Source organism: Bradyrhizobium tropiciagri (assembly GCF_018130545.1).
Classification (GTDB): domain Bacteria; phylum Pseudomonadota; class Alphaproteobacteria; order Rhizobiales; family Xanthobacteraceae; genus Bradyrhizobium; species Bradyrhizobium tropiciagri_A.
This window is the reverse complement of the sequence record NZ_JAFCKF010000007.1, coordinates 113,714-458,244: the sequence shown is the minus strand read 5'-3', so window position 1 is coordinate 458,244 and position 344,531 is coordinate 113,714. Positions and strand designations below refer to the sequence as shown.

General features: G+C 60.0%; 285 protein-coding genes and 13 pseudogenes (1 of these 298 cut by a window edge). 198 read left to right on the top strand and 100 right to left on the bottom strand.

Translation table 11 applies throughout. The annotated features are described in order from the left end of the window. The 9 genes from fmdA to JQ616_RS29950 form a co-directional block, all read left to right on the top strand. Positions 1-941, top strand: a 941-nt coding sequence (gene fmdA / locus JQ616_RS29990; RefSeq protein WP_212020876.1) for a formamidase, incomplete at its 5' end; no start/stop codon positions are given. 83 nt (positions 942-1,024) lie between these two features. Further along, the gene (locus tag JQ616_RS29985; protein ID WP_212020941.1) at positions 1,025-1,372 is read left to right on the top strand and encodes an FmdB family zinc ribbon protein; all 348 of its coding nucleotides are present in this window, start codon (positions 1,025-1,027) and stop codon (positions 1,370-1,372) included. 177 nt (positions 1,373-1,549) lie between these two features. Next, entirely contained in the window at positions 1,550-1,870 is a 321-nt protein-coding gene (locus JQ616_RS29980; RefSeq protein WP_212020875.1) for a hypothetical protein, read from the top strand. A gap of 795 nt (positions 1,871-2,665) precedes the next feature. Then, complete coding sequence (locus tag JQ616_RS29975) at positions 2,666-4,798, top strand: type I secretion system permease/ATPase (RefSeq protein WP_212020873.1); 2,133 nt, start codon at positions 2,666-2,668, stop codon at positions 4,796-4,798. Continuing rightward, positions 4,785-6,230, top strand: a complete 1,446-nt coding sequence (locus tag JQ616_RS29970; RefSeq protein ID WP_212020871.1) for an HlyD family type I secretion periplasmic adaptor subunit — start codon at positions 4,785-4,787, stop codon at positions 6,228-6,230. The genes JQ616_RS29975 and JQ616_RS29970 overlap by 14 nt, the downstream gene beginning before the upstream one ends. Before the next feature lie 115 nt (positions 6,231-6,345). Continuing rightward, on the top strand, positions 6,346-6,594 hold the full coding sequence (locus JQ616_RS29965; protein ID WP_349630064.1) for a helix-turn-helix domain-containing protein: 249 nt from the start codon (positions 6,346-6,348) through the stop codon (positions 6,592-6,594). Positions 6,595-6,871: 277 nt separating this feature from the next. Beyond that, positions 6,872-7,486, top strand: coding sequence for a hypothetical protein (locus JQ616_RS29960; protein ID WP_212020857.1), 615 nt, complete (start codon positions 6,872-6,874; stop codon positions 7,484-7,486). A gap of 107 nt (positions 7,487-7,593) precedes the next feature. Beyond that, positions 7,594-7,749, top strand: a complete 156-nt coding sequence (locus JQ616_RS29955; RefSeq protein ID WP_212020855.1) for a hypothetical protein — start codon at positions 7,594-7,596, stop codon at positions 7,747-7,749. A 251-nt stretch (positions 7,750-8,000) separates the two neighbouring features. Continuing rightward, positions 8,001-8,681, top strand: coding sequence for a hypothetical protein (locus JQ616_RS29950; protein WP_212020853.1), 681 nt, complete (start codon positions 8,001-8,003; stop codon positions 8,679-8,681). Between the two features lie 228 nt (positions 8,682-8,909). Here the strand turns inward: JQ616_RS29950 and JQ616_RS39700 are convergent, their stop codons facing one another. Further along, the gene (locus JQ616_RS39700) at positions 8,910-9,041 is read right to left on the bottom strand and encodes a hypothetical protein (RefSeq protein ID WP_283812682.1); all 132 of its coding nucleotides are present in this window, start codon (positions 9,039-9,041) and stop codon (positions 8,910-8,912) included. A gap of 279 nt (positions 9,042-9,320) precedes the next feature. On the opposite strand from JQ616_RS39700, the gene JQ616_RS29945 reads away from it, so the two are divergent. The 5 genes and pseudogenes from JQ616_RS29945 to JQ616_RS39960 all read left to right on the top strand — a co-directional run. Continuing rightward, the gene (locus JQ616_RS29945) at positions 9,321-9,893 is read left to right on the top strand and encodes a hypothetical protein (protein ID WP_212020851.1); all 573 of its coding nucleotides are present in this window, start codon (positions 9,321-9,323) and stop codon (positions 9,891-9,893) included. Positions 9,894-9,897: 4 nt separating this feature from the next. After that, complete coding sequence (locus tag JQ616_RS29940; protein WP_212020849.1) at positions 9,898-21,357, top strand: beta strand repeat-containing protein; 11,460 nt, start codon at positions 9,898-9,900, stop codon at positions 21,355-21,357. Between the two features lie 78 nt (positions 21,358-21,435). Then, complete coding sequence (locus JQ616_RS29935; RefSeq protein ID WP_212020939.1) at positions 21,436-22,719, top strand: autotransporter strand-loop-strand O-heptosyltransferase; 1,284 nt, start codon at positions 21,436-21,438, stop codon at positions 22,717-22,719. 33 nt (positions 22,720-22,752) lie between these two features. Beyond that, the gene (locus JQ616_RS29930) at positions 22,753-23,550 is read left to right on the top strand and encodes an FkbM family methyltransferase (RefSeq protein ID WP_349630063.1); all 798 of its coding nucleotides are present in this window, start codon (positions 22,753-22,755) and stop codon (positions 23,548-23,550) included. A 500-nt stretch (positions 23,551-24,050) separates the two neighbouring features. Continuing rightward, positions 24,051-24,293: pseudogene (locus tag JQ616_RS39960) on the top strand (transposase); the annotation flags it as partial. Between the two features lie 43 nt (positions 24,294-24,336). Here the strand turns inward: JQ616_RS39960 and JQ616_RS29920 are convergent. Continuing rightward, entirely contained in the window at positions 24,337-25,944 is a 1,608-nt protein-coding gene (locus JQ616_RS29920) for a XylR N-terminal domain-containing protein (RefSeq protein WP_212020847.1), read from the bottom strand. A 250-nt stretch (positions 25,945-26,194) separates the two neighbouring features. Here JQ616_RS29920 and JQ616_RS29915 point away from each other — a divergent pair, with 250 nt between their 5' ends. The 8 genes from JQ616_RS29915 to JQ616_RS29880 all read left to right on the top strand — a co-directional run bounded on the left by JQ616_RS29915 (position 26,195) and on the right by JQ616_RS29880 (position 33,500). After that, positions 26,195-26,710, top strand: a complete 516-nt coding sequence (locus tag JQ616_RS29915; protein ID WP_212020845.1) for a 2,4'-dihydroxyacetophenone dioxygenase family protein — start codon at positions 26,195-26,197, stop codon at positions 26,708-26,710. Between the two features lie 204 nt (positions 26,711-26,914). Continuing rightward, positions 26,915-27,733, top strand: a complete 819-nt coding sequence (locus JQ616_RS29910) for an SDR family NAD(P)-dependent oxidoreductase (RefSeq protein ID WP_212020843.1) — start codon at positions 26,915-26,917, stop codon at positions 27,731-27,733. Between the two features lie 90 nt (positions 27,734-27,823). Continuing rightward, the gene (locus JQ616_RS29905; RefSeq protein WP_212020841.1) at positions 27,824-29,119 is read left to right on the top strand and encodes an ABC transporter substrate-binding protein; all 1,296 of its coding nucleotides are present in this window, start codon (positions 27,824-27,826) and stop codon (positions 29,117-29,119) included. A 9-nt stretch (positions 29,120-29,128) separates the two neighbouring features. Beyond that, the gene (locus tag JQ616_RS29900; protein ID WP_249137430.1) at positions 29,129-29,878 is read left to right on the top strand and encodes an ABC transporter ATP-binding protein; all 750 of its coding nucleotides are present in this window, start codon (positions 29,129-29,131) and stop codon (positions 29,876-29,878) included. Beyond that, complete coding sequence (locus JQ616_RS29895) at positions 29,875-30,621, top strand: ABC transporter ATP-binding protein (protein WP_212020839.1); 747 nt, start codon at positions 29,875-29,877, stop codon at positions 30,619-30,621. The genes JQ616_RS29900 and JQ616_RS29895 overlap by 4 nt, the downstream gene beginning before the upstream one ends. After that, a complete protein-coding gene (locus tag JQ616_RS29890; protein ID WP_212020837.1) occupies positions 30,608-31,468 on the top strand; it encodes a branched-chain amino acid ABC transporter permease in 861 nt (286 codons plus the stop codon). The genes JQ616_RS29895 and JQ616_RS29890 overlap by 14 nt, the downstream gene beginning before the upstream one ends. Before the next feature lie 4 nt (positions 31,469-31,472). Continuing rightward, on the top strand, positions 31,473-32,492 hold the full coding sequence (locus JQ616_RS29885; protein WP_212020835.1) for a branched-chain amino acid ABC transporter permease: 1,020 nt from the start codon (positions 31,473-31,475) through the stop codon (positions 32,490-32,492). After that, positions 32,493-33,500 carry a zinc-dependent alcohol dehydrogenase gene (locus JQ616_RS29880; protein ID WP_212020833.1) on the top strand — a complete coding sequence of 336 codons (1,008 nt, stop codon included), beginning with the start codon at positions 32,493-32,495 and terminating at the stop codon, positions 33,498-33,500. 113 nt (positions 33,501-33,613) lie between these two features. Here JQ616_RS29880 and JQ616_RS29875 read toward each other — a convergent pair whose 3' ends face one another. After that, the gene (locus JQ616_RS29875) at positions 33,614-35,410 is read right to left on the bottom strand and encodes a sigma-54-dependent Fis family transcriptional regulator (protein ID WP_212020831.1); all 1,797 of its coding nucleotides are present in this window, start codon (positions 35,408-35,410) and stop codon (positions 33,614-33,616) included. 378 nt (positions 35,411-35,788) lie between these two features. Between JQ616_RS29875 and JQ616_RS29870 the strand changes: the two genes are divergently transcribed. Both JQ616_RS29870 and JQ616_RS29865 read left to right on the top strand, forming a co-directional pair. Further along, the gene (locus tag JQ616_RS29870; RefSeq protein WP_212020829.1) at positions 35,789-37,264 is read left to right on the top strand and encodes a benzaldehyde dehydrogenase; all 1,476 of its coding nucleotides are present in this window, start codon (positions 35,789-35,791) and stop codon (positions 37,262-37,264) included. An 86-nt stretch (positions 37,265-37,350) separates the two neighbouring features. Continuing rightward, positions 37,351-38,451 (top strand): NAD(P)-dependent alcohol dehydrogenase, encoded by a 1,101-nt coding sequence (locus JQ616_RS29865; RefSeq protein WP_212020826.1) that lies wholly within the window; start codon positions 37,351-37,353, stop codon positions 38,449-38,451. Between the two features lie 745 nt (positions 38,452-39,196). Here JQ616_RS29865 and JQ616_RS29860 read toward each other — a convergent pair. Next, on the bottom strand, positions 39,197-40,609 hold the full coding sequence (locus tag JQ616_RS29860) for a helix-turn-helix domain-containing protein (RefSeq protein ID WP_212020928.1): 1,413 nt from the start codon (positions 40,607-40,609) through the stop codon (positions 39,197-39,199). 133 nt (positions 40,610-40,742) lie between these two features. Between JQ616_RS29860 and JQ616_RS29855 the strand changes: the two genes are divergently transcribed. The 4 genes from JQ616_RS29855 to scpA are packed head-to-tail and all read left to right on the top strand — an operon-like array spanning position 40,743 to position 47,017. After that, a complete protein-coding gene (locus tag JQ616_RS29855) occupies positions 40,743-41,324 on the top strand; it encodes a biotin transporter BioY (protein WP_212020824.1) in 582 nt (193 codons plus the stop codon). Continuing rightward, positions 41,324-42,856 carry an acyl-CoA carboxylase subunit beta gene (locus JQ616_RS29850; protein ID WP_212020822.1) on the top strand — a complete coding sequence of 511 codons (1,533 nt, stop codon included), beginning with the start codon at positions 41,324-41,326 and terminating at the stop codon, positions 42,854-42,856. Before JQ616_RS29855 ends, JQ616_RS29850 begins: the two co-directional genes overlap by 1 nt. Before the next feature lie 9 nt (positions 42,857-42,865). Continuing rightward, complete coding sequence (locus JQ616_RS29845) at positions 42,866-44,869, top strand: acetyl-CoA carboxylase biotin carboxylase subunit (protein WP_212020820.1); 2,004 nt, start codon at positions 42,866-42,868, stop codon at positions 44,867-44,869. 9 nt (positions 44,870-44,878) lie between these two features. Further along, on the top strand, positions 44,879-47,017 hold the full coding sequence (gene scpA, locus JQ616_RS29840; RefSeq protein WP_212020818.1) for a methylmalonyl-CoA mutase: 2,139 nt from the start codon (positions 44,879-44,881) through the stop codon (positions 47,015-47,017). A 62-nt stretch (positions 47,018-47,079) separates the two neighbouring features. Here scpA and JQ616_RS39475 read toward each other — a convergent pair. The 5 genes and pseudogenes from JQ616_RS39475 to JQ616_RS29820 form a co-directional block, all read right to left on the bottom strand. Next, a pseudogene (locus JQ616_RS39475) lies at positions 47,080-47,296 on the bottom strand (hypothetical protein); the annotation flags it as partial. Then, positions 47,293-48,140, bottom strand: a pseudogene (locus JQ616_RS29835) (ABC transporter permease). The pseudogenes JQ616_RS29835 and JQ616_RS39475, both read right to left, overlap by 4 nt. Next, on the bottom strand, positions 48,137-48,943 hold the full coding sequence (locus tag JQ616_RS29830) for an ABC transporter ATP-binding protein (protein WP_212020816.1): 807 nt from the start codon (positions 48,941-48,943) through the stop codon (positions 48,137-48,139). The pseudogene JQ616_RS29835 and the gene JQ616_RS29830 overlap by 4 nt, the downstream one beginning before the upstream one ends. Before the next feature lie 59 nt (positions 48,944-49,002). Then, a pseudogene (locus JQ616_RS29825) lies at positions 49,003-49,602 on the bottom strand (hypothetical protein); the annotation flags it as partial. Positions 49,603-49,614: 12 nt separating this feature from the next. Next, complete coding sequence (locus JQ616_RS29820; RefSeq protein WP_212020926.1) at positions 49,615-51,297, bottom strand: methyl-accepting chemotaxis protein; 1,683 nt, start codon at positions 51,295-51,297, stop codon at positions 49,615-49,617. Positions 51,298-51,912: 615 nt separating this feature from the next. Between JQ616_RS29820 and JQ616_RS29815 the strand changes: the two genes are divergently transcribed. From JQ616_RS29815 to JQ616_RS29805, 3 genes are all read left to right on the top strand, one after another. Then, a complete protein-coding gene (locus JQ616_RS29815) occupies positions 51,913-52,965 on the top strand; it encodes a PAS domain-containing protein (protein ID WP_212020814.1) in 1,053 nt (350 codons plus the stop codon). Between the two features lie 426 nt (positions 52,966-53,391). Continuing rightward, a complete protein-coding gene (locus tag JQ616_RS29810; RefSeq protein ID WP_212020812.1) occupies positions 53,392-55,332 on the top strand; it encodes a putative bifunctional diguanylate cyclase/phosphodiesterase in 1,941 nt (646 codons plus the stop codon). Between the two features lie 216 nt (positions 55,333-55,548). Then, complete coding sequence (locus JQ616_RS29805; protein WP_212020810.1) at positions 55,549-55,890, top strand: XRE family transcriptional regulator; 342 nt, start codon at positions 55,549-55,551, stop codon at positions 55,888-55,890. Between the two features lie 261 nt (positions 55,891-56,151). Here the strand turns inward: JQ616_RS29805 and JQ616_RS29800 are convergent, their stop codons facing one another. The 3 genes from JQ616_RS29800 to JQ616_RS29790 all read right to left on the bottom strand — a co-directional run bounded on the left by JQ616_RS29800 (position 56,152) and on the right by JQ616_RS29790 (position 59,546). Continuing rightward, positions 56,152-57,036 (bottom strand): acyl-CoA thioesterase, encoded by an 885-nt coding sequence (locus tag JQ616_RS29800; RefSeq protein WP_212020808.1) that lies wholly within the window; start codon positions 57,034-57,036, stop codon positions 56,152-56,154. Between the two features lie 121 nt (positions 57,037-57,157). Beyond that, complete coding sequence (locus JQ616_RS29795) at positions 57,158-58,273, bottom strand: hypothetical protein (RefSeq protein ID WP_212020806.1); 1,116 nt, start codon at positions 58,271-58,273, stop codon at positions 57,158-57,160. A 49-nt stretch (positions 58,274-58,322) separates the two neighbouring features. Then, positions 58,323-59,546, bottom strand: coding sequence for an ABC transporter substrate-binding protein (locus JQ616_RS29790; protein WP_212020804.1), 1,224 nt, complete (start codon positions 59,544-59,546; stop codon positions 58,323-58,325). A gap of 259 nt (positions 59,547-59,805) precedes the next feature. Between JQ616_RS29790 and JQ616_RS29785 the strand changes: the two genes are divergently transcribed. The 16 genes from JQ616_RS29785 to JQ616_RS29710 all read left to right on the top strand — a co-directional run bounded on the left by JQ616_RS29785 (position 59,806) and on the right by JQ616_RS29710 (position 78,401). Further along, the gene (locus JQ616_RS29785) at positions 59,806-61,359 is read left to right on the top strand and encodes an acyl-CoA synthetase (RefSeq protein WP_212020802.1); all 1,554 of its coding nucleotides are present in this window, start codon (positions 59,806-59,808) and stop codon (positions 61,357-61,359) included. Continuing rightward, positions 61,359-62,435, top strand: a complete 1,077-nt coding sequence (locus tag JQ616_RS29780) for a phosphotransferase family protein (RefSeq protein ID WP_212020800.1) — start codon at positions 61,359-61,361, stop codon at positions 62,433-62,435. Before JQ616_RS29785 ends, JQ616_RS29780 begins: the two co-directional genes overlap by 1 nt. Further along, positions 62,432-62,926 (top strand): hypothetical protein, encoded by a 495-nt coding sequence (locus JQ616_RS29775; protein ID WP_212020798.1) that lies wholly within the window; start codon positions 62,432-62,434, stop codon positions 62,924-62,926. Before JQ616_RS29780 ends, JQ616_RS29775 begins: the two co-directional genes overlap by 4 nt. A gap of 151 nt (positions 62,927-63,077) precedes the next feature. Further along, positions 63,078-64,232: an acyl-CoA dehydrogenase family protein gene (locus tag JQ616_RS29770; protein ID WP_249137428.1), complete on the top strand. Its 1,155-nt coding sequence runs from the start codon at positions 63,078-63,080 to the stop codon at positions 64,230-64,232. Then, positions 64,232-65,470 (top strand): CaiB/BaiF CoA transferase family protein, encoded by a 1,239-nt coding sequence (locus JQ616_RS29765; RefSeq protein WP_433996013.1) that lies wholly within the window; start codon positions 64,232-64,234, stop codon positions 65,468-65,470. Before JQ616_RS29770 ends, JQ616_RS29765 begins: the two co-directional genes overlap by 1 nt. A 243-nt stretch (positions 65,471-65,713) precedes the next feature. Beyond that, positions 65,714-66,538 carry an enoyl-CoA hydratase/isomerase family protein gene (locus JQ616_RS29760; RefSeq protein WP_212020794.1) on the top strand — a complete coding sequence of 275 codons (825 nt, stop codon included), beginning with the start codon at positions 65,714-65,716 and terminating at the stop codon, positions 66,536-66,538. Positions 66,539-66,542: 4 nt separating this feature from the next. Then, entirely contained in the window at positions 66,543-67,283 is a 741-nt protein-coding gene (locus JQ616_RS29755) for an SDR family NAD(P)-dependent oxidoreductase (RefSeq protein WP_212020792.1), read from the top strand. Further along, positions 67,280-68,206 carry an alpha/beta hydrolase gene (locus JQ616_RS29750; RefSeq protein WP_349630062.1) on the top strand — a complete coding sequence of 309 codons (927 nt, stop codon included), beginning with the start codon at positions 67,280-67,282 and terminating at the stop codon, positions 68,204-68,206. The genes JQ616_RS29755 and JQ616_RS29750 overlap by 4 nt, the downstream gene beginning before the upstream one ends. Next, positions 68,203-69,678, top strand: coding sequence for a hydroxymethylglutaryl-CoA synthase family protein (locus JQ616_RS29745; RefSeq protein WP_212020790.1), 1,476 nt, complete (start codon positions 68,203-68,205; stop codon positions 69,676-69,678). Before JQ616_RS29750 ends, JQ616_RS29745 begins: the two co-directional genes overlap by 4 nt. Positions 69,679-69,690: 12 nt before the next feature. Further along, on the top strand, positions 69,691-70,893 hold the full coding sequence (locus tag JQ616_RS29740) for an acetyl-CoA acetyltransferase (protein ID WP_212020788.1): 1,203 nt from the start codon (positions 69,691-69,693) through the stop codon (positions 70,891-70,893). Positions 70,894-70,897: 4 nt separating this feature from the next. Beyond that, the gene (locus tag JQ616_RS29735) at positions 70,898-71,692 is read left to right on the top strand and encodes an enoyl-CoA hydratase/isomerase family protein (RefSeq protein ID WP_212020786.1); all 795 of its coding nucleotides are present in this window, start codon (positions 70,898-70,900) and stop codon (positions 71,690-71,692) included. Further along, positions 71,689-72,474 (top strand): enoyl-CoA hydratase-related protein, encoded by a 786-nt coding sequence (locus JQ616_RS29730; RefSeq protein WP_212020784.1) that lies wholly within the window; start codon positions 71,689-71,691, stop codon positions 72,472-72,474. The genes JQ616_RS29735 and JQ616_RS29730 overlap by 4 nt, the downstream gene beginning before the upstream one ends. 1 nt (position 72,475) lies before the next feature. Then, complete coding sequence (locus tag JQ616_RS29725; protein WP_212020782.1) at positions 72,476-74,008, top strand: 3-hydroxyacyl-CoA dehydrogenase; 1,533 nt, start codon at positions 72,476-72,478, stop codon at positions 74,006-74,008. Positions 74,009-74,162: 154 nt separating this feature from the next. Continuing rightward, positions 74,163-75,479: a phytoene desaturase family protein gene (locus JQ616_RS29720; RefSeq protein ID WP_212020780.1), complete on the top strand. Its 1,317-nt coding sequence runs from the start codon at positions 74,163-74,165 to the stop codon at positions 75,477-75,479. After that, positions 75,476-77,179, top strand: a complete 1,704-nt coding sequence (locus tag JQ616_RS29715) for an acyl-CoA dehydrogenase family protein (RefSeq protein ID WP_212020778.1) — start codon at positions 75,476-75,478, stop codon at positions 77,177-77,179. Before JQ616_RS29720 ends, JQ616_RS29715 begins: the two co-directional genes overlap by 4 nt. A gap of 1 nt (position 77,180) precedes the next feature. Beyond that, entirely contained in the window at positions 77,181-78,401 is a 1,221-nt protein-coding gene (locus JQ616_RS29710) for a CoA transferase (protein ID WP_212020776.1), read from the top strand. A 53-nt stretch (positions 78,402-78,454) separates the two neighbouring features. On the opposite strand, the gene JQ616_RS29705 is transcribed toward JQ616_RS29710, so the two are convergent. Continuing rightward, the gene (locus JQ616_RS29705) at positions 78,455-79,528 is read right to left on the bottom strand and encodes an MBL fold metallo-hydrolase (protein WP_212020774.1); all 1,074 of its coding nucleotides are present in this window, start codon (positions 79,526-79,528) and stop codon (positions 78,455-78,457) included. A gap of 518 nt (positions 79,529-80,046) precedes the next feature. On the opposite strand from JQ616_RS29705, the gene JQ616_RS29700 reads away from it, so the two are divergent. Further along, positions 80,047-80,700, top strand: a complete 654-nt coding sequence (locus JQ616_RS29700; protein ID WP_212020772.1) for a TetR/AcrR family transcriptional regulator — start codon at positions 80,047-80,049, stop codon at positions 80,698-80,700. Between the two features lie 109 nt (positions 80,701-80,809). Here JQ616_RS29700 and JQ616_RS29695 read toward each other — a convergent pair whose 3' ends face one another. Further along, positions 80,810-82,021 (bottom strand): NAD(P)/FAD-dependent oxidoreductase, encoded by a 1,212-nt coding sequence (locus JQ616_RS29695; protein WP_212020770.1) that lies wholly within the window; start codon positions 82,019-82,021, stop codon positions 80,810-80,812. 196 nt (positions 82,022-82,217) lie between these two features. On the opposite strand from JQ616_RS29695, the gene JQ616_RS29690 reads away from it, so the two are divergent. Together JQ616_RS29690 and JQ616_RS29685 are read left to right on the top strand one after the other, a co-directional pair. Next, complete coding sequence (locus tag JQ616_RS29690) at positions 82,218-83,474, top strand: aromatic ring-hydroxylating oxygenase subunit alpha (protein ID WP_212020768.1); 1,257 nt, start codon at positions 82,218-82,220, stop codon at positions 83,472-83,474. 1 nt (position 83,475) lies between these two features. Beyond that, on the top strand, positions 83,476-84,033 hold the full coding sequence (locus tag JQ616_RS29685) for an aromatic-ring-hydroxylating dioxygenase subunit beta (RefSeq protein WP_212020766.1): 558 nt from the start codon (positions 83,476-83,478) through the stop codon (positions 84,031-84,033). A 117-nt stretch (positions 84,034-84,150) separates the two neighbouring features. Here the strand turns inward: JQ616_RS29685 and JQ616_RS29680 are convergent, their stop codons facing one another. The 4 genes and pseudogenes from JQ616_RS29680 to JQ616_RS39945 form a co-directional block, all read right to left on the bottom strand. Continuing rightward, the gene (locus JQ616_RS29680; protein WP_212020764.1) at positions 84,151-84,990 is read right to left on the bottom strand and encodes a TetR/AcrR family transcriptional regulator; all 840 of its coding nucleotides are present in this window, start codon (positions 84,988-84,990) and stop codon (positions 84,151-84,153) included. Continuing rightward, on the bottom strand, positions 84,987-85,322 hold the full coding sequence (locus JQ616_RS39955; RefSeq protein WP_212020762.1) for a zinc ribbon domain-containing protein: 336 nt from the start codon (positions 85,320-85,322) through the stop codon (positions 84,987-84,989). Before JQ616_RS39955 ends, JQ616_RS29680 begins: the two co-directional genes overlap by 4 nt. After that, complete coding sequence (locus JQ616_RS39950) at positions 85,229-85,423, bottom strand: zinc ribbon domain-containing protein (protein WP_433996012.1); 195 nt, start codon at positions 85,421-85,423, stop codon at positions 85,229-85,231. Before JQ616_RS39950 ends, JQ616_RS39955 begins: the two co-directional genes overlap by 94 nt. A 74-nt stretch (positions 85,424-85,497) precedes the next feature. Then, positions 85,498-85,716 (bottom strand): annotated as a pseudogene (locus JQ616_RS39945) (transposase); the annotation flags it as partial. A gap of 267 nt (positions 85,717-85,983) precedes the next feature. Here JQ616_RS39945 and JQ616_RS29665 point away from each other — a divergent pair. The 10 genes and pseudogenes from JQ616_RS29665 (at position 85,984) to JQ616_RS29625 (ending at position 96,828) form a co-directional block, all read left to right on the top strand. Then, positions 85,984-86,850, top strand: a complete 867-nt coding sequence (locus JQ616_RS29665; RefSeq protein WP_212020759.1) for a crotonase/enoyl-CoA hydratase family protein — start codon at positions 85,984-85,986, stop codon at positions 86,848-86,850. Continuing rightward, entirely contained in the window at positions 86,816-88,009 is a 1,194-nt protein-coding gene (locus tag JQ616_RS29660; RefSeq protein ID WP_212020757.1) for an acyl-CoA dehydrogenase family protein, read from the top strand. Before JQ616_RS29665 ends, JQ616_RS29660 begins: the two co-directional genes overlap by 35 nt. A gap of 32 nt (positions 88,010-88,041) precedes the next feature. Further along, positions 88,042-89,610 carry an acyl-CoA synthetase gene (locus JQ616_RS29655; protein WP_212020755.1) on the top strand — a complete coding sequence of 523 codons (1,569 nt, stop codon included), beginning with the start codon at positions 88,042-88,044 and terminating at the stop codon, positions 89,608-89,610. Between the two features lie 142 nt (positions 89,611-89,752). Further along, positions 89,753-89,890: pseudogene (locus tag JQ616_RS39940) on the top strand (acyl-CoA dehydrogenase family protein); the annotation flags it as partial. Then, complete coding sequence (locus JQ616_RS29650; protein ID WP_433996011.1) at positions 89,844-90,902, top strand: acyl-CoA dehydrogenase family protein; 1,059 nt, start codon at positions 89,844-89,846, stop codon at positions 90,900-90,902. The pseudogene JQ616_RS39940 and the gene JQ616_RS29650, both read left to right, overlap by 47 nt. A gap of 126 nt (positions 90,903-91,028) precedes the next feature. Further along, positions 91,029-91,691, top strand: coding sequence for an AMP-binding protein (locus JQ616_RS39695; protein WP_212020751.1), 663 nt, complete (start codon positions 91,029-91,031; stop codon positions 91,689-91,691). Next, positions 91,685-92,698, top strand: a complete 1,014-nt coding sequence (locus tag JQ616_RS39690; RefSeq protein ID WP_212020749.1) for an AMP-binding protein — start codon at positions 91,685-91,687, stop codon at positions 92,696-92,698. The genes JQ616_RS39695 and JQ616_RS39690 overlap by 7 nt, the downstream gene beginning before the upstream one ends. Positions 92,699-92,764: 66 nt before the next feature. Then, the gene (locus JQ616_RS29635; protein WP_212020747.1) at positions 92,765-93,739 is read left to right on the top strand and encodes an NAD(P)H-dependent flavin oxidoreductase; all 975 of its coding nucleotides are present in this window, start codon (positions 92,765-92,767) and stop codon (positions 93,737-93,739) included. A gap of 122 nt (positions 93,740-93,861) precedes the next feature. Then, complete coding sequence (locus JQ616_RS29630) at positions 93,862-95,049, top strand: enoyl-CoA hydratase-related protein (protein WP_212020745.1); 1,188 nt, start codon at positions 93,862-93,864, stop codon at positions 95,047-95,049. A gap of 402 nt (positions 95,050-95,451) precedes the next feature. Then, positions 95,452-96,828 (top strand): methyl-accepting chemotaxis protein, encoded by a 1,377-nt coding sequence (locus JQ616_RS29625; protein ID WP_212020743.1) that lies wholly within the window; start codon positions 95,452-95,454, stop codon positions 96,826-96,828. A gap of 216 nt (positions 96,829-97,044) precedes the next feature. On the opposite strand, the gene JQ616_RS29620 is transcribed toward JQ616_RS29625, so the two are convergent. Genes JQ616_RS29620 through JQ616_RS29595 form a run of 6 tightly spaced genes read right to left on the bottom strand, consistent with a single transcriptional unit; the run spans position 97,045 to position 103,730 of the window. After that, the gene (locus tag JQ616_RS29620; protein ID WP_212020741.1) at positions 97,045-98,205 is read right to left on the bottom strand and encodes an ABC transporter substrate-binding protein; all 1,161 of its coding nucleotides are present in this window, start codon (positions 98,203-98,205) and stop codon (positions 97,045-97,047) included. Positions 98,206-98,236: 31 nt separating this feature from the next. After that, positions 98,237-99,283 (bottom strand): branched-chain amino acid ABC transporter permease, encoded by a 1,047-nt coding sequence (locus JQ616_RS29615; RefSeq protein ID WP_212020739.1) that lies wholly within the window; start codon positions 99,281-99,283, stop codon positions 98,237-98,239. Beyond that, the gene (locus JQ616_RS29610; protein ID WP_212020737.1) at positions 99,283-100,155 is read right to left on the bottom strand and encodes a branched-chain amino acid ABC transporter permease; all 873 of its coding nucleotides are present in this window, start codon (positions 100,153-100,155) and stop codon (positions 99,283-99,285) included. Before JQ616_RS29610 ends, JQ616_RS29615 begins: the two co-directional genes overlap by 1 nt. After that, complete coding sequence (locus JQ616_RS29605) at positions 100,155-102,089, bottom strand: AMP-dependent synthetase/ligase (protein ID WP_212020735.1); 1,935 nt, start codon at positions 102,087-102,089, stop codon at positions 100,155-100,157. Before JQ616_RS29605 ends, JQ616_RS29610 begins: the two co-directional genes overlap by 1 nt. Next, the gene (locus tag JQ616_RS29600; protein WP_212020733.1) at positions 102,076-102,885 is read right to left on the bottom strand and encodes an ABC transporter ATP-binding protein; all 810 of its coding nucleotides are present in this window, start codon (positions 102,883-102,885) and stop codon (positions 102,076-102,078) included. The genes JQ616_RS29605 and JQ616_RS29600 overlap by 14 nt, the downstream gene beginning before the upstream one ends. Then, the gene (locus tag JQ616_RS29595; protein ID WP_212020920.1) at positions 102,882-103,730 is read right to left on the bottom strand and encodes an ABC transporter ATP-binding protein; all 849 of its coding nucleotides are present in this window, start codon (positions 103,728-103,730) and stop codon (positions 102,882-102,884) included. The genes JQ616_RS29600 and JQ616_RS29595 overlap by 4 nt, the downstream gene beginning before the upstream one ends. A gap of 409 nt (positions 103,731-104,139) precedes the next feature. Between JQ616_RS29595 and JQ616_RS29590 the strand changes: the two genes are divergently transcribed. Next, positions 104,140-104,775, top strand: a complete 636-nt coding sequence (locus JQ616_RS29590) for a TetR/AcrR family transcriptional regulator (RefSeq protein ID WP_212020731.1) — start codon at positions 104,140-104,142, stop codon at positions 104,773-104,775. 64 nt (positions 104,776-104,839) lie between these two features. Here JQ616_RS29590 and JQ616_RS29585 read toward each other — a convergent pair whose 3' ends face one another. The 6 genes from JQ616_RS29585 to JQ616_RS29560 all read right to left on the bottom strand — a co-directional run bounded on the left by JQ616_RS29585 (position 104,840) and on the right by JQ616_RS29560 (position 114,734). Next, on the bottom strand, positions 104,840-106,405 hold the full coding sequence (locus JQ616_RS29585; RefSeq protein ID WP_212020729.1) for a long-chain-fatty-acid--CoA ligase: 1,566 nt from the start codon (positions 106,403-106,405) through the stop codon (positions 104,840-104,842). A 58-nt stretch (positions 106,406-106,463) separates the two neighbouring features. Next, a complete protein-coding gene (locus JQ616_RS29580; RefSeq protein ID WP_212020727.1) occupies positions 106,464-108,584 on the bottom strand; it encodes a 3-hydroxyacyl-CoA dehydrogenase NAD-binding domain-containing protein in 2,121 nt (706 codons plus the stop codon). 12 nt (positions 108,585-108,596) lie between these two features. Next, positions 108,597-109,802: an acetyl-CoA C-acetyltransferase gene (locus JQ616_RS29575; RefSeq protein WP_212020725.1), complete on the bottom strand. Its 1,206-nt coding sequence runs from the start codon at positions 109,800-109,802 to the stop codon at positions 108,597-108,599. Positions 109,803-109,831: 29 nt separating this feature from the next. Next, positions 109,832-110,626 (bottom strand): enoyl-CoA hydratase/isomerase family protein, encoded by a 795-nt coding sequence (locus JQ616_RS29570; protein WP_212020723.1) that lies wholly within the window; start codon positions 110,624-110,626, stop codon positions 109,832-109,834. 80 nt (positions 110,627-110,706) lie between these two features. Next, positions 110,707-113,418, bottom strand: coding sequence for a LuxR C-terminal-related transcriptional regulator (locus tag JQ616_RS29565; protein ID WP_212020721.1), 2,712 nt, complete (start codon positions 113,416-113,418; stop codon positions 110,707-110,709). 128 nt (positions 113,419-113,546) lie between these two features. Beyond that, positions 113,547-114,734: a lipid-transfer protein gene (locus tag JQ616_RS29560; RefSeq protein WP_212020719.1), complete on the bottom strand. Its 1,188-nt coding sequence runs from the start codon at positions 114,732-114,734 to the stop codon at positions 113,547-113,549. A 323-nt stretch (positions 114,735-115,057) separates the two neighbouring features. Between JQ616_RS29560 and JQ616_RS29555 the strand changes: the two genes are divergently transcribed. The 3 genes from JQ616_RS29555 to JQ616_RS39935 all read left to right on the top strand — a co-directional run bounded on the left by JQ616_RS29555 (position 115,058) and on the right by JQ616_RS39935 (position 117,566). Beyond that, complete coding sequence (locus JQ616_RS29555) at positions 115,058-116,212, top strand: acyl-CoA dehydrogenase family protein (protein ID WP_212020717.1); 1,155 nt, start codon at positions 115,058-115,060, stop codon at positions 116,210-116,212. A gap of 11 nt (positions 116,213-116,223) precedes the next feature. After that, complete coding sequence (locus JQ616_RS29550) at positions 116,224-116,550, top strand: hypothetical protein (RefSeq protein ID WP_212020715.1); 327 nt, start codon at positions 116,224-116,226, stop codon at positions 116,548-116,550. 842 nt (positions 116,551-117,392) lie between these two features. After that, complete coding sequence (locus JQ616_RS39935; protein WP_433996017.1) at positions 117,393-117,566, top strand: hypothetical protein; 174 nt, start codon at positions 117,393-117,395, stop codon at positions 117,564-117,566. Between the two features lie 908 nt (positions 117,567-118,474). On the opposite strand, the gene JQ616_RS29540 is transcribed toward JQ616_RS39935, so the two are convergent. Continuing rightward, positions 118,475-120,985 carry a S8 family peptidase gene (locus JQ616_RS29540; RefSeq protein ID WP_212020710.1) on the bottom strand — a complete coding sequence of 837 codons (2,511 nt, stop codon included), beginning with the start codon at positions 120,983-120,985 and terminating at the stop codon, positions 118,475-118,477. Continuing rightward, positions 120,978-122,171: an AAA family ATPase gene (locus JQ616_RS29535; RefSeq protein WP_212020708.1), complete on the bottom strand. Its 1,194-nt coding sequence runs from the start codon at positions 122,169-122,171 to the stop codon at positions 120,978-120,980. Before JQ616_RS29535 ends, JQ616_RS29540 begins: the two co-directional genes overlap by 8 nt. A gap of 177 nt (positions 122,172-122,348) precedes the next feature. On the opposite strand from JQ616_RS29535, the gene JQ616_RS29530 reads away from it, so the two are divergent. Continuing rightward, positions 122,349-122,594, top strand: a complete 246-nt coding sequence (locus tag JQ616_RS29530; protein WP_212020706.1) for a DUF2188 domain-containing protein — start codon at positions 122,349-122,351, stop codon at positions 122,592-122,594. Positions 122,595-122,667: 73 nt separating this feature from the next. Continuing rightward, positions 122,668-122,994, top strand: a complete 327-nt coding sequence (locus JQ616_RS29525; RefSeq protein ID WP_212020704.1) for a hypothetical protein — start codon at positions 122,668-122,670, stop codon at positions 122,992-122,994. A gap of 273 nt (positions 122,995-123,267) precedes the next feature. Here JQ616_RS29525 and JQ616_RS29520 read toward each other — a convergent pair whose 3' ends face one another. Further along, the gene (locus JQ616_RS29520; protein WP_212020702.1) at positions 123,268-124,677 is read right to left on the bottom strand and encodes a DUF2130 domain-containing protein; all 1,410 of its coding nucleotides are present in this window, start codon (positions 124,675-124,677) and stop codon (positions 123,268-123,270) included. A gap of 406 nt (positions 124,678-125,083) precedes the next feature. On the opposite strand from JQ616_RS29520, the gene JQ616_RS29515 reads away from it, so the two are divergent. From JQ616_RS29515 to JQ616_RS29500, 4 genes are all read left to right on the top strand, one after another. Then, a complete protein-coding gene (locus tag JQ616_RS29515) occupies positions 125,084-125,968 on the top strand; it encodes a hypothetical protein (RefSeq protein ID WP_212020700.1) in 885 nt (294 codons plus the stop codon). Positions 125,969-126,068: 100 nt separating this feature from the next. Beyond that, the gene (locus tag JQ616_RS29510) at positions 126,069-126,407 is read left to right on the top strand and encodes a hypothetical protein (RefSeq protein WP_212020697.1); all 339 of its coding nucleotides are present in this window, start codon (positions 126,069-126,071) and stop codon (positions 126,405-126,407) included. A 146-nt stretch (positions 126,408-126,553) separates the two neighbouring features. Then, a complete protein-coding gene (locus tag JQ616_RS29505; protein WP_212020696.1) occupies positions 126,554-127,108 on the top strand; it encodes a hypothetical protein in 555 nt (184 codons plus the stop codon). Positions 127,109-127,202: 94 nt separating this feature from the next. After that, a complete protein-coding gene (locus JQ616_RS29500; RefSeq protein ID WP_212020695.1) occupies positions 127,203-127,979 on the top strand; it encodes a S1 family peptidase in 777 nt (258 codons plus the stop codon). 11 nt (positions 127,980-127,990) lie between these two features. On the opposite strand, the gene JQ616_RS29495 is transcribed toward JQ616_RS29500, so the two are convergent. The 4 genes from JQ616_RS29495 to JQ616_RS29480 all read right to left on the bottom strand — a co-directional run bounded on the left by JQ616_RS29495 (position 127,991) and on the right by JQ616_RS29480 (position 136,633). Further along, complete coding sequence (locus JQ616_RS29495; protein WP_212020694.1) at positions 127,991-129,208, bottom strand: DUF3800 domain-containing protein; 1,218 nt, start codon at positions 129,206-129,208, stop codon at positions 127,991-127,993. A gap of 390 nt (positions 129,209-129,598) precedes the next feature. Next, positions 129,599-130,375 (bottom strand): hypothetical protein, encoded by a 777-nt coding sequence (locus JQ616_RS29490; protein ID WP_212020693.1) that lies wholly within the window; start codon positions 130,373-130,375, stop codon positions 129,599-129,601. 11 nt (positions 130,376-130,386) lie between these two features. Beyond that, positions 130,387-132,393: a hypothetical protein gene (locus JQ616_RS29485; RefSeq protein ID WP_212020692.1), complete on the bottom strand. Its 2,007-nt coding sequence runs from the start codon at positions 132,391-132,393 to the stop codon at positions 130,387-130,389. Beyond that, positions 132,377-136,633 (bottom strand): HTH domain-containing protein, encoded by a 4,257-nt coding sequence (locus tag JQ616_RS29480; RefSeq protein ID WP_212020691.1) that lies wholly within the window; start codon positions 136,631-136,633, stop codon positions 132,377-132,379. Before JQ616_RS29480 ends, JQ616_RS29485 begins: the two co-directional genes overlap by 17 nt. Before the next feature lie 273 nt (positions 136,634-136,906). Here JQ616_RS29480 and JQ616_RS29475 point away from each other — a divergent pair, with 273 nt between their 5' ends. Both JQ616_RS29475 and JQ616_RS29470 read left to right on the top strand, forming a co-directional pair. After that, positions 136,907-137,248, top strand: a complete 342-nt coding sequence (locus tag JQ616_RS29475; protein WP_212020690.1) for an XRE family transcriptional regulator — start codon at positions 136,907-136,909, stop codon at positions 137,246-137,248. Then, the gene (locus JQ616_RS29470) at positions 137,238-138,497 is read left to right on the top strand and encodes a type II toxin-antitoxin system HipA family toxin (RefSeq protein ID WP_212020688.1); all 1,260 of its coding nucleotides are present in this window, start codon (positions 137,238-137,240) and stop codon (positions 138,495-138,497) included. Before JQ616_RS29475 ends, JQ616_RS29470 begins: the two co-directional genes overlap by 11 nt. 82 nt (positions 138,498-138,579) lie before the next feature. Here JQ616_RS29470 and JQ616_RS29465 read toward each other — a convergent pair whose 3' ends face one another. From JQ616_RS29465 to JQ616_RS29425, 9 genes are all read right to left on the bottom strand, one after another. Beyond that, positions 138,580-140,037, bottom strand: coding sequence for a hypothetical protein (locus JQ616_RS29465; protein ID WP_212020685.1), 1,458 nt, complete (start codon positions 140,035-140,037; stop codon positions 138,580-138,582). Then, on the bottom strand, positions 140,034-141,686 hold the full coding sequence (locus tag JQ616_RS29460; RefSeq protein ID WP_212020683.1) for a VPA1262 family N-terminal domain-containing protein: 1,653 nt from the start codon (positions 141,684-141,686) through the stop codon (positions 140,034-140,036). The genes JQ616_RS29465 and JQ616_RS29460 overlap by 4 nt, the downstream gene beginning before the upstream one ends. Positions 141,687-141,941: 255 nt before the next feature. Further along, positions 141,942-143,018 (bottom strand): relaxase/mobilization nuclease domain-containing protein, encoded by a 1,077-nt coding sequence (locus JQ616_RS29455; protein WP_212020681.1) that lies wholly within the window; start codon positions 143,016-143,018, stop codon positions 141,942-141,944. After that, positions 143,015-143,533: a MobC family plasmid mobilization relaxosome protein gene (locus JQ616_RS29450; RefSeq protein WP_212020679.1), complete on the bottom strand. Its 519-nt coding sequence runs from the start codon at positions 143,531-143,533 to the stop codon at positions 143,015-143,017. Before JQ616_RS29450 ends, JQ616_RS29455 begins: the two co-directional genes overlap by 4 nt. Before the next feature lie 424 nt (positions 143,534-143,957). Continuing rightward, positions 143,958-144,938: a ParB/RepB/Spo0J family partition protein gene (locus tag JQ616_RS29445; RefSeq protein ID WP_212020677.1), complete on the bottom strand. Its 981-nt coding sequence runs from the start codon at positions 144,936-144,938 to the stop codon at positions 143,958-143,960. Continuing rightward, positions 144,928-145,689, bottom strand: a complete 762-nt coding sequence (locus tag JQ616_RS29440) for a ParA family protein (protein ID WP_212020675.1) — start codon at positions 145,687-145,689, stop codon at positions 144,928-144,930. Before JQ616_RS29440 ends, JQ616_RS29445 begins: the two co-directional genes overlap by 11 nt. 146 nt (positions 145,690-145,835) lie before the next feature. After that, complete coding sequence (locus JQ616_RS29435) at positions 145,836-146,177, bottom strand: hypothetical protein (RefSeq protein ID WP_212020945.1); 342 nt, start codon at positions 146,175-146,177, stop codon at positions 145,836-145,838. A 61-nt stretch (positions 146,178-146,238) separates the two neighbouring features. Continuing rightward, on the bottom strand, positions 146,239-146,550 hold the full coding sequence (locus JQ616_RS29430; RefSeq protein ID WP_018273795.1) for a DUF736 domain-containing protein: 312 nt from the start codon (positions 146,548-146,550) through the stop codon (positions 146,239-146,241). A gap of 714 nt (positions 146,551-147,264) precedes the next feature. Further along, positions 147,265-147,447: a zinc ribbon domain-containing protein gene (locus JQ616_RS29425; RefSeq protein ID WP_212020673.1), complete on the bottom strand. Its 183-nt coding sequence runs from the start codon at positions 147,445-147,447 to the stop codon at positions 147,265-147,267. 147 nt (positions 147,448-147,594) lie between these two features. Between JQ616_RS29425 and JQ616_RS39460 the strand changes: the two genes are divergently transcribed. Continuing rightward, positions 147,595-147,795: a hypothetical protein gene (locus tag JQ616_RS39460; RefSeq protein ID WP_349630061.1), complete on the top strand. Its 201-nt coding sequence runs from the start codon at positions 147,595-147,597 to the stop codon at positions 147,793-147,795. A 144-nt stretch (positions 147,796-147,939) separates the two neighbouring features. On the opposite strand, the gene JQ616_RS29420 is transcribed toward JQ616_RS39460, so the two are convergent. The 4 genes from JQ616_RS29420 to repA form a co-directional block, all read right to left on the bottom strand. Beyond that, entirely contained in the window at positions 147,940-148,359 is a 420-nt protein-coding gene (locus JQ616_RS29420; protein WP_249137421.1) for a hypothetical protein, read from the bottom strand. A 107-nt stretch (positions 148,360-148,466) separates the two neighbouring features. Next, entirely contained in the window at positions 148,467-149,699 is a 1,233-nt protein-coding gene (repC, locus tag JQ616_RS29415) for a plasmid replication protein RepC (RefSeq protein ID WP_212020669.1), read from the bottom strand. A 197-nt stretch (positions 149,700-149,896) separates the two neighbouring features. Continuing rightward, the gene (repB, locus tag JQ616_RS29410; protein WP_212020667.1) at positions 149,897-150,916 is read right to left on the bottom strand and encodes a plasmid partitioning protein RepB; all 1,020 of its coding nucleotides are present in this window, start codon (positions 150,914-150,916) and stop codon (positions 149,897-149,899) included. Continuing rightward, entirely contained in the window at positions 150,913-152,127 is a 1,215-nt protein-coding gene (gene repA, locus JQ616_RS29405; RefSeq protein WP_212020665.1) for a plasmid partitioning protein RepA, read from the bottom strand. The genes repB and repA overlap by 4 nt, the downstream gene beginning before the upstream one ends. A gap of 1,880 nt (positions 152,128-154,007) precedes the next feature. Here repA and JQ616_RS29400 point away from each other — a divergent pair. From JQ616_RS29400 to JQ616_RS29390, 3 genes are all read left to right on the top strand, one after another. Further along, positions 154,008-155,207 carry an RHE_PE00001 family protein gene (locus JQ616_RS29400; RefSeq protein WP_212020663.1) on the top strand — a complete coding sequence of 400 codons (1,200 nt, stop codon included), beginning with the start codon at positions 154,008-154,010 and terminating at the stop codon, positions 155,205-155,207. Positions 155,208-155,498: 291 nt separating this feature from the next. Next, positions 155,499-156,236: a type IV toxin-antitoxin system AbiEi family antitoxin domain-containing protein gene (locus JQ616_RS29395; protein ID WP_212020661.1), complete on the top strand. Its 738-nt coding sequence runs from the start codon at positions 155,499-155,501 to the stop codon at positions 156,234-156,236. Then, on the top strand, positions 156,233-157,144 hold the full coding sequence (locus tag JQ616_RS29390) for a nucleotidyl transferase AbiEii/AbiGii toxin family protein (protein ID WP_212020659.1): 912 nt from the start codon (positions 156,233-156,235) through the stop codon (positions 157,142-157,144). Before JQ616_RS29395 ends, JQ616_RS29390 begins: the two co-directional genes overlap by 4 nt. A 224-nt stretch (positions 157,145-157,368) precedes the next feature. Here the strand turns inward: JQ616_RS29390 and JQ616_RS29385 are convergent, their stop codons facing one another. The 11 genes from JQ616_RS29385 to JQ616_RS29335 all read right to left on the bottom strand — a co-directional run bounded on the left by JQ616_RS29385 (position 157,369) and on the right by JQ616_RS29335 (position 171,843). Then, positions 157,369-157,719: a DUF736 domain-containing protein gene (locus tag JQ616_RS29385; RefSeq protein ID WP_038381280.1), complete on the bottom strand. Its 351-nt coding sequence runs from the start codon at positions 157,717-157,719 to the stop codon at positions 157,369-157,371. A gap of 622 nt (positions 157,720-158,341) precedes the next feature. Then, the gene (locus tag JQ616_RS29380; RefSeq protein WP_212020657.1) at positions 158,342-159,268 is read right to left on the bottom strand and encodes an ArdC family protein; all 927 of its coding nucleotides are present in this window, start codon (positions 159,266-159,268) and stop codon (positions 158,342-158,344) included. 336 nt (positions 159,269-159,604) lie between these two features. Continuing rightward, positions 159,605-160,192, bottom strand: coding sequence for a hypothetical protein (locus tag JQ616_RS29375; protein ID WP_212020655.1), 588 nt, complete (start codon positions 160,190-160,192; stop codon positions 159,605-159,607). A gap of 395 nt (positions 160,193-160,587) precedes the next feature. Next, positions 160,588-161,001 carry a hypothetical protein gene (locus tag JQ616_RS29370; protein WP_212020653.1) on the bottom strand — a complete coding sequence of 138 codons (414 nt, stop codon included), beginning with the start codon at positions 160,999-161,001 and terminating at the stop codon, positions 160,588-160,590. After that, entirely contained in the window at positions 160,998-161,888 is an 891-nt protein-coding gene (locus JQ616_RS29365; protein ID WP_212020651.1) for a DUF7007 domain-containing protein, read from the bottom strand. The genes JQ616_RS29370 and JQ616_RS29365 overlap by 4 nt, the downstream gene beginning before the upstream one ends. Continuing rightward, positions 161,885-162,361: a hypothetical protein gene (locus JQ616_RS29360; protein WP_212020649.1), complete on the bottom strand. Its 477-nt coding sequence runs from the start codon at positions 162,359-162,361 to the stop codon at positions 161,885-161,887. Before JQ616_RS29360 ends, JQ616_RS29365 begins: the two co-directional genes overlap by 4 nt. 91 nt (positions 162,362-162,452) lie before the next feature. Continuing rightward, complete coding sequence (locus tag JQ616_RS29355) at positions 162,453-164,138, bottom strand: ParB/RepB/Spo0J family partition protein (protein ID WP_212020647.1); 1,686 nt, start codon at positions 164,136-164,138, stop codon at positions 162,453-162,455. 247 nt (positions 164,139-164,385) lie between these two features. Further along, positions 164,386-169,476, bottom strand: coding sequence for an Eco57I restriction-modification methylase domain-containing protein (locus JQ616_RS29350; protein ID WP_212020645.1), 5,091 nt, complete (start codon positions 169,474-169,476; stop codon positions 164,386-164,388). A gap of 162 nt (positions 169,477-169,638) precedes the next feature. Further along, entirely contained in the window at positions 169,639-170,244 is a 606-nt protein-coding gene (locus JQ616_RS29345) for a DUF1419 domain-containing protein (RefSeq protein WP_212020643.1), read from the bottom strand. Between the two features lie 332 nt (positions 170,245-170,576). Then, complete coding sequence (locus JQ616_RS29340; RefSeq protein WP_212020641.1) at positions 170,577-171,461, bottom strand: DUF3991 and toprim domain-containing protein; 885 nt, start codon at positions 171,459-171,461, stop codon at positions 170,577-170,579. A gap of 205 nt (positions 171,462-171,666) precedes the next feature. Continuing rightward, positions 171,667-171,843, bottom strand: coding sequence for a hypothetical protein (locus JQ616_RS29335; protein WP_212020639.1), 177 nt, complete (start codon positions 171,841-171,843; stop codon positions 171,667-171,669). A gap of 646 nt (positions 171,844-172,489) precedes the next feature. On the opposite strand from JQ616_RS29335, the gene JQ616_RS29330 reads away from it, so the two are divergent. After that, positions 172,490-172,747, top strand: a complete 258-nt coding sequence (locus JQ616_RS29330; RefSeq protein WP_212020637.1) for a WGR domain-containing protein — start codon at positions 172,490-172,492, stop codon at positions 172,745-172,747. A gap of 78 nt (positions 172,748-172,825) precedes the next feature. Here the strand turns inward: JQ616_RS29330 and JQ616_RS29325 are convergent, their stop codons facing one another. Next, positions 172,826-173,554 (bottom strand): helix-turn-helix transcriptional regulator, encoded by a 729-nt coding sequence (locus tag JQ616_RS29325; RefSeq protein WP_212020635.1) that lies wholly within the window; start codon positions 173,552-173,554, stop codon positions 172,826-172,828. 456 nt (positions 173,555-174,010) lie between these two features. Here JQ616_RS29325 and JQ616_RS29320 point away from each other — a divergent pair, with 456 nt between their 5' ends. The 14 genes from JQ616_RS29320 (at position 174,011) to JQ616_RS29255 (ending at position 187,396) form a co-directional block, all read left to right on the top strand. After that, complete coding sequence (locus tag JQ616_RS29320; RefSeq protein WP_212020633.1) at positions 174,011-174,646, top strand: acyl-homoserine-lactone synthase; 636 nt, start codon at positions 174,011-174,013, stop codon at positions 174,644-174,646. Positions 174,647-174,686: 40 nt separating this feature from the next. Further along, positions 174,687-175,262: a type IV secretion protein gene (locus JQ616_RS29315; protein WP_212020631.1), complete on the top strand. Its 576-nt coding sequence runs from the start codon at positions 174,687-174,689 to the stop codon at positions 175,260-175,262. A 77-nt stretch (positions 175,263-175,339) separates the two neighbouring features. Beyond that, a complete protein-coding gene (locus tag JQ616_RS29310; RefSeq protein WP_211377418.1) occupies positions 175,340-175,636 on the top strand; it encodes a TrbC/VirB2 family protein in 297 nt (98 codons plus the stop codon). Continuing rightward, a complete protein-coding gene (locus JQ616_RS29305; RefSeq protein ID WP_211404706.1) occupies positions 175,636-175,974 on the top strand; it encodes a type IV secretion system protein VirB3 in 339 nt (112 codons plus the stop codon). The genes JQ616_RS29310 and JQ616_RS29305 overlap by 1 nt, the downstream gene beginning before the upstream one ends. Then, the gene (locus tag JQ616_RS29300; RefSeq protein ID WP_212020629.1) at positions 175,967-178,336 is read left to right on the top strand and encodes a VirB4 family type IV secretion/conjugal transfer ATPase; all 2,370 of its coding nucleotides are present in this window, start codon (positions 175,967-175,969) and stop codon (positions 178,334-178,336) included. The genes JQ616_RS29305 and JQ616_RS29300 overlap by 8 nt, the downstream gene beginning before the upstream one ends. Beyond that, the gene (gene virB5 / locus JQ616_RS29295; RefSeq protein WP_212020627.1) at positions 178,330-179,052 is read left to right on the top strand and encodes a P-type DNA transfer protein VirB5; all 723 of its coding nucleotides are present in this window, start codon (positions 178,330-178,332) and stop codon (positions 179,050-179,052) included. The genes JQ616_RS29300 and virB5 overlap by 7 nt, the downstream gene beginning before the upstream one ends. Next, entirely contained in the window at positions 179,049-179,291 is a 243-nt protein-coding gene (locus tag JQ616_RS29290) for an EexN family lipoprotein (RefSeq protein WP_212020625.1), read from the top strand. Before virB5 ends, JQ616_RS29290 begins: the two co-directional genes overlap by 4 nt. 11 nt (positions 179,292-179,302) lie before the next feature. Further along, positions 179,303-180,289: a type IV secretion system protein gene (locus JQ616_RS29285; protein WP_212020622.1), complete on the top strand. Its 987-nt coding sequence runs from the start codon at positions 179,303-179,305 to the stop codon at positions 180,287-180,289. 349 nt (positions 180,290-180,638) lie between these two features. Next, complete coding sequence (locus JQ616_RS29280) at positions 180,639-181,310, top strand: virB8 family protein (RefSeq protein ID WP_212020620.1); 672 nt, start codon at positions 180,639-180,641, stop codon at positions 181,308-181,310. Then, the gene (virB9, locus tag JQ616_RS29275) at positions 181,307-182,158 is read left to right on the top strand and encodes a P-type conjugative transfer protein VirB9 (protein WP_212020618.1); all 852 of its coding nucleotides are present in this window, start codon (positions 181,307-181,309) and stop codon (positions 182,156-182,158) included. Before JQ616_RS29280 ends, virB9 begins: the two co-directional genes overlap by 4 nt. An 11-nt stretch (positions 182,159-182,169) precedes the next feature. Further along, positions 182,170-183,315 (top strand): type IV secretion system protein VirB10, encoded by a 1,146-nt coding sequence (gene virB10 / locus JQ616_RS29270; RefSeq protein ID WP_212020616.1) that lies wholly within the window; start codon positions 182,170-182,172, stop codon positions 183,313-183,315. Then, on the top strand, positions 183,312-184,343 hold the full coding sequence (gene virB11, locus JQ616_RS29265; RefSeq protein ID WP_212020614.1) for a P-type DNA transfer ATPase VirB11: 1,032 nt from the start codon (positions 183,312-183,314) through the stop codon (positions 184,341-184,343). The genes virB10 and virB11 overlap by 4 nt, the downstream gene beginning before the upstream one ends. Continuing rightward, a complete protein-coding gene (locus JQ616_RS29260) occupies positions 184,309-186,255 on the top strand; it encodes a type IV secretory system conjugative DNA transfer family protein (protein ID WP_212020612.1) in 1,947 nt (648 codons plus the stop codon). Before virB11 ends, JQ616_RS29260 begins: the two co-directional genes overlap by 35 nt. Further along, a complete protein-coding gene (locus tag JQ616_RS29255) occupies positions 186,239-187,396 on the top strand; it encodes an LPD7 domain-containing protein (protein WP_212020611.1) in 1,158 nt (385 codons plus the stop codon). Before JQ616_RS29260 ends, JQ616_RS29255 begins: the two co-directional genes overlap by 17 nt. Positions 187,397-187,672: 276 nt before the next feature. Here JQ616_RS29255 and JQ616_RS29250 read toward each other — a convergent pair whose 3' ends face one another. From JQ616_RS29250 to JQ616_RS29205, 10 genes are all read right to left on the bottom strand, one after another. Continuing rightward, positions 187,673-188,062 carry an acyl-homoserine-lactone synthase gene (locus JQ616_RS29250; protein WP_212020609.1) on the bottom strand — a complete coding sequence of 130 codons (390 nt, stop codon included), beginning with the start codon at positions 188,060-188,062 and terminating at the stop codon, positions 187,673-187,675. An 82-nt stretch (positions 188,063-188,144) separates the two neighbouring features. Continuing rightward, on the bottom strand, positions 188,145-188,873 hold the full coding sequence (locus tag JQ616_RS29245) for a LuxR family transcriptional regulator (RefSeq protein ID WP_212020918.1): 729 nt from the start codon (positions 188,871-188,873) through the stop codon (positions 188,145-188,147). Between the two features lie 213 nt (positions 188,874-189,086). Beyond that, on the bottom strand, positions 189,087-189,437 hold the full coding sequence (locus JQ616_RS29240; RefSeq protein WP_212020607.1) for a VOC family protein: 351 nt from the start codon (positions 189,435-189,437) through the stop codon (positions 189,087-189,089). Positions 189,438-189,573: 136 nt separating this feature from the next. Further along, positions 189,574-190,431 carry an IclR family transcriptional regulator gene (locus tag JQ616_RS29235; protein WP_212020605.1) on the bottom strand — a complete coding sequence of 286 codons (858 nt, stop codon included), beginning with the start codon at positions 190,429-190,431 and terminating at the stop codon, positions 189,574-189,576. A 52-nt stretch (positions 190,432-190,483) separates the two neighbouring features. Next, positions 190,484-191,515: a 4-hydroxy-2-oxovalerate aldolase gene (dmpG, locus tag JQ616_RS29230; protein ID WP_212020603.1), complete on the bottom strand. Its 1,032-nt coding sequence runs from the start codon at positions 191,513-191,515 to the stop codon at positions 190,484-190,486. After that, entirely contained in the window at positions 191,512-192,435 is a 924-nt protein-coding gene (locus JQ616_RS29225; protein ID WP_212020601.1) for an acetaldehyde dehydrogenase (acetylating), read from the bottom strand. The genes dmpG and JQ616_RS29225 overlap by 4 nt, the downstream gene beginning before the upstream one ends. Positions 192,436-192,468: 33 nt before the next feature. Beyond that, positions 192,469-193,248: a 2-keto-4-pentenoate hydratase gene (locus tag JQ616_RS29220; protein WP_249137419.1), complete on the bottom strand. Its 780-nt coding sequence runs from the start codon at positions 193,246-193,248 to the stop codon at positions 192,469-192,471. Continuing rightward, positions 193,245-194,060: an alpha/beta fold hydrolase gene (locus JQ616_RS29215; protein WP_212020597.1), complete on the bottom strand. Its 816-nt coding sequence runs from the start codon at positions 194,058-194,060 to the stop codon at positions 193,245-193,247. The genes JQ616_RS29220 and JQ616_RS29215 overlap by 4 nt, the downstream gene beginning before the upstream one ends. A 30-nt stretch (positions 194,061-194,090) precedes the next feature. Continuing rightward, complete coding sequence (locus tag JQ616_RS29210) at positions 194,091-194,618, bottom strand: hypothetical protein (RefSeq protein WP_212020596.1); 528 nt, start codon at positions 194,616-194,618, stop codon at positions 194,091-194,093. Between the two features lie 17 nt (positions 194,619-194,635). Beyond that, entirely contained in the window at positions 194,636-195,634 is a 999-nt protein-coding gene (locus tag JQ616_RS29205) for an amidohydrolase family protein (RefSeq protein ID WP_212020594.1), read from the bottom strand. A 172-nt stretch (positions 195,635-195,806) separates the two neighbouring features. Here JQ616_RS29205 and JQ616_RS29200 point away from each other — a divergent pair, with 172 nt between their 5' ends. The 11 genes from JQ616_RS29200 to JQ616_RS29150 all read left to right on the top strand — a co-directional run bounded on the left by JQ616_RS29200 (position 195,807) and on the right by JQ616_RS29150 (position 206,471). Next, positions 195,807-197,018, top strand: a complete 1,212-nt coding sequence (locus JQ616_RS29200; protein ID WP_212020593.1) for an NAD(P)/FAD-dependent oxidoreductase — start codon at positions 195,807-195,809, stop codon at positions 197,016-197,018. Between the two features lie 21 nt (positions 197,019-197,039). Then, complete coding sequence (locus tag JQ616_RS29195) at positions 197,040-198,338, top strand: aromatic ring-hydroxylating oxygenase subunit alpha (protein ID WP_212020592.1); 1,299 nt, start codon at positions 197,040-197,042, stop codon at positions 198,336-198,338. A 12-nt stretch (positions 198,339-198,350) separates the two neighbouring features. Further along, positions 198,351-198,836, top strand: coding sequence for an aromatic-ring-hydroxylating dioxygenase subunit beta (locus JQ616_RS29190; RefSeq protein ID WP_212020591.1), 486 nt, complete (start codon positions 198,351-198,353; stop codon positions 198,834-198,836). A 12-nt stretch (positions 198,837-198,848) separates the two neighbouring features. After that, a complete protein-coding gene (locus JQ616_RS29185) occupies positions 198,849-199,607 on the top strand; it encodes an SDR family NAD(P)-dependent oxidoreductase (protein WP_212020590.1) in 759 nt (252 codons plus the stop codon). Beyond that, the gene (locus tag JQ616_RS29180; protein ID WP_212020589.1) at positions 199,607-199,933 is read left to right on the top strand and encodes a non-heme iron oxygenase ferredoxin subunit; all 327 of its coding nucleotides are present in this window, start codon (positions 199,607-199,609) and stop codon (positions 199,931-199,933) included. The genes JQ616_RS29185 and JQ616_RS29180 overlap by 1 nt, the downstream gene beginning before the upstream one ends. Further along, positions 199,920-200,693, top strand: a complete 774-nt coding sequence (locus JQ616_RS29175) for a TetR/AcrR family transcriptional regulator (RefSeq protein ID WP_212020588.1) — start codon at positions 199,920-199,922, stop codon at positions 200,691-200,693. Before JQ616_RS29180 ends, JQ616_RS29175 begins: the two co-directional genes overlap by 14 nt. Before the next feature lie 5 nt (positions 200,694-200,698). Beyond that, entirely contained in the window at positions 200,699-201,571 is an 873-nt protein-coding gene (locus JQ616_RS29170; RefSeq protein ID WP_212020586.1) for a VOC family protein, read from the top strand. A gap of 25 nt (positions 201,572-201,596) precedes the next feature. Further along, positions 201,597-202,445 (top strand): VOC family protein, encoded by an 849-nt coding sequence (locus JQ616_RS29165; protein ID WP_212020584.1) that lies wholly within the window; start codon positions 201,597-201,599, stop codon positions 202,443-202,445. Between the two features lie 331 nt (positions 202,446-202,776). After that, entirely contained in the window at positions 202,777-203,970 is a 1,194-nt protein-coding gene (locus JQ616_RS29160) for a CaiB/BaiF CoA transferase family protein (RefSeq protein WP_212020582.1), read from the top strand. Between the two features lie 86 nt (positions 203,971-204,056). Then, positions 204,057-205,259: an acyl-CoA dehydrogenase family protein gene (locus JQ616_RS29155; RefSeq protein WP_212020580.1), complete on the top strand. Its 1,203-nt coding sequence runs from the start codon at positions 204,057-204,059 to the stop codon at positions 205,257-205,259. 84 nt (positions 205,260-205,343) lie between these two features. Beyond that, a complete protein-coding gene (locus tag JQ616_RS29150) occupies positions 205,344-206,471 on the top strand; it encodes an acyl-CoA dehydrogenase family protein (protein WP_212020578.1) in 1,128 nt (375 codons plus the stop codon). Between the two features lie 67 nt (positions 206,472-206,538). Here JQ616_RS29150 and JQ616_RS29145 read toward each other — a convergent pair whose 3' ends face one another. Next, positions 206,539-207,540 (bottom strand): LysR family transcriptional regulator, encoded by a 1,002-nt coding sequence (locus JQ616_RS29145; RefSeq protein WP_212020577.1) that lies wholly within the window; start codon positions 207,538-207,540, stop codon positions 206,539-206,541. Positions 207,541-207,686: 146 nt separating this feature from the next. Between JQ616_RS29145 and JQ616_RS29140 the strand changes: the two genes are divergently transcribed. The 6 genes from JQ616_RS29140 (at position 207,687) to JQ616_RS29115 (ending at position 214,331) form a co-directional block, all read left to right on the top strand. After that, on the top strand, positions 207,687-208,991 hold the full coding sequence (locus tag JQ616_RS29140) for an acyl-CoA dehydrogenase family protein (RefSeq protein ID WP_212020575.1): 1,305 nt from the start codon (positions 207,687-207,689) through the stop codon (positions 208,989-208,991). Positions 208,992-208,998: 7 nt separating this feature from the next. Continuing rightward, the gene (locus JQ616_RS29135) at positions 208,999-209,745 is read left to right on the top strand and encodes an SDR family NAD(P)-dependent oxidoreductase (protein ID WP_249137416.1); all 747 of its coding nucleotides are present in this window, start codon (positions 208,999-209,001) and stop codon (positions 209,743-209,745) included. After that, a complete protein-coding gene (locus JQ616_RS29130; protein ID WP_349630060.1) occupies positions 209,742-210,797 on the top strand; it encodes a phosphotransferase family protein in 1,056 nt (351 codons plus the stop codon). The genes JQ616_RS29135 and JQ616_RS29130 overlap by 4 nt, the downstream gene beginning before the upstream one ends. Before the next feature lie 107 nt (positions 210,798-210,904). Then, a complete protein-coding gene (locus tag JQ616_RS29125) occupies positions 210,905-212,560 on the top strand; it encodes an acyl-CoA synthetase (RefSeq protein WP_212020574.1) in 1,656 nt (551 codons plus the stop codon). Positions 212,561-212,668: 108 nt separating this feature from the next. After that, positions 212,669-213,853, top strand: a complete 1,185-nt coding sequence (locus tag JQ616_RS29120; protein ID WP_283812681.1) for an ABC transporter substrate-binding protein — start codon at positions 212,669-212,671, stop codon at positions 213,851-213,853. A gap of 4 nt (positions 213,854-213,857) precedes the next feature. Continuing rightward, positions 213,858-214,331 (top strand): VOC family protein, encoded by a 474-nt coding sequence (locus tag JQ616_RS29115; protein ID WP_212020570.1) that lies wholly within the window; start codon positions 213,858-213,860, stop codon positions 214,329-214,331. A 136-nt stretch (positions 214,332-214,467) separates the two neighbouring features. On the opposite strand, the gene JQ616_RS29110 is transcribed toward JQ616_RS29115, so the two are convergent. After that, positions 214,468-215,214 carry a TetR/AcrR family transcriptional regulator gene (locus JQ616_RS29110; RefSeq protein ID WP_212020568.1) on the bottom strand — a complete coding sequence of 249 codons (747 nt, stop codon included), beginning with the start codon at positions 215,212-215,214 and terminating at the stop codon, positions 214,468-214,470. A 688-nt stretch (positions 215,215-215,902) separates the two neighbouring features. Between JQ616_RS29110 and JQ616_RS29105 the strand changes: the two genes are divergently transcribed. Next, on the top strand, positions 215,903-217,135 hold the full coding sequence (locus tag JQ616_RS29105; protein WP_249137414.1) for an ABC transporter substrate-binding protein: 1,233 nt from the start codon (positions 215,903-215,905) through the stop codon (positions 217,133-217,135). Between the two features lie 65 nt (positions 217,136-217,200). Here JQ616_RS29105 and JQ616_RS29100 read toward each other — a convergent pair whose 3' ends face one another. Both JQ616_RS29100 and JQ616_RS29095 read right to left on the bottom strand, forming a co-directional pair. Beyond that, entirely contained in the window at positions 217,201-218,367 is a 1,167-nt protein-coding gene (locus JQ616_RS29100; protein ID WP_433996016.1) for an ABC transporter substrate-binding protein, read from the bottom strand. An 84-nt stretch (positions 218,368-218,451) separates the two neighbouring features. Further along, complete coding sequence (locus JQ616_RS29095; protein ID WP_249137410.1) at positions 218,452-219,723, bottom strand: acyl-CoA dehydrogenase family protein; 1,272 nt, start codon at positions 219,721-219,723, stop codon at positions 218,452-218,454. 32 nt (positions 219,724-219,755) lie between these two features. Here JQ616_RS29095 and JQ616_RS29090 point away from each other — a divergent pair, with 32 nt between their 5' ends. The 7 genes from JQ616_RS29090 to JQ616_RS29065 all read left to right on the top strand — a co-directional run bounded on the left by JQ616_RS29090 (position 219,756) and on the right by JQ616_RS29065 (position 227,284). Next, positions 219,756-220,535 (top strand): FadR/GntR family transcriptional regulator, encoded by a 780-nt coding sequence (locus JQ616_RS29090; RefSeq protein WP_212020565.1) that lies wholly within the window; start codon positions 219,756-219,758, stop codon positions 220,533-220,535. 61 nt (positions 220,536-220,596) lie between these two features. Then, complete coding sequence (locus tag JQ616_RS29085) at positions 220,597-221,406, top strand: enoyl-CoA hydratase/isomerase family protein (RefSeq protein WP_349630059.1); 810 nt, start codon at positions 220,597-220,599, stop codon at positions 221,404-221,406. 199 nt (positions 221,407-221,605) lie between these two features. Then, the gene (locus tag JQ616_RS29080; RefSeq protein WP_249137408.1) at positions 221,606-223,654 is read left to right on the top strand and encodes an acyl-CoA dehydrogenase family protein; all 2,049 of its coding nucleotides are present in this window, start codon (positions 221,606-221,608) and stop codon (positions 223,652-223,654) included. Between the two features lie 11 nt (positions 223,655-223,665). After that, entirely contained in the window at positions 223,666-224,874 is a 1,209-nt protein-coding gene (locus JQ616_RS29075) for a CaiB/BaiF CoA transferase family protein (RefSeq protein WP_212020561.1), read from the top strand. Between the two features lie 29 nt (positions 224,875-224,903). Then, a complete protein-coding gene (locus tag JQ616_RS39455) occupies positions 224,904-225,425 on the top strand; it encodes an alcohol dehydrogenase catalytic domain-containing protein (RefSeq protein WP_249137406.1) in 522 nt (173 codons plus the stop codon). 6 nt (positions 225,426-225,431) lie between these two features. Beyond that, positions 225,432-226,028, top strand: coding sequence for a zinc-binding dehydrogenase (locus tag JQ616_RS39450; protein WP_249137404.1), 597 nt, complete (start codon positions 225,432-225,434; stop codon positions 226,026-226,028). Positions 226,029-226,048: 20 nt separating this feature from the next. After that, positions 226,049-227,284, top strand: a complete 1,236-nt coding sequence (locus JQ616_RS29065) for a cytochrome P450 (protein ID WP_212020560.1) — start codon at positions 226,049-226,051, stop codon at positions 227,282-227,284. 40 nt (positions 227,285-227,324) lie between these two features. On the opposite strand, the gene JQ616_RS29060 is transcribed toward JQ616_RS29065, so the two are convergent. Continuing rightward, positions 227,325-227,813, bottom strand: coding sequence for a MarR family winged helix-turn-helix transcriptional regulator (locus tag JQ616_RS29060; protein ID WP_212020558.1), 489 nt, complete (start codon positions 227,811-227,813; stop codon positions 227,325-227,327). Between the two features lie 204 nt (positions 227,814-228,017). Here JQ616_RS29060 and JQ616_RS29055 point away from each other — a divergent pair, with 204 nt between their 5' ends. From JQ616_RS29055 to JQ616_RS29025, 7 genes and pseudogenes are all read left to right on the top strand, one after another. Next, positions 228,018-228,386, top strand: coding sequence for a type II toxin-antitoxin system HicB family antitoxin (locus JQ616_RS29055; RefSeq protein WP_249137402.1), 369 nt, complete (start codon positions 228,018-228,020; stop codon positions 228,384-228,386). Then, on the top strand, positions 228,364-229,683 hold the full coding sequence (locus JQ616_RS29050; protein ID WP_212020556.1) for a Rieske 2Fe-2S domain-containing protein: 1,320 nt from the start codon (positions 228,364-228,366) through the stop codon (positions 229,681-229,683). The genes JQ616_RS29055 and JQ616_RS29050 overlap by 23 nt, the downstream gene beginning before the upstream one ends. A 34-nt stretch (positions 229,684-229,717) precedes the next feature. Beyond that, positions 229,718-230,680, top strand: a complete 963-nt coding sequence (locus JQ616_RS29045) for a PDR/VanB family oxidoreductase (protein ID WP_212020554.1) — start codon at positions 229,718-229,720, stop codon at positions 230,678-230,680. 31 nt (positions 230,681-230,711) lie between these two features. Beyond that, positions 230,712-231,934 (top strand): annotated as a pseudogene (locus JQ616_RS29040) (ABC transporter substrate-binding protein). Positions 231,935-231,985: 51 nt separating this feature from the next. After that, entirely contained in the window at positions 231,986-233,275 is a 1,290-nt protein-coding gene (locus JQ616_RS29035; RefSeq protein ID WP_212020552.1) for a CaiB/BaiF CoA transferase family protein, read from the top strand. Then, a complete protein-coding gene (locus tag JQ616_RS29030; protein WP_212020550.1) occupies positions 233,272-234,468 on the top strand; it encodes a thiolase C-terminal domain-containing protein in 1,197 nt (398 codons plus the stop codon). The genes JQ616_RS29035 and JQ616_RS29030 overlap by 4 nt, the downstream gene beginning before the upstream one ends. Further along, on the top strand, positions 234,465-234,926 hold the full coding sequence (locus JQ616_RS29025; RefSeq protein WP_212020548.1) for a Zn-ribbon domain-containing OB-fold protein: 462 nt from the start codon (positions 234,465-234,467) through the stop codon (positions 234,924-234,926). Before JQ616_RS29030 ends, JQ616_RS29025 begins: the two co-directional genes overlap by 4 nt. Positions 234,927-235,530: 604 nt before the next feature. Here the strand turns inward: JQ616_RS29025 and JQ616_RS39930 are convergent. Next, the gene (locus JQ616_RS39930) at positions 235,531-235,788 is read right to left on the bottom strand and encodes a hypothetical protein (protein ID WP_433996010.1); all 258 of its coding nucleotides are present in this window, start codon (positions 235,786-235,788) and stop codon (positions 235,531-235,533) included. Positions 235,789-236,108: 320 nt separating this feature from the next. Between JQ616_RS39930 and JQ616_RS39840 the strand changes: the two are divergent. The 3 genes and pseudogenes from JQ616_RS39840 to JQ616_RS29010 all read left to right on the top strand — a co-directional run. Next, positions 236,109-236,246: pseudogene (locus JQ616_RS39840) on the top strand (hypothetical protein); the annotation flags it as partial. A 26-nt stretch (positions 236,247-236,272) separates the two neighbouring features. Then, positions 236,273-236,404, top strand: a pseudogene (locus tag JQ616_RS39835) (amidase family protein); the annotation flags it as partial. Between the two features lie 407 nt (positions 236,405-236,811). After that, positions 236,812-237,828, top strand: coding sequence for a GSU2403 family nucleotidyltransferase fold protein (locus JQ616_RS29010; protein ID WP_212020546.1), 1,017 nt, complete (start codon positions 236,812-236,814; stop codon positions 237,826-237,828). A 130-nt stretch (positions 237,829-237,958) separates the two neighbouring features. Here JQ616_RS29010 and JQ616_RS29005 read toward each other — a convergent pair whose 3' ends face one another. Further along, entirely contained in the window at positions 237,959-238,846 is an 888-nt protein-coding gene (locus JQ616_RS29005) for a LysR family transcriptional regulator (protein ID WP_212020543.1), read from the bottom strand. A gap of 104 nt (positions 238,847-238,950) precedes the next feature. Between JQ616_RS29005 and JQ616_RS29000 the strand changes: the two genes are divergently transcribed. The 12 genes and pseudogenes from JQ616_RS29000 to JQ616_RS39440 form a co-directional block, all read left to right on the top strand. Then, a complete protein-coding gene (locus JQ616_RS29000) occupies positions 238,951-240,060 on the top strand; it encodes an S-(hydroxymethyl)glutathione dehydrogenase/class III alcohol dehydrogenase (RefSeq protein ID WP_212020541.1) in 1,110 nt (369 codons plus the stop codon). 41 nt (positions 240,061-240,101) lie between these two features. After that, a pseudogene (gene gfa / locus JQ616_RS28995) lies at positions 240,102-240,658 on the top strand (S-(hydroxymethyl)glutathione synthase). 252 nt (positions 240,659-240,910) lie between these two features. Further along, positions 240,911-242,389, top strand: coding sequence for a PLP-dependent aminotransferase family protein (locus JQ616_RS28990; protein WP_212020539.1), 1,479 nt, complete (start codon positions 240,911-240,913; stop codon positions 242,387-242,389). 253 nt (positions 242,390-242,642) lie between these two features. Beyond that, positions 242,643-244,781, top strand: coding sequence for a molybdopterin-containing oxidoreductase family protein (locus JQ616_RS28985; RefSeq protein ID WP_212020537.1), 2,139 nt, complete (start codon positions 242,643-242,645; stop codon positions 244,779-244,781). 71 nt (positions 244,782-244,852) lie between these two features. Next, positions 244,853-245,155 carry an indolepyruvate ferredoxin oxidoreductase subunit alpha gene (locus JQ616_RS28980; RefSeq protein ID WP_212020535.1) on the top strand — a complete coding sequence of 101 codons (303 nt, stop codon included), beginning with the start codon at positions 244,853-244,855 and terminating at the stop codon, positions 245,153-245,155. Between the two features lie 21 nt (positions 245,156-245,176). Continuing rightward, entirely contained in the window at positions 245,177-246,535 is a 1,359-nt protein-coding gene (locus JQ616_RS28975; protein WP_249137396.1) for an NADP oxidoreductase, read from the top strand. A 213-nt stretch (positions 246,536-246,748) separates the two neighbouring features. After that, positions 246,749-247,105: a cupin domain-containing protein gene (locus JQ616_RS28970; protein WP_349630058.1), complete on the top strand. Its 357-nt coding sequence runs from the start codon at positions 246,749-246,751 to the stop codon at positions 247,103-247,105. 34 nt (positions 247,106-247,139) lie between these two features. Then, complete coding sequence (moaA, locus tag JQ616_RS28965) at positions 247,140-248,204, top strand: GTP 3',8-cyclase MoaA (protein WP_212020532.1); 1,065 nt, start codon at positions 247,140-247,142, stop codon at positions 248,202-248,204. Next, a complete protein-coding gene (locus JQ616_RS28960; protein ID WP_212020530.1) occupies positions 248,204-248,809 on the top strand; it encodes a DUF2478 domain-containing protein in 606 nt (201 codons plus the stop codon). The genes moaA and JQ616_RS28960 overlap by 1 nt, the downstream gene beginning before the upstream one ends. 63 nt (positions 248,810-248,872) lie before the next feature. Then, on the top strand, positions 248,873-251,455 hold the full coding sequence (locus JQ616_RS28955; RefSeq protein ID WP_212020528.1) for an excinuclease ABC subunit UvrA: 2,583 nt from the start codon (positions 248,873-248,875) through the stop codon (positions 251,453-251,455). Positions 251,456-252,100: 645 nt separating this feature from the next. Further along, positions 252,101-252,967 carry a pantoate--beta-alanine ligase gene (gene panC, locus JQ616_RS28950; RefSeq protein ID WP_212020526.1) on the top strand — a complete coding sequence of 289 codons (867 nt, stop codon included), beginning with the start codon at positions 252,101-252,103 and terminating at the stop codon, positions 252,965-252,967. A gap of 141 nt (positions 252,968-253,108) precedes the next feature. Further along, positions 253,109-253,354, top strand: a pseudogene (locus tag JQ616_RS39440) (hypothetical protein); the annotation flags it as partial. A 306-nt stretch (positions 253,355-253,660) separates the two neighbouring features. On the opposite strand, the gene JQ616_RS28945 reads toward JQ616_RS39440, so the two are convergent. Next, positions 253,661-254,773 carry an IS630 family transposase gene (locus JQ616_RS28945; protein WP_212020524.1) on the bottom strand — a complete coding sequence of 371 codons (1,113 nt, stop codon included), beginning with the start codon at positions 254,771-254,773 and terminating at the stop codon, positions 253,661-253,663. A gap of 529 nt (positions 254,774-255,302) precedes the next feature. Between JQ616_RS28945 and JQ616_RS28940 the strand changes: the two genes are divergently transcribed. The 4 genes and pseudogenes from JQ616_RS28940 (at position 255,303) to JQ616_RS28930 (ending at position 258,638) form a co-directional block, all read left to right on the top strand. Next, positions 255,303-256,976, top strand: a complete 1,674-nt coding sequence (locus tag JQ616_RS28940) for a methyl-accepting chemotaxis protein (RefSeq protein ID WP_249137394.1) — start codon at positions 255,303-255,305, stop codon at positions 256,974-256,976. Between the two features lie 21 nt (positions 256,977-256,997). Further along, entirely contained in the window at positions 256,998-257,312 is a 315-nt protein-coding gene (locus JQ616_RS28935) for a hypothetical protein (protein WP_212020522.1), read from the top strand. A 198-nt stretch (positions 257,313-257,510) separates the two neighbouring features. Further along, positions 257,511-257,876, top strand: a pseudogene (locus tag JQ616_RS39685) (cache domain-containing protein); the annotation flags it as partial. A 36-nt stretch (positions 257,877-257,912) separates the two neighbouring features. After that, on the top strand, positions 257,913-258,638 hold the full coding sequence (locus JQ616_RS28930; protein ID WP_283812685.1) for a HAMP domain-containing protein: 726 nt from the start codon (positions 257,913-257,915) through the stop codon (positions 258,636-258,638). A gap of 78 nt (positions 258,639-258,716) precedes the next feature. Here JQ616_RS28930 and JQ616_RS28925 read toward each other — a convergent pair whose 3' ends face one another. Beyond that, entirely contained in the window at positions 258,717-259,289 is a 573-nt protein-coding gene (locus tag JQ616_RS28925) for a DUF29 domain-containing protein (protein ID WP_212020519.1), read from the bottom strand. 168 nt (positions 259,290-259,457) lie between these two features. Next, the gene (locus JQ616_RS28920) at positions 259,458-261,263 is read right to left on the bottom strand and encodes a vanadium-dependent haloperoxidase (protein WP_212020518.1); all 1,806 of its coding nucleotides are present in this window, start codon (positions 261,261-261,263) and stop codon (positions 259,458-259,460) included. Positions 261,264-261,274: 11 nt separating this feature from the next. Between JQ616_RS28920 and JQ616_RS28915 the strand changes: the two genes are divergently transcribed. Beyond that, positions 261,275-261,589 carry a hypothetical protein gene (locus JQ616_RS28915; protein ID WP_212020517.1) on the top strand — a complete coding sequence of 105 codons (315 nt, stop codon included), beginning with the start codon at positions 261,275-261,277 and terminating at the stop codon, positions 261,587-261,589. 53 nt (positions 261,590-261,642) lie between these two features. On the opposite strand, the gene panB is transcribed toward JQ616_RS28915, so the two are convergent. Beyond that, positions 261,643-262,473 (bottom strand): 3-methyl-2-oxobutanoate hydroxymethyltransferase, encoded by an 831-nt coding sequence (panB, locus tag JQ616_RS28910; protein ID WP_212020516.1) that lies wholly within the window; start codon positions 262,471-262,473, stop codon positions 261,643-261,645. Positions 262,474-262,835: 362 nt separating this feature from the next. On the opposite strand from panB, the gene JQ616_RS28905 reads away from it, so the two are divergent. The 3 genes from JQ616_RS28905 to glpD all read left to right on the top strand — a co-directional run bounded on the left by JQ616_RS28905 (position 262,836) and on the right by glpD (position 267,154). After that, positions 262,836-264,053 carry an ABC transporter substrate-binding protein gene (locus JQ616_RS28905; protein ID WP_212020515.1) on the top strand — a complete coding sequence of 406 codons (1,218 nt, stop codon included), beginning with the start codon at positions 262,836-262,838 and terminating at the stop codon, positions 264,051-264,053. An 884-nt stretch (positions 264,054-264,937) separates the two neighbouring features. Beyond that, the gene (locus tag JQ616_RS28900; protein WP_212020514.1) at positions 264,938-265,624 is read left to right on the top strand and encodes a HisA/HisF-related TIM barrel protein; all 687 of its coding nucleotides are present in this window, start codon (positions 264,938-264,940) and stop codon (positions 265,622-265,624) included. A gap of 27 nt (positions 265,625-265,651) precedes the next feature. Beyond that, positions 265,652-267,154 (top strand): glycerol-3-phosphate dehydrogenase, encoded by a 1,503-nt coding sequence (glpD, locus tag JQ616_RS28895; RefSeq protein WP_212020512.1) that lies wholly within the window; start codon positions 265,652-265,654, stop codon positions 267,152-267,154. Here the strand turns inward: glpD and JQ616_RS28890 are convergent. Next, entirely contained in the window at positions 267,151-268,665 is a 1,515-nt protein-coding gene (locus JQ616_RS28890; protein WP_212020510.1) for an FGGY-family carbohydrate kinase, read from the bottom strand. The two genes, glpD and JQ616_RS28890, sit on opposite strands and share 4 nt — an antisense overlap. Positions 268,666-268,854: 189 nt before the next feature. On the opposite strand from JQ616_RS28890, the gene JQ616_RS28885 reads away from it, so the two are divergent. Genes JQ616_RS28885 through JQ616_RS28870 form a run of 4 tightly spaced genes read left to right on the top strand, consistent with a single transcriptional unit; the run spans position 268,855 to position 274,183 of the window. Further along, positions 268,855-270,417, top strand: coding sequence for an ABC transporter substrate-binding protein (locus JQ616_RS28885; RefSeq protein WP_212020508.1), 1,563 nt, complete (start codon positions 268,855-268,857; stop codon positions 270,415-270,417). 50 nt (positions 270,418-270,467) lie between these two features. Next, complete coding sequence (locus tag JQ616_RS28880) at positions 270,468-271,448, top strand: ABC transporter permease (RefSeq protein WP_212020506.1); 981 nt, start codon at positions 270,468-270,470, stop codon at positions 271,446-271,448. Between the two features lie 27 nt (positions 271,449-271,475). After that, complete coding sequence (locus tag JQ616_RS28875; protein WP_212020904.1) at positions 271,476-272,372, top strand: ABC transporter permease; 897 nt, start codon at positions 271,476-271,478, stop codon at positions 272,370-272,372. Further along, positions 272,369-274,183 (top strand): dipeptide ABC transporter ATP-binding protein, encoded by a 1,815-nt coding sequence (locus tag JQ616_RS28870; protein WP_212020504.1) that lies wholly within the window; start codon positions 272,369-272,371, stop codon positions 274,181-274,183. Before JQ616_RS28875 ends, JQ616_RS28870 begins: the two co-directional genes overlap by 4 nt. A 26-nt stretch (positions 274,184-274,209) precedes the next feature. On the opposite strand, the gene JQ616_RS28865 is transcribed toward JQ616_RS28870, so the two are convergent. Further along, positions 274,210-275,616 (bottom strand): amidase, encoded by a 1,407-nt coding sequence (locus JQ616_RS28865; RefSeq protein WP_212020502.1) that lies wholly within the window; start codon positions 275,614-275,616, stop codon positions 274,210-274,212. A 123-nt stretch (positions 275,617-275,739) separates the two neighbouring features. On the opposite strand from JQ616_RS28865, the gene JQ616_RS28860 reads away from it, so the two are divergent. Then, positions 275,740-276,555 (top strand): DeoR/GlpR family DNA-binding transcription regulator, encoded by an 816-nt coding sequence (locus JQ616_RS28860; RefSeq protein WP_212020500.1) that lies wholly within the window; start codon positions 275,740-275,742, stop codon positions 276,553-276,555. Between the two features lie 108 nt (positions 276,556-276,663). Here JQ616_RS28860 and JQ616_RS28855 read toward each other — a convergent pair whose 3' ends face one another. After that, on the bottom strand, positions 276,664-277,602 hold the full coding sequence (locus JQ616_RS28855; protein ID WP_212020498.1) for a LysR substrate-binding domain-containing protein: 939 nt from the start codon (positions 277,600-277,602) through the stop codon (positions 276,664-276,666). Positions 277,603-277,697: 95 nt separating this feature from the next. Here JQ616_RS28855 and JQ616_RS28850 point away from each other — a divergent pair, with 95 nt between their 5' ends. From JQ616_RS28850 to JQ616_RS28830, 5 genes are all read left to right on the top strand, one after another. After that, positions 277,698-279,026, top strand: a complete 1,329-nt coding sequence (locus JQ616_RS28850) for a D-serine ammonia-lyase (protein WP_212020496.1) — start codon at positions 277,698-277,700, stop codon at positions 279,024-279,026. Positions 279,027-279,085: 59 nt separating this feature from the next. After that, positions 279,086-280,411, top strand: coding sequence for an MFS transporter (locus JQ616_RS28845; protein WP_212020495.1), 1,326 nt, complete (start codon positions 279,086-279,088; stop codon positions 280,409-280,411). After that, positions 280,408-282,210, top strand: a complete 1,803-nt coding sequence (locus tag JQ616_RS28840) for a gamma-glutamyltransferase family protein (RefSeq protein WP_212020493.1) — start codon at positions 280,408-280,410, stop codon at positions 282,208-282,210. Before JQ616_RS28845 ends, JQ616_RS28840 begins: the two co-directional genes overlap by 4 nt. Positions 282,211-282,315: 105 nt before the next feature. Continuing rightward, positions 282,316-283,242 (top strand): Bug family tripartite tricarboxylate transporter substrate binding protein, encoded by a 927-nt coding sequence (locus tag JQ616_RS28835; RefSeq protein ID WP_249137392.1) that lies wholly within the window; start codon positions 282,316-282,318, stop codon positions 283,240-283,242. Between the two features lie 507 nt (positions 283,243-283,749). Then, positions 283,750-285,291 carry an acyl-CoA synthetase gene (locus tag JQ616_RS28830; protein ID WP_212020489.1) on the top strand — a complete coding sequence of 514 codons (1,542 nt, stop codon included), beginning with the start codon at positions 283,750-283,752 and terminating at the stop codon, positions 285,289-285,291. 42 nt (positions 285,292-285,333) lie between these two features. Here JQ616_RS28830 and JQ616_RS28825 read toward each other — a convergent pair whose 3' ends face one another. Beyond that, on the bottom strand, positions 285,334-286,485 hold the full coding sequence (locus JQ616_RS28825) for an epoxide hydrolase family protein (RefSeq protein ID WP_212020487.1): 1,152 nt from the start codon (positions 286,483-286,485) through the stop codon (positions 285,334-285,336). Positions 286,486-286,630: 145 nt separating this feature from the next. Further along, positions 286,631-287,860, bottom strand: a complete 1,230-nt coding sequence (locus JQ616_RS28820) for an ABC transporter substrate-binding protein (protein ID WP_212020485.1) — start codon at positions 287,858-287,860, stop codon at positions 286,631-286,633. 196 nt (positions 287,861-288,056) lie between these two features. Here JQ616_RS28820 and JQ616_RS28815 point away from each other — a divergent pair, with 196 nt between their 5' ends. Together JQ616_RS28815 and JQ616_RS28810 are read left to right on the top strand one after the other, a co-directional pair. Beyond that, positions 288,057-288,728 (top strand): nitroreductase, encoded by a 672-nt coding sequence (locus tag JQ616_RS28815; RefSeq protein WP_212020483.1) that lies wholly within the window; start codon positions 288,057-288,059, stop codon positions 288,726-288,728. A 36-nt stretch (positions 288,729-288,764) separates the two neighbouring features. Then, positions 288,765-289,547 (top strand): enoyl-CoA hydratase/isomerase family protein, encoded by a 783-nt coding sequence (locus JQ616_RS28810; RefSeq protein WP_212020481.1) that lies wholly within the window; start codon positions 288,765-288,767, stop codon positions 289,545-289,547. A 38-nt stretch (positions 289,548-289,585) separates the two neighbouring features. Here the strand turns inward: JQ616_RS28810 and JQ616_RS28805 are convergent, their stop codons facing one another. Further along, on the bottom strand, positions 289,586-290,578 hold the full coding sequence (locus JQ616_RS28805; RefSeq protein WP_212020479.1) for an AraC family transcriptional regulator: 993 nt from the start codon (positions 290,576-290,578) through the stop codon (positions 289,586-289,588). A 233-nt stretch (positions 290,579-290,811) separates the two neighbouring features. On the opposite strand from JQ616_RS28805, the gene JQ616_RS28800 reads away from it, so the two are divergent. The 12 genes from JQ616_RS28800 to panD all read left to right on the top strand — a co-directional run bounded on the left by JQ616_RS28800 (position 290,812) and on the right by panD (position 302,625). After that, positions 290,812-291,996, top strand: a complete 1,185-nt coding sequence (locus tag JQ616_RS28800) for a lipid-transfer protein (protein WP_212020477.1) — start codon at positions 290,812-290,814, stop codon at positions 291,994-291,996. Positions 291,997-292,003: 7 nt separating this feature from the next. Further along, a complete protein-coding gene (locus JQ616_RS28795; RefSeq protein WP_212020475.1) occupies positions 292,004-292,441 on the top strand; it encodes a MaoC family dehydratase N-terminal domain-containing protein in 438 nt (145 codons plus the stop codon). A 16-nt stretch (positions 292,442-292,457) separates the two neighbouring features. Further along, positions 292,458-292,883, top strand: coding sequence for a MaoC family dehydratase (locus JQ616_RS28790; RefSeq protein WP_212020473.1), 426 nt, complete (start codon positions 292,458-292,460; stop codon positions 292,881-292,883). Positions 292,884-292,894: 11 nt separating this feature from the next. Next, complete coding sequence (locus JQ616_RS28785) at positions 292,895-293,713, top strand: SDR family NAD(P)-dependent oxidoreductase (RefSeq protein WP_212020471.1); 819 nt, start codon at positions 292,895-292,897, stop codon at positions 293,711-293,713. Between the two features lie 52 nt (positions 293,714-293,765). After that, positions 293,766-294,920: an acyl-CoA dehydrogenase family protein gene (locus tag JQ616_RS28780; protein ID WP_249137390.1), complete on the top strand. Its 1,155-nt coding sequence runs from the start codon at positions 293,766-293,768 to the stop codon at positions 294,918-294,920. Positions 294,921-295,081: 161 nt separating this feature from the next. Then, the gene (locus JQ616_RS28775; protein ID WP_349630056.1) at positions 295,082-296,641 is read left to right on the top strand and encodes a long-chain-fatty-acid--CoA ligase; all 1,560 of its coding nucleotides are present in this window, start codon (positions 295,082-295,084) and stop codon (positions 296,639-296,641) included. A 65-nt stretch (positions 296,642-296,706) separates the two neighbouring features. After that, entirely contained in the window at positions 296,707-297,870 is a 1,164-nt protein-coding gene (locus JQ616_RS28770) for an acetyl-CoA C-acyltransferase (RefSeq protein WP_212020470.1), read from the top strand. Positions 297,871-297,994: 124 nt separating this feature from the next. Then, positions 297,995-298,786: an enoyl-CoA hydratase/isomerase family protein gene (locus JQ616_RS28765; protein ID WP_212020468.1), complete on the top strand. Its 792-nt coding sequence runs from the start codon at positions 297,995-297,997 to the stop codon at positions 298,784-298,786. A gap of 1 nt (position 298,787) precedes the next feature. Beyond that, complete coding sequence (locus JQ616_RS28760; protein WP_212020466.1) at positions 298,788-299,915, top strand: acyl-CoA dehydrogenase family protein; 1,128 nt, start codon at positions 298,788-298,790, stop codon at positions 299,913-299,915. 28 nt (positions 299,916-299,943) lie between these two features. Then, positions 299,944-301,164 carry an acyl-CoA dehydrogenase family protein gene (locus tag JQ616_RS28755; RefSeq protein ID WP_212020464.1) on the top strand — a complete coding sequence of 407 codons (1,221 nt, stop codon included), beginning with the start codon at positions 299,944-299,946 and terminating at the stop codon, positions 301,162-301,164. A gap of 14 nt (positions 301,165-301,178) precedes the next feature. After that, positions 301,179-301,952, top strand: a complete 774-nt coding sequence (locus JQ616_RS28750; RefSeq protein WP_212020462.1) for an SDR family NAD(P)-dependent oxidoreductase — start codon at positions 301,179-301,181, stop codon at positions 301,950-301,952. A 304-nt stretch (positions 301,953-302,256) separates the two neighbouring features. Then, positions 302,257-302,625 (top strand): aspartate 1-decarboxylase, encoded by a 369-nt coding sequence (panD, locus tag JQ616_RS28745; protein WP_212020460.1) that lies wholly within the window; start codon positions 302,257-302,259, stop codon positions 302,623-302,625. Positions 302,626-302,762: 137 nt separating this feature from the next. On the opposite strand, the gene JQ616_RS28740 is transcribed toward panD, so the two are convergent. Then, on the bottom strand, positions 302,763-303,605 hold the full coding sequence (locus JQ616_RS28740; RefSeq protein ID WP_212020458.1) for a TetR/AcrR family transcriptional regulator: 843 nt from the start codon (positions 303,603-303,605) through the stop codon (positions 302,763-302,765). A gap of 63 nt (positions 303,606-303,668) precedes the next feature. On the opposite strand from JQ616_RS28740, the gene JQ616_RS28735 reads away from it, so the two are divergent. The 3 genes from JQ616_RS28735 (at position 303,669) to JQ616_RS28725 (ending at position 306,433) form a co-directional block, all read left to right on the top strand. Then, positions 303,669-304,463: an SDR family oxidoreductase gene (locus tag JQ616_RS28735; protein WP_212020456.1), complete on the top strand. Its 795-nt coding sequence runs from the start codon at positions 303,669-303,671 to the stop codon at positions 304,461-304,463. A gap of 83 nt (positions 304,464-304,546) precedes the next feature. Continuing rightward, a complete protein-coding gene (locus tag JQ616_RS28730) occupies positions 304,547-305,680 on the top strand; it encodes a CaiB/BaiF CoA transferase family protein (protein WP_212020454.1) in 1,134 nt (377 codons plus the stop codon). Positions 305,681-306,004: 324 nt separating this feature from the next. Continuing rightward, the gene (locus JQ616_RS28725) at positions 306,005-306,433 is read left to right on the top strand and encodes a GNAT family N-acetyltransferase (protein WP_349630055.1); all 429 of its coding nucleotides are present in this window, start codon (positions 306,005-306,007) and stop codon (positions 306,431-306,433) included. Between the two features lie 197 nt (positions 306,434-306,630). On the opposite strand, the gene JQ616_RS28720 is transcribed toward JQ616_RS28725, so the two are convergent. From JQ616_RS28720 to JQ616_RS28710, 3 genes are all read right to left on the bottom strand, one after another. Continuing rightward, entirely contained in the window at positions 306,631-307,878 is a 1,248-nt protein-coding gene (locus tag JQ616_RS28720) for an acyl-CoA dehydrogenase (protein ID WP_212020450.1), read from the bottom strand. A 148-nt stretch (positions 307,879-308,026) separates the two neighbouring features. Beyond that, the gene (locus JQ616_RS28715) at positions 308,027-308,833 is read right to left on the bottom strand and encodes an enoyl-CoA hydratase/isomerase family protein (protein ID WP_212020448.1); all 807 of its coding nucleotides are present in this window, start codon (positions 308,831-308,833) and stop codon (positions 308,027-308,029) included. 210 nt (positions 308,834-309,043) lie between these two features. Continuing rightward, positions 309,044-309,316 (bottom strand): SDR family NAD(P)-dependent oxidoreductase, encoded by a 273-nt coding sequence (locus tag JQ616_RS28710; protein ID WP_212020446.1) that lies wholly within the window; start codon positions 309,314-309,316, stop codon positions 309,044-309,046. A 400-nt stretch (positions 309,317-309,716) separates the two neighbouring features. On the opposite strand from JQ616_RS28710, the gene JQ616_RS28705 reads away from it, so the two are divergent. The 6 genes from JQ616_RS28705 (at position 309,717) to JQ616_RS39435 (ending at position 315,772) form a co-directional block, all read left to right on the top strand. Beyond that, entirely contained in the window at positions 309,717-310,706 is a 990-nt protein-coding gene (locus tag JQ616_RS28705) for a MaoC family dehydratase (RefSeq protein ID WP_212020444.1), read from the top strand. A 42-nt stretch (positions 310,707-310,748) separates the two neighbouring features. Next, positions 310,749-311,465 carry a nitroreductase gene (locus tag JQ616_RS28700; RefSeq protein WP_249137386.1) on the top strand — a complete coding sequence of 239 codons (717 nt, stop codon included), beginning with the start codon at positions 310,749-310,751 and terminating at the stop codon, positions 311,463-311,465. A gap of 30 nt (positions 311,466-311,495) precedes the next feature. Continuing rightward, positions 311,496-312,713: an ABC transporter substrate-binding protein gene (locus tag JQ616_RS28695; protein ID WP_212020442.1), complete on the top strand. Its 1,218-nt coding sequence runs from the start codon at positions 311,496-311,498 to the stop codon at positions 312,711-312,713. A 173-nt stretch (positions 312,714-312,886) separates the two neighbouring features. Then, the gene (locus JQ616_RS28690) at positions 312,887-314,494 is read left to right on the top strand and encodes a class I adenylate-forming enzyme family protein (RefSeq protein ID WP_212020440.1); all 1,608 of its coding nucleotides are present in this window, start codon (positions 312,887-312,889) and stop codon (positions 314,492-314,494) included. Positions 314,495-314,711: 217 nt separating this feature from the next. Then, positions 314,712-315,533: an acyl-CoA dehydrogenase family protein gene (locus JQ616_RS28685; RefSeq protein WP_212020438.1), complete on the top strand. Its 822-nt coding sequence runs from the start codon at positions 314,712-314,714 to the stop codon at positions 315,531-315,533. After that, the gene (locus JQ616_RS39435; RefSeq protein WP_349630054.1) at positions 315,458-315,772 is read left to right on the top strand and encodes an acyl-CoA dehydrogenase family protein; all 315 of its coding nucleotides are present in this window, start codon (positions 315,458-315,460) and stop codon (positions 315,770-315,772) included. The genes JQ616_RS28685 and JQ616_RS39435 overlap by 76 nt, the downstream gene beginning before the upstream one ends. A 46-nt stretch (positions 315,773-315,818) precedes the next feature. On the opposite strand, the gene JQ616_RS39430 is transcribed toward JQ616_RS39435, so the two are convergent. Genes JQ616_RS39430 through JQ616_RS28675 form a run of 3 tightly spaced genes read right to left on the bottom strand, consistent with a single transcriptional unit; the run spans position 315,819 to position 318,066 of the window. Continuing rightward, complete coding sequence (locus JQ616_RS39430; RefSeq protein ID WP_283812680.1) at positions 315,819-316,760, bottom strand: acyl-CoA dehydrogenase family protein; 942 nt, start codon at positions 316,758-316,760, stop codon at positions 315,819-315,821. Continuing rightward, on the bottom strand, positions 316,745-317,050 hold the full coding sequence (locus JQ616_RS39680) for an acyl-CoA dehydrogenase family protein (RefSeq protein ID WP_283812679.1): 306 nt from the start codon (positions 317,048-317,050) through the stop codon (positions 316,745-316,747). Before JQ616_RS39680 ends, JQ616_RS39430 begins: the two co-directional genes overlap by 16 nt. A gap of 14 nt (positions 317,051-317,064) precedes the next feature. Continuing rightward, a complete protein-coding gene (locus tag JQ616_RS28675) occupies positions 317,065-318,066 on the bottom strand; it encodes an NAD(P)H-dependent flavin oxidoreductase (protein ID WP_212020436.1) in 1,002 nt (333 codons plus the stop codon). A 137-nt stretch (positions 318,067-318,203) separates the two neighbouring features. Here JQ616_RS28675 and JQ616_RS28670 point away from each other — a divergent pair, with 137 nt between their 5' ends. From JQ616_RS28670 to JQ616_RS39420, 3 genes and pseudogenes are all read left to right on the top strand, one after another. Next, positions 318,204-318,959, top strand: a complete 756-nt coding sequence (locus tag JQ616_RS28670; protein ID WP_212020434.1) for an enoyl-CoA hydratase/isomerase family protein — start codon at positions 318,204-318,206, stop codon at positions 318,957-318,959. Positions 318,960-319,049: 90 nt separating this feature from the next. Further along, positions 319,050-319,298 (top strand): annotated as a pseudogene (locus JQ616_RS39925) (winged helix-turn-helix transcriptional regulator); the annotation flags it as partial. A 234-nt stretch (positions 319,299-319,532) separates the two neighbouring features. After that, positions 319,533-319,952: a winged helix-turn-helix transcriptional regulator gene (locus tag JQ616_RS39420; protein ID WP_249137384.1), complete on the top strand. Its 420-nt coding sequence runs from the start codon at positions 319,533-319,535 to the stop codon at positions 319,950-319,952. 67 nt (positions 319,953-320,019) lie between these two features. Here JQ616_RS39420 and JQ616_RS28660 read toward each other — a convergent pair whose 3' ends face one another. Next, positions 320,020-320,187 carry a hypothetical protein gene (locus tag JQ616_RS28660; RefSeq protein ID WP_212020429.1) on the bottom strand — a complete coding sequence of 56 codons (168 nt, stop codon included), beginning with the start codon at positions 320,185-320,187 and terminating at the stop codon, positions 320,020-320,022. 167 nt (positions 320,188-320,354) lie between these two features. On the opposite strand from JQ616_RS28660, the gene JQ616_RS28655 reads away from it, so the two are divergent. The 6 genes from JQ616_RS28655 (at position 320,355) to JQ616_RS28630 (ending at position 329,755) form a co-directional block, all read left to right on the top strand. Beyond that, positions 320,355-321,575 (top strand): hypothetical protein, encoded by a 1,221-nt coding sequence (locus JQ616_RS28655; RefSeq protein ID WP_212020427.1) that lies wholly within the window; start codon positions 320,355-320,357, stop codon positions 321,573-321,575. A 795-nt stretch (positions 321,576-322,370) separates the two neighbouring features. After that, the gene (locus JQ616_RS28650) at positions 322,371-324,134 is read left to right on the top strand and encodes an AMP-binding protein (RefSeq protein ID WP_212020425.1); all 1,764 of its coding nucleotides are present in this window, start codon (positions 322,371-322,373) and stop codon (positions 324,132-324,134) included. 153 nt (positions 324,135-324,287) lie between these two features. Continuing rightward, positions 324,288-325,103, top strand: coding sequence for an enoyl-CoA hydratase/isomerase family protein (locus JQ616_RS28645; RefSeq protein WP_212020423.1), 816 nt, complete (start codon positions 324,288-324,290; stop codon positions 325,101-325,103). 94 nt (positions 325,104-325,197) lie between these two features. Then, positions 325,198-325,938, top strand: coding sequence for an SDR family NAD(P)-dependent oxidoreductase (locus tag JQ616_RS28640; RefSeq protein ID WP_212020422.1), 741 nt, complete (start codon positions 325,198-325,200; stop codon positions 325,936-325,938). 11 nt (positions 325,939-325,949) lie between these two features. Then, positions 325,950-327,011, top strand: a complete 1,062-nt coding sequence (locus tag JQ616_RS28635) for a phosphotransferase family protein (RefSeq protein WP_212020420.1) — start codon at positions 325,950-325,952, stop codon at positions 327,009-327,011. Between the two features lie 305 nt (positions 327,012-327,316). After that, positions 327,317-329,755, top strand: a complete 2,439-nt coding sequence (locus JQ616_RS28630) for a bifunctional diguanylate cyclase/phosphodiesterase (protein WP_212020418.1) — start codon at positions 327,317-327,319, stop codon at positions 329,753-329,755. 168 nt (positions 329,756-329,923) lie between these two features. Here JQ616_RS28630 and JQ616_RS28625 read toward each other — a convergent pair whose 3' ends face one another. Continuing rightward, positions 329,924-330,934 (bottom strand): zinc-dependent alcohol dehydrogenase family protein, encoded by a 1,011-nt coding sequence (locus tag JQ616_RS28625; RefSeq protein WP_212020416.1) that lies wholly within the window; start codon positions 330,932-330,934, stop codon positions 329,924-329,926. 183 nt (positions 330,935-331,117) lie between these two features. On the opposite strand from JQ616_RS28625, the gene JQ616_RS28620 reads away from it, so the two are divergent. Both JQ616_RS28620 and JQ616_RS28615 read left to right on the top strand, forming a co-directional pair. Continuing rightward, the gene (locus tag JQ616_RS28620; RefSeq protein WP_212020414.1) at positions 331,118-331,801 is read left to right on the top strand and encodes a GntR family transcriptional regulator; all 684 of its coding nucleotides are present in this window, start codon (positions 331,118-331,120) and stop codon (positions 331,799-331,801) included. Next, positions 331,794-333,545, top strand: coding sequence for an N-acyl-D-amino-acid deacylase family protein (locus JQ616_RS28615; RefSeq protein WP_212020412.1), 1,752 nt, complete (start codon positions 331,794-331,796; stop codon positions 333,543-333,545). Before JQ616_RS28620 ends, JQ616_RS28615 begins: the two co-directional genes overlap by 8 nt. 95 nt (positions 333,546-333,640) lie before the next feature. On the opposite strand, the gene JQ616_RS28610 is transcribed toward JQ616_RS28615, so the two are convergent. Next, positions 333,641-334,621: a LysR family transcriptional regulator gene (locus JQ616_RS28610; RefSeq protein WP_212020410.1), complete on the bottom strand. Its 981-nt coding sequence runs from the start codon at positions 334,619-334,621 to the stop codon at positions 333,641-333,643. Positions 334,622-335,026: 405 nt separating this feature from the next. Between JQ616_RS28610 and JQ616_RS28605 the strand changes: the two genes are divergently transcribed. The 4 genes from JQ616_RS28605 (at position 335,027) to JQ616_RS28590 (ending at position 339,241) form a co-directional block, all read left to right on the top strand. Then, positions 335,027-336,322, top strand: a complete 1,296-nt coding sequence (locus JQ616_RS28605) for an acyl-CoA dehydrogenase family protein (protein WP_212020408.1) — start codon at positions 335,027-335,029, stop codon at positions 336,320-336,322. Positions 336,323-336,446: 124 nt separating this feature from the next. After that, the gene (locus JQ616_RS28600) at positions 336,447-337,262 is read left to right on the top strand and encodes an SDR family NAD(P)-dependent oxidoreductase (protein ID WP_212020406.1); all 816 of its coding nucleotides are present in this window, start codon (positions 336,447-336,449) and stop codon (positions 337,260-337,262) included. 121 nt (positions 337,263-337,383) lie between these two features. Then, positions 337,384-338,118 carry an SDR family NAD(P)-dependent oxidoreductase gene (locus tag JQ616_RS28595; RefSeq protein ID WP_212020404.1) on the top strand — a complete coding sequence of 245 codons (735 nt, stop codon included), beginning with the start codon at positions 337,384-337,386 and terminating at the stop codon, positions 338,116-338,118. 64 nt (positions 338,119-338,182) lie between these two features. Then, on the top strand, positions 338,183-339,241 hold the full coding sequence (locus JQ616_RS28590; RefSeq protein WP_212020402.1) for a phosphotransferase family protein: 1,059 nt from the start codon (positions 338,183-338,185) through the stop codon (positions 339,239-339,241). A gap of 86 nt (positions 339,242-339,327) precedes the next feature. On the opposite strand, the gene JQ616_RS28585 is transcribed toward JQ616_RS28590, so the two are convergent. Beyond that, positions 339,328-339,819, bottom strand: a complete 492-nt coding sequence (locus JQ616_RS28585) for an Lrp/AsnC family transcriptional regulator (protein WP_212020400.1) — start codon at positions 339,817-339,819, stop codon at positions 339,328-339,330. Positions 339,820-339,963: 144 nt separating this feature from the next. Here JQ616_RS28585 and JQ616_RS28580 point away from each other — a divergent pair, with 144 nt between their 5' ends. The 4 genes from JQ616_RS28580 to JQ616_RS28565 all read left to right on the top strand — a co-directional run. Then, positions 339,964-341,385 (top strand): M20 family metallopeptidase, encoded by a 1,422-nt coding sequence (locus JQ616_RS28580; protein ID WP_212020398.1) that lies wholly within the window; start codon positions 339,964-339,966, stop codon positions 341,383-341,385. Positions 341,386-341,421: 36 nt separating this feature from the next. Continuing rightward, positions 341,422-342,768 (top strand): MFS transporter, encoded by a 1,347-nt coding sequence (locus JQ616_RS28575; RefSeq protein ID WP_212020396.1) that lies wholly within the window; start codon positions 341,422-341,424, stop codon positions 342,766-342,768. 70 nt (positions 342,769-342,838) lie between these two features. Continuing rightward, positions 342,839-344,053: a M24 family metallopeptidase gene (locus tag JQ616_RS28570; RefSeq protein WP_212020394.1), complete on the top strand. Its 1,215-nt coding sequence runs from the start codon at positions 342,839-342,841 to the stop codon at positions 344,051-344,053. Positions 344,054-344,099: 46 nt separating this feature from the next. Continuing rightward, positions 344,100-344,531, top strand: partial view of a hydantoinase/oxoprolinase family protein gene (locus JQ616_RS28565; RefSeq protein ID WP_212020392.1) — the 5' portion only. Its footprint extends 1,653 nt past the window's final position; only the first 432 of its 2,085 coding nucleotides appear in the window; it begins with the start codon at positions 344,100-344,102; its stop codon lies off the right edge, out of view.

Below are 344,531 nucleotides of genomic sequence, written 5' to 3'. Positions count from 1 at the left end.
TGAAGGAGAGCCTGTGGGGCTTCAACGGCTTCTTCTCCAAGCAGAATGGCGGCGGCTTCCTCACCGACCATTTCCCGTTGGCACAGAAGTCGATCTGGGACATCAAGGGTCTCTACACGTCGTCGCGCCACGTCCCCGGCGTGAACTTCGCCGGCCTGATCCATCCCGGCCTGATCGGCTGCCTGCCCGATGCCAAGATGCTGGCGGCCTGGAATAAGCGCGAAGCTGAGCTGATCGCGACCAACCCGACCCGTGTGCCGGGCCTCGCCAATCCGCCGTTCGCGCCGACCGCGCATGCCGGCCAGGCCAAGGGTGACGTCAAGGCCAAGATCGGTCTTGAGGGCGCCCGCACCGTGCCGCCGCGCGAGCACGGCGGCAATTGCGACATCAAGGATCTCTCGCGCGGCTCGAAGATCTATTTCCCGGTCTATGTGCCGGGCGGCGGGCTCTCGATGGGCGACCTGCATTTCAGCCAGGGCGACGGCGAGATTACCTTCTGCGGTGCCATCGAAATGGCCGGCTGGCTGCACATCAAGGTCGACGTCATCAAGGACGGCGTGGCGAAATATGGCATCAAGAACCCAGTGTTCAAGCCGTCGCCGATCACGCCGAACTACAAGGACTATTTGATCTTCGAGGGCATCTCGGTCGACGAGGCCGGCAAGCAGCATTACCTTGACGTCCACATCGCTTACCGCCAGGCCTGCCTGAACGCGATCGAGTATCTCAAGAAGTTCGGCTACTCTGGCGCGCAAGCCTATTCGATCCTCGGCACCGCGCCGTGTCAGGGCCACATTTCCGGCGTGGTCGACGTGCCGAACGCCTGCGCCACGCTGTGGCTGCCGACTGAGATCTTCGACTTCGACATCATGCCGTCGGCGGCGGGCCCGATCAAGCACATCAAGGGCGACATCCAGATGCCGATATCGCCGGACAAGTAGTCACTGCGCCAAAAGGATGCGGGACGGCGTATCTGCCGCCCGCGTCCGCCGCGTCACACTTCTGAATGCGCAAGGACGAAAGAATGCCGGTCTACGACTATCTCTGCAGCGAGTGCGGCCCGTTCACGGACATGCGTCCGATGGTCGAGTGCGAGCTGCCGCAAGTCTGCCCGCAATGCGAAGCGACTTCGCCACGTGTGATCCTGACCGCGCCGGCGTTCTTCTGCATGCCATCAAGCAAGCGCAAGGCGCACGCCACCAACGAGCAGAGCCGGCACGCGCCGAAGACGCTCGACCAGTACAGGGCCGCGCACGGCCCGGGCTGCGGCTGCTGCTCTACGGCTAAAAGGAAGCCGGCGCGGCTTATGACCAAGACAAAAAGCGGCGCCAAGGGTTTTCCAACCGCGCGTCCTTGGATGATCAGCCACTAGTCCGGCAATGCACCCAGGTGGCGGATACGTGGAACCCGACCGCGGATCCACGCGATCCGGATAGCCAAAATTCGATCGCAAGAACCGGAGTGTATTCCGAATTTTGGTCGTTGAGATTCCGCGGGGGTGATCGAATGTTGATCAGCTGAGCGGATCATCCCGCCCGGAGCAAGCATAATGCCCGAAAAACTCGTACTCGACCCGCGTCTCGATCTGCTTTTTGTAGCGCCAGCTCACACAAAACTTCTCGCGGAAAACGAAAGTATTCGCGTGCTTGAGTTCACCGCGAAAGCCGGCGACAAGATCCCTCTTCACCAGCACCCAGAAATGGCGGTCTACGTTATCAAGCAGGGTAGGCGCAGATTTACAGCGTTAGATGGTGAGGTCGTCGAAAGCAACCCATGCGCCGGCTGTGCGTTTCTGCGAACTGGTATAACCACGCACACAGAGGAGGTCCTGGAGGACTTCCAGGCCATCTTGGTCGAAGTCAAGGCCTAACGTCTTGCAGGCCATCCAGGCCGATGCGCATCGTTCGCTGCGCAGAGGCGGCACCATCATCGCGAAACACGAATGAGCTAGGGCTTTCCCCAGAGTCCAATCTGCTCGACTGCGTGGCTCCAATTTTCGCAAGATAATCCAAGGTGTGCCGGTTGCGCTGCCGGCCTTCCGGCGGATAAAGCCGTGTTGCGACACCGGCGTTGTGTTTCCTCAGGGCGACACCTACTTGGGCGCTACGATTCCATCGTCTCGTTCGGTCTGAATAGCGTGCTTGTGGTTGGTTTGCACCGACATGGTCTTCCCTAACAGCGCGGCGCCTGCAGGGAGGTCGCATCGCTTGGATGCGGAAGGCTATGGAGGGGCCAATGATCAGTGTGCCTTGGTCGATAGGGAGATGTTTTTTTTACCGTAAATGAGTCGCGATGGGATACACCTCAATTCGTAGAATAAATTCCCTTGCGCTCGGACTACGGCCGCTCAAGTATGCGGCCAATGTCGATCCCGATTTAGAGTGCCGCAGAGTGCGGGCTATCACTACGATCGATGTCAGGTTCGCGTAAGGTTGGCGCTTCAAGTTCAAATCTGGGCAATAGCGGATCGCTATTTCCGCCAAACCATAGCGACCAAGTAATTTTACAATCTCCTGTTGCCAACGGACAACAATTGCAGGTTGCCGCAATCGGAACAATCAATCGTGTCTTAATGTTGCTATCGGGTTGTGATTAGGTGCAGCCCTCTGATTGAAGGCAGTCACCATCTCCGATGGATGCGCCTATTCGGTGTTGAGGCGGAAGTATGTCGGGAGATGGGGAGAGTATCGATTCGGGCCTGGCTTGCCTGACACTGCTACTTCGCTTTCAGGACGTTCCGATCGATCCGGATCAGGTCCGACATCAACTGGGTGGTAGAACGGTCGGTGCCGCCGACATCATCCGGTGCCTCCGCGAGTATGGTCTCAAGGCAAGATTTGCCAGCGCGCAATGGCCTCGGCTTTCGGCGACAGCGTTGCCTTGCATCGCCATACTGGACGACGAAAGTTTCGTGATCATAGCCAAGGCCTTGGAAGACAAGGTGCTGTTGCATGATCCGGCGGCAGGTGGGCCGCGATCGGTCTCACGTTCTGAATTTGAGGCGACCTGGAACGGCAAGCTCATTCTTGCGACCCGACGGGCGTCATTGCACTCGCTCGCGCGTCGGTTCGATATCGGCTGGTTTCTCGGTGCGATCCACAAGTATCGCTGGCTACTCACTGAAGTCTTTGCCGCCTCATTTGCGTTGCAGCTCTTCGCGCTGATTTCGCCGCTGTTCTTTCAGGTGGTCATCGACAAGGTGCTAGTTCACCGAGGGTTAACAACGCTCGATGTGCTCGTTTTCGGGCTTGTGGTCGTATCCGTCTTCGAGAGCCTCATGAGCGCCTTGCGGACCTATATCTTTTCCCATACGACCAACAGGATCGATGTGGAGCTCGGGGCAAGGCTTTATCGGCATCTTCTCGCACTTCCAATCTCCTACTTCGAGGCGAGGCGCGTCGGTGATTCGGTCGCGCGGGTGCGCGAGCTTGAGAACATTCGTAATTTTCTCACAAGTTCGGCGCTTACGCTGGTGATCGATCTTCTCTTCACCGCGGTCTTCATCGCCGTGATGTTCTATTATTCACCGACGCTTACCTGGATCGTGGTCGCGTCGATCCCCGTCTATGCCGGGATCTCGGCGGGCGTGACGCCGCTGTTCCGGGCGCGGCTCGACGAGAAGTTCAACCGCGGCGCGGAGAATCAAGCCTTTCTGGTCGAGAGCGTCACCGGGGTTCAGACCCTGAAGGCCATGGCGGTGGAGCCGCAGATGCAGCGGCGCTGGGAAGAGCAACTCGCCGCGTATGTCCACGCGAGCTTTCAGGTGCTCTCGCTGGGCAATTGGGCGAGCCAAGGTGTCCAGGTCGTCAGCAAGATTGTCAGCGCGGCGACACTCTATTTTGGTGCCCGGCTGGTGATCGACGGCGACCTGACCGTCGGCGAGCTCGTTGCCTTCAATATGTTGGCGGGACGTGTTGCGCAGCCAGTCCTGCGGCTTGCCCAGATGTGGCAGGACTTCCATCAGGCACGGCTCTCGGTCGCGAGGCTGGGCGACATTCTGAACACAGTGCCGGAGCCGGCCTATCAGCCTGGGCGAACGGCCTTGCCTGCCATTCGCGGCGATGTCGTCTTTGACCACGTCAGCTTCCGCTATCAGGTCGACGGGCCGACCGTCCTGAAGGACGTCAGCTTGCGTGTCCCGGCCGGACAGGTGCTCGGCATCGTTGGCGCCTCCGGGTCGGGAAAGTCGACACTCACGAAATTGGTCCAGCGCCTCTATGTCCCGGAGAGTGGCCGTATCCTCATCGATGGCGTCGATCTTGCGGTGGTCGATGTCGCCTGGCTGCGGCGCCAGATCGGCGTCGTCTTGCAAGAGAACATGCTGTTCAACCGCTCGATCCGGGACAACATCGCGTTTGCCGATCCCTCTCTACCGATGACCGACGTCGTGAACGCGGCGAAGCTCGCGGGTGCCCATGAATTCATTCTGCAGCTTTCCCAAGGCTATGACACCGTCATCGTCGAGCGCGGCGCAAACCTGTCGGGCGGCCAGCGGCAGCGGATCGCCATTGCGCGCGCGTTGGTCACCAATCCGCGGATCCTCATTCTCGACGAGGCGACGTCGGCCCTCGACTACGAGAGCGAGCGCATCATCCAGGACAATATGCGCAAGATCGCGCAGGGCCGCACCGTCCTGGTGATCGCCCACCGGCTATCGACAGTACGGCGGGCCGACCGCATCATTGCGCTCGATCATGGTCGCCTGGTCGAGGACGGCGATCACGACGAGTTGATCCGCGTCAACGGCCGCTACGCCAATCTTCACCGGTTGCAGGCAGGGCTCCATGAAGTCAGCTGAGGCGGCCGCCGCGAAGGTGATCGAGCTGCGCCCGCGTTTCCGGGGGCGGAACGAGCTCGAGTTTCTGCCCGCCGCGCTGGAAATCGTCGAGACGCCACCGTCGCCTCTCGGGCGCGCCGTTGCGGCGTCGATGACGGCCTTTCTTGTGATTGCGATCGCCTGGGCCTGCCTGGGCCGGATCGATGTCATCGCCACCGCGCAAGGCAAGGTGGTGCCGACCGGCCGGGTCAAGCAGGTGCAGCCTCTCGAAACGGGCGTGATTGCCGTCATCAACGTCAAGGATGGCGACCGGGTGAAGCAGGGCGATATTCTCGTCGCGACCGACCAGACCGCCAGCACCGCAGAACGTGATCGCATTCTGCCCGAGCTGCAACACGCCCGGCTCGATGTTGCGCGGCTATCAGCCCTGACCGCAGGCTTGTCCGGTGATTTGAGGCCGGCTGGCTTCGCTCCACCAACCGATATTCCCTCCCGTGAGGTCGCGCGGGCGCGGGCGAACATGGTTGCCCAGGCCGAGCAGCAGATCGCCAAGGTCAACGGGCTGAACGAGCAGATCGCGCAGCGGCGAGCGGAGGTCGAGGGCATCTCCGGAACGATCGAAAAGATCGAAGCCGAACTGCCTCTGCTGATCGAAACGGCCGACATCCGAGAAAAAGCGATGAAGATCCAGTACGGCAACCGCATCGCGCACCTCGAGGCGCAAATGCGGTTGACCGAGCAACGTCATGAACTGGTGGTGCAACAGCGCCATGCGGTCGAGGCCGAGGCGGCCCAGAGAGCTCTTGTCGCCCAGCTTGATCAGGCACGAGCTGACTACGCCCGTGGACTGTCGTCGGATCTCGCAGATGCGGAGCAGAAGGTCGCGCAACTCACCGAAGACCTCGTCAAGGCCGAGCGCCGACTTCACGATCAGGTCATGCGCGCGCCAATCGACGGAACGGTACAGCAGCTGGCCATTCACACCGTCGGCGGCGTCGTTACGCCCGCGCAGACCCTGATGGTGATCGTGCCGTCGGAGTCGAAACTCGAAATCGAGGCCATGGTCGCCAACAAGGATATCGGTTTCGTGCGCGAGGGTAACGAGGCCGAAATCAAGGTCGATACGTTCAACTTCACCAAATACGGGCTGCTCCATGGCAGAGTGACAAGTGTCTCACGCGACGCCGTCGCGCGCGAGCGGCCGATCTCGCAAGGTGCCAGCACGCAAAAGCCGAGTGATTTGGCGGCCACCAGCGAGCCTGCCGGACAGGAGCTCCTTTACGTCGCGCATACCGCGCTCGATCAGACGCAGATGCTCGTCGATGATCGGATGGTCGACGTCGAACCTGGAATGGCGGTTACCGTCGAGATCAAGACGGGGCGCCGAAGGATCGTCGAATATCTGCTATCGCCGCTGATGCGTTACAAGCACGAGAGTTTGCGAGAGAGGTGAGTTCGGTCGGCGACGATCAGGATCGTTGGGGCCGTTTGGAAGAGCGGTGGGTAGGCTGCCTCAATCGGCAGGAGGTCCATCGATGATACTAAATTGGTACTGTGGAGACTTTGCAATGTACGGCGAGCTGTCTGATCGGGAGAAGGCCTGCCTAAGCTGGACAGCGTCGGGGAAGTCGTCCTGGGAAGTCGGCAGGATCCTCTCCATCAGCGAGAACACGGTCGTGTTCCACATCAAGAACGCGATGCGCAAGCTTGGCGCAGCCAACCGGACGCTCGCGGCGGTCAAAGCCATCGAACTCGGGCTCATTCAGCCGGCGGCAGAGAACGCGCGGCCGCGTTCACTTGGCGGCGAGAGCAAGTAAGATCACAGTATTTCCAAAATGCGACTCTCAGACCTGATAGGTGACACGCAGACAACGTTGCTGATTAATGGCGTCTATGGACGAATTTTGATCGCTTCCGCCGGTCCGGACTTTGGGAGCAAGTGCTTGCGCGATCTCGACGTAACCGGAACGAGGAGTTGATCTAGTGGTCAATCAGATAGCCTGTGCCCAATCTACGCATGTCGTCGTCGACGTCCCTGACTTGTCGATGCCTATACGGAAGCTCCTCCGGCGTCAGCGCGAAGGGTGATCTCTGATGAGGGCGTCAATCGGGAAAGCCTTTGCTGTGTGTGGCGCTGTTGTTCTCTTTGGCCTGAGCTCCCAGGGCGGCTGTGCACAAGAGGCGCTAAAGGACGAGATTCCATCTCGATTTCGACACTCCCTTGATCTTCTTCATAAGGGACGCTGCCAGGAGGCTTGGGACGAGCTCTGGAAGTTTGCGCAAACCAAGGACTACTACGCGCTATATTTATTGACCGGATCTGTGTTCGGTCATCCATTTAAATTGACTGGCGCAACCGACGTTGAAACGGTCGTGAAACTCTATCTTCCGATGGAGATCTACGCGACACTTACGTCGGAAATTATCAATTCGCCATTTTCAATCGAAGCAATCCGCCGTTCAGTGATTCCTGCAACGATTGCGCGTAGTCGTGATCTCGACCGTAGCAACAGCAAGATGGTTGTAGATTGTTTCGGTTCTACAGAGCCTCAAGAAGCGTGCGTCAGATTGGCGACCCAGGGCCGGCTCATACCTGAATATGACGCGTATATCGCAATGGTGAACTCGCTGAATAAGACGTCGCTGCGCGTCGAATGCGAAACGCCCCTCAAAGAATTTGGCGTTCCAGACGAACAAAAGAACAGGTGATGAAATGGCGGACAACAGCAGACCGTTAAATGCCAATGAGGACGCGCCCGGACCTGGAAGCCGGATGCACCCGCTATCTCGATGTCACCGGAACGAGGAATTGACGGATGGCCAGTCCGATCTCTTATAATCAGATTACGAGAAGCCAGAGAACGCCTGACGGCGAGTTGACGCCCACTGGCATCCGCGCGGTGCAGCTTTTCAACACCTATACCGTGAAGACGGCGCCCAACCTGATATTGATGAAGGTGCTCATGCTTTAACAGGGACGCATATGCTCGGGAAAGTACCTGCGTCCTACAGACCGGAGGCTAACAAGGATCCACAGATGGAAATCTACCCGCTCATTGCGCGCTGGGTTGTCCGTCGACGAAGCAAAGCCCGGAGCCTATCTCCAGCCATTTTAAGTCAGCAGCTGAATGACTTGCTTTCGCTGATCAGGGAGGGCTAGAAGGCGATGGTTGAGCGCTTGTCGGGGTGGGCTGTAAGGACAGGAACACTAGGGAGGAATTCCATGCGCTGCTTGGGGTATGTCGCTGGTATCTCTTGTTTGCTGATATCGTCGGTCGCTCATACGGAAGATGCAATACACGACAACCCTAGCTTAAAAATTTCGCCGCCTGCTGGCTTTTGCGAATTGGACAAAGCAATCAGGCCGGATGCCGCACTTTCCGATGGCATGTCCGGATATGCAAAAGTAAGCGGATTTTCTTTGGTCGCGCTATATCCCGATTGCCACGAGCTCAAGGAATCTCGAACATCAGGGGCATTCATTCGGACAAAGATTGCCTTTGCCAAGTTCGTAAAACGTGTCGATGGGCCGCCATCACGATACATTTCTGAGACCTGCGATGCGCTTAGAAGGGGGCTTTCCGACGAACAAAGGGCGCGCATCTCGAAATATGTCACGGAGTTCAGCAAGGGCAACAATAGCTTACAGGGTGCATTGCCCCTCGGCGTGCTCGACGAGGACAGGGGCGCAGTCTGCTATTCCGGTCAATTGATAAAAGGAAAGGTAGCGAACGCAAGCGAGATCACGCTCGTGTACCTCACTGCCGCAACAATTGTAGGCGACCAGCCCATTTCTATATCTCAGTGGACCAACTACATAGACGCAACGTCGATCGCCACGGCGCTTACCAACCTGAAGACGATCTATTCTGATTTCAGGAATATGAACGGCAAGACCGATTAAGTTGACCTTGACTCCCTTGCAATGTCGCGTTGGTCAGGACTTCCTGTCCCGACGCAGTGCAGCTTAGGCAGGCCTTCTCCCGACCAGACGGTTCGCCGAACTTCGCAAAGTGTTCACAACACCAATTCAACATCGTCGGTGGGTTTGCTGCCGAGTGCGGCAACTTACCCGCAGCTCCTTCAAAGAGTCCCACGATCTCGACCGCCACGCACCAAGATCATCTCTCCCTTAAAAATTCTCCTGCTTGTGGGGCACCAGTGGCGACAGCAGATATTCGATGATCCGTCGACGCCCCGTCTTGATCTCGACCGTCACCGCCATGCCGGGCTCGACGTCGACCATCCGATCGTCGGCGAACATCTGCTTCTGGTCGAGTGCAATGTGCGCGACGTAAAGCAGTTCCCGCTCGGCGGGTTCGCTCCTGCTCGCAAGGTCGCTCGCGGCGAAGACCCGGCGGCCGCGCTCGGTTGGCGCCGAGAGTAAGTAAGATCACAGTATTTGCAAAATGCAACTCCCAGACCTGATAGGTGACAAGCGGGACGAGATCGCCGATTCATGGTGTTGAAGTGCTGTATCGCTTGCGCCGTTGTCAGGTCGGTGAGCTGCGCTGGATCATTTCGTTGTAGCCGGAGACTGGACTTGGCGCGTGGCCGGATAGAGCGTTCTCGATCGCCGCTGCGGCAGTCGTGGCTTGCTCGGCTGCTGGCGGCATCGATCTTTCTATATTCGTGGCTACCGATTGCTTCAATTGCTGATGCCCTTGCCAGAACTCATGATCAAGAGATCGATGAGATGGTGGCAGCAAGCGTCAAGATCGAAACCGGATTCAACGCGATCTTTGACGACTTCTCTAAGCGAAAGAAACTAGAACCTGACGCGAGCTCATCTGCGCTCCGAGCGGAGGGTCTCTTAAATCAAGACTGCTACAATTTTGTTCATGCAAGATTCTTTGCAAGGTATCGAACGATCCTGAATGGCATCGACACCTCAGGCATAGAATCGATCGCCAACCTCAGAAGAGACAGAACGGATAAGAGCGTCCTCCGCGACCCGCGGAAGATAGCCTACGAGACAAATTACGTGATCTCGAGCTTCAAGTTTCTGAAGGACTTCCAACCGCCGTTAGAGGAATTTGTCGTCAAGTACGCGGCGCGTTCGGACTTGGAAGCCAAGTGCACGCGCTATCTCGACGCAACAGGAATGAGGAACTGATCCTATGGCCGGTAATCAGATTACCTATGACCAGGCGATGGGCCGCTTGACGACGGCAGACGGTCAGCTGACACCCGTCGGTGTTCAGGCGATGCAACTGTTCAACACGTACACAGAGGCGGGAGTGCCGCCGATAGCGGCGGCGCAGATCATCGGCGGCCAGTTGGTTGAGTCCCCGAATCTTGCCCCGCTACAGGTGCAGGGTCCGACCATTCCCTATCAGGACGCTTCGGTCGTCGATCTGATGTACACGGTAAGCCAAAATCCCGGAGTAGGGGTTGGGATTTCCCAATGGACTGATCCGTCAAGGCAGACTGCGCTTTCGAATTACTTGTCGGGGCTCGATCCCAATGGAAGCGCGTTTGATGCGTCTGCGGGATTCACCATTAACGAGTTGCAGACAAGCGGTCTGATCAAGAAATTCAATAATGTGGATGCGGCTTCGCCGAATGATGCGGATGCTGCGTATAATGCGCAGAAGATTGCGCTGGTTAACTACGAAAACCCGGCGGACAATGTAGTCGGCGGGCAAAATTTTCAGAACCGGTTGAATATTGGAAATGCAGTCTATGATGTCGCCATGGGAGGGGGATCGGACCAGGCTGCCGCGTTGGCCGGCGGTTCCGGTATCCCTTACATCGACGAAACACAGGCGGCGGAGCAATCCCTCGGCGCCTCTAGCTGGCTTCAGCCGGGCAATGGGCCGAACGTATTGTCGGCAGATCAGGCTGCGCCTTTCTCCAGCGCCCCGACTGTCGGTCCTGTGCAATATCTTGATCAAACGACTGCTTCTATTGGTGGTCAGCAGTCGTGGTCGACGCCGGACAACGGCTTAGGCTCGCAGAACGCGAATGACGTCGTGAGCCAGGACTTCTCCGCGCTCCAGAACTCCTCGAGCTGGGACCAGCCAAGCTATCTCCCTTCTGACAACTCCACCGCCCTCGGTAACCAGCCCGGTAGCTCGTTCAGCGATGTCGCCGACACTTATATGTCGGGACAGGCGTCTTCGCCCATTACTGACCCGCAATCGTCGCCGAATTGGGGGGGCGGCAATGTCCGTGGCGATCTCGGTTCAGGGGACACCAACTTCGCAGACGTTCAGCCATCCGCGCCGGCGGCCGACCCCTGGACCGGTCAAGGGCAGGCCTATAACGATTACGGGTACTCGTCGACGGGCAGCTACAATGTGGCGAGCTACGATACCGGCGGCTATTCCGGTTATAGCGGCTACTCCGACTATGGCGGAGATTTCGGCGGGGACTTCGGCTTCGGGCCCGTCATGCTCGATCTCTCCGGCAAGGGCATCAACATCACCCAGCTGTCGTCGTCGAATGTTTTCTTCGATTCGACCGGCAGCGGCGTGCAGAACCAGACGGCATGGGCGGGCACCGGCAGCGGCGTTCTGTTCTACGATACGACCGGCACGGGGCAGTTGACCCAGGCGAACCAGGTCATTTTCACGGATTGGGATCCGAGCGCCAAGTCGGACATGCAGGCGCTGCTCGACGTGTTCGATACGAACCACGACGGCGCGCTGGATTCGGGCGATACCAATTTCAGCAAATTCTACGTGATGGTCACCAACGCCGATGGCACGCGGACGGCGAAGTCGCTGGCCACCCTCGGCATCGCCTCGATCAACCTCAACCAGGACGCCACGCACGTTGCACAGCCCGACGGCTCGTCGATCGACGGTCAGACGACCTATACAACCACCAGCGGGACGACCGGAACGGCTGCCACGGTCACCTTGGCCACGGATGCCAATGGTTACGTGGTGACGAATTCGACCACGACGAACGGGGATGGTTCGGTCACGATCGCCAACACCGAGTCGAATACCGACGGCAGCGTCGATCATCAGCGTATCCTGAATTCGCTCGTCACCTCGGCGGTGAGCAGCGGTGTGACGACCACGACGACCGCCAAGGAGCTGGCAACGGTCAACAATGGCGGCGTCGTTCTGACGTTGCAGACGGATAATATCTCCTCCTCTACAAACGGCACGACGTCGGAGACCCTAGTCAATTATTCGGCCGGTGCAATCACCTCGACGGGTGAATTGACCAGCGCCGGCACATCGAACTCCGAGAAGCTGAATGCGACCACCACGACGACCGTGGTGGCCTCGGGCGGCACGGTCGTCACCATCCTGCGCGACCAATTGGGCGGCGGCTGGACGACCCAGAAGGAGGTCGATTCGACGACCAGCGCGTCGGGACCGGCGAGTTATGTCATCTCAAACGTTAATTCCGATGGATCCGTCAGCCACGTCACCTCGTCGACGGTCGTCAGCGGCGGCTTGACCCGGACGACGGTCGATCTCGTCGACGGCAGCAGCACCATGGCGACGACGGTGGTCGATGCCACGGTGGTTGCCTCGGGCGGCACGCGGACCGAGACCGTGACGACGTCGGCGGGCTCGACAGTGACGAGCCTCGTTCAGACGGTGACCTCGACGACGTCGAACACCGTGACACGGACGACCAGCAGCTATCTCACCGATGGTGTCACCCTCAATCGGACCTCGGTCGACCAAACCGTGACGAATTCCGGCGGCTCGGTCACGACCGAGACCGACCGGAGTGCCAACAACACCCTGCTTGACCAGATCGTTACGTCTCAGACGCCACAGAGCAGCGGTGGGCTAGTCACCTCAGCGGTGACGTCGCAGCTCGACAACGGCGCCTTCATCGTGGTCGACAACCGGACCACGACGATCTCCAACGCCGGCGGGACCCAAACCACCACCATCGTGGACAACAGCGCCAACGGGACGCAGCGCTCGAAGAGCATTAATTCGACGGTTCTCGGCAGCGCGGCGCGGACCACCACGATCTATGGCAATGGCGACGGCAAGATCACGCAATATGAGACGGTGACCGTCAGCTCTGGCACGACGACGGATACCGCTGAACTCCTTAACGGCAACGGGTCGCTCAAGGGCGAGGTCGTGACCACGACGACGAGTGGCGGCCTCGCCAAGACCATCAAGATCGATTCGACCGGTAGCGGGACGGTTGCCGCGCCGGTATTCGATCACATCACCACCGATAACACCACGACCTCGGCCGGAACCTCGACGGAAACCGTGACGCACTACGGCTCGTCGACGAGCTACAAGATCGACCAGTCCCAAATCGTGGTGACGTCGGGTGGCCTCGAGACCATTGTATCGAGTGCCTTCGTGGCATCTTCGCTGGCGAGCGCGGGGACCTGGGATCAGGTTTCGACCGACCTGACGACGATCAGCGCCGGCGGCGCCTTGAGCGAGACGCTGACTATCACTGACGGTGCGGGGCACACCCTCAGGACGGTGCAGACCAACACCGCCGCAAACCGCCAGCTCGTCACGACGACCACGACCCTCGGTTCGAGCGGCCTCGTCAAGCAGGTCGAGACGGTGACGTTGCAGAACAACGGCACGGTGCAGGATCAGGTCGTCAATTTCGACCAACAGGGGGACGTCCTGGGCGCGTCGCTCACGACGACCACCGCCGATGGCCTCGTCAAGACTGTCAAGAGGGATATTCAGGGGCAGACGGCAGCGGTCTATTCGTCGAGCGGTCTCGCTTTCGACCAGACGGCGACGGCGACGACCACGATCAACAGCGATGGCAGCCGCAGCACGACCACCAATACCACGTCGCAGAATGGCACGCTGCTGTCGAGGTCGACGACGTCGGCGACCGCCAATGGATTGACGGCCACGACGACCGTCAATTCCTATGCGACCGCACACTACGTGACGAAGACGACAGCGGCGACGACGCTCAATGCCGATGGCAGCTCGACGCAGAACGTCATCGACTACAGCTACAACGCGACGAAGATCGATTCGACGCAGACGGTAATGAGCGCGGGCGGGCTTGGCAGTACCGTGTCCTATGACCTCGATGGCGATGGTGTCATCGACCGGTCGGCGACCGATATGACCACGGTCAATGCAGACGGCAGCAGGACCGAGGTGGTCACCGATTATACCGGCACCACCGCAGGAACAGTCCGGGACGTCATGACAGTCCACAGCGGGATCATCGTCACCAGCGCCGGCCTGGAAACGACCATCACCCGTCAATCCAACGGTTCGGTGCCCACGTACCAGAGCGAGACCATCCTGCCGGGGACCGACGGCAGCACCACCGATACAACCGATTATTTCACGACGTCGGGCGGAGCGCTCCTGCTTCGAACCATCGCGACGACGAATGCGACAGGCCTGACCAAGACGGTGGCCACTGCGGTCAATGGCGACACGACGGCGGACTTCTCGACCACGGACGCGATCGTGCTCAATGCCGACGGCAGCCGGACCGAAACCATCAGCAGCTCGAACAAATCAGGGCTGCTCGACGAGACCGTCACCACCACGTCGGGAAATGGGCTGTCGATCACGACGAAGGTCGACGCCAATGGTGTTTTGAACGGCAGCTCCCCGATCTTCAATCTGGTGACCACCGACAACACCGTCCTCAACAGAAGCGACGGCAGCCGGACCGAAACTGTCTCGACATTCAATGCCAACGGCGGCATGACGACCCAGGCCGTCACCACTATCAGCGCCGACAAGCAGACGATTTCGGCCAACCGCTATTTCAATGAAACGGGGACCATTTCGACAGTCGACCAGACCGAAAACACGCAGACTCAGGCCAACGGGTCGATCATCGATACGTTGACGAGCTACGATTCCAACCATGCGCTGCTCGGCACCATCGTCAAGACGACCGGCGGGAACGGATTGTCGGTTCAGACGGTCTACAAGAATGGCGCTGGAACGACCGTCGATACCCAGAGCGAGACGACGACGTACGATTCAAATGGCGACGGCGGTCGTCTGATCGATTGGGAGGACACCGATATTGTCAATGGGACGACGCTCAAAACGTCGGTGAAGGCCCAGGTCTCCGGAAACGCGCAGACCAAGCTGACCACGATGGTGCTGACCGGAGCGTTGTCCCAACTGCTCGCGCAAAACGCCACGGCAACGACCAACGACAGTGTCGCGATCGATGATTTCGGCAACATCACTGAGACGGTGGCCGTCACGACAAGCGGTTATCAAGGCATTGGCGATACGCAGACGATCGTCACATCGGCCAACGGCCTTTCGACGACATCGACGGTGACCCTGGCAGGACAGAGCTCGGCGCTGATCCAGGAGACCAAGGTCACAGCCCTCGACGGCTCGAAAAGCGATACGATCACCTACTTCAATTCGGCAACGCCGTCGTTCATCGAGCGGCAGGACGTCGTCTCGACCAGCTTCGACGGGCGAACGGTCTCAGAAACGTCCTACCGCGACTATGACGGCACCCAGTACAACATCGTCACCGATACGTTCGTCAAGAATGCCGACAACACGACGACCGAAACCCGGACAGGATCCGGATCGTTCGGTTCGATCGCCTTCACCCAGACGATCAGCACGAAGACCAACGCCGATGCCAGCAAGACGGTAACCACGACAACTTACGATCCGACCGGATGGCTGACCGTCGGCCAGATCGTTGCCGACGTGTCCGGCAATGGCTTGGTCAAGAGCTTCGTTTACGACACGACCGGCCTGGAGACGCTGGCGAACTTGAACTCGGCGGCGACCGCGATCCTCAATGGTGGGAGCTTGCCAACCTCGCTGCTGTCGACCGACATTGTTGCCTCGGACATCACCACTTTGAATGTCGATGGCTCCCAGACCGAGGTGATGACGACGGCCTACGGCAACAGCTTTGCCAATCTTCGTTCGGAATCGATCAAGACGACCAGTGCCAACGGTCTGACCACCGTGACCAAGGTCGACAACAACGGCAACGGCATCTTCGATCAGGTCGATACCACCACTGTCGCGCCGGATGGATCCAAGACAGAAGTCTCGACTTACTATGGTGACACGACGGCGACTGCGAACACCATCCTCGGCATCAATACTTACTCGGTCAACGCAAACGGCCTGGTGTCGACCCTGACGAATTCGCAGGGGGTGACGGATACGACGGTCATGCTGCCGAACGCAAACGGCAGCTATGAATGGTCGCGCACAGTCGTTGCCAATAGCCCGGAAGCCGTCTCTGGAGCTCGCAGCGGAGCTGCATCGCATATTATAGATGCCAACGGCATCGATACCTGGACCGTCAGTGACGGATTCACCCGCACGCGTACGATCACGATCGACGTCGCAACCGAGAAGCAGGATATCGCGATCGCCAATGAGATCTATCGAACGTTGCTCGGACGCTCGATGGACAACTCAGAAACCCAGCATCTCATCAACTTCATTGATGCGGGACGATTGGATCGCATCGGTCTTGCTTACGGCATTCTGCTGACGACAGGTTACCAGTCGAACTATGGCGTTCCCGGCTCGACCCCGGGGACCTTCTATTGGTATGGCTTCGACGTCACCGCTGCGTTCCAGAATGCGTTCGGACGTCTTCCAACGGCGTTGGAGATGGGAACGTTTGGTCAATTCGTCCACGATCAGGCGCCGACGCCGCTTGAGTTGGCAAACATGGCGGTTGCGGTTGCCCAATATGCGGCTGACCGAGGCGCGGAAGACAACCGAACATTGGTCGATGGCAATCAGGATCTCGTCACGACCGCTCCGCAGTGGATTAACCCCGCGAGCAAGATCGTCTCGCTGACGACGTCGGGGACTTACGCCTACTCAGATCAGTGGCTGGAGGACGGCAATCTCGCTGCAGGGACGGGCGGCGTCGCCATGACGGTCAATGGCAACAGCAACGTGGTGTTGGCGCTGAACGGCAGCAATCTTACGCTGAACGGCTATAACAACGCAGTCGACATTCCCGGCGTAACGGCGACGATCAACGCGTCCAATACGGCGATCACCGTGGAGGATGGCGGAATTGCCACGGTATCGGGGAACAACAATCAGATCGCCCAGGTCGGTCCGACCTCATTGACCCTGACTTCTGGGACCGGTGACCAGATCTTCGTCGGATCCGGCAGCACGCTGAGCGGCTTTGCCTACACCAGCGCATCGCCGATCACGCAAGCGTCGAGCGCGACGATCACCATTGGCCCGAACGTCGGCACCTACACCGATCCGGACCAGGTCATCGGCAACAATGATGTCATCATCGTCGAGAACGGCGCCTATGTCGAAGTCAGCGGAAACAACGAAGTCATCGATGTGCTCGGGACCGGAACGGCGGTCGTCTTCGGTTCTGTAAGCGGAAGCCAAATTGCCGCGGGCGGCATTCTCCAAGTGGCATCCGGCGGAAGTGCCAGCAATACCACCGTGTCCAGCGGCAGCGTCTTGGCGGTATTCGGCGGCGGCAGCGTCACGGGTGTCACGCTTTCTTCCGGCGGATATCTCGAAATCGGGGTCGGCTACACGCAAAGCAATTTCGTCGTCTCCAATGGGGCGATTCTCCAGGTCGACTCCGGCGGAACTGTCAGCGGAACGACCGTCTCGAGCGGCGGAACGCTGATCCTTGGCTCCGGCGCGATTGCGAACGGAACGATCTTCACCTCGGGCAGCTATCTGGAGGTCTTGAACGGCTATACCCTCAGCAACTACACCGCCAGTAATGGTGTTACCCTCGATGTCGGATACGGCGGAACAGTTGCCGGCGCGACGGTCACGAGCGGCAATGCGATCATTGTCGCGAACGGCGGCGTCGCGAGCAACGTTAGCGTCAACAGCGGCGGCAGCTTGACCCTCTATGGAGCGGTCAACGGAGCCACTGCCGGCGCGGGAACCAGCGTGACCATCGGCAACGGCGGCGCCCTAAGTGTGTCGGCAGGGCAGAGTTTGCGGGGCGGCGCGGTCCAAGACGGCGGCCTTCTTGCCCTCTATTCCGGCGGTACGGCGAGTGGGACGGTCGTGTCGAGCGGTGGCGCGATCGAGGTGTTCGGCGGCGCGACGACCAGCAACGTATCCTTGACGTCTGGGGCCATCTACTACGTCGGCTCTGGAGCCTCGTTGAGCAACACAACCGTTTCTGCCGGGCAAACGCTGGGAGTGGTATCGGGCGGATCAATTTCCGGCACGACCGTTTCAAGCGGCGGTGTGCTGGAATTGTTTGGCGGCACCGCGACCGGCACGACGATAAAAGCTGGCGGCCAACTTCTCATCGAATCCGGCGCCACTCAAAGCGGCTATGTCGTCAGCAGCGGTGTCATGGAAGGCGCCTACAGCGGTGCCGTGGTCAGCAACGTCACGGTCAACAGCGGCGGCGAGCTCGACGTCTGGGGGACAGTGAATGGCGCGATTTCGTCAAATGGTATCGTCTTCGTCGGCAGCGGTGGCGTCCTCAATCTGTCGTCGGGGCAAACCGTCAACGGTGGCGTCGTCCTGACCGGCGGGACGCTGGTCGTGTCGAGCGGCGCAACGGCCGGCAACACTCTCGTGAGTAGTGGTGGCCAGTTGACCACGTACGGCACGGTCTCTGGAGCATCGGTGGTCAGTGGCGGCGCCGCGACCGTCGCGGGCGGTACGTTCACGGTGACCTCGGGTCAGACCGACTGGAATGTGTCGGTCACAAGCGTCGGACATCTGGTGGTCTCGTCGGGGGCCACGGTCAGCAACACGACGGTCGATGGTGGGGGCCAGCTGATCGTCGATGGCACGGTCGTCGGTGCATGGATCGCAAGCGGAGGCACCGTCGTTTCGAGCGGCGGATTGCTGGACATTGGCGGACTGTCCGTGAGCGGCGTCACCGTCAGCAACGGAGGCACGCTCCTGGTCGACTCGGGCGGAGTCGGGGCCAACGTCACCGTGAGCAGCGGAGGCATCCTTGGGGTCTACAACGCTGACCTGTCGGGTGCGAATATCCTCAGCGGTTCGGTCGCGGTGATTTCCGCCTTTGGCGAAATCGACGTCGGCGCCGGGCAGACGGTCAGCGGCGTCAAGGTTGCCGGTGACGGGCTGCTCGCGGTTTTCTCCGGCGGCAGCGCCGTCGGGACTGTTGTTTCGAGCGGCGGGACCTTGGAACTGTTCGCTGGCGCCAATGCGACCGGGACGACGGTAAGTAGCGGAGGCATCGTTGCGGTTGGAGCCGGCGACACGTTGACCGGGTACACCATCGCCAGCGGTACCACGCTGGAAGTGCTCTCGGGCGGGACAGCGAACGGAGCCATCGTCTCCAGCGGCGGAACGCTCGAGGTGTTCGGCGGCGGCAACGCCAATTCGGCGGGCTTTACGCCTGGAAGCTATCTTGAGCTCGTCGGCGGAACGGCCAGCGGATATTCCACCAATGCGAATTGCACTCTCGAAGTGGGGGCCGGAGAAACCCTCAACGGTGCGACCATCAACAGCGGCACGGCGCTCAATGTGCTCTATGGCGGCGTGTTGACGAACGCCACCGTGAGCAGTGGCGGGACCCTGGTCGTCGATGGCGCGGTCCTTGGCGTCAACCAGGTATCTGGAGGTACCGTCTCCGTCGGTGCCTGGGGCAATCTGAATGTGCTCTCCGGCCAGACAGTGCGCGGCATTTCCGTCGCCAATGCCGGCGCGATGGTCGTCTCGTCGGGCGGTGTCGCCAGCGGGACGACGGTCGCCGCCGGTGGTCAATTGCTGATCAACGGCGTTGCGAGCGGCGCTAACGTTGCGGCGGGCGGCTCCGTCGTGGTGTCCAGCGGTGGCACGCTGAACGTTCTGTCCGGACAAACCGATCAGGGCGTGCTGGTCGTCGCGGGCGGGACGACGGTGGTGTCGTCCGGCGGCACGACGATCAATATGGCAGTCAGCAGCGGTGGTGTTGCGACCGTGTCTGCCGGGGGGACCGACAGCGGGACCACCGTCTATGGTGGCGGCGCGGAGATCATCCGCTCCGGAGGCAAGACTATCAGCTCCATGATCGGTAGCAGTGGCACCGAAACAATCTCATCCGGCGGGACCGCGAATGGCTCGACGGTCGGCAGCGGAGGACAAGTCTATGTTCTCTCCGGCGGCTCGGCCGTCAGCGCCTCGGTTCTCTCAGGCGGAACTCTGACCGTCTCGTCCGGCGGTGTCGCGAGCGGGACGCAGTTGTTGGGCAACCAGGTGGTGATCGGCGTCGCCAGTGGAACCATTGTCTTGGGCGGTCCGCACAATGGAGAGTACGTTGAATCGGGCGGCACGGCGATCAACGCGATCGTCAGCAGTGGCGGCACCGAAGCGGTCTATTCCGGCTTGGCCAGCGGCACGACGGTCTATACGGGCGGTCTTCAGTACGAGCTTGCTGGCGGGACAGCCAGTGCAACGCAGCTGAAGGGCGGCACCAACCAGGTCTCTGGCACCGCCAGCGCCACCGTCGTGTCGAGCGGCGGCATCGAGATGGTTCTATCCGGCGGTATCGCGAATGCTGCGACGGTCTTGAGCGGCGGAACTGAACGGATCCTCATATCCGGTACCGCGAGGAACACAACGATATCGAGCGGCGGCGCCGAGGTAGTGTCTTCAGGCGGTGTCGCGAGCGGCACGATCGTGAGCAGCGGTGGTAGCGTGACGGTGTCCGCCGGCGGCACCGATAGCGGGACCAAGGTCAATGCTGGCGGCTCGGAGATCGTAAGCTCCGGCGGCACGGCGACGAGCGCCACGATTTCCGGCACGCAGTCCATCAAATCAGGAGGCACTACTCTCGGAGCCATCCTTTCGAGCGGCGGCAGTCAGATCGTCGTTTCGGGTGGCTATGCGAGCGGCACGGTTGTCAGTAGCGGAGGTACTGAAACGATCTCGGCTGGCGGCATCGCTTCCTCGACTTACGTCAGCGCCGGCGGTCTCCTCTATGTCAGCTCGGGTGGCGTTGCGAGTAGCGCGACCATTGGCGCTGGGACCCTGGAAGTCGCCAGCGGTGGCTCTGTCGGAGCCTCCGTGGGATTCACGGTCAGCGCCGGCGGAACCTTGACGCTCGATTCATCGCAGACCTTCTCCGGCAGCATCTCCGGGTTCGGGCAACCGGAGCATATCGACCTTGTCGATATCACCTACAACTCGAGCACAACGTTGTCCTTTGCGGAGGCCGCCAGCAACACCAGCGGCACCTTGACGGTCAGTGACGGTGTTCACACCGCGCACGTTACGTTGCTCGGCCAATATGTGACGGCGCAGTTCACGTCGGCGACCGATGGTCATGGCGGAACGTTGGTTGGTGATCCGCCGGTCCACCAGGCTGCGACGGTTGCCAAGGAGACGTCGGGCTTCGAGATCAGCCGAACGTCCTCCGCGTCCGAGGCAGTGACACCAATCGAAAAGTTTCTGCGCTCGGCTCAATCGGACATCGTCATTCCCGGCTTCGGTGGGCGATCTTTCTTTTCGCAAGTGTTCGAATACGCCACATCGCATACGGAGGCCGCGAGCAGCCCCGGCGTGCAGCTTGAGGCTGAACTGTCGAGGCTGGTCAGCGCGATGGCCGGATATGACGGTCCAGGAGCTGGGCTCGACCCGGCAGCGTTGTCCCAATCGTCTCAGGCCGACGCCGCCGCCCAAAGACAGCTCGCCGCTGCATGGCATAGCTGAGAAGCATCGAAACGGCGCCGAGGAGAGATCTCCTCGGCGCTGATCGTCATTTAGTCTGTGAGGCCCGACGTGGACCTGATGCTCGATCTGGAACAGTTAAAGGCGGACGAGGAGTTTCCAACCGCAGTCCCCGAACCTGAGAAGCCGGACGCTTCCTTGTCTCAAGCGGCAAGCGCGCCATCGAACCGCCCCTATCCGGCTCCTGCGGAGACGCCCACCCAGCAGGGACCGATGGGGATTCTGTACGACTTCAATGACGGCTGTCGTGTCCTTCTCCCTGACGCCGAACACCCTTGGCGGGTACGCTTGAGTGATATCGACACCGGGAATATCTTGTTCGAGACGGATCTGAAAGCCGGACGGATCAACAGCACCAAGCGTTACTTCGTGCGCGCGCGCATCGAGGTCTGGGCCGATGGCAAGGAAGTGCTGAGGCACGACTATTCGGCCGAGAACCGAGATGTCATGGTTCAATTTCCGGTCGGAACGCTCGGCGACTCGCTCGGCTGGTTTCCTTACGCGGTCAAGTTCAAGGACAAGCACGCCTGCAAGCTGACCTGCGCTATAGGCGAAAAGCTCATTCCATTGCTCGCACCAGCCTATCCGGACATCACCTTTATCTCCCACGAAGAGGTCGAACCGAACCGCTATTATGCCACTTATTCGATGGGGCTGTTCTTCGACGACAAGGATGGCGTGCAGCAGCCTTGCGATTTCCGCCATGTTGGCCTGCATCGCACGGCAGGCTATATTCTGGGAGTAGATCCAACGGAAGCGCCTCCGCGTCTCGCATTGGCGGATGCCAGTAGGCCGACCGCCGAGCGCTATGTTTGCATAGCCGCGCAGAGCACCACGCAGTGCAAATATTGGAACAACCCGCACGGTTGGCGGGAGATCGTCTCCTTCCTGAAGGAAGCCGGCTATCGCGTCATCTGCATCGACCAGAAACCGACGCATGGGCACGGGCTCCTCTGGAATCACATTCCTTATGGTGCTGAAGATCAGACCGGTGATCGACCACTGGCGGATCGCGCACGATGGTTGACCCATGCCGATTTCTTCGTCGGACTGTCGAGCGGCCTGTCGTGGCTCGCCTGGGCTGCCGGCGTGCCGGTGGTGCTGATCTCAGGTTTCACCCACCCGACCAATGAATTCGACACGCCGTACCGGGTGATCAACTACCACGCTTGCAATTCATGCTGGAACGATGTCCGGGTGCGGTTTGATCACAAGGATTTTCTGTGGTGCCCGCGCCATAAGGACACCTCCCGGCAATTCGAGTGTACCCGGCTGATCACAGCGGACCAAGTAAAGGCTGCCATTGCCCGCATTCCGGCGTTTCGCCGCGATGGTCGCTCCTGAAGTGCCCGGCTTGGCGTTCGACGAAGGCAGCGTGTGAAGAATTGGATCCAGCGTAAAATTGCCTTTGTTCTGGCGGCATCGGATCATGGTCCGATGATCGTCAACCGGTTCGACTATCAAACGGTTCCCGATGGCGGCAGTTTCGGCGTCGGCTTCGATCTCCTCGAAACATCGTCGTTTTCATCCAAGGAGGTAGACCTCGCGCTTTCGATGCTCGAGCTGCGACGCCGCTATTTCGGTGACGGAGTGGTGGCGGTCGATTGTGGTGCCAATATCGGCGTGCACACCATTGAATGGGCGCGGGCTATGACCGGTTGGGGCGAGGTCATTGCCATCGAGGCACAGGAACGCGTCTTCTATGCCTTGGCCGGAAACATCGCCCTGAACAACTGCTTCAATGCGCGCGCGATGCTGGCGGCAGTCGGGGACAAGACTGGGTCAATCCGGATGCCCGTGTTGGATCACACACGCCCTGCGAGCTTCGGCAGCGTCGAACTCACCCGAAAAGATACCACGGAATTTGTCGGCCAGGCTGTCGACTATTCAGAGCAGGCGACGAAGGAACTGCCGTATCTGACCTTGGACTCACTCGGGTTGAGGCGTGCCGATCTTATCAAGATCGACATCGAGGGCATGGAAAAAGAGGCGCTTACAGGCGCCAAGGGCATCCTGCGCCGTTGCAGGCCGATCGTCGTTGCGGAATTCATCAAGTCGGACAAAGTCGCCCTGCGGTCATTTCTTGAGGGCTTCGACTACAAGGTATTCGAGTTGCGCATGGATCTCGTGGCGATTCATCGCGACGATCGGTCGCTAGATCATGTCCGACCCTAAGATTCGGCCCATACAGCGAAGGGCGACGGCAAAGTGCGTCGGTCCCGTGTTCCGCAAGCGCTCAGCGGATCACGTTTTGTCCTCAACACGAGAGGGCCGCTTCGAAAGCTTGGTCGCCGGATGGTCCTTCTCGATTGTAAGGATAGCGGGACGCTGATTGTTGTGGACCATAGGCACGTCGAGCCATTCGTGCCCTTTTAGGATTTCAGGGTTGCGAGCGCGATCGGCGTCGACGTTCCAGGCTCCGACCGAGAAGATGCCGTCACTGAGAGGGCTGCAACAGGCAGTCCACGTGCGTGCTCGTTGAAGATGCCCGCAAGGTTGTTTATGCCACGACCGGGAAAATCGGACGCAATCTTAGGAGCAAAGTTGATCGAGGAACGGCGAAGAGGGCAATGTCCATATTCTTGACAAATACGCTCCGACGCTGCAACGAAGCCAGTTCGTGAGCCGCCTCAAAGTTCTTCGCGACACCAGCGCGCACATCCTCCTCACAAGTAACCTCTGAGCTTTGGGGCGGTCATCTCTGGAGTCCGAGCTACTTTGCCGCCTCCTGCGGAGGTGCGCCGATCGCCATGGTTGCAATATATCGAGAACCAAGGGCGCGCGTTGACCCGGCACTGAAGGATTGCGGCATGCAAGAAGATCAACCCACTAATGTGCTTAACAACAGCGAGTCTTATAACTCAGAACGATCAGCTGCATCCCGATGCCCCACCGTAATTGGCGCAGATAACTATTGATTCCCCTCTCGATCCGCCAACACCCCCTCAAAAAGGCAACAATCTACGAACGCCTAGACAGGCGATAGGAGAACTGCGCGCGACTTATCGAAAGCAGGCGAGCCGCACGCGACAAGTTGTTTCCAGCCGCAGATATCGCTGCCCGATATATGTGCTCGTTTAGCGCGTCGATCGACAGCGATCCCCTGAAAATTGCGCGGTCAATTTCTGCCTTAAGGGACGCGGGCAAGTCTTCATTGGAAGTGGGTTCGATGGCTGAACGTCGCAGCGTCGCTGCATCGATAGATTGTTGCCGAGACGTCCGAAACAGGGCTGCAGTCAAGAGAGCCTCAATTTCTGGAAGATTTCCCGGGAAGCGTCGATTGGAAAGATAGGTCTTTGCGTCGTCGGTTAGTCTTGGTGCTTGTCTGTTATGCCGCTCCGAGACGATCCGCAAGATCTCTCCCGCCAGTTTCAGGATGTCTTCGCGCCCGGAAAGCGACGGCATTGAGATGGACAGGACAGACAGGCGGAAGTAGAGCCCTGCGCGCAATGTCGAAGACTGTGCGAGCTCGGACGATGTACGGCGCGATGTCGCAATCAGACGCGTTTGTTCCGAGAGAGGGCCAGCCGGAGCGCTGAGCATCTCGATCAAAACCTGCTGAGCCTGATCGCTCAAGCGCTCGACATCCTCCAGCACAAAGGTTTGACCAGATGCGCCCTTCGTACTTCCTTTAGGCTTGGTAGTGAGCCGCATTCCCAATTGCTCCGCGTCCAATTCGAAGGCGGAAAGCCAGTGCAGTGCTGCGCCATGGCCAAAGCGAGTGTGATGCAGAAATTTTGCCGCGGCCCGTTTTCCAGACCCTTCCGGGCCGGTGATGAGGACGGGAAGATTGATCGATGCTGCTTCGTCGAGTTGGGCCTTTACCGGGGCGAGCAGCACCGATGGCTTGTGAGTTCGCTCAGATGTGGTTGGATTGGTTGCGAAGCGATGGCCGATCGGGGGCCGTTTGACCGAGCTTCGACGCGCCGGAAGAATTTCTTGGCGATAGAGCTGCACAAATTCATCGTCGTCGCCCCAGGATTCTGCCGTCTTGCCGACGATCCGGCAGTGCGGGCTACCCGTAGCAACGCACTGAACTTCCTTGTACACTACCAATTTGTCGAGATAGAAACTTGCGTAGCCCGATGCGTAGCCGAGCTGTCCCCAGCAGACAGGCTGATCGGTAGTGCCATGGTGTTTGCAATATTCCCCGCCTTCCACGCCGTCGTGCCAGATAAACTCCGCAGCGAATTTTCCCTTTTTGAAATCGAAATCGTTGAAGACGGTCTCCACTCTGACCATCCCGCACATTGCGTGAAGTCGAGTGCCGGCCGTGAAGGCATCGCCAAGATTAAGATACGGCCATGACGCGCGCACAAATTCAGCATCCTCCACGCCCGCGCGATAGCCTAGACGGGTCAGCAGGATGAGCGTTTCGTCGCGACCATGACGCTCAATCAACTCCTCGCGTAGGCGGCTCCCATAGCTGGCCTTCTGCAGAATCATCCTCGCGCCGCTGAGATTGATGTGCCCGTTTGCGGGGCTGAAGGCCATGCGGTCGAGCAACTCGCGTAGCGTCGGGTTGCCTCCGCGATCGAGCAACGCATCCTGTTGAGAATTTACTTTCACGACCCCGTCTCCATCCCCGAATGCTCCTCTTCGATTTGATCATATCATCAAGCAAATTCACCAAATGATAGCAATTCTATCTGCAGCGGTGACCCGCTCGGCGAAACGGGGCGCGAGTAATAGCGCAAGTAAATCAACGACGTAGGAGGGTTTCTCTGGGTGCAGAGCAGAAACCCCTCTTCGCCGATTTTGACAAGCGTTTTTGCGGGGTGATTACCTTCGGGCAACAAAGGAGCGGGGAAACAAAATCATGCGTCAGCACTCGCAGATCACGAAATTGCCTAAGGAGCCTCATCAGGCTGCGATCGCGCGATACGCGCGTGAGGGAGCCTACATCGCTGGCGACGACGTTTCCGCCCCGTGGGTTCCGTTCGGTCCAAACGCTGCGATCAAGCATCTCTGCTTCGACGTCAGGACCAACTCGGTCGCCAATGTCCTGTGGGTCAAAGGCGGCGGCAGGATTGGCACCCACAAGCATCGGGGTGTGGTCTCGGCCATCACGCTCGAGGGGTCGTGGGGCTATTACGAGTATGACTGGACGGCACGGCCGGGCGATTTCGTGTACGAACTCCCCGGGACTGCCCACACGCTCTACTCGGACGATCCGAACGGCATGAAGGCACTGTTCTGGATCAATGGGGCGGTTGAATTCTACGACGATGCCGGTGTCTTCGATTTCACGATGGACGTCTTCTGGTTCATCAATCACTACACGACGTTCTGTAGCGAGAACGGTCTCGATGTGAACAAGAGCATGTTCATCTAGCCTCGTGAGGCGCGGGGATACGATCGTGCTTCATCAAGGGACAAGCCGCTGCACCGTTCGACGGCACAGCGCAAAACCCTAGCGGATGAGTATCGCGACTACGGCTCGCGCTGGCGCTTAGCTGAACGTGCGATGGATATTTACTTCAACTGATCTCGAAGAGCCGGACCGCAAAGCCGCGTCCGAACGGGCCACGGAGGATGAATGTCGTTGCAGGAAATGTTCAAGGTCGCCGGTGCGACGGCCATCGTGACCGGCGGAGCGAGCGGAATTGGCCGCGCGTATGGTGAAGTGCTGGCAGAGAACGGCGCCCGGGTCTGCCTCTTCGATACAAACCAAGGCATGCTGGACGAGACCGTCGCCGAGATCGCGAGCAGGGGAGGCGAGATCTGGGGCCAGGTGGTGGATGTGACCGACCGCGCGGCCATGGCGAAGGCTTTCGACCAGGTGGCCAAGAAGCACGACCGAATCGACATCGTTTTTGCAAATGCCGGGATCGACGCGGGGCCCGGTTTTCTCACTCCCGAGGGGAAGCGGAATCCGGAAGGCGCGATCGACGCGCTGGATGACGATCATTGGGACAAGGTGATCGCAACCAATCTCACAAGCGTTTACAACACTATCAAGCTCGCGGCCCGGTACATGAAGCCGCAAGGAAGCGGACGCATCATCGCCACGTCCTCGATCGCTTCGATCTACAACGAGCCGATTGTGGGTACGCCCTATATGCCGGCCAAGGCCGGCGTGACGCACCTGGTGCGGCAGGCGGCCATGGAGCTCGGCCGCTTCGGCATTCTTGTCAACGCCATCGCGCCCGGTCCCTTCGCGACCAACATTGCCGGCGGCCGCCTGAAGATCCCGGCAGACCGCAAGGCCTTCGAGGACTGGTCGGTCCTGCACCGCATCGCCGATACATCGGAAATCAAGGGCCTCGCCCTCTTCCTCGCCTCGCCGGCGTCATCCTATGTCACCGGCACCCAGATGATCATCGACGGAGGACTGCATTTGCGTCCGGCAGATTGAGGGCACGGCGCCATCTCGCATTAAACAAAAAAGAATTCGGCCAAAGCGAACGAACAGACAAACAAGACGCAATCATACGGAGGAAAGACTATGTCCATCGACACGACCAAACAGTCCAGGCGCATCTCCCGCCGCACCGTGCTGAAGGCCGTGGGTGCTGCCGCGACCACTTTCAGCATTCCCACTGTCACGCGCGCCGATGCGGCCGGAACGATCCGCATCGGTTTCGTGAGCCCCACGACCGGTCCACTAGGCGTCTTCGGCGATGCTGACGCCTTCACGCTCGAACGCATCCGCGCCCTCCTGGGGAAGGGGCTTGAGAACCACGGCAAGACCTACAACATCGAGATCATCGCGCGCGACAGCCAGTCCGATCCGAACAAGGCTTCCGAATTCGCCGGCGACCTCATCCTGAACAAGGGCGTGCACCTGATGGTGCCGGCCTCGACCAGCGATGTAATCAACCCGGTCTCCGACCAGTGCGAGCTGAACGGTGTCCCGAGCATTTCCTCCACCGCACCATGGCAAAGCTTCGTCTTTCCGCGCGGCGGCTCAAGCGACAAACCGTTCGCGTGGACGTACCATTTCTTTTGGGGCCTCGAGGATGCCCTTGGGACCTTCGTCGGCCTGTGGAATTCTTTTCAGACCAACAAGAAGGTCGGCATGCTATTCCCGAGCAATACCGATGGTGAAGCGTGGGGCAATCGCGACTACGGTCTGCCACCGGCGGTGGAAAAAGCCGGCTACACGACGGTGGTTCCGAACAAATTCCAGCCTCGTACCAATGATTTCTCCGCGCAGATCGCGCTCTACAAGCAGGCGGGCGTGGACATCGTCGGTGGCATCACCACTCCCACCGATCTCAAGACGTTCATCACCCAGTGCCGTCAGCAGAATTTTACGCCCAAGGTCGTCACGGTTGCGGCGGCATTGCTGTTCCCTTCCGGCATTGAGGCCCTGGGGTCGCTAGGAGAGGGGATGAGTACGGAAGTGTGGTGGACGCCCGCATTTTCCTTCCGCTCCAGCCTAACCGGGCAGAACAGCGCCGAAATCGCGGCCGAGTGGGAGGCGAAGACCGGTAAGCAGTGGATCCAGCCGCTCGGCTATACGCATGCCCTGTGGGAGGTCATTATCGACATTCTTAAGAGGGCGGAGAATCCGCTGGACCGAACTTCGATCCGCGATGCTATGAAGGCAACCAAGATCCAGACGCTGGTCGGGCCGGTCGACTTCAGCAGCGGCCCGCATCCCAACATCTCGAAGACGCCGATTTTCGGAGGTCAGTGGGTTAAGGGCGCGAAATACCCGTTCGACCTGAAGATCGTCGACAACAGCCTATCAAAACTAGTGCCGACCGACGGCAAGCTGCAACCGCTGCACTGGTGATAGGATCCGATGCAGTCTGAAAGGGAAGCGATGGGGCACACGTCCCTGCTCAGCGCTCGGGGCTTGTCCAAATCCTATGGCGCTCTCCGGGTGATTCACGACGTCGATTTCGACGTTCAGTCAGGAGAGGTGCTCGGGATACTCGGACCGAATGGCGCCGGCAAGACGACGCTGTTCAACCTGATCAGTGGCGATGCGCGGCATGACGCCGGAGAACTCACGTTCTCCGGCACGCCTCTCAGGCACGAGCCGTCCTTCCAACGCTGCCGGCGCGGCATCGGACGTACCTATCAGGTGCCGAAACCCTATGGCGGGCTGACGACGTTCGAAAACCTAATGGTGGCCGCCTTGTTTGGCGCGAGACGGACGGAGCGCGTCGCCCGCGCCGAGGCGGCGCAAATCTTGGAGGACTGCGGGCTGGTTCACAAGGCCAACCAACTCGCAAGCGCGCTCCCGCTGCTCGATCGCAAGCGATTGGAGCTTGCGCGTGCTCTTGCGAGTTCTCCCAAGCTTCTGCTGCTGGACGAGATCGCCGGTGGGCTCACCGACGAAGAATCCCATGAGCTGGTCGAATTGATCGGCCGGGTTCGGTCTCGCGGCATCACGATCGTCTGGATCGAGCACGTGCTGCGCGCGATCATGGCCGTTGCGAGCCGTCTCATCGTGCTGAATTTTGGCGAGAAGATCGCCGATGGTCTGCCTCAAGAGGTGATCGTTCTCCCCGATGTCCGCCGTGTCTACATGGGGATCGAGGCATGAGTGAAGCCGTGCCCATCCTGTCCACCCACGGACTTGTCGCCGGTTATGGCGACTTTCAGGCCTTGTTCGGTGTGGATTTCGAGATCGCGCCGGGGGAGATCGTGGCGCTGATCGGCGCCAACGGCGCCGGCAAGTCGACCTTTCTGCGCGCGATCATGGGGCTCTTGCCTTCGCGTCGCGACATGATCCGGTTCGATGGGGCACCGATCGGCGGGGCTCCGACACATTCGATGGTTGGCCGCGGCATCACCATGGTGCCCGAGGGGCGGCGGCTCTTCACCGGTATGACCGTGGAGGACAATCTGCGGGTTGCGATGGATTGCGCGCGATCGTCCGCGCGGAGGAGCGAATCGGCGCCCTGGACCATCGAACGCCTTCATGAGCTCTTTCCAATTCTCGCCGACAAGCGGGGCACGCCCGTCGAGCGGCTTTCCGGCGGGCAGCAGCAAATGGTGGCCATTGCGCGTGCGCTCCTCGGCCAGCCGCGCCTGTTGCTTTGCGACGAGCTTTCGCTTGGTCTCGCGCCTGCGGTGATCCGCGATATCTACCGGTCGCTGCCACTCATCTCTGCGACGGGCACGGCCATGATCCTCGTTGAGCAGGACGTTGGCCTCGCGAAGACGACGTCGCACCGGCTCTACTGCATGCTGGAGGGGCGCATGACGCTCACCGGACGATCCGAGAACCTGGATCAGGCCGCCATCACCGACGCGTATTTCGGATCGCATCATGCAGTGGCTTGACGCTCTGATCCAAGGGATACTGCTCGGCGGCATGTATGCCCAATACGCCTTGGGCATGACGCTGATGTTCGGCGTGATGCGGATCGTCAATATCGCTCACGGCGACCTCATGATCCTGCTCGCGCTCGTCGGCATTTCCGGCTCGGCCATGTTTGGCGTCGGGCCGTTCTTGGTGATCGTGCTGCTCATCCCGATCGGCGCGTTGCTGGGATGGGCGCTGCAGAAGGGAATTCTGAACCGGGTGATCGGCGGTGACGAACTGCCGTCGCTGATCGCCACGTTCGGCCTCTCGGTCGCCTTGCAGAACCTGATGCAGCAGATCTGGTCGGCGGATTCCCGGTCGCTTCCCGGCGGCGGATTGGAATCCGCGTCCGTCAACGTCGCTGGCGTCTATATCGGTGTGCTGCCGCTCCTGGTTCTGGCGACGGCAGTCGGGCTGACAGGGGGACTTGATGCGATGCTACGCTTCAGCCCGTTCGGGCGGGCGCTCCGCGCGGCCTCGGTCGACTCTGAGGCGGCCGCTATTACGGGGGTGAACCCGCGCGCCGTCTATGCGACGGCGACGGCCGCAGCGGTGGCTATCCTGGGCATCGCTGCCGTATTCCAGTCGTTGCGCGCTACGGTCTCGCCTGCCGACGGCCCGGCCCAGCTCATCTACGCGTTTGAGGCCGTCATCATTGGCGGAATGGGGTCGGTTTGGGGATCCTTTCTCGGTGCCATCGTTCTTGGGATCGCACAAGCGATCGGCTTTCGAGCTGACCCCGGTTGGGGAATTCTGATGGGGCATCTCGTGTTCCTGCTCGTGCTCGCGGGCCGGCCGCAGGGCCTCATGTCGAGGAATCGATAGATCGATGAGAGACACAGCGGCAATTCCTTTGAACATGACGCCGACGGTTGCGCAGCCTCGGGCCATTTGGATTCTTCCCATCCTTGGATTCATCGTGCTGGTGGTGATTCCTTCGATGCCTTGGTGGGCGAGTCCTGGCACGATGCGCTGGATGGTGGAGCTGAGCTGTTACCTCGCCGTTGCGCAGATGTGGAATCTCCTGGCCGGCTATGGTGGTCTGGTTTCGGTCGGTCAGCAGGCCTTCATCGGCATCGCTGGCTACGCGCTGTTCATTCTATCGATCCGTTTCGGAATTAACCCATTCGTCGGGGTGGCTCTTGCTGTGATCGCGCCCGCGCTTGTTGCGGTCCCCACCTACGCACTGCTGCACCGGCTCGACGGTCCCTATTTCGCCATCGGAACATGGGTCATCGCGGAGTCCTTCCGGCTCCTGACGACGAACATGGATTTCGTGAATGGCGGAGCGGGACTGACCCTTCGTGCCATGACCCAGTTCAGTGCACAAGAACGCGCGATCGGCATGACCTCGTGGTCCGCAGCGCTGATCCTGATTACAGTCGGCGGAAGCTACTGGCTGCTGCGCTCTCGGTATGGCCTGGCACTGGCTGCAATGCGCGACAACGCGATCGCCGCCGAAAGTCAGGGCGTGAATGTCAAACGCCTGCGTTTCCTGATCTATGTGGCAGCCGCAGCCGGAACGGGTCTGGCCGGGGCCGTGTATTACATGGCGCAGCTACGGATCTCGCCCGTGGCCGCCTACAGCCCCAAATGGGCGAGCGTCTGCATCTTCATCGTCATGGTCGGCGGCATCGGGTCGATCGAGGGTGTGCTAATCGGCGCGCTGATCTATTTTGCGTCTGACCGGCTCTTTGGCGAATATGGCACGACCTATCTGATCGTGCTCGGAATCATCACATTGTTAGTCGCCATCTTCGCGCGCGGTGGCGTATGGGGCGTCGTCTCGAGGTATGTCGGAGTGTCCATCTTCTCGACAAGGCGCATTTTCGCGCGGGGGGACGCCTGAATGCGCGCTGCCCTGTTCGAGTCGATCGGTCGTCCGCTCCGGATCGTCGACGTCGCCGATCCTAGGCCGAAACGCGATGGCGTTCTTCTGAGGGTCTGCCGCTGCGGCATCTGCGGCAGTGACCTTCACATGACCGCGGACCCGGTTTTTGCCGTCGCAACGGATACGATCCTTGGCCACGAATATGCCGGCGAGGTGATTGAGATCGGCTCCGAGGTCGCAGATCTCAAGGTCGGCGACAAGGTCAGCGTCGCGCCCCTCTCAGGATGTGGCCGTTGCGAACCTTGTCGCCGTGGAGAGCCGGCCTGGTGTGCGGAGATGACCTTGATCGGGGGCGGGTACGCGCAATATGCCGCCGTCTCGGGCCGACAGTGCCGTAAGCTGCCTTGGGGCATCAGCATCGCCGACGGCGCGCTTGCCGAACCGCTGGCTGTAGCCTTGCATGGAGTTGTGCGGTCCGGCTTGAAGCAGGGGGACCGCGTCGCCGTTGTCGGGGCAGGCGCGATTGGCCTCGCCGTCGCATTCTGGGCACGCCGTCTGGGCGCCGGAAATATTGTCGTCACCGATCTCCATCGGCATCAGGACGAACGTGCGTTGGAACTCGGTGCGACCGCCTTCTTGGAATCCGGGCCGGAGCTCGCCCAGCGTCTCAACAACGCCTGCGCGGGGCCACCCGACATTGTCTTCGAATGCGTAGGTAAGCCTGGCCTCATTGATCATTGCATCGACCTCGTGCGTCCGCGCGGTACCGTCCTCGTGCTTGGGCTCTGCACGGCGCCGGATCACCTGAACTCGTTCCGGGCGATTTCCAAGGAAGTCAATGTCATCATGTCGGTCTTCTTCGACATGCACGAATTCGCAAGCGCGGTCGATGTGCTCGATGCTGGGCGGTATTCGCCCCAACGTTTGATTTCGGAGACTGTATCGCTATCCGATCTGCCAGATACCTTCGAGGCGCTGCGCCACCGTACAACGCAATGCAAGATCCTTATTGCCCCTTTTATGTAAACCGCATCAGCGTCGTCTGCTCCATCGTTCCGTAGAACGAGGCTCTGTGATGCCGAGGTCCGGTCAAACGCGACATGCCTGACGTGACGTCGCGCCGGCGTTTGAGGGGGGCGCTACGGTCTTAAGCCGACGCGGCGAAGTCTGTATTCCAGTTTGGGTCTACTGATCTTCAAGAGCCGTGCGGCAGCCGACACGTTGCCACCTGTCTGCGCCAGCGCAGAGCGATACGTTGCAAGTTCCACCTCGGCGAATGACGCGCCGGCTTCGACCGACGAGGCGATTGGTTCCTCCGTCACAGGTTGGTCGTGTTCGCGCATTGGCGTGCGCGCGAGTCGGCCTTCCGTCGTCAATTGGACCGAAAACGGCGGAAGTAGTTCAGTGCCGCTGAAGAGGTGACCGATGTCGATGACGCCGCCGTCGTCCGCGTAGACCACGCCGCGTTCAATCAGGTTCTGAAGCTCCCTGATATTCCCGGGGTAGTCGTATTTCAGCAGCGCCTCGGTTGCACGACGGCTGAAGCCGGTCGGATGCCGCCCGTGGCGAGTACGATAAAGGCCGAGGAAATGCGCCATGAGCAAAGGGATATCGTCGCGGCGCTCGCGCAGCGGCGGAATGGCGACCGGAAACACGCAAAGCCGAAAATAGAGATCCTGCCGGAAGCGGCCGGCCGCAACTTCTGCGGTGAGGTCGACATTGGAAGCCGCCACGACGCGGACGTTGAGCGAGATCGTCTTCGTGCCACCGACGCGTTCGATCTTACGTTCCTGCAGCGCCCGCAGCACCTTGCCCTGCGCCGAATAGGTGAGTGAGGCAATCTCGTCGAGGAACAGCGTGCCGCCGGATGCCCGTTCGAAATAACCGGCGCGGGAAGCTATCGCTCCCGTATAGGCTCCTTTCTCAACCCCGAACAATTCGGACTCGACGAGTTGTTCCGGAATTGCAGCACAGTTGATCGCAACAAAGGGGCCAGCGCTGCGCCGGCTCATCGCGTGAAGCTGGTTGGAGAACAGCTCCTTACCGACGCCCGACTCTCCGACAAACAGGACAGTGGCGTCGGTCTCAGCGACGCGCTCGAGCTGACGGCGCGTGCGAACGAAGGCGGCTGAGACGCCGACCGCGACCGTGTCGCTGTCGCTGGCGAGCACCGGACTGCCGTCCGTTGCGATCGGAGCTTTGCTGATCGCTTGAACGGGACGGCCCTTCCATTCGAGGCCGAAGTAGTTGCGTTCGGGTGCATCGTCGCCCCATGCATCCGCATGCTGACCAACGATGATGCAGCGCGGCGCCCCCATGCCAGCGCACTCGATCTCCCGGAAGATCACCGGACTTCCGAAAAGCTTGGTGGTGTAGCCGGATGGATAGCCGACTTGCATCCAGCAGACCGGCTCAGTCGAGATGCCGTAGCTTGCGACATGTTCGGCGGCTTCAGATGAATCGTCCCAATAGAACTCGCCGAAATAGATGCCCTTATCGCGATCGAACTCGAAATGCCGCGTGGTGACCTTGACGAAACCCTCTAGCGTATGAACGCGTGGTCCTGCCGCGAGTGCGTGGGTGAGGTCCTCATTAGGGAAGTGCTTCTGAACGAGGGCCGCATCCCGTGTGCCCTGCATATAGCCCACGCGCATGAACAGCGCCTTGGCGGTCTCTAATCCGAACGCGTCGATGATCTCGGTACGCAGGCGGCCGAGCACCTGCGACTGCATCAGCACCATGCGCTGGTCGTTGAGCCAGATGCGGCCGTTGCCGAGCGCGAAATGCAGCGACTCGGCGAGATCGTCGAAAGTCGGAGCTGCCCGCGTGTCGAGCTCGCTGCTGGCGCCGCGCGTGAGAATGCGGGCGGCGCGGCGGGACGCTTCCGCCAGTGAAATCCGGGAGTCACGCTCCGCCGTCGGCGCCTCGGTCTTCATGAAATGGTGAAATCTCTTCTGGAGGGGACTTCATTATTTCAGGAAAACTGCACGATGGAAGCCCCATTGCAGCGAGCGTCCCGATATTGTTGGCTTGCCCGTACGTATTTGTTATATCTAGATAATTTCAAGAAACGAGAGGTCGTCCTGGGTGGACAGCTTTGACTGGCACCTGTCTTGCTAACTGCTGAACCGTTCGCGGGAGGAAGCGAAGCAAGAAGACCGATCCACGGTCTCGACCATGCGTGCGGCACGCGCCGACGGCCGCACGGCGTACAGCAAAACCGTCTTGCCCCTCTTTCTCCCCGGCACGGCAAGCCGCGGTCGCAACGACCGCACAGTTAATCTATCCGCACGAGGCGGAGGGAGGATATTTCGATGAACATGCAGGCTCGCGATTTCATTGCGGTCGATCGTTGGCGCGGTAAGGCTTTTTTGGGCGAGTGGAGTGCAACCGACGGCGGCGTGATGGAAATCAGCGACCCGGCGACGGGCGCGGTGCTCGGTTCGGTCGGCATAGCCGATCCGAAGGACATCGCGAAGGCGGCACGCGAGGCGCGCCAAGCCCAACCCGCATGGGCTGCGAAGTTGCCGCAGGAGCGCGCGGCGATCCTCAGCAAGGCGGCCGATCTGCTCGAGCAGAACGGCGAGGAGCTGATCGGTTGGATCATGCGCGAGAGCGGCTCAATCCAGCCCAAGGCTGCGATCGAGATCGAGCACGGAGCGGCGTTCGTGCGCCATGCGGCGGCGATCGCGATCGAGCCCAACGGGATCATGCTGCCGTCAATGGAACCGGGGCGGTCGAACACAGCGAAGCGCGTGCCCCATGGGGTGGTCGGCGTGATTTCGCCATTCAACTTCCCGCTGGTGCTGTCCATCCGTGCCATCGCCGCGGCGCTCGCCGTGGGCAACGCCGTGGTCCATAAGCCCGATCCCCGCACCGCGGTGTCCGGCGGTATCATCATCGCGCGCATCTTCGAGGACGCGGGCCTGCCTAGGGGCGTGCTGCAGGTCGTGCCGGGCGGCGCGGCGGCGGGCGAGGCGATGTGCGTCGATCCCAACATCGCGATGATCTCCTTCACCGGCTCGGCGGAAGGCGGCAGCAAGGTCGGCGAGGTCGCCGGTCGCCATCTCAAGAAGGTGCAGCTCGAACTCGGCGGCAAGAATTCGCTGATCGTGCTCGACGATGCCGATATCGACGTCGCGGCGTCCAACGCAGCCTGGGGCGCGTTCCTGCATCAGGGGCAGATATGCATGTCGACCGGTCTAGTGCTCTCACACGCGAATATCGCCGAAACGCTGGCGACGAAGGTCGCCGAGAAGGCGCGGCATCTCCCGGCGGGCGATCCGTCGTCCGGCCAGGTCGCGCTCGGCCCCATCATCAGCGACGCACAGGTCACGAAGATCCAGGCGATTGTCGACGACGCGGTGGCGAAGGGCGCGCGGCTGCTCGCCGGCGGTGTCCACGACGGCCGCTATTACCAGGCGACGGTGCTGGCTGGTGTGAAGCCCGGCATGCGCGCGTTCGAGGAGGAAATCTTCGGGCCCGTTGCATGCCTCGTCAGCTTTGCCACCGACGATGAGGCGGTCGAGCTTGCCAACCGCTCCGAGTATGGCCTCGCCGCCGGCGTGATTTCCGGTTCGGTCGCGCGGGCGCGGGCTATCGGCGATCGCCTCACGGTAGGCCAGCTCCACATCAACGATCAGACCGTCAACGGCGGGCCGTTCGCACCGTTCGGCGGGCGCGGCCGATCCGGGAACGGCAGCCGCATTAGCGGCCCGGCAATCTGGGAAGAGTTCACGCAGTGGGTGTGGACCTCGGAGAAGCCGCAGGCGACGCCCTATCCGTTCTGAGCATCTCGCACAATCGGATGGCTTCCGGCACCTCTCGCGCGCCGGAAGCCATCCGCCTTGCAACGTCTGACGTCTGGAGACCCAGGATGAAGATCCGTGCCGCCGTCGCCCGCGAAAAGGGCGCGCCGTTGAACCTTGAAACCATCGACCTCGAAGCACCGCGCCCTGACGAAATTCTTGTCAAGGTGAAGGCCACGGGCGTCTGTCACACCGATCTCGTCGTTCGCGACGGCATGCTGCCGACGCCGCTGCCGGTCGTGCTCGGCCACGAAGGCGCGGGCGTCGTGGAAGCGGTCGGCGCAGCAATCACCAAGGTGAAGCCCGGCGATCACGTGGTGATGATCTTCAATTCCTGCGGCGCGTGTCCGAGCTGTCAGGACCACGCGATCAGCTATTGCCATGAATTCTTCCCGCGCAACTTCTTCGCCACGCGCGCGGACGGATCGAGCGCGCTGTCGGCGGACGGCGCGCGGATCAACGGCAACTTCTTCGGTCAGTCCTCGTTCGCGACCCACGCAATTTGCCACGAGGTCAATGTGGTGAAGGTCGCATCCGACGTCCCGCTCGAACTGCTCGGGCCGCTCGCCTGCGGCGTGCAGACCGGCGCCGGCGCGGTAATGAACGCGCTGAAAGTCTCCGCGGGAAGATCTTTCGCGGTGTTCGGATCCGGATCAGTCGGACTGTCGGCGCTGATGGCGGCACACGTGGTCGGCGCCACCACGATCATCGCGATTGATACCAATCCGGCAAGGCTCGAGATCGCGAAATCGCTCGGGGCGACGCATGTGATCGATCCGCGCCAGACCAATGCGGTCGAGGAGATAATGCGGATTACTGGCGCCGGCCTGAATTTCGCGCTCGATACCACGGGTTTGCCTGCGGTTATCCGCAGCGCCGTGGAGAGCCTCGGTCCGCGCGGCGCCTGCGGCATTCTAGGCGCGTCAGGACCGGATACGGAGATTATCCTTAATGAGACGCACTTCATGAGCGCCGGGCGCCGCCTGATCGGCATCGTCGAGGGCGACTCCAATCCGGACGTCTTCATTCCGATACTGATTGATCTCTACCGAACCGGCCGCTTCCCGTTCGACAAGCTCGTCAAATTCTACGCGCTCGATGAGATCAATGCGGCAATCCACGACTCCGAGACCGGCGCCGCGATCAAGCCGATCGTGCGAATGAACTGAATGCACGTCATTCGTAGCAGGCGAGGCTTGGCTTCGGCCGGCGCCGCGCCCGCCCTGGACAAAAGGCGGCAACCGTCCGGGTAATCGACACGTCGTTCACTGTCCAACGGAAGAAACATCCGGTAGGGGCGCGAGAGCTTGTCGAGATGCTATCAGCCCGAGCCCCGGCTCTAGATCAGGCGGAAAGCCGGCTCAGAAGCTCTTTGAGGCGGTCTACGGTGTAGGGTTCGGAGTGGCCGCGCAGGGATTCGGTAAGCGCGCTTAGCGGCATCTCCATGATCCGGGCGGCCTCGGCGTGGGTCAAACCTCGCTTCTATCGCCTCGTCGATCTCGATGACGACGTTCGCTTTCGCGAACTCGGTCTCCGAACCGCCCCGAGCCATCGTGCCCAGCGCCGTCTTTCTCAGCCCATCATGTCGAGTGATCATCTGACAGCCCTCACTCAAACCCGGTTAGCGGCCTCAGATTTTGGGACCCGAGCCCCCGTCTTCACCCGAGGCCGAGGGCTTTGTCAAAAGGGATGTCGAAGTTAGACCGTATCCAAGTCCAGACTGAACTCTACGGACTCCAGGCCGAGCACGTGCTCCGGCTTCGGCAGGACCTTGAGCTCCCATGTACCATTCCCCGACACTCGCGGTTCTCAGGCGGCCACAAGCGCGTTAGGCGATATCGGCGCGATTGTTGCGCCGAAGCGCGCTCGGCGCGGGTGATCTGAGAGAACAGCAGATAGCACGGACTTCGTCAGTCACGGCAAAGCGTAGGGCAGCGCTCCACGTCTGTGATGGTCTATGACTAGCCTGATCTTGACAGGCGGAACGGCTCTCTGAGGGCACTGTGGACGCTCGCAGATGCGACAGGATATGCCGATCGGTTCGAACGCGGCGCGGTTCGTGAGCTCGAGCCCATCGGCATAGACGAAGTCGCCAGCATACGAGATCTCGCATCCGAGCGAGATGGCGTAACGTTGATGCGGTGTGTTGAAGCCGCGGCCGCCCTTGGAAATCTCCGTGGCGATGCACAGATAGCGGACGCCGTCGGGCGTCTCAGCTAGTTGGCGGATGATGCGTCCTGGCGTCTCGAAGGCCTGGTGTACATTCCAGAGCGGACAGGCCGAACCGAAGCGGGCGAACTGCAGCTTGGCCGCGCTGTGCCGCTTAGTGATGTTGCCGGCGCGGTCGATACGGGCGAAGAAGATCGGCGCGCCCTTGTGGCCTGGTCGCTGCAGGGTGCTCAGCCGATGCGCAACCTGCTCCATGCCAGCGCCGAATCGCGCGCAGAGCAGTTCGAGATCGTGGCGCAGTTCCTTGGCGGCGGCGAGGAAGGCCTGGTAGGGAAGCACCAGTGCGCCGGCGAAGTAGTTAAGCAGGCCGACGCGGCAGATGTCCTTCGCCTCGGCAGAGCGGAAGTCCGCCTTTCGGATAATGTCGGCGATCGCCGCCTCGAGCTCAAGCTGCCCAATCTGAAAGGCGGTCTGGAAGGTGCGAGTAGCCGGCGGAGAATACGGATTGAGAAAGAGCAGTCGCGAGTTGACGTCGAAGCGCCGTATCACGTCCTCGTCGGCGCCAGCGTTGACGACACGTATGCCGTGCCGGGTCTCAAGATGCTTAGCTAACGCTGCGCTGGATTCCTGCTCACCAATGCCCAAATCCGCTGCCAGCCGTTCCGCCGCGACGTCGATGACGTGTACGTAATTGTCGACGAAATGGAAGAAGTCGCGGACCTCTTCGTAGGGCGTCGGCTCCGCAGCCGACGCCCCATGTCCCAGCGTGTCGTCGAGACTCGCCAACTGCTCGCTGTTGCGGCGATAGGCCTGATGACAGGAGATCAGCGCACGGGCGAAGCCCGGCGCGTTCTGCGTGACCAACTTAAGTTCCTGAAGGTTTGGCGAATAATTGTCGAATAGGGGATCCGCCAGCGCTTCGCTGAGGGCCGAGAGCAGCCTGTCGCCGTCGCTGGCTGAGATCGAGGCGATGTCGATCTGGAAATTCTCAGCGAGAGCCAACAGGACTGCGGCCGACACGGGACGCTGGTTGTTCTCGACCTGATTGAGATAGCTGATCGAAATTCCGAGGCGCTCGGCGAAGACGACCTGCGTGGCGTTGTGGGCCTCGCGCAGTTCCCGGATCTTGCGGCCAATGTAAAGCTTAGGAGGTGCCATATTTGCAATTTCGCAGAAATGAATTTGCATATTTGCATATTATACTTTTGTGCCCATTTCAATGTTTTCTGCAAGGACGGCGGCAGCTATTCGATCGGTCAATGTTCATGTGGGCCAGGGATGGGAGAAGATCATGACCCTCTTCACAGCGATCGCAGGGCGGCGTGCGCCTGCCGGTCTGGCGCTGGATGCGCTGACTGTTGCCGCAGCATCGCTGCTGCTCACGCTATCAGCGAAGGTCACGGTGCCTTTCTTTCCTGTGCCGTTGTCGATGCAGACCTTCGTTGCCATCGGTTTGGGGCTCGCGCTCGGTCCAGTGCGCGGCGGGGCAGCCGTGCTTTTCTATCTTGCGCAAGGTGCTGTCGGCCTACCGGTTTTCGCAGGCACGCCACAGCAGGGGCTGGGCCTCGCCTACATGGTCGGTCCGACGGGCGGCTACCTTGCCGGCTTCTTCGTCCAGGCAGTAGTCGCCGGCCTGTTCGCGCAGCGCGGATGGGATCGCCAACCGCTGACCGCGATGGTTGCCGCACTGGTCGCCGCCGCGACAATTTACCTGACCGGCCTGCCGTGGCTCGGCACGGTGATCGGCTTCGACAAACCAGTGATAGCCTACGGCCTCACGCCGTTCGTCCTCGGCGACGTGGTCAAGGCGATGCTCGCTGCACTCATCTTTCCGATGGCTTGGAAGGCCATCGCGGACAAGGCTGACCGCTGATGCGCGCAGTCCTGGAACAGCTTGAAGCACGCCGGGACGAGGCGCGCCTCGGCGGCGGTCAGAAACGCATCGATGCACAGCACGCCAAAGGTAAGCTGACTGCGCGCGAGCGCATCGACGTGCTCCTCGACGAGGGATCGTTCGAGGAATACGACATGTACGTTACCCACCGGACGACCGAGTTCGGCATGGCTTCGCAGAAGGTCGCCGGCGACGGCGTCGTGACAGGGTGGGGCACGATCAACGGCCGCATCGTCTATGTCTTCAGCCAGGACTTCACTGTACTTGGCGGTTCGTTGTCGGAAACGCATGCGCAGAAGATCTGCAAGATCATGGACATGGCGGTGCGCAACGGGGCGCCGGTGATCGGACTCAACGATTCCGGCGGCGCGCGTATCCAGGAGGGCGTCGCCTCACTCGCCGGCTATGCCGAAGTGTTCCGCCGCAATGCCGAGGTCTCTGGTGTCATTCCGCAGATCTCGGTCATCATGGGGCCCTGCGCTGGCGGCGCCGTCTACTCGCCGGCGATGACCGACTTCATCTTCATGGTGCGCGACTCGTCCTACATGTTCGTCACCGGCCCGGATGTCGTGAAGACGGTGACCAACGAGATCGTCACGGCCGAAGAACTGGGCGGCGCACGGACACATACGTCGAGATCTTCCGTCGCCGACGGCGCCTACGACAACGACATCGAGGCGCTCGAAGGCGTGCGCCGCATGTTCGACTTCCTACCCCTGAACAATCGCGAGAAGCCGCCAGTACGCCCGTTCTACGACGACCCCTCGCGCATCGAGATGCGGCTCGACACGCTGATCCCTGACAGCGCCAGTAAGCCTTATGATATGAAGGAACTGATCCTGGCGCTGGCCGATGAAGGCGATTTCTTCGAGATTCAGGAAGCCTTCGCAAGGAATATTATTACTGGCTTCATGCGCCTCGAAGGCCAGACTGTCGGCGTCGTCGCCAATCAGCCGATGGTACTGGCGGGCTGCCTCGACATCGACTCGTCGCGCAAGGCGGCGCGCTTCGTGCGCTTCTGCAATGCCTTCTCGATTCCGATCCTGACGCTCGTGGATGTGCCCGGCTTCCTGCCAGGCACGGCGCAGGAATATGGCGGCGTCATCAAGCATGGCGCCAAGCTCCTGTTCGCCTATTCGCAAGCGACCGTGCCGATGGTGACGCTAATCACGCGGAAGGCTTATGGCGGCGCCTATGACGTCATGGCGTCCAAGCACATCGGGGCCGACGTGAACTACGCCTGGCCGACGGCCGAGATCGCGGTTATGGGCGCTAAGGGTGCGACCGAAATCCTCTACCGCTCCGAGCTCAGCAATCCGGAGAAGGTCGCCGCCCGCACTGCGGAATACGAAGAGCGGTTCGCCAACCCATTCGTTGCCGCCGAGCGCGGCTTCATCGACGAAGTGATCATGCCGCACTCGTCGCGCAAGCGCATCGCACGCGCCTTCGCTGCCTTACGCGCCAAGGCGGTTGACGCGCGCTGGCGCAAGCACGACACGATCCCGTTGTGAGGCGATAAAATGTTCAAGAAGATGCTCATCGCCAATCGCGGCGAAATCGCCTGCCGAGTGATCAAGACCGCCAGGAAACTAGGAATCGCAACTGTCGCCGTTTATTCGGACGCCGACCGTGACGCGCTGCACGTGAGAATGGCCGACGAGGCCGTGCATATCGGTCCGGCGCCCTCGTCGCAGTCCTACATTGTCATCGACAAGATCATCGCTGCGATCCGCCAGACCGGCGCAGACGCAGTACATCCGGGCTATGGCTTTCTGTCGGAGAATGCGCATTTCGCCGAGGCGTTGAAGGCCGAGAACGTGGCCTTCATTGGCCCGCCTCCGGCCGCCATCAAAGCGATGGGCGACAAGATCACCTCGAAGAAGATCGCCGCGGCGGCGGGCGTGAACACGGTTCCCGGTCATATGGGCCTGATCGAAAGCCCTGATGAGGCGGCAAGGATCTCGGCTGAGATCGGCTACCCGGTCATGATCAAGGCCTCCGCTGGCGGCGGCGGCAAGGGGATGCGCATCGCCTGGAACGATGCCGAGGCGCGCGAGGGCTACCAGTCGTCCAAGAACGAAGCCAAATCCTCCTTTGGCGACGATCGTATCTTCATCGAGAAGTTCGTCACCGAGCCGCGCCACATCGAGATCCAGGTGCTGGGCGACCAGCACGGTAACATTCTCTATCTCGGCGAGCGCGAGTGCTCGATCCAGCGTCGCAACCAGAAGGTCATCGAGGAAGCGCCATCCCCGTTCCTCGATGACGCGACGCGCAAGGCGATGGGCGAGCAGGCCGTCGCCCTGGCGCGTGAGGTCGGCTACTTCTCAGCCGGCACGGTCGAGTTCATCGTTGACGGCAAGCGCAACTTCTACTTCCTCGAGATGAACACGCGCCTGCAGGTCGAACATCCTGTAACCGAACTGATCACAGGCATCGATCTCGTCGAGCAAATGATCCGTGTTGCGGCCGGCGAGAAGCTGACCCTGGCCCAGGGGGACGTCCGCCTCAACGGCTGGGCGATCGAGAGCCGTCTTTATGCCGAGGACCCGTACCGGAACTTCCTGCCGTCGATCGGTCGGCTGACGCGTTACCGGCCACCAAAGGAAGGCAGGCAGGCCGACGGAGTGATCATCCGCAACGACACGGGCGTGTTCGAGGGCGGCGAGATCTCAATGTACTATGATCCGATGATCGCCAAGCTATGCACGTGGGCACCGGACCGACTGGCCGCGATCGATGCCATGGGCAAGGCACTCGACGATTTCGAGGTTGAAGGCATCGGTCACAACCTGCCGTTCCTCTCGGCCGTGATGGACCAGCAGCGGTTCCGGGACGGCAAGTTGACGACGGCCTACATCGCCGAGGAATTTCCGGATGGCTTTGCCGGCGTGACGCCGGCCGCAGCCCAGGCAAAGGCACTTGCGGCGATTGTCGCCTTCGCGAATCTGCGTGCGCAGAAGCGCGCGGTGCAGATATCGGGCGCGCTGGCCAATCATCCCAGGGCAGTTGGCAGAGACTGGGTTGTAACGCTCGGGGACCATCAGTTCGCGGTATCGGCTTCGGTCGAGGGCAGTCGCACGCTGGTCGATTTCGGCGGCTGCGACGCGATCGAGGTACATAGCGACTGGCTGCCGGGCCGCCAGCACGCACATTTCGAGGTCGCCGATACGTCGGTGGGTGTGAAGCTACAGCCAGCCGGTAGTGGCTATCGCTTGCGCTGGCGCGGCATCGATGTGGTGGCAAATGTACGCACGCCGCGTGCCGCGGAACTTGCACGCCTGATGCCGACCAAGCTGCCGCCGGACACGACGAAGATGCTGCTCTGCCCCATGCCTGGCATTGTGACGACTATTCTCGTCGGGGAAGGCGACGCGGTCGAGGTCGGCCAGTCGCTTGCCACCGTCGAGGCGATGAAGATGGAAAACGTTCTGCGCGCCGAGCGCCGGGGAATAGTGAAGAAGGTAGCCGCAGTAGCCGGCGCGAGCCTTGCAGTCGACGAGCTCATCATGGAGTTCGATTAGGAGCTAGCCATGAGCAATCCCAAGCTCGACACCTGGCGCGTCGCCGCCGAGAAGGAAGTGAAGGGTTCGCCCGATGAGCTGATCTGGCAGACGCCAGAGGGCATCGCGGTGAAGCCGCTCTACACCGCCGGCGATCTTGAAGGGGTCGACCACCTGGGATCCTTGCCGGGCCAGAAGCCGTTCGTGCGGGGGCCTCGTGCGACGATGTATGCCGGACGTCCGTGGACGATCCGGCAATATGCCGGTTTCTCGACGGCCGAGGCTTCGAACACCTTCTATCGCAGGGCGTTGGCAGCCGGTCAGCAGGGCGTGTCGGTGGCCTTCGACCTCGCCACGCATCGCGGCTACGACAGCGATCACCCGCGCGTGGTCGGCGACGTCGGCAAGGCCGGCGTGGCAATCGATTCGGTCGAGGACATGAAGATCCTGTTCGACGGTATCCCGCTCGAGAAGGTGTCCGTATCGATGACAATGAACGGTGCGGTCATTCCCATCCTGGCGAATTTCATCGTTGCTGGCGAGGAACAGGGCGTGCCGCGCGCGCATCTGTCGGGGACCATCCAGAACGATATCCTCAAAGAGTTCATGGTCCGCAACACCTACATCTACCCGCCAGAACCCTCGATGCGGATCATCGCCGACATTATCGAGTATACGGCCAAGGAGATGCCGAAATTCAACTCGATCTCCATCTCCGGCTACCACATGCAGGAGGCCGGCGCGACGCTAGTGCAGGAACTCGCTTTCACGCTGGCCGACGGGCGCGAATATGTCCGCGCGGCGTTGAAGAAAGGGCTCGATGTCGACGATTTCGCCGGCCGCCTGTCGTTCTTCTTCGCCATCGGCATGAACTTCTTCATGGAGGCAGCAAAGCTTCGCGCCGCACGGCTCCTGTGGACGCGCATTATGGAGGAGTTCCAGCCAAAGAAAGCCTCGTCGCTGATGCTGCGCACGCATTGCCAGACCTCGGGCGTGTCGCTGCAGGAGCAGGATCCATACAACAATGTCGTGCGCACGGCCTTTGAGGCGATGTCGGCGGTGCTGGGCGGAACGCAGTCGCTCCACACCAACTCGTTCGACGAGGCGATCGCCTTGCCGACTGAGTTCTCCGCCCGTATCGCGCGCAACACGCAGCTCATCCTGCAACACGAGACGGGCGTAACCAAGGTCGTGGATCCGCTGGCTGGCTCCTACTATGTCGAGAGTCTGACCAAGGAGCTGGCCGACGCGGCGTGGAAACTGATCGAAGAAATCGAGGCCATCGGTGGCATGACCAAGGCGGTCAACGACGGTCTGCCGAAGCGGCTTATCGAGGAAGCGGCGACACGCAAACAGGCGGCTATCGACCGCGGCGACGAGGTCATCGTCGGCGTCAACAAATACCGCCTCGACCAGGAGGACCAGATCGACATCCTCGACATCGACAACAAGGCCGTTCGGGAGGCTCAGATTCAGCGCATCGAGAGGACGAAGCGTCAGCGTGATCCCAAGCGCGTGGACTCGGCCCTTGCCGCACTGAGCCACATCGCCCACAGTGGGGAAGGCAACATATTGGAAGCCGCAGTCGAGGCGTCGCGTTCACGCGCTACCGTCGGCGAAATCTCAGACGCGCTTCGCGGAGCGTTCGGTGATCACGCAGCCGTACCGAAAGTAGTGAAGCGCGTTTACGGAGCTGCGTACGAGGGCGAACCTGAATACGACACCCTTGTCCAACGTCTCGATCAGTTCTCCAAGTCTCTTGGAGAAACGCCGAAGGTATTGGTAGCGAAGCTCGGCCAGGACGGCCACGATCGCGGCGCGAAGATCATAGCCTCTGCTTTCGGCGACATCGGCTTCGAGGTGGTGGCCGGACCGCTGTTCCAGACACCGGATGAGGCAGCCGATCTCGCCGTTAAGTCAAAGGTCCATGTCGTCGGCATGTCTTCGCTCGCCGCTGGCCACAAGACGTTGGCGCCACAATTAATCGATGCACTCAAGGCGAAGGGCGGCGACAAGATCATCGTCGTCGTGGGTGGCGTCGTGCCGCGCCAGGATTACAATTTCTTGCTGGATCATGGCGTCGCGGCCGTGTTTGGCCCGGGCACCAATGTGCTGGATGCCGCGAATGCAGTATTAGATCTCGTTGAAGGCATACGAACGAACCGATAACAAGGCCTGTTCCGAGCCTATCGCAGCAACCGGACGTCCGGTTTGGATATTTGGTCACTTCGGACTTTTGCGTTCGCGACCATGTCCGAGGCAGAGCCTTCCAGAAACTCCTTCACCGACTTCTCGGCCTCGTCGAGCGGCGGGCCGGCCCAGACGGCCGCCAGCGAAATCTCCGGCACCTTGGCCTGGGTGTAGGGCCAGTCAGGATAGCGCGGATCGGCCGCGCGCGGCCGTGCAGCACAGCGCAATTGCCATGGCAGCCAGGATCAGAACCTTCATCCTTCGCCTCCCGCAGGTCCGCGCCGCGCCACCCGCGCGAGGGATCATAGGCCAGAATCGCGCCGATCATGAAGACGATTGTGCAAGCCGCGACCACCGCCAGCGAGATCCAGTTGACCTGTCCGTACAGCGCGAAGCGGATCAGCTCGACCGCATGGGTGAACGGATTGGCTGCGCAGAGATAATAGAGATACGGGCTGCCCTCCTGCACCCGCCAGACCGGGTAGAGCGCGGAGGAGGCGAAGAACATCGGGAAAATGACGAAGTTCATCACGCCGGCAAAGTTCTCGAGTTGCTTGATGCCGGAGGAGATCAGCATGCCGAGCGAGCCCAGCATCAGCCCGGACAGGATCAGCGCCGGCAGCACGGTGAGATAGCCTGATAGAGGAGGGGTGATGTCCCAGAACCACGCGATCAGGAGGAACGCATAGACCTGGAGCAGCGACACCGCGGTACCCGCCAGCAGCTTGCAGAACAACAGGAAGCCGCGCGGCAGCGGGCTCACCAGCAGCGTACGCATATTGCCCATCTCGCGGTCATAGACCATCGAGAGCGAGGACTGCATGCCGTTGAAGAGCTGGATCATCGCCATCAGCCCGGGTGCGATGAAGACCTCATACAGAATGTAGGTCTCGTAGGGCGGGATGATGGAGATGCCGAGCACCTGCCGGAAGCCGGCGGCGAAGATGAACAGCCACACCAGGGGACGCACCAGCGCGGAGACGAAGCGCTCGCGCTGATGCAGGAAGCGCAGGCCCTCGCGCCAGACGATGCCGGTGAGGCAGGTCATGTACTCCGAGGCCGAGAAGCCGCGCGGCGCATCGCTTGTGGTGATGCTGCTCATGCACCGCCTCCCGGCATGGTTTGCGCACCGGTCAGGCGCATGAAGGCGGTGTTGACGTCCTGCGCGCCGGCATCCGTGATGACGCGGCTCATCGGCCCCTGCGCCAGCACCTTGCCCTGATGCAGCACCACGAGATCGTCACTGGACATGATCTCGTCGAACAGGTGAGTGGCCCAGAGCACGCCGATGCCTTGCTCGGTCACGAGCTGGCGGACATGGCTGATGATGTCGGCGCGCGCCTTGACGTCCAGCCCGACGGTCGGCTCGTCCAGCAGCAACAGCCGCGGCCGGTGCAGCAGCGCGCGTGCGATCTCCAGCCGCCGCATCTGCCCGCCCGAGAGATCGCGCACCTTGCTGCCGGCGCGCTCGGAAAGCCCGATGCGGCCGAGCAGCTCGGCACTGCGCGTGGTCGCCTCGCGGCGGCCGATGCCGTGCAGCGCCGCGTGATAGAGCAGATTCTGCGTCAGCGACAGATCGAGATCAAGTGTGCGCGGCTGGAATACGACGCCAAGCAGCCGCAGCGCCTCGCCCGATGAGCTACTGATATCGTGCCCGAAAATGCCGACGCCCCCCGACTGGATGCCGAACAGGCGCGTCACGAGCGAAAACAGCGTGCTCTTGCCGGCGCCGTTGAGGCCGAGCAGCGCGGTAAAGCTCGCAGGCTGCACCTTGAAGGACACGTCCATCAACGCGCGGCGCGGGCCGTAGGAATGGCTGACGCCGTCGATCGACAGCGCCGGCACCGCCGCCGGATCTGGCCTTGGCGTCTCGCGTGGCTCAGCGATGGGAGCAGGGCTGGTCATGGTGCGATCGTGATGTCCCAGGGCAGTTCGCCCACCTGAATGGTCTTGTGCGGCCGCAGGATCTCGAACGTGACCTTACCGATCACCGCGTGCTTCATGGGATCGATCACTGAGACCGTGCCGCCGATTTCAGAGGATACCCACACTTCCGAGCTGTCGTGCTCGAACTCGGCAAAGCGCGGCCGCGCGTCGACTAGCACATGGCGCCCATCTGGCGCAAATCCGTGTCTATAAAATGCACCATGTTGGTCATTTCCGACGTATTGATTTAGCGTCTTGCCGCCGGCGCCGATGGTGACGCCCTCCGGCTCGACGCCGGCCTGGCTGTCGCCGATCCGCGCACGCTTTTCCAGATTGATCACGGTAATCGTGTTGTCGTTCTCGTTCGCGACATGGGGCCCCTTGCCGACCGCGTCGTGCGTGAACAGCTCGGAGTCGGGCCCGGAGGTTAGGGTGTCGACCCACGCTTGCGCCCTGGCGTCGATCACCTGGATGGTGCCGTCGCCGACCGCGACCATCACGAACTTGCCGTCGCGCGTGAACTCGATGCCGTGCGGGCGCTGGCCGACCTTGATGGTCTTGGTCGCCGTCCAGCTTTCGGTGTCAATCGCAGAGAGGGTGTTGCCCTTCTCGTTCGAATGCTTAGTGGGTCGGTCGATGTCGACGTTCTCTTATGCTGCGCGCACCGTAGCTAGAAATTTCTCAACCTCGCTCTTGAGCCGCTCACTTTGGTTCGAAAGCATCCGGGCCGACGCAAGCACTTGACTTGATGCCGAGCCAGTTTCGCTTGCGCCGCGGCTAACGTCGTCGATATTCGATGCTACGGCTGAGCTGCCCCGCGCCGCGGTTATGACATTTCGCGCGATTTCCTGTGTAGCAGCGCTTTGTTCCTCCACAGCAGTGGCTATGGCCGACGAAATTTCTGAGATGACATTGATCGTTGCGCTGATCTCCCTGATCGCGCCCACCGATGTCTCCGTGGCAGACTGCATGCTCGCAATTTGGGTTGCGATTTCGTCAGTCGCCTTTGACGTCTGCGCCGCTAGCGCCTTCACCTCCGAGGCGACGATCGCGAAACCGCGGCCGGCATTTCCCGCCCGCGCGGCCTCAATTGTCGCATTGAGTGCTAGTAGATTTGTCTGCTCAGCAATCGCGGTAATCAGCCTGACGACATCGCCAATGCGAGCGCTGGACTGCGAAAGTTCCGTTATACTGGCATTCGTCTTCTCCGCCTGTCGGACCGCATCGCTGGCAACGCGGCTGGCCTGTTGCACCTGACGGCCGATTTCGTTCACCGAAGAAGTGATCTTCTCAGTCGCACCTGCTACCGATTGCACGTTCGTGGAAACCTCTTGCGAGGCGCCTGCTGCATCGCCGGAAATGCGTCCGGTGGACTGAGCGCTCGTGGTTAGCGTATTGGCTGCTGCCTCTAGTTCGGTCGCGGATGAGGATAGCGAACTGACAAGTTCGCCGATCATGGATTCAAATTGGCTGGTAACTGCGTCCACGCGCTGGCCGCGGGTAATCTTCGCGTTGGCGTCAGCGGCTGCAGCCTCGTCGACGGCCTTTTTGGCGACCAGCGCGTCCTTAAACACCTGCAAGGCGCTGGCCATTTGGCCAATCTCGGTCTTCGGGTTGATGCACGGCACGGCCACCGTCAGATCGCCCGCTGCGAGGACCCGCATCGGAGTGACGACAGAGTTTATGCCGCGGGTAATAGTCCGCAGAAGATATATCCCGGCGCAAATGCCGAGGATCATGGAGGTGAGAAGTATGGCGGAAATCAATTTAAGCGTTAGCGCGTAGTTGTCTGCAGCCTTCCGGGTCGCGACGTCGGCGCCCTTGTTGTTGAGATCGATATTCTTTTGGAGCGGAGTCTCCAGTTTCGCGCCGACCGGCGCCTTGGCCGTGATGAAGTCGCGAGCCTTAGCGGTGTCATTGTCCTTGCGATTGATATCCATCACCTCGCGGATCTGCGTCACGTAGTCAGTCCACGCTTCCATAAACGCATCAGCAAGCTCCCTTTCTTCTTGCGAAGTTACGAGCGGCTGATAGGACTTGATCTTCTCGGCAATCGCCTGCGCAATGGCCTCCAATGCCTTTTCATCGGTGGCTTTTTTTTGCGGATCGGTATCCAGGACAAACTGTCGAATATTGACGCGATAACGGTTGACGAGGACGCGTATCTCGCCGAGAACTCGTACGCTTGGCAGCCATTTTGTCGAGATATTGATGGTGTATTCGTTCATCGTCTGCATTCTGGTAACGGCAAACAGTCCGGTGCCAGCCAACGTTATCAGCAACATCACAATAACGGCAATTAGCCTCGCGCGAACCGAAAGATTAGCAAGCATTTTGAACTCCGGGGTATTCTGACTGCTAGTGTCAGAATGCGTTGTTCTGGCAGAAGCAGAATATGGGACTTCGAGAAAACAGACAGGCGGTTTCGTCTGCTGTTCGAAGGTTACGATCAGAATATTGACCTGCACTTTCACACTTTCCGGCGGCTGACCCCTACAGTTGCATTGAAGAGTAGTTTCATTGCAGTCTCAACGACGCGAGCAGCCAGACAGAACAAAAACTGTTCTTTTCGTGGGGCCTAATCGCTAGGTGATCGAACTAGGCCGGAGGTCCGTTGGGGCTGACGCTCGACAGGCCTGGGGCGCTCGCACAGAAGCGGCGAACGAGAACCGGTCCTTGCTGGTGGGTCGCCCCCGGACAATCAGGACCATGTTGGAGTACAAGTTCCAATGGTACGCTCGGGACTCGTCGTGGTCGGGCGGGCACACACGTCACGGACCTGCAGTGCCGCCTATGCGGCGCCCTTCGGGCCCGCGAGTAGTCACAAATTCTGGAAAGGCGGCCCGCTAGACCGAATTCCGCTCTCGGATTTGGAAGCAAGAATCGGAGCGTTGGTGATCAGCGAATCAGTAACGCGTATTATTGGTTGAGGGCCGGATATCTAATGCATGAACGTTTTTGGACTGCACACGAAGCCATTGCAGCATAAGAGATTTTCATCCTATCATTTTCTGCGATTGGTCGAGGAAAACGGGGATGTCGGCTTCTGGTCGTGCGAACTTTCGGCGGATGAAATCACATCCTCGGTTGGACTGCATCGTATCCTAGGCCTCCCCCCTTCCTTTCCCTTGTCCTATCAAAAATTGGTCGGGCTGATGCACCCGGCCGACCGCCCTCAACACAAGCATATGGATCAAGTGGTTCGTGCGGGACAGCCATTCGCACGAGAATTCCGCATTGTGCGGCCGGATCAAACAGTCCGGTGGATACTCATCAAAGCAGAGGCCATTCTCGACCGAGAAGGCAGTCCGGTGCGAGCCGTCGGACTTGTCCTTGACGTGACTGCACGACGTGAGGCTCAGCATGCTATCATGCAGAGTGAGGGTCGGTTTGATGCGATTCTCGGGGCGCTCGGGGCCATTGTTTGGACAACGGCGGCAGATGGCAGAGCGCAGCCAAGTAAATCCTGGCAGGATCTCACGGGCCAATCGGCTATCGAGACCGAGGGCGAGGGCTGGCTAGATGCAGTTCATCCCGATGATCGCGAGCATACCCGTGCAGCTTTCCGTGCAGCAGTCGCCAATAGGACAATTTGTAGTGCGGACTACCGTGTTCGCACACCGAACGACGGATATATCTGGCTTCACGCTAGGGGCGCACCAGTTTGGGGACCCGACGGCACGCTACTGCATTGGATCGGCATTTGTTTAAAGCGCTCCGAGTATCGGCCCGGCGGCTTTGCCCACGAACGTTCCCTGATAGCAACCGACGTGATTTTGACCGCGGCACAAGTTCGTGGCGCCCGAGGTATTCTGACCTGGTCGGTGCAAGAATTGGCAAGCCGTGCAGGTGTTTCCGTCTCAACGATCAGGCGTCTTGAAGCCAACGAAAGCAGCGTGGTTCGCCGAAATAGCAAATTCGCAGTTCGGACGACACTCGAGGAGGCCGGAGTAGAATTTGGTCTTTCCCCCGACGGTAGACCAAGCCTCTTCGTACGATAGGATTCCGTGGATCGTGTAGTAACGCAGTCGATGGGCTCGTCTGGGACTCGCCGACGCGGCTGAACGGGGCCGGCGAATATCTTGCGCCCCTCGTCTTATCCAGCGTTAGCGAGCATTGGCTCGTCCGGATCACTGCGCGGTGACTACTCTCGGCCCTGAAGGGCCGAGAGTAGTTCGGTCAATGCTCGGAAAACCGACGTCCGCCGGCGCGGTCTGCCCGCCGAATGCGCCGCTGCAGTGCCAGGTCCCGGAACCAGATGAAGAGCAATTCTTGCTCAGTTGTCTTGTCGTATTACAGACAAATCTGATCAAAATTTGTTGGCGCGGCGGCAGCAATGCGAAACGCACGAAACCCAAGATAAACTGGTTGAATTCTAATTTGGCGGAGATGGCGCATGCCCGCCACGTAGGCGGCGGATACCAAGTTTGACCGAGTATGAGTTCAGTAACATGTCGATGCCGAAGCTAGCAAGCGGTGTGAACCAGACCGTGTGGCAACTACTTCGATCACCTATCAGCTTTCGCCGGCAGCAATACGTAGACCATCGCGCCATCAGCGTTCTAATGACCGCGATAACTGCGATTGCCGGCGCCTCGCTTTGGATGTGGGACTATGCGCACGACCCCCTTGGCGCTACAGCCACGATCTGGCTTCGCTTGGCAATTTTGCCGATAGCTACGCCCTACCTTATTGCATTGATTCTCAATTGGGATCACCGCCTTGCTGGTTTATGCGCAGCAATTACGTTTGCCGGATGGGAATGGGGATTCCTTGAAATACTAAATCGGCTAGACGACGGAATGACCTACGGGCTAGCGGGTTTCCTGTACTTTCTGTTCATGCCATTTCTTATGACGCGCGGGTGTTCTCTTCCCGCAAATCTGTCATTGACCGCAGGAATCGTTCTGTTTCCGTTGGCCCTGCACGTGGGAGGGCTGTCACCGCATCTCCCTGTTGAGCAATACGTGGTGTTGCTTGTCCCGGCGGCGACCATGTGTGTGTTCGCGGCATCCGCATTCTCTGGCGCTTATTGGAGAAGTTGGCACGACCGCGTGTGCTTGGAGAAAGCTGCACTGACGGACTCCATGACTGGTCTTTGCAACAGGCGGTGCTTCGTTGAGGCCATCAGCGCTGAAACTGAGCGCAAAGCCAGCCGCCCATTTGGAGTTCTGACGCTTGATCTCGACCATTTTAAAGAGATCAATGATGCGTTTGGACACGCGGCGGGCGACGAGCTGTTGATGGAGGTGGCGCGTCGACTTCGTTCTTGCGAACGTCATGGGGATATGACTGCCCGTTTGGGCGGAGATGAATTCGCGATGCTATTCTACGGCGCGCCAGGAAAGGACGAAGTCGCGGAGGTCGCCGATGTGATTTTGCGCAAACTAACCCAACCTGTCGTTTCGATGGGCCGCGAAATCAACGTTTCAGCAAGCATCGGAATTGCGTGTTACCCAGAGGATAGCCCGGACCCGCACGAAATTCTCAAAAATGCAGACGATGCTATGTACCGGGCAAAGAACACGGGGCGCAACAAGTATCAGCTCTATGATGCCGAGCTGATGGCACGCACCATTAAACGTACGATGATTGAGGCTACGCTGAAAAAGGCGCTGCAACGAGACGAATTTGAACTTTACTATCAGCCGCAAGTTCTGCTGCCCCCGGGGCTGGTTATCGGCGCAGAAGCACTGCTGCGGTGGAATCATGCTGAATTGGGCTTCCTTACACCTGATAGATTTATCTCGGTCGCGGAAGAGTCCGGCATCATTCTCGATATTGGCCGTTGGGTCATTGAGTCCGCTTGCCGTGCGGCGGTCAATTGGAACCGCGCCCGGGAGGAGGCATTTGTCGTATCAGTGAATGTCTCGGCACGTCAGATCATTCATGATGATCTAGTGCCTGTTGTTGCTAGAGCGTTAGCCGTATCGGGCTGTAAGCCTCAGTGGTTGTGCCTCGAAATTACTGAAAGCGTTCTTCTGGAAGATAAGCGCGGCGTAAAGGCGACCCTTGATGCTCTGAAGAAAATAGGAGTATCGATCGCCGTAGACGACTTCGGCACCGGATACTCTGCGCTTAGTTATCTGAGTAACTTTCCGATCGACGTGTTAAAGCTTGATCAGTCCTTTGTTCGTGAACTTGGCGAAGATCTCAGAAAAACGAAACTGGTCGAAGCGATAATTGGTATCGCAAAGGCGCTCGACCTCAAGCTCGTCGCGGAGGGGGTCGAGACGATGCAGCAGAGCGAGATTTTGGAGGCCAACGAGTGTTGGTTTGTGCAGGGATATCTTTATGGGAAGCCGATGCGGGAGGCCGCCTTTTCACAGCTGATTTCTCCAGCACGCGAAAGGTATCTTTGTGCGTAGCCGATGTGAGAAGATGCTGCGGCCTTGTTTGTCGAGCGGTCCCCCGCGTGGGTACATCCGCCGGATATTCGGCTGATGCGTCCAAAATCTATACATAAATATCGAATATGCCTCGTGGAACGGTGGCGTTCCGATCGCCATCGTACGTCAGTACATCGAGAACCAGGGCCGCGCCTCGATCCGGCCCTGAAGGACCGGGTTTGGGGCGCGCAAGTGGTGAATTCGATCGACCGCTGCCCGACCATCCGCCGATGGATGGTCTGGGACTATGCACTTGGCTGCGGGCCGCCGGCCCAACCGGAGCCGCCGACCCATTCCACTGCGGGCACCTCGTCCCGAGCTGTGGCAGCAATTCGCATTGCGAACGGCCCGATCTCGGTGAAAGCGAAGGTCGTAATCGAGATCGACGAGGCGATCGAAAAACTCGGCCTGACCCAAGCCAGGGCCGACTGGATTATGGAGATGCCGCTAAGGGAGCTTACCAAGCTCCTGCGCGGTCACACCGAACCCTACACCGTCGACCGCCTGAAAGAGCTCCTGAGCCGGCTTTCCGCATGATCCACAATTGTGGCTCTGGCTGGTAATCGACAAGGAAAACCCAGCCGCCACCGGCGGGGTTTTGTTTTATTCAGCAGGATCTCCGGCCAACTGCGCACTGTTTGGTGGGGCCGATCTACTCGCAATCAGTCGGAGATCGTCGATCTAATTCATCAGGACGACCGGAATGCCCTGCCGGCTGCGCCACGCTAAGCAATGGATACACCCGATTTGCGGCGCGCAGCGCCGGCATTGGACGCGGCGGTTTCAGGACCGAATCGGCTAGCGTACCATGAGGGTCTCCTGGATCGATGTTGCGAGCATCGATCCGTTTCTGTCGTGAATGCGAGCAATCGAAAGTCCGCGACCTCCCTCGGCGCAAGGGCTCTCGGTTTCGAAATGCATCCAGCCATCCGGCGAGAAAGCGCGATGAAACCAGATGCAGTGATTGAGACTCGAAAGATAGAGCGGGTCCACCGATTGCAGATCGCGAAGGTGGCCGCCGACGCTACTGAAATTCAGCCACCAATCCGAGAGATACGCAAAGACGGCCGGTTGCGCTCGCGAGCCGGCAGCGAGTGGTTGCCGCCCTTTTAGCCAAAACCTGAGGCGTGATTGCGCGGTCGCGGCAGAAAGCTGTCGCTCGATATCCGGAATGCGAAAATCCATGCAGGGCTTCACATCGCGAGAGTAGGCGCCGAGCGGTCGCAACTGTCGCATAAGGACATCGGGAATCGTCGTCAATTCCGGCAGGCTCGCGGGGTCTTCCGCCAATGCCGGGGATGAGACCGCGTGTTGCGGCCCCGGCTGCGGGGCGCAGAACGTTGCGTGAGCATCCAGCACAACGCGGCCGTCGCCTTGCACGCCGACAACATGACGGGAGGAGAACCGCTTACCATCCTGGAGCACGCCAACTTCGAACTCGATTCGCTGGCCCGGATCGGATCCGCGCAGGAACAGGAGTTGCAGCAAAGATGCAGGCCGGTCATCCGGAGCACTCAAGGTGGCGGCCATCATGGCCTGTCCCAGGATTTGGCCACCGTAGGAGCGCCCGTTCAGATTTCCATCGCCGAAGCGGCTTCGGTAGCGATGCGGGCCGATCGTTTCGAGCGAAACCAAGGCCTCGATACTCTCATTATCCCAATCCTCGCAGGCTTCTTCGTTCATCGCGATCCTTCCATCCCTGTGGCCGGGACCAAAAAAGATGGCAAGGCCGGCCGAGCCGTCCTTGCCAAGTCTCGCTCGGGAGAAGTACTGCCTCAATGCAATGCGCGGTGGCAGTGCCTGCTCACAGTGCCGGGAATTTCTGGGGCGCCTGATAGCGCGGATAGCCCACGGCAACGCCGTACTCGCTGATGCCGAAGCCGATCTCGCTACCGCTCTCGAGTCTGACGACATGATCTGACAAGGTGCGGGCAGTCGCGCGCGTTGCGGCATCGTCCAAGTCCCACACATCGTACGCGGCGTGTTGCTCGCCGCGATCATCGCCATGCGTCCATCCCTTTAGCCCGCCATACATGCCGGCTTTGAGATAGAAGCGGGGCGGCAGGCCGACCATCCGGACATAGCGCGGCTCGCCGCGGTCGAAGTTGAAGGTGAAATCGGCGGAGGTGATGGTCTGGCCGAGTTGGTCGTCGCTCCATTCGATGCTGTGTTCGAAAGTTGTCACTTCACGATGCGATATCGACCCATCGGCCTCGCGCCGAAATTCCGCACCCGAGAGATAATGCGGCTTGCCAGGCGCTCGCTCCTTCACGAATACCGACAGCGCCGATCGCTCGAACTGAAACATCGACCAGGTCCAGAAGAAGTTTCGGTGCGTTGCGACCGGCGGCCGCGTCTCGTCGGTGCGCATCTCCGAACGCAGGCCCCAAGAGCGGTCGCGCTGCCCCCACCAGGTCTCCGGCGTCACCTCGAAGCGCTTGCCGTCGGCCGCGATCCAACCGCGCCAGCGGCCGAACTGCGACACCCGGGCCAGGTCCTCCTCGACGGTGCCCTCGCGTTCGCGATAATTCTGCTTCTCCTGGGCCGGCGGGAAGCTTGCCCTGAACTCGAGCGAGAAGCTTATTCCCGAAGGATTGTCGGCGAGCGTGAGCCGATGCAGGTTCATCCCCTCGATGATCTCGATCTTCAGCCCTCCGACCGACGTCTCCAGAGGGTGCGTGCCGAGGCGGCGCGAGGTGCGAAAATTGTGCTGCTTGCGGCCGATGGTCACGCCAGCGAAACCGTCCATCACATGACGGTTAGGATAATAGCCGAGCCCGATGTCGACCAGGAGTTCGCTGCCGTCAATCGGATGTGCGGTGTACCAGTAGCGTTCGGTGAAGCGCACGTCGCCCGCGCCGGATGTGGCGAACGTTGCCGGCGTCTGGTGGCCGATGAGGTCGTCCTGGGCTGTCAGCATTGCTCTTGTCCTTGCTTCGCAGTCGACGTGGAGGATTGACCGCCTGCGTTCAGTCCTTGCCCGGTCCCGCGCCAAGAATGTCGCCGAACAGTACCCAGGTCTTGCCATCGAAACGCGCGAACTTGCGTTCCGTGATCGCCGCATAATCATCGGGCGTCGTCTGGATCGAAATTCCCGGCAACAGCATCGGCAGCTCGATCCCCTTCAAGTTAGTGGCCTGCTTCAGCACGTTCTCGCGCGAGAGATCGTCGCCGCAGCGCTCGAGGATGATCGCACCCAATTGCGCGGTCGTGTAGGCCGTCACAGCAATCACGTCGTTGGGATCCATTCCCGGCAGATGCTTCGCCGCGAAGGCGAGATAGTCCATCATTCCCTTGTCGTTGGCCCAGGTCGGATCGTTCGGGGTCTTGTAGGATGTGGTGGTGAGGACGCCAGTGGAGGCTTCGAGCCCGGCCGGGGTCAGCACGCCGCTGATCGAATTGGCCGTCGAGCCGACGAAGATCTGCGGCTTCCACCCCAGCTCGTAGATCTTGCGAATCGCCATCGAGGCGAACTTGTTCTGGGCCGCGATCAGAACCGTGTCGGCGCCGGACGCCTTCAGGTTCACAATCTGGGAGTCGATCGTCGGCTCAGTCGATTGATAGGATTCCTCCTTCACGATCATCTTGTTGGCCATGGCGCCAAGCCCCTGCTTCAACCCGAGCAGGAAGTCCTTGCCGATGTCATCGGCCTGCATGAGGATGCCGACCTTGGCCTCCGGCCTAGCCTGCAGGATGTAGCGCGCGATGATGCGGGACTCGTTGACGTAGGTAGGTGAGTAGGGCGTCGTCCAGGGGAATTGCTTCGGGTCGTTCCACCGTGTGCCGCCGCTCTGCACGAGGAGCTGGGGAACACCCTTCGAATTGAGATATTTTTGGATCGCCGCATTGGTGGGCGTGCCGAATGGCGCCATGATCGCCAAGACCTGGTCGTTCTCGACCAGCGATCTGGTCACTTCGACCGTCTTCGGAGGGCTGTAGGCGTCGTCGCGGGTCACGTAGTTGATCTGCCGCCCCTTGATCCCGCCCTTCTCATTCAACATCGCGAAGTAGGCGAGCATGGTCCGCGGGAAGCTCGCGTAGATCGATGCCGGGCCGCTGTAGGGCGCGTTGGCGCCAAGCTTGATCTCGTTGTCACTGACACCGGGCCCGTAGGCCTTCTGCGCGGTTGCCGTGCCAAGGCTCCAGCAGAGAAAGAGAGCCCACGCCGCCAACGTAAGGATCGTCCTTCGCATCGTTTCCTCCATCCCATGTTGTCACATTCGGCGACCATCTGACGGCGCGCGGCCTGCGTTCTCTCGACGCTTTACCTGCCGCAGCCTTCGTGCAATAATAGTCCGTCCGGACGGATTATCAACCTTTTTCTCGGAAGTGTGCGGGGAGGGAAGTACGCAATTGCGCTCCGGGACCATTCCGTGATGCGGTCTCGACCGCGCAGGCCGTTCGAAAAGCGCGCAAAAAAAAGGCGAGCAATGTCGCCATGACGGAGGAATCATGAAGCTTACTCAGGCCCTGACGTCGGCGGCACAGTTACGTAGAGACAGTGTCGGCACCATCTGCGCCGGCAGGTCACGGACCTGGAAGGAGATCCTCCGCCGGGTCGCAGGCGCAGCGGCCGGCTTTCGCCGGCTAGGGATCGAGCCCGGCGATCGCATCGCCATCCTGGCGTTCAATAGCGATCTTTATATCGAGGCTCTTTACGCCGTCGCGTGGGCGGGAGCGGTCGCGGTGCCGCTGAATACGCGCTGGGCCGTCGCCGAAAACGCCTATGCACTCAACGACTCCGAGCCGAGAATTCTCCTGGTCGATTCCGCTTTTGCGGAGACTGCGATGGCGTTGCGAGAGTCAAGGTCGCTTGCCGCCGTCATCTTCATGGATGAGGGACGCCCGCCAAAGGGCATGCTGGGCTACGATGAGCTCACAGCCGAAGATCCGATGGAGGACGCATCGGGCGCCGGCAATGACCTCGCCGGAATTTTCTACACTGGCGGGACGACAGGCTTCCCCAAGGGAGTCATGCTGTCGCATTCTAACATCATCTATGAATCGCTGATCTGGATCTACGCGCTCCGATTCAAGGAGAACACCCGCTATCTTCATTCGGCCGGGCTGTTCCATCTTGCGGGCGCCTCGCCGATGGTCGCCTTGACGCTGCTCGGAGGGACCCATGTCGTCATTCCCAAATTTGAGCCGGAGCTTGCGATGAGGGCCATTGCCGAGCACCGCGTGGACTACTGCCTGTTCGTGCCCACGATGCTCAACATGCTGCTCAACCATCCTTCGTTCGGTCGACATGACCTTTCGAGCGTCAAGGATTGCGAATATGGCGCCTCGCCGATGCCGGATGCCCTTCTGGTCAAGCTGATGCAGGTTCTACCGGGTTGGCGCTTTCACCAGGGCTATGGCATGACCGAAAGTGCGGCCTTGGCGACCATCCTGCCCTGGGAGTATCACGCGCTCGATGGTCCCCTGGCGGCCAAGCGGAAATCGGCAGGCCGTGCGGCGCCCGGCGTCGAGATCCGCGTCGTCGACGACGCAGGCAACGAAGTACCGCGCGGGACGGTCGGAGAAATCGCGATCCGCGGCGCCGGCGTCATGCTAGGCTACTGGCGCAAGCCCGAAGAGTCTGCCCGCGTCCTTCGCAATGGATGGTTGCACACAGGAGACGGCGCCTGGATGGACGAGGACGGCTTCGTCTACATCGTCGATCGCATTAAGGACATGATCGTCTCGGGCGGAGAAAACGTCTATTCCGGCGAGGTCGAGAATGCGATCTTCCAGCACGAGCACGTCAGGGAATGCGCGGTCATTGCCGTGCCCGATCCTCAATGGGGCGAGGCCGTCCATGCGATCGTCGTGCCAAAAGACGGGGTCGCGCTAGACGCGGAAACCGTGATTGCGCATTGCCGCACACTGATTGCCGGCTACAAGTGCCCGCGTTCGGTCGAAATCAGGTGCGAGCCGCTGCCGCTGACCGGCTCGGGTAAGATCATGAAGTCCGCCCTGCGCGAGGAAAAGTGGCGCGATTACACGAGGTCGGTGAATTGATGCAGGTCGCCATGGCACCACCGGAACGTTCCGCACAGTCGATGCAAGATCCCACTCGCGCTGCCGTCGTCCTGGACGAGAATACGGTCCGGTCCGCGCTCGAACGGCATCTCCGTCGCGAGTTGGGGAGCGCGGTCAACATCGATGGCTTCGAACGGAAGTCCTCCGGCTTTTCCTGGATCACCTACAGCTTCGTCACGAGCACGACAGCGGGGACTAGTCGCAGGCTGATTCTGCGGGTCGGGCCGCCGAACGGGCTGTTCGCGCCCTATTCGGTGCTGCCCCAGGTCTATGCGTTGCAATCGCTGAGCGGAACGCGCGTCCCCGTTCCCGGGCTGGTGTCGTTCGATCAGGGGGGATCAGAGCTAGGTTGTCCCTTCTTCGTCTGCGAGCATGTGGAGGGCGACGTGCCCGTGCCCTGGGCCGGGAGCAAGCTGGACGAGGGGCATCGGCGCGACATCGCAGGACAATTCATCGCGATCCTGGGCGAGTTGCACAGGCTCGATTTCCGCGGAACACAGCTTGCGTCCTTACATGGTGGAGCCGAGGAGCGGGACGAGGTCCGTGCAATCGCCGGCTGGCGCGCGTCGCTCGCGCGTCCGACCGCCCGCTACTATCCACTGCTCGATTGGGGCGGACGATGGCTGCTCGACAACTGTCCCTTGCCGCCGCGCCGGACGATCGTGCATGGCGACTATAGGATTGGAAATTTCCTCGAGCGCGAGAAGCGGATCACGGCCATCCTGGATTGGGAGCTCGTTCACCTGGGCGATCCGCACGAGGATCTGGCCTGGGCGCTAGTGCCCACCTTCAATGGTAGGAGCAAGAAGCTCTACGGCGTGCTGGAGCGCGAAGAGGTGGTCGACTGCTATCAGCGCGCCTCCGGCGTGCAGATTTCCGCGAAGAGCCTCGCCTATTACGAGGCATTTGCCCTCTATCAGGCAGCCGCGATCCAGATGCGCGCTGTGCGTGCGTTCGAGGTCGACAACTTCAACGACATGCGCATGGCCGTGATGGCCAGTCAGATGGCCTCGATCGTGCGCGCCTTTGATCGGGCACTCGAGGCCGCAGCATGAGCGCATCCTTCGACCGATTAATTGACGGCATGATCGAAGCTTTGCGAAGCCACGTGCTTCCCAGGAGCGGCGACGAATTTGTACGCGGCCAAATCTTCTCCACCATCTTCGCGCTGAACGGCCTGAAGCTGACGGCGGATTGGAAAGCCGGGCCACTGCTGGAACAGGTGCGCGTTCAAGACGCCGCTCTTGCGGAAGTCGGACGGCTGGCGGGCAGCATGGAGCATCCCCCGATCCCGACTTTGCCGCGCACCGAAGGCGCCGCGGCCGATTCAGCGGCCGTCGAGGCCTTGCGTGACGATGGGGACCGCATCCTGGGCGAGCTCCTGTTCTGGGCAAGCAATGAAGGCGCAAGGGCGGCGAATCCGGCTATCGCGCGCGAGATCGAGCTGTTCCTGCGGCGGTCGATCTGCGAGCAGCTAAAGGTGGAACTCGCGATGACGCCCAAATCCATGCTGCATCAGATTGCCACGGGCGAGGAGGGAGCCTGACCTGAGCAGCGCGCCTTGAATTACTACGGCGCCAGAATTGCAAGTGCCCATGACAGTGAGGCTCGCAAAATGGATTAGCTATTGCAAATCCGACGCGTCGGTTTATGAATTATCGCCAACGCCAGCCCGCTCATCTCCGAGGAAGAAGATCATGTTTGAATTTGCCGAACCTGCGATGCTGGACGACGACCTGGTCCTCGTGAGATCCCAGATCCGTAGATATGTCGAGGAGCGCATCGTTCCCGAAGCGGAAGGCTGGGAGCAGGCCGGCGAGATCCCCCGGCAGGTGTTCCGCGACCTCGGCGGGCTCGGCGTGCTGGGCATGCGCCATCCCGTCGAGTACGGCGGCGGCGGACTTGGCGCGCTGTCGTCGGTGGTTCTGGCGGAAGAGCTTTCGCGATCATCCTTCGGCGGCGTGGCGAGCTCACTTACCGTCCATTCGGACATGTCGATCTCTCACATCGCGCATCGGGGCACAGAGGCGCAGAAGTTGCGCTATGTGCCCGCGGCGTGCGCCGGCGAGAAGGTCGGTGTCGTCTGCGTGACGGAGCCCAACGCAGGATCCGATGTTGCAGGCCTCAAGACCCGCGCTATGCGCACGGACGCCGGGTGGGTGATCAACGGTTCGAAGACGTACATCACCAACGGCGTTCTCGGCGATATCTATGTCGTGGCCGCGCGGACTGATCCGGACGCCAGTGGCGCGCGCGGGCTTTCGCTTTTCATCGTCGAGCGCGGCACACCTGGCTTCTCGATCTCCGGAAAGCTTCGCAAGCATGGCTGGCTGAGCTCGGACACTGCGGAGCTGTTCTTCCAGGATACGTTGGTTCCGCATGATGCGCTGCTCGGAGAGGAAGGGCGCGGGTTCTATTACATTATGAGCACGTTCCAGAACGAGCGTCTCGTCATCGGCGGGCTGGTGTCCGGCGCGTGTGCGAAGGCAATTGAGGTGACTCTCGACTACCTGCGTCAGCGCAAGGCGTTCGGCAAGACCTTGTGGGAGCAGCCGGTCGTGCGGAATAAGCTGTCATGGATGGCGGCGAAGGCGGCCGGCGTGCGCGCGCTGACTTATCAATGTGCACAGATGGTCGACGAAGGCAAGGACGTCGTCCGCGAGGTTTCCATGCTGAAGGCGCTCGCGGGAGAAACATTGCAAGAGGTCGTGCACACCTGTCTGCAGCTCCATGGCGGGATTGGCTACATGTCGGGCACTCCGATCGAGCGGATGGTGAGGGATGCCCGCATCCTGACCATCGGCGGCGGCGCCACCGAAGTCATGCTCGAGGAAGTCGCCAAGCGCATGTAATGCCGGCGGTGTTGCGGGACGCGATCTCATCGATCGCGTTGACGCAACCGCGATATGGTTCGGGAGGGCGTATGTCGGGTCCGCTATCGAGCTTAACCGTGGTGGAGCTCGCAGGAATAGGTCCGGGACCGTTCGCTTGCATGATGCTTGCGGATGCCGGTGCGCGCGTGATCCGCGTCGATCGCCCGCCGGTTGGCGGCGGTGCGGCCGATGGCCTGTTCCGGAACGACGGCTTCGTCGATCGCGGTCGCCAATCGGTTGCGCTCGATCTGAAGCAGCCTGCCGGCGTGCAGGCAGCGCTTCGCTTGATCGAACGCGCCGATGCGCTCATCGAGGGTTTTCGCCCGGGCGTGACCGAACGAATGGGACTTGGCCCGGAGATTTGCTTCGGCCGCAACCCGCGCCTTGCCTATGGACGGATGACCGGCTGGGGTCAGACCGGTCCTTACGCGAACATGGCGGGCCACGACATCAACTACACCGGCCTGAGCGGCGCACTGCACGCCATGGGGCCGGAAGACAGGCCGCCGCCCCCTCCGTTGAACCTGGTCGGTGACTACGGTGGTGGAGGGATGCTCATGGCGTTCGGCGTGTTGGCCGCCGTTCTCGAGGCCAAAGCCACCGGGCGCGGGCAAGTGATCGACGCGGCGATGGCCGACGGCGCGGCGTTGCTGATGGCACCGATCTACGGCATGGCGGCGAAGGGCTATTGGCGCGATCAGCGCGGCGCCAATTTCCTCGATGGCAGCGCGCATTTCTACGGCACCTACGAATGCGCCGATGGCAAGTTTGTCGCGGTCGGAGCGATCGAGCCGCAATTCTATCGCAGCTTGCTCGACATTTGCGGTGTCGACGATCCCGCCTTTAAGGACCAGTGGCGCACGGATGCATGGCCAGGTCTGCGCGACAAGCTGGCCACCGTGTTTCGTTCGAAAACCCGTGCCGAATGGGTGGCGCGGTTCGACGGGACGGACGCGTGCGTGACGCCGGTGCTCTCGATGGACGAGGCGCCGCTCCATCCGCACAACGTCGCTCGCGCGACATTCGCCATGAGCGAGTCCGGAGCGCAACCGGTGCCGGGCCCGCGATTTGAAGGCACCGAAGGCAGGCTGCCCGATCGAGCCCCGGCGGCTGGTCGCGACACGCGCGCGATCCTGCGTGAGGCCGGTTACGAGACCGGCGCCATCGAGGATCTGCTGCGATGCGGCGCAGCCTATCAGTTCGCGGACGGAACTTGAGCATGCACCGTCTGCGCAACGTTGTCTGAGTTTGAGGCGCTGGTCGTCCGGTTTGACGACGAGGATCAATGAAATCCTGAGTGCCACAGAACCGGGAACACCGGTGCGACTTTCTCTCGGGCAAGCCAAATGCCAACCGCCAAGTCTCGTTAGGCGTTGACATAAACCGGATGACCGGACTATTAATTAGAAGTAGCCGGTCGTTGTGAGACTGCGCTCACTTACAGGGCTAGGGAACGCGTCATGACAGAGATTGCGAAGCATCACGTCCTCAGCGCTGACGGTCCCGTCCTTGCGGAGCTGCACAAGGACGGCGTTGCCCATGTGAAGCTCAATCGACCGGACCAGGCCAACGGTCTCAATGTCGAGCTTCTCACCGAGCTTCACCGCGTGATCATGCTGCTGCACGGCGACGACCGCGTGCGCGCCGTGCTCGTGACGGGTGAGGGCACAAATTTTTGCGCGGGCGGCGATGTTCATACCTTTCTTGCCAAAGGCGTCGACCTGCCTTCGTATATTCGCGTGGCGACCGCGTATCTTCGACTGGTTGCGACCGGTCTGATCCGGCTGAAGGCGCCGGTGGTGTCGGCCGTTCACGGCTACGCGGCTGGCGGTGGCGGCATGGGCCTAGTGTGTGCCTCTGACTTCGTCATTGCTGCGCAATCGGCAAAATTCATCGCCGGCGCGACGCGCGTGGCCATGGTTCCTGACGCCGGCGTCACCGTGACGCTGACGCACCTGGTCGGACTGCGCCGGGCGATGGAAATTCTGATGCTCAACCCGGTCATCGATGCGGCACAAGCGCTCGAGATGGGGTTGATCACGCGCGTGGCGCCCGATGCGGCATGGCTCGATCAGGCCTGGGAGCTGGCGCGAACGCTCGCCGCGGGTGCGCCGGCGGCGCTGGCGAACACCAAGCGCCTGCTCTGGAACGGCCTGGGTGAGGGGATAGAAGCGGCCATGCCCGAGGAGAACCAGGCGCAGGAGATTCTCTCAGGCATGGAGGACGCGCGGGAGGGCCTCGCCGCGGTCATCGAAAAGCGCAAGCCGAAATTTACGGGGCGTTGACGCGATGACGGCGGACAACGTCAAACGGCGGCGCGCTCTGGTGGCAGGTGGTGCAAGCGGCATCGGCGCGGCAACGGCCGTTCGGCTCACGGCGACCGGCGCGGACGTGCTGATCGCCGACATCGATGCGGCCAAAGGTGCGCGGCTAGCCGGCGAGATCGGCGCAACATTTGTCGCGGTGGATCTGACTGACCACGTCGCGGTTTCGGCCGCGCTCGCGCAACGCGATCCGTTCGACATTCTCGTCAACAGTGCCGGCGCAGATCAGCATGCCTTCTTCACGCAGACGGGACCACAGGACTGGGCGCGTCTGATCGCGTTGAATCTCGGCGCGGTGCTTAATACGACCCATGCGGTCCTGCCGGGGATGCAACAGGTGGGTTATGGGCGCATCGTCAATGTGGCGTCCGAGGCCGGGCGGCTGGGGTCCAAAGGCGCCTCCGTTTATGCCGCGGCAAAGGGCGGTGTCATCGCCTTCACACGCTCCATCGCACGCGAGAATGGTCGCATGGGTATCACGGCCAATGTCGTCGCGCCCGGACCGATCGACACGCCGATGCTGCGGCGCGCGATCGAGGACGGCGGAGAGAAGCTGATGACGGCGATGACATCGGCGACGCTGGTCGGGCGTCTCGGAACGCCGCAGGAAACTGCAGCCGTCATCGCGTTCCTCGCATCGGATGAGGCGGGATATGTGACGGGCGAGGTGCTGGGTGCGTCCGGCGGCATGGGGTGCGGAGCGTGACGCGCGATCCCATCGAGGACGTCATCGATCGGGTGCGCAGCGTCTATTCGCGCTGGCGCCGCGACACGCCCGTTTCGCAGATGCGCGCCGATTGGGACCAACTCTTTACGTCTCCCGTCGCTGCGGCAATCGAGCCGGTCCTAGCCGATGCAGTTGCCTGTCAGTGGGTGCGGCCCGCTGCGGTGCGCCGCGACGCCGTGATCGTCTATCTGCACGGCGGCGGCTTCAGGGTGGGCTCTTTGGCGTCTCACAGAGAGATCAACGCTCGATTGGCCACAGAAGCTGGAATTCAGGTCCTGGCAGTGGATTATCGTTTGGCGCCCGAGCATCTGCTGCCGGCCGCGCTTGAGGATGCCATCGAAGTCATCCAATGGCTGGAGAAGACGGGCTTTCCCACCGATCGTATCGCCCTGGCGGGAGATTCGGCCGGTGCCGTATTGGCTCTCGGAGCGATGATCGCGCGCCTGCAGGAGGGCAAGTCCTGTCCGGCGGCAGCGTATCTGATGTCCGCATGGACCGACCTGACTGCATCCGGAGAGAGCTATCAGTCTCGCTCCGGGCTCGATCCGATCCACCAGCGTCCGATGATCCTAGCGATGGCGCGCGGCGCGCTCGGACCCGGCGTGACCGCCGAGGATCCGCGGCTCTCGCCGTTACGCGCGAACGTGGAGATCATGCGCGCGCTGCCTCCGATTCTGATGCAGGTCGGCGAACGCGAGACGCTCGTCAGCGACACCGAAGACTTCGCTGCGCGCGCCAGAGCGGCTGGCGCTTCCATCCGCTCGCAGATATGGCCCGGCATGATTCACGTCTTCCAGCAATTCCCGGACGAACTGCCCGAGGCCCGCGAGGCGGTTGCGGCCGGCGGCAGGTTCATTGCGACACATCTCGAGAGCGCTCAGACAGGAAGCGAGCAAACATGATTGGAATCACCGCGTTCGGGGGCTACATCCCCCGCCTTCGCCTCTCACGCGAGGCTGTAGCCCAGGCGAACGCCTGGTACGCTCCGCAGTTCGCCAGCCAGAAGGGCGAGCGCGCATTTGCCAACTGGGATGAGGACAGCGTCACTATGGCGGTCGCGGCGGCGCGCGATTGTATGGGGCCGTCGGAAGACCGCTCGCACGTCCGCTGCCTTCTTCTCGCCACCAACACGCCGCCATTCGCGGAGCGGCTGAATTCGGCGATCGTCGCCGGCGCGCTGACGCTCGACGATACGGTCGAGGCCGCCGATCTCGGAGGAACGCAGCGCGTGGCGCTCGCCGCCGTGACGCAGGCGATCGCGCGCAGCAACACCTATCGCGGCGACGTCCTCGTGCTGGCCGCCGACCGGCGGAGGACGCGCGCGGCGAGCACGCAGGAGCTGGAATACGGCGACGGCGCGGCCGCGCTGCTGATCGGCCGCAACAATGTGCTCGCTGAACTGATCGGATCCGCGACCTTGTCGGTCGACTTCGTCGATCATTTCCGCGCAACCGGCTCGGAGATTGACTACCAGTGGGAGGAACGCTGGGTCCGCGACGAAGGCATCAGCAAGCTCGTGCCGCGCGTGGTGGCTGGGGCCTTGAAGGAGGCGGGGGTCACCGCCGACAAGGTCGATCACTTCATTTTTCCGACATCGTTCTCGCGCATGGATGCGCAGGTCGCCAAGGCCTGCGGCGTGCGCGGGGACGCAATCGCCCCATCCATGATGGAGCGCATCGGCGATTGCGGCGCGGCGCATGGACTCCTCATGCTGGCCCATGTTCTCGAACGTGCGCAGCCCGGCCAGATCATCGTGCTCGCGCAGTTCGGCAGCGGAGCCCAGGCGGTCGTGCTGCGGGCCACGCCGCTGATCACCGGCTTCAAGCCCGCGCGCGGCGTTTCAAGCTGGCTTTCGCGCGGTAAGGAAGACCGCAACTACACCCGTTTTCTCTCGTTCGGAGGCCAGCTCCAGCTTGAGCGCGGCATGCGCGGCGAGCAGGACCGCAAGACCGCGCTCAGTACGGCGTGGCGCAACCGTACAGCCTTGCTCGGCCTCGTCGCTGGCAAGTGCCGCGTCACCGGCAGCGTCCACTATCCGCCGTCGCGCTTATCCTATGATCCCGGCGCCCCGCTCCAGGACACGCAGGAGCCCTACAAGCTCGCCGACCGACCTGCCAGTATCCTGAGCTGGTCGGCGGAATATCTCTCCTACCATCCGTCGCCGCCGCATCACTACGGTCAGATCGACTTCGAAGGCGGTGGCCGCATCCTGATGGATTTCACTGATCTCGACGTCGGCGAAGTCGATTCCGGAACGGCGATGGAGATGGTCTTCAGGATTAAGGACGTCGACACGCTCCGCGGCTACACGCGGTATTTCTGGAAGGCAACGCCAGCGCGCGACGCGTCGGGCGCGATCTACAACATCGGTTGAAGGAGTCGGCACGTGGCAAACGGCATCAAAGACAAAGTCGCGATCCTCGGCATGGGATGCAGTCGCTTCGGGGAGCGCTGGGATGCGAGCCCCGAGGACTTGATGCTCGAGGCATACAGCGAAGCGATGCAGGATGCGGGAATAACTCCCGACCAACTGGGTGCCGCCTGGTTCTCTACGCACATGGACGACGTCGGGACCGGTCGCGGCGGAACGCCGATGAGTATTGCGCTACGCCTGCCGAATATCGGCGTGACTCGCGTCGAGAATTTCTGCGCCGGCGGCTCGGAAGCGATCCGCGCAGCGGTCTACGCGGTGGCCGCGGGCGCCTGCGACATTGCGCTGGCGGTCGGCGTGGAGAAGCTTAAGGATACGGGGTACGGCGGTCTCCCTGTTGCCACGGTCGGAACGTATATTCCACAATGGTATCCAAACGCGGTTGCTCCCGCGAATTTCGCCCAGGTCGCCGCGGCTTACCGGTACAAGCACCGTGTCGATCCGAAAACGTTGAAGCGCGCGATTGCGCATGTCTCGGTAAAGAGCCATGAAAACGGAGCAAAGAACCCGAAGGCGCATCTGCAGAAGACGATCACCGAGGAGCAATGTCTGCGGGCGCCGACCATCGCCGCGCCGCTCGGTCTATTCGATTGTTGTGGCGTGTCCGACGGGGCTGCGGCCGTCATCGTCACGACACCCGACATCGCGCGTGGGATGGGCAAGCGAAATTTGGTGACCTTCAAGGCACTCCAGATTGCCTGCTCCAACGGGTGGGAGCTGCAGGGCAACGGCTGGGACGGCAGCTACTTTCACACAACCCGGATCGCGGCAAAACGGGCCTATGCCGAGGCGGGCATCGACCGTCCGCGCGAGCAGATCAGCATGACCGAGGTGCACGACTGCTTCTCCATCACCGAGCTCGTCACGATGGAGGACCTGTTCCTGTCAGATGAGGGGAACGCCGTACGTGACGTGCTCGAGGGCGAGTTCGACGCCTCTGGTCGCGTCCCCTGTCAGATCGACGGCGGACTGAAGTGCTTCGGTCATCCGGTCGGCGCGAGTGGGATTCGCATGCTTTACGAGATCTATCTGCAACTCAACGGCCGTGCTGGTGCTCGTCAGCTTGGCGATCCGAGCCTCGGACTGATCCACAATCTCGGCGGCCAGCCTTCGCAGAACGTGTGCTCGGTCTCGATCATCGGCCGCGAGGGAGTCTGAGATCGTGGAACAGGTCGTCCTCCTCGACAGACCAGCGCCGTCAGTGGCGCGCTTGCGCATCAACCGGCCCGCCAAGCGCAACGCGATTGATCACGCCGTCCGGCAGGGATTCATTGATGCGCTCACCGACCTGCGCGGCGATCCTTCGGTCCGCGCGCTGGTCCTGGGCGGTGTCAACGGTGTCTTCTCGGCGGGCGGCGACCTCCCGACCATGGCGAACCTCGACCAAGCGCAGGCAGAGGCGCGAATGCACCACGTTCATGCCGTCTGCCGTGCTTTGGCGGGATCGGGGCTCTCAATCGTGAGCGCTCTGGAGGGCGTGGTTGCGGGCGCGGCCGTCGGCATGGCTCTGCTCGGTGATCACATCGTCGTCGGCCACAAGACCCAGATCCTCTTCCCCTTCCTGCGCCTCGGGCTCGCGCCAGATTGGGGACAGCTTTTCACACTGCGCCAGAGGGTCAACAAGGCGACCGCCTGGCGGCTCGTGACGTCGCCCGCACCGGTCACTGGCGACGAGGCCTTCAGCATCGGGCTCGCCGATCAGCTGGTAGTGGATGACGACATCATGAGAGCTGCGATCATGGAGGCATCGCGTCTCTCGCAGCTTCCCATAGAGGCCCTTCGACGGACACGCGAGCGGCTCTCGGATCCGTCCCGGTCGCTTGATGACGAACTGGCACGCGAGGCGCGGGACCAAGCGGTTTGTCTAACGGGTTCGGAATTCGCTGAGGGCTACGCGGCGTTTATGGAAAAGAGAGCCGCCGATTTCCTGGAATTGGCGCCCAAGGAGCGGTCATGAGTGAGCCCGCGGAAGTGCCTTGCGTTCTTGTCGATCGACAAGACACCGTCGGAATCATACGCCTGAATCGCCCGGAACGCCGCAACGCACTCGACCTGGCTATGCGGCGCGGCATCGCCAAGGCATGCAATGAGCTGGACGCGGATGCCACCGTGCGCACGGTGGTCATTACTGGCGGGGACGGCATTTTCGCGGCCGGTGCCGATCTCAATCTGCTGGTCGACAGAGGGGCCCAGCAGGTCGCCGACATTGATCTTGGGCAGTATTGGAGTCCACTGGCGCATTGCGGTAAGCCGACGATCGCTGCGGTGAGTGGATTCGCATTGGGGGCGGGATGCGAACTCGCGTTGATGTGCGATGTCATCGTTGCCGACGCCACGGCGCGCCTCGGCCAACCCGAGATCAATGTCGGGATCATGCCTGGAGCGGGCGGGACCCAGCGCCTTGTTCGCAGCGTCGGCAAGCACGTCGCAAGCCTCATGCTTCTGACCGGCGAACCCTTCACGGGCGAACGCGCGTTCGCGCTCGGGCTCGTTGCAACACTTGCCGAGGATGGGCAGGTCGTGGCGACGGCCCTCCAAATCGCGAAGAAGATGGGTCGTATGCCCGCGAAAGCCGTGGCGGCGATCCGTCGTTCGTTGCGCGTGGGCGCCGATCTTCCTCTTGACGCTGCGCTCGCTCTGGAGCACCGCGAATTCCTCCTGCTGTTCGACACTGCGGACAAGACGGAAGGCATGCGCGCGTTCCTGGAAAAGCGCCGCCCTAACTTCGCTGGAGATTGATATGGGGCCCTCGCAAACACACAGTGCTGGCGCGCTGCGCATCGGTGTGGTCGGCGCCGGGACAATGGGGCGCGGGATCGTTCAGCTCTTCGTACAGGCCGGACATACGCTACTCTGCTTCGATGAGAAACCGGATGCCGCCGTGCAGGGACTCACTGCGGTATTCTCCACTCTGGAGAGCCTCGTTGCGAAAGGGCGCCTCACTTCCGACGCGCTGCAAAGCATTCGCAGTCGCACGTCGGTCTGCGCGAGTTTGGCCGATCTTGCCGGGTGTGATGTCGTCGTTGAGGCAATTATCGAGGACATCGCAGTCAAGCGTGACCTGTTTTCACGGCTTGAGGACGTCGTCGCAGAAGGCTGCGTTCTTGCGACGAACACCTCATCGCTGATCGTCGCGGAAATCGCATCGGCCTGTCGGCGCCCTGAGCGCGTTGCGGGTCTGCATTTCTTCAATCCCGTCCCGTTGATGAAAGTGGCGGAAGTTATCGCTGCGGTACGAACCGCGCCCTCGACGGTCGTCTTCCTGCGCGCGATGGTCGAAGGTGCGGGTCACAAAGCGGTCGTCGTTGCCGACCAACCCGGCTTCCTGGTCAATCATGCTGGGCGTGGTCTTTACACCGAGGGACTGCGGATCGTCGAAGAGTGCGTGGCGTGCCCATCGGACGTAGATGACGTGCTGCGCGATGGACTGGGCTTTCGCATGGGCCCGTTCGAGCTGCTCGATCTCACGGGCCTTGACGTGTCCTCCAAGGTGATGACGTCGATCTACGAGCAGTTTCAGGAAGAGCCGCGCTTTCGACCGTCGTCGCTCGTGCCTCCACGGGTGGCGGCCGGACTGTACGGGCGCAAGACCGGCGAGGGATGGTATCGCTACGAGAAGGGGCAAAAGGTCGGGCCCGCGCGCAAGTCCGCCGCGTCTTTGTCGAGCGGCCCGTCGGTCTGGATCGACCCGGATGCACCCGAAAGCGATGCGCTTGCCGAGATCGTGCAGAAATCTGGCGCCAAAAGACGGCTGCAGGCCTCCGGGTCGGACGTTTGCTTCATCCAGCCTATTGGAGAAGACGCCACTTTCGCCGCGTTGCGGCTCGGGATCGATCCGACCCGGTGCGTCGCCGTCGATCCGATAACCCCGCTCGATCGGCGCAGAACAATGATGCTGACCGTCACGACCGCACCTGCGGTGCGTGATGCCGCGCATGCTCTGCTTGCAAGCGACGAGGTTCCGGTCACCATCATCGGCGACAGCATCGGTTTCATCGCCCAGCGCGTCATCGCCACGATCGTCAATATCGCGGCTAACATCGCGCAGCGCGCGATCGCCGATGTCGAGGATCTTGAGGCGGCGGTGCGCATCGGGCTCGGCTATCCCTTCGGCCCCCTGCATTGGGGCGACCGGATTGGCGCACCCCGGATCCTGCAAATTCTGAACGGACAACTGCGTTCGACCGGCGATCCGCGGTACCGCCCAAGCCCGTGGATCGCGCGACGGGCGGCGCTGGGAGTTTCTCTGCTCACCGCGGAGGCTCCGCGATGACTGCGCCTCATGCCGCTCGCGCCGCGGCCGACCGGTCGTTTTCGAACTCCGCGACTTGCGGTCTTGCGGGCTTGGTGAAGCCGGCGTGCGGCGGTCGAACATGTCGGCACCTGCGACGGCCAACGATGAATTCAACCTACCGAGGAAACCTGCCATGAGCGCAAATGACGACCTTCATCACTATGACGCCGTCGTGATCGGCGCCGGCGCCGGCGGCATGACCGCCGCCGCCCGTCTTGTGGCCGCGGGCCGCAAGACGCTGCTTGTCGAGCGGCTTGGGAGGCTGGGGGGGCGCGCTTCGAGTGAGGAGATCGACGGCCACATCGTCAATATCGGGGCCATCGCAATCGAGCTCGGGGGCATCTTCGAGGAGAGCTTTGCGCTCCTCGGCGTGCCGCTCGACCTGCGCGAACCGAAGCCGGCCACGGTCTTTTATGTAGATGGTAAGATCATCAACGCCGCCAAAGGCGGCTGGGGCATGCTGCTCGGTGCCTTCACCAAGCAGGCGGCCAAGATCGGCGCCAAGTTTGCCGACGCGCGGAACGGCGATCTGCCGGAAGCAAAACTGTCGACGGCGGAATGGCTATCAACCTACACTTCCAACGCCACAGTGCATGCAATCTTCCGTAACCTCTGTGCTGCGATCTTCGCTGCGAATGCCGACGAACTGCCGGCCCGCGCATTCTTGACATACTTCGCCGTCAAGGGCGCCTTCAAGCGCTTCGGATTCTGTCCGCGAGGCACGATAGGGCTTTGGAACGACCTGGGAGATGGAATTCGACGCGCCGGTGGCGATATCTGGCTCGACGCATCGGTATCCGGGCTCCAGGTCGAAGGCGGCAGGGTGACGGGTCTCGACGTCGAGCGCGATGGCAAGAAAGTCCGCGTGAGCGCAAAGGTGATCATCAGTAACATCGGCCCCGCCGCGACGGCCGCGCTACCGGGAGCCGAGGCGTTCGGAGAGGATTATATCAATCAGACGCACACCAACATGCGCTCGTCAGCGAACATCGTCATCAACTTCGCGACGAGAAAGCGTCTCATCGACGCCCCCGGTCTCGTGACCTTCGGCGCGACCCAGCGGCTCTGCAACATGGGTGAACTGACGGCGACCTGCCCGGAGCTAGCTCCCCCCGGCTGGTATCAATACGTCGCTTACGCCGTCCCCAAGCCCGCGATCGGCGACTTCGACGAGAAGGCTGAGATCGAGGCGTCGCTCGCAGACCTGCGTTCCCTGTTCAACGGCTTTGCGGACGCGAAGATGCTGTCTATCCGCGTCATGCGCAATGACTGGCCGGCCCAGCGCTCCTGCGCCGGGTTCGACCTGCCGCAGGATACGCCGCTTGCCAATCTGTGGCATGTCGGCGATGCCGTGAAGGACTATGGCGACGGCGGTACCCAAGCCTGCGCCTACACCGCTCGGGAGGCGGTCAATAAAGCGACGGCGTTACTGGAGGCGGGGGCCCCATGACTGCGCTGAGCGCTCTCGCGACCGGCGAGCAGAGGAAGACCGCGATCAACAACGCGCGCTATTGCGTTTCGGCGCTTCGTCGCTCGCTCGATCGCGTGACAGGTTCTCTCGCGCGCCTGTGCCAATCGACCGAGGGAGGACTGTCAGCGGGCCTCGATGTCCGGCAGGTCGCGGCCCTCGAGCTCGCCTGGGCGTCTGCGGACACGCTCGCCGCGGAATCCATGCTCGCATCCCTCGATCTGGCGCGCAGCGACTTCGAAACCGCGCTGGGTCTCGTGTTCGTGGTCGATGCAGTGGTTACGACGCTGGAGCGGCTCGACGCGATCGGTCTCGATCTGGACGAGCAGGACCAAACGGGCGCGTTGCGGACGGATGCCAGGTTCCTCGCTCTGCGTCGGCTTGCGACCTCTGCCTCCACGCTTGAAGCCGTCGGAGTTGGTGTTGCAGAGGCGGACGGCGAGCTTGGCGGCTCCCTGGTCTCGGACGACAACCTCGCCGTTCAGGACAGCGTTCGGCGCTTGGCCGCGGACGTTGTCGCTCCGCTCGCGGAAAGGATACACCGCCATGACCTGACGGTGCCGGAAGAAGTCCTTGCCGGATTGCGTGACATCGGCGCCTTCGGACTGGCAATCCCCGAGGCGTTTGGCGGCACGGCCCAGCAATCGGCGGACGATACCCAGAGAATGCTGGTCGTCACGGAGGCGCTTTCGGAAGCTTCGCTCGGCGCCGCGGGCAGTTTGATTACTCGTCCCGAAATTCTGTGCCGCGCTCTCCTTGCCGGCGGCACGCCAGAACAGAAGGCGCGCTGGCTGCCGCCGATTGCGCGCGGCGATATCCTTTGTGCGATCTCGATCACCGAACCCGACTACGGTTCCGACGTCGCCTCGCTGAACTTGCGTGCCACGCGTGTCGATGGCGGCTGGCATCTCAATGGAGCCAAGACCTGGTGCACCTTCGCCGGCAAGGCGGACCTCCTCATGGTGGTCGCCCGCACCGATCCGGATCGTGCGCTCGGTCATCGCGGCCTCAGCCTCATGCTGGTCGAGAAACCTTCCGACGACGGACACGCGTTCGATGTTCGTCAGCCCGCAGGAGGCAGGCTCATCGGTCGCGCGATCCCGACCATCGGCTATCGCGGCATGCATTCCTTCGACCTAGGTTTTGAGGATTTCTTCGTGCCAGACGCCAACGTGATCGGCGGTCAGGCGGGGATCGGACGAGGATTCTATTTCACCATGTCCGGCATGGTCGGCGGGCGCATCCAGACGTCGGCGCGGGCCTGCGGCGTGATGCGGGCCGCCCTGCGGGCCGCGATCCGCTACACCTCAGATCGCCGGGTGTTCGGTGCGAGCCTGCAGTCCTATGCATTGACGCGCGCCAAGCTTGCGCGCATGGGAGCGCGGTTCGCCGCCTGCCGGACGCTGTCCCACGCGGTGGCTCGGCTGATCGATCAGGGCAAGGGGCGCATGGAGGCGAGCCTGGTCAAACTTCTGGCCTGCCGGTACGCGGAAATTGTTACGCGTGAAGCTTTGCAGTTGCATGGCGGCATGGGCTACGCCGAGGAAACACCGGTCAGCCGTTACTTCGTCGATGCGCGCGTGCTGTCGATCTTTGAAGGCGCTGAGGAGACCCTCGCTCTCAAGGTGGTCGCCCGAAGCCTGCTGGAGGAGGCGCTCGGATTGCGCGCCGGAGCCGCCTGACATGCCGGGACAGGGCATCCTCTCGGATCTGCGCATCGTCGAGGCATCCGCCTTCGTGGCGGCCCCCCTGGGCGGCTTAACGCTGGCGCAGATGGGCGCGGACGTCATCCGTATCGACCCGCTGGGCGGCGGGCTGGATTTCGGCCGCTGGCCGATGTCGCACGACGACGTCAGCCTGTTCTGGTGCGGGCTCAACAAGTCGAAACGATCCGTTGCGCTCAACCTCGCCGATCCCGAGGGGCGCGAGATCGCGATGTCGCTGATCGCCGCGCCGGGCGAAGGCGCCGGTCTCTTCGTCACCAACTTTCCGCCACGCGGCTGGCTCGACTACGACAAGCTGAAAGCCAAGCGCGCGGACCTCATTCAGGTCACCCTTCAAGGCGACCACAAGGGTGGCTCGGCGGTGGACTATACTGTCAACGCGCGCGTCGGCGTCCCTTACGTCACGGGGCCGGCGAGCGACGAAACCCCCGTCAACCACGTTCTCCCCGCTTGGGACGTCGCAACCGGCCATCTGGTTGCGACCGGTCTATTGGCTGCAGAACGGCACCGGGGCAGGACGGGCCAGGGCCAGCATGTCAAGTTGGCCCTGGAAGACGTCGCTCTCTCGGTGATGGGACACCTTGGATTCATCGCGGAAGCGCAGCTCGGCTGTGCCCGTGGCCGCTATGGCAATGATCTGTTCGGAGCGTTCGGGCGCGATTTCGCCTGCGCGGATGGACGGCGCGTTATCGCGATCGGCCTGACGCTGAAGCAGTGGAATTCATTGGTTGAAGCGACCGGTCTTGCCAAAACGGTCGAAACGCTCGGAGCGCGGCTTGGACTTGACCTTACGAAGGAGGGGGATCGTTTCCTTGCGCGTCGTGAGCTCGGAGCTGCGATCGGAGGCTGGATTGCGGCGCGATCGTTCGCCAAAGTCGCGGCGAGCTTCGATCACGCCGGTGTTTGCTGGGGCCCTTATCAAAACGTCGACGAATTGGTTCACTCCGACCCGGCCTGCTCGGTCGAAAATCCCCTGTTTGACAGTGTAGAGCAGTCAGGCGTCGGCCGCATGCTGTCACCACGCTCCGCACTACGGTTCGAGGCGTTCGATCCGCGGCCTGTCGGAGCGGCGCCTGCGCTCGGAGAGCATACCGAAGCGGTTCTCGGCGAGATTCTTGGGATCGATGGCGCGGCCTATGGTCGTCTCCACGACCGTGGGATTGTTCACAATCCGCGATGACGGGCGGCCTGCGGCCCAACGCCAGGCTCAGCCCGTCGGCCGCGACGGCAAGGCTAGGCGTTTGGCTGAGCTCGCGGCCGCGCAAGACGAAACAGAAATCGCTCCTGCCGCGACAGCACGTCGAGTTCGCCTCGCCGGACGAGGCGGTTAGCATGCGCCAGGGTCTCAGCGAAGGCGAAACCCATCTGATGCGGGTTCAAGGCGCGCTGGAACAACAGGGGCACCAACTCGGCCACGGAACGGTCTGCGTCGCGGCATGCATCCAGAATGATCCCGCAGCGCAGCTCGTGATGCGCGATCAGTTCCTGCGCGCGTGTGTGCAGCCCATAGAACGGGCGCATGTGACCCGGCAGGACGAGAACATCATCCGGGATATCGCTTATTAACAATCGCAGGCTGCGGAGGTAGTGACCGAGGGGATCTCCGTCAGGCTCGCCTGCCCACACGCTCACGTTAGGTGAGATATGCTCAAGCACCTGATCGGCCGCGAGCAGGATTTTCTCGGCTTCGCAGTACAGCATGACCTGTTCCGCGACGTGGCCATCTCCCGTTACGACCCGAAACGTCCTGTCGCCGAGCATCAGAGCGTCACCCGTGACCAGCCTCAGAAACGTGTCGGGCAACGGGTCGACCTGCCGCAGGTATTCGTGGCCCTGAGTGCTGACGGTTTGCGCAGCTTCATCGTCCATGCCGTGGCTCCTGTAGAAGAGCCCGTTGCGCGGTGACTCGAAGGCCAGCGGGTCTAGGGAAATGACCCGGCAACTCATGTAGCTGGACAGGCTGGTTAGCAATCGCGCCTGAAACCGGTCGCAAAGCCACCCGGCAAGTCCGATGTGATCGGGATGGAAGTGCGTCACGAGAACTTTGGTGATCTTCAGCCCGGCCAATGCGCCCGCGAAATAGCTGTCCCAGACAGCCCTTGCCTCGTTCGTCGATATGCCGGTGTCGACAATAACCCATCCATCGCCGTCCTGGATCAGGTAGATGTTCACATGGTCGAGCTTGAAGGGTAGGGGGAGCCGAAGCCACAGGAGACCAGGGCGTACCTCGATCAACCGTCCGGAACTTGGCGCTTCGGGAAACGGATACGCCAGTTTGGCTTCCGGCTTGACGACATCGATCGACATGCTGTGCTCTTCGTTGTTTTTGACCCAGCCGGGCCCCCGGTCTAACCCGCCGATTGCGTCCTGGACGTGCAAGGCACCGTCATACCGATTCCGGTCCAATGATGGATAGAAGCCGAGATCCTTCGTGCTCAAACAACTGGTTGAATGAGATGTCCCGACTTCAGAAGGAACAAGCGTTCAGCCAATATTGTCACGACGATACGTCGACGGCGAAGGCGGTCGGCCGGTCGCCTGATCTCGCAATGAATTGTAAGACCGACGAGACGGACTATGTCAATGCGTGTTTTCGATGGAGCCGTATTGCAGAATCGGGTGAGATGTACCGTTCCCGGCTCGAGCGGCCCCTCCGCCAAGCTCTCGACCGACGGTCGAATGGCTGCAGACTGTCTTTGGGGGCATCGTGTAGGGAGGGGCATGTGATATAGTTGCACGCTGACGAGCCGGAGGCACGCAGAAGGACCACTATAGGCGAGAGCGATCGCGGAGCGGCGAGCGCAACGGAAACAGGAACATCAAGAATGCCACGGGTGCGTGCAGACGACTACGGTGCAAAGTATCAATCGATCTTGGACAGCGCGGCATCGCTCTTCGCCAAGGTCGGATATCCCAGTGCGAAGTTGCAGGATGTCGCGAAGCTTTGTGGCGCAACAAAGTCGATGTTGTATCACTACTTCCCGACCAAGGACGACCTGCTTCAGGCGTTGCTGCGCGAGCATCTGGAGCGACTATTGGCCGAAATCGAAGCTGCATTCGATGAGGCGAGTTCACCGAAGCAGCGGTTTTATCGCTTTGTCGAGGTCTTCGTAACGAAATCCGCTCAGTCGCGTCAGCGTCATGTAAGCGCTATGAATGACGTGAAATTTTTGCCGGCATCGAAACAGAAGCAGATTCTAAATCTCGAACGTAGGGTCACGGACACCATTAGAGCGCTACTGCGAGAGCTGAATCCGGGGCTTCCCGAAGAAGTGTACGGGCCTTATGCGTTGCTGCTTGTGGGCATGCTCAACTGGACGGACCTTTGGTACAAGCCGTCGGGGAAAATCAAACCGGACGAGCTTTGCGAGCTAATCTCGCGATTGTACCTCCGTGGATTTCTCGCCGAAAAACCGGAGCAACTCCGCATGCCTGGACGCCGCTCGCGCACCAACCTTGTCGCCGATGACGCGAGCTAGGGTCTGATTTGAGTCCTACCGGACGCGTGATCGGGCGGCAGTTCCACGTGTTGCAGTTGCCGACGATCGCATGATCGCTGTCCTAGACTGCGGCAGCTTGCCGTAGGGCTCAATGTGCAGCGATCTCCTTCAGTGGCCTCGATTGATCGGCGATGTCATCCGGATCGGGCGATTGGCCTGCGTCGATCCATCGCTTTCCCATAACATAGGCCTGAGCATCATTGGCTGCGTCGACGGCGAGTAACTTCCGTCCCCGAAAGTACCAGAATGATGCTGTGCCTGCTCTCACGCCGGCACGCTCGATCACGCGATCGTAGCCGGTATTCAAACCTACGATTTGCAGCTTGATATCGTACTGATCAGACCAGAACCAGGGTCTTGCCGCGTAGGAAGCCGAGGATCCCATGATGGCGTCTGCGACAGCATTTCCCTGATCGATTGCGTGCGGAACGCTCTCCAGTCGAAGATACTCGCCGCAGTGTGGAAACGAGGCGCAGTCGCCGGCGGCAAAAATCGAAGGGTCGGACGTACGGCCTTGGGTGTCAACCTGAATTCCATTATCGACCGTCAGTCCCGCCGCGACGGCAAGGCGGGTTTCCGGAACGACCCCGATCCCGACGATGACGAAATCGGTTTCTAGTCGCTGGCCGTCGTCAGTTTCGGCAACGCCCGCCCGGTCATCGCCCAGGAGCCGCTTCAATCCTGTTCCTTCGATCAGCCGAACGCCTCGTTCGCGGTGAATCCGCCTCAGGAACGCAGCCGTTTCCGATGATGCAACACGTTGGAGGATACGAGGGCTCGCTTCGATCACCGTCACTTCGAGCCCGGCGCTCGCGGCAACTGCGGCCGTTTCCAGGCCGATGTATCCGCCACCAACGATCAACAGCCTAGCACCGGGTCGAAATTGGGGGGCCGCCAAGTCGATGTCCGTCAGCGTACGCACATAATACACGTTGCCAAGATCGCCTCCCATCGATGCGGGCAGCCGACGCGGCCGCGCTCCCGTCGCAATAACAAGCGTCTCGTAGGGCAGTGCCACGCCGTCAATGTGGATGGATCGGTCGCGACGATCGATCGATCGCACGACCACTCCCGTCCGAAGGTCGATCGCGTTTTGCGAATAAAAGCTCGGGGGCCGGAAATAGAGCCGATCGCGCGACATCTCGCCCATGAGGTATTTCTTCGATAGCGGTGGTCGTTGATAGGGCGGATCGGGTTCATCCCCAATAAGGGCGATTTCGCCCTCGTAGCCCTTGCTCCGCAACCGCGCCGCGACAGCGAAGCCGGCCTGGCCCGCGCCAACGATTATCGTCCGGCTCAAAACGCTTCTCCTTAACCTAAGCCACTGGAATTGCAGGGCTGAAGGCTAGGGGTCTAACCCGCAGGCCCCTAGCTGATTAAAGGTCCTGGAAGGACCGCCCAGGATTGACAACCCGGGTCGGCCTTTTTATAATCCGGTTGTCCGGTTTTATAAAGGGGTCTCGCAGTTTTGACCCAGGGAATACGAGGAGCGCGGAATGGAGACTAACCATCGCAAGCAATGGGATGATCTCATCCAACCCGGCATGGTCCACGGGTCGCTCTACCATGACGAGATGATCTTCAAGGAGGAAGTCGAGAAGATCTGGTTCAGGACGTGGGTCTATGTTGGCCACGAAAGCGAGGTTCCCAACAAGAACGATTTCGTAACGAAGTCGATCGGCCCGATGCCAGTCTTGATGGTGAGAAACCGCAGAGGCGATATCGACCTGTTGCTCAATCGCTGTCCGCATCGGGGCAACGCCGTCTGTGTGCAGGAGAAGGGCAATCGCACCTCATTCACTTGCCCCTACCATTCTTGGACGTTCTCGAACGACGGGACGTTGATGAATTATGCATTTCCGGAGGGCTACAACGGCGCAGACAAATCCAAGCTCGGCCTCTCCAAGGTGCCGAGAGTGGCAATCTATCGCGGGTTCGTCTTCGCCTCCATGGCACTCGATGGGCCGACGCTTGGCGAGCATCTAGGCGGAGCAGTTCGAACGCTCGATCAAGCCTGCGATAATTCGCCCACCGGCGAACTCAACCTGAGCGCCGGCTTTTTGCGCCACCGAACCCGGGCGAACTGGAAATTCATCCTTGAGAACGAATGCGACGGTTACCATCCGGCCTTCGTACACTCGTCAATTTTCTCGGTTTCCGACAGTGCAATCGGATCACTGTATGGCGCCGACGCTGTCGCAGTTACGCGTAGCTTTGGCAACGGTCATACGGAGGTCGATCCTCGGCCCGAGTTTCGTCGCCGCAACGAGCCAATGAGCTGGTTCGGAACTACGGCCGAAAAGCTGCCGGATTACGTGGCGCAAATGAACTCGACCTACGGCGAGCAACGGGCGCGTCAGATCATGATCGACGGAATGCCGCACGTCATGATCTTTCCCAACCTGTTCATCGCTGAGATCCAAATCTTTGTGATCCAGCCGGTCTCTGCGACCGAGTCGATCCAGCACGTGACCGCGATTCAGTTCAAGGATTCGCCTGAGATCAATCGTCGGCTCCGACAGCAAACCATGGGCTCTGTCGGTCCGGCTGGCTTCCTGCTGGCGGACGACACGGAGATGTACGAGCGCAATCAACGCGGCCTCGAAATCAGGTCCCCCGAATACCTCTATTTGAAGCGAGGCGAGCACCGTGAGCGACGTGATGAAGACGGCCTGTTAGTAGGCCATTCCACCGATGACTTGCCATCGCGGGAAATCTGGAAGCATTATCGTTCTCTGATGGAAGCGCACTAAAATGAACGCAAAAGCCGAAGCTGCCGTCCAACCTGATATATTGAAGGAGTGGACGGGGAAGGGATTGGCCTATGCGGCGAACCCCGACCACGATTTGTACCGCCAGGTTACCCAGTTCCTCTATCGAGAAGCCCGTTTCCAGGACGCGCACGATTACGATGAATGGGAGGCTCTATGGACCGATGACGGAGTATACTGGGTTCCGGCGAACGGTACCGACACCGATCCGGAACAGCAGATGTCGCTGATTTACGACAATCGTTCCCGCATCGCATTACGTATACGCCAGCTCAAGACGGGCCGACGTCATTCCCAGACGCCCCCCTCGCAACTGGCGCGCATAATCGGAAATGTTGAGTTACTGCATTCGAATGGGCCGGATATCGGCGTTGCCTGCAATTCGCAGATATTCGAAACGAACCTCCGCGGCGACACAATGTGGGCGGCTCGATGCGTTTATCAGCTGCGTAGAGTGCAAGACGAACTGAAGATGGCCTACAAGAAGGTAGTGCTCGTCAACAACAACAAGCCAATTTACACGATCTCCTTTCTAATCTGATCTTCGCCACGGGCGCGTGCGTACAGCCTTGAGCCTATAAAGGAATTGTATCGATCGGAACTCCAGTTCGATCTATCTCAGCAGCGGTTTCGTCGTCCCCAGAGTGGCTCCGGATGATCAGCGGCCATGCGCATTCAGTGCCGCCTTTCGCCGGAAACGCACACCGCCGCTCTTCGAATCAGGGTGGACCATGTCGATTTCGAAGCCTGCGCTGCGCCAGCATTCAACCAGCGAGCAGCTTCCGTTCAGTCGTTCGTCTGTCCACCAAAAAGGCGAACTTACAGCGGCTTCCGGCAATGGTTCGCTGATCAACATTGAGATCTGACCGAAAGAGAGCGTAACGGTGGCCTCTTCGGCAGAAGCGGCCATCAAGAATCGGGTCAGTCCTGCGCGGTCGCCGTCCGATTGGTGAAGCCGAAATTCGGTGATGAAGAGCCTCGCGACTCTTTCGCACAGTTCCGCCGGAATGACGGGGCCCGACGATCTGTACCAGACGTCCGTCCAGTTTAGCATTCCGATTAATAGCATCGCGTAGAATTTAAGCAGCTCGCGCGGATAAGCAGTATTAAGGCGATGCAGTGCACTCGCGATGCAAGTCACGACGCGCTTCTGACGCTCAAGTAGTCCGCGTTGATATTTTGGGGGGAGGAATTTGAGATCGTTGATCGAGACGATGTGTCTGCGGCGGGATTCCGATGATTTTACAGTGTAGACTTCCAGAAGTTGCAGAAACGTATCTTCCGGCTTGCCGGTCCGGCCGACGACTTCCTCAACGCCGTTCAGTACATTATCCATGTGCTCGTCGATGATCGCGTAGAGCAGATCGTCCTTCGTCGGGAAGTAGTGATAAAGAGTCGACTTCTTTATCCTGCATGCGTTGGAGATATCCTCCATCTTAACGGAAGGATACCCGAACTCCGCAAACCGCGCCGCTCCCGCTTCCAGGATCGAGTTCACCTTTTCGGCGTAGTCGTCTGCCCTTGGGCTTCGCATAATTTTCGTGTTCCGCAGAAACATCCCTGGCCTTGGTTGCGCCGAGTGCGCTGGTGACTACTCTCGGCCCTGAAGGCTGAGCTTCCGCCCTCGCGGGCGTCTTCTTCCTGCTTCCGGCCGGCAGTCCGGCTCGATTCACAGGCCATCCCCGAAGGTCCTCCGGTTGGGGTGATGCCGATGGAGAGGATGTTCTTCGCCGCGTTCACGTCGGCATCGAACATCGTCCCGCAACTGGTGCAGACGAAGCGGGACCGGCTATGCGGCTCGCTGCATCGACGGCGCCGCAGGCGCTGCAAGTTTGCGACGTGTGTGCCGGATCGACGACAATGATCCGGGAGCCATACCAGATCGCCTTGTACTCCAGCAAGGTCCTGATCGTTCGGGGCGAGACCCCCACCGGTTCTCGTTCGCCCACTTCTGGACCAGCGCCCCTGGCGCTTCGACCGTGCCGCGTCCGGTCCTGGTCATCTGCTTTACCTTCAGGTCCTCGATGGCGACCACTCCGTGGTTCTTGGCAATGGTCGTGGTTGCCTTGTGCGCCGCGTCCCTCCTGCGACTGGCGTATCTGGCCTGCAGCCTGGCCACTCTGCGTTTCGCCTTTTCGCGGTTGCGCGAGCCCTTCTGCCGCCTGGCGACCGCCCGCTGCGCGGTCGCAAGCCGCTTGCGGTCCAGGGTGGTAGTGCGCGGCAGATCGATGACGTTCCGTCGGACAAAACCATCGCCTGGGCAACGCTGAACTATTGGGCGCGTAACCGGCTTATCGCGATGCTTCGGCGTGAGGCCAATCTTGCGGGTTCAATTCTGATCGAGCAGACTTTAAGTTGACACATCCCTATAGATCAAGTATTTCCCATTAATCGACCGACGCGTCGGTCTGCTAATCGACGCTCAGAGCCCTCGTGCGTGATAACCCGCAAAGAGAGTTATGACATCGTTTTGCAATCTTGAGGGGTTGCCATGAGTGAACGAGTTCGCATCGAAATCAATGCTGGGATCGCGGAGGTGCGGCTGTCCCGAAGCGAGAAGCGCAACGCGCTGGATGGTGCAATGTTCGATGCGCTGATCGAGGCTGGAGAGACATTGAAGGGGGCGCACGGAGTGCGCGCCGTAGTGCTGTCCGGGGAGGGGCCGGGCTTCTGCGCAGGCATCGACATGCGCGTATTGGCGGAGATGCAATCCGGAAAGATCGCGGGTGTCGGCCACCTCGCGTCCCGCACCCACGGAATATGCAATCGATTCCAATATGCGGCATGGATTTGGCGCGAAATCCCAGCTCCCGTGATTGCGGCCGTTCACGGATTTGCGCTTGGCGGTGGCTTCGAATTGGCACTGGGAGCCGACATCCGCTATTTGACGCCAAATGCGAGACTTGGGGTCATGGAGGTCCGCTGGGGTCTGATCCCGGATATGGGGGCAACCCAGCTCATGCGTCATTTGGCGCGTGAGGATATAGTTCGCGAATTGGCTTATACGGGATGTGAATTCTCCGGAACGGAAGCGCTCGCTTACGGATTCGCGACGCGGCTCGCGGATGATCCGCGGTCGATGGCTTTCTCGACCGCGCGCCAGATTGCCGACCGGAGCCCGCACGCCGTTCGTGCGCTGAAGCGGCTATTCAACAGAGCCGTGGTCGTAAGCCCGGAGGCTGGCCTAATCGACGAGTGCATCGAGCAGCAGGTCCTGGTGGGTAGCCGAAACCAGATGGAAACGGTCCATGCAGATCGCGAGGGAAGACCGCCTCGCTTCGAGGAGGCAACCCCTGCGACGGTAACGGCAGTCACGTCTCCCGTTGACCCTCACCGTGGCCTGGCGGCCCGCCAATAACATGCGCCATCCGCAAGCCGTTCAATCATTTGATGACCCGCGGGTCGTTGAAGTTCGTGCGAAGACGCGAGCCTACGTCCGCGACGTTGTGCTCGCGCAAGGGGATCTTTGGGAGCGTGACGGCAGCATCGGTCGTGGCGAATTTCAGCGTCTTGGGTCGTTCGGGCTCCTAGGCCTCTGCCATCCCCTTGAATTCGGGGGCGCCGATCTCGGCCCGGTGGCTTCGGTGGCGTTCGCGGAAGAGATTTCACGCTGCACGTTCAGCGGTCTGCCCGAGGCGGTGCTGGTCCATACCGACATGTCATCGACCCACATTAGTGGCCGAGGCAGTAAGGAGCAGAAGGAGCGCTATCTCCCGGCCGTGATCCGAGGTGACTTGATCTGCGCGATCGCGGTCACCGAGCCGGAAGCCGGTTCAGACGTGGCTGGCCTCGCGACCCGCGCTGCGCGGCGCGCAGACAACTGGGTGCTGAATGGGACGAAAACCTATGTCACCAACGCCTTGAACGGCGACATTTTCATCGTAGCGGCTCGGACCGACGCAACCGCGAAACCTAGTCGGGGGCTATCGCTGTTCCTCGTGGAGCGCAACACGCCAGGAGTTACTGTGCGCCCGATGGCACGCAAGCACGGCATGCTGTCGTCCGATATTGCTGACCTCGTTTTCGATGATGCCAGGTTGCCCGCCAGCGCGCTGATTGGCGAGGAAAACCGCGGCTTCTACGGCATCATGGAGAATTTTCAGAACGAGCGCCTTATCCTGGGGGCGATGAGCCTTGGCATGGGTTTGCAGTCCCTGGAGATCACAGTCGAGTATCTTAAGGCGCGTCGGGCCTTCGGTGGACGCTTGTGGGACAAGCAGGCCATCCGCCAACGAATTGCATTTCTTTACGCGCGGATGCGAGCTGTTCAGGCGCTCGTGTACGCCACCGCGATCAAGAGTGCTCGCGGCGACGACGTGGTCAGCGAAGTCTCGATGGTCAAGGCGCTTGCGGGCGAAACGTTGCAGGACATCGTCCGTGATTGTCTGCAGTTTCACGGCGGTTATGGATACATGCATGGAACGGCGATCGAGCGCCTTGGGCGGGACGCGCGTCTCATGACCATAGGCGGTGGGGCGACCGAGGTCATGCTCGACGAAATTGCTAAGCGGCTCTGAAGAAACGCTGCACAACTCTGAGAGGGGAAACCATGCCAGCGTATCTTACGCAGCATTTGTCGCGTGCTATTCGCCATTCACCGAACCGGATCGCCACGGTTTTCGGTAACCGAAAGCGAACCTACGCCGAGCTAGGCGAGCGCGTTGCGCGCCTCGCGAGCGGACTTCGTTCGCTCGGCATCGAGAAAGGCGATCGCGTCGGTCTGCTGGCCCTGAATTGCGATCGATATCTCGAATACTTCCTTGCGGTATTCCGGATCGGCGCAGTCGCCAATCCCGTCAACACGCGCTGGAGCGAAAAGGAAATTCTATTCTCTCTGGAAGATTGCGAAACCACCGTTCTGCTCGTCGATGATACGTTCCGCGAAATGGGAGATCGCCTGCGGGCTGTCGCACCCGATCTCCTCCGCACTTTGATCTATGCTGGCGACGAGGCGGTGCCGTCCCGAATGATCTCCTATGAAGCGTTAATCGCGAACTCCGCAGCAATCCCCCAGACGACCAGCGACGACGACGGCGATCAGCTCGCCGGCATTTTCTATACTGGCGGAACGACAGGCTTTCCTAAGGGGGTCATGGTCACCCAGAACACCCTCAACGCTTCTGCAGCGGGCCGCATTATGGCTGGCAGCGGTCCTGGGGCCGTCTCCCTGCACGCAGCTCCGCTATTTCATCTGGCCGGAGGGCTCGGTATGTGGTCCGCCCTGGCCGTCGGGGGCACGCATGTTTTCCTGCCGTCCTTCGATCCACGTGAGGCAATGGTGCTCATTGAGCGAGAACGCGTCAATGATACGCTCATCGTACCGACGATGGTGCAAATGATTCTCGACCATCCGGAGTTTCACAACTTCGACCTGAGCAGCCTCGAGTGGGTCGTGTACGGCGCCGCGCCTATATCGGAGACGCTTCTGGATCGCGCCGTCGCATCTCTTCCGAACATTCACTTCACGCAAGGTTACGGCATGACGGAACTGAGCGGCGGAGTGGTGTTCCTTCCTCCCGCATACCATACGGCCGAAGGCCGCCGCGCGGGAAAGCTCAAGTCTGCGGGCCGCGCCGGACTTTTGGCAGAAGCTAAAATTGTAGACAGCGCCGGCAATGAGGTATGCCGAGGCCAGGTGGGCGAGATCGCTATACGTGGCGGAGCGGTCATGCTTGGCTACTGGAACCGTCCGGAGGAGACAGCTGAGACCTTGCGCAACGGCTGGGTGTATTCCAAGGACATGGCATACATGGACGACGATGGCTTCATTTACATCGTCGATCGGCTCAAGGACATGATCGTTAGCGGAGGTGAAAATGTCTACTCCGCCGAAGTCGAAAACGCGTTGATGAAACATCCGACAGTTTCTCAATGTGCGGTCATCGGGATTCCCAATGAGCGTTGGGGGGAGAGCGTTCACGCGGTCGTCGTCCGCAAGCCCGGGGTTGAACTCGACGCAGACACGCTGATTGCGCACTGCAAGACACTGATCGCAAACTATAAGTGCCCGCGTAGCGTCGAGTTTCGCGATGCCCTTCCGTTGTCGGCAGCCGGAAAGATCCTGAAGCACGAGTTGCGGGCAGGGTTCTGGAAAGGCGCGCCGCGTCAAGTGAACTAGACGTCGTATCGATAGCAGTCTGCGGACATGATCGAGGCGCAGAGCGGATGTCGGTTTGGCCATTGGATCGAGGTGAACGCCGCGTGTCACTCGGTCTGGATGAAAGCCACGTCAGCACTTCCCCTATCAGAAAGACAGTTCGATGCTGGATCTTGACGCAGAGTATCTAAGCGATGTCCACCGCCAATTCAGAGCGGAGCTCCGCAAGTTTGTGGTCAACGAAATCGTTCCGCATGCCGAGCCGTGGGAAGCGGCCGGGTCGGTGCCGCGCCATGTGTACGAGCAAATGGGGGCTCTTGGGTTTCTTGGTCTTGCGGTGCCGACCGAACTCGGGGGCCGATTTCGATGCGCTCGGCACAGTTATCTTCGGCGAGGAGCTCGGACGCTCAGGTTTTGGAGGAGTAGCTGCGTCGATCGCAGACCATGCCGACATGGCACTCCCGGTCGTGGTTGGGGCTGGCACGCGCGAACAGCAACGGCGCTTCGTTCCCGACGTGGCCGCTGGAAGGCGGATCCTGGGTTTCGCGGTGACGGAGCCGGGAGGTGGGTCCGACCTCACCCGCATGAAAACGACTGCAGTTCGGGACGGGGACGGGTGGCTTTTGAATGGCCAGAAGACGTTCATCACGAACGCGGTCTCCGCGGATCTCTTCATCACGGTTGCGCGTACCGATCCGGCCGCAAGAGGTGCGAAGGGGTTCTCACTGTTCGTCGTTGAGAAAGGGAGCCAGGGAATCTCGGTTGGGTCGAACTTCAACAAAACCGGATGGTGTTCATCCGACATGAGCGAGGTGTTCTTTGAGAATTTTAGAGTGCCGTCCGGAAACCTTCTCGGTGAAGAGGGGCGAGGATTTTATGTGCTCATGCAGCGATTGGAGCGCGAGCGGATGAGCATGTGCTCGCAGTGTATCGGCATGATGGAGCGGGCGCTCGAAATTACGCTTCAGTACGTCAAGAACCGTCCCGCCTATGGGCGCACGCTCTGGGATCTTCAGTCGATACGGCACGAGATGGCCGGCTATGCCAGCGATCTGGCGGCCGCGAAGCTTCTCATCTATCACGCCGCGGCGAAGAAGAGCCGCGGCGAGAGCACCCGGCTTGAGACGTCAATGATGAAAGCGACGGTACCTCAGTTAATGAAGCGACTGGTGGACGGGTGCGTCCAAATGCACGGCGCGTCTGGTTACATGCGCGGCATGGAGATCGAGAGAATTTGGCGAGACACCCGGCCGTTCTCGTTGGGCGGCGGCGCCGCGGCCGTCATGCTTGATGAGGTCGCCAAGCTCTTATGACAGAAATGTGCCCTCGCGAGGTCAAGACCTGGTCCGCGGAGCCAAATTCGCTGCATTTAGTCGACGCGATACGAGAGCGTTACGATGACGCCGATATGAGGAAACAATCAAGAAGGACGATCCGCAGTGTCAAACAACCGTAGTTTCCGATCCCATCCGTGGCTAAGCGAGTATCCGCCAGCCATTCCGCACGACCTTGGCGATGTCTCGCCACAATCGTTGCCTGCGCTTCTCGAAGGAGTGGTGAAGCGCCACGGCGATAGACCGGCCCTGTCACTTGATGATCATCACTTTACATACACCGAGATGTATTCGCTCGTCTCGCGCGTCGCGAAATGCTTGCAGCGTCTAGGTGTGGCACCAGGCGACAGAGTCGCCATCATGATGCCCAACCATCCGGCTGTTCCAATCTGGTTCTACGGTGCACTTTCGGTTGGCGCGGCGGTCGTCAGCATCAATGCCCTGTATTCGATCACGACCATCGAGTACATGCTTGGTGATAGCGGCGCCAAAGTCATCCTGGCGCTGGATGACCCCGAGAGCCTGGCGAAACTGATGCCGTCTCTTGAAAGAGGAACGCTGGCGCAAATTGTCACGGTCTCGCCGGGTGTCGCGGAGCTTCGCTTCGCCACGAAGGGCTCGCTGTCGAGTCCCGTGGGCGTTCTGCCGTTCAGCGAATTGCTCAACAACGACGGTAAATTCACTGCCCCTCCGATAGAACCGACTGGCACGTTGGCAGGCTCCAGTATACCGGCGGAACCACCGGGCTCCCGAAGGGGGCGATGCTGACGCACGCCAACATGACAACGAATGCTCGTCAGGCCCGCATCTGGTTTTCATCTCTGCAGGAAGGATCGGAGCGGGTCCTCATCCCACTACCATTCTCCCACATCAGCGGCATGACTTTTTGCCTGATCCTTTCGGTCATGATCGCCGCCGAACTCGTCGTTGTGCCGAGATTCCTGCCGGAGGACGCTCTGGAGATCCTGCGCAGCCGCCGCCCGACCTTCTTCGGCGGCGTCCCAACTATCTTTATCGCACTGCTCATGACCAAGTCGACGACCCCCAGTGATTGGGCTGGCGTCAAAGCAGTACTTTGCGGCGGTGCGCCGTTGCCTCCAGATGTGATGCAGGATTTCGAACGCGCAACCGGCATCCGGGTTCAGCAAGTCTATGGTGCCACCGAGATGTCGCCGGTGGTCGCCATCATGCCGGCTAAACCCGATGAACCACTTCACGCGGTCGGGTTGCCCGTCCCGGGCACGATTGTCGAGATCCGCGACACCGGCGATCCGACGAGGCAAATGCCTGGAGGGCAGTCGGGCGAGATCCTCGTTGCGGGGCCACAGGTGATGAAAGGATATTGGAAGCGAGAAGAGGAAACGAAAGACTCGATGGTCGATGGCTTCTTCAGAACGGGGGACATTGGCTATCTGGATGAAAGGGGATACTTGTTTATCGTGGATCGCTTGAAGGACATGATCATCGCTAGCGGGTACAACGTTTATCCAACGAACGTCGAGAGCGCGGTCTACTCTCATCCTGCGGTCGCTGAAGTCATCGTCATTGGTGTTCCCGACCCCTATCGCGGCGAGAATATCAAGGCATTTGTCGTACTTCGCGACGGCCATGAACTTTCATTGGACCAACTTCAAGTTCATCTGAAGGATAAGCTATCGCCGATGGAAATGCCGCGTCTGCTCGAGATTCGAACTCGGCTTCCAAAGACTGTTGTGGGAAAGCTTTCACGGCTTGAACTCAAGAAGGAAATTCGCGCATTGCCTTCCGGTCATTAACCTCCGGGAAGAAATCAGAACGCCGCCGTCGAATCGCGCTTCGCTCTCGTCTAGATGGAAAACAAGATGTCTCTTCCTAATTGGCTCGGAAATACCCTCGAACTTCCTGTTTTGGGCTCGCCACTTTTCATCGTCTCGGGTCCCGAACTCGTGATCGCCCAGTGCAAAGCGGGCATCATCGGCTCATTTCCGGCGCTAAACGCTCGCCCGGTCGAGAAGCTGGACGAATGGTTGACGAGGATTGCAGGGGAACTCGGTGAGCACAAAGCACTGCATCCGGAGAAAAAGATCGCGCCTTATGCCGTCAATCAGATTTGCCATTCGTCCAACGACCGGCTGATGAAGGATATGGAGACCTGCGTGAAGCACAAGGTCCCGATCATCATCACGTCGCTTCGCCCGCCTTCGGAAATCGTAGAGGCAGCTCACTCTTATGGTGGCTTGGTGTTTCACGATGTCATCAACGTCAAGCACGCGCGCAAGGCAGCCGAACAGGGCGTCGACGGTCTCATTCTGGTTTGTGCCGGCGCTGGCGGGCATGCCGGGACGTTGTCGCCGTTCGCGCTCGTCCGCGAGGTAAAACAGTGGTTCAGAGGGACCGTACTACTGTCCGGCGCGATCGCCGATGGATGGGGCATTGCGTCTGCGATCGCTCTGGGAGCTGATCTTGCGTACATAGGCACGCGCTTTATCGCAACTGAGGAGGCAAACGCTGAGCCCGGCTACAAGCAGGCCCTGATCGATCACGCGGCTCACGACATTGTCTATTCCAATCTCTTTACCGGTGTGCATGGAAATTATCTCAGTCCTTCGATTGCCGCTGCGGGTCTCGATCCGGCTAATCTTCCGGTGGCGGACAAGAGCAAGATGAACTTCGGTTCGGGCGGCAATACGAAGGCGAAAGCCTGGCGCGATATCTGGGGCTCCGGGCAGGGTATCGGTCAGATCGTTGACGCGCCGCCGGTCGCTGAGCTTGTCGAACGATTGAAGGTCGAATTTACCGCGGCAGGTGTCGACTTCAGAACGCGAGCGCTCGCCTAGCCCAATCAGAGGCTCATGAAATGAGCCGGACCACCGGCCGAGGACGCCCGCGGGGGCGGAAGCTCGGATCTTCACGGCCGAGAGTAGTCACACCGCGGTGTTCATGGAAGGGGAAATATCGGATGCAAGCGCGATCAATCTCGGATCTGGCACGGTCTCTCTACACCGCCTTGGCTGCCGGTGATCGGCATCAGCTTGATGCCCTGCTCCATCCCGATTTCGTCGGACATATCGCTGAAGGTATGCCGTTCGGTATCGGCGGACAGCACGATGGACCGGCTGCCATGCGACGTAATGGTTGGGGAGGGATCGCCCGGCATTTCGCCGCCCGCGCGGAGGCCGAGCGCTTTCTCGAGATTGGGAATGATCACCTGCTGGTCACGGGACGCTACCGCGGCCAAGGCAAGCAGGGTGGTGCGCCCCTCAATGCAGCCTTCGCTCATTTTCTGACATTCGAGGATGGACGGATCCGCTCCCTGGAGCAATATACCGATACTGCCCGCTGGCGTGATGCTGCGAGCCCAGCGCGAACGGTCCTGCTCGATTTTGCCGATGGCGTCGCGACCCTACGTCTCAACCGTCCCGAACAGAGCAACGCTATCAATGAGGAGATGGCCAAGGATCTGGGAGAGGCCGTTTCGCAACTGGTCGAAACGTCCGGCGTTCGTGCGGTCCTGATCTGCGCCAATGGGCCCAACTTTACTATGGGCGGCGACGTCAGCCTGTTCGCAGGGACAGCTCCCGAGCAGCTGCCGCATAAGCTTCGTCGCATGATCGACGCCTATCATTTGGCGATCGAGCGGCTGACGGGCATAGATGCTCCGATTGTCGCCGCGGTTCGCGGCGCTGCAGCCGGCGGCGGTCTCGGTCTTCTCTATGCCGCAGACATCGCCGTCGCTGCGGCCGATGCGCGGTTCGTCCTCGGCTACGGTGGGCTGGGCCTAACATCGGATGGCGGCAATACTTGGTTTCTTCCACGGATGGTTGGGCTGAGGCGCGCGCAGGAACTGTTCCTTCTCAATAGCCGCTTGAGCGCGCAGGACGCTCTCGACTACGGGCTGGTCTCGCGTCTCGTTCCCGATGACGTCGTCGAGGCGGAGGCCGCCGGCATCGCTGCCAAGCTAGCGTCGGGGCCTACGCGCGCATACGGCGCTATGCGCCGCATGCTGCGTCAGTCATTCGAGACCAGCCTTACTGAGCAGCTTCTGGCCGAGAATGACTCGATTGTTCGAGCCGCCGGAACGGACGACGCGCAGGAGGGAATAGCTAGCTTTGCCGCCAAGCGTCGCCCTCAATTCCGGGGAAGATAATGGAGACCCCCGCGTCGTCGACCGGTTTGAAGCTGAGTTGAGGATAGAACAGTCGGCCTGCTTGATCTCTTTCTGGCTAGAGCAACAGATGCTGGCTCCTAGGTTGATTTGGCCAGAACTTACGAAGCACTGCCTAATTCAGGCTTATTCTTCAGCAATGGGTCGTCGCGCCTTGGGTCAGGTGTTCGCAAAGCTAGGACAGCTCCGCGCGATCTCATTCTGCTCAAATAGTTCGTCATCAGCGATCTCCGAACTGTCTGACGGTTAAGGCAAAAGAAACACGAACGTGATGCTCTATGAAAGTGACGTAAGAGCGTACAGCAACCGCCTCTTTGCAACCCAGCACAGCCCTTCTTTGAACCATTGTGAGAGTCGGCAACGCAGCTAATACGATCTTCTGACATGCTGGCCGACCTTTATTTCATCCCTGGAAAGAAGCCTATGATGAGCGTGTTCGAACTTGCGATTCCATTGCTGCCTTGCCCGCTGCTCGCGATCGCCATCTTTCAGATGTACCGACGTCGGCCGATGAGACATGATCCTGCTCTAGTCGAGATCTGGCGCGAAGCATACGAGTCAAGCCCCGTAGGGATACTGATTAAGAAAGACGGAAGTTACGTTCACTGCAATAACGCTGCCGTCCGCATTCTCGGCGCCAAAGACCAGAAGCACGTCTTGGAAGCCGGGCCAATCAAGATCGCTACGGAGCCGCAAGCGGACGGTCGCACCGTGGCCGATTACCTGAAGGATGCCGCGACTATGCTTAACCAGGGCGAGATATACTCCCGCGAAGCATTGAAGGGGCGTCTTCTCGACACAAACGAGATCATCTATGTCGATGCACATTGGGTACCGCAGAAGTCGAGCGCTGGCAGTGTCCTTATCTCGTACATTCTGGACTCGACAAAGCGCGTCCAACGTGCAGATCAGGCGCGGGAGCAGATGCGAAAACTTGCCCAAGACTTCCAAACGTCGATTGGAACCCAAGTGGAAGCGTTGGCCTCAGCGACAGTCGAGATGCGCACAAACTCAGAAGGGATGTCAACGACGGCCGAACTGACGTCAACGCATGCGACAACGGTTTCCACAGCGGTTGGGCAAGCGTCCCGTAACGTTCAGACTGTGGCAGCCGCAACCGAGGAGCTTTTCGCGTCTATCTCCGAGATCGGCCATCAGGCCACGCAATCGACCCGGATCGCAAGCCAGGCAGTCGACGAGGCGGACAGGACCAATACGAGGGTGCAAGGCCTAATAGCCGCCGCGCAGAAAATCGGTGACGTGGTCGAACTCATCAGCGACATTGCAAGCCAAACCAACCTCCTAGCGTTGAATGCGACGATCGAGGCAGCGCGCGCCGGCGAGGCTGGCAAGGGATTTGCGGTGGTCGCAAGCGAAGTCAAATCCCTCGCCGCCCAAACCGGCAAGGCTACTGAAGATATTTCGGCGCAGGTTGCCACAATGCAGGCGGCGACGAGCCAAGTCGTCGAAGCAATCAAGAACATCGGTGACACAATTGGTGCGATGAACGAGATTGCGATGACCATTTCGTCTGCAGTCAAGCAGCAAGGATCAGCAGCGCAAGAAATCGCGACGAACGTGACTGCGACGGCCACCAGCGCGAGCCAGATGTCCGACACCATGGCCGAGGTCGCCCAAGCAGCCGGCAAAACCGGCGCCGCCGCTGGCCGAGTTCTCACTCTCACTCGGCAACTCGGCACCCAGACTGAGACTTTGCGCACTAACGTCGATGGTTTCCTCGTCAAAATCCAGGCGGCTTAGTAGGTCTACCAAGCGCGTCTCGCATATGGACCAAAGCTCACGTACCGACTGCTCGGTCATGCCCCTGGCGGTCTGACGATATAGAAGGGTTTCGCTGAAGCAAACTAGCGGCCTCAGCGATATCTACGTTTGAGCTTAATCCTGAGCATCCTTGATGAAAGCCCCGCGTGCGCAAGTCGGAGAGCTAATTGAAGCGCACCCGTCGGCGAAGCCAGATTAGTCGACCGGCTTGAAGCTGAGGGTGGAGAAATCCGCCTGCATGATCTTCAGTTTTTGGTTGGAGAAGCGGACGCCGGAACCGAAGCTGATCGGAGCCATCACGCCGGTTTCGACGTTCGAGGTCTTCTCCAACTCGGCGATGGTGCAGGCCCAGGTCGGGTCCTTGCCGCAGCGTCCGATGGCGGCGATCAGGACCTTGGCCGCGGCGTAGCCCGCCATGGTGTACCGGTTGATGCCCTTGAACTCCGCCTCAGACACCAGCGCCTTGGCTTTCTCGAGGAAAGCCTTGCCGGCTTCGCCCGCGAATGGTTCGACATAGTCGACCGCGTAGATGCCGTCGCCGGCCGGCCCAATCAGCTTCAGCACAGGCTCGATGCGGCCCGGCCAGAAGATGCCGGTGACCGGCTTGACGTTGAGCTTCTCCAGCTCCTTCATCATCGCAACGTTTTCCGCAATGATGCCGCCGGCCAGGAATACTTCGACGCCGGCGTCCTTAAGCTGGAGCATCTCGGACGAGAAGTCCTGCTGGCCCTTCTTGTAGCTGCCGCTGTAGACAACGCTCAACTTCTTGGGCTTCACCATGGAATCGAACCCGTCATGCACGGCGATGCCGTAATCGTCGTCCTGAGTAATCAGGCCCCATTTCTTGCCCGGGTTCTTGTCAGCGAGGAAGGCGACAAGGTGCTTGATGCCTTCCTCGTACGACTGCCCGACGATAAACACGTTCTTACGCGGCGGCTCCCAGAGGGGCTTCACCGGCGCCACATCGATCACCGTGGGGATGCCCGCCTTCTCCAGCACCGGCATCGCCGCGATGGATTGGCCGGATCCGGACAGGCCGACCATCGCGAACACCTTGTCGACGTCGACGATCTTGCGCGCGCCCTGGATGGTGCGCGCGGTGACGTAACCGTCATCCTCGAGAACATATCTGATCTTGCGGCCGTTGATGCCCCCTGCGGCGTTGGCCTCCGCGATCGCGATCTTGTGCCCGATCGAGGCTGCGACCCCGAGCAGCGCAGGCGGCCCAGTCAAGGGCTCGACGTCGCCGATCAGGATTTCGGTCTCGGTGATGCCAGGCTCGGCCGCAGCGGTCCCGACGGCTCCGGCGTGGCTGGCGGTCGCCAGCAGCAACGCTGCCGCAAATCTGTTGATCATGGTCTCCTCCCTCGTTGATTGCTTCGTTGTCTCAGTAGCGCAGCGGCCAGTGCACCCAGAACCGCCTGATGTCGTGCCAGGCACCGACCAGGCCGCGCGGCTGAAAGCGCAGGAACAGGATGATGACGAGGCCGTAGAGCATGCTCTTCAGCTCCTGCGCGCCGGTCGTGAACATGGCGTCCATCTGCGCACTGAACAGGTTGAACAGCAGCCGCGTGACCTCAGGCAAAAGCACGATGAGGACGGTGCCGAGCACGGCGCCTAGCGCGGAGCCAAGCCCGCCTACGATCAGGATCGCAAGCGCCTCGATGCTCAGGAGGAACGGGAAGCCCTCGACGCTAACGAAGGACAGATAGATGCCGTAGAGCGCGCCGGCGAGCCCGGTGACGAAGGCCGAGGTGGCGAAGGCGATCAGCTTGTAGGCATGCAGGTTGATGCCCATGACCCGTGCGGCGGTGTCGTTGTCGCGGATCGCGACAAAGGCCCGCCCGACACGGCTGCGCCGGATATTAAGCGTGGCGAGCAGCGCGGCAAGAGCAAAGCCGAGGCAAAGATAGGTGAAGGCTGCATCGCTGTCGAAGCTGACACCGAACAGTATGGGGCGCTGCACCGCAATGCCGCGCGCGCCGTTGGTGAGCCAGCGTGCCTCAAGGATCAGCGTGTTGATGATGAAGGAAAATGCGAGCGTCGTGATCGCCAGATACAGCCCCTTCAGCCGCAACGAGGGAGTACCGACGATCAGGCTTGCCACAGCCGGAACGACCCCCGCCGCGACGAAGCCCGCGACGGGAGGCAGGCCATATTTTGAAACGGCGATGGCATACGCGTAGGCGCCGGTAACGAGGAAGCCGACATGGCCTAGTGAGATCAGTCCGGTATAGCCCGTCAGAATGTTGAGGCCGAGCGCACCGACCACGGTGATCAGGATCATGATCATGAAGGATAGCGCGTACGAGTTGAGGATATAGGGCGCGAGGATGAGTGCGAGCAGCAGCACGGCCGACCACAGCCACACCGGCGGTGAATCAGTCAGCGCGACGAGCTCGCCATATGTTTCCTTGAAATCGCCGGTACGCATCAGACCCTCTCGATGTCGCGTTCGCCAAAGATCCCGAACGGCCGGATCATCAGCACGACGATGATCATGAGAAAGCCCGCTACCTCCTTCATGCCGGAGCCGACATAGCCGCCGGCGAGGTTCTCGGTGATGCCGATCAACAGGCCGCCGAGGCCGGAGCCGAGCACCGCATCGAGACCGCCGAGGATGGTGGCCGGGAACGCCTTCAGTCCGAGCTGGAACATCACGGGCGACAGATCGTAGGACAGTGCAAAGAAAACGCCCGCGATGCCAGCGATCGCCGACGAGGCTGCCCAGGCAAAGCCATGGACGCGCGGCGCACTGATGCCCATCAGGAGTGCGGTCCGGTCATCGGCGGCCACCGCCCGCATCGCGACGCCGAACTTGGAGTAGCGGAAGAAGGCCCAGATGCCGACGAGCAAGAGCAGCAAGGTCGTGATCACGGCGATCTGTCCGGTGCGCACGCCGATGGAACCGACGCGGACGACGTCGCGGCCGACGCCGAGATCGAGCGCGTGCGGATAGGCGTCCCAGATGAAGTTGATGGACGAGCGCAGGATCACGGCGAGTCCGATCGTCACCATGACGGTCGAAAACACCGGCTCTCCGAGCATCGGCCGCATCACCACGCGCTCGATGACGAGGCCGAGCAGGACCGCCGCGACGATCGCGCCGAATGCGACCACGAAGATGTTGCCGCTGATCGTGGTCGAGATGGTCCAGGCGACATAGGCGACGATCATCGTCATCTCGCCCTGCGCGAAATTGACGAGTCCGGTCGACTTGTAGATCACCGCAAAAGCCATCGCGATCAGGCCATAGATGGCGCCGATGGCGAGGCCGGAGATCAGAAGCTGGATCAGGTACTGCATCAGCCCTCCGCCGGATAGATGATGGCCAGCTCGCGCGCGAATTTCTTCTCGATCATGGCGCGCCGAACCTTCTGCGTTGCGGTCAATTCGCCGTCGTCGTGGTCGAGCTCCTTCTCCAGGATGGCGAAGCGGCGGATGTTTTCGACGCGGGCGAAGCGCTTGTTGGTCTCGTTGACGATCCGCTCCACGAGCTCCCGCACCTCGGGCAGTTGCGACAGCGATTTGTAGTCAGTGTAGGCGAGGGCGCGGTCGCGCGCCCAACGTCCGACATTGTCGTAGTCGATCTGGATGATTGCGCCGAGATATTTCCGGGCTTCGCCGACCACGATCGCTTCCTTGATGAATTCGGAATCCTTCAGCGCGTTCTCGATCTCGGAAGGCGCGATGTTCTTGCCGCCGGCGGTGATGATGATCGCCTTCTTGCGGTCGACCACCGCGATCTCGCCATTGTCGATGACCTCGACGATGTCGCCGGTGCGCAGCCATCCGCCCGGCTCGATCGACGCGATCGAGGCCTTCTCGTCAAGGAAATACCCTTTGAAGACGCCGGGATTCTTCAAAAGGATTTCGCCGTCGGAATCGCGCTTCCATTCGGTCTGCGGCATCGGTACGCCGCACCCGCCGATGCGGTGTTGGGTCTCATTCTGGATGAAAGCAACGCCGCCGGATTCGGTCAGGCCATAGCCTTGCGAGACCGGCCGGCCGATGATGTCGAAGAAGCGTAGCATCTCCGGCGAGATCGATGCGCCGGCGCAGAGCCGGTGGCGGCTGTTGGCAAGACCGAGATGCCGCTGCATGTTGCGAAACATCAGGAGATAAAGCGTTCCATAAAGCAGACGGTCACCCCAGGATTCCCGCCCCTGCTGGCGGCGATCGGAGAGCGTGCGGCCGAGTGCGAGGCAGGCGCGTGTGACACGCTGGCGCAGGGGCCCGCTCTCGCCGAGCCTGAACAGGAAGTTCTGCTGCAGCTTTTCATAGATGCGGGGAACGCCGACGAAGAAGGTTGGACCGATTTCGCGGATGTCGAGGGCGACAGTGTCGATCGACTCGGCAAAATTGACGATGCCGCCGAGGACGAGCTGCATCACTTCCGAATAGCAGCGCTCGGCGACATGGCAGAGCGGGAGGTAGCAGACGGACTCGAAGCGCTTGCCGGCGATCCCGACCGTGCCGGCATAGGTGTATGCTGAATAGATAAGGTTGCGGTGGGTGAGCATCGCGCCTTTCGGCGGGCCGGTGGTGCCGGATGTGTAGACCAGGATGCAAGTGTCGTCGGGCGCGCCTTGCGAAATTAGGCGGTCGAGCGTCGCGTTCGCCTCCGGATGTTCGGCGGCATAGGTCCGGCCGAGCTCGCATAACCGGTCGAACGACATGAGCTGCTCCTGGCGGTAGTGCCTCAGGCCCTTCATGTCGATGCAGACGATCGCCTCGAGCGCGGGCAGGCCGCCCTCCTTCGCCATCGCCTCCAGCACCTTGTCGGTCTGCTCCTGGTCGCCGGTGATGACGACGCGGGAGCCGGAGTGTCGGACGATGTATTGCAGCTCGACCCATGGGTTGGTCGGATAGATGCCGACCGCGATGGCGCCGATCATCTGAATGCCGAGGTCGGCATAGAACCATTCCGGCGTATCCTCGCCCGCAATCGCCACCCGGTCGCCCGGCTTGATGCCGAGCGAGAGCAGGCCGAGCGCGACCGCGCGGGCGGTCTCGTAGTAGTGGCGCCAGGAGTAGCGGTTCCAGATACCGTATTCCTTCTCGCGCAGCGCCAGCCCGTCGCCGTGCAGGGCGGCACGTTCGTGCAGCAATTGCGGAATGGTGATGGCGGCATTCTGCAGTGCGTGCTGCAGCGACGCGACCTCGCGACCGCCCGCGCTGCGTTTCGTTCCCGTCGACGGCTCCGAGTGCACCGTCCGCAACATATCAAGCACCGACATGAGGATCCGTCTTCTGGGCTGGCGCCTGGGGGCGATGTCCGCCGAGATAGGCCTCCGCGACGGCCGGGTCGCGCCGCACCTCGTCAGGCGTGCCGCCGGCGATCTTGCGGCCGAAATTCAGGACATGGACGCGGTCCGAAATGTCCATCACGATCCGCATCTCGTGCTCGATCATCACGACGGTGATGCCGAGCTCGTCGCGGATATCGAGCACGAAGCGGGCGATGTCCTCGGTCTCCTCCTGGTTCATGCCGGACACCATCTCGTCCAGTAGCAAGAGTTTCGGCTGGCATGCCAGCGCGCGGGCGAGCTCGACGCGCTTCTGTTGTCCGTAGGACAGCGTGCCTACGACGGCGTCGCGGATATGCTCGATCTCGAGGAATTCGATGATCCGTTCGACGTAGCGCCGCGCCTCGATCTCCTCCTTGCGCGTGCGGCCGAAGTAGAGCACGGCATCGAGAACGGTCGAGCGCAGGTGGGTGTGGCGCCCGGTGAGGATGTTCTCGGCGGCGGTGCCGTGCTTGAACAGGGCGAGGTTCTGGAAGGTGCGGCCAATCCCGATGGCCGCAAAGCGCGAGGGCGACACGCGGGACAGGTCCGTGCCGTCGAACACGACCCGTCCGCCGCTCGGACGCAGGACGCCGCTGATCATGTTGAACAGCGTCGTCTTGCCGGCGCCATTGGGGCCGATCACGCTGCAGATCTCGCCGGCCATGACCGACAAATTGATGTCGGCGACGGCCTTCAGGCCGCCAAAACTCTTGCTGAGGTTTTCGACCGAGAGCAGGGGACTCACGAGAGCCACCTCTTGCGCCGCTTGTAGTGCTTGACGTCACGCATGCTTTTCCTACCGGAGCCCGATACGCCGAGATAGAATTCCTGCACGTCCTCGTTGGCGCTGAGCTTGCGCGCCGTGCCGTCGAGCACGACCCGCCCGGTCTCGAGGATGTAGGCGTAGTCGCAGATGTCGAGCGCGCGCTGCGCGTTCTGCTCGACAAGCAGCACCGTCAATTTCATTTCGTCGCGGAGTTTCGCTATTACTTCGTAGATGCGGTCGATGATCAGTGGCGCGAGCCCAAGCGAAGGCTCGTCGAGCGCCAACAGCGCCGGGCCAGTCATCAGTGCACGCCCGATTGCCAGCATTTGTTGTTCGCCACCGGACATGTAACCCGCGATCTGGTCGCGCCGTTCGTAGAGGCGGGGAAACATCCCGAATACCTTTTCTCGTTGCTGGCGAGTTTCGGCCGCGCTCTTTGTGTATCCCCCCATCTGGAGGTTTTCATCGATGGTCAGCGCTGGGAAGACGCGACGGCCTTCCGGCACCTGTACGATACCGCGCCGGACGAGTTCGTCCGGGGCAAGGTGGTGCACGCTCTCGCCGCGAAAGCTGATCGAGCCGTTTTCGAGCTCGCCTTCCTCGGTATGGAGAATCCCGGACATCGCCTTCAGCAGTGTCGATTTGCCGGCTCCGTTCGAGCCGAGCAGGGCGACGATTCCGCTCGCCGGCACGGCAATGCTCACGTCGCGGATCGCTTCGATCGCGTTGTCGTAGACGATGCGAACGTTGCGAAACTCGAGCAGGCTTTCGCGCGCCGATTCGGTTGGATCGATGGTCGGGGAAACAGAGGGCGAGGCTGTCATGATTGGAGGCAACCCGGTCAGCCCGCGCAGATATGTCGCGCCCGGCAAAGATCGCCTCGCGACCACACTGGGGCCCTCTCGACGGCTGGCGGAGGCCGCCGGAGCAGGGCAAGCCGCAGGACCTTGTCCGGTCTGGCCGACACTGCTTCTGACGCAACAACGATGTGTGAATTGGGCCTCCGCACGATGTTCCTCCCCCTCCAACGGCGCCAGCGGTGCAATCCGCCGGTCAAGTTGCTATTGGCTCAGAGGATATTATAATCCGGCTGGCCGTTCAAATAATTTTTGAGGGAAAATCGCGATTTCCGGCCAAATGTCGTTGCGCCCAGTGGGGTCTGGGCAGTAACCAAAACGTCGGGAATCTTTAGATTTCGCTACCCTGGCTGGTGGGCGGATACGAAAGGCTGCGATGGCGCGGACTCGTTCTGAGAATTACGATGATATTCAGCAGGGCATTCTAACTGCCGCATGCGAGCTATTTGCCCAGCAGGGTTACACACGCGCGTCGATTGCTGAATTGGCTGAAGCTTGTCGGCTCTCGCGAGGAGCGCTCTATCACTACTTCCAGTCGAAGGAAGCGATCCTGTTCGCTATACTCGATGCGCATGTTCGGCAGATGATTGCCGACGTCGAAACCGCGATCGCCAGCAAGTCCACGACGCTAGATCAGTTTCGCGTGGCTATCCGCGCCATCGTGGAGCTTAACGCGCTCTCGTCGAACGAGCAGCGGCTGATCCTGAACGATTTGACATTCCTGAGCGAGTCCGAGCAGGCCATGATCAAGTCGCTTGAGCGGCAGATCGTCGATCTCGTGTCTGATCTCCTGATCCGTCTGGACAAGGAAGGCAAGATCGTCAAGCGGACCAAGAAGATCTACACGATGATGCTGTTCGGCATTCTCAATTTCAGCCATACTTGGTTCGATCCGGCGGGCGGCATCACTCCAACCGAATTCGCTGATATGATCGTAGATCTATTTTTGTATGGGTTTACCATGCCCACGTCTCAAGCGGTAAAGAAGAACGCCCTTCGGCAAGGCGCGTGAGCACCTGTGCCGCCGGGGTTCGTACAACTTATTTTTGGCAAAGGCGATTGGACTTGAGCCGCCCTCAACCCACGTTGCGGGGGACCCCAGTCCAATACGGCTCTCTTAGCACACGCTTTAGCACTTTACCGGATGCATTCCGGGGTAGTTCCGCAATAAAGTCGACGCTCTTAGGACATTTGAATGCGCCGAGTTGCTTTTGGGCAAAGGCGATGAGATCGTCTTGGGATAAGTTCTGTCCAGCCCGCAGCACCACGGCCGCCTTCACCGCTTCGCCCCATTTCGCATCAGGTATGCCGAAAATCGCGACATCTGCAACGGCAGGATGTTCGATCAGTACCCGCTCGACCTCAGCCGGATAGACATTCTCCCCTCCTGAGATGATCATGTCCTTGAGCCGATCCTGAATGTAGAGATAGCCGTCGGCATCGAAATATCCCACGTCACCAGTGTGATACCACCCTCCCTTCAGCGCAGCAGCGGTAGCTTCGGGACGATTCCAATAGCCCGCCATCACTGCGCCACAACGAATACGCACCTCACCGGCCTTGCCCACTTGTGCCGGCTTGCCATCGGAAGCGACGATTCGGATATCGACCCCTGGAAGTGGGCGTCCGCATGACGTCAAACGAATTGTGTTCTGCGGATCGTGATCCGATGGCAGGAGGGCCGTTCCAACCGTTGCTGTCTCGGTCATTCCAAAAAGCTGAAGCAAAACTGGGCCGATGGTATTAATCGCCCTTTGCAGCACTTCGAGCGTGATCGGCGAGCCACCGTAGGTCAGTGTTCGCAAGTTTGAAAAGTCGATCGTCGGAAACTCGGGATGATCGAGTACCGCCTTGATGACAGCCGGCACTAGGCCAAGTCTGGTCACCGGGCCCGGCGCGCTCCTGAAGGCTTCGAGAATCAGAGGTGGCTGCGCTTCACGGACCACGATAACAGTGCCGCCCGCGCAAGGGGTATTGAGACCAAACACGACCCCGCCTGCATGGAAGAGCGGCAGCGGCAGCACGCAGATGTCATCATCGCGCCAATTGCCAAAGTGTGCAGTCTGACTGAGCTTCGTCGAAAATAACAGATTCCGGTGCGTGAGCTGCGCACCCTTTGGAAGTCCGGTGGTACCCGAAGTGTAGAGCTGGAGGACGACGTCATCCGCCGCAATGGGCCTCCTCGGATCCAGCTCAGGCTGTCCGGCGAGCCAGTCGTGGAATGACGTGACACCCGGAATAGAGTCCTCCGTTCCAACGATCGTCTGGAGGCCCGGACACTCACGACGGATAGTTTCAATCAAGGATCCGAATTCGGCTCCAATGAAGAGCAGCTTGCAATTGGCATCCTTCAAGATGAAGCAGATTTCAGGAAGCGCCAACCGCCAGTTTATCGGAACCAAGACCGCCCCGATCTTCGCGCAGCCGAACAACGCGTGAAAGAAGATGTCCGAGTTCTTTCCAAGATAGCCTACGCGAGCGCCCGCCGGAGCACCCAAACCTTCGAGCGCATTCGCAACGCGATTGCATATCAGGTCCCATTGCCCATAGGTCGTACGTCGTGATTCACACTGTAGTGCAATCCGTGATGGCGATGTTGCTGCGTGCCGACGTGGAACGTCCGCTAGTGACTGGAGATTCATCACTCCTCCCGATTTTTTGGCGAGTTTGGCGCCCCTTGGCGCTCAGACTCTCAACTTTTTAGTGAAACGTTCGGCCACTTGCCGCCATGTCGCGAAGGATCTGCGGCACCGCGTACCGTTCCGGCATCTGCTCAGCCAGACGATCGCAAGCCGCGATCATGCGTGGAAGGCCGACCGTGTCGATCTGACCCAACACGCCACCAAGGAACGACGGGAAACCCCAACCTAGCAGCGAACCGATATCCGCGTCGCGAACACTAACGATTCCTTCGGCAACGCAACGGGCCGCCTCGAGTGATTGTGAATACATGAGGCGCTCGCGAACCTCCTCGACGTTCGGCTGCCTCGTCGCCAGTGGGAAATGGTCCGCAAGCCCAGTCCATAGCTTTCGGCCGCCGTCTGACGGGTAATCGTAGAAGCCGCGTCCCGTTTTCCGACCAAGTCTCTTAAGTTGCTCGACCATGGTGATCAGAATGGTGTCCTGCGGTTGCGTCTGATAGGAGTTACCTTGATCGGCGCGTGCCTGTTTCATGGCCTTGTAGAGTAACTCAACGGAGACTTCGTCGATCAGGGCCAGTGGTGGCATCGGCATGGCCGTCATGCGACCGGCGTTTTCGATCAGATTGGGATTCACGCCTTCCGCGAGCATCGTCATCGCCTCGTAGGGATACATCGCGAAGGCTCTGTTTGCGTAGAAGGATGGGCAATCATTGACAACGATGGGCGTCTTTCGAATCCGCTTCGCAAAGTCGAGCGCCTCTGCGATCGTTTCGTCGCTTGTGCCGGCACCACGGATGATCTCCACCAGCGGCATCTTCTCAGCCGGCGAGAAGAAATGCATCCCAACGAACCTGGCCGGGCGCTTCGAAACCGTGGCCAGGCCGCCAATGGGAAGCGTGGACGTGTTGGACGCGAAGATGGCGTCGTCGCGAATTTCGGCCTCAGCCTTACGCGTCACCTCAGCCTTAATCGCACGGTCCTCGAAGACAGCTTCGATCACCAGATCGCAGTCCGATAAGTCGGCATAGTTCGTCGTGGGAACCACGCGCCCAAGCGCAGTGTCTCGCACTGACTCGCTGATCCGTCCTCTCGCAACCTGGCCCTCAAGAATTTTCGCGCCGTATGCCTTGCCCTTTTCGGCCGCATCCTTGCTGACATCCAGCAACACAACCTCAAGACCAGCCATCGAAGCGACGTGTGCAAGTCCTGCGCCCATCATGCCGGCGCCGAGAATTGCAATCTTCTTGAAGGAGCGTTTCGGCACCTCTTTAGGACGCCCGGCGAGCCGGTTCGCATCATTCATGTCGTAAAAGAGGATGCGGATCATGTTCTTGGTCGACGGTGAGGTCGCGAGCCGCGCGAATTGGCGTTGCTCGATCTTCAAACCCGTATCGATATCGACCTGACACCCGTCGTATACGCAGGCCAGAATCGCCTCCGGCGCCGGATAGTTGCCCTGGGTTTTTGTCAGGAGGCTTCCGGATGCACCAAAAAATATCTGTATTGAGCCTGGGCTCTGTGGCGCGCCACCGGGGAAGCGAAAATCCTTTCGGTCCCATGGCTTGGTCACCGCCTCTGCAGGAGCCGAAAGAAGCCAGGCGCGGGCGCGTGAGAGCAATTCGGTCGACGGCACCATAGCGTCCACGATTCCGGCCTCGAGCGCCTTGGCTGGATCCGCCTTTCGGCCTTCAAGGAGATAGGGCAGGGCCTTCTTGATGCCGATCATTCGTGGCAGGCGTTGCGTTCCACCAGCGGCGGGCAATAACCCAATCGTGACCTCCGGTAGCCCGAGCTGGATGTTCGGATCGTCTGCTACGATCCGGTGGTGACATGCGAGGCAAATCTCCAAGCCGCCTCCAAGTGCGCTGCCGTTGATGGCCGCAACGAAGGGTTTCTTCGACGTCTCCAATCGGCGCAGAATCCGTGAGATGGGTCCTGAGCATTCCATCGACTGCTGGACATCCCGTATGTCTCTGATGAGATCAAGGTCTCCGCCAGCGACGAATTCGGGGCGAGAAGACGTCACGATGACGCCCTTCACGTTCTGGTCGTTGATGGCCCTCTCAACAGCCTCGGTGAAGGCTGCGATCGACGCTTGGTTAAGGACGTTCATGGGTCGATCCGAGACGTTCCAGGTCAACGTCGCAACACCGTCGGTATCGAGCTGGTATTCAATCATATCCGTGGTTCCTCAGACGCGTTCGATGATCATTGCGATGCCCATACCTCCGCCGATGCAGAGGGTCACCAGGCCGGTGGAAAGGTCGCGTCGTTCGAGTTCATCCAACACAGTACCCAGCAACATCGCGCCGGTCGCTCCAAGCGGATGTCCCATGGCAATTGCGCCGCCGTTGACGTTGACTTTATCCAACGGAATGTTCAGGGCTTGAATGAAGCGGAGTACGACAGCCGCGAAAGCTTCGTTGCATTCGAACAGATCAATGTCGCGTACCGACATGCCGGCACGTTTGAGCACCGCCTCGGTCGCCGGTATAGGGCCGGTCAGCATGATCGTGGGCTCGCTGCCCACCGTTCCAAACGTACGCACCCGTGCACGTGGCTTTACACCGAGCCGGTCCGCGGCAGTACTGCTGCCGATCAAGACTGCCGAGGCGCCATCGACGATGCCCGACGAATTCCCGGCATGGTGGACATGCTCGATGGTGTCAAGTTCAGGGTAGCGCTGCAAGGCCATTCCATCGAAGCCCATTTGTCGCCCCAGCGCCTGGAATGAAGGCTCTAATGAGCCGAGCGACGCCACAGTGGTATCCGCGCGTACATGCTCGTCGCGATCCAGGATCGTCAGACCGTTCACATCGCACACCGGGACGATCGAACGAGAAAATCGACCTTCTTGCCAAGCGGTGGCTGCGCGATGCTGGCTTTGAGCGGCATAGGTGTCGACGTCCGAACGCGTGAAGCCGTAGAGAGTAGCAATCAGATCTGCAGAAACTCCCTGTGGAACGATGCGGTTCGGAATCGTAATCTGCGGATCTGTCACCCATGCACCGCCTCCGGCGAACATGGGTACGCGCGACATGCTTTCGACACCGCCAGCGATCATCAATTCGGCCTGGCCGGCGATGATCATCGCCGACGCGAAATTGCACGCCTCCAACCCCGATCCACAGAACCGATTGAGTTGAGCTCCCGGCACCTCGGCAAACCCCGCTGCGAAGGTGGCAGCCTTTGCAATATCAGAAGCTTGCTCGAGCGACGGCTCTCCGCAGCCTAAGATCACGTCGGCGATCTGGTCCGGCGAAAAGCCGTTGCGCTCCTTTAGCGCTAACAGCGTCTGCGCCGCCAGCCGTGCGGGGCCGACCTCGTGCAAAGCTCCGCTCGCACGCCCCTTGCCGCGTGGAGTGCGCACTGCGTCGAGAATAAATGCGTCGTTCATATTTGTGTTTCCTGGTGAGAAAGAGCGGATCAACACCCTTCGAATCTTGGTGCACGGCGCTGTTGAAAGGCGCGAATGCCTTCCTTGAGATCCGCGGTTTCGAACACGCGTTCGAGTTGACGGCCCTCATGAGCTAAGATTCCACCGAAATCGCCGCCGGCCAGCAGAATCTCTTTGCTCAGCCGGAATGCAGCCGTCGGACCTTCGGCTATTGAGAGGGCGAGTTCGTCAACGGCGGCATTGACTGAACCGACCTCCGTTGCGCGATTGACCAAACCAATTTGCGCCGCTTCAGCGCCAGTGATCAAACGACCGGTGTAGATGAGTTCGGCAGCCTTTGCCTGCCCAAGGCGAGTGAGAAAGAAATAGTGCGTGGCGGTGTCTGGCACCATGCCGATCCCACGGAACGGGCTGCCAACGCGCGCATCCCCGTCCACCACGCATATGTCGCAACACAATGCGAGGCCGAGACCGAAGCCTAAGGCAACGCCAGCCACGGCTGAGATCGTCGGCACCGGTAGTGCACGCAACTTGCGACAGAATGGCGCCACGACGTCAGTGATCATCGCCATCGGATCGTCGCTCGCGGGATTGATCGAGGTTACGTCCCATCCAGCCGAGAACGTGCCCCGTGCGCCACGCAGCACAATGCAGCGAGCACCTCCCGCTTTGGCCTCATCTAACGCGGCGTCAAGCCGTTCGACATCCGAAACCCGGAAGCTGTTTTTCGGTTGCGCAAGATCGAACTCGATCCTCGCGACGCCACGATCCCATGTGGTCTTGATCCCCAGCGCGCTGGGGAGAGAAGAGCTTGTTGAGTTCATCCCGGCACAGTATCGGTTGCGGCATGTACAAAAATCGTCGGTTGCGACGATTTTCGACCACAAACCGTGCCGGCCTAATCCTAGCGGAATAACCCGTATCTTCGGGCGACGGCGATTGCCTCCACCCGACTGCGCGTTCCGAGCTTCGCGTTGATGTTGCGCAGATGTGTCCTAACGGTTGTCTCTGCTACGAAGAGCCGTTCGGCCAATTCATTGTTAGATAGACCATCCGCGGCGAGTGCGAGCAATTTCAATTCCTTGCGCGTCAGGGAAAAGGATTCTGACGTCGCCGCGTCTATTGTGACGGTTTCGCCTGGAGGACTTGCCACTGGTACTGGAGAGGGTTCTCCGAGAACCCTGTCCATGAAAGACAGAACATCGACTGAGGGCGCTGTGCCGCTGCCGAGAACGTCGGGCGTTTTCCGCAGTTCGCGCAACATGTCGAGCAAGAGTGGTCCCTCATCCTGCAATGCAGTTTGATATCCCTCGGTTGCGGCGAAGCAGACCGCCTTGGATAGAATCCGCATGGCTTTATTTGGCTGGCGAGCCCGGTAGTGGGCCTGTGCCAGAATGAGCCGTAGCGTGAGCGCCCGTCGCGCTCGTTGCGCCCTTTCTGCAGCATCCAGCTCCGCGCGCAATCGGTTGATTACAGCACCGGGTTGGGACCCCCGGACCGCGCAACGAGCTTCGCCCAGCTCGTATGTTTCTACCTCGTTGGCCCGCAGCGAAAGACGGTTGAGCCGGTCCCACAACGCCGTATCGGCGCAACGTTCGATCTCTCTTTTCGCAAGGTCAATGCGCCCCTGTATGGTCAGCATCCTTGCCCGTTCAAGTCTGGCGCTGGCTACCACGCGGGTGAGATTTTCGCGGTGTCCAGCCAACTCCAGCTCAGCAAGCAATTGCTGCGCCCTGTCCTGATCTCCGCTGCGCCAGGCGATACGTGCCATGATCGTATGTGCAACAATCAATTGATCGGGAATGCCGACCGCTCGGATGAGTGGAATGTAGACCGTCAGCAGGCGCTCCGCTTGTACAAGTTGATTGGCCTCATAGAGCGCTTCAGCCAGTAGCACCCCGGCCAGGGCGTTGCCGTTGGTCGCGCCGGAAACTTCGTCAGTCCCTACGCGAACCGCAAGCCGGAGATGCGCCGTGGCCTTTCGCAACCGACCCTGCGTCAGGTCAACGGCTCCTTCAGCGGCCTCCGAGAGGGCGAGCATCATACCGCTTGCATTGTCCGGCTCGTGGCTTCGTGCGACGTCGGCGAGTTTCAGTGCTTCCTGGTATTCGCCTGAAATCATCGCCAAATTGGCCAAAGTCACCTCAGCGAACCCACGCACGAACGCCACGCGACCAGGCACTTCGCGCACGAGGGTCGCCGCAAGCTCTCTCGCCTCGTCCGTGCGGTCGAGCAGGACCAAGAAAAGCAGGCGAAGCGCACGACGGTGTGCATCCATGACACTCCCCGGACGCTCTTCTTGGTCAAGACGCTCGAGAAGCGGCGCGGCGGCTCGCGGGCCTCGGCCGAGCAAGACCGCCCAAGCGTGAACCAACTGCAACATCGGCCAATTCTGGAGCAGGCCTCGCTCAAGCAAAGGGTCAAGCCAACGCACCAGTAGGCGTACACGCCCTCGATTGAGCAGTTGTTCGGCGTGTCGCGCGAGCAACGGCAGAACTTCATCAGCTTGTCCAGCCGCAAGCCTGTGTTCGATCGCGGCGATAGGGCGGTCCTGTTCAAGATACCACTTGGCGGCTGCCCGATGTAGAGCCGGAACTTCGTCGGGATACTGCTGCTTAAGCTGCACGCGAAGAAATTCACCAAACATGCTGTGATGGCGCCACCTGGGACTGTCCCCCTGAATAGGGATCAGAAACAGGTGCTCACGTTCCAGCCGCGATAGTACGTCCAGGCTGTCCGTCGCGTCGTCCAGACGATCACATAGGGTTGGAATGAGATCTGCAACAATACTGGTTCGGAGCAAGAAAAGACGGGTTCTTTCGTCCTGTCGAGAAAGAACGTCGTCCAAAAGATATTCGACAATCGCGGTATTCGCCCCGGTAAAACCCGCAATGAATTGACGGGGATCCTGTCGATTCTCCAGCGAAACGGATGCGAGCCAGAGCGCTGCAACCCATCCCTCGGTGCTGCGATGCAGCCGCACAACGTCGTCATAGGACAGAGCCAATCTTCTGCGATCACGCAGATAGAAGTCCGCTTCCTCGATTGTAAAGCGAAGATGTGTAGGTTCGATCTCGAACAGCTTGCCGTGTGCCCGCAAGCGGCCCAGACCAAGCTCCGGAACGTTGCGCGAGCCTATCACTATGCGGGCACCGGCTGGGAGATGGCTGATCAACTCACGAACCAAACCCAGCACTGCAGCTCCCTGCACAGTTTCGAAATCATCGAGGAACAGTGCGAATGGCGCTTGATGGCCGGCGATTGCATCGATAAGTCCCAGGGCCACCTCGTCTGGACCAACCGCGTCACGCGCAGCATTCGAGAGGCCCGAAATCAGTGGCGTTAGTGCAGCTCGTACGGCGTACAAGAAACGGCCGACATCGTTATCTGCCGGGTCCAATGTCAACCACGCCGTCGGGATAGCCGATGCCTCCAATCTCCGCCGGACCTCAAGCATCAACGTAGTTTTGCCAAAGCCCGCCGGCGCCCGCAACAAGACGATACGTGCCGAGGTCGCCGCTAGCACTCTTTGCGACAGGTCCGTGCGTTCGATCGCGTCGCCTGTAGACAGAGGTACGGCTAGCTTCGCACTCAGCGCGGCCGGCTGCAGGTGCATGCCTGTGCGATCGCTTGCGGAGTGGGTTCCCCGCAGCGTCCGTTCGATCGCACGATCGCTTCCGCTGGCCATGGCGATTGGTCAGTCTCCAATAACCGCCCCATTTTGCGGTAGAATTCCACGCCGCCTTATAGCCCCCGGGCGTATAATGTGACAACACAGGCACCGCCGAGCCCGAGATTGTGTTGCAGCGCAAGCCGCGCGCCCTCGACTTGGCGTCGATCTGCTTGCCCGCGCAACTGCCAAGTAAGTTCGGCACATTGTGCCAGCCCAGTCGCGCCAAGAGGGTGTCCCTTGGAGAGCAAGCCGCCGGAGGGATTGACAACCACCTGTCCGCCATACGTGTTATTGCCGTCAAGGACAAATTTTTCGGCCTCGCCCTCGGCGACGAAACCGAGCGCCTCGTAGCTGATCAACTCGTTCGATGTGAAGCAATCATGCAGTTCGGCAACCGCAATCTCGTCAGGGCCGACCGCCGCTTGCTCGTAGGCGCGGATCGCGGCGCGCCGCGCCATGTCGTAGCCGGCCAGCCGTCGCATATCGTCTTCATCAAAACTGCTGTTGCCATCCGTGGTCATCGTTTGCGCCGCAATGACTACGGAGCGATCGAGCCCGTTGCGCCGCGCAAATGCTTCGGAGCAAACAACTGCGGCCGCTGCGCCGCAGGTCGGCGGGCAGCATTGCAGCCTCGTTAGGGGTTCGAAGACCGTCGGCGAGGCAAGCACCTCTTCCAAAGTGACAGGGGTTCGGAAGAGAGCATAAGGATTGTACGCGGCGTGGCCACGCGCTTTGACCGCGATGCGCGCGAACGTCTCAGGACGTGTACCATAGAGCCGCATGTGCATACGCCCTGCGCCTCCGAATATTTGTGCGGCTACCGGGGTTTCCAGTTCAAACCCCTGGATCACCCTCATGGAATCAAAGAGCCGCTGCGAGGGATCGGGGCGGTCTTCATGCTGCGCGGTGATTGCCCCTCGGCGCATTTGTTCGAAGCCGAGTGCCAGTACGCACTCCACGGCTCCTTGCGCCACGGCCTGCCTAGCCAAGTACAGTGCCGTCGATCCGGTGGCGCAGTTATTATTGACGTTGACGATCGGAACAGCACTCAAGCCGACCCGGTAGAGCGCTGCCTGACCCGAGCACGAATCGCCGTAGACATACCCCACATAGGCCTGCTGGACCTGCTGATATGTTAGACCGGCGTCGGCCAGAGCTGCTCTGGCTGCGTTGGCTCCCATGAGTTCGTAAGATTCGCTCGATCCCGGTTTGCCGAAAGGGACCATGCCGACGCCGCAAACGACGACCCTGCTGTTCATTCCGTTATCCCTTTGGCCAAGCGAATCTCTAGGTCTTTCCCATCTCGCGCCCCTACGGCTTGCCAGCTGCAAGGCAGGTTCGGACCCATCACCAAAGAACCGGTCCTTCAACATCCGCGCGGCACATCGTCGTTCCGCGGCGCCATGCATCAGCGCGTGCGAACGCAAAATTGAGGCATACCCGGTCGTCGGGCGCGCGCCCCAACCCGCATTTTACGATATGGGCCGTGACGCGAAATCGTCGCATCAGACGATTTGGAGGCACACACTGTACGTTAAGAAGTTCACGCCGACGGTCGTCGGCTCGTTCTTGAGGAAATGGCATGTTTATCGAGAGTTCCCGACCCCGCTGGTATACGGAAGAGATCGAGGCCCTTGCGGATTTGGCACGTCGCTTTTGCGCAGAAGAAGTTCTGCCCAACCAAGAAAGGTGGCTTGCCGAAGGGGCGACCGACAGAACCGTGTGGCAAAAAGCGGGTGAGCTCGGAATATTGCTACCTGACATCTCCACGGACTATGGTGGCAGCGGCGGAAGCTTCGCACACGAAGCAGCGATTGCGCACGAGCTATGTTTGGTCGGAGATACCAGTTTTCGCCCCGGCAAGCAGATCCATGTCATCGCGGCCCACTACATTGAGCGGTACGGGACTCTAGAACAGCGGAAAAAGTACCTGCCCCGGCTGGCCAATGGTCAATGGATTGCAGCCATGGGCATGACGGAGCCGGGCGGCGGTACGGATCTGCAGAATATGCGCACCCGTGCCATACGCTCAGGTGACGAATACATCATCGAGGGGGCGAAGACGTTTATTACCAATGGCTCGATTGCCGACCTCATTGTACTGGCGGTCAAGACGGATCCCACGCAGAAGGCCAAGGGGGTGTCGCTTGTTCTTTTCGAGGCGGCGACGGCAGGATTTCGCGTCGGGCGGCGGCTGAAAAAGGTAGGATTGCATGGTTCTGACACCTGCGAGCTCTTCTTCGACGGTTGCAGGGTTCCCGCGGACGCCATCCTGGGCGGTTGTGAAGGCCAGGGCTTCATCCAAATGATGCAGGACTTGACATACGAACGCGCGCTCGTCGGAGTGAATTGTGCGGCAGTCATGGAACATGCCTACGCTATAACGGTCCAACACGCGAAGACCCGCGACATATTTGAGAAGCGATTGCTTGATCTGCAGCATGTCCGCTTCGAACTCGCCGAGGTCAAGACGGTCGCAATGATCGCGCGTGTCTTTGTCGACTTCATCATCGAGCGGATGACATCTGGAAAACTCGACACGGAACTCGCGTCAATGACGAAGTGGTGGGCTAGCGAGCGGCAGTGTGAGATTGTCAGTCGTTGCCTTCAGCTGTTTGGCGGACATGGATATATGATGGAGTATCCGATCGGCAGGATGTTTGTCGACGCGCGCATCGAGCCGATATATGGCGGTGCAAACGAACTGATGAAGGACTTGATCGGCCGTCACCTCTGAGTTCGCGATCCGTGCGGCTGCAATCGCTGCGCTACCACCAGATGCAGAGGCCGCAGGATCAACCTTCCAAGGATAAGGAGGCGGTCGAGACTATCGAGCGTCTCGGCCTGGACTACTCTCATGCCACTGCGTCCTTCGCCCCCTTCTGGTCGCTGGCGCGGGCGTTGCAGACCTGGGTCCAGAATAGTTCGTCCCGCACTGGTGGTAAACAGTCCGACATGGCTGAACCCGGTCATTCCGGCGTCGCAGGTCGCGGGCGGCCTGAAGCTTGCCTCATCGGTGACCTCGAATGCCACGGTCTGATCACGGGGATCGCTCTCGAAATAGCGGAGCGTTGAGCCCGGTCGTCGGAGCGCAAGTAGAGTGATTTCGTCGACCGCTCGCCGACATGCAAGCCAAGGCTTGTCGTAGCAAAGCTCAGCGCGTCTTCCGGTCGGACGCACCTAGCCTAACGCAAACGAGATCCCTCCGTTCAATCATGAGACGAGGCTTGCGATTGCGTCGTGAGGGGCGCGCTGGCACTCTTTGCAGTCGATAAGATGGATGACGGCAAGAGCTTTCGAAGCTGATCGCGGGAAGCGCACAAGCTGTTGCCGCACTCACTAGGCTGATCCGCAGTCATTTCGCTCGCACGCCTGGGATTTCGGCATGTGATCTGCGGGCGATCAGCGCTGGCGCTGGCTCAACCGATCTTGCCCATAGCGACGAGGTGCCCATCGGAGCCGATCTCACGATACGTCGCGGCAGTACCGACCATGATGAAAACCAAAGGGTTTGGCTTGTGCCTTCCCAACTGCTTGCGCCACGTGTCGTTTCGCGTTCGATCTGAGTCTCGGCGCGAGAAAAACCAATAGTTTCAGCCTACAGATGTTGGCTCCTTTTTTCTGGTTCCATCAGAGTCATTTGGTCGGAATTCGGGTTCCATCGGCGTCATTTTTGACCCAGCGGGCTCAAGGGTCCGGGGGTTGAGGGCAGGGACAGCCTCAACGACCCGAGCCGCATCTCTTCCGTTCATGCACCTCAGTGAATGAAAGACCCAATAATTTCTTCATTATATCAATATCTTATGATTAGCTCGTTAGGCCGAATAGAATCTGCATAGATGGACTTTGGACGGCCGTGACCTCATCGCGGAGGGGTGAAACGGCGTAGCGCGGTAGCCGCCCGCATTCGCCAGGTGATGCAATTGGAATCTCGCCGCGACGCTGCTCGGTTTGCCGCTGGAAACAACGCGATCGATGGTGGCGTTTTACTGCCAGAGACCGAGGCGGCGCTGGACGAGTGGACGCGCGGCGTGATCGATGACGACGAATTGCTGGCGCGGACGCTAAGACGATTTGGTGGGCCTACTTGAGCAGGCGTCGGCGGTTTAGAAGCAGACTTTGATGGAACGAGAACGATTGATTTTAATATTGGCTTGATCACGGGAGCGCCCGCTAGCGAAGATCTATGAACTTTAATCCGCTAGATTGGCCCTGTTAGACTCTGATCGAGCGCAAACGACTCAGATCGGACGAAAAACGACAGATCTTGATGCAAATTCAACTTCGGATATTCCATAATGACGGTTACCCGAATAGGCCGCTCCAAAAGGAACGCCGGATGATTCACTGTATCCGGCATGACCTCGCGTAGGCTCTACGTCGGGCGTCCCGTGGCTATCGCGACAAACCTGGACGGCTACGACACTTGGGCAAGCGGACCGCATTCGCACGATGAGGATCGTACGAGTCAAGGACGGCGCAGTGGCAGATGAGCAGGGCAGGATCGATTATGGGATCGTCAATTGAAGTTCGACACCGCCACGAGAATATGGCATTTGTCGCATGCCCGTCGCGGGTAGCAACTTTCTGCAGGAACTATGCGTTCCGGAATACAACAAGGCTATCTTATTGAAAACAGTACGTTATCTAATTTCGCATAATATTGATTATGGAATAAATTCCTATTTTCCCAAACCGAAGTTTGCCATATCGCGCGTGAGGTCCGGCATGGCGCCGAACCCGTCTGGCTAGCTGACCAGCACCTTGAGAACCGTCCCCTGGAAGTTCAATGCCCACCAGTACCCGGCACTTACTTCCCCTACATTCGCAAAGCTTATTATATCGACGACCTCGCGTCGCCGATATCGATTTCGTCCGAACCACAGGGACTGACAGACGACCTACGCCTCCAGCTCCTGCGAGCTCGGCAGCCTGCATCTGCGGTACAAGCTAACGGAGCGTTGATGCCAAAGGCGGGCAGCCCCTCCCGTGCAGTTAATTAAACACGGGACACGATGCGCGCCGCGGTGCGGATATCGGCAATCTGAACGCTCTGCAGCAGTTGCTGGCGCATTACCTGGAATACAGGCTGCTCCATCTTCGGATCCGAAATCGTCAGAATTGCCGTGAAAGGCACGCCCTCGTCAGGCATCTCCTCATTGTCGGTGCGCGACAGGTAACTCACGACCAGACGCCAGTTGGTCGAGGCACCTCGGCCCTTCGGCATGGTGGCGCCGCTGGTCTTCACCGGGCTCCACTTCATGCCGTGTTCGACCCGTTCGGCTTCAAAAGGATGCTCGATCCCGCTGGGCGGCAGATAAAGCGGCTTCAGCTGGCCCTTCCAGCTGACCTCGCCGCCCCGCGAGATCTGCTCCTGCTGGAGTGCTGCCTCCACATTGATCCGCGTGAACTCGGCTCCGAAGCGCTGGTCAAGCGGAGGACTCGACACCAGCGTCAGCCGAGCGGAGCCGCGGCACGCATTGCCGGGGCCGACCAGGCACGAAGGCCAGGAGAAGCGGAAATTCATCTGGCGGTCCTTCTCCAAGCGAGTCGCGAACACCAGCGTAATCTGATGGTCCCCGCCTTCCAGCACGCTTGCGACCGGCGCTGTCATGCCGTGACCACACAGCTGGCGGGCGATGACATTCAAGGTCTTGTCGCTCAGCGGCAGCGGGGTCTGCGCATGGTGGGTCAGAAGCGCAACAAGGGTTTCCCGCGAAACCTCACCTTCGATCTCCGAATCGAGGATCGCCGCCTGTTTGGCGATGAAGGGCGTTGCGTAGCTCGTGCCGCAACTGTCTGCGAGAGAGCCGTTGGGCGCGACCGAATAGAGCCCGTGTCCGAGAGGCTGCATCGGCGTGCCCGAGCCGCCGGTGAAGGCGAAGTCCGGCTTGACCAATGCCCGCAGGCCGGGGCCGCGGCGGGAGTATCGCGCGGGAGCATGGTCGACGCTGTGCGCACCAAGCCCGGCAGGATTCAAAGCGCCAACCGAAACGTTGCGCGCGCTCTCCGCGGGTACCTGGATCCCATCGTTTTGCGAGGCCGCCATCAGCTGCAGGGCCATATCCGGCGTCGCCGGCCATTCCGGGCGTCCCGCACTGGCGTTCAGGTTGCCGGCCGAGATGAAGATCAAAACATCGTACGTGTCCGCGATATGGTCGAGCCGGGATGCTACCTTGCTGTAGTGACCGGCCGACACCAGCACCTGGACGTTCATGCTGAAATTGAAGACCCGCACGCCGTGTTGCGCCTTGGCTTCGGCAACGGCATTCTCGACTTCATCAAGGAAGCCGGTCAGGTCGCGGTAATAGTTCGCGAACGCGTTGTCGGAATTCGGGTAGACCGCGATATCATAAAGCTCGACGCCGTCGGCGTCAGTGCTGGTCTGCGGTCCATTCATAGCGCTCCCCGCGACAAGGATGCCGCCGATGAAGGTGCCGTGGCCGTGGTCCATGTCCTGAGCGGCAAGCGGATCCCAGCGGCCGACCACCCAATCGCCGAGAGCCGCATCGCTGATGCCGCCGTCGATCACTCCGACACGAGGCCAGGCCTTCGCGCGATCGCGCTGCTGGATCGCCGCGGTTTGCGGGCGGGTGCGGACAACGCCCTCGCTGCGGACGACGACGCCCGGCAATTCGATCTTCTTCACCAGAGGGTGAGATTCCAGAAACTTGACCAGACGGGCATGGCGGTCGCGGTTCGGATCGAACGGCGCGATCGCACGGCCACGTTCGCCGACCGACGGCAACATGCGCACGATCGGCGGCTGTGCCGACTGCTCGAGGCGAACCGCATAGGTCGGCTGCTCGCTGCCGACGCGGCGGGGCAGCGCGTGGACGTCAAGGCCCGTGCCGAGATGCTGCAGGCCGGCGGTAAACGATTCAAAAAGCTGGCGACGGAAGCCGGCAATATCGTAGTTCGCCGGAACCGGCGGGATTTCGAACAGCTCGACCTCATATTGGCCGCCGGTCTTCGGGTTGGATAGCCACACGACCGCTTGGTCCAGGTCGAATTGGCGACGATCCCCTGCCCCATAAAGCTCAAGGCCTTCGATCGCGCCCGTCTCACTACGGCGCGGCGTCGGCACCGCCTCCACCTTCTTGGTCCGCTCATTAAAGCGCCGCTGGGTATGATCCTCGGCCCTCGCCACTTCCGCTTCGATTTCGGCCAAAGCCTGCGGGGTTGCTTCCACGATGAGTTCGCCCAAGTCGAGATTGCCGACAAGGCGCGTCCGGCGCTCGGAAAACAAGGCGTGCAGCGGACGATGGCTCTTCGCCCAGGCCTTACGGCGGAGGATCACCTTCACGAAGCCGACCGGGCCGAACGTCGGCGCCTGACGTTGCAGGCCGGCCCTGACGTCCGCCAGCTGCTTCAGGACATTCTGGCGATGCGCGACGAAACCAATGTCGTCGTCGAGAAAAAAATCGGTCTTGGGGCCGCCGCCGCCCGGCTTATCGCGGTCTTCGGAGAAATTGTTGGGGTTGAGAATGATCTGGACGGGACTAGCCATGGCTTCTCACCGACTTATTGCGTGAATTCAGCATGCGGCTGATTGTGGATTTGTCTTTGTTGATGATCTCGCCCAGCTCCGCCTGGGAGAAGGAGAGTTCGGTGTCGCGATGCAGCGCCTCGAGCAGGTCGGCCGGATCTTGAAGCAGATGCCGGCGTTCCGCGTTGAGGCGGCCGCTGTTGAGCGTTGCGAACTGTCTGAACAGGTCGAGCAGCTCATAGGGTTTATCGCCCCTCACTGCTCTCAGCTTCTTATAGCTGCGAACCACGGCCTCGAGCTCGGCGCCCGTGGCGCCTTCGGTGAACCAGGCAAACAGTTTCAGGTGTGATTCCGGCGCTTCGGTCGGCATCATGAAAAGACGGGCCATATCGAGCCGCAGCTGCGTGTCGGGGTTGGGGATCTGCAGCTGCACTTCGAAGCGTCGCCAAACCGCCGGGTCGAGCAGCTGGGGATGGTTGGTGATGCCGATCGTGAACCCGAGGGGCTCGCGCGTGTCGAGATTTTGCAGCAGGGCGTTGACGATGCGCTTGATCTCGCCGACCTCCTGCGGATCGTCGCGGAGCTTGGCCAGCGCATCGAACTCATCGAGCAGCAGCACACAGCGAAAGCGGTTCACGAAATTGAAGAGGGTGCCAATGTTGCGCGACGAGGTTCCCAGGAACGAAGACACCAGGCTATCCAGCCTTGCGACCACCACAGGAAGATCGAGCTGCTTGGCCATCCACATGGCAAGGCGCGTTTTGCCGGTGCCTGGCGCGCCGTAGATGAGGCAGGTCTTGCTGGGCTTGATGCCGGCGGCGTCGAAGGCCTCCAGGTGAGACCACTCTTCGAGCAGTGATTTGATCGCGCCACTGACGTCGCCGCTGAAAATGGGGGCGCCCTCGGGGATCTGCTGCTGAAAAATGACCTGGGCGAGCGGGGTCGACGTTTCGCGGTCGACCGGGATCACGGTGTTGCGGGTCAGCGTCTCGCCGCCGGTCATGACAAGGGACCGGGTCAACTTGCTGGGCGTCATATCCTCCGCGCGTTCGGCGCTGGTCAGGATAGCCGACAGGGCCGCGGCTTCCTTGGACTCGCCGGCCTCCTGCATCGCGTTGCGCAGACGCTCGACCTGCTTAGTCAGCGCCGGGTTGGGGTTCGACATCGCAACCCGGCAGAGAGATTGAATGAGGGCGAAGTGCTGCATGCGGGCTTCCAGTTTCGTCATAAGCTGTTATTGCAATATAGAGCAATAAAATGCGCACACAAGCCATAAGTTGCGTTTTATATCACTTTGTTGCATAATAATGTGCCTTCGTTGCAATAAGGGCGCCTCCCGATGTGCATCGAGGGTTAACAAGTCTGAAATTTATGGAGAAAATGAATGGGTAATCTCCCCAAGTTCACGCTCAGCCACAACGAGCGTCGCAATCAATGGGAACTGCGTCACGACAACTCCCGTCGCCTGGTCGAATCCTTCGAACACAAGGCGGAGGCGACTGCCGGCGGCAGTCTTTCGGCCGCGCTCGGCCCGAAGGGCGGCTCGGTGAAGATCAAGAAAATGGACGGCGTCTTCCAGGAAGAGCGCACGTTTCCGCGCAGTGCCGACCCCCGCTCTTCCAGGGGCTAGGGCGGATGCTGTTCCGGCTGCCACGGCAGGACGGCACCTTTGAGACCCGGATGCCTGGTGGGAGTTTGCCGACATGGCGAGCCACCAGCGCATCGGGGAATACTATCCCTATCAGGGTCTCATCCGGGGCGAGACATACATCGACCGTAGCCATGTTGAGTTGGTGCCGCTGCTTGACATCGAACCCCTGCGCCGCGATCCCGGCACGCCGCTGTTTCGCAAATACAAGCTCGTGCCCGTTTTGATGGGCTTGCGATCGCCGCACGGCTTCTTGCCGCCCTGCGAGCTGCAGCGGACGGGCTGCAGCCGCTTCAAATATGCCCTCCACAACGGCTCGCATCGCTTCTACGCGTCGATCGCCGTGGGTTACAGCGAATTGCCGGTGCTGATCGACCGATAGTGTGCCCGCGCTCCGGTTCAGTCACGGGCCCGATCATATACCTGGGCTCCGCCGCTTGCTTGCGAACTATCGCATGGTTTTTGGCCAGAGCCAGCAAGACGATCTCATCTCTTATCTCATGGCGCACACTCCGGAGGGGAACCGGGCCGGCTTCATGGCGGAGTTGCAAATGGATTCAACTGCGCTACGCACAATCCAAGGACGAATGTATCCGCGTCGCAAAATCGCAATCTGCTTCACAACAACGTTTGTTTTGCCTGGCTCCTGCCTGCCTCACTCCGCAGCTTCAGCGGGCGGACTCTTCAGCTCAGCAAATTTCGCCGCCATCGTCGGATTGCGCCGGGTCAGCTTCTTGATCGTCACGTCCTGCGCCTTGTCGTTCGCAAGGCGGAGATTGCGGTCTGCACCGATCAACGCATCCTTTGTTTTCTGGAGATGATCGATGGACTTATCTATCTCGGCGATCGCCGTCTGGAAGTGCCTGGAAGCAAGATCGTAGTTCTTCGAGAATGCAGTCTTGAACGTCTCTAGCTGGCTTTCAAATTGCGTGATGTCGATATTCTGCGCTCTCACAAGCGCAAGCTCGGTTTTGTACTTGAGCGAGTTGATGGCCGCATTCCGCAAGAGCGTGATCATCGGCAGGAAGAACTGCGGCCGGATGACATACATTTTCGGGTAACGGTGGAATACATCGACGATGCCGGTATTGTAAAGTTCGTTGTCCGGTTCAAGCAATGAGATCAGGATGCCATATTCGCAGCCCTTCTCGCTCCGGTCCCGGTCGAGCTCCTTCAGAAAATCTTCGTTCTTGCTTTTCGTCGCGGTTTTGTCGCTCTCGTTCTTCATCTCGAACATAATCGAGATGATCTCGGTGCCGGTCTCGTCCGAGTCCCGGAAAATGTAATCGCCCTTGCTGCCGGTCCGCGCGTCGTTGTCTTTCTCGAAATACGCCCGCGGAAATGCCATCGACCGCACCCGGTTGAATTCGGTCTCGCAGTGCTGTTCAAGTGTCTCCCCGACCATCTTGGTCGAGAGACGGGCCTTCATATCCTTAAGGCGCTCGATCGCGTCATCGCGATCCTTGATTTGCGTTTCGTACTTGTCCTTGAGCGACTGCTCAGAGAGCTGTTTTTCAAGCTGCGCCTGTTTGATGCCGTTCTTCAGCTCATCGCGCTCTTTTTCGATGGCGACGACCGCTTCCGTCAAGGCAAGCCTTTTCTCCAGCTCGAGAGCATGTAGCTTGGCCTTCAGCTCCTGGATTTCTTTTTCCTTGGCAGCGGCAATTTTGTGCTGTTCGCTGGCCAGAAGCGCTTCAGCAAGCTCCGCGGCCGCTTTCTTTTCGCGCTCGGACTCGGCCAGCGCGTTCGCGAGCCTGTCACGCTCTTTTTCCACGGCGCTAAGCGCTTCGGTGACAGCAAGCTTCTGGGTGACCTCACTTCCCTCTAGCTTGGACTTCAACTGCCGGATTTCTGCGTCCTTGGCGGCCGCGGTCTTCTGCAAATCGTTGCTCACCTGGGCCTTGGCCAGGTCAACAGCGCTCTGCTTGTCACGCTCGGCCAATTCCAGCCGTTCATGAAGTTGCTTTGCGAAATCCGCGTCACGGACCTGCTTCAGAATCTCGGCATAGCCGGACTCATCGACCTTGAAGGCCTTCGCACAGTGGGGACAGATGATTTCGTGCATGTTTCCTGGCCGGATCGGGCCGGCGCTGTTCTCAATAAGGGCTGGCTACGGGCCCGGAGAATCGACCTGGACCCTTGAGAACAAAATTAGAACAAGCTATTTTGAGGCGTCAAGCTGAAAGGCTCGGCTTCGCTAATTTTGCTGTGGCAAATCCCGCTTTGCAGGCGCAGCGGAGCTATCTCTCTTCGCGGCTTCTTCCCCGGTCGAGAGGCAAAGATGGTTCTCTGGTATTCCGCAGTTCAGCTTGCCTCGTCGCGCAAGAGTGGTCCGATGGCTGAGCTTCGAACCATTGCGTCCGATGCTTTTCGAGCGATAAAGGCGCATAGAGGGCCCCACCCTGCCCGCTACTCAAAGCGACGATTGCTCGTAAAGGCGACCGCCGCAAAGTCTGACATGTTGAACTTCAATGTTTTCTCTGCCGAACGATATTGAGCACGTTTACAGCCCTTTGGGACGGTGCCTGTATTGCGATGCCACGGATGTACTGGGCAAAGAACACGTTCTGGCGAAGTCACTGGGCGGCCGAAAAATAGTGCCGCGCGCGAGTTGCGCCAAATGTGGAACGATGACGAGTGAATTCGAACGCACCGTTGCCCGTACTATGCTCGGCCCGATGCGTATGTACTTCGATATAGACTCACGTCGACGTGACGAGCGGCCAGAGAAGTTGCCCTTAAAAGTGAAGCTGCGCGCGAATGGCGACTGGAGCTACATCGATGTCGACCGTAAGCTCTATCCGTTTCTGATCCTATTCCCATTGCTGAACATGCCTGGTGAACTCGCCGGGCGATCTGCTGACAAAGACCAAACTGCAAAATGTGCGTCATTTTGGATCCGAGCGGCATCGTTCGAATTAGGCATTCACGAGCATACTGAGATGCTAGCGCAGTCACTCAAGGTGGCGGCGATCATGCCTGAAGGGCGAGCCGAAGTTGATGCATTTGCTCGGATGCTCGCTAAAGTCGGACATTCCTTCGCGACAGCCGAGCTTGAGGGGAAGAATTTCCGGCCGGCCACCATCAACGTAATTCGCAACGCGAACGCGAGAAATGCCCTTCAATTCGTCGGTGGCAGCCCGCATAGCGAGCCGACCGGCAGCACGCTCCATGACATCGACTTTGTCTATGTGCGGCATGATCCAACCTTGGTGCTGGTCCATATACGGTTATTTGCTGTACTTGGCACGCCGACGTACCTTGTTGCCGCAGGCCGGTGCGATGATCCAGAGTTCGTGGGTCGCAGTTCTCCTCCAGCTGACGCGCCCATAACGGGCACGCAGCGGGTTAGCTAATCTGGGTACCGATACTTGCACATGCTGCCGAGCATTTGATTTAGCCCTCTCGGACTCTCAACATGGCTGGCAAGATCCACGACTCGCCAGGTGCTAAGCGATGAGTCGTATTGAACGAAAAGGTGGGCCGCCCGACCTACCAACAATCTTTGAACACTTTGTCATCCACGAGCTTCGCGGCCGCGTGCTCGACGACGACTTTGTCGAAGAGGCTAAGCGAGGACGATTTCCTGATTTCGCTTGTTTTCGCAATCTTGTGCTTATCGAGATGAAGCATCTCGAGAACGAACAGGAAGAACGCGTCAACGATATCGTCGATCGCTATGTCAAACCCGAAGAACAGCCATACTTTTTCGGCAAACGTACAGTCACTCTTTCTCAGTTCAGCAATGGCAAAGAGATCGTCCGTGCAATCCAGAGCAAACTTCACGAACAATAGAACACCATCTTCGAAGCGCGAATAGTCAGTTTGCTGTCTATCGACAACGCAACCCACGCAAGAACTCGCTCTCGATCTGTTTAATCGTGAATTCACGTATCCCAGAATTCTCGCCTGACCTTGTGGGCAGGGCCATACAATCGAAAATGAATACGCAAGAACGTACCTATAAGCATGCGCAGCCGCTGCGCGACGGACGTGTAGGGTTTTCGATCGTTCACGTGGTTGGCGAGCCAACAATACGCGCTCGATGGAAGATCGGGGTCGTCGAAGAGAGCGTCCACCGCTGGACGGTGTTCAGGTCGGGCGGGCCACCTGCGTTTTTCGATGGAAGACAGTTTGAGGCGATCGACGATGTACCCGACAAAATGCCTCGTCATGAAACCTGGCGGCGAGCATATCGGCGCGCTCCCTACTTACGGCAAAACACAAAACAGGCACTAAAAATCCATTTCCATCGTTGTTGCGCATTCAACGCCCTTTCTTTCGTCAAAGGCGATTGGCCACAGCCAACTCAAGAGGAGGCCAGACGCCACATGCAGAACGTTTGTGATGCCCTCGAAGAGATCAACCATCGAGGCATCGATATGCGGGATTTTGCGCCGGATGACCTTACATCCGACGAGCGGCAGGCGATTTGCGAAGGCTTTCCCGATGCCCTGACAAGCCTTCTATTCCAGCGCATGAATCCGCCGTCATAATTGGCAAGCCGACTACAAGCTTTGCGCAATCCCGCAACTTGCGCCATACTGCGATCGGTTTGGCTCGAGCTGAAGGCTGGATGAAGCGACGCTTATGACCAAGATCGATCCTTTTTCGCTCACGACCGTTCCGCTCGAGCTCTGCGCCAACGGCAATGCGGTCGGAAACGCGACGGGATTTGTTTGGAAGGATCGCGAGCAGCACTACCTCATTACGAATTGGCACGTCGTGAGCGGCCGCAATGCCCGAACCGGCGATCAAACGGCGATCGCTCGGCCAAACATGGTTCGCGCGATGTTCAACACACGCATCATGAATTTCGGTAAGAAGACTTACGAGATTTCGATTAGGGATGCTGACCACAAGCCGCTCTGGTATTGGCATCCCGTGCGGGGGCGAGGCTCGGACGTGGTCGCCATCCCATTGCCGATCGACGGGGATGACCCGATCGTCAACCTTTACCCGATCAACGTGCTGAAATCGGAGGGCGACCTCGCCGTTCGCATCGGCATGGACGTCTATATCCTTGGCTATCCTTTCGGGGCCGAGCCGCCTGGCTTCCCTGTGTGGAAGCGGGGGAGCATCGCTTCCGAGCCAGACCTGACCCGCATCGGCACCGGCTATATACTCGTGGACACCGCGTCGCGCCCTGGCATGTCCGGCGCTCCCGTCATCCGCCGGAGCTGGGGCGTACATCTTCTTGAACAGGACGCGACATCGCAAACAAGTTGGCCAGAAAGCAAGTTCATTGGCATCTATTCGGGCCGCCGTCATACGAACGATCCATCGGACGCCCAGCTCGGCATGGTCTGGCCGGTCCATGATATCCAGGAAGTCATCATCGGGAAGAAGCTTGATAGCGACGAATAACGCGATCAAAACTAGCGCGACGGCATCGGTTCGGCCTCGATCACCTTGCCGGCGCCGTCCGCGATCGATCCGCGCATGAAGGGCGTGATGCCGTCACGCTTGTATTGTTCCATGGACTCCTGCCGCCGCTGTTCGCTGAGTGCCATGAGCTCGCGCGCTTTCGCCTCGACCTCCGGAGACAGCTCACCGCGAAGGATCTCGCCAAACTCGTTATCCATCCGTCGTGATACGCCCTCAAAGGAGAAATCGCTCATATAGGCATGCTTCAGCGCGTAGTTCAGGAGACGTGCGCACTCACGCGGGAACCCCGCCCCGCGCGTCCGCTGCAAGAAGAGCCACAGCACAATGTCAATCGCTTGAATGCCGGCGCTCTCCGAGTCCGCCTTCACCTCGAACTCGCTGCCGACCACCTTCTGAAATACATGCGTCTCGCCGACCCACGCCTCAACGGGATCAGCCGATGCGTGCGAGTAAAGGTCGTGCCACTCGGCAAGTGTCTTGTCGAACTCCCCCTGCCGATCATGCGTAATGCGCCGGACACGACGGTCCCAACGTTTCGAAAATCCCTCCAGTCCATCGAGCAAGTTTGCGAACGCCACCATATTCGGCATGTGGCCATTGCGGGCTTGCCGGCTATCGAGATGAACGTGGATCGTTTCCGGATTATCGCGCGCCCAGCTCAATGTCTCGGCGACAATATCGCGCGACCGCTGATCTGGTAGATCGTCAACACGGTCGATCAGTGCTTGGCAAATTACTGGGATGGCTTGCTTCTGCCGTGCATCGCTGCGATCTAGCAGCATGGTCCAGAAACGCCTCCCAACGTCTTCGTCGACGATTGTCGCAACCTTGAGGGCAAGGATCACGCGAAGCGGGCGGATATTATAGTTATGCCAGGACGCAGCCGCGTTTTCGCCGGAGTCGAAGAACGTATCGAAGATCTTGGTCGCGAGCAGGTATCGCTTCTCGACGCGTGAGACAAAGAACCGTGCATCGGCTTTTTTGAATATTTTGTGTAGGTCGAACACGATTTCCTCGCATCGCCCGAAGCCGAGCTCCTTGCCATGCAACGGCCCGTCGCCAAACTTCTTGGCGAGCTTTGCGACTTGGCTCGAATACACCATGTCAAAATCCGACTTCGTGATCAGCGCGGCCGTGAAAAATTCCGGCTGCTGTTCATCCAGCAGATTACCGCCTGTATTTCCGGTTTCGTCGACGAATGCGAACATAACGACGCCTGGGATAGCCAAAGGGTCCGTGTTTTAAACCAACAGTTGCAGTGCCGACAACAGCAATTGCGGCCGCGCGGTGGCAACGGCGGCTTCGGGGAAGAGGCGGCGGACGTTCGGCGGAGGCACTCGCGCTGCGGTCGCCGTTCGGTGGCCCACCATCACTGCCCGTCGCGCGGGCGGCCTTGTTGCCCGACGTCGCGAAAGGCTCCCGGTCCCGCATCGAGGCGTGGGGGTGGCGAAGAGGTCGTAAGCCACATAGACGACGATGGAGCTCACGGAGGACGTCGAGCATCAGATTAGCCTCGTCACAACTCCCCGGTGGCCCGGCAAGAACCAGGCAGTGTATTCTCCGTCCTTAAACGCGCGCCGGATGTGTGGTGGGGAGGACTAGACCGGCCTACTGCGCCAATGATCGTAAGCCGAGCGCGCCATGCCATCGTGGTTGGCGCTGGTTACAGCGATTTCAGCTTCACCCTGGCGCTCAACGGCCATGGCTGTGATTGCGGCAATGTCGTCAAGCTCGGGCTGCGATCGTCCAAGGCGATCCGGGACAGTGATAAGTATGCGATGGCAACCGGGTTCTTCGGCGACCCTCTGCGTGATGGGAAGCAGCAATTCAGCCAATCTGTTGGCCTCTTGTCGATGGACTTTACGACCGGTGTCGGCTGACGTCGTCTTACATTCCACCTCAATTTCGGCCGCATCTAACCGGGCGAGCAGGTCGAAACGCGCGGTACCGGCATAATCGATGAAATCGACGTCCCATCCCTGTCCCATCAGATGAGCTGCGATACTTACCTCATAAGCGATCGGCCGGGCGCCAAAGCTCCCGTTGACCGCCTCACGAAACCGGCCGGCAAACGGTTCTTGTGAAGCACGCGGTAGCGCGGCAAAGATCCGGCTCGCTGGGATCAGAAAGCTGTAAAGCCGGAAAAACTCCTCCCCCCTTGGGCAAACGTCCAGTCGATTTACGATACCGACGCGCCCTTGCCAGCGCGTGTTCGAAGGCGAAGGTCTCCCGCTGATGGATAGCGAGGAGCGGGCTGGCGGCCTCCTGACGCTGAAGAGCCGCCACCTTCTTGTCAACGCGGAGCCGATGAGGCCGCTCGCCCAATTAAGAGCCGCCTCGATGTCGGCGGGACGAGCTTCGATACTGATCTTCATGCGCGATGATTTTACGGCGTTGAAGCAAGATCAGGCCGGCGACGCGCGAGGACTTGGTCTACTACTCCTCGCGGCGCCCCAATCCGGCCGAGCGCGATGGCGCGTCCAAGCATCGGCGCCAGCTCCTGATTGATTGATTGTAGGACCCGCATGGTGTCGACCGCCTCGGGTAGAGACGCGGCCGGCACCGTAGAAACCAGATTTTCAAGGCGCCGTGCGAGCTGCTCTAGCGCGGATTTTCGATCGACAACTGCTGCCGCGCACTCGAGCAGCACCGAAACAGTCGGCATCAGATGATCTCCCCCCTGCCCGGCTTGCAAGCGCTCGAGCGCCACGGATGAGACCAGCTCGGCGAGCTCTACGTCTCTATTTCGGGCGGCAATCAACGCGGCCAGGTCGATGGCTGCCTGCGCGTAGGCCGGCTCTATGCTCATCAATTGCGACCGCAGACTTTCCATCGCCTTGAGGACGGGAACGCGAGCGACCGGCGGATGACCGAAGGTGTAGACGAGCTGGATGAATTCGAGGAATTTCTTGACGGTAGGATTCTGCTCAAACTCGACGAAGAGTTCGCCAACCGGCGTGTTGGCTGCCGGCAGATCGGCCGAAGGCGCTCGCCAGCCCTGCAGGAGGGCGGGAAACAAATGAGCCATCGGCGGCGCGTTGGCGACGATCGACGGATGCGCGTCTTCAAGTTTCTTGCGCCAGCTTGCCGGCGCATCATCCCTCAGCTTTCCGAGCGAAACCAGGAGCCGTCCATAGATATCGGCGGCGACAAAATTTTGAGTGATCCAATCGGGACGCCATCGCGGCTCATGATCGAAATCGTTCATCACCGATAGATAATACGCCTTACCGGAGATCCGCATCGCCCAGTTAAGCAGCGATCTGTCCTCCTCATCATCCGTACCTGGGCCAAGCACGCGTGTCACAAGCGACGCGTGAGATGCGGCCGCCAGACGCCGCCAGAAGACGGGTTGGTGTCGTAGCGTCTGATGTTCGGCCAGGAACGCCACGGCGAAGACAAAGGCGGTCGCGAAAGTCGTCAATTCGCCCAGCAAACGTGTTCGATCGCCCAAGATGCGATCGAGGAGTTCGTCGCCAAGCGCGACAAACTGAGGTTCAGCAAGCGCGCGAGCGGCACAAATGTCGAATGCGCCTGTCAGCGCGAACGGATCATTAAATTGCAGCAAATGGCGTAAGGCTGTGATCACTTCTTCTGCGCCGAATGACCGTAGGGTCTCCACGGGCACGAGCTCAGGGTCACCGAACGTCAACGACACAATGTCGAAAGCTCCTGTCAGATCGCCGGCAAAGTGCGCTTTGCGCTGGACGGCGAGTTCATTGGCCGCAAATTCGCTGAGAATCTCCGAGCTCAAAAGCCGCGCTGTCAGATTTTCCCAATGCGCCGTTTTCGTCGGCAGCAGATCGGTTCGCGAGAGATTCCCCTTGATCGCGGCTTCGCGAAGCGACGCTGCGAAGCTCTCCGGTGCACCGGCGAGGATATTTTGGGCGGCAAAGAAATCGTCTTGCCCGTAGTTTGGCTTATTGATGATGGCGTCGAGCTTTGCACGTTCCGCTTTCGTGAGCGTGCAGCCTTTGAGAATCTCGACCAGGGCTTGTTGGCGCCGCTCGCGCTTGCTGGCGAGAAGCGCCGCATGGGGGAATCCTACCTTGTGCTTTCCATAAAGCAAATAAGCGGATTGCGTGTCCATCTCGATGCGGATATCGCGTTTAAGGCCCTCGCTGTCACGCCATTCCGGCACCGGCTCGTGATCCGCCGTCTTCTGGAAGGCGGCGAACAGCGTCTCGCGATTGAGAGTCAGATCGTCGGGCAATTTGATTGTGCTCGCCACGCCGATACCCGTTTGTCGGGCAATCGCACTGTCAAAAAGCACGTCGCTCTGTAGCTCGGCCCCGACACGCCGCAGCGCGAAGACGACCTTGTAGCGTGCGATTTCTTCAGGGGTTAAGTCTGGCTTATTCGCTTTCTTATTCTTCTTATTCCTCTTCGTCATCGTCGTCACCCTCCCCCCACGGCATGAGCGTGAACTCGCGGACATAGGCGACGACCTGCTGATAAAGCTCAGGCGATACCAAACGAAGCTCCCTGAGCAGAACGTCATCGAGCCACCGATGGTAAGGTTCGATTTTTTTGTCGTCGGTAATCTCGATTGGCATCACAAAACCGCCGATCAGAGCGCGGCGGACGGCGTCGACCCAGCCTGGCGGTGGCGTGCCGCGCCAGCAAGGCAACCAGTCTTCGGGAACGATCTGCATCTCGAAGAGCGACGATGCGATGAGGCGCGCGCGTTGCTCATCCGCCTCCTCGTTCCAGATCTGCGCGATAGCGTTTCGGATCGACTGGACATGGGTCAAGAGCCAGCGCATCTCGCTTGGGAATTGGGGGATATCGGCGAGCCGCGCCAGATCGAGGCTATCGCGAATAGCTCGAAACTCCGGCGCTTCACGCTGTCGATTCCGCTTTCCTGATGTCACCAGCTCTAGTGTGCTTACGGGGACCAGCATGGCACCGGCCTGGCGTAGCTTGAAGCGCGCGGCACGATACCGATCATCGCTCAGCAGGCCGCGGTGTCGGATCTCTTCGAGCAGATCGAGTGTGGAGACAAGGCGCGCCCGGCGACCCATCGGATCCGCGCCAAAGGCCTCTTTATTCAGCGCACGATCGTCGATTGCTATGGCGTCGATCTGCGCGAGATCGGTGAACAGATTCTGGGTGGCGGGTGCACGATCGACGTCGCTGCCTACATCGTAGTCCCGAGCGCCGAACGTCACCTGGTCGGCAGCATTCACCTTGCGGATTGACGCGCGGATTTCGTCGAGGACGTGAAACACCTCTGCAACATTTCGATCGTCGTCGATCAGAGAATTGGCCTCATCCTCGGTGGAGATATGAATGAAGACATCGGAAAAGGTCTGTAAGAGAGGCTGCAGGAGTTTGGTGGATTGCAGGTAGGAGAGCGCAAGGCCGTCAAGAAAGATCGGCTGGCTGAGTTCCGGACGCGCCGACGATCGCCAGCCTTTGTCCTGGATATCGAAGAACTGGCTGGCCGCACGTTCCTTTTCTTCGTCAATCGTGTTGAACTCGATCAAAGCTTTGAGCAAGCCATGCATATCGCAAAGATAGGCTTCATGTTCGCTCATATCGGCAGGACCGGAATCGTCAAGGCGGACGCGGCTCACGGGTGCTGGACATACAACAACGCCCTTGGTGCGTTCGGCTTCATGGATTAACGCGCCGAGTTCGATGCCGACGTCTTCGGACAGCGGATCGCGCGCCAATGCTGGGGTCCGCAAGATCTTCAGCTGACCCTTCGCTATCGCGTCACGGACTTCCTGCGCCTTTTGAAGGCGGGAGCGTTGACCGCGACGGATGCGCTGCCGGCCTTCAAACAGCTCGGCCAATGCGCCGGCCGGCAACGCGATCTTGGGAAACGCTTCGAGGATGAGGGGCAATAGGCCAAGCCAGCCGAGAACGAGCAGCGCCGATATATCGAGACCGAGCGTAGACGGTACGCCAGCGGGTTCGGGCAGGCGCCGGCCGGCAAACAGGGGAATGGCCGTGCTGCGGCGGCGGTCGGTGAGCGCCGTGTTACGGATGAGATTGCGTAACACCAGATCGACCTGCGTAGTCCGCAATCCGGGCGCCGCCACGAAGAGCGGCAGGTCGCCACGCACGACGTTGTCGGTAACCGCTTTTGTATGCCGGTTCCATTCGGATTGCTGGGCGAGCAGTTGCTTGATCTCAAAGCGCTGGACTGGCCCATCGGGCCCCGAGAGCGCCAGGGCTTTTTCGAACCAGACACGTGGTTCCGGCCGGTCCTCTTCGAGCCCTAGTTCGACGAATAAAGAATAAGCTCCAAGCAAGACGTGGGGATCATCGTCAGCCTTGGCGACGGCGGCCATCACGAGATCCATGACAAGGCCTTGCGCAGTCGCGTACGCCAAATGAGCTGCTCGAATAAGCGTGAGACCATCGAGATTGCGGGCGGGATCGAGCGCGGCCGAGAGAGGGGCGCTCAACGCTTCCCACTCGCCGGTCTCGATCGCGATGGCAATTTCCAGTTGGAGATCGCGCTCCGGGTCATGATTCCGCGCGATCTGATCGACGATCTGCCCGACCTCACGCATGCGGCCCAAGCGAAACAGCTGCCAGGCATAATAGCGGAGAAAATCGAGGCGGTCTTTGAGACGTGGATGGGCCTCGACCAGGCGTACAAAATTGTCGCCGTCGCCGGTTCGGGCGCTTGCATTGGCGCTGAGCACGAGGGCCCGGGGATCTTTGGTCGCCTCGAAGAGAAGTTCGGCATATTTGGCGATGGCGACGTGATCCTGCTTGTGCACGAGTTCGCCGACAAGTGCGCGAAGCGTCTCCGGGGTCTTGTCATTCTCGTACAGCTTTAGATGCTCAGCGACGGGATCGGCGCCCTCGGCCTTGGCGATTGCGGCACGAAGCACCGCGATCTGACTGGCGTCGAAAAGAGCGAGGTTGTCGTTGAGCACGATGCCGGCCGAGGTGACATCGCCGCTTTTGGCCAGTGCTTGAATCTCGATCATGTGTACGGTGGACTTGCCGAAAAGTCCCTCCGATTGGAGTCGTTTAGCGGCAATGAGCGCCGCAAGACCTGCGGCATCGTTGGAATGTAATTTGACGACAAAGTTGGCGCGCAGTTCCTCATTGCTCAAGCCACCAAGCGCGTCGCGACGCGCGAGGTAGGATTCAAGGGGGGCAGAAGAATATCCATCGAGATAGGCAAGCGCGTACTGGATATAAGACACTGCCAGAAAATTGTCTTGCATATCGCGGCGAAGCTTCGCAAGTGCAGCCTGTTTGCGTGCAGGGTGCAGCAATTCGCACCAGACAATGTAGGAGCCGATGATCTGCGGCGCGTGCTGAAGGCCGAGCTGAACCGCGCAGGGCAACGCTTGGTGAAGATCGTTAAGGGCGGCGTCCAGCCTGCGCGAAAGCTCGGGTTCGCCGATGACAGGCGCGGCATTGTTTACATCCAACGGCAAACCGCTCAGCGCGATCGGCAATTCCGGCTCGGGGAGGACGCTGGCAAAGCTCATCGCACCGCGGAAGAAATGCAGAAAAGGAAGTTGTGTAAGTTGGTCTTGGCTCGTTTGCGCGAGAATGCGATTGACAGCCGCCACATCGTTACGGCGCAGATAGATATTTGCGAGCGTGAGCACACCGCTTGATGTGAGTTGCGCGGGCGTAATTTTATTTTCGGCGAGCCAGTCGAGCGCAGCATCGTCACCATGGGCGGCAGCAAGGATGGCCAGGAGAACAGTGCGGTCGTCGGCATCCGCGCTGTCGCGCAGCATTTGGATGGCGTCGGTCGAGCGGCCTTCGGCAAGCGCTAAGCGTGCGCGCGCCAATGTGTCAGGTTCTGTGCCTGGCTGCTTTTGAGCTTCGGCGAGGAAACGCTGCGCATCCTCGAGCCTTCCGGAAAGCGAGGATGAACGGGATGCGCGCAGAAGGATGGTCCGCCGCAGGCCTGACGAAGGTGGACCTTTAGTCTCGAGCAATTCGGAGGCGAGTGGTGCGAGTTCATCGCGCTTGTGCAGCTCTGGAAACACGGACCGTTGCAGCGCGCGTTCGTAGCGCGCCGCATAATCGCGCTCCACAGCCTCGGACCAGCGGCCATCCAGGAAGGAGGTTGGCACGCCTGCCAGCAGGCCAGAGGCCGGTTGCGTAAGGTCGGCCTGCCGCAAGCCTTCACGAACGCCAGCCGCGATCAGCTCGGGCAAGTCGCGCCTTATCGAGCGTATCGTGTAGATGCCGAAGTGTTTTTCGAGCAGCTCGGGATAGTCGTAGAAGCGTCGCGTCAGTTCGCGCCAGCCGAACACGGTAACGCGAAACAATCCTTGCTGCGCGTGTCGCGTCGAGATGGCATTGACGTGATCGATGACATGAACGTCATTATCGGCGGTTGTCGCAAAAATATAAGTCGTGAGCCGCGGCGTGAAGACTTTGGCTTTCTCGACCTCGGCATCGATCTCGATTGTGGTGAGTGTGGTTGGCGGCCAGTCGCGCTTGCCTTTGCACTGAACGCCGCCGTCGGCGCCGTTGTGTTTGCCGTAGATGTCGACGCCGTTCTGGCGCTGACCCTCGCGGCCATAGCGCACGAGCTGATCGTCGGTCCAGATCCGCGCGAAGAGATCGGCACAGATCTCCTCGAACTTGTCCCAGCTCGGTGGCGGGCGCAGCTGCTCGTTGCCGGCGTCGGACATGTCTCCAAAGGTCCCCGAGTCGGTGAAGCATGATACTAGCCCGGCTCCGGGCTTAGAACATTACCGGAACACATGCAACGCAGGGCTGCGATGGGAGGTGGATTCCCCGGCGAAATCAACAAGTTCCGAGTCGATAGGTGCAAAAGAGCAAGACAGCTCTTAAGAGCATTTAATGTAGGACAAATTGCCCTTCAAAGCATTTTTTTGCAATCTAAATCCATCTGAGATATGCTCTTGAGAGCTATTTATCCCAATTAACTGGCTCGTGATAGCATGGTCGCGTTGAACAAACTCACGAAGGCTCCACCGCACGCAGTCGCAAAGGCGCTCATCCAATTGGGGGCTGATCTTCGCACCGCACGTATTCGTCGCAACATGACGATGGAGGATGCCGCAAGCCGGATCGGAACAGGCTTACGTGCGGTGATGGATGCCGAAAAAGGCAAAGCTTCGACGGGTATCGTGGTCTATGCGGGCCTGCTTTGGCTTTACGATATGATCCGGCCGCTTGAAGAATTGGCGGATCCATCCAAGGACAAGGAAGGCCTTGCCTTGCAGGCGACGCGCGAACGCAAGCGCGCGCGTAAGGGCGGAGGCCTCGACAATGACTTCTAAGGGCAATACCGAGTGCTTTGTCTATATCACCCTGCCTGGCGAGACCGAGGCGGTGACGGCGGGACGCTTTCAACTGACGCCTGATCGCCGTGGAAACGCCGTGGGACGCTTTGTCTACGGTAAGTCCTACCTCGCCCGCGGCAACGCAGTCGCCATCGATCCGGTCGAGCTCAAGCTCTCGGGCACCACCTATGAGACCGGTCGCCTTAATGGCGTGTTTGGCGCATTGCGCGATGCCGGGCCGGACTATTGGGGCCGCCGCGTAATCGAAAAGCATGCCGGCGTTCCCCAGCTGGGCGAACTCGACTACCTGCTGAATTCTGCGGACGACCGCGCGGGCGCGCTAGGATTTGGTCTTGGGCAGCAGCCCCCGGCCCCGCGGCGCAAGTTCAATCAGACGCTTGAGCTGGCCAAGCTGCAGGCCGTGGCCGAGGCGCTGATGCGCGAGGAGAATGTGGAGACGGAGGAAGCGGCGCAGGTTCAGGACTTGATGCTGCTAGGGACGTCGATGGGCGGCGCGCGTCCCAAGTCGGTTGTCGAGGATGATCGAGGCCTCTGGGTCGCCAAATTTAACCGACCGGATGATCGCTGGAACAACACGCGCGTCGAGCGCGCGATGCTCGAACTTGCTCGGCTGTGCGGAATCCGCGTTGCCGAAAGCGCCGTCGTCACGGTGGGCGGCAAGGATGTCTTGCTCGTCAAGCGCTTCGACCGCACCAAGACGGAAGCCGGCTACCAACGTTCACGCATGATCAGCGGGCTGACTTTGCTGCAGGCCGACGAAGCGCCTGAGATGCGGGACCGCTGGTCCTATGTGTTGATGGCCGAAGAGCTGCGCCGGGTGGTGCAAGAACCGCAGAAAGACGCCAAAGAGCTCTTCCGGCGCATGACTTTTAACGCGCTGATCTCGAACCTCGACGATCATCCGCGCAATCATGCGCTGGTGGCGAAGGACAATCCTTGGCAACTGTCGCCGGCTTATGACCTGACCCCCTCCCCGGTTATCGCCCAGGAACGCCGCGATCTTGCGCTCGAGGTCGGCGATCAAGGCCGGTTTGCCAATGCGAAGAACGTCCTCTCGCAGCATGCGCGCTTTCTGTTAGACGCGGACGAAGCCAAGGCCCTTGTCTCCACCATGACAGACCAAGTGCGGGCATCTTGGTATGACGTCGTGCGTGGTCAAGGCGTCACGGAAAAGGACGCCGAGACCATCACGGGGGCTTTCGTGTATCCTGGATTTTCGACGTAAGACGCGCCGGCTGAAAAAGTTCAACGCCGCGGGCCTTCCGCAATGGTGATTTCAGGCCAGAAAATGCGTTGAACATCCCGAACTAAATCGATGCGCGGTATTTGATGGCGGCGTACCTTGCGCGCTCCGGATCGAACGGCCATGACGGCTGTCCATCGGCGTTCCATTCGCTTTCGCCGCGCAGGAAGCGGGCCGCGGCGGCATAAGGCTGCAGTTTTGAGAGTTGGCGATACCAGGCGCTCATGAGTTCGACCTCGGTCTCATACCAATCATGATCGATGGTCAGCAGTCGCTCGCGGACCCTTTGTATCATCTCAGTCCGCTCAAACTCGGCCATGCATTCCGTGGCATAGCTGATGACGGCATAGTCGAGATCTGTGCAGACGATCCGCGCGAGATGCTCGTTGGGGTCGCTGGCTCCAAAGTCCCAAGCGAGCCAACGCTCATGTGCGGCGGTCCAGAGCGCTTGACGGCACTCGAGAGACGCATGCTCACGAAATACGCCAAGGCATTGCGCAGTGCCCGCCGCCTGTCCTGGTGGCTTGGCGTAGAGCCAAATCGCGTCGACATAGGCTTGCAAGCCGTCGGCTGATCCCCCGGCAAGTGCCTCGCCTAAAGACACCTGGAGCGTTGGGAAACGGGCTGGATAGTGATTGAAGATTTTCATCCAGGCGGTCCAGCGCTTGGGATCAAGCATGACCTTGAGGAGCTGTTCGGTCAACAATTGGGTCTCAGCCGCGGTGAGATCCGGGGACGAACCCTGCCAGGGCGCGACGGTTTGCTGAACAGCAGCGAGCTCGAGATGGCCGTTGTCGGTCGCCATCGCGACACGCAACCGGTCTTCCACGCTCAGAGCCGAAACGAGCTGCAAGGCCAAGATAGATTGACGCACATCCCGCAGCCCCTCGGCAAGGCGTTCTGGCGCGAAGCGATTGAGGCATCGCACGCTGGCGGCCTGCACCGCGTTAGGAAAGAATGGTACACGCCGGAGCGAGGACCACATTTGGGAGATCGTTACCCAATCACCTTGCGCGTCAGCTTCGATGAATCGCGCCAGTGCCTCGGTATCCCTCGCGCTGCCTGGTCCTGCGGTGATGGTGAGCCCAAATGACGCCACCAGGCGCTTGAGCACATCGATCAGATTGGTGTTCCGACCGATATCCTCAGGCAGCAATTGCCAAAGGACACCGTCGACATCACAGGTTTGTGCAACCACAATAATGGCGGCGAGGTCGGCTTGGGCCGCCTCTGCCGTCCCGCTCCAATTGCGCAGACTTCGCATCAGCCAGCGTATCACATCAGCGTATCGAGCAGCTTCATCTTGCGTTGGCGCGACATTTGCGTAGTGCATCCGCCGGAGGAACGGATATTCTTCAGCGAAGACAGCAAACAGTTCTTCGGCCCGATCCCAATCGACGAGCGCCTGGAGCGGGTCCGCAAGACGCACAGCGGTCTCCAACAGCCGCTGAGGTGTTGTAACTACGCCCTCCTCGCACGCAGCGTTCAATGCTGCTTTCAGCGCGTCGCATGCCACGCTCATGATTTCTTCCAGATGCGGCAGTCGGGATGGTCCAGCGCATCCCAAAGCTCGGCAAAGGCTTGTGCGATCAGTTGTGCGTTGCTGGTTTCCTGCAGAATATGGTGTTGCATGCCGAGGCTATTCACGGAGGTCCCGAGCGACCAGGCTTTGGCACCGGTTTGTGCATTCGGAAAAATCAGGAAGCGGTCGTGGAAGCGCCATCCCGCTTGCCCCCTTTTTATGCGGAACTCAAGCTTGAGCGCGCGGAAGTCAGACACGAGATTCTCGAACTGATGCCGTTGGCGCTCGACGAAGGATGCTGATGCCGAAAGATCCTCTTCCTCGTCATTTCTTGCGTCGAGTGGCTCGCGCCCGGCGGTCAGGGCACGCAGATCGGCGTTGGGATGTGGGCAGAAAAAGAGTGTTCTGACGATATCCTCGGCGGCGAGAAACGGGTCCCACAGCCATGCGCCCCCCTGACCATGTTGATGTATGAGACTACGCAGATCTTCCAGGGCCTTCTCATGCTGGACCGCTTTCTTACCTGGCTGCGGGCGATATTGCACGAAGCGCCTCTCGCGCTCGAGCCGGGCCGCCTCTTCGTCGTAGATCCGGCGGCTGGTCCAGGGGCCGGCGGGATTCGACCGCGGTTCGCCGACGGTGGACGTGACATCCGGTGGTGAGATAAGCGGCACCGAGATTTGTTGTGGTGTACCTGTCCGATCCGGAATCTCAAACGTACGGACGAGACCTTCGTGCCGTACGCCATGCATAGAGAGAGATATGACGTCCATGAAGGCGAGCTCTCCGCTAGCTGCCAGCACCAGACGATGATGATCGTCCCACACAACGCTCCGGTGCAGTCCCTGCCCGCCATTAACCCGCAACCTTGTCAGCTCGCCGGTAATGACACCGGATGCATATTCCGAGATCACCTGGTCGTGATGATTTTCGAGCGTCGCCCGAAGAGGCCGGGGCTTGGCTTTTGGGTGCCATCCGATCGCTACCGTGAAGTCGCCGGCAACGCGGTCTTGGCCGAAACCCGCCATCAGCACAGTAATGGGTAGCTGGACGACGATATTGCCAAGCCGGTCTGAGAGACCATCGAGACCGAGCGGCACGCAAGCGCGGATTGCGGCCGTAAGCTGCTGCAAGGCTGCGGGCTCATCGAAGAAGGCCCGTAGCTCCGTCTTTGCCGCGTCAACCCACTCGAAGACGTACGCCCCGTTCCAAATATTGTTCTTAAGGACCCGATTCAGGGGGATGGAGCCGAACGTGTTTGGTGGGACGAACTGCGGCGGTACGGGCGTTGGCTTGGCCAAAATCAACTCTTCGCCAGAGAATTGCCACGGATGGCCCTCGCCATAGGCCTTTAGCGCTGGGACAAGATCGCCGATGGGCTTGGTGTATCGTTGGATCCCGAACGCCCATTCTGGAAACTGGCGCAGGCGGATGCGATCTATGTTTAGAAGGCGTGGCGGCTCAACGGCTGCGCTGAATCGCTCCTCGAGACTAAGGATCGAGAACACATTCAACGGCACCTGCCCCTTGCCTGGCACGGCAAAGATCTCGGTCACTTCGAGATGCGTATAGAAGCCGAGTACGCCGGGCTGGGTCAGCCGTTCCAGCTCCTGACATGCACGGAGGTTATCCCAGCTATTCTGCCCCATGCCTCCTTCTAACGAAGGAACGGCTGCATCGCCAGCCATTGTCTTGGAGCTTAGAGTCCCCACACTTGGCAACACTTGAGCTCGATAGGTTCTCGACTTATTCAAGCATTCGAATTTGGCGAACTCTCACTACGAAATTTGCGGCCGATTAGAAGCGCTTCTTCCATGATTTAGGGGAAGCCTGATTTGCGGAGCATCTTAGTGGCGGGACGGAGCTCGAACGCCCCGACCCCGAATTATGGTTCCTGCGCTCGGTTATCTGTTTCGCTCATTACCTCGTGCTTTGTCGCACCCTTCTGCATCGATACCCTGCTCCACACCGCGTCGACGAGTAGTTGCAAGCTCCGCAAGCTCAGTCATCAACTCATCACGTCGAGTTTTGATAGCGGGCAGGTCGTCAACAAATCGTCTGATCTGTCGCGCTAGCGCGTGATCCGCGACCGCTTCAGAGCGCTGTAGCTCGGCGGCATAGTCGAGATAACGCCGCCGGATCGCGTCCTGACGTGACTTGATCTGTTCGTCCCAAGGATGTCTGGCAGACCTGCCACCCCTCACCTCCGAAAGCACCTCCTTACGGGCGAGATGATCGACATCGGGAGTGATCTTTCGCTTTCGCATCGCGAGGACCGCCCCTCGATCGGCCTTTCGAACCCGTCCGCGAGTTCGCCGGGGCGTTGCTTCCGCCGCGATCCCGCGCAGCCGGAGTTCGCCAGCGAACCGTTCCCGCCAGGTCTGAAGATCCGCCTTGCGCGGGTTGAGGCGCTTGCCGTCATGGCCCAGCGACCGAACGGTCAAATGCACGTGGGGATGCTTATCGTCGAGGTGCTGAACGAAGACGTAGTCGTGGTTGTCCCCGAACGTCTCGATGGCAAAAGCTCTCGCTGAATCCTTGACCGCGACAGCGTCGGTTCCCGCCGGCATCGACAGAATGATGTTGATCGAAAGCGATCCATCACGGCGGCGCTTGCCGTCGAGACTGGCATCATCTTCCCAGCGTTGCTGCAGATCTTTCAATCCGGAACGACCCGCCAGCGTCGCGCCCTGCTCTGTTTCCGCATCGAGGTCGCCGTTTCGCGTGATGTAAGCCAGGTGCGACTTAAGATGCGCCACACCCTTGGTGCGGCCGGTAATCTTGACCATCACCTCTGGTGCTCGCCGCACGATGCGTTCGAGCTTTGCACGCATCGCCGGCGTAAGGCGGCCAGGAATGGCCGGATCGGGGATATCCCACTCGGCCCGCCGCGGGCGCCGATTGGGCGTTTCCCAGACATAAGAAATCGGCGGGAGTTCGGAGGCCAGGTCAGTCGGCCGCGGCGAGGAGCGTCGACTCATCGCCGTCCATCCCAATAAACCGCGTTGCCGTGCAGCGCGCTGCGTAGTCGCGCGAGCTCTGTTTCGATGACCAATTTGGCCTCTTGAATTGCGGATAGATCGGGCTCGACCGCCCTACCCTGCAACACACTGACATTTGCGGCACGCGCGATCTGATTGACGTTGCCGCCGATCCGGTTGAGTTCACGAACGATCGCGCGAAGCGCGTCATGCTCGTCCGGGGAATGCTGCATGGGCGACCCCAACCGCGAGCGCACCAGCGCGACGATCCAGCCGGTTCGGGTCATGCCACGCTGATGTGAAACTTCCGCGAGCTGCCGCATCTCGCTCTCGCGAAATCGCACCGTCACCTTCGCCGGTCGTCCGACAGGCAACGCCAAGATGCGCGGGGCCGGTGCAGCTAGTGCATCAGCGATGAGACGCCGCAGCAGCGCGGATTTGCCACCCTGGGTCGCTGCAAGCACTGAGAACGCCGCCGCGACTTCGTCGGAGACGCGAAGCGAGATCAGAGCCATGCACTCCAATCCCAATCGCGATGTAATACATCGCTGGCGCGAAGCCTATCCTGCACTAGGAAGTGCGAATCCCTCCACCCCCTCCATGTTGGTTCAAACCATCGGGCTCGGCGGTCAAGGCTCGGCAGTTGCTGCAGGTGAGATCCAACACAGTCGGCGATCGATGAGGAGAGTTCTTCAGGGAATGATGCAGCCGTCACCCCGAATGCCTGTACTCCACGAAGACCGCGCGTGCAGATTCGCAACATTAGCACTGAATATGTGGACCGCGGCTTTCCAGCAGCCTCCGGCCTCTCTACAGCGCTGTGGGGGGCGCGTTCGGCCTCCGGCTGCTGCGCTAACGCGCCATCCTTCGGATGGGAAATCCGCTCCGCCGGCGCACCAACTGGAGCAGCGTCTCTGAGGAGGCTGTTTAAGAGCACATTCATGCCGATAGGATCTCTACGATTGTGATGGTCGATGCTGGAACCTCTTCCGCTACTTCCGCGCCATCGATCAGCAGCACGGCATAGCGAGAACCTTGAGACGCGAGTCGATCGATTAGGAGACAGCCCGTGCGATCTTGGTGACGCACTCTGATCGTCAGCGATGTCCTCATTCGCTCGTTCCGATCGTCCGAAGAGTTGAGGCGCTTTTCCGCGGCCGCCGTCGCACGGTCTCTCTCCACGGGTCGCAATGCCGATTGGGGTGCGATCCGCCTACGTGCTGGTTGAGCTCCAGGGGCACCTTCGCCATCAGCAGGGGAGCCGCGGACTTTCGTGCGAACTTCGCGGGCCAGTCGGCGGGCGTGTGCGTCGGTGAAGCTTTCCTGTGCTGCGCATAAGGTCTCGACCGCGTTGGGCTGCTCACGCCAAGCCTGGTAGAGCTCATACACAGCACGGATTGATGAGCCGGCAAGCTTCGACCGAAGGAACTCCGGCATATTCTGGACCGACGCGTAGCGAGACACCCAATCCCTGGGCTTCCCGAGCTTGCGCGAGATGTCGGCTTGGTTATCACCCTGCTCCAAGCGGTCCGCGATGAACGCCGCAATTTCGGGGGCATTGAGGTCATCGCGCTGGATATTCTCGATCATCTGAACATAGCGATCCGCAGAACGAGCGGCATGAACGAAAGCCGGCAAGTCACGGAGCCCGGCGCGCTTAGCAGCACGATACCGCCTCGCGCCCATGACGATCACGTACCGGCCTTCCTCGGTCGCTTGCCGCAGCACGATCGGTTGCAGCACTCCATGCTGAAGGACCGATTGCGCAAGCTCGTCGAGCTTGGTTTCGTCGAAGCTGCGACGGGGCTGGTCCGGATCTTCGTCGATACGGTCGATAGAGATGCACGTCGGTTGCCCGATTGTGGCGGCACCATCTTCTGCGACCGCGATGAGCTGCCTGAAGCTGAGATCAAGCGCCATGGGCCGACTCGTCCATCTGAGCGACGATCTTGGCGAGAACATCGCGGATTTCCCGACCGGCCTCCTGCGCAGAGCGGCGCTTCAGCTTCCAGACCGGCAGGCGTTCCGCGACGGCTTCAGCATAGCCGTCCCTTGCAACGATCTGGCCTGGGAATACATATTTGCCAGCCTCGCGCAAAAGTTGCTCAAGATGCATCCTTTGACGCGGCGATTTCGTGTTGAAGTTCGAGGGCAGCAGCCCGAGGAACTTCGTATCCTGGCGGCCATAGCGCCTCTGCACGCCGATAACGGTCTGCATCAGACCTTTGACGCCCTTGATCGAATAGTCCTCCAGATAGATAGGGGCCAGCACATGCGATGCCGCAACCAAACAGCCGACACTGCGAAGTCCAAGTGAAGGCGGCGTATCGATGACGCAGGCATCGAACTGATCCGACGCGATGGCGAGGTTCTTTTGTAGAGTCGTTATGGCGACCGCATCGCTTCGATCGAGATCAGTCAGTGAGCTATCGGCCGGCGCAAGCGTTAGGCTTTCGTCGTCTCTGGGTACTACCCGCATTCCCGGCTTAAACAAATCCGCGGCTAACGTTGAACCTGCGTAGTGCCTCAGCGTATCCGACGCATTGCTCTGCGCATCAACGTCGATCACGAGAACGCGGAGATTCGTTTCCGCCATGAACCAAGCCAAATGCACAGCGAGGGTCGTCTTGCCGACCCCGCCCTTTTGATTGTTGATGACGATGGTCTTCATATTAAGGTCCGAAATGGGTCTGACGGCGCGAGAGGCATATCCTCGTCCGTCATGACAAGGGGATGTTGGTTTGAACCAACAGCGACTGCGAATCCGATCGTGGGAACGATCCCCAAATTCTTCCGGCGAATCCCCTGCCAGAAGAGTCAGGTCAGTACATCGCCATCGGGAGGAGCAAATTCTGGCAAGCTAGGCTGGGACCCGTGCTCGTTGCTGGACCACTGCTGTCGACACGGTCGCGAGAGGATCGTCACGCGAATGCGCGGAGACCGCTTGCGGGCTCCGGGAGCGCTGCCCGGCGGCGCGAGTAACGACAGTGCATCGTAAGATGCAAGACGAGGGGGCTTATGCCCCTCCTCGGCTGCGAGCGCTTCGTTGCGTTGGCGGATGAGTTCGGCCAGTTCGACTTCGAGCGACTTGCGCTCCGCCGGCGTGAATACGCATCCGCGCAGCTCGGCGCGTACCTCTTCAATGGTGTCGATGGTCATGATCGCATCTCCAGTCGAAGGGAGCGGGCCCCGCTTCGCGGCGGAGCCCACTGGCTGAGCCTCAGTCCCGGTTCGGCCGGGACCAGATCAGCTGGAGACCTTCCGCACCTTCGACCTCGGTCAGGGTGGCGTAAATCGGAGCGGGGAAGCTCGGATCGTCCAGCTTGACGGAGAGGTAGTCGCGCTCGGTGTCCTTGGCGGTCTTCTGCCAGGCAGCACCCAGTTCGACGTTGCCCGAGTAGATGCGGAAGTGCGGTCCCTTGTCGGACGGGTTCTCGACGCGGATCAGCTTGGCCTTGACGTTGAGGTTGAGCGTCTTGATCGCGCCGGAGAAGCCATTGCCCGTGGAGGTGAAGGTGCCGATGGTTGCCATTGTCTCATTCCCTTGGTTTTCTCGTGCCGCGCCTATCGCGACCTCGATGGCGGTCGTGAGACCGGAGGCGATCGACCTGCACCCGGAGGGCCGAAATGAAATGGAGGGCGGCCGGCAGCGACTTTCTTGGACCGCGAGGAATGGTGCGCAGCGCCAGGGGAAGAAAGTCGAGGACGGTCGTTGCAGGGACAAGATCGAGAGCCCGCGAAGCGGGATCGGTCTTCGGTCAGACCAGCCTCTATCGAGGACGCTGATGGGTGCGCCTGTCGCGAAAACACAGGGAATGAAGACAGGCAGCCCTAGTCGGTTCGGCCATTCGCATCAAAGTATCGGGCGTCGCAACGAAACGTAGCTCACCTTAAGCAGGCCACCTAAGCGCCGCGTCATCACCCGCAATGGAAACCGTCGCTGTCAACAACGTCGGCGCACCTGTCGAACTCGCCATAGCAAGATCGATAACGAGGCTGGCGACGTACTCGCCAGTTGGATGCAACCCCGCCCTCCGCATCCATGCGACCGACACGCCCTGCGAGGCGTGAAACAGATGCTAGCCTCGCTGGACATGCCGGCCTCCGAGTCCGGGGCGATTCCGCCGGCACGCGCGATAGAACGAAGCTGGCCGTTCGGGTTGCCTCTCCACAGCGTTGGAGAGGGTTGTGAGCACATTCGGCCTCTGCAGCAATCCGGCAGCCCGGCTCGATTTTAACTCGAACGTTATTTGGCCGGCGCTCGCAGCGGGCTGTCGGCCCACTTCCGGGCGGCAGGATCGCGCAGCGGATCGTCCTCACAGACCGGGCAGACGTAGCGCGGCCGGCCGGGCGTGACATCGTCTGGCACGGCCGTCATCGGCTTACCGCACTTCGGGCACAGCTTCCGGCTGAGGTAGAGCGGAGTCATGGTTTTTGCCTGCCGGGACCAGCTTAGTTCCGCTTGCGCCGCGAGCACAAGTAGATCGACGAAAATTGTCCGCATGCACCAGACCGCTTGACGTGGAGCGTGTCTCACACTGAAATCCGATTTTCAGTGATGTTGCGGGGTGGCGTCGTGGAAGAATTTTACCGGGGCTTCGCGCAGCGGGCGCGCGATCTGGCGGAGAACGCCGATCCGTTCACCAGGCGGCGGCTACTCGACCTAGCCCAGCGATACGATCTCAAGAGCAGACCGGGAGCCCCGGGCGGTCGGACCCTCCCGCCGCCGCGCGCGACGTCACCGACGGCGCTGTTTTCCGGCTCCGGCGAAGCTTAAGACTAGTCGGAGCGCGGCCCGGTCGTCGGTTTTCTATGTGTTCATCGACCGGTCCGGGTGTCTGCCGCCCGCGGTCGCGGTGCTCGCGTTAGTACAAGCTAAGCCCTACTGCACTGAACCGCGCACGCGCGCCGCGAAGGGGGGTCATCGCCTGCGCCGCGCGATCTCGTCAGCAACCATGCCCTCCGCCCGCACCAGCCGCTCATGCATGGTCTCGAACATATCGAGTATCTCTTCATTGGGTTCATTCTTGCCCTGCTCGATCGCTTCGGCGACGAGTTCATCGAGGGGCGTCTCCTTCAACCGGCCTTTCTCCAGAAGCTCCTCAAACAGACTATCGCTGCTCGGTTGCGGTTGGATGCGACCGTCGGAGTTGCACCAAACGGTGAATGTCTGTTGTCCCAGAACGGCGTGCTCGACCATCTCCGCATCCAACGGAATCAGCGTCCCCCAGGCCTCGCCCGCCTCGTCCGCGAACCCCGCCACGTACATCCGTTGCTCCGCCGCGCCTTCATCACGAGGCTGGAGGAACGGCGTGAGGACGATTGGAGGGTGTTTTGCCATGGCGGTCTCTCCGAACGGCTTTGCGTCGACCCAGCGCAGCAGCTGGGTCAGTGCGGATATTTTCGATCGCACGAAAAAGCAAGGTCTGGGAACGGCGCTTCATTGCCTCACGCCCGCTGCTTGTCTCGCCGGCGAGAATTGATCTGCGCCATCAGGATCGGACCAAGCGAAAATTCGCCGACCTCCGCTTTTCGCGTCAGACCGCGCAGATAACCGCCGGCGGAATTGATCGCCGTCCCGCGCTGCAGGATACACGCGACGACGATGGCTGCGGGCACCTCGCCCATAACCTTTTGCGCCTCCTCCCAGGCGCTCGGGCTGATGCCCAGCATCGATCGCACAACGGCCGCGGTGGCCACGAAATCGCGCCAGTTCGAAACCCCACCCTTGGCATAGTCGACGATGTCCGGGCACGCACTCAAGACCATTCCCAACGGATACGCCCCTTCCCCGACTCGCGGTGGTTGAGGCTTCGGCTCAGTTCCCGCCGCCCTGCCTTCTCGGAGGCTAGGTTCAAGTTCAATTAAGGCATCGGTATTTGAACTCTGTATGTGGCGCTCAGAATGGGACTCATTGGCGCTCGGATTCTTGGATTTGATGTGTTCTTCCAGAAGATTGAGCACGTCGTCAGCAAGTTGCGACAGCTCGTCGGCGATCGGCTCGAGCTCTTGGCGCGTCGCAGTCCGCGGAATCTGAGCGACCATTGCGCGGAACGCAGCATGCACCTCCTGCCAATCGGCAGGCCCCTGCCCCGCCCTTCGCGTCGGGACACCTTCCTCGATGCCAGTTGCAATCATCTTCGCGATGTCGCGCCGGCACAGCGTGATCCGCTCACGCACCAGTTTGAGTGCGCGGGCCTCGGCTTCGATATCGGCCGCCAGGCTCTCGAACTCCTCCGAGCGCACGACGAGCGGCGACAAATCGAAGCCGAAGGCGAGCTCGATTTCGCCGGCGTTGTCCTTTCGCGCATACCGCTTGCCATTCGGACTGTCGCGCCGAACGATCAGTCCCGCGTCGACCAGTACAGCAAGGTGACGGCGAAGCGTCGATGCCGGCATGCCGTGCGCCCGCCGGGTGAGTTGATGGTTCGACGGGAAGACGATCAGATCATCCTCCCCGGTGAGCGCGGTCTCGGGATGGAAGGTCAGCAGCGCGTTCAATACCGAGAGCGAGCGCTCCGACACGCCAAGCCGCGGCCGTGCCGTGCAGATGGCGTGGAAGATCTTCCACTTGTGCACGATCTTTTCGGGAGGGCGTTCTGTTGCGACCATCTGGCTTGCCACATGGGCAAGCGTCAGAGATCGCCGCCCAAAGGGCGTCGTTGGAGAGTGTGACTGCATGTCTTTGCCTCAGCTGGGCAAAGAAAACCTGCTCGCCGAAACGACGATAAAATCGCGTAGAAACTCTTGACTGCGATTCGCGAAAGTGATTCTCTGTCAGTCGCCAAACTTGAAGAGAAGGGCTTCCGGAACTCCGTTTCGGGGGCCTTTTTCTTTTGCCTTGTCTGCTCCTGGTTCGTGTTTACGGGACGAGGCCGTCAGGCCTCGGTAGTTTCCTGACCGCCGCTCGTTTTGGAAAAGGCGTCGAACAGGGCCGGGATTTGGTCGACAAGAAATGCCGCGAAAGTCGCCGAGACATTCTTGTCGAGGGTAACCCTCAATTCGCGCTCGGCGTGACGCACGCGCGCAATCTTGTCCCCGGATGCGGAGAAGACCGGCTTGTCTTCCGAAGCCTTTGATGTGCCCGCGGACGGCGGACGGCTGGCTGCTGAGAATGCTGCGAGAAACCGTGCGTCAGTTTCCCGCTCCGCAAATTTTGGTTCAGCGATCGCCGCTCTGATACGTTTGAGCGCCGCGGCGTCCTTGATCAATTCAGCGAACGACTGCCAGCGGAAGCGGCCAACTTTCGGAGCCTTGCCGATGGCTTGAATAACATCGGTTGGAACTGATCGGGCCACAGCAAGAAGTTTCGAGGCCTCCGCTCGATCAATCGACAACGCGTCCTGCACGACTGATCGGTTATGCCCCGCATCTTCGATATGCATCGCGAAGGTGGCGCGCTCAATGAAGCTCAGATCTTCGCGTGGTGCGTTCTCGAGTCCTTGTGCCACGACAAGCGCTTCATCCGACAGCGCTCGCAGGATCGCTTTGACCGAAATGCCTAGTTCGCGTGTGGCGCGGACGCGGCGATGACCATACGCGCTCTGGTAGCGCCCTTTTGCTTCAGGATGCTCCCGAACGAGAATGGGCACCTCTTGACCACGCTGTGCAATGGACTGCTTGAGTGCCTCGAACGAGCTATCATCCTGGTCGCGAAACCGGTCGGCCAGCGGTGACGGATCGATAAGCGCGGGGTCGATTTCAAGGATCATCGCTCCGGATGCAATTCTGTCGCGAAGCTCCTCGTTCTCTTTCTCGACTCCGGAAAAAGTGTCTTTCAACGAGCGGACGGATCCCGACGAGACCCGCGGCAACGCACCGGGCATGTTGTCAGCTGACAACGCAGGTGATTGCGGGGCCGTGAAAAGGCTCTTGATAGTGTCAGTACGTTTGCTCATCGACCCCACACCTTCTTAAGAAGTTGCGCGATTTCAGCATTGACCGCGTCGACCGATTCCAATGCCCGGTCGTAGGCGCCCCGCCCTACGGCGCCGCGCTCCAGCTCATAAAGTGATTGCTTGGTGAGACCAGCATTGGCGATCGCGGTCGATTTCCACACTGTGGCCTGGAGCACATCCGATCCAAAAAGGGTCCGGAGGAGAGCCACGATTTGCGCTTCGGGCACGTCATTAGGATCATGACGCGTAATGACGTACCGGATGAAATCGTGATCGAGTCGCCCGCCAGCTTCCTCGATGACGGACATGAGGTCCGACGTCATGAGGAGAAATTGGCTCATGGACGCGACATCGACCATCTGAGGATGGATGGTCACGAGCATCGCGGTCGCCGCGTTCAGCGCGCCCATGGTCAAGTAACCGAGTTGGGGTGGGCAGTCGATGACGACGACGTCATAGTCGTCGGCGACCTGGTCGATAGCGCTGGCGACACGACGAAAAAACAGGTCGTGGCCTCGTTCACGCCGCTCGACCATTGCTCGGGGCGTGGTGTGCTCGAACTCCATAAGCTCGAGATTGCCTGGAACGAGACCTATCCCGTCAAAATAGGTCGGCCGAACGACCTCGCGCATTGGCCGCCGGTGTTCGTCATATCGTATGGCGCCGTAGAGGGTCTCGTTCGCGGCGATGTCGAACTCGGGTTGGTACCCGAACATTGCTGACAGCGAAGCTTGCGGATCGAGATCGATCGCGAGGACCCGAAAGCCAGCAAGGGCGAGGTATTGCGAAAGATACAACGCCGTCGTCGTCTTGGCGGAGCCGCCTTTGAAGTTCGCGACGGTAATGATCTGTAGCTTGTCGCCTGGGCGCCGGCGCGGGAGAAATTCCATTGCTTCGCGGGGCCGCGCGGTGGCTAGATACCCACGCAACTCATGAATCTGACCCAGAGTGTAAGACCGTCGCCCCCCGATTCCTGTCGCTGGGGTCGGTCCAAGTCCGTCGAGAGAAAGCTGCCGAAGATACCCATCGGACACGCCCGCAATTCGTGCAACCTCCCCTGAGGTGAACGACCGGAGCGATTTGCTCGCTGAAGGCGGGAAAAGCGTCGTCGCGAGCGAGCGAAGCTGGCCGGAAAGAATGCCGGCATGTCGAGAGATCCGCGCAGACGCGGTCTCGCTCATCGTAACCAAATCTTCCGCTAAGATCGCCATTTGCCTTCTCAAGACGGTTTTTGCGCGTCAGACGCCTAAACTCCGTCTTGAGAGATGGCCACGATTCTATGATTTGAGCAAGAAATAAAGGGTTAACGAGTTCTTAACGCCCGATGGCGCGCCCAACAGCGAGCAAACGGCCTATTGGCGTCGCCTTGCTGTTGTCAGCTGACAACAATGGCCCCAGCCGGCGGAGCGAGCCTCTATTATAGCGTGATTCGGCTGGGCTCCACGGACCCCCAAGCGTCATTCTGTAGTCACGCCACCTGCTGCTCCGATCAGTGCTGCTACCCCGCGGCGCGCCGAGGGGCCTCCTTCCATGCGCAGTAAACTCCTCGCTTCTGGTATCGACTCAGCGTGCACCGGGCTTGACGGGGGTTTTCTCTCCCCGCGCGAGCGTCCCTATTTCCCGCTTCTCAGCCAGTCGTCGCTACCGCAGCAGCACTGCATTGGGCGCCGCTCGCCCGAAGCAGAAGCGAGGGGCACACGGTAACAGGGTCTCCAACCGGTCGGACGATCGGCTGTCGAATCTGCGATTGATCTTGCGCAGCCTGATCACACCCGGACCTCCAGCCGCAACGCCGCCCGCCCGGCCCTGCCTGCGAAGGCAGGTAACGTGACCCCGGGGCCTCACCCGGACCGGCGCGCCGTGCTGCAGATCGGCTAGCGCTCGACCCGATCCATCTTAGCGCCTGGCGTTAAGACGCCCCACGTCAATGCCCCGCCCGATCCAAAGTTTGGGAGACGGAAATTTCCCTGCGAGGGCGCCGCATTAGGATTCCATCCTAAGCAAGGGGCTTCGAGCGCAGGATCGTCCATCAGGAAGCGCTACAGATGTTGTCAGCTGACAACATCCACTCCCTCCAACCGGACCGCCCAAGGGGATGGCGGCGCCAGGGTCGGCAGGCGAAAGCGCGACCAAGGCGTGACCGTGGATTATAGGGAAGGAACTAGGCGAGGAGCAGGTTTAGCTCGCGCCTTGCCTCGATCCGATGCGTCAGGAAGCTAATGCGCGGTGTCCGGCGTCGGAACGGCACGGCATTCGCGGGCGCAAAGCCGACCAGCAATCCAGTCTGGCAGAGTTGCGTTACATCAGAACAAGGTCGGTTCGATCGGGTAGGGGAAAATCGACTCACGCGATGCCAGCTACCAACCAGCCCCTGGAGCAGTCGTTGTCAGCTGACAACAAGGGCGCTACCCACGGGGAGGGATGTTGTCAGCTGACAACAATCTGCGTCCTGCGGTCATTTGGACCCGCGGGCGGCGACGCACGTCCGTCCGGTCGGGCCAAGCCCGGCATAGCATCAGCAGTCCTCGTCGATCTGGACCCGATGAATTCACATCTCGGAAGCCGAGGCCGGAAAAGATTGGTCTCGCCTCCAGCCCGGGACATGCCGCGTGGTTCCGAGGGAAAAAGCACCCGAAGACGGTGAGGCCTGGATTCATAGAATGCTAACCATAAGAAACCTAATGGCCTCTGCCCGTCCTTATGACCCTCACTACGGCAAGGGCGACACCCGGCTCAATCTCGGGGACTATCTCGCCTAGAACCGCTGATGTTCAAGGGCGCCGATTTCCCCCAGACCGACGAGGCGGCCTGACAAGCGCTACTATCGGAGCGAGGCGGGACATGGCAGAAGTTCTGAACGGTGATTCGCAGCGAAGCTGCCGAGCCGACTACGGGCAAGCCAGCCCAAGAGCTATGCTACGACCGGACCGACGAAGCGTCCGAAAGAGGGCAGGGAGCTGCCAATCGGCGCCCCCTCTCGGCGGTTGAAGCCACAGCCGCCAAGCCGCCAGAACCGCCGATTGGCGAACCAAATTCAATCCTTTCGATCGGGCAATGATCGATCGGACGGACGTCCGGAACCGACATCGCTATGACGGAAGCAAAGGTCGTGTTAGCTTCCGTTTCGTTGGTTCCTATTAAGGTTATCAAGACCTTGCCGTGCAGCTACAAAATCCCAGATCCGCTGCCCTGGGCCCAGCTCGTCGGGCCGCTCGCAGCCGCCGAGGATGCACTGGCCCGCCTCGACGAGCGGCTAGCCAAAAGTCCAATCCGCGACGGCGCAATTAGCCGGACGCACTTCACTGATGCCTGCGCCAGTTTGTGGCTGGACGGCGAACTTGTCCATCTTGATGACCTCGTCCTCCACGACGCCGGCATGGACGTCCGCGCCCCCACCCACGAGCTGACGCGCGCACATGCGGTGCTGCGCGCCCGTCGGCGCATCGCCGACGCGAAGCCGGAGTGGGCGCTGTCAGCTACCGGGCTCACCAGCCTCCGCGGCCGAGGCGAGCGAGAAGAGGAGACGAGCACCCGGAAGGAAGGTGAGGGGGGTCTCGAGGTGGACGACGACGTGGAGCGGGAGGAGATGGATCTTGAAGGGCCGATCGGCGTCCTTGAGACCGATCCCCACCTGACCGCTGCCTTCGACGCGGTCGACGCAGCGAACGCTAGGGCGGTGCGCAGGCTTGCCGGCGAGACTCGGTTTCGGCCGGATCGGGATTCTCTCGTCTACGATCCCGACTGGGATGAGGAGGGGCGGCTCGACCACTGGCGCGCCGTGGTCGACCAAACCCGCGGCCTGCCGCCGAGCCTAGCAGGGGCGATTGCCGCTGACGCCTGGGGTGAGATCGAGCCGCTCGAGCACACGCCGTGGCTCGGCCGCCTGCTCGCCGCGGCATTGTTGAGGGATCGCGGCAAAACGCGCTGGCATCTGCCGTGCCTGCATGCTGGGCTGAAGAACATTCCGCGTGAGCGCCGGCGGCCACGCGACGTCGCAGCGCGTTTGGTCGTGCAGCTCGAGGCCATGACCGCCGCCGCCGAATCTGGCCGTAAGGACCATGACCGCTGGCTGATGGCCAGAAATCTACTTGCCCGAAAACTTGCCGGCCGCCGCGCCACTTCAAATCTGCCGGCTCTCCTCGACTATGTGCTGACCAGGCCGATCGTCTCCGCGGGCATGATTGCGGCGGAGCTCGGGATCACACCCCGTGCTGCCCAAAACCTTGTGGCCGAACTCGGCCTGCGCGAGGCAACCGGGCGGGGACGCTATCGGGCGTGGGGCGTACTGTAGCGGCGAAAGTCGGTGCTATGGATGCTCGGTGACTGAGCCGAGAATAAGAACAAAAACGCCGCCCGCTTGAAATCCAGCGCAGGCGGCGGCCTTTTCCAGCCCCGGGAGGGTGTGACGCAAAACCCCGGTAACGCTGGAGACACCGGACCGAGGCCTTTATTCTACCGGAGGACGCGCGCAGAAAAGGCTTGAAGATCGTATTTAGTTTGAGATTACTTATCGTAGCTCGACTACGATATAAGTATCAAATCCAAACTTGCGGGACTTTGGAATAACCTATATTATCGTAGCATGGCTACGATTCAGAGGAATAAGCTAAACAAGCTCTATACCCACATGGCGCCCGGGACGCCGCTGACCTCCGATGACCTCGCCGCCCTCGGGATCTCGGCCGACCTTGCCGTCCACTATGTCCGTGCCGGCTGGCTGCAACGGCTGGCCCGCGGCGTGTATTGCCGCCCAAACGATCCGCCCGCCTTGCATCCGAGCCTCGTCCTGCTCCAGCGGAGCTTCGAAGGATTGCATGTCGGTGGCAAGTCCGCGCTCGACTGGCACGGTATACGGCAATACCTGTCCCAACGGCCTGTCCTCCACCTCTATGGCTGGAAAGCGGGACGCCTTCCGGACTGGTTCACCGAGCGCTTCCCAGCCGAGTACCACCGCAAGCGCCTCTTCAAGGAAGAGCCCGGCGCGCTGCTACATGTCCGGCCTTTAGAGAACCGCAAGAGCGGCCCGCTCGTCTCGGCGCCGGAACGCGCGTTGCTAGAAGTGTTAAGCGAAGTCGGTGTCCGGCAGCCGCTGCAAGAAGCGCGCGAGCTGGTCGAAAGCACCTACAGCCTGCGTGCCGATCTGCTGCGAGACCTGCTTAAGCGGTGCACCAGCGTCAAGACCGTTCGCCTGTGCTTGCAGCTCGGCCGCGAACTCACCCAGCCCTGGGCCGGCAAGCTCGATCCATCTCAGTTGCCCAAAGGCAGCGACAGGGCCTGGGTGTCACGCTCCGATGATGGGCTCCTGGTGCTGAAGCCATGAACCAGATCTACCTCGACAGCGCGCGGTTGCTGACACGCGTGGCGCCGCTGGTGCTCGTCGAGGATACGTTCGCACTCAAGGGCGGCACGGCGATCAACCTGTTCGTGCGCGACATGCCGCGGCTGTCGGTCGATCTCGATCTGGTGTTTCCCGACCACACACTGCCGCGCGAGCAGGCGCTACAGCACATCAACGAGGCCATCCGCCAGTCGGCCGCGCGCCTGCAGAAGCAGGGCTTCCAAACCCATGCGCCGGCCACAACGGAGTCCGGTGAGACCAAGCTGCTGGTGCGGCGAGGGGGCATCGAAGTGAAAATCGAGGTCAATTTCGTCATGCGTGGCACCGTCCATCCGGTGCACATGGCGTCACTAACGGACGCTGCGCGCGACACGCTGCAGGCGGATCTCGAAATCCCGGTGGTGTCGTTCGAAGACGTGTATGGCGGCAAATTGGTTGCGGCAATGGACCGGCAGCACCCTCGCGATCTGTTCGACGTCACACAGCTTTTCGCGCACGAGGGAATTACGGCCGGCATCCGCCGCGCTTTCGTCGTCTATCTCGCGAGCCATAACCGGCCGGTGCACGAAGTCCTGTTTCCGTCTCTGCGCGACATCCGCCAGGATTTCGAGCACAATTTCGCGGGCATGACCGCCGAGCCGGTCGAACTCGATGCGCTCTTGGCAGCGCGCGAGCGAATGATGCGCGAACTGCAGCAAGGTCTGAGCGCCGATGAACGCAGCTTCCTGCTGTCGCTGGTTGCCGCAGCGCCCGAATGGTCGCTACTGGGCCTGCCGCACTTGGAGCGGCTTCCCGGGTTGCGATGGAAGCTGCAAAACCTCGAACGGCTTCGGAAGACCAATGCCCGAAAATTCGCCGAGCAATCGGATGCGCTGGGTCGGCTATTATAGCTGAGTATCAGCTTGAAAAATCACTCCTCGACCGTCCGACAGGAATGCCTCCGCCCTTCAACGTACGCGATGGGCCGTCGCCGCGGGTTGGCTATCGATGATAGCAATATAGGCGGCGTGATGAGGCAGCACTTGCCAACTTTACGCGCGCGTTCAAAATCGGTCGCCTTTCCGGCCCTACGAGCGAAGGCCCCGCCTCTCGGCGGGGCCACCTGCGCGGCGTCTCAGTCGCGGTTCGGGCGAGACCAGATGAGCGAGTGGCCTTCCTCGCCTTCCACCTCGACCAGCGTGGCGTAGATGGGAGCCGCAAAGCTCGGGTCGTCCAACTTGACCGAGAGATAGTCGCGGTTCTGCTCCTGGGACTTCTTCTTCCAACCGGCGCCGAACTCGATGGTGCCTGCGAAGATCCGGTAGTCCGGGGCCTTCTCCGAGGTCCGCTCGGCCGGGACGATCTTGGCCTTCACGGTGCCGAGCGCAAGGGTCTTAACGGTACCCACGAAGCCGTTGCCGTTCATGGTGAAGTTGCCGATGGTAGCCATGTTCGTATCCTCTTTCGTCTCTCGGGCCGCGACCATCGCGACCTCGATGGCTGTCGTGGACCGGAGGCGATCGGGCCGCACCCGAAGGGCCGCCACGCAGTAGAGGGCGGCCAGTGCGAGGCTTTCTTGTCTCGCGAGGAATGGGCGCACAGCGACCAGGGGAAGAAAGCGGAGAACGGCCGTTGCGGCTTTTTGATCGAGGCGGAGCGCAGCGACGACGGCCTTCGGTTAGACATGCCAAATCGAGGACGCACTGGACGCGACAGGCCGAACGATGAGGATCCGACTGAGCGACAGGCCAGCCGCGCCGCACGACAATGGGCGCGTTGGTGAAAGAGACTCGCGCGCGCCGCGTAAGCCTTCCTCCGGACCAGCGGACGCAATAACAAATCCGGACTGTCGCATCGTGGATGACATCAGCCTTCTGCGGCTTCGGAAAGACACTCGTCCAGAAACAGACGGGGCATCTCGGAAGCTAGAAGAACCCGCCCGGCGCATCTCGCCGACGCCGTCAGGATGGAAAGCATCGGCTCTCCAGTCATCGGCACAAGCATGACGATGCACATAGGAAAAGGCCCCGCCGTGAGGCGAGGCCTTTCGTCATTTTCTGGAAAGGTGAACGATGAGCGCAAGCGGCCGAGGCGCGGATCGTTGCGCCTCATGCCGCTTGGTCGATCTCGGCCGGCTTGGGTTGAAGATCGTGCAAATAGGTGACTGCCCGCTGAGCGTGGGCGGCCGCGGAGAAGATGAAACGCTTCTCGTTGGACAGCACCTCCAACCACGACGCAAGATAACTTGCGTGATCGGTGCGCGGCTCGAGTTCAGGTACGATACCGAGATCCGCACTGAGGAAACTCGCGCCAAGTTCGGCGACCAACTCTTCGCGCGCGCGCTCGCTCCGATCTTTGGCGTAGCGGCTGAGATCGCGATTGACGCGATGCGCCGGCGCTGTCCAATGCACACATTCGTGCGCGAGCGTGGCGGCGTAGCTCTCCGCGTCACGGAAGCTCTCGAATGGCGGCATCTGGATGAGATCGAGCGCCGGCGCGAAAAATGCCTTGTCGCCGCCATGTCGGATGGTTGCGCCCGTATTGGCGAAGAATCCGTCTACATGCGCAATGCGTTGCCCTGGCGCGATGCTTGGAGCCGGGCGCCCATAATAGTGATCCGGCAAGTCGTCGATCTGATCGACGCAAAACACCGTATAGGCGCGCAGGAACGGAATGGTCCGTTCGACGTCGTCGCCATGCTCATCGGTCTCGGTCTTGGTGAACTTGTTTGCATAGACGACCATCGTTCCGCTCTCACCCTTGCGGACGTGACCGCCGAGTTCGAGCGCCTGCTTGAAGGTCATCCAGATCGGTGATGTGAAGCCACGCGCGACCGCTTCCGACCACAGCAGCACGACGTTGATGCCCTGATAGGGCATGCCGTTGTGACGCAGCGGCCGCGTGATGCGTCCAGCGGCGTTGGCCGCATTCCATGGCTTGACCCACGGACGTACGCCGCGCTCCAGGTCCGCGACGATGCGATCGGTGATCCGCGCATAGATGTCGGCGCGGGGGTTCGTTTTCTTACCTGTCATGATCCCAGTCTCCGTTGAAGACCGCGCCCGTCGCGGCCCGTCGCGGAGGTCCGCGGCGAAGGCCTGCGGGGTCGCGCATCCGGTGGTGCTGGTGGTCTGAGTGGCGACAGAGACGCCGGACCGGAACGTCAGTGGAGGACGGCAAAGCCGTTGCGCTGCCGCGCGGGCCGGAGCATCGACCGAACGCCGCTACGGGCCGCGAGGGGCGCTCCCGATTTATTTCTCTTTGCTCGTTTGCGCCGTCGCGCCGTGCAACATGAAAAAGGCCGGCCCGCAGGGACCGGCCGACATTGAATCGTGAAAGAGAATGGCGGGGCCGAAGCCCCGCCGGCGGCATCAGTCGAACGCCGACAACTGTGCCTTGGCCGCCTTCCGGCCGACGGTGTCGGTCGTGTTGTCGGCGGGACGCTCGAAAGGCTTCCAGGCCTCGCCGACGACTTTTTCGTAGGCGGCGACGGCGCCCTCGGCGGCCATGCGAAGCGCGTGAGACTGCACGCCCATGTCAGCGGCGAACTCACGCTTGCGCTGTGCCTGGCTATCGAAGCCGACCGGACCATCGAGGTCCTCATCGCGGCCGTCGTTGGCGAGCTTGGCGGTCGCATCTCGCGCTTCGGTGACTGCGCGGGTGTAGAACTGGCCAGCGCCGTGCGCGGAGCCAACATAAGCGCCGACGATCCGCTGAAGGTGAATCTGCATCGCGCGTTCACTCAGGCCGTCCTTGAGTGCGTCGGCGGTTTCGATGATGAGCCGCTCATGCAGATCCCGGATGCCGTCGCTGTCCTGGATCGCGAGGCCGAAGCTTTCGGAGATGCGCTGCGCCTGTGCCGCGTCGGGACAGGCGAGCCGAACCATTTCGAGAGTGGTGCCCTTGCGAAGCGGGATGACACGGGCGCTGGCGCGAGAGGAACGAGCCGGTTTGGTCATGGTGAATTCCTTATCTGGTTCGCCGTCAGGTTCGATCCGGCCCCTGCCGTACCTCCCTTCGGGTGCGGTCGCCCAGCGCCGCCGGGGTGAGGGCCGCTTCAAGGTCCGGGGACCGCCAGGCGAGCGAGGTCCGGCTGCGGACAAGAAGGGTCCCAGCTTGCTGGAACCCTGCGCCGGACGCGGCCGGGCCTTGCCGAGATCGGTGGTTCCTGGTCGCTTGCGACTCGGCCTTGAAGCGGACCGCCGGCGGCGCAGACCGCAGCAAACCCGAGGGGAGGGCCGACAGGGTGCGGGCCCGGTTGGCGAATGCGGAAAGGCTCAATCCAGCAGACCCCAGCCTCGCGCCGTGCTCGAGACGTTCGCCTGAGGGAGCCACAAGGTCAGCTTCGGCCTCTCTAGGCCGCAGCGCCGTGCCGCTTCCCCGGACGACAGTCGGCCGGATTGCGACATTCGTCCTTGCGATGTGCGCGCTTCGGGTCGCCACGAGCGGGTCGAGACTCCGACGCGCATCGAGCCCGAAGCGTCTCGATCGCGGCATCTTGCCGGGCGAGCTTGCGCGATAGCGCGTCGATTTCTGGCTGGCGCTCTGCGGTGATCGCCGCAAGGTTCGAACGATAGCGTTCGAGGAAAGTGCTCGGGTCAGGCGCCTTCCCGCGACGGTATCCGGACCGCTTGCGGCCGAGCCGCGGGATCAGCGTCGTCATGCGGCGGATGATCTGCCGGTCGATCATGTCGAGCTGGCGCTGCGTCTGGCGGCGTGCCTCTTCCATGCGCGAAAGCTGGGCGAGGCGTTCGGAAGAAGCCTTCATGGCGACGTCCTTCCCTGCCAGCCGATGAAGCTCGATGGTCCGGAATAGACCGGGTGGCGGGTCTCATCGACGACGAAGCCGAAGCGGCCGATCCGGTACTCGTCGGACGGGACGAGGAAACGTCGCTCCTCGGTGCCCGCGCCGCGTCTGCCCCCCGGCGTGGCGACGACTTCGACAAAGCCCGGCTGCTGATCCGACGTGATCGCCGAGACCACGATCCAGTTGTCGGCGTGCTCCTTCTCGAAGGCGCTCCGATCCTTCTCACGGGATTCGCCGGGCTGTAGCACGATCCCGAAAATCGCCTCCCACGCATCGGGCCAGCTATCCTTGATGGTGCGTTCGGCGCAGCGCTGCTCGTAGCCGGTGAACAGATGCGGGAAGGTCAGCGCCACGATCGCCCAAGCCTCGTCTTCCTCGTACCAGCCGCCCCGAGCGCGCAGTATAGGGTTGACCTTGCGGTTGCGCTCGGCCGAGAGGTGGAAGCCGCCGTGGCCTGCCGTCGAATGGCAGACAACGCCTTCCGCATAGACGGTTGCACCCTGCGACGGCCCCCATGGCGTGTTCGCATTGGAACCGGCGTCGCGACGGCCGAGCGCACGCTTCTCGCGCTGATGCTCGGCGTTCTCCAAGACCTTTGTCCGGAAGGCCACCTCGTCGGCGAGCCCGCCGGAATGGCCGTAGAAGTCAGAGCGCTTCCATTCGGCGATCGGCCGGTTGATGCGCCAGCCGGTCGCGAGATAATGGCGGGCGTTGCGTCCCGGCAGCATGGCGAAGGCCGTGTCGCCGACACGAGCGACGAGATAGCCGTCGCCGATGCGGCCGAACTCGACCTCGGGAAATCCAGAATTCGAGTCCGTCACGGTGGTGAGAGGTGAGGGCGTCGTCATTCGGCCGTCCTCCCCTCCATGACGTTGGCTGCCGGCGCATCGGCTGTCACGTCGTCGAGAACCGCATCCGGATAGCCGTGGCTCTGCAGCCAGGTTTCGGCGTCGGCGCGGCTGCTGGCGAGATAGACGAGTTCGGCGTCCTCACCGGGTCGACTGAGCACGCGGACCGCACCGACCCTCGGGCGTTCGGTCACGACGAACCTCAGGTCGCTGTCGACCGAGAAGGACCGGTGGACGCGAAGCACCACAACACCGCCGCCGCCATAGTCGCCGGCGTGCAGGGTAATGGTGGCGCCGATGACGGTGTTGCCGACGCGGCGTTCTGCCTGCTTGCGGATCAGCCGCCCGGCGCTGTTGCGGTGTTCCCAGGCCGCAAGCTTCTTGCGGTGCCGGTCCGGTGGCCGCGGCGTGCCGTCGGAAAACCGTATGACCGCTCCGAGCGGGACGAGGTCGTAGATCAACTGCGCGGACATGGACGTCCTCCTGTTCGTAGGTGTTGGAAATGAAACCGCCGCCAGCTGGGCCGGCGGCGGGGTGTCATTCGGATTGTCGATGGCGGGCTTGCTATTCAGCCGCCTCACGAAAGGCCTCGGCGTCCGAGGCTTCGCCGCCATCCTCCTCGCCGGCGTCCGGGTCCTCAACCTGATCGTCGGCCTCGTCGGCCGCAGTGACGACGTTCTTCGCCATCCAGGCCAATAGGGCGACCTTGTCCGGAGCGAACAGCGCTGCCGGATGGACGAAGCGGCTTTCCTTGAAGTGCTCGACCAAGGCGGCGCGGCTGTCCTTCACCTTCTGGCGCGGGAGAACCGACGCGTCCTTGCACGAGCCTTCGAGCGCGGCGCGCGACAGGCACGACAGGAAGTCGTCGGTGCCCATGTTCGGCAGGAAGTTGTCCGCGCCGACCACCTCGCCGGCGACGCGCGCAACGATGCCGCTGTCGGTGCGGTTTTCCCGGCACGAGAGAACCTCAACGAGGATCGAGCGCGCCGCGACGCGCAGCGTGTCCATGTCGAAGACGAGCTTGCCGTCCTGATCGAACAGCGTTGCGGCATGGCGCGCAATGCGCCGGTTGCCGTAACAGGTGCCGCCGCTACCGGAATCGACCGAGACGTTCTGGCCCGCGAACGCGAGGATCAGCAGCGCCATCAGCGCATCGTCCTCGATTGGCGCGCGTGCCAGCGCCTCGTGGAGGGCGTCCGTTCGGAAGTCACCGATGATCTCGACGCCCTTGCGCGTCACGTCTGGACGCGGCTTCGAGACCGCTGTGCTCTCGTCGGCAGCGTCAGTGCCGGCCGCCGTGCCCTTGTCCTTCGACTTCTTCGCCGCAGGCATGCGGTAATGCACGCTCTGCACCCGGCCGTCACGGTCGAGATACATCGCCGTGCAATCCGACTTCGACGGCTTGCCGTGGACGCGCTCCGCCTTTGGCGGCAGCTTGACCTCGCCCCAGCTCGTCGTCTCGGCGATCATGCCGCGCTTCGGCAGGTTGTTCGTCATCCATTCCTGCTGTGCGCCAAGGAACGCCTCGACATCCGTGGTGTAGCGACTGTCCTCGTCCGCCGGCGCGAACAGGTCCTCGATCCACTGGATGCCGTAGGCCTGGGCAAGGTCGTCGCCGAAGCTGGCGTGACGTGCGTACATGCGGGCCTTGGTCAGAGCCTGCGCCACGCTCCCCCACGACACCTGTGGATCCGCCTTGGAGGGCTTGTGCTTCTTCCAAACCTCCTTCTGCTCATCGAGCGATGCCGAGGCGATGGTGCGGAGCTGGCGCTCGTCGGGCATGTCGCCCTTGGCCATGTGGTCGAGCATGGCAGGCAGCACGTTTGCGAGCAGGCGGAGCTTCCTGATCTGCCGGACTGCCAGACTGAGAGCGACACCGATCGCCTCCTCGGTCCAACCGAGCGCGACGAGGCGTTCGATCGCACGCCACTGGTCGACGGGATTGAGCGCCTCGCGGGCGATGTTTTCGATCATCGAGCGCATGGCGCCGTTGTCGTTCGCCGCCTCGTCGACGAGGACGTCGATCTCCTCAAGGCCGGCGGCGATGGCCTGCTTCACGCGGCGATGACCGGCATTGATGACATAGCCGTTGCCGCCGCCGGTCTCGGGCGTGATGACCGGCGGCTGGACGATGCCAACCGCCTTGATCGTCGCGAGCAATAGGGCGTCCGCCTGCGGCGTCGACTTCGTCTGGCGCATGCGATCGGGATTTTCGTTCAGCGCACGCGGATCAATCTTGATGAGATGCATGAGATTCTCCTGTTCGGGTTCGCGGACCGCGGCTTGCGGGCCCTTCCTCGTCTTCTTCCCGAAGACACCCCCGGGCCCCGCGGAGCGGTCGGGCCGGCACAACTGCGGCCGAGCATCCCCACCCGGCCGGACAAGCAGGGCTAACAGCCCTGCGAAGGACGACGGGCTGGGATCGCGCAGGCGGCGGTTGAGCTTCAGCGCTGCCGGCCTGGCCGATCTGCGAGCGGGCCTTTCCCTTCCTTCTTCATCACGCTGCGATAGCGCTCTCGCCCCCGCCCTCCACATCCGTCGCAAGGGCTTTCTCGACCTCCGCCAACTGCCGGCGCTTCTCGGCGAGATCGGCTGTGAATGCGAATTCGCCGTCCTCGCGCGACCGGTACGAGGCGAGCCGGCGATGTGCGTCGGCGAGACGCCGGCGATAGCACTCCTGCTCGCCCTCGAAATCGTCGAGCGCGTGCTCGAGACGGGAGATTGCGCCGAGCGGCGTCACTGTGAGTGGCAACTCAATCTCATGCTCGTCCCCGGTGCGGATCAGCATGGTGCTGTACCGATAGCCGTCACGGCCGTAACGCTCGCCGGAGTACTCGAGGTCGAACCCGCCGATCGCAGCGATGATGGTTGCGCCCTCCTGCTGGAGCTGGACGAGGGTCAGGATTTCCTTCATCAGGGCGCGGCCGGCCTCCTTGCGCTCGACATAGCGCTCGCCGGCCATGGTCGCGGCGAAGGCGTCGCCGACAGTCGGAACGAGGCGCTCGATATCCTTTCCGACCTCCGTGATACGCCGCGTACAGAACTCGATGTCGCATTCCGCGTCTCGGATCTGCCGACGGACGGCGTGCTGGTCGTCGATATGCGCCGCGCGCAGACGCTCGAGCCGGGCGACGTCGGCTTCGAGCCCAGCCTTTAGCATCAGCCGCTGGTCGCCGCTCGCGATCGCCTTCGCCATCGCGAATTGGTTTGCCTGGCCTTCGCCGAGGTCCTCGAGCCGACGGATCGACGTGTCGCCGGAGAGCGCCGCGGCGATGAAGCGAGCCTTGCGCTCGTTGTTCTGCCACATGCTCGCGTCGAGCGAGCCCTCGGTGGCATAGGCGAAGATGTCGATGACGTCGTGCTGGTTACCCTGGCGCTCGATCCGGCCCTCGCGCTGCGCGATCTGCGACGGCAGCCACGGCACGTCGAGGTGATGGAGAGCCTTCAGGCGAAGCTGCGCATTGACGCCCGTCCCCATTGTATCTGAGGAGCCGATCAGGAAGCGGACCTTGCCGGCGCGTACGTCACCGAACAGACGCTGCTTGGCCTCGGACTTCTTGAAGTCCTGCATGAAGGCGATCTCGGACGGGGGCACGCCCATGCGGACGAGCCCGTCTCTGATCCAGCGATAGGCCGAGAAGCCGCGCGTCTTCTCGACGCTGATCGTTCCGAGGTCGGAGAAGATCATCTGCGCGGCGCCCGGCAGCTCGTACGGCTTGCCGTCGGCGCGCACGTAACTGTTGTAAGACGTCTCCTTCCAGATGCGGAAGGCGTTGCCGACGAGAAGATTCAGCTTATTGTTCGGCTCATTATCGTGGTCCGGATCGACCAGACGCAGGTCAATCGCCGCATGCCGCCCGTCGGTGATGACAGAAAGCAAAATATCATCACCCGGCTCCGGCGGCCGGTCGCGCGTCTCGATCGCCTTGATCCGCGCGTCGAGCAGGGCTTGATAGCGCTTGAACGCCGGCGTCGGCTTTGCCGTCAGGATCTGGCGCTTGCCCGTCGAGATCGCCGGGACCTTCACGTACTGCCGCAGGTCCTCCGGCATCACCACGTCGGCGAAGGACCGGAACATGGCGATCAGCTCGGGGACGTTCACGAAGGTCGCGAAGCGGGTGACCGGCTTGTACTTGCCGGACGGCTGGAGCTCGAGCTCCGTCGATACGTCGCCAAAGGTCGAGGCCCAGGCGTCGAATTCGTGCAGGCCCCGATCCAGGAGCGCTGCGTAGCCGAGGTAGCGCTGCACCGAGAACATCTCACCGAGTGTATTGGTGATCGGCGTGCCGGAGGCGAGCACCAGCGCCCGCCCAGGGTTCTTGGTCTCGATGAAGCGCGACTTCACATAGAGGTCCCAGGCGCGCTGCGAGCCGTTGGGGTCGACGCCCTTCAACGTCGACATATTGGTAGCGAAGGATAGCTTGCGGAACTCCTGTGCTTCGTCGACAATGATCTGGTCGACGCCGATCTCGGAGATGGTCAGGAGATCGTCCTTGCGCGTAGCCAGCGCTTCGAGCCGTTCCTTCAATCCCTCCTTCAGGCGCTCGAGGCGTTTGCGCGAGACGCGGTCGTCGCTCTCGACCCTGATGAGAAGCGTCTCATAGAGCTCGAGCTCGTCCTGGATCATCCGCTGCTCGAAGGCGGACGGCACGCCGATGAAGCGGAATGCCGTATGGGTGATGATGATCGCATCCCACGTTGCGGTCGCGGCGCGCGACAGGAAGCGGTGCCGCTTGTCCTTGGTGAAGTTGGTCTCATCGGCGACGAGGATGCGGGCACCGGGATAGAGCGCCAGGAACTCGCGCGCCGCCTGTGCCAGGCAATGGCCGGGAACGACAAGCATGGCCTTGGCGATCAGGCCGAGACGCCGCTGCTCCATGATCGCGGCCGCCATCGTCATCGTCTTGCCGGCGCCGACGGCGTGGGCGAGATAGGTCGCACCTGAGGCGATGACGCGCCAGATGCCGCGCTTCTGATGTTCGTAGAGAACGAAGGCGCCCGATGCGCCTGGCAATTTCAGATGCGAGCCGTCGAAGGCGCGCGGCACGATGTTGTTGAAACGGTCATTGTAGACCCGCGCCAGTCGGTCGGTCCGATCCGGATCGGACCAGATCCAATTCTGAAAGGCGGTCTTGATCCTCGAGAGCCTCTCCTTCGCCGCCTCGGTGTCGACGACGTTGAGGACCCGACGTTCGCTGTCGCCGTCTTTGATGGTGTCGAAGATCTGCGGGACGGAGGAGTTGAGCGCATCAGAGAGAAGCTGCCCGGCGTGCCGCCGCTCCGTGCCCCATTCCGACGTGCCAGCGGCCATCCAGCCGAGCTGCCGGGCCTCCACGGTCCACGACGCCAGTTCCGGCACGTGGTGAATCCTGATCTCCGTGCCCATCGTTTCCTTGACGAAGGCGACGATGTCGGCGGCGGGAATCCACGGCGCGCCAAGGCGTGCGGTGATGTCCGAGGGCCGGAGGTCGGCGGGCTGTACCTCGCGCAGGGCGGTCACGTTGCGCGCATAGACAGGGTCGAGCGCAGCCGCCGCTTCCGCAACCTTCAGCTTGTCGCGCACACCACCCGACAGATAGGCGTCGGCGGTCTGCCACGACCCGCCGCTGGGATCGCGGAAGATGGCGCCGCCAAGCTCGGCAATGACGTCGTCCGCGTCACGGTGCACGAGCTCCGCGATGTGGTCGGGGTCGACCTGGCCGCGCTCGTTGAGGACGACGGCCAGCGCGTCGGCCGCGCTGGTGATGACGGGCGGCGCCGGCGGAGCGATCACGCGCTCGGTGAAGATCGGACCCGGCTTCGCCGTGTCGGACTCGAGGTCGTAGTCTTCGATCGAGGCCACGAGCCAGCAGTCCGGATCGTCTAGGAATGGCTGAAGGTTCGGCCTGCGGTGCGTTTCGCGGACCTCCCCGGTCTCGTCGTCCTCGGCCGTCGACACGACGGTCGTGTTGATCGGCCCGAAGGCGCGCACGAAGTTCGACCACACGATGCGCAGCCTGACCTGCGCGTCCTTCCACGGCCGGTCGAGTTCCTGGCACTTCAGCACCTCGCGGACCGCATCGCGGATCGGGATCAGCTTCTGGATGATCCGAGCGTGCTTCTCCGGAACGCCAACGGCACTGCGGCCTTTGCGCACCGTGACGGCGACTGGCCAGCCGTCAAGGATCTGCATCAAGCCATGCCGGCTATCGAACAGATAGCTGCCCTCGCGCGCAGTGAGGCTCGCCGAGCCCTCCGACTTCGCCGGCACCGCCTCGCACTCGTCGTCAGGGTCCATCGCCTCCGGTTCGCCGTCATAGATTGCGACCGGAAGGAGGTTGATCGCGTCGTCCAGCGCGGCCACGAGGTCCTCGCCGTCACTCGGCAGACAGGTGTAGGTCTCGCCGAACGGGCCGGAGGTCAGCGCGTGCGCGCCGAGCACAAGGCGGCGATGGCGCGCGAACCAGCGGTTGACGCGGATTGCGCCCTCGTCCTCGGTCGCCGGGCATACTTCCTCCAGGTCGAGCCAGGACAGGTCGCCTTCGGGCTCGCCGTGCTTGCGCCGCCGGAAGAACAGGATGTCGACCACGACGTTGGTGCCGGCATCGGCGCGGAAGCTGCCTTCTGGCAGACGGATGGCACTGATGAGATCGGCGTACTTTGAAATCAGCGCACGCGCCGAGCCATCCGCCTTGTCCATCGTGCCTTGGGACGTGACGAAGGCGGCAAGCCCGCCCGGCTTCAGCAGCTTGATTGCCTTGACGATGAAATAGTCGTGGAGTCGCAGACCGAGCGAGCGCAGCGCGCGGTCCGAGCGGACGGTACGATCGGAGAAGGGCGGATTGCCGATCACGAGGTCGAACCACGCCGGCAGCTCGGTGCGCGCGAAATCGCCGATGACGATCCGCGCCCTCGGCTGCAATAGCTGCGCGATGCGCGCTGTGACGGGATCGAGCTCGACGCCGGTGACGTGGGAGACCTCGTGCAGAACCGGCGGCATCAGCGCTGGAAACATGCCGGTGCCGACGCCGGGCTCGAGCACGCGGCCGCCGCGCCAGCCGAGACGCAGCAAACCCGCCCACATCGCCCGGACGATGAACTCCGGCGTGAAATGGGCATACTGCGTGCAGCGCGCCAGCGAAGCGTAGTCAGCCTCATCGACCGCATCCTGCAGGTCGGCCCCGATCTCGTCCCAGCCCTTCGCGAATTCGGTTTCGCCGGGTCGGCGGAAAACGCCATTGGCGAGCTCTGAGGCGCCGAAGCCGGTAAAGCGGATCAGTTGCCGCTGCTCCTCGACCGTCGCGGGCCGTTGCGCGGCCTCGATCTGTGCGGCGAGCCGAACTGCGGCGATGCCGTCGCGGGCGCGCTGCTTCCAGCTCTTTGCGAGTCCGCGCTCGCCGGTAAGATAGAAATTGTCGCCACGCTTGCGGGGACCGGGCTCTGAGCACCGCGCCGATCCGACCACCGGCACTGCCGAGGTCGGCGTCGACGGCGGCGGATCATCCTCATGGTCATCATCGCCGGCGAAAGCCGTGACGCCAAGGCCGAGGCTGGATGAAAGGGCGGTATTGCCGAAGAGGTCGAGGGTGAAAGGATCGTCATGCGCCATGGGAAATGTCCTCCAGTTGCGCGCGCGCCGCCGTCCGCCGGCGCGGGTTGCGACGGACGGCTCGGCGTTGCGGGAGTTGATGAGTGGACCGGCGCCGGGCCGGGTGCTGACATGCGACGCCCGGCGCGAGGCCGGGCTGCCGCGGGCGGAGGGGAGGTCGAGCTAAGCCGCGACCGTCGCCGGCAGATGGCGGAACTGCACCGGCAGCTTGGCCGCGATCTCTGTCTCGGTGAGGTCGTCGAGCAGCTTCAGGACTGTGCCGCTCTGGCCGGCATAGACGAGTACGGTGCGGCGGCCGCGCATGGCCTGCGGCCAGCGCTCGCCGGCATAGCCGCGATAATCGTCATGCGTGATCGACCAGATGTGCTCGAGCCGCTCGTTGCGCGTCATCGCGCGCACGGGCCGTGACTCGCGCTCGATGATCGCCGCCTTCATGCACTCCGGCGACAGCCGATCGGAAAGATCGCAATAGCCATGGAACCAGCGCCGCCTTCCGTCGATGGCAGGCGCGAAGAAGATGCTGGTGATGCTGCCTGTCATGAATTCGCGCATCGCGAACATGTCGGCGCGCATGAACAGCGGCGGCAGGATCTCGAGCATGTAGTCGTGCTCACGCTCGTTGATCTCGAACCACTCGCCGGCGAAGAGACGCTGGCCTTCACCTTCGGCCATCGCGGGGTCACCACGATGGCGGTTGAACAAGCGGTGCATCTCATGGCGCGTCGCAACGCCTTCGAAGACTTTGCGGATAGTGGGGGAGGTGTGCATGGGCGGCTCCTCTTGGCCTGGCCGGACTGACAGCGCGATTGATCCGCCTGATCCCTTCGTCACTTCAGTCCTTCATCACACCTCCTCGCTGGCCGCATCGAAGGTCCGGCGGGTCAAGGGCCGCGGAACGCGGGCGAAGCTTCACCCTTGACGCGACGGCCGGTCATGCGGCAGCGCTCATTCCCATTTCATTTCCCTTCCCTCATTGTTCGATCTCCTTTTCCCTTCGCTCAACGCCGAGGGATCAGAGACACCACTCATGCGGAGCCCTTGGCGCGGCGTCACTACGCAGCCTGCGCGTCGCCCTTGCGAACCACATCAACAGGCAGCCCTCAGGCCCTTAAATCCTCATTCCAGTCGCCGGCGCGCGGCCGTAATCGGGCATACCGCGCACTCGCATCCGCTGCGATGGCACGAACACCGTCGGCGTAGATGTCGCCTTGCCGATTGTTGTCGGTTGCTGCCACGAGGCAAACGTTGGCGCGTTTGGCAAGGCGGCGGATGGCGTCATCGGTCGCGGGCGACCAACCGCCACCGGTGCTGACATAAAGGGTGTCAGGGCGCAGGACCTCGATCGCGGCGAGGCTCATGGCATCTATGGCCGCCTCGGTGATGCAGATCCGCTCGCACTCTTCCGCCCCGAAGCGAAACAGCTCCTTGCCGCCGTCTGTGGCAAAACCCCGCCATGCCGGTCCACGCTCCTCCCAGCCAGTGAGCGCCCCAAAAGAATTGGTATGCGCCGCCCACATGCTGCCTTGGGGGCCCTCTCGCAACCGATCGCTAGTGACCGCCTGCTTCACGATGTCCGCCGGGAGCCCGCGCTCGCCAGTAAGATAGCGCCAGGCTGGCGAGCCGGGGCGCGGCCTGAAGCGATGTCCCCACCGCTCTACGATGGACGCAAGGGCTTTGGGCCTTGCCGGGTGCTGCCAAGCTGGTGCGCGAGGGACGAAGCCAACCATATCCGCAACACGGTCACATGCCTCGACGAAACCGTCGGCGCCGAGGTGTTCCGCAAGCGAAAACACGTCCCCCTTCGCCGGCGACAGGGGATCGAACCAGCCGCGGCCTTCGTGAATGACGATGACGATGTTGCTGTCGCGCCGAAATTTGATCGCGCGCCGGGTGCTTTCCTTGCGATCGACCTTCCAGCCGTCCTTCTCCAGCAGGGCTGCGCAGCCCACCTTTTCGCGCAGCTCTTCAATTTCTCTCTTGTCCATTTGTCTGCACCGGAGTCGCGTAAAGCGACGTCCGCCCCTTTCTTCTGTTGATCTCACTTGTTCCTGGCCTTGCGGCACATCCCCGACCGGCCGCGAAGCCTGCCGAATGCAAGGGCGCGCTGATCAACCGTCAGTCGCCGTATCGGCGGCGCGGCGAAGCCTCCCTTGCAGCCGGCATGGCGCCAGCGGCAGCCGGTCACCCGGCTCAATGAGCCGGGGACCAGGGGTCGTATTCATGGACGATGGCGTCCTGATCGCCGTCGTATTCGCTGGAAACCATCACGCCGAATTCGCTCTCAGCCTGGAAAAGGATGATCGGCACCATCAGCGTGCGGGCCAGATCGAAGGCGTGGTTCTGAGCGAGGGTGAGATTGTGCGACATCGAAAGGCTCCCGTCTCGCGGCGGGGACCATCCCCGCTCGACAGGCGCCGACGTGTTCGGGGGCGGCTGCGGTCACCTCGCAGGCGAAGCCGAAGAGGTCGCACGCTTGCGTAGCGAACCCCTTGCGGGTTGATCGTGGAAGGCCGCAACCGAACCAAGGAAAGCCCATTCGAGAGCGGGGTTGGTCCCTCACCGGAAGTATGGCGAGCCAGGGTCCACATCTTTCGTCCGGTGGATGCAATGCTGGTCTGTTGACAGCTAGAATAGCCGCCGTCCTTTTGTCGGGAGCGCAAGTGGATTTGCCCGCCTGAAGGTTGCCCGCGAAAGCGTCCTGCCCGAATACGCCGGAGCTTCCGAAGACTCGGCAGTTGTCTCGTTCGACGACTCCGGCCGTTTCGCGTCAGGGATGGCAGCCCGTAAGGGGGAAGACCCGCTCGCGGGGCTTCAGCGCAGCCTCCAGCCCGGCCCGCAGGGCGACGCCCACCTTCTTCGCAGTCAGGGGCGCACAACAGCCAATTTATTGCGGAGACCACTCGTTGAGCATCCTCAATCGCTTTGGTCACCGGTATTGAAATTCTGAATCGATAGGCCTGATCGATTCGATAACTTAATTGGACGGCGGTTTCGACAACTGCGATTCTTGCGCATGTCCAAACTCACGGTGCCATACCTCGTGCTCCAACGTTGCGATCCGGCCCGCAATATGGCCAGGTTCTATGTACTTACGATCGAACCGACTCTGTTCGGTGATACGGCGCTGGTGCGCGAATGGGGACGTCTCGGCCAACGCGGCCGTCGGCGGATGGACCTGTTTGCCGGGAGAGTCCAGGCCGTCGAGGAGCTCGAGGCTTGGCTCGTCCGCAAAACACGCCGTGGTTATGTACAAAAGAGTCCTGCGCCCTGAGTGCAACCGCCCAGTCTCCCAACCTGATCGAACGGTCAATCTTGAGCACATCTTACAAGCCGATGGCTGTTTTGCGCATTACGGGAGCAATCCCTGCCGAAACGCGAGAGCCACGGCATGGGGTAAGGTTAAAGCGGCAAGATTTCGCCTGGCATTGTCCAGATGAAATTTCACACCTCGCGGTGTAACATCAAGAAGCTCCGCAATATCCTGCATCGTCTTGCCATCGGAGATCCATGCGAGACACTGCCGCTCGCGCTGTGTGAGTGGGTTGCCCATCCCGCCGCCTGCCGACGTGCGTCCGACCTTGGCACTCACATGTGCATGGTAGGTGAGACCCACCATTTCCAACATGTCTTGAGAGGTCTCGATGAAACGATCGAGGCCAAGGCTGCGGTCGTCCGCCGCCAAGGTGAACGCCGCAAACTGGTTTTGGCTGGAGGGAATGCGAATGGTCAGGCCGGTCCTGATCTTGAAGCTGAGAGCGTCGTCAAACAGACGGCGCTCTTTCGCCGAACGTGCACTTCGTGCGCCGCGTCCGTCCCAATGAATCATCCGACTTGACGTTCGCGGTTCCTGAAGAACGGGATCGATGTTGTGGTATCCTTCGCGAAAATAGTGGCTGGTCCAACTCTTCGGATAAGATGAGATCAGATTGGGGCCATTGGCACGTTGGCCAAGATAGGCGAACCAACGGAAGCCCAATGCATGCGCTGTTCGTTCCGCGATACGCCGAAAATCATCTTCCGTATGCGCAGAGTGAAGACAATCGACAAACTCATCGCACGCTCGTTTAACATCTTTCATTGCACCACTTCAGTTGCTTCCTGGCCCCAAACGCGAGTCTTTTAACGATTCGCGCTGTACGTGCATGGCGTCTATTGACACGTTGCGGCAGCTTTGCGGCAAGAACAATTCTAAACCTGTGTCCTGACAGACTCGAAATCAGAATCGTTTGAGCGCCGCTCTCAAGCAGCAACTGCAACCGCGAGCATAGAGAGAGATGAAATCGCCTCTGATTGTGGCGCTCTACCCAACGATCTTTCTCTGTCTGCGGGGCACGAGAAATTCCATTCTTGCCCTGTCCGATTTCCGCAGGCTCGTCTCTACGCTTTCCGAGACTGCGCGCGACGATCGCGCGCTTCGATTGTTGCTCGCGGCCCCCACAGTTCCACGACGCCCTGTCAGAACCGACAGCGCAACGCCGTGACAACGGCTGCTTTTCTGATCTCGAAGCTGTGATTCGTAAGCTTGAGGTTAAGAATGAAGGTCATTGTCCGTACCCGTGCTGCGCTGCTGCATGATTTCGAACTAGCGACGGGAATGCATCGTCTTCGAGGGCGCGTCTTCAAGGAGCGGCTCGACTGGGACGTCTCCATCTCTGACGGATTGGAGATCGATCAGTACGACACATACAGCCCGGTTTACCTCATAGCGCTCGACCAGGGCGAGGTTGTCGGCTCTGTTCGCCTGCTGCCCACCACAGGACCCAACATGCTCGCGGATACGTTCCCAGTGTTGCTGGATGGTCACGCCGCACCGAAAGCCACCGGGATCTGGGAGAGCTCGCGTTTCTGTGTTGATACTAAGAACGTCACGGCAACAGCCGAGAACGGACTGCGCGAAGCGACGTTCCTGCTCTTTGCGGCCATGATTGAATGGGGGCAGCAGTACGACCTTCAGGCCATAGCAACCGTCACTGACCTGCGCATGGAGCGCATCCTGCGCCGCGCCGGATGGCATCTCGATCGCCTCGGCACACCTCGTCAAATCGGGGCAACCAAAGCCCTGGCCGGACTGTTGCCGATCTCCAGTGACGCTCTCGGTGCGATCCGAGCGGCCGGGAAGATTTCCGGACCTGTCATTGACGCGCCGTCACGCCTGCCCTTCGCGGCATAGCGTCGAACGTCATCAGCTCCTGACAAGAAGGCGATCAACAATGGACCCTGCGGCATTTGCTGCTCTGGTCGAGCAGTGCGCTCCAACACCGGACCTGGTGCGGCCGCTGACGGCGATTGTGCGGCAGGCGAGCGCGTTCGAGCCGCTGCTCATCACAATTGAGGGGCGGAAACCGGTTCCGATCCTGGCGAGCGACCGTGACGAAGCCATCCAGCTCGCGACTGAGGCCATCGCCACGGGACAGCGGGTTCGAACTGGTCTTGCTCAACTTGATGCCGCGGAAACAAAGCAGGCCGGTCTGACGCCTGCGACGACATTCGACGCGTGTCAGCATATCGCTGGCCTTGGCAGATTGTTTGGCGCGCGACTGAAAGCGGCCAGCATCAAAAGCTCAGACCGCGACCAGGCTGTTGTCCGCGTTGTCGCAAGCTTCGCGGCGAGGGCTCCCAGCCAAACGGCCGAACCTCACATCCAGCCAACAGCGTCCGCCGACACTGAGCGTTCCACCAGCGATGCGTCGCCGATCAATCCACCTTCACCAATGGTCAGAGAGCATCCTCGCTGGGACGTCTATCGCTCAGGACGGGGCACATCAGCCTTCGTCTATGACCGATAGGGATCGCCATTCTCTATCTCCACTCAATACGCGGTCCGACCCTAGGGTCCGGCTGCAATGCCAATCGGAGCAGTGTCATGACTTCTTCTCTTAAACACTCCGCCGCCCTGCTTTGCATGGGGGCCGTTCTCAGCATCGCCTTGGTAGAGCCGGCGCTGGCGCAGACCGCGAACATCGAGGGCGTGCTGCAGAACATCGTCAACATGTTGACGGGCAACGTTGCGCGCCTGCTGGCGACGCTGGCGGTCATCATCGTCGGCATCGCCTGGATGTTTGGCTACCTCGATCTGCGCAAGGCCGCCTATGTCGTCCTCGGTGTCGCCATCACGTTCGGTGCCTCAGAGGTGGTCTCAACCTTGACCGGAGGTCATTGATGGCCGAGGCCGCGCGTCTCACGGAGGACACCTTGTTCCTCGCGTGCACGCGTCCAGCCATGATTGCCGGTGTCACTATGGAAGCTATGGCGCTCAACGTGATGTTTTCCTGCATCCTGTTTCTGGTGGCCGGAAGCATCATCTACGGCCTGGTCGCGATTCCGATCCACGGTCTTTGCCGCATCATCTGCCGGCACGACCCCAATATGTTCCGAATTCTGCTGGCCTGGATCGAAACGCGAGGACGCGCACGCAACGCCACATTCTGGGGTGGATCGTCCTGCACGCCGCTCAAACTCGTCAGGCGATATCGAACCAGGGACCTCGGTTATGCGTAACGCCACGCTTAAAACCCGGGAGATCGAGCCCAACGTCTACCTGCCGTTTGGCCGGCATGTCACCGAGACGGTGATCAGTCTTACAACACGAGCGCTGATTACGGTGATCCGGATCGACGGCACCTCGTTCGAGACTGCCGAGACCTCGGATCTGAACGATCTTCACGGCAAGCTGAATCTCACCCTGCGCAATGTCGCAGACCCGCGCCTCGCACTCTGGACCCACCTGGTGCGCCGCCGAACGTCGGTCTATCCGGACGGTACCTTCCGGTCAGCTTTTGCGGCTGGACTCGACGCCCAATATCACGAACGCCTTCAGAAAGAGGCGCTGTTTCGCAACGACCTTTATCTGACACTGGTTTGTCATCCCGGTCGCGCGGCGACGGATACGGCGGCCGCGTTCTTCAGGCGGCTTCGCCAAAGCGCCGGACACTCCGTCGAAGTCGACGGCGAGGCCCTGAAGCGGCTTAACGATGCCACGCGAGATGTTATCGCGGCACTCGACCGTTACGGCGCCCGTGCGGTCGGAGTGGCTGAGCGCGACGGCATCATCTTCTCAGAACCGATGGAGCTGCTCCATGCGCTCGCCTCCGGCGAATGGATGCCGATGCCGTTGCCGCAGGGGCCGATCGGTCCCGCACTCTACTCAAATCGAGTCATCTTCGGCCGAGAGGCCCTCGAAATTCGAGCGGCCGGCGGATCGCGGTTCGCTGGCATGTTCGGACTCAAGGAATATCCGGCGTCCACCCGGCCTGGCCTGCTGAACGCGCTACTCTCGGCGCCTTTTGAGCTCGTCGTTGCGCAATCGTTCGCGTTTTTGGCGAAAGCCGACGCCAAGACGGTCCTAACGCGAAAGCAGAACCAGCTGGTTTCGGCTCAGGATCCGGCCGCCTCGCAGATCGACGAGCTCTCTGACGCCCTCGACGATCTCGAATCCAACCGATTCGTGCTTGGAGATCATCACCTCTCGCTCTTGGTCTACGCCGACACGCCTTCGCAGCTGCAGGCACACATGAGCGTAGCGCGGCGCGCGCTCGCCGATGCGGGTGCGGTAGTCGCCCGGGAGGATCTTGGACTTGAAGCTGCCTATTGGGCGCAGCTTCCTGGGCTGTTCAAGTACCGGGCGCGCACTGGCGCGATCAACTCGCGGAATTTCGCGGCCCTCTCTCCCTTCCACACCTATCCCACCGGACAACCAGCGGGCAACCACTGGGGACCGCCGGTAGCGATGCTCAAGACCGCGTCGGGCTCGCCCTTTTACTTCTCCTTCCATCATGGCGATCTCGGCAACACCTTCATCTGCGGCCCATCGGGGTCCGGAAAAACCGTCGTGCAGAACTTCCTGCTCTCGCAGGCCGAGCGGTTAGGGGCCTCTTACGTTTTCTTCGACAAGGACCGGGGTGCTGAGATCTTCGTGCGCGCCGCCGGCGGCACCTATCTGACCTTGCGCAACGGCATGCCGACCGGCTGCGCACCGCTTAGGGCGCTCGAGCTGACGCCAGCAAACCTTTCTTTCCTGGGCGAACTAGTTCGGAAACTCGTTACGCCGGATGACCGCCCGCTGACGGTTGTCGAGGAGGAACGGATCGATTCCGGATTGCGAGCGCTCGGTCAGCTGCGGCAAGCGGAACGTTCGTTCGGGACGCTGCGGGCTTTTCTCGGCCAGCAGGACCGCGAGGGCATCGGTGCACGGCTCGAGCGATGGTGCCGGGGCGCGCCTTTCGGCTGGGTGCTGGATGGCGAAGAGGACGCCATTGGCCTGGAAGCCCGGTTTATTGGTTTTGACATGACCGATCTCTTGGACCACCCCACCGTTCGCACGCCACTCATGATGTATCTATTTCACCGCGTCGAACGGCTGATCGACGGCCGGCGCCTGATCATCGACATCGACGAATTCTGGAAGGCGCTGGGGGACGAGGCGTTCCGAGATCTCGCCAACAACAAGCTGAAGACCATCCGCAAGCAGAACGGTGTCATGGTGTTTGGCACGCAGTCGCCACGCGACGCGCTGGCCTCGCCGATCGCGCACACCATCGTCGAACAATGCCCGACCCAAATCTTCCTGCCGAACGCGCGGGGCACACGCGCGGACTATGTCGACGGCTTCCATCTGACCGACACGGAATTCCGTCTGATCAAGGAGGAGCTCGCCCCCGAAAGTCGGCGCTTCCTGGTCAAGCAAGGCCACAACTCGGTGGTGGCGGAACTCGACCTCGGCGGTTTCGACGACGCGCTCGCCGTCTTGTCGGGACGGACGGAAACGGTCGAGCTGCTCGATCGCATTCGCAGCCAGGTCGGAGACGACCCCGCGCAATGGCTGCCGGTCTTTCACGCCGAGCGGAGGAAAGCCCAATGGTAGTTCAGCGTATGCCCGCAGTTTTCGCCTCTCTTTCAGTCATGCCCTTGCTGATGGCCTCACCTGGCCGGGCGGAGATCGTATTCGACCCAAGCGTGTATGCGCGGCAGTTTGAGCAGCTGACTGAGCTGAAGAAGCAGGTCGACACCCTGACGTCGCAGCTCAAGGTCGCACAGGATCAGTTGAGCCAAGCCAAGCAGCTCTATGACAGCTTCAACAAGCGGACCAACGCTAACGATATCGGCGCCCTCCTGAACACGCCACAGTTCCGGAAAGTCTTGCCCCAGCAATTCTCAGACATAGAGCGTCTCGTCGCGGGGCAGGGTGGCGGCAACTTCGCCGACGCCATCAACCATTATCTTTCGCAGAACCGCGCATATACCGGCAACAACGGCAACTCGTACTACCAGAGTGAGCTCGATCGGATCGCCCGGCAGACCGGAGCCAAGCACTCCATGGGTCAGGCGGTATACGATACGGCCTCGCAGCGCATCGATGCGCTCGAGGAGCTCAGAGCTCGCATCAGCTCGGCGACTGACGCCAAAGAGGTTCTTGATCTCTCAGCGCGGCTGCAGGCCGAACAGGCGCTGCTACAGAACGACGTGCTCCGAATGCAGGCTCTGGCAATGATCCAGCAGGCCCGCGTGGACATGGATGGACAGCGGGAGCGGGAGAAACAGGAACAACTGATCGACGAAATGAAAGCAGCCCTGCAATGAAGACGAGACTTGCCATTCTTCTGGTCACAGCCGCTGCGGCTCTTCCGGGCTGTAACGACGCCGAGAGTCAACAAGCCAAAACCGTCGGCTGGTTTCTTGATCATCGAGACGAGCTTGCTGCGGCTCTCAAGGGGTGCGGCGACAATCCCGGAGAACTTGAGAAGACGTCGAATTGCATCAATGCAAATGAGGCCCGCAATAAGATCACCATCCAAGAGATGAAAGACGCCCTGAAGTAAGGACCGCCGCGATGGCCATAAATGTCTTCGACAGTTTCCTCAAGGAATTCGAGCAGCCAATCACGACATTCGTGTCGACGTCGGTATCGAATCTCGCGTCCTACGTTGATGGTCCACTCCGTACGGCCGTGATGCTCTATGTCATTCTCTACGGCTTCGCGGTGATGCGGGGCGCGATCACTGAGCCGTTCATGGAATTCGCTTGGCGCGCGATGCGGATCGTAGTCGTGGTGTTACTAGCAACCAACTCGAGCGCGTTCCAACAGTACGTCACGGGATTGTTCTTCGAGTCTTTGCCTAAGGAGATCGGCAATGCGTTGGCGGGTTCTGGACTTAATACCAGTTCCGGAGCGCCGTTTGATCAACTCCTTTCAAAAGGAATTGACGTCGCTAACAAGATCTATGAGCAGGCCGGCCTGACCAATATCGCGCCTGCACTGATCGCGGCCATTCTACTGGTTTTTGTGGCCGTCGGGTCGTTCCTGCAATTTGCCATTCTGCTCTACGCCAAAGTGGGACTTGGCGTCGTCATCGCGCTTGGACCGATCTTCATTGCACTGGGACTATTTGAGGCGACCCGCCCCTTTACAGAAGCCTGGCTTCGGCAGGTCGCCAATTTCGTGATCCTGTTGGTGCTGGTGGTCGCTCTGGTCGGCCTAATGCTAACCACCGTCAGCGGCTTCATCGACAGGTTCGCGGCAAACGCGGGAACAGCGGGCGAGTTGGTCGTGGCCGCGGTCGCCATCAGCGCCGTGCTGGGTCTGTCCGGATACATCGCGCTGCAACTGCCGATCATCGCAGGGGGCCTCGCCGGGGGAGGGGCGTCGCTCGCTAGCCGGCTGGTCACTAGCCCACTGGTTGCCAATGCCACGGCGGCGGCCGGAGGTGCGTATGCCGGCGCGCGCTGGTCGGCCAGCCGGGGTCTCGCCGCCATAAGAGCCGGCCGACAGGGCGGCAGTATGCAGCGTGCCCGATCGCAGGGATCCACGGCAGCCTAAACAACAATAGTCGCCAGCAATCAGGCGATAGACAACGACAGGGGCATCAGAACGATGTGGCGTCGAGTATTCATCATTTGCGTCATCGCATCGCAGCTTGGAGGCTGCGGGACCTGGTCAAAGGGGCCGCCGTCATGTGACGGTACGGCTCGGCGGCCGCTCAATCGTTCGTTGTGGGATTCGGAGTCCGGCGCGCCGCCCACGACACCCGAGCCGTCGGCTTCGCCGTCCGCCCCCATCACCCGGAAAGGCGAGAGCAGCCAATCAGCACCTTCGACTCATCTCGCCGCGTCCGGCCGCTGGGCCGACATTGCAGCCTCTTACCGCGCCTGCGGCAAGGAGGCGTGAGATGGTCGGCCATGATGAGCTGAAAAGCTACTTCGAGAACGCGCGGCGTTGGGAGCAGGATCTGCTGCTGTCGGCCCATCGCTCGCGGCGAACAGCCTGGGCGATTGCGGCGGCCGCCTGCGCATTGGCAGTCGCCTCCGTCGGTGCGGTCGCAGCGCTGGCACCGCTCAAGACCGTCGAGCCGTTCGTCATCCGCGTCGACAACGCCACTGGTATTGTCGACACTGTCTCGGCCCTCAATTCGACGCCGGCGCGCTACGACGAAGCTGTGACCAAGTATTTCCTTGGACGCTATGTTCGCGCGCGTGAAGGTTACAGCTATCCGGAAGCTGAAACCAATTTCCGCACGATCTCCTTGCTTTCGGGGCAGGGCGAGCAAGCGCGTTTCGCAGCCTGGTACCGCGGCTCCAATCCCGAAAGCCCGCAAGTCGTTCAGGGCCGTTTTGGGGTCGCGACAGTGCGGATTAAGGCGATTTCGCTTCTTGCCGATAATGTCGCGTCTGTGCGGTTCATGAAAGAGAGCCGCAAGGGCGAGGAGACCCGTGTGACCCATTGGGTCTCAACCCTGACCTTCGCTTATGCCAACGCACCGATGTCATCGGCCGACCGTCTGATCAATCCGCTCGGCTTCCTGGTTTCGGAATATCGTGCCGATCCGGAGGTCTTGCCATGAAACGTTTTGCGCTCTGGATCACTTTAGCTCTCGGGTTTGCCGGACCGGTGTTGGCGCTGCAGCAGCCAGCGCCCGGGCAACACGATGCGCGCGTACGGACCGTGACCTATGACCCAACCAATGTGGTCCGCCTTAACGGCGTCATCCGCGCCTCGACCCAGGTCGTGTTTGCCGATGACGAGGAAATCGCCCATGTTGCGATCGGTGACGCGATCGCATGGGAGGTCGCACCCGCGGGCTCGATCCTTTTCCTCAAGCCCCGCGAAAAACACCCACCAACGAATCTGCAGGTCGTCACCACCCGACCCGACGGACGCAAGCGCTCCTATCAGTTCGAGCTGTCGATCGCTGAGACCACGCTGGCGGACAGCTACTTCGTCGTCCGCTTTGCCTATCCCGGCGACGAGATCGAGCGGCGGCGCATTGAGGCGGCTGCCCGCGGCGCAGAACGGGAAGGCGCGCTGATCGATCAGACGTTTGACCTGCATCATGCCTACGGCGCCCGCAACTGGCGTTTTTCCGCCCAGGGCTCGATCGACCTCGAACCCGAAGCCGTCGTCGACGACGGCAAGGAGACCACGTTCCGCTTCGCTGGTAATCGGGAGATCCCGGCCATCTACCTGATCAACTCGGATGGCTCTGAAAGTCTCGTCCCTAAGGATGTCCGCGGCGAGCTTGTGGTGGTCCACGCCACGGCCCGCGAGTTTCGGCTGCGCAAGGGCGACATCGTGCTCTGCATCTTCAACGAAGCGTTCGATGCTGTCGGTGTCAATCCCGGCACCAACACCACGAGCCCCTCGGTCGAGCGGCGGGCGAAGAGGCCAACTCCAACCCCAAGGGCACGATAGGCGGGCACAACATGACCGAGCATGAGAATGAAACGCTCGCCGGCGAACGCGGCATTACTCCGGTCGGAGGAGCGGATAATGGTCGAACAGCGATGCTCAAACGCGGCTTCGGCGCGCTCGCGCTCACCGCATTCGCCTTTCTGATCATCTGGGGGACCTGGAAAAGCGACAAGCCGGTCAGCGACTCCGCCCGCAAGCTCATGATCCGTCAGGCGGCGGCGTTCGAGCCCGCCGCGGAGCTACCCGCCGCACCCACCACCACGGCATCCATTCCGGTCGCACCTATCTCAGCCACGCCGGCGGCCCCCGCGCCCGCTCCCGACCAGATGCTCGAAAGCGCACGGCGCGCGCCGGTGCTCGCCTATAACCGGCCGGTCGCGTCGGGACGTCCGCCCCATAATGGCCCGACCGGAAGCGTCCCCATCGATCCCTATGATTTTGGGCGGGCCGAGCCACGCAACGAGCTTGCGGACAAGCTGAAACCCACGCCGATCGAAGGCGTGCGCGCGGCCCGGCTTCCCAATCGCAACCTTCTCGTCACCCAGGGCACATCGATCCCTTGCGTGCTCGAGACTGCGATGTCCTCGGATGTGGCGGGCTTCGTCTCCTGTGTCGTGTTGCGAGATGTGATGTCGGATTCCGGCAATGTGGTGCTCATGGAAAAAGGCACCCAAGTGGTCGGCGAATATCGTGGCAATGTCCGGCGCGGCTCCAAACGGATGTTTGTGCTATGGGCGCGCGCCAAGACGCCGACGGGCGTGATCGTGGCGCTGGCCTCGCCTGCCACTGATGCGCTCGGCCGCGCAGGGTTCGACGGCGACATCGACACGCATTTCTGGGAGCGTTTCGGTTCGGCGCTGTTGCTGTCGATCGTCAGCGATGCCTCCTCGATCGGGCGGCAGCAATTGCAAGACGGCTCGATCCAGATCAACAACACTGCTGGTACGAGCAACACCGCCGCCGGCATCGCCGTCGAGCAATCAATCAACATCCCGCCGACGCTAAGCAAGAACCAGGGTGAACTCGTGAATATCTTTGTCGCGCGCGACCTCGATTTCTCGTCGGTCTACCAACTCAAGCGGATCGAAAGTCGCACCCAGATTCTCGACCGCACCCTCCCCGGAGGGCTCGTCGGGCCAGCCATGGTGACGAAATGAGCACAGGCGCATCGGTCAATCACGATAGCGGACGGTTGGTGCTGGCGCGCTACCTCGAGCCGCTGGCGCCATACTTGGCCGACAACACCCTGACCGAAATCGTCGTCAACCGTCCTGGCGAGGTTTTTGTGGAAGGACCTGACGGCTGGAGACGGCAGGAGGAAGCAACGCTCACGCACGCGTACCTCTCACACCTTGCGACAGCGGCCGCCGGTCACACCCGCCAGGACATCGGACCGGAATGTCCGGTGGTGTCGACCAGCTTGATCGGCGAGGAGCGCTGTCAAATCGTTGTGCCGCCCGCGGTCCCCGCAGGCATGATCAGTCTCACGATCCGCAAGCCCTCAACACTAACCATGAACCTGGACGCCTTGGAGCGGGTAAAGCTGTTCGATGAGGTCCGCTCCGCCAGGGACGAACTGGATGCCGACGAGCATCGGCTGCTCACGCTGAAAGAAACTGGCCATTGGCGCGAGTTCCTCGAGCTTGCGGTACGCACTCGCCGCAACATCTTGATCTCGGGGGCGACGGGGTCCGGCAAGACCACTCTGTCCAAAGCGCTGATTGCTGCCATTCCGGCGCATGAACGGCTCATCACCATCGAAGACACCGCCGAGCTGGTCATCCCGCATCAGAATTGTGTCCGGCTGCTCTATGCCAAGGATGGACAGGGTGTGGCCAAGATCGGCCCCCGCGAACTCCTGGAATCGTCCTTGCGCATGCGGCCCGACCGCATTCTGCTGCAGGAGCTGCGCGACGGCACCGCCTTCTTTTATCTCAGGAACGTGAATTCGGGGCACCCGGGATCGATCACGACGGTTCACGCCGACAGCGCCCGCCTTGCCTTTGAACAAATGACTCTGCTGGTCAAGGAGAGCGCGGAGGGACGTGATCTCCATCGCGACGATATCCGTTCGCTCTTGCTGCATCTGGTCGACGTCGTCGTCCAGATGCAAAAGTGCCGCGGCCGCTACCGTATTTCGGAAATCTACTATGACCCCGCTCGCAAACGCGACCACGCCCGTTAAGGCAGCGAAGGGCACGGTACTTGCGCTCGGGGCTGGCGCAGTCTTCCTGCTGGTCGCCTCGAACGTGTTGCTGCTCGGGCTCAGACTTCACGATGGCGGCTTTCACTGGTCGGAGATCGCAACGAGCTGGCCGCGTTACGGCACCGACCCACGTTTCGACCGGTGGCTGACGCTGTCGACCCTCGCCGGGATGATCGTGGTTTTTGGCCTGCTCGGCGCCATACTCCGGCACCGTCCGCCACCACTTCACGGCAGAGCCCGGTTCGCCTCCGAGCGCGAGATCAAGGTCGCCGGCCTGCGGTCCAAGGACGGGCTGCTGCTCGGCCGCAAAGACGGGAAAATGCTCTGCTTCGGTGGATCGGAACATGTCCTCCTCTATGCCCCAACCCGGGCCGGGAAGGGAGTCGGCTATGTCATTCCGAACTTGCTCAACTGGCCGGATTCGGTCGTTGCGCTGGATGTCAAGAAGGAGAATTGGGATCGCTCGGCCGGCTTTCGCGCTAGTCACGGGCAGGACGTCTATCTGTTCGATCCGCTCGACGAGAACGGCCGCACTGCGCGCTATAATCCGCTTGGCTACGTGCGCAGCGATCCCGCCGACCTCTACGACGATCTCCAGCGCATTGCGGTGATGCTATTTCCGGCGGAAAGCCGCGGAGATCCGTTCTGGTTCGAAGCAGCTCGTTCATCCTTTGTGGCGATCGGCGGCTATGTCGCCGAAACCCCGGGCCTGCCATTGACGATCGGCGAGATCCTGCGGCAGCTGTCGGCGACCCAGGATCTCAAAGCCCAGTTCGACAAGATCATCGCCGCGCGCAAGGCGGGCCCTTCCCCACTGTCGCGGCACTGCATCACGGCGCTGAACGATTTCCTCGCCGCCTCCGAGAACACCTTGAACTCGGTCCGCAAGACCGTAACGGCGCGTCTCGGTCTCTGGCTCAATCCCCGCATCGATGCCGCGACCTCGGCCAACGATTTTGATCTGCGGCAGCTCCGCCAAAATCCCATGTCGATTTATCTCGGGGTGACGCCAGACAATCTCGACCGCATGGTGCCACTCCTGAACCTATTCTTTCAACAAGTGGTCGATCTCAACACCCGCGAGCTGCCAGAACAAAACCCCAAACTTACTCGCAAGGTGCTGCTTTTGCTGGACGAATTTCCGGCGCTCGGCAATGTCAATGTGCTGGCAAAATCGGTCGCCTTCATTGCCGGATACGGAATCCGCCTCCTCACCGTGGTCCAGAGCCCGGCACAACTGCGCGCGATCTATGGGATCGACTCCGCCCGCAATTTCATGACCAACCACTCCGTGGAGGTCGTGTTTGCCCCGAAGGAGCAGGACGTGGCGAATGAGCTCTCGGAGCGCATCGGCTACGAGACTGTCAACGCTCGCAGTCGCAGCGGACCAAAAGGACTGGCGATGCGCGCGACCAGCGAGACGGTGTCCGAGCATCGTCGTGCCCTGATGCTGCCGCAAGAGCTGAAACTACTTCCAAAATCCAAGGCCTTCATTCTTGGTACCGGCATTCCGCCCATCATCGCCGATAAGATCATCTACTTTGAAGACAAGTCCTTTCTAGAGCGCTTGCTGCCCGCACCTGTTCTGCAGATGCCCAAAGAGCGTTCAAATGCGCTGCTCGACGCCGAGATCAAGGAGCTGCGCTCCGAGATTGCCGAGTTGCGCGCGGTATTGCGAGCGCGGCCGATGACCGACGAGGAGGTGGCTGATCCCTCCACGATTCCGGCCGGTGCTAGTTTCGATTTCGGCGACGTGGATGTCGACCTCGAAGGGCTCTCCGAAGACGAGCTAAAAGCCTGGACCCTGAACTACATCGACGCTCAGGTCGTTCCGCCGACGCGGCGGACAGGCCCCGAGCAGAGGGGTGAGCAGCATGAACGACAGGCATGACGCGAGCGGGGAATTCAGCCTGGAGCGGCAAAGTCGCGCGGGGCGTGCTCCCACCCGAGAAAAGGGAGAAGTCGAGATAGCAACAGCCCCCAAGAAGCCTTCATCTGCGAAGGTCACCGATAGTGCGTTTCCGGAGCGTATCCGTCGGAAATACTACGTGGTGGCCAGTGAATCCGACAAGGATGGATCTGGCGGCGAAGCGCGGCTCTATGCCGACGAGCTGAAAGAGTATCTCGCATTCAAGACCACTGACGATCGCCTGGTCACCCGCATAGCGGCCGCCGAAGTGATTCGGGACATGGTCAGCGTGGCACAACATCGCCAGTGGGAGGCCCTTCACGTCCATGGTTCCGTCGAGTTTCGGCGCGAGGCGTGGCTCGAGGCTAGCACGCGCGGAATAGAGGTGCAGGGCTATCAGCCAAACGAGCTTGATCGCCAGGCGCTCGCCGGCCGACGAGTCGCATGGGATCGAGCCCATGCCCGTACCAACGATGTCGAGGCTCGCTCGACCTCCGACAGGTCAATCCAGGCGGATAAGCTCGATTACGACAAGGGCGTTTCCGGACGTCTGATAGAGGTCGGGTTTGGCCCGTATCGCAACCGCGCCGACGCGGAGCCGTCAACCTATGTAGCCATCGAACTGGATGATCGCCGGCGACATCAGGTGTGGGGCGTCGGCGTTGTAACTGACGTCGCAGACAGTGGCGCCAGGCCTGGCGACCGCATCTCTCTGCGAAGGGATGGCGTCGAACCCATCATCAGGTCGATCAAGTCCATAGATGCCGCCACAGGAATCGCTGGCATTGAACGGCGTCAGATGTGGCGCAACATGTGGATGGTGACGATAGAGGAACGCCGGGCAGACCGACCGGCGGTCGAGCATGATTCCGACCTGCTCGCGGCCCAATCCCAGATTGTCGTCATCAACAAGCTTGTCGAACGCGCTCTGCCAAACGATGAGAATGCTCGCCAGAACATTATGGCTTTCGCTAGGGAGCGCGTCGCCCAACACCTTGAGAAGGGGCATTCGTTCCCGCGGGCAACAGTCCTGGATTCCGTTCAGGAGCGCATCCAAGCGAGAACCGACAACGATCAGGCGCGTCGTGAAAGGCGAGTAAGAACGAAGGATCAGGAGCGCTGATGCTGCGCTTACCGCTGTGCGATCTGCCCAGCGTCAAGTTGATGTTCTCGTCGCGTGGTTCGTTTTAGGTTTCGCGGGCGCGAGCTTGCATCGCGATCCAAATTCCTCAAATGATGCGGTTCTTCGGATTGGACCAGCTGACTCTTAATCAGCGGGTCCCAGGTTCGAGCCTTGGTGCGCCCACCAAAAAAACAAGACCTTAGCGAGACAAACAGTTTGGGAGGACCGAACTAAAGCGGTTTTTCCAACGGTGTTTCTTTGTAGCCGGCGCGCCACCTATTTGCGACAATGTGATCGACGGCGGTGGGCTATGCCGTGAGCTCCTTTCGGAGCGCCAGCCCCGATATCGATTGCGAATCTGCTGCTTTCCCAAATATGCTCGGTTGATGGTACGGCATGTACATCGACAAGTTGAGAAAACGTATCCCGAAGCATCGTCGGGCCGCGAGTAGGTAGGAGACGAACACAGCCTTGCACCTGCCCTTCATCTGATAGCTGCGCAAGGTACGCCGGATGAAGTGCGTCGAACTCGTCGACCTCCATGTCGTGGCTGACTTGGACATTCCAAGCCATGCGTAGCTTGAAAACGCGGTGTCTCAGTCGATAAATTTCATCCAGCGTGCTCGAGAACTTTCCATAAGAAGACTGGGTAATGAGCTGAATCATGATCCCTCCAAAGGTAGACATCTCCTTTGAAGCGGCACAAACATTCCCGGTCATTACCTGTCGTTGTAGGGGAGGGGGCGTCCTATTTTTGCTTGGTTTCTTTGGCAGCGGCAAGACAGGCGACAGCTTGTGTAATGGTGCGAACACCAAGCTTTTCCTTCGCATTCTCCAGATAGTACGCCACCGTGTTGCGCGAGAGGCCGAGGATTCGTCCGATCGCCCAAGCGCTTTTGCCCTGTGACGCCCATTCCAAGCATTCGAGTTCTCGATGAGACAGGGCCGTCCCGTCCATACTGAGGTTGGTAGTGAGTTTACGACTGACATGTGCGTGGAAGTACATCGCCATAAGCTGAAGAACGCGTGCATGCGACTTCACACAAGTTTCCAACGCGGTCTTCCGTTGGTCGGTAGCAAAGGTCAAGGCAGCGATGGGACCGTGACCGTCATGGATGGGAACAGTGAAGCCGAACCGGATTCCAAATCGTTCGGCCTCATCGAAGAACTGGCGTTGCGATGGCTTTTCATATTTTGATGGCAGATCGAGCCCCCATTGAAAGGGCTCGGGGCTCCGGACGACCTCCATGATAACTGGATCGATACGTTCATATTTGCTCCGGAGGTAGTGGGAGGTCCATGCCGCAGGATACGTTGAGATTAGCTGAGGCTTGTTACCGGGAGAATTAGGTAGTGCCAGATATGCAAAGCTGGACAAGTCAAAAGCCGCTGCGGTGGCTGCCATCAAGTCGGTAAAGTCGGCGGAAGTTTCGGCGCAAAACAGGAGGTCGATGAACCTCTGGAGGGAGGCGTGCATGGAATAGTTTGCGTTTCCTGTCGTTTCAAAAGTTGAAGGCATCGGTTTGGCCCACTGAACAGTCCACCTCAGGCGCCGAGAATAAGCATAAGCAGCTTCTACCCGCCTCGCTTTGGTGAGGGCCACAGCGTTTGCTTGGCCCGTGTTGCATCGCTGATGAGCTGTGGAAGTTTGCGAGGTTTGACTCAATAATCCGATTTGGTACTAAGCATTTCAGGTCGGGCGGTCAGCATCGAGGAGCGTGATCACATTTCCTGCAGGGTCGGTTATGTCCGTTTCACCAGGGCGACTCCATGGCTCGTTTGCTGCTGCTCGCGACAAGTGCCCATTCGCCATCAGGTAACGCAGGCACTCGGCGATTCCATGCACATGGAATCTGATCTTCGTGCGGGTGCTGAAGAGCGGTCCCCGCAGCGGCACAAGTACAACCCGTTGTTGTCCGGCGACTCCGAAGATCCTAATTCCGTCCGCCTGCTTCTGTTCTTCGAGCCCGAGCCCGTCCGCGTAAAACCAAGCTGCAGCTTCCATCTTTTCTTCAGGTATGAAGATCCTGACTGAGTCCATCTACAGTGCCCTCATAGTCCACAAAGCGTCTGTTCGCATGTGCAAGTAGACGAGCCTCGACGGGACCGGACCGATCTGGGCTTTGCACTATCGCGCAAGTACGCTAGCGCGGATGAGAAATCTCGATCGCCCCTGGTCAGCGCGCGTCTCCTGACAGGTCCTGACAGGACTTGGCGCTTCGAACAGAGCTCGAAGGAGCCAAGACGGGATCAAGCAAGCGTCCAATTTTAGCACTGGTATCAATAACGAGCGGAGTAAGCTCATTTCTAACGCGCGATCTGTCATAGTCACTCGCGAAAACGCTGATCGAAAGAACGAGGGAGCTGTTGTAGAGCGAGGACCAGAACGGAACAGCGACTGAATTCAAATATGCTCTAAACTGTCCGCTGGTCACGATGTATCCAAGTTCCTTCAATGCACGCCGGTTTTGCTCGAGTCCGGCTTGCAGTCGATCGGCCTCTCTTGCAGCGTTCCGTCCAACCTGTTGAAGAAGACGATCGGCCTCGGCTGGGCCGAGGGCCGCGGCGTAAGCGTGACCGGCGGCCGTCCTGGATATCGGAACGCGATTGCCCGCCCGAATTCGGAAGTCACGGAGTTCCTCCGCAGCCGCCGCTTCGACGAGGGTAATCTCGCAGCGGTCAGGAATGCCCAGGGCAATCACACAGGGCACCCGACTCGCAACGCTGCTCAGGATGGCTCGGACCTTTTCGTCACGCGCCGGGCTTCGCGTCATTGCGAGCGACATACAGACTGCGCTGGGGCCGATGGCATACTTTTGCTCAGCAGGAAGGTGAACGAGCAGGCCCATCCTCGTTAAAGTCTGGGTCAGCCGCGACACCGTTGACCTAGGCAGTCCGCAGCGTACCGACAGATCTCCATTGCTGAGGCGAACCGAGAGGCCATTGAAGCAGCGCAGCAGCTCGAACGAGCGTGAAACAACTTCAATCGTGCCTGCAGGGCTAGGAAGAGCCAGTCGTTCGGCAACACGCTCCATTGCGTTCGTAGCTCCGGTGGCGAAGAGGAAAAGTCAGCCTCGGTTCGGCGGGCTAGGCAGCGCTGACATCTCGGCTGTTGTCCTTGGCAAGGTCGAGTGCGACGTCGACGATCATGTCCTCTTGTCCTCCCACCATCCGGCGGCGGCCGAGCTCGACCAGGATCTTGCGAGAATCGACACCATACAAGCGGGACGCGCTTTCGGCGTGGCGCAGAAAGGACGAATAGACACCCGCATATCCTAGTGACAGGGTTTCGCGGTCAACCCGCACAGCGCGATCCTGGAGCGGGCGGACCAAATCATCTGCCGCGTCCATCAGTTTGAAAAGATCCACACCGTGCCGCAGACCGCAACGGTTGGCAACGGCGACGAACGCCTCGAGGGGCGTGTTGCCGGCGCCAGCCCCCATCCCGGCAAGCGATCCATCGACGCGAATTGCACCATGTTCGACCGCGACAAGCGAGTTCGCAACGCTCAGCGACAGATTTTCGTGCGCATGGATGCCGATCTGCGTCTCGGGCTTGAGTGCTTGGCGCAACGCTTTGACACGTTCCGCTGCATGATTGACCAAAAGCGCGCCGGCGGAGTCGGTGACATAGACGCAGTGAGCGCCGTATGATTCCATGAGCTTCGCTTGTTCGACGAGCCTGTCAGGAGAGCTCATATGAGCCATCATGAGGAAGCCGGCAACGTCCAGATCGAGCTCGCGCGCCGCTTCGATGTGTTGTTTGGCGACATCGGCTTCGGTGCAATGTGTCGCGATCCTGACGGATCGCACCCCCGCCTTAGCCGCCTCCTTGAGATCGTGGATGGTTCCAATCCCGGGGATGAGCAAGGTGGTAAGCTGCGCATGGTGCAAAACCGATGCTGCTGCCTCGATCCATTGCAGGTCAGTCTGGCGCCCAAAGCCGTAGTTGAACGACGCGCCGTTGAGGCCATCGCCATGAGCGACTTCTACGGCATCGACTCCGGCCGCGTCGAGGGCGGCGGCAATGCGTTTGACCTGCTCGATCGTGTATTGATGGCGGATGGCATGCATGCCATCGCGCAGCGTTACATCCTGAATGTAGATCTTCGGGGTCATGCGACCTGCTCCAACGTCTTCTTGGACACCAAACGCTCTGCGGTCGCGAGCGCAGCCGACGTCATGATGTCGAGGTTGCCGGCATATGCCGGCAAATAGTGGCCGGCGCCTTCCACTTCGAGAAGGATTGTGACCTTCGTCAAATTGTGCGCCCGCGAGCCGGGGAAATTGGCGACGGGTTCGAACTGGATGTCCTGCTTAAGGCGATATCCGGGGACATAGCTTTGGACCCGAGCGGCCATCTCGTGGACCGATGCGCGTATCGCTTCGAAGTCGTTGCTTTCGACCAAGCAGTAGACCGTGTCGCGCATGATGAGGGGCGGTTCAGCGGGATTGAGAATAATGATGGCCTTGCCGCGATCGGCGCCGCCGACCTTTTCGATGGCTCTTGCCGTCGTCTCCGTGAACTCGTCGATATTCGCACGCGTGCCAGGCCCCGCTGAGAGCGACGCGATGGAGGCGACAATCTCGGCATATGGCACTCTTGCAATGCGCCGTACCGCCGCGACCATCGGAATTGTCGCCTGGCCGCCACACGTGACCATGTTGACGTTTTCCTCGAGGATCACGTTATCCAGATTGACGGGCGGGATGACATAAGGCCCAATCGCTGCCGGCGTCAGGTCGATCGTCAATTTTCCGTCGGCCTTGAGCACGGCCGCGTGATGCTCATGAGCTCTTGCGGAAGTCGCATCGAAGACAACGCCGATGTCACGATAACCCTCCCAGCCGCGCAGGCCGTCGAGCCCCGACGCTGTCGCGAAGAGCCCCAGGCGGGACGCGCGTGAGAGGCCTTCCGAACCCGGATCGACGCCAACCATCGCGGCCATGCGCAGGGCCTTGCCATAGCGCATGATCTTGAACATCAGGTCGGTTCCGATATTGCCGGAGCCGATGATGGCCACATTGGTTTGCTGCATTGTTTACTGCCTTTTGCGTTAGAGCTGTCTGGCTTAGCCGAAGCGGACCTGAACCGAGCCGAGACCGAGAATGTGCGCTTCGTAAGTCTCTCCCTTCGTGACGCTGACCATCGGACCAAGAGCTCCCGTGAGGATGACGTCTCCGGCGCGAAGCGGAGCCCCGGCGGACGCGAGCTTACGGACGAGCCAAAGCGCGGCTTTGAGCGGATGACCGAGGCAGGCCGCACCGGCTCCGACCGAGACAATCTCGCCATTTCGCGTCATTGACATGCCGCAAGTCGCCAGGTCGACGTCTGTGATCCTCCGGAACGTGTCGCCCAGAGCGTATCGAGCGCTGGACCCGTTGTCGGCAATCGTGTCGACGATGCTGATCTTCCAGTCGGCGATCCGGCTATCGACAATCTCGAGAGCAGGGGCCACGAAGGCGATGGCCCGCGTGAGCTCGGCCGCTGTCGTGTCGGCTTGGTCGAGGTCGCGATCGAGGACGAGCGCCACCTCGGCCTCGATGCGAGGCTGGATCAGCTCCTCGATCTTGATCGAGCCGAGATGTTCGATCTCCATGTCCGCGAACAGCGCGCCAAAATCGGGCTCGCCCACGCCGAGTTGCTGCTGGACAGCAACCGATGTGAGGCCGACCTTCCGGCCGACCAGCCTTCGGCCGGCACCAATACCCCGGCGCGTGAGCTCGGCTTGGACCTGATAGGCAGCTTCCACGTTGCCTTGTCCAAGCTGCGAGACAATCGGACTGATCTGCTTGCGATCGGCCTCGGCGTTTGTGAGCAGATCAGCAACCTTGAGCACTGACTGATTCATGGCCGGTCCAGGAAGTCGCCGACCAGCGTGTTGAACTCGTCGGCCTTTTCCCACTGCGCCCAGTGACCGCATTTGGGGAAGACGTGGAGCTGGGCGTTTGGCAAAGTCTTCAGAAGAACGAGGCTGCCGTCGAGAGGAAGCACCCGATCCTCCCGGCCCCAGATAATCAAGACCTTGTGCTGGAGCGAGCCGAGATTTTCTCGCCAAAGGTCCATGGGCGGCCGCGTGAAGATATTGACAGTCTGGGGGACCGACGCCGCTTTCAAGCGCTCGGCGAGCAGATCTTCAGTGATGGCAGATGGATCGTAAACGAGCAACTCGATCACACCCTTCAGTTTTTCCATGGTCGGGCCTTCGCCGGCGTGGAACGTCGCCATGCGACGGAGGCCTTCGCTCGGCATGGTATTGAAGACGTGCAAACCGCCGCCGGAGCCCATCAACACCAGCCTGTTGACACGCTCGGGTGCGCGCAACGCCAACGTCAGTGCTGTGCCACCTCCAAGCGAGTTGCCAACGAAGCTGGCCTTGCGAATATCGAGCGCATCCATGAAGGAGCCGACGAAGCTGGCCATGGCCTCGTACGCCGGGCCATCCTTCAGCTTACCTTCAGTCTCGCCATATCCCGGCAGGTCAGGCACGATCACGCGCCGTTTGGCGGCGAGCGCCTCGATGTTCTTGCGATAGTTGCTGATACCCGACGCACCGGGACCGCCGCCATGGATCAGGATGGTAGGTTCGCCTGAACCCGCTTCGAAATACCGCGTGCGAGTGCCGCCGGCATCGATGAACTTCGGTTGTTCGTTGAAAGGCATGTTTTTCTCCCTGAGCTTATTTCAAGTGAACTAGTGTCCGTGCGCGGCGGGCGCACCGAACGTCGGCGCCGCGCCGCTGCAACTGGCGGCGACGGTGCATATCTGGGGCAACGCGATACGATCCGCGGCTTCGAAATCCGGAACTGACAAAGCGGTCTTTGCTTCGAGGTACATGGGGTCGAAATGACCGCAGAGCACGTTTGGATACGCCCAGGCGACCGTTGTCAGCTTTCTTTCCCCGTGTCTGATTTCGACGATTAACGGCTGTTCGGCCCCTGAGCCGCGGCCGCTTTGGTAACCGTCGCCGACGCAATAGATTTCGAGCCAGATTTCATCGTTGCTGCGCCGCTGAAGTGCGATTTCGAGATCCAAGAGACCGTAGACGGGATCGGTGAAGCGAATTCCGGAGTAGAAGTAGAGATGGGGAATGCGCGCATAGCGGCTTTCGCCATGCTCGGGATCGTGCGGCACCTGCGCGTCCGATCGTCCTGGCGTGCGGGGCGGCACGCTCCCGAGCGATACTAGCTGCGGTTCGGAACGGCACTGGAACATCTTCATCCCTCCTGTAACGACGCTTACGCGTCATCTCTGACGAAGCCGGCGTTCGGCTCGGCGAGCAGAGCGGCGGCATTCGCGGTGAAGTCGACATTGGCGAGAGCCCGGCGCGCAAAGTCTGCCGGTTGCTTCTGTCGAATGGCGAAGGGGTAGTCTGAGCCGACGACAAGCCGATCGGCGCCGGTCCGATCCTGGAGGTATTGCAGCGATCGACTGTCATAAAGGATCGTGTCGTACCAGAAGCGCTTGAGCGTCGTGCCCACGGCTTCCGGAAGATGTCTCTTGAGCAAGGGAGTGCTCTCGTACGCAAAGTCGATCCGAGGCGCGATCCAGGGCGCGGCTCCGCCGCCATGACTCAACAAGAGCCGCAGTTTCGGAAATCGATGAACGACTTGCGCTCCGAGTAGAGCAACCGTCGCCATCGCGGTTTCCAACGGAAAAATCGAAACGGCTGCGAGCTCCTGCGGTTGCCCGATCCGTTCCATCCCGATCGGATGCAAGGGATGAACGAAGATCACGAGGCCCAGCGCTTCCGCCTGCGCGTAAACCGGATCGAGGCGAGGGTCTCCGAGCGGTATGCCGGCGATGTGCGTTCCGATCTCGATTCCCCGCAATCCGAGCTTCCGCACGTCCTCGAGACGCTTCGCCGCGAGCTGCGGGTCCTGCATCGGCACCATGCCGATGCCGCGAAACTGGCCGGGATTTTCGGCAATCATGGCGGCGATGTAGTCGTTCGTGATGGCGCAGAGATCGTCGGCCTCGCTCGAGGGAAGCCAGTGCGACAGCAACTCGGGCATGGGGGACAGAACCTGGACGTCAATGCCGTCTTCCTTCATGTCATTGAGGCGACGCTCGACATCCCATGACCGCGAGTCAATCACGCGAAAGGCGCGGCCGCGGATCATGACCGCTGCATCATCATCGCTGCGCCGCTCGACGCTCGGCCACGCATCGCTCCGTCCGTCCCCGGCCCGGAGTGTGAGCGGCACAACGTGTGTATGAACATCGACGGCTTTCACCAGCGCTCTCTCCTTTGGCCCGCAGTCTTCGCTGCGATGCAGCAACCATACGTGTACGTAATACAGTTTACTCAGACTGTTTGTACTTTACAATCTCGTTGGACTGTTTATATGGGTTTGTCAACGACGATCGCTTGGGAGGTTTTTTTGTCCAGTCTCGGAGGCGTGTACCATGAGATGCGCTGACGCTGGCGTCGTGATCGTTGGCGGAGGACAGGCCGGCAGTCGCGCCGCCGAGGCGCTCCGGCTCGCCGAGTTCCGCGGCTCAATCACTCTTGTTGGTGATGAAGTGCATCTCCCCTACGAGCGGCCGCAACTGTCGAAGGAGCTTCTTCTCAAAGAAGAAGCGGGGCCGGCTTACATTCGTTCGCGTGAGCAATGGCAGGAGTTGGACGTCGACGTCATGACCGGCGTTCGCGTTGCGGGTTGCGATCTTGAAAGGCGAGTTCTTGGCTTTGAGGACGGTCGCGAGCGTCCATTCACGAAGCTTCTGATTGCGACAGGCACGCGCGCTCGTCGCCTGCCGGATCTCGAGCAGGGGCCTATTCCGGTTTTTTACCTCCGTAGCGTGGATGATGCGGTGGGGTTGCGAGCTTCACTTCGCGAAGGGCTGCGGGTCGCGTTGATTGGGGGCGGCGTCATCGGCTTGGAAGTGGCTGCCGCGGCCGTCGAGCGAGGCTGCGCCGTGACGGTGATCGAGGCGGCACCGTTGGTTCTCGCGCAGGTCGGCTCGCGACTGATCAGCGAATATTTTCTGAAGCTGCATCGCGATCTTGGCGTGAGGGTCCTGACCGAGGTCACCGCGCAACGCGTCGCGCCGGAAGGTCTTGTTCTGTCTGACGGGTCGATTTGCCCTGCCGATCTGGTGCTGGTGGGTATCGGCGTCGAGCCGGCGGTCGAAAGCGTCGCCGGCTCCGGAATTTCCACGTCCAAGGGAATACGCGTCGACCGACACGGCGCCACGGAGTGTGACGGCGTTTATGCTGCTGGGGACGTTGCCGAGCAGTGGAATCGCTGCGCGGATCGATGGATGCGGGTCGAGAATTGGGCCAACGCCCAGAATCAGGCCGTCTCCACAGCGAAATCCATGTTGGGGCAGGGCGAGGGCTACGACAGCGTGCCCTGGTTCTGGTCCGACCAGCATAAGACCAATTTGCAGGTCGTCGGCAGCCTCTCGAATGTCACGGAGATCGTTCGCGGCGATAGTTCCTGCGGGCGGTTCAGCGTCTTGGGGCTGCGCGACGACGAAATCGTCGGAGCTGCAACCGTCAACGCGCCGAAGCACATGGCGATCCTGCGCCGCGCAGTGGCCGCCCGCATGCGGGTCAATCGAGCTGATCTCGAGAATCCGGAATTCGATCTGAAGCGACTGCTTTCAAAATAAGAGCAAACGGAGGAGGTTCAAATGAATTCGGCAGCATCCGCCAATCGACCAGCTGTTCTCGTCGATCAGGACAAGCACGTCTTCAAGGTTTCTCGTCGCAATTTCATCGATCCCGATATTCTTTCGATGGAGAAGGAGCGCATTTTCGAGAGCAACTGGATCTATCTAGGGCATGGATCAGAGCTGAAGAAGCCGGGAGATTTTGTGACACGTTCGGTCGCAGGCCGGAGCATCCTGTTCACGCGGGACGCCAGCGGAACTCCCGTGGCGCTGCTGAATACATGTCCCCATCGCGGAATGCAGGTGTGTCGCGAGCGCAAGGGAAGCGCAAAGTCCTTCCAGTGCTTTTATCACGGCTGGGTTTTCGGACTGGACGGAAAGCTGCGAAGCCAGCCGGGCGAGGACTCCTATGACGCGGACTTCAAAAATCGCGAGAGCTCGCACCTGACGCCAGTGCCCCGCTTCGAAGGCTATCGCGATTTCTATTTCGTCTGTTTCGACCGGAACATTCAGCCGCTCGTCGACTACCTCGCGGGTGCCAAGGACTTTCTGGACGTGATTTGCGATCAGTCAGAAGAGGGCATGTCGATCGTCAAAGGGACGCACGAGTATTCAGTTCGCGCGAACTGGAAGCTTCTCACCGAAAACAGCATCGACGGATATCATGCGTCCACGACGCATGCGTCGTATTTTGACATTCTGATGCAAAGCAACGGCGGGGCGAACTTCAGGTCTGGCGCCGGGCGTGGCTACGACCTTGGCAACGGTCATGCCGTGATCCAGGGGCAGGCGCCATGGGGCCGTCCGGTTGCGGATTGGATTCCCGCTTGGGGAGAAGAAGGCAAGAAGGAGGTCGATCGCATTTATGCGCGCTTGGTCGAACGCTTCGGAGAGGAGCGCGCGTTCCGGATCGCCAAGATGGGACGCAACCTTTTCATCTATCCCAACCTCATCATCAACGACATCATGGCCATCGTCGTCCGAACCTACTATCCGACTGCGCCGGATTACATGGTCGTCAATTCCTGGGCGTTGGCGCCGCTGAACGAGAGCGCTTGGTCGCGCAAGTACCGCCTCAACAACTTCCTCGAGTTTCTCGGCCCCGGTGGCTTTGCGACCCCGGACGACGCGGAGGCACTCGAGCATTGCCAGCGCGGCTTCAGCAATTATGAGGACGTGCCCTATAGCGACATTTCGAAAGGCATGAACAAGGAGAACCCCTCGAGCGCGGACGAGTTGCAGATGCGCGCCTTCTGGATGCAATGGAATAAGCAGATGTTTCCCGAGTCCGCCAAGGCGGCCAAGATCAAAGCGGCTTGAGGAGGGCGATCGATGACAAAAGTGACTCGCTCCGAGATCGAGGAATTTCTATTCGAAGAAGCCGATCTCCTTGATAAGTGGCGGCTTCCCGAGTGGCTGTCGCTGTTTACGGACGATGCAGAATACCATGTGCCATGCATGGATCTCCCGGCCGATGCATCACCCGACGACAGTCTGTTCTACATTGCCGACGACCGTATGCGACTTGGCGAGCGCGTGAAGCGGCTGATGAAGCGAACCGCACACGTGGAATTCCCGCACTCGAAAACGCGTCACATGGTGAGCAATGTGAGGGTCAAGGAGCGGGAGGACGAAAATATTGACGTGACTTCCGTCTTCGCAACGTATCGCACCAAGGACGGCGTGACCGACCTTTATGTCGGATTGAGCAACTACGTCATTCGTCAGGTGGACGGCGCTTTCAAAATCCGCAGCAAACGATGTTTACTCGATAGTGACGCGCTGCGGCCTTCCGGGCGCATCAGCATTATCCTCTGAGGTGGCGTTCACATGACGAAAATGCTCGAAGGACGGATTGCGGTCGTAACGGGAGCCGCGCAGGGAATCGGATTTGCGATCGCGGAGCGACTCCAGGCGGACGGTGCGCGGATCGCGATCGCAGATGTCGACGAAGGCCAGCTCAACCGCGCCGCCGACCGATTGGGAGCCGGGGACGATCGACCGCTCGTCTGCGCTGGCGATTTGTCGCGTGAGACCGTTGCTCGCGACATGATCGAGGCGACGATCACCCGGTTTGGAACTATCGATATTCTCGTCAACAATGCCGGCGGAGGAATCATCCAGCCGTTCGTCGATCACACGCCGGAGTCGTTGCGCACGACGGTGGATCGCAATCTCTGGACGGCCGTCTGGGCCACCTTTTACGCATTGCCCGAGATGCGCCGCAAGCGATACGGCCGTGTGGTCAGTGTCGGCGCGGACTCCGTTCGGAACGGCTTGTGGAATCACGCGGGATACAACGCTGCGAAGGGAGGAGTTCATGCGCTGACCACTGGCCTCGCCAGGGAATTCGCGCTGGAGGGCATTACCTTCAATGTCGTCGCGCCATGCATCGTCAACACCGAGCGCGTACGTGCCGCGGTGGCGCAGGCTCCCGAAGCCGTCAAAAAATACATCGATGTCGTGCCGATGGGGCGGCCGGCAGAGATGGCCGAGGTTGCGTCGATGGTCGCCTACCTCTCGACCGGCGAGGCGTCGTTCGTCACGGGACAGGTCATCAGCGTCAACGGCGGGAGCGCGATGCTCTGATGCAGGATGTGAGCACCAGCAAGGTCGCTGTCTGCGCCGCCAGTGACGTCGTGGAAGGCGAGATCAAGGGAGCGTTGCTGCCAAGCGGAGAGCGTATCGCTCTCTACACCTATGGTGGGCAGGTCTATGCAACGTCCGACACCTGTACGCATGGAGAGGCATCTCTATCCGAAGAGGGATTGCTGGCTGGAAAGATTGTGGAGTGCACGTGGCACTTCGGAACCTTTGATATAACAACGGGTAAGGCAGAGTCGTCCCCCTGTACGGTGGCACTCAAGACCTATCCAGTTGAAATTATTGAGGGAACTGTTTATGTCCAAGTCTAAGCGCACTCCCGCCAAATCCGCTAAGGCGAGCAGCGCTGCTCCGAGGCGCCGGACGCAGGCCGAGCGCCGAGAGGCAACGCGCAAACTGATCCTGGATGCCTCCGTGGAGGTGATGGTGCGCATGGGCCCGGCGGGTCTGCGTATGGAGGATGTCGAGCGTGAAGCGGGCGTGTCCCGGGGGGCGCTTCTCCACCATTTTCGAACCAAGCAGGATCTTGTCCTGGCAACGTTCGAACACGTCAATGATCGCTCCCTCGAGCGAAGCCAGCAGCGGATCAAATTTGCCGAACGCGCGCGCAGCGTGCCGGCAATCATTGATGCGATTCTGGCAGACGCCACCGAATTCTTTTTCGGACAGGGCTTTTTTATCGAATTCGCACTGGCTTTCGGTCAGGCTTATCCTGAACTGCGGGGAACTGTGCGTCGGTTAAGCCGGCGTTCCCGTTTTGCGGTTGAGGAAACGTGGCAGCACGCTTTGGAAAGGCATGGTCTGCCGCAGGCGGTAGCTGCAGATGTTCTTAGCCTGACCCTTAACCACGTTCGTGGCTTCATGGTCCGCCGCTTCATCGATGACAATGCCGCGCAACGGGCGCATCTCAGCGTGGTGTGGCAGGATATGGTTCGAGGCTACCTGACCGAAAAGCTGGGCGCTGAGGCCTTCTTAAAGGCGATGGCGCCCACCTCGGAATCCGTCGAGGCATCGGCGCGCGAAGGAGCCACTCGCATCAACCATACCAAGAAATCGAAAACCCGGAATTGAAGAATATGACGCGCATCCCGCTTGCCCAGGTGTGTTACGTTCGACTTGGCACTCGCGCCATCGAAGAGAGTGCGCGGTTCGCAACGGAAATCCTTGGGCTGCAACGGGTCACGACAGACAACGGCGAGGCTGCCTTCCGGTCTGACGCGCTTTCGCATCGCATCTGCCTAACAAAGGAATCGCCGGACGATCAGAGCGTCGGCATCGAATTGCTCGACGAGACCTTCATTGCGCCTGCGCGAGACACGTTGGAGGCAAGAGGCTTTGTGGTTCGCGATGCCACCGCAGACGAATGTCGACGCCGCTTCGTGCGTCAAGCGTTGATCACGATGGACGGCTCCGGCAACTCGATTGAACTTGTTGCAAGACCTGCCCACTCCGGCCGCCGCTATTTTCCATCGCGGGATGCAGGGATTGTCGGATTTCAGGGGGTGGGCCTGCGATCGACCAACCTGGCACGCGATCTTGAGTTCTGGACGACTGTGCTCGGCGCCAATGTCGCGGATCGCGTTGGAGACGTCTGCTATTTGCAGATCGATGCCCGTCATCATCGCATTGCGCTTTATCCGTCGGAACGAAAGGGAGTTCTCGACGTCTCGCTGGAAGTCGAAAGCCTCGATTGCGTGATGCAAAGCAAGTATTTCCTTCAAGATCGGCAGGTCAGGATTGTCCACGGACCTGGAAAGGAAACAGCGTCGGATCAGGTTTTCCTGCGTTTCCTGAGTCCTGACGGATACGTCTTTTCCTACGTTCACGGCATGCAGGACGTCGATTTGAAGCGTCGGCCCCGCCAGTATCAGCTGCGCCCCGAATCGTTCTGTTCATGGGGGAGCGAGGCAAGCGATCTTCCGGAGTTGGCGGCGTTGCCGTCGACCTGAAGCCGAATTCAGTCAGGAGGTTCAAATGATCGAACTCAAGGAAATCACTTATGTCCGGCTCGGGGCGTCGAACCTCGACGCCGCGGAATCGTTCGCGACGCGCTGCCTGGGGCTAGAGGTCGGAGACCGGAGCAAGAAGGGGCTTTATCTCCGCTCCGATGATCGTGCCCACACGCTTTACTACGAAGAGGGCAATCCGGACGACCAGACAGTTGGCTTCGAGGTCGATAGTGAGGAACAACTTCAAGCCGCGGCCGCGACTCTCGAGGCGCTCGGACATCCCGTTCATGCAGGTACGCCGGATGAATGCGCCTCGCGCATGGTGAAGGCCTTCATCGGCTTCAAGGATCCGACCGGCAACCACATCGAACTCGTGGTGCGTCCTGCGAGCTGTGGTCGCCGCTATTTTCCGACGCGCGACGTCGGAATCACGGGCTTCAGTCATGTTGGCCTCAATACCACCGATCCGGTGCGCGACGAGAAATTCTGGACCCAGGTTTGTAATGCTCGCGTGAGCGACCGCATCGGAGACATCGCGCTCATGCGGATCAACGCGATCCATCATACCCTGGCTCTGGCCCCCGGGACGAAGGCAGGTATTCAGCATGTCAACCATCAGGTCGCAAGCAATGACGATGTGTTGCGGTCCTACTATTTCCTGAGCGAGCAGAACGTCCCGATCGTTTTCGGTCCGGGCCGCCATCCTACCTCCGGCGCCCGGTTTCTTTATTTCACCGGCCCGGACGGGATGACATTTGAATATTCGGTTGGCGTCGATGAGATCGAAGACGAAGAGAACCATAGGCCTCGGAGCTTTGGCTTCGAGCCGAGCAGCTTGTGCATGTGGGGCTCAAAAAGGGCGGGGCGCGCCTGAAAACCGAGCGCGCCCGCCGTCACAAAGATCTACCTGCAGATAGCTTCCTAGCTGCGGTCATAAGGCTAACGCAGAATCGGCGCGCGTCAGAGCGTGGATCCGAACGACCGTGTTCGACCAAAGCAAGGGACCTGTCGGTTCATGAATGAAGACGAAATTGCGGGACGCTTTCGGCCGGCCTTCTCGCGATGAGCGGCTCGGACGATCCGGTGTCGCGCAGCAATGCGGTGTGGTGATCCGCCGCGATCATCGCAAGGTCTGTCGGCGAAGATCGATAAAGCGATCGGGCCGGAAGTTGGTTCGGTTTAACGCTATTCGAGGGGAGGGATTTATGACTGATCGAATTCGTCAGGGACCATGCGTTGGATTGCGCGTCCTTGATCTTTCAACAATGGTTTCTGGCCCGATGGGCGGTCAGATCTTCGGCGACCTGGGTGCGGACGTGATCAAGGTCGAATCGATCTCAGGCGACACCATGCGTGCCGTTGTCCCGCAATATAAGGGCCTCGGTGCATATTTCAGCCATTATAACCGCAACAAGCGGAGTATCGCGGTCGACTTGAAATCTGCAGAGGGACAGCAGATCGTGCGCGCCCTGGCCTTGCAATCGGACCTCTTGATCGAGAATTTCCGGCCGGGCGTCGCCGATCGGCTGCAGCTCGGTTACGAGAGTCTGCGAGATGAAAATCCGGGTATCGTCTATATCTCTATCAAGGGCTTCGGTGAAAGCGGCCCTGATAGCGATCAGCCGGCCTACGATCCCGTCATCCAAGCGCTTGCGGGCTTCTGCTCCGTCCAGGGCGCGGATACCGACACTCCCGCGCCGGTCCGCAATGTCGTCGTGGACAAGATCGCAGCCATCTCTGGCGCGATGTCAGCCCTTGCTGCCTTGTATGCGCGTGACCGAAACGAAGGGCGAGGCCAGAAGATCGTGGTGAAGATGCTGGATGCATGGTCGTCGTTCATCTCCCAGGAAGAGTTGAAGAATCACACCTTCATCAATCCCGAGGTACTCCCCGTACAGTCCGGGTCGATTTACCGCGTGTTCAAGACGAAGGACGGACATGTCATGGGACTCGTTCTCCAGGACAACCAGTTCCGAGGTCTCTGCGCTGCTCTCGGCAGATCTGACCTGCTCGAGGACGGCCGGTTTGCTAAGCCCCGAGATCGGTTGATGAACATTACAGATTTCAACGAGGAACTGGCCGCGTCCATCGCGGAAATGACCACCGAAGAGTTGCTCGCTGGTGTTCGAAAATACGAAGTGCCGATGGCGAAAATTCACTCGCTGGAGGAGTTCCTCGATCATCCACAAGCCAAGCACAATGATACGTTCCCAATTTTCGACGATCCGGAGTTCGGAAAGATCCGGGGGCTGAATTTCTACGCCTCATTTGAGGGCACGCCTCTGGAGTTGCGCTCTCGTGCGCCGCTGCTCGGCGAGCAGACCGAAGAAATCCTTGGCGAAATCGGCATGGAAGACGCCGCTGTCAGGCGGCTGATGGATGCACAGGTCGTCCGGTAACCCGCGCGAACTCGTATGCAAGCATGAAATCGCGGACCGGTCTCGGTCGGCCGCTGCAACATAACATATCAATGGAGTGACACATCATGGACTTCAACCTGCCGGGAGAGGACGATCCGCGGCGCCTTGCCGTACGCAAATGGTTCGAGGCGAATCCGTCACCGAGTTACGCCCAGCTGGCCAAGCAAGGATATGTCGTGCCGCACTGGCCCGAGCCCTGGGGGTTGGGAGCCGAACCCGAATTGCAGCTGATCATCGATCAGGAGATCGAGCGGGCGGGCATCGTTCATCCCATGACGTTCAACGTCATCGCGATCAATCAGTGCGGCCAGTCGCTGCTTACACACGGTACGAAAGATCAACGCCAGAAGTTCCTGCCTCCTGCACTCGCCTGTGAGGAGCGCTGGTGCATGCTGTTCAGCGAGCCGTCCGGAGGATCGGACCTCGGCAACCTGCGCACCACAGCGCGGCGCGATGGCGACCATTACATCATCAATGGCCAAAAGATCTGGAATTCGATGGCGAACAAATCGCAGATTGGGGTTTTGATCGCGCGCACCGATCCCGAGGCGCCAAAGCATCGTGGGTTGTCAGTCTTCTTGATAGATATGAAGACGCTAGGCGTGCTCGTCCGTCCGATCGTGGACATGACCGGCGAAGAGCCTGAGTACAACGAGGTCTTTCTGACAGACGTCAAGGTGTCGGCAGACCGCTTGCTCGGCAAGGAAGGCGACGGCTGGCGCATCGTGATGGAGCAGCTACAGACCGAGCGAATGCACATGACGAAGCCCGGCGCGGTCTGGGGCGGCGGGCCAACAGCTCGCGAACTCATGTCAGGCCTGATCCAGACCGGGAAAATCAATGACCCGCTGATCCGGGACGAGGCGGGGAAACTGTTCGTGGAGGGTGAACTGCTCCGCCTTCTGTCTCTTCGCAATCTGAGCAACCGGATCAACGGCAAGCCGGCCGGCGCAGAGGGGAACATCGGTAAAATGCTGGCCTCGCCGCACGGCCAGAACCTGTCCGATCTTGCCAAGCGTTCGCAGGGCGCGGCGGGTATGGTGCGTGATCGGAGCGTGCTGCCGCTTCCGCCGAAGGAATATGGGCTCTTCGATAATTGGGATTATGCCTACTGGTTTGCGCCGGCTGCCACGCTGGGCGTTGGGACGCAGGAGATCCTGAAGAATGCCGTCGCCGAACGCGTGCTCGGCTTGCCGCGGGAGCTCGATCCGACGGCAAGTCTTCCATTCAATCAGGCCAAGCTCGTCAAGCCGAAGGGCGCCAACTAGCGAGACTGCGCAGACGAGACGGCTGAAGAGCGCTCTCGCACCGGCCGTCTTCTCGTTGTCCATATCAAGCAAGAGGATCGATCAATGGATTTTTCACTCAACGAAGAGCACGAGGCCTTGCGCGATAACGCCCGCGCGTTCCTGTCAAAGGAAGCGGAGCTGTCGAAATTGCTCGTACCGGGAGCCACCGTCGCACAGGCCGGATATGACGGCATGTGGAACAAAATGGTCGAGCTCGGCTGGCCCGGCATCGTTGTGCCTGAAGCTTACGGCGGCTTGGGAATGACGTACCTCGATTTGGCGATGGTGATGGGCGAGATTGGACGATCGCTCGCCGCCGCACCGTTGTTCGGCACGCTGGCCGGCGCATGGGCCGTCGAGAAGGCAGGGTCGGAGGATCAGAAGAAGCTGCTCCTCGGTGAGGTCGCCGCCGGGCGCTTGAGGTTGGCGCTCGCGGTCACCTGTGCAAACGGTACGGCGGACGGGGCACATTCCGACGTCAAGGCGGTCCAACGCGACGGCAGATGGGTCGTTTCCGGCAGGAACGCCTTTGTGGTCGATGCGGACGCCGCCGACAAGATCGTCGTGCTGGCTCGAACTAAAGACAAGGGACAATTCTTCCTGGTCGACCGTGGCGACAGGAATGTGACTGTCGATGTTCTCGAGTGGCGCGATATCACGCGGCAGGTCTGCGCCGTCTCGTACAACAACGTTTCAGCAGAACCGCTGTCTCAAAGCGATGACGACACTTGGCCATGGATTCGGGACCGGCTCTATCTGGTGCTTGCTGCGGAAAGCGCTGGCGGCATTCAGAAGGTGCTCGCGGATACCGTCGAATATGCCAAGGAGCGGGTTGCATTCGGCAAGCCCATCGGCGCATTTCAGGCGATCAAGCATCAACTTGCCGAACTTGCCGGCTTGGATCAATGCGCCACGGCCGGGGTCCACTTTGCGGCCTGGGCTTTGGGCGAAGGGGATAAGCGGGCTTCGCTTGCGGCGGCAATGGCACAAAGCTACGCCAGCGCCGCTTATCGAGATGTGACTTACCGCAACATTCAGGTCTTCGGAGCCATCGGTTTCACTTGGGAAATGAAGAATCATCTGTATTACAAGCGTGCGCGTAGCAATGCCGAGTTGCTCGGTGCGCCGCGCCATCAACGCGATCAGGTCGTCCGGCTGCTGGAAAAAACGCCGGAGTTGCTCTCGGCTTAGCCCGCGGGCAGGTGCCTGAAGCCGGCAGCATCGTCGGACCTCAAGTGTAAGGGTGGAGCGCAACTGTTCATCGGTCAGAGCGACGAGTTCGCGTGGATAGCACCTTGCGAGCTTGTCGTTGACCCGGCCTCCCGGATGTCCCCTGCTGCTCCATCCGGACCATGTCCCAGACCATCGCTGCAGAGGGGCGTTGATCCCCTTGCAAACGTATCAGCGAAAGGGTCGTGCTGAAGTTCATCCCCTCGATCTGCCGGACGACTCCATTTCGTTGCCCTGTGATCCGATGGGTATCGAACCATCCCAATGTCACGGCTGGAACTCCCGTGAGCAGGCCGAAGCGCTCGACCGCGATGGCGTGCGCTTCGGGAGGGCGAACGAGCTTGGCGCCGGCCTCCAGCAAGCAGCGGCTAAGAGCGACCGTCAAAGGCGCCCCCAGCGCACGGTTGACCATGGCAATTCTCTGATCTCTCAATTCCTTGTGAGGAATCTCCTTCATCTTGGCCCAGCGATGCTCGGCAGGAACGAGGAGCGCCGCCCGCTTGGTCTCCAGCGGCAATCGCTCCAGACCATCTGGCCAATCCGCTTGCGAGGCCGCATCGGTCGCTGCCGTCCTTGTGTCCGATGGTTCGACCAGCAGCGCCAGATCGATTTCCCTTCGGATCAAATCGGCGTAGTTACGCTCCTGGGCCTTGTCGAATATCCGCAACTGCACCTTCGGACAGTCGACAATCAAACGGTCGACCAGCCTTCGGCGCATCTCGATGTGGAGCGTGTAGAAAGGCGCTCCAATGCGCAAATCGTTTTCGCGAATTTCTCGTGCCGCCTGGTGTGCCCAAGCTGCCTCCGTGACCATGCGCCTGGCGTTCGGCAGGAACAAACGCCCTTGCGGAGTTAACTCCACGCGACGGCTCGTGCGCGAGAACAGGGCGAAGCCGAGCCTTCGTTCGAACTCTCGAACGCGGGCCGAGAGGGCCGGCTGCGAGACGTTCAAGAGCGCGGACGCGCGGGTAAAGGACAGCTCATCCGCCAACGTGACAAAGATGCGGTAGGGTGTTGCATCGATATCCATGTCTACCTTCACCTCGAGGCCTACTGGCCGTAATTTATAACATCCCATTATCAATAGGCGATAGATTTTCGATTGGACCGCTCGTGCACTTTGATGGCCTCCTAGATCGAACAAGCTGCTGAAAAGCTGCAGTCGCTGCGGGCGATGTGTCCCTGCTGATCGACAAATCCGGAGGATGCGCCTTGTGGTCTTTTGAGACGGAGCCCGAGTTTCAGAAGGAACTTGATTGGATTGACGACTTCGTTAGGCGCGAGGTCGAACCGCTCGACTATATCCTCGGCAGCCAATGGAATATCCACGACACGGGCTTCAAGAAGCTGGTTCGTCCGCTACAGGCAAAGGTAAGGGCTCGCGGTCTCTGGGCTTGCCACCTCGGGCCTCATCTGGGCGGTAAGGGGTATGGTCAGCTCAAACTTGCATTGATGAACGAGAAGCTGGGACGATCGCGCTTCGGCCCGATCACATTCGGCACGCAGGCGCCCGACACCGGCAATTCGGAGATTCTCGCTCATTACGGCACGCCGGAACAGAAGGAGCGCTATCTCAAGCCGTTGCTCGACAACGAAATCGTGTCTTGTTTCGCGATGACCGAGCCACAGGGCGGCGCCGACCCGCTCCAGATTCAGAGCACGGCGAAGCTCGTTGGAGACGAGTGGGTGATCAACGGCGAGAAGTGGTTCTCGTCGAACGCCCGCTTCGCTGCCTTTCATATCGTCATGGTCGTTACCGAGCCCGATGCCAACGACCCGTATCGGCGCCAATCCATGATCATCGTCCCGGCGGAGACGCCGGGAATCGAAATCGTCCGCGACTACGGCTATTTCGGGCAGGCTGAACCGGAGCACGCCCATGTCCGTTGGACTGACGTTCGCGTGCCCAAAGCCAATATGCTTGGTGACCGCGGGGACGGCTTCGTAGTTGCGCAAGTTCGTCTCGGGGGCGGAAGGCTGCATCATGCAATGCGGGCGATCGCTGAGGCCACCCGCTGCCTCGAATATACCTGCGAACGCGTTGTGTCCCGGCAGACGAAGGGCGCGCCGCTCTGGAAGCAGCAGATGGTCCAGGAGCGAATTGCCGATGCCTGGATTCAACTGCGCCAATTCCGGCTGCTGGTGCTCGAGACGGCTTGGCTGGCCGACCAGGGCGCGGATTGGAAAGCGATTCGCCAGAACGTCTCTGCGGTCAAAGTGGTCATGCCGAAGGTGCTCAACGACATCGCCAGCATGGCCCTGCACCTGCACGGTTCGCTCGGCCTGACGACCGATGTGCCGTTTGCGAGCCACATCATGAGCAGCTTCATGATTGGTTTGGCCGATGGTCCGACCGAGGTTCACAAAGGCGTCGTCGCACGGGAGCTGCTCAAAACGGTGCAGCCGAGAGACGAGATGTTCCCCGATTACGTGCGCTTCAAGGCTGAGCCGAGAGCTCGTGCGCATTTCGGAATGACTTGAGTGTTGGATGATGTCGAAGCCATTCAGCCTAGATCTGTCAGGTCGCACCGCGCTGGTTATCGGCGGAAGCGGCGGCATAGGCAACGCGATCGCGCAGGCTTTCCGGGCTCATAGAGCGACGGTCCACGTTTGGGGCACGAAGGAGCGCGCCGCCGACTATGCGGGCATTGCGGGCTCGGATCTCGACGGCCTGCACTATCAGCAGATGGACGTGTCGGACTTCGGGGCTGTGGAGGCATACCAACCACCCTTTGATCGGCTCGACATTCTTGTCCAATCGCAAGGCTCGGTTCTTTATCGCCGGCAGGAATTTGCAATTCCGTCTTTTCGCCAAGTCGTGGACGTCAACCTGATTTCGATCATGGCGTGCGCCAACAAATTTGAGGCGCTGCTGGTGGAAACCAGCGGCACGATGATCGTGGTGTCGTCCTCTGCGGCCTATCATGCCACACGGGGGAATCCGGCTTATAACGCGTCAAAAGCCGGCGCGGTGGGGCTGGTGCGGACTTTGGCCCAGGCGTGGGCCGACAAGGGCGTACGCGTCAATGGAATTGCGCCGGGATTTGTCCCGACCCGGTTGACTGCCGTGACGGTCGAGGACACCAAGCGCTCTGAGGCGGCGGTCTCGCGCATCCCGATGGGCCGCTTCGGTACGCCTGAGGAGATGGCGGGCGTGGCCATGTTTCTGGCGTCGCCGCTTGCCAGCTACGTCACCGGTCAAACGGTTCTCGCCGACGGCGGAATGTTGTTGTGACCGCGCGCGCACACGAACCGATCGACTTTGGTCGTCTAGCGACATGGATGGACGCGCGTGGGCTCGGCAGCGGAGCGATCGAGCATGTGACGCCGTTGAGTGGCGGCACGCAGAATGTGCTTTTGCGCTTTTCGCGTGGAGGACTTTCATACGTCCTGCGAAGACCGCCAATTGCGCTGCGACCGAACAGCAACGAGACGATGCGGCGCGAGGCGCGGCTGCTTGGCGCGCTGGCCTCCAGCCCGGTTCTGCATCCGCGCCTGGTCGCCATGTGCGATGAGACGGACGTATTGGGCGCGACCTTCTATCTCATGGAGCCTGTGGAAGGATTTAACGCGGTGACCGGCCTGCCGTCGCCCCACCGGGACAGCGCCGCGGCCCGGCGTCGCATGGGCTTCGCTCTGGTCGAAGGCATCGAAGCACTTCACCGCGTCGACTATCGCGCCGTCGGGCTCGAAGGCTTCGGCAATCCGGACGGCTATCTCGCGCGGCAGGTCGGCCGCTGGAATGCGCAGCTCGAGGGCTACAAGCAATATGAAAGCTGGCCCGGGCGGATCGGCATTTCGGGCATCGACGAAGTGTCTGATTGGCTCTCAGCGCATCTTCCATCCGCTTCAACACCAGGCATCGTTCACGGCGACTACCAATTCGCCAATGTCATGTACCGGCGCGACAAACCCGAACTCGCTGCTATCGTCGACTGGGAACTGGCAAGCATCGGCGATCCGCTGGTCGACCTTGGCTGGATCGTGGCGACATGGCGAGATTCTGGTGGTCCGGAGCTGCCAGTGCTTCGCGTCGATCCCTGGGACGGTTTTCCACGTGCGGAAGAGCTGGTGGAGCACTATGCGAGGTTCAGCACGCGGGACCTCCGTAATCTCGAATGGTATGTGGTTCTCGCCTGCTTTCGTCTCGGCATTCTGCTGGAGGGGACCTATGCACGCGCTTGCGCCGGCGAGGCTCCGGCAGAGACGGGCCATCTGCTTCACCAAACCACTCTGGCGCTTTTCGAGCGGGCCTTGCTGCGGGTACGCAAGAGGCGCGCTCACTAGCGAATAACCGGCCGTCGCCGGGGCAGGACGTCAACTCGACGCCTGCCGGAAGACAAAGAGGTCGCAGAGAGGCACCGGACCAAAAAGGCCGGGCGATGGAGGAAACGATGCTGCTGCCGCCCATGAATGACTATCGAGCTCATTTTAACAACTACGCCCGGCCGGCGGACCCGCCAGCCTACAACTATGCCGATGTGATCGATGGTTACGGCAGTGACCCAACGCGCCAGGCGTTGATCTGGACCAATGAGCGGGGCGAGGAGCGTCGTTTCACCTTCCGCGAGATATCGGAGGCGTCCCAGCGCATCGCCAATGTCCTGAAATCCAGGGGGATTGGCCGCGGCGATCGGGTCATCGTCATGCTGCCCCGGATTCCGGAATGGCAAATGACGATGATCGCGCTGTTCCGGATTGGGGCGGTGTCGCTACCCTCGCTGACAATGCTGACCCCGAAAGATCTCCAATACAGGATCGAGCAAACGCAGCCGAAAGCTGTCATCGCCGTGCAAGGTGAGACACACAAGTTTGACGGCTTGCTCGGCTCGGATTGCGTGCGACTTGCCGTCCGCTATGGATCGGGCGAAGCGGTCGGGTGGGAGGACCTCGTATCGGTGATGGCCGAGGCATCTCCGCGCGCAAAATCCGAGGCCATGACCCGCAAGGATCCTGGCATCATCTACTTCACGTCGGGCTCGACTGGCATGCCGAAAGGGGTGACGCATTCGGCTTATTTCGCCTACAGCTTCCTCGAGATTGCCGCCTATTGGTTCGATCTGAACGAGCAGCGGAGGGAGGATATATGTTGGGGAACCGCCGACACGGGGTGGGCCTTCTCGGCGACATGCACCTTGATCGGCCCCTGGGTCGCTGGCATTTGCGCCTTCATCTATGACGGGCCCTTCGATCCAAAAGTGCGGCTCCAACTCATCGAGAAGTACGGTATTACGCTGTTCGCAGCCACAGCGTCGGAATATCGCTGGATGCTCGGCGAGAACGTCGCGAATTACGATCTATCGAAACTGCGGCTCTCCATTACGGCCGGCGAAGCGCTGGACGCGCCGACGGCCTATCGATGGATGGAACTGACCCGCACGCGCATTCACGAATCCTACGGCCAGACCGAGAGCTTCATGTCGGTGGCGAACTTTCCGGTAACCGAGATCAAGCCGGGCTCAATGGGCTTGCCGATGCCAGGTATGCCTGTCGATATCATTGACGAGGAGTCCTACCAACCCGTCACAGCGGGTCACATCGGCCATGTCGCGATACGCGTGCCGTTCCACGGCCAGATGCTCGGTTACTGGAATGATCCGGTCCGGACCGATGAGATCTACAGGACCAATGTTGCGGGCGAGCGGTGGCTGATCACCGGGGATCTCGGGCGCAAGGACGATGACGGCTACCTCTGGTACGAGGGACGCTCGGACGACGTGATCAACGCCGCTGGTTATCGCATCGGGCCGGCCGAGGTCGAGAGTGTGATCATGGCGCATCCAGCCGTGCGGGAGGTGGCGGCGGTCGCCAGTCCCGACGAAAAGCGCGGCGTCGTCGTCAAGGCCTTCGTCGTCCTACACGACGGCCACAAGGCGAGCGATGCTCTCGTGCTTGAAATCCAGAATCATGTGAAAGCTCAGACTGCCCCTTACAAGTATCCGCGCCGTATCGAATTCGTCGCCGAACTGCCCAAAACCGCAAGCGGAAAGGTCAAGCGTAAGGAGCTTCGAGATCTCGAACTGTCGCGGAGCCGGACGGTCGCCGTGTAGTTCGTCCTCCTTCAAAGGCTGTTCCTCCCGATCGTCCAAACCACCGCGCTTCAACCTGGCTGAACGAGTGTGAAACCATGACGATGCGATATCTTCTGGCTATCTTCTTTGCAGTACTGTTGTCACCTTCCCGCACGTTCCGAAATCGACAAGCCGGCCATTCGAATACTTGTATTGAATGACCAGTCGTCAGTGAACTCCGCGGCTTCGGGCGTCGGAAGCGTGGTTGCCGCGCGTCTTGCCATCGAGGATTTCGGTGGCAAGATCGGCAATCGGCCCATCGATTTGATCTCCTACGATCACCAGAACAAGGCCGACGTCGCCAGTGCACTCGCACGACGCGCTTTCGACGTCGACGGGGTCGATGCAGCCTTTGATTTCTCGAATTCTGCCGTCTCCCTTGCAGTTCAGGAATTGGCGCGCGAGCGCGGCAAGGTCGTGGTCCACGTCGGCTCGGCCAATGCCGATCTCTTCGGCAAGGCCTGCTCGGCGACGTCGGCGCTGTGGTTGTACGATACGTATTCGCTGGCCCAGGGAATTGTAAAAGCTGCGGTTCAGGACGGCGGCAAGAACTGGTTCTTCTTGACGTCGGACTACTCCTTTGGGCGCACAATGGAGACGGAAGCGACCAAGGTGCTGCAGTCCCAGGGTGGGACATCTCTGGGCGCGGTTCGACACCCGCCCGGGACAGCCGATTTTGCTTCCTTTCTCCTTCAGGCCAAAGCCACGGATCCGCAAGTCGTGGGCTTGGCAAGTGGAGGAGACGACCCGATTAATATCATGAAGCAGGCCAGCGATTTCGGGTTCGATCGCAGCAGAACGAAGTTTGCCGTGTTCATTTTTGCATTGAATTATGTAAAGGCCCTGGGGCCTCGTGCAGCCCAAGGTCTTCAGTATCTCTCCGGATTTTATTGGGATCGCAACAAAGATACCGCGGCTTTTGCGAAGCGCTTCGCTGCAGCCAACGGTGGCGCTTACCCAACCGAGATGCAAGCCGGAAACTACAGCGCGGTAAGGCACTATCTTCAGGCTGTGTCGGCCGCCAATTCGGTCGATGGATTGACGGTCATGCGGAAGATGAAGGCCATGCCGCTCGATGATTTTTTCGCCCCCGGCGCCACAATTCGCTCTGATGGCCGACTGATGAATGACCAGTATTTGCTCGAAGGTAAGGCTCCGAACGAAATCAAGGGGGAGTGGGACTTGTTAACGGTGCGACAGACCATCAAGGCTGAAGACATCCAGCGGCCGATCGATCAAGGTGGCTGCCAGCATCTGGACGAAGGACGCTAGACCCATGAAGATCCATCACGTTGCCCTGTTCGTAAGCGATATGGATGCAGCTCTCAGATTGTGGCGTGACGTTCTGGGTTTCAACGTCAGGGTCGATATGACCATTCCGGATGGCCAAGCGTCGGGACCCAACGTGTACTTCTCCGGTGACCTGTTGGATCAAATATTGGGCGCGAGGGGATCCAAGTCACGAATGGTGATCGTCTGGTCAGCGGAGGGGGCGGTCGTCGAACTTCAGGAATGCGCTACGCCCAAACTCCAAAAACGACCTTCCGAGCGCGTTGGCTATCGAGAAACGGGGATTCTCGAGCTGGCGCTTCAGGTCAAGAACATCGATGGCTGGTTCGAAAAAGTCCGCGGAGCGGGCTATAAGACACAAACCGATGGCGTATGGTCTTGCGCAAACATCCTTCGCTCGTTCCTGTTCTATGATCAGGACGGTAATTTGATCCAGATGTGCGAGCCGATCGAAACCTAGATGATCGAACAAGGACGACGAGATGTGCGCCGCATCTGCATGGGCAGCTTTGTCGGAAGCTAAGACGTCGTGATCTCCCAGACTGGCCGCCGCTGGGCGGCTATTTTTCGTCGATTTCGTGATTTTCAACTGAGCGTCATGTCCGCTTCCTTGTTGGCGAAGGCGTCGAATCCTGAATGTGCTGTCGGATAATCTTTCGCCAGAGCTCGAGAAGGCGCGAAAAATGCTCCGGGTCATTCTCGATAAGCATGCGCACGGAGAAGCCCCGGACGACGCTAAGGGTCAAAGCAAGCACATCCTGCGCGAGCCGTTCCGGAATTCCGGATGAGATCATTGTGTCGAGCCATGTGGCTTCGATCGAAAAGCGTGTTTGACGAACAAACTGCCGTGTTTCAAGTCTCAGTCGTCGGGTACTGTCGTCGCTCATTGCTATGGCGAGCTCTATGAAGAAGTAGTCGCCGAAGAAGAAGTCGTGAGCATCCTCTATGACGCTGGCGATGGGATCGCCGCCATCGTGGCGGGCCAACTGAGCCCGACGGGTGCTTCTGGTGAAGGTAACCTCACTGACGTAGGTCAGGACTGCGACGACGAGTTCGTGTTTGCTTGGAAAATGGTGCATCAGCGCACCGCGCGACACGCCCGCCTCGTCCGCGACTTCCACGGTGCGTAACCCGCCAAACCCGTTCTTGCGGATAAGCTTGACAGCGGCTTCAAGCAACAGCTTGCGGGTCGCTTCGGTGCGTTCTGCTTGGGTTCGGCGCGACGTATGTTTCGGGTCGGCGGTAGCCTGTCGGCGCGAACGCAGCCTTTGCCGCCCTCCCGGTGCAGCGATCCGATCCGGTCGGGAATGTTTGCTCCGGGACGTTTTGTCAGAATTCGGCATGGACGGCGTTCTCTAGTGGTTCAATACGGCGCGCTGCACGGCATACCGGTCTCCCGTCTGTCACGTCAAACCTCGTACGTTACTATTTGCGTTCCGACACCTGTTGCAGCGCACAAGCTTCGTATTTTGGCCGGTCCGAAAGAGGTGACGCAAGGCATATTCCGTTCGGGACGAAGACCGACCGCAGATGCGAACAGCAAAGTGCCAGGAATTGCCCGCCGCCAGCGTCAAGGCTGTCGCGAGAGGCGGCTTGACAGTCAAGTTAAAAACAATCAGGTTTGTTTGTAAATGAAGTATCTTTCCGGTTAGGCGGGACCGGTGCTTGCAGAACGAGGCTCATTGTAGAGCCCGCAGGGGGAGCGCTCGTTGGGATTGGCCGTCAGTTTTCGTACCAGCACCGTGAGTTTGTTCGCGGCGGCTCCTGAAGACGGGGCTTCATGCCGACAGGGCGCGTCGCGCCGCGAGGGCTTTCCATCGCTTGCACGTGCGGTGGGCGTTCAGCGGCTCGGCGTACGCGGACGATCAGCAGCGCCGGGCGCGCATTTGCGAAGGGCGCAGGCGCAACGTGCTGGCGATCCGCGCTCCGCGCCGTTGGTTGCTTCCTTCACCTGTTCGCTCCGAAGCAAGCAGCGAAGGAAGCGTCTGACGTTGCCGTGCAATCTAAAGCATTAACAGGGAGGAAAAGGGCATGACGTTGATCTCGCGTCGGACAGCAATCACAGGCCTTGGCGTCAGCGCACTGGCATTGGGACGGAATTCCAGGGCGCGAGCGGCGAACGATTACCCACCTGGCATCACCGACACCGAAATCAAGCTCGGGACAACTGCGCCCTACAGCGGCCCGGCTTCTGGCTATGGACTTTATGGTCAGGCGCAGACTGCCTACTTCCAGATGATCAATGACAAGGGCGGGATCAACGGCCGGAAGATCAACTTGATCTCGCTGGACAATGCATTCTCGCCTCCAAAAGCCGTCGAGCAGACGCGAAAGCTCGTTGAGTCCGAAGAGGTGTTTGCGATTGCCGGGTTTCTCGGGACCGCTACAAACGCAGCGGTCCAGAAATATCTCAACGCGAAAAAGGTGCCAAATCTGTTTCTGACGTCGGGAGCAGAGCGCTTCAACAATCCGAAAGAATTTCCGTGGATCGTGCCGTTTTATCCGATCTACGTGTCCCAGGGCGCAGCGCTGGGTGCCTTCATTTTGAAGGAGAAGCCGGATGCGAAGATCGCCGTTCAATACGTCAACGACGACTTGGGCAAGGACTTTCTTCGTGGCCTGAAACAGGGGCTCGGAGAGAAAGTATCGGCGATCGTCAAGGAGGTCAGTCACGAAATTACCGAGCCGACCATCGACAGCCAGGTGGCCGATTGCAAAGGTTCGGGCGCAGACGTCTTCGTGCAATTGACTTATTCGAAGTTTGCGGCTCAGGGCATCCGCAAGGTGGCGGCTCTCGGATGGAAGCCGTTGCACATCATCAATTCGAACTGCGCCTCGATCGGAGGAACGTTGGCGCCAGCCGGCTTGGACAATTCGAAGGGATTGATATCGGCCTGGTGGGAGGCGATACCGACAGACCCAAATCAGCAAGACAAGCCGGCTATCAAAGCGTATGTGGAGTTCATGAAGAAATACATGCCGACTGTCAGCGTCGATGACAGCACGGTGACTCCTGGGTTCAACAATGCGTATATGATCGAGCAGGTCCTGCGCAGATGCGGCACCGAACTCACGCGCGAAAATCTCCTCAAGCAGGCGACGTCGCTCAAGGACGAGCGCCCGCCGCTATTTCTCGACGGTGTCAAGGTCCACAATACGTCGTCGGACTACCGAGCCGTCCACAACCTGCGGATCACGCGCTTCGATGGGGCCAACTGGAATCCGGTGGGCGATATGGTCGATCTTGACGAGAAGGCCTCGTGATTGCCTGATTGAAACGGAAAGGGCGAGAGCTTCAGCTCTCGCCCGCGTCGATAGTTTCGAGCGCTTCATTCGGCCGACATGGGATCGCCGGTGAGGCCCCAGCTTTCTCCATCGAAAACGGCGATCCGGAGGGTCTTGAACGCTCCATAGTCGTCGGGCTTGGTGCTGATCGAGATGCCCGGCAGCATCATCGGCAATCGTTCTCCGTGCAGCGGCGTGGCCTGACGGACGAGGTTTTCACGCGTGAGGTCGTCGCCGCACTTCTTCAGCACAAGCTCGACGGCATGGACATTCATGTAGGCCACGAGGACCGAATAATCGTCCGGATTGACTGACGGGGCGTATTTCTTCAGGAACGCCTTGTAGGCCCTGACCTCGTCGTCATTGGCCCAAGCCGGGTCGCCGGGCTGCTTGAGGAACTGCGTGGTCACGAGGCCCTTCGAGGCTTCGAGGCCCGCAGGCTTCAGGATGGTTTCGACGGAAGCGGTCGATCCCCCGATGATGTGCAGCGGGCGCCAATTCAGTTCGTTGACTTTGCGGATCGACTGCGCTGCCGCCTTCGAAGACGATTGCTCGATCAGCGTGTCGATCCCCGAGGATTTGAGCCGGACAATCTGCGAATCGACTGTGGGGTCAGCGAGTTCGTAGGATACCTCGAGAACGATCTGCGATGCCTTGTCGCCGAGTCCGGCACGCAGGCCTTTCAGATAGTCCTTCCCGTAGTCGTCGTTCTGGTAGAGGACGCCGATCTTGGCCTGCGGCCTGGTCTTCAGCAGATACTTCGCGATGACCCGTCCCTCGGTCTCGAAATCGGGATAGAGCGGCACGGTCCAGCGGAAGTTCTTGGGATCGTTGAACCGACGTCCGCCGGCGGTGATGAATAGCTGCGGGACCTGTTTCGAATTCAGGTACTTCTGAGTTGCAACGTTCGGCGCGGTGCCGATGGTGCCCACTTCGGCAAGCACGCCGACATCCTCGACGAGCTTGCGCGACTGCTCGACCGCTTTGGGGGCGCTGTAGGCGTTGTCGAGCTGCGTGAAGCTGATCTTGCGCCCGTTGATTCCGCCCTGCTCATTGAGCATCTCGAAATAGGCGACGACGGCGCGCACCGCACCGGCGCCGAACGCCGATGCTGGACCGCTCAAAGGCGTTGACTGGCCGAGCTTGATCTCGGTATCGCTGACACCCGGCCCGTAGGCCTTTTCCGCATGCAGCTGTGTCGAATCCAGCATCGCTGATGCGGCGATCACGCCCAAGGCGCGCCCGAAATGGCTGTTCAAGACCATATCCTCCCGGTTTGTTTGTTTTGCAGTCTCTTATCGTAGAAGTTCGCGCGCGATGACCATTTTCTGGATCTGGTTGGTGCCCTCGAAGATCTGCGTCAGCTTGGCATCGCGCATCATGCGCTCTACGGGGTAGTCCATCGTGTAGCCGTAGCCGCCGAAAATCTGGACGGCATCGGTCGTCACCTTCATGGCCATGTCGCTGCCGACGCACTTGGCCATGCTGGCCAGCAGGTTCAGCCGCTTCCAGTCGCCGGCGTCACCGGCGCGCGCGCATTCATAGACGAGGGCGCGCGCCGCCTCGATCTGCATGGCCATGTCGGCAAGCATGAACTGTACGCCCTGGAATTCCGAGATCGACTTCCTGAACTGCTTGCGCTCCTTCGCATAGGCGAGACAGGCATCGAGCGCCCCCTGGGCGAGGCCGACGGATTGGGCGCCGATCGTCGGACGGTTGAGGTCGAGCGCGCGCATCGAGGCGCGGAAACCCTTGCCTTTCTCACCGACGAGGTTTTCCACGGGAACCCGAACGTTATCGAAGAAGATCGGCGTGTTCGGCGCGCCGCGGAAACCCATCTTGCGCTCGTGTCGGCCGAACGTGATGCCGGGCATATTCTTGGGTTCGACGATGAACGCGCTGATGCCGTCCGCGCCCGGACTATCGCTCGTGCGCGCCATCACGACGATATAGTCCGCCGCCACGCCGTAGCTGCACCATTGCTTGCGGCCGTTGATCACGTAGCAATCACCGTCTTTCTTGGCGCGGGTACTGATCGCGGTAACGTCCGAGCCTGCCTGCGGCTCCGAGATCGCGATCGCCGTCACGATGCCGCCTTTCGCGATGATTGGAAGGTACTTCTTGCGCTGCTCCTCCGAGCCGAAGTGAAGCAGCGGCATGATGAACATCGTATTAAGAGCTGCGATCGACGCGCAGGCTGGAGAGAATCGCGAAATTTCCTCGCGGGCGATGCACGCCATGGTCAGGTTGCCGTTCGGCCCGCCATATTGTTCGGGGACCCAGAGCTGCATCAATCCCATTTCGCCGAACAGCTTCACGAGCTCGAGGGGAAAGCGATCCGTCTCGTCGATCTCGGCTGCGATCGGTGCCACGTGCTTGGTGGCCATCCTGCGGATGCTGTCGCGAAAGGCGATCTGCTCCTCGCTGAAGCTCATGAACGTCTCCGTCGGCTTTTCGTTGGGAAGACCAAAAAGGGGCTTCCATTGAATGGGTGATCCATTTAATAATCCATTGCATGTCGACCAAGTCAAGCCCCCAGAAAAACGGCCGAGGCCGCGCTGCGCCATCCCAGCGTCGCGAGCGAGCTTCGGATCATCGCATGGCGGGATCGCCGGCCCCCGTGGCGTTTCGCCCGATTCACACGCGGCGCGCCTTCGAGGAAATCTGCGATCGCATTCGCGAGCAGCTCGCGCGCGGGGCGCTCAAGCCGGGCGACAAGCTGCCCCCCGAGCGCGATCTGGCGCAGCAGCTCGGCGTCAGCCGTAACGTGCTTCGCGAAGCGCTGCGCAGTCTGGAGATGGCGGGCGTGCTGCGGCTGCAGAAGGGCGTCAAGGGGGGTGCCTTCGTTCAGGAGGGCGACACCAGCCGCATGAACGTGGTCATGCGCGACATGCTGAGCCTCGGGACGATCTCGATCCGCGAGTTGTCGGAAGCGCGCGTTCAGGTGCTCGACCTCGTGGTGCGACTTGCCTGCGCGAACGCACGGCAGGCGGATTTCGAGGCGTTGCAGGCCAACGTCGAGCGGACGGAGCTGTTCACCCGCGAGGGCCGGCTGCTGGAGCGGGTGGAGTGCGCTCGGGAGTTCTACAAGCTGCTCGGCCTTGCCTGCGGCAACAAGGTGATCGCCATGATTACCGATGCGGTCACCGAGATCCACATGCGGTTCGTTTACGCCAAGGTCGCGTCCAGCGGCGTTGCGATGACGCGGCTGGGGGAGCGGCGCCGGCAATTCCTGGCGGCGCTTCGGGAGCGGAATGTCGCCGCGGCAGCCCGGTTGATGCGCAACCATCTGGGCGCGGTCCAGAAGATGCTCGAGCAGGATCCCGGCGCGATGTCGCTTCAGATTGCCCTGGCGGAGATCAATTCCGGCATGAAGTGACGAAAACTGCAGGTCCGGCCGAACGCCGGCATTCAATGAAGAAAAACGAATGGAGGAAGACGTGTCCCGATATGCGAAGTACGAGTGCCTGACCGTGGACGTCGCCGACAAGGTCGCGACGGTGACCCTGAATCGGCCGCAGGCCCGCAATGCCATCAATCAGAAGCTGATCCGGGAACTCCGCACGATCTGGGACGATCTTGCCGACGACCATGCCGTCAATGTCGTGGTGCTGACCGGGGCGGGAGAGTTCTTCAGCGTCGGCGGCGACGTCAAGGCGATGTCGGAGCGGCCGGGCGGCGACGTGCTGGAGGAGGGCGAGGTCCACGACCCCATGATCAGCCGCCGCGGCGTGACGCGGCAGCTCGAGCTTGACAAGCCGATCGTCGCCGCCATCAACGGCGATGCCATCGGCCTTGCCGCGACCCATGCGCTGCTCTGTGACATCACGGTCATGGCGGAGGATGCGCGCATCGGCGACACCCACGTGTCGCGGGTCGGGCTCGTGGCCGGAGACGGTGGCACCGTGATCTGGCCGTTGCTCGTCGGCATCAACAAGGCCAAGGAATTCCTCATTCGCGGCACCCTGCTGAAGGGAAAGGAGGCCGAGCGGATCGGCCTCGTCAATCACGTCGCGCCGCGGGCCGAAGTGCTGGCTAAGGCGCGGGAGATCGCGATCGAGCTGGCGAACGGTCCGACCTGGGCGATCCGCTGGACCAAGCTGTCGATAAACCAGATCGTCAAGGATCGCGTGAACATGCTGCTCGAGGCCTCCATGGCGCTCGAGCAGGTGACATTCGAGACCGCCGATCACAAGGAAGCGACGATTTCGTTCAAGGAAAAGCGCAAGCCCCGGTTCGGCCAAGGCTGATCAGCCGATGGACACTACCGAGCTTCCGACCGACGAGGTCAGGCAAATGCTCCGGGACTCCTTGCGCGGGTTTCTCGGCGAGCAGTGGGATGCCGATTGCCTCAGGCTTGGCGCCAAGCCGCAAGACATTGCGGCGATATGGGCCAGGCTGGTTGACCAGGGCGTTGCCGGTCTCGGCTCCGCTCCCGAGGAAGGGGGCTTGCGCGAGATCGCGGTCGTGCTCGCCGAGCTAGGGCGCGCGGCGTGTCCGGCGCCGATGTGGTCGGCTGCTCTGGCCAATTTCGCGCTTTCGACGGTAAGCTCGAAAGTGGCCGCAGATTGCCTGGTAAAGCTGCACGAGGGTGCGGCGCGGTTCGCCTTCTCGTTCGGGGCGCTCGACCCCGATGCGGGCGCCGGCGCAATCCGGGTTCGGGAGGGCAGAGCGGACGGGGTGCTCCGGCTCGTGGAAGCCGCAGACAGCTGCACGCATGTCCTCGTTGCCATTGACCCCGCGCTCCTGGGCCTCGTGGCGCTGGATGCTGCCGGTGTCGCAATTATCCCAACGAGGGCCATGGGTGCCTGGGGGGCTTGCGAGGTGCGTCTCAGTTCGGCGCCGATCAGCCTCGTCGCGATCGAGTTGGGCGTACTCGACGATCTCTTGCTGAGGGGAAAGCTGGCGCTGACGGCGCGAGCCCACGGTGCCGCCCAGCGTGCGTTCGAGCTCGCCACCGACTATGCCAAGGAACGGCATCAGTTCGGCCAGCCGATCGGCCGCTTCCAGGCCATTCAGCACAAGCTTGCCAATGGCTTCATTGCCCTGGAAGGGGTGCGGCTGATCATTGATCATGCGGCCAGGCTTCACGATTTCGGGGATCGCGATTGGCGCTACTTCGCCCATGCGGCAGTCGCCTTTGCCTGCGATGCCTTGCGGCGCGTCGCGCTGGAAACGCATCACGCCTTCGGCGCGATCGGTTATGCCGATGAGCACGAAGCTCCGCTGCATTTCAAGCGGGTGCATCTCGACACCGTCATGCTGGGCGGGGCAGCTCCGGCGAAGAAATGGCTGGCATCCGCGTTGCTGGAGCCCGGCAGTCCGGGCCTGCCCGAATATGATCTTGGCCCGGCGGGCAATTCGCTGCGCGCGCAGGTGAAGGATTGGCTGGAGCAGCATTGGTCGGGCGACCGGAAGGCCGAATTCGATCGCAAGCCGTTCGCCAAGCGCGAGTTCGATGCCGAGTTCGCGCGCGAGATCGGCAAGACGGGCTGGATCGGTCTCGGCTGGCCCCGGCAGTTCGGCGGCCAGGCCCGTTCGCCGCTCGAGCAGATCGCGTTCATGGAGACGATAGAGCGGGGCGAAGCGCCGCGCATCGGCGCCGCGATCCAGGCCAATGCCCTGATGATGTTCGGGACGCCCGAGCTGCAGCAGCGATATCTGCCCGAAATCCTGCGCGGCGAGGCCATGCATGGGATGGGATACAGCGAACCGCAGGCCGGCTCGGATCTCGCGGCGCTGCGCACCAGCGCGGTGCGCGATGGCGATCACTGGGTCATCAACGGCCAGAAGATCTGGACCACGACCTGGTGGGGCAAATACATGTTCCTGGCCGCGCGTACCGACAAGGACGCCAGGCCGCCGCACGCCGGCATCAGCATGTTCATCGTGCCCATGAACGCCGAGGGCATCACGGTCCGGCCGGCCACCACGATGTATGACGGCTCCTTCGCCAACATCTTCTACGACAACGTCCGCACTCCCCAGGAAAACCTCGTCGGCGAGGTCAATGGGGGCTGGAAGGTCCTGACCGGCGCGCTCGCCTTTGAGCGCGGGCTGGTCGGGGGCGGTATCGTCCTGCAGGTCGCTCACGCCTTCGAGCAGCTGCGCGGGCACGTGATGGAGAGGGACGCTGCGGGAATGGCGCTCAGCGACGATCCCATCGTGCGTGACAGGATAGCGTCGCTGGCTGCAGAGATCGAGATCGGGCGTCAATTGATGATGCATTGCGCCGAGCTTGCCGCGGATGGCATGACACCGCCGGAATACGGCGCGATCAGCAAGGTGTTCTCCGGGGAGCTGATGGAGCGCTTCGGCGAGGCGGCCCTCGACATCCTCGGCGCGAGGGCGACGCTGTCGGAGCAGATGCCTGGCGCGATCGACAACGGCCGTTTCGAGCAGAACCTGCGTCATTCGCTGATGTGGGTGATCAGCATCGGCACCAACGAGATCCAGCGCAGCCTAATCGCTCAACGAGCGCTCGGGCTGCCAAAATAGGGAGTGACCGCATGCAACCGCAGGAGACCACGAATCCGCCGCTCGAGGGCGTCCGCGTGCTCGACTTCTCGATCATGCTGGCCGGCCCCTATTGCGCGAGGCTGCTCGCCGATGCCGGCGCGGAGGTCATCAAGATCGAGCCGCCCGAGGGTGACAATATGCGTCTGCGGGCCCCGTTGCGGGGCGGCCAGAGTGCCTATTTCGGCCAGCTCAATGCGGGCAAGCGCAGCCTTGCGCTCGACCTGAAAAATCCCGAGGCGATCGAACTGGTTCGCCGGCTGGTCAAGGAGTCCGATATCCTGGTCGAGAATTTCCGGCCGGGCGTGATGGACCGGCTTGGCCTCGGCTACGAGGCGCTGCGCGCGATCAATCCGCGCCTGATCTACTGCTCGATCTCGGGCTACGGGCAAACGGGACCGGCCGCCGAGCGCGCCGCCTACGCCATGATCGTTCATGCCGAGAGCGGCTTCGACCGCTCGCTGATGCGGTATGCGGGCGATCGCGACCGGCCGGCGGCGGGGGCCGTTTTCGTTGCGGACGTGCTCGGCGGGATCTTCGGCTATTCGGCGATCCAGACCGCCATGGTCCAGCGCGCGCGAACGGGGACAGGCCAAAGGATCGACGTCGCCCTGATGGACTGCATGCTCAACCTGCTCGTCTACGAATTGCAGGAAGCGCAGTTCGCCCCGCAGGCGCCGCGCGCCGCCTATGGTCCGATCCGGGCTTCCGACGGCGACATCCTGGTTGCGCCGATTACGCCGCGCAATTTCGCCGCGCTGTGCGAGGTGACGGGGCAGGGCGATCTCGCGAACGACCCGCGCTTTAAGACGGTGCCGGGCCGCGCGGCCAACTGGAGCGCGATGATGCAGGTCGTCGAGAAATGGTCCGAGCAGCATACGGTGCGGGAATGCATGGCTGCCCTCGACAAGGCCGGCGTTCCCAGTGCCGAATATCGCGATCCGGGAGCCGCCTTGACCGACCCGCATCTCCTTCAGCGCGGCGCATTTGCGACGATTGCGGATCGTGCGGGGGAATTCCTGGGCGTCAATGCGCCCTGGAAGATGTCGTCCGGATCGACCGCCATGCGGCGGGAGATCCCCGCTGTCGGTGCCCACCGCGACGAACTGCTGTCCCGGGTCCTCGGCCTGTCCGGCGAGGCGATTGCCGGCCTTGCTGGCGCCGGAGTGTTTGGAAGCGTCAGCGCCCGGTCGAAAGGCTAGTTCACGTTAGCGCGCGGAGGCCACCGTCCATGAAGATCCTCGCCGCAATCGCACATGGGCCGCGCGATCCCTTCGAGATCGTCCCTTGCGAACTCTCGGCGCCGCGCGCCGGCGAAGTCCTGGTCCGGGTGCACGCCTGCGGCATCTGTCACACCGATCTGGCGGTCAAGTATGGGCACATTCCGGTGCAGATGCCCAAGGTTCTGGGCCATGAAGGCGCGGGCGTGATCGAGCAGGTCGGCCCCGGCGTGACGTCGGTCCGGCCCGGCGACCACGTCCTCATGAGCTTCGGCTCCTGCGGCGAGTGCGCCAATTGTAGCGACGGCGCGTTCGGCTATTGCGATCATTTTCGCGCCATCAATCTGTTCGGAAGCAGGCCCGGCGGCTCCGCGCTGTCACGGGGCGGGAGCGAGCTCGGCGGTCATTTCTTCGCGCAATCCGCCTTCGCGACCCACGCGATCGCCACCACCAGGAACATCGTCAAGGTCGATGCCGATCTGCCGCTGGACCTTCTTGCGCCACTCGGATGCGGAATCCAGACCGGCATGTGATCGGTCATGAACGTGCTGCGGCCACGGGCAGGCACCTCGATTGCGGTGTTCGGCGTCGGCGCGGTCGGCCTGTCCGCCATCATCGCCGCTCGGATCGTCGGCTGCTCGACCATCATCGCCGTGGATGTCGTGCCGGAGCGGCTGCGCGTTGCGCGCGAGCTGGGCGCGACGCATGCGGTGCATGGCGGTGCGGAGAATCCAGCGGCGGAGATCGCCGATCTCACGCAGGGTGGTGCGCATTTTTCACTCGACACGACGGGCGTGCCGGCGGCCGTGGCAAGCTCGGTCAATTCCCTGCGCGCGCGAGGCGTCAGCGCGCAGGTCGCGGCCCCACCTCGGGGAACGATGTATGCGGCCGAAGCCAGTGTGGTAGTCGGGCGGGGAATCTCCATCCGCGGCGTGGTCGAGGGCGATGCAAATCCACAGCTGTTCATTCCTCGCATGATCGGCTTCTTCCGCGAGGGCCGCTTGCCGCTCGACAAATTCGTCAAGACTTATCCGCTCGCAGGGATCAACGAGGCCGTTGACGACCTCGACAGCGGTCGCGTGGTCAAGCCCGTTTCTGACCATGGCGGGGATTGGGAGCGCCTAACAAGACATTAAACAAGCAGGGAGGAGGAACGATGCTCGACATCGCAACGGATAATGCAATCGCCGATCACAGAACCTACGGCAATGTCGGTCTGCAGCACCGGCTCTTCGGCGAACTGCGGCGCGACGATCCGGTCCATTGGACGCAACCTCAAGGGTATCGTCCGTTCTGGACCATTACCAAATACGCCGACATCATCGAAATCGAGCGCCAGGCCGATCGCTTCATCAACGCGCCGCGAACCAAGCTTCTCAGCATCGATTTCGAGAGCAAGGTGAGGGAGGCGATGAGCGGCAAGCCCATGCTGGTCCGGGCCTTGCCGCAGATGGATAATCCCGATCACGGCAAGTATCAGAAGCTCACCCACGCCTGGTTTCAGCCCCGGCACATCCGCACATTGTCCGAGCGCATGGCGGCGCTGGCGAAGGAGAGCGTCGATCGTCTGGTGGCGATGGGCAACCAGTGCGATTTCTACAATGATATCGCGATCTACTATCCCTTGCGGGTCCTGATGACCATCCTCGGCCTGCCGCGCAACGACGAGGAACGCCTGCTCAAGATCACCCAGGCCTATTTCGGCGGCGGCGATCCGGAGATGCAGAAGGGCTCTGACCTGATCGACGCTACCATCGCCTATGTCGACTATTTCAAGGACGTCGCGCGGGAGAGACGGAAGAACCCGCAGGACGACGTGGCTACGGTGATCGCAACGTCCGAGATCGACGGCCGGCCGATCGAGGATTTCGAGGCCTATTCCTACTATGTCGCGCTCGCGAGCGCGGGACACGACACGACGAGCGCAACGATCGCCGGCGGCCTGCTGGCCTTGATCGAGAATGCCGATGCGATGGCCCGCCTACAGCGCGACCCCGAGCTCCTGTCGGACGCCGCGGAGGAGATGGTGCGCTGGGTCTCGCCGGTCAAACACTTCTTCCGCACCGCAACGGCCGACTATGACATTCGCGGCAAGACGATCAGGGCCGGAGACAGCCTCCTCCTCAGCTATCCCTCAGGCAATCGGGATGAGGAAGCCTTCGATCGGCCCTTACAGTTCATTCCCGATCGGTCGCCCAACCGGCATCTCGGCTACGGCTTCGGCATTCACGCCTGCATTGGCCGGCACCTTGCCAAGGCCGAGATCGTGGCCTTCTTCCGCGAATTCCTCTGCAGGATCGAACGGGTCGAGCTCGCGGGCGCCTCGGCCTGGACCGAAACTTCGTTCCTCGGTGGCGTGAAACGCTTGCCGATCCGTTATTCAGTGCGATAGGGACGCGGTGCGGGCGCGCCCTCGAAGACAGGGACAGAAGTCAGGTCCCTGAGGACGAAGGCGCCGCGGCCTTGGCGATCGCGAGCATGCAGTTGAGGAAGTGGACGCGGTCCTCCTTGCTCAGGGGCGCAAGCAGAACGTCCTGAAGTTCGGCCGTGGCGGGGATAACCCCCAAAAGGGCTTCCTCGCCCTTGGTGGTGATCTGGACCTGGATTGACCGGCGGTCTTCCGCGTTGATTCGTTTCGAGATCAGCTTGCGCGCCGTCATGCGCTTAAGCATCTCGCTGAGCGTGTTGCGGTCGCTGCTGATGCGCACGGCGAGGGCGGACGGGGTGAGAGGACCATCCTGATAGAGCGCGATCAACACGCCGAACTGCCTGGGAGTGATGTCGCTTTGGCCGGTCAGGTCCTGGTAGAGCAGGTCATAGCGGGCCTCGAGCAGTCGAAGCAGAAACCCAACGCCCCCCTCGAGGCGCCAGTCGCGCGCGATCTCCACCGCGCTCGCACTCTTTCCCTTGGGCGCTGCCATGCCGTCTTTGACCTGAATTCTCCGAGAACGGCTAGGCGTTAGCAGCTTGTCCGGTGGCTCTCAACCCCGGGGCCGAATGGGCGTCGGGGGCTGCTTCGGGCAGAGCCGGCATCGCCAGATTTGCTATTGCAAGCCATTGGCGCAAGTAGTACGTATACGTAACAAAAGATAAGGCATTAAGAACCGCGCTACGGGGAGGACTGCTTGGATCTGCACGAGTTGCTGTCGATTCCCTATCTGCTCGAAGCCGAGGCGGTCGAAACCGAACCCGGTCGGTGGCTGGTGCGTCTGACCTATCCCGAACTGCCCGGCTGCAGCGCGGAAGGCGCTGTGGTCGAGGAAGCCCTGCGGGATCTCGAGCGGCGCCGCATCGAGACGATCCTCGGCCTCGTCGAGGCCGGGACAACGCCACCCATTCCGCGCCAGCCACTGGCTTCAGCCGATCCGCTCTGGACCGCACGCGATCTCGGACTGTCCGCGCGCGTCGCGGCGCTTCTGGGCGGTGCGACAGAGCAGGCCGGTGACGGTGCGCCATCGAAGGGGGAAGCGCATGCTCTCACGCGAAGACAATGAACGGCTCGTCAGGGTAGGCAAAGGCACGCCGCTTGGAGACCTGTTTCGCCTGTATTGGATACCTTTCCTGCCTTCTGCGGACCTGACCAAAGACGGCCAGTCAAAGCGGATCAGGCTTCTCGGAGAGGACCTTGTCGCCTTCAGGGATTCGGAGGGGCGCATCGGGCTGGTCGATCAGGCCTGTCCGCATCGCGGCGCGCCAATGGTGTTTGCGAGGAACGAGGATTGCGGCCTGCGATGCGTCTACCACGGCTGGAAATTCGACGTCACGGGCGCAACGACGGATATGCCGGCCGAGCCGGTCCGCAGCCGCCTCAAGGAGCGCATGAGGATCAAGGCATATCCGTGCCGGGAGCGCAACGGCATGATCTGGACCTATATGGGGCCCGATCAGGCTGATCTGCCGCCGCTGCCGAACGTCGAATGGAATCTGATCCCGCAGGAGCAGGTGCATGTCTCGCTGCGCGTGCAGGAGTGCAACTGGCTTCAGGCGGTCGAGGGTGAGATCGATTCCGCCCATGCGCCGTTACTGCATGGGCGCCTGGACACGCAGGGCACGACTAGCGCCTGGATACAGAAGCGCGATCTCCGTCCGACATTCGAATGCATCAAGCAGGACTTCGGCATGAGCATCGCGGCGCGGCGCAATTACGATGCCAATACGCTGTACTGGCGCGTCAATCAGTTCATGCTGCCGTTCTACACGCTGGTCCCGCCGCTGATGCCGTTCCCGGATCTCAGCGGTCATGCCTGGGTGCCTATCGACGATGAGAACACGCTGTGCATCATGTTCTCGTATCACCCCTCGCAACCCCTGCTGCCGAAAACCCGGCAGGTCTTTTCCGAAGGGCACAACGGTCGTGAGAGCGGGCATGCCAGCCGCGATGCACTGATCGAACACCCGGTGACGGTGCCTTATGCGGGCTATTGGACGAAATACAATCCGCAGAACGGCTTCCAGTTCGACTATCGGGCGCAGCAGACGACCTGGTTCTCGGGTCTGCCGGGCTTGTGGGTGCAGGACGGGGCCTGCCAGAGCGGCGTGTCGGCGATCTTCGACCGGACGAAGGAAAACCTCTGCTCGAGCGACACCGGCATCGCGATGACCCGACGTTTCATCCTCGAGGCGCTCGGGGCCTATCGCGACCACGGAACCAAGCCGAAAGGCGTGACGGACCCCAACGTGTTCATGGTCCGCGCGGTGTCGATGCGGCTGCTGCCGGAAGAGTCGTGGGTCGATCTCGGCGCACCCTTCATGCGCGCCAAACTCGGCGCTGATTTCGGATACGAGATGTGAGCCCTTCGATGCCAATCCCCCGAAGGCGCGCGCCATGAGCGACGGGTTGCTCGACGTCCTTGTCAAGCGCATCAGCTACGAGGCGGATGGGATCAATTCCTACGAACTGATCTCGCCGACCGGCCGCGATCTCGATCCCTTCACGGCCGGCGGTCATATTGATGTGCATCTGCCGAACGGCATGGTCCGGAGCTATTCGCTGGTCAACGATCAGCGTGAGCGCCATCGCTATGTGATCGCGATCAACAAGGACGCGGCGGGGCGGGGTGGCTCGCGCTTCCTGCACAACAATCTGAAAGCGGGTGACATCGTCAGGGTGTCCCAGCCCCGCAACAACTTTGCGCTCTGCGAGCAGGCCGAGCATTCGGTCCTGATCGCAGGCGGAATCGGGGTTACGCCGTTGCTGTCCATGGCCCGTCGTCTCGACGCCCTCGGACGGTCCTGCGAACTGTTCTATGCGGCAAGGGCGCCGCGCGGGGCGGCATTCCTCGACGAGATCGCAGAGCTCGCGGCGAAGGGACGCTTGAAGGTATGCCTCGACTTCGACGACCAGCGTTCCGGGCGTCTGTTCGATCTTGCGGCGGTCATCGACCGGGCGCCGGCCCAGGCTCATCTCTACTGCTGCGGACCGCAGCCGATGCTCCAAGCTTTCGAGGCCGCGGCCGCCAGTCGTCCTGCGGATCACCGGCATGTCGAGTATTTCCAGGCGACCGAAGCTCCCGCGACGGCGGGCGGTTTCGAGGTGAAGCTCGCCCGCAGCAACCGGACGATTCCGGTGGAAGCCGGAAAGACGATCCTGGAGGCGCTGCTCGAGGCCGGGATCGCGGCCAACCATGCCTGCTCGGAGGGGGTCTGCGGCACCTGCGAGACGCGTGTGCTCGAAGGCATCCCGGATCATCGCGACCAGTTTCTCAGCACAGACGAGAAGGCATCCAACAAGACAATGATGATCTGCTGCTCGGGCGCGAGGTCGGGCACGCTGGTGCTGGACCTCTAAGAATAACAAAGTTCGTCAACAGGGTGGAAACATGAAAGTCGCTTTAAGCGTTGCCGGAATAGCCTTGCTCCTCGCCGGCCTGTCTTCGCCTTCATCGGCGGCTGCGACGCGCACCATCAAGATCGGCATCCTCAATGACGCGTCGGGACCCTATTCCGACAATGCCGGTGAGGACTCCGTGACGGCGGCGACAATGGCGGCCGAGGACTTCATGGCGCAGCACCCCGACCTCAAGGTGGAGATCGTCTCGGCTGATCACCAGAACAAGACGGATGTCGGGGCGGCGATCGCCCGTCGCTGGATCGAGCAGGAGAAGGTCGACGCCGTCGCCGACGTGCCGAACTCCGCGGTCGGCCTTGCCGTCAATGAGGTGGTTCGTGGCGGCAAGGCCGCGCTGATCGCTTCCAGCGCGGCATCATCCGATCTGACCGGGAAATACTGCTCGCCCAACACGATCCAGTGGACGTTCGACACCTGGGCGGCGTCGCACACGATCGGCAATTACCTGGTTCGTCACGGCGGCAAGAAATGGTACTTCATCGCCACCGATAATGCGCTCGGCAAGTCCATGGTGCGGGACGGTGCGTCGGTCATCAATGCGGGCGGCGGCGCCGTGCTCGGATCGGTCAATGTTCCCATCAACAATGCCGATTACGCCTCGTTCATCCTGCAGGCGGATGCCTCCGGCGCCGACGTGATCGCGTTCGCCACCGCCGGTGGCGATACGGTCAGCCTAATCAAGCAGTCTGCCGAGTTCGGCTTGAAGCAGAAGGGCCTGACCTTCGCCGCGATGCTGACGACCACGAACGACGTCGAGGCCAGCGGGCTTGCGGTCGGGCAGGGGCTCATCATCACCCAGCCGTTCTATTGGGACCTCAACGAGCGAGCCGGGCCTGGTCGGCGAAATTCAGCGCGCGCCAGCATGACCAGTCGCCGACGGCGTTTCACGTCGGCGTCTATTCTTCCGTGCTGGCCTATCTGAATGCCGCATTGGCCGCGGGAACCAACGACGCGCAGGCGGTCATTCGCAGGATGAAGGAGCAGCCCATCGACGACGCGCTGTTCGGCCCGGTCGTGGTGCGGGCGGACGGCCGCGCCATCCACAACATGTACATCTTCAAGGTGAAGGAGCCGAAGGCGTCGAAAGGCAAATGGGACCTTCTCGACAATGTCGGCGTCCCGAGCGGACCCGATGCATTCCGCCCGATCGACCAGGGCGGATGTTCGATGGTCGAGCAGGCCAAGGGCAATTGACGCCGGTTGCGATCGGACCAGGGCTGCCGTGCGAAACATGATGGGTGCACCATGCTGGACGACATTGAAGCCGACTTTCCGGAGTACACCCCGCGGCCATCCGATGCGCCAAGGGCGCTCGCGGGAATCCGGGTCGTGGATTTCTCCCATTTCATCGCGGGACCATTCGCCACCATGATCCTTGCCGACATGGGCGCAGAAGTCATCAAGATCGAGGCGCCGGGGCGCGGCGACGATCTCCGGCGCTACCCGCCGGTGCATCCCGAACTCAAGGCCGGCGCGCCATTCGTCTGGACCAACCGCAACAAGCGCAGCGTTGCCCTGGACCTCAAGTCGCCGGACGGCGTCGCGGTGGCGCGGGAGTTGATCGCAAGGGCGGACGTCGTCGTCGAGAATTTCTCCAGCGGTGTCATGGAGCGCTTCGGGCTCGACTATGGGGCATGCCGGACCATCAAGCCTGACATCATCTACTGCTCGGTGTCGGCCTATGGACGCGAGGGGACCTTCGCCGACCGGCTCGGCTTCGATCCGATCGCGCAGGTCGAGAGCGGATTCGTGTCCATGAACGGTTATCCGGACCGCGAGGGCGTGCGGGCGCTGTCGCCCGTGATGGACATCAGCACGGCGATGATGGCCTGCAACGCCATCCTCGGCGCGCTGGTTGCCCGTGAGCGCAGCGGGCTGGGGCAGGCGGTCGAGGTCTCGCTGTTCGACAATGCGGTGCTGATGACCGGCTATGCCACGATGCAACATCTGTTCACCGGCGCCAATCCGCAGCGGCACGGCAACACCAGCCCCGATACCTGTCCCTCGGGCGTATTCCAGGCGCAGGATTGTGCCTTCTACATCAATTGCGGAAACGACAAGATCTTCCAGCGCCTGATGTCGCAGGTGCTCGAGCGCGCCGACCTTGCCGCAGCCGAGGCTTACGCGACGGGGCCCGATCGAATCAGGCGGCGGGAGGAATTGTTTGCGATCCTCGGCGAGGTCTTCGCGCAACGGCCGTGGAGCCATTGGCAGGCCCGGATGCGGGCGGCAGGTGTTCCCTGCGGGCAGGTCCGCATGGTCGGTGACGCGATCCGGTCGGCCGAAGCGCGGGAGCGCGGTCTCGTCACCCGCATTCCGCACGACACGCTGGGCTGGATCCCGAACGTCAGCCTGCCGATCCGTTATTCCGCGACGCCCGTCGTGGATCCCGTGGCCGCGCCCGCGGTCGGCCAGCATACCGGGGCCGTGCTGAAGGACCTGCTCGGCTACGACGATGCGCTTCTGGCGCGGCTCGCTGCGGCGGGCGTCTTCGGCGAGGTGGGGGCAGGGCCGGCCAGGGCGGGGCGGACGTGAGCGCGAAGGCGACCGCCGATCGCACGCTGAGAGGCCGCGTCGCCGTCGTCGGGATCGGCGAGACCGACTATTACCGGCACGGCGCGTCGCCCGATCCGGAGTTCAAGCTGGCGCTGAAGGCCATCCTGGGGGCGTGCAGCGATGCCGGCATCGATCCGCGCGACATCGATGGCTTTGCCTCCTACAGCGAAGAGCGGAGCGAAGCGTCCAGGCTTGCCGCGGCGCTCGGCACGCGCCGGCTTCGTGCCGCGACCATGCAATGGGGCGGCGGCGGCGGCGGTTGCTGCGCGGCCGTCGCCAATGCGGCGGCCTCGATCGTCGCGGGCCTTGCGGATTGCGTCGTCGTGTTTCGCGCGCTCGCGCAGGGCCAATATGGCCGGTTCGGGCAGACAACGGGCATCGACACGATCTCCGGCGAGAAGGCGTATCTGATGCCGTACGGCGTTCTGGCGCCGCCGCAGCGCTTCGCCATGCGCGTGCGCCGCTACATGCATGAGCACGGCGTCGGCCAGGAAGCGCTGCGGGCGATCGCGCTGGCTTCCTATCATCACGCGCAGGCCAATCCGCGGGCCGTCATGTACGGCAAGCCGCTGGACGCGGCCAAGTATGATGCCTCGCGCTGGATCGCGGAGCCGTTTCATCTCTACGATTGCTGCATGGAGAACGACGGCGCCGCCGCGCTCGTGCTGGTGCCAGCCGAGCGCGCCGGAGAATTTCGCAACAAGCCGGCCTATGTGCTGGGGGCCGCCGTCGGATCCGGATATTGCGCGGGCGCGATCCCGCACAATTCGCCGCATTACGCCAGCGCCGGCTTCGAAACCGTCGCGGCCGATCTCTACGCGATGGCTGGGCTCGGTCCGTCCGACGTCGGTGTCGTGCAGTGCTACGAGAACTTCACGGGCGGCGTGGTGATGGCGCTCGCGGAACACGGCTTCTTCGCGCCGGAGGAGGTCAACGATTACCTCGCCTTCGACAACCTCGTTGCGCCGTCGGGGCGGCTTCCACTCAACACCAGCGGCGGCAATCTGGCCGAGTGCTACATGCATGGGTTCGAACTCGTGCTGGAGGCCGTGCGCCAGGTGCGCGGAACCTCTACCAGCCAGGCGAGGCGCAATGATGTGGCCATGGTGATCGGCGGACCCATGGTCACGCCGGTCAGCAATCTTCTTCTCGGCTCGGAGGCGACGCTGTGAGCGGTGAGGCGGCCCGAACCTACCTTCCGCAGGGATTGCCGATTCCGGTCGCCGAGGCCGACGGCTTGTCGGCGCCCTACTGGCACGGATTGCGCCAGAGCCGCCTCCTGGTGCAGCGTTGCCGCCATTGCGCCACGTGGCAGTTCGGCCCCGAATGGATCTGCCACCGGTGCCATGCCTTCGATCCCGACTGGACGGAGATCGAGCCGCACGGGCGGATCTTCAGCTGGGAGCGGGTCTGGCATCCCTCGCACGCCGCGCTGAGGCAGCACGGACCCTATCTCGCCGTGCTCGTGGAAATCCCCCACGCCGGCGGCGTCAGGATGATCGGCAACCTGCTCGGCGATCCCGGGCAAGCGGTCTTCATCGGCGCGGTGGTGGACGGCGTTTTCGAGCACCATCCGCATCCGGAGCGGCCGTATTCGCTGCTGCACTGGCAGCTTTCGTCGGTCCGCTGACGCGAGACGAGCCTCCAAAAGGCCCTGGATTGTCTGAGCGAGAGCACGGTTCGCTGGATGTGGCCGCGAATACCATGAGGTTTTGCCAAGAGCGTATCAGCGCGTTGCCTCTGACGGAGTTTGAAACGGCGCCGCACGAGTCCGCGCTTGGCCCGCCTGGGTAAAGGGGAGGCTCTTTTTAATTTAGCGTAGGCGTTGGGAGCACTGAGCCGTCAGGAATAGCGAACCACGTGAACGCTGCTTTCATTTGGAAACAGCTGCCAAGCTATTGAATTTGTTACAGGGCATTGCGGGCCTTTTTTCCAAACGCGCTCTGAAATCATTGAATAATCAAGCAGGTTTTGATTCCGCCATTCGGATTCTGATCCGTTGCGCTCAAAAGGACGCTTAAGCCCATGAGTTCGTTACGTACAGAAGGCCGGTAGGCGCGGGTCCTTGGAGTGCGTTTGGAAACCGCTGCTAACTCTCGGCACCGTCCAGTCTCCCGACTTACACTGCCACACTCCTCAGGCGGCCAGCTCGAAGTCATGCTGCCTGCTGAATTCGTTCTTGCCCCTCGCCCAGAGTGTTTGGCTCCAATCGGACTTGGGTAACGGTTCTTCGGCTAGCCCCCGAGACCGAGCCAATTGATCAGAGCTTTATGTTCCTTCAGCGAGTCACCAAGTGCGGAAAACACGACGGTACTGATAGCTTGCTGTTGGCTGCGCAGGTGGTCTTCAACCAGCTTGTGCCGAGTGACATAGCCTGCGTTCACGCCAGGGATAGAATGGTTCATGAGGAGCTTAGCATCGAATCCGGAAACGCCGGCAGCGGTCGCAATCGTCCGAAATGTTTGACGAAGATCATTGCCCCATTTTGACAAGACCGCTCGATCTTCCTTTGTTTCCGCTAAGTGTCCAGAGGCGCTCTCAGCTGGAACAACCACTTTTGCGCCTGAGACGGCTGCATTTGCCTGCCGAAACGAAGCACCCGAATGAGACACAGGATCATTTGCCGAGATAGCGGGATGTCGAACGCTCGCTTGCTGCCTCCTTTGGGCTTTGGGATGTGGAGCGTACGCCGTCGAAAATTTATGTGTTCGGGTCTACCCGTGACGATCAAGGATCTTTCTGCCGTCGCCGGTATGCCTAGGCGACGAGGTTCGTTTCTCTTCGGAAGCGAACCAGTCGCAGAGGACACGCCTTGCGTAGCGCGTATGCGAGAAGCGGCGTCGTCTTTTTGGCAAAGACTGCGACACCCAAAGGAGGCTGCAAGGTCGTGACAGAGAGCGCGGTTCACGGCGTAACCGCTAATCCTTACGATCTCTCAAAGAGACCAGGAGGTTCTTCTGGGCGGCAGCTGCGCTTTCGCTTGGCTTTGGTCCCATCGCCCTTGGCAGTGATGGCGCAGGATCGATCCGCATTCCCGCGAGCTGCACCAACTTGTTCGGTCTTAAACCGGGTTTCGGACGAGTTACCGAACTGTCGCGCTTGGGCTGATCGCTGCCGATGGGCCGGGCGATGAGCCCGGGTCGCCGGCGCCGACCAGGCCGTCGCACCGCAATGCCGCCAGCAAGGCGGCCTCCGGGGTCCGAGGCGAGCCTCGGATGCGGGCGGCGAACGCCAAGCTTCGCCGCTTTGATGGCCCGGTGGACCTCCTCCCGGACAACGCGAGATTCTTCCGCAGGCCGTCGCGCCACCCTTCATCGAAGACCGGAGGAGGTCCTTAATCTTTGCCCGCACGTCGAGGCCGCGACGAGCTATCGGACCCTTCCGGATCGAGGACTTTCAACCGGCTTAGTATGCGTGGGCATCCTCTTTTCATCGCGATCGACTGCTTAATATATTGAAATATCGTATATTATCCCGCATATTACACCTTTCTAGAATTGCGGGATAATGCCGTTATGACTGCGGAACTCATCCAATTCACGGACGAGAAAATTCGGGTGCTCGTTAACCTCGAACAGCAATACGAGGTGTGGATCGAGGCCGAGCGGGCCATCGCAACTCTGCCCTACAATTTGAAATGGAAGACTGTCTCCGAAAAGGATTATCTGTACCAGGTGCTAGACCGAACCGGAAACGCGAAGAGCCTAGGACCGCGGTCGACCGAGAATGAAACGAAGTTCGACGCTTACCATTCCCGGAAGACGGAGCTAAGCCGCCGTCGAGACGAAACCCGAGCGCGGCTCGTCGATACGTGCCGATTGTATCGCGCGCTACGGCTGCCGTTGATCCCATCCGAGGCGGCGGAAATTCTGCGGGAAGCCGACCGGCGTGCGCTGCTGGGGACGCACCTGTTGGTCGTCGGCACGAACGCTGTTCCGGCCTACTTTGTCGAGGCTGGGGGGCGCATCGTGAATGCACCATCGGAAACCAACGACTTCGATCTCGCGTGGATGGCAAACGAACAGGAAGAGCGAGACAATCCCGTATGGGCGATGCTGAAGTCCGTCGACCGGACTTATACCGTCAACACCGAACGGCCGTTTCAGGCGCGAAATTCGAAGGCTTATGAAGTAGAATTGCTGGTGGCTCCCTCAAAGGTCGGCACCATGGGCAAGAGGGACCAGCCGAAGCCTGTCCCGCTTGACGAACAGGAATGGCTGCTGCGCGGAAGGTTCGTCAGCCATGTCGTGGTTGGACGAGATGGAAGCCCGGCGAGGATCGTGGCACCAGATCCCCGGTGGTTTGCGCTTCAGAAACTCTGGATGTCGCGTCAGGAGAAGCGCAACTCCCTCAAGCGACCGAAAGATGCCAAACAAGGTGAGGCCCTGTTGACGGTGATCAGGGATTGGATGCCACAGTTCAAGATGGATGACGCCTTTGAGGAAGAACTGCCAGATGAGCTGCGCCCCCTATTTGAAGAGTGGAAGCAAGAATACGGCGCCGCAAGTATGCCGCGGAGTTTGCCCTGGTAGGGCTTTTGGGTCAGCTGAATGAGTCGCCCACGCAAAATAGCGGAGCAACTTGCTTGGATCCGCGCCCGGTCGTTTGCTGTCAACACGACGACTACCCCTCTCGACGCGGCGAGATACTCGAAGCCTCTCTCTATGAAATCTTCAACGAGTTAGGAACATTTGCCCGAAGAAACTCGATCAGCGCGGTGGTCCTGGATGGCATTGGCGAGCGCTTCGGAAAGACCGCCCAGATCGACTGGTCGGACGGTCGTTCGTCGGCCAGCAGTTCGATGAGCGTTCCGTCGCGCAAGTGGTCCTGTACGTAGAAATCCGGAAGTTGGCAGATCCCTAATCCCTGGACCGCCGCATCGAGTACGGCGAATCCGCTGTTGCAACGCCACCGTCCCGCCGGGGTCATCTGATTATCCTTACCGGCCGTCTTGAATTGCCAGTAGGGGGTCGCACCGAGCAGGCACGCATGCTCTCTGAGATCGGATGAGTTCGCAGGAATGCCGCAACGTTCAAGGTAGCTGGGCGCTGCGCTTAGGTGGAGCGATCTCGAGCCGAGCTCGACGCGGTCGAGCCGGTTGTCGGTTATGGCTCCGATCCTGACGCCGATGTCCATACCTTCGGCGACAAGGTCGAGTACGCGGTTCGTAAGCTCGATCTCGACACGGATCTCCGGATGGGCCGCGACGAACCGTCCGATAAGCGGCGTGATCGTCCGCTCGCCGTAGGCGACGGCACAGGTCAAGCGGATTAGGCCCTTGATCGCATTCTTGCCGGACCTGATGGAATCGAAGGCAGCTTCGCGGTCGTCGATGAGCTGGCGGCAACGCCGCTCGAAAAGACGACCGTTCTCCGTCAGCGCGACCCGTCTGGTATTGCGCGTCACCAACTGCGTTCCGAGCCGTTCCTCGAGCCGATTGATCTCGCGGCTGACTTGGGAAATCGAGATCCCCAAGCGGCTTGCGGCGCGCGTAAAATTGCCAGCTTCGGCCACCGCGACCAAGGTTTCAAGGCCTTCCCATTGCTGCATCCGGTCCCCATCTTTGCGAATAGGCAAAACTGTTTTCAACAGAGGCGGGATTATCACCATGTCGTCAAGCCAGTAGTTTCTCTGCGTGAATGGAGACCAAATGGATGAAGACGCGGGCTGCTGTTGCGCTTGAGGCTAGAAAGCCACTCGAAATCATGGAGATCGACCTCGAGGGCCCGAAGGCCGGCGAGGTTCTGGTCGAGATCAAGGCTACCGGAATCTGCCACACCGACGCCTACACGCTCGATGGTTTCGACAGTGAGGGCATTTTCCCGTTGGTGCTCGGCCACGAGGGCGCCGGCATCGTGCGGGAGGTGGGGCCGGGCGTCCTGTCTGTGAAGCCGGGCGACCACGTGATCCCGCTCTACACGCCAGAATGCCGGCAATGCAAAAGCTGCCTGAGCCGGAAGACCAATCTCTGCACTGCGATCCGCTCGACCCAGGGCAAAGGCCTGATGCCCGACGGCACTTCGCGCTTCAGCTACAAGGGCCAACCAATCTTCCACTATATGGGCTGCTCGACCTTCTCGAATTTCACGGTACTCCCGGAGATCGCAGTCGCGAAGATCCGCGAGGACGCCCCGTTCGACAAGAGCTGCTACATCGGCTGCGGCGTCACCACCGGCGTCGGCGCCGTCGTCAACACAGCGAAGGTCACGCCGGGCTCCAACGTCGTGGTGTTCGGGCTCGGCGGCATCGGGTTGAACGTAATTCAAGGCGCGCGAATGGTCGGTGCCGACAAGATCGTCGGCGTCGATGTTAACGACTCCAAGGAGGAGTGGGGCCGCCGCTTCGGCATGACTCATTTCGTCAACCCGAAGAAGATCGGCGGCGACATCGTGCAGCTCTTGGTCGGTCTGACCGATGGTGGAGCCGACTACACCTTCGACTGTACCGGCAATACCACCGTGATGCGGCAAGCCCTGGAAGCCTGCCATCGCGGTTGGGGCGTTTCGGTTGTGATAGGTGTGGCGGAAGCTGGCAAGGAGATCTCTACCAGGCCGTTCCAGCTTGTCACGGGGCGGGTCTGGCAGGGCTCGGCGTTCGGCGGCGCGCGCGGCCGAACGGACGTGCCGAAGATCGTCGATTGGTACATGGACGGCAAGATCCAGATCGACCCGATGATCACCCATGTGCTGACGTTCGAGGAAATCAACAAAGGTTTCGACCTGATGCACGAGGGCAAGTCTATCCGCTCGGTGGTCGTGTTCTAAGCAGAGCGGCACGTTGAATTCAAAAGAAGGATGCCAGGCAAATGGCCGTTCGTCTCCATCCAGCGATCGATAGCGGCGAAGGGTTCAGGCGCGTTCTCCTGCGGAACGCTCGTCTGCAAGTGAACGAAAAAGCCGGTCAAGATCGGCATCAAAGGCGAAGTGGCGCACAACCGCGCTTGCGGCTGTACCCAATGCTGGAAGCCCGCTAGTGCGATCGTTTCGGTAGTCGCGGTGGTTCCCGGCGAGAACGTGAGTGTTCTGGAAAAGGGCGAGAAGCTTCACGTGGTTGATGCCTCAAAGGCCATCCAACGCCACGCATGCGGAACTTGCGGCACGCACATGTCTTGACGGATTGAGAATAAGGCGCATCCATTCCATGGGCTTGATTTGATCCACCCCGAACTATTTCAGGAGGATGGCGCAGCGACTCCCGGGTTCGCGGCCCTCGTGTCGTCGGTGATCGAATCCGGAGCCGAGCCCGAGGAAATGGGGCCATCCGACAGCGCCTCGCAGAACTGAGCTGACCCCCTACGACAGCCTGTCGCCGGAATTGATGGATGCGATAGCGACGCATGTGGCGAAAGCGAAGGCTGCCTAGCCGTCGTCTAGGTACCACAAGCTTGACTTCGGCTCATTGGAGCCGGCCGGCCACTGGCACCTTCGCTCAGCGGCCGGCCGGGGCAGGCATGCCTTTCAGTCCTAGCTCGGCTATCTTGCGGCAGTGTTGCCGGGCATCGGGCCGGATCACGCGACGAACCAGTCTTCTCCTTCGAAGATCCCGGCAGAAGCCTGTCATCAACCGACGGTCGGAGAACCCGAGAAATCGGAACAGAGCCAGTCAAGATTTGAGATGCATATCGCCATTCATCTAGATTCTAATAGCAAGACCAGCCTGCAGATGCAGATCTACGAGCAGCTCGTCGATCACATCCGTGCTGGTCGTCTGAAATCCGGCGGCATCCTTCCGAGCTCGCGGGACCTGAGCAAGCAACTGGGGGTGTCCCGGAATACCGTCACCGAAGCGTACGAAAAGCTGATCGCCGATGGATACATCCACACGGCGCCGCAGAGGGGCACGTTCGTTCGCGGCTCGGTGCCCGAGGACGCCATGTCCACGGGTGCAAGGAAGATTATCGAAAAATCGGACATGATGTCCTCGATCAACTTGCCGCTTCCGTATGGCGCCCGAGGCCTGCCGGGACTTTATGCGCCCCCCGATGTCCAAATTCGCACCGACTTCCGCTTCGGGCGCTCCGACCCGCACTCCTTTCCGGACAAGACGTGGCGACGGCTTCTCCTCGAGTGTTTGGGCGGCGCATCGGAACGCATCAGCCAGTACAATGATCCCGCTGGAATTCTCGAATTGCGGGATCTCATCGCGAACTACCTCGGTCCATCGCGCGGCATGTCCGTCACGGCCGATAACGTCGTCATTGTGGGCGGATTCCAGCAGGGCATAAACCTCGCGGCGCACCTGATGGTGGGCGTCAACACGCCGGTGGTGATGGAAGCTCCGTGCTATCGCGGCGCAGCCTTCCTCTTCGAGACATACGGCGGCAGAGTCATTCCTGTGCCTGTCGACGATAATGGGATCGACGTGGAGCGACTGCCCGACCATCGGGTGAAGCTCGTCTACGTGACGCCGTCGCATCAGTTTCCGACGGGCGGCACCATGTCGCTCGAAAGACGACTGGCGCTTTTGCGATGGGCCGCCAAGACCGGCGCTTACATCCTGGAGGTCGATTACGATTCCGATTTTCGCTACGAGGGAACCCTGCTCCCCTCTTTGCAATCGCTCGACCGTAATGGTTGCGTTATCTACCTCAATTCGTTCTCCCGTTCAATCGGTCCGGGATTGCGCCTCGGCTATATGATCGTTCCACGTGATCTTTTGAATGTGACGAGAACCCTGAAGGCGCTGATCGACAACGGCTCCCCATGGCTCGAACAGGCGACGCTCGCGCAGTTCATGAAGAACGGGAGCTTGACGAGCCACCTGAAGCGCCTCCGGAACACATATCGCGACCGCCGCGACGAAGTGAGATCTTCCATCGAGAGGCATTTCGGTGAGGCAAGGCTGACGGGCGACGCCGCCGGCACCCACATGCTTTGGAGCCTACCGGATCCGTTGCCTCCCGCCGCAGAGCTCCAGGCGATCGCAAGAGGCGTCGGAGTAGGTGTTCACGGGTTGCGATCGGCAGCGGTGCTGCACGAAGGAATGCTTCCCGATCACGAGCGGAAGGTTCTGTTGGGTTACGTCCACCTGACGCCGACTCAGATCGACGATGGCTTCACCCGCATCGCGGGCGCCCTGTCCGGCACGCGCTGACCGCGCACCGCGGCAGGGCGAGCTATCTTTTATAGCAATTTGCCGCATCAACGGGCACCGAAAGCCGCTCCATTCGGCACCAAAAAACGCGATCCGTGAAAATATCACTGGCGCTACGTCCATGTCATTGGCTGGCCCTACATTTCGCATTTCTCGCTGTTGAATGTGGCGGCTCCATCGCGCGGACGATGGGGAATACGTCCCCTCAACTCGATGAAGTCCGGGCCTGACTCTTGCCGATAGGAGTGTCGCCATGTCCGTTCAAGCCAACACGAAAACCATCCGCGGTGCATGCCCGCAGGACTGCCCCGATACCTGCGCCTTCATCTACCACGTCAAGGACGACAAGCTGGTCGAAGTGACGGGCGATCCGGACCATCCGATGACGCGCGGTGGCCTGTGCGTGAAGCTCAAGGATTTCGCCAAGCATCATTACAACCCGGACCGCCTTCTCTATCCGATGAAGCGGACGGGACCGAAAGGCTCAGGTCAATATGAGCGCATCAGCTGGGAAGAGGCTCTGTCCACCATCAAGAGCAAGTGGACGGAGATCATCGATCAGTACGGAAGCACGGCGATCATGCCACATGCCTATCTGGGCAACCAGGGCACGGCGAACGGTCTTACGGCCGGCGACGCGTTCTTCAACCGCTTGGGTTCGACCGTCGCGGAGAAGACGTATTGCGAATCCGGATCTTCCACGGCTTGGGTCATGACGGTCGGGCCGACAGGGGGGCTCGACGTCGAGAGCCTCGCCTACGCGAAGTACATTATCGTGTGGGGCATGAACATGGTCTCCACAAACCTGCACGCATGGCCATTCGTGCTCGAAGCCAGAAGTAAGGGCGCGAAGGTCGTTGTCATCGATCCCTTCAAGTCCCGGACGGCAAAGCAGGCCGACTGGCACATCGCGATCAAGCCGGGCACGGACGCCGCTCTGGCGCTCGGCATGATGAACATCATCATCCAGGAAGGCCTCGTCGATTACGACTATGTCGAGAAGTATACGCTCGGCTACGAAGAGCTGAAGGCCCGGGCAGCTGAATTCCCCGTCGAAAAGGTTTCGGAGATCACGGGAATCCCGGCCGCAGACATCATCACTCTCGCCCGCGAATATGCGACGACACCACCTGCGGCCATCCGGGAGGGCGTCGCCGTCGAGCGCTGCCCCGGCGGCGGAGACGCGGTTCGAGCGATCACGTGTCTTCCTGCGCTGATCGGCGCTTGGCGTCACGTCGGCGGCGGAGCCGTCGAGATGCCCATCTACGAATTTCCGATGAGCGTCGCGCACGTTTCGAGGCCTGATTGGATCAAGCCGGGAACGCGCGTCATCAACGAGCTCGATCTCGGGCCGGCGCTGACCGGCAAGACGAAGCTGGACCCGCCTATCAAATCTGTCTTCGTCTACAACTCCAATCCGGTCTCGCAGGCGCCGAATTCCGGCGAATTGGTCAGAGGACTTCTTCGGGAAGACCTCTTCACAGTCTGCAGCGAACTCTTCCTGACCGACACCGCCAAATACGCCGATATCCTGCTGCCATCCACCATGCAGGCCGAACAGTACGACATCATGGTAACCTGGGGGCATTTGTACATCATGCTCAACCAGCCGGCGATTCCTGCGCCCGGCGAATGCGTCGCGAATATCGATCTTTTCCGCAAGCTGGCGAAGACGATGGGATTTGATGACGAGTATTGGGACCTCACGGATGACGAGTGGCTGACGCTCTCCTACGATTGGAATTCGCCGGCGCTCGAAGGCATCACCCTGGATGTCCTGAAGAAGGATGGCTGGAAGCGTCTGAACGTCGGCACGCCGGACGTCCGTGCTCCCCATGCGCAGGGCAACTTCAAGACCCCGTCAGGCAAGTGCGAATTCAAATCGAGCATGGCCGAAGGCGGCAACATGGTGCTGGACGTATGGCGATCCGGCTATACCGAGATGCAAGTGGGAGGCTACGTCGACCCGGTCCCGAACTACATCCCTCCGCATGAAGCCAATATTGAAGGAGACGGCATGTCGGATCAATTCCCGTTGAACCTGGTCTCTCCGAAACCGCATGCCTTCCTGAATACGCAATACGGCAACGAGAACCCGCAGATGAAGCGGCAGGGCGAACAACGGATCATGATCAACCCGACCGACGCGGCAAGGCGATCGATCGCCCAAGGCAGCTACGTGCGGGTCTTCAACGATCGCGGCACGTTCGAAGCCAAGGCCGATCTCACCGACGACGTCGGGGCCGGGTTGATCGTCACGAACGTCGGACACTGGCCTAGCCTGAATCGAACCGGCACCGCTGTCAATTCGACCACTGCGCCCCGTCACGCCAATCTCGGGCAGGCCGGCGTATACTCGGACAACCGCGTCCAGGTCGAGAGCATCTCGTGAGACTGCAGATTGTCGACCGGGCAACCGGTCGACAATTATCGTCTTCTGACAAGGTTGGGGGAGTAAAGTTTATGCCACACGTCGTAACGGACAGTTGCAGTCGATGTCTCTTCACGGATTGCGTGGAGCATTGCCCGGTCCAGGCTTTTCATGCCGATGATGAGCGCAGCTACATCGATCCGGACACCTGCATCGATTGTGGCGCCTGCGTCCCGCCCTGTCCGGTGCAGGCCATTCACGAAGTCTTCGATCCGGACGAAGAGCGGGAATTGCTCGATTTGAACAAACTGCGTTCGCGCGCCTTTCCGGTGATTTCGGTCAAACGGTCTCCTTTGCCGTCGGCCGAAGCCCGTCAATCCGAACTCGGCTTCTGAAGCACCACGGGGGGTATGCGCATGACCAGGCACGTCGCCGTCGTCGGAAGCGGGCCGAGCGGCTTCTACGCCGCCGAGGCTCTTCTGAACGCCTCGGAAGACATCGTGATCGACATGTTCGAACGTTTGCCGACTCCGTACGGGCTGGTCCGTAGCGGCGTCGCGCCGGACCATCTCAAGCTGAAGCAGGTCACGCTCGTCTTCGACAAGATCATGCGGTCCGAACGCTTCCATTTTCTCGGCAACGTCAGTGTCGGCACCGACGTGCCGATCGACGCCCTCTTGAAAGCCTATGACGGGGTCGTGCTGGCCTACGGAGCCTGTGCGGATCGCAAGATGAGTATCGCCGGCGAAGGGTTGACAAACAGCCATTCCGCGACCGAATTCGTGGGATGGTACAACGGCCACCCAGACTTCCGCGATCGCACGTTCGACCTCGGCCAGGAAACCGCGGTCGTCGTGGGTCATGGCAATGTGGCGGCCGACGTCGCGCGCATCCTGCTGCAGCCGCCCGACGATCTCCGTCGGACCGACATCGCGGCGCACGCGCTGGACGCGCTCGCAAAGAGCAAAGTTCGCGAGGTCCACCTGGTCGGAAGGCGGGGCCCGGCCCAAGCGAAATTCACCACACGTGAACTGCGCGGGTTGGGAACGATACCGGGGTGCGAATCGGTCGTCGATGGCAACGCGATACGGCTCGGGCCGGCTTGCGAGGTGGAAATCAGCGAGAAGTCGAACCTGAACGCCCTTCAGAACGTCCAGTTCTTCCGCGGGCTGTGCGAGGCCGAAGGTGCGAGAACGTCGCGTCGGCTCATCTTTCATTTCTGTCTCAGTCCCGAACGTCTCGAGGGTGAGGCGGGCAAGGTCGATCGGTTCGTGTTCCGGAAGAACTCGCTGCGCGGTGGCCCGTTCGACCAGACCGCTGATCCGACGGATGACCTTCTGCCGATCGAATGTGGCCTCGTCTTCGGCAGCATCGGTTATCGCGGCCAACCTTTGGAACGTCTGCCCTTCGACTCGCGTCGCGGCGTCGTCCCGAACCGTAAGGGACGCGTGGAATCCGACGGTATCACCGTTGATGGATTATACGTGACCGGTTGGCTCAAGCGCGGACCGACGGGGATCATCGGCACCAACCGAGCCGACAGCATCGAAACTGTGCAGCAGATAATGGAAGACTTTTCGAACCGCGAGGCGAAGTCGCCGCAGGGACGAACCGCGCTTTCGGAGACGATTCATGGTCGGAGCGCTCGCATCATCGGATTGCCGGACTGGCTGAAGATAGACGCTGCCGAGTGCGCCGTGGGGCGGAGGGCTGGCAAACCGCGCGAAAAATTCACGCGCATCGCGGAGATGCTTGAGGTGGTTTCGGTCGCCTGAATGAGCGTTACCCCACGACACGATCCAGCCTGCAAAACCTAGACGGTGCGTTTCAGGCTGGCACCATGAATCGTTCGGTGGCTGGCCCTGCTCGCCGGCCACCCAGAATTGGAAATAAGCGGCGGGCCAGCCCGGCGGCTTCGTTGTGGCTGCGGCCCTGCAATTGCAAAACTCGCCGGCATCGGCGCGCAAATCACTGAGAGGACGTTTCGCGTGGCAAACAAGAAAGTATCAAAATTCGGCGTCAAGGCTGCGACCCCGATCGAGACGGATCTGGACGGGTGGAAGAAAGTCGACGGCAATCCGACAATGAAGACCTGGATCGAATACACCGCCGACGACGGCTCTTCGATTTCAGGCTGGTGGGGCGCCACTCCGGGCACCTACCACGCGACCTATGCCGCTCCTGAATTCGTCCACATGATCGAAGGTCAGATTGTCATTACGCCGGAAGGCGGGGAGCCGGTGACGGTCAAGGCCGGCGATGCCTTCGTGGTCGAGAAGGGTTTCGTCGGCACCTGGAAGATCGAGAAGGAAGTTTTCAAGCATTTCACCATCAATCTGAAGTAAGCGATCGCTCAAAGGACGGGGGCATCGTATCGGGATGCCCCCGCACAGGTCGACTTCCACGAGGGTCCGTCGCGTGAACATACCGTTCGTCCCTGCTGCCAATCGACCGCTCGTCGATGGCTTCTCTCGCGTCGTTACCTATTTGAGGGTGTCGGTGACGGACCGCTGCGATCTCCGTTGTGTCTACTGCATGTCACCGGAGATGACATTCCTTCCCAGGAAAGATCTGCTGACCCTCGACGAGTTGGACCGGGTTTGCTCGGCTTTCATCGCGCGCGGCGTACGGAAATTGCGTCTGACCGGCGGCGAACCGCTGATGCGTCGCGGCTTCCTCGATCTCGTACGAAGTGTGGCTCGTCACCTCGGCTCGGGTGACCTTCAGGAACTGACGCTCACAACCAATGGGACGCAACTTTCCAGATACGCCGCGGACCTCGCCGCATTCGGCATTCGGCGGATCAACGTATCGCTCGACACGCTGGACGCCACAGCCTTCCGGAAAATAACTCGCGGCGGAGATCTGGCCGTCGTACTGGAGGGCATCGCCGCCGCGCGCGCGGCTGGTCTCAAGGTGAAGATCAACACCGTCGCGTTGAGGGATCTCAACGAGGAAGTGTTCGAGGAACTGGTCGAGTGGTCTCACGCGAGGGGGATGGACATCACCCTCATCGAAACCATGCCGCTGGGAGATACGGGCGAAGACAGGACGGACCGGTACGTACCGTTGTCACGTGTCCGGTCGCAGTTCGAAAAGCGGTACACGCTCGTCGATTTGGCCGATACTACGGGGGGGCCGGCCAGATACGTCCGGGTCACGGAGACCGGCGGCCGCCTGGGGTTCATCACTCCGCTGACCCACAACTTCTGCCAGACCTGCAATCGTGTCCGGATCTCGTGCGACGGAACGCTTCACACGTGTCTGGGGCAGGATGACAGGGTCGATCTGCGGAAGGCGCTCCGCACGTCTTCGTCCGACGAAATGCTGAACGATGCCATCGACGGCGCGATGCGGCAAAAGCCGCTCGGTCACGATTTCGTCATCGAGCGGCGGGGACAGTCACCTGCGTTGAGCCGCCACATGTCGGTCACGGGCGGCTGATGGACACGATCACGAACCCGTGCCGTACGCTCGCGGCCGTCGTATACGACGAAGGCGCCTATCCGGACAATGTCTTCATGGAGGTGGTCGTTCGTTGCCGTTCATCCGGTGTCGCCCTGGCCGGAATAGTCCAGCGTCGGTTGGGCAGTACCGGCCACCGCTGCGACATGCTCCTGGTGAATCTCGCCACCCGAGAGCAGACATCGATCTTCGCGGATCGGGGGCGAAGATCCAAGGGATGCCAGCTGAACGAGAACGCCATGCTCCAAGTGGTGGCGCAGATCGGGCAGGATCTCTCCCAGGGCCCGAAACTCCTGGTGCTGAACAAGTTCGGCAAGGTCGAAGTCGAGCGCGCGGGAATGCGCGAACTGATTGCTCAAGCAGTCTATGACGCCGTTTCGGTCGTCATAGGCGTTCCGCGCCGCAATCTCGCCGCCTGGCGCGAATTTGCGGGAGATCTCTCGATCGAACTCCATGGTTCGCTCGATGTCCATGACTGGCTATCCAGGGCGATTTGTCGCTCCGCCACGGTGGAGCGGAACAATCGACCGGTGGTTGGAACGAGCCTGGACGGCAGCCCCAGGAAACGGCAAGAGCAACTCTAGGCCATCGGCGGTCTGCTTCGAGCCGAAGCGATTGGTCCGGATCTCGCCGCCTTGGAGAATGGAATGGTTAAAACGACGGGTCGTGGTTCAGGTTCGACCGAACCAGCGGCCGCAAATTTCGTCTGCGTACGGGGCGCCAGAGAGCACAATCTGAAGGACGTCTCGCTGGAGATCCCTCGGGATGCGCTTGTCGTCTTTACCGGCATTTCGGGATCGGGTAAGTCGTCGCTTGCGTTCGGGACGCTGTACGCCGAGGCACAGCGCCGCTACCTGGAATCGGTATCTCCCTATGCGAGGCGCCTATTCCATCAGATGGGCGTGCCGCAGGTCGACGCGATTGATGGCTTGCCGCCCGCGATCGCGCTTCAGCAGCAACGAGGCTCGCCGACGACGAGGTCTTCGGTAGGCAGCGTCACGACCCTGTCGAACTTATTGCGAATGCTATACTCGCGCGCCGGAGACTATCCGGACGGCCAGGCGCTTCTCCATGCCGAGTCGTTTTCGCCTAATACGGTCGAAGGTGCTTGTCCTGAGTGTCATGGGGTCGGGCGCATCCACGAAGTGACCGAGGAGTCGATGGTTCCGGATGACAGTTTGACGATCCGTGAACGGGCAATCGCAGCTTGGCCGACGGCGTGGGGCGGTCAGAATCTGCGCGATATCCTCGTCACACTCGGCTACGATGTTGACAAGCCTTGGCGCGATCTACCGCAGGAGGACCGGAAATGGATCCTGTTCACCGAAGAACAGCCAACCGTTCCGGTATATGCTGGCTATACGCCGGCCGAGACCCGACGAGCGCTGAAGAGAAAGGAGGAACCCAGCTACCAGGGCACGTTCACCAGTGCGAGAAAGCACGTGCTCCAGACCTTCGCGAATACGCAGAGCGCGCTCATGAAGCGCCGCGTGTCCCAATTCATGATCGGCAGGGACTGTCCACAATGCCAGGGCAAACGCCTGAAGACTGAGGCGCTCGCCGTCAAATTCGCTGGCCTCGACATCGCCGACATGTCGCGGCTCACGCTCAAGGATCTCAACGCGCTGGCCGCACCATACGCCGGGCAGGAGCCGCGTTCGGAGCACGACGAACTGCATCCGGAAAAGGCCGTCGTGGTACGAAGGATCGTCGAGGACCTGCTAGGTCGTCTTTCGGTCCTTCTCGACCTGGGCTTGGGATACCTGACCTTGGAACGCAGCACACCCTCGTTATCGCCTGGTGAGCTGCAGCGGCTTCGACTTGCGACACAGGCCCGCTCTAATCTGTTCGGCGTCGTCTACGTGCTTGACGAACCTTCCGCGGGGCTTCACCCGGCTGACACGGAAGCGCTCCTGCGCGCCTTCGATCGGCTCAAGGACGCCGGCAACTCGCTTTTCGTAGTGGAGCATGAGCTCGACGTCGTCCGACGTGCCGATTGGATCGTGGATGTGGGACCGGGCGCGGGCGAGCAGGGCGGCAAAATTCTTTACAGTGGGCCTCCGGACGGCCTGTCGCACATCGAAGCATCAAGAACGCGGCAGTATCTCTTCGCGGAGACCGGTCCGCCCCGGAAGCCCGCCCGCCGCGCCAAGACGTGGCTCCGTCTGCGCGGCGTCACGCGCAACAACCTCGACGGGCTCGACGTCGATATTCCGCTCGGCGTCTTCACGAGCGTCACAGGAATATCGGGATCCGGAAAGTCAACGTTGATCAGCCAATTCCTGGTCGAGGCGCTCGCCGACGGTCTGGGCCAGCGACTTCAGTTTCCGGAGCAGGACGGTGAAGATGCCGGTGAAGCCATTCGGACGCTCGGTGGCGAAATCGTTGAAGGGCTTGATGGCATCAAGCGCCTCGTCGTCGTCGATCAGAAGGCTATAGGCAGGACGCCCCGTTCAAACCTCGCGACCTACACCGGATTGTTCGATCACGTCCGGAAGCTGTTCGCCGCTACGGCCCAAGCGCGGTCACGCCGGTACGATGCGGGACGGTTCTCGTTCAACGTCGCGAAAGGTCGTTGTGCGACATGTGAAGGCGAGGGTTTTGTCTCGGTCGAATTGCTGTTCCTGCCGAGCGTCTATGCGCCCTGTCCCACCTGCAAGGGAGCCCGATACAACGAGAAGACTCTTGAGATAAAGATGGAGGGGAAATCAATCGCGGACGTGCTGGGCATGAACGTCGATGAAGCATTCGACTTCTTTTCGGATGACGACATCCTGCGGCGATATCTCGGAGTCCTGAGGCAGGTAGGGCTGGGATACATTCGGCTTGGCCAGTCCGCGACCGAACTGTCGGGTGGAGAAGCCCAGCGGATCAAGTTGGCGACCGAACTGCAAAGACCGCAAAAGGGTAGTACGCTGTACGTCCTCGACGAACCTACGACGGGCCTTCATCCGTCCGACACGCAGAAGCTAACCGAGCAGTTGAACGGTCTCGTCGATGCAGGCAACACCGTCGTCGTGGTGGAACACGACATGTCGATCGTGAGCCAGAGCGATTGGGTCATCGACATCGGACCGGGAGCCGGGGTCGAGGGAGGTCGGATCGTGGCCTCGGGAATGCCGTCCGAAATCGTTTCCGCTCACGACAGCCGGACTGCGCCGTACTTGGCGCGTTGTCTCGGTGCCGGCGAGCTGCGCACGAAAGATCGGACCAGAGCGACGTCAACCTAGAAGTCCGTAGGGCAGAAACGCGGTCCTCTGCCGAGGTTCCTTTCCAGGACTCATCGAGCACGACCTGTCCATCGATCCCTGCCAGAGACATCGAGTAGCTCGTCTCGTCGTGGCGAAAACAGGGAGACCCGGTCGCCACGTTAGGCGGTTGTGCCTCTAGCCGGTCCGATCTTCCGAGTTGCAGACGCCCGCCTATAGGTCGGCCGGTGCGACCATCTACGGGGCGATCACGAAGCGTCGACTTCCGGACGTGGGCGCTCTGATGGCGCTTGGAGTTGAGCAACCTCGCACCGCAGTGCGGGGCGCTCCCTCATGCAGATTCCACGCGCCGGAAATCGCACGAACCAAGTGTTCGGAGCTTCGCCCTTTCTTCACGGAACGACATTGCGCGACCGCGAAAATTCCTAGTGATTGCGCAATCAAAGAGTGATTTTCGCGTGTCTATCGACCATTTTTGAGACGTAAATTTCTTTTTCTTCCGCCAGGTTGACAGTTTTCTTGCTCACTCCGTACGAAGCCTAGGCGGTATACGACGGCCAATGGTCGCTCAACGAGGAGTGCAGCTGTCAAATAACTCCATTGTCTTAACGATCCCTAGGCGACGAACCAACCGCTAGCGAATTCCGACCTGAACCGAGTGCTCCGATGGAAATCATCACAACCGCTGCCGATCTTCGTTATGCGATCGCGCGGGAGCGTATTAATGGCAAACGCGTCGGCTTAGTACCAACTATGGGATATCTCCATGACGGCCATGCAGCGCTGATCGAGGCAAGCCGGCTGGAATGCGACCTCACCGTAGTCAGCATTTTCGTCAACCCCACGCAGTTCGGACCAACCGAAGATCTCAGCATCTATCCGCGCGATTTTCTGCGTGACGAGAAACTGTGTCGCGGGGCCGGCGTCGATGTCCTATTTGCGCCGGACACGGAAGAAGTCTATCCAGCGCAATTCCAGACCTTCGTCGAACCAGGGGACCTTGCGAGCCCCTTGTGCGGGGCATTCAGACCCGGGCACTTCCGCGGCGTCGCCACCGTCGTGTCGAAGCTATTCAATATGGTGCAGCCCGATGTTGCCTTTTTCGGCCAGAAGGATTTTCAACAGTGCGCGGTCGTGCGGCGAATGGCCATCGATCTCAATCTTCCGATCAAAATCGTCACAGTCCCAACGATTCGCGAACCCGATGGGCTAGCGATGAGCAGCCGCAATCGGTACCTTAGCGATGAGGAACGCCGGCGGGCTCTTGCCATTAGTGCCGGGTTGTTCGCTGCAGAGGCTGAGTTTCGTTCTGGAGAACGCAACGTCGAGAAACTCGTGGCGATCGCCAAGCGGCAGCTCGAGACGGTCGATCGACTGCAGTATCTTGAACTCGTCGATAGCGATACGCTCAAGTCGGCGGAGAGCCCGCTCATCCGCCCCGCGGCACTTTGTGCCGCCGCATACATCGGTGCTACCCGCCTGATCGATAACGTGACATTTGCGCTGCCAACCCAGCAGGACAAAAGATTGTAAGCGGGCTAGGGCCCCCAGTGATCAACGCAAGGGGCCAATTCCGGTATATTTGATTGCTTGCTTGAATGTACTGAAACGAACAATGTTCCCAGCAAGTTGAAGGCGCAGATACGACGATTGGGGCGGCGGGGCGCCTGAGACGTGAATTTCCAAGTGACTGTGCTCAAGATTCTAGCGAGCTATCCAGACGGCTTCGCAACCATGGACGATCTTAAGCGAGACATGGCGATCCTGGCGACCAGCGGAAGGGAGTGGTCCGACCGCACAAAACGATTGGGCGCGAGGGCACCTGGCTTGTCGATCTTTTCACAGGGATTGGTCGAACGCCGGAATTGCGGTTGGATGATCACACAGGAGGGGCGTGAGTTGCTCACGTTCATCGAGGCGCCTGCTTCGGCTAGCAAGGAATAATGCGCTATCCGGAATATCGTGTTGGACGGCGTCGTGGCCGACTAGATCGAGACGGTTGGTCCAGGTGCAGACCAAGGTTACGGTGACCAGCCATCGGGTCCCTGGCTTTGTCGAGGGTACGCGCCAACATTCATTGAGATGCTATGGCATAATATGCCACGCGGCCTCCTTTGAATAACCTGGATAGATGCCAGCGCCCACCAGAAATGTCGTGCTGACGGCGCGTCACGAGGAGCTCCTTGCGACCCTCGACAAGTCTGGCCGCTACCTAGTCACGTGAATCTAAAGTTCGCCACATAAAGTCTGCTGGGCTTTGTGGCAGAAGCGTTTGACGGAAGCCAAAATCTGGTCGGCGGACTTGGTCCATTTGAAGGGTTTGGGATTTTTGTTGTGCAGGTCGATGAAGGTACGGATGTCGGCCTCGAGCTGCCTGACGGAAGTGTGAACACCTCGCTGGATCTGCTTTCGGGTTAGCTCAGCGAACCAGCGTTCGACCTGATTGATCCACGACGCGGAAGTCGGCGTGAAGTGGACATGATAATGCGGCCGACGGGCGAGCCACGCTTTGATCCTGGGTGTCTTGTGGGTGGCGTAGTTGTCCATGACGATATGGACATCGAGGCCTTCAGGAACTTGAGCATCGATCTCTTTTAAAAACTTCAAGAACTCGACTGCCCGGTGGCGCTTGTAGCATTTGCCGATGACGAACCCCGAGGCGACATCGAGTGCGGCAAACAGCGAGGTCGTACCATGCCGCACGTAACTGTGCGTACGACGCTCCGGTATGCCGGGCATCATCGGCAAGACCGGCTGCTCGCGATCGAGCGCCTGAGTCTGGCTCTTCTCATCGATGCTGAGGACAAGGGCTCGGTTCGGCGGGGATAGGTAAAGGCCAACGATGTCGCGTACCTTATCGACGAACAGCGGATCGCTCGACAGCTTGAATGTCTGGCTACGGTGTGGCTGCAAGCCGAACGCCGCCCACATTCGGCGGATGGTGGTGTGGGAAAAGCCAGTTTCCGCAGCCATCGAGCGGATCGACCAGTGCGTCGCATCGGCAGGCGTCGTCCGCAACGTCCGCTCGATCACCGCAGTGACCTGATCGTCGTTGATGGTTCGAGGGCGGCCAGGGCGGGCCTCGTCAAGGAGGCCATCACAGCGATCCTTCAAAAATCGGCGACGCCACTTGCCAACGGTGTGTTCGTGGAGGCCGAGTTCGGCAGCCACAGACTTGCTTGGCAATCCATCCGCGCATCGCAGGATCGCGCGGCATCGCTCAGATAGCGACCGGGCAACACGATGACGACGAACTTGCCTCTCCAAGTACGTCCGCTCCTGCTGACTCAGCACCAACGGCGCGATCGGCCGGCGGCCTCTCATACCTGCATTCGCCACAAGCGCTCTCCTTAAGAGGTCCCGGCGCTTCTTTTATGTGACGAACTTGCATTCCAGATGACTAGTGCCTTCCAGCAATCGAACTCGTTCCACGCACCGACGGCCAGGCAGCGCAACTCACCCTCCGGGGGCGGCAGCCGCGTGCAATTGCCAGCCGTACGCGGCGGATCGTCCTCCCTGACACACCCATTGCGGCACGCAATGGAGGCCAGCGGCCAAAATGGGGCGGGAAACCGCGTGGAACGCCCGCGAGGGTGGAAGCTCGGGCTTCGGCGCCGAGAGTAGCCACGGGTGCAGACCTCAGCCTCTGTCTCACCAGAGAACGAAATTTGCTTTTTGGTGCACGTCGGAAACGCTAAAGCATCTTGGCTGGACAAAACTTGTTAAAAATCGTGGACCGCGCGCCTACCAAGCGACGCGATCACTAACAAAACTTTAGACCGCTGCGATGAAAAGTTGCCACTTAACGAGCGGTGATCCGGCACGAATCTCCCGGTGATCATGCACGATGATTTTCTTGGGGACTAAAATGATGCGCACGACTATCGGGATGAAGCTCGCTCTGTTTTCGGGGTTGGGCATTGCACTCGCTCTCGGGATGGTCGCCAATCAATGGGTTAGCAACCTCACCATCACGGAAGCCACTGCGGCCGTCGGGCGCGAGCAGACGATTCTTAACGGCATCCAAAACGCCGACCATGCCCTCATGGAAATACGACTTGCGCTAACCGATACCAGACTCGCCGAAAGCTCTGAAAAGGTTCAGGCAGCGACCGCCGCAATCAGGTCGGCGATGACCTCGGGCCAGGATGGGCTGAGCATTCCGATCAATATTGCGCTCAAGCCGGACGTGCTGAGGGATATCCAGACCGGCCTCGGCAGGTACGGTGATACCGCGTTGAAAGTGCTGGCCTTAATCAGATTCGAGCAGGGAAAGAGGCAAGTGGATGAAACGGTTTTGGCGACGCAGATTAACGAACTCGTGGCTATTCGCGAACAGGTGCAAAAGGCAACCGCGGCATCGCTCACCAATGCGCGGCACTTTACGGATGAGGCCCGCCAAGCCGCGTCGGACGCAATCAGCCGGGCCACGATCATCGGATTGGTTTTCGGTGTTGCGACGGTCCTCACTTTGTTAGGCTCCGCGCTGTTTTCCTGGCTGACGATTGCCCGTCCGATCCGCGCCATGGCGGTGGCGATGCAGGCGATCGCACGCGGCGCCACCGACACGACAGTGTCCGGCACACAGCGCACGGATGAGGTGGGCGACATGGCGCGCGCGTTCGAGGAGAACGCTCTTCGAATCGCGGCATCAGCACGTGACCGAGAGCAGGAAGCCCAGGCTGCCAACGAACGCAGGCAGGCGATGTTCGATCTCGCCGGTAGCTTCGAGCAGGCTGTCGGAGGGGTCGTCGACATGGTTTCCTCGGCGGCCACCGAAATGCAGGCGACGGCGGCGCAGCTCACGTCGTCGGCACAGGAGACCTCGGGCCAATCGGCCTCCGTCTCAGCGGCGGCGAAGGAGGCCGCGGCCAGTGTCAATGTCGTTGTCGACTCGGCACGGGAATTAGGTGCGGCAGTGCAGGAGATTGGCCGTCAGGTCGAACGCTCCGCCAACATGTCCGGAGCCGCCGTGCGCGAGGCCGAGAGCACTGCTGGCCTGGTCTCCGAGTTGACCATGGTTGCTGGCAGCATCGGCGATATCGTGGACACGATCTCGACATTGGCCGCGCAAACAAACCTACTTGCTCTCAACGCCACGATCGAGGCAGCACGCGCCGGTGAGGCCGGAAGAGGCTTCGCCGTGGTCGCAGCCGAGGTTAAGCAACTTGCCGACCAGACGGCCAAAGCGACCACCGAAATCACAGCGAAGATTGCTGCCATCCAGGCCTCGACCGACAAGGCGGCTCAGGCGATTGGTGGCATCACCGGTACCGTCGGACAGATCAACGATGCGGCCTCAGCCATCGCTTCCGCAGTCGAGCAGCAGACCGCCGCCACTGGGGCAATCGTCGGTTCGCTATCGCAAGTGTCGGCCGGCACCGGCGAAGTGACCGCGAATATCTCCGGAGTGGCTCGGATCGCCGAGCAGACCGGCGCCGGAGCCGCTCAGGTGCTGGCCGCCTCAACGGAGCTGGCGAGGCAGGCGGAAAGCCTGCGCGCCGAGGTCCGCAATTTCCTCGGCTCCGTTCGCGCGGCCTGATCGATGCATAGTGAGAATGACGTGGCCAAAATCGCGCCGATACCAGTTTCCGACATGAAAGCTACTGCCGCGCGATTGCAGGCGGTCTGCGACAATTTCGAAGAGCTGTCGGAGCATCGCAATGGGCTCCTCGACAGTGTTCGGATTGATGTCGAAAAGGTCCGTCAGTATTGCGCGCAGCTCGGAGCGATGGTGCCGGAGCGGGCGGACATCCAGCGCCTAGTCAACAATGCGGATGCCTGGTGCGTGACTTTGCTGCAGATCGCGGAGAAAGTGCATCGTTTCGCCGACGACCAACAGAGCCGACCTGCCACGCTGCATCATCGCAAATACTGACGGGTACTCTATCTTGAAGAGAAATCCTGCCATTCGCACCTAACAATCCGTGGCGGCCTCGGCGTTGCTGCAGATCTCGGTTGGTGGGGTCACCCTGCGAAACGATTATCGACAGCTCATGGACGATCGGGTCACCGTGCTCCGGTCGGTCAACAACGCCGCTAAGGGGCAGGCTCTGCAACTGGTCAGGTCGAGGCCGGGCAGATCAGCCACGAGCAGGCGGTCAGCACCCTTCGCGACATGCTCCATGTCGCCCGCTTCGGCGAGGCGATGGATTACACGTATGCCTACGGCATGGACGGAGTGTCGATCTCGAACGCCGGAAATACGAAGCTCGAAGGTAAGAATCTTCTTGGAACGACCAGCCCGGACGGACGAAAGATCTTCGCCGAATTGATCGAGGGCGTGAAGAAGAACGACAAGGGCGTCATCATTTATCTCTGGCCCCGGCCGGGACAGTCCGACGCTGTCCGCAAAATGGCGTATTACGAGGGCGTGCCTGGGCTCGATCTGTTCCTCGGGACATCCGTCTATATCGACGACTTAGATGAGGAGTTCCGCACACAGGCGATTCGTACTGCGCTCATCACCGGCCTTGCGTTGCTGGTCGCGCTGCTCATCACTATCGCCATTAGCATATCGATCACACGGCCGCTGAACTCGTCCGCCAGCCGCATGCGCAGGCTGGCGGACGGACATCTCGACGAGGAAATCAAGGAGATGGCGCGGACCGACGAAATAGGACGCATGGCGGCGACGGTGCATGTGTTCAAGCGTAACACGCTGGAGATGCGCCGCTTGGAACAGGAAGAGGCCAAGGCCCGGGCAGAGGCCGAGCGGAGCCAGACTCTGCTAGCGCTGGCTAGTTCATTGGAGTCGAAGGTCAAGCACGTTGCAGATGAATTGAACGGCGCCCCTCAAGTTATGGAGGCGCGAGCTCGTGCGATGACCGACAAATCGGCAAAGGCCGGCGAGCGAGTGGCACACGCAGCGGAAGCAGAGAAGAGCTCGACCACAAGTGTGCAGACGGTAGCCTCGGCCGCCGAGGAGCTGGTCTCGTCGATCAATGAGATTGGGCAGCAGGCGAGCCATTCAGCGGGCCTGACCGAACGGGCGGTCGGCGAGGCGAACGAGGCGTTTAGTTCACGGCCAACGGAAGTTGGACTGGTTGGCGACCGTCACACTGAAGTTGGCCCTCTTGCGCGCCGCAAGCCCGGCAGGGCCGGGGCAAGGCGGGTTGGCCTGGGGGAGGCGAAAGGGCAGCGCGAACCCAGGTCTGCCTTGGTGCGAACGCCCTCCGACACCTGCGTCAGCTATTGCGCGTAAGGAAAATGGGCTATTCGGATTTTCGTGTAGAATCCGGAAACGAGGATTGACCATCTCGGACTCGTCCGCCGGCACCCTCTATCGGGTCTTGCCGGGGCCACTGCTGCTCGATAAGTCAGGCTCGCCAAGACGGAATTCGCGCTCAATGGCATTGTACCAAGTGCATTGCGACTTTTCAGGGAAGCTTTCCAGAGGCATCTCAGTCTCTCCGGAGGCGCGGTCCCGCCCGTATTCGTAACCTTCGGTCATGGCTTCGACCAATTTCGCTCGCAGAGAAGGATTCTTCTCTAGCAATCTAAGGACACGCTTTCTCTGCTCCCGGATGGTCGCCTCCCAACGCCTGGAGCGACGCTCGGGCTGGTGATCCCATTTCAGCATGTGGGCAAACAGAAGCGTGAAGGAGCTTTCAAGCCGGCGATAGAGTTCGCTTCCCACGTCGTCAAGTTCCTCCGCGATATGCGCAAGGTCGAGCTCGTCGATCCGGTTCGCACGAATCAATGACGCCTGGCGCGAGGCACGAAGTGCAATTGAGTGAGACAACTCAGGCCTCGATGTCGGCGCGGGGAAACGGGACGAGTTCCCTCGGCGCTCGCAACTCGTCTGGCAGCGCAGGGAGGGCGGCCGCAGGCCTCCTCCGCGATCAATGTTCATGAGTTATTCGTTTTTCGACAATCCGAAGATGGTCGGGAAATTCACACAATAATCCGAATAGCCGGAAAATGTAGCGCAGGAGCATAGCAATGCTCCTGCGCTAATAGCTGCGCAAGCGTCCATCAACCCAATCCGCTGACTGAGTGGCCTGCTGACCCTTGCGGGCGCTTAGGTTCCACCGTTGTTCGCCGCAGCGAGAATCTGCTTCGGCTGGAATGCGTTGTAGTAAACATGGGTCGCAATCTGATTACCCATTGCGATCCCAATATCAGCGTCAAACTGCCAATGGATGCCGAGGTAGATGCGGCTCCGCCCGTTCTCCTTCTCTGCATCGGCAAACGACTTAAATGTCTTTCTGATCAGAGGGCGCGGTGTCGTGTCACCTGGGCCGTAGTTACGGCCGTTGTATTCGTCCGAGATGAAATCAAACCGCTCGTTGCTGGCATTCGTCCCCCAGTATGCGCGCAACGCCTGGAATAGCGCGCCACCAAACACCGCGTGGCCGGAGGGGAACGCTGGGAATGGCGGGGTCAGATTACGGCCATCGGTGGCACCGTTCGAGACCGGAGCGCCGAGCGGAGTCCAATGTTGATCAGCGGCACCTTCCTGGCTGCGGTCTGCTGCGACCGCACGGATGTAGGTAATCGGGCGGGCAAGCCGAAAGGCGTACTTGGCGTCCCAGGCTGAGATTCCGGCATCGGCCATTGCGACGTTCACCAGGACCAGGAGCCTCGCCATGTCTGCGACCTTCTTAACCGGCTTTTCGTGCAGCGCGATTGAGGTTGTGACCTCGTTGTAGAGCCGGGGTGGGGCGCAAAGAAGCGCGGTGCCGTCGTAGGCCCAGAAATTTCCGACCACGGTTTGGACGTTGGAGCGGGATGTCGGCGTCGTATAGCGTGGCGGTGCAAGATTCGGTCGCGAGTCTCCGCCATTCTTTTTCACGTCCTTGTAGGCATTGATGAACTGTGCGGAGGTCTTGCTCGGTTCCTTGCTTGGCCGGAAGGAGTCGGCCGCACGAATGACGAACGGCCGCACATGCATCCAGTTGCCACCTAGAGCAAGGCCATTGAGTGGATGGAAGGGCTCGGGCTGCCAGCGAGTCGCGTCGCCGGCGGGGAACTGACTGGCATTCGGCTCAGGCTCTGACGAGCCGTCGCTGAATGTCGAGATCTTTGTGTTCTTCGTAGCAGCCTCGTCATATCCGCGGTCATCGAGAACCGCTTTGGCAGCGGCCTTCCCCAGGTCGTAGCCAAGCTTATGGATAGCATCGAACTTGGTCGGGTCCGTGCCAATGCCGAAACTCTGGAAGGAAAATGATTGGGCGAGGTCGGCAAAATCCGCTTTGCGCGGGTAGAGGGCAATCATCACGTCATGCGCCGCTTGCGTTATCGCGGTGTCGACGTGGACAGAGGTTGACGTGAGCTTCGCCCGCGTTATGTCGGGATACGTTTTCTTGAGTTCTGCGACGATTTTGTCCTGGAGGTCATGGTAGCTCTCGTACTTGTCGAACACGGCATTGACCGCCTCGAACATCGCAAGGTGCACCATAGCCAGGGCGCGGCTGGTACGGTGCGGACCAAACTGTTCATGGCCGTTCTGGTCGGGGCTTGCCAACAATGTGTGGTCAATGGCGGTCATGTCCAGGGAATGCAGATTCCACAGCAGCAGGGCCCCCAATTCAGGAGCCTGGGATTTCATCGCCTTTATGCCCGGATCGTTTTGGAGATATTGCTTGTATGCATCGGGCGTTGATCCTGGCAACGCAGTGCGTTTGGTCTGCGCCTCCAGGAGAAAATCGAGTTCTTTCTGGGTAGCCTGGCTCTTGGCCGCGCGAGCAGGGTCAAGCCGGTAAACGTCGGCGAGCGACTTGCGCTGGTCATCGGACAGTGAGGACTGCGCCGCAGCAATAGAGGTGAGTGAAATGATCGAAAAGACAGTTGCCCCGAGGAGGCGAACCTTGTGCACGCTAAGCATGGAATTCTCCAATGAAAATGCATGTGTTCAAATCACCGCAAAAAGCCGCGCAATTTGAAGGTTACAAGAAAACATGTAGTGAATGGATGATTCAAGTTCAGGTTGCTGTTTGTCAATTGGATTCTCACGTTTACGGAGACCTCAACCTCGGAGGCCCGCATGATTTTGAGCGCCAGCGCAAGCGGCCGATGACCATCCGCGGTGACATGCAATATGCCGGTAATCGCCACTTCAGGCTCAAGCCGGACGTGAGGCCTGCATCTTCACCATACTTCAGACTGGTTGCGTTGGAGGTAATCGGAGGGCACCCGGGGGATGACCTGTAAATCGAGCCGGGCTGCGGGCCGAAAGCGAAGTTCGGCCCCTCAGGCTCTACTGGCTACGAGGTGACGGCCTTCCGATGGAAGCAGTGCTTCGCTTCCGGAAACCGACGGGCTTTGACGTCGGCAGCATAGGATGCGGCTGCTTTCGAAATATCGTCTCCAAGTTCTGCATAGCGCTTGACGAAACGCGGCGTGAAATCGCTGAAAAGGCCCAATAGATCGTCGGTTACGAGAATCTGGCCGTTGCACGTGGGCGAAGCTCCAATACCAATGGTCGGCACATCGACAGCTTCGGTGATTTCTCGTACGACGGGTTCTACTGTTCCTTCGATCACAATCGCAAATGCGCTCGCGTCGGCTATCGCACGTGCATCCGCCAAAACGCGCGCTGCTTCGATCTCAGAAATTCCGGCAGCGCGAAAGCCTCCGGCGACGTTTACGGATTGCGGCATAAGTCCAACATGGCCCAAAACCGGAATGCCGCGCTGGCTCAGGAAGGCCACGGTTTCCGCCATCTCGGTGCCACCTTCGATTTTGATGCCGCTTGCGCCTGTCTCAGCCATAATGCGCGCCGCGTTGCGAAACGCCTGCTCTGGGCTCTCCTGATATGAACCGAAAGGCATATCAACAATTACGCATGCCCGTCGCGCGCCTCGCATCACAGCAGCACCGTGCGCGATCATCATATCCAAGGTGACGCCAAGCGTTGTTTCCATGCCGTACATCACCATGCCGAGTGAATCGCCGACGAGCAGCAAATCGCAATGCGGGTCGAGCAACTTGGCTATCGGCGTCGTGTAGGCGGTTAAAGCAACGATGACTTCGCCCTGCTTCCGAGAGCGGATATCGCGCGTGGTGGTACGCCGGATATTGACACTAGCGCTCATAATCTCGACCCCAGAATCTACGATAGACGGCGCAAGTGCAGATCGCCGGTCCGCAGGATGTTATTTTTTAGTTGACCAACTAATTAAGTGCGAGCTAACTTGAACGCAATCAAAAAGTTTTAGGGTTTGATGAGGAAACGACAGAGAGGATGCTTGCGGCACACATCAGTGGCCGCGAGATGAACTGCTGACGTCCGAATTTTAGTCAGCCCGGCTTTCCTCCCTTTATCGCGGAATTGACTGCCTTGCGCGTTGCACTGGCATGACTTGGCGCGCGCTCCCTTGAAAGCTCACGGCAACGAAAGCGGAAGATTGATGACATAACGGCCTGAGAGGGCAAGCAGCTTTTGAGGAGGACAGCAATGGCGAGAACACTTTGGTCCGCATTTGCGACTGCAATGACGGCGTGGGCCGTGACAACGTCCGCGATGGCCGGCGGGGTCTACGACGAGGGCGCCTCCGATACAGAGATCAAGATTGGCAATACCAATCCATACAGCGGTCCGGCGTCGGCCTATGGGATCGTCGGAAAAGTTGAAGAAGCCTACTTCCAGATGATCAACGAGCAAGGCGGCGTGAACGGGCGCAAGATTAATTTCATCACCTATGACGACGCCTACAGCCCTCCGAAGACCGTCGAGCAAACTCGAAAGCTCGTCGAAAGCGACGGAGTATTGGCCATTTTCAGCGGCCTCGGTACGGCTCCCAGCTTAGCTGTTCGGAAATACCTGAACACCAAGCAGATACCCCAAATCTTCGTAAGCTCGGGGAGTGCGAAATTCGGAGACTACAGAAGCTTCCCATGGAGCATGGGACATCAGACGAATTTCCTTACCGAGGGACGAATCTTTGCGGATTACATCCTCAGCGAACATCCAAACGCCAAGGTTGGAATTCTCTATCAAAACGATGATGTGGGTAAGGAATTGCTACAAGGGCTTAAGGAGGGCCTCAACGCGAAGCAATCGATGATCGTCGCTGAGATCTCTTACGAGCTGGCGGAGCCGACGATCGACTCGCACGTCGTGAAAATCAGATCAGCCGGCGCTGACGTATTCGTCAATTTCAGTCTGCCCAAAGCCGCAGCGCAAGCGATCAGGAAGATCGCGGAGATGAATTGGAAGCCCGTTCAAATCGTCAGCAAGGTTTCCTCATCCGTCGGCTCAGTGATGAAGCCGGCAGGACTTGATAATGCAGAGGGCGTGATATCCGCGTCGTATGCGAAGGATTTCAACGATTCAAAATGGAAGGATGATCCCGCCATGCGAGCCTATTCCGCTTTCATGGATAAGTATCTTCCCGGCAGCGACCAGAGCAATAGCTTGGCAATCTATGGCTATTTCATCTCCGAGAATCTCGTCAAGGTGCTCAAACAGTGCGGTGACAATCTCACGCGAGCCAATTTGATGAAGCAGGCCGCGAGCATGAAGGATGTCGAGCTGAGCCTCCTGTTGCCTGGAATCAAGGTCAATACGAGCCCGACGGATTTCTATCCCCTCGAGCAATTGCAGCTCATGCGCCTTCAACGCGGCGAGTGGAAGCTATTCGGCCCCATCATGCAGGCGCGCGCGGAAAACTAGCCAAAAGCTCCTTAGCTATCCCTTTGCTTCCAAGGAGAGATTAGACCGTGGGCCTTCGAGAGCGATGCAAGGCGTTGTATCAAAGGATGCAACGAGACGCGATGTTCTGCCAGGGCTCGCCTGTCGATAATCTGATGTCGTTCGTGCTCGCTGAGCGGCGCGCGCTACAGATGAGGGCCTCGCGGAAAACAATTCCGCTCTGCTTGTATTTTGGCACCCATCGGGATCGAGAACAGTGCATCGAGCTAATTTATGAATTCATACCCAAGACGGTACCAAAGAAGATGCCATGACGGGCGGTATAATTGAGGGCGCCCGTTAACCTCGCGTTCTGGACGATCACTGTGACGGTCGGTTTCGCTGGCGATCTTTACGATTGGGTGCGCGTTAGGGTTGGCGATCCTGGGGAAGAACCGGATAGGCAGGTCGATCTCTCTGGTGGCAAGACGACATTTCCTCCCGATGCCACCAACTGGCCCGGCACAATTGTGCCGGGCCATTTTTTGTAAGATCGACCGGGGCTTGGATTGTAGTAGGGCATTCGCCCGTGTTTCTCGTATCTTATCCTGCCAAGCCGATGCGGCTCCGCCATGACGAGCCGGCTTCGATGGCTGCGTCATCACGTCGTCGCCATTAGCGGTTGCATCGGTACCGGTCGCGCACGAGATGTCCTTCACGCTCAGTGCGTCTCCTGCAGATTTGCCCAGGGAGCCCCAATCCCAAATCAACGTCGCTGGCGCTTGCCTAAGTCGGTCACACAAACGGGCCGATTCAGGGGGCGCGCTTCTTGGCGATCAATCTGTCTCTGGGAAATTCTTATTGTTGACATTACCGCAGAAAATGTTGTTAGTCAAAAGTCCATGCTTAGGCTTTGGGAGGCCGTCTTGGACTTCATTTTCATGCTTACTCGCGATGATAGGACAATCGATGATTGCCTTGAAGTAATTGATATTACGCAATATATTGGACTAAAGCATATCGGCTTCAAAGATGTCGGTGTTGATCGGGATACATTAGTAGCCTTGAGCCGTCGAGTTAAGGAATGTGGCGCAATCTCCTATCTTGAGGTGGTGAGTACAACATCGGAGGCGGCCCGCGACTCAATCCGTATGGCTGTGGATATAGGTGTCGACCGGATCTGCGGTGGCAAGGAGGTCGCTTTTGCGATGGATCTTCTGAAGGGCACGCGTGTCGAATACCTCCCCTTCGTTGGAAAACCCATTGGTCACCCGACGCGCCTTGCTGGTACGCCGGAAGACGTTGCCGCTGATTGTGCTGTTTTGCGCGCGGCCGGCTGCGCGGGCGTAGATTTGCTGGCCTATCGATCGACAGAGGCAGAGCCGCTTGATCTTATTCGTGCGGCCCGGGCCGCACTCGACGGCGGCTATCTGATGGTTGCTGGGGGTATCGATTCACCTGAGCGAATCCGTGCGGTGGCGGAGGCCGGTGCTAATGGTTTTACGGTAGGCTCGGCGATCTTTAATGGATCGTTCTCCGCGCACAAGGGATCGATTCTTTCGCAACTTGCCGACGTGCAGCGTGCCTGCGTCGAGTTGCATTCGGCGAGCTGATGCAAGCAGAGAGACGAGCTCAAAGACATGGCGAGTGATGTCGACCTCTTTGTCATCGGCGGCGGCATCAACGGAGCCGCGATTGCCCGCGACGCTGCAGGCCGTGGTCTGCGTGTTGTCTTGGCTGAAAAGGGTGACTACGGCCATGCCACTTCGTCGTCGAGTACTAAGTTAATCCATGGCGGTCTGCGCTATCTGGAAAATTTTGAATTCCGGCTTGTGCGAGAATCGCTTCGGGAACGCGAAGTGATGCTGCGCATAGCGCCACATCTCGTGACGCCGCTGCGTTTCTTGCTGCCAACGACCACCGACCAACCGCGTTCATATCTGAGCGTGCGTGCAGGCCTGTTCCTCTACGACATGCTGGCCGGGCGCGGTACTCTCGAGAGCACTGGGGCGTTGACGCGTGAAGAGGCCGGCGCTCTTCCGAGGCTTCGGAAGGAAAACGTCACTGCAGTCCTTCACTATCCTGATTGCTGGGCCGACGATTCGCGCTTAGTCCTCGAGACGTTACTTGACGCGCGGAACCGCGGCGCGATTGTTTCCAACTACACCGAAGTGATGTCGGTGCGCGGAACCGACGTCGGCTACGCCGTAACAACCAGAAATTGCAGTGCCACAAACGAAACGCGAGCACGGTTCGTGGTGAATGCAGCCGGCCCTTGGGTCAATATGGTGGCCGATCGAATCGAAGGGGCACCCGTTCCACTTGGCGTGAAGCTTGTTCGTGGCAGCCATATCGTTCTGCCGATGCCGGCGCCGTCCCGAGACTATGCCTACATCCTACAAAATCCGGACAAACGCATCGTTATGGTGGTCCCTTGGCTCGGTAAATTCCTGATCGTCGGCTCCACCCACGAAGTGCAGCAGAGTCCTAATGACACGCGTTGCTCGGATGAGGAGAAGATGTTCCTGCTTGAGTGCTACAATCGCTTCTTTGACGATCGCAAGGAGATCAACGATATCGTCTGGTCTTATGCAGGCGTACGACCCCTTGTCGATGATGGAGAAACCAACGGCAGTCAGGTCACCCGTGATTACAGGCTCGTGCAGCGGCGCCGGGGATCTGGTGGCATTGTAAGTGTCTACGGCGGTAAACTGACGACGCATCGCGTTCTGGCCAATCATGTCATGGCGTGTCTGAGGAGGATGGATGCCAAGCTTGCGCCGGAGTGGACCGCCTCTGCCCCTTTACACGGTGGCAATCTGTCGGTCGACGAGCTGCGACGCCTCAGCGAGCGTTCATCAACGGTACCGTTCGAGACACGCAGACGTTGGGTACGAACATATGGATCTGAGACGCAGGTTTTACTTGATGCGGCCCATGCTAATCCTGATCTTGCGAAAGAAGTCGCTGCGGGTGTCACGGAAGGTGAGTTGCGGTATGTGGTCGATGTCGAAGACGTGCGCACCGCAGAGGATTTCCTCTACCGACGCAGCAAGTTATTTATCCTACTGGATGATTCCGAGCGCACCAGGGTTGCTGAGTGGTTCGCACGCCGCGGACTTGATTATAGCCGCGCGGCCTAGCCGATATCTAGAATCTTTTCGAATGTGCGAGCGCGACGGGTCCACAGTTCGACCCCTGCGGCGCTGATTTCTTTGTAGAGCGCAAACACTTCGACGTAGGCCGCCGTCCGCCTGCGATCGGATTCATAGCGTCGCACGGTACATGCCGCAGAGTTTCTCTGATCGTCGGTATCTGCGCAGATGAACTCTGCCGCGAGCCGCGCCACTCCCCAGCCGCTCGCGTACGTCACATTCGGCACAAGCACAGTCCGACCGGTACAATCGGCGATCATCTGACACCAGAACTCATTGCCGGCGCCACCGCCGACAAGTCGGATTTCCTCGACGCCGACAGGCATAGCCTCATAGGCATCTCGAATCGAGAGCGCTACGCCCTCGAATACCGCGCGTGCGAATTGCGGGCGACGATGTTCGCTGGAAATCCCGAAGAATTGACCACGCGCATGCGGATGAACGAATGGGGCGCTTACACCGGCCGTACTGATATAAGGAAGATAGGTTATGCCGTCCGCCCCAATCGGTATAGAACTCGCGTCCACTGTAATCTGGTTGATCACCTGCGCGGAGGCCCCGCCATAGAATGTGTTGGCAAACCAGTCAATATTGACTGTTCCGGCGGTGTTCGAGAGGGTTCTGAGCCACCGCCCATCGAGCGTCGCACCAGTAAGCCCTACACCGAACGGATTCGAAGCGGGGCTGTCCATGATTAGGTTGTTGAGGCAAGCTGTGCCAAGCGCAGTGCAAGCCTGACCCGGCCGCACCGCACCCGTGGCGTAGGTTGCTGACGAGAAATCGCACATGCCAACGACCACCGGAATCTCTGGCGCGAGCCCGAGACGCTCCGCCGCCGTGGTTGTTAGAGTTCCTGCGAGCGCGCCGCTTTCCGCGATTGGAGGCAATAACCGTTCCAACCCACCAATGCCGCAGAGGTCGAGAAGTGCCCGCGAATGGTTGCGTGCGTGCACATCGTAGGGAAAATATGATGCGTCCGTTTGGTCGGTCGCGACCGTATCGGTCAAGCACAGGCGCAACCAATCTTTGCATGCTAGGAAATGCGCGGAGCGCGCGATCGAGGCCGGTTCGTGGCTCTGGATCCAATTAAGTAGCGGCAGCGAGAAGCCGGGGTAGATCGCCGATCCGGAAATCTCGAATATGCGATCCATGGTGCCAGACCTGTGCCAGCTCTCGATCAAGCTCGCACAACGACTGTCGTTCCAGACAATGCCAGGGCGAACTGGACGACCGTCGGCATCAACAAGAAACAGTCCGGACGAAAAGCCGCAAATTGCGATTGTGGCGATGCGGTCGGCGTAGCCCCGTGAGACCTCACGGGTTGTGTCGGCGACGAGACGCCAAAGCCCGTCCATATCCATCTCGACCCATCCCTGTCGCGGCGACGAGAGTGGCGTCGCGCGTTGGGCAACGCGCGCGGAACTGCCATCGGGCCGAAAGAGGATGACCTTCAGAACGGTGGTTCCAACATCGATTGCGAGTAGCAGTGGGTCGGTCAAAATTTGCTCCGAATTCGCCCAAAGGCACCGATACATGTTGCCACTAGCACATTTTCGGGAGTCAGAGGCCCAAAATTATGCCGCGATGACCACTTTTCATGTTGTAATCTCCAACAATTTATTGGAGGGTTCAACTGCGTAAGGAAGCGCATGAATGGCGCGCAAGACGTCTCAATAGGGGGAATCTGGATGGACACGTTGAGCAGGCGTGATTTCGCGAAACTGTCGGTTGTTGGCGGGCTCGCAACTTTGCCGATCCTGAATACGGATTGGCTCGTGAGCAGCGCGGAAGCCAAGGACGGCAAAGAGCTGGTATTTCTTTCGAGCGAGGCGGTGACCGGTAACTGGGATCCCACCAGTCACACCAATCTCGGGCAGCTGACTGTCGAGGGCTTCATTTATGGCTATTTGACGCGCGCGCGCATGCAGCAACCCGACACTGACGAATTGGTCTATGAACTGGCGACGTCCTATAAGCTCCTCGATCCCCACACGCTCGAATTCAAACTGCGTGAAGGGGTCCTCTTCCACGACGGCAAACCGTTTGGCGCCGAAGACGTCAAGGCGACATATGAATACGGTTCTTTGCCGGATCGGCCCGCGCAATGGTATCCCGGTCGAGTCGATGTCGAAGTAGTAGATCCGCTCACGGTTCGCTTGAAGACGGCGAAATACGGCTATCCCGCAAGCCTGTACATCTATCTTTCTTCGTTTCTTCCTATCTCGTCTGCTAAGGATGTCGCCAACAAAACCACGCTCTCGGCAAGGCCCAACGGCACCGGTCCCTTCAAATTTGCTAGCCAAGACGGCGATAAAACCGTGATGGTTGCCAATGATAAGTTTTTCAAGGGGGTGCCGAAACTTAGCGGCGTTCGCGTCAACTATGTCGGAGACGCAACGACACGCGCGCTTTCGCTTCTTTCTGGCCAGGCGGACATCACCGAACGGTTGGAGAATGAACAGGCGCAGGACATCGGAAAGAATCCGGCCTTCGTGTTGCGGAAATCTGTGTCGGTCGAAAACAAGTATCTATTTTTTCGTTGCAGCAAGCCGCCATTCAACGATCCCCGCGTCCGGCTTGCGGCCTGCCACGCCATCAATCGTTCATCTATTCTCGAAGTGATGGGCGAATCCGGCGTCAAATCCTCGGCGCATATTTCTCCCGTGAAATTTGGCTACATCGATGTTCCCGAGTATCCGGAATTTGATCCAGCGAAATGCCAGGCGCTCCTGGCAGAGGCCGGATTCCCGCGTGGCGCAGGTCTGCCCGAACTAGAGTATCTGACTTCGGATGGCCGCTATCCAAAGACCAAAGAATACGGCGAGGTAATTACGGCGATGCTCCAGGCTCAAGGTTTTCCTGTCAAGTTGACGGTGATGGAGCCGGCGGCGTGGGGCAATCTCCTTTACGATCGGCCTGGCGGCGGGGCCGGCCACATGATCGACTGCGGGTGGGCCACCGGCTCACCGGAGCCAGATCTTGTGCTGCGGACGCACTTCCATTCGTCGTCGAAGCGGATCACCGGAATTGTCGATAAGGAACTCGATGCCAGCCTCGACAAGGAGCGCAGCGCTCCCTCGCTCGATGAGCGCAAGAGAGTGCTTCAGCAAGAGACATTGCCGATGATCGCGCGCAAAGCGCCGGCGCACTCTTTGTTCACCTCGGTTTTCATCCATGCCCAGCGCAAGGATATCGAAGGCCTCTTCATCTATCCAAATGGCGTGATGGATGCTTCCGTTGCGAACATCTGACAAAGATGCGCCGGACCCGTCGCTGGGCCCGGCGCCAAAGGCGGCGGCTTATGTATATCCTGGGCATTCTATTCAGGCGGCTGATTCAGGGCGTGTTCGTCGTCCTATTTACCGCCCTCATCATCTTTACTCTCTTGCGCGTCGTTCCCGGCGATCCGGTGCGTCTGATTGTGGGAGGCATGGCGCCCGATAGTGTGGTTGAGCAAATCGCCCAGAAGATGGGGCTGCGCGATCCGATTCCCGTGCAATTTGGACGCTATCTGTGGCTGCTCGGGCATGGTGATTTAGGCCAATCCTATGTGCGCCCGAAAACCGGCGCCGTTGCTTCAGGGGCTGAATTCGTCGATCCTACCAAATCGCAGATGGCCAGCGTCGGTCAGCTCATCTTGACGCGGCTTCCTTACACGCTGCAATTGGCGACCTGCGCGATAGCCATCGCGCTCATCGTTTCTTTTGCCATTGGCGTGCCGGCGGGGCTCGCGCCCGGACGTTGGCCGGACAAGGTGGCATTCTTCATCAGCTCGATGTTCGTCTCGATACCGAGCTTCTGGCTCGCAATCGTGCTTGCGCTCATCATTACTGTAAGACTGCAGTGGCTTCCCTCGATTGGCTACAGAGATCTTACCTACACAATCCTGCCGGCGATCGTGCTTTCGGTCGAAATCATTCCCTTCCTCGTTCGTACGTTGACGGTCTCTATCAGTCAGTTGATGAAGGAGGAATTCGTCACCGCCGGAGAAGTGCGGGGATTGCCGAAGCACAGGATCGTCTCGCGTCACGTGTTGCGCAATGCCTCGGTACCGCTCCTCAATTTGCTCGGTGTGCAGATCAGTACCTTGCTCGGCGGCGTGCTGGTTATCGAATACATCTTCGACTATCCTGGCCTCGGACAATTGACCGTCAACGCCGTGCTGCAGCGCGATTTTCCCTTGATCCAGGGCATTGCCATCCTCACCAGTTTCATCTTCGTCTTCGTCAACATCGTTGTTGACATCGTGGCAACGAGTATCGACCCGCGTATGGAATACTAAATGAACGTCCAGAGCGACTTCGCGCCTATGGCGCTTTCCGTCAAGACGGCGACGACAATTGCCTCCCCAGCTGTCCGCATTTGGCGGAACGCATCCCGTTCAGCAGCCTTTCGGATTGGCCTCGTCGTCTTGATACTCCTGCTCGCAGTTGCCGCATTCTGGCCGCTGCTCAGCGGCCTCGATCCGGCGCAAATCAGCGTCTCTGACAAGTTCAAACCGCCAATCTTTGTTCAAGGCGGAGTCTGGGCGCACCCGCTCGGTACCGACCAGTTGGGGCGCGATGTGCTGGTCCGCTGCCTTGTTGGCCTGCGCTATTCCCTGATCATAGGAGGCGGCTCTGTAATCCTGATGTTCATCATCGGTTGCGGTATCGGGCTGATTTCCGGCTTCTGGGCAGGGCGCATCGACGGGATAATCATGCGCATCACCGACGCGCAGCTTTCGATCCCGGTTATCATTCTTGCGATCAGTATCCTGGGGGTATCGCGTCCGACGCTCGGATCGATCATCCTGGTACTCTCAATTGCGGGCTGGCCGCTCTATGCCCGGGTTGCCCGGGCCGCAGCGCTGTCCGAACGTCGGCGCGAATATGTGCGTGGCGCGCGCATTCTTGGCGCGTCCAATCTGCGCATATTGCTCCTAATGGTAGCACCCAATATCCTCCCTCCCATCGCCTTCGTGGCCGTATTGGATGTGGCGCGCATGATGATTTTCGAGGGCATTTTGGGTTTCCTCGGGTTGGGGGTCCAGCCGCCGACGCCAACCTTCGGCAATATCATTTCCGACGGACGCAAATACATCATCTCGGCCTGGTGGATCGCAACTGCGCCCGGCGTGCTCCTCGGCATTGCCCTCATGGGCATAAATCTAATTGGCGTCTCACTTGAGCGGGCACGTAACTCGGTCTACGGGGGCGACCAATGAGCGAAGCTCCGGCAGCGATCCTCTCGGCTGAAAGCTTGTCAGTGAATGCACGCAATGCTGCGGGCCGTCCACTGCTCGACGACATTTCTTTCACGCTCGCACGCGGGCAAGTCATTGGAGTGATCGGCGAGAGCGGTTCGGGCAAGACGCTGTTGGCACGGGCATTGGTTAACTGGCTGCCACCCAATCTGCGCTATGCGGGCGGCCGAGTACTATTTCGAGGCCAGGACATGCTGGCAAAGAGAACCCGTACTTTCCGTGGCCGCGAAATGGCCTACATCGGGAGTAATGCCGCCGCGGCCCTCGATCCCACTCTGCCGATAGGGCATCAGATCGTTGAGAAGCTTCGTTGCGTCAATTCTGCGATTGGACGAAACGAAGCGCGGGACAAGGTGATTTCGCTGCTCGAAGCGACGCGTATCCCTTCGCCGAGCAAGCGCTTCCACGAATATCCTTCCGAATTCAGTGGCGGCATGATGCAGCGTGTCATGATTGTCGATGCACTAGTGTCGGATCCGGCCTTTCTCGTTGCAGACAACATCACCCAGCCACTCGATGTGACCGTCGCACAGCAGATTCTACGTATCTTGAGAAGGCTATGTGATGAGCTGGGAACAGCGATCGTGTTCGTGACTTCGTCACTTCCTACAGTTCGCCAGATTGCAAACGAGATTTTCGTGATTAACGCCGGCCGCATCGTGGAACATCAGACTGCAGATGCGCTGGTTGGTTCTCCAACGCACGACTATACGCGCAATCTCATCGCCAAAACGCCGCGGATCTGGTCGCTCAAGGATGAGCCAGTGCGTTCGTCTTACGACAGTGAGGCGCGGCCACTGCTGCAGGTGCGCGACGTTTTTCGTTCCTATCGAGTCCGTCAGCGTGGCAAATTTAACAGTTTCAATACTATCGCTGCCGTGCGCGGGGTCTCGTTTGATGTGCGAGCTGGTGAGAATTTCGGCATTGTTGGAGAGTCCGGTTGCGGAAAATCGACATTGTCGCGGCTCTTCGCTCGGCTTGAGGCGCCCGATAACGGCGACATCGTCTTCGATGGTGCATCAATTTCCCAGAGGCGCGACGGCATCGTTACGTCATCACGGCAGAGTTACCAGCTCGTACTGCAGGACCCCTTTGGCTCGTTGCCTCCGCGGATGACAATCGGTCGTATCATCGCGGAAGGACTGATGATACGCGAACGTTCCGCGCTCAAGCAGCTCGAACCAAGAGTGAAGAAGATCATGGTCGATGTCGGCCTCGATCCGGCCCTTTTTCCGGAGTTGCCAACGACGCTTAGCGCGGGACAACGTCAACGCATCGGCGTAGCCCGCGCCATGATTCTCAATCCCCGCCTGCTGATTCTTGATGAGACGATGTCCTCGCTCGATCCGGGCGAACAGTTCGCCTTGCTAGAGCTGTTTCGCCGACTGCAGCGCGAGCGTGATCTTACCTACATCTTCATATCGCACGACATGGCGTTAGTTCGAAGCGCATGCACGCGCGTAGCGGTCATGTATCTGGGTGAGATTGTAGAGCTGGCTGATACGCGTGATTTGTTTGAAAATCCACAACATCCCTACACTCGAGCCTTGCTTAGCGCCGTGCCGACGCTCGATATGCGCCCTTATGACAGCCGGAAATATCTTCTCGATGGCGAGCCGCCGAGCCCAATTGATCTGCCCACCGGCTGCAGTTTCCGCTCACGTTGTCCACTCGCCTTCGAACGCTGTGCGGTGGAGAGCCCGAAATTACTCCCGCAAGGGCGATCTCAAAGCGCAGCTTGCTTTTGCACGGAACCGCTGTTGACCGGTTGAGGGGCGGCGCCGTCGAATGACGCAGCTTAGGTCTGCGGCTTGTTTGGCAAGCGCGGGCTGGGGAAGGCGCTCTCATATGCGTATGCGGCGCGCAGAACCAAAGCATCGGCATAGCGTGGACCAACCAGTTGAAAGCCGACCGGCAGTCTCTGTTCGGTTAACCCGCAAGGCACCGAAGCGGCGGGCTGCATCGTGAGATTGAATGGGTAGCAGAACGGCGCCCAGTCGAACCATTGTCGATGTTTGCCAGGATCGGCAACAAGCGCCCCGGCTTTGAACGGCTGCACCGGTACGGTCGGTGTCAGTAGCAAATCATATCGCTGGTGAAAGCGCTGCATTGACGCCTCGAGTTCGGCGCGTCGGCTTGCCATCTTGAGATAATCGTCGAGGTCCGGACACGGTGGCTGTTCTGCGTAGGCGACCATGTCGGGATCGATCTGGAGCCGCTCAGTGTCGGAATACGGTTTGAGAATGTGACGCAAGCTCGCTTTCCAATGTACGTCGAGGATATCGCGAGGTTCGGGAAAGATCTCGCAGACTTCCTCGACAACGGCACCGAGTTGCTCAAACCGCGCTGCAGCGATGGCTGTGAGCCGTGCGACTTCCGGATCAACATCGACGCGGCCGAAATTTGGGCTGAAAGCAATGCGGATGCCGGCGATGGGCTGTGTCATTGAAGCCTGAAAATTTCGGTCTGCGTAGGGTACCGCGGGAGCGCCATCGGGGTCGGGACGGCTAATCACTTCGAGCATGACGGCCGAATCCGCGACCGTGCGGCCCATCGGTCCTTGATGCGACAGCGTGCCGTAGCTACTGAGCGGGGATGTCGGAACGAGGCCGTAACTCGGCTTAATTCCAAATAGTCCGCAAAAGCTCGCGGGAATGCGAATCGACCCAGCCGCGTCCGATCCGGTAGCAAGCGTGCCCATGCCGAGAGCCAGTGCGGCCGCGGCACCACCACTGCTTCCACCCGGTGTCAGTGCGATGTTCCATGGGTTTCGCGTTATGCCATAGAGGGGATTGTCAGTGACGCCCTTCCAGCCGAATTCGGCCGTATTAGTAGATCCGATAAAAATGCTGCCCGCCTCTCGCAGCCGCGCGACGATAGGTGCTTCCCGGCTAGGAAACGAGGCCGGCTTGACCAGGCGTGAACCGCGTCGCGCGGGCCAGTCGCGGGTCGACATAACATCCTTTACGCTGCAGGGGATCCCATCAAGGATGTCGATAGGTGTACCGGCTACCCATCGGGCTTCGCTGGCCAGCGCCTGTTTCATCGCGCGTTCTTCATCGAGCAGGCAGAAGGCATTAACCTGTTCATTAAAGGAGCGAATTCTTGCAAATGTCGCAGTGAGGAGTTCTACCGGTGAAAGCTGTCGACTACGAAACAGCGTCACCAGTTCGAGCGCCGATCGTGTCGCGATCTCGTCAGACATAATCCGGGCCCCCTCCGTATCGCACTCATTCATAGTCAAATAGCAAGAAAATGTGGTATCTGCCACATTTTTATGAGACAGATGCGTCATGCGGCCTATGTGAGAATCTGCGATTTAGGGACAATGAAAGCTCATCTCGACACTAAGAGAGTTGGCAAGCGACCGCGGCAGGAAAGTATCCTGAGCGAGCTTCGACTTTCGCCCGCCATTCGGATTCGCGATCTGGCCGCGCGTTTCGCCGTCTCCACGGAAACGATCCGGCGTGACCTCGACGATCTCAACGAGCGCGGTTTGCTGAGCCGTACCTATGGCGGCGCTGCCGGCTCCCCACTTGTGCTCGAGCCGAATTTCGATGAAAGACGCAACACGAACGTCGAGGAACGTACTGCAGCCGCTCAAAGCGTCAGTCAGCTCGTTCACGAAGGCGATGTTCTAATGATCGATGCTGGCGTGACTACGATTTACGTAGCGAGACGACTCTCGGCTGAATACAAGGATCTCACAGTCATTACCAATGGATTCGCCGTTGCCTCGGCACTCACCGCGAACCCTGGAATTCGGGTAATGTTCTGTCCTGGAGAATTCGATGGACACGAAGGTGGCGTCAGCGGTGAAGAGACGATTGCTTTTCTCCGCCGTTTCAATGCTTCGCTAGCTATCGTTGGGGCCAGCGGGCTTGACGAGGAGGGGCCGACCGATACGCGCACCAATTCGGCGTGGATCAAGCGCATCATGGTTGATCGCTCAGACAAGGCGGCCGTTGTGATCGGCAAGAGCAAGTTCGGCCAGAAGGCTTCTCATTTGATTTGTCCTATGGAAACTTTAGACTTTGTTGCCTCAGATGGTGTTCCTTCATCGAAACTGCTGACGGCAATTTCCCGTGCGAAGGTGGATCTTAAACTCGCAACAGTACCTCTTGGGAAGAGTGCAGGTCGATGATGCCGGTTGCAGGATCGCCCAGTGGTCGGAGCTCAGCAGGGAAAGTCTAGGCTGGGTCTGCCATGGAAGAGGCGCGAAGGGCAAGAGCTGCGCGATCTCAGAGGAAGTTCAGTGGCCCTTAGTTGGGTCCTTTTGCATCTCATCCTGAAGCCAGGCCAAAAAGGTGCTGACATGACGAGCTGGCTTTGACGACTGCGCCATCACGTCGTAGCCGAGACTTTCAATGGGCGGATCAGAGAGGGCCCGCACGAGACGTCCTTCGCGCAAGTAGCGACCGACTATTAGTGCCCTGCCCATCGCGACGCCCACTCCTTCGAGAGCAGATCGGTAAGCGAGTTGTGCCAGATTGAAATGAAGATCGCGCGTTGGCATCGACCAAGGTTGGCCCCGTGCCTGTATCCAATACGCCCACTCGGCTATCGGCGAAGTCGTACGCTCCCATGGCGTGGTGTCATGTAGTAGCACGACGGGCTCGTTCTTCGCCGTTAGATCAGCAACTCGTCGGATGAACGACGGAGCCGCAACCGGAAAAATGCCCTCGGTTTGGCGAAAAACGACCGATGCATTCCAGGAGCGTTCCGGACCATATCGGATGGCTACATCGATGGCCTCGCCGATCATGCGGGTCCGATCGAGGTCGTGTGTCTCGGCAAAAATCGCAACGTTGTGGTCGGGATGAAGCGTGAGGAATGTCGCCAGACGGGGGGTCAACCACTCGAGCGCTAACGACGGGACGCAGCTTACTTTGACGACGTCAGAAGTATTGACGCCGTTCAGACGTCGCACGACGTCGTGAATGCCATCGAACCCCGCCTCCGCGGCTTCAAATAAAAGTTGACCGGGATATGTCAGCTTCAACTGGCGTTCAGCGCGCACGAACAGACTGATCCCAAGACGCGACTCCAGCCGATGTATCCTTTGGCTAACGGCGCTCTGGCTGACACCCAAACGGTCCGCCGCCGAGGTAAAATTCGAGGCTCCGGCCGCGACCCGGAAGAACCACAGGTCAGCAACCAAACTGGCGTCCAAGCGGTCCCGCGTAGCCATCCATTAGCCCCTCTAATAGTTCGGATATGAGAGATAATTGGTAGTCACGTCAAGGATCGCGCAATTTTCTCTCTGAAAAATGGGAGGAAATAAGGATGTCTTCTGCTGCCGATGCGGTCTCGCGGATCAGCCAAGGCATAAGTGGCGTGCCTGCGCAGGTTGCCGCGGGGCGGCCGACTGTTTGGACCAATCCTGCTCGACATGACGCGCACTCCGCGCTCAAACAGCATCAATTTGGGATCGAAGACGTAAACGCCGCCGCCGCGCGTTGGGGGCGCTTCGCCCCACTGCTCGTCCGACTATTTCCGGAGACGGCGAGGGCGGGAGGAATCATAGACTCGGATCTCGCCGAAGTCGCGATGCCACTCAAATCCACGCTTTGGGAAGGCCGTCCGGGACGGCTTTTCGTAAAAATGGACCATGCCTTGCCGGTGACCGGGTGCATCAAGGCACGCGGCGGGTTCTATGAGGTCCTCACTCATGCCGAATCCCTCGCTATAAAGGCTGGCCTGATTTCTCCGGGGGGCGACTACGGAGTCCTCGCCGGTCCACCCGCCCGCCAGTTTTTCGCAGAGCGTTGTCTTGTGGTGGGTAGCACAGGCAACCTTGGCTTCAGCGTAGGCGTCATCGGGCGCGCCCTCGGCTTTGAAGTCGAAGTGCACATGTCTGGCGACGCCAAGACCTGGAAGAAGGACCGACTGCGCCGTTGCGGAGCGACGGTGGTCGAGCATGAGCACGATTACGGCAATGCCGTCGCTTCTGCTCGTCGATCCGCGAAGGTCAGATCCAATTGCTACTTTGTGGACGATGAGAATTCCATCGAATTGTTTCTCGGCTACGCCGCAGCTGCACTCGATTTGAAACGCCAGCTTGCTGGGGCGGGAATAACGGTTTCTGCTGCACAGCCGCTCGTAGTGTTTTTGCCGTGCGGCGTCGGCGGCGCGCCCGGAGGTATCACACTCGGCTTAAAGCATCTTTTCGGTGACGCGGTTCATTGTATATTTGTGGAGCCGGTCGCCGCGCCCAGCATGTTGGTTCAGCTTGCCTCTGGTCTCGAACAATCCACCAGCATTTATGAAATTGGTCTGAGCAACCGCACGGCCGCCGACGGCCTCGCGGTCGCATCAGCATCCATGCTGGTCGCACGAAGCGTCGCTCAGTTGGTAGATGCGATCGTAACTGTCGATGACGCCGAACTTTTCAGGTTCGCCGCACAACTGCACGCCGGGATGAGCCTTCGTCTGGAGCCCTCGGCGGCGGCAGGTTTTGCTGCCGTGACGCCTTACTCGAATTCCGTCGGCTACGCTGGGAGAAGTCCGACCGCGGTCGTGTGGACGACTGGCGGAGCCCTTCTGCCTGACATTGAGTTCGAATCGATCCTCAATCGCGGTCGAGCTATTGCGGCCCAACCGAAGGTCGATTGAACGCGCTGCAACGACATGTGCCGGGCACGCATCTGGCATACAGGGAGGAAAACCAATCTATGACAAGCACCAGTATCGATCTCGAAGCGCCCGCTAGCGTTTCGGTAGTTCATGGGCGGAGGGTTATTTTTGCGTCCTCGATCGGCAATGCCCTCGAATGGTACGATTTTCTCGTCTACGGCTTTTTCGCGCCCATCATTGCTGCACAATTCTTTCCAAACAGCGACGAGCGCGTTTCGCTGTTATTCGCCGTTGGTTCTTTCGGCATTTCATTCCTCGCACGCCCTGTCGGAGCGATTGTCTTCGGCAGATACGCTGACCGCGTGGGGCGTCGTCCCGCGTTGACATTGTCGATTCTATTAATGGCGATGGGAACTGCCACCATCGCGGTCATGCCACCTTACGCCGAGATCGGTATTGTCGCGCCGGCTTTGATCATATTCGCGAGGTTGGCACAGGGCCTTGCTGTCGGCGGGGAGTTCGGGAGTGCCACCGCCTTTATGGTCGAGCACGGATCGGCTCGTCGCGGATTCTATGCAAGCTGGCAGTTCGCTACACAAGGGCTTGCGACGATAGCGTCGGCCGGTGCGAGTACCGTGGTGGCGCTGTGGCTTACCACGCAGGAACTCGAATCTTGGGGATGGCGTATTCCGTTGCTGCTTGGCATTCTGATCGTGCCAGTCGGCTTCTATATTCGCCGCTATATCCCCGAATCTCCGGAATTCGTTCGCTCTCAACGAGAGAAGGGGGAGACCCCCGCTGCCACGGTCTCCAGTCAGTGGCTCCAGATATTGTTGGCAATTGGGGTTGTCGCACAATCGACCGCATCCGTGTACGCGATGCAACTCTACATCCCGACATATGCCGCGAAAGAACTGGGTCTCCCGATCGCCCAGTCATTCGGCGTGGTGATAATCGGAGGAGGGCTGCAACTCTTGCTGGCACCTGTTTTTGGAGCTCTCTCCGATCGGATCGGACGCATCAAGATAATGCTGGCAACGACCGTCGCGTTGGCGGTGCTAGTTTATCCGGCATTTTATCTGCTCAATCAAAATCGAAGCATTGGTTCGTTGGTCGCGCTTCTCGTGTTCGCGGGATTCGTAAAGGCAAGCTATTCGGGACCCATGCCGGCACTAATGTCCGAACTATTCCCAGTCCAGACGCGGTCGACGGCGCTATCACTAAGCTACAACATTGGGGTGACGTTGTTCGGAGGCTTTGCACCGTTCATCATAACCTGGATCATCGGTGTAACTGGCGACAAGCTTGCGCCAAGCTATTACGTGCTCTGTGCCGCCACAATCAGCGCTGTTTCGTTGCTGGTCTTAGCCATGCAGGCCCGCAGGAAATCCGGTACGCCCCTCAGGAAGGGAGAAAAGTCATGAGCTTTATCAACCCGGCACGATTTACGACTCGTCCGGAAATCGAAGGCATGTTTGGCGTGGTCGCTTCCACTCACTGGATCGCAACCGCAGTCGGAATGTCTCTCCTCGAGAAGGGGGGAAATGCTTTCGATGCCGGATGCGCCACGGCATTCGTGCTTCAAGTCGTCGAACCTCATTTGAACGGTCCGGGCGGCGATGTCCCGATCATACTTCACGATGTTCGCAAGCGACGCACTGAGGTCATCTGTGGCCAGGGAACGGCGCCGGCGGGATTAACGATCGCGCATTGTAGATCGTTAGGGCTCGATCTCATTCCCGGCACGGGTCTGCTAGCGCCCTGCGTGCCGGGAACGTTCGACGCGTGGATGTTGCTCCTGCGCAACTACGGGACCATGCCTCTGTCGGAGGTGCTGGCCCCCGCCATCAGCTACGCGCGGAACGGACATCCCATATTGGAACGGGCCAGTGCTACGATCGCTACCGTGAAAGATCTGTTCCTGCAGCATTGGCCGACGTCCGCGGCCGTCTTCCTGGACCGCGGGGAGGTGCCGGTTCCAGGAGCGATTTTCGCCAACATCGCGTTGGCCGACACTTACGTTCGCATCCTACGTGAGGCCGAGGCGGCCGGCGGAAGTCGGGAAGCGCAAATCGAAGCTGCGCGCAGGACGTGGTCGCAAGGCTTTGTAGCGGAGACTATCGATGGGTTCTGCCGTACGCAAGAAGTCATGGATGTGACTGAACGCCGACATCGCGGCGTGTTGTCGGGCCAGGACATGGCGACTTGGCAGGCAAGCGTGGAAGACCCCGTAGGATATGACTATGGACGTTACACCGTGCTCAAGACCGGACCCTGGACCCAGGGACTTGCTAGTCTTCAGCAACTCGCATTGCTCTCCGGCTTCGATCTGGACGGCCTTAGTCCTACAGGGCCGGATTTCATACATCTCGTCGTTGAGGCTTCGAAGCTTGCCTTCGCCGATCGAGAGGCATTCTACGGCGACCCGAAATTCGTGAACGTCCCCGTGGAAACACTGCTGTCCGATACCTACAACGCCAGCCGGCGGGAACTAATCGGCCAGACTGCGTCCATCGAGTTGCGCCCGGGAACGATCGAGGGCTTCGGCGGTGCTGTCGACGCGCGAGTATCGGCCGCAGCTCGGTTGGCCGTTGCGGCATCGGGTGCCGGCGAACCGACTGTCGGACGGCTCGGATCGGTCAGAGGTGATACCGTTCATTTCGATATCATTGATAAAGAGGGCAATATGATCGCCGCCACGCCATCGGGTGGCTGGCTACAAAGTTCTCCAGTCATTCCGGAACTCGGCTTCTGCCTCGGCACACGGGCACAAATGTTTTGGCTCGATGAAAGTCATCCGGCGGCGCTCGTCCCGGGTAAGCGCCCACGTTCGACGCTTTCGCCAACGATGGCGTTGCGCGACGGTCGACCATACCTCGCCTGGGGCTCGCCGGGTGGGGATCAGCAGGATCAATGGATTCCTCAATTTTTCCTGCGCCACGTCCACGCGGGTATGAATCTTCAGGAGGCGATCGATGCTCCTGCATGGCACAGCGAGCATTTCCCATCTTCTTTCTGGCCACGGAATTCCCGGCCTGGGACTCTGATTGTTGAGGGGCGATTGCCGAAGGAGACGATCGACGAACTGCGCAAACGAGGTCATCTCGTTGAGGTGGGGGAGGACTGGTCGGAAGGACGCCTTGTTGCTGCATCGCTCGACGGAATTCGCCGCCGTGCGGCAGCCAATCCGCGCGGCATGCAGGGCTACGCGACGGGACGTTAAGTGTCCTTCCGCTCTCGAATTTCCGAAAGAGCCGCGATTGATTGCGCGATTTGGGGAAGCAAAATGGTCAAATCGATATTTGGACTATGTGCCGCGATATGCCTCTTGGCCTCGCCTGCGGCGGGAGCGGAACAGTGGCCGTCGAAGATCATCAAGGCCTACATCCCCTACGGTGCCGGCAGTGCGACTGACGTCGTACCACGGACGGTTTTCGAACCGCTCTCTCGAGAGTTGGGCCAGCCCATTGTCGTGGAGAACCGGGTAGGTGGTGGCGGTACGATCGGCGTTGCCGCCGTGGCGCGATCCGAACCGGATGGATATTCGATATTAGCCAACTCGTCGGCTCATACAATTGCGCCTGCCATGTTCGGGAATCTTCCCTACGATGCTGCCAAGGATTTGTCAGGCGTCTTGATGATAGGCTCCAGCCCAAACGTCCTAATCGTATCCTCTCTTCGTCCCTGGACATCAGTGGACGAACTCATTGTTGCGGCTAAAGCCAAACCAGGATCAATCAGCTTCGGCTCCTCAGGTATCGGCACTTCGACCCATGTCAGCGCAGAAAAATTCCGCCATCGCGCTGGATTTGACGCGGTACATGTTCCCTACCGAGGCGGCGGCGAGGTTGTCACAGACATTCTCGGCGGAAGAATAGATTTCTACTTTTGTCCCTTGTCTACCGCGCTTCCTCTGATCCGTGACGGCCAAGTCCGCGCGCTCATGGTTTCCACGTCGAAGCGCGCAATTGATCTTCCAAATGTGCCAACTCCGCCGGATGTTGGCCTTCAAGGCGCCGAAACGGCCATCTGGTACGCCATATTTGTGCCGTTGAAGACACCGCGCGTTATAGTCGACGAGTTGCACTCCGCAGGGACCAAAGTACTCGCCGACGCCGGTGTCCAGCGTAGTTTGAAACGCCTCGGAGTGGAGCCCTGGCCTCTTACTCCTAACGAAATCGATGCGCTCGTTGTTCGCGAACTCGCTGCGAACAGGGCTCTGATCCAAGCCGCTGGAATCAAGCTGGATCGATGACTGGAGGCCGAGAACAACGCCGCCAATATCAGACTTCATGGGCTATCTACCAGCCAAGTTGATCAGAGCATCTATTCTAATGCGCGTGCAGCAGCCCTGGACATTAGAGCGAGGATTCGCTTGACGTCACCAGGCGTCCAAAATTTGTAGCCCGATTGACGATCAGAAAGGCAAGCGCGAGGCATTCTTCGCTCAGATAGCGGCACATCCGCACCTAGGCCCGCGCAATTCTGCTTCGTGGCCCAATCGAAGCTCGGTCCAGGGACATTCGAAAGCCAAAAAAATGCCGCGTCGGTCCGAAGATCCGACGCGGCAAGTTTGGGAGAAACGCTAGATAGCCAGTAGCGCCGAACTACGACTTGTCTCGCCAGTCCTTTAGTTCGTCGGCGCGACCGGATCAAGAAATTAATTGGTTGATTGACTAATTTGTTTCGGTCGGCCAACATGGCAACAAAATGGCGCCTTTCCAATTGGTTGGCTCAAGACCGAAGATCGCAGGGAGGTGGTATGCATCCGCAAATACACGCGAAGATGAGCCCGAACAAGCCGGCGGTCGTCATGGTCCCCGGTGGCGAGATTGTCACGTTCCGCCAGCTCGAGGACCGCTCAAACAAGGCGGCACATTACCTGCGGTCCTGCGGTCTCACGCGAGGCGATACAATCGCGCTGTGCCTGGAAAACAATCCAATATTCTTCGAAATCGTATGGGCCGCTCAGAAGTCGGGGCTTTACTTCGTCTGTATATCGAGCCGGCTCACGGCTGGAGAGATAGAGTACATCGTTCGGGACAGCGGAGCGCGCCTGCTCATTACATCCAAGAACGTGGCGTGCGATACGGAAGCTCTGGCCAAGTTGTTATCAGATATCGCGCTGTCGATGATCTGCCCGTGCGATTCCCCTTACGTATTTTGGCAAGCAGCGACAGAAGGGTTACCCAGCACGCCCATTGCCGATCAGAGCGCAGGTGCCGACATGCTCTACTCATCCGGCACCACCGGTAAGCCCAAAGGCATTCGATCCGAATTGCCAGACAACGAGGCAATTAATGCCATCACCATGATGGACAAAGTTGGCGCATTGTTCGGAGTAAACCAAGAAAGCGTATATCTTTGTCCGGCCCCGCTTTATCACTCGGCTCCGCTCAGATGGACAATGTGCGTGCAAAAGGCTGGCGGTACGGCAATCGTTTTAGAACATTTCGACGCCGAATTGGCGCTGGTGACAATCGAGAGGCACAAGGTCACCATTGCCCAATTCGTTCCGACGCATTTTGTGCGGATGCTTAAATTACCCAGTGATGTGAGATCCAAGCACGATGTCTCGTCGCTGAGATGCGCGATACACTCTGCTGCCCCGTGTCCTGTGCAAATCAAGGAAGCCATGATCGACTGGTGGGGACCCGTGCTCCAGGAGTACTATTCGTGTACTGAGGGCATCGGCTTTACCATGATCAGCTCCGAAGAATGGCTTCTGCGGAAGGGATCCGTAGGAAAAGCCGTAGTAGGAAATGTAAAGATTTGTCGGGATGACGGCCACCTCTTGCCGCCCCGACAGGAAGGTACGATTTATTTCGAAGGTGGTCTGCCGCTAAGCTACCACAACGACCCGGAAAGAACGGCCAGTGCGCTCAACGCATTAGGCTGGGCGACTGTGGGCGATGTAGGTTGGGTGGATGAGGATGGATATCTTTATCTTACCGATCGCAAGAGTTTCATGATCATTTCCGGCGGCGTGAACATCTATCCGCAAGAGATTGAAAACCTTTTGACGACACACCCTCGCGTCATGGATGCGGCCGTAATCGGTGCGCCAGACGAGGAGATGGGCGAGCGCGTCGTGGCGGTTATCCAGCCGATGGACTGGACTGACGCAAATCCCGAATTCGCCGGGGAGCTCACAGGCTGGATGCGAGAACGATTGTCTGGGGTAAAGCTACCGCGCCAGATCGACTTTATGAAGGAGCTCCCGCGCCATCCGACGGGAAAGCTTTACAAGCGACTGCTGAGAGACAGCTACTGGGGGAAAGCTGATTCCCGGATTGTGGGCTAGACGACCGCCGACGCTGAGCGGCACAAAGTGCCGCGCATGATATTACAGTCGTGAGTCAATCTGGCGGTCGAATTCGACGATATCCTGAGCAAGTAGCGCGGGTTGTTCGAGGGCGGCGAAGTGGCCTCCCTTCGGCATCACCGTCCAGCGCCGAATATTGGTGAAGGTCTTTTCAGCCAACGAGCGAGGAGGCCGGACCATCTCCTTTGGAAATTCTGTATAGGCCATGGGTACCTGGATGGTCTGCCCGGCTGGTGTCGGCCAGGGACGATGCATGCGCGCATAATAGGGATAGCAGGAAGACCCGATGGTACCGGTGAACCAGTAGAAGCAAATGTTAGCAAGCAATCGATCGCGGCTTATTGCGTTTTCGATTTCTCCATCACAATCAGACCAAGCCCGAAATTTTTCTGCGATCCATGCGGCAAGTCCCGCCGGCGAATCGTTCAGGCCAAATGAGAGTGTCTGCGGTCGCGTCCCTTGAATCCAGTAGTACCCCATCTCCTCTTTTAGCCAAGCGGCGAGCTCATCGTCGTAGGCCTTTTCTTCGAAGCTATCTTCGGCAGCTCGCTTTTCGCGGCGCAGCGGCATGAGGTTCAGATGCAGGCCCATCACGTTTTGCGGGAATTGCAGCGCCATTCGTGTGCCGACAAATGCGCCCCAGTCGCCTCCCTGGACAACGAAGCGGTCATAACCCAGCACCTCCATTAATTGTACGTAGCGTTCCGCGATCTCCTCGACACCAAACCCACGCTGGCCCGCTTGGAAAGACAGTCCGTAACCCGGCATTGATGGCGCGACTACCGTGAACGAGCGAGAAGGGTCGCCGCCGAACCTTGCCGGATCTGTCAACCGCGGAATGATTTCAAGAAATTCGAAGACCGAGCCGGGCCAGCCGTGACACAGCAGGAGCGGACGCGGAGAAGGACCCTTTCCAGGTACGTGAAGGCAATGCAAATCGACGTCTGCTAATTTCACGATTGACTGAGGAAAAACGTTGAGGCGGTCTTCCTCCGCGCGCCAGTCGAACTTCTCACGCCAATAGCGAATTAGCTCCGCGAGGTATGGGACGCTTGTTCCGTGCTGCCAGGGACATCCGGGTATCGGCGCGGGCAATCTCGTGCTGGCAAGACGTCGTCGAAGGTCTTCAATGGCGGAATCCGTTATGTGTAGCTTGAAGGAGTTTACTGTCACTGGAATTCCTCCTGTTCCTTCGTTTCGTACGAACATTGCCGAAATCGACGTGTTGGGCCATTGCTACACGTCTCACCGCCAGCTTCCGGGTTCGACCGGGACAGCGCCAGCAACTTCTAGAGACAAGGGTCCGTCTTGCAGGGCATCATTGGTTTCCGCCAATTTCGCCTGAGATCGTTTCGCCAAACAAATCCCATTTGTCGCCTTTGAAACGCATGAGGCGCAATTGCTCGATGGGGTAGAAGTCGTCTGGTCCAGTGTTGATGGTGACACCGGGTAGTAGTGCTTCATTTCGGTAGTTCTTCAAGCTCGCGGCCTGCTTCATTACGTTGGTACGAGTTAGATCATCTCCGCACTGCTGGAGCGTTTGCACAAGCGTTGACGCGACGCCGTACGCATAAACCGCAAGTATCTCAGACCGGCTCACGTTCGGTGCGTATTCATCCATAAACGCGTAGAACATCTTCATCCATTCGTCGCTATTCCACTGCTCGTCCGAACTATCCTTCGTGAATGCCGCCGAGATAATTCCTTGAGCGTTCTCAGGACCGGCAGGTTTGATGACGGATCCGATGGAGCTAGCTGTATTGTTCAGGATATGGACGGGATTCCACTTGACCTCGGCCATCTTCCGAATGGCCTGAGCCGCAAACTTCGGCGATGCGAAATTGGCGAAAACGTCAGCCCCGCTATCCCGTAGCTTGACGACGTGAGTGTCGATTGTCGGCTCAGATACTTCGTAACTCGATTCGGCAACGATCATGGATGAAGCCTTGTCGCCTAGGCCATCCTTTAAACCTTTCAGGTAATCGCGACCGAAATCGTCGTTTTGGTAGAAGACAGCAATCTTGGCGTCGGGTCGCTCCTGCAGAAGATACTTGGCATAAATGCGCGCTTCGCTCTGATAGGGCGGCTGCCATCCCATGGTCCAAGGAAAGGTTTTCGGGTCACCCCACTTCGTCGCGCCGCTCGCGACAAAGAGCTGAGGCACTCTTTTCGCATTCATGTATTTCTGGATCGCAGAGTTTGATGGTGTCCCCAGGCCGTTAAAGACCAACAACACTTCGTCGCTTTCGACCAATTTGCGAACCTGTTCGACTGCCTTGGGCGGAGAGTATCCATCGTCATAGGACACGAATCTTACTTGGCGTCCGTTGATGCCTCCGTGATCATTGATCATCTTGAAATAGGCTGCCTCTACCTTGCCGACGACGCTGAAAGCTGAGGCCGGTCCCGAATAGGGTGCGAAGTGACCGATTTTGATCTCAGTATCGCTGGCGCCGGGATCATATTTCTTCTGCGCCCAAGCAGGATCCGCGGAAAGGCTTGCGATGACGGTCACCCAGGCAGCTAGTCGGCTGAACGAAGCGTACATCGCTTTCCTTCCCCTCTGATTTGTTCGAGCCGCGGAACCCCAGCGGATCCGGTTGCACGATGCGAGCAGCACCCATTTAGGTCGCTTTCGACCAGCGTTCGCCTTAAGGAGCTTGACTAGATATTAGTTGGCCGACTAATTAAATCAACGTCCAGCGCCCCGGCAACCGGGCGGTCACCGCACGCGAGGATCGAACATGAATGTCTCTGAGGCGTTGGATAAGCGAATGTCCGTCCGAGCATTCCTGGACAAGCCGGTCCCGAGACAGACTGTCGAAGACATACTACTCGCGGCCGCGCGCTCGCCGTCCGGCGGCAATCTGCAGCCCTGGCACGTTTGGGTACTGGCCGGCGAAAAGCTGTCTGGGTTCAAGTCGATCGTCGCGGAGCGCCTCAAAGACCATCCCATGGGGGAAGGTACCGAATACAATATCTATCCACCAAATTTGACCGACCCATATAAGACGCGACGTTTCACGAACGGCGAAGACCTTTATCGGACGCTCGGAATCCCTCGCGAAGACAAACAGGCTCGACTGAAGCAGTTCGCAAAGAACTTCGAGTTCTTCGGTGCGCCGATTGGTCTGATATTCGCTATTGATCGCCAGATGGGGCTTGGCCAGTGGGCTGATCTGGGAATGTATATCCAGTCGATCATGCTGCTCGCAGTGGAGAAGGGCCTGAGCACATGCCCCCAGGAGGCGTGGGCAGGTTGGCACAAAACAATCACGGAATTTGTGGATCTACCGCCGCATTTGATGGTTTTTTGCGGTATGGCTTTGGGCTACGCCAATACGGATCACCCGGTCAACACACTGCGAACCGATCGTGCGGGTCTCGTGGAGTATACGACGATCCTCGGGTTTTGATTTAGGGCAGTCCGCACAATCAGGCGCGATACCACGATGACGGTAAATGACTATTCGGTCGAGTGGTGTGACGGTGGGGCAGTATTCCGCCTGTTGCGCGGAGATCGCTTGAATGCACTGACGCTGTCGATGCTCACGGGGCTCGCGGAGTGCCTTGATTGCCTTGAACGAGACAAGAAGCGGTTTCTGATTATCACGGGCGAGGGCGATCGGGCATTCTCGGCCGGCGCCGACCTGACGGAGGCAGTGGGCCCCGATGCCGTCGAGGCAATCGACAAGGCGCAGATGGCCACGAAGCTGTTTCTGCGGTTGTCGAGGACATCGGTCCTTAGCGTTGCGGCAATCAACGGTTTTGCGTTTGGTGGTGGCCTCGAGCTTGCAATGGCTTGCACGTTTCGAATCGCGGCCCCGCACGCCAGAATGGCTCTTCCTGAGATCAGGCTTGGAGTGCTGCCAAGCTACGGCGGGACACAGTTTCTTCCTGCACTGGTTGGACGATCTCTTGCTCTCGATCTGATGCTGACGGGACGTGTGGTTGTCGCCACTGACGCATTGGCGATGGGGCTCGTCACACGGGTCGCCGACGCTCAGACATCCCTGATGGAACAAGCTTTCGAGTTCGTGAATTCGATCCTGCAGTACAGCCAACTTGCGATCGACGGAATACGAACATGCGTCGAGGCGTCCGGACCTGTTTTAACGGATGCCGGCCTTGCAATCGAAGCCGACGTTGTGCGGCGGGTCGCTGCCGGTCCCGATGCGCGTGAGGGAGTACAGGCTTTTCTTGAAAAGCGGCCCCCGGTCTTCAGTCACAAGTAGATTTCCTCTCGCTGCCACCGAGGACTTTGGGAGGGCTCCTATTTGTGCGAACTAGCCATTCGGCGCCATTCTCCGGGAGGGCGGCCGGTCCACTCCACGAAAGCCCGCTGAAATGACGTCTGATCTGAGAAACCCACATCAATTGCGATCTGTTTGAGCGGTTGGCTTGTGCGTGTCAACGCGTAGATTGACAGATCCCGTCGCAAGTCGTCTTTGATCTTCTGGAATGATTCTCCTTCTGCTTCCAATTTCCGGTGCAATGAGCGCGGCGACAAGGCAAATCGTTCTGCCACCTCGTTCAACGAGATTAGTTTTGGCAGGTGCTCGTGGATGCTGCTCCGAACCAGGACCGCTAGTTCTCCTCTCGTCAAGAGAGCCTCAATCAAGCTGCGTGGAGCTCTCCGCAGAAATTTCGTAACTTCGGCAGGGGTGCGCAGCACCGGAAGCGATGCGTGTTCGTTGCTAAAGCGCAAACTTGCGCAAGGCTGATTGAACCGCAGTGTTCCCGCGAACAGGGTTCGAAGCTCGTACAGATGACGAGGCGCCGCATTCGGAAAATCGACGGACAATAGGGGCAGCCTTCTGCCGTACAGCCAAGCCATCGCAGCATAAGTTGTCAGTAAGCAGACTTCGAAAGTACTATGACGATCTGTGGTGCTGGGGCGGATTTCACTCATCGCTATGCCCAGCTCGTCCTGGCTGATGAAGCTCTCGACTTTGATTCCCGGAAGAACTGCATTGAGAGCCTTCGCGAGGATTTCAACTCCATCGGCGAGTGAGGTTGCTGTGACACCGGAGCGGATCATCGTTTCCGCCGCGCCTAGCGGGACGCCGTAAGCCGACAATCCTGCCGCTTCATCCTCAAGATGAAGGGCTACGGCGCTATACAGCCGCGAAAACTGCTTAAGGCTTACCCGCGAGCGTGAGGCATCCAGCATCTCCGGATTGATGCCGCCGGCCCAAGCCAACACTTCGTCCCGCCGGACGCCCCGCACGGCTGCCGCATCCACCATGCCGCGGACGTAGCGCATCGGGACAGTCATTGATGCCCACGAGACGCGCCTCAAGTTCCCTCCAGATTGGCAGATTCTGCAAACACTTTGTCAGTTCACGTTATCGTGCTGCGGCAGCCTATCACAGAGGATGTGCTGAAAATAGCAGCCTTTCTCTCAAACTGGCGCGCTTTCGGTCTCTGAGATCCGGGGGACCAGGGATGCCGGATTGGCGATTTTGGACACAACAGATCAGCGATTAGGAGAGGACAATGAGCCAGGACGTTTTCGTGGCGGGCGTTGGGATGATCCCTTTTGCCAAGCCGGGAGCCAGCGAGCCCTATCACGTCATGGGTGCGCAGGCCATTCGCCTTGCCCTTGCCGATGCCGGCTTGGACTATGCCCAGGTCCAACAGGTCTATGCCGGTTACGTGTACGGGGACTCATGCTCCGGTCAACGGGCAGCCTATGATGTTGGGTTGACCGGCGTTCCCGTCGTCAACGTCAATAACAACTGCTCAACCGGATCGACTGCCTTATTTCTGGCGCGCCAGGCAGTGGCATCGGGGGCCGTAGATTGTGCCCTTGCGGTTGGTTTCGAGCAGATGAAGCCTGGAGCTCTAGGCACCATCTTTGATGACCGTCCCACACCGTTCGAGCGCTTCGACGCGGTGACCGACTCTCTGCTGAAAGTCGAAGGTGTGCCTTTGGCGTTACGCTATTTCGGCGGAGCCGGTCTGGCGCATATGCAACAGTACGGTACGCAACTCAGCACGTTTGCGAAAATTCGCGCCAAGGCTAGTCGCCATGCCGCCAACAATCCGCTCGCTCTTTTCAAAAAAGTGGTGAGTGAGCAGGAAGTGATGGAGGCTCAGGCCGTTTGGCCTGGGGTGATGACGCGTCTCATGGCCTGTCCTCCAACCTGTGGAGGCGCGGCTGCGATCCTGTGCTCGGCGGCGTTCGCCGAACGACACGATCTGAACCGCTCGGTCAAGATACGCGCTCAAGCCATGACGACCGATTTTGCTTCCACGTTCGACTCCGAGGACATGCGTAAAGTCGTGGGCGTCGACATGACCCGGGATGCGGCGCGGCAAGTCTACGATCATGCGGGGATCGGTCCGAATGACATCGACGTTGTGGAGTTGCACGATTGTTTCGCGCACAACGAGCTCGTTACATATGAAGGCCTCGGTCTCTGCGGGGATGGCGAGGCAGAGAAATTCGTTCTCGATGGCGACAATACCTACGGCGGTCGCGTTGTAACGAATCCCTCAGGCGGATTGCTGTCCAAGGGCCATCCGCTCGGGGCAACCGGCCTGGCGCAATGCACGGAATTGGTCCAGCAGTTGCGCGGAACGGCCGATAAGCGACAGGTCGATGGAGCTCGCCTGGCGCTGCAGCACAACCTTGGTCTGGGCGGCGCCTGCGTCGTAACTTTGTACGAAAAGGCGTGATAAGTCGATGATCGACCCTCGCTGGATCCGCCATGTTCTGCCGACAACAACGTTCGAAATTGAACGCGCGCGCCTTCGTTTTTTCGCCAAGGCCATCGGAGAAACCGATCCGGTCTATACCGATCAAGCCGCAGCACGAGAGGCCGGCCATCCCGATTTGCCGGCCCCGCCCACGTTCCTGTTCTCGGCGGAGATGGATTCCGACCAGAAATTGAAATGGCTCATCGAAGCGGATATTCCGCTTTCCAAGGTTCTGCACGGGGAGCAAACGTTCCGCTACCATCGGATGGTCTACGCGGGCGACGTCGTGAGTGTTACGTCGCGGATAATGGACATCTACCAGAAGAGAAACGGGGCGTTAGAGTTCGTCGTTTTCGACACTCAAATCGCTAGAGGAGAACAGGCCGTGTGCGATTCGCGCGGCGTTCTCGTAATCCGCCACTAATAGCGGCATCATCACCATGACTTCCTCAGCATACCAGCGCATCTCTTTGGGCTCGCAGATTGCCGCCCTTACGCTCCCGCCCGTCGATCGTACAACTCTTGCCCTTTTCGCAGGCGCATCCGGCGATCACAATCCGATCCATATCGACATCGACTTCGCCCGTCGAGCGAAGCAGCCAGACGTGTTCGCCCACGGAATGCTCAGCATGGCCTGGCTCGGCCGCCTGCTAACGAATTGGATGCCGCAAGCGCAACTGAAGAACTTCACTGTTCGGTTTCAGGGCATCACGCACATAGGACATGTCATTACCTGCGGCGGCACTGTAGCCGAGAAACTAGAAATCGATGGATTACCCTCCGTGAGGCTGCAGATCCAGACGACCAATCAATACGGCGAGACCCTAGTTGCCGGCGAGGCTTGGGTCGCTTTCCCGGCGACATAGGAGACAAGCACATGACGAAAACGCTCGAAGGAAAGGTTGCATTGGTCACCGGCGCCGGACGCGGTATCGGTCGCTCGATTGCGCTGAAGTTTGCATCGCAGGGTGCTCGGCTCGTGATCAACGATCTTGACGAGGGGGCGACCAACGAGGTCGCGTTGGAGATCCGTGCGCTCGGCGCTGAGGCGGTGGCTTGCGCTGGAAGCGTGTCCGCGCCCGATTTTGCGGATCGCTTCGTAGGCTCCGCGCTGAAACATTACGACGATATCAATATCATCGTAAACAACGCAGGCTATACGTGGGACAACGTTATTCAGAAGATGACGGACGAGCAATGGTACGCCATTGTCGACGTGCATTTGACGGCGCCGTTCCGCATTCTCCGCGCCGCCCAGCCGATCATCCGTGCAAAAGCGAAGCAGGAAGAAGAGGCTGGTGGCATCGTGTCGCGTAGAGTGGTGAATATTTCGTCGGTGGCGGGGTTGTTCGGAAATGCTGGCCAATCAAACTATTCCGTCGGCAAGGCCGGGATCGTCGGGCTTACGCAGACGCTGGCGAAGGAGTGGGGGCGTCTCAACGTGACGGTCAACTGCGTCGCTTTCGGTCTCATTAAGACGCGGCTCACTACACCCTCTGTAACGAACATCGAAGGCCGCGACATTAGGTTGGGTGTGAACCCGGCTCTGATGGCGACGATGGAGCAGATCATTCCACTCGGGCGGGCGGGGACGCCGGATGAAGCAGCTGGCGCCGTCTACATGTTCTGCCTGCCGGAGGCAGACTACGTAAGCGGCCAGACGCTGATGTGCTCCGGTGGGTTGACCGGTGTATGACGTTCCTCTCACCCCGATAATTACAAATCGCACTTCAAGGGAGTATCGTTAGTTGTACAATTTGCGCGCCAGGCGTCCGTGGGAAAACGAGGACACCGTCATCTTTCGTGATGCCGTGCGGCGCTTCATCGCCGTTGAAGCCGTCCCGCGTGATGAGGCCTGGCGTAAGCAAAAATTCGTTGATCGCGATTTTTGGTATCAAGCCGCAGCTCTCGGACTTTTGTGCCCGAGCGTAGCGGAAGAATACGGGGGCGCTAGTGGTACATTCGCTCTCGAGGCAGTCATCGGAGAAGAGCTCGCCTACGCCGGCATTTCGAGTTTCGCGCAATCGGTGCATGGGGGCATCGTCGCGCCGTACATCAGCCACTACGGAACGCACGAACAAAAAAAACGCTGGCTGCCGAAAATGAGCAGCGGCGAATTCATCGGCGCCATTGCAATGACAGAACCCGGAGGGGGTTCGGACTTGCAGGCGATCCGCACGACCGCTGTTCGCGATGGCGATGACTACGTCATCAACGGCGCAAAGACGTTCATCACGAATGGGCAAACTGCAGATCTGGTCATCATCGCGGCAAAGACCGATCAAACGCTCGGTGCCAAGGGGATCACGCTGATCGTCGCTGAGGTCGACAAGTCTCCTGGCTTCCGACGAGGGCGAAATCTTGAAAAGATCGGCCTTCACGGCAGCGACACGGCTGAACTGTTCTTTGATAACATGCGCGTACCTCTGAAGAACCGGCTTGGTGACGAGGGGCAGGGATTTGTGCAAATGATGAGGCAGCTGCCCCAGGAGCGGATCAACATTGCGCTCATTGCACAAGCTACCATGGAGCGCGCGATCGAGATTACGATTGCCTACGCGCAGGAGCGAACGGCATTTAAACAATCTCTGATCGAATTCCAGAATTCGCGTTTCAAGCTGGCTGAGTGCCTCACTACTGCGCGTGTTACGCGCGCGTTTTTGGATCAATGCATCGCGCGCCATATCCGCGGTGAACTTGATGCCGTGGATGCCTCCATGGCGAAGTTTTGGTGCACGGACAAGCAGTGCCAAGTGATCGACGAGTGCGTGCAATTGCATGGCGGCTACGGTTTCATGGCGGAATATCCTATTGCCCGCATGTACGTCGATGCACGAGTGCAACGTATCTACGGCGGAGCGAACGAAATCATGAAAGAGATCATCGCCCGCTCTATATCCTGATCCTGTTGCGTGTGGGCCGTAACGTCGGGAATTCCTGCGGCTGCGGGACTCTTTCTTCGGTTGTCTGCGCCAGCAAGAATCCCGGCGAGCTTGGCGACGGCACCGGACTGCGGATTATTCCGTAGCTAAAAACAAATGCCTTAAGTTGAGGAGGAGCGACCGTGAAGGCGTATTTGACACAACCACTGCATCAGGCGGGATTTCAGTCTCTTCCCAATGACGCAATCGTATTCAATGGAGAACGCATCTCCCGCGCCTCCTTTGTGGATCGTGTAGCGCGACTGGCGTCAGTGCTAAGAAAGCTGGGAATGCAAACGGGTGACCGTGTCGGCATGCTCAGTCTGAATTCGCATCGGTACATGGAATATCTTTTCGGCGTTTGGTGGGGTGGCGGTGTAGTCAACCCCGTAAACATCCGCTGGTCGCCCGCAGAGGTGGCGTACTCCCTAGATGACTGTGATACGAACATATTGCTTATGGATGATGCGTTCCTCTCGATGTTACCCAAGCTTCGCGCATCTTCTAAGTCGCTACGTACGGTCGTCTACGCGGGCGAAGGTATAGCGCCTCCCGGGACGATCGGATATGAGACGCTCCTGCGTGAAGCGGCCCCGATTGAGGACGCCTATAGGCAAGGGGACGATCTCGCAGCCGTAATGTACACGGGTGGCACCACCGGCATGCCGAAAGGAGTGATGCTCAGCCACGAAAATCTGGTTACGAACGTGGTGAATGTTCTTATCTCAATTCCGCGGGTGGTTGGATCGACCGCTCTCGTCGCTGCTCCATTGTTCCATATTGGAGGTTGCGGCATGTTGCTTCAGGCGGTTTACACATTGCAGACGATCGTCATCGTTCCCTCCTTCGACGACACGGCCGTGTTAACGGCGATCCAGGAGGAGCGTGTGACCGAGGTGTTCTTGGTTCCAACCATGATCAAGCGGCTGGTTGATCATCCGCGTTTCGCAGAATTTGACACCTCCAGTCTCCGTCTGATGATCTATGGCGCCGCGCCCATCGATAGCGCACTGTTGACGCAATCGGTCCAAGCGTTTCCTGCTACGAAGTTTTTTCAGGCATACGGAATGACCGAGTGTTCCCCGGCCATTACGATACTGCCAAGCGAGGCGCATCTCCCGCAAGCAAACTCGAAATGGCAGCGATCAGCTGGTCGTCCGATCCTGCAGGCCGAGCTCCGAATCGTCGATGATGGTGAGAACGAACTGCCTGTCGGGGGAGTAGGAGAGATTATCTCGCGCGGACCGATGGTAATGCAAGGATACTACAACAAGCCGCAAGAAACCGAGCTAGCGCTTCGCAATGGATGGATGCACACCGGCGATGTGGGATACCGGGACGAGGACGGCTTCCTATACGTGGTCGACCGCAAAAAGGATATGATCGTCAGTGGCGGGGAGAATGTGTATTCGGCCGAGGTCGAGAACGCTATAGCGCAGTTGCCTGAAGTCGCGATGTCTGCGGTCATCGGCATCCCCGATGAAAAGTTCGGAGAGAGCGTTCATGCCGTGATCGTCTTGCGGCCGGGCGCAAAACTAACAGCAGAACAGATACAGGCCCATTGCCGGCAGTTGATCGCCGGCTACAAGTGCCCACGTTCGGTGGAATTTCGGGACCAGATCCCACTTTCCGCCGCAGGCAAGCTGGTGAAATACGAACTTCGTGAGCCCTACTGGGAAGGCCGCAGCCGTCGAGTAAACTGACAACTGAACCGGCCAGGGGATATCAAGCCTACACCTCCCGAGCCGACGCCAAGCGGAAGCACTCTATGAGCCAACATGATCCGATCGTTGTGGTCGCCGCCGCCCGCACTCCATTGGGAGGTTTCCAGGGTGCGCTCAAGCAGCGCTCCGCGCCCGAGCTCGGGGCAGTTGCGATCAAAGCCGCACTGAGCCGCGCCGACATTGCGCCGAGCGATGCGGACGAGGTCCTGATGGGATGCGTATTATCTGCCGGTTTGGGCCAAGCCCCCGCGCGCCAGGCTGCAATTGCTGCAGGAGTTTCCGATAGCGTGCCGTGCACGACGGTGAGCAAGGTGTGCGGATCCGGGATGAAGGCGATGATGATCGGCCACGACCTGATCTCCTCCGGAAGCGCGTCCGTCGTAGTCGCAGGCGGCATGGAAAGCATGAGCAACGCCCCGTATCTGCTGGACCGCGCTCGAGCAGGCTATCGGCTCGGCCATGGTAGGGCAATCGACCATATGTTCTACGATGGCTTGGAGGATGCCTACGACAAAGGGCGTCTTATGGGGACCTTTGCGGAGGACACCGCGCGCCATTACCAATTTACGCGCGGGGCGCAGGATGACTATGCATTGACCTCGCTTGAGCGAGCAAAGCGCGCGATCGCCGAGGGGCATTTCCATTCCGAAATAGTGACGGCGGAAGGTGTCGCGGAGGATGAGCAGCCAGGCAAGGCGCGGCTCGAGAAGATCCCCAATCTCAAGCCTGCATTTAGATCCGATGGAACTGTGACGGCCGCAAATTCGTCGTCAATATCGGACGGCGCTGCAGCACTGGTCCTGATGCGATTGTCCGAGGCCGAGAAGCGAGGATTGAATCCGCTCGCGGCCATTCGCGGACATGCGAGCCACGCGCAAGCGCCAATGTGGTTTACGACGGCTCCAGTCGGCGCCGTGAGAAAGCTGCTCGAACGAATAGATTGGTCGGTTTCAGATGTCGATCTCTTCGAGATTAATGAAGCTTTCGCAGTCGTGGTTCTAGCGGCGCTTCGAGAGCTTCAGCTTCCACTGGATAAAGTAAACATCCACGGCGGCGCGTGCGCGCTCGGCCATCCAATCGGGGCGTCCGGCGCAAGAATCGTTGTCACGCTGCTCGCCGCGCTCGAGCGCCACGGCCTGCGCAGGGGAGTGGCCTCTCTCTGCATCGGCGGAGGCGAGGCGACAGCTATTGCTGTTGAACGGCTGTAGTCGGGAGGCCGAAGGGCGCAATCGCCCCTAAGCCGGGTAAGGCGGCATGCACGGCCCGGCTGCTAAAGTAGATCCGTGCGGTTACACATCGTTCGCGTAGGGAGGCCCTCGGGCGGAGAAAATCATGAGCAACGCAAACACGATAATCTCACATTTCAACGCCGATACGGGTGTCGCCCGTATCATGTTTAATCGACCAAGCGTGTTGAATGCAATCGACGCTTCCATGGCGAAAAGCTTTCATAGGGCGGTGCGCCAGGTCACGTCGAATCGGGGAGTGCGATGTATCGTCCTTAGCGGCGAAGGGCGCGCCTTTCTCGCTGGCGGAGACATTGCGAAATTTGCGGAGAATTTCGAGGAGACGCCATCGCTCATCCACGAACTTCTCGATGCGTTACACCCAGCCATTCTTGCATTGCGCGAGACGCCGGCGCCGGTCGTGGCTGCAGTGAGAGGAGCAGCGGCCGGCGCTGGACTCAGTCTCGTTCTGGCAGCGGACCTGGTGGTCGCGGCAGATGACGCACGATTTGTGATTGCTTACGACAAAGTTGGTGCGTCGCCGGATGGGGGAGGAACATGGTTTCTTCCGCGGAAGATCGGACGTGCGAGATCCTTTGAATTGATGCTGCTCGGCAGGACTATCGATGCAGAAACAGCCCGCGCATATGGGATCGCCAATGAGATCGTTCCGGTGGCCGATCTTGACGGGTACACTGCCGAACTCGCCGAGCGGATTGCCCGTGGCCCAACAAGGGCTTATGGCGCATTCAAGCGGCTGGTCGACGCGGAGTTGCCATTGGCGCAACATCTGGAAGCGGAACGTGCGGCCTTCATTTCGGCCACCCAAACCGCGGATTTCCGCGAGGGTGTTTCCGCATTTATTGAGAAGCGCAAACCTACGTTCACCGGAAGCTAGGATGTTCACCGAAGAGCAAAGGCTTATTGCGGACACGGCAACTGCATTCGCCCGTAACATGCTCGCGCCAGGCGCCGAGCGACGCGACCGGGCAAAGAGCATCGAGCCGGATGTCTTTCGCGAAATGGCTGCCCTGGGCTTTCTCGGGATGACGGTCCCCACGGAGTTTGACGGCGTGGGAGCCGATTATGTCAGTTACGCATTGGCACTTATGGCCGTAGCCGCTGGGGATGGCGCGGTCTCCACGATTATGAGCGTTCACAATGCTCCTTTCACTGCCATCCTTGATCGGTTCGGCAGCGAGATGCAGAAGGAGACAGTGTTACGGCCCGCAGCTCAGGGGAAATTTATTGGAGCGTTCGCTCTGACCGAAAGTAACGCTGGCTCGGACGCCAGCGCTCTGCGTTCCATCGCGAGGCGCAAGGGCGATCGTTACGTGATAAACGGGTCCAAGGAATTCATTACATCGGGCAAGATCGCTGGCTGGACGATCCTATTTGCTTCCATCGAAGGCAAAGGAAAGACCGGGATCACTGCCTTCATGGTACCGACCCACACCAAGGGCTATGTTGTTGCTAAGGTAGAAGAAAAGCTCGGTCAGCGCGCGTCCGACACATGCTCTTTGCGTTTTGAGGATCTCGAAATACCCGAGGACTACCGTATTGGTGAAGAAGGGGAAGGCTACCGCATCGCGCTCTCAAGCCTGGAAACCGGGCGCATCGGAATAGCTGCGCAAAGTGTTGGCATGGCGCAGTCGGCACTCAATTTAGCGATCGAGTACGCCAAGGAGCGCACGTCATTCGGCAAGCGGCTAGTCGAACATCAGGCAATCGCGTTTCGTTTGGCCGAGCTTCGAACCCACCTGGAGGCCGCAAGGCAACTCGTACTTCACGCCGCTAGGCTCAAGGATAGCGGCGAGCCATGTCTCAACGAAGCATCCATGGCAAAGCTGTTCGCCTCAGAAGCGGCTGAGAAGATCGTCTCCGGAGCGCTGCAGACGTTTGGAGGCTATGGCTATATGGCCGACTTTGCGATCGAACGGATCTATCGCGACGTTCGTGTGTGCCAGATTTACGAGGGTACCTCCGAAATACAGAAAATCATCATTGCGCGGTCGCTCGTAAACTGATGGACCGGCGGTAAAGGAGTTACGGATCATGCAGGTCGTCAAACGTCGCGCAGAATCGCTGTATTCAGACGTCTTCGTGCCAGGCGAAACCCTGGCGATACGCAAGGAGGCGCGACAATTTGCCGACGACGTCGTGCGGCCGATCGCTTACGAACTGAACACCACTCCGGAGGCGCGTGAAACCTTCCCGCGAGGATTGTTCGACGCGCTGGCCAAGAACGGCATCTATGAGATCCCCTATCCCGCGGACGTGGGAGGACGGGGCCTTGAGTTTCCAACGCTAGCCACGATGACCGTCCTTGAAGAACTGGCTTACTATTCTCCAAGTGCCGCTTCCGCACTTTATGACGGACAGGCGATCTTGTGTGGGAAGACACTCGAGAACGCCCCTCAACATTTACGAAATGAGTATCTCCCAAAATTGGTGCGGGGTGAACTCGTAGGATCATTTGCGACAAGCGAGCCGGACGCAAGCACCGATCTTTCTCCCGCGGCTATGAAAACAGTCGCTACCAGAGTGGATGACGGGTGGCGGGTGAATGGCCGAAAGCGCTGGATTACTAATTCAGTCGCCGCCGATTTTATCCTTGTGCTTTGCCGTACAGGCGATGCACAGACCTTCCTGTTGGCTGATATGAAGCAGGATGGCATTTCGGTCGGTGAACCTGATCTCAAAATGGGCAATCATGCCCAGCTCACTGCCGATGTTATTTTTGATAATGCCTACGTACCGGAGAGCCATGTTGTCGGCACCGTTGGCGGGGGCCTGAAGGCAGCGCTGACCGCTCTCACACTCGGGCGTATGGGCATCGGGGCGATCGGTGTGGCTATGGGACAGGCCGCCTTCGACTATGCCTGCGACCACATGGAAAAGCGAAAGGTGTTTGGCCAAGAACTGGCGCGCTTCCAACATTGGCAATTCACGTTCGCCGATCACGCGATGGCAATCGAAAATGCTCGCGCGCTCTACCAGAAGGCGGCTTATCTCTACGACAAGACGGGCCGGGCAGATACCGAAGCGGCGATGGCCAAGGTGGTTGGCTCGGAATTGGCCGTCGAGCTCGCGCGCGATGCGATCCAGGTCTGCGGGGCATACGGATTTGCGCGCCAGGTCAAGGGGTCAAACCAGCAGTTGCCTCTTGAGGCGATCTACCGCGACGCCAAGATTGGCGAGATCTACGAGGGCGCCAACGAGATTCAGCGTTGGATCATCGCTCGGAAGATTTTCGGTCGTGCTTTGGCTGGTTGATGGTAGGCGCAGATATGACCCTCCCTCAAGCAAACTTTTCCATCGATTTGACCGGCCAGGCGGCGCTGGTTACCGGAGCTTCGTCGGGCTTAGGCTTGCGATTTGCGCAGATTTTGGCTCGATGTGGTGCCAAGGTAGCGCTCGCCGCGCGCAGATTGGATCGATTGGAAAAGATAACGGAAGACATCCGAGCGGACAGCGGAGAGGCTGTACCTCTCGAAACGGATGTGACCCAGACGGATCAGCTATTTCAGGCAATGTCTAAAGCTCATGCCGCCTTGGGTCCGATCACGATACTTGTGAACAACGCGGGGATCCCCGATGGTCAGCGGGCCATCAAGATGCCCGTAGAGCTCATCGATCGGGTGCTCGATATCAACGTTCGTGCGCCTTACATTCTGTCGTGCGAATTTGCTCGGCGCCTGATCGACGCCAGGCTTCCGGGTCGAATCGTGAATATCTCCTCTTCAATTGCGTTCGACTACGGAGGCAATGGCTCGGCGCTGTATTCGATCAGTAAGGCCGCGGTGATCCGGATGACCGAGGCCTTGGCAGTTGAATGGGCGCGCCATAACATCAACGTCAATGCGATTGCGCCTGGCGCTTTCGCTTCGGAAATGATGGATGGCCTACTTGAGCGGGTAGGTGACATCACCAAGGGTTTCCCCCGCCAGAGATTAGGCAACCCAGCACAGCTCGACAGTACCTTGCTCTATCTGGTGTCGCCTTCCTCCGAATTCGTCACCGGAACCTACATTCGCGTGGATGACGGTCAACACCATCGGTAGATCGAAGACGCACGCTGTGACTACTTTCGGCCCTGAAGGTCCGAGTTTCCGCCCTGCGGGCGTCTTCTTCCTTGCTTACGAGCGGTATTCCGGCGCGATCACAGGCCATCCCCGGAAGTCCTCCGATTGGGCTAGTGCCATGCTTGAGAACGTGGGACGGACTGGTAAAAGACAGGAGCCGCCCGGGCGAAAGACGTGGAATAGCGGCGAGCCCAAAGTAATCGTCGCAAAAGCGGGCCTTGACGCGGCCCTAAAGGACTGAGTTTGCGGCCCGCAAGAGGATCAAAGTGGCGGAGGATGGGTAGTGCGCTGGGTTATTCGCTCGAAAATTCATAATGCGACGGTAACCGAGGCCAACCTCGCGTATGTCGGCTCCATTACCATCGACAAAGACCTCATTGAGCGTGTCGGATTGTGGGTGGGGGAGCGGGTGTTGGTAGTATCGAACACTTCCGGAGCTCGCCTAGAGACATATGTAATTGAAGGAGAGGCTGGCTCGGGTGCGATTTGCATGAATGGCGCGGCAGCCCACCTCATAAAGGGAGGTGAGCAGATTATCATAATGGGTTTCGAATTGGTCGGTGCACCGCTTCAGCCCAAGGTTATACTGGTAGACAGCGAAAACCGGTTCGTGCGCGATCTGATCGAGCAGAGTTCGAGCGCGATAGCATGAGATGCCCTGCAACGGGGCGGACAATATCCGCGGCAAGGCCCTCCTCAGCCAGGGAAGCTTTTGCTAGATCTTGGTGAGGAGGTCCGGTTACGGTCGCGAACAGGGTTGCGACGAGGTGTCGCGAGGTCCTGTATTGCCTAGCGTCGCTTGATGGGCTTCTTCCGGTCAATATCGGTTTTGCCGTCCGGTGGCAGCCGTTGATCGAAAGTCCGTGTGATCATTTCCGCCAAAGTTCGCTCGGCCACGGCCATGTTGATGGCCGTGCCTTCAATGAGCCACTGCGAGATAATGCCTCTCAAAGCGCCCAGGATGACAGTAGCGTAAGCCTCGGTATCGGCTTCAGATGGGATCTCGCCCAACGTTTTGGCTTCATCGAGATGCCGGATAAATCCGTCCCGATACAATTGGCCAAGTCCGGCAATGCGTCCGTGGATCTCAGGCGCTATCGAAAGCGATTCCATGTAGAGCAGGTACAGGGCACGCATGCTCTCAGCGCCCCGAGAGGCTCCTACAAGATGCGCGGAGATCCTTGCCCGTACGGCCGACAACCCTCGCCGACTTCCGACATGCTGCTCAACCTGACCTCGAAATGCCACTTCAATATAGTCGATCAGGCTCTCCAATAGTGCGGCTTTGCTGCCAAATCTGGCGCTTGGGAGGCCGCGGCTGTAGCCTGCGGCCAGCCCGATTTCGGCCATAGTCGCGCCTGCTGAGCCGTGCCCAGCGACCAAATGCAGGGCTGCCCGCAGTATCCGCTGTTCAGATTCGTTCCTACGGCTTTCTTGGGTACGTCGTGAGTTTGCTGGTTCAGAACGGGGAGCCACAGCCCTTACCTTGTTGGTATCCATGATTCGATGATCGTATCTCGGTTCCTTGAGAAAGTCCGCTAGCGTAATTATTTTATAATTGACCAACAAATTGATTACCCATAGGGTTTTTTGAGGGAAGGAAATCAACATCGCGGCATCAAATGCCTCCAAACAGGGTATCCCAGCCCTGCGATCGGATGCTGGGTTGTCGCCAATTTGTTGGGCGAAATATAAATGAATAGTGCTCTCAAGGATAACCTGTTGGCAGGAAAGGTTGCGTTCGTCGCAGGCGGAACGAGCGGTATCAATCTCGGCATCGCCAAGCGTTTTGCCCAATTGGGTGCCAAGGTAGCGGTTGTCGGCCGCGATCCGGAAAAGGCGCAGAGGGCGGCTCTTGAAATCGGAAGCGGCGCGCTGGGCTTGTCGTCTGATGTGCGCGATTACGACGCAACACGGCAATCGATGGAGCAGGTTTCCGAAGCCTTCGGACCGTTGGACATCGTCGTCTCCGGGGCCGCCGGCAATTTTCTTGCTCCCGCCATAGGGATGTCTGCGAATGCCTTCAAAACGGTAGTCGACATCGACCTGCTGGGGACATTTAACGTTTTTCGTGGCTGCTACGATTTGCTGAAGCGGCCGGGTGCCTCGCTGATCGCGATCACAGCGGGTCAAGCGATCAATCCGTCACCCCTGCAGGTCCATGCTTGCGCCGCGAAGGCTGGAATCAATCAGGTCATTCGCGTCCTGGCCATGGAGTGGGGACCCGACGTGCGAGTGAATGGGATTTCGCCTGGCCCCATCGCGAACACCGAGGGCATGAAACGATTGGCCCCCGACCCAAAGACCCAGGCAGCTCATTTCGAGCGCATTGCCATGCGACGCTGGGGCGAGATTGAGGAAGTGGCGGAATGCGCTGCGTTCCTGTCGAGCCCTTCCGCGTCCTATATCAGCGGAACCATCCTAGATTGCGATGGCGGCTCGCAATTGGGCGACGCGTCACGCCGTGATCTAAGCGGGGGCATGGTTTAGGTCATCTCCTAGGCGGGAGCCGACCGCTGATGGCCGCACCATGCACGGTTGTCGTCCGTAATCCAGAGCAATGAGGATCGAGTATGGGACCGCTTGCTGGTCTTCGGGTGATAGAGATGGCGGGTATTGGCCCCGCGCCGATGTGCGCGATGCTGCTCGCCGACATGGGAGCGACGGTGCTGCGGATCGATCGCCGCGGTCCAAGCGACCTTGGTATTCCGGGCGAGCTTAAATATGCAGTGCACAATCGCAGCCGTAACGCGGTCGCGGTCGATCTGAAGAAAGGGGAGGGGATCGAACTGGTGCTCGAGCTGGTTGGAAAGGCCGACGCACTGATCGAAGGCTTCCGTCCTGGGGTGATGGAACGTCTTGGCCTCGGTCCTGAAGTTTGTCTCGCGCGCAACCCTAGGCTAGTTTTTGGCCGTATGACAGGTTGGGGCCAAGACGGCCCGATGGCACATGCTGCCGGCCATGACCTCAACTACATTTCGCTGAGTGGGGCCGCTGCTGCTGTCGGCCGCGCGGGCGGCCCGCCGGTGCCACCGCTTAACTTGGTCGGCGACTATGGAGGCGGTTCACTGTACCTCGCCTTGGGCGTCCTTGCAGCGATATTCGAGGTGCACAAATCCGGTAAGGGCCAGATCATCGATGCCGCCATGGTCGATGGCGCTGCATCACTTATGTCTGCCTTCTACGGAATGTATGCGGCCAACACGTGGACGCTCGAGCGCGGAACCAATATTCTGGATAGTGGTGCTTTCTTTTACGACCTTTACGAGTGTGCAGACGGCAACTACATCTCGCTGGGGTTCATCGAGGATAAGTTTCTCGAGCAGGGCCTGAAACTTCTGGGTATCGATCAAAGCGAGATGCCGCCGAAGATGGACCGCGTCCGCTGGCCCGAAGCTAAGGTTAAGATCGCCGCTCGTGTCAAGACCAAGACGCGCGATGAATGGCGCGCCATCATGGAGGGCACGGACGCTTGCTTCGCCCCTGTATTGAATCTCGCGGAGGCGCCGAAACATAGCCATAACGTTGCCCGCAAGACATTCGTCGAAGTCGACGGAGTGGTTCAGCCCGCGCCAGCGCCCCGCTTTAGCCGGACTCCTAATGCGACGCCGACGGCGCCCCGGGAACCAAGCGCCGAATCGTTGCTCGATTGGGGGGTTGCGAGCACGCGCATCGCGTCCCTCCGGAAGCTGGGAGTGCTGGGCTGAGGCCTTAGTGGACAGCCCAACATCAGCAAACGCGTCTGGTTAAGCTTTATGCTAGGCGCGCTGTGGCCGACGAAGGCAGCGCCTCGGCGTGCGGTCCAATTGGCCAATGCTACGAGAGGTTGCGCCTTTGCACGGCGCCGTGACGTAGAATGCCAACGTGTTATCTTTCCCTGGCGGTGCGGCCTGCGCAGCGGCCCCAGCTTTTTGGGGGCTACTTCAATCCTGGTGATGCCATCCTTCCATAACTGATCAACAGGGGACCGAATTGTTTTCAGAGGTTTTCGACCTCACGGGCACCATTGTCCACGCGACGCACTTCTTCGCGTGAACAATGCAAGTGCCCGTGAGACATCACTGCTATCGCCGGAGCGGTTTGATCGAATGATCAACGCGGCGAGCGTCGCTACGTTCATTGCGCCCGGAAAGGCGTCTCTTCTAGCGTTCGAACAAAGGAATGACTACGACGGCACTCATTTCAAGTGGTTCTGCAGTCGTTACGACCGGTTTCTGTACGTTGATCGCGTCGTTGTCGACAGCGAACACCGGGGCATGGGCCATGGTCGGACGCTGTACATCGATCTGTTCGCGCGAGCTAAAAAGCTTGGCCACGAATACATAGTCTGCGAGGTTAACGTGGAGCCACCAAATCCCGGATCAGACCGGTTTCATTTCGCGCAAGGTTTTCGAGAGGTCGGAAGGGCAGTGATCGACAACGGTGCCAAGTCCGTCCACTATCTTCTGCTGCGTCAATAATGTTTGTCATAACGGCACCGGTCAGCATGGAATCACCCATCCAACCACTAAGTGCGCAGCCTTTGATACCAAGTTTCTCAGGGAGATCCCCAAATAGCGAGCCACGATCGCACTCCGCTGGCCGGTCCTTTTGCCTGTCAAGCGATCATGGCTCGTTGGGGCTGTAGAGGAAGGTGATTGCCTCAGGCAAAATCCACTCATCGCCGGCCGCGGGTCGGGATCTTAGTGAACGGCACATCCTTGTCCACGCGAATGTCACCAGGTAGCCCCAGTACGCGCTCCGCGATGATGTTTCGGAGGATTTCATCGGTGCCGCCCTCGACGCGCGTGGCCGGCGAGCGCATTAGCATAGCCTGAAATTTCCCGAGCTGACTCTCACTGTCCGAGCCGGACAGCACGCCGGCGGGGCCCTGAAGATCAAGCGCGTAAGTCGAAATATCCTGCAGCATGGAGCCTGCCACGAGCTTGCAGATTGAGTTTTCTGGCCCCGGCTGTTCCCCTTTTGAAAGGGCCGAGATTGATCGATAAGTGGTGTATTTCAAACCACTCGCACGCACGGCCCAACTTGCAAGTCTGGAGCGTACGGCACTATCTTCGATAGCCAACTCGTCGTCGAGCATGAGCTCGTTAGTTAGCTCAAACAGCTCCGGAAATCCGGTAGCGATGTGGGAACCGATCGACAAGCGCTCGTTCATCAACGTCGTAAGAGAGACGTTCCAGCCGTCGTTCACCGCGCCCAAACGCTGGGCATCCGGAACTCGGACGTCAGTGAAGTAAACTTCGTTAAACTCAGCTTGGCCATTTGCCTGCTTGATCGGCTTGACCTCTATGCCTGGGCTCTTCATGTCGATAAAGAACATCGTGAGGCCCTTGTGCTTCGGCACGTTGGGATCTGTGCGGGTGAGCAAGATTCCGTGGTCGGCAATATGCGCGCCACTGGTCCAGATCTTCTGACCATTGATCACCCACTCCTCGCCATCGCGCTCTGCGCGCGTTCGAAGCCCAGCGATATCTGAACCACCGGCGGGCTCCGAAAAGAGCTGGCACCACACCTTCTCACCTGAGGCCAGCGGCGGCAGATAGAACCGTTTCTGTTGCTCGCTCGCGTACGTCATCATCGTCGGGCCGCACATGCCGTGCCCAATGATGAAAACCGAGCTGAGTTTTCCGAACAAGCCCTCTTCCTGTTGCCAAATCACGCTCTCGATGGGCGTTGACCCACGGCCGCCATATTCTTTGGGCCACTGCAAGCAGGCCCAGCCGGCCTCAGCCTTCTTTTTCTGCCACGCCTTTGCGACATCGAGCGTGTCCGCGTCTTTGAGCTCGATTCGCCCGATTGACGCATTCGCCAATTCGTCTTCGTACTGCTTCGGCGCGTTTGCGCGGATCCACGAACGAACCTCAGTTCGGAATGCGGCCTCTTGAGGAGTGTCATCAAAATTCATAGTATTTTGACCTTTGCTGAAGACGCCGCAGCTGATCGCGAGCGACTGTCGGAGAAGCCGAAGCTCATTACGGGGACCTAGGTTATTCTTGGACTACATTGCGAAATGGCAGCTGAAAGCTGTCTTGGAGAGATAAGCTCTTCCCCGCCTACGCGTTACGGTAGACCGGCTTACGTTTCTCGAGAAACGCGCGCACGCCTTCGCCAAAATCTTCGGAGCGACTGCAAAGCACCTGATTACGATCTTCCATGGCGATAACGGCCTCGATCGAACCAGCGTCGACGCTCATGTTCAGGCATTCTTTCGACAGCCGCAGTCCCAATGGCGATGCCGACAGCATGGCATCAATATATGGGCCGACCGCCTGCTCAAGCTTGCCGTCATCGACAAGCTCAGAGACCAGGCCCACGGCGAGCGCCCGTTCTGCGCCAATAAACCGTCCGGTCAGGATCAATTCGGAGGCGATTGAAACGCCAACGAGCCTGGGAAGAAAGTAGCTTGAACCAATGTCACACCCGCCCAGGCCAAGTTTGATAAACGCACAATTCATCCGAGCGCTCTTTGCAGCGATGCGGACATCCGCCGCAAGGGCAAGAGCGAAGCCGCCACCGGCGGCCGCGCCGTGAATCAACGCGATGATCGGTTGCGGGCACTTTCGCATTTTCATCACGATGTCCGCGATCCGACGCTGCCCATCCAGCGAGTAGGTAACGCCAGGAAGTTCTTTTTGCGCCGATTGTCGTTGCATTGCGTGTTTGAGGTCGAGTCCAGCGCAGAATGCCGGTCCTTCACCCTTCAGCACTACGATACGTGTGGTGCGATTCCTGTAGAGTTCGTCGAAATAGACGTTGAGCGCGTCAATCAGTGTCGGATCGAGGGCGTTCATGCTCTCCGGTCGGTTGAGCTTCACCCAATCGACGCCGTCCTTGTGCTCAACAATCAATGCGCCGCTCATGAGTAAACTCCCGCTGTTACCTATTTGCCTTGGATCATCGGGCGGTCGTTGACCGCCTGCTTAGGTGGCACGGCTTGATTGCCGGAGTGCGTGAAACGACGCTCGACGATTTTTCCGAACAATCGGAGCCAGGCTGCTCGAAGTTGCGCGCTCGTGATCAGCGCGGTGCCATCCGAATGGCGCCATCGAGACGGATCGTCTCACCGTTAATCATCGGATTTTCTGCGATGTGGACGGCGAGTGCACACGCGCCGTACCATGTGCCGTCGCAGCTTTGGCGAGGGCGGTCTTGATCTGCTCATCGTCGGCCACGTCGCCGGTTAGCGCAACGCCCTTTACTTCGGTTGCGATCTTTCCAGCGTTCTCCCCATTCATATCGAAAACGGCGACTTTGGCGCCCTTGGCGGCCGTTGCCTTCGCAGCCGCAGCACCGAGCCCGGAGCCCCCTCCGGTGATGAAGACCGATATATCATTGAGTTGCATCTGATGTTCCGCTCCTCGAGAGCCGCGTTTGCCGGCTGCCTTCAGGGGGTGCGACACGGCACCGTAGTGCGACACGGCACCGTCCGAACGTGGCAAAGCGTTGTTACCGTCCCATATTATTTTATGGTTGACCAACAAGATAAACGCGCGATAGGTTGATCGCAACAAAAAAGTCGCCGGGTCCTTGCCGCGGCGAACTTGATGGGACGGAAACTAATGAGACTGGCGCTGCACAAGCGAACCGCCGGATCAATCGGCACATCTCATAATTTGCGCGCGCTCGTCAGCGCGAGGTCGTCATCTACAGGACCAATTGAAGTGTCTGCGTGCGGCAGCGTTTTCGCGCGCGGCGGTCTCCCGGCTTTCGTAACTGCAACCCGTTCTCCTAAAGGAATTCGATATGAGCACGACGGCTGTTCCCGACAATGAGCTGACCTTTGGCGATCTCCAGATTCCCACGCGAATTGGTATAGCCACGTATATCCCGACCGAGGCTTCGACCAAGAAGTTCGCCTATGCTCTCGAGGACGAGTCGGGATGGGTAAGTGGGAGCGAGGGCGATCGGCGCGTTCACCCCGCGGTCATGGCAAATTATCTCTGGTGGCCACAAGGGTTTTACTTCGAGGAGCCGACGGGGTCCGGACATTTCAACGAACTCTGGCGCCGTTTCCCGAACCTTATCGCTCTGCCCTTCCTTCATACGAGAACAACCGCCACATTCTATCGCGCGCCGCGGGTAGGAGAGCCCGTCCACGCCGTGGCTGACGTGGTCGAAAAGTACGAGCGACGGGACAAAGAGTACATCGTAATCAAGGGGGCCTACCAAGACCCGAGAGGAGTGCCGCTCGCGGATTATACACATACCTGTATGATCAGGTCCCGCGCGCCACTCGGCGATGATCGCAAGGCGAAGGCAGCGCAATCGTCAAGCGGCAAGGTGGAAGAGGTTAGCCGAGCGCCTGCCAAAGTACCGGATCTCGGCGGCAAACCGGTAAAGCCGTTCGATGTGACGCTGACGCTCGCAAACGCGCGCTTGTATTCCTTGCCGCTGGAGTCGTTTCACACGCACGACTCCCTCGCGAAGAAGTTCGGTTTTCCGCGTGCCGTGCCCCAAGGTTTGATGTCCTACGGTTGGCTCATAAAGCTGTGTACCGAATACTTCGGTCCCGAATGGGTCAACACTTCCGGTCATATCGAAGTAGCCTTCATCAATATGCTCTTCCGCGACGACGTGATGACGGTGGGCGGCCATGTGGCGGAGGTCGAAAACGTTTCCGGTTCACAAGTGAAAGTTAAGCTTCAAATCCACGTGGACGACCAGAATGGCCGCCGGGTAGCGGCCGGCGAAGCAACGGGTGTCCTGAAGCGATCTGAATTCGAAGGGCGCTAGTCGCTAGCGGTTTTGTCCGTTCCTGCTGGGAGATTGACGACAATGAGTTCTGTAGCTCTTCGTGGTCGCAAGCCAGAGACTGGCGCGGCGGTTATGCAGTTGGAGCAGCTGTTTTCGCAGCGCTTGAGTTGTCGCGCTTATCATCCTGATCCCGTACCCGAGGAGGTTATCCGGGACATTTTACGCATCGCGCAATCGACCGCGTCGTGGTGCAACAGTCAGCCCTGGCAGGTTGCAATAACGCGCGGAGAAGGGACTGAACGTCTCCGCAAAGCGATGTACAAGGCCGCGTCGTCCGGTGCCTTCGAAGATCTCGACTTCAAGCCGCCCCGCGAGTATCGCGGTGTGTATCTTGAACGAAGGCGAGAAAGCGGTTTTCAGCTCTATAACGCCTTGGGTATTGAGCGCGGAGACAAGGCTAGATATCGCGAGCAAACGCTGGAGAATTTTCGGTTCTTCGGCGCCCCGCACCTCGCGGTTATCACGACCGACGAGGCGCTCGGCACCTACGGCGCTGTCGATTGCGGTTGTTACGTAAGCAACTTCATGCTCGCTGCGACGGCTTACGGCATCGGAACGGTAGCCCAAGCTGCGATAGCGCAATTTCCCAATCTTCTGAGGCAAGAACTTGGGCTAGGCGAGGATCGCCGCATCGTTTGTGGGATTTCCTTTGGATATCCAAATCCCGATCATCCGACCAATAGCTATCGCACGACCCGCGCAAGCGTCGACGACGTCTTGCAGTTGATTGATCGATGAGAAGGGATCGCGAGAGCTATGAGCATCACAATGAACCATAAGAGGATAACCCTCGTCGCAAGCGCGCTTCTGGTCTCGACGATGGCGACCGCGGCTTGGGCGGGAGGAACTTATGACGTCGGCGCATCAGATACCGAAATAAAGATCGGCAACACCAATCCTTACAGCGGCCCAGCGTCTGCATACAGCATCGTCGGCAAGGTCGAAGAGGCCTACTTCCGGATGGTGAACGAGCAGGGCGGCGTTAACGGCCGCAAGATCACCTTCATAAGCTATGACGACGCCTTTAGTCCACCAAAGACGGTAGAACAGACGAGAAAGCTGGTGGAGAGTGATGAGGTGCTTGCCGTTTTCAGCTCGCTCGGTACGGCGCCAAGCCTCGCTGTTCGTGCCTATATGAACAGCAAGAAAATTCCGCAAATTTTCGTGAGCTCGGGAAGTAGTAAGTTCGGCGACCACAAGGGCTTTCCCTGGAGCATTGGCCACCAACCCAATTTTTTCACGGAAGGGCGTGTGTTCGCTAAGTACCTGCGGAGTGATCAGCCCAACGCAAAGATAGGCGTCCTTTATCAGAACGACGATTTAGGCAAGGAACTTCTGGAGGGCCTAAAAGACGGTCTCGGCGACAAGAGTTCAAATATCGCCGTGGCAATCCCGTTCGAGATTACAGAGCCTACGATCGATTCCCAGGTCGTGAAAATCAAGTCGGCCGGCGCGGACGTCTTCGTCAATTTTAGTACTCCGAAAGCCGCAGCGCAGGCAATTCGCAAGATCGGAGAACTGAACTGGAAGCCGGTCCACCTCATCAGCAAGGTCTCGATGTCCATCGGATCGGTGATGAAGCCAGCTGGTTTGGAGAATTCAGAGGGCATCGTCTCCGCAACTTACGTCAAAGACTACAACGACGCGCAGTGGAAAGATGACGCCGGCATGAAGGCTTTCGACGCCTTTATGGACAAATATCTGCCTGGAAGTGACAAGAGCAACGCTCTCGCCGTCTACGGCTACTTGATCTCCGAAAATTTCGTCAAGGTATTGCGCCAGTGTGGTGACGATCTCACGCGCGCCAATCTTATGAAGCAGGCGACCAGTTTGAAGGATATGGAGCTTGGTCTGCTTTTGCCTGGGATCACGGTCAACACCAGCCCGACCGATTATTACCCGCTCAAACAGCTACGTCTTATGCGCTTCCACAATGGTGAGTGGGAACTGTTCGGGCCGGTGATCGACGGCCGAGTTGAGAACTGACCCAGGACCGGCCCCTGCGCGCGCGCCGCGCAGAGCTTTCGACTGTAACGCGCCGGATAAAAGTCGGTGCGGCTTGCAAAGAGATCTGCATCAAGCGGATCCATTGAGGAACGCCACTAGTGGTAGGCCCTTCCACGGAGTTGGAGGCCTGCCTCCTAAGGAGGACTACCTACATGACAGCGTCTGCGACAGTCGAACAGGCTCGGCCTGAGTATTTTGACGTCAGCTCCCGCGTTGCCGAGCACGCGAGGCTTCGGCCAAATAGCGAGGCGCTCGTCTTTGAGGAGCGCAGACTAGATTGGCAAACGCTGAACGGTCGAATCAATCGCCTTGCCAACCTGCTCATCGAGCGTGGCGTTCGCCCCGGAGATCGGGTGGCCCTCCTGGCGTCGCATAGCGCCGAGTACGTGGAAATCTTCCTGGGCACGCTTCGCGCCGGCGGCTGTATCGTACCATTGTCGCCGATGGCCTCGGCCGACCAATTGGCAGAGATGATCGCCGATTCAGGTGCGAAAGTGTTATTTCTCTCGGAAGGTCTGCAGGACATGGCCGCTGCCTTCCCAGCAGACCTCCTGCCCCTCAGGACAAAAAGCGCTGTTGCGATCGGTTTCGTATCTCCAGGATGGGCTGCGTACGAGCAGCTCATGACCGGCGTGTCGGACCGGAACCCCGGCGTGATCATTACGCCAGACATGGATTTCAATATTATCTACTCGTCCGGGACAACCGGCGTTCCCAAGGGCATCGTGCACGATCACGGCACGCGTACCATGACGCTCGATCAGGTGGCTTCGCTCGGTTACGGACCCGGATGCCGCACGTTGATCGCGACACCACTCTACTCCAATCTGACCATTGCGGCGTTCTTGCCTACGGTCGCTCTTGGCGGCACAATGACATTGATGCGGAAGTTCGATACGACCGCTTATCTCGATGTTGCTGAGCGCGAGCGGATCACTCATGCCATGCTGGTGCCGGTTCAGTATCAGCGGTTGTTGGCTGATCCGAGCTTCGCCAAACGAGATCTATCCAGTTTTCAGATCAAGTTCTGTACGTCGGCGCCACTGCACTCTTCGCTCAAGCTCGCAATCGTTGAACGCTGGCCGGGTGTTCTGTTAGAGATCTACGGGATGACCGAAGGAGGCGGTGTTTGCATTCTGAACGCAACAGCCAACAGAGACAAGCTCAACACTGTGGGCCAGCCTGCGTTCGGTGCTGAATTCAAGATTTTGGACGAAGCGGGACGGGAGTTGCCCCAGGGCGAAATCGGCGAGATTGTCAGCCGTGGCAAGGTTATGATGAAGGGATATCACAACCGACAATCGGCCACGGATGAATTTATTTGGAAGGATTCGGCGGGCGGCCGGTTTTTCAAGACTGGAGACATGGGTTATTTCGATCAGGATGGCTTCCTACATCTTTCGGATCGGAAGAAGGACATGATCATCTCCGGCGGCTTTAACATCTACGCCACTGACTTGGAAAATGTCCTGCAGACGCATCCTGACGTTGTCGAAGGGGCTGTGATTGCGGCGCCGAGCGAAGAGTGGGGAGAGACGCCACTCGCGTTTGTTGTGCTTAGACCCGGCGCGCAGTCCAAGCCAGAGGAAATTCGGAAATGGACGAATGAGCGCTTGGGAAAAGCGCAGCGGATTTCCGAAGTTGTCCTTATGGAAAGCTTGCCGCGCAGCCCGGTCGGCAAGGTACTCAAACGTGAACTGAGGAGACCCTACCTGGAACGAGCGATGGCCGTTCTGGAGCGCATTCAGTCGAAAACTTAGTCCGGATCGTTAACTCGGGGATTTGGTGCGACCGACAACGGCGCAAACGCCCAGCCGCGCGCAGAATCGACAATCTTTAGGTACCTAGGTGCGCAGTCGCAGCGCAGGTCAGGAGTTTGGAGAGAGTATGGATCTAAAACTCAACGGCGAGCAGATAATGCTCCAGGGAGCACTTTCCCGCTTCCTGAGTGACCGCTAGACTTTTGAGAAACGTCGGTTGCGGATCGCACGCAACGGGACGCTCGACGCAGAAATTTGGCGAGAGTTCGCGGATTCGCTTGGAATTCTGGGGGCGGCCTTGCCCGAAGAAGTCGGCGGAATGGCTGGCGGACCGGTCGAAGTCATGGTGATCATGGAAGCGCTGGGACAGTCGCTTGTGGTTGAGCCCTATCTTGAAACGGCGGTCCTCGGTGGCGGCTTGCTGAAACGTTGCAAAGAAGGGCGCGCTTCTACCCTGCTGGCGAAGATTGTTGCAGGCGAGGCGCGGATCGCCTTCGCCTCGGCCGAACCGATGACGCGGTATGCACTCAATGACGTCTCGACCACGGCGCGACGCGAGGGTAGCGGCTGGATCCTGAACGGCGCAAAATCCGTTGTCGATGCCGCACCCTCAGCGACGCATTTCATCGTGACTGCAAGGACGTCCGGCGAGCGTCGGGACCGGCATGGCATATCGTTGTTTGTGGTCGACAGACCGAACCCCGATATCCAAGCGCATGAGTACCGTCTGATAGATGATCGGCTCGCTGCCGACCTGAACTTCTCCGGGATCGTTTTGCCGGCGGATGCGCTGATCGGCAGCGAGGGAAATGCACTCCCTTTGATTGAACAGGTGATCGACGAGGCGACCGTGGCCGTTTGTGCTGAGGCCGTCGGCGGAATGCGCCGCATGCTGGGGGACATGACACGGTCGAATACACGCGACAACGCACCCAATTCGGCCAGCCGCTCGCGACTTTCCAGGTGCTGCAGCACCGTATGGTCGATATGTATATGTGCCTCGAGGAGGCAATATCCGCGGTCTACCTCGCGACGTTGAAACTAGATGCCGAACCGGCCCAACGGGCTAAAGCCGTGTCCGCGGCTAAGGTCACGATAGGTAAGTCCGCGCGGATGATTGGGCAGAACGCAGTACAACTTCACGGAGGCATGGGCATGACGGACGAACTTGCCGTCGGTCATTATTTCAAGCGAGCGACTGTGATCGAAAACCAGTTTGGCACTGTGGACCACCATCTTGCCCGCTACGCGGCCCTATGCCGGGCAGAGGCAGCTTGAATCAAGGCCAGCGGCGATAATCCCCCTCGGGATCGTACCCTCCGCCTTAGAGACGCAGCACTGCTTTCGCCATGATATTGCGCTGAACCTCGTTCGACCCAGCATAGATCGAACCCGCCCGTTCGTTCAAATAACGAAGCGGCGCCACCGCTTGCCATGGCTCTCCGCAGACGTAGCCGTCAGTGGGCGCCACATATCCTGGAATTGCGCCGCCTGGCATAGTCGCATGGGGTTGAAAGACCAGTCCTTGCGTACCGGCGGCCTCAAGCACCAACTCAGTGATATGCTGGGCGAGTTCGGTAGCAAGTACCTTCATCATCGATGACGCGGTGCCCACGCTCTGCCCTTGGGCGACTGTTGACAGCAGTCGAAATTCAAGCATCTCCAGAACATCGAGACGTATTTGGGCCGCCGCCAACTTTGCCGAAAACGCGGGGTCGTCGAGCAAGACGCCGCCTTCGTCCGTAGGTTGCTTGCTGGCGGCTGTGATCAGATCTGCTAATCGCACTTGCAGTTCCGGTGCGGATGCGGAACCGCCCCTCTCAAATTCCAACAGATACTTGGCGACCGTCCACCCCTGACCGATCGATCCGAGAACATTGGCCTTCGGAACGCGAACACGGTCGAAAAAGGCCTGGTTCTGTATGTGCTCTCCCGAGGTCATGATTAGCGGTCGAACCTCGATACCGGGCGTACTCATGTCGATGAGCAGAAACGTAATGCCCTGTTGGGGTTTGGCCTCCCGAGACGTGCGTACAAGACAGAAGATCCAATTCGCCTCGGTGGCATGGGTCGTCCAGATCTTCGATCCCGTGCAAACGAGATGGTCCCCGTCCTCGACGGCGCGCATCTGCAACGCAGCGAGATCGGAACCCGCACCTGGCTCTGAATAACCCTGGCACCAGAAGTGTTCGCCCGTCAGTATCTTGGGCAAGAAAAACGCCTTCTGTTCGGGTGTGCCAAAATGCATGATCACCGGGCCGACCATGCGTATGCCCATGGGCGAAAGAGGCGGTGCCCCAGCGGCAAATGCCTCGTGTGTAAAGAATAGCGCTGAGTCGTCGTCCAGCTACAACCTCCGTGCTCTACAGGCCACGCCGGTGCAGCCCAGCCCTTTTCGTGTAGGATCCGCTGCCACTCCATACCAAGGTCGTGATCCGCATAGACACTCGTCATCAGACTTCCTGCCCGGCGAATTTCTGGCGTGAGCGTGTCAGCGAAAAAACGCCGGACCTCATCGCGAAAGGCGAGGTCTTGGCCGCTCCAATTCGCGTCCATATCCGGCTGTCCCTCTAGGCCACGGCCGAGCGTCGCGCCTGGACGCTTGCCAACATACCCTCGAGGCGTTGGCGGATGATCGCTTCTGCTTCATCGACAATGCGTTCGATGAGCACCTTGACAGACGGAACGTCGTTGATGAGGCCCTGCACCGGGCCAGCGCTCCAAATTCCATGATCTGTATTGCCGCTGATCAAGCCGTCCAGGCCGCGTGCGCCCTTTACAAGATGCGCGACGTCTCCGAATGGACGTCCCTCGCGCTCCAGGCGAATGACCTCTTGGCTCACCGCGTTCTTGGCCACGCGCGCGCTGTTCTTGTAAGTCCGGAATATGAGGTCCGTAGCCCGCTCGTCCGCCTCCACCATGGCCTGTTTGAAATTCGGGTGGATCGGGGCTTCCTGGGTCGCACAGAAACGCGTTCCCATGTTGATGCCGTCGGCTCCCAAGGCGAGCGCCGCCACCAATCCGCGCGCATCGCCGAATCCGCCGGAAGCCAACATCGGCACCCTCACTTTATCGCTCGCCGCTGGGATCAGGATCAGCCCAGGAATATCGTCTTCTCCCGGATGTCCGGCGCACTCGAATCCGTCGATCGAAATCGCATCCACACCCATACGCTCAGCAGAAAGCGCATGACGGACGGCCGTGCACTTGTGAATCACCTTGATGCCGTGCTTCTTGAATTCATCGACATGCTCTTGCGGCTTGTAGCCCGCCGTCTCAACGACTTTGATCCCGCTTTCGATGATCGCTTGGCGGTATTCGGCATAGGGGGGTGGATTTATCGAAGGCAGAATCGTCAAGTTCACGCCGAACGGCCTGTCGGTCAGTTGCCGGGTCTTGGCGATTTCTTTCGTCAGTGCCTCTGGCGTGGGCTGGGTCAGAGCCGTCAGGAATCCCAACGCGCCAGCGTTGGCGACGGCGGAAACCAATTCTGCTTTTCCAACCCACATCATTCCGCCCTGAGCGATGGGGTGGTCAACGCCGAAAAGTTCCGTAAAGCGAGTTCTGATCATTGCAGTTGCCTTTATCGGTGTTCCGGGGCATCCCCCAGCGTGGAGCGTCGGCGAAAATTAATTGGTCGATTAACTAATTACAAGCTATCTTTCTCAACCGCTAAGCGGCAGGAACCAAAGGCATTTGGGAGGGGCAAATGAACTCAGCAGTACTCCGCCACGACCGCGACGACGTTGTCCATTTGACACTGAACCGACCGGAAAAGCTGAATGCGTTGAACCTCGAGATCTTCGAGGCCCTGGAAGGCCACGTGAAGGACATTGCCGGGGGATCGGCGCGCGCGGTAGTGCTCCGTGGGGCGGGTCGATGTTTTTCCGCGGGACATGACCTTCAGGACATCGCGGTCGGGGAGAACCCACCCCGTCCGAACTACCAAGCACATGTGATCGAATTACTGGCGGATTTGCCGATGCCGGTCATTAGTGCGGTCCACGGCCATTGCTATACTGGCGCGCTGGAGTTGGCTCTCGCTGGAGACGTGATCTTAGCAACTGAGTCTGCCAAGTTTGCCGACACGCACGCGAAATGGGCGTTGACCCCCGTGTGGGGGCTCAGCCAAAGGTTGCCCCGTCGCGTTGGGACCTACAAGGCTCGAGAGATGATGTTTACATGTAGGACGTATTCCGGCCGTGAGGCGTTGAGCATGGGGCTTGCGAATGCATGCGTGGCAGATGGTGAATTCGACAGCGCAATCAACAACCTGACCGCCGAAATACTAGCCAATTCATCCTTCAGTCACGCAGCTAATAAGCGCCTATTGCGGGAAACCGATGGGCTATCCCTGTCCGCTGGGCTCTCGCATGAAATCTACCATAGTGCAGGCGTTGGCCCGGACGTTGCCCAGCGCATAGCGGCGTTCACCGGTAGAACTAAGCAAAAACCACCCCTATAGTGGGAGCCCGGCTCGATAGTTCACAAGCACAGGTGCCTCCTGAAGAAGACAAGTAGATCCGCGTTCTCGCCGCTCGCTTGCGCGCTGGACGTGATTGGAGATCCTTGGAGCTTTCTGGTTCATCAAGAAGCATTTTTCGGAGTCCGCCGTTTCGACGACTTCCAACGTAACCTCAACGTAGCCAGGAATACTCTAACGGATCGATTGGCCCTGTTGGTGCGTCACGGCCTTCTTAAAAAGGACGTCTATCTCACCAGGCCGCCACGATATGAGTATCGGCTCACCCAGCGCGGATTGGACACGTATCCCTATGCACTTGCGTTGACGCAATGGGGCGATCAATGGTTATCCGGAAAGGATGGCCCGCCGATCATGCTCCGGCACATAACCTGCGGAAAGCCGCTTGTCCCTTTGGGGATATGCGGTAGTTGCAGACGCAGGGTGCACCCGGAGGACGTTCTCATCAATCCCACGAGTTTGAAGGGACCTACTCCAACCAAGAATTCTTCGCTTAGGTACTCGTCGCGTCCGGAACTCTACACTGCTGGCCGTCAAACTTCGGTTGGACGGACCTTGGCAGCGGTAGGCGACCGATGGGGCTTCTTCCTCCTTTGGTTGGCCTTGGCCGGTATTTCAAAATTTGACCATTTTCACCGCATTTTGGGAATCGCCCGCACGACGCTAACGGCACGCCTGGAACGCCTGACGCATGAAGGGTTTCTTGAGCGTACCTTGTATCAGTCGCGGCCCGCTCGTTACGGTTACCATCTGACGGAAAAGGGCAGAGCGTTTACTCCGGTCCTTCTTACCCTCTTCGAATGGGGTAAAGGGGGCCCTGGGGCCGATGCCGGCGACGTATCCGTACTCCACAAGGCTTGCGGTGATCCCTTACAAATCCAGATGGTTTGCGAACACTGTAAAGAGCTCGTGGACCCGAGAGACGTGAAGGTGATCGAAAGGCCGCTTGGCCAGCCCGCCAAAGAAGCACGGTAAGACCTCTGGCGGCATAATGCCCGCGGTAACGAGGACAAGCGATGCAAGAGGCCAAGGAGGTCCGCGCTTATGGGGTCATACCCGGCGCGGCATCCAACTCCTGGTCTTCGTCCGACGACGCTTCAGGTTGATTGGGCCCGTGATCGTTGACGTTCTTGGAGTAGATAATGCCCTTCTCGTATAGGCTGGACGGATTGACGGTGATCAAGATGTCGGCGCCGAGCGCCGAAAGCATCCTCATCAGGCGCCAGACCGAGTACTCGTTGTGCCGATGGTTGACTATCCGCGACAGGTCAGATTGCTTTTATCCAGTAATTTCGGCAGCGGCCGCCTGTGTGAGCTTGCGTGTCTCCACAATGGACGCGATCTCGTGACACGCTTCACTGTGCCACTCTGGAAGGGTTGGATCTTCGCAAGCGCGTGCCCGACGGACGGATGGTGTTCGGGGGCCGACATAATCTGCAGCGCCGGCGCAAGGACTTAATTTCGGTCGAAGAGTGGCGCCCTCTCCGCCTGCGGCCGATGACCATTCGCGGCGACAAGCAATATGCCGGAAACCGACACTTCAGGCTCAGTACGGATGGAAGGACCTGCACCTTCGCCATGCTCCAGGGCGGCCGCGTGAGGGGTAAACCGATGGTTCGGCGCGACGTCACGCTGGTGCTTCCCGAATTGACCGGAAATGCCGGCGAGATCCTGCGTCAGGCGTCTATGCTGGCGGCCGAGAAGAGGATCAACCTGACCTTCGGGCTCGACGATCACAAGCTTCACGTCACGCTGGATCCCGACGACTTGCCGGATCATCCGGAACGGCGGCGGCCGGCGCTTCGCATGAAGACGCGAGCCGTCGGTCTCGATTTAAACCCTGCCTGGGTCGGAATAGCCGCGGTGGAGAACGTTGGGGATCCCACCCGCCTCGACCAGACGAGGCCGCTCGATTGGACGTTGGTCGAGCTGACGGCCAAGCCGGGCCTCTCGTGCGAGAGCGTCACCGAGATGCTAGCTCGCGTCTGTGGGCGCGCGATCGCGATGGCGCGACAGTTCGGCGCGGCAACCATCGCGGTTGAAGACGGTCTTGGCAAGTTGCGTAGCACGGGACCGGCCCGCGCTCTCAATCACGCGCTGAACTCCTGGACCCGCAATCGCCTGGTCGCGATGCTCCGCCGCAAGGCGAACCTCGCCGGCATCGCCGGGGTCGAGGTGCGCGGCGCCTACTCGACTATGATCGACAACCTGGCGTTCGAGGCACCTGATGCGTGCGCCTCCGCCATGGAAATCGCCCGACGCGGTATCGCGGCGGGCGCAAAGCTCAAGGACCTCCTCCCTGTCTTCGATGAAGGGTGGCGCGATGGCCTACGGAAGGATCTCGCGCTGCCCGCCGAAGCCGAGGGTTGGGCGGAGGTCCACCGGGCCATCAAAGCGGCGAAGCTTGGCGTTCGCCGCCTGCATCCGAGGCTTGCCTCGGATCCCGGAGGCCGCCTTGCTGGCGGCATTGCGGTGCGACGGCTTGGCCGACGCCGGCGAGGCGGGCTCATCGCCCGGCCAGTCGGCATTGGTCAAGCCAAGCAACTCAGTTCGGAAAAACGTCGGTTGGCATCGGATCCAACACCGAAATCCGGATAGCCGAAAATCGTCGCCACCGCAGATGGTCAGATCTTCAGTCGGGCTCTGAGTACGCTCCTCAACAGTTCGTTGTACAGGTCCCATGTTCATACTCCCTTCGGCTTTGGCTGGCGGGCCGCCTCCATTGCCGCGCGCACCTGTGCCCGGATGTCATAGTCCCGCTTGTACCTGACTTCGTTGGCCTTGTAGTCGGCCTCGGCGCTTTCTTCCTCTCCAGCAACGTCCTCTTGTCGGCCTTTCTGATGTTGCCGCCTTCGGTGGAGTGGACTTCTTACTCTCCCATCGAGCAGATATTGCTTCCCGAAAACGGATGATGTCGTAGATCCGGTAAGTGTTTCCGTCCGGTCCGTCGATCCGGATCTCGTCGATGCGAGTGAGGCCTTCCTTCAGCCGCGTATAGACATCCCTCCCTTTCGGAAGTTCACCCGATTGCAAGAGCCTCAGCACGTCGGTCGCCGCTTCGTAGACGTCAGGTGGCAGGTTCCTGAAATCGACCCGAACTGCTGGCCCGACGAATCTGACCACCTTCCGGTCAATACTTCCCGCTGACGGTACCTTCTGCTCCCATAATAGCAGTTCCGCTATAAAGCACGATTTCGAGCCTATGCGATCGGTCTGAAAATCGGAAACCCCCCGCCACTCGCATGGTCGACTCCGAGCCCGGGAAATGGCACCGGGGCCGTCGAGCGCGAGGGACCTCAGGGCTGAATGTGGGGCCAGCGTCATCAATCCCCCTTCACCTGATGGCTTTCAGGACTTGCTTCGCAGGCAGTCAGTTGCCTAACGCTACAATAAATGTCAGTATCGTTCCGCAACTATCTATTCCTGAGGAAAGCGGGCGGAAAAAGCTGGAGGAAAAAATTGTCGCAGGGATTAACCGATCCGCACAAATCCAGCCGGGTATCAGGCGAACGAGCGTCCTCCCTGATCGATTACACGATCGGAATGGCCTTGGATCGGGCGGCGGAAAAATACGGAAGTCGTGCGGCGCTCACCGTATGCCATCAGCAAATCAGCTTGAGCTATCGCCAACTCAAATCACAGGCTGACGCATTCGCAAACGGACTCCTTGCGCTCGGGCTCGTCCCGGGAGATCGAATTGGGATCTGGGCGCCAACCCGCGCTGAATGGATGGTCACACAATATGCCGCAGCGAAGCTCGGCCTGATTTTGGTAAACCTGAACCCAGCGTATCGGCTCGCCGAGATCGAGTATGCGCTAAACAGCGTTGAATGCCGCGCCCTGGTCGTCTCAGATCGGTTCAAGACGTCAGATTACATCGAAATGATGTATGCACTTGCACCTGAACTTGCGTCGTGTGCCGCGGGTGATCTCCGCTCTCATCGCCTTCCAAAGCTCGAAATCGTTATCAAACTGGGAAAAGTTGGACGCTCAGGTTTCCTTACGTTCGCGGAGGTCGCCTCCCGTGGCGCCCCTGGGGACGTTCGAAGGCTGAACGAAATCAGCTCATCGCTCCGTGCTAGCGATCCAATCAACATTCAGTTTACCAGCGGAACGACCGGCGCTCCGAAGGGCGCAACACTGAATCACAAGGGCCTGCTCAACAATGCCTATTTCACCGGAGTTGCGTCGCTAATCGGTCCCTCAGATGTCATCTGCGTGCCGCTTCCTCTCTACCACGTGTTCGGGATGGCGAGCGGAAATCTGCTTGCGATGCTTCACGGGGCAAAAATTGTGTATCCGAGCGAAGGCTTTGAGCCGGCAGCTGTCCTGACTGCCATCGAGGCTCAGAAATGCACCTCTCTGTATGGCGTTCCTACAATGTTTGTCGGTTTTCTGGCCCACGCCGAAGCCCAAAACTATGATCTATCTTCTCTGCGCAAGGGCATTATCGCCGGCGCATCGGTTCCGGCCGAATTGATGAGACGGGTCATATCGGAGCTACATATGGACCAGGTCGTTATCGGTTACGGCATGACCGAAACGAGCGCGGCGATCATGATGACGTCATCCGAGGACAGCATCGAGCGCAGGGTCTCCACCGTGGGGCGTGTCCTGCCCCATACCGAGGTGCAGATCGTCGATCGACAAGCCAACGTCGTTCCGCGCGGTGAAATCGGCGAAATCTGCGTGCGAGGGTATTCCGTCATGATGGGATACTGGAATGCCCGTGAGAAAACTGCGGAAGTGATCGACGGCGACGAATGGCTGCATACTGGCGACCTCGGCACGATCGATGAGGACGGGTACGGCAAGATCGTCGGTCGGCTCAAGGAATTGGTGATCCGCGGGGGTGAAAATATATCTCCCTCCGAAATCGAAGCGTTCCTTCATACTCACGAGAAGATCGAGCTGGCACAAGTTGTCGGCGTTCCGGACAACAAATACGGCGAGGAGCTCTGCGCTTGCATCAAGATCAAGGCGGGCCAACAGCTCTCGACCGGCGATGTAAGGGCGTTTTGCAACGGGCGGATCGCTCACTACAAGATTCCCCGATACGTTGTCTTTGTTGATCAATTCCCAATGACGTCTAGTGGCAAAATCCAGAAGTTCATTCTTGCGCAAGATATGGCTCGACAACTCTCTCTGCAGAACTAGCGCTCGCCCGGCAGCGATTCCCCGCAATGTAGTCTCAGGACTCTTTTTCTTGCCGTTCATTCCTAACTTTACAGTTGCCTAACGATACTAACCCTCCTAGGGTCCCAGTCAGTAGCCTAGAGCTACTAATAAAGGCACCCAAAGGAGACCGGCATGAGCAAGTACAAAAAGATCATCTTCGAACGGAAGGACACGATCACCACGATCACTTTCAACCGCCCGGCAGCACACAACGCGCTTGACCGCGAAATGTCCGAGGAACTGGCTGACGCGATCCGGCTCGTGAAGAAGGACCGGGAATGCCGGTTCCTGATTTTCCGCGGTAACGGCGACACGTTTTGTGCCGGCGACGACATCAAGGACTTCCTGACCTGGACCGATGACGATCCCTACTGGCAGGGACGTGCCTATCAGGAAACGGCACAGGCCATCGAGGACTTGAATTGCATCACCATCGCTGCCGTGGATGGCGTTTGCACCGGAGGCGGTCTCGAACTGACGCTGACCTGCGACTTTGTCATCGCGACGGACCGAAGCCGGTGGGGAATGCCCGAGATTGATTGGGAAATCACGCCGGGTTGGGGCGGTGTCACCCGCCTTTCGAAATTTGCCGGCCGTCGAAAGACCAAGGAGTGGAATCTGATCGGTCAGCTCTTCGATGCGGTGACAGCGGAGCGGTACGACCTGATCAACAGGATCTGTAAGCCGGCCGATTTGACAAAGGAGGTCAATGCGCTCGTAGAGGTCATGGCGGCGAAAAATCCCATCACCGTACGACGGACGAAGTTCGCATTGAACAAGGGAGCCGATCTTCCGCTCTCGGGCGCAATGGCATTTGAGGTGCCGATTCAGCCTTTTGCGAACAAGCCGGGCCGTTTCGCCACTGACGGCATGGAAGACTTTGCGAAATCGGAGACGCGAGCTGCGCGTCGCAAAGTCTCCAAGAACTTCTGGCAGGATAGAAAGTAAATCGCCAGTTTGCAGGCGGGTGCACCGGCGCATCGACCGGCCATCCGCCTTCGGATTTCTGGCTAGTCGCGCACGTTACGAGGATACATTATCAATGACCTACGAGCTTGGCTTTGACGGTAAGACCGTCCTGGTGGTTGGAGGTAGCAGTGGAATCGGAAACGCGATTGCTCGCGCCTTCTTGGATAAAGGCGCCCGCGTTCATGTCTGGGGAACGCGCCCCTGTGCCGAGGACTATTCCGACTCCAAGGATTCAAATCTTGAAGGCTTGCACTACAAACAGGTCGATGTTTCTTCGCCGGAAGCCATCCGGGAGTGCAAGCCCGGTTTCAGCCAGCTCGATACGCTCGTTCTCTCGCAGGGAATTGTGCTCTACAACAGAGCGGAGTTCCAACCCGATCGCTTTCGGCAAGTCGTCGATGTAAACCTCAACAGTCTGATGGAGTGCTGCTTCCGATTTCATCCTCTCTTGAAAGAAAGCCAGGGATCGATAATCGTGATCAGCTCTACCGCGGCGTTTCATGCGACGCGAGGTAACCCCGCCTATGGCGCCGCAAAGACAGGAGCGATGGGGCTCTGCCGTAGCCTCGGAGATGCGTGGGCACCTGACGGAATTCGGGTCAACAGCATCGCTCCGGGAATGGTTCCTACCAAGATGACGGAAGTCACCACGCAAAACCCGAAACGGGTACAGGCGTGGGAAGCCCAAATTCCGCTCGGCCGCCTGGGGAAAACATCCGACATTGCAGGCGTCGCCCTTTTCCTTGCGTCGCCCCTCGCTGCGTACGTAGTTGGCCAAACGATCGCGGTCGATGGCGGGCTAACGATACGTTGAGACGAAACGCCATGAAAAGCGAAGTGTGGAAACGATTGGTCGACCTCGATCGGCTCGCGACGTGGATGGACGCGAGGGGGCTAGGCGAAGGACCCGTCGAGGATCCTCTACCTTTGTCCGGCGGCACACAAAATGTTCTGTTGAAATTCCGGCGAGGGGAAAAGTCTTACGTTCTCCGTCGACCGCCATCCCACACACAGGTTGATGGCACCGCAACTATGCGTCGTGAGGCGCGCATACTTGCAGCGCTGGCCAGCACACGGGTGCCGCATCCCAGACTGATCGCGGCTTCCGACGACCAGACGATCTTGGGAGCGGGTTTCTATCTGATGGAACCGGTCGATGGCTTCACGCCGACCGTCGGCCTTCCGGATGTCTTCCTTGCCAACGCTGGTTATTGTCATCGGATAGGGCTAGCCATGGCGGGCGCAATCGCTGAGCTCGCTCAGATCGATCCGTTAGCTATCGGCCTATCGGATCTTGCCCGGCTTGACGGCTACTTGGAGCGGCAGGTGGTGCGATGGCGTTCACAGTTGGCGGGCTACGGCGAATACCAAGGGTGGCCAGGACCGGACAACATTCACGGGCTTGACGTCGTTACGCGGTGGCTCGAGCGAAATATTCCTGGGCAATTCGTCCCGGGAATCGTCCATGGCGATTTTCATCTCGGCAATGTGATGTTCGATCGTGAACGCCCAGAGCTTTCGGCAATCGTCGATTGGGAGCTTGCGAGCCTTGGTGATCCCTTGCTCGATCTCGGCGAGTTGATCGCGACATGGCCAGATGCCGAGGGACAGGGGATCGCGCCGCAGGTCGAAGTTCGCCCTTGGGTGGGGTTCGCCAATTCTCAGGAGCTCATTGCCCACTACTTCACGCGCGCAGAGCGCGACGTGGGACCTCTACGATGGTTCATTGTGCTGGCTTGCTTCCGGCTTGCCGCCATCCTGGAAGGCACCCACGCCCGAGCCTGCGCCGGAAAGGCCTCGTCGGACGTGGGGGCTCAACTTCATACCGCGGCTCTTCGACTAACGGAACGCGCGCGGAGCTGGATCGAGCGATACGATATAGCGTAGGAATCGACCGGCGACGACCATCGTTTCAGGATTCAACAGCAGCTGCGGTCCAAAACGTAAGCCTCTCCAGTAGTGTGCGGACGGTGCAAACCGCGAATTCGTCGCGCGGGCGCGCAAACTCCGCAGACGCCATAGACGTAATAAGGATGCAACACCACGCGCTCGCCCTAGGAATTTTGAGCCTGCCGTAAAATTACGGAAAGTTGAGCGCGCGCACTGCTCTCCGATCATCGTTTCTTTACCGCTCCTTAACAGAACGTTAGATGCCGAACGCTAAGCTGCGCCGATACGCGCGGGATCGCAGCATGACAGCATCGGAACAGCTTCTTGGAATGTTCGCGGCTTTGAACAAGGCCACGGAAGCTGGTTTATGCAGTAGTTCCGAAGCGGAGTTCCACCAGCGCGTTTGCGATGCCACACTTCACTTGGGCAACGTCCGTGGCGCTGCAATATTTGTCAGCGACGACACGACGTGGCTTCGAGTGTCGGCCACAGCGGGCCCATCGGTCGAAAGATTGGCAGAGCTGCGCTTGTCCACCGATCCGGCTTCGGCTCAAGGGCAAGAACTAGGTGGTCGAGCGTTCAGGACCGCCCAACTCCACTATAGTAAGGACGTTCTTACTGATCCTCTCATGAGATCCTGGTGGGGACTTGGCGAAGGAGAGGCAATAAGGGAAGCAGCGGCGTTGCCTTTGGTTCAAGGAAACCAACCTCATGGCCTCATGTTCGTTTTCTTCGCAGAAGAGACGATCGACTCGGATGTTGTCCGTCTCTTGAATATCTTGATCGAGAACATCTCAGCGGGGGCTGAGGTGCTGCGGCGCGATCGGCAGAAATCCCGTCTAGCTCGAATGTATTCGGCCTTAAGCGCGATCGGCGGGATTATTATGCGCGCTCAAAGCAGGATCGAACTATTTCAGCGGGCCTGCGAGACAGCTGTCCTCGACGGAATTTTTGCAGCCACGATGATTGCGCTCGCGAAGCCGGATAGCGACCTACTGGAAGTAGTTGCCATGGGGGGACCGGAGAGAGAGGCGGCGGTAGCCTTCCGCCTATCCGTCGATCCGGACCGTCCCGAGGGGAGGGGCTTGGCCGGAATGGCATTCCGATCAAGGCGGCCGTGTATCAGCAACGACTATTTCGCAGATGCTAGGCTGACCTACTTTTATGACATCTTCCGCAAGGGCGGCGCCCGTTCGGGCGCGGCGTTCCCTCTGATCAAAGGGGGAAAGTCGATTGGAGTTCTCATATTCTTGTCGGCCGAGGTAGGCACGTTTCAACCCGACCTCAACGCGCTCCTGCAAAAACTGGCAGATAACGTTTCTTTCGCGGTCGAAAATTTCGATCGAGCCGAGGAAAAAGCCAAAGCCGACGAACGGGTCAAATATCTCGCCGCATACGATAGCCTGACGGGGTTACCAAACAGATCAAGCTTCAGCCAACTACTGAACTCGACGCTGGTAGCGGCTCGCAGGTGTCGGGGAAAGGTGGCCCTGTTCTTCATCGATCTGGATAGGTTCAAAATTATCAACGACACCCTGGGGCATGCTGAGGGCGATGCGCTGTTGGTGGAAATAGCAAGCAGATTACGCCAGGCCCTGCGTGAACAAGACGTCGTCGCCAGACTGGGTGGCGACGAGTTCGTCGCCATACTCCCAGAGCCCGGTCGAAAAGCCGACATCAATCGCATGGCGCACAAACTGCTATCGGCCGTGATGAAGCCAATGTTGCTCAAAGGCCAGGAATGCCGGGTAACAGCGAGCATCGGCGTTGCGTTGTATCCCGACGATGGACGCGACGAGCAGTCACTAGTAAAGCGTGCGGACTTGGCGATGTATCTCGCCAAGGAGGAAGGCAAGAACGACGTTCGTTTCTTCTCCAAAAGGGCAAATACGCAGTCGATCGAAAGACTCGTCATGGAGTCCAATTTGCGGAAGGCCTTGGAGCGTAATGAATTTACGTTGCATTACCAGCCAAAGATCAATCTAAGGACCAGTCAGATTACAGGCATTGAAGCGCTAATCCGCTGGGGCCAGCCTGACCTTGGTTTGCTGCCGCCCGCTCAATTCATTCCGGTTAGCGAAGAAACCGGCTTGATCATTCCGATCGGGAAGTGGGTGATCAAGACCGCGTGCGAGCAGCATATGAGTTGGAGGAATGAAGGATTTCCACCGGTTCGCATGGCCATCAATCTGTCGCCGCGACAGTTTCAATATGAGCTGCTCCTCCAAGACATCGACGAAATTCTGACACGGACCGGGATGGATCCGGAATTTCTGGAATTGGAGGTCACGGAAACCATGGTCATGCAGAACGTTGATCAGGCGATCAAAGTGCTTAGCGCGATTAAGAGGCGCGGGATTCATATTGCGATGGATGATTTCGGTACGGGATATTCGTCGATGTCGCTGATCAAGCGTTTTCCAATCGATACGCTGAAGATCGATCGTGCGTTCATCCGGCAGCTACCTCAAGATAAGGAAGATCGAGCGATTACCGACGCGATAATCAATCTCGGAAGAGCGTTAGGTCTCAGGGTCGTTGCAGAGGGGGTAGAGAACGACGAACAAGAGGTGTTCTTGCGAGACCACGCTTGCGACGAAATGCAGGGATATCTATTCAGTCGTCCAATTCCGCCGGAGGAGATTTCAGTACTTCTGGGGCAGCGTGCAATTGCGTCGCCAAACCTTCAGCCCGAGGCATGCGTCCATTTCACCGGTCCAATGACTGAAAAGCGCGTTTGAACCAGCGTCCCCAGGACAGCATCTGGACGTTGCTCGAAACCCGCCGGAAGCCTGATCGAACAGCCGGTTCGTTGCTATCAGCTAGACTGGTCGCGAGACGGTCATTTCGCTTTGGTCACGCCATGGCTGTGCGGGGCTGCAGAACGTGAAATCATCCGGTGGCGTCTCTCAGCTCGTAACATCAATGCAGATCTTGCCAAAATGCTTGCCAGATTCCTGATAGCGGAAGGCGTCAGCTAACCCTTCCAATGGGAAAGTCTGATCAATCACTGGCCGTATGCCGGTCGCGTCAATAGCCTTGACCATGCTGAGCTGCTGGCGTCTGCTGCCAACGGTGATCCCCTGTAGACGAATTTGCTTGGTCATCAGTGCCGCGGTTGGTATCGGTCCGTGTAGGCCGGCAAGAATGCCGATGAGGGCGATATGGCCCCCGATTTTTGCGGCCGCAATCGATTGAGGTAGAGTGCCGGCGCCGCCAATTTCGACAATATGGTCGAGCCCGCCGCCCGACATCTCGCGTGCCATATTCCCCCATTTCTCGACCGACTTGTAGTTGATCAGATGATCGGCACCCAATGCCTTCAAGCGCTCCAATTTTGCATCAGATGAAGATGTTGCGACCACGGTTGCTCCCATCGACTTGGCAAACTGAAGGGCGAAGATAGACACGCCGCCTGTGCCTTGCACCAGGACCGTTTCTCCGGCCTTGAGTTGCCCCTCATGCGCCAGCGCGCGCCAAGCGGTGAGACCAGCGCACGTAAGCGTCGCTGCCTCGCTGTGGCTGTAACCTTTTGGAGCACGAGTAAAGGCAGTACTAGGGGCCACGACCGCTTCACGGGCATAGCCATCGATTCCATCTCCAGGCACGCGAGAGAAACCGCCTTCCCCAGGTTTGCCGTCGAGCCAATCGGGAAAGAAGGTGGAGACGACCCGATCACCAATCTTATATCCGATTACGCCGTCTCCTACCGCGGTAACCTCACCAGCTGCATCGGACATCGGAATGCGTTGGTCCGGCGCCTTGATTGCACCTGTCACAACTGCGTAGTCATGATAGTTGAGTGAGCTGGCCTTGATCTGCACCGCAATTTCGCCAGGTGCAGGTGCGCCTACATCCGGCATGGAGGTTGCTTCGAGCTTGTTCAGCCCTCCTGGCTGACGAAGAACGATTGCGCGCATTGGAAGTCCTTTTTTCTCGTCCAGGAATTACCGCTTCTAAGGCGGAATCACGGGCCTTGTCCGGTGTCGGATTGTAGGGCAATATTAGTCTACAAGATCAGTACATCCGCTAGCCAAAGTCAATCGTTTCTCATGTCGGAATCGACAAACGGCGAAGGCTGTCGGGCTGCGGGTAGGGGAAGCATGGCTCGGTCGTTACCTCTAAAAGAACAGGCATCTCGTGCAATCAGTGCTTCTCAGGCCTTGGCAGAAAGCATTGTCGCGGCCCTCGAAGAGGGACGCCTGGCGCCGGGGCAGCGGCTCATTGAAGCAGACCTCTGTGTGCGCTTCGGCGTCGGGCGCAATACAGTGCGGGAGGCTTTGCAGCGCCTTGCATCCGAAGGGGTCGTAGAACTCAGCCGGAATAGGGGCGCGACAATTCGGGAAATCACGCCCGAACAAGCACAGGCTACTCTTGAATTGACCGAGTTGCTCGCCGGCCTTGCAGCGCGGTCCGCTGCCCAAAGGGTGCATGAGCAAGACAATTCTTTTCGTATGAGAGCTGCAATCGACAGGCTGGAAGCTGCGCAGCTTAAGATCGACGACAAACCATTTATCAAAGCGCGAGCTGGCTTTTACGACGCACTCTTGCGTATTGGGCGGAACGAGGAGCTACAGCGGATATTCCCCTCAATTCATATCCACGTGCTGCGAGCACAGTTCCACCTGACACGAGCGCACCGGAATCAGTTCGGTGATTTCAGAACGATTGCGCGAGCTGTGCTCGCAGGAGAACCGCTTCGCGCGGAACGAGCCATGCGTAAGCATGTGCGGCGGATTCGAATCCTTTTGAAGCAAGAAAACGCAAGGGAGGCGCATCGTGACTGAATTCGACCTGGTGATCCGTGGCGGTGAAATCCACGATGGTTCTGGCCGTAGAGCATCTGTTGGCGACATCGCGATCAGCGGCGGTACGGTTGCAGCGGTTGGCAGCGTCCCTGGCAAGGGAAGGGAAGAAATCGACGCCAAGGGAAAGATTGTTGCGCCGGGCTTCGTCGACATCCATACGCACTACGACGGTCAAGCCCTCTGGGAAAACCGAATGGCTCCGTCGTCGAACCATGGCGTCACCTCTGTGATAATGGGAAATTGCGGCGTCGGCTTTGCGCCTTGCCGACCCCACCAACGAGACATGCTTGTCGAGCTCATGGAGGGCGTGGAGGATGTCCCGGAGGTCGTCATGACCAAAGGGCTGCCTTGGAATTGGGAAACATTTCCGCAATACCTCGATGCGCTTGAAGTTCGCCAACTTGACGTCGATGTCGCGGCGCAGGTGCCGCATTCAGCGCTCCGCGTTTATGTAATGGGCGAACGCGCAGCGAGCCGTGAGCCACCCACCTCGGAAGATCTCGCGCAAATGCGCGCACTGACTACGGAGGCGATTCGTGCAGGTGCTTTGGGCGTATCCACTTCGCGAAATATTCTGCATCGGACGGTAGCTGGAGAACTGGCGCCGAGCTTGCATTCCGAGGAAGAGGAGCTCCTGTCATTGGCCGCCGGGCTGAACGACGCGGGGGCCGGCGTATTCCAGATCATCCCGGACATTATCGGTGATGCGCAATCGGAGTTCGGCCTTATGCGCCGGATTGCTGCTGCATCGCGGCGTCCGCTCTCATTTTCGCTTCTACAGATGGCTACGGGAGATCCTTCTGCGTGGCGTAACTATCTAAAAGAGCTTGAGAGCGCCAATAATGACGGGCTGCGGATGAAAGCACAGGTGTTTCCGCGTCCGGTCGGCTTGCTGTATGGGCTCGAACTTTCGTTCCATCCGTTTTCATTGCATCCCAGCTTCCGCGCGTTGCGGGATCTGCCATTGGCCGAAAAAGTCAGGGCGATGCGGGACCCGGTCTTACGCGCAAAGTTGCTCGCCGAAAGGCCCCAAGATCCTAACCCCGTGTACGTCAATATTGTCAACAGTTTCGGCCATGCGTACCTGATGGGTGATCCACCCGATTACGAGCCTGATCCTCGTGATTCAATTAAGCGCCAGGCAGAACTGCGAAATGTCACGCCGCACGAGTACGCTTACGACCTGTTATTGCGTGATGAAGGCCGAGCGATACTTTTTCTCCCAGGTGCAAACTATCGCGACGGTAATCTCGACGTTGCACGTGAAATGGCGATACATCCCCACACGGTGTTGGGCCTCGGAGACGGCGGTGCCCATTACGGGATGATTTGCGATGCGAGCTTCCCCACATTTGTTCTGCAGAATTGGGTGCGGGACGCGAAGCTCGGCAAGAACATCGACTTGGCGATGGCAATCCGCGCGCTTTCCCAAGAACCTGCGCAACTCGTGGGACTGGATGACCGAGGACTCTTAGCCCCAGGATATGTGGCGGATGTCAACGTTATCGATCTTGACGGCCTGCGTTTGCATGCGCCCACGGTCGTGTACGACTTGCCGGCGGGTGGACGCCGTCTTCGGCAGGGGGCAGATGGTTTTGTAGCAACGATCAAGAACGGCGCGATTACCTATCGGGACGGCGTTCACACTGGTGCGCTTCCTGGGAGACTCGTACGCGGTGCCCAGGCTGCGCCGAAGAGCAAAGGAGCCCGAAAGCGGGCTTGAGGTCAAGGGCAAGGGCGCGAACGCCGTTGTGACAGTTGAGGCGAGTAACCAGAAGCGGTAACGGCGTCGGCCTATGGTATCGAGCAGCTGTCGCCCTAAGCCTCGCTGGCCGCTGTCGCAGGACGGCGGTCTTCGATAGCCCTGCGCCCTGCACGTGGGCCTTTCGCCATTTCCCATACCAAGGCGGCGGCCGGGCGTTGCTCACCCTGAAGGCGAACCAGGGACAGCGTGGTTCGGAAATTTAGTCCCTTTATTTGACGTACTACGACGTCTTTGGACGATCCGGTTTGCAAGGCATCAAACCAGCCCAGTGTGACCGCCGGAGTGCGCGTAAGCCGTCCATAGCGCTCTACAGCGACTGCATGTCCTTCGGGCGGTCGCACCAGTTCGGCGCCTAGTTCGCTCAGAGCGCGGGTAAGAGCTGCCGAGAGCGGCGCACCAAGTATCCTATTGATCACCGCGATACGCTGGTTCTTTAGGTCTTCCATTGGTACCGCGTCCGTCTCTGACCACGGATGCTCGGCAGGAATCTGCAGAGCGAGGCGTTTCTCGCCCATCTTGAGACGCTCGAGGCCATCCGGCCAGTCGACTTCCGATACCGCATCCATTTCGGCTGCATTGACGTCGGATGGCTCTACGAGCAGTGCAAGATCGATTTCCTTGCGGAGGAGATCTGCGTAGTTGCGGGCATGGCTCTTGTCGAAGATTCGTAGTCGAATATCCGGATGCTCGACGATCAGCCGATCGATCAATTCACGGCGTTTCGCAATATGCAATGTATAGAGCGGTGCACCGATACGCAGATCATTATCCCGGATTTCCCGCGCCGCCTGAGTTGCCCAGGATGCTTCCGACACCATACGTCGCGCATTACCGAGAAATAGCCGCCCCTCGGGAGTGAGTTCGACTCGCCGGCTGGTACGGGAGAACAATGCAAACCCGAGCCTGCGTTCAAATTCGCGGATCCGAGCTGATAGTGCTGGTTGCGATATATTCAGCGCCTCGGATGCGCGCGTGAACGACAGCTCTTCGGCGACGGTCACAAAGATACGGTAAGGCATCGCATCGAGGTCCATGCCCATCTCCTGGAGCCGCCGCGCGGATAGTTGGATATCTATAACTAAATCGAATTGTCATTTCTGGGAATACATGTGGTTCGGCCGCCGGCCGCTCCTTCCTATGTTATTGATTTTGTTTGCAAACGTCATGCGCTGGCGCGGTAGCTAGGACCGCGGGGTGGCGGAAGATGGTCTTTTTCTGCCGGGCAGGAATATGCCCATTCCCATGCAGGTTGACATAAGCCGCCCAGTTCCGCGGCAGGAACGGCACAATCACGCCATTGAGGCGAAGACGGCGCAAAGGTTGAATCGACTGGATCCATAACTGATTTGGATCGAAACGTTACGAATATCCGATTGGACCTTTGAAGTCTTTGATGGCCCCCTTACGCGAACGAAAAAGTGCGCGAGGTGAGGAACGTCATGTCCTGGGATTTCGAAACTGAACCGGATTTTCAGAAGGAGCTCGACTGGATCAATGCCTTTGTGCGGGAGGAGGTCGAGCCGCTCGATTACATCCTGGGGTTTCCTTATGAAGTTGATAATCCAAAGCGGAACGCTTTGGTCCGCCCCTTGCAAGCGGAGGTCAAGAAACGTGGCCTATGGGCATGCCACCTCGGCCCCGAGCTTGGTGGTCAAGGCTACGGTCAGGTCAAACTCGCGCTGATCAACGAAATTCTCGGGCGCTCGCGCTTCGGACCAACAGTATTCGGCTGTCAAGCGCCGGATTCCGGCAACGCAGAGATCCTCGCTCACTACGGCACGCCGGCACAAAAGGACCGCTACCTTAGTCCGCTGCTCGACAATCGGATTGTCTCTTGCTTCGCCATGACAGAGCCGCAGGGCGGTGCCGATCCGAAGGTGTTCACCACCCGCGCCGAGCTCGTCGGCGACACTTGGGTGCTCAACGGTGAGAAATGGTTTGCCTCGCATGCGCATGTAGCGAGCGTCCTGATCGTGATGGCCGTCACGGATGCCGCAGCGGGTGAATACCACCGCTTGTCGACCTTCATCGTACCTGCAGAGACGGCCGGGATCGAGATCATCCGCAACATGCCAGTTGGCATTCATGGCCATCCGTCTCACGCCTATATACGCTTCAGCGATGTCAGGGTGCCGGCCGATCATCTTTTGGGTCCGCGAGGTGGTGGGTTCGTCGTGGCCCAGACGCGGCTCGGCGGCGGCAGGATCCATCATGCCATGCGAACGATCGGTCAGGTCCAGAAGTCGTTCGAACTAATGTGCGAGCGGGTACTGAGCCGCGAAACGCAGGGCTCTCTTCTTGCCGACAAACAAATGGTGCAAGAGAAAATCGCAGACTCCTGGATGGATATCGAGCAATTCCGTCTGCTGGTCTTGCGTACCGCCTGGAAGATCGACAAACATAAGAACTATTTGGCGGTACGAAAGGATATCTCAGCGGTCAAGGCGCTGATGCCGAAGATATTCCACGATGTTGCAGCCCGCGCGTTGCATCTGCACGGCTCGCTCGGCGTGACGCCCGACATGCCCTTCGCAGAACAGGTCCTGGAGAGTTTTCAAATGGGGTTAGCCGACGGGCCGACGGAAGTTCACAAAATCACCGTAGCGCGCCAGCTTCTACGGGAGCGGCGTGGCACGGACGGGCAGTTTCCGTCTCAATATATTCCGACACTGCAGGCCGCAGCGATTGCCAAGTATGCCCAGCAAGTCGAGGAGGCGGTTGTTTCTGCGATCTAAGAGCTAGCCGGTCACGCTTGCGAAAAACGCAGTCGTCTCGAGTTGTCGTTGGGATCAGAGCGCAGAGGCTTGGCCGGCAGAAGAGCAATGGCTCAACCGTAGGGAACCGATCAAGGGGATAAGAATGCAGGAACTCAAAGGAAAAATTGCCGTCATAACAGGCGGGGCAAGCGGAATCGGATTCGCTGCGGCACGCTCTCTCGCCCGGGAGGGCGTCAAGCTCGTAATCGCGGACATCGAGCAGGATCAGTTGATCAAGGCGGTTGCGTCGCTCGAAGCGGACGGCGCAGAGGTATGTGGTGTAGTAACCGATGTAGCATGCAAATCATCGGTTGAACATCTTGCGGACCAAGCTTGGTCCCGTTTCGGGGCAGTCCACATTTGCTTCAATAACGCCGGCGTTGCAATTTTTGGACCAACGCAGTCAATGACACATGCTGATTGGCAATGGGCCATCAATGTCAATCTATGGGGCGCGGTTCACGGCGTCGAGACTTTCATACCCCGGATGATCGAACAGAAAGAAGGGGGCCACGTCCTTTTCACCTCCAGTTTTGCCGGGCTCATCAGCAATCGAAGCCTTGGACCATACAGCGTATCCAAGGCAGCCGTTGTCGCGCTTGCGGAATGTCTGTCGAAGGATCTGCGTGAAATGAACATAGGCGTGACGGTTCTCTGTCCGATGCGCGTGGAGACGAAGATCGAGCAGAGCTATCGCAATCGACCAGCGGAGCTCGGGGGACCAGAAAGGCGAACTGTTTACACAGACAGGGAAAACGGATCCGGGGAGGGACGTGTTCTACCGGTAGAGCTGGTCGGCGATCTGGTCGTGGATGCCATTCGTCGCAATGCGCTCTATGTGATCACTCACAAGGAAACCGAAGCCTACATCAATCGGCGCTTCGATAGGCTTAAGGAGGCGATCGCCTACTCGCTCTGAAAGAATGAGGCCGGCCGAGATAAGATCACGCCGCCCTTCCTGGACCGAGACTTGTCTCCGGCCTGACAAGGCTTTTACGACAACAACCCAGTGCTTCGCTCAAATATCTTGAGGCAACGCTATGCACGAACTTGATTATACCGGCAAAGTGGTTCTGGTTGTCGGAGGATCGAGCGGGATTGGCAATGGAATAGCTCAGGCATTTCGATCCAAAGGCGCGTCGGTGCATGTATCCGGCACCCGCGCTGCTTCGACGGACTATCGGTCTGAAGAAGGGTCAGATCTTGAGGGGCTACACTATGCTCAACTTGACCTCGCGGACGATGGTGCGCTCGATAGCTTTGTGCCTGCCTTCGAGAGACTGGACGTCCTCGTGCTGGCGCAGGGCACCGTCATCTACAAGCGCGGTGAATTCGTGATGTCGGGCTTCCGGAAGGTCATGGAGATCAACCTGATGAGCTTGATGGCGTGTTGCACGAAGTTTCATGAAATGCTCAGGGTTAGCAGCGGATCACTTATCATAGTGAGCTCGACGGCGGCCTATCATTCGACGAAGGGAAATCCGGCTTACAATGCGTCAAAGACCGGAGCGGTGGGACTTACCAGAACGATGGGGCAAGCCTGGGCCGAAGACGGGATCCGCGTTAATGGCATCGCGCCGGGCCTCGTTGACAGCAAGCTGACTAGGGTTACCACCAATAATCCAAAACGACTGGAAGGCGCGTTGCAGCGAATTCCGCTTAAACGTCTCGGCACGCCGGCCGACATGGCTGGAGCAGCACTATTCCTGGCATCGCCGCTCGCTTCCTACATCGTCGGGCAGACGATCGTGGTGGACGGCGGTTTCATCTTGTAGCGACTGCAGTGTCGACGCGAGAGCACGACGGCTTGAACGCATTCATTTCGATCGGATTACCGCCATGAGCGACGAACCTTGGAAAGATTTAGTCGATCTCAACAAAGTGTGCGCCTGGATGGACCGGGTTGGCTTGGGCAGTGGTGCAATCGAGGATCCGACCCCGTTGGCAGGCGGCACGCAGAATGTCCTCCTGTTGTTCTATCGTGATGGCCGTCCTTTTGTTCTCCGCCGTTCGCCACGTCACCCGCGCGGCGATGGGAACGCGACCAACCGACGCGAAGCTCGCGTACTCGGCGCGTTGGCATCCACAGACGTCCCCCATCCGCGATTAATTGCAGCATGTTCCTCGGAGCAGGTTATCGGAGCAGCGTTCTATTTGATGGAGCCGATCGATGGTTTCAACGCTACGGTCATGTTGCCACCACTCCATGCGAGTGACAGGAGCGTTCGCCGGGAAATGGGCTTCGCATTGGTGGACGGTGCTCTTGCGCTCGGCCGCGTCGATCACGTGGCAGTTGGGCTTTGCGATTTCGGCAAAAGCGACGGATTTCTCGAACGACAAGTACCGAGGTGGCGGGCGCTGTTGGACGGCTATCGGGATTATGAGGGATGGCCCGGGGCAGGATCGATCCCAGGACTTGACCAAGTGGCCAAGTGGCTCGCCGATCACGTTCCTCCATCCTTCACGCCAGGCCTGATGCATGGCGACTATCATTTGGCCAACGTCATGTTTCGCAAGAATGGTCCTGAGCTAGCGGCAATCGTCGACTGGGAGCTTGCTACCATCGGCGACCCCCTTCTCGACATGGGGTGGATCATAGCCACTTGGCCAGGCGTAGATGGACACACAATCGCGGAATTCGGCATCAAGCCGTGGGGCGGGTTTCCGAGTATCGGAGATCTGGTGGATCGCTATCGAGAAGGAAGCCAACGAGATACGACACACATACGGTGGTACGGCGTACTCGCATGCTACAAGCTTGGTGTCATTCTTGAAGGTACATACGCTCGTGCCTGCGCGGGAGCAGCCTCTAAGATTACGGGGCAGCGTCTGCACCAGTCATGCATCAAGTTGTTTGAGCGGGCTCAGAGTTGGCTTGAAAGCGATCGCCTACAATAGACAGCCCAACTGTTTGGCGCTGCTACGAGTCCTAGTATTCCGCGTTACGCGGTCAGGACGAGAGGCCCGTAAGATCGCTGGTCGACCTATCTGGGTTCGACGTTGTGTATCGGCAAGGTCAATCCCACTTTGACACGATCCATAACGACGATGCTCCGAAACCATTTGATGTTCTTGTGCTCGTAAAACAAGCGGCGCGCTAGATCCTCATAATCCGCCATTGTAGCTACCGTTACGACCAAGACGAAGTCTGCGTCTCCCGTCACGTAGTAGCACTGCTGGACCTCAGGGCCGGACAAATGGGCCTTCATTGCATCGAGGTCCTCCATGTGTGCGCGCTCCACATGGACCTCCACAAGAATAGTGATTGGAAGCCCGATACGCGTCGGATCGACGATCGCGACATTGGCCTGGATCACTCCGGTCTCTTCAAGTCTTCGAATGCGTCGCTGAACGGCTGCCGTCGAAAGGTTGACCCGCTCCGCGATCTTGTGGAGCGGTGTAGCGTTGCTCTCTTGCAACTCACGCAGGATGGCGTGATCGAAGTCATCGAGTTCTGGAAGCTTGGTTGCCCGCATCTGGTCGCCGTGAGAAATTGTTGCGTCAATCGATCTAAAAGAGAGCGTACTTATCGCCCTCCGCAAAATACTTTCTCATCATTGTTGCAAAGCGCAAGCGCAATCGCTCCAAGGATGCGCCGCGGACGATCGAGAGAGGGTGGCATGACACCGCGTCTTGAGACGAAGATCTGGGCGCTCGTCGAAGCCAAACAGGCGGCGTTTTGGGCGCTAAGTGACCAGGTATGGGGGACCCCTGAGCTAAACTACAGAGAACATCGCTCATCCGAGGCTCACGGGGCGGTGCTCGAGGCGGAAGGATTCAAGGTGAGCCGCGGTTTCGGCGGACTGCCGACGGCCTTGCTTGGCGAGGCCGGCGAGAGCGGGCCCGTTATCGCGATACTAGGGGAATATGATGCGCTTCCCGGCCTGAGCCAACAGGCCGGCATTTTGGAGCCAGTACCGATCGCCGCCGACGGAAATGGGCACGGCTGCGGCCACAATCTTCTCGGGGCTGGAGCACTGTTGGCCGCGACGGCGGTCAAAGACTACCTTGAGACTGCACGGATCCCGGGACGGGTCCGCTACTACGGCTGCCCGGCTGAAGAAGGCGGTTCAGGCAAAGGTTTTCTAGTTCGGGCAGGTGCCTTCGACGGCGTCGATATCGCGATAACCTGGCATCCGGCCCCTTTCACAGGCGTAGCCAATCCCGTTTCGCTTGCCTGCAGTGAGGTGAACTTTCATTTCACCGGCCGGGGATCCCACGCCGGCTCAACGCCCCATCTCGGCCGCAGTGCGCTGGATGCCGTCGAACTCATGAACGTCGGCGCCAACTATATGCGGGAGCATATGCCGAGCCGCGCGCGGATACATTACGCGATAATCGATGCCGGCGGCGTGGCTCCCAATGTAGTCCAGGCAAAGGCCACGGTTCGTTATCTGGTACGGGGAGGTAGCGTCCAGGAACTTCAGACTCTGCTCCGGCGGGTCGAGAAAATCGCCGAGGGCGCGGCGCTGATGACCGAGACCAGAGTACGCTGGCAGGTCGTGACGGGTGAGGCGAACCTTGTTGGCAACACGCCCCTCGAGCGACTGATGCACGCGCATCTCGATCTGCTCGGTCCGCCGCAATTCGACGATGCAGACCGCGCCTTTGCCGCGCGTTTCCAGAAGACATTCACGGACGATGATATTCGGACATCGTATGCGGCCTTTGGGCTGAAACCATCGAAAGATGCGGCATTGTGTGACTTCGTCTTCCCACCAGAGAGTGGTGATGGGACGCTCGTAACATCGACAGATGTGGGCAACGTGAGCTGGATCGTCCCTACGGTTCAACTACGTAGCGCAACCTTCGCCATCGGAACGCCGGGGCACTCGTGGCAGCTCGTCGCTCAGGGCAAAGCGCCTGCCGCTCATAAAGGCATGGCGCACGCCGCTAAAATCATGGCCAGCGTTGCTGTCAGCCTGCTTTGTCAACCTGAGCTGATCCGAGAGGCAAAGGACGATCACCGGCGACGTCTGCAGGAAACGCCCTTCATAGATCCGATTCCAGAAGGAGCTCGTCCGGAATTGCCCATGCACTGACTGCACACAAACAATAAATCGAGGAGGGAATAAGCAATGGAACAGCCGATTCGGCACGACCTAAATTCCGCGGCACGATTGGATAGGTTACCGCCGGGATCGTTTCACAGACGGCTTCTGGTCCTGATCGGCGGTGGGCTGTTCTGCGACGCGTTTGACCTCTACATCGCAGGCGCCGTCACCGGCGTATTCCTTAACACCGGTTTCTCGACCCTTGAGCTGAATGCATTCTTCATCTCGATGACATTTGCCGGAATGCTGCTCGGCACAGCTATCGCGGGCGTTCTCTCCGATCGGTTTGGCCGACGTCCGATCTTCCGCTTCAACCTTGCCCTGTTCGGAATCGCCTCGATAGCGGGGGCGTTCGCTCCCAACATGGAGTGGCTGATCGTAACGCGGGCCATCTGCGGCGTTGGTCTCGGTGCCGAACTGGTGTTGTGCTATGCGACCCTTTCCGAATTTGTTCCGGCGTCAAAGCGCGGACGCTGGGTTGCGCTGCTTTCGACGATCTCGAGTTTCGGCCTCCTAACGTCGACACTTCTAAGCTGGATTCTGATCCCGTGGTTTGGTTGGAGGATCATGTTCGTCCTGCCCGGTGTCGGTGCGCTCATCATCCTTTGGATGAGAAAGGTGATGCCAGAATCGCCTCGTTGGCTCGAAACCCAAGGAAAATTCGCTGAAGCAGACAACGTCGTTACTGCTATCGAAGCGGAGACGATCCGGAATGGTCTGACACTCGGCCATCCCGAACCAACCCCGGGTCCCCAATACCAATCGATCTTCCAACGCAAGCTGGTACGACCTCTCATTCTCGGAAGCTTGATGCAGACCGTGATGTTCGCGGCGCTCTACGGACTGATCGCTTGGGTGCCATCATTCCTCGTGAAGCAGGGAATTCCGATTAACAGCTCGTTGGGACAGGCAACTGTGATGTCGCTAGGCGGGCCTATCGGCACGTTCCTCGCATTCCTGTTCGTAGACAGGATCGGGCGCCGAGCCGCAATCATCTTCGGTTCCCTGGCCGCAGCGATAGCGGGTCTTGCGTTCGGCCAAGTGACGTCCCAGGTATCCGGAATGGCGGTTGGGTTCGTTGTCTTTACAGTAACCTATTTTCTGCTCGCCACAATCCAAGCTGTCTATCTGCCGGAGTTGTACCCAACGGCCGCTCGAATGCGGTGCAATTCCATTTGTTTGGGCATTGCCCGCCTCACTGCGCTTGGAACGCCGTTCGCGACTGTTCTCCTGTTCAATCACTGGGGAGCAATGGGTGTGGTCACCGCCGTATCAATCCTGTTTGTGATCCAGTCGCTCGCCATGGCTATGCTCGGACGCGAAACCCGGGGGCAGCCGCTCGAACTGATTACTGAAGGTGGCCGAGCCTAGCGTGCGAACGCGCGCTGGGTCTCTGCACTACCCACCGCTGATGAGATGGATAGCCAAGCCTGAGGATGAGATGAATTGGCCGCTGCTGAATACGATTCCACACACGCCGTTTTCGCGTGAGGAATATCTCCAACGTATTACGCGTGCGCAGGATCTGATGCGGCGTAGCGGCATCGACACGGCGCTAGCGACATTCGAGTACAACTTTCGTTACTTCACCGGAGACATGGTCCCGACACCGTATCAAACGACGCGCCCTCGGTTCATCTTGATACCTTCCGATGGTTTGCCGATTGCTCTGGTGCCGTCCGGTGTCGACGACGTGTTGCGGGAGACGACCTGGATTACCGAGATAAGAACATGGCCCAGCCCAAATCCTGCCGATGAGGGCGTCTCTGTCGTCGCTGCCACTCTGGCGGAGCTTACCGGGAAAGGAGCGCGGATAGGCATCGAGCTTGGCGCAGAATCGCGACCTGGACTTCCCGGCGCCGACCTGCAGCGCCTTGCCAAAATCATTGCGCCGCGAATGCTCATTGACGCAACCGAAGCAGTATTTACGCCGTTGCGGATGAAGAAGTCACCGGCCGAAATCGATCGGATTCGCACCGTTTGCCGCATAGCTTCGGAGGCGTTCCTTGCGCTGCCGCGACATCTTCGAACCGGAATGACTGAACGGGAAGCCTGTCGTGCCTATGAATTGGAATGTTTCCTGCGTGGAGCCGACAAGATTCCGAAGATTTCAAGTGTGGCCGGGCGTGGCGGCCATCGGCGTGCATATACAGCACCCACCGATCGGATCATCGCGAGGGGGGATGTCCTCTATCTCGATTCAGGATGTCATTTCGACTTCTACTGGTGCGACTTCAACCGCTACTTCGCCTTTGGTTCGATCGACGACGATACGGCGCATGCGTACGAAGTTGCTTGGCAGGCTACCGAGGCAGGTCTATCGGCCGTGAGGCCAGGTGTTATGGCCCGCGACGTCTGGCGCGCGATGCAGAACGTGTTCGATCGACATGCCGGTGGCGTCGGCAACACCAGTATCGGCCGCTACGGGCATTCAATGGGCCTGTGGATGCCTGAACCTCCGTCGATAAGCGCAACCGACGAAACTGTTCTTGAGGAAGGCATGATCCTGAACATAGAGCCAAGTCTGCCTTATCGATCCAGCATCGATGGAGATCTCAGGCTCATGATTCACGAAGAGAACGTCGTTGTGACGAAACAAGGCAGCGAACTACTGACCTTGCGTGCTTCGCGCGAGTGCCCGGTGATCACCAACTGATCTCGGCGCTTGGATACGTAAAAATAACGCCCAAATCGAGGAAAACATGAATACAGAAGGAACGGTCCGGCTCGCGGTCGATATCGGAGGAACCTTTACCGACGTTGTCTTGGACGTCGGCAACAGACGCCGAACCCGAAAAATTCTCACCACGCCCGCGCGCCCCGAAGAGGCCGTGCTTGATGGTATGCGCTTGATTCTTCGAGACGCGGATCTTCGCATCTGCGACATCGACGTGTTCGTGCACGGAACTACGCTCGCCACAAATGCAATCATCGAACGCCGTGGCGCGCGCACAGCCCTCATCGCGACCGAGGGTTTCCGCGATATTCTCGATATCGGCACCGAGAGCCGCTACGACCAATATGATCTATCCATCGAGAAGCCCAGATCCTTGGTGGGCCGAGCGCGGCGTTTCACCGTGCCGGAGCGCGTGGACGTCCACGGCAACATCCGCCTCCCGCTCGATGAGGGCGCC

Bases quoted from the DNA above. Each gene is read 5' to 3' on its own strand.
- JQ616_RS29895 (WP_212020839.1), top strand. From the start codon at position 29,875: ATGAGTGAAGCCGTGCCCATCCTGTCCACCCACGGACTTGTCGCCGGT.
- JQ616_RS39450 (WP_249137404.1), top strand. From the start codon at position 225,432: ATGAACGTGCTGCGGCCACGGGCAGGCACCTCGATTGCGGTGTTCGGC.
- JQ616_RS29460 (WP_212020683.1), bottom strand. From the start codon at position 141,686: ATGGGGCAGAATAGCTGGGATAACCTCCGTGCATGTCAGGAGCTGGAA.
- JQ616_RS28885 (WP_212020508.1), top strand. From the start codon at position 268,855: ATGGACACGTTGAGCAGGCGTGATTTCGCGAAACTGTCGGTTGTTGGC.
- JQ616_RS28710 (WP_212020446.1), bottom strand. From the start codon at position 309,316: ATGCAACTCAATGATATATCGGTCTTCATCACCGGAGGGGGCTCCGGG.
- panB (WP_212020516.1), bottom strand. From the start codon at position 262,473: ATGAGCGCTAGTGTCAATATCCGGCGTACCACCACGCGCGATATCCGC.
- scpA (WP_212020818.1), top strand. From the start codon at position 44,879: ATGAGCAATCCCAAGCTCGACACCTGGCGCGTCGCCGCCGAGAAGGAA.
- JQ616_RS28720 (WP_212020450.1), bottom strand. From the start codon at position 307,878: ATGAATTTTGATGACACTCCTCAAGAGGCCGCATTCCGAACTGAGGTT.
- JQ616_RS29215 (WP_212020597.1), bottom strand. From the start codon at position 194,060: ATGCCTTTCAACGAACAACCGAAGTTCATCGATGCCGGCGGCACTCGC.
- JQ616_RS29135 (WP_249137416.1), top strand. From the start codon at position 208,999: ATGATGTCGAAGCCATTCAGCCTAGATCTGTCAGGTCGCACCGCGCTG.
- JQ616_RS29435 (WP_212020945.1), bottom strand. From the start codon at position 146,177: ATGACCATCGACACCATTGAAGAGGTACGCGCCGAGCTGCGCGGATGC.
- JQ616_RS28640 (WP_212020422.1), top strand. From the start codon at position 325,198: ATGACCTACGAGCTTGGCTTTGACGGTAAGACCGTCCTGGTGGTTGGA.
- JQ616_RS29305 (WP_211404706.1), top strand. From the start codon at position 175,636: ATGGCCGAGGCCGCGCGTCTCACGGAGGACACCTTGTTCCTCGCGTGC.
- JQ616_RS29375 (WP_212020655.1), bottom strand. From the start codon at position 160,192: ATGACCAAACCGGCTCGTTCCTCTCGCGCCAGCGCCCGTGTCATCCCG.
- JQ616_RS29875 (WP_212020831.1), bottom strand. From the start codon at position 35,410: ATGAAGACCGAGGCGCCGACGGCGGAGCGTGACTCCCGGATTTCACTG.
- JQ616_RS29635 (WP_212020747.1), top strand. From the start codon at position 92,765: ATGTCTCTTCCTAATTGGCTCGGAAATACCCTCGAACTTCCTGTTTTG.
- JQ616_RS28660 (WP_212020429.1), bottom strand. From the start codon at position 320,187: ATGCTTTCGGCGCTCGGCGCCGACATCTTGATCACCGTCAATCCGTCC.
- JQ616_RS29720 (WP_212020780.1), top strand. From the start codon at position 74,163: ATGAGCGCAAATGACGACCTTCATCACTATGACGCCGTCGTGATCGGC.
- JQ616_RS29700 (WP_212020772.1), top strand. From the start codon at position 80,047: ATGCCACGGGTGCGTGCAGACGACTACGGTGCAAAGTATCAATCGATC.
- JQ616_RS29155 (WP_212020580.1), top strand. From the start codon at position 204,057: ATGGACTTCAACCTGCCGGGAGAGGACGATCCGCGGCGCCTTGCCGTA.
- JQ616_RS29475 (WP_212020690.1), top strand. From the start codon at position 136,907: ATGGTCGCGTTGAACAAACTCACGAAGGCTCCACCGCACGCAGTCGCA.
- JQ616_RS29100 (WP_433996016.1), bottom strand. From the start codon at position 218,367: ATGCTGGATTCGACACAGCTGCATGCGGAAAAGGCCTACGGGCCGGGT.
- JQ616_RS28810 (WP_212020481.1), top strand. From the start codon at position 288,765: ATGACGGTAAATGACTATTCGGTCGAGTGGTGTGACGGTGGGGCAGTA.
- JQ616_RS29715 (WP_212020778.1), top strand. From the start codon at position 75,476: ATGACTGCGCTGAGCGCTCTCGCGACCGGCGAGCAGAGGAAGACCGCG.
- JQ616_RS29420 (WP_249137421.1), bottom strand. From the start codon at position 148,359: ATGGCAAAACACCCTCCAATCGTCCTCACGCCGTTCCTCCAGCCTCGT.
- JQ616_RS28625 (WP_212020416.1), bottom strand. From the start codon at position 330,934: ATGCGCGCAATCGTTCTTCGTCAGCCAGGAGGGCTGAACAAGCTCGAA.
- JQ616_RS28645 (WP_212020423.1), top strand. From the start codon at position 324,288: ATGAGCAAGTACAAAAAGATCATCTTCGAACGGAAGGACACGATCACC.
- JQ616_RS28700 (WP_249137386.1), top strand. From the start codon at position 310,749: ATGAGTTCTGTAGCTCTTCGTGGTCGCAAGCCAGAGACTGGCGCGGCG.
- JQ616_RS39690 (WP_212020749.1), top strand. From the start codon at position 91,685: ATGCTGACGCACGCCAACATGACAACGAATGCTCGTCAGGCCCGCATC.
- JQ616_RS29225 (WP_212020601.1), bottom strand. From the start codon at position 192,435: ATGCAGCAAACCAATGTGGCCATCATCGGCTCCGGCAATATCGGAACC.
- JQ616_RS28605 (WP_212020408.1), top strand. From the start codon at position 335,027: ATGTCCTGGGATTTCGAAACTGAACCGGATTTTCAGAAGGAGCTCGAC.
- JQ616_RS29950 (WP_212020853.1), top strand. From the start codon at position 8,001: ATGCGCTGCTTGGGGTATGTCGCTGGTATCTCTTGTTTGCTGATATCG.
- JQ616_RS29570 (WP_212020723.1), bottom strand. From the start codon at position 110,626: ATGAACTCAACAAGCTCTTCTCTCCCCAGCGCGCTGGGGATCAAGACC.
- JQ616_RS29425 (WP_212020673.1), bottom strand. From the start codon at position 147,447: ATGACTCCGCTCTACCTCAGCCGGAAGCTGTGCCCGAAGTGCGGTAAG.
- JQ616_RS29625 (WP_212020743.1), top strand. From the start codon at position 95,452: ATGCTGGCCGACCTTTATTTCATCCCTGGAAAGAAGCCTATGATGAGC.
- virB5 (WP_212020627.1), top strand. From the start codon at position 178,330: ATGGTAGTTCAGCGTATGCCCGCAGTTTTCGCCTCTCTTTCAGTCATG.
- JQ616_RS39455 (WP_249137406.1), top strand. From the start codon at position 224,904: ATGAAGATCCTCGCCGCAATCGCACATGGGCCGCGCGATCCCTTCGAG.
- JQ616_RS28875 (WP_212020904.1), top strand. From the start codon at position 271,476: ATGGCGCTTTCCGTCAAGACGGCGACGACAATTGCCTCCCCAGCTGTC.
- JQ616_RS29310 (WP_211377418.1), top strand. From the start codon at position 175,340: ATGACTTCTTCTCTTAAACACTCCGCCGCCCTGCTTTGCATGGGGGCC.
- JQ616_RS29500 (WP_212020695.1), top strand. From the start codon at position 127,203: ATGACCAAGATCGATCCTTTTTCGCTCACGACCGTTCCGCTCGAGCTC.
- JQ616_RS29935 (WP_212020939.1), top strand. From the start codon at position 21,436: ATGCTCGATCTGGAACAGTTAAAGGCGGACGAGGAGTTTCCAACCGCA.
- JQ616_RS29890 (WP_212020837.1), top strand. From the start codon at position 30,608: ATGCAGTGGCTTGACGCTCTGATCCAAGGGATACTGCTCGGCGGCATG.
- dmpG (WP_212020603.1), bottom strand. From the start codon at position 191,515: ATGACCCCGAAGATCTACATTCAGGATGTAACGCTGCGCGATGGCATG.
- JQ616_RS29470 (WP_212020688.1), top strand. From the start codon at position 137,238: ATGACTTCTAAGGGCAATACCGAGTGCTTTGTCTATATCACCCTGCCT.
- JQ616_RS39935 (WP_433996017.1), top strand. From the start codon at position 117,393: ATGCAATTGGAATCTCGCCGCGACGCTGCTCGGTTTGCCGCTGGAAAC.
- JQ616_RS28650 (WP_212020425.1), top strand. From the start codon at position 322,371: ATGTCAGTATCGTTCCGCAACTATCTATTCCTGAGGAAAGCGGGCGGA.
- JQ616_RS29555 (WP_212020717.1), top strand. From the start codon at position 115,058: ATGTTTATCGAGAGTTCCCGACCCCGCTGGTATACGGAAGAGATCGAG.
- JQ616_RS28630 (WP_212020418.1), top strand. From the start codon at position 327,317: ATGACAGCATCGGAACAGCTTCTTGGAATGTTCGCGGCTTTGAACAAG.
- JQ616_RS28770 (WP_212020470.1), top strand. From the start codon at position 296,707: ATGAGCCAACATGATCCGATCGTTGTGGTCGCCGCCGCCCGCACTCCA.
- JQ616_RS29365 (WP_212020651.1), bottom strand. From the start codon at position 161,888: ATGACGACGCCCTCACCTCTCACCACCGTGACGGACTCGAATTCTGGA.
- JQ616_RS28670 (WP_212020434.1), top strand. From the start codon at position 318,204: ATGAACTCAGCAGTACTCCGCCACGACCGCGACGACGTTGTCCATTTG.
- virB11 (WP_212020614.1), top strand. From the start codon at position 183,312: ATGAGCACAGGCGCATCGGTCAATCACGATAGCGGACGGTTGGTGCTG.
- JQ616_RS29595 (WP_212020920.1), bottom strand. From the start codon at position 103,730: ATGACAGCCTCGCCCTCTGTTTCCCCGACCATCGATCCAACCGAATCG.
- JQ616_RS28635 (WP_212020420.1), top strand. From the start codon at position 325,950: ATGAAAAGCGAAGTGTGGAAACGATTGGTCGACCTCGATCGGCTCGCG.
- JQ616_RS29520 (WP_212020702.1), bottom strand. From the start codon at position 124,677: ATGCACGAAATCATCTGTCCCCACTGTGCGAAGGCCTTCAAGGTCGAT.
- JQ616_RS29975 (WP_212020873.1), top strand. From the start codon at position 2,666: ATGTCGGGAGATGGGGAGAGTATCGATTCGGGCCTGGCTTGCCTGACA.
- JQ616_RS29005 (WP_212020543.1), bottom strand. From the start codon at position 238,846: ATGCAGCAATGGGAAGGCCTTGAAACCTTGGTCGCGGTGGCCGAAGCT.
- JQ616_RS29395 (WP_212020661.1), top strand. From the start codon at position 155,499: ATGGCTACGATTCAGAGGAATAAGCTAAACAAGCTCTATACCCACATG.
- JQ616_RS29730 (WP_212020784.1), top strand. From the start codon at position 71,689: ATGAGTGAGCCCGCGGAAGTGCCTTGCGTTCTTGTCGATCGACAAGAC.
- JQ616_RS29510 (WP_212020697.1), top strand. From the start codon at position 126,069: ATGAGTCGTATTGAACGAAAAGGTGGGCCGCCCGACCTACCAACAATC.
- JQ616_RS29010 (WP_212020546.1), top strand. From the start codon at position 236,812: ATGACTGCGGAACTCATCCAATTCACGGACGAGAAAATTCGGGTGCTC.
- JQ616_RS29290 (WP_212020625.1), top strand. From the start codon at position 179,049: ATGAAGACGAGACTTGCCATTCTTCTGGTCACAGCCGCTGCGGCTCTT.
- JQ616_RS29210 (WP_212020596.1), bottom strand. From the start codon at position 194,618: ATGAAGATGTTCCAGTGCCGTTCCGAACCGCAGCTAGTATCGCTCGGG.
- JQ616_RS29240 (WP_212020607.1), bottom strand. From the start codon at position 189,437: ATGGACTCAGTCAGGATCTTCATACCTGAAGAAAAGATGGAAGCTGCA.
- JQ616_RS39700 (WP_283812682.1), bottom strand. From the start codon at position 9,041: ATGTTCGCCGACGATCGGATGGTCGACGTCGAGCCCGGCATGGCGGTG.
- JQ616_RS29585 (WP_212020729.1), bottom strand. From the start codon at position 106,405: ATGAATCTCCAGTCACTAGCGGACGTTCCACGTCGGCACGCAGCAACA.
- JQ616_RS28620 (WP_212020414.1), top strand. From the start codon at position 331,118: ATGGCTCGGTCGTTACCTCTAAAAGAACAGGCATCTCGTGCAATCAGT.
- JQ616_RS29145 (WP_212020577.1), bottom strand. From the start codon at position 207,540: ATGGATATCGATGCAACACCCTACCGCATCTTTGTCACGTTGGCGGAT.
- JQ616_RS28980 (WP_212020535.1), top strand. From the start codon at position 244,853: ATGCCACACGTCGTAACGGACAGTTGCAGTCGATGTCTCTTCACGGAT.
- JQ616_RS29815 (WP_212020814.1), top strand. From the start codon at position 51,913: ATGAACGTTTTTGGACTGCACACGAAGCCATTGCAGCATAAGAGATTT.
- panC (WP_212020526.1), top strand. From the start codon at position 252,101: ATGGAAATCATCACAACCGCTGCCGATCTTCGTTATGCGATCGCGCGG.
- JQ616_RS29150 (WP_212020578.1), top strand. From the start codon at position 205,344: ATGGATTTTTCACTCAACGAAGAGCACGAGGCCTTGCGCGATAACGCC.
- JQ616_RS28975 (WP_249137396.1), top strand. From the start codon at position 245,177: ATGACCAGGCACGTCGCCGTCGTCGGAAGCGGGCCGAGCGGCTTCTAC.
- repB (WP_212020667.1), bottom strand. From the start codon at position 150,916: ATGAGCAAACGTACTGACACTATCAAGAGCCTTTTCACGGCCCCGCAA.
- JQ616_RS29335 (WP_212020639.1), bottom strand. From the start codon at position 171,843: ATGTCGCACAATCTCACCCTCGCTCAGAACCACGCCTTCGATCTGGCC.
- JQ616_RS29910 (WP_212020843.1), top strand. From the start codon at position 26,915: ATGTCGTTGCAGGAAATGTTCAAGGTCGCCGGTGCGACGGCCATCGTG.
- JQ616_RS29050 (WP_212020556.1), top strand. From the start codon at position 228,364: ATGCTCTCACGCGAAGACAATGAACGGCTCGTCAGGGTAGGCAAAGGC.
- JQ616_RS29220 (WP_249137419.1), bottom strand. From the start codon at position 193,248: ATGAATCAGTCAGTGCTCAAGGTTGCTGATCTGCTCACAAACGCCGAG.
- JQ616_RS29325 (WP_212020635.1), bottom strand. From the start codon at position 173,554: ATGAAAGATGTTAAACGAGCGTGCGATGAGTTTGTCGATTGTCTTCAC.
- JQ616_RS29110 (WP_212020568.1), bottom strand. From the start codon at position 215,214: ATGCCGAATTCTGACAAAACGTCCCGGAGCAAACATTCCCGACCGGAT.
- JQ616_RS29245 (WP_212020918.1), bottom strand. From the start codon at position 188,873: ATGCACGCCTCCCTCCAGAGGTTCATCGACCTCCTGTTTTGCGCCGAA.
- JQ616_RS29860 (WP_212020928.1), bottom strand. From the start codon at position 40,609: ATGGCACCTCCTAAGCTTTACATTGGCCGCAAGATCCGGGAACTGCGC.
- virB9 (WP_212020618.1), top strand. From the start codon at position 181,307: ATGAAACGTTTTGCGCTCTGGATCACTTTAGCTCTCGGGTTTGCCGGA.
- JQ616_RS29035 (WP_212020552.1), top strand. From the start codon at position 231,986: ATGCTGGACGACATTGAAGCCGACTTTCCGGAGTACACCCCGCGGCCA.
- JQ616_RS29820 (WP_212020926.1), bottom strand. From the start codon at position 51,297: ATGCTTGCTAATCTTTCGGTTCGCGCGAGGCTAATTGCCGTTATTGTG.
- JQ616_RS39680 (WP_283812679.1), bottom strand. From the start codon at position 317,050: ATGGACGCGAATTGGAGCGGCCAAGACCTCGCCTTTCGCGATGAGGTC.
- JQ616_RS29535 (WP_212020708.1), bottom strand. From the start codon at position 122,171: ATGCAGCACTTCGCCCTCATTCAATCTCTCTGCCGGGTTGCGATGTCG.
- JQ616_RS28715 (WP_212020448.1), bottom strand. From the start codon at position 308,833: ATGAGCGGCGCATTGATTGTTGAGCACAAGGACGGCGTCGATTGGGTG.
- JQ616_RS28840 (WP_212020493.1), top strand. From the start codon at position 280,408: ATGAGCTTTATCAACCCGGCACGATTTACGACTCGTCCGGAAATCGAA.
- JQ616_RS28585 (WP_212020400.1), bottom strand. From the start codon at position 339,819: ATGCGGGCAACCAAGCTTCCAGAACTCGATGACTTCGATCACGCCATC.
- JQ616_RS29630 (WP_212020745.1), top strand. From the start codon at position 93,862: ATGCAAGCGCGATCAATCTCGGATCTGGCACGGTCTCTCTACACCGCC.
- JQ616_RS29970 (WP_212020871.1), top strand. From the start codon at position 4,785: ATGAAGTCAGCTGAGGCGGCCGCCGCGAAGGTGATCGAGCTGCGCCCG.
- JQ616_RS28580 (WP_212020398.1), top strand. From the start codon at position 339,964: ATGACACCGCGTCTTGAGACGAAGATCTGGGCGCTCGTCGAAGCCAAA.
- JQ616_RS28600 (WP_212020406.1), top strand. From the start codon at position 336,447: ATGCAGGAACTCAAAGGAAAAATTGCCGTCATAACAGGCGGGGCAAGC.
- JQ616_RS29260 (WP_212020612.1), top strand. From the start codon at position 184,309: ATGACCCCGCTCGCAAACGCGACCACGCCCGTTAAGGCAGCGAAGGGC.
- JQ616_RS29915 (WP_212020845.1), top strand. From the start codon at position 26,195: ATGCGTCAGCACTCGCAGATCACGAAATTGCCTAAGGAGCCTCATCAG.
- JQ616_RS29565 (WP_212020721.1), bottom strand. From the start codon at position 113,418: ATGCACCTGCAGCCGGCCGCGCTGAGTGCGAAGCTAGCCGTACCTCTG.
- JQ616_RS29505 (WP_212020696.1), top strand. From the start codon at position 126,554: ATGAATACGCAAGAACGTACCTATAAGCATGCGCAGCCGCTGCGCGAC.
- JQ616_RS29870 (WP_212020829.1), top strand. From the start codon at position 35,789: ATGAACATGCAGGCTCGCGATTTCATTGCGGTCGATCGTTGGCGCGGT.
- repA (WP_212020665.1), bottom strand. From the start codon at position 152,127: ATGGCGATCTTAGCGGAAGATTTGGTTACGATGAGCGAGACCGCGTCT.
- JQ616_RS29060 (WP_212020558.1), bottom strand. From the start codon at position 227,813: ATGGCAGCGCCCAAGGGAAAGAGTGCGAGCGCGGTGGAGATCGCGCGC.
- JQ616_RS28955 (WP_212020528.1), top strand. From the start codon at position 248,873: ATGGTTAAAACGACGGGTCGTGGTTCAGGTTCGACCGAACCAGCGGCC.
- JQ616_RS29355 (WP_212020647.1), bottom strand. From the start codon at position 164,138: ATGCATCTCATCAAGATTGATCCGCGTGCGCTGAACGAAAATCCCGAT.
- JQ616_RS29705 (WP_212020774.1), bottom strand. From the start codon at position 79,528: ATGTCGATCGATGTCGTCAAGCCGGAAGCCAAACTGGCGTATCCGTTT.
- JQ616_RS28575 (WP_212020396.1), top strand. From the start codon at position 341,422: ATGGAACAGCCGATTCGGCACGACCTAAATTCCGCGGCACGATTGGAT.
- JQ616_RS28595 (WP_212020404.1), top strand. From the start codon at position 337,384: ATGCACGAACTTGATTATACCGGCAAAGTGGTTCTGGTTGTCGGAGGA.
- JQ616_RS29905 (WP_212020841.1), top strand. From the start codon at position 27,824: ATGTCCATCGACACGACCAAACAGTCCAGGCGCATCTCCCGCCGCACC.
- JQ616_RS29105 (WP_249137414.1), top strand. From the start codon at position 215,903: ATGACGTTGATCTCGCGTCGGACAGCAATCACAGGCCTTGGCGTCAGC.
- JQ616_RS29175 (WP_212020588.1), top strand. From the start codon at position 199,920: ATGTCCAAGTCTAAGCGCACTCCCGCCAAATCCGCTAAGGCGAGCAGC.
- JQ616_RS29845 (WP_212020820.1), top strand. From the start codon at position 42,866: ATGTTCAAGAAGATGCTCATCGCCAATCGCGGCGAAATCGCCTGCCGA.
- JQ616_RS29075 (WP_212020561.1), top strand. From the start codon at position 223,666: ATGCAACCGCAGGAGACCACGAATCCGCCGCTCGAGGGCGTCCGCGTG.
- JQ616_RS28865 (WP_212020502.1), bottom strand. From the start codon at position 275,616: ATGTCTGACGAGATCGCGACACGATCGGCGCTCGAACTGGTGACGCTG.
- JQ616_RS29985 (WP_212020941.1), top strand. From the start codon at position 1,025: ATGCCGGTCTACGACTATCTCTGCAGCGAGTGCGGCCCGTTCACGGAC.
- JQ616_RS29710 (WP_212020776.1), top strand. From the start codon at position 77,181: ATGCCGGGACAGGGCATCCTCTCGGATCTGCGCATCGTCGAGGCATCC.
- JQ616_RS29665 (WP_212020759.1), top strand. From the start codon at position 85,984: ATGAGTGAACGAGTTCGCATCGAAATCAATGCTGGGATCGCGGAGGTG.
- JQ616_RS29315 (WP_212020631.1), top strand. From the start codon at position 174,687: ATGGACCCTGCGGCATTTGCTGCTCTGGTCGAGCAGTGCGCTCCAACA.
- JQ616_RS28940 (WP_249137394.1), top strand. From the start codon at position 255,303: ATGATGCGCACGACTATCGGGATGAAGCTCGCTCTGTTTTCGGGGTTG.
- JQ616_RS29880 (WP_212020833.1), top strand. From the start codon at position 32,493: ATGCGCGCTGCCCTGTTCGAGTCGATCGGTCGTCCGCTCCGGATCGTC.
- JQ616_RS29900 (WP_249137430.1), top strand. From the start codon at position 29,129: ATGCAGTCTGAAAGGGAAGCGATGGGGCACACGTCCCTGCTCAGCGCT.
- JQ616_RS29865 (WP_212020826.1), top strand. From the start codon at position 37,351: ATGAAGATCCGTGCCGCCGTCGCCCGCGAAAAGGGCGCGCCGTTGAAC.
- JQ616_RS28820 (WP_212020485.1), bottom strand. From the start codon at position 287,860: ATGTACGCTTCGTTCAGCCGACTAGCTGCCTGGGTGACCGTCATCGCA.
- JQ616_RS29745 (WP_212020790.1), top strand. From the start codon at position 68,203: ATGATTGGAATCACCGCGTTCGGGGGCTACATCCCCCGCCTTCGCCTC.
- JQ616_RS28920 (WP_212020518.1), bottom strand. From the start codon at position 261,263: ATGCTTAGCGTGCACAAGGTTCGCCTCCTCGGGGCAACTGTCTTTTCG.
- JQ616_RS29190 (WP_212020591.1), top strand. From the start codon at position 198,351: ATGACAAAAGTGACTCGCTCCGAGATCGAGGAATTTCTATTCGAAGAA.
- JQ616_RS29450 (WP_212020679.1), bottom strand. From the start codon at position 143,533: ATGGCTCTGATCTCGCTTCGCGTCTCCGACGAAGTCGCGGCGGCGTTC.
- JQ616_RS29605 (WP_212020735.1), bottom strand. From the start codon at position 102,089: ATGTCGGTGCTTGATATGTTGCGGACGGTGCACTCGGAGCCGTCGACG.
- JQ616_RS29390 (WP_212020659.1), top strand. From the start codon at position 156,233: ATGAACCAGATCTACCTCGACAGCGCGCGGTTGCTGACACGCGTGGCG.
- JQ616_RS29785 (WP_212020802.1), top strand. From the start codon at position 59,806: ATGAAGCTTACTCAGGCCCTGACGTCGGCGGCACAGTTACGTAGAGAC.
- JQ616_RS28755 (WP_212020464.1), top strand. From the start codon at position 299,944: ATGCAGGTCGTCAAACGTCGCGCAGAATCGCTGTATTCAGACGTCTTC.
- JQ616_RS39430 (WP_283812680.1), bottom strand. From the start codon at position 316,760: ATGGTCGGCCCGGTGATCATGCATTTTGGCACACCCGAACAGAAGGCG.
- JQ616_RS29515 (WP_212020700.1), top strand. From the start codon at position 125,084: ATGTTTTCTCTGCCGAACGATATTGAGCACGTTTACAGCCCTTTGGGA.
- JQ616_RS29690 (WP_212020768.1), top strand. From the start codon at position 82,218: ATGGAGACTAACCATCGCAAGCAATGGGATGATCTCATCCAACCCGGC.
- JQ616_RS28735 (WP_212020456.1), top strand. From the start codon at position 303,669: ATGAATAGTGCTCTCAAGGATAACCTGTTGGCAGGAAAGGTTGCGTTC.
- JQ616_RS29125 (WP_212020574.1), top strand. From the start codon at position 210,905: ATGCTGCTGCCGCCCATGAATGACTATCGAGCTCATTTTAACAACTAC.
- JQ616_RS29195 (WP_212020592.1), top strand. From the start codon at position 197,040: ATGAATTCGGCAGCATCCGCCAATCGACCAGCTGTTCTCGTCGATCAG.
- JQ616_RS29440 (WP_212020675.1), bottom strand. From the start codon at position 145,689: ATGAAGACCATCGTCATCAACAATCAAAAGGGCGGGGTCGGCAAGACG.
- JQ616_RS29655 (WP_212020755.1), top strand. From the start codon at position 88,042: ATGCCAGCGTATCTTACGCAGCATTTGTCGCGTGCTATTCGCCATTCA.
- JQ616_RS29445 (WP_212020677.1), bottom strand. From the start codon at position 144,938: ATGGCGCTTGATCTCAGCTTCAGGCAGCTCATCGCGGTCGCAGAAGAT.
- JQ616_RS29180 (WP_212020589.1), top strand. From the start codon at position 199,607: ATGCAGGATGTGAGCACCAGCAAGGTCGCTGTCTGCGCCGCCAGTGAC.
- JQ616_RS29940 (WP_212020849.1), top strand. From the start codon at position 9,898: ATGGCCGGTAATCAGATTACCTATGACCAGGCGATGGGCCGCTTGACG.
- JQ616_RS28915 (WP_212020517.1), top strand. From the start codon at position 261,275: ATGAAAATGCATGTGTTCAAATCACCGCAAAAAGCCGCGCAATTTGAA.
- JQ616_RS29045 (WP_212020554.1), top strand. From the start codon at position 229,718: ATGAGCGACGGGTTGCTCGACGTCCTTGTCAAGCGCATCAGCTACGAG.
- JQ616_RS28610 (WP_212020410.1), bottom strand. From the start codon at position 334,621: ATGGACCTCGATGCGATGCCTTACCGTATCTTTGTGACCGTCGCCGAA.
- JQ616_RS28830 (WP_212020489.1), top strand. From the start codon at position 283,750: ATGCATCCGCAAATACACGCGAAGATGAGCCCGAACAAGCCGGCGGTC.
- JQ616_RS29850 (WP_212020822.1), top strand. From the start codon at position 41,324: ATGCGCGCAGTCCTGGAACAGCTTGAAGCACGCCGGGACGAGGCGCGC.
- JQ616_RS28570 (WP_212020394.1), top strand. From the start codon at position 342,839: ATGAATTGGCCGCTGCTGAATACGATTCCACACACGCCGTTTTCGCGT.
- JQ616_RS28785 (WP_212020471.1), top strand. From the start codon at position 292,895: ATGACGAAAACGCTCGAAGGAAAGGTTGCATTGGTCACCGGCGCCGGA.
- JQ616_RS29090 (WP_212020565.1), top strand. From the start codon at position 219,756: ATGGCGGGATCGCCGGCCCCCGTGGCGTTTCGCCCGATTCACACGCGG.
- JQ616_RS28805 (WP_212020479.1), bottom strand. From the start codon at position 290,578: ATGCGCTACGTCCGCGGCATGGTGGATGCGGCAGCCGTGCGGGGCGTC.
- JQ616_RS29980 (WP_212020875.1), top strand. From the start codon at position 1,550: ATGCCCGAAAAACTCGTACTCGACCCGCGTCTCGATCTGCTTTTTGTA.
- JQ616_RS29115 (WP_212020570.1), top strand. From the start codon at position 213,858: ATGAAGATCCATCACGTTGCCCTGTTCGTAAGCGATATGGATGCAGCT.
- JQ616_RS28690 (WP_212020440.1), top strand. From the start codon at position 312,887: ATGACAGCGTCTGCGACAGTCGAACAGGCTCGGCCTGAGTATTTTGAC.
- JQ616_RS29430 (WP_018273795.1), bottom strand. From the start codon at position 146,550: ATGGCAACCATCGGCACCTTCACCTCCACGGGCAATGGCTTCTCCGGC.
- JQ616_RS29235 (WP_212020605.1), bottom strand. From the start codon at position 190,431: ATGGAGCGTGTTGCCGAACGACTGGCTCTTCCTAGCCCTGCAGGCACG.
- JQ616_RS29795 (WP_212020806.1), bottom strand. From the start codon at position 58,273: ATGCTGACAGCCCAGGACGACCTCATCGGCCACCAGACGCCGGCAACG.
- JQ616_RS29755 (WP_212020792.1), top strand. From the start codon at position 66,543: ATGACGGCGGACAACGTCAAACGGCGGCGCGCTCTGGTGGCAGGTGGT.
- JQ616_RS29385 (WP_038381280.1), bottom strand. From the start codon at position 157,719: ATGGTCGCGGCCCGAGAGACGAAAGAGGATACGAACATGGCTACCATC.
- JQ616_RS28845 (WP_212020495.1), top strand. From the start codon at position 279,086: ATGACAAGCACCAGTATCGATCTCGAAGCGCCCGCTAGCGTTTCGGTA.
- JQ616_RS29830 (WP_212020816.1), bottom strand. From the start codon at position 48,943: ATGACCAGCCCTGCTCCCATCGCTGAGCCACGCGAGACGCCAAGGCCA.
- JQ616_RS29485 (WP_212020692.1), bottom strand. From the start codon at position 132,393: ATGACGAAGAGGAATAAGAAGAATAAGAAAGCGAATAAGCCAGACTTA.
- JQ616_RS29200 (WP_212020593.1), top strand. From the start codon at position 195,807: ATGAGATGCGCTGACGCTGGCGTCGTGATCGTTGGCGGAGGACAGGCC.
- JQ616_RS29480 (WP_212020691.1), bottom strand. From the start codon at position 136,633: ATGTCCGACGCCGGCAACGAGCAGCTGCGCCCGCCACCGAGCTGGGAC.
- JQ616_RS29340 (WP_212020641.1), bottom strand. From the start codon at position 171,461: ATGGACAAGAGAGAAATTGAAGAGCTGCGCGAAAAGGTGGGCTGCGCA.
- JQ616_RS29885 (WP_212020835.1), top strand. From the start codon at position 31,473: ATGAGAGACACAGCGGCAATTCCTTTGAACATGACGCCGACGGTTGCG.
- JQ616_RS28760 (WP_212020466.1), top strand. From the start codon at position 298,788: ATGTTCACCGAAGAGCAAAGGCTTATTGCGGACACGGCAACTGCATTC.
- JQ616_RS29580 (WP_212020727.1), bottom strand. From the start codon at position 108,584: ATGATTGAATACCAGCTCGATACCGACGGTGTTGCGACGTTGACCTGG.
- JQ616_RS28795 (WP_212020475.1), top strand. From the start codon at position 292,004: ATGATCGACCCTCGCTGGATCCGCCATGTTCTGCCGACAACAACGTTC.
- JQ616_RS29300 (WP_212020629.1), top strand. From the start codon at position 175,967: ATGCGTAACGCCACGCTTAAAACCCGGGAGATCGAGCCCAACGTCTAC.
- JQ616_RS29685 (WP_212020766.1), top strand. From the start codon at position 83,476: ATGAACGCAAAAGCCGAAGCTGCCGTCCAACCTGATATATTGAAGGAG.
- glpD (WP_212020512.1), top strand. From the start codon at position 265,652: ATGGCGAGTGATGTCGACCTCTTTGTCATCGGCGGCGGCATCAACGGA.
- JQ616_RS29455 (WP_212020681.1), bottom strand. From the start codon at position 143,018: ATGAGTCGACGCTCCTCGCCGCGGCCGACTGACCTGGCCTCCGAACTC.
- JQ616_RS28870 (WP_212020504.1), top strand. From the start codon at position 272,369: ATGAGCGAAGCTCCGGCAGCGATCCTCTCGGCTGAAAGCTTGTCAGTG.
- JQ616_RS28675 (WP_212020436.1), bottom strand. From the start codon at position 318,066: ATGATCAGAACTCGCTTTACGGAACTTTTCGGCGTTGACCACCCCATC.
- JQ616_RS29590 (WP_212020731.1), top strand. From the start codon at position 104,140: ATGGCGCGGACTCGTTCTGAGAATTACGATGATATTCAGCAGGGCATT.
- JQ616_RS29350 (WP_212020645.1), bottom strand. From the start codon at position 169,476: ATGGCGCATGACGATCCTTTCACCCTCGACCTCTTCGGCAATACCGCC.
- JQ616_RS29855 (WP_212020824.1), top strand. From the start codon at position 40,743: ATGACCCTCTTCACAGCGATCGCAGGGCGGCGTGCGCCTGCCGGTCTG.
- JQ616_RS29770 (WP_249137428.1), top strand. From the start codon at position 63,078: ATGTTTGAATTTGCCGAACCTGCGATGCTGGACGACGACCTGGTCCTC.
- JQ616_RS29650 (WP_433996011.1), top strand. From the start codon at position 89,844: ATGCCGAGCCGTGGGAAGCGGCCGGGTCGGTGCCGCGCCATGTGTACG.
- JQ616_RS29955 (WP_212020855.1), top strand. From the start codon at position 7,594: ATGGCCAGTCCGATCTCTTATAATCAGATTACGAGAAGCCAGAGAACG.
- JQ616_RS29345 (WP_212020643.1), bottom strand. From the start codon at position 170,244: ATGCACACCTCCCCCACTATCCGCAAAGTCTTCGAAGGCGTTGCGACG.
- JQ616_RS29000 (WP_212020541.1), top strand. From the start codon at position 238,951: ATGAAGACGCGGGCTGCTGTTGCGCTTGAGGCTAGAAAGCCACTCGAA.
- JQ616_RS28815 (WP_212020483.1), top strand. From the start codon at position 288,057: ATGAATGTCTCTGAGGCGTTGGATAAGCGAATGTCCGTCCGAGCATTC.
- JQ616_RS28695 (WP_212020442.1), top strand. From the start codon at position 311,496: ATGAACCATAAGAGGATAACCCTCGTCGCAAGCGCGCTTCTGGTCTCG.
- JQ616_RS28990 (WP_212020539.1), top strand. From the start codon at position 240,911: ATGCATATCGCCATTCATCTAGATTCTAATAGCAAGACCAGCCTGCAG.
- JQ616_RS29620 (WP_212020741.1), bottom strand. From the start codon at position 98,205: ATGATCAACAGATTTGCGGCAGCGTTGCTGCTGGCGACCGCCAGCCAC.
- JQ616_RS29775 (WP_212020798.1), top strand. From the start codon at position 62,432: ATGAGCGCATCCTTCGACCGATTAATTGACGGCATGATCGAAGCTTTG.
- JQ616_RS28960 (WP_212020530.1), top strand. From the start codon at position 248,204: ATGGACACGATCACGAACCCGTGCCGTACGCTCGCGGCCGTCGTATAC.
- JQ616_RS29575 (WP_212020725.1), bottom strand. From the start codon at position 109,802: ATGAACGACGCATTTATTCTCGACGCAGTGCGCACTCCACGCGGCAAG.
- JQ616_RS28905 (WP_212020515.1), top strand. From the start codon at position 262,836: ATGGCGAGAACACTTTGGTCCGCATTTGCGACTGCAATGACGGCGTGG.
- JQ616_RS29170 (WP_212020586.1), top strand. From the start codon at position 200,699: ATGACGCGCATCCCGCTTGCCCAGGTGTGTTACGTTCGACTTGGCACT.
- moaA (WP_212020532.1), top strand. From the start codon at position 247,140: ATGCCCCCGCACAGGTCGACTTCCACGAGGGTCCGTCGCGTGAACATA.
- JQ616_RS29965 (WP_349630064.1), top strand. From the start codon at position 6,346: ATGTACGGCGAGCTGTCTGATCGGGAGAAGGCCTGCCTAAGCTGGACA.
- JQ616_RS29400 (WP_212020663.1), top strand. From the start codon at position 154,008: ATGACGGAAGCAAAGGTCGTGTTAGCTTCCGTTTCGTTGGTTCCTATT.
- JQ616_RS29380 (WP_212020657.1), bottom strand. From the start codon at position 159,268: ATGACAGGTAAGAAAACGAACCCCCGCGCCGACATCTATGCGCGGATC.
- JQ616_RS29530 (WP_212020706.1), top strand. From the start codon at position 122,349: ATGGGTAATCTCCCCAAGTTCACGCTCAGCCACAACGAGCGTCGCAAT.
- JQ616_RS29760 (WP_212020794.1), top strand. From the start codon at position 65,714: ATGACAGAGATTGCGAAGCATCACGTCCTCAGCGCTGACGGTCCCGTC.
- JQ616_RS29250 (WP_212020609.1), bottom strand. From the start codon at position 188,062: ATGATTCAGCTCATTACCCAGTCTTCTTATGGAAAGTTCTCGAGCACG.
- JQ616_RS29280 (WP_212020620.1), top strand. From the start codon at position 180,639: ATGGTCGGCCATGATGAGCTGAAAAGCTACTTCGAGAACGCGCGGCGT.
- JQ616_RS28705 (WP_212020444.1), top strand. From the start codon at position 309,717: ATGAGCACGACGGCTGTTCCCGACAATGAGCTGACCTTTGGCGATCTC.
- JQ616_RS29560 (WP_212020719.1), bottom strand. From the start codon at position 114,734: ATGAACAGCAGGGTCGTCGTTTGCGGCGTCGGCATGGTCCCTTTCGGC.
- JQ616_RS28880 (WP_212020506.1), top strand. From the start codon at position 270,468: ATGTATATCCTGGGCATTCTATTCAGGCGGCTGATTCAGGGCGTGTTC.
- JQ616_RS29525 (WP_212020704.1), top strand. From the start codon at position 122,668: ATGGCGAGCCACCAGCGCATCGGGGAATACTATCCCTATCAGGGTCTC.
- JQ616_RS29780 (WP_212020800.1), top strand. From the start codon at position 61,359: ATGCAGGTCGCCATGGCACCACCGGAACGTTCCGCACAGTCGATGCAA.
- JQ616_RS29160 (WP_212020582.1), top strand. From the start codon at position 202,777: ATGACTGATCGAATTCGTCAGGGACCATGCGTTGGATTGCGCGTCCTT.
- JQ616_RS29285 (WP_212020622.1), top strand. From the start codon at position 179,303: ATGGCCATAAATGTCTTCGACAGTTTCCTCAAGGAATTCGAGCAGCCA.
- JQ616_RS29330 (WP_212020637.1), top strand. From the start codon at position 172,490: ATGTCCAAACTCACGGTGCCATACCTCGTGCTCCAACGTTGCGATCCG.
- JQ616_RS29540 (WP_212020710.1), bottom strand. From the start codon at position 120,985: ATGGCTAGTCCCGTCCAGATCATTCTCAACCCCAACAATTTCTCCGAA.
- JQ616_RS29165 (WP_212020584.1), top strand. From the start codon at position 201,597: ATGATCGAACTCAAGGAAATCACTTATGTCCGGCTCGGGGCGTCGAAC.
- JQ616_RS28850 (WP_212020496.1), top strand. From the start codon at position 277,698: ATGTCTTCTGCTGCCGATGCGGTCTCGCGGATCAGCCAAGGCATAAGT.
- JQ616_RS28855 (WP_212020498.1), bottom strand. From the start codon at position 277,602: ATGGCTACGCGGGACCGCTTGGACGCCAGTTTGGTTGCTGACCTGTGG.
- JQ616_RS28765 (WP_212020468.1), top strand. From the start codon at position 297,995: ATGAGCAACGCAAACACGATAATCTCACATTTCAACGCCGATACGGGT.
- JQ616_RS29320 (WP_212020633.1), top strand. From the start codon at position 174,011: ATGAAGGTCATTGTCCGTACCCGTGCTGCGCTGCTGCATGATTTCGAA.
- JQ616_RS28925 (WP_212020519.1), bottom strand. From the start codon at position 259,289: ATGAACATTGATCGCGGAGGAGGCCTGCGGCCGCCCTCCCTGCGCTGC.
- JQ616_RS29465 (WP_212020685.1), bottom strand. From the start codon at position 140,037: ATGAGCGTGGCATGCGACGCGCTGAAAGCAGCATTGAACGCTGCGTGC.
- JQ616_RS28730 (WP_212020454.1), top strand. From the start codon at position 304,547: ATGGGACCGCTTGCTGGTCTTCGGGTGATAGAGATGGCGGGTATTGGC.
- JQ616_RS29185 (WP_212020590.1), top strand. From the start codon at position 198,849: ATGACGAAAATGCTCGAAGGACGGATTGCGGTCGTAACGGGAGCCGCG.
- JQ616_RS28750 (WP_212020462.1), top strand. From the start codon at position 301,179: ATGACCCTCCCTCAAGCAAACTTTTCCATCGATTTGACCGGCCAGGCG.
- JQ616_RS29360 (WP_212020649.1), bottom strand. From the start codon at position 162,361: ATGTCCGCGCAGTTGATCTACGACCTCGTCCCGCTCGGAGCGGTCATA.
- JQ616_RS29495 (WP_212020694.1), bottom strand. From the start codon at position 129,208: ATGTTCGCATTCGTCGACGAAACCGGAAATACAGGCGGTAATCTGCTG.
- JQ616_RS29960 (WP_212020857.1), top strand. From the start codon at position 6,872: ATGAGGGCGTCAATCGGGAAAGCCTTTGCTGTGTGTGGCGCTGTTGTT.
- JQ616_RS29800 (WP_212020808.1), bottom strand. From the start codon at position 57,036: ATGAACGAAGAAGCCTGCGAGGATTGGGATAATGAGAGTATCGAGGCC.
- JQ616_RS29095 (WP_249137410.1), bottom strand. From the start codon at position 219,723: ATGGCGCAGCGCGGCCTCGGCCGTTTTTCTGGGGGCTTGACTTGGTCG.
- JQ616_RS29610 (WP_212020737.1), bottom strand. From the start codon at position 100,155: ATGCAGTACCTGATCCAGCTTCTGATCTCCGGCCTCGCCATCGGCGCC.
- JQ616_RS29490 (WP_212020693.1), bottom strand. From the start codon at position 130,375: ATGAAGATCAGTATCGAAGCTCGTCCCGCCGACATCGAGGCGGCTCTT.
- JQ616_RS28800 (WP_212020477.1), top strand. From the start codon at position 290,812: ATGAGCCAGGACGTTTTCGTGGCGGGCGTTGGGATGATCCCTTTTGCC.
- JQ616_RS29725 (WP_212020782.1), top strand. From the start codon at position 72,476: ATGGGGCCCTCGCAAACACACAGTGCTGGCGCGCTGCGCATCGGTGTG.
- JQ616_RS28790 (WP_212020473.1), top strand. From the start codon at position 292,458: ATGACTTCCTCAGCATACCAGCGCATCTCTTTGGGCTCGCAGATTGCC.
- JQ616_RS29255 (WP_212020611.1), top strand. From the start codon at position 186,239: ATGAACGACAGGCATGACGCGAGCGGGGAATTCAGCCTGGAGCGGCAA.
- JQ616_RS29370 (WP_212020653.1), bottom strand. From the start codon at position 161,001: ATGAAGGCTTCTTCCGAACGCCTCGCCCAGCTTTCGCGCATGGAAGAG.
- JQ616_RS29615 (WP_212020739.1), bottom strand. From the start codon at position 99,283: ATGCGTACCGGCGATTTCAAGGAAACATATGGCGAGCTCGTCGCGCTG.
- JQ616_RS28590 (WP_212020402.1), top strand. From the start codon at position 338,183: ATGAGCGACGAACCTTGGAAAGATTTAGTCGATCTCAACAAAGTGTGC.
- JQ616_RS29065 (WP_212020560.1), top strand. From the start codon at position 226,049: ATGCTCGACATCGCAACGGATAATGCAATCGCCGATCACAGAACCTAC.
- JQ616_RS29765 (WP_433996013.1), top strand. From the start codon at position 64,232: ATGCCGGCGGTGTTGCGGGACGCGATCTCATCGATCGCGTTGACGCAA.
- virB10 (WP_212020616.1), top strand. From the start codon at position 182,170: ATGACCGAGCATGAGAATGAAACGCTCGCCGGCGAACGCGGCATTACT.
- JQ616_RS28985 (WP_212020537.1), top strand. From the start codon at position 242,643: ATGTCCGTTCAAGCCAACACGAAAACCATCCGCGGTGCATGCCCGCAG.
- JQ616_RS28860 (WP_212020500.1), top strand. From the start codon at position 275,740: ATGAAAGCTCATCTCGACACTAAGAGAGTTGGCAAGCGACCGCGGCAG.
- JQ616_RS29790 (WP_212020804.1), bottom strand. From the start codon at position 59,546: ATGCGAAGGACGATCCTTACGTTGGCGGCGTGGGCTCTCTTTCTCTGC.
- repC (WP_212020669.1), bottom strand. From the start codon at position 149,699: ATGCAGTCACACTCTCCAACGACGCCCTTTGGGCGGCGATCTCTGACG.